Genomic DNA, 461,373 nt, shown 5'->3' with positions numbered 1-461,373 from the left:
GATAGACGTGGAAGAGAGCAGGGCTCTGCTCTATGAAACATGCCGCGTGGTGGATTTGGAAATCGGGCTTACCAGAATAACTGAAAGCGACGACTACAGCAAAGAAGAGCAGAAAGACGCCAAAAAGCAGCTTCGGATGATAAAACGCTACGCCGCTATGCTCACGCCTATGAGCAAGTATCTCTCAACGGAAATGTCTAACAAGGTGGCCTATGATTCGATTCAGGTGCTTGCGGGCTCGGGATTTATGCGGGACTACCCCACCGAGCAGTACTACCGCGATGCGAGAATCACAACGATTTACGAGGGCACTACCCAGCTCCAGATTGTGGCCTGTGTTCGCGGCGTTTGCAACGGAACAGCCCAGAAATACATCGAAGAGCTTGCTGATTTCCAGTTTGACCCGGAGCTTGAAGAGCTTCTCGAGATCCTCAAGCAGAACAGGAAAACAATGGATCAGTGCATAAAGCATATAAAAGAAGAGAGCGTAGAATTTATGGATCTCTACGGCCGCAGGATCGTGGATATAGCGATTAAGATTATATGCGGGTATCTGTTATGCCGTCATGCAAGCTGCACCAGCGATATGCAGACAGCAAGCGCCAAAGAAGGCGAAACTGTGAGTATGAAAAAACGCAAGGCAGTGATTGCAAAGAGATACATAAAACGCAATTCGCCGATTATCAAAGCCCTTGCAGACCAAATCCTGCTCGGAGATAAATCAACATTCCAAGATTACGAAGACATCGCAGGCCCTGTGCCTGAGCTTGTCTGATTTTCTGATGGCTGAATGCTTAGAAATCAAAGCCGCAGGGAGCTTTTCTCTGCGGCTTTTTCTATGAATTCTCAAGCTTTCTTTTCTCGGTAAAGGCCTTGAGTATTGCCGCAGCAGCCACAGCATCCAGCCTCTTTTTTTTCTTCTTTCGCGTTAGCTCTGCTGGGCGGAGCATATCAGATGCAAATTCGCTTGTGAGCCTTTCATCCTGAAAGAAAACTTCAAGACCGGCAATCTTCCCTGCCTTTTCTGCGAAGCTTCGCACCTTTTTCGCCTGCTTGCCTTCTGTGCCGTCCATATTGTAAGGCAGACCGAATACAAGAGCCTCTGCTTTGTAGTCCTGTGCTGTTTGGGCAATTTTCTCCGCAAGTCCATCGTCCTTCTGCTGCACCACCTCCAGCGGCGAGCAGATAATCTCGTCCCTGTCGCAAACTGCGAGTCCTGTGCGTTTGAGCCCGTAATCTACTGCTAAAATAATCATAATCTTTCCTTCCGGCGATGATTATATTTCTGCCCGCAGCTTTTTCCACTTTTGTTTTCAGCTGAGCAGGGCAGGGTGAGCCGAGAAAATTCTTTTTACTCAAAGCTGAAAGGATATAATTTAAGCCTTATCTAATAAATGCCGGCTGATTTGAGCCGCCGGCAGCGAAGAAAAAGCTAATACAGCTGAAGGAATATATATGAAAAACGAAAGCCACTCACGGGTATGCATAATCACAGTAACCGGCAAGGATCAGGTGGGGATTATTGCCCGCATCAGCAGGGAGCTTGCCGAGCTGGACGTAAACATCATAGACGTAAACCAGAAGATTATGAGCGAAGAGCTGTTTGTAATGACAATGGCCTGCGATATGGCCTCCAGCAGTACGACGATGAGCGAATTAAAAAAGCGTCTTGCAGAGGCTGGTGAGCAGCTTGATCTCCGCATAAACTGCCAGGATGAAAAGCTGTTCACCGAGATGCACAGGGTTTGATGTTGCATCCGGCAAATATATTCAAAAATCTGCCTGAGAGTTTTCCGGAAGGTGAGCAGTTCGATGAGCTTCTCTTCAGAGGTGGTGTTACAATCGAGCGCATAATCTCCGATGGGCATAAAACCCCCGAAGGACAGTGGCTCTGCAGCGGGAAGAACGAATGGGTTGTTGTGCTTGAGGGAGAGGGAATCCTTGAATTCGCCCAGAATAGCCCGGTAAGGCTTGCTCGAGGAGACTATTGTTTTATTCCAGCAGGCTGCAAACACAGAGTGGCGGATACTTCGCAAAGCGAAAAGACAATATGGCTCGCTATCCACTTCTGAGAAAACTCTCGTAGGCAAAAAGACCAGAGAAATCAGACCCGCAGATAGCAAGGAGATATAATCCACAGGTTGCACAGAGTTTTTTTTGACAGGATTTACAGCCCCGAACCGCTTTGGCTGCGGGGCAAGTATCTACAGGATTTTTAAGGTTCAAGGCAATGGGAAGGCAAAAGGCTAAAGTTCCGCTGACCGAGTCCACCTCGTCCACCTTGTCCACTCACTCACTAATTCACACTAATTTTCTCTAATGATTTTATTGCTCGCCACGAGCCACGAATCTATCCGCTTACTTTCCGCCTCCGGGGGAGAAATAAGTGGACAGCAGACGCTCATTACAGACTGGCGCAGCAATTACGAATTGAGCCGGGGGCTAAATCTGCCCTGCCGGTACGGTGAGGGTTAGGGCGAATGCCTTTTCTGCTCCCGCCTCTTTGAGCACACGAGCGCATTCGTTGATCGTTGCACCGGAGGTTCGAACGTCGTCAGCGAGCAGGATACTTTTGCCTTGCACATCAGCGAATCTTTTCAGAGCGAAAGCCCCTCTCACGTTTCTCATTCGCTTGCTGTAGCTTTCCATCACCGGCTGGGGTCTTGTCTGCCTTGTGCGCTTTAGCACAGTTCGGGAAGGGATGCCGATGGATTTGAGCCCAGCAGCGAGTATGCCGGCCTGATTGAATCCCCTTGCCCAGCGGCGAGTCCAGTGCAGAGGCACAGGGCACACAAAATCTATCCGCTCAGAGGCGAATCTGTTCTGGAAGGATGAAACTGCGAGGATTCGAACAAGCTTAATCAGGGCAGCATTTTCCGAGCGTTTGAGCATCAGCACGAGGTTTCTGAGGGTGCTTTCGTATCTGCCGGCGCGGGCGAATCCGTTTATATGCAGCTTTTTGTTTATGCAGAATCCGCACATATCATTTTTCGCTGCCTCCTCGCTCACAACCGCCCCGCACCTCGGGCACGCGCAGTCGCTGCAGGCATCTTTGAGCCCGTCCCAGCAGTCCCCGCAGAGCGGCTGTCCAGCAGCAGTGAGCTCCCCGCAGGCAAGGCATCTGGAAGGCCAGAGAACAGCGTTTGCCGTATGGATGAGATTATCGCAAATTTGTTCTGCCAGAATCCTCATTTTCAAACCCGCAAAACTTCACGGAGGCTAACTTTATCATAAAAACCCGTCGCTTACAAATATTTCCGCTTTTTGTTTAGAGCAAGTATGCGACAATTTTTTGCGGCAAGCGGCTCGTGGCCAGCGGCAAAATCTGACTATACTTGACATATTCATCATATAAGATTAAGATTCAACTCGCAATCGTTAGGGGAAGCTAATAAACAAAAATCGGCCTGTTTACAGGCATTGACAAAGGTGATTTATGGAAAAGAAATTAACCTCTGGGCTTGAGGATTATCTTGAAGCGATATACTTAATTCAGGAAAAAGAGGGTTCAGCAAGGGTTAAGCAAATCGCAGAGAAGATGAGTGTAAGAGCGGCTTCTGTAACCGGCGCGCTTCAGTCCTTATCGGCCAAGGGTCTTATCAACTACACCCCGTACGAACATATCAGACTCACAAAAAAGGGGCGGAATGAGGCGGTCCGCGTGGAATCAAGGCACAGGCTCCTGAAGAGATTTTTCGAAGATGTGCTTTGTGTTGATGAGCAGAAGGCAGGAGAAGCCGCCTGCAAATGCGAACACGGACTCCATCAGGAAATTTACGACAAATTCACATCGCTTATGTATTTCCTTGAAAGCCCGGAAGGAGCAGAATTAGCAGACACACTCAAAAAACGCCTCAATAATGAGCAGTAGATGGATCTGTTCAAGGTTAAGGAGATGAGAAGATAAAAAAAAGAACTCAAAACCGCTTCCAAAAACCGCTCTGGTTTGATGAGCTTGATTCCACCAACACCTATCTCAAGGAAAAAATATCCTCAGGACTGCTCTCCTGCCCGGCAGGTGCTGTTGCGGCAGCAAAAAGGCAGCTAAAAGGCAGAGGCAGAAAGGAAAGGGTCTGGAATTCGATTGAAGGCGAGAACCTTACATTTTCCTTTGCCTCAAAAATAAGGGATGAAAGAAGAGATATATCAGGCATTACCCTTGCCGCAGGGGTGGCTGTATGCGAGGCGCTGAGGGGAATGGGAATAGAGCGTGCAGAGATAAAATGGCCGAACGACATCCTCTGCGGCGGCAAAAAGATATGCGGGATTCTCTGCGAAACTGCGGATTTCGCCGGCCAAACCCTGGCAGTCTGCGGGATAGGGCTGAACGTTAATATGACAGACAGTCAGCTTGCAAAGATAGACAAGCCTGCAAGTTCTGTATATCTTGAAACCGGCATCTGCTACCGTCCGGAGGATATCCTCAATACGATACTCGAAAAAATGAGCTCTTGGCTTGAAATATGGCTGAATGAAGGGTTTTCAGGAATAAAAAAACGCTGGGAAGAGCTGGCCTTCGGCAAAGGGCTTGAGATTGAGATAACCGAAAACGGACAGGCGGTTCAAACCGGAATTTTTAGAGGCATATCCAATGAGGGAGCACTTGTGCTTGAGCGCAGAGACAATAAAATTGAAAAGATATACACAGGCGATGTAAACTGGAAAATATAGTTTGTATTTTCAGAGTTCAATGTTATTATGGGAAAAATTGCTTAAAAGAGTTTGCAGGAGATAACAAATGAGAAGTGATACAGTAAAAAGCGGAATAGAAAGGGCCCCGCACCGCGGTCTGCTCGGAGCATGCGGAATAAAAAGAGAAAATATGGGCAAGCCCTTCATCGCTGTGGCAAACAGTTTCTGCGAGGTTGTGCCCGGGCACGTACATCTCAATCTCGTGGCTAAAATCGTAAAACAGGCGATTCGTGATGCGGGCGGAGTGCCGTTTGAATTCAACACAATCGCCGTATGCGACGGAATCGCCATGGGGCACAGCGGCATGAAATACTCGCTTGCCTCAAGGGAGATTATCGCAGATTCTGTGGAAACAATGTGCAACGCACACTGCTTCGATGGAATGGTCTGCATCCCGAACTGCGATAAGATTGTTCCCGGAATGCTTATGGGTGCTATGCGTGTAAACATCCCTACAGTTTTCGTTTCCGGCGGGCCGATGAAGGCCGGCGTTGACAAGAACGGAAACGTGGTTGATCTGATCAGCATATTCGAAGGCGTTGCTAAGAGAAACAAAGACCTGATCACAGATGAAGACCTCGCAGACCTCGAGGCAAACGGCTGCCCGGGAGAGGGGAGCTGCTCAGGGATGTTCACAGCGAACAGTATGAACTGCCTGTGCGAGGCGATAGGAATGGCCCTCCCGGGCAACGGAACTGTTCTTGCAGCAGATCCCGAAAGGGAGAAACTGTATAAACAGGCAGGAAGCCAGATAATCAAACTCCTCGAGAAAGGGCTCAAGCCGCTGGATATCATCAACGAGAAATCCATTGATAATGCGTTCACTATAGATATGGCAATGGGCGGTTCTACAAACACAATCCTGCACACCCTCGCTGTAGCCAAAGAGGCGGGAGTTGACTACGACCTTGAAAGAATCAACGGCATAAGCAGAAAATGCCCGAATATCTGCAAGGTTTCCCCCTCCAGCGAATGGCACATACAGGATGTAAACGAGGCGGGCGGAATAAGCGCTATAATGAAGGAAATCTCAAAAACAGAAGGCCTGATACACGAAGACTGCCTAAGCGTTACAGGCAAAACAATCGGCGAAAATATTTCCGATGCGGAAATCAAAAACGAAGAATGCATCCATCCGCTCGATAAGGCATACAGCAAAACCGGCGGGCTGTCAATCCTCACCGGAAATCTCGCTCCAAACGGATGCGTGGTAAAGACGGCGGGCGTTGATAAATCTATGATGAAACACAAAGGCCCTGCCGTGATATTCGAGAGCCAGGAAGAGGCCTGCGAGGGAATCCTCGGCGGTAAGGTAAAAGAAGGCGATGTTGTGATTATCCGCTATGAAGGGCCTAAAGGCGGTCCAGGGATGCAGGAAATGCTCAGCCCCACCAGTTACATAATGGGAGCAGGGCTCGGCGAAAGCGTAGCACTGATAACCGACGGACGCTTCAGCGGAGGAACAAGAGGAGCCTGCATCGGGCATGTTAGCCCCGAGGCGGCTTCAGGAGGCCCGATAGGGCTTGTTGAAAGCGGGGATATAATCGAAATCGACATCCCTGAGAATTCAATCAAAATTAACATCTCCGAAGAGCAGATGAAGGAAAGACGCAGCAAATGGAAACCGCGTGAGGCAAAAATCAAAACGGGCTATTTGGCCAAATACGCAAAGATTGCACAGAGCGCAGATAAAGGCGCTGTGCTTGAATGGTAATTAAGGCATTTCTAATTTGATAAAAAACTTCAGGCGGTTTTCACTGCAAAGCTTTGAGGCCGCCTGTTTTTAACAATTTAATGTTTTTAGTGTTATAAGATATGGGCGTAAACGCAAAACAGTTTCTAAGCTTGATAAATCAGATCTACCCGCTCCAGCTCGCACAGCAATGGGATAATACGGGGCATTTGATCGGTGATGAAGACGGGCAGGTTCGCAAGGTTCTTCTCTGCATAGACCTCACAGAAGCGGTTTACAGCGAAGCAGAAAGAGGCGGCTTCGATGCAATCCTCTGCTATCACCCCGTGATATGGGAAGGACTTAAAAAGGTTACAAAGCAGTCTAAAAAGCCTGTGATTTACAAGCTGATCAGAAACGGATTCAATGTATTCAGCGTACACACTGCCTGCGACGCTGCTCAGGGCGGGGTAAACGATAAGCTCGCAGAGGCAGTGGGGATAGAAAAGCCCAAAATCCTGAGCGACCCTATCGAGCTGGATTCAGACAAACTCTGGAAGCTCACGGTCTTCGTGCCGAAGGATTATGCAGCCAGCGCAGCAGAGGCTGCATTCAAGGCAGGTGCAGGGAAGATAGGCAACTACGAAGCATGCAGCTTCAGAACTGAAGGCAAAGGAACCTTCCGCCCGCTTTCAGGGGCAAAACCTGCAATGGGAAGCGTTGATTCATTTGAAGAGGTATCGGAGATCCGGCTTGAGGCAGTAGTGCCGGAAGACAAACGCAGAAAAGTGCTTGAGGCCGTGCTGAAAGCTCATCCCTACGAAATGCCCGCTTATGATTTTGTTTCGATGGAAACGCTCAAAACAAAATACGGGCTCGGAAGATACGGGAAGCTCAAGGCCCCGGCGACAGTGGAGGAAGTGGCGAAAAGGATAAAACAGGCTGCCGGCGGAGAGGTTTTCGGCCTTATAGGAAATACGAAGAGAACAGTGGAAACCGCTGCTGTATGCGCAGGTTCTTGCGGAAGCATTTTTTCTTCTGCGATCAAGGCTGGCTGCCAGCTCTACATCACCGGCGAGATGAAACATCACGAGGCTCTTATGGCTCAGGAAGAAGGGCTGAGCTGCATCTGCCTGAGCCACAGCGTATCAGAAAGATTCATACTAAAAAGCCTCGCTGAAAACCTGAAATCCCTGAACAAAGACATCTTAGCTGAAGTATCCAAAGAAGATAAGGACCCTTTCAGGTGGACTATGTTATAGTTTCAATCAGCTGAATTAACAGCTTCAAGAAGCAGGAAAAATAAATGATATCAAAAACGGCATTAAAGAATTATGCATCAGTGATAAAAGCAGCGGCCTTTGCTTTCTTGTTCATTCCAGCGTTTTGTTTTGCCTTTATACCGCAAATAGATAAATCCCTCGGGAAGGCAAGGATATACAGCGAGGACGAACAGCTCATCGCCTCTACGGGCAAGGTTCAGCGGGTATGGCAATGGACAGATTACGGCTTTGGAACAGTGAGCCTAAAGAATCTCAGCACCGGCAAAGAATGGATCGAAGAACCCGAAAACAACTGCGACTGGGCGTACTTCGGAATAACAGAAGACAAAAAGGGTGTTATCAGAAAATTAGATGCCGAAGTTCAGCAGGCCACGCCGTTTTCCAAAGAGCATCTGAGGCTCAGAGCAGTAATATACTACCCTTCCGAGAGAACTTCAGTTTTGTATGAGGTCTGCGTTTACCCGGGCGCAGAAGGAATTAAGACTCAGCTCGGGATAAAAAGGCCGCCGCAAAATATAGCACCGATAAAAACGGAAAAAAATAAAATAATAATCAAGGCGGAAAACGGCTCCACTCACTTCCCGGATGATTTCAGAGACCAAACAGACCCTGCTTTCGCAACTGTGCTCTCGAGCAGCTCAAAAATCAGCTTTCAAATTAAAAACATCAGCTACGACAGGGATTACGTTCTAGGCCTGAGCTGGTGGGACTGGAACGGAACCGGCAGAAGGCAGAGAGTGGTGGCGAGAATTGAAGGCGAACGCTCTGAGGCCATCTTAATCCCCACAACAACACTGCCGGACTACAAAAACAAGCAGGAAAAGCCGGATGAATTCTCTATAACCGTACCCGGCGATATGCTTCTGGAAGATGATTTCATTGTTGAGGTGCAGAAGCGTCAGGGGCCGGATGCAGTTATAAGCGAAATATGGATTTATGAAGAGAATTGCAGAAAACCAATGCACCGTTCTGAACTGCCGGTAAATCGTGCAGAGGTTATCCTCGGCAAAGCGCCCGAGGGCTTCGGGCTCGCTGCCTATATGGACTGCGGCGAGAGAAACCTGCAGAGAAGAAGCTACAATCAGAGCCGAGGCGTAACTGAAGAACTTAACATCAATTTCTCAGGCGGGAAAGTGAATTTTGCAGGCTACAACTGCATCAATGAAGATTTCCTGAAAAACGAGCCTCAACAGCCGCTTCTAAAAGAAGAAACGCTGAACGTGCAGTCAGATACTTCCCGGCAGTTTGAGTGGGCAAATCTTATGACATTCCAAAGCGGGGAAAACGGGATTGCAGTAGTGAAGGAATCTAATCAATGCCGCAATTTAGACAGCTTTGATACCGGCTGGTTTTCTCTCACCCCATCCGGTCTTACAGTAACAGGCTGGGGAATAAGGCAGTTTGAAATGAAAGCGGATAGATTCAGAAAGGGATGGCCGACTTGGGTAATCTTATCGAAGGGCGATAAAGACGAGCTCCTGCTTTCCATGAAAAAATTCGACAGGCTGGTTTTCCCCGAAGATTCATTAGGCAGATTTACCTACTGCAGGACAGGAAGCAGGTACAATACCAAACTTGAGAAGAATCCGGTTAACAGCAAAAATGTAACCGAGAATATGGCTCGGGCAGGCAAGGCAGGGTTTGGGATTGTAAACATAGATTCTGGCTGGGAGCTTCAAAAGGAAAAGAGATTGATCGGCAGAGATATGTGGCGGCCGGACAGCGAATTCTTCCCCAACCAGTGGGAGGATGTTTTCAAAGCGATGCTTGAGAATAACCTTAGAACAGGGCTTTCTGCTAAAAACAGCATAGAAACGCAGGATTTGAACTGGAATTATGAAAAATTAAAGAATTCATTCTGGACGCTGGACAATTCTAAAATCAGAGATTACAAAGAACTCGAAAGCTTCCGCCGGAGAAGCGAGGAATACCTGAATCAGACCGAAGGCAATTCGTGTTTCTCCATGGAAACCGGCAAAGAATACCCAAGCGCAGGATACTACTGCCTCAGAGAATACGGAAAAATCCGCCTTTATCCCGATAATACAGAGCTCCAGCGAAACGGCAATCACATATTGCAAGACTGCTGGGAGCTTGCAAAATACAACAACCCGGGGAAATGGCAGCTTCTATTGCAGGATTTTGGGGATTACAGCCCCGAATTTGCTGCGGCAGCCAGCTGCGCAGGGCTTCCCGGCATGAAAGCTCAGTTTTTTGAAGATATCGAAGATAAACAAGCGGTTTCCAACGTGTTCGAGGTTTATGCGCAGAATTCAGCTGAGCTGTACAGCCATTTCACTTTCCCGATAGGGGAAAGACCCAATGGCAGGTCCTGGGCAGGATTTCAGTTTTGCAGCCCGGGAGATAAAGAGGGCTTTATCCTGATTTTCCGCGAAAAAGAAAATACTTACTCAAAAAACACTGTGAGATTAAAATTTCTGGGTTCTGGAAAACTAAAAATCACGAATCTCCTTGAAGAAACAGAAAAAATAACAGATTGCGATGATGGTTTTGTAGGTTTGAGGATGGATAAACCAGGCGATTTTCTTTTCCTCAAGTACAAAAAACTGTAAAAATTTCAAAATTTCACGTAATTATTCTGTAACTCATATAAATATTTGATAAAATATTGAAGGCAGTATTTATAAGAGAATATTAAGGGAAACGGTTTAACAAAACTGAGAGAGTTTTGAGATTACCTAGAATAAACTTAAAGACTAAAAGCCTTCGCAAAGCGCATATAATTTACCTGACGGGTATGTTCGTGCTTTTTATAACGCCGCTTATCTGCCAGCAGTATTCACTTCGACTGTCAAAGAAAATTGAGCAGCAGGCAGAAAGAGAGGAAGCACTTCTGTCTTTAGCCTATCAGATGCAGCTTAAAATGCGCATTGCCTCTCAGTATTTCGAAACCTACTGCATCTCCGGCGAGGAGAGCTACGCAGTAGAATTCGCAAAAATCGTAAACCAGATGGGCGGAACCAAGGCAGAGCCCTTCCAGGAAGGTTTCGACGAAAAAAGACATCTCTATTCAAATGTATCACCGGAACGGTTCGGGCTAAACAGTTCGCAGGCATCCAGCCTCAACAGCATCATCGAGCAAATCAACAATCTCATAAATTTTGAAATAGAATTCTCCAAGAAGATTCGGGAGAAATACACTGGACGCGAGCCTAATTCCGTAGATCCGAAGCTTGCAAGCAGATATTCAATCCTCTCAGGCAGAGAGGATGTTATGGCACCTGATGTTTACGAAAACTACTTCCAGAAAAGGCTTCGCATCAGGGACAATTTAGATGGGGTGATATCTGAGATGGGAGATTCTTCAAACAAGCTCCGCGAGCAGAATATCCAGCATCTTTCGGTGATGTCTTTTGTGAGTCAGGCAGCTACTGGGCTCTCTATTATTGGTCTTATAGGTCTTTCTGTGTTTATGAACAGGAAGATAATAAGCCGAATCCTGAAGGGCTCTGAATCAATGGAGAAAAACATCAATGAGGAAAACCTCTCGGCAAGGCTTGACTTAGGAGAGAGCGAAGATGAGATTGGCAGGCTGGCGAAATCTTTCAACACCCTCACAGCAAGGCTCTCTAACAATTACGAATTCCTGAGAACAATACTAAGTTCTGTAAATGAGGCCATAATCGTTTGCTCGCCGGATAAGGAGATACTCAGAATGAACGAGTCTGCCGTTCGAATGACGGGAATGAAGGTTCAGCCTGAGGGCGGGAGCAAAGCTGATGATATATTAAAGCTCCATCAGAACCGCAAGAAAGTGAGCGTTGAAGAGCTCATAGACAATGTAATCGCCAGAGGAGAAAGCAAAAGCCTCAAGAAAGACCTCAATATGAAATCTGCTCAAGGGGCTGAATATATAATCGAGCTGATTGCCAAGCCTCTGCAGAATGAAAGAGGGGGAACAACAAACGTAATCATATCGATTTTTGATTTCACTTTCCAGCACAGGCAGTTCGAGAAGCTTGTTGAAGCTCAAAAGAAGTTTGAACTCCTGCTCAAAGGCTCTATGCTCGGGATGTGGGAATACGACTACAAAGAAAATGCTTTCTACACCCAGCCGGGATTTTTCAAGATGCTCGGTTTAGAAACGCTCGGCGAGGGGCCGCATTCGCCTAATATCATAAAAGACATATGCCACCCGGACGACTATGAGAATCTGATGGATTCAATTCTCAATTTCAGCGAAAATCCAAAGAACGGAATAAATGCAAGATTTTTGAGCGGCTGCGGGAAATGGCGGAAAATATATATATACTGCGAATTTCTCGACTATCACAACACAGGCTCGAAAGACCGCCTCGCCGGCTTCAATCAGGATATAACAGAGCAGGTGGACTCAGAGCGTAAGATTGCTGAAAGCCATACGCTCCATGATGTGGCAGAGATTGCGAGCCTCGGATACTACAACTACAACTTCGAAAAGAAGACATACGAAATCTCCGACGGAATAAGAAAGATTATGGGTATGCCCGAGGGACAAACCGAAATCTCGCTTGATCAGCTGCTTGATTCGATAGAGGGCGGGGAGGACCAAATTCCTCTGGTAGCCAAAAACTTTGACAAATACGGGCCTGGCATTGAGCCCCGGAAATTTTTAATGACGCTGAATTACAGAGGCGTTAGAAAAACGCTCAGGGTTCAGCCTCAGGTAGAAAGAAATAAAAAAGGCGAGCCTGTTGGGCTTTGGGGCGTGGTGCAGGATGTAACCGATTTTGAAAAGGCACGCAAAGAGGCAGTAGAGAAATCCGCCCTGTTCCGCGATATCACGGAAAACTCAATGTTCGGCGTGTTTATAACTAAAGACAACGAGTTTGTATATGCCAATGAACGTTTTGCAGAGCTTATAGGCGAAAGCCCGGACAGCTTAATCGGAAAGAACTACAGCGAAATTTTCGCTGAGAAAACCTGCTCAGAGCTTTCAGAGATCAATACCAGCAAAGACGGAAGCGAGAATAATCCGCTTAACTTCGGTATCAAGATAAGCACGAAAGAAGGCAGGAGCTTTATTGCAAACATCTACCAGAGGAGCATTGAATACAACTCCCGCGAGTGTTTGCTGGTAATGCTCTGGGACGATACAGAAAAGGCCGAAACCGAGCAGAAGCTCCGGCTGAATCAATTTGCAATGGATTCGAGCAACGATGAGATCTATGTATGCGATGAAAGAGGCAATATTATCTACTGCAATGAAGCAGTTGCCCATAATACCGGCTACGACAAGCATTCTCTGATGGGCGAAAATATCTCAATGGTATTCAACACGACAGAACAATATCAAAGCCGCCTGCTTGTTGAGGGCAAAAACCGGATAGATAAATTTGTACAAAAACGAAGAGATGGAAGCGAATACACCTCAGAAGTTAATATCACAAGCTTCATCTCGCCCGAAGACAAACAGCTTTACTGCATCGTTTCAAGAGATATAACAGAACGAATCGAGATGCAGAAGAGCCTTCAGCTTATGAGCAAGGCAATCAACTCCTCCAGCAATGAGATCTATATCGCTGATAAAGATTCACATATTATCTACTGCAATGAAACTGTTCTGAAAAACACAGGCTACACGCAGGAGGATATGGAATCTGTCAGGGCTTGGACAATGTCTCAATCTGAAACTATGAGAAATCTGGAAGACTACCGCAAGCTTTACAACAGCCTCCAGCCGGGGCAGAATCTAACAAGAAGAAGCAAACAGAGAAGAAAAGACGGCAGCCTTATCAGCGTCGAGGTTGATATTATAGCCTTTAATTCTCATGACGGCGAAAAGCTCCTTGCAGCAATCGTAACAGACGTAAGCGAGAGAGAGGCCTACGAGGAAAGACTCCTTGAGGCCAAACAGGCAGCTGAATCTGCAAATAAGGCCAAGAGCACCTTCATAGCAAATATGAGCCACGAAATCCGCACGCCTCTTAATGCGATCATAGGTTTCAGCCAGATTCTCGCACTTGAGATAGAAAAAGAGAGCCATAAGAGCTATGTGGAATCGATCAATACCGCCGGGCAGGCTCTGCTTTCTCTTGTAAACGACATACTCGATATCTCGAAAATCGAGGCCGAGAAGATCAGTATGATCTCTAAAGAAACGGATGTTTTAAAACTTCTCGAAGAGATAAGCATGATCTTCAAATACAAGGTTATGCAGAAGAATCTCAGCTTCTCTCTGGATGCAGGAAACATCCCAGTACTTATGCTGGATAATAAACGTCTGAATCAGGTTTTGATTAACCTCGCCGGGAATGCGGTAAAATTCACCGACGAGGGCACTATTGAAATGGGCGCAGACTTCCAGTACAACTATGGGGATAACACCAGCGGCACCCTTACAATTTGGGTTAAAGACAGCGGAATAGGCATCTCAGAGGAAAATCAGAAACGAATCTTTGAAGAATTCGAGCAGGTGGAGCTTTCCGATTCAAGGAGCTACGAAGGCACCGGACTCGGCCTGAGCATATCCAAGAAGCTCATCAAACAGATGGGTGGTGAGATATTCCTTGAAAGCGCCCTCGGAGCAGGCAGCTGTTTTACGATAGTTTTGCCGAATCAAAAAACAGTGGATAAGCCTGATGTAATAATCGACCAGCATCAGGAAGATGTATTCCTCACTGCAAGAGGCGTAAGAGCTATGGTGGTCGATGATATTCAGGACAACCGCTATATGCTCGAGGAATACCTCCAGAAGATCGGCTTCGAAACCCTGTCAGTTCAGGGCGCAGAAGAAGGGCTCAGCAAACTTGAAGGCTTCAAGCCGGACATAATAATCTCAGATCTGAGGATGCCGGTGATAGACGGAAGCAGCTTCGCCAAACAGATCAGACAAAACGAAACCTTCTGCGATATACCGATAATCGCACTTACCGCTGCGATGGAAAGCAGCATCTCTTACGACCTCACAAGCTTTGATGAAACACTGCTGAAGCCGGTAAACTTCAGCGAACTTTGCGATGTTTTGAGCCGGTACTTTGATTTTGAAAGCTCAAACTTTGAGGCTTATGAGGATGAGTACAAGAAAGTTTCGCCCGAGAATGCCGGCGATATCTGGGAAAGCACAATAAAAAACCTGAAGAAAATGATACATTCAGGGCTTGTGATAAACGAGGTATCTTTGGCAGCAGATAAGCTCATCTCTTTCGGTGAGGAAAAAGATGAAGAGGGGCTGATAGAACTGGGCAAAAAGCTGAAAATGGCTGTCGAAACTTTTGACGTGGTTCAAATTGAAAAGCTTATAAACAAGCTTGAAGATATATGTTCCATTGAAAACGAAGAGGTTTAAAAAGAGCATATCCTTTCTGCTATAAGCTCTGCAGCGTTTCTGCCTGAGCCGAGATTTAATGATTTCTTTTTCATTTCCTCCAACCTTTTCTCATCTTCCATAAGCGGAAATAAAGAATTGCGCAGATTATCCGCTGTGCTCTGATAATCATCCCTGCAATCCTCGGCAATCAGAGCAACACCTTTCTCCTCAAGCTTGCGTGCATTGAGAAGCTGGTGCTGGTCTTTATGGTATGGGTAAGGAATGCAGACAGCAGGCACACCTGAAAAGGCATATTCCGCCACGCTCAAAGCTCCGCTTCGCCCTGCCGCAAGAGAGGCGTTTGCAAGGAGCGGGGGCATCTGGTCGGTATATTCAAGTATATGAGCTTCGATTTCCCTGCCTGCATAAACCTCTCTCAGCTCATCCGACTTGCCTCTTCCAGCTATAACCACAATCTGCCAGCTTTGTGCAAATCGTTCAAATTCTACCGCTAAAAGGCACATCGCCTTGTTTATGCTCAGCGCACCGCTTGAGGCTCCGCTTACGAGCAAAAGCTTCTTGTCGGGCGAAAGAAACGATGGCTTGTACAGCTTTTCGGGTTGGCTGAATGCATTTCTCAGGGGGCAGCCTGTTACCAGAGGCGCAACTTTCCCCGAATCAAAATATTTGAGCGTATCTTCAAACTGGAGATAAACCTCTCTGCACATATTTATAAAAAGCCTGTTTGCCCTGCCCGGAATTATATCAATATTTATAAACACCGACGGAACTGCCAAAAGCCTTGCGGCTAACAGAACGGGGGCAGACACAAATCCACCGCAGCCTACAACCACGCAGGGCTTTGAGCGTTTTAAAATCCGAATCGATTTAAGCAGGCTCTTTATAAAACCGGCAGCAAACGAGAAATTCAAACCGAATTTTTCAGCAGGAAGAGGAAAAAAACTGTATGGCTGATTATCCAGTATCTCACTGTCAACCGCCCTTTCGCTGCAGAAGAATGATATATCCAAATCTGCTCTCTTCTCGAGCGCCTCAGCTGCTGCGAGAGAAGGATATATATGCCCCCCTGTCCCGCCGCCTGCAAAGAAAATACGCTTACTCATTCAAACACCAAATTCCAATACCTTAATAATCCTCATCCAGCCTTCGGGAAGACTGACGCGCAATATTCATAAGTATTCCAATGCCCATGCAGCTTATAAACAGACTCGTCCCGCCCGCACTTATAAAAGGCAGAGGTATGCCCTTGTTAGGAAGCATTTTAAGCACAACAAGAATATTCATAAACGCCTGTATTGTAAACGCAGCGGAGATCGTAAATGCAAGCAGCCTGCCGAACGGCTCTCTGCACTGCTTTGCAGCTTTCAACCCCAGAATCAGCAGCACAACGAAAAGTGCTATTACTAAAAGCGCTCCAAGCAAGCCAAGCTCCTCGCATACCACGCTGAAGATAAAATCCGTCTCCGCTTCCGGCACCGCCCCGCGCTTGCAGATTCCTCTTCCAAGCCCCTCACCGAAAAAGCCGCCGTTGTATATCGCAGCTAAAGACTGATTCTGCTGATAGTTGATATCCTTGTACTGCTCGTTTTCGTTGAGAAAAGCGAGAATCCTCTTTACGCGGTAAGGCCTTAGCCAGACAAAAACAGAAAGAAGCGGCACGCCGGCAATTATACCGCCTGAAAGCATCCAGAGAGGCAGCCCCCCGAGGAACAGGATCATTGCTGCAATAAGGCACATAAAAGCGCCTGTACCAAAATCATTTACTATTACAAGCAGTATGTAGGCGGCAGGAACAATAAAGGCAATACTGAGCAGGACAAGAAAATTCAGCCCGCGCGGGCCTTTATAAGGCAAATCCAGGCTGTTTTTCGGTTTTATAATGCTGCACCTTTTCAAAACCTGCGAATGCTTAACAGCAAACCAGCAGAGGAAAAATATAACGCAGTATTTGGCCATCTCCGATGGCTGAAACTTCACAGGCCCAAACTCAACCCACCGCATTGAATTGTTCACGCTTTTCCCGAAGCCTGCAAAAATCAAAACCAGAAGGGCTAAAGTGGCAAGCATAAATGACGGGAGAGCCAAACATCTCAAAACACCTCTTAGAAAAGCCAGAAATTTTGAGGAACCCAGTTCAACTGCCTCTTGGATTCTGCCCTTTATCTCGCCCCTTTCAGGCATAGAAAACCACTGATACGGAACAGCGCTGAAGATAAAAACTATCAAAACAGCAAAGGCATATAAAAGCAGGCGGTAGGAGGTGAACTGAAAATCCCAGTCTGCTTTTGAGGAATATACCATCACAACGCCGATACCCATTAGAGTAAAGGCGACCATTGCGATTGCATCTGAATAATCCCTATGCTTTTCCATAAGCTTTCCGGCATTTCCATTATGCCGATTATATTAAAAAAACAAACCTGCGGCAAATACCCCCAGCGCGCAGCATCTCATTTCCCGCTCTTTTCAGGAATCCTGAGATTCATCCCGGGCTTAAGCTCTGCCGCTGAATTTATTTGATCCTGATTGGCCTTTAATATCTCATTCCATTTAGAAGACTTGCCGAAATATTTCTTTGAAATTGAGGAAAGCGTTTCGCCTTTTTTTACAATATGATAAACCGCAGGTGTTTCACTGCCCTTATCAGTCCTGCTCTTATCAGGCTTTGCTTCCTCGATTGTGCCGGCAGAGAAGCTGCCGCTTTGATCGTCTTCGCTGCCCTCAAGCCGAGCCCTGAAGGAATCTGGGGTCTGAGCCTGCACGGCCTCTTTATGCCTCTGGTTTTCACTTGAAACAGAAAGACCCGAAGACGAAACCTCCGTCTCCGGGTCAGCTGTTCTCATTTTTATGTAACAAGAAAGTATAACTGCCGATATAAGCGAGCCGACTATTAAACCGAATTTATAGTCTTTTCGCATTCTTCAGCTCACTTCTTGGATTTTGCTTTTTTGCTTCCCGCCCCTGCTCCGATAAGCAGTACAGGGGATGCAATTGCTATTGATGAATACGTACCCGCAAGCACGCCGAGCAGCATTGCAAAGGTAAATCCTCTCAGGCCTACGCCGCCCCAGATGTACATAATCAGCACAACTACGAACGTTGTAGCGGATGTAAGGATTGTCCTTGAAAGCGTTTGGTTAATACTTCTGTTAAGCAGCTCTTTCCATACATTGAGGTTTGAGCCGCGGTTTTCTCTGATTCGGTCGAACACGACGATCGTATCGTTAAGCGAATAACCGATAATCGTGAGGAAGGCCGCTATTATCTCGAGATTGATCTTGAAATCTCGGATTCCAAGCATCTCGCCTATTGCTGTGTTTGCAACAAAGACGCATCCTGCAAGGATACCAAGAGTAATGCAGACATCGTGTACAAGAGCTGCGATAGCGGCAAGACCGAACGAGAGATTCCCGAAACGAATCCATATATATGCGATAATAGCTATCAGAGAAAGCACAATCGCCACCAATGCCTTCGTTTGCGATTCGCTTCCGATAGAAGGGTTGATCTGTGTAACCCTCGGCAGCGATGTTTCAATAGCAGCAGCTGCCTTGATTTTCGCAAGCTCATTATTCTTGAAGTTTTCAATCTCGTCTTCAGTAAGCTCTCTGGAACCCGCATCAGGGTGCAGAGCCACATACTTAAACTCGCTTACCTGCTCAGTTTCATCAAGCTCTTCGCCGTCCATGCTCAGAATATGGAACTTGAACCAAGTGAGGTCTCGCATATCCGGCTTGAAGCGGAGGTCGTTGAGCCTTGCCTCAATCTGCCCTGCCTGTGCAGAATTATCTATTTGGCAGTTTATATAGAGCCCGCCGATATAATTAAGCAGAACCGGCTTCTTATCTGCCACCTTATCATCAATCATTACAGGCTCTTCAGCTTCCAGCCCGAGAGCCATACGTCTTTCAAGCTCTTTGCCGAAGGCATCGATTATTGCATTGTTTACAACCTCATCGACCTTCTGTTCGCCAATCTCATACTCATAATCACTGAATGCCTGTGAGAGTACATCACGCATTTCGGATTTTGCAAGCTGGCTGGTTGAAACCTCAAGGGTGCTGCCGTTTTTGCTGACCTCTATATGCTTGACATAATCGCTTGAATTTGTGTTAAGCAGAGATACAGCCTTCTGCTGCGAAGGGACCTCGCCTTCAAAAGCAACCTTCACTCTGCTCTTGTTGGTCTCAGTTGTAATGATTTCGTAGCTCTGGTCGTTATCGCCTACGCTGTAAACCTCAGCAGATTCAAGGCCGGCTTGTTTGATCTTCTTCTCAACTTCATCACGCTGGTAAGAAACGTTTTCCTTGAAGTTCACCTGAACGCTTGTACCGCCGGTAAATTCAATATCGTATTTATCGCTTCCTCGAGCGAAAAAGATGAACAGACCGGTTACAACTACAACGCCCGAAACAGCAAAGAAGCCGAAGCGCATATTCATCCACTGAACATTCGGCTTGCGAATCATCTTGAGCATAACGAGCTTATCTTTAATTATTCCAGCACCGATCAGCCATTGGAAAACTGTTCTGGAAACGAACAGTGCTGTAAACATACTTGAGACAATACCAATCATAAGAACGATTGCGAAACCCTTAATCTCCTCCGAAGCCACTTTGTACAGAATGAAGGCTGTGATGAAGGTAGTAATGTTCGCATCGAATATTGTCGAGAAAGCCTTATCGTAGCCGGATTTTATGGCTGTTTTGAGGGTAGCGCCTGATTCCTGCTCTTCCCTGATACGCTCAAATATAAGCACATTCGCATCAACTGCCATACCTATAGTAAGAATCAAACCTGCAATACCCGGAAGGGTGAATGTTGCGCCGGAAAACGCCATCACTCCGAGGATAAACAGCATATTCAAAAGAAGCGCTATATCTGCAATCGAGCCGCTGAGGGTGTAGTAGATAAGCATAAAGATCATCACTAATACCAGCCCGATAATTCCGGCAGTGATACCCTTATCGCGGTTATCCTCGCCTATTGTCGCACCGATTGTCTTCTCGGAGATAGGTGCCGGGCTTATCCTTGCTGGAAGAGAGCCGGCGTTGAGTTTGTTCACCATATCGGCCTGCTCAACCTGCGAGAAGTTTCCTGTGATGATACCCCGCTTGCCGATAGCAGCCTGAATTGTGGCGCTGCTGAGGAGCTTGCCGTCGAGAAGAACGCCTAACTGGCGGTTCATATTCGAATCGGTAAGATCATAGAACATATTAGCGCCGATCTCGTTCATCTGGAAACCTATCGCCCTTCTTCCGGCCCGATCGGTTTCACGCCTTGCCTTGGCCAGCTTCCAGTCTTTTCCGTCCTGATTGTTCAGAAGCACTTCACCATCTTTGTTGCTTGCAAGTACATACTTCTTACCTGCAAACTCACCTGTTACAGAACCCGGGAAACCTTTCCCGCGCGGGTCGTCCACTTCGCACCATACATAATCAGAATCTGATGCGAGCTTCGGCCCTTTAGTCTTTAGCTGCTGGATATAGTTCTGGGCTTCATCGCTGCTGATGTCTCCTGAAGCGGCTCTGGGGATAATTCTGAATTCGAGAACGCCTGCACCTTTAAGCATACGCTTGACGTCTTCCGGATCGTCGAGCCTTCCGCGAACACCCGCATAGGAATCGTAGGCTGAAACAAAATTTTCAATCTCCTCGATTCTGTCGGGGAATTTGTTTTTTATCTCTGCGAGGTATTCCTGCCTTCCGCTAGAACCGAGCATCTCGGTAAAGGCTTCAAGGCTGATATTGAGCTTTGAGATGTCGTTAAGGGCATCTTTGTATTTATCCGCCACTTCTCCTGCAAGCTCATCAACCACCTGCACATATTTACTCCTGCTCTGGATATAGTCCTTTAGCAGGGAAACCTTCTTCTGGGCATTTTCGGGCTCTTCGCCTTCCTCTGCCGTCTTCTCTACAAAAGAATTCAGGGCTTTTGTCAGTTCCTCGCCTTCTTTCTCAGACCAGCTTTCATACTGATACTGAAGGCCTGTTGTGCGCATACCGAGATCTTCCATGGAAGACTTGGCATTCTCCATCGCCTCCTTGGCTGAATCTCGCTGGTCCCGAAGCCTCTGGCGTTTATCATAAATTGAAGCAAGAGTATTGAGCAATTCTCTGTGTGAATCAGACTTCGCAAATTCTTTGAACTTCTCCTGACGCTCTTCTTCAGGCAGAGACAGGGAGTTGATAACCACCGCAAGATTTATGTTGGTATCCGCGAGGGCATCGTAAGCCTTCTGGTATTTCTCCCTGAGCTTCTGAGTTTCCTCGCTTGCGAGAGGAAGCTGGATTTCGAATCTCGTATCGCCCTGCGGACGAATTACAATATTCGACAGTCCGTCGGGGTCTAAACGCTTCTTTATAACCGGAATCACCTTTGCGGCCAGTCCGTCGGTTTCAGAATCGCTCATACCTTCGGTATCGATACTGTACACCAGACTCGCACCGCCGGCGAGATCAAGCCCGGGCTTGAGCTTACTCTGCGGCGGCCAAAGGGAAAGCGCCGCAAAAACTACAAGAACTAAGATTAAAACACCTTTCCAGTGCTGTTTTTTCTCCATCGCTATATTCCTGACAATGTCTTTACACTAAATATATCAACTCACCCGCTCTAAAAATTAAGCCTGCTTCTCTTCTGCCTTGCCTGCTATAGCGGTGAGCTTCATTTTTACCTTCGCATTGGTTGATTCATCAACCTTGAGAGTTACCATACCGTCTTTTATCTCGAGGATCGTCCCGTAGATACCGCCGATAGTAACCACTCTGTCATTCTTGTTCAGCGAATCACGCATCTGCTGCTGCTTTTTCTGCTGCTTGCGCGGACCGTGAAACAGCACAAAATACATCATTACAAGAAGACCTACCAGCAGAAGAATCTGCCCGGGAGGCATACCCTGAGGGGCCTGCTGTTCGCCTGTTCCCTCAGCACCGTTTTTACCCGTGCTTTCTGCCGTTGAATTTGTGCTGGTTGAACCATCAACCTGTTCCATTGTTACTGTGTTTTCGCCAGAGGCCGGATCGGCCGCTGCTAAAACCCATAGATTACGCATAATACTACCTTATTTATAGAATATTTCACTGTTGAGTAAAGTATCGAAATTATAAAAGAAAGCCTGAATAAGGCAACAGGTTTTTAACTTTATCACAACCATTCCAGCCGTCAAGACCAGAAAAGAATAAACTTTTCAGCAGGTTCTGCATTTTGCGGGCGAGGCTTTTTCTAAACAGTTCTCAGATTTTGCTTCAGTTAAGAAGGGCTGAGATGCACCGATTTTTTAATAGCCGCTGATTTACGCTAATTTTTCCTAACGATTTTGCTATGCAGGGGCGAATCAGTGCTGTCCCGCGGCGGCAGAACCCGCTGCAGCACGCAGAGTCTTCTCAAATCGAATGAAATGGGCGTTCTCGCAGATTTGCCTTTGCAAATCCTTCACGGATCCAATAAAAAAAAGCCCATCAAATCCGCTGGATCTGTGGGCTTAGTATTATCCTCGCCGCTGGCTATTTATCCAAAAGACCGAGGTTCCAGTCTTTCGGGGGCGCAAAATCGTCGGTTTTTTCCGGGCCGAGATTGCATTTTTCGCCGGCTTTGGATTCAACCTGCTCTATAAACTCATTGAGCTTTTTAACGATATCGGGGCGTTTATCAGCAATATTATTCTTCTCGTAAGGATCGTTGGTGAGGTCGAAGAGCCTGCCTTTGTTTATTTTCCATCGCTGCATAACCGCAGACCTTTCGCCCAGATAGAGCTTTCTTTCGGGGTCTGATTTTTCTTCGCCCTTCAAAATGCCCCAAATGCTCCTGCCGTCGAGCTGGGCTTCGGGCTTCTTTGCTCCGGTAATTTCAGCCACCGTGGGCAATATATCCACAGCCCCTGTAACTGCGTTTTGCTTTACGCCGCTGCGGAGCTTTTTCGGCCAGCGGATTGCCGCCGGCACGCGCACGCCGCCTTCCCAAAGCGTAAACTTACCGCCCCTGAGCGGCTTGTTGCTCCCGCCTGAGTTAGCTATGCCCCCGTTATCGCTTTGGAACAGGACAATCGTATTCTCGCTGATCTTATTTTTATCGAGTGCATTGAGAATATTTCCGATCTGCTCGTCCATAGCAGCCACCATTGCGCTGTAGGTCTGGCGGACGGTGTTGCCCCTGCCTAAATCGCCGTAGTCCGGCTGCATCTCCCTTTTACCTCTTCTCTTGCTTGAATTTTTTATAATGCCCTTATCATGGTCGAAGCCGTAGTCCTCGAGATCGCCTCTTTTCGCCTGCATTGGGCCGTGCGGGGCATTAAACGCAACATAAAGCAAGAAGGGCGAATCATCTGAATATTTGTCTATAAAACTAACCGCTTCACGGCCGAGAAGATCGGTGCTGTAGCCGCCGTCAACGCAGGCCTCACGGTTTCTGTGCCAGTCGAGCTGGCCGTATCTTTTGTGCGTAAAGTAGTCCAGAGCACCGTTGTAATGGCCGTAGAAGTAATTAAAGCCTTGGCTGATTGGGTCAAACTTCTGCGAATTGAGCCCAAGGTGCCATTTCCCGAGACATGCCCTGTGCTCATAGCCAACGCTTCCAAGCATCTCTGCAAGCGTAACCTCCTTCGGCGGGAGGCCGTGGGTGGTCAGCGGCGTGCAAACGCCTTCCTGCATACCGTAGCGAAGCGGATGCCGGCCGCTGAGAAGCGTTGCACGGGTAGGCGAGCATACAGGACATACATAAAAACGCTCCAGCTCCACGCCCTCTTTCACTATACGGTCTATATTGGGCGTTTTGATCTCGCTTCCGTGATAGCTCACGTCGTTCCAGCCCAAATCATCAGCCAAAACTATAACAATATTCGGTTTTTCCGCTTCTTTTGCCAAAAGCCTCTCAGGCAGAAGCATACTCCCTGCCATCAGGGCACAGCCTGAACTCAAAAAACTGCGTCTGTTCATTTTTTCTCCCAAAATTTTTCTAATATATAATCAAGGCCAAAAAGCCATCCTTTTGCCGGCAATTGCCGGATATTTACCTGTAAATGCAATCTTCTTTACTTATTAAACACAGAGCCGCAGAAATTTTTTCATTTTTTTTATTTTTTTAAACAGGCCTCCATTTTTGGCAAACTAAATTATGCATTTGGCTATTATAAAAGCTTTACACTTGCTGAGATTGCGTTATATTAATTACTTTATTTTATACTTTAATAAGGAGATATCTTTATGGACAAACAAAGACTTGACTTCTTCAAGGAACTGCTGAATACCCCAAGCCCTTCAGGCTCAGAGCTGCCTGCAGCCAAGGTATGGCGCAGCAGGGTTGGCGAGAAGGTTGAAAATATAACATCAGACCCACACGGCAACAGCATTGCAGTGCTTAATCCAGAAGCGGATTTCAAGTTTATGCTTGCCGGGCACATTGATGAAATCGGCCTTATGATAACATATATCGATGATGACGGCTTCCTTTACACAGGACAGGTTGGCGGCATGGACCCTGCACTGCTTGTTGGCCAGCGTGTTAGAATTCTCACCGAAAACGGCGAGGTTACAGGAGTTATCGGGAGAAAAGCGATTCACCAGATGAAACCCGATGAGCGGAAGAAAAACGTGGAAATGGAGAATATCTGGGTTGATATCGGCGCAGACGGCAAAAAAGATGCCGAGAAAATAGTTAGCGTAGGCGATCCGATGGTAGTAGATGTAAACTGCCGTGAACTCACAGACGACAAGATCACCTCACGAGGCACTGATGATAAGGCAGGGGCATTTGTAGTAGCGGAGATTATGCGTGAGCTGGCAGACAGAGACCTCAACATCTGCGTTGCAGGCGTTGCCACTGTGCAGGAAGAGCTGGGGATCAGGGGCGCAAGAACCTCTGCTTTCTCTGTGAATCCGGATGCGGGCATTGCATTTGATGTGAACTTCTCCTCAGACCACCCCGAAACAGACAAAAAGAAACTCGGCGAGCTGAAACTCGGAGAAGGCCCGAATATCCAGAGAGGGCCGAATATGAACCCAATACTGAATAAATGCCTCTTCGAAACGGCCAAAAAGCACGATATAAAGTATCAGGTTACAAGCGCTCCAAGAGCTACCGGCACAGACGCAAATGCCATTCAGGTAAACAGGGGGAGCGTTGCAACGGGACTTATAGGAATCCCGAACAGGTATATGCATACGCCTGTGGAGATTGTATCGCTAAAGGATATTGAAAACGTTGTGCGGCTCGTTACAGAATTCCTCGCAGAACACCCCGCCAACAGAGACTACAGGCTCTAAAAGCCTTAAATAAACCGCTGTAAAAACCGGGCTTTCCTTAGAGAGAGCCCGGATGTTATATAATAGCAGCGTTAAGGGTTTACTGAATCTAATTCCTTTCAATTTTCCGCTCCTCCGAAAAATGCACAAACCGAAAGGCTTTCGCTCAGTGTGCGGCAATATTTTTGGGCAAAATGAAAATAACCACGCTGCAATGCTTTGCAGAATTTACTGCTGTCTATTTACTAAGCCAGTCCGCCATAGGCGGTCTAATCTCTGATGTAAAAGAGAGTTAAACCGAGCCTGTCCGCCGGAGGCGGAGAGGAAGCGGAGACAGCGGAGAGGATGTGATAAATTAGACAGGATTAACAGCCCCGAACCGCTTTGACTACGGGGCAAGGATTGACAGGATGAGATAAAGATAGTGGCCTGCGGCGGATGGCTGAGTGGCAGAGCTGCAAGTCCGCCTGCGGCGGATTGCGAGTGGCAAAATCATTAGAGAAAAATTAGTGCTGATTAGCGGCTGAAAACATCTCTCTCATATTTTTCCCTCTCCCCTCCGTTTCCTCCGATACCTCCGTGTAAAAATCAATTTAAACATCAGAGCAGGATTATGTATTGCTTTTAAGCGTCCTTCCGGCATAGAGCCTTCCCCTCATTTATGCGTCTGTCCTCCTCCAATGTAAATTTGATTTATACCGAGCCTGTCCGCCGGAAGCGGAGATAACGGAGAGGATGTTAATATATTATATTTAAATACCTCTGTGTAATCTGTGGATTATATGTATCCACAGTTGTGAAAGTGTTTTCATACTCTTCGAGTTTGGCTTTTGGCAGTGAGTAATCTTTCCCTCCCTTCAACACAAAAGCATATCCTGAAGGCTCGGCCACATTACTCTTTTAATAGTTCTTTTCTTTTACGTGGGAATTTCTCCCACACTTTTGTGAACGTTTTTCCCACACCTTTGGGAAGTTTTTCCCACAGTCAGAGGTTGGGGGTGTGGAATTTTCTCCCACGCTGCTGTGAACGTTTCTCCCACACTGCCTTGGAAGTTTTTCCCACAGTCAGACGTTGGGGGTGTGGGAGTTTCTCCCACGCTGCTGTGAACGTTTTTCCCACACTGCCTTGGAAGTTTTTCCCACAGTTAGACGTTGGGGGTGTGGAATTTTCTCCCACATTGCTGTGAACGTTTTTTGATGCTTTTCGAGTTTGGCTTTTGGTAGTGAGTAATCCTTCCCGCCCTTCAACACAAAAGCATATCCGGAAGGCTCGTCCACATTACTCTTTTCTTTTCTTATTCTTTTATGGTCTAATTTTCGGACAGGTTCCTGTCTGGTTTTCGGGCAGGTACCTGCCTGATTTTCAGACTGGTCGGATTTTCCTACCGGTCGTGTTTTCGGGCAGGTACCGGTCGGATTTTCGGACTGGTCGGTTTTCCCTACCGGTTGGGTTTTCGGGCAGGTTTTGTAAATGTTTGACTTCCCGATACCCTGCTGCTGTCTCGGCATACAATTTAAGGAACATCTTCAATCCGCCGGCTGTCCTCCGCAGGCGGAGAGCAATCGGAGGGAGAGAATAATATATCTATTTAATAACCTATGTGTGCCTCTGACTCAGTCCGTAAATGCTGCGGCAGTCTGTGATGAACGTCTGCTGTCCACTTATTCCGCCCCGCCTGCGGCGGGCCTACATGCGTGGCTCGGTTTAAATATCTCGTTTTGTGAAATCGCTGCGTAATACTAACGACAATCAGAGCCGTGCGTGGAGTCCGCCGAAGGCGGACGGAGCAAGCGGATAGATTCGTGGCTCGTGGCAGAATCATTAGTGAAAAATCAGCGCTGATTAGCGGCTGAAAAATTTTCTCTCCGCCTTTTCCTATATTAAATATTTATCCTGTAGATCCTTGCCCCGTAGCCAAAGCGGTTCGGGGCTGTAAATCCTGTCAAAAAAATATCTCCCCTCTGTGCCCCTACGTGTGCCTTGTATGATTAACTTTATGTTATTTGATGCTATAATAAGCTTAAGTTCTATGGTTCGGGTTTCTTGGTGCGGCAGCTGCCGCACCAAGAAACAGCAGCGGTGAGTTCGATTTGTGCTTTGGGATATATAAGCCCGTACGGAGTGTGATCCGCCGCTGCTATCTTCGTTAAAATCCGAACAGTCGCATGGGACATTATATAATGAGCCCGAATTGCAAGAAAGGATAAATTATGAAAAACATTATTGGCATTGATGTTTCAAAAGATCGTTTTGATGTTTATTGTAAAACTACTAAAGAGTACACTTCTTACAGTAGTGATGCTTCAGACATTGATAAGTTGGCTGAATACTGCCAAAAACAAGAACCAGAACTTGTTGTTATGGAGGCAACTGGCGGCTATGAGTTTAAGATGGCTTCTGTGCTTATGGCCAAAGGCTTACCTGTTTCAATTGTGAATCCAGGCAGGGTTAAAGAGTTTGCAAAATCTTTAGGTATCTTAGCCAAAACAGATAAGATTTGTGCCAGAAAAATATCTCTATTTGCAGAAGCCGTTAAACCAAGGCAGAATTCTCAAATTGACGAGCAAAGACGTGAAATAAAAGAACTTACAGTTCGAAGAGAGCAGCTCGTTAAGATGCGTACAGCAGAGAAAAACAGATTAGATAAGGCGTTTGAGAAGACAACTTTGAACAGTATTAAATCAACAATTGATTTTCTTGAAAGGCAAATTAATGACCTCGACAAGACTATCTCAGAGCTGATTGAAAAGGTGCCAAGGTTAAAGAAGAAAACTGAAATACTTACCAGCATACCGGGTGTAGGCGAGAAAACTGCATCAATGCTTGTTGCAGCTATGCCCGAGCTGGGAACGCTTAATCGCAGGCAGATCGCCATGCTTGTAGGGGTTGCTCCAATCAATAGAGACAGCGGTAAAATGAGGGGCAAAAGAGCTACGGGAGGCGGCAGAAAAGGTGTCAGGGATAAACTTTTTATGCCGGCTTTAACAATCGTAAGGTTCAATCCGGCATTGAAATGTTTCTATGAAAGACTTGTTGAAAAGGGAAAACCCAAGAAGGTTGCCCTTACCGCAACGATGAGAAAACTTGTGTGTATCATGAATACAATGCTGCAAAACGAAACCTTTTGGCAAAATAAATTGTTAAGAGGAGAGGCGGGGTTTGGGGCAGAGCCCCAAGAAAAATCTATTTAAATACTTGACTTTTAACACAGTCACTCCGTGGTCAATATATCTTTTCTCTGCGTACTGCTGTCCACTTATTTTCCGCCTTCGGCGGACAGGCTCTCCGCCTGCGGCGGGCCTTTAAGCGTAGCTCGGTTTAAATATCTCGTTTTGTGAAATCGCTGCGAAATACTAACGACAATCAGAGCCGCACGTGGAGTCCGCCGAAGGCGGACGGAGCAAGCGGATAGATTCGTAGCTCGTGGCAGAGTGGCAAGTGGCTCAGTTTAAATATCTCGTTTTGTGAAATCGCTGCGAAATACTAACGACAATCAGAGCCGCACGTGGAGTGCGCCGGAGGCGGAAAGCAATCGGATAGATTGGGGCTTGAAAAGCTTTAAAGAAAATTCCAAAAAATTAGAAAAAATACTTGTTTTAGATTTGATTTTTACATTCACGTTTGTTAGGGTGGGTTGCGGTGGTTTCTGTAATATTTATATAAATTAAAAAAGTTTGAGGTTAAAAATGAAAAAGTTGGCTTTCTACAACGCAATGGTAATCCTGCTTTTTGCAGGTGTCGCAGAATCCGGTTATATTACTTTAGAAGACAGCGGCACATCGAGTACTATAAATATGCCATTTAACGGCTATTGGGATTACTCGTGGTCCAGAATGATTTATTCGTCCGATATGATAGGCCATTCCGGCACAATCAGCGGCTTATCATTTCAATTGGGGGATTCGCAGGACTACTTTTATTTATCGAACCAGAAGATTTTTTTAGGGCATACATCAAATGATGCCAGTCCCACAACTTCGTATTTAGACCCTGAAGATAACGGAGCTTCTGAAGTTTTTTACGGCTCTGTAAATATTAGCGGCAAGGCCGGCGATTGGGTGGATTTTGAACTGGATAGTGATTTTGAATACAACGGCACAGACAATCTTTGGATCATATGGGAAGATAGATATGGTTCTTCCAAAGACGACTCGCCAAGCTGGAGATACACAGATACAGAAAAAGAAGTATCGACTTACCGTGCTCAGGATGGCTCTTTCCCCACAGAGAGCTGGGGAGCGCAGGTGCCTTACCAGCCCAATCTCAAGATTGATATAGACCCAGTCCCCGAGCCGGCGACGATGGCTCTTCTCGGCCTCGGCGGCCTCTTCATCCGCCGCAGAAGAGCGTAAAAAAACAGACTGAAGGAACTAAGAACGCCCGCCCACTAGATGAAAGCGGGCTCTTTGCCTGCTTAAACGCTTAGAAGCAATAAATCAATTTCCCTGATTATGGGAAACTGCTTAATTCTGCTTACCATAACCGGCGGCCGGAGGATCTGAGTTTTGCGAGTTCAGATTTAAGGAGTTTTCTGGCCTTGTCTGCCTGCTTGTTTTCGCCTTCTTTGAAGGCGCGTTCCTCGAACGGGTCGTTTTTCATATCGAAAATGCGTCCGTCCGAATAATACTTCCATCTCTTATTCCGGATTATGTGAAGGTGTTCATCTTTATATTTAACGGGGTCTTTGTATCTTCGTGATGTTTTGATAAATCCGCCCCACGAGTATATCCATTCCCTTGCGTTTGAGTTGTCGCCTTTGAGGACAGGCATAAAGCTTCGTCCGTCTGTCTCAAGCCCTTCGGGGAGCTTGGCCCCTGCTGCATCGCAAAAAGAGGGCAGGATATCTGAAAAGTCTATCAGCTCCTCTGTTACCACGCCGCTCTTTACCACTCCCGGAAAGTTTGCGATAAACGGAACTGCTGCTCCAAGGTCGGATATCTTGTATTTCCCGCCTTCTACCATTCGATTTCTGTATTCTGACCTCAGCTTCTTCGCCTCCCAAACGTTGTCCGTGCCGTTATCAGCGGTAAAAATGACGAGCGTATTGTCTCTCTGGCCGGTTTTCTCGAGCACATCAACGAGCTTACCTACAAGCTTATCTGCATAGCTGAGCATATCGCTGAAATACTTCGTTTCCCCTTCAAAGCCGAGGTAATTATCAATTGCCGATTTACCGCCATTCTTTATTACCTCGCTGTCCGGCGTGGGCATAAACGGACGGTGGCAGAGGTTCATATGATATTCCATCAGCCAAGGCTTATCTGTTTCTCGGGAGATAAAGTCTTTGGTAAACTCGAAGAATAAGTCCTCGCCGTATTCATATCCGGGCTCGATATGTTCGCCGTTTTTGTAGAGAGTTGGGATCTTCCAGAAAACATTGCCTTCATCTCTCTTTGAATAGGCAAGCATTTTTGGGTGGTCTAATGAGAGGTATTCATCATAGCCGGCTTTTTCAATCCCTTTGGGCTCTTCGTCCCAGTCTTCAAGCTGCCATTTCCCAGCGAGTGCGGTGCGGTAACCGTGTTTCTGGAGGATTTGCGGGAAGGTGGTTTCGCTGCCCTTGAGCTGGCGCCATTTTGTATAGTTGCGGAAGCTGTATTTCCCCGTGAGCAGCTCAACTCTCGTTGGCGAGCAGATCGGTGTAGCGTAGCAGTTCTTAAAACGCATGCCGGTTGCAGCGAGTTTGTCTATGTTTGGCGTGCTGTAAGACTCGCCGCCGCAGCAGGAAATTGTTTCCCTGCCTATATCATCCCCGAGGATGAGCAGTATGTTTGGCCTTTTTACGTTTTTAGATGATGCTAAAGAACTGATATTCCCGCATCCGCCGGAGGCAAAAACTGCTGCCGCCAAGCCGATGGACTTCATAAAACCGCGTCTGCTGAGATTTTTCATAAAAGCCTTCCATTCAATACGATTATAAAGTTAAACTGCAGTATTTTAAAATACTCTCTCTTGAAGAATACGGCCTTATTCTACACAAAAAACGTTTTTGCGGCAAAGAAAAACTCGCAGTTTTTTTCTGTTGAGTATTCAGGAATATTCTGGAAATGCTTTCTAAAGCCGCATCTATCCGTTTGCTCTCCGCCTGCGTCAGACCTCCACACACAGCTCTGATTAACCCTTCGCTGCGCAAAACTTTGCGAAAAACTAACGAAAACCGAGCCACGCATGAAGGCCCGCCGTAGGCGGGACGGAATAAGTGGACAAAAGAAATTTTTTTTGCTCCTATCACTCCGCTGACCGAGTCCACCTCGTCCACTCGCAAATTTGCGCTGATTTTTCACTAATAATTTTGCGGCACGCCCCTTGCCGCATCAGTATAATGGCAGCGCAATCACACAAGATCCAACTTTAAAACCCTTTGTGCCCTTCGAGCACTCAGCGGCGAAAAAACATCAAAATCCGTGTAATCCGTGGCTTATATATGCTTTAAGCTTTATAGGCTTGATTACCTTTGGCTTTTCGGCATTGTTATGTCATGCTGTTTCTGGAAGAGCTTGTTCCATTTAAGCGTCCAGAGATCCGCCAGCTCCACTCTGTCAACGTGTCCGTCGGTGAATGCCACGTTTATGCCCATATCGTGCCTGTCGAGGCATACTCGCTGCATACCGCCCATATTGTTTCCCAGCGGGGCTCCAAGACTTGTAAATTCGTTCGGGGGCTGGTTCTGTGTGGTCTCATCGTACATCGGTCCTGCATCAACCCACGCTCCATCTGAGAACGCCGGAACATCCTCTCTCTGTACAAATGCGTCTCTGAAAGACTTTCGGTAACTTGGCTCACCTTCTCTCATAGAATTGCTTCTCCAGCCGCCGACCCAGGTATTCATAGTGTAGGACCCTTCATTTTTCGAGCCTTGAGTGTTGTATGTATTCCCTTCGCTGGACACGTGATATCGCCAGTTATGCACTCCGGATTTCTGATATTTATTGGTAATCACTGGATTATAGTATGTAGTGGGGTCCTCTTCCATCGGCGGTTTGCAGCTCGGGCACATCATCACTGCCATCGCTCCTTTGAGATTGGCCTGCGGGTCGTATTCATAGCTGTCATCCCCGAGGTACGGAGCAATCTGATTAAACCAGAATTCAGAGCCGCCTTCGGATATAAGCGGCTGGCTGTCGTTATCTGCCACATAGGTAACCAGTGCTGTAATCAGCTGCCTCTGATTGTTTTTGCAAAGAACATTCTTTGCCTGCTCCCTCGCCTTGCCCAATGCGGGCATCAATATTGCCATAAGAAGGGCAATTATTGAGATTACTACGAGAAGTTCGATTAATGTAAAAGCTTTGTTTTGTCGAGTAGACATAATATAGTTCCTTTCATCCATAAACTTAATTTTTTCATTTATTAAATGTGAGGAAACGTCAATGCCCCTCACAGAACCGGACTTGTGGATTTCCCACATCCGGCTCTTCGGTTTAACTCACTTTACACTTGCCGATTGTAAAAGCTATGCACTATTTCGGGTTTTGGCAAAGGATAGTGTTCAAGGTAATTACTAAACCGTTCCCAACTCATCTTTCGCTTTTGGCTACGCCTGTTCAGCCATTTCCGTACCATCCTTATCGTGAGTTTGTAAAAACTCCTGATACCGGCGTAGTTCTCACTTACGCCGTAATACTGATAATGGCCTCGCAGTTTGGCAACAAGAACTTTCCACCAGTCTTTAGTCTTGACGTGGTTTCGTATCGCCTTGAGCCAGTCATTCATCTCCCTGCACTTGGCAGAGAATTTCTTTCCGCTTGTCTTACGCCCGAGCTTAAATTTGCCTCGGCGTGAGATGTCGCAGTAATGCGTAAATCCTAAAAAGTCAAACGTGTTAGGCTTTCGGCTCTCTTTTACGGCGTTTTCCTTCTCAAAGCGACCAAATGTTATCCGGCGGCTCTTTGTAGGATGTATTTCCAATCCGTATTTATTGAACCTATTCTTCAACGCCTGCTCAATGCGTTCGGCATCGTCTGCGTAGCGAACTACGCATACAAAATCATCCGCATATCTCACAAGCTCACAGTAACCGGTCGTATGGCTTTTAACCGTAGCCTCAAACCACTCGTCCAGTACATAGTGCAGGAATATATTCGCCAGTATCGGGCTTAGAATACTTCCTTGCGGAGTACCCTTTTGCGATACTATTAGTTGACCATCGTCAACATAACCGGCTTTGAGAAACTTACCAATCAGCCCTAATAATGCCGTGTCATTTATCCTTATTCGAATAAACTCCAGCAGCTTATCGTGGTCAACATTATCGAAGAAGCCTTTAATATCGGCTTCGACAATATGGTTTACCGGCTGGTATGTTATCAGGTCGTTAAGTGTCTTTAACGCCTGATGACAGTTCCTGTTCGGGCGAAAACCGTAAGAACAATCCAGAAAATCCTGCTCATATATGCAGTTTAGTATGCGGGCAATCCCGCTTTCTACTATCTTGCTTTCTATCGCAGATATACCCAGTGGACGGGTTTCTTTATCGTCCTTGGGTATATATACCCGCCTTGCCGGTTTAGGCTTATACTTTTTACGTTTGAGCCTATCGACAAGCCGCCGGAGATTTTCATCCAGATTTATACCATATTCCTGCCAGCTTACATTGTCAATTCCTACCGCCTTATTCCGGTTAAGGTTCTGGTAGCAATCCCGAAGGTATTCTTCATCAAGTAGATGAGCAAGGCTCGTAAACTTGAATCCTCGCTCCCTTCGGGCGCGAGCGGATATGAGAAGCAACTTCTCAAATGTTTTTCCAATCTCAGGGTATTGCATTGTTAAAATTCACCTCTCTGCGTTAAACCGCTAACCCCTTCGAGTAAGCTTATAGCCCCACAGGGCATTACCCCTGCTACACCTCTACTATGGGTTAGTCCGACTACCGAAACGCCATACCGCCTCATCACTTTTTCGGCTATTTGGCGGCTTCCTTTCGGAACGCTTCGGTTCTCCCAAGTTCCAATATGTACAGTTTGTTTGCCCGCTGCGGACTTAGACCCCGCCACGTCGATTACGCACTCACCTTTAACGTGCGCATCGATACTGGTTTCCAGGAAATGAAACCCTTGACCCAGTGAAATAAGGATTATTTCGGGGCTCGATACCTTCACTTGCGTTACGGCTGACAAACTGCCCTTACCGAAGCTTCGCATTACTCGTTACCTCGCAATACGTCCGGTTCAGTCCCGGGCTGGTGGTTAGCCTTTACCCGTGCCGGATTGTCCGACTTGCACATATTAGCTTTGCTTGGCGCACTCATTTGTTCTCCTGAAATATAAGTTTTTATACTGCTTTCAAAGTTTTATATCCTAAAGCATATGATTTTTTTTAAATAAAACTGCAAAATTTTTTTATTTTTTTTAAATTAAAAGAATCCCGCAAAATTCCGCCCCTTTTTCCTGCCTGAAATTCGGTTATATAAAAATGTAGTTGGAAGCTTTCTTGTTACAATATTGTATATCAATGCTTAAAAAGAAACATAATTGTAGCCAGCTCGTTTATGCCTTTCTTGTCCAATATTGCCTAAGCCTATTTACTGCATAGGTTTATGAAAAATCGCAAAAAATTTTTCTCTTTGGCACATCGATTGCATAAGTTTGTTAGAAACCGTAAATTTTATTAACTTTTATCAGGAGCGTTTACGATGCTTAAAAAAATCATTCTCACAACTGCCCTTGCAGCGGGGCTGGCGTCTTCGGCGAGTGCTTTCGATGCGGAAATCGAAGGCGATCTTTCAGTCGGTTATTTCAGCAAATACATCTGGCGCGGTCAGGCGATTAACGATGAGTCTGTAATGCAGACAGGGATAGGGTTTCAGGTGGACAAAATATACCTGAATCTCTGGGGCAATATGGACTTAACAGATGAGGGCGAGAAAAACAACTTCACAGAGGTGGATTTCACCGCAGAATACTCCGACTCGCTCGCTGAGGGAGTTGACTACACAGTGGGTGTTATCAGGTACGATTTCGATGAAGACGCCGGCAACACAAATGAGGTTTACGGCGGACTGAGCTTTGATATGCCGCTGAGCCCCTCATTCACTGTTTACCGCGATATTGATGCAATTGAGGGCACGTATTTCAGCGCAGGCGTTTCGCACAGCTTCTCAATGGGCGAGGATACGGCCTTAGACTGCTCGGCATCGCTGGGCTATGCAGACTCAGACTACAACCTCGGATACTGGGGCGTTGATGACAGCTCCATGCAGGATCTGGCTCTATCGGCGTCTATGCCTCTTGCCATGGGCGACTGGACTCTCACTCCTTCAGTTACCTATGTTGCTATCATGGATGATGAGCTCAAAGAGACAGATGCCTACGAGCCCGATCCGGATTACCTTTACGCAGGAATTTCGCTCTCTACAACATTCTAAAATATTCAAATCTAAGCCTTTCAGCCAAGAGCTGACCTTTAGCCGCCAACCGGTATTCAGATGGGCAGTGTCCCAAATTGTGTGTCTGAAGGATCTTTTCAGCATTTATGCTTAGCTCCTTATTTCACCTCAGGGTACCCTGAGGTGAAATTTTCCGCCTTTCTTTTGCCATTGTATCAAGTTCATCCTTGCATGCAAACAGACTCGTAACTTTATACCTCATCAATTTCGTCTCACTGTGCTCCATTAAACGGGCGCAGATCAGATTCAACGCACTTTCTTCTGTAGGAAAGCTGCAGCGTATTTTAACGGTTCTCCTGATTATCCTGTTAAGAGCCTCTATCCAATTGGTGGTGTACATCATACGATGCAGTTTAGTCGGATATTTCAAATATGTGAAATAATCATCCCTCTCCTGCTCAGGGAAAATATTCTCAAAACTGCTGTACTTCTTTGCCCATTTCTTCACAAATTTATCCAGCTCGCATTTACCATCTTCTAAACGGTAGCTGCCATCTTCAAGCTTGAAGACCGCTTTGAAATCTGAGGCAACTTCCTTCTTGTCATTTTGGCGAACCTTGCTGAGTACATTGCGAAGCTTATGAATAAGACAACGTTGAAAATCGCTTGAAGGATAAACCCTGCTCACAGTTTCCGACAAACCCTTTAGACCATCTGCAGCAAAGCAAAGAACCTTCTTTACTCCACGCTCTTTGAGGTCTTTAAGAACTGAATGCCAGCCTTCGCTGCTCTCTTCTGGTATATTGTAAACACCTAATACATCTCGACTTAGGTCTTCCTTTAGCCCTAAAGCAACGTACATCGATTCATTGGAAACCTTGTCCCTGCGAAGCTTTACCTTTACCGCATCAATGTAAATGATGTACCAGTCTTCATCCAGCGGCCTGTTCTGCCAGAGCTTGCGGTATTCTGTGAAATTCGAGGTTATGCGAGATATGCTGCTCTTGGAGTAATTTTGCTCGAAAAGCTCCTGGAAAATCTCTTCGATCTCTCGAGTCGTAAGGCCTTTGCTGTATAACCTAAAGGCTAAATTATCATATTTGCCTCTCTGAGAATTTAACAGATCAAGAAAAAATGGCTGAAAATTACCAAGACGATCTCGGGGAATGTTTATCCTGAAAGTGGATTGCAATCCCTGGACTAAAGCCTGACGGTAACCATTACGCTTGTTGCTCGTGGATTTGTCTTTCCGGCAGCCGTTGACGTAACCCAAAAATTCATCCTGCTCGGCTTTGAGAATAGTCTCGAATGTAATCCGAATTGCATCTTCCAAACTTTTCCCGCTGTGGGCAAGAAAATCTTCAACCGCTTTTTCCAAAATTGTGTTATAATTCCTTTTCATAGGGGTTCCTTTTTGTTTAATTTGACTTTTTTTTAACATACTAAGCATATAGCTTAGAAAAGGAATCCCTTTTTCTTTAGACACACTAATTGGGACGGTCTCTTCAGATGCGCCGGGTGGCGGCTTTTTTCACTCCGCATTCTACGTAATCTGATAATGCCTTCCCGCTACTATCTTAGGCCTGAGCCCGGTACGTGCTAATCTTAAAGAAATCAGTCAAAATCAGCGGGGATTAGCTGTTAGCCGCTGCGGACGGGGCGAAACGTGCAATCGCCGAGAAAACAATCAGGGGCATACCCTGTTTTGAGTATGCAAACACTTGCCGAGAAGCCGTTTACGTTTCCAAAACGAGGGACTGCCCTGATTTCATACGGCCTTTATTCACGAAAGATATCAGTTTGAATAAACTGTTCAAAATCTTTTACTGTTCCGTTTTCAAGGCAGCAGTCGATAATCTTGGCTCCCAGCGGGTCTAACTCGGGCTGAAGGAAACTCTTAATGTTCTGATGGAAGAATTCGGTTAGAATCTCGGCGCCTTTGTCGTAAGCCTCTGTCCCCACCTCAGGCTGAATGTTTACCTGAAGCATTCCGCGCTGAACGTTTACGCCTTCTATACGGACGTTGTCAAGGGCATAGCCAAGCAGCGGGGATCTTGAGGGGACAAGCTGATCAGAATTGAATTTTGCATGGCCTCGTCGAGCCAGATAATCCCTCGCGAGCCATTGCGGCATAAAGCCGGTCTCCCATGCACCAATGTTCTGGTTTGGCGTGAGTATATAGCGGGTCTTAGTTGAAGTTACAAACTGCTTGAGCAGCAGATTTGCCTGATCAATCTTGCGGCCGGTAGCAAACGGCCAGTAACTGCCTACACCTTCACTGCTCATAGCACCCTCATCGACTATGCTTGGATTAGAGTACCCCCTTGGGGCAACCAAACGCCAAAGCCATGCCAGTGCCGGGGGAAGTATGTGGAAAAGTCCTATAATCCCGTAGCTGGGTTTTTCTTTAGTGCACGGAGGCGTACGAACGCCGAATGATCGTATATCTACTGAAACATCGTCTTTGACTACATCAGGAACTACCTGACGCGGGAGTATAACCCGCGGATTAGGACAGGGAACTCCGGGTTCATCGTAGAGATGCTCCCATATCAAGGCCGTACCTCCGGCTACTACATCTATATTCAGAAATAAAAGCGGGCTTGGGGGAGATACTGTAAGATGCTCAAGGTCTCGGTCAGTGCCGTAGTCGGTAATATGATTTACACGAACGAACCACCCGTTTTCTGCATCCATAATCCGAAGCTTGCCGTCATTTCTCTGAATAGACGGATGACACAGAGCTATATCGTCGCAGACAGGATGCAGCTCACAGGTTCTGCGAATCTCCAGAAATTTCTTTTTGCCGGTAACCAGATTTTTCCCGATCTGTATTCGCCCGTCCGGCAAACGATGGGGCTGCTGGAGCATTTCGCTCTTGCCTCCGCCGCTGGCACCTTCATGCATAAATGTTACCATATTGTCGTAAGGCGTTATCACCTGTACTGCTGAACAATGAGCAGTTACCCACTGCTCGTGGGCACCTTTGTTAATCAGCGCACCGTAAACACCCTTTTTAGCACTTGGGCCTGGATAAAGATTGTAAGAGAACATCTCATGGACATCCACACGGTTGTGAACTACCACCTGATGACCGTCAAAATGTGTATGCCTGAACGGCGGTGCAACATAAATAATGAACGAGGGCTCGAACACACGGTCAGTCTTGTTCAAATCCATAACCCCCTGCAGCAGGCCAAGCCCAAAGGCAAAGAAACCTGCATTTGCAGGGCAGATCGCCAAAGCATCGCCTCCAAGACCATCAGAGCCCATTTCTAATGCGAATACCGCCAAATCTTGACTTCTCATCCATTCAAAAGTTTCCTCGCGGAGCTTATCGAATGAGCAGCCAAAGCGTTCATCAAAACGCGGCTTGTCAGTCGGATTGTCATCTGCTACTACCATGCAATCTGGATCACGACGACGCATATATGCTTCAGTGTAATTTGCACTAATCCCGTTTTTTACCCGCGCTACATTTGCTTCTTCAACTTCTCTGCCGTCAGGAAGGGTGTATGAAACTGTCCACTCATTATTACTGCTTTTACCGCAGGAAAGATCTTCCAAATCCTTGATTGTTGCAGCAAAGCTGACTGATTTTGCATTTTCAAGCAAATCCTTTGTTTTTTCCGGCAGTGTTAAATTGTCTGGTAATTTATTAGGCATTCTTACATCCCTTCTATATAAACATTAGTCTCGTTTAATATTTGTTTGCATCAATTAAGAACAGCACCACTTTTACTCTTCAGAATAAAATCTGAAGTGCAGCATTTTTATCATCTTCGATTAACAGTTTTTCTGTTCATTATTTTCAATCGGGTGAAAAGTTTTTTATTATGAGAGAATACCATAAAAGCAATGGTGTGAAAAACTAATCCGGCACTGTTTTGGATTAAAAAACAAGCAGCTGCTGCAATTAAACTAAGCACCAGCAGCCCGTTTAAAGCCGGTTTTGGGCAAAAAAAATAAAGCAGCGAGGCCGCAAAAAAACCAAGGCAAAGGGCAGGCTTCAGGAAAAATACACTAAAACCTTCATTGAAAATAAAATGCTGCAAATAATAGATTAAGGAGCTGCCGCAAATGATTATGTATAAAGCAGCTAAAGTAATTGAAAAGGGACTTTCTCCTGCAGATACCGAGCAGTTATTTTTCAAATACTTAACCATTTATCAGCCCATAAATTATTTTCAAAGGTAGTCCCTGACTTTTCAGACAAAAACCGAGCTATTGTATGTCCGCATTTGTACTTTGTCAAGCAAAATATTTGCGGCAGAGAATTTAGGTGTGCGACATTATTTTTTGGCAAAGCCGTTTTCAGCCGCTGAGCTGCACTGAGATATTTCAGCCACTAATCCCCGCTAATTTTTCAGTAATGATTTTTCTACTCTGCCACTCTGCCATCCGCCGCAGGCGGACTTGCAGCTCTGCCACGAGCCACAAAAACTTGCCTTATAAATAGATTTAAAAATCCAGCGAAAAAGCGATAATAATATGCTTTAGATTATAATGAAAATTCACCCGCTGGAGATAAAATGAGAATATCAGTAGAAGAAGTTTACGAAACCGTAAAAATGACCGCAGAGTACAGCTTCGATATCCGAACTGTTACTCTCGGGATAAACCTCAAAGACTGCATCAGCCGAGACCAGAACGAGATGAACGCCCTGATATACGAGAGGATCGTTGAAATGGGCAGCAGGCTCAACAAATACGCAGACGAGCTTGAAGCCAGATACGGAATCCCGATTATCAACAGACGCATCTCTATAACCCCCGCCTCGATTCTTCTGGAGCCGCTGCCTTCGAAAACAGAATCGGCAGTGAGCCTCGCCAAAACGCTCGACAAAGCGGCAGAGAAGGCAGACATCGATTTCATCGGCGGATTCGGCGGGCTTATGCAGAAAGGGATGACCAAGGCGGACAGACTGCTTATGCAGGCAATGCCCGAAGCCTTAAACCAGACCAGCAGGGTTTGCGGATTTTTCAACCTCGCCTCAACGCTTGCAGGTATGAATATGACCGCCATCAAAGACACGGGCGAGATGCTCAAAAAACTCGCTTCAAAGGGCAAAGACGGCATAGGCTGCGCGAAGTTTGTGGTGTTTGCGAATGTGCCTGAAGACAATCCTTTTATGGCAGGGGCAAATCACGGCGTAGGCGAGCCGGACTGCTCGCTCAATATTGGGATATCCGGGCCGGGAGTTGTGCGGGCGGTTGTAGCGGAGAATCCAGACTGCAGCCTCACAGAGCTCTCGGAAGTGATAAAACGCACGGTTTTCAAGATTACCCGGGCAGGCGAGCTTACCGGCAAAGAGATGGCGAAGATGCTCGGAGTTGAATTCGGAATCGTTGATATCTCACTGGCCTCCACAACCGCTGTAGGTGATTCTGTGGCGGAGATTATTGAGGCGATGGGAGTGAGCAGGATGGGCAGGCCCGGCAGCACTGCTGCTCTTGCTCTTCTGATTGATGCGGTAAAGAAAGGCGGAGCGATGGCCTCGGGCAACGTAGGCGGGCTGAGCGGCACGTTTATTCCCGTAAGCGAGGACCTCGGGATGATAAGGGCAGTGGAACAGGGAGCTTTGAATCTCGAAAAGCTCGAAGCGCTCACCTCTGTTTGTTCGGTGGGGCTGGATATGTTTGCCCTGCCCGGAGATACGCCGGCAGAAGTGCTGAGCTCAGTGATAGCTGATGAGCTGGCGATCGGTGTAGCAAACAACAAAACCACAGGCGTACGGGTGATTCCAGTTCCCGGGATGAAAGAGGGAGACTGCGTGGATTTTGGCGGGCTGCTCGGAAGAGCCCCGATAATGAGAGTTCCGATGGAGGCCTCCCCCGCCTTTATAGAAAGAGCTGGAAGAATCCCCGCGCCGATAAAAGCACTGCGGAATTAGCCTTAAATGAACAAAGGGCGAAACCTTATCCGGCTCGCCCTTTGCATTTTCAAGGAGGCTATTGAAAATTTTTATGCTATTAATTCCTCTGCCAAATCAACAGCGCTTGCGGCATCTTCTGAATAGCCGTCTGCGCCGATTTTATCTGCAAAGCCCTGCGTAACAGGTGCTCCGCCTATCATTACCTTGCAGTCCAAGCCGGCATCTTTCATCGCCTTAACGCCCTTCTCCATTGCAGGCATTGTCGTTGTCAGCAGTGCGCTCATTGCAACGATCTCCGCTCCGCTCTCCTTGGCTGCCTGAACGTACTTATCAGGCGAGCAGTCAACGCCGAGGTCAACAACATTGAACCCGGCACCCTTGAGCATCATAGCTACAAGATTCTTGCCGATATCGTGCAAATCGCCCTGAACAGTACCGATCACTACAGTACCTTTCGGCTCTACGCCGGATTTAACCAGCTCAGGTTCGAGCAGCTCCATAGCTCCCTTCATCGCTCTTGCTGCAATGAGGACCTCAGGGATATACACCTCGTTGTTCTTAAACTTCCGACCAACTACAGCCATACCTGCAACAAGACCGTTATTAAGCACCTCATCAGGCCCCATGCCTTCTTCGATTGCTTCTTTAGTAACATTTACTGCGGTGCTTTGATCGCCGCCGATAATGGCGTCAGCCAACGCTTGTAAATCTGCCATATAAATACCTCTTAAAAATAAAAATTAACATATCCGTATGATATATTAGGGGAGAAAGCGGAATATAGCAAGGGTTACAGCAAAATTTTGTTAAAAGAAAAACAAAAAAAGCATATTATTGCAAGTTGAGAGCAGAAAAATTACATTTTGCACTAAGTTGCTTTGCTTTTTTTGGTAATCCTCTTGCAGATGGAAAGGATATGCACAATTCTTTCATTATGAGGGGGATGAGTGGAGAAATATTTCATATAATCATCTCTGGCGGGATTTTTATCGCCCAGAGCCTTCATCATCCTCGCTCCAGCGGCAGGATTGAAGCCCGAGGCATAAGAGAGATACACAGCAAATTCGTCGGCCTGCATCTCCTGTTTTCTGCTGTAGTTTTTGATGAAGAAATCGAGGCCTGCATTTTTGATAATCGGGGCGAATTTCCCCTTAGCCGGCACGGTTTTGAGCGTATTAACTGCGTATTCGTTTATCGTTCTGTGGAAGCAGTGCCGCTTAACCACGTGCCCCATCTCGTGGGAGAGGATAAATGCGAGCTCATTTTTGTCTGCCCCGCAGAGGTCTATGAGGCTGTCTGCAACGAAGACAAATCCCCCAGGGATAGCAAAGGCGTTTGGTGTTGGGTCGGAGTAGAGGTAGAAATGGAATCGCCAGTTTTTATCCGACACTTTACTCCCCAGCTTTGTACCTATACCCTTCAAAAGACGGGTAAAGCTGGCATTTTTGTTGAGCGTGAGCTTTTCGGCTACCTCGCTGTATATATCGAGCCCAAGCTCATACTCTGCCTTAATGCTCTCCTTGCTCCCCTCAGACATCGTTTTGTAGAGCCATCTTGCCTTGCGGAACTTCGGGCCGAGCTTCCTGCCGAGCCCGTAAGCCAGATTGCCTATAAAGCCAGCCATTTTACCTCCCCGTTTATTCTCTGCTTTGGAAAAATGTTTAATCTCATACCATTATTATCAAGCAAAAAACTTCTTTATCAAGGCTAAACTGAATGAGCGCGAGGCAGGTGTGCGACAATTTTTTTGGGCAAAGCTTTTTAAAGCTGAATCTATCCGCTTGTTCCGGCCCGCCTACGGCGGGCCTCCACGTGCGGCTCGGTTTAAATGGTTCGCTTTGTAAAATCGCTGCGGAATACTAACGACAATCAGAGCCACGCATGAAGTCCGCCTACGGCGGACGAAATAAGTGGACAAAAGGCAATGAGAAGCAATAGGTATAAGTTTTTTCCGCCGAATTTTCACGCTTCGCAGGCAAGACGATCGCGCAGGTTCGCCTCTACTTGCCAACAAAACCAGCAAACAAAAAATCCTTAGCGAGTTTTCCGCCGCAGGCGGACTGGCTCAGTAATATAGATAGGAATAAATTCTACAAAGCATTGCAGCATAATGATTTGCATTTTGCCAAAAAATATTGTCGCACACCGAGGCAGAAGGGATATAAATCCAAGGATCAGGCTGACCCGTATATACCTTTCTGTTCACTTTTCAAAATTTATCTTGTACAAGAGTGATTATGAATATGTTCATAGGTTATCGCCATTTTTGCAATTCAGGATTCCATGTCTTCTTGTAATCTACATTGTTTATTATAGAAACCAGCACTGGTTGTATGAAGATTTTAATTTCGCCGGTAATATAGCTCAGGTCTTTAGGGACATCAGAAACCTTAGATTTTCTGACGAATCCACGCCACTGCTGCAGTTTTTCCTCATTTTGAGAATAGCGTTCTGTAAAGATTGCAACATTTTCTGTAGCTTCGGTTTCACGCTGCTTGAAAGTATTTATAATAGATTTTTGGAGATATGCTCCATCGAATTCGAACCGCCTTGACAGTATCCATATATCATAAATATCTTTCATTCTACTATTAAGAATATCAAGTTTTGTCATCGCCTGTAATTTTTCTGCTATCATTGTTTCCTTATTATAGCAGTTCAACTTTGGCTCAGATAAATCGAGTATTGAAGGATAGTTATATCTTTCCGGTGCAGGCGTAATGACATCAGAAAAACCGATATCAACCTGCACTCGTATCCTGGCAGTACCAAGGTATCCATACAGCTGCACTCTAACTCCTTGGTAATCAGCATCGACAGTTATTTGCTCAGCAGTAACACTTGAATCATCGAATCGAACCCCATCGTTCTCGACTTTTACTTTGCAGATATCTTGGAAAACATTTATTATCGCCTCCGGTTCATTACTGATTTTCCCGAGAAGATCGATATCTGCAGTAGAACGGATTTGAGATTGCCGCCAAACTGCAAAAAGCAAAGCACCCTTGAGAATAAAATTATCAGCATATTTTGAAATAGAGAGCCTATATAAAAACCTTTCCAAAGCATAATATTGCAGAAGTTCATTAAATGGTCGAGAGCTTTCCTTTGCTTTATTCAACAACCGCTGTCTGATGGAAGCTGCAACATTCTTTAGATTCTTTTGGCTCACAGTGTTGCCTCTATATAGGGTTTGATTACGTTATATACCCGACAGATTCTGGCATATTCCATTACATTGCGAATGTTAGCGTTCTTTTTCCTTCGCCAGAGTTTAAGAGCTTCCATGGCCACCTCCATCCCTATCTTATTTCGATATCTGAAGCAATCGACAATGGTTTTCTCTGGGGAATATATTTTCACATCAATGCCGCTGATTTTGTGAATATCAACACCAGCCTTAAATGACTTTTCAGAAAATTTAAAAAATCGGGCAGGCGGATATTCCAGCCTAGGATAAGACATTTTGCGGCTTATGGCCACATAAACCTCATGCGGTATCTGAGTTGTAATTTCATGAAATGAAAGAGCAGAGATAAGACAAATTACTCCGGATCTAACTTTTGAGGCTACTGTTACAATATCCTGATAATCCACAGGTTCAAGCTCTGCCAGCCTGAATACCCCTCTTGCCAGAACATCTAGGTAATTATGGTCGCGCATAAAATAAAGCGTTCTTGGATGAATGCCATGCTTTATGGCCTCGGAGGTACGCATAATTCCTCCTTGGTTTTTGAAGACTTTTTTAGCCTGTTCTATTTTTTCTTTGCTGGTATACATCAGCTTCCTCTGAAAAACATACAACCAATTATTCTATAGTGGTTGTAATATTATCCACATCGGCAGGCATTGTCAAATACTTATTCTCTTGTTTTTCAGGATACCCAAGAGAGGCAGGGCGTTGGGCTAATAATACAGCGTTACAGTTACAATTTTGTCTGGGAAGGGACTGTGCTTGTGTGCGACAATTTTTCTGAGCAAAATGCAAATCATCATGCTGCAATGCTTTGCAGAATTTATTGCTGTCTATATTATCCGGAAACTCGCTAAGTATTTTTTGTCTGCGGGTTTTGTTGGCGAGCAGGGGCGAACCATCGCGAGCGTCCCGCCTGCGGCGGGCCTTCATGCGTGGCTCAGTTTAAATATTTCGTATCGTTTAATCGCCGCCTAATACTAACGATAATCAGAGCCGTGCGTGGAGTCCGCCGAAGGCGGACGGGAGCAAGCGGATAGATTCGGCTTTAAAAAGCTTTGCCAAAAAATATTGTCGCACACCTGTGCTTTGCTATGGATTGGAGCCATTTGACATTATGGACTGGCAGGTTAATATTTCCAGAAATACGCATTAAACTTGGAGATTGATTTTATGCTGTTTTTAAGGAATTTCAGACTATTCGCCGCTTCTGTTTTGATGGTTTGCAATTTTGCCGCTGCCGCACCGGAAATAACCGGCCCGTTTGACAGCCCCGAAAGGCTTTTGCAGTGGCACAAGACCACATTAACGCTCGAAGGCCCAGATGCGAGCGAACAGGGCGAGCCGAATCCGTTCACCGATTACAGAATGGATGTTGTGTTCACGCACGAAAAAAGCGGGCTTGAATACAGGGTTCCCGGGTATTTCGCCGCAGACGGGAATGCCGCCAACTCCTCAGCAAAGGGCGGGAATATATGGCGTGCGCACCTATGCCCCGATAAGTCCGGCCAATGGAGATACGAGATTTCATTCCGCAAAGGGAAAAATGCAGCGGTATCGGAAGATCCTGAGGCGGGGGCTGCCCTTGCCCCTTATCACGGAATTTCAGGCAAATTCAAAGTAGAGCCGTCGGATAAGGCAGGCAGAGACCTTCGCGGGAAGGGGAGGCTCGAATACGTTGGCAAAACATTCCTGAAATTCGCTGGCACTGGCGAATACTTCATCAAACAGGGTGCAGATGCCCCTGAAAACTTCCTTGCCTACGAAGATTTCGACGGGAATTTCAAATCAGACGGGCGAAAGGATCACTTAGTGAAGAGCTGGGCTCCCCACGAGAAAGACTGGAACGCAGGCGAGCCATACTGGCAGGACAAAAAGGGAACAGAAATAATCGGAGCGATAAACTACCTCGCAAGCGAAGGTCTCAACGCATTTTCATTTATCCCGATGAATATCAAAGGCGACGACAGGAACGTATTCCCATACACCGACTACAACGAGCGATACAGGCTGGACTGTTCGAGGTTAGAGCAGTGGGAGATTGTTTTCGAATATGCAGATAAGAAGGGTATGTTTCTGCACTTCAAAACGCAGGAAACAGAAAACGAACTGCTCTTGGACGGCGGGGATTTAGGCCCTCAGCGAAGGCTCTACTATCGTGAGCTTATAGCGAGATTCAGCCACCACCTCGCCCTGAACTGGAATCTCGGCGAGGAGATAAACAATGCCTCCACAAGCCAGAAAAAGAGCTGGGCTGAATTCTTCTATAAGAACGACCCGTATCATCATCATATTGTAATCCATAATATGGGCAATCCGCACCACGACCTTATGGGCGAGGGCTCAAGGCTTACGGGGATGTCTGTGCAGACTAACAAACCGGATTTCAGAAACGTCTATTCGAGAGTTAAGAACTATATCGAAAGAGCGAAGAAAGCAGGGAAGGTTTGGGCGGTTGCCTGTGATGAACCCGGAGATGCCCAGCATGCCCTCAGGCCGGATAACGATGCAGGCAGCTCACATCAAGATGCAAGACGCAACGCCCTCTGGGGGACGCTTATGGCCGGGGGCTGGGGGAATGAATGGTACTTCGGCTATAAACACGCCCACTCAGACCTAACCTGCCAAGATTTCCGCAGCAGAGACGCCTTCTGGGACTGCTGCCGGGTTGCTGTTGAATTCTTCAAGGCAGAGAATGATTCTGGCAGGAAGGCTTTGCCAGTGGAGAATATGCGGTGCAGGGAGGATTTGGCGGCCGCACCGAACAGATGCCTCAGCGGGAAAGACAAAGCAGGGAAAAACTGCTTGGTAGTGCAGGCAATGACTGCGAAAGAATTTAGCGTGAAAGCCCCAGCCGAAAAGCTCTACAAGGCAGGCTGGATGAACTCAAAGACCGGTGAATGGGAAATCCTCAGCGACATAGAAAACCACAAAGGCGGAGAGCTGAAGTTCAAGTCGCCATGGAGCAAAGACGGAATCCTCCTTCTGTATGATTGGGCGGGAGAAAACTGATCCGCGGATTAAACTGGACGGAAGATATAAACCCACATATTACACCGATTTCACGGAGTAAAACATTTTTTACAATTGGAGTCCAAAGCAGGGAAGGGTGTTCTTAGGTGCAAACCAATGCGGCGTTCATAATCAGCATAAGGCGTGTGTGAAGGCTTAAATGGATATAAAGCGATTTCGCTGTATAGGCTTGCCTCATTGGCTTGTTGATGAGCTGTCTTCGGTGCCTGAAGGTTTTGCGGCCTGCTTCACCGCTTTGGGGTTTATCATCCGCTCAATTTCGATGCGCTGGTCTGTTAGGTCGTTTCGAAGCTTTTCTATTTTAACGACATTCCGCCTGCACAGATAATACTGCTGGGAGTTGATTGTGCGGAGATTAACCACAGCAAGCATAGAAGCTGTGAGCGTGATTATAAAAAACAAAAACCTGAAAAGCCGCATAATAATTATATCCCAAAACCTGCGGAAAACATTTAACGCGCAAACTCAGCTCGGCAAAAGGATCTGAACTCCCGGCTTGAGGGTCTTATCGTTAGAGACCTTATCCTTGTTGAGCTTGATAATCTCCCGATATCTGCTTCCCTTTCCGAGCTTTTTCTTGGCAATCTTCCAGAGGCTGTCTCCATCTTTTACGACGTAGGTCCTTTTTGAAGAGCCTGCTTGTGTGTATTCGAGGCTGCCGGAATGATTTTTCGCAAGCTTTTTGAGACTGTCAGAATCAGAAAGCTCATTATCCGGCGGAATCTTGAGCTCTTGGCCTGCAATAACATTGTTCTTGGATTTCAGCACATCCTTGTTTGCCGAGTAAATCTTTTCCACCTTCTCGCTTAGGTCTCCTTTGCCGTATATCTTTACAGCAATTTTGCTGAGGCTCTCGCCTTTCTTAACCTCATAAGACCTGTATCTAACGACCTGCTTACGATTATTTTTTATAACGTCTTCAACGCTTTTGGCCGCCCTTTTCTGATTCTCTTTAGTTGCAACGATTTTCTCAGCCTCTTTCTTATTCGAGGCAAAAGAAGCAGTTTCTTTCTTTTTGGCAGGCTCTGGCTGGGCGGCTGCCTCCGGGCCGGAAATCACCATCACAGCATCTTTTGCAGAGTCCAGCACGTCGGCATCTTTCACTACCACTTTCTGCGTTTGAAAGGGCAGAATCCCTTCGCTTTCCTGCTGTGAAAATATACCCTCCGGACGCGGGGATGCGCCCTGCACAGCGATCCATACTCCCGCTACCACTGCGAAAGCTATGAGTAAACCCGTTTTTTCTTTTCCTGACATATCTATACCCTCTCTGAAACTGCTGCTGCGCTAAAGAAATCAAACTCGTTTCGCAATTCTCAGCTTGGCGCTTCTGCTGCGGGGATTCTCCCTCACCTCGCCTTCAGAAGCAGTCAGAGGCTTTTTCGTTACAATTTCGTAAATACCTGCCTGTTTATTTTCTTTAAAGTTCTGTTTAACAATCCTGTCCTCGAGGCTGTGAAAGCTTATCACTGCAACCTGCCCGCCCGGTTTCAAAATCTCCGGCGCATCTTGCAGAAGCTTTTCAAGAACACCCAATTCATCGTTCACCGCTATCCTGAGAGCCTGAAAGGTTCTGGTTGCCGGGTGCTGCTTTCCGCCGGTTCTAACTACCCTTGCCGTCAGCGAGGCAAGCTGGCCTGTGGAGGTTATCTTCTGGTGCTGCCTTCTCTGGCATATCAGCCGGGCAATCTTCCTTGAAGCCCTTTCCTCGCCATACTGATAGATTATATCAGCAAGCTCTTCCTCCGGCGCAGTGTTAACTATATCCGCAGCGGTAATCTCAATGTCTTCATTGAGCCTCATATCCAGAGGCATATTATTCTGAAAGCTCATTCCCCTATCGGGGTCTTCCACCTGTCCGGAGGAAAATCCCAGATCAGCGAAAATCAAATCAGCCTTTGCTTGGCCCAACCGATGGAGGTTATCCTTAACCCGGCAAAAATTGCTTTTCACCAGCGCTACCCTGCACTCGGCACCGGCAAGGACATCTGCTGAATAATCAAGGCTCTTCTGGTCTACATCAAAGCCTATAATCATACCACTGCTGCTAAGCTTCTTCGAGATAAGATAAGCGTGGCCTCCGTGCCCGAGAGTACAGTCAACAAAAACAGCATCCTTTCCTATGCTTATCCACTGAAGAAGAGTTTCTGCAAGAACCGGTATGTGTTTTGCCGACATATACTTTCTGCTTTTTGCCTTTTGGTTAAAGAGTAAATTCCATCTCGTCCTGAGGAAGAATTGTACTGCTAATTGAATCTAAATCAAAGGCTATTGCAGAAAAAATCTTAACAAAAGGCTAATCCTTGCCTCTATGATTTCCTGCCGGCTTTCACATCCTGAGTTATATCGTTTTCAAAGAACTAAAAATGGTCCTCCTGACCGACGAACCATCCATGAGCGATTTTCTAAATCACAAATTTCTGGACAAAGCTTCCTCGAAGGCGGCTTTCCTTGCGCCTCCGTGCTGCTGATTGTGAACCGGAAGCATCTGCTCTGCATAGGCTTCCCATCTGTCCGGATCCCATATTTCGAGATGATCGTTCACACCCACAATCACTATATCCGTTCCCAGCACTGCTCTTCGCCTTATCCTCTGGGGGATAAGCAAACGTCCCTGTTTATCGAACTCGCACCTTGTGGCAAAACCGAAATTCATCCTCTCATAGGCTACGATCTGATCGTCTTTCACCTCGCCCCCTTCAGTTTTGGGAGCGCCTTTGAAAACGAAATGCTCGTAAACCTTTTCAGGATAGAGGCAGAGAACCCCCCGCTCTCCGAGGGTAAGGTAGTAGGTCCCGGTGAAGCCGGTATCGCTGAGCATCTTCTTGAGCTCAACCTTCAGGCTGACCCTGTTGGATTCGGGATCTATCTTATGATCGTATTCTCCGGATAAAAAAGCCAATTTTTCGTCTTCCTTTTAATAAGAAGTTTTCGGCTGCCGCTACAACCAAACCTTAATAAAGGTGTTGGTTCAATATTAGAATATACCTTGTAAATTTGTCGAATCAAGAAAAATTTCCAAAAAAATTAAAAATTTTTCCATTTGCTTTCACTTTTCACATTAAAATTTTCATTTTTTGCCAATATTTACCCTTCCAATATCCACTCAAAACAGTACAATACCACTCAAAAGGGTTAAACTTAACTTATTTGAAACTCGGACCGGGGATTCGTTTATGGCCAGGGGCTACTCACAGCATCAAAAGAATATTATCAAAAACTACTACAAAAACCTCGACACAATAGCGCTCCAAAAGCTCCAGGAGATTGTTTCAGAGCTTTATATCTGTGAATCAGAAAAGAAACAAGCAAGCCTCTGGAAGAAAGCTGAAACTCAGCTCAAGAAATTAGAAATAAAACCTGCTCAGCTTAAATATATCCTCGAAGAACGAGATCTCGGCGAGCTGGCAAGGTGCATATCGAAACTCGTTTAGCAAAGCTGTGTGTGTGAAATGGACTTATCGCCTGCAATAAAATATCTCGCTTCAAGCGCCAAACTCAGGGTAACAAGCGATTCCCGTGAGGTGCAGGAGGGAGATTTATTTGTTGCAGTTAAGGGCGTTAAGGCAGACGGACATAATTACATCTCTCAGGCAGCCCGAAATGGGGCAGGCTTTATTGTTTATCAAAACGGGAATCTACCCGCTAACCTTCCCGCACTGAAAACAGAGAATTCTCGTGAGGCTCTTGGAATCCTTTCCAACTTTGCCTGCGGAAACCCCTCGGAAAAACTGTGCTGCCTCGCTGTTACCGGCACTAACGGAAAAACAACCGTTGCCTCGCTTACCAAACAGCTCTTGGAGCAAGCTGGAATAAAGACCGGACTGATTGGAACGGTATGGAACGACTTATGCGGGAGCGAGGGGAAAAGCCATGCGTTTATGACCACCCCTCCTGCCGAGACTTTATCCCGGATGCTGCAAATAACAGCAGAAAACGGGGGTAAAGCAGTTTGCATTGAAGCAAGCAGCCATGCCCTCGACCAGGAAAGACTTGCCGGCATAAATATCAAAGCCGCTGCTTTCACCAACCTCTCCGGCGAACATTTAGACTATCACAAAACCCTTGATAATTATTTCGCGGCCAAGAAAAAGCTCTTCCACCACACTCCGCCAATTTCCAGCGGAGTAATAAATCTCGACTCTCCGGAAGGCAGGGAGCTTGCAGAAGAATTGGAGTGCGGAATGATAGGGTATTCGCTGAAAAACAGCAATGAAGGGGTTTTAGCGGCAAAAGAAATAAAAATTTCGCCCTCTTCCACCAGTTACCTGCTCTGCTGGGAAGGCAGGGAATTTACCGTGGAAACGCAGTTAGCAGGCAAGTTCAATATAAGCAATCAGCTCGCCGCTGCGGGGTTAGCTCTGTCTGCGGGGCTGGATTTAGGGCAAATAGCTGAAGGGCTGAAAAAATGCAGGCCGCCGAAGGGCAGGCTCGAGAGAGTGCCCAATGAGAGAGGGCCGAACGTGTTCGTGGATTATGCCCATACCGATGACGCTCTGGAAAACGTGCTTCAAACACTTCGCCCAATCACTGAAGGCAGGCTGATTACCGTTTTCGGCTGCGGGGGCTGCAGGGACGAAACCAAAAGGCCTCGTATGGCGAAGGTTAGCGAGAAGTATTCGGATATATCGATTATTACAAACGATAATCCGCGAAAAGAAGATCCCGAGACAATACTCGATCAAATCAGCGAAGGGTTTTCCTCGCTTGAACACGTTTTAAGGCTGTCAGACAGAAAAATTGCGATTGAAAAGGCAATCAGCCTTGCCCGTCCGGAAGATACTGTGATTATAGCGGGCAAGGGACACGAGGAATATCAGGAAAACGCCGAAGGCAGGCGGGATTTCAGCGACAAAAAAACAGCAGAAAATATTATGGAAAGATGATGTTCTCGTTTAGTGAACTGGCAGATATAGTTGGAGACAGAACTTCGAGAAGGGTGAATGAAATCCAGATTCGCCGCTTCTGCATTGATTCACGAAAAATCACTTCCGGCGACTGCTTCATCGCAATAAAAGGCGAACATTTCGATGCAAACCGCTTCGCAGAAGAGGCCCTCAGCAAAGGCGCATCTGCGGCTGTATTAGATAATCCCGAAACCGCACGCAAACTGAGAGAGAAAAAGCACAATATAATCCTTGCAGAAAACTCAACTGCTGCTCTGGGGAAAATCGCCTCGGCTTGGCGCGACAGGATAAACGCAAAGGTAATCGCTGTTACAGGCTCTGCGGGCAAAACCACCACCCGCGAGATGCTAAAGACAATCCTCTCGCAATACCGCAAAACAAGCGGAGCAGAGAAAAGCTTCAACAACCAGATCGGCCTTCCGATAAGCATACTTAATGCAGAGAAAGATGATGAATTCCTCGTTCTCGAGGCAGGCACGAACGCTGTGGGGGAGATAGAAAAGCTTTCCAGAATCGCAAGGCCGGATATAGCAATTATCACGTGTGTTCTGCCCGCACATATTGAAGGATTCGGATCTCTGGAAAACATTGCCAGAGAGAAGGCTTCTATAATTGAAGGGCTCAAACCAAACGGGATGTTAATCTGCAAGAGTCAGAAAGAGCTAATCGATGCCCTGCGCGGTGATGCAGCAAACATACAATTCTTTTCGCTGAATAACCCCCTTGTCGGCAGAGAAAATGATATAGAAAGCTTTGAAATAAATTATAAGGGCTCTAAAATAACAATCAGCGGAACTCAGTTCCAAATTCCGCTGCCGGGAAAAGGCAATCTCGAGAATTTTATAGCCGCCCGCCTTGCTGCAGTCCGTTGCGGGCTAAGCGATGAACAAATTAAAAAAGCCGCAGGGAAACTGAAAACCGAAGGCGGAAGGCTCGAGATTATCCACTGCAGGCAGTCATCAGTAATCAACGACTGCTACAATTCGAACCCGGGCTCACTTGCTAATGCAGCAGAAGTTCTTGCGGCGCAGAGGCAGGCGGTTAAGATTGCTGTTGCAGGCGATATGAAGGAGCTGGGAGAAAGCTCAGAGCAGCTTCATATTCAGGCAGGCAGGAAGCTCAGAGATTCCGGTGCAGACAAGCTTTTTGCCTTCGGCGATTTTGCTGAATGTATGCTTGAGGGATTCGGGGCAGATGCCGGGATGGCTTTTGAGGATTACGATGCCCTTGAGAGAAGTCTTCTGGAGGAGCTGAGAGGAAACGAAGCTCTGCTTATAAAAGGCTCGCGATCAATGCGGCTCGAGAGACTGATAGAGCCTGTAATAAGCAGAATTGAAAATATAAACTCATATTCAAAGGGTTAGAATATGCTCTTCCATTTACTGAACATCTTCAGAGAACAGCTCGAATCATTAGGCTTCTACGCCTATCAGGAGGTAACATTCCGCGGGCTGCTTGCAATGATAACCAGCTTCCTTGTAACATTCATCTTCGGCAAGCGGATCATCAAATGGCTGCTTTCGATGAAGATAAAGGACGTGCCGGATTTCAACACAAAGGCTCTCAATGAGTGCATGAAGAATAAACGCAACACGCCCACAATGGGCGGGATAATCATTCTGCTTTCAATCTTCGCCGGCACACTTCTCTGGGCAAGGCTGGATAATCCGTTTATCCGCAAGGCAATGTTCATTATGATCTGGTTCGGTCTGCTTGGCGGCGTGGACGACTGGCTCAAGCTCAAGCAGAAGGGCAAAACACGAGACGGACTGCTCACACACGAAAAAGCGATATTTCAGATAGCTGGAGCGCTTCTTGTATCGCTGTTTGTATATTTCGATCTGGAAAACATACCCGACGCGCCGATGCTCTGGCTGCCGTTCTACAAGCAGGGGATATACCTGCCGGTATGGCTTTTTGTGATATTGGCATTCTGCTATATAACCGCAACAAGCAATGCAGTGAACCTTACAGACGGAATGGACGGTCTCGCTGCGGGCTGCACGGCGGTGGTAGCCGCTTCGCTGGCGTTTTTGTGTTTTGTTGCGAGCGAGAAGATGGGCAGAGGCAGTGATATGTACTGGGCGAAGTACCTTCTGCTGCCGCATATACCGCAGGCCGGCGAGCTTTCGGTGTTTTTCGCCTCGATGTTCGGGGCGATTCTCGGCTTCCTCTGGTACAATTGCAGTCCTGCGATGGTGTTTATGGGCGATACAGGATCGCTCCCGCTCGGGGCAGCTATCGGATACGGTGCGCTGGTAACTCGAAATGAAGTTTTGCTTCTGATAATCGGCGGCGTCTTTATGATGGAGCTTTTCAGCGTTATGCTTCAGGTGGGATACTTTAAATACACAAAACACAAGTTCGGCAAGGGAAGGCGGATATTCGAATGCGCTCCCCTGCACCACCACTTCAACCTCAAGGGCTGGAAAGAAGAGCAGGTGGTTGTTCGGTTTTGGCTTATCGGCATAATCTGCGCCGCTATCGCTATGCTTACGCTGAAAATCAGATAATCCGCCCTGCCGATTGAATTAAAACGGCCGTCTTTCAGCCAGCTTTATCTTTCGCTGAAAATGTGTTTGAACAGGCTTGCGCAGCAGGGGCCGGAATGGGAGTTTTGCGGAGAAATCACTTGTAACAGAAGGCGGGGGTAATAGAATGTTTTCCCTAAACTCGGTTATAAAAGAAGCAGAAAATGTTTATACCTATAAAAACAGATGTAAGGATAACAAAGCCGCCGCTTATGAACTATTTCCTCATAGCGGTTTGCATTGCAGTGTTTCTGGCCACATACTCCCCTGTGGAGGTGAAGTACGGGTATAAAACGTTTGTTGAACCGCTGAAGCCCTGGGCAGACACATTCGTGCTTCATTCAGATCAGCCTAAGGTATGGCAGTTTATAACCTATGCTTTTCTGCATTCAAATATAGTTCATATAGCAGGAAATATGTTTTTCCTTTTTCTATTCGGGAACAAGATAAACGACCGGCTCGGACATATAGGCTATCTTTGCTTTTTTATCTCCGGAGCGATATTCGCAGCACTGGGCTATTCATACCTGCATGAGACCGCCATGCTCGGAGCGTCCGGAGCTGTAGCAGCGGTTACAGGCGCATACCTGATCCTGTACCCGCGGAGCAACATTACGCTGATGGGTTGGCTGGTTTTCTTTTACACCTTCCCAATACCAGCATTCTGGTTTATCATTGTGAAAATGGTTCTGATTGACAATGTAATACCGGCCAATTATGTTAATTCGAAAGTTGCCTATGATGCGCATCTTTCCGGATACGCCTTCGGAGTAGTGATCACAGGCTTAATGCTTATCACCAGACTGCTCAAGAGCGAAGGTATAGATTTTCATTATATGATAAAGCGGTGGAAAAGGGGCAGAGCCCTGAAAAACTCCGTTCAGTATCAAATGCAGGCGTCTAAAGGTATGCCCGCAGCAGAGCAGGTAAGCGGTAACACCGCTGGAGATAAAAGCGGGCTTAATGAAAAAGAACAGCAGATTTGCAAACTTGTCGCTGTTGGCAAAATAAAGGACGCAGCAGATCAGTACGTAAGCCTTATGAACAGAGAGAATACCGTGCTGCCGGAAAGAGAGCAGCTTGATATAGCAAACAATCTGATGGGCAGGGGCAAAGCGGAACAGGCCGAAAAGGCGTATAAGATTTTCAAAGCGAACTACCCAAGCTACGAATACATCGAACATATTGAACTTATGCTCGGCCTTCTATACTCCAGATACCTCAATGAACCTGAAAATGCTGCCAAACAATTAGAAAAGGCATATAAAAAGCTCACCGAACCGGAGCAGAAAAAGATGTGCGGCAATGAACTCAAAAAGATTAAAAAGAAGCTTTAGCCCCGAAGGCATAAAATGGAAAAGATAGACAGCTTAATAGAAAAGATAAAAACTCAAACCCCTCAGGAAAATGATCTTGCCGAACTTCTGGCAGTGGAAGATAAAACTGAAATGCAGAAGATCTTCAGAGCTGCTGATGAGGTGAGGCGGGAGTATTGCGGGGACGGAATCCTCGTGCGGGGCATAATCGAATACACAAACTACTGCCGAAACACTTGCCTGTACTGCGGGCTGAACAAAAACAACCACTCTATACAGCGGTACCGGCTTGATAAAAACGAGATACTCGAATCGGCAGAGATTATTCACAAATGCGGCGTAAAAACCGTTGTCCTTCAGGGCGGTGAAGACCCTGATATAAGCCCGGACTTTATAGCTGATATCGTAAGCGAAATAAAGAAAAGATTCGGGGCTGCCGTAACACTTTCCTCAGGAGAATGGGAGAGAGAGGTTTACAAACTCTGGAAGGACGCCGGCGCAGACAGGTATCTATTGAAGATTGAAACATCAGACAAAAAGCTTTATGAAAAGTATCATCCTGATATGAGCTATGAACAAAGGATCCGATGCCTTGAGGATTTGATAGACCTCGGCTATCAGGCCGGCAGCGGAACTCTTGTGGGGCTGAAAGGACAAACCCCTCAAATACTCGCAAGAGACATCATATTCTTCAATAAATACGGGTTTGATATGCTCGGAATGGGGCTCTTCATACCGCATAAACAAACTGAGCTTGGGGAAGAGAAAATCGGCAGCCTTGATATGACGATGAAAATGCTCGCCCTTACGCGAATCGTTACAAAAAACACACACCTGCCCGCAACCACGGCTACCGCAAGTTTCTCAGACCGCGACCACAGGCTCGATGCCCTCAGGTCTGGGGCTAATGTGATAATGCCGAACTTCACCCCGGGAAACGTAAAGAAGCTCTATGAGATATATCCGGGCAAAAAATGCGTTACAGAGGCTGGGGTGGATCCCGTGGACACTGTAAGGCAGCTCGCAGATGAAACGGGAAGGCTTGTGGATCTATCACACGGGCATACATTGAAATGGGAGTATCAGCAATGAAGGTTTTTAAGGTTGATGAAAGCTTCCAGTCTAAAGCGAAAAGCATTCTCACTATAGGCAATTTCGACGGCATCCACAGAGGCCACAGACACATAATAAATAAATGCCTTGAGGCGGCAAAAGAATTAGGAACAGAGAAGATTACAGCTGTAACATTTGAGCCGCACCCTGTTTACCTTCTCAAGCCCGAGAAGGCCCCTAAGATAATCACGCCTCTTGAGATGAAGGTGAACCTGCTGGAAAAGGCAGGGGTTGATGAGCTTGCCGTGATTACAGACAGCACAAAGCTTTTGAATATGCCGCCGGAGGAATTTGCTAAGGACTTTCTTGCCGGCAGATTCAATCCGGCAGCGATAGTGGAAGGCTGCGACTTCCGCTTCGGATACTCAAGGAGCGGCGATATAGAAACACTGAAAAAACTCGGCGAAGTCCACGGCTTCAAGGCCTGCTGCGAAGAGCTTGCCGAGCTTGAATTCTCGGTAGGCAGGCGAAGGGTATCAAGCTCACTGATAAGAGATTTTCTCGAGAATGGGTTTGTTGAAGATGCAGCCTCTGCTCTATGGCGCCCTTATCGCCTTATTGGAGAGGTTGTGTGCGGGCGAGGAATCGGAAGACAGATCGGCTTCCCTACAGCTAACATAAACCCAAAGATCCAAATCCGCCCCTCAGACGGGGTTTACGCAGGGTTTGTGCAGATTGGAGAAAGCCGCGAGGAGGTATGCCGGATAGACAAGCAGAAGCTTGAACCCGCAGTTTACAGCATTGGGCGGGCAAGGACTTTTGAAGACGGCAACCCAACGCTCACCGAAGCACATCTGCTCAGAGAAAGCAAAACGCTTGAAAAAGGACTTGTAGGCAGATGGATGGCTATGGACTTTATCGCAAAGCTGCGAGAGCAGAGGGTTTTCCCGGATAAGGACAAACTCTCAGAGCAGATAAGCTTAGACTGCCGTCAGGCAGAATCGATCCTCACCGAAAAGAAAATGAGCCTATACAATGATTGAGCTGAAAAATATTACAGCAAAAAACGCCGACACCTTGATCCTCGATAACGTAAGCTTCACTTTCGAGAAGGGAAGGCGTTATGTAATCTCGGGGGCATCCGGCTCGGGGAAAACATCTCTTCTTATGGCAATTGCAGGCATTCTCCCAGCCTTTGATGGAGAGATTTTCTTTGAAGGGGAAAAGATTGATCATTTCTCGGTAGGCAAATTGAGAAGGAAGATCGGATTTGTATCTCAGGAGCCGGAGCTCGGAAACACTACAGCTCTCGAAGCGGTGCTTAAGCCGTTTGACTTCAAGGCAAACAAAGATAAAAAGCCCCCGCAGGAGAAAGTGGAGCAGCTTGCTGAGAAACTGGCGCTGGACAAATCGATCCTCCTGAAGAAAAATAAACTCATTTCAGGCGGAGAGAAGCAAAGAATTGCACTAATAAGGGCGATCCTTCTTGAGAAAGACGTTCTTCTGCTGGACGAGCCCACCTCAGCCTTAGACCCCGAAAGCAAGGAAAGGCTGCTGAGTCTTTTGGACGAGAATGAATATACCGTTCTTTCAGTAAGCCACGATCCGGACTGGATCGGCTTCTGCGATGAAAAGCTCACAATGAAAGAAGGGAGGCTGGCCTGATATGAACGGCGGAGCGATAGAGATCGGAATCTGGAAGCTCATTTTTATGTATGCCCTGCTTATTCCATCGCTTGCGATAATAGTCCGCTATAAGCTCGGGCTCACCAAAAGGGTGGTTATTGCGATATTGCGTATGACCGGCCAGCTTCTTCTCGTTGGGATTTTTTTGAAGTATATATTCCTGTTCAATAATTTCCTGCTCAATACGGCATGGCTTATGGTGATGCTCCTTGCGGCCAATCTGAGCGTTACATCAAACGCCGGCCTGCGGAAAAAATACTTCTTCCTGCCCGTGCTTGCGGGGATAGCGATTTCCACGATTACAGTAGCCTCGTTTCTGATTGTGCTTGTGGTAAGGCCGGAGCCTTTCTACGATGCGAGGTATTTCATCCCGCTTACCGGTATGATACTGGGGAACTCTATGCGGGGGAATGTGCTCGTGCTTGAGCGGTTCTACACAAAAATGGAAGAGAGCAGAAAGCTCTATTCGAGTTATCTCTTGATGGGAGCAACGCGAAACGAGGCGATGAAACCGTTTATGGCCGAGGCTCTCAGGGCATCGCTGATACCAACGGTTACGGTGATTGCTACGGTGGGGATTGTATCGCTTCCTGGGGTTATGACAGGCCAGATCCTCGGAGGTTCAATGCCGATGACTGCGATTAAGTATCAGATTGCTATAATGATTGCGATATTCATTACTATGACCTTCACCGGCTATCTGAACCTGAAACTGACCACCCTTACAACGTTTGACAAGTTCGATAACCTCAAGCCGGACGTATTGAAAGAGCCTGATAAATGAGATTTGTACTTATTGAGCATAAATGCCCGTACACTAATGACCATTTCGATCTTATGCTCGAAAGGAAGGACCATCTCGAGACGTACCGCTTAGAAGAGCTCGGCGATTTAGGCCAGAGAGCCAGAACGATCGCTAAAATCAAAGACCACGACAAGAAATTCCTCACCTACGAAGGGCCTGTAAATAAGGGCAAGGGCTATGCAGCCAGAGCGGACGAGGGAGAATGCACCCCGCTCAGCAACGAAAATTTCAGGTTTGAGGGCAGGATATTAAGCGGGATTTTCCGCATAAGCCCCGCTGAGGACGAAAACTACCTGCTTGAACCGGTCTCAAAAGCCTAAATTGCTTACGTCCTGATTGTTTACTGTGTCTATATCCACGTTTACAATCTTCCACTGCCCGCCCTGCTTTTCCAGATTGGCCTTTCCTTCCACAATCACCACACCTGCATAAGAAGAATATTCGCTTTGCGGATCGAATTTGCAGAAGGCGGCAGCCGATACGCTGCCCTTGGATTTTCCGTGCGTGATCTCAACACCCCGCAGATCCAAATCTCGCAAGAAAGGGCTCTTGAAAAATCTTTCAAACACCGATATAAGGCCGTTATACGTTCCGTTTCTGGGGTCTCTGTAATCTTTGGATACAACTGATTTGAGCAGCTCTATATCACGGGTTACAACAGCCTCCTTCGTATCGCTGATTACAGAGCTTATAGCCTCTCTGTCTGTCTCGACGGAAAGATCAACAATGAAAGCGGAGGCAAAGATAACAACGGGAATCAGAAGCTGATGCCAAGCCTTTTTCTCAGGCATAAACATCCTGAACAGCGATACCGCCACAAAGACAGCTGCCGAAACAATTATCAGAATCCAAGGTGATTCATACATAATAAAAACTCCTTAATCTAATTCTCCTGAAGCTCGGGAGTGATGCCGAAATCCTTCAGCATCTCGCTGGTGAGCTCCATCGGCAGTCCCACGACATTCGTAAAGCTGCCTTCAATCTTCTCGATATATTCCTCGGTATGCGGATCTTGCACGCCGTAGCCTCCTGCTCTACCCTGCCATCTACCGGTGCTGATATGGTGGGCTATCTGCTCGGTGGTAAGCCTTGCCGGATGGATTTTTGTAACGGCTGTTTGAACGCTTTGCTCCCCTTTCGCCTTCAGCACAAGCGCAACAGAAGTGATAACATAATGCGGACTGCTGAAAAGCGTTTTGATAATTCGCTCCGCATCTTTTTCATCTTGGGGCTTTTCGAAAATCTCGCCGCCCAGCTCTACGATGCAGTCTGAACCGAGAACGGGGATGCTCGGATAATCCTCCGCCACCACCTTTGCTTTGGCCTCTGCGAGCTTTTCTGTGTAGCCCGTGGGGCTCAGGCCTGCGCGTTTGAAGCTCTCTTCATCCACACCTGAAGGCACAATATCAAATATATATCCAGCCTGCTCAAGCAGTTCTTTACGCCTCGGCGAGGCGGATGCGAGTATAAATTTATTCCCGCTCATAGTTTTACCCATTTGAACCGAATAGTATTAACATCACGCCGGCAACAACGCCAATCAGGGCGTATGCCTTTTTGCCTTTATTCACTTCCTTAAATATAATCGCTCCAATCGTAAACACAAACAAAACACTTGCCCTTCTAAGAGCAGCAAGGATCGTCAGCAGAGAGCCTTCAATGCTCAGCGAGGTGAAGTAGGCGAAGTCTGCAAGGATAAGAAACACCCCAATCAGCACTATGCTTATGCTCCAGCGGAAAGGCGTAGTCTGTTTGCGCGATGGATACCAGAGGAATATATTCAGCAGGCCGAAAATCAGCACCATATAGAACGTGAACCAGAGCTGAACGGCTATCGGAGAATATCCCGCACGGGAGATAAGGTATTTATCGTAAAGCCCGCTGCAAATACCGAGCCCCATTGCTATTAGAGTGAAAATAATCCAGCGGTTTTTCTCGAAATGTATCCCCTCCAGCCTGCCCAGAACAGAGAAGCAGTAGAAAGAAACGATGATTATTATCACCCCAGAAAGCTGAATCAGGTTTGGCGATTCTCCAAATATCAGCACAGCCCCTATCAGCACCCAGAAAGGCGAGGTGGCCCTTATGGGGGCAACGATGGATATCGGCAGGTGCTTGAGGGCGTAGTATCCGAAAACCCAGCTGCCGGCCACGATGAAACTCTTTGCTGATATGATAAGATGGCTCTTGATGCTCAGGGGAGCGATATAGAGGATGGTATCATCCAGAAGGCTTGGAGCAGCTCTCGAGACAAACAGAAACGGCAGAACGACAATAAGCCCTGAGAGGGTGGAGAGAAACAGCACCGGCAGAACGGCATTATCCTGCAGCGAGTGCTTTTTGCTCAGATCGTATAGGCCGAGAAAAAGCGAGCTTAATATTCCAAGCGTTATCCACATAAATTCTTTTCCGAAAAACACTAAAAAAGCCTGCTATGCTCAAGCACAACAGGCTGCGGTAGTCTATTATTTTACTCTTTTCTTAGAATGAGTAAACCACTTCCGCCCTCAAAAAGAGAGATTCATTTTGCCAAGCCTCATCGTAGTAATTGCCCGGGATGAAATATTCAGCGTTGAGCCGAGTTGAGAACTGTTTTGAGATTCTGTGCCTCAAAACGCTCGTTAGGAGCTGGCCGCGGAATACATCGCTGTCTCCGCCATATTGAGCCCCCTGCCTGTCCTGAGCAGCCCAGAGCAGATGGAATGCGTTTGTCCATTTAGTTTTCTCGGCAGGGTCGAATTTGTGGGTAAGCCCAACCCTGTGCAGGTTGGTATGGTCTGCAAGCGAGCCTTCGAGAGCCTGAGTGTAAACGTACATCTCAGAATATCTCGGCCATTCGCCCCAGAGCGGGTCGAAGCCCTCGTTGTCGTCTGTGGAAGGATTATCGCCTGAGAGATACTCATATTCGAGCGTGAGCATATTGTTCATCTCGTCGTTGAACGAGTAGCAGAGGCTGTTCAGCGTTCCGAATGCCTCAAGGTCTTGGGGGGCTGAGCTGGAATCAATCGCCTTCTCGCCTGTCTGAACAGCGGCTTCAAGGCGGTAGCTCATATTATCATTGATCCCGCCGTTAAACGCACCGCCGAAGGTATAGATCTCTGATTCCCTGCTCCAGTCCGGATTATACCTTGGGGCAATTTCCGCCACATCGTCTTCCTTGAGCATAAAGTATGCTTCCCAGCTGAAGGCCTCCTGCGATTTGTCTGTATAGTACATAATTACGCCCTGCTCATCGTTCTGAGTGAGCCGGCGGTCTGCCTGCTCGCTGAAGGGCTCGAGCGTTTTTGATGCCCTTGCGTAGTTCTGAGTGTAAACGAGGTCCAGCGTTCTGCCCTCATCCATATCCACTGTGAATCTGGCGGCATCAAAGAAAATCGTTCTTGAACCGTCAAGAGGTGTGCCGTCTAAAACGAGCCATTTGCTCAGTATGATATCCTGACGACCTAAAACCGCTGTAACGGGCATATCAAGGAAATTATCCAGCTTTACGTTCAAGCGGTCTATAATGGCCTCATCAAAATCAACGGAATTGTCTTTGTATTCAGGATCGTCGAAGCACCACAGCTCCTGAACCATCCTGAAATCCACGCCAATCTCATCGGTAAACTGGTGTTTTGCTCCGAGGCGGGCACGGATCCTGTCGTAATTCTGATGCCCGTCTTTAGCGGCATTGTTTAGATACCACTCTTCGCCGTAAACCCTGCGGTATCGGAAATCGCCGTAGAGCTCCATACCTTCTACAGGATTTTTGAGCGTTTCAAGAAGTGAATTTTCTGCGCTTGCCGGAAATTTCGGGAGAAATGCGCACAGCACAAGAATTAAAACTAACCTTTTCATAACTTTCCTCTCAATTGCAATTAAAATAACTAACAGTTTGCATGATCAACTAAAATAGAAAAAACGCTAAAATTCTTTTTCCACATCCTTCTCTTTGTCTGCCCATTTAACATCTTCGATGTCAACCTTTTCGCTGCCCTTGTTCCAGTTTAAGAGCCCGTAAACCACACACAGAACGGCACTGGCAATGCACAGGATGTAACCTGTAAATACGAAGCCGCTTTCAATACCCATATACATAACAAAAACCTTTCAATAAAGAGTAATGCGTAACTGCATAGAGAAACATTTTAATCGATTAAATTTGATTGTGAAGAAAAATCAAGACAAATCGAAAAAAATATTAAATTTTTTCGCAAAGATTTCAGATATAATCCACTGATTACACGGATTGCACAGATTTTTTGTGGCCTGTGGCGAGCAGCAAGTGGGGCGCGGGTTTAAATATCTCGTTTTGTGAAATCGCTGCGTAATACTAATGACAATCAGAGCCGCACGTGGAGTCCGCCGGAGGCGGAGAACACGCGGATAGATTCGGCTTTAAAAAGCTTTGCAAAAAATATTGTCGCACACCTCTGATTGACGTTTAAAATTTTATATTGTATCAGGTTATTTTAGTGATAAAATTTCAGTATGGTATATGAGCATATATATTGGCCTGCAGGCTTTCTAATAACCTTCTCAACTTATGGAACTCGATTGCATGGCAGGAGCAATGGAAGTGTTGACAGAAAGCATAATAAGTTCGGACAACCTTATCTGCCGGAGAATGAGTTTCGAGTGAATACTATAAGAAAAAATATGCAGCAAAGAAAGGTTACCCTTAATCCCTGCCAGAGAGATATTGCTCTGAAGTCTATTGTCGATATATGCGCTGAGAGGGAATGGAATCTAATGGCGGCTCATGTTCGCTCTGAACATCTGCATATTGTAGTTTCGGGTAAGCAGAAACCGGAAAGAATGATGACAGAGATAAAATCAAAAGCCACAAGATTACTCCGCAAGTCTTACCCTGAGATGCAAAATCTTAAAATATGGACAAGGCACGGCAGCACTAAATATATATGGAAAACTGAACACATATACGACGCTATCAAGTATGTTTTGTATGAACAGGGTGTTCCAATGTCTGTGTATCATAATAAAAGCTTGCGGTGATTCGAATATTTAAACCAAGCAGCGTGTTGCCTGCAGGGGTAAACCAATCAAAGAGCCCAAGGCTGCTTGAAAACTCTGCGCAAAAAACTTATGCCTACTGCTCTTATTTCTATTTTATGATATCCACTTATTCCGTCCCGCCTGCGGCGGGCCTACATGCGTGGCTCGGTTTAAATATTAGTATCGTGAAGTCGCTGCGTAATACTAACGACAATCAGAGCCGCACGTGGAGTCCGCCTGCGGCGGGCCTACATGCGTGGCTCGGTTTAAATATTTCGTATCGTGAAGTCGCTGCGTAGTACTAATGACAATCAGAGCCGCACGTGGAGTCCGCCGAAGGCAGAGAGCCTGTCCGCCGGAGGCGGAGAACACGCGGATAGATTCGTGGCTCGTAGCAAAATCATTAGTGAAAAATCAGTGTGAATCAGCGGCTGAAAAATTCCTCTCCGCCTTTTCCTTATTTAATATTTATCCTGTGAATCCTTGCCCCGAAGCCAAAGCGGTTTGGGGCTGTAAATCCCGTCAAAAAAACATCTCCCCTCTGTGCAATCTGTGTAATCTGTGGATTATATATTTCCTCTGCGTCCTTTTGTCCACTTATTCCGTCCCGCCTGCGGCGGACTACATGCGTGGCTCGGTTTAAATATTAGTATCGTGAAGTCGCTGCGTAATACTAATGACAATCAGAGCCGCACGTGGAGTCCGCCGAAGGCGGAGAGCCTGTCCGCCCGAGGCGGAAAACACGCGGATAGATTCGTGGCAAGTGGCAGAGCTGCAAGTCCGCCTGCGGCGGATTGCTCGTGGCAAAATCAGGACTTGACAGGCCTGTTGGCGAAATCATCAGCGACCATCACGGACTTCCACAGACACGCACTTATTTCCCCAGTGTTTGTTCGTATCTGCGATTGTTTGTCCGTGTGTTGCTTTTCCCGCAGTGAGAGGGCGAGGAGGGGGCAGCAGTTTTGCAGTGAAAATGAAAGCCGTGCAAGGAAGCAGTTTCGATCAAAAAAAAAACGGGGCGTTTTTTCAAACGCCCCGAGTCTAATTAAAGTTTGGGTCTAACGCTCAAAGTTAATTAAGCGCTGCGGCGGCGTACGAATAGGCCGCCAAGACCGAGAAGTGCCATTGTCATTGGCTCTGGGATATACTCGTAGGTTACCTTTGCAAAGGCTTGAGCATTCGGGCTTGAGCCCTCGAAGTGCCCGTTTTCGCCGTCAAAAGTAGCTCCTGTGAGCATACTTGGGGTGAAACTCAGAGTAAACTCTTCGCCAGTACCTTCATACTGACCCCAAACAGCATCAGCTATTTCCTGAATAACGAATTTCTCAATATCACCAGGTACCCACTCTGCATAGTCATCACCCGTTGTTACGTTGAACTCGCCTACGGGATCCCCGGAAGTGGGGTCGAGCTCGAAGGCCTGAGTTTCATTAACGCTGATATCAGCGCCGGTGATAGCCTGAAAGCTGCTGTCCACAGTGGATACAGTTGAATTGAAGGTTACAGTATTGATAACTTTTCCTGTGCCCGTTTGAGCCTCAGTAGAATCGTTATCAAGCTGAACTTCTGCGCCGAGTGTCTTGGTTCTAACCTCAAGAGTAACGCCGGTGAGCGTACCAAGAGAGGTGTCGAACTTATCAAGATTCAGATCAACCTGAGTTTCATCCGGGAGAGCCGTCCATGTGGTTTCGTTAGACACGCTCAAGGCCATTGCCATCGAGCATACGCTAACTACTGCCAGGACCATTAATACTTTTTTCATTTTTTAACTCCCGCTAAAAATTAACATTTTCGTCTTACCCCAACACGCCTGTCTGACCTGCCTGACCGCTGATAGCTGCCTGTGCGGATGGGCCTGTCAACTCCCAAATGTTCTGAAACGAACACCGAAACCATCGGTTAAGCGAAGCGGCCAACAAGACCGCCCCGCTTCGTTTCAATGTTGAGGTCTAAACGCTCAAAGTTAATTAAGCGCTGCGACGGCGTACGAAGAGGCCGCCAAGACCGAGAAGGGCCATTGTCATTGGCTCTGGAACGATTGTGATAGATTCACCAGCAAGAGATTGCTTGCCAGCAGACTGAGTACTATAATTAGCAGTCATTCCAAATGCAGGTATGTCTTCTAGCGTAATAGTATCACCTACAGCACCAGTATAGTTAAAGCTGAGAAGCTCACCTGATGTGTATACACCTGCGCCTACATTTGCTGTTGCGCCACCAAAGTCATAGTCGCCATAAGACGAGAGATCTATGATTGGTTGAGTCGTTGTAAAAGTAGCGTTCCAAACACCTGAGTCAATTGAGCCAGCTGGATTAGATAAAGCCATGTTACCTACACCAACTGCATTTACTTGATCATCAGTCATCATAGAAACACTGAAAGAACCATCGCCATTATCAGTTACATCCCAACTGACAGCAGCAGAAGCGAACTGCGCCACAGCCAGAACCAATACTAAAGTAAGTATCTTTTTCATTTGAAAACTCCTATAAATTTAAGTTAAAAGTTAAACGCTCAAACCGAGGTTAGTAATCGCAAGAGATTGACCAGAACGGAGCTGAACCATTGTTGTTAATGTAGTTTACCGTAGCTGTTATGTCTTCAGCGTTGATGAAACCATTCCCATCAACATCGTAGGCACCGTTAGACTCGTCAACAGCAATTGACCAGAACGGAGCAGAACCGTTGTTGTTGATGTAATTAACAAGCGCTGTTATATCTTCAGCATTTACAAAGTTGTTGCCGTCAAGATCATAAGCAGCACACTCTGGAGGCTCGGTTCCGCCGTCAGTGATATCGAAGGTGATAGGGAGGTTAGTGTCCATAGCACCATCATAATCAACAACGCCGCCGCGAAGAGCGTTCTCGCCGATAGTAACAGATGCAGCAGCACCTGTAGTTACCACGATATCGCCGCTTGTAGAAGGTACGTCTGTTTCGTCGTCTTCAAGACCGCCGGCGCTGATGCAGAAAGCAGCGCTTGGCAAAGAAGCCGTTCCGGCAGCATCCTGAGCAGCGATCGGGCCGCCTTCGCCGTAAACATAGCTTTCGCCCTCTTCATTGGCGTAGTCCATGAAAACATCGAAGAATGAAGGGATAGCAACGTCTGTTACGTCCACATCTGAATCAACATCCAGAGCGAACCCTACTACTGCAGCATCCGCTGAGTAGCTTACTGTTGCAGTTCCGTCGCCATTGTCGGTAGCAGTAAACGTTACTGAACCGGCCATAGCTACAGCTGCAACTGCGAGCAGTGCAAAGAAACAATTTTTCATTTGAAAAACCTTTCCATAAAATTAGTAATTCTTTTTTCCGGGGCACCGTGCCCCACTACGAAAAATAAAGTTTTAGATTTGAAACCGAAAACCCCAGCCCGATTCCCTGTTAGGCAGCTAAGCAGGGGCTCATGGCCGGATAATCAATTTCATCATTTTCCCTGCAATACGCTTGCAGAGAGAATACTACAGGATTTAATTTAGCAAATCGATGGGCGGGTTTCAAGTTTAAAAACGGCTAAATCAGCAAAAAGCTGAGATTTTTTAATTTTTACCGCTTCCGCAAGTAATTTTACTTGTTAAGTCGTAATTGATCCACAGATTACACGGAGATTTTTTTATGCGATATTTATTAGCCGCTAATCCCCGCTAATTTTTCACTAATGATTTTGCCACGAGCAATCCGCCGCAGGCGGACTTGCAGCTCTGTCACTCGCCACAAATCTATCCGCTTGTTCCGCTCCGCCTCCGGCGGACCTCCACGCACGGCTCTGATTGTCGTTAGTAATACGCAGCAACTTAACAAAACGAGATATTTAAACCGAGCCACGCATGTAGGCCCGCCGCAGGCGGGACGGAATAAGTGGACAGCAGTACGCAGAGAAAGATATATATTAACCACGGAGTGACTGTGTTAAAAGTCAAGTATTTAAATAGATTTTTCTTGGGGCTCTGCCCCAAACCCCGCCTCTCCTCTTAACAATTTATTTTGCCAAAAGGTTTCGTTTTGCAGCATTGTATTCATGATACACACAAGTTTTCTCATCGTTGCGGTAAGGGCAACCTTCTTGGGTTTTCCCTTTTCAACAAGTCTTTCATAGAAACATTTCAATGCCGGATTGAACCTTACGATTGTTAAAGCCGGCATAAAAAGTTTATCCCTGACACCTTTTCTGCCGCCTCCCGTAGCTCTTTTGCCCCTCATTTTACCGCTGTCTCTATTGATTGGAGCAACCCCTACAAGCATGGCGATCTGCCTGCGATTAAGCGTTCCCAGCTCGGGCATAGCTGCAACAAGCATTGATGCAGTTTTCTCGCCTACACCCGGTATGCTGGTAAGTATTTCAGTTTTCTTCTTTAACCTTGGCACCTTTTCAATCAGCTCTGAGATAGTCTTGTCGAGGTCATTAATTTGCCTTTCAAGAAAATCAATTGTTGATTTAATACTGTTCAAAGTTGTCTTCTCAAACGCCTTATCTAATCTGTTTTTCTCTGCTGTACGCATCTTAACGAGCTGCTCTCTTCGAACTGTAAGTTCTTTTATTTCACGTCTTTGCTCGTCAATTTGAGAATTCTGCCTTGGTTTAACGGCTTCTGCAAATAGAGATATTTTTCTGGCACAAATCTTATCTGTTTTGGCTAAGATACCTAAAGATTTTGCAAACTCTTTAACCCTGCCTGGATTCACAATTGAAACAGGTAAGCCTTTGGCCATAAGCACAGAAGCCATCTTAAACTCATAGCCGCCAGTTGCCTCCATAACAACAAGTTCTGGTTCTTGTTTTTGGCAGTATTCAGCCAACTTATCAATGTCTGAAGCATCACTACTGTAAGAAGTGTACTCTTTAGTAGTTTTACAATAAACATCAAAACGATCTTTTGAAACATCAATGCCAATAATGTTTTTCATAATTTATCCTTTCTTGCAATTCGGGCTCATTATATAATGTCCCATGCGACTGTTCGGATTTTAACGAAGATAGCAGCGGCGGATCACACTCCGTACGGGCTTATATATCCCAAAGCACAAATCGAACTCACCGCTGCTGTTTCTTGGTGCGGCAGCTGCCGCACCAAGAAACCCGAACCATAGAACTTAAGCTTATTATAGCATCAAATACACAGCCATCCCATAGGTCCATAGATTTATCGTTGAGGGCTTGTTTATTGTATTAAAACGCCCTTTTCCTGAAGGATTTCAATCACCCCAGTTTGCATTTTTTTGGCTATTGTTCAATTGTCAGTTTTTTGCTCAATACTGCCCACTCTTTTTTCACCTCTTTCTTTGCGTAAAATCTTGCTACATATTAAAACCTGGCAAATAAGCCTGCTGAGGGCTTGCAACCATACGCGGTGAACCACGTGCTGACCCACAGGCAGCCATAACGCTAAAAACATCCAGCCGGCTGAATAATACACCCCTCAGCAAAGTAAACAATCGACTGAATGTTCCTTTCCATTTGCCGAGGAAACCTATATACCGTATTAAAATATAAGCAAGCATTGCCGTCCATACTTGCCATAGAATCGCTTCTTGGCTATGCCCTAGGAAATCGCTTAGCTGCAAAGTCTGCTTTATTTGCTTGAAAAACACCTCTATGCCCCATCGGCATTTATATAGGCCGCAGATACTGCTCGGCGCCCACTGAGTATTGTTAGTGATAAATTTCATAAGCTTTTTCTCGCCGTTAACTTCCACATAAGCCTTAACCAAACGGAGCTGCTTCGGGTAGGCCTCATAGCTTTTCGGCATTTCAAGTTCAATTAATGCATCGTATTGGATATCACCTTTTGGTTCTGTATTCTGTTTAACAAAACGATATTTCATATTGTCTTTGGCTCTGGTAACCCAGAATAATTCTCGCCTGTCAAGATCAGCCAGATGCTTAAAATCCACGTAAGCCTTGTCAAAAACCGCTATTTCGCCGCTTTTAAGGTTCTGACAGAGCTGATAAGCCTCTGTCGAATCATGGGTTGAGGCTTCTTTTACAATAGCAAATTGAGGCAGGAATGTCTGGAGATTAAGCTGCATGTGGCACTTTGCAGCGGCTTTGCGTCTGCGATGTTTAGCCCAGTCAATACAGTTGGCTACAAGCTGAATCGTTGTTGAATCAACCGCATATATTGCTCTCTTAAAACGCCTTGGAAGGCCGGAGTATTTATGACCTCTGCCAAAATTAGGATGCTGGGCTTGGATATGGGACAGCACCTCCCAGAAGAGAGTCTCTGCCATACGAGGATCTCGAACCCTGTTTGCATGAGAAAGCCCATTCCTGCTTGGTGGGGTTGCACGGCGAATAGGAATCAAAGCTCCGGAATGATTACGCAATGTGTCGGCAACGTCGTTCAGCGAGAGGCTGTGAGCAATCTGGACATGAAGCATAGATACAATGTGAGACCAGCAAGAAAATGTTCGTGATTGCTTGTCAATACCGTAAAGCCGGGATAATTTTGAAACAAGATAAGCAGGAATATATTGGCATATCTGCTTGAGAACTGTATATTGATGCTTAGCGGGTGTCATGAGTTACTCCTAATTTTTGGTTAGTTTGTTGAAATTAGTGTAACTCATACCCCGCTATTTTCAAAGAAACATCTTATATTTTGTTCTTCTATGGGATGGCTGTGATTTTTATAACAAAATGACAACTTTTTTGTTTTTTGCTATTCTATGCAGTCAATTTGCTTTGACAGCCGGCGAGGCTTTCATATAAATATATGTTCACCCGAATTTCAATGTCCCCGTGGCTCAATTGGATAGAGCGTTGGCCTCCGGAGCCAAAGGTTGCAGGTTCGAATCCTGCCGGGGACGGTTCGCTTTCATCCTCTCTCAACGGCTGCAAAAAGCCGTTTCGGCTTTTCTGAATATTCGCTGCATTCGCTTTTTACCGTTCGCACTGTGCCGCCGAAAGACGTTTTCGGGCGGAGAAACTGCGTGGAAATCTGCGGAATGCGCATCGGCTCAAGGAATTACTGATTTGAACCTGTATAAGGCTTGCTTGCGGACGATTTAATAAAAAATAATTTACGGTTAAAATCATAGCAGCAGTATGTTATAATAACCCTGCATTGTAAAGAAGGGCTTCTAAGCCTTTGCTTTTAAAATGAAATGTCTTTGATTTGCCAAGTATCTATTTTTCGAAGGGGGAGTAATTTATGAAATTACCTTCTATATATTCGGGTTTGTTCTTTAGAACGAACCGTTCATTCGTCCTTTTTTCGGCGGCATTGATTTGCTTATTGCCGTTTGCGGCCGTCTTTGATAAGTCCGTTTCAAATCTCCGTGCCGCAGAAAGCAATCCCGGCAGCGAGGCTTCCCCCCAAGGCGGCCAGCCCTCAGAAAAGCCCGCCGGCCCCACCTTGAAAATGAGCTACAGCAATAAACCGATAGATAACCCGATAGCCTCTTTTATGTATTTTGTCCCGCTGATATCGCCTACGCCTGTTGATAATATATCCAGCGCCGGCAATGAGCAGCAGGTGGATATAATCTCGCGTGAGATAAAGAAAAATTCGAATTCTTTTCATGTTACCAGCGGATTTGAAATTTCAGGCAGCGGCTTTCATATGAACACATTTGAACCTTCCGAGATGATAGCAGAGAATTCAGACGGGCTCAAAAAAGGCAAAAACCTCGAAAAAATCTTGGATTATATCAAGCTTGAAGGAAATGGTTTTGGCACTATTGAGGCTAAGGGGAGAATAACCGGCACTGGCCCTGCTGTTACTGAGGTAAATTTGAGGTTCAATAACAGGGGGAAGAAGAGCCCCGTAACAATTGGTCTTTATGATGTTGTACCTGAGGGCGGCAAATACAAATATCAAAACCGCAAAAATGAGATAGTTGCCAGAGTTAATACGCTCAGTTTTGAGAAAACTGACAAGACCCCCAAAATGGGCATAACAATAGCATCTGTCTCTGAGAAAAACAAATCTGCCGGCCTGTTCGGTTGGATTAAGGGAGCGATAGCAAATCTCTTCATAAAGCCCTTGAAGATAACAAAGCTTGGCAACAATACGATGCTCGATTTTGGAGAAACTTTGCTTCACAAAGAGCCCGCCTTCACTTTCCCAAAGGCTGAGAATATTATGGAGCGTAAAGAAATAGATGCCTCGAAGCAATAAAATCCAGTGGCGGAGGTTCCGCTGCAGACTGTATTCAGGAATTGCCATCTCTCTAAAGGGCAAACTAAAGGTTCCATTTTTTAAGGTGTTTTGCGTGCATCCAATAGCTATATTTTCAAAAAGATTGTGCCGAAAAGGTTAGAGAGTAAACGGCCGTTGGATTTGCAAAGCTTATAAGAATAAATGCGGTTTTTCAAAGGTTAAAGGTTAAAATATGGTAAAGCGTAAGTTTGTATTATTTCTTTTATCTGCGGCGGCGTTTTTTGCCTCAGATGTACAAGGCGGCAGACAGGCTGTTGACTGCGTTAACCCGCTCATTGGCACCCCATTTGCCGGCTTTGAAGATGGCCTTGAAGGCGGCGGGACAATGCCCTGCGTGAATGCTCCCTTCGCCATGACCAACTTCGTCCCCCAGACCTGCCAAAACCGCATTGGCCGTATGCCTTACGTTTACGAGGATGATAAGATTATCGGCTTTTTGGCAACCCATCAGCCTACTGTTTGGATGGGCGATTATGGATACGTATCTGTTATGCCGCAAATCGGAGATCTGGAGGTCCAGCAGGACAGGCGGGCTCTTTCATTTTCCCATGAGAATGAGCAGTCATCGCCGTATCGTTATTCTGTTGAAATGCAAAAGGCCGGCAAGGTTATAAAAGGCGAAATTGCCGCTGCTTCCCGCTGCGCTCTTTTTAGGTTTACCTTTCCCCGTTCAGACAAGTCTCATTTGGTTATTCAGGCTATAAATGCCGAAAAAGACAAACCCTTTAAGGGTTATGTTAATATCAGCCCCGACAAAAAGGAAATTGTAGGTTACAACCCAGATCAGAAATGTTCCCACCTTGTCCGAACTCTGAAAAACTTCAAAGGCTGGTTTGTTATTCAGTTTGACAAACCGTTTGAAACTTATGGAACTTGGACAGAAGGCCAGATCAATGAGGGATCAGCCGAAGAGCGGGGATCTTGTATGGGGGCCTATATTACTTTCCCAACTTCCGAAAAAGAACAGGTGAACGCTCGTATTGCAACGTCATTTATAAGTTTAGAGCAGGCACGCCAAAATCTTGAAAATGAGGTGCCCCATTGGAATTTCGACAAGCTCTCCCAAAGCACTCGCAAGCTGTGGCAGGATAATTTGAGCCGTATTGAGGTTGGCGGAGTGAGCGAGGAGCAGAAAGAAATCTTCTATACTGCAATGTTCCATACGATGCTGTTTCCGCGGGAGTTTTCCGAATACGGTCGGTACTACAGCGCATTTGATGACAAAATACACAAAGGCGTTTCTTACAATGATTTCTCGCTTTGGGATACGTTTCGCGCAGTGCATCCGCTTTTTCATTTCATCCAGCCCGAGCGAGTGAACCCGATGATACAGTCTCTAGTGCAGATGTACGAACAGGGCGGCTGGATACCGAAATGGCCCAACCCCACATACACAAACATAATGATAGGCACGCATGCAGATTCAGTTATTGCTGATGCCTATATTAAGGGATTCCGCTCGTATGATGTTCATAAAGCTTATCAGGCAATTCGTAAAAATGCCTTCCAGCCTCCCGATTGCGACACCAAGCGGGGGTGGGGCGACCGAGAAGAGATTCCGCATTACGAGGCTCGCGGCGGGTCATCTTATTATAATTCGCTCGGCTATGTACCCTTCGACCGAACTCAGGAATCTGTTTCGCGCACAGTCGAATTCAGTTATGGAGATTTCTGCGCAGCTCAGATGGCCGGGGAACTTGGAAAAAATGATGAGTATCGCCGCCTGATGCGGCGAAGCAGTAACTACAAAAATCTGTACAACCCCGAAACTGGTTTTTTAGCCCCTCGGCTTTTCAATGGCGAATGGGCTGGTCATCCCAACTGGGGCTTCACAGAGGGCTCCCCGTGGACGTATCGATTTGGGGCGATGCATGATATAGAAGGTATGATAGAAATGATGGGCGGCGATGAGAAGTTTGCAGCTTTGCTCACCAAAAACTTTGAAGACGGCCATTATCGCCACGATAACGAGCCCGGCCATCATTACATTTATCTGTTCAATTACTGCGGCAAACCATGGAAGACTCAGCAGCTTGTTCGCAAACACACTTCTGAGGAGAATTATCGCAATGTGCCCCTCGGAATCAACGGCAATGATGACTGCGGCCAGATGTCTGCGTGGTATATATTCAGCGTTATGGGTTTTTATCCTGTTTCGCCCGGTACAGACCATTTCACATTCGGTGCTCCGCAATTTCCAAGATTCAAGCTGCACCTTACTCATAATGGCCGCCCAAAAACTTTTGAGATAATTGCAAGGAACCTCAGCGATGAAAATAAATATGTTCGCTCAATTACTCTCGACGGCAAAACTATAAACAAACCGTATATCACATATTCGCAAATTATGAATAGCCGGAGGCTCGTTTTCGAGATGACCGATTCGCACGGGTATAAAAACCGCTGATTTTCTGTTTTAGATGAATTTTTTGCTGTTCATAATGTTATTTTAAGTATAAAATTATCTGCTTGAAATATGTTTGTTTTATAATGAAAATTGCTTAATAAACAAGGCTCAAAAATGGAATTAGGGAAATACTCATTCGGTGTTGGAGACCGCTTTGGCTGTCAGGGTAAATGGCAGCTCAAAGCAGTTATGCAGGCAAAAGAGGCGGGGATTGATATTGTGCCGGTGTGGAATAAATCGCACCGTGAACACAAGGCAATCGGCAGCCGCCCTGAGGATGTAAGGCTTGAGGCGGATAAAAGCGTAGAATCTCTCGGCTGGCAGGGGGCTTATCACGTGGATGCAGACCATATCAATATGGGCAGCGTATCGGAGTTTATCGGATGCAGCGACTTCTTCACGCTCGACATTGGCGACTATATCGGAGCGGCCCCGCAAAAGCAGGCAAAGGAGAAATTCACCGAAATCGCCTTTGAGTATGCCGGCAAACTGACAATCCCTATGCTCGAAGAAGAATATCAGATTACGCCGCAAGATATAGAAGCAATTGCAGATAAGTATCTCTACGCGGTAAAAGAGGCTGGGAAAATCTATCGCACAATAGAGAAGGCCAAGGGCAGAGACAGCTTTATCACCGAGGTTTCTATGGATGAAACCAAATCCCCTCAAACCCCCGCAGAGCTGTTTTTCATAATGCTTATGATTTCTCAAGAGGGCATCCCTGCGCAAACGATAGCCCCGAAATTTACCGGACGCTTCAACAAGGGAGTTGACTACGTGGGAGATGCCTCAGACTTTGAGAAAGAATTCAATCAGGATATAGCCGTAGTTCAGTTTGCGGCTGAGGAATTTGGCCTGCCGAAAGATATCAAGCTCAGCGTTCATTCCGGCAGTGATAAATTTTCGATTTACAAACCAATCAATAAGGCATTGAAGAAATTTAATGCTGGCGTTCACGTTAAAACTGCCGGCACAACTTGGCTTGAAGAGCTTATTGGCCTTGCTGAAGCCGGCGGAGGCGGCCTTGAAATTGCAAAACGCATTTATAAGGAGTCTCTGGAGAGATTTGATGAGCTAACTGCCCCATACTGGTCTGTTATCGATATAAGCAAAGAACGCCTGCCTACCGCAGAAGAGATTCAACGCTGGAGCTCGGATAAATTCGCTGATGCTATCCGCCATGAGCCCGATTCGAAGGGTTTCAATCCAGATATGCGTCAATTGCTGCATGTTGGCTATAAGATTGCTGCTGAAATGGGAGAAGAATATACTCTTGCGCTGGATCAATACGAAAACTGCATTTCCAGAAATGTTACGAACAACATATATAATCGCCATATTCTTCCGCTGTTTGGCTGATTATAGCAATTATGGCCTGATTTTTTCGCTGTATGCGAAAAAAATCCAAAAAATTTTATTTTTTTCTTCTTAGGTGTGAAAAATAGCCCTCCTTAAGATATTAACCTATTTCTGTATTTGAAAATAGGGATTGAAAGTATTTTTTGCGGGTTGAGATACTCGCTAAATGGCTTTTTTAAGTTGGTTCCAATGCGGTATTAGGAATCAGTTTTAAGATTTATTTTTAATTTTAAGGAGTTTTTTATGAAAAAGTATTTATTTGTACTACTCATGGCCATGTTTGCGGCTGGCCCGGCTTGGGCGGACAGTGTAAACGGCCCCGGAAATCTGGAGTGGGACGACCCTCTAACTTGGGGCAGCGGCACTGTTCCGGATATCACCACCGAAATCTGGTACAATGTCAGCGATGATAACCTGACTACCATTCATGTTAGAGACGGCGTTGATGCGGTTTGTAATCACCTTTATATGTCTAACGGTGGAAACAGCAATGTGTCGGCAACGTCGTTCAGCGAGAGGCTGTGAGCAATCTGGACATGAAGCATAGATACAATGTGAGACCAGCACGAAAATGTTCGTGATTGCTTGTCAATACCGAAAGACCGAGACAATTTTTTGAAACAAGATTAGTAGGAATATGTTGGCATATCTGCTTGAGAACTGTATATTGATGCTTAGCGGGTGTCATGAGTTACTCCTAATTTTTACTTAGTTTGTTGAAATTAGTGTAACTCATACCCCGTTAATTTTAAAGAAACATCTTATATTTTGTTCTTCTATGGGATGGCTGTGCATCAAATAACATAAAGTTAATCATACAAGTTAATCATACAAGTCTCACAGAGGGGCACAGAGGGGAGAGGTTAAAAATATGAGAGAGATGTTTTCAGCCGCTAATCCCCGCTGATTTTTCTCTAATGATTTTGCCACGAGCAATCCGCCGCAGGCGAACTTGCAGCTCTGCCACTCGCCACAAATCTATCCGCTTGTTCCGCTCCGCCTCCGGCGGACCTCCACGCACGGCTCTGATTGTCGTTAGTATTACGCAGCGACTTCACAAAACGAGATATTTAAACCGAGCCACGCATGAAGACCCGCCGCAGGCGGGACGGAATAAGTGGACAGCAGTACGCAGAGAAAGATATATATTAACCACGGAGAGGGGCACAGAGGGGAGAGGTTAAAAATATGAGAGAGATGTTTTCAGCCGCTAATCCCCGCTGATTTTTCTCTAATGATTTTGCCACGAGCAATCCGCCGCAGGCGGACTTGCAGCTCTGCCACTCGCCACAAATCTATCCGCTTGTTCCGCTCCGCCTCCGGCGGACCTCCACGCACGGCTCTGATTGTCGTTAGTAATACGCAGCAACTTAACAAAACGAGATATTTAAACCGAGCCACGCATGTAGGCCCGCCGCAGGCGGGGCGAAATAAGTGGACAGCAGTACGCAGAGAAAGATATATATTAACCACGGAGTGACTGTGTTAAAAGTCAAGTATTTAAATAGATTTTTCTTGGGGCTCTGCCCCAAACCCCGCCTCTCCTCTTAACAATTTATTTTGCCAAAAGGTTTCGTTTTGCAGCATTGTATTCATGATACACACAAGTTTTCTCATCGTTGCGGTAAGGGCAACCTTCTTGGGTTTTCCCTTTTCAACAAGTCTTTCATAGAAACATTTCAATGCCGGATTGAACCTTACGATTGTTAAAGCCGGCATAAAAAGTTTATCCCTGACACCTTTTCTGCCGCCTCCCGTAGCTCTTTTGCCCCTCATTTTACCGCTGTCTCTATTGATTGGAGCAACCCCTACAAGCATGGCGATCTGCCTGCGATTAAGCGTTCCCAGCTCGGGCATAGCTGCAACAAGCATTGATGCAGTTTTCTCGCCTACACCCGGTATGCTGGTAAGTATTTCAGCTTTCTTCTTTAACCTTGGCACCTTTTCAATCAGCTCTGAGATAGTCTTGTCGAGGTCATTAATTTGCCTTTCAAGAAAATCAATTGTTGATTTAATGCTGTTCAAAGTTGTCTTCTCAAACGCCTTATCTAATCTGTTTTTCTCTGCTGTACGCATCTTAACGAGCTGCTCTCTTCGAACCGTAAGTTCTTTTATTTCACGTCTTTGCTCGTCAATTTGAGAATGCTGCCTTGGTTTAACGGCTTCTGCAAATAGAGATATTTTTCTGGCACAAATCTTATCTGTTTTGGCTAAGATACCTAAAGATTTTGCAAACTCTTTAACCCTGCCTGGATTCACAATTGAAACAGGTAAGCCTTTGGCCATAAGCACAGAAGCCATCTTAAACTCATAGCCGCCAGTTGCCTCCATAACAACAAGTTCTGGTTCTTGTTTTTGGCAGTATTCAGCCAACTTATCAATGTCTGAAGCATCACTACTGTAAGAAGTGTACTCTTTAGTAGTTTTACAATAAACATCAAAACGATCTTTTGAAACATCAATGCCAATAATGTTTTTCATAATTTATCCTTTCTTGCAATTCGGGCTCATTATATAATGTCCCATGCGACTGTTCGGATTTTAACGAAGATAGCAGCGGCGGATCACACTCCGTACGGGCTTATATATCCCAAAGCACAAATCGAACTCACCGCTGCTGTTTCTTGGTGCGGCAGCTGCCGCACCAAGAAACCCGAACCATAGAACTTAAGCTTATTATAGCATCAAATAACATAAAGTTAATCATACAAGTCTCACAGAGGGGCACAGAGGGGAGAGGTTAAAAATATGAGAGAGATGTTTTCAGCCGCTAATCCCCGCTAATTTTTCACTAATGATTTTGCCACGAGCAATCCGCCGCAGGCGGACTTGCAGCTCTGTCACTCGCCACAAATCTATCCGCTTGTTCCGCTCCGCCTCCGGCGGACCTCCACGCACGGCTCTGATTGTCGTTAGTATTACGCAGCGATTTCACGATACGAGATATTTAAACCGAGCCACGCATGTAGGCCCGCCGCAGGCGGGACGGAATAAGTGGACAGCAGTACGCAGAGAAAGCTATATGCTTTGCATGCTCAGTTTCTGCTTTCATCAAACACAATATCCTCGGGCAGAGCTACCACGTCTTTTCGTTCGCTTCCGAGAACCTTGCGTATTTCGCTGCTGTGTTTGCCGATAAGCGAGCTGATCTCATCGCTGCTCATCGTTGTTACGGCCTTTGCCTTGCCTGAGAGCGATACCACGCTGCCCTCCTCGAACACCCCGTCAACGGATACAATGCCCTTGGGCAGAAGGCTCTTGTGATTCTTTACCGCTTTCATTGCGCCCTCATCGAGTTCAATTCTGCCGGCAGGGGTTGTGTTGAGTATCCAGCGGGCTTTGCTCCCGAGCTTTCTCCGCGGCATAAAGAGCGTGCCGATATCTTCGCCGTCGATTATTTTCAGAAGCACGTTTTCAAGCTTTCCGCTGGTAATTATCACTCGGCAGTCTGAGTCTGAGGCGATTTTTATCGCATCGAGTTTTGTTTTCATTCCGCCGGTAGCGAATTCTGAGCCGCTCTCTCCTGCATATCTCCTGTGCTCATCTGTAAGCTGCTCCACAATCTTCAGCGGCTCTGCGTCTTTGTGTTTTCGAGGGTCTTTTGTGTACAGCCGGTCTATATCAGAAAGCATTACCAGAAGATCCGCATCCACCTTGCTCGCTACAAGCGCGCTGAGCCGGTCGTTATCGCCGAATGCGCTTTGGATTTCGTCAGTGCTGATGCTGTCGTTTTCGTTTATTATCGGAACGCTCCCAAGAGACAGCAGCTTCTCCACAGCGTTCCGCAGGTTCAGATAAGAAGTTCGGTTGTCCATCACCCAGGCAGTGAGCAGGACCTGCGAGATAACGATATTGTAAATCTCGAAGGCCTTTGAGTATTCATACATCAAAAGCGGCTGCCCTATAGCGGCGCATGCCTGCCTCATCTTGATTGATTTCACCTTTGAGCTCAATCCGAGCCTGCCCGCCCCCATGCCGATAGCCCCGGAGCTTACAAGCAAAACCTCAAAGCCCATTTCGTGCAGTTTTTTCACCTGCCTTGCGATATCAACGATAAGTGCGCTGTTTATTCCGCTCTCACCCTTGAGGGTGTTTGTTCCTATTTTTACAACTATACGTTTTATTTGTGAGAAATTTCGCATCAGTCAAAATCTAAAATTTTAAAATATTTGATGAGAAGAATTTTAGAGAGGTTTGATATTTTAACAAGTATTTTGTGGTTTGATGGCTGTGGGAGTGTGCGGCAATTTTATTCTGATGCGGAAAATGTGTTTTTGACTGAGCCAGTCCGCCTGCGGCGGAGAGGGGATATGTTTTCAGCCGCTAATCTCCGCTGAGATTTATTAGCCGCTAAGCAGCGCTAAGATTCACTAAGGTTTTTTAATGCGAGAATTTTCACCCACTAATTCACACTAATTTTTCTCTAATGATTTTATTGCTCGCAATCCGCCGCAGGCGGACTTGCAGCTCTGCCACTTGCTACTCTGCCACTCTGCCACGAGCTACGAATCTATCCGCGTGTTTTCCGCCTCCGGCGGAGAGGCTCTTCGCCTTCGGCGGACTCCACTTGCTGCAAAAATTTCCGCAAACGCTTTGGAGTGAATTAAAAAGGGCGGAATAAAACCGCCCTTATCTTCTGCTTACTTCATCAGCTCTTTGATCTTTCTTTCGAGCCCCTCTCTTGCGTTCATATCCGCAAGCCGGCCTTCTTTATCAACGAGCCACATCGTTGGAATGCCTCGTATGTTGTATTTTTTTACATACTCATTATCCCAGCCCTTGCCGTCGAAGTGCTGAGGCCATTTGATCTGCTTGTCTTCCACAAACTTTTTCAAATCCTCTTCGCTCTTATCGAGGCTGATAGCGAGAATCTCAAAGCCCTCGCCGCTGTACTTTTCGTAAATGTCTTTCAAATGGGGTACTTCCTCAACGCACGGGCCGCACCATGTTGCCCAGAAATCCACCAGCACAACATCGCCTTTGTAGTCTGAGAGGGAGATCTCTTTGCCTTCGAGCGTTTCAAGCTCCATCTCAAGCTTGCTGCCGAGCATATCAAGCTTTTTCTTCACGCCTGCGAGCTTTTCTTTTACCATTGCGCCGCCGTATTTTTCGCAAACCTCAACAAGCGGTTCAGACAGAGAAGGGTTGTAGTAGATCATATCCCGAGCGATGGTCAGTGCGGTGTTTGGGAAGGTTTCCACGCCCTTGAATCTGCCTGCAACTGATTCTATATCTTCAACGAGTTTGTCCACCTGCTCTTTAACCTCGTCTGTTTTGTCTTCACCTGTAACGGTTTCGCTTTGGATCAGCGTGCCCATTCTTCTAACTCGGTATTCCAGCAGAGTTTCTATGAAACGCTTGCCAACCGAATCGTGCTGGAGGAGTTTTTTGTAGAAGCCTTCAAATTCGGCCGCTGTTTGCGGGTCTGACCCGATAAGCCCGAGAATATTCACCGCCTCGGGGATGATCCTCTCAGCCTGCTTGGAATTGGGATATTCATCATAAAGCTTTTTCGCTTCATTGAGAACCATTAAGCTTTTCTTCCAGACATTATCGCGATAGTCCTGAAATCTGCTGCGGTATTTCTCGAACATCTGCTGACGCACCTGATCATTTGGTGCTGAGCGGTAGTCCGGCCTTTCAGGCCTGCCGTTTTTCAGAAAATCTTCGCGTGCGGAAATTGCCGCCTTAACATCTTCAAGCATACTTTCAGCCTTGGCTTCTTTGCCATCAGGCTGGGCAATGCATACCCCTGCTAACATAGCCGATAAAAATACGGCCGAAAAAAATCTCATAAATTCTCCTGTTCTTAATTCGTAATTAACGATTCACCCGTTCAATGTATCAAATTCCGTTTACTTTGCGCATTAAAATTTTGTTCGCTCCAGCAGATAAATGCTGTTTAGAGCCTCTTATGCCAATTTCACTCAGCTGCATAAGTATACCAGAAAAGAGCAAGACGGGCAAAATCCTTTAAGTTTACAAACCTGTCTTCGGAGAAATCCGCAAATCCTGCCCACGAATTCTTGTTTGCTGAGATGAGCCATATATCCGAAAAAGCAAGCATATCCAGCTCATTTACATATCCGTCTTGAGCTCCGATACCTTTATCATTGGCTATATCAGCCGCTGGAGGTTGGTACTCGCTTGTAAGGGTAACAGAGAAATCAAACTGGGACAGCTCTTGTGAGTAGTAGTCTTCGGAAACTTCAATAAAGTATCTCCCAGAATAAGAGGGTACAAATGAGAAATTATTTGAGTAATAGTAATTATATGTTCTTGCGTCCGGCTCGTAGATTCCAATATCAAGCATTTCAGGTGAAGAGAAATCCAGCGAGTATTGTTCGCCGGCCAAGAGGTCAAGAGCGATAATGCAGCCCGATGCCCCATTAACATCCTCAAAGCTTCGGGTTTCTCCGGGCTTGATAATCTCCGGATATTCAACGTTTATGATGCCGCAGGATAAATTATCCTTCCACTGCTTAAACTCAATCACACTTTCGCATTTCAGCTCTGAGCCCACCTCGAATGGGTTTTCAAAAGCGAAAATTGATGAATAAGCCTTGATATAGCCGTCAAATCCCATCGGCAGTTCAAGCTCAAAATCTCCTGCGCCTTGTATTACCGCAAAATCAACCACACTATCTTCAGGTTCAGCTTTATTGGTGTAGGCCTGAACGAAGAACCTGCTCTCAGGGATTGTGCTGCTTGCCACCGTTCCCTGCATTTTGCCCATTGTGCCTGCGATTAGCTGAGTTGGATTGTAATCGATATATTCGTAATTCCATTCATCCCCGCTCAGCGAATTTACAGTAACATACTTGCCTGTTATCGGCGGAAGCGTTGGAAAATCTGAGGAATCCATAAGCGTGAAGTATATGCCTTTATCTCTGTAGTAGATATCTACTTCTCTATTCAAATCGGACTCCCAGTATCCATACCAGTCGTATTTCTCATAAGAATATTCCGTTCCGTCAAGAACGATTTTAACGGCGCCTTTGGTTTCCGGATAATAAGCAGACGGGCTGAATATTATCTCATAGCTGCATTCCTGATCGTAATAAATATCCTCCACTTCCTGCATACCTTCAATTATCAGACATCCGTGCAGGGTGCTGCCCTCATAAGCCAGATACAATTCGCTTATATCTGCATTAATTTCCTCATCGGGCACTTCCCCCGTTGCGTCTTTGAATACGAGCTGCTCATCCAGCCAGTATGAGATTTCGGCAGAGCCATCCCAGTTTTTGTAAATCTGCCACGGATCAGCAGGGTATATATTAACTCTCCCGCTCGGCTGGAGATTGTCGAAAGCCGAGAGCCAGTCTTTGTGGGTGAAGTTGGGGAGGATTCCGCCGAGGGTCGGGTCGTTATCCATTCCGCTGCCTACAGTGTATGCTGCGGGCCTGTTCCACTTGTTGAATTCAGGCAGAAAATCTCTCGGGCTGACCGGCTCGGGGAATCTCTGAGAGCCGTAAGCAGGGTTCATATCGAAGGTTATTTGTTCTCCTGCGAAGCTTCCGGCAAGACTTCCGGTTATTCCTGTGATTTCGATCGCTTCCTGCCAGTCGTTCAGATAGCCTTCTGTAATATTCTCTTTGCTCTGGTCTATGAAGAATGTGAAGTAGCCCCCTTCGAAATAAAGATCTACATAATCAGCGAATATCGTTCCGCCCTCTATCTGATATGTCTTTTGCTGCTGTTCTCCTGCGTCCTTATACAAAAGCTTGAGCGAGCCGTCGTAGAAATCTTCTATCTGTGTTAGTTCCACCTTCAACGAGCTTCCCTGCAGCAGTGAGGTTCCCCCGTCCGGTGAATTCTGCAAGGCATACTCTTTGCCTTCGGATATCTGAATTTCTGCGATGTTGTCGTTAGTGAGAGAATCTCTCACTTCTGAAATCTTATCTTCATAAAATTCAACTATCTCGAAGTCTTCCTCTGCGATAAATACAAACCTGTCAACGCCCGGCCGGTCGTATTCATCGTTCTTTATGTAATCTATTGCCTGCAACAGATAATCAAGGCCTTCAATCATATAGGTTTTATTCTGGAACTGAATATTTTTGCCCTTATCGGGCTCTTCTAAGGTCGAAAGAAGGGTGAGAAAATCAGGGTTTGGCTCCAAGAGTTGGGCTGCACTGAAGCTTTCATTGGCAATGTTTTGAATTATGGCGTCAAGATTTTGAATATCGAAGTTGTATGCGGGCTGTTCGAAAAATCCCAGCAGGATTTTTACTGCCCCTTTTACCAGAAGCACTTCGCCGTAGCCGGCTCTAAGATCGTTTTCAAGGCCGGTCTCGTCCGTGGTGAATATTATAGAAAACTTATCACTCTCAGGGCTCTGAATAGAATCCAGCTCAGCAATGACACCATCTAATTCAGGCTTGATCCACGAACTGCAAAGCTGCTCCAATTCTTCGGCGTCTGGGGCGGTATCGGGGATTTTATAGGATTGGCGATTGTTCTTGGGATAGCTTATGCTCAGATAATCAAAATCATTCCCGCTCACTTCCATTCCATAAAGGCCGGCCAGTTCCAGGATGCTGTTTACGTCTTTCCCATTATCCTCAACAAAAAATACCCCAAGCCTGCTTAAAGCATCAACAAATCGAAATTCCCGTGTATCGCTGTTGTAATCAGGGTCGTTTTTCGCCACCTTGCAAACCTGATGAGCCATCCGTATTCCTGAAAGTGTGCCTTCGCTTAATTCAGACTTAGCAACGGTGAGATAATCTGCCTCAGCAGAAACGCACAACATATACGCAATCAAAAGAATGCTCCTAACCATACTCATAATCAACTCTCCAATCTGATTAAAAATTCAATCTTACCTTTTAAAAACAGGGAAATTATAACACAAAGTAAGGTTCTCTCCAAGTTTTTTTCCCTCTTCGGAATTTCTGGCGTATTTACCCTTGAGTTTAATCTCAGATTTTTCAATGTCCCACAAGGCCTCCCCGCATTGATAAAGAACACCAGAATCAATTTTTATTCTAACGCCGGAGGTTAATCTTACGCTGGCATTTTGACCAATCTCAGCTTGATTTGCTCGTATTTCAACCACAGGATTTTGAGCGTCCTCCAGCACGCAGGTTAATTTCCTCACCCTAACGGATGTTATATTCGACATGTCTCCAAAAAGCTTCTGATTAAAAATTTCATCGCTAAAAAGACTCTTCTGCGAGTCTTTATCGTCTGGAAAATCCTGAGTTCTCTTAATTTGCTTTTGGTTTTCCGCGTTGATTAAAATTTTGAGGTCTTTCAATACAAGCTCTTTATTCAAAGCGCTCCTCAGAAATCCCATCCTCTTATTAACAGTCCTGCCGTCTTGGATGTCTATGCAGATTCTGCAGGGCACTCCGCCAATAACAGCATCTCTTTTAATAAAGACAGGCCTGTCTTTCTGCTCCGGTTCTTGAACTGAGCTTTTGTTCTCCTTTATTGATGGGCTTATCCAAAACAGAAGGCCAATCAGAACCAGCTCCAAGAGTAGAATGGAAAGAACTTTTCTGTTACCAATTTTTCTTTTCAAAATTTAAAGCACTTTTTCGGCTCAGCATACCCCCGCTTTCATCAATCTTAAGAGCGAGAGCTTAATCTGAAGTTTTTTTACATTGGTCTGCTGAAGCCTTGAGATTTGTATTTTTCGAGCAGGTTTTGCATTTCTTTTACGATTTTTTCATACTCCGGCTTGCCGTAGAGGTTGTCTGTTTCATCGGGGTCTTTCTGCATATCGTAGAGCTGGGCGGGCTTGTCATCGCCGCCTTTTGTCCAGCCGCCTGAGCCTCTGCAGTCTATATATTTCCAGCGGCTGTTTCTGATTGCGAATTTGCCTTGGACAGAGTGATGTACTATTGCCTTGCGGAGCTTTCCGGACGGTTTTTTCCCTTTTAAAAGCGGAAGGAAACTGAAGCTGTCTTCGCCCTCATTGTCTTTCATCCTGTGCCCCGCAATCTCTGCACAGGAGGCAAAAAGATCCACAAGGCAAATTGGCTTATCGCATTTGGAGCCCTGCTTTACAACTCCCGGCCAGCGGGCGATAAACGGGACTCTGTGTCCGCCGTCCCAGACGTCTGCCTTTTGGCCTCTGTAGATGTAGTTTGCGTCGTGCCCGAAGTTGTGCTTGGATTCATCGGATACGCCGTTATTGTATTTCCCGATGTGCTGTATATGAGAGCCGTTGTCGCTGGTAACTATAATGAGGGTGTTTTTCTTGTATCCGTTTTCTTCGATTTTCCTCAACACCCTGCCCACAGCATCATCGACAAGCGTAACAAAATCGCCGTAAACGCCGGCCCTGCTTCTCTGCTCGTTTTTCTCCAGCGGAACCCACGGCTGGTGCGGGGCAGAGAGCGGGAAATACAAAAAGAAAGGCTTTTTCCCCTGCTGAGTTTTGTGGTTATCTATAAATGAGCAGGCCTTTTCTGTAATCCTCGGCATAACATCATCAACATCAAATCCCTCAGAGGCCTTGCCCGCACGGTAAAAGCGGGGTATCGACTCGCCTTTAAGTTTGTCTGTCAGCGGTTTTGTCGGCAGGCCGTTTTCGATGAAGCAGTATGGTTTCATATCGAGCGAAGCGGGAATGCCGAACCAGTAGTCGAAGCCGGCCTCATTCGGGCCCGGACGCAGGGGCTTTGAATAATCAGCCGGCTCGCTGTCTGTAAGCCCGAGGTGCCACTTGCCCACACAGGCGGTATGATAGCCGCTGTCTTTGAGCATAGAGGCCACGGTTGTCCGCTCCGGTTTTATAAGACGCCGGCTGTAGCCCCAGAGTACGCCTTTCTTCAGCCTCGTCCGCCAGCAGTAGCGTCCGGTGAGAACGCCGTATCTCGTGGGCGTGCATACAGCAGAGGGACTGTGGGCATCGGTGAAGCGCATCCCCTCCTTTGCGAGCCTGTCCATATTCGGGGTTGGGATCTTAGAATCCGGATTCAGGCAGCCCGGATCTCCGTAACCCATATCATCTGCCATAATGAATACAATATTCGGCTTTTCGCCGCTTTGCATTGCTTCCGCAGCTTCGCTTTCTGGGATATTATCTGCCATGCCATAGAGATAAGGGGCGGCTAATGCTGAACCAGCGGCGGCTGCTGCCTGTTTGAGAAAATTTCTTCTTTTCATAATTTGAATTTTGCCGATTTTAGCCGGCGCTCCTTATATTAAACGCTAGTTTCTTTTATAATAAACCCCTCTGATAATTCAGTCAAGAGATACGGGCACAGGAAGGCAGCATTGTTTGCGGCAATTTTTTTGGCAAAATGAAAATAACCATGCTGTAATGCTTTGCAGAATTTATTGCTGTTTATTTGCTGCTCGTGGCAAGTGGCAGAGTGGCAGAGTAGCGAGTAGCAAAATCATTAGAGAAAAATTAGAGCAGATTAGCGGCTGGACAAGGCGGACGAGGGGGACTCGGTCGGCGGAGCGATAGGAGCAAAAAAACTTTTGCCTATTGCCTTCTAATTGGCTTTTGGAAGTGAATAATCTTTCCCTCCCTTCAGCACAAAAGTGTATCTGGAAGGCTCGTCCACATTACTCTTTTCTTATCTTATTCTTTTATGGTCTAATTTTCGGACAGGTTCCTGTCTGGTTTTCGGGCAGGTACCGGTCTGGTTTTCGGACTGGTCGAATTTTCCTACCGGTCGGATTTTCGGGCAGGTCGGATTTCCCTACCGGTTGGGTTTTCGGGCAGGTTTTGTAAATGTTTGACTTCCCGATACCCTGCTGCTGTCTCGGCATACAATTTAATGAACATCTGTGTCCCTCGGTGGTTAATTTCTTTTTTCTCTACCACAGAGGGCTCGGAGGATCACGGAGGAGGATGTGATAAATTAGACAGGATTAACAAGATTTACAGGATGAGATAAAGATAGTGGCCTGTGGCGAGTGGCAGAGCTGCAAGTCCGCCTGCGGCGGATTGCTCGTGGCAAAATCATTAGAGAAAAATTAGTGCTGATTAGTGGCTGAAAAATTTTCTCCCCGCCTTTTCCTATATTAAATATTTATCCTGTGAATCCTGTAAATCCTGTCAAAAAAAAAATCTCCCCTCTGTGCCCCTCTGTGTGCCTCTGTGGTTAATATATATCTTTTCTCTCCGTACTGCTGTCCACTTATTTCGCCCCGCCTGCGGCGGGTCTTCATGCGTGGCTCGGTTTAAATATCTCGTTTTGTGAAATCGCTGCGGAATACTAACGACAATCAGAGCCGTGCGTGGAGTCCGCCGGAGGCGGACGGAGCAAGCGGATAGATTCGTAGCTCGTGGCAGAGTGGCAGAGTGGCAGAGTAGCGAGTAGCAAAATCATTAGAGAAAAATTAGAGCAGATGAGCGGCTGGACAAGGCGGACGAGGGGGACTCGGTCGGCGGAGCGATAGGAGCAAAAAAACTTTTGCCTATTGCCTTCTCATTGGCTTTTGGAAGTGAATAATCTTTCCCTCCCTTCAGCACAAAAGCATATCCGGAAGGCTCGTCCACATTACTCTTTTCTTTTCTTATTCTTTTATGGTCTAATTTTTGAACCGGTTCCTGTCTAATTTTTAGACCACTGGCGGTACAGTTTTTAGACCGGTCTAATTTTTGAACCGGTCTAATTTTTAGACCACTGCCGGTACAGTTTTTAAACCAGTCCGATTTTTGAACCGGTCTAATTTTTAGACCACTGCCGGTACAGTTTTTAAACCAGTCCGATTTTTGAACCGGTCTATTTTTTAGGCCAGTTTTATATGTGTTATATTTGCCTTTGCCTGTTCGATTTACCTCCAGTCCAGCTCTTTCATAGAATTGAACACTTCTTGAATTTTAATTTGAAGCGCAACGCCTTGCTGATTACATATTAATTTTAAGTTTTTACTCACGAGTTTTTTAAGGACAAGAAGGAATCTTTTGACAGCGTCTTCTATTTTAGTATAATTAAATATGCTAAATGAGAGGCAATATGGATAACGATAAAAGGATAGCAGAGATAAGCAAGGTTCTCGGCGTTGATACGCGGATAAAGATAATTCGGCTTCTCAGCGAGAGGTGCCTTTGCGTAGGCGAGCTTGCTGAGGAGCTGGGAATCACAGCGGGAGCTGTTTCTCAGCATCTTCGCATACTGAGATCAGCGGGTGCGGTTTTGTCTGAAAAGCGGGGCTATTTCGTTCATTACTGTCTTAATGAGAATGTTCTGCGCAGCTGGCAAAGCGAAATCATCTCACTGTTTGAACCGGAGGAAGCGGCAAAATGAAGCATAATATGAACTTTATGGAAAAGATAGACCGCGAGATTGAGGCCAGGAAGGCGGCTCGTGAGATTCTGGGTGTACAGGAAAATTGCGGCAGCGACGAGCTCAAAAGGGCATACCGCCGCGCCGCTTCCAAACACCACCCCGACCACAACCAGAGCAGCCCGGAGGCAGACAAAAAATTCAAGCTGATAAAATGCGCCTACGACCTGCTCGCCTTCAACAAACCCTGCTCAGAAATCCTCGAACAGTTAGAACGCCCCAGAGCAGGCGATAAAGACAGCCAATACAACCTCGATAACAGCTGGGGCAGGTTTTTGTGGTGGCGGGATAAATTCTACGGCACGCCGGAAGAGGCAAAACCTGAGCAGAATGGCGAGAGAAAAAAGAGCGAAAGGCCAAACTCGTGCATTTGATTTTGGTTTGAAAAAGTCGACAGCGATCTGCCGAAGCTTAGAGGAAAATCCTCAGATAGAAGCAATGACAATGAAACAGCCCTTTGACAATTTTTCCAAACGATACGATGAATGGTTTGAACGCACGAAAGGCAGACGCATCTTTGAGGCTGAATTGAAGTGTCTTCAATATATCTGCCCTCCGGTTCAAGGCCGCTGGATAGAGGCAGGCGTGGGGACAGGACGTTTTGCCGCCGGCATGGGAATCAGCGAAGGGATAGACCCATCCTCTGCTATGCTGGAGATTGCCGCTTCGAGGGGAATCAAAACGTATCAGGGATATGCCGAGGATATGCCATTCAGCGTACAGGAGTTTGACGGAATAATGCTTGCATTCACGCTCTGCTTCATTGAATCCCCGAAAAAGGCTCTTGCTGAATGCTGGAGGCTCATCAGGCCGGAAGGCAAACTGCTGATTGGAATCATCTCTTCAGACAACCCTTGGGGGAGACAGTATAAGAAAAAGAAAAGCGAAGGGCATCCAATCTATAAATACGCCAGCTTCCTCCCGCTTGCTGATACCATCGAACTCACAAAACAGGCCCGCTTCGAGCTCGAAAAATCTGCCTGCACACTCTTCTGGGAGCCCGATGAGATCTGTGAAGGAGAAATCGAAATAAGAAACGGCACTTCGCAAGACGCCGGCTTCACGGCAATGCTCTTCAATAAGCCAGCTAAGAGCAGCTGATCCCGCCAGCTGTTTCAGATGCGTTTAATAACCCGTGCAGGATTGCCGGCAACCACCGACGAGGGCTCTACATCTTTAGTAACCACAGCACCCGCTCCCACCACGCTGGACTCGCCGATAGTTACGCCTGGGCAGATAATCGCCCCGCCGCCGATCCAGACATTATCGCCAATGGTAATGGGCTTGCCGAATTCCTGCTCCGCCTGCCTCAGCGAGACATCAAGCGGATGGGCTGCTGTGTACACCTGTACATTCGGGGCGAAAAGCACGTTCGAGCCGATTCGGATTTTGGCAACATCCAAGAGAACGCAGCCGAAGTTGAAAAATACATTATCCCCGAGTTCAATATGCACGCCGTAATCGCAGTAAAACGGCGGCTGGAGGAACAAATTCTCGCCAACCTTGCCGAAAAGCTCTGTACCGAGCTCGTAACGATTTCCCTGCTTAATCTCGCTTACCGAAGAGTTTATCTTATCGAGCAGAATGCGCACTTTTTTGCGCATTTCTCTGAGCTCCGGATCGCCTGCATAATAAAGCTGCCCCGCTGCCATCTTTTCGTATTCAGTCATAATTCCCCGCAGAAATAAATCAATCATCAGGTGCTGATTATAAGCTCGATCCCGAACGTTTGCAATTGCCCATTGCGGCGAGTTAGATGGAGAAAAAAAAAACAGCCTGCAGGGCGAAGCATTGCCTGCGCCCATCTTCCGCAGCACAAAATTCGTAGCTTGTGGCAAGTGGCAGAGCTGCAAGTCCGCCTGCGGCGGGTGGCAGAGTGGCAGAGTGGCAAGTAGCAGAGTAGCCTGTGGCCAGTGGCCGAGCTGCAAGTCCGCCTGAGGCGGATAGCCTGTGGCTCTTTGCAAAATCATTAGTGAAAAATTAGCGGGGATTAGCGGTTAGTAAATCCTTAGTGCTGCTTAGCGCTGCTTAGTGGCTTATAAATCTCAGCGCTGATTAGCGGCTAAAAAATTTTCTCCCCGCCTTTTCCTATATTAAATATTTATCCTGTAGATCCTTGCCCCGCAGCCAAAGCGGTTCGGGGCTGTAAATCCTGTCAAAAAAAATATCTCCCCTCCGCTTCCTCCGCTAACTCTCCGCCACAGGCGGACTGGCTCTGTCAAAAAAAACACTGTCCAACATCAGAGCAGGATGATGTATTGCGGTGAAACGTCCTTCCGGCAGAGAGCTTTCCCTCATTTATGAAAATGTTTTCTCTGATGTAAAAGAGAGTTAAACCGAGCCTGTCCGCCGGAGGCGGATTGCCCGCGGCAATATCTTTAGCGAAAAATGATTCCTCAGCGAATCTCTGCGCCGCTTAAGGCTTAATACCACGCCTCTTCTGCGAGCCAATCCTGAGAGAACATCATCAAATCTTCGCAGTTCACTATTCCGTCTTTGTTGAAATCACTGCTGATGGTGTGCGGGGGCTGATACATAAACCAGAGATAATCCTTGCCCCAGCTCCTCACAGGAGCCCCGCTTATCACCTTTGTCCTCAGGTAGTATGTTGTGTCGGCTTCAAGCAGTACATCAGGGAAATCAAAATCATACGAATCGCAGCCTGCTGTATTCCCGAAATCCTCTGAAACCTGCACGCTCGTAATTACATTGCTTCCTTTCGAATCAGTTGTTATAGCTGCCTCAAAAACTTCAATGCCTGAGTCATTATTGTTGTCATCGAGGCAGGCCATATAGAAATTCGTTGCTATAGACTGCTGGTTCAAAGTAAATGAAGCAATATGAGAATCGCCGTTATTCCAATAGAGCTGTCCATTCGGTACGTTTATAAGAGCAGAATCGCTTCTCAAAGTTTTGCCGGTATAGTAAAGCCTGTCAACTCCCCACGAACGCACAGGGGCTCCGGAGATTGTCTTGGTTCGGATGTAATACGTTCCGAAATCAAGCTCCACATCAGGAAAATCGAACGTGTAGGAATCGCAGTCCCCCGTATTTCCGAAATTCTCAGTTACCTGAGCGGAGGTTAGCACATTTGCCCCTGCAGAATCTGAAGTTATCGCAACCTCGTAGGTTTCATCGCTGCTGTCGTTGGTGTTGTCGTCGAGACATTGCATCACCACATATTCGGCAGTTATAAACCCATCCACACTAAACGCAACTACGTCGTAATCTCCGTTTCCCCAGTGTATCTGGCCGTTCGGAACTTCAATTATGCAGTTAGACTCATAATACGCCTGAACAAACGCCGCAGCACAAAATAGCAGAACCAAAATTGATTTTAAATTTTTCATTTTCAACACCTTTCCAATAAAAATTAAACTAATAAACTCTTCGAGCATCGAAGAAGCTAAAAGCAAAAAATGAAAATTTTAACTGTTCTGATTTAAGGGATGCACATCAAAAGATTATGATAATACAGGCGGCTGAAAATCAAGCAGAGAAACTTTTGGTCTGTATTGTCTAACTCCACGTTTAACTATAGAATATTTCAATCAGCAATTCAAGAAAATTCAAAAAATTCTCAAACTTTTTTAATTTAACACTTGGATTTTAATTTGAATCGCAATGCTTTGCTAGTGGTGAATTTTTCATTAGAGTTGCAAAACAGGGAAAGTAAAATATCATACATTATGAATTTATAAGCAATAAGGGATTCAATATGGGATTTAAAGCAGTATTATTCGATTTTGACGGAGTGATAGCAGATACCGAGCTGCTCCACTATATGGCCTTCTGCAGGATTCTCGAGAAGCAGGCAGGCAGAATAGAAAAAGACGTTTACTGGGAAAAGTATCTGGGCTTCACAGACAAAGAAGCCCTTGAGGCGATGAGCCGTGATTACGGCTTCGAGCTCACTGAAGAAAAGCTCGGCTGGCTGATTGATGAGAAGGCAGCAGTTTTTGATGAGCTTGCAAGCACGGAAAGATGCATACTTAAGGGATTCGCACAGCTAACAAGCTCACTTTCGAAGGCCGGCATAAAAATGGCAATCTGTTCGGGAGCGCTTTTTTCAGATATTGAGGGGATATTTGCCGCCGAGGCCGAGAGGAGCGGGAAAAACTACTTCAAATATTTCGATGCCGTAGTAACAGCGGATGATGTATCCCGAGGCAAGCCCCATCCAGAGGGCTACACCAAAGCGGCTGAGAAGCTTGCCCGAACAACCGCAGGCGGACTTTCGCCGGCAGAATGCACCGTGATTGAAGACTCGCACTGGGGGCTTGAAGCCGGAGCAGCGGCCGGAGCTAAAACCATCGGCGTTGCAGGCACTTACAGCCGCAGCGAGCTCGAGCCGAAGGCTGATATGGTGGTGGATTCGCTTACAGAATTAAACGCCGAGAAAATCAGCGGCATCTTCGATTAGACTTCATAGACCCGAATTAAAGCGGCTTGCCAGAATTATTTTTATAGTTATCATAGAAAAGAGAACAACATCAATAACATCTTGGAGCTTTAATGCAGCTGCCCAAACCCGGAACAATTGAGATTGCCCCCAGCCTGCTCAGCGCTGATTTCTCCTGCCTGGCGGAGGAAGTGGCCGACGTTGAGAAGAGCGGGGTTAAGATTATCCATTTAGACATTATGGACGGCCATTTCGTGCCGAATATAACGATAGGGCCTCCTGTAATTGCGTCTTTGAGGAAAACCAGCGACCTTTGCTTTGATGCTCACCTAATGATTTCCCAGCCTCAAAGGTATATAAAAGATTTTGCCAAGGCAGGAGCGAACCACATCACGTTCCATATTGAGGCGGAGGGAGCCCCCCACGAAACGATCTCGATGATACAAAGCTTCGGGTGCAGCGCGGGGATCTGCATAAAGCCGGCCACCAACCCTGAAGAGGTGCTTGAAATTGCGTCTTTATGCAGGATGATTCTCGTGATGACTGTGGAGCCGGGTTTCGGCGGGCAGGTCTTCCGTGAGAAATGCGCTGAGAAATGCATTTTTCTGCGAGAAACTCTCGGCAAAGATGTTAGAATAGAGGTGGACGGCGGGATAAACGAGACAACCGCAGGAAAAGCCGGAGAGCTCGGGGCAGACACTTTAGTTGCAGGCTCGGCTGTTTTCGGCAGCAAGAACCGCCAAGAAGCGGTTGAGAAAATCAGCGCTTCAGCAAAGAAGAGATGAATCTATCCCCCTTGACGGGGAGATATATCTATAATAAAAACGGAGGTAACACTATGCTCAGGCATATCATTATTTTGATTTCACTTACAGGGCTCGCCATGGGGTATTCCGGCGGAGACGGCTCTTCAGCAGCGCCTTATCAGATCAGCTCTGCTGCCGATTTTCTTGAGCTGAGCTCATCCAGCGGGGACTGGTCTTCCAATTTCGTACTCACCTCAGACATAGACCTTACAGGTCAAGAGCTGCTGCCCACAGGCACAAGCTCCCAGCCCTTCTACGGCACATTCAACGGCCAAGGCTTTGCAGTAAGCGGGCTGAGCATCAACCGCAGCGATCTCTCCCTGCTCGGGCTGTTCGGTATGATAGGCGATGATGCTATAGTGGAAAATCTAACGCTCTCGGGAACTGTTGTGTGCTCAGAGGGGGGCTGGGTTTACGGCGGCCTGCTTGCCGGCGCAAACAGGGGCTTCATCCTCAACTGCGCTGTTAACGGAACAGTGAGCATAGATTCTTCCACCTCTTATTCAGGGGGAATAGCAGGCTCAAACGAAAACCTCGGGGTTATCTCAGAGAGCAGCTTTTCGGGAACAGTTTTCTCAAACAGCACCTCAGGCGGTGCTGCCGGAGTAAGCGAAGGGCTCATAGATAAATGCGCAGTTTCAGCAACGATAATCGCACGAGACAATCCCGCTGGATTTGTGTATGCAGGCGGGATAGCGGGGATAAACGGAATAGACGGTGCGATAAAGCTATGCTCATCCAAGGGGGTTGTGGACGCATCGGTAAACCTTGATTCGAAAAACACAACATCCTACGCAGGGGGATTGGCGGGCTACTGCGACCAGTATTCCAGCATACGTAAATCCGGCACAGACTGCGAGGTTAATTCATTCTCCTCCGGCCTCACGGCAAGCGCATTTGCGGGCGGAGCGGTTGGGCAGAGCAATGCAGAAACTGCTGCAGAGAAGAGCTTTGCCTCGAATTCAGTCTCCGCAGAGGCCGAGGGACAGAGTTCATACAGCTACTCGGGCGGTTTTTTCGGACAGTCGGGCAGCAATGTAAGCGATTGTTTTGCCTTGGGCTCTGCTGAGTCTTTGGCAGCAGGGAGCCCGGATATCGGCCTTTCGGGCGGTTTTATCGGCAACTGCTCCGAAGGCGAGATTTCAAACTGCTATTCGGCAGGTCAGGCTTCGGGCAAATCAGACAGCACAGCAGGATTCATCGCAAAAACCTCCGCCGGCCAAGGGGATGCCTGCTTCTGGGACACCGAGGCCAGCGGACTCGAGAACGCAACAGCACGAAACGAAGGCGGGAGCTTTGATATTACAGGCCTTGCCACAGCTCAGATGCAAAGCTCTGCTTCTTTCACTGATGCGGGCTGGGATTTTGCCTCAGTATGGCAGATGCCGGCTGGCGGAGGCTATCCCGAGCTCCAAGAGGCAGCAGCTCCGCAGAATGAGCTCGCCGAACTTACAATAACCTCCCCGGGGAGTTTGCCGGAGAACATATTTGCCGGCCAGCTTATCACCCTTGATGCATCAATCCAGAATTCCGGCGCTGCCTCCACAAACGGAAGCTTCCGGATGAGGATATACTACTCCAGCCAGCAGTCTGTAAACTGCGAAACGGCTTCATCTGCCGGATTCCAGCAGGTAAGCGAGCTTGAAGCAGGCGAAACGCGCGTGGAAAGCTTCAGCTTTGAAGTGCCCGATTTTACAGGGGATATATACTTCGTGCTTATGATAGACAGCGGGCGGAGCGTAGAAGAGAGCGATGAAACAAACAACTGCTCTGATGTTTTGTCTTCGCAGATATATGCGTTCTCCGGCGGCACCGGAACGCCTGAAGACCCGTTCCAAATCTCGGATAAATCCGAACTGCTCTATCTCGCAGACAGGCCTTCGCTATACAGCAAAAGCTATATCCTCACTGATGATATAAATATGGGGGGCGAGTTCTTCGATAATTCGGTATTAAGCCCGAACGACCAGATGCAGAGCAGCTTTACAGGTGCAAAATTCACCGGTACATTCGACGGAGCGGGAAGGGTTCTGAGCAATTTTACAATCAATGCCCCATACACCAGCTATGCCGGTCTGTTCGGCGCAGTAGCAGCGGGCGGCGAGATCAGGAATCTGCACATATCCCAAGCGGAGGTAAGGATTTCACGGGCGAATTACGCAGGCGGGTTTGCAGGGCTTCTTGAGGGTAAAATAACAGGCTGCTCTATAAAGGATTCATCAGTAAACGCTGAATACATCTCCAAGTATGCAGGCGGGATTGCGGGCTCGGCTGAGGGCAGTTCGGCTGAAATCAGCAACTGCTCAAGCGCAGCAATGGAAGAGATAATCGCCTCGATGTACGCTGGAGGGATTGCAGGAGAGGTGAGCTCCGGAGGTCTGATTCAGCAGTGCTTCTGTGCAGCTGAGGAGCTGGATGCAGCGTATTACGCGGGGCCTCTGGCAGGAGCTGTTAGAGATTCCCAGATCAGCTCTTCATACTGGGACAGCACGATTATCCCTTCAGGCAGCCAGGCAGAACCCGCTGCAGGGCTCGCTGAGAATGCCGTGATCACAGCCTATGCAAGGACAACAGAGCAGATGAAAACCCGCTCTAATTATGCCGGCTGGCAGTGGCGAACGCTCTGGCATCTGGACCCGGGGAATTACCCCATTCTGATCTCACGGGTTGATGTAAATCTGGATAACTACGTAGATGAAGACGATTTGATACATATTGCGTATAACTGGCTGAGCCAGAATCCTGAGGATGCTGATTTCAACCGTGATGGGATAGTGGATATTATAGACTGCTCCATCGCTGCGAACTGGTGGCTCAGCGAATATTAGAGGGCTTTAGACCTCGGCGCCCGCTCTGCGATAGGCTTTTTCGATGGATTCAATCATCTTTTCGGGGCTGAAAAGCTCCACGGCATTCTGCCTGCCTTCCTCGCCGAGTTTTTCCCTGAGCTGAGGGGATTCTGCAAGCTCTGTGCACGCACGGGTGAGTCCTTCAACATCCATCGGAGCAATCAGCCTGCCGGTGTTATCATTTATCACTTCCGCCGCCCCGTCTATATCAAAGCTCACAGCAGGCTTGCCGCATAGCATCGCCTGAGGAAGAACCCTCGCGAGCCCCTCACGAAGGGAGCAGTGGACTAAAAAGTCGCTGGAATGAACGGCCAGAGGTATCTCTGAAGGGTCAAGCAGGCCTGTAAAACGGAAATTATCGCTCAGGCCGGCCTTTTCGATATCGCCCTTTATCTTTTCGGTGAGGCTGCCGTTTCCCACCAAGAGCCAGATTAGCTCGGGATGTTCGCCGGCGATCCTGTCTGCGGCCTCTATAATATACTCATGGCCTTTCAGCTCAGTGATTCTTGCTATGCAGGCGGCAACAGTGCTGGATCTGCCTATCGAATATTTTTCGCGGAACTCATTAATCTGCTCGCTTGAGGGCGGTTTTAGGAAATTCTCAATATCAACAGCAGAATATGCCGTGTTGAAGAGCTCAGGGCTTCCAATGCCTCTGGCAAGGCACTTTCGAGTCATAGTGTCGGCTACTGAGATTATCGCATCGCATTTCTTTGCGGCAAATTTTTCAATCTCTATATACAGCCGGCTCAAGAGCGGATTCTGGTATTCGTGAAAGGCGAGGCCGTGGATTGTATGCACAACTGCCGGGCGTGAGCTTTCATCTTTTATATTCCAGCCTGCAAGCCTTCCGAGGATGCCTGCCTTTGCCGAATGGGTATGCACGATATCAGGATTGAGGCTTTTGAGCAGTTCTTTCAGACCGGTATAAGCACGCATATCTGTAAGCGGGAGGATTGGGCGTAGGATATCGGGCAGAAGAATAAGCTCAAACTCCTCCCTCTCGGCCTGCTCCATTAAATCGCCTTCAGGGCCTGGGCTCGGGCCTGTTATAAGCGTAACTTTGTGCCTGCGTTTTACCTGTTCGCGGCAGGTTATTATTGTGTTCTCCTGAGCGCCTCCCACAATCAGACGCGTTATAACGTGGACAATATTCATTCTTCTTCAACAGCAATAAGCTTGAAAGTAACCCTCGGCTCAACGCCCGACTCCACCGGCGAGATCAGATCTTCCTTACTGTACTGTTCGGGGAAGAAGTAGTGCACTTCTCGTTCAATCGGCTCGCTTTCTTTTTTGTCCGAGCTCGGCATATCTTCTGGATACACATACACTATCATCTGATACTGCTTGGCTTTGTAGGCCTCGTAGGCCTCTCGAGTGGAATTGATTTGTATGGTAGTCAGCGCCTCGCTGCGTGAGATGATCTCAACGCTGTAGCTCTCTGCGATCTGCTCGTTGGCGAGCACGCCTATTCTTGGGCCGTTTAACAGGAAGGTTTCCAGCTTGCCCTTTTCTGTTTGAATAGACACTTTCACAGGATCTTCGTAGTATGTTCTCCTTCCCGGCTCTATCTCAACATAGGCCTTTGCCTCGGCCGCTTCTTCGGAAGCCTCGCTAATCTGCTGCTGAGAAAGGCTCACAACTGCTTTCAAATCATCTCCGCTCCAGTGCGGGGGTACAAACATCTCCACAGAGGCAGGCTCTGTTACAGCGTTTAACATTAAGTTGTTGTTTTTGTCTATGCAGGTGATTGTGAGCTGCTTTTTCTGGAGCTGCTGAGTTGTTACCTCTATTGAGGAGGGCTGACAATTCTCTACAGTGAGCCCGAGCCTGCGAACCCTCGGTGAATCCTGAATAAGGCCGCGTACGGGATACTTAAAGCTCTCAGACCTGCCTTCAAGTACGGATGGGTCGAAATATACCTCAAGAGCGGAGAGCTCGCGTTTCAGCTCGTCTATGCGTGCAGAAGGGCCTTTGAAATCTGCGCGGACGGTTGTGGAATCTGAGTCGCCGAGGCTCACCCAGAGGTTCTCCGGCTGAGAAGTTGCGAGCTTTATTTCCACCTTCTTATCTTTGAGTATGGTATCGTTAGACAGATCCGCCCACACCCATATAAGAAGCGTAAGGAACGATACAATCAGTATCTTGCTTACGTTTTTCTCTACTGTTTTTTTATCTGGATTCTTCACCGGCGTTTGCTCCTTTTACCGGAACCGCCTTTTCCTGTGAACGGCTTATTGAGCTCGGCAATCTGCTTTTTGATCTGAGTTTTCTTTACATTTCTCTCAAGCTTGCCTTCAACTGCTAGCGAAATTGTGCCTGTTTCCTCGCTCACAACAAGGGCTGTGGCATCTGAGGCCTGGCTGATTCCAACAGCGGCACGGTGCCTTGAACCAAGCTGCGAATCATCAAGAGAACCGATCTCGGCAAGCGGAAGCTGAATACTGCCGGCTACGATTCTGTCTCCCCTGATTATTACCGCCAAATCGTGCAGCGGAGTGCCTTCGTAGAAGATCGTTTCAAGAAGCTGGCTGGAAACCGCCGCATCCATTCGAACCCCGGTCTCTATGTAGTCCCGAAGGCCTACCCTTCCCTCGAAAACTATTATAGCCCCTGTTTTCTGCTCTGAAAGATTGTTCACTGCAATAAGAACCTCTTCAAGAGCTTTTTCTACATCGGGACGGGCAGACGGAGAAATTCCCGCCTGGCCAATGCGTATCAGCGCACGGCGCAGCTCGGGCTGAAATGCCGCTACAGCGGTAACAAGAATTGCAAGCAGAAAGCCGTTGTAAAGGAATTCTACCCTCTCAAGGGAAAAACGCTCCACAAACAGCTTGAGGATTATCGCACCGGCAAGAAGGATAAAGAATACGCCTCTGAAAAGCCTCTCACCCCTCGTGCCTTCAAGGAAATTGACTACCCACCATATAATCGAGCCTATGAGCACAAGCTCTATAATCACTACAAGAGGATCATAAGAGCCAACTCTCTGCAAATAATATATAATAGGAGCCAGATCCATCTAAAGTCCTGTTCTGAGTGAACAACTCTTAAAAACGCATCCATTCCCTTGGATTGCGGTTTTATCGGCAAATTATAAAAATTATCTTATGTATTTGTCGGAAAGCCTTGACGGACGGTCGGAATGCAGAAGAACGTTTATATCGTCGTTAAGCTGCTTTGCTCCAACGTCCTGAATATTCATATATTGTCTTTGCCGCTCAGCAGCTGTCATACCGATGCCCTTCCCGCAGCCCGACAAAACCGTTATCGCCGAAGCGAGAAAAATAACAATGATTGCTTTTTTCATTTTTTCCCTTTTCAGATTGTGGTTTAAGCTTTATTAAAACCGCTTTTTCTATTAAAGATAAGTCTAACAGCGGGATTGGTCTGTGTCAATCAAAAAGAGGCCGTATTTTTCCGATATGTGCGTCAATGTTTTGGGCAAGCTTGTATATCACTAACCACTAATCTACGCAGATTTTTCGCTGATAATTTCGAACCCTTTCAAGAAACCGGACTAACTCTTTCTTGCCTTCAAATCGGCCTTTCGGTCGTATTTCGGGTTGAGCTTTTTCGGGATATCGGCATTTGTTTTTTCCCGCCATCTGCAGAGGATTTCGTAAAGCTCTTTTGTTTTCTGCGGGTAGAGCTCTGAGAGATCCTTTGATTCGCCTATATCTGTTTTGAGATTGTAAAGCTCTAACTCGCCGTCTTCGAAGTATTCGTGAAGCTTCCAATCACCCTTGCGAACAACTGATCCCGGCCGGGTTCTGAAAAGCGGGTCTCTTGTTTCATCATCGCCCCCTTGCAGATATATCGGGAAATGCCAGAAGAGCGGTCTTTGCTTATCAAAGAGCTTCTCATGGCCGAACAGAAGAGGAGAGATGTCTTTCCCGTCGAGGATTTTGCCCTTAGGCGGCTTTGCGCCAACTATGCTCAGAAAGGTTGGAAAGAAATCTATCTGGCTCACCGGCACATCGCATGTTGTTCCCGGGCTTATCCTGCCCTTCCAAGAAAATGCGAGCGGCTCCCTTATACCCCCTTCATAATAAGAGCCTTTGCAGCCCCGCAGAGGCGCCATATCGGTGGCCCAGTGAACCCCGCCATTATCGGCGGTGAAAATTATCATAGTTTTCTCACGCAGATTAAGCTTATCGATTTTTTCTATCAGACGGCCTATATGGATATCCACAGCCTCTATCATAGCGGCATAATCTGCGCGTTTATGGAGCTCGCCGGGTTCATAGTTTTTATATTTTTCAAGAAGATCATCTCTTGCCTCAATAGGTGAATGAACCGAATAAAACGGGAAATACAAAAAGAATGGCCTGTTCTTGTTTCTGTCGATAAATTCCAAGGCCTCGTCTGTAAGCCTTTCGGGCAGATGCTCGCCCTTCGGGCCGTCCTCGAGAGTTGGTATGCTGTAGGGGCTGAAGTACGTTGGCGGATGGCCTTTATGGCAGCCGCCTACATTTTCATCAAAGCCGTGCTTGAGCGGATCAGAGTTTACGTGATATTTTCCAAGCGTAATGGTTCTGTAGCCTGCATCTTTGAGGCAGTCTGCAATTGTGGTTTCATCTTCATCAAGGAATTTTTTGTTCTTGGTTGGTATCAGCTTGCGATACTTGCTTTTTCCTCGCTCGGAGCTGCCCACAGTATATACGCCATGGCGGGGTGTGTATTTCCCGCTCAAAAGGCACGCTCGAGACGGAGCGCAGTTCGCGGCTGCTGCATACGCGCTGCTGAAATTCATACCGCTTCTTACGAGGCTGTCGATATTCGGCGTGCGGTAGAAGTCCGAACCGTTTACGCCGATATCACGCCAGCCCATATCATCAATATTAATAAGGACTATATTGGGCTTTTCCTGCTCTTTGCCGTAAGCAGTGCCGGAAGCTGCCGCTGCTGTGAAAGCGAAAGCGGCTTTCATAAAATCTCTTCTTCTCATTTTAAGCCTTGTAATTTAACCTGTTACTATATGCCTTCTATTAAGTATATATCTTGACTGGGCTTTTTTACAAAAAAAGGACGGCATAAAAACACCGTCCTTTAAGATTTTATCCAAAAACTTGCTTTAGTAATCTTTCATTCCTTCCATCCATTCAGGCCAGTCCGGGGCCTGGTCGGCGGAGGATGTCCATCTGCCGTGGGTATCGTAAGTTCTGTGCCATTTATATGTCCAGAGCTTCTTCAGCCCAACGGTATTAACAGCACCATCTGCGGTTAATACATTCTGCGCATCTCCGTGCCTGTTTTGAACAATACGCCCGAAATGAGAGCCGTTTGAACTCCATCTCGTTGTCTCCGTTGGCGGCGGGTTATCGCCTGAATTCGGCCATGCATCGATATGCTGTCCGTCTGTAAAAATCGGCACATTTGAAGGGGTGGTTATAGCTGAGCTGAGCTTCCAGAATTTTTGTTTAAAATCAACATCAACATAATCCCAATATTTATTCTGGACCCATCCATTAACCAAATAGCTGCCGTAATGGCCGTCAACTTTCCGGCCGAATAAGTTGTTGCTCTTATTGTAGATTCCCCAAGCTGCGAAAGGCTCGTTGGCTTTTGGATTCTGCCGGCCATCATAATACTGCCTCGGCTCGTCCGCCCTCGGGCAAACCCTCAATTCATCTATATTATCGTAATATTCGCCCAGTACATCCATCCACCACAAGCTTTTCTCAGCTTTATCGCCTTGAGACCCTGAGCCATAGAAGCCCGGCCAGAAACTGTCGTTGTTGTCTGCCAGGTAAAGGCTCGTTGCCTGCATCCAGCTGTGGAGGTTGGTTTTGCACATCGTATTCATCGCCTGCTTCCTTGCCTTGCCCAATGCCGGCATCAAAACAGCCATAAGCAGAGCTATAATTGAAATCACTACGAGAAGTTCAATTAATGTAAAAGCCTTCTGTTTCATAACGCTTTTCTCCTGAATGTTAATTAACTTATAGAGCGCCTATCCATAATTATATGTTAAAAACCAAAAAATATTTCCCAAAAAATTCAAAATCACTTAATTTTTTTCAAAAATTATACCACGGTTAAAAAATTCTGATGCTAATTCTATTATTTCTAACAAAAGCAGAAACACAACGTTACTTTACGAAAAAGTTCAGTCATTTTGCGCAATAACAAAATCCGCTCTTGAATAATCTCAAATGAGCTTAAAAAAAATGCTGAGACACCGGATAGCGATCTGCCCGCCGGCTTGTGCGGGCTTTGTTTACTTCTTTGCCTGCTGCTTTTTTTTCTGCATTTTTGCCCATGTATCTTTCAGGGTAACGGTTCTGTTGAAGATAAGTTTTTCAGGGCTTGAATCTTTATCCACGCAGAAATATCCTATCCTCTCAAACTGATATCTGTCTAAAGGCTCTGCGTCCTTTACGCTCGGCTCGATAAGGCAGTTATTGATTGTCTGAAGTGAGTTTTCATTGATGTTGGCGGTAAAGTCCTGCCCTTCTTGCGTTTCTTCGGGGTTTTCTGTGGTGAAAAGATGCTCGTAGATATTCACCTTCACCTTCAGGGCATGCTCAGCGGAGACCCAGTGCAGTGTTCCCCGCACCTTTCTCCCGTCCGGCGAGCTTCCTCCCCTGCTCTCGGGGTCGTAGGTGCAGTGAACCTCCGCTACCTCTCCCTTTTCATCGAGCTTGTAGTCCTCGCATTTGATGAAGTATGCCCCTCTGAGACGAACTTCCCTGCCCGGGGCGAGACGGAAGAATTTTCGCGGCGGGTCTATCATAAAGTCTTTCTTCTCAACGTAGATTTCCTTCGAGAACGGAACTTTCCTCTTCCCCGCAGATTCATCTTCCGGATTAACCGCTATATCAAACTCTTCGCTGCCGTCTTCCGGATAGTTCGTGATTACCACTTTCAGCGGATCCAGCACTGCCATCACCCTTGGCGAGTGGGCATTGAGATCCTGCCGGAGGCAGTGTTCGAGAAGGGCATAATCAACGGTGCTGTTGAACTTGTTAACCCCAATCACCTTGCAGAAATTCCTTATAGAATCCGGGCTGAAGCCGCGCCTTCTCATGCCGGAAATCGTTGGCATTCTCGGATCGTCCCAGCCGTCAACATAGCCTTCCTGAACGAGCCTTAGGAGCTTGCGTTTGCTCATAACCATATAGTTAAGATTCAAGCGGGCGAATTCGTACTGCCGCGGCCTGTGCACGGGCAGATTTTCGAGAAACCAGTCGTAAAGCGGGCGGTGATGTTCGAATTCGAGTGTGCAGATTGAGTGGGTAACGCCTTCGATTGAGTCCTCAAGGCCATGCGCCCAGTCGTACATCGGGTATATACACCATTTATCGCCGGTTCTGTGGTGGGGTGCGTGCAGTATGCGGTACATAACCGGATCGCGCATATTTATGTTCGGGCTCTTCATATCGATTTTGGCTCTGAGCACCTTCTCGCCATCTCCGAATTCGCCGCTGCGCATCCTCTCGAAAAGATTGAGGTTCTCTTCAACGCTCCTGTTCCTGTATGGGCTTTCCCTGCCGGGCTCGGTGAGCGTGCCGCGGTATTGGCGGATCTCTTCGCTGGAGAGGTCGCATACGTATGCCTTGCCCTGCTTTATCAGCTCCACTGCCAGCTCATACATCTTCTCGAAATAGTCTGAGGCGAAATACAGCCCTCCGTTCCAGTCGAAGCCTAACCAAGACACATCCTCTTTTATCGATTCGACATACTCGTCTTCCTCTTTCGAGGGGTTCGTATCGTCGAAGCGCAGGTTGCACTGGCCGGAAAATTCTTCGGCTATACCAAAATTAAGGCAGATGCTCTTTGCGTGGCCTATGTGGAGGTATCCGTTCGGCTCGGGCGGGAAACGCGTTACAACCTTATCCCACTTGCCCGATTCGAGATCGTTTTTAACGATGGTTCTGATGAAGTCAAGTCTTTCAGTGTTTTTTGTATTTTCGCTGTCCATTGCTAGCCCATTCAGCTTTTATGTTCAAGTTTTAATCTAAGACTGCCCATGGTAATTTTTGCTTACATAATCGCATACAACTTCAGTGGAGATCCCGCCCCTCGGCGTAAATGAAGCGGTAATCTTCATCCATCTGGGTTTGCAGCATTCCACGAGGTAATCGAGAATCTCATTGGCTGCCGATTCGTAGTAAATCCCTCGGTTTCTGAAGCTCTGCATATAGAATTTGAGGCTCTTAAGCTCAATGCAGTATTTATCGGGGCAGTAGTCTATGCTGACAGTGCCGAAATCCGGCTGCCCTGTAACGGGGCAGACGCTTGTAAATTCGGGCACGTCGGTGCTTATTACGTAATCCCTGCCCGGGCGGGGATTATCAAAAAGATCAATCTTTGTTTCGCTGGCCATAATATTTGCTCTAAAAATTTTATCGATTATACTTTCTTGCTTTCGGAAAGGCAGAGGACAGCTTGCCCCGCTTGCCGTAAACGGATAATTCTACAAAAAACAAGCAATATTGAAACATTAAAGCTTAAAGATATGCAGGAGAAAAACAAAGCCGTTGTCCTTCTTTCAGGCGGCCTCGATTCAGGCACAACAGCCCAGATCGCTTCAAGCGAGGGGCTTGAGATATATGCGATGAGCTTCTCGTACGGCCAGAGGCATACTGTAGAGCTTCAGGCTGCGCGGAAAATCGCAGAATTCTGCGAAGCCGAGGAGCACCGGATTATTGACATAGACCTCGGCAAGCTCGGGGGCTCCGCCCTGACGGATAATGCAATTGATGTTCCCAAAGACAGGAGCGAGAGCGAGATTTCCTCAGGCGTTCCCGCTACATACGTACCGGTAAGAAACCTTGTATTCCTCAGCTATGCCCTTGCTTGGGCGGAGGTGCTCGGGGCGTACCATATCTTTATCGGCGTGAACAGCCTCGATTATTCCGGCTATCCGGACTGCCGGCCCGAGTTTATCGAATCTTTCGAGAAAACCGCCAACCTCGCCTCTGCCGCATCCGCTGAGGGCAAGGGCAGGTTCAAAATCAATGCTCCGCTTATGCACAAAACGAAGGCCGAGATAATCCTCGAAGGCACGAGGCTTGGCTTCGACTACTCCCTAACCCACAGCTGCTACGATCCGGACGAAAACGGCCTCGCCTGCGGAAAATGCGACAGCTGCCTCCTCCGGCTCAAAGGCTTCAAAGAAGCCGGCCTAACCGACCCGATAAAATATCAGCGGTATTGAAACAATGTGCAAATCAAAGTTTGTCTCATCTGATTTTGACAGTATTGTATCTCAGGTTATAATCAAGTTGAAAAATTTTGAGAGTCAATCCCGCATTTGGAGAAAATCAGAAATATGAAAACCAACCACTTAATAATAAACGGCGACAGCCGACATATGGCTGAACTGAAAGATGAATCAATCGGTTTAGCAATAACATCTCCCCCCTACTGGCAGCTGAAAGATTACGGTTCCAACAATCAAATCGGTTTTAATGACAGCTACGAGGATTACATAAACAACCTTAACCTCGTATGGAAAGAATGTTACAGGGTTCTAAAAAACGGCAGCCGCTTGTGCATAAATATCGGGGACCAGTTTGCCAGAGCTGTTTACTACGGCAGGTACAAGGTTATCCCAATCAGAACGGAAATTATCAAGTTCTGCGAAACTATAGGTTTCGATTATATGGGGGCTATTATATGGCAGAAGAAAACTACCACTAACACAACAGGCGGCGCTTCACTTATGGGAAGCTACCCATACCCAAAAAACGGCATTCTCTCAATAGATTATGAGTTCATCTTGCTTTTCAAAAAACTCGGCAAGCCGGCAAAACCTACAAAAGAACAAAAAGAGCAGTCAAAAATGACCAAGGAGGAATGGCGCAGCTATTTTACAGGCCACTGGCATTTCGGCGGAGCAAAACAAGACGGACATATAGCAATGTTCCCAGAAGAATTGCCGAAAAGGCTTATTAAAATGTTTTCTTTTGTTGATGAAACTGTATTAGACCCCTTCCTTGGGAGCGGCACTACAACACTGGCTGCGAAAAAACTCAATCGTAATTCTGCGGGGTATGAAGTTAATCCGGAATTTATCCCCCTTATAAAGAAAAAATTTGATATCGGTAAAGGTGAGCTTTTTGAAAGTTCAGAAGTTCAGTTTAAAACGCAGGAAACTAAGCAGCTGGATTACAACAGAGAGATTGAAAAACTTCCTTATATTTTTAAAGACAGTCATAGTTTTGATAAAAAGATAGATCCCAAAAAGCTTCAGTTTGGCTCTAAGCTTGATAACAGCAGGAAAGACAAAAACCTTGAAGAAGAATATTATTCCGTGAAGGAAATCATATCTCCCAAACTGGTTCAATTAAAGAATGGACTTGTTATTCGACTGCTGGGAATAAAAGAAAAACAGGGAGCAAATGGGCAGGCAATGGATTTTCTCCGCCTGAAAACAAAGGGACAGAAAGTATTCCTAAAATATGATCAAGAAAAATACGACCAAAACAACAATCTTATGGCGTATCTGTATCTCAAGAATAAAACTTTTGTAAACGCGCATTTAATCAAAAAGGGCTTAGCCGAAGCCGAAAAGGCTATTGATTATAAAGAGAAAAGTAAGTTTATAAAATTGGAAGAAGAAAATGGCAAAAGAGTGGATTTTGAACAGTGCAATGAACAGGTTTCAACTGAATTTCGAAAAGAATGTTGGACCAGCGTCTGAAAACATAAGGAAATGCGAACCCAAAACCCTTCAGGAATGGCAAAATTATTATTTCCAAAACGTCCGCTCCAAAGAACACATAGAAGAATTAGGCAGAAAGCTCTATGTTAAAATTACAGAAGTTATACAAGCAGAAGTTGAAGAAATCACAGAGCAGGACTGCATTGAATATATATTCAAAATGGTTATAGACCGAACCTATGACGGGTATGTAACAGAGATAAACACTGTTTACGGCCAGCTTGAACAGAAAATTGGCTGCAAGATTGAACCTGCCCCCGATGAATGGGACAGACTCTACAATGTAGATTTTTACATTAAGATAAAAGACAATTATTTGGGGATTCAAATCAAACCTGTCAGCGAAGGGATTCAGCTTTCGCAAATCTTCAAAGAAAGAGGCTTGCAGGCAGATTCACACTGCCAATTCAGAGAAGATTTCGGCGGCAAGGTTTTCTATGTATTTTCCTCAAAAGTAAACGGGAAAAAGGTTATAAGAAACCATGAGGTTGTAGAAGAAATTAAAGAGGAAATCAGGCGTCTGGAAGCTTAGAGCTTGCAAGGATATTTCAGCCTTTGAATTATTGTCATTTCCTCGCTATGCCTTGCCTTCCTTAATCTGTTCGAGGGTCTCCCAGCGGGCGTACTTTTCATTGAGCTGATTTTCTACATCTTTCAGCTGGGCGTTAGTTTTGGCAATCTGCTCTGGATTCTTTTTATAGAAGTCCGGGTCTGCTAGGTCTTTATGGATACTGCTGAGATTGTCCTCGAGTGTCTCGATTTCTTCGGGCAGTTTTTCCAGCTCCTTCTTTTCGTGGTAGGAAAGCTTTCTCTGATTGCCGGCAGGCTTTTTCTGCTGCTTTGGGTGGTTATTTGCAGGCTTGGGGCTCTTTATTGCATTCAGCTTTTCACGGATGTAATCGTCGTATCCGCCCACATACTCCCGCACTTTCCCGCCGCCTTCAAATACGAGCGTGCTTGTAACCACGTTGTTCAGGAATGCACGGTCGTGGCTTACGATAAAGATTGTGCCCTGATATTGAGCAAGCTGCTCTTCAAGCAGTTCGATTGTTTCGATATCGAGGTTGTTTGTGGGTTCATCGAGCACGAGGATATTCGAAGGCTTTGCAAAGAGCTTTGCCAGAAGCAGGCGGGTTCGCTCGCCGCCGGAGAGAGCTGAAACAAGGCTCTTCGCCCTGTATGAGGGAAAGAGAAAATCCTTTAGATACCCCACAGCGTTTCGTGATGTCCCGCCGAAATTGATGTTCATAAAACCGTCTGCCACATTCTCAACCAGCGTTTTGCCGTAGTCGAGCTTGTTGTGGAGCTGGTCGAAATATGCAACTTTCTGATTCGTGCCCCTTCGCACTCTCCCGCTGGAAGGTTCAAGTTCTCCTAGAATGAGCTTTAAGAGCGTGGATTTCCCCACTCCGTTCTCGCCTGCGATTCCGATTCTGTCTCCGCGGAAGAATTTTGCGGTAAAATCTGTAACGATGTTCGTTTTCCCGTCGTAGCTGAATGAAACATTTTTCAGATCAGAAACGAGCATTCCGCTTGCCTCTGCCTGCTGGAGATTCAGCTTTGCGCTGCCTTCCGGGCTGGTTCGTTCCCTTCTTTCCTCGCGCATCTTCTGAAGCTCACGCACGCGTCCTTCGTTTCGCGTTCGCCTGCCCTGTATGCCTCTGCGTATCCATGCCTCTTCTTCCGCGAGCTTTTTGTCAAACTGCTTTTGATGAATCTGCTCAGCATCAAGAAGCTGCTTTTTTCGGGCAAGGTATTCATCGTAGCTGCATTCATAGCTTCGCAAAATGCCTCTGTCTAATTCAAGGATTCTCGTTGCGAGCCTGCGGAGAAATGCACGGTCGTGCGTGATGAACAGCAGGGCTGCCTGAGAGCTGAGCAGAAGCTCTTCCACTTTTCGGATTGAATCTATATCAAGGTGGTTGGTTGGCTCATCAAGAAGGAGCAGGTCGGGGCTGCCAGCAAGGGCCCTTGCCAGAAGCACTTTCCGCTTCATCCCTGCTGATAGGCTGGAGAAACTGCTCTGCAGGGGCAGCTCGAGCTTTGAAGCTGCTGCTTCAGCCTGAGTTTGTATCTTCCATCCGCCCGCTGAATCAATCTCTTCGGTGAGGCGGTGCAGCACTTCCGTTTCTTCTTCATTATGCTCAGTGGAGGCTGAGAGATGCAGAAATCTTGAGAGCTTTTCGCCTTCGGGGCCTGCGCCTTTGAGGATCACATCAAATATGCTGCCCTCCAAACTTGCGGGAACTTCCTGCTCAAGAGATGAAATATTCAAGCCCTTCTGAAAATTTAATTCCCCACCAAGCGGTTCAAGCTCACCTCTCAAGACATTGAGCAGCGTAGTCTTCCCGCAGCCGTTTCTGCCCATGAGTGCGAGCCTTTCGCCCTTCTCGATTGCAAAACCGGCTTTATTTACCAGCAGAGGACCGCCGTAGCCGGCGTCCAGATCTTTGGCTACAATTATCGACATAATTCAAAACAAAGAAAAAACTGCCCCGGATGTACTGAAGGAGCTTCAGTAAAAACGGAAGGCAGCTTATATTTATTCAGTAAAACTCAGGTAGGCGAGACAATCATTATCATTCTTCTGCCCTGCATATTCGGGGCTCTGTCCACCTTGGCCACGTCTTTGATCATCTCGGCAATAGTTTCCATCAGTTCCTTGCCCTGATCGGTATGCGCCATTTCCCTGCCTCTGAAACGCAGGGTAAACTGCACCTTATCACCCTTCTCAAGGAACTTACGTGCGTGATTAACTTTCACGTCCCTGTCGTTATCGCCAATCTCAGGCCTGAGCCTGATTTCCTTCAGGCTAACCACGTGCTGCTTCTTTCGAGACTGCTTCTGCTTTCTCTTCTGTTCGTAGAGCCATTTGCCGTGGTCCATAATCCTGCAAACCGGCGGTTCAGAATTAGAAGCCACTTCCACCAGATCGAGCCCCACTTCAAAAGCCATATCAAGGGCCTGCTCTGTTTTTACAACACCTACCTGATTGTTTTCGTGGTCAATGAGGCGAACTTCGGGAGTTCCTTTTTTGATCCTCTCATTCACCCTGGTACTGTTAGTCTTGCTGATAGTATATACCTCGTTAATTTAACATTAGAATTGCTGTTTATTATAGCTCAAACTGCTTAAAGGCTTATTTCAAGCTCTGCTTCACGCGAACCTGCCTTTTTTGCAATTTCTGCGATAACTTTATCGCAGTCTGCTTCGAGCGTTTCTTTTACTGACCTTGTCCTGAGGTTCACCGCATTCTGCTCCTGTTCCTTCGGGCCTGCAATCATCATATATGGCAGCTTGTCTGCATGGGCTTTTGCGATCTTTGCTCCGATTTTATCATCGGAAAGGTCTATATCTGCCCTTAGGCCTGCCTCCTTGAGCTTGTGAACTACAGACTGAGCATAATCGTTTGTTTTTTCGCTTATAGGCAGCACTCGCACCTGCTCAGGAGCGAGCCATAGCGGCATAGAGCCGGCATAATGCTCGATAAGGATGCCCATAAAGCGTTCGAAAGAGCCCAGAACGGCCCTGTGCAGCATTACCGGCGGCTTTTCCGTGTTGTCCGGTGCTGTGTAAACAAGGTTAAACCGCTCGGGCATTGAGAAATCAAGCTGGATTGTACCGAGCTGCCAGCTTCGGCCAATAGCATCTTCCACATGGAAATCAATCTTAGGCCCGTAGAAAGCCCCGTCGCCTTCGTTCACCACAAAATCTATATCCTTGCTTTCAAGGGCGCCTCTCAGGGCATTTGTGGCCTTTTCCCAGATCTCATCCGAACCGATGTGCTTTTCGGGTTTGGTTGACAGCTCAATATGGAAATCTGAGAAGCCGAAGGTTGAGTACATCTCGAAAACGAGATTTATAACACCCACCACCTCGCTCTGAATCTGCTCCGGAGTGCAGTAGATATGCGCATCATCCTGAGTGAACTGGCGGACGCGCACAAGCCCGTGCAGCGAGCCGCTCGGTTCGTATCTGTGCACGAGTCCGAGCTCGGCATACCTGAGCGGGAATTCTCTATAGGAGTGTTTGGCCGAATTGTACACGAGACATCCGCCCGGGCAGTTCATTGGCTTGATGGCGTAGTTCGTTTCCTCCACAGAGGTGAAGTACATATTCTCCTGATAGTTGTCCCAGTGTCCGGATCTGTGCCAGAGCTGTTCATTGAGCATTATCGGGGTTTTAATTTCTTCGTAGCCGTATTTATCGTGCACTTCCCGCCAGAAGCTTACTATGCTGTTCCATATACGCATACCTTTGGGGTGCAGAAAGGCAAATCCGGGGCCTTCTTCATGAAAGCTGAAAAGATCGAGCTGCTTTCCGAGCACCCTGTGGTCTCGCTTTTTCGCCTCTTCGATTCTGTGGAGGTATTTCTTGAGCTCTTTCTTATCCCTCCAGCACGTTCCGTACACCCTCTGGAGCATCTTTTCTGAGGCGTCCCCGCGGTAGTAGGCCCCTGCAACGCTCATTATTTTGAACGCACCTATCTTGGAAGTACTCGGTACATGCGGGCCGCGGCAGAGATCTCTGAAGCCCTCTCCCTGATAGTAGAAGCTTATAACATCGCCATCTGCACGGCTGATGTTGTCTGTCTTGTAGCGGTCTCCGGAGACTTCCCTGAGCCCTTCTTCTCTTGTCATTTCGATTCGTTTGAAAGGCTTGTCCGCCTTAACAATCTCAGCCATCTTGCTTTCGATGGCCTCGAAGTCCTCTGTGCTTATTGGTTTATCAAGGTCTATATCGTAGTAGAAACCGTCTTTAACAACAGGCCCGTAAACAAGCTTGGCCTCAGGCCAGAGCGAGAGGATTGCCTCCGCCATCACATGCGCGCAGCTGTGCCGCATAATCTCCAGCCCCTCTTCATCGCGGCCGGTAATCACCTTCAGCTCTGCGTCTTCGTTTATTTTCGAGCTGAGATCACGTTTCTCGCCGTTCACTTCAGCAGCAACCGCCGCCTTTGCGAGCCCTGCGCCTATTTTTTCCACTATCTCGTATATCGTGGCGCCTGATTCGGCCTCTATGGCCTTCCCGTCAGGCAGTTTTATGTTAATCATCTGTTATTTCCAATGAAGTTCAATTAGAACAAAATTTAACGGTTTATAATAATAATCTCGTAATGTAAAAAGTCAAGAATCACCGACAAAATACGGCGGGCACTGCGATATTTTTTTGCAGAGCTCTTCTAAACAGTTCTAAGATTTCGCCGCTGAGAAGCGATAAGATGCAATAATGGGTTGTCTAACCACTAATTCACGCTGATTTTCACTGATGATTCTGAGCAGACGGAGGGGGATATAAATTAGACTGGATTGACAGCCCCGAACTGCTTTGGCTGAACTACAGGAAGTGCAGGCAGCTTTTTAGGGGAATACTTCCGGCTGAAACGGGAAAGAATGCTCACAAACACCCACGGACAAAAAAAGCATAAAAGGGACGCCCAAGAACAAGAAATACATCCATAAAAAATAACGTTTAAAACTCTTCGAGTCTTTCGCTCGCATCCCGCCTGCGGCTGAACTCTCCGGTCTGCTCGGTTTAATGTCCGCTGCATTAAAACGTAAACGGTGTTATCTTCAGGGGGCTATAGTTTCTCAGTAAAATACTGCTCGGATATAAAAAAAATTGAGAAAATAATCGCTGAGTTGTATTATAAACTTGAAAACCCTTATTATGAGCGGTTTAAGGCGGTAATTTTTTGTATTTTGTTGAAAGCTGAAAGATTATGCACAAACATACCAGAAGAGACTTTATAAAAGCGGCGGGCTGTTCATTGCTGTCCGCTCAATTTGCGGGCGGTTTATCATTTGCTCAAACCCCTGCCGGCGGCGAGAAGCCCAATATAATATTCATCCTTATTGATGATATGGGGTATGCCGATCCGAGCTGCTTCGGGAATCCGGTGATGAAAACGCCCAATATGGACAAGCTCGCAAAGCAGGGCATTAGGCTCACGAATTTCTATGTCAATGCGCCGGTCTGCTCGCCCACGAGAGTTGGGCTCACCACTGGGCAGTATCCAACTCGCTGGGGCATACATTCATACATTGCATCAAGCACGAAAAATGACAACAGAAATATGGCAGATTTTCTCGATCTCGATGCACCAAGCCTTGCGAGAATTCTCAAAGGCTCAGGATACGCCACTGCCCATATCGGCAAATGGCATATGGGCGGGGGAAGAGATGTGGATTACGCCCCGTTCCCCAGCGAATACGGCTTCGACGAAAGCTACGTGAATTTCGAAGGGCTTGGAGACAGGGTGCTCATCAATGGCCACGGCCTTTCAGACCAGAGCGGACAGCTCGGCAAGGGCGATATCAAATGGGCAGATAAACACGAGCTTACCGGCATCTACGTTGATAAGGTAATAGATTTCATAAGCCGCAATAAGGATAAAAACTTTTTCATCAACCTCTGGCCGGACGACGTGCACACCAAGCACCTGCCCGAGAAGATCGGCAAATGGAAAAACGTTACTGACAATCCGCACGAGCAGAAATTCTTCGCAGTGCTGGAGAATCTGGATGAGCAGATCGGCCGGCTGATGAATGCCCTTGACAGCCATGGGGTTGCAGAAGACACGCTTGTGGTGCTTGTGAGCGATAACGGGCCTACCGACGGAGGCAACTTCTACAGCGACGGCTGGAATCCGCCCGGATTTACAGGCAAACTCAGGGGCAGGAAACTGAGTCTGTATGAAGGCGGGATTCGTATGCCGTTTATAGCACGCTGGCCGGGGAGGATCAAGGCGGGCAGCGTGAACAGAAAGAGCGTTTTATGCGGGATGGATATGCTGCCTACGCTATGCAGCATTGCGGGGGCTGAAGTGCCGGAATCTGCAAACCCCGACGGGCTCAATATGAGCGGGGCTCTGCTTGGCGAGGCTCCGATCAGGGACGAGCCGATATTCTGGCATTGCGGCGAGCCCTTCTTCCAGCCCGGCACAGGCAGCCCCTTCAACAGCAGCCCGAGCCTTGCGGTTCGAGACGGGGATTGGAAGTTTCTGATAAATCCAGACGGCTCAGAAGCCCAGCTCTACAACCTCAGCGATGATATCTCCGAGCAGAACAACCTGTTTGACCAGAAGCCGGCAAAGGTAAGCGAGCTCTGGGCGAAGATCAGGGCTTGGGCGAGCGATGTTGGAGTGCCCGTGCAGAACAATACGCCAACTCGGGCATTGGATCCGGTAACAATTGATCTGGGCAGATCAAAGGCAAGGGCGATAAACACGGGCGTTGAGGTATCTGAATCTCAGGGGCAGCAGCGGTTCTGCTTTGATGGAGGGAGCTGTCTGGACGTGTTTATTATGGACGTACCGAGGCTTGAAGATTCGGGCGTGATGATTTCGGCTGAGGCGGAGCCGGAAGCTGAAAACGGGGTTCTGCTCGCTCAGGGCGGAGGCCGAACGGGATATTCACTCTATCTCGACAGCGGGAAGCCTGCCTTCTGCGTTTGCATTGCGGGCAGCCGAACAACGATAACATCATCGAGCAGCGTTCCTGACGGGAAGTTTGAGATAGCAGCAAATTTGAAGAAAAACGGACGTATGGAGCTTTTCGTTAATGGCCAGCTTGCTGCCTCAGGACAAGCGGATTCTGCGTTTACAAGAAACGCAGGAGACTCGCTCCAGATCGGAGCAGACCTTATATCACAGGTGGGCAGTTATACCTCGGAGAACTGGTTCAAGGGCTGCCTGAGCAATATCAGAATCAGTGCAATTTAATCTGAAACCAAAAAAGGCGGCTGAAATTGCCGCCTTTAATTTTTAGTTTGCTGCAAGCACTGCTCTTTTACTTTTCTTCGATGCTCGCCTTCTTAACGTGTTTATCGAGGAATTTTTCAAGAGCTTCTTCTTTTTTCTGTTCCTGAAGCTGGTTTTCGATGTAGTCTTTCACTTCGTCAAGCCCGCACTGCCTTTCGGGCTGTCTGTCGGTAACTTTTGCGATATGGAAGCCAAATTCGGTTCTGAAAACCTCGCTAACCTCGCCAACTTCCATCCCGAATGCGATGTCCTCGAAGTCTTCCACCATCTTCCCGCGTGCGAAATAGCCGAGGTCTCCGCCCTGATCTGGGCATTCTGAATATTCGGCTGCGAATTCAGCGAAATCTTTCTCGCCGTTTTTGATCCTTTCGAGCACGCCCTGAAGCTCTTCGTACGCCTCGTCGTTCTCCTCGCCCGGGGCAAGATGCTTGACGATATGGCTCGCACGAACCATCTCCGGTATCACGAATTTCTCTTTGCTGCCCTGGTAGTAGTCTTCGATTTCCTCGAACGTTGGGGCATCTGCTGAGTCCTGAATCTCGGAAACGAGCCTGCGGATTTTGGTCTGCAGCTCAATATCCTTGAGCACCTCATCCTCACTGGATTTATCAAGGCCTCTTTCTTCGAAGAATTTGTCTTTCCCGCCGGCCTTTTCGATAAGGTCGCTGTAGGTTTTTTGAACCTCTTCTGCTACGTCATAATCTCGTTTGTCAGCTTCCTGCTTGAGGATAAACTGCTCTGTGAGATTCTCCTTTGCCCACTGCTTGAGCTGATTTTCGCGCTCTGTCTGTTCCATATTTGCAAAAACCTGCTCGTACTGCGGACGCATACGTTCCATCTCTTCGCTGATAAGCGTATCTTCTACTATTTCGCCGTTTACATACATAGACATTTACTCACCTATTAAAGCCTCGTAAGTTTTATTAAAAGAATCTTTCTTGTTCTTTCCGTTATTTTCACTTCCTCTGAAGTTCTGTACGGTGCTACCCATATTATTTTACTTGTTTTGTCTTGGAATACAACCGCATTAGACCTTTCCATACGATTTACCTTCGCTCGAATGAGAAATTTGTTCACCCTCTGGGGCGAATTGAGGCCGAAGGGCACAAACCTGTCGCCGGCCTGCCTCTGTCTTGCGGTTATAGGCAGAGCGGTTTTATCTGCATCGAACAGAGCTGTATTTTCCGGCATCTCTTTGAGAAATTTCTCGAATTTTGTCTTGTCGAAATCTTCCTTGCGCAGCTCAATCTGCCATACTCCGAATCTGAAAGTACCGGGAGCGTCAATTTTTACGCTGGAGAGCCCTTCGGTTTTCAAAATTGAAAAGATTATTTTATCCTGATTTGTGAAAACGTAAATATCATCAGGGAGCTGGAGCTTTGAGCTTTGAGCCTCTCCCGTCCGCTGCAGAATTCGGCTGTAGTGGTCTTTGCTGAGCTTATCCTCTCCTGCACCGAGGCTAATCAGAATCCTGCGGGCAATCTCCTGCCTCACGAGCACAGACAGGGCATTGAATTCTCTGCGGTTTACCGTTACAAAATCCGGCTCGCTGATAATCACAGTGCTGTGCCAGGAGTTTTGCGCTTCTCTGCATACCCTTTCATCGAGCCTTGCGGCCTCTACGCTGAGCAGACACAGCTTCTCGCAGATATCCGGATGCCGCTCACTGATCATTGGCAGGAGCGAATTGCGTATAAAATTCCTGCGGCAGTGATTGGTGAGGTTTGTTGCATCAACAGCGTAAGGGATGTCCTTTTCTTTACAGTATTCGAGGATCTCATTTTTATCGGCAAAGAGAAGCGGGCTTACGAGCAAAATTCCGCCTACACATCTTGCAGGCCTGATTCCGCAGAGCCCCCTGAATCCCGTGCCCCTCTGGAGGCGGTGGATTATTGTTTCGCAGTTGTCGCCGGCGTGATGGCCAGTAATAACTGCATCGAAGCCTCTTTTGCAGCAGTAATCGGTGAAAATAGCGAGCCTGATATTTCTTGCCGCAGTTTCCACAGATTCATTTTGCTCTTCTGCTCTCTCAGTAACATCTGCGCTTTCGCTGAAAAATTCAATATCCCGCTGTTCGCAGAATTCTCGGGCAAACTCTTCATCCCTATTTGATTCTTCTCCGCGGAGATTGTGGTTAATATGCAGGGCTGCAATGGAACGCTTAAACCTTCCTTCCCTCTGGAGAACGGCTGCTGCCTCCAGAAGAGCGCAGGAATCAGGGCCGCCCGAAAAAGCAGCAAGAAGGCGTGTTGACCGATGCAATTCTTTCACGCTTTCCAAAGCGCTGAGCACTTTTGATTCAAATGAATTCATCTTATTCGTATCTGAGCGTTTTTACGGGGTCTGTCTTTGCAGCTATTACAGCGGGGAGCAGGGCTCCTGCCAGCGAGGCGGCAAGGGCATAAAGGGATATCTTCATCGCAGAGACAATGTCCAGAGTGTTTGGGATTCTGCTGAACATATAAACACTGCTCTTCCATATCTTCACTCCTGTAAGCCTGCTGATAAGGTTTTCGATTGTGTTGATGTTTTCGGTGAAAAGCCAGCCGAATATGATTCCCAGCACAATGCCTGCAATCGCTATAAACACCCCAAACAGCAGATAAACTCCCGCAACGCCTCCGCGAGACTGCCCGAAGCTGCGCAGGATTGCGATGTCCTTCCGCCTGCCCATTACAATCATATAGAATATGCAGAATATCAGCAGTACAACGCCTCCGCTTACGATTGAAAACACCGCCATCAGAACATCCATCTGCTTTTGGTATTCGGCAACGAGGCGTTTCTGCATATCTCTGCTAAGAGATATTGAACTGTAACCCACCCAGCTTGCCGGCCAGCCGAGCTCATTTCTTGCGAAATCCGACCAAACTGCTTGAATCCGCGAGAGAAGATTTCTCTGCTGCTTCTCGCTGAGCCCTTCTGCGAATCTGATCTGGATGGTGTCGGCGAGGGGTTTATTCTTTTCGGGATAGAGCTCAGTGCTGAGCGTTTCTATAGGCAGGTAAACGCTTGAGGAATCGAACTGGTTTATCCCGCTGAACGATACCGCATCAATCTTAACCCGCAGATCGCTTCTGCGGAAGTCTGCAGCTTCGCCGGAGCCCTGCCTGCCGGTGAGAACGAGGGCATTTTTCCCCGTCCAGCTCTTGGCCTTGTCGAAATCATACTTATCGGTAACCGGATCTGGGCTTGTTAGCAGGCCGATAGAAAGGGCAGCTGAATCCTCTGCAAACCTGCCTTCAGAGCTGATAAAATCATCGCGTATGCCCGTAACCTCATCCTGACTTTCAATATCGATTCCCCAGATCTGAGCCTTCTTCACCTCTCCCCTGCCGATAAGCACGAGCCCCTGAGCGTTTAACAGTCCGGAAGCCGCCTGCACGTTTTCAATATTTTCTATCCTGCCGGTAAGGTCTCTGAAATTTGATATTTGCAGGGATGGATGAGGCCTGATAACCGCATCGCCCATCGCATCGGATGCCCCTTTCTCAACAGCCTCAATAAAGCCGCTGAATACAGAGCTTATAGAAACAAGGAGCCCGCAGCTCAGCGCTACTGCAAGAACGCTGATTACAACAAGACGAACTTTCAGCAGGTATCGCAGACAAAGCAGGTATTTGAGCATATGTTTTCCGGCGTCCTTAGGTTAGTGTACGCGCTGGCCGGGCTTTGCCCCGCTGTCTGGGCTGAGCAGGAATACGTCTTCACCGCCCGGCCCCGAGGCCACTACCATACCCTCAGACACGCCGAAACGCATCTTCCGCGGAGCGAGATTCGCAACGCACACAACGAGCCTGCCTTCAAGGTCTTCGGGTTTGTAGGCCTTGGAAATTCCTGCGAATACGTTTTTAGTTATTCCGCCTATATCAAGCTGGAGATGCAGCAGTTTATCTGCCCCTTCAACAGGTTCGGCCTTCTTAACCTCTGCCACGCGAAGGTCAACCTTCATAAAATCATCAAAGCTGCATTCCGGTGCAAGAGGCTCATCGAGCTGATTTTCCGGCTTCTGCTCGGTCTGCTGGTTCTCCTGCTCTGATTTTGATTCTTCTATCATAGCCTCTATATTCTCCTTTTCAATTCTGTTCATCAGTCTTTTGAATTTGTTCACCTCGTGCCCCTCCGGCAGGATTGCGATGTCTTTAAAGCCCTGATTCTCGCAGCCGAGAATCTTTTCAAGCTTTTCAGAGAGCTTGGGAACTACCGGCTTGATATAAATATTAAGGGCATTAACCGCATTAACAACTGCAGTGAGGGTTTTGAGTGTCTTGTCCTTATCTTCCTTAACCGTGATCCAAGGCTGCTGCTTATCGAAATACCTGTTCACGCTGCCTGCAAGGTTAATTATCTGCCTTACCGCCTGTGAAAACTTGAGCGTTTCATAGCTCTGAGAGATTGAATCCTTCGCCTGAAGTATCTCGTTTACCATCTCCCTGCCTTCTTCGTCCATCTCGCCGAGCTGTCCGCCGAGCTTCTTTTTGAGCATTGGGATAGACCTGCTTGCAAGGTTCACAAGATTCCCGATAAGATCAGCGTTCACGCGGGACTGGAAATCCTCAAGGCTCAGGTCTATATCCTCCACTCCGTCGCTGAGCTTGCAGGCATAGTAGTACCTCAAACACTCAGGGTTCAGGTGCTTCTGGAAGGTTTTGGCCTTTATGAACGTGCCTTTGCTCTTGCTCATCTTCTCGCCGTCAACGGTGAGAAAGCCGTGTACGAAGAGCTTGTCTGCAATTTTGTTTCCGCTGCCCATAAGCATTGCAGGCCAGAAGAGCGCGTGGAAATACATAATATCCTTGCCGATGAAGTGATAAAGCTCCCAGTCGGGGCTGTTCCACACCTCTGCTAAATCAAAGCCGTTCTTATCGCACCAATTCTTGCATGAAGCCATATAGCCGATCGGGGCATCAAGCCAAACATAGAAGAATTTATTTTCCTCACCCGGAATGCGGAAACCGAAATAAGGCCCGTCTCTTGAGATGTCCCAGTCCCGCAGGCCGGCATCAAACCATTCATCGAGCTTTTTCAGCACAGATGGATGCGCATGGCCTGAGGCAAGCACCTCTTTGAGCTGATTTTCATAATCGCCGAGACGGAAGAAGTAGTGCTTGGAGGTTTTTGTTGTCGGCTCGCCCCCGCAGATTGCGCATCGCGGGTTTATCAGCTCGGTTGGCGAGTATGTACTGCCGCATTTATCGCATGAATCGCCATACTGCTCTTCGGCCCCGCATTTCGGGCATTTCCCAACAATGAATCTGTCCGGGAGAAACATAGAGCAGCTCTCGCAATAAGCCTGCGCCACTTCCCTTGTTTCGATAGAGCCCTTTTCCTTGAGCTTGAGGAAGATCTGGGAGCTGAGCTCCCTGTTCTCCGGGGAGTGGGTTGTGTAGTAGTTCTCGAATTCCACCCCGAATGTGCTGAAATCATCACGGTGTTCGCTGTGAACCTTTTCTATCAGCTCTTCGGGCTTTATGCCCTGCTTTCTTGCGCTGAGCATAATTGGCGTTCCGTGCGTGTCGTCTGCGCAGAAATACAGGCAGCGGTTTCCGCTGAGCTTCTGGAAACGCACCCAAATATCTGTCTGGATGTATTCGACGAGGTGGCCGATGTGGATTGGCCCGTTTGCGTATGGCAGGGCGGATGTAACTACAATGTTTCGGGGCATATATAACCTCTAATTTCGCTGAAATTCAATTAAGTCTGCTCTCTTTCAATTATGATTAACTCTCGGCGGGCTCAGCGGGATTTTCATCTTTCTGCTCCGGCTGAGAGTCTTTATCTTCGTTTTGACGGGAGCTTCTTGTCCTTTTGTTCTTTCCTTTTCTGCCTTTGCGGTTTTGCTGTTTTTTCCCGTTTTGGCCTTCAGACCCGCCGCTGTGTTCATCATTCTGGTTTGAGCTGCTGTCTTCGGATGAGGTTTGTTCCTTGCCATTGCCGGATTGAGAATCTGAGCTGCGGGAGCTTTGCTCAGGCTGCTGTTTTGATCTGGCCGCTTCTCTTGAGATTCTCACCTCATCGGGCATACCCTCAAGCACCTCAACCTCATCAGCGGGAAGGGCTTCCATTTTCCCGTCTTCGTACTGAATCTGCAGAAGCTGAGTGAGGATCTGATAGTCTATCACTCTGCCGAAACCTGCGGGAGTTTTAACCCAGCTCTGCCTATTGGGCAGCTCTTTCTTAAGCTCCTGATAAGTTTTGTCCTCGTATCTCAGGCAGCACCTCAGCCTGCCGCAGTGTCCGCTGATTTTGGAGGGGTCGAGCGTGGCTTTTTGGGTTTTCGCCATACGCATATTGACAGGCTTTAGGATTTTCAGGTATCTCCTGCAGCAGCATTCCTGTCCGCAGGTTTCGATATCGCTGATCAGCCTCGCCTCATCTCTTGCCCCGATCTGCCGCATTTCGATTCTCGTCTGGAATTCCTGAGCGAGCTGCTTTACCAGCTCCCTGAAATCCACGCGGCCGTCTGCGAGGAAGTAGAAAACGATTCGCTCTCCGCCAAAGATATGCTCGAAATCCACAATCTTCATCTTGAGCCCAAGCTTATCTACGTATTCCCGGCAGATCTTGAGCTCCTCGCCGGCAGATTCACGCACGTGCTGGGCTTCGTTAATGTCCTGAGCTGTTGCGATTCGCACAAACTCCCCTCCCTCGGCCAGCGGATAGTCCGGGTGGTCGAGTTCGAAGTATTCCTGCAGGGTGTTGAAGTTGCCCTTGAAATTCCCGTGAAAGTATGAACTGTTAGCTCCTACAAGCTCGCCTAATTCAAGACCGCGTTCAGTTTTTATGATAACTTTCGTTCTTGTCTTCGGCAAGCTCTGCTCGCTGTGGCTGAACCACCCGAGAAATCCGAGTTTGCCGTATCGGACAAGCATCTTTTTGGTATGTTTATTATGTGATTTATCTGTCATAATTGTGCTTTTAAGCCTTGCTGTCAAATATCTAATTCAGCTGCTGTACCGTTACAGCCGCGCTGTGGTAAAAAAATCATTCTTTTGTTCGGGCGAAGTTTATCAGAATATCCTCAAAAATCAATTTTTCATTGACATAGCTATAGACCATAGAGATGCTCGAGTTGATATCTTCCACTAGTTTTGAGGCCTTATAGGGATCAATCTTTTCGCTTAGAGACGCAATCACTTCGGGCTGGTCGTGATTTATCAGCTCCTCGCTTCCTGCTGCATTCTTCATCGCATCAATCGCAGCAGACATAACCATATTCAGAGTTATCGTTTGGGCATGCCGCTTGAGGCCTGCCTTTCCTTCTGAGCCGCTGATTTTTCCAACAGCGCCGGCGATTTCTCCAGAGCATCCTCCCAGCCATTCAGCCAGCTCTACAGCGTCTGCAAGGCTGAAGGATTCCAGCTTTTCGAGCAGCTCTGTCTTGATTGAATAACAGTTTGCCTCGAGGCTGCTCAGCTCTAAGCTCTTCCCGAGGCTGCCGGATGTGAACCCTGCCCAGAAAAACGCCTCATTCTGCTCAACCCCCCTGCGTGACAGCTCACGGGCGATTATATTCTTTTCTACAGGGGCAAAGTTATAGACTTGGCAGCGGGAGAGTATCGTTTCAAGAAGTCGGTCGGTTCGCGTGCAGATCAGGATTATAATGCAGTGAGGCGGGGGCTCTTCAAGCGTTTTGAGGATTGCGTTTTGAGCGCTTTGGTTGAGCTTTTCGGCTTCGGATAGAACGAATACTGTTTTCCCCGCAAGCTGCGGCTTCTTCCCCGCCTTGTCAACGAAGAATTCACGCACTACGCTGATGAGAAACTCGCTAGGAGATTTCTTTCTGATTTCGGGGATCTCAGAATACTTGTTAAGCTCTTTGTATATGTGTTTGAAGTCTGGGTGGCTGCCCGATTCAAATAGCTTGCAGCTTCTGCACTGCCCGCAGCTGTCTTGAAAGGCCTTGCCGTTTTGCTCGGTTTTGGCGGGGTTTTCGCAAAGAAGAAGCTTGGCGATCTCGCTGGCGCATTTGAAACGCCCAACGCCGTCCTGACCGGCAAATATAAAAGACTGGCCGAGCCTGCCGGCGTTAAGACAGTCTTCAAAGGCGGTTATTATATGATTCTGGCTGTGTATATCTTTTAAACTCAAGCTCTTAAGCCCTGTTAATTCCGTTTAGAATTTTCAATTGTATTCAATTAGCACCTTTTGAAAATAAAAACATTCACCAGCCGCAGGCGGAGAGGGGAGATTTTTTGACGGGATTTACAAGATTTACAGGATAAATATTTAATATAGGAAAAGGCGGAGAGAAAATTTTTCAGCCGCTAATCAGCACTAATTTTTCACTAATAATTTTGCCACGAGCCATCCGCCGCAGGCGGACTTGCAGCTCTGCCACTTGCCACTCTGCCACAGGCCACTATCTTTATCACATCCTCCTCCGTGATCCTCCGAGTCCTTCCCGCCTTCGGCGGACAGGCTCGGTATAAATCAAATTCACATTGGAGGAGGACAAACGCATAAATGAGAGGGAAGGCTCTCTGCCGGCAGGACGCTTAAACGCAATACATAATCTTGCTCTGATGTTTAAATTGATTTTTACACGGAGGTATCGGAGGAAACGGAGGGGAGAGGAAAAAATATGAGAGAGATGTTTTCAGCCGCTAATCCCCGCTGAGATTTATAAGCCACTAAGCAGCGCTAAGCAGCACTAAGGATTTACTAACCACTAATCTGCACTAATTTTTCACTAATGATTTTGCCACGAGCTACTCGCCACTCAGCTACTCGCCACTCAGCCATCCGCCGCAGGCGGACTTGCAGCTCTGCCACTCTGCCACTCTGCCACTCTGCCACTCTGCCACTCGCCACGCATCAATAAATGGGTAACTGTCCCTATTTAAACTTGGAAGTTAATCGAACGGGCAGAGGCAAATCTAACACATATAAAAGTGGTCTAAAAATGAGACCGGTTCAAAAATCGGACTGGTCTAAAAACTGCACCGGCAGTGGTCTAAAAATGAGACCGGTTCAAAAACCAGACTGGTCTAAAAACTGCACCAGTAGTGGTCTAAAAAATAGACCGGTTCAAAAATTAGACCGGTCTAAAAACTGTACCGGCAGTGGTCTAAAAATTAGACCGGAACCGGTTCAAAAATTAGACCATAAAAGAATAAGAAAAGAAAAGAGTAATGTGGACGAGCCTTCCGGATACACTTTTGTGCTGAAGGGAGGGAAAGATTACTCACTACCAAAAGCCAAACTCGAAGAGCATGGAAACACTTTCACAACTGTGGACACATATAATCCACAGGTTACACGGAGGTTTTTTGACAGGTTTTACAGCCCCGAACCGCTTTGGCTGCGGAGCAAAGATCTACAGGATTTTTGAATATGAGAGAGATGTTTTCAGCCGCTAATCGGCACTAATTTCTCGCTAATGATGTCAAGTCCTGGTTTAAAGTTGACACTTTTCTTTTCTCTTTTCTATTACGATTTAACGATATATTCCGTAGTGGAGGGAGCCCGAAGGGCGACCGGAACGGAGGAATATATCACGCTGCCAAGTGCACCGCCTCTGGTATTCGATAGCCTAATGCTGCATGCGGGCGGCGGGTATTATAAAGCAACACCGCTTGTTTTACTGCCTCATAGGCATGTTCCTTTTTCGCAAAGGTATTGCACAAACCATATTCATGTTTCATTATTCCGTTAAGCCGCTCTGCCTTAGCATTTTCATAACAATGTTTATCTTCTGTCATGCTGATACCAATACCAGCTTCTTGGAGCATATCAATATAAGCATTGCAGCAGTACTGGCAGCCTCGATCGGAATGATGAACCGCCTTTGCTGAGGTGGGGATCTGCTTCAATGCTCGGTTCAAGGCTCTTAAACAACCCTCGGCCTCAAGACTATCACTGCAATCATAACCTATGACCTTGCGGCTGAAGGCATCCATTACAAGAGCAAGATAGACAAAACCCTGATCGGTGCGTATATAAGTTATATCACTTACAATTGCCTCATTTGGGCCTTGCAGATTCATATCTTTAAGCTTATTACTATAGACCCGAAACCTGTGCCGGCTGTTAGTCGTTGAGGTGCTGCGTCTTTTAGGCTTGATCAGCTTATTAAACTTGCCCATCAAATCGAAAAACCGATCTCGACCTATACTAACCCCCGCTTCTGATAAGTCCTCAGATATCAGCGACAAGAGCTTTCTGCAGCCTAATTGAGGCTGCAAGGAACGCTCCTGGTTTACCAAATCCATTATAAAAGCCTCATCAATAAGCTGCTTTTGACGCACTTTACGAGTCTTATAAAAATACTGGCGGCTTATGCCTGATGCGCAGCATATTTCAGTTATGGTTACTTTTTCTTCCTTTTCTGAAGCCCTTTTGTAAGCCTTGTGTGCCGTTTCGTATCTAGTTTTTTTTTGACTTCTTCACTGTCCAAGCCAAACTGCTCACAGGTAACTTCAAATCGAGAATCACTTACAAGCTTTTCTAAATAAGCATCTGCGAGAGCTTCTTTCAGCTCTTTGTTCTCTGCTTTTAATTGCTTTAACCGGTCATGTTCATCTGGTCTTTCCACGCGTATCCTCTTTGGTATTAAATGGTTTCGGCCGTATTTCTTAAGCCAACGCTTAACGGTGTGGCTTCCTGCTATTCCATAACGAATATTGGCTTCATTTATACATGAGAGTTTACCAGATTCAAGCTCATTTACCACTTGCAACTTAAATGCTTCACTATAACGAGTGCCTGTAGGTCTTTTGTCTTTCATAAATATTCCTGAAATTTAATTAACATCTATTCTGATATCTGTCAACTATACTCAGGACTAGACAGATTTTGCCACGGGCCGCTGGCTGCTTGCCACAAGCCAACTTGCCACGAGCCACAAAAAATCCTTAGCGAGTTTTCCACCGCAGGCGGACTTGATCAGTAATATAGATAGCAATAGATTCTGCAAAGCATTGCAGCGTGATGATTTGCATTTTGCCAAAAAATATTTGCGGCAGAAAATTTTCCATAAACCGTTTGTTTTTTGGGAAAATATTTCCAATTTCTTACATACACTATAGAAAGAGGGTTACTGTTGCTCTCACTCTTATTGACAGATGGTAAAGTTTTCAATTATAAAATTTCGAGAGGCTTATTATGCAGAGAAGAGATTTCCTTAAAACAGCCGCAGCGATGACTGCAGCAGCAGCAATGCCCGAATTTCTCCAAGCGGGAGCAAAGAAAAATAAAAACGTTCTTATAATAGTTTGCGATGACCTCGGCGCACACGACCTTGCCTGCTGCGGAAACACACTGCACGAGACTCCAAACCTCGACAGGCTCGCAAGGCAGGGAATGCGTTTTACGCAGGGCTATGCCTCCTGCGCTGTCTGCTCGCCGACAAGAGCAAGCCTGCAAACAGGCAAATACCCCGCCCGCCTTGGAATCACAGACTGGATTCCGGGAGTACCAGTAAACAGGATAAAGAACAGGTTCAAGCCTGAACTTGAAATCCTCCGTACTGAAAAACAGCTTGAGCTTGAAGAGGTTACCATCGCAGACTACTTCAAGGCCAAAGGCTACTCCACAGCATTCCTCGGCAAATGGCATCTCGGGGAAACAGAACACTTCTACCCAACAAATCAGGGCTACGACACCAACTTCGGCGGGACGCACAAGGGGGCTCCGTATCGGCCAAACCACTATTATGCACCGTACAACAACCCGAAAATCAAACCTGAGGGCGAGAAAGGCGAATACCTTACAGACCGCATAGGGGATGAATCAGCGGCGAGGCTCGCTGAGCTTTGCGAAGGGAAAAAGCCCTTCTTTATGCTCACCTGCTTCTATACTGTGCATACGCCTATAAAGCCTCGCAAGGATCTTGAAGAATACTACAGAAAGAAACTTGAAGCACATCCCAACAAGATTTGGGATAATCCTGCTTATGCTGCAATGGTACACTGCATGGATGTAAACTGCGGGAAGATTCTAAATATGCTCAAAGATAAGGGGCTGGAGGATGATACGATAGTTGTATTCACCTCGGACAACGGGGGGCTCAGTGCCCATAAAAACGGCCCTACCAGCAACTACCCGCTGCGTTCGGGCAAAGGCTACTACTACGAAGGCGGGATAAGGGAGCCGTATATTTTCAGGGTGCCCGGAGTTACAAAGCCGGGTTCTCAGTGCGATTATCCGATAATAACGAACGATATATTCCCAACTTGTATCGAGGCAGCAGGAGGCGAGCTTCTCCCTCAGCTGCATAAAGACGGCATCAGCCTTATGCCTCTTTTATCCGGCGAGAAAGACAGGCTCAGCAGGAAAGATCTCTTCTGGCATTTCCCGCATTACCATGGCGAAGGGGAAAGGCCGTGCAGCACCGTCCGCAGCGGCGATTACAAACTCATACGGCATTACGAAGGGCCGAAGCTGGAGCTTTATAACCTGAAAGAAGATATCAGCGAGAAAAACGACCTTTCTAAGAAAATGCCTGAGAAGGTAAAAAAGCTTGAGCAGAAACTTGACAACTGGCTTGAACGGATGAACGCCGAAATACCGGAGAAAATTTAGAGCAGGCTGTGCAACCAAAATTCACTTACTGCTGCGTTTTAACGTGTTCTTTATCTCGAAGAGCACAAAGCGAAGGGTTTTCGCAGCGTGAAAATCGGCATAAAACCACGAAGCAAGAATAATATTTGGCATACAGTTAAACAGAGTCTTTAAGAGAAATTTGCAAAAATTGCGTGCGGAGATTATTATTAAGACAGAACGAATATAATTACTGCATTTAAGGAGATCTCTGATGCGCGTAAAAAAATTGCTTATCTTAACTGCTCTCAGCTCAATTATTTTCCTCAGTTCCTGTGCTGGAAATAAAAGTATGGAGCTGTCTTATGAAAATCCTGTATGGGATGGTTACCTTGCAGACCCTCACGTATTCAAGAGCGATGGGGTTTATTATGCCTGCGGAACAGGGCAGGCCGAAGACGGGAGGCACTTCCCGATAGTGAGATCTGAAGACTTCCAGAACTGGGAGCCTCTGGGCGGGGCGCTTGAGCCTCTCGAAGAGCCGAACCTTGAGCTGTACTGGGCTCCTGAGATTGCTGAGAGGAACGGAAAATTCTATCTGTACTATGCCGGCGATATGAATATGCGTGTGGCAGTGGCAGACAGCCCTGAAGGGCCTTACGAGGATGCAGGGATCAAGCTTTTCCCCGATCTGGAATTTTCGATAGACGCCCATCCATACAAAGATCCCGTAAGCGGGGAGTGGTATCTGTTTTTCGCTAAAGACTTTTTCGATAAGAAGCCGGGAACTGCGCTTGCTGTAGTTAAGCTGGGCGATGATATGATCTCAACGGAAGGTGAGGTGCATACAGTGATGCGAGCGTTCTCAGACTGGCAGATTTACGAACGCAACCGCCACTGGTACGATAAAACATGGCCTGCATGGTACACCGTTGAGGGGCCGGCAGTGCTCTATAAAGACGGCAAATACTACTGCTTCTATTCCGGCGGCAACTGGCAGACACCGGGCTACGGCGTAGGCTGCGCGGTTTCTGAGGACATTACCGGCCCATACAAAGACCCATGGAGCAAAGCAGGACCTTCAGTACTCAGCAGCGATGATACAGAGCTCATAGGCCCCGGACACAATTCTGTGATCAAGGCGCCGGACGGACAAACTTGGTTCATCGTGTACCATTCGTGGAACAAAGAACAGACAAAGCGGCAGATGTGTATCGACCCGCTCATTTGGACAACCGAAGGGCCGAAATGCTTCAACCCATCACGCGGCGAGAAAACGATTTCATTGCCTCTTGGTGAGTGAGAGTTTTGTTTTCAGGATTCAATCAGAGATATTCCACTGCGATGAGAAAAAGCTGAAATCCGGCTTGTTTACTGCCCCGTCCCCGCCTACGGGGGCAGTATCGCAGATATAATTGCCGGTAAGCCAGTTGCCTGTGAATATAAGCAGGTCTTCGGCGCTCACCTGCCCGTCGAAGTTGAAGTCTGCGCGGTAGTATGAGCCTGTCCAAGTTTGTTCAATGCCGATATCTGTCTGAATAATCGGCCTGATCAGCTCGCCGTCGTACTCTATTTTCTCAACGCATACAGAGCGTGAGCCGGAATAAGGGCCTTCACCAAGGCGGTTGTTCCAGCGGTGATAAACGATATACCACTCATCCACTGCCTTGTTATAAGCAAATGAATGATGCCCAGGCCCTTTGAACCACCCTTGGCTGCTTACCAGCTCGCCTCGGTAGTTCCATGGGCCGAGAGGGGAATCGGAGGTGCAGTAATGGATTGAGTAGTTGCCTCTGTTCCATCTGCCGTTGCTGTAGGAGAAGTAGTAAACTCCGTTTCGATAGTGCATAAATGCGCCTTCTGTGAAATTTGGCGGGGTGTCAACGGAAATTTCCTTCTTAAAGCTGAGCATATCATCATTGAGCTCGAAAACCCTTAGGGTAGAGCCGGCGCTTCCGCCTGCGTAGAAGTAAAATTTTCCAGAAGCAGGATCCTCAAACACCATCGGATCTATCGCTTCGAAGCCCGAATCGCCGTTGTCTGAGAGAAGGGCAGAGCCCTTGTCTGTGAACGGGCCGTTCGGTCTCGGCGCGCTGGCAACGCCGATATGCGCAGGCTTCGGCCCCACAGAATAATAGAAGTAGTAGGTGTTGTCTTTTTCGATTATGCAGGGCGCCCATGCATACTTTTCGTCGGGAATCCATGAAATGAGGTTGAAGTTCAAAATTTCCTGCCCTGAAGTCCAGTTCACCATATCCGAAGATGAATAAGTGTAAAAGCGGCGGGGATAGCCTGCGGTTGGGTATATCCATGCCTTGTCGTGGGTGAGCATAATGTGAGGGTCTGCGCCGTCAAAGAGCGGGTTGCGGTCTGCCGTGGGTTTTGGGGTGATAAGCAGCTCATTAAGAGAAAGGGCTGAGGTGGAGATTCGCACATCATCGATATACCCCCAGCACCTGTCTGTCCGCTCGGCGTTGTACATCCCGCGGCCTACCGACCATGCGCCGGTATGCCAGCCCTGCCCGCTTTGAGAGCCCGCAGTGAGCGATTTGTCTGGGCTGGGGCTTTCTGTGAGGTCTGTCTGGCCTACAAGGAAGGGATCAGTGCCTGCTGTTATGTTGGCAAGATACAGGCTGAGTGTGCTGCCGTCGTTAATCGCCGCCATATAATACCAGCGTCCGGTTTCGCCCTGAGGATCTGAGCTGAAATCGAAGCCTTCTATCATATCTGCAGGCGATTCAGCTATATGCTGATATCCTGAGACATCGGCAAATACGACTGCAACGCTGTCGTCCGGACGAATCTGAAAATACAGGGCGGAGAGGCTCGAGTTATTATCCGCCACATTTACCGCATCTCTGCCCACTACAGTACGGTATCCGCCGTCTTCAGGTTTGAAGATGGCTTCAATCGTAAATTCGGAAGGAGTGATTGTTTCCAGATCAATTCCGGTCGGGCAGCTGCCCTGACCTTCATTTGAATCTTGGGAACGCGTTTCAAGGGAGGGAAATGAGCCGGTATTCTTTATGCTGAAGAGATTCGAATCCCCGGTTTCGGGCAGAGCAGGATAAGCTGTTTCAGATTTATACCTGAAGCCCTGCTGGCCGGCCTGAGTGCCAGGGTCTAAATGGTTGCCGTTTCCGGAAATGTCTAATGCGCCAAACGGTTTTTGAACCGCCCCTCCGGCAGGCCCTTCTTCAAAACGCCAGTAAGCGGCGGTCTCCGCTTGCACTGAAGAGGCTGATAAAAAGAGCATTAAAAGAGGCAATCCCAATAAAAACAGGCTGTTTAGGCTCAAATAACGAAAACTCATATATACCCCGGCTTTCTTTCTATAAAGTAATGTTAAATGCAGTAAGCTGAAAAACGATGCTGCTTTCAAGAAAATCATACGTGATTCCGGCTGCTTTGTCAAAATTGCTGACCATATAAACATAATTTATTTTTTACTGTACTATATTTAAATCTATTTTGAGCTTTGTTTTTTCAATTTTTTTCATTTTTTTTTGTAAAAACAATTTGAAAATATTGTTATATATAGTGTAAAAGGGTTTTTGCACAATCATTTTGAGAAAATGATAATTCAGTTTAGAATGGCATTTGAGCCTTCACAGGTTTTGAGAAACAGTAATTTTACGGAAAAGATTTATGGGAAATATATTCAAAAAACAATATTTTATTGCCGCTGCGATTGGCTGTCTTTTTTCAGCCGCTAATGTTAATGCAGGAGAGCTTGTCCCCCAACTCGATGACAGCACTGCAAGATTCAATTCTGCTACCCCGCAGGTAGGCCAAACAGGCGATATCGATCCAATTGAGGGCGAAGGGGCGATTACGCTCGCCGCCCGCTTTACCCCATCCTCGCAGGATATATCAAATTCCGCCTCAGGGCCGGTTATAATAATAGAAACCGGCGGAACTACCTTCGGAAACGGGATTTACCTCTGCGGCGGGGATCTGGTTTATTTCTCCAAAGGCTCTAACGGCTCTGGAGGCAATTTCAGCACCCAGACATCGCTGAACGATACTGATGTGAGCGATAATGCAGCCTCATATACTATAGGCCCTGTAAATGAGGGAGAGGATACGACAGTTTACGTTTCCTTAAACAGCGCAACGGGCGAACTTACAGCGAGCCTGAACGGCGAGGTAAGCCAGACCATAATAAACGGGACAGTTGAGTGGGCTAATCTTTCGGGCAACGAATCTGTAAGCTTTTTCAGCAAAGGCTCTTCCGCTCAGGAAGCGGGATTTATGGGCGGACTTACCAACACCGATCAAGGCCAAGGCGACCTCTGGGACGCTGGCCTTGCACAAGGCTTTTCAGGCGTTAGCGGTGCGCCGGCGAGGGGGCAGATCTTCGCACAGCTCGCTCCCGAGGTGCTTCCGCCTTATTCTGTCTTCGTAAGCGAAACGGATGAAGAAACCCTCATTTCAGAAGGCGGGATAACTGATGAGATTTCCGTGGGGATTAACAGCGACCCTGGGCAGTATTCTGTAGAAGTAGTGCTTTCTCTTTCCGAGCCCGGGCAGGCGAATCTATCTCAGCAGACGCTCACATTCACAAATTCCAACTGGGAGAACACGCAGACTGTAACCATCACAGCCGCAGACGATAATATTATGGAAAGCAAGGTGCACAGCGCAGAGCTTAATTTCGAGGTATCAGCGGATGAACAGTCTGAGTATAACGGTTTTACTGCAGCAGCTGTTACTGTGGATATTCAGGAGAATGACTGCGGAAGCTGGGGTATGTTCAACAAGGCAGATTTCAACAACGACTGTCAGGTTGATTTTGAAGACGCTCTTGAATTTTCAACTGAATGGCTCAGCAGCACAATGCCCGGAGAGGGTGCTTAAAAAAAGATTTTAATTGATATTTATGTAAATAGCAGGTATTAAGAATGAAGTTATATTTATTTTTGCTGTGTTCAATTGCCATTACGGCTGCTGCTGTTCCCGTAACAGACGGGCTCATTCTCCATTTTGATGCAGGAGATATCACAGGCCTCAGCGACGGAGACAACATCAGCGAATGGCAGGATTCAGCAACCGGCGATACGGCTGTAGGCGACGCTTATCCGCAGGCCGGCACAGGCGCGCCGACGTACAAAACAAACGTTATAAACGGACTGCCGGCAGTACGGTTCAGCAGAGTTGAGGAGGATGTTTTAGTGTCCTCAGATTTCGCTCTGCCCGAACCGTCAAACGGGCTTACAGTTTTTATAGTGTGCAAAGGCGGGGCAAGCGGAAACGTGGAAAGAGCTGCTCAGATAGGCTCTTCCAACGGCACGGCCTCTCATCTTATGGGGCTGGACGTATCCTCAAACACATCGGGCTGCCGCTACAATAACGGCTTCTCGCTGACCGCGGCAGACGCCAATCCGGTGGAGGCTGGCCAGTTCCATATCGGCGTAAGACAGATGCCGGACGGCGGGACGCACAGCGAATTATTCTATTCGTGCAATGATTTGGAGGCGGAAAATATTCAGGCGAATAATCCGTCGAATGCGATAACCTTCGATAAGTACAATAACGATATAACCCTCGGCTGCGGCAGAGGCCCAGACGGCCAGTGGTATCCGGATTTCTATGAAGGCGATCTCGCTGAGCTCATTGTTTACAACCAGCAGCTTCTCACCTCTGAAATGCAGATTGTGGGCGATTATCTCTCGCAGAAATACAACCTCCCCTTTACAACAGAAGAGATTCTGATTGATGAAACCGGCGGCGAAACGATTGTTCTAGAGGGAGGATTCAGCGATATCGTGAATGTAAGCGTGTCTTCAAGCCCGGGCAGCAGCCCCATTGAAATCACGCCTCAGGGAACATTAGACCCAAGACAGATTTTAATCAGCCCTTCCTCAATCACGATCGATTCGGGCAACTGGCAGGACATACACAGCTTCACGGTTACTGCTGTTGATGATGATTTTATGGAAAGGCCGGTTCACGATACGACAATCAAATTTGATATTCAAACTGATACTTCTTCGCCTTATTATGGGATGGAGTCCCCAGAGATATGGGTTGATATTGAAGATAACGACTGCGGAAGCCAAGGCTTCAGCCGGCAGGATCTTAATCTGGACTGCAGCGTGGATCTGATTGATTTTTACCTCTTCGCTGATGAGTGGTTAGCATGCGGGGTGCCGGATCCGGAGTGTCAGCCTGCTTTGCTGAATTGATTTTACAAAACCTGATATTTTTTTGAGAAAGCAATAATATGAATCGCAGAACATTTCTGAAAACAAGCTGTTACGGAACTGCCGGCTTAGCGCTCGGCAGCCTTTCTTCTATGAGCCCGGCCGCTGACATAGACCGGCCTAATCTGATATATGTGTTTGCAGATCAGCTCGGGGTTAATCATTGCAGCTATGCAAAATACTGGAACGGAACAAATTACCATAATGCCCAGCACGCACATACCCCGAATATCGATAATTTCGCATCTCAGGGAATAAATTTCAAGAATTGCGTTTCTAATATGCCGGTATGCTCGGCGTACAGAGCGAGCCTTTTTACGGGCAAATACACAACAACCAACGGGATGGTGATAAATGAGCTGAGAATGAACCCATACCACGAATGTCTTGGCCATGTACTCACAAGGGGCGGCTACAATACCGCATACATAGGCAAGTGGCATCTTTATGCCAACCAGCTCGGTAATCACTACGACCCCAACAATTCATTCGTGCCTCGCGGCGAACACAGGCTTGGGTTTAACGGATTCTGGGCTGCGTATAATTTCCATCACGACTACTACGGCGACCACGCCTACTACCATACCGAATCAAAAGACAAAATACGCTTCGGCGAAGGAGTTTACGAGCCGGATGGACAGACTGATCTGGCAATCGACTGGCTCAAATGCAGGGCGCAGAAGTCTTCTCTGCCGTTTTCGATGGTTCTTTCCTACGGCACGCCTCACGCTCCGTGGAATACGGGGAACGTACCGCCGGAATATATGGATATGTTTGCAGATAAGAGTATGCCGAACCCGCCGAACTATGAGCCGGAGAATGATGAGCCGTATTCGGACAGCTGGGCAGACCTAAGCCCAAACGCAAGAGCCCACCTCGAACAGCGCCGCCGGATATACTACGCTATGACAACGAATCTGGACTGGAATTTCGGGCGTCTGCTTGATTATCTCGAGGAAAGCGGACTTGCAGATAACACCATTGTGGTATTCACTTCCGATCACGGAGAGATGTTCGGTTCGCACGGAAGAGAGGCCAAGAATACGTTCTACGAAGAAGCTGCAAGGATACCGTTCTTGGTAAGATGGCCGGAGAAGATTCCTGCAGGGCAGGTTTCAGATACCTGCATCTCAACGGTTGATTTTATGCCTACTCTGCTGGATTTGATGAAGCTGCCTATACCTTCGAGAGTGGAGGGGCAGAATCTCAGCCATATCTGCAAGGGCGAATCCGGCGCGGAGCCTGAATTTGCGTTCCTCCAGAATACGGGTGCCTGCGCCGCATGGCAGAACGGATACGAATGGCGGGCTGTGCGAGACAAGCAGTACACTTATGCACGTTACCGCGTGGATGGGGCTGAGCTGCTTTTTGACAACCTGAACGACCCCTATCAGATGAATAATCTGGCCTCAGACCCCGCTTACAGCAGCAAGCTTTCTGAGCTGAAAACCAAGATGGAAAACAAGATGGCAAGCATAAGCGATGAGAATCAGCAGTGCACGTGGTACAGAGACCATTTCACAGACGGAAACAGGAATATACTCCGCGGGAGCAGGGGCTGAAAAAGCCCCCGCCGCCCGGCGGCTTAATCTCTTTCCATCCGCTCCTGAAACATTACCCGAATGAATTTCCCTGCTTCTTTTTTATACTTCTTAAATTTTAATTTGAAGCGCAACGCTTTGCTAATTAAAATCCAGAAAATGCAAACAAAAAGAGACTCACAATTTGGGACACTGCCGCCAAATTTTTGAGGAGAGTTTCAAATGTTGGTTTTAAGAAAGGCGAATTTATGAAAAATTTAGTATCAAGCATCTTGTTTTCTTTTTTAGTTATTGCTGCATTCAGCGGCTTAGCAAGATCTGATGGTTCTTCGTGGCCTTATGCAGATGAAACACAGCAGCAGAGGAATCAAAGAATGGACTGGTGGCGAGATGCTCATTTTGGGATGTTCATTCATTGGGGCGTTTATTCCGTCCCTGCCGGCATTTACGAAGGGCATAAAGTTAAGGGTATTGGAGAGTGGATAATGAATCGCGGTAAGATACCCGTTGCTGAATATAAAGAGTATTCTGAAGACTTTAACCCCGTAAACTATGACCCCGATAAATGGGTTAGGCTCGCAAAAAATGCAGGTATGAAATACATAGTAATCACCTCAAAACACCACGACGGGTTTGCTCTCTTTGATTCCAAGGTTACAGATTGGGATGTAGTTGACTCAACACCTTACGGCAAAGATCTCTTAAAGCCGCTGGCTGAGGCTTGCCGAAAACACGGCATCAAGCTTGGTTTTTACTATTCTCAGGCCCAAGACTGGTGCCATACAGGAGGATCGGCAATGCGGGTTCCTGCAAAAGGAGGCTGGGATAACCCTAAGGCTGAAAAAATCGACAAATTTACTGCCGCCCACTCCGGCCACTGGGACCCTGCCCAGCTTGGCAGCATGGATGAATACATCAAAAATATCGCAGCACCGCAGGTTAGAGAAATACTGACTAACTACGGCGATATTGCTGTTTTGTGGTGGGATACCCCGAGAGATATGAATAAAGAAAGAGCTGATATGCTCCAGCCGATTATCAGTCTTCAGCCCGGGATAATCACAAACGACCGCCTCGGCGGGGGATATCCGGGGGATCTAAAAACACCCGAGCAGTATATTCCTGCAACAGGCCTTGATTATGACTGGGAAGCGTGTATGACTATGAACGATACATGGGGTTTTAAAAGCTATGATCATAACTGGAAATCAGCAAAAACTCTTATTCGCAACCTCGTTGATATTACAAGTAAAGGCGGCAATTACCTGCTTAATGTTGGTCCCACATCAAAGGGTGAGATACCTCAAGAATCCGTTGAAAGGCTCAAGAAGATTGGCAAATGGATGAGCGTAAACAGCAGATCTATATACGAGACAACTGCTAGTCCTTTCGCAAAGCTGAGCTGGGGAAGATGCACAAAAAAGACATATATCAATGGGGCGGATCTTTATTTGCATATATTCGACTGGCCTGAAGATGGAAAGCTCATCTTACCCGGACTTAAAAACAAGGTTCAGCAGGCTTATCTGCTGGAAAATATGAAGAAGGTTAAAACCGATTCGTTCGCAGATGGCGTTAAGATTGAGCTGCCTTCTCAGCCTCTTGACGAAATTGACACGGTTGTTGTTTTGAAGGTTGCAGGCGAGCTTGAAATAGAGAAGGTTCTTCCATCCGCTAACGCTCAGGGGGAGATAGTTTTGGGTGCGATGATGGCCAATATTCATAACCCGGGATACGGCTCTCAAGCTAAAACTGAAACTGTAAATGGCAAACAAAACATTGGTTTCTGGACAGACGCAAGATCTTGGATTGAATGGCCTTTTAAGGTGGAAAAAGAAGCTGAGTTTTCTGTAAAATCCGATGTTGCTCTAATTGATGAGGCAAGTGAAATAACCATAGAAATTGATGATAAGAAGTATCAGGCTAAGCTTAGCTCCACAGGAAGCTATTCAAACTTCAAAACCGTTGATCTGATAGATAAAATAACATTAAAGCCCGGTGAGCATCGCCTTAAAATACGACCTGTGAGAGGAAAGTGGAGCCCTGTTAATTTCAGAAATGCAACCCTTAAATCTTTAAGAATCTTGAGCAAATAATCAGCCGATAAAAACAGGCTTCGGGTTTGAAAATTCTGACTCAACAGATAATTGCCCGAAGCCTGCAATCAAGCAAATAAAAATCAATTTGCTGAACTAATCGTTTATTTAAGAGCAGCTTCTAAAACATAGGGTTTCTAAGAACGTCTGCTGTTTTCAGCGGTGCGTCATACACGCGGACAGTTTCCAATTTTCCTTCAAAATCCTCAGCGAGCGAAATTTTCTCTGTTCTGAATATAAGTTTGTAAATGTTGTAATCGGTATTCTGCGGCAGAACAATCTGCCCGTTGATTATTCCGTAAACGTATTCGGCTCTGTAATCAATGATTAAGGCTATATGATTAGCGGCCTCTTCTTTTAGGAACGGGCAGTTGAATCGCAGTGAACTGCTGCCTGATTCCCCGCTCACTTTATATTCGATTATATTATCCGAGCTTCTGGAAACAGAGAATTCTCTTCCCTCGCTGCTTTCCAGAACGAGTATTTCCTCAGGCGCATTTTCCTTTTGCATCTCTGCATAAAATTCGAGAGTAAGCCCGTTCTGGTTGGCAGATTTGGTTCTTCCGAAATCATTCACAGTGCGGGTTTTGTATTTATGCATCTTGCCTTCGCCTATTTCAATCGCAAGATGCTTGGATGTTCTCAACGACATAGACCTCGGTATAAAGCTTACTACGCCCTCTTTGGCAAACTGAACACGCATGGCATCTCCGCTGCGGTAATACATCATCGGGTCGCCGTCCTGTTCGAGTATGCCCCCAAAGCTGAAGGTATCTTTCTCGGAATTTGGAGAATACAGCAGAAGCTCAGGCTGATTCCAGCCCTCTTCTTCTCTTGCCTTTGTAAGCAGGTAAACGTAGGCCCCTTTGCCGGCCTTCTCCACCTGAGAGAGAAACATCTCGCCCATGTTTTCAGTATTCTCGTAGTATGTCTTCACACTTCCCTGCATGAGGGCGTAGTTGTTGTCTGGATATCTGCAAACCTCGGCATCAGCTTTGTTCTCAAGGGTTGGCTTTTCGGCTATCTCGGCATACAGCAAGTGCCCTTTTTCAGAGGAGAAGCTTATAATGAGCTTATCTCCGTTTGAGGCAATATTGAAACTTCCGCTCTTCGGCGTTACCGCTGAAGGTATATCCATAAGCTGATCAACCGGCTGAGCAGTCCATTCGTTCTGCCCTGTAACAGAAGAGGTGTATGATTCAGTAGTTGCCAGCAGAGGCACATTGTCCTCACGGTCAAGCAGTACATATACATACTCGCCTGCTACAGCTCCTCGAGAGAGCGCTGTTACCGTTTCTATTTCAACATCACAGTTGATTTTCGTTGGAGAGTTCCAGTCGAACCCTTCATCCGGCGAGCGGTAAACATACAGACCTCGGGCGTATTTCGGATCGTCCTTTGCCTGCTCCAGAGGCGGCAAATCTTCCACCTTGTCTCTTGCAAGCACAAGAGCAAACGTGTTGGAAACATCAAGCTGGAACAATGAAACATAGGGCTTTGCGTAGAACTTCTCCTGAGACATGGTAGCAGCTGTTACAGACCAGTTCTCGCCCCCGTCGTAGCTCCGTACAGTTTCCAAGCGATAATAATTCATCCCTGCCTTGCTCGCCTTCTTCGTGGCGAATGTCATAAGCGTATCATTTGAGAGCTTGATCATATTCGACGAGCCGTAGAGCGATTCGTTGTCTATTTTTGTACCGTTGTTTGCGTAGCGGTCGTCGGTACGGATGTAGTATTTGCTTTTCATCTCTGCAAATATTTTGCTGTGCTCGGAAGTTCTGAGCTTGCGGTTGTAAAAAAGAAGCTCTGTAATAGCACAGTCATAACCTGGCTCGCCCCTTAGCACAAGCGTTCGGTTTTCGAAAACGTATGAGAAGCCGTCCTTTCTGTTTTCTCTTTTTTCGCTGTTGAAATCGAGAACCTTGAAGTCCGGGTAGTCCTGTTCGTAGTTTTTTATGTAGTAGCCTATTATGATGTGGTAGTCTGCAGGCTTCTCTACAGGCTTAAACCTGATGCTTCTCGAACTTGAAATGGATATTGCTGCCTGAGACTGCGCAAAATCCTTAATGAAAAGCGGCCTTCTGTTCACTTTAGTCTGCTGGGCAACAATCGAAGTCTGCTGCTCGTTGCTGAGGTTGGAGAGAAAGGCATCGTTGTTGTTTTTCACATTACTTGCTTTAATGTGGATGAGAAGCCCTTTCTCAGGCGGCTGAGAATAAACCAATGAGGCCGCCAGAGCCTGAACTGCTAATAATAAAATCACTGTTTTTTTAATCATATTTTTCCTGCTGTTAAACTCATAACTTTGACGTTTACCTATTATATTAGCACAATTTCATAAAAAAACCAAAACTTTGAAAAAATGTGATTGACTCATAGATATGTGTTCCTATAATTCGCCGTTCCCTCGTTGATAGAGGCAGGTTACGGGAATCCAAGAAAATAAAAAACAAACAACTTTCTTGACATTACCCGCATCTTAGCTATATTAGCGTTTCTCGCTGTATTGCGAGGATTTCGGGAGCTCTTTAATAAACGGATACTGAATCGAGCTTTTGGGTTAACCCCTTGGGCTCATAGAGATATGGGCTCGTAGCTCAGCCGGCTAGAGCGTTCGCCTGATAAGCGAGAGGTCGAAGGTTCGAGTCCTTCCGGGCCCACTACTTATCAGGGGGCTGTAGCTCAGCTGGGAGAGCATCTGGTTTGCATCCAGAAGGTCGTCGGTTCGAATCCGTCCAGCTCCAATGTTCTTTGACAATTTAATAGAGATAGCGAAAAGGTTAATTGTACCCATACAAATAAGCGGTACAATTTCACTGTAGATTAACACATATACCTAAGTTAGTTTTTTCAATAAAGGCGAACACATTAGTCAGTTAATGATTGATGTGGTCAAGTTACTAAGGGTATGTGGGGGATGTCTAGGTGCCGAGAGGCGAAGAAGGACGCGGCAGGCGGCGAAACGCCCGGGTTAGGAGTCAAGCATCCGATTACCCCGGGATATCCGAATGGGGAAACCCAACAGGGCCGGGCAACCGTACCCTGTAATCATCATCTGAATGCATAGGGTGATGAGGCGAACGTGGAGAACTGAAACATCTAAGTACCCACAGGAAAGGAAATCAACCGAGACTCCGTTAGTAGCGGCGAGCGAAAGCGGATCAGCCCGTGCCTTATCCGTATATTAGTCAGGCGAATGTTTCTGGAAAGCTGAGCCACAGAGGGTGAAAGCCCCGTAGTCGGAAGCTTATATACGGATTGGCACATACGAGTATCACGGAACCCGTGGAACTCCGTGTGAATATGGGGGGCCCACCCTCCAAGGCTAAGTACTCCTCGGCAACCGATAGTGCAAAGTAGCGCGAGTGAACGATGAAAAGTACCCCTACAAGGGGAGTCAAAAGTACCTGAAACCACATACCTACAATCAGTGGCAGCCCATTAATGGGTGGCCGCATGCCTTTCGCATAATGAGCCGGGGAGTTACTGTCTATGGCATAGGTTAAGTCCTTCAGGGACGCAGCCGCAGGGAAACCGAGTCTTAATAGGGCGATTCAGTCATAGGTGGTAGACGCGAAACCAGGTGATCTACCCATGGCCAGGTGGAAGGGAGTGTAAAAATTCCTGGACGACCGAACCCACCAACGTTGAAAAGTTGGGGGATGAGCTGTGGGGAGGAGTAAAAGTCTAATCAAACCTGGAGATATCTCGTTCTCTTCGAAATAGCTTTAGGGCTAGCCTCAAGTAATACCCGTCGGGGGTAGAGCTACTGATTGGGACTGGGGGGCCACCAGCCTACCCACCCCTACCAAACTCCGAATACCGTCGGGCTTATCTTGGGAGTTAGACTGCGGGTGATAACATTCGTGGTCAAGAGGGAAACAACCCAGATCGCCGGTTAAGGTCCCAAATTTCTGCTAAGTTACAAAGGAAGTCGGTTTGCACAGACAATCAGGATGTTGGCTTAGAAGCAGCCACCATTTAAAAAGTGCGTAATAGCTTACTGATCGAGCAATCCGGTGCCGATAATGAACGGGAATAAGCAGAAAACCGAAGCCGCGGACAAGCAATTGTGGTAGAAGAGCGCAGCATTCAGCGTTGAAGCGATACGGAAACGAGTCGTGGAGCGTATGCTGGCGATTATCCCGGCATGAGTAACGATAAAGCAGGTGAGAATCCTGCTCGCCGAAAACCTGAGGTTTCCTGGGGAAGGTAAATCCGCCCAGGGTTAGTCGGTCCCTTAGTCGAGGCTGAAAGGCGTAGACGATGGAGAAGCAGGTTAATATTCCTGCACCGCGTTGTATGACACAGGCAGTGACGTATTCTTTAAGGCAGTCCCGTGAGTAGTCGAGCGGGTCCCGCAAGGGCGAGGGCGATTTACGATCCCGAAGCTGCCGGCGAGAGTACCGAGAAACAGCTGCTGCAGACTGATTACAGCGTGTCCGTACTAAAACTGACACAGGTAGGTGAGGAGAATATCCTCAGGCGCTCGAGAGAACCGTCCTTAAGGAACTCGGCAAATTGACCCCGTAAGTTCGCGATAAGGGGGCCCTACCCCGCTTCGGCGGGAAGGGGACAGAAAAGTAGCTCTGGCGACTGTTTACCAAAAACACAGTTCTCTGCTAACACTTAAAGTGGATGTATAGAGAATGACGCCTGCTCGGTGCCGGAAGGTTAAGGAAGCTTGTTCACGCTCGCGACTGAAGCCCCGGTAAACGGCGGCCGTAACTATGACGGTCCTAAGGTAGCGAAGTTCCTTGTCGGGTAAGTTCCGACCTGCATGAACGGCGTAACGACTGGAGCACTGTCTCAAGGACGGACTCGGTGAAATTGTATTTGAGGTGAAGATACCTCATACCCGCGGCAAGACGGAAAGACCCCGTGAACCTTTACTGCAGTCAGGTATTGGCACCTGGCATATCATGCGTAGGATAGGTGGGAGATTATGAAGCGGCCATTCTGGTGGTCGTGGAGTCATCCTTGAAATACCACCCTTGGTGTGTTAGTTGTCTAACGGTGTTCCTTGAATCAGGGCACCGGACCGTGCTTGATGGGCAGTTTGACTGGGGCGGTCTCCTCCTAAAGAGTAACGGAGGAGTACAAAGGTACACTCAGCATGGTTGGCAATCATGCGAAGAGCGTAAAGGTATAAGTGTGCTTGACTGTGAGAGTTATCGCTCGAACAGATGCGAAAGCAGGTCTTAGTGATCCGGTGGTTCCGAGTGGAAGGGCCATCGCTCATCAGATAAAAGGTACTCCGGGGATAACAGGCTTATCTCCCCCGAGCGTCCATAGCGGCGGGGAGGTTTGGCACCTCGATGTCGGCTCATCACATCCTGGGGCTGTAGGCGGTCCCAAGGGTTCGGCTGTTCGCCGATTAAAGTGGTACGCGAGCTGGGTTCAGACCGGCGTGAGCCAGGTCGGTCCCTATCTGCCGTGGGCGTAAGAACCTTGAGAAGATGTTTCCCTAGTACGAGAGGATTGGGAAGCACTGACCGCTGGTGTACCAGTTGTGCTGCTAAGTGCATTGCTGGGTAGCTAAGTCGGGACAGGATAACCGCTGAAGGCATCTAAGCGGGAAGCCAACTTCAAGATTAGGGTTCTACAGTTCCCTGGAAGACTACCAGGTTGATAGGCCGGGTGTGTAAGTGTAGAAATACATTAAGCTAACCGGTACTAACGAACAGATACTTGACCATATCAATCATTGATTGACTTAACGTTGGTATACGTTAATCCGCTGTCTCTTTTTTATTGAATATAAAGCTCAATCGAGCTTAAAATAAACTTGCTGGTGACTATACTGAAGGGGAAACGCCTGATCCCATTCCGAACTCAGAAGCTAAGCCCTTCAGGCCGATGATAGTCTAAGCGAAAGTAGGTGATCGCCAGCTTTATGAAAGCTCCTCAGGGAAACTTGAGGAGCTTTTTTTTGTGCGCTATGTTAGAAAATATGAATAATACTGCGGCAATGAAACTTATGTTTGAAAGTATGGCGAATTAGAGCCAATTGTGGATGCTATATGCAAAATATCATAAAGCTATATGCTGCTGAAGATGACCTCAAAATCACCTGTCTCAAGTGCCGTAGGATATTAGAAAAAGAATAAAGCAAACTATCCAAACCTTGGTTTGAGCCTGCACTGGATGAATGTTTCCATTAATGACAAAGTCCTATTTCCTAATTCAGCGTTCAAACGAAAGTTTACTCTGACAGTTTCGTTTTTTATCCAATCACCAACATTTTCCCGATTAAGATGAGCTAAATTTAAATCTGATTTGTTTTTCAAAATAGATCTTGCGAGATTGCTGTTTGCGCGGCCAGGATTGTAATGTTGGCTTGTATATCTGGCTTGGCTATTTGGACCAGCCTTTCCAACTTTTAAACAGCTATCACCCCAGAAAAATATATATACAGCCATTTCATTTTTAGGGAGTTTATTAGGTGGATGACATTGTTTTTTCAAAATTTCATAATTTATACTTTTCTCGGGAATCTTGGTTTCAGCTAACTTAGCTACTTCAATAAAATCAGAGAGTAAACTCTTAATCTTTTTTTCTAATGAACACATTGCCTTCGAAACCTTTCATATTCTTAATGCCTATTTATTTTCCAGCAGCAGCTATTCTTCCAGATTTTCTTTGTAGTGCGGTTTCTGCGCCCATTTGAGCTTGTATGCCAGCGCGTCCCACTCGGTGCTGTCGGGGTTGCTGATAATCTCAAAATTCTGCGGGCTTTTCTCGATCTTAATGCTCTCAACGTCTTTCAGCTCGGCGATAGTCTGCCCGTCTGCGTTTACTGAAGAGCCATCATTCACAGAGATCGGGTATATTTGAATCACCTTCCGGGAATCCACCACCACCGGCCTGAAGCTAAGCGAATGCGGATTCAGGGGGGTAATGCAAACAGCCTCCACATCGTTTGAAATTATCGGCCCCCCTGCTGAGAGATTGTATGCGGTAGAGCCGGTGGGCGTGCACACAACGATCCCGTCGCCGACGCAGCTTGTAACAGGGCTGGAATTCACCTCAATTTCCATTTCTATAGTGTTAAAAGGCCGGCCGGAGTTTATCGCTATGTCGTTAAGCGCGCACACTCTTTCAACTGTCCCGTCCTTTTTAGCCGCCTCGCAGTTTATGAGCAGCTTCTTTTCAACTGCGAATCTGCCTTCGAATATCTGATTGAAATGTTCTTCCAGATGTTCGATGCTGAATTCTGCCAGAAATCCGAGCCTTCCCATATTTATTCCCGCAGCGGGTATTCCCGCCCCGAGCAGGCTGTGGGCAGCGTGCAGGATAGAGCCGTCTCCGCCTATAACCACAGCGATATCGGCTATGCCGGCGTAGTCTGCGCAGTTTTTCCTGCCGAAACAGTTTTCAAGGATTTCCGCCTTGCCCTCGGCGAACTTCCTGAAAATCTCAACTGCTTCTGCAACTTCTTTTCGTTTTGTATCTGCAAAGTATATCAGCTTCATAATGCCGAACTTCCATCAAAGGGTAAGTTTTGTACAAACTTTTCTGATTGTATTAAATCAGCTCCATCAAATAAAGCTTTTTTGCCCATCCGACTATATTTTTTGCCGTTCACGCTGCGGCCAAGCTAAATTCTCCGTCAATTTCTTGCAATTCCCCGTGTATAGTATATATTCGATATTGTCCAACAAGTTGAATTTACCAGCATTGTTTGAAAGCTTATAGATTATGATATGTAAAAACTGCGGAAAAAGAATCGGCGATACAGATAAATACTGCCCCGAATGCGGCACGGCTCAGTACGGAAAGCGAGAATCGAATATCCCGCAGAAAAGCGAAGACAAACTCCCAGAGAGATTCAGGGAAGTTGTTAAAACAATCCTCACTGCCTCAATTATAATGCTGATTTTCGGGATTATAATCAGGCAGCCTCGGATAATGGTAATAGCGGCTATTTCAAGCCTTATAACCTTTTTCCTGATTAGAATAAACAAACGTTAGGAGGGCTCCGGTGAGCTCAATAGACAGAGATAAATTCGCACGGCACTGCGGTATAGAGATATTAGAAACCTCAGAGGGCTACGCAAAGGCAAGAATGAAGATTTCAAACGAGCATCTCAACGGCCTTGATATGACCCACGGCGGTGCTCTCTTTTCCCTCGCAGATACTACATTCGCAGCCGCTGCCAACACGCACGATTTCGATGCGGTTGCCGTAAATGCAAATGTTTCGTTCCTCAAGCCCACTACAGCGGGCGATGAGGTTATCGCAGAGGCGCGGGAGGTGAATCCCCGCGGCCGGCTTGGCTGCGTGAAGGTGGATGTTACAGACAGCAGCGGAGACCCTGTGGCAGTGTTCGAGGGGCTTGCATACCGAAAATTTTGATAAAGGAGCATCAGATTGAAACGATTTTTAATTTTAATTCTCCTGCTGGCAGGGGTAAGCTTTGCCGGCTCGGAGAGATACTACGCATTGTTTATGAATTCCGGCAAGAGCGGCTATATGCTCGAGAAGCAAACCCGCAGCGGCGAAGAAATCAAAACCGAAAACAAAATTATGATGGAGATGACCAGATTCGGCACAACAATCTCCATGGAAACGGTGATCGAATATATCGAAACAGCCGATTATGAGCCCAAAGAGATGAGCTATGAGCTCTCCATGACCGGTACTACCGTTAAAAAGCATTTCACTATAAGAGACGGGCAGGTAAAAATCGTAACCGAGATGGGGGTGTTCAAAGACGACTGGAACGAGGATATCCTCTTCCCCGCAGGCATCCAGCATAAACTTTCCAACACAGAAATCACTCAGGGCAGCAGGATAGAGATTATGGGCTTTGATCCGGAAACGGTAAGCCCTGTTCGAACGGTTATGAAGTTTGGCGAGAAGCAGGAAACAAAGCTTCTCGGCGTGCCCCGGATGCTCTATAAGGCCAAGACCAGCGAGACATACATTGCCGGCGGGAGCACTGTGAATTCTGTAAGCTGGTGCGATGAAACGGGCGAGCTCTATAAAACTACAGTGAATATGATGGGCATTGAGCTGAGCTTCGTGCGGTGCAGCAGGGAATTTGCTCTGAGCGAGAACGAATCTATTGACCTGCTTGAGCAAACGCTTCTGGACAGTCCGTGCGAGCTTTCGGGCGATGATTTCGGCAGCGCAGTGGTATATACCCTGAAGCTCAATAACGATTCTTCCGGCATACCATCAACCGGTATGCAGAAAAGCGAGAATCTGGGTGAAAATAAGTATCGCGTTACTGTTTACCCTGCACTCGCAGAAAGCAGAGCAAAGCTGAGCGAGGCTGAAAGGAAAAAGTATCTAAGCGAAACAGACTACGTTGATTACAAAAGCCCCGAAGTTCAAGAGCTCTTAAAACAGATTGACTTGCCTGAGGGCGAGCTGGCAAAGGCAAGGAAGATAGAGGAATTTGTGCATAATTACATAGACACAAAAAACCTCAGTACTGCCTACGCAAGGGCATCTGAAACCGCTGCGAGCAAAACCGGAGACTGCACAGAGCATTCAGTTCTCACAGCAGCTCTATGCAGGGCGGCGGGGATTCCGTGCAAGGCGGCCGGCGGGCTCGTGCATACGATGCAGTTTTTCGGAGAGAATAAATTCGGCTTTCACGCTTGGAATGAGGCCTTTGCAGGCGGCAAGTGGATCGGCCTTGATGCAGCAATCGGCAAAAACGGCTTCGACAGCTCCCACATAAAGCTCGTGGAAGGAAAGGGCGAGATTATAGACTTCTTCGGTATTATTAACGGAGTAAAAATCTTGGATTGCAGACCGCTCAGAAAGCTTGAGGGCGAATAAAAAGCATTCACGAAAATCAGAATTGAGGAAAACTCAGGGAGCATTTTGGAGAACGAAGTTTGCATTGCGATGAGCGGCGGAGTGGACAGCTCTGTAGCCGCGGCCCTTCTGCGCAGGGAGGGGTTCAAGTGTTTCGGCGTGTTTATGATCACTCACGAGAAAAGCAGCGATGACAGAGAAGATGCCGAAAGGATGGCTGAAAAGCTTGGAATCAAACTGCACGTGCTCGATCTTCGGGAATCATTCAAACGCGTGATGGATTATTTTGTGGAAGAGTATAAGCATGGCAGAACGCCTAATCCCTGCGTTTACTGCAATCGAATCATAAAATTCGGCGAGCTTTACGATTACGCAAGGCAGCTGGGAGCTGAGTATTTCGCTACAGGCCATTATATTCATCAGAAAAACGGCAGAATATACGCAGGCATCGACGAAAAAAAGGAGCAGTCTTACATACTCGCAATGGTTGAGAGGAACGTATTGTCGAAGGTGCTGTTCCCGCTGGGCCTGAAGGAAAAGCGGCAGATACGAGAGATTGCCAGAGAGCTCGGGCTTGAAGTGCATAATAAACCCGATTCTCAGGAAATCTGCTTTATCAACGATGAGAACTACTTCGACCGCCTTGAAAGAGAGCGGCCGGATATCGTGAAAAAGGGAAACGTTTACGATACGCAGGGCAATCTGCTCGGCCGGCATGAAGGCATACACAGATACACAATCGGCAAGCGAAGGGGGCTGGGAATCGCCCTCGGAAAGCCGATGTATGTGGTGGATATAAACAGCGAGACAAACGCCGTTGTGCTTGGGGAGCGGGAGGATCTGCTCAAGAGAAGGATTATTGCCGAAAACGTGAACTGGCTTACTGAGCCGATATACGAGGAGTTTGAGGCGAGGGTTAAAATTCGCTACAACAGCCCCCCCGCTGAGGCAAGGGTTTATCAAACCTCCGGCAGGCTGCACATTGAGTTTGCCGAGCCGGTAAGCGCGCCAACCCCCGGACAAGCGGCGGCGGTTTATGTGCCCGAAGACGATAAGCTTGTGCTCGCTGCGGGAGGCTGGATTGCAAGGGATTAGCAGCCGGCGGGTTTAGCGGGGCTCTGTGAAAGCGATTTTACCATACAAACCGCCTCGCCGGGCGGGGTGTCAGTAAACTGAGTGAGCTTTTCGATATCGCTGCTTGTCTGGTCTCTGGTTATTCGGCGGTAGCCCAGAGCGGGGAAATAATCGGGCGCTGTTTTGGTTAAGAGGTATAAATCTCTGATGCCATCCCCCTCGCAGATTCGCTCAATCTCCCTTACGAGCTCCTTGCCGAGGCCTTTGCCTGAGTGATCTTTGCAAACCGCAAGCGAACGCAGAAGCCCGTCTTTGCCGGAGAGCTCAAAGCCGGCAGTGCCCAATGCTTTGCCTGCGTTATCCTCGGCTATTATAAAGTTTTCAGCTTTCTGCTCGGTTAAATCGTATGTGGGCAGGCCTGCCTCAGAAACGATCGAGATTATAAGGCTTAAATCTTTTCTCTGCGTTTTCCTAAATTCCATAACATCTCCCGAATTTTCAGCGGCTGCATTATCGATAATATTCTGCTGTTTTCAAGCTGTTTCCGAAAAGAAAAATTAAATAGAAACAGCTGCCTGATTCTTTTTAACATAAAACCTTTTCTTGCAATAATATGCGTTGAAAAGTATTTGCTGTTGAATTGGGCAGCGTTCCTATTTTACAGGTCATTTCAGCGATATGAATTTAAAAGGCAGACCAAACGGCCTGCCTTCTTTTATCTTATTATTTGCCCAAATCGCTGCTACTCAAATGTAATTTTCACGTTCCGGCTTTGATAAACGCTTTTCTCGGGAAGGGTGATTTCAAAAACATCCCCGTCCGGGCTGCCGCCTTCAACGGCGAAAGGCATCTTCCCAGAGTCTTTCCGGATTGTCTTGAAGCTTGCTTTTTTCCCGTCTGCGAGAACCTTGCTGATTGTCTTAACGCCTTCCGGCTTGTGAATACGCAGTTTCCAGCTTCTGGTCTTGAGAGAATTCTGGAATGTACCATCAGCCGCAGAGATCTCCACATTCAGCACTTTCCCGCCCTTTTCCGGCTTGCAGGAGAAGGCGGTTTCCCTGTAGAAGCCTTCTTCGTAGTCTCTGCTCATCCGGTCATCTTCGTAGAGCTCGGCCTTTGCAGCGGTCTTAGAAGAAGGATAAATATCCAGAGTTACCGGCTCCCACGGCTTTTTGGTGGTATCGAGCATATTCGGGGCAAGCGGGATAACTGATCCGCTGCGCACAAACAGCGGGGCTGTTTCGAGGGCGATATCTACTGAAATCGTTTCCCCGCCTTTAAGCACCTCGCCTGTGAATGCGTTGATCCATTCTCCCGGCGGAAGCCAGAGCGAGCGTTTCGGGCTATCCTTCATAGGCTCATAAACAGGGGCAAAGAGTATATCATCGCCAATCAGATACTGATGGTTTGTCTTTGCCTCTTCGTATTCGGGGTAGAGAAGGTCGCAGCGTTTCATAATCGGCTCGCCTGTTTCGTAGTTTTCCCTTGCTGCGGTATAGAGCACGGGCAGTAGCCGCATACGCATCTGCATAAACTCCCGAACAACCGATTCGCAGGGTTCATCATAGTCCCATGGGTCTCTTGTCCATTTTCTTCCGCAATGCAGACGGAATATTGGCGAGAGCGTTCCAAACTGAACCCAGCGGCAGTACTGCTCTGTTGTGAGCTCGCCCATATGCCCGCCAACGTCGGTGCTGAGATATGGGAACGGCCCGTAAACACCGGCAAATACAGCGTTCCTTACCTCATCCTTGAGTGAGTTCCAGTGCGAGCGGGTGTCGCCTGTCCACTGGATTGAGTATCTGTGGGCGGCGATATTGGAAGGCCGGTTGATCTTTCCGTGGTCTATTCCGTCGTAGTTTGCCATAATCAGCGGCCTGCGGTGCGGGTAGTAGTCCCTTGTTACTGCATCGTAGATATACATCCCGAACACTTCCTTTGCAATGCCCTCAGGCGGGTTTATGCAGGTGTGCCAGTTTCTGTCGAACCACCAGAAATCAAGGCCTATATCGAAAAGGCCTCGCAGCCCGTCGTTTCTGTAAACCACTTCCTCCCTCTCCAGAGCCTCAGCCTGGGGTTCTGGGTGGTCGTTGAACATAATTTTCTTGCCGAGATCGTGGGCATTTGAAATAAACCTTTCCATATCAGGGAAAAGTTTTTTGTTTATATCATACCCTATAGAAGCACCAACGCGCCAGTTTGTATCTACCACAAATACATCCAGAGGGATATCCTTGCTCTGATACTTCTTTATCTTATTCAGAGCCTCTTTCTGGGTGTAGGGATGATATCTGCTGTCCCAGCCGCCAAGGGCATAGAGAGACACAAGATTTGTTCTGCCGGTAAGCTCAATAAAATCCTGCCTGAGCCTCTTCCAGTTTCCCTGCGGGAGGAATACGTAAATATCTTCAGTATTATTGCTCATGTCCCAGCCGTTGTTTTCGACGCCTTCAGGAGCAGGGTTGTATTCCCATCTTGAAGGAACGTATCTGGGCTCATCTGCTATCATCCACGCCTTTGTTTTTTCTGTTGGCTCGGGGAGGTATCTGCGGTTTCTGCTCTTCTTATCCAGCTTCCAGTTGGCGCTGTGCCAGCGGCTGAGAGGGGTGTTGGTATCGTTGGTAGTTTCTTTAGTGGCAACTTCGGCATATCCCTTTTGATTTTCTATATGGATATAGTATTTCGGATAGGCTCTGTTTTTGAGGCGTACATACCCCGCTCCTGCGGATTCTCCCTTCCATTCGGCCTTTTTTATATTATCGGGCTTGCCGGCATAGATCTTATCCTTGCCGCTGTCTATATAGATATAATCGCCTGTGGCTTTGTTTTTCAGCCTGAACCAACCTCCCTTAGTCTCTTTCTTCCAGAGGAATTCGTCTGTATTTTCATTTTGTGAGTACCCAAGCAGCTTGCCCTTATCGTAAAGGAAGCCTCCGCCGCTGTTCGGCCAGCGGGTTATAATAGGGAAATACTCTGAATCGCCTTCTTTGCTCCAGACTTTCCTGCCTGCAGAATCGGTTATGTAGGCTTTGTCGAGATTTTCGGCGTTTTGAGGGATATGAACGCTGTAGGCAGAAGTTTTAACGATAAGATTGTCTCTCCTAACAACCTTCTCCGCTTCGGCGCATCCCAAGTCCCTGTTTTGGATATGGAAGGTAGGCCGGTCTTCAAAGCCCTTCGGCCCCCGCACTTCCATTCGCACAAGTGTTTCAGAGAGCGGCTGAATCCGTACATCGCCTGTAATAAAGCTCTCTGAAGCTGCAGAACAAACCGCAGCTACAGCACCAATGATTATAATTGATGCCAAGAAATTCCGTAAAGTGTAAGTCATAGTTTCTTACCTCCGCCAAAGTTTTTAATAAATTCAGTATCTTTATATTTCACCTGAAGCCTCTTCAGCTCAGCCTTAAGCCTTTTCACAAGAGACTGATATTCAGGTTTTCCGTACAGATTGTTAAGTTCGTTCGGGTCATTCTTTAAGTCGTAAAGCTCCCAACAGTCTATATCGAAGTAGAAATGGATCAGCTTGTATCGCTTGGTTCTTATGCCGTAATGCCTTTTCACAGAATGCACTGCTGGGTATTCGTAGTAATGGTAATAAACGGAATCCCGCCATTTTTCCGGCTCACTGCCTTCCAAAATGGGGGTGAAGCTTTCACCCTGAATATCATTGGGGATATCCAGCCCAGCGGCGTCGAGGAAAGTGGGGGCGAAATCCAGATTCATCACCATCGAATCGGTAACGCTTCCCGGCTTTATGTGCCCGGGCCATCTCATAAGCAATGGCATCCTGAGAGACTCCTCATACATAAACCGCTTGTCGAACCAGCCGTGTTCGCCGAGGAAGAAGCCCTGATCTGAGGTGTAGATGATCATAGTATTTTCTTCGAGCCCGCTTTTTTTGAGGTAATCGAGGAGCCTGCCGATATTATCATCGATTGAAGCGATGCAGGCGAGGTAGTCTTCCATATACCTGCGGTAGTTCCAATGTTTGCGTTCTTCCTTTGTGAGCCCTTTGGGCGGGGTTTTCTTCAAGTCCCATTTGCGAAGATGGCTTTGAATAGACATTGCGCTTTCTTTTGCCGCTGCGCAGCGCGTGGAGTAATCGTCGTCGAAAGTCTCTGGTACGGGGATTTCCTTATCTGCATACATCCCTTCGTGTTTCTCGTCTGGATGCCAGCTTCTATGCGGTGCTTTATGATGACACATCAAGAAGAACGGCTTGTCTTCATTGCGGTTTTCGAGCCAGTCGATTGTGAAGTCTGTGATGAGGTCCGTTACATAGCCTTCATACTTCTTCCGCCCTTTCTCGGTTTTGAAAACGGGGTTGTGGTATTTGCCCTGCCCGGGGAGCACCTCCCAGTGGTCGAAGCCTGTTGGTTCGCTCCTGAGATGCCATTTGCCGATCATTGCTGTCTGATACCCGCCTTTACGCATCAGCTTTGGTACTGTCTGCTGCGAGCCGTCGAAAGGATTGTTGTGTCTGTTGGTTGTTTTGCCGTTGATATGACTGTACTTGCCTGTGAGAATTACCGCTCGGCTCGGAGCACAAATTGAATTTGTGCAGAAGCAGTTTTCAAACAGCATCCCCTCTTCGGCGATTCGGTCGAGGTGTGGAGTTTTGTTTCGATTGCTTCCGTAGCAGCTGAAGGCCTGCGAGGCATGGTCATCGGCCATAATAAATATGATATTCGGTCTTTTGGTTTTCTTTTCAGCCCCGATTAGGGAAGAACCGAAAGCAAGTGAGGCGCCCATAAGGCAGCCTGTCTTCAAAAATTCTCTTCTGGATTTCATAATTTCTCCTTTTAATATTATATTCTGCCTACCGGCCTCTGCCCCTTGCCGCGAATGTTGTGCAAGCTGTCGCCAAGTTCTTCTCTGGCAGATTCGGCCAGTTTTTCAAGCTCCTTAACTATATCAGGGTGTTCATTGATCACATTTTTCTCTTCTTCGATATCCTTATTCAGATTGTACAACCCTTTCTCCGCTTTGCGAAGCTCTCTTGGGCCGGGGAATCCGTTCTTCCCGGGTTCAACCCCTTCGCAGCCGCGGTACTTATGGGGGAATACGAGCTTCCAAGGCCCGCGTCTTACAGCATCAAGCTCTTTTTCGTAATAGTAGAAATAATCTTTTCGAGGCTCTGCATTTTCCCTGCCTTCAAGCAGGGCCGTTATATCAACGCCGTCTATTTTCTTCTCGGGCAGGCTCGCTCCGCTGAGACTGGCAAATGTGGGCAGTATGTCGATTGCGGCAGCGAGTTTATCGCATTCGCTGGAGGCGGGGATTTTGCCCGGCCATCTCATTATGCAGGGAACTCTGTTGCCCCCTTCCCAGCAGTTTGAGCCTTTGCCCTCTCTGAGAGGGTCGGCTGAGCCGCCATGCTTGCCGTAGTTGAGCCAAGGGCCGTTATCTGAGGTGAAGATTACGAGCGTGTTTTCGTCTAAGCCGTTTCTTTTCAAAGCTTTGAAAATCTCGCCCGCAGACCAGTCTATCTCCATAATCACGTCGCCGTAAATGCCCTTTCTGCTCTTCCCGCGAAACTTATCGCTCACTGCAAGCGGGACATGCGGCATTGAATGGGGCAGATAAAGGAAAAACGGCTCGGATTTATTTCTCTCAATGAAATCAACTGCCCTTTCGGTGTACATAGTTGTGAGCTTGCTCTGGTCTTCCATAGTTCTGATGCGGTCAATGATTGTATTGCCCTTCATCAGAGGCAAATCCGGTATTCCGATCCGCCATCTGGCTTTCGGATGGAAGCCGTCCTTGAGGCTTGTGCCGTCGAAATCACGCGGCCACATATCGTTTGAATAGGGCAGTCCGAAATACTCGTCAAAACCCTGCTGAAGCGGAAGGAACGGATAGCGATGGCCGAGATGCCATTTCCCGAATATCCCGCAGCGATAGCCCCTGGGTTTTAACACTTCGGCTATGGTTTCTTCTTTCGGATTTAGTCCACGGTTTACGTGCGGGAAAAGGGCCTTGTATATCCCAACCCGCGGGTGATAGCAGCCTGTCATAAGAGCGGCTCTTGAGGGGCTGCATACGCTCTGGGATACGTGGAAATCGGTAAATCTCATCCCCTCAGCGGCCATTTTATCTAAGTTGGTGGTTTCGAAGCCCTCGGCGCCAAAGCAGCCCACGTCTTCATATCCCTGATCGTCTGTGAATATTACAACAAAATTCGGCAGTTTCTGCGATTTAGCGGCCGATAAGCTCTCTGCAAGGCCGGAGAAAGCAGTTAAAGCTGCAAGCCCGCCGGCACGTTTTAGAAAAATTCTTCTGCTGGAGTACATCATAAAGCCCTTTCTTTACTCTGCAGGCATAAGCTTAATGTAATCAAGCCCGAACATATGCCTCTTTACGGCTTTTTGATTGGCGCCTTTAATCTGCACTTCAATCTCATTTTCCCCCTTGCGTATTTCGGCTTTCCCGAGAAGCGTTTCTCTGGCCTTAACTTTAGGATTAAAAAGATCGATGTTTTCCTTCATAAGCTCGCCGTTCAGGCAGATATTTACTATGCCGTAATCTCTTGCCTTTGTTAGATTTGCATAAACCTTGAACTCTCCGCTCTTGCTGCTTTCGAACTTCAAAACGAGTTTCTGCCCGGGCTCACCGTTTTGCCACCAAACCTGCGCATCCTCGCTCCAGCCGAATTGAGGATTGTTCTGCACGAATGCCCTGCCGCCTTCGCAGCGGGCTATCTGCATATCTTCGCCTTCAATCGCCCCTTCTATATCAATATGAACCCTTCCATCTTCGCTGATATCCGGCAGGGGCTTCAGCGCCTCTTCCGGCTGCGGGCCTAGATTCGAGCTTGAATCTTTCTTGGCATACCAGAACATCACAGGGGCATAATCTACGGTGGTTTCCGCCCAGTGCCATAGCTCCATATCGAATTTCAGGCTCTTGCTGAACGGGATTGCGTCCAGAGAGCGGAACCTGCTGTTTACTGTGAACCCCTTCTGGAAATTGCCTGCTCCGCAGGGCTGGGCGTGAAAGGGTGCGCTGAATGCTGCCGGCCTGCACCACGCATAGCCGTAGTAGTCTTCTGTGCCTGTGCCGAAGTGGGAGGGGAAATCCTCGCCGTCGATGTAGATCTTTTCATCACCCTCGCCCCACCATCTCGGGGCATTGTTGAAAATTGTAAGCGCATCGCCCACATACTTCCCCTTGCCGTTTATGGTAACCCAGTTCAAGTCGAACGCTCCGTTTGCGGGATTGTCCTCGTTGCTGCGGGTTTTTATATCTTTCCACTGCTTCCAGCCTGAATGGAAATAAAGCGAATTCTCATCCCATTGCCATGGCTTGGTATATACCTCGCATTTCTCAACAAAAAATGTATCGGAGCCAATATTTTCCACAACCACCTCGGCGTTTTGCTTAAACGGCATAATCCAATTGCAGTACATCTGCCCATCTTTTCTCACGCCGGTATAAAAGGTTTGATATGGATGGAGCTGATAACCTGTGCCGAAAAAATCACCCAACGGAGACCATACAGTCTGTTTGCCGTCAAATTTTGCTTTAATAATGATGCTGCGAAGTGCTTTTGAAATCCCGCCTGATTCACCAAGCCTAACTTTTATGCCTTTGATGCTTCTCTGCCCGCTGAGTCGTAATTGAGCAGACTGCCCGGGAGATAATGTTCCGTTAAAAGCTGCAGAAGGCCTGCCGCCAATCTTGATGCCGTTTTTCAGCTTGCTCTGCACATTATCCAGCAATTCAGAATTATCTTTAAGAGCCTTCATTGAGAAGGTTTCTACATCAGTTTCTTCTGGATATTTGCGGTAATTTATGATGTAGTAGAGAGCTTCGCCCTTTTTGCCGCCTTTATCTATAAATTTATTTGTCTGGTAGGTTACTTTGCAGGCCTTTGAATAGGGGATCGGAAGGTAGAGATTGTGCCCGCGTTTTGAGTATTCTGTAGTTTTGGCAACGGAATTGCCCAGCGGGGCGTCTGCCAGATAGCCTTTATCGAGTATTTCAGTTATAGGGGCTTCTATTGCAGGCTTGCTTTCATTATCGAAATAGAATCTCAATGTCCCGTTGCTGAATTCACTCCCGCCCGGGCCATGCCATGTGCTCCAAATCCTTACAATTGCACCCGGCCCTTCAGCATCCATAAGGACATACTCTTTTCTGCCGTAATTAGTCTCGATTCGCAGAAAATGGCTTCTGTCGTTATTTGCCCACCAATTCGGCTCGCCTTTCTGCTTTGAGGCAGGGTCTCTGCTGCTGAGCTGAAGACATTCATACTCCGGCTCCGGCCACTGAGCAGTGATATCGGGATTAACCATATCCTCAAGCAGCGTGGAGAATTTTACATCCTCGCTGAAAGCCTGCCCTGCCAGAAATATTAAGGACAGCAGCAGAAAATTTTTGATCATTGATTTTAACATACAAACCTCTTTAAAATTAAATATATATTTGCTATAAGGTAAATAGAAACTGCTTGAAAATTTTTACAAAAAACATTTAATTTTGCTTATAATATTATAATAAATTCCTACTTTTTCTGAATCATCAAGGAGAAAAATATGAAAAGACGTGAATTCCTTCAGGCATCCGCCGCTGCGGCAGCTGCCCTGGGCTATTCAAATACCGCTTCAGCAAACGAGCCGGCCGAGATTTCACAAGCTTTGTCAGACCACAAAATCAGCTCAATACAGTATGACAGGGTAAGGCTGAAATACCCCCGCCACGTAGGGCGGAATTCCCGCCTCGGACACCACGGCAACGGACCGACAGTGAGCATCTGTAAAATTCGAACAGACAAAGGCGCAGAGGGCTGGGGAACGTTTTACGCGGGCAGAGACAGAGCCGAAATACTCAATAATTCGCTTAAAGGGCTCAAAATATCTGATCTGATAACACCAGCCTCAGGCATAAAGCCCTCCGCTCCGGAACAGCTCGATATCGCCCTGCACGATCTGGCGGGGAAGATTCTCGAAATGCCTGTGTATAAAATGCTTGGGGCAGCAGGCCCGGAAAGCACAAACTGCTACAGCGGTATGATATACTTCGACGATCTCGACCCCGAAGACAACCCTGAAGGAATCGATAAGGTTCTCGAAAACTGCCGATACGACTACAACTTCGGATACAGGCAGTTTAAGATAAAGATTGGACGCGGGAAGAAGTGGATGCCCGAAAAAGAGGGTATGCAGAGGGATATAGACGTTACAAATCAGATCGCCAAGGCCTTCCCCTATGCTGAGCTTCTTGCAGATGCAAACGATATGTACACCTATCAGGATACAATCGAATATCTCAAGGGGATCGGCGATACAGAGCTTTACTGGATGGAAGAGCCCTTCCGTGAAGAGAAGGAAGGCTTTGAAAAGCTTAAAAAGTGGCTCAAGGAGAACGGCAAATCAACCTACATCGCCGACGGCGAGAGGCTCCCTGTGCAGGCGCAGCTCATATCGCTGGCAAAGCAGGGGCTGCTCGATTTCTACCTTACAGACATTATCGGAATGGGCTTTACCCCTTGGAGGCAGATTATGCCTCGGCTCAAAAAGCTCAATACCCTCGCCTCGCCACACGCTTGGGGGTCTATGCTGAAGACATGCTATATCTCCCACCTCTCAAGAGGGCTCGGGAATATTCCAACGATAGAAGGTGTTACATGCTTCTCGGAAGACGTGGATTTCTCCGGCTTCGAAATAAAAAACGGCAAAATATCCACGCCGGAAACCCCGGGCTTCGGCCTGAAGCTGCTGAAATAACAGCCTCAAACACTGGCAGAGTTAATAAAGGGCAGAGCATTTTAACAATTCTGCCCTTTTTGCAATATTCCGCTAACCCCGATTTCAGGTGTTCTGCACGCTTTCGCTATGCGGGAGCGTTTGGGCTTGCCATAGCGGCGGAATTTCGTTACCATTGTGCTTCTGGGAAAGCGTGGAAAACGAAATGGAAAAAGTTTTAATCATAAGCGACGGCAAGCCCGGCCATCTCAATCAGGCCCGGGCATTATGTAGCATTATGGGCTGGGACTGCATTGAAGCTGCTGCAGAATACAGGCTCAAGGCGTTCAAGGCAGCCGGCTATATGCTGGATGCCCTCAGGCTCTACAGCAATATGCCATTCAACCTCACCAGCTCCGATGGGGGTGTAACCCCGCCGGAGATAACGGAGGGAATAAGCAGGATTGTTGCGGTGAGCTCGGGGGCATACTATCCGGCAAAGGTGCTCGCCAAGCGCCTCGGGGTGGAAGTGATAGCTTTGATGCTCCCCCGCGGAATTCGCAAATCGGATTTTTCGCATATCTTCTGCCCATCCTACGACAACCCCCCTCGGGCAGAGAATATTACGCCCATACCAATCACCCTATGCAACCGCGGGGAAAGTTTTTATAAGCAGAAGGCAGCCGAATTCTCAGAGAAAACCGGCCTAAAAGGCCCTGCTGTGAGCGTTATTATTGGGGGCGAAAATGCGTACGGGAAGATAGATCCCGAAAAGATTCGCGGACAGCTTGAGAAGATCTTCGAGAAAACCCCAAACATGCCGCACTGGCTGACAACTTCCCGCCGCACGAGCAGAAAGGTGGAAAAAATTGCCGCTTCATTCCCGTTCGATTACAAGCTAATCTTCTCAGAGAGCCGGTATAACCCAATACCCGCATTTATTGCTATGAGCGAATACCTCTTCGTTACCAGCGACTCATCCTCGATGATAAGCGAATGCGTGAGCACAGGTGCAGCGAAGGTGGAGGTGCTGAAGAACGAGCCGAAGAAAAAGAGCAAATTCGACAGATTCCTCGCAGAACTGCAGGCAAAGGGCTGCGTTCACATCTTCGACGGAACATTAGGCAGCGCAGATAAAAAGATAAATCTGGAGAATAAAATAAAATCGGTTCTCAAGTCGTAAAAAAACTATTTTAACACTTGACAGGATCTATCATTGCCTGTAGCCTATACAGATATTAAATTACATTAAATCGAGTTGTCATTTTATTCAGGAGATTGAGTATGGAGGAAAAAGTAGATGTACCTAACTTTTTTAAGTTCATGTTGCCTATGTTGGAATTTATAAAAGATGGTAATTGTTACAACATGGTTGATATTTATAACATCTTGGCTGAGAAATTGGATTTATCAGAAAGTCAAAAAAAAGTTTTCTTACCCAGCGGGCAACAGGAAGTTTACAAAAGCAGAATAGGATGGGCTAAAACATACTTAAAAAAAGCAGGGCTCATAAAGCAGGCGAAACGCGGACAAATTCAAATTACAGAAAATGGACTTAAAACCTTAAATGAAGGACTGACTTCTATAGATCTAAATTATTTAAAAAAATTCCCTTCATTTAACGATTTTAGAAACAGTAATAGAAAGCTCAATCATTACACCAAAACCACGAAGGGGAATAACAGAGACTCTGTAACCCCAGAAGAACAGCTAGAAATTTGTTTTGAACAGATCAACAATACGCTTTCGCAGGAATTATTATCGAGTCTGTATGAATCTTCCCCTGACCTTTTTGAAAAAATTGTAATTGATTTATTGCTTAAAATGGGGTATGGAGGCTCAAGGAGAGATGCCGGAAAAGCTATTGGTAAAAGTGGAGATGAAGGAATAGATGGATACATCAAAGAAGATAAATTAGGCTTGGATATTATTTATGTACAAGCAAAAAAATGGGATACGTCAAAAACAATAGGCAGGCCCGAAATACAAAAATTTGCAGGTGCATTGCAAGGTCAAAAAGCTCAAAAAGGAATATTTATAGCAACTGCTAAATTTAGTAATGAAGCAATCGATTATGCTAAGAAGATCAACTCTAGTATTATTCTGATTGACGGCAAAAATTTAGCTAATTATATGATTGAAACAGGTGTTGGAGTTTCTGTTTCGAATGTTTATGAAATTAAAGAGATGGACTACGACTATTTTTCTGCAAATTAAAAGAAGAAATAATATTTTCACTTATACGATCTAAGACTTTTGCCTGCTCAAAAATAAGTTTTTCAAAGGCGTAAAAAACCTTGCCTGAGGGTTTGTTTTTGTTACACTCTGCGCATTATGAACGAAGGGATAATAGCAGGTTTAATAATAGTTGTCAGCTGCACGGCTTTTGTGCTTCTTTCTGCCTTCTGGGCAAGGTCCAGAATAAATAAGATGGCTCAAAACGGCTACGGCTCTGCCCGTTATGCGCTGAAAAATCTACGTAGAAGCAAGTCTTGAGCAGTCTGTTTATAGAGAGACCAACTGATGGCACGTAAATCACGCCCTTCCCCAAATCCTACCCCAGAACTATCACGAGAGCTTTCATTGTTCCACATCATAATGATGGGTCTTGGTATGATGATTGGAGCGGGGGTGTTTCTCGGGATGGGTATATCCATAGGCGAGGCAGGCCCCGGCGGGGTTGTGCTCACATTCGCGCTGAACGGCGTTTTCGCAATGCTCACAGCGATGAGCTTCGCCGAGCTGAGCTCTGCGATACCGCGGGCAGGCGGGGTGTATAATTTCGCGCGCATTGGCTTCGGACGCAACGCAAGTTTCCTCGCAGGCTGGATGGAGTGGTTCGCTTCGAGTGTTGCAGGGAGCATGTATGCCCTCACCTTCGCTATATACAGCATCCGGTTTGTGGATGCCCTCGGCTGGCTGAATCCGCTTTATGAATCTTTCGGCGGCGATCCGGAAACCGTTATTCTGGTAATGGAAAGGCTTACAGCAGTAATAACTGCGGGGCTTTTTGTATATATAAACTTCAAGGGCTCCTCGGAAACTGGCAAGGCCGGTGCAGTGATAACGATGGGGCAAACGCTTTTTGTTCTCACAATCGGTATTTTCGGGGTGGTTGCCGTAGTTCAAGACCCATCCAGACTCCAAAACTTCACGCCATTTATGCCGGAGGGCTGGTCTAAGCTGCTGGTAACGATGGGTTTCACTTACGTTGCCTTCGAGGGGTATGAGGTGATTGCTCAAGCGGGCGATGAAACGATAGACCCGAAAAAAAATCTCCCAAAGGCGATGATATATTCTGTTGCTATCGTAACGATTATTTATGTTCTGGTAGCCTTTGCCACGGTGGTATCGGTAAAGGCGGGCAGCGAAGGGGTTGGCCAGATGGCTCCTTGGGAGTGGATCGGGCAGTTCAAGGAAAAGGGCTTCGGCGAGGCGGCCGCAAGGCTTATGCCTCTGGGGAATTTCGTGCTCACTCTCGCTGTGATTTTCTCCTCCACCTCCGCCCTGAACGCCACTATATACTCGGGAACAAGAGCCTCATACGCCCTCGGGCGAGACGGTATGCTTCCGGGATTCTGGTCTCGAATACACGAGAAAAACCGCACCCCATACGGCGCACTTATCGCAACAGCAGCAATAGTAATATTTACGGCAGCCTTCCTGCCTACTGAAGATGTAGCTTCCAGCGCCAGCATAATGTTTATGTTCCTTTTCTTCATGGCCAATCTCTGCGTTATTAAGATTCGGCTCGGGATGGGCGATGAGCTTGAATACGGCTTTATGATGCCGTTTTTCCCCGTTCCGCCGATCCTTGCTCTGATTATGCAGGCTGTGCTTGCTGTGTGGCTGGTGCATATGAGCGTAATAGCGTGGGTGATCGCACCTATCTGGATTATCGCAGGCCTCGCTATATACCTGCTGTATTCAAAGAACAGGGTTATAGCGGCAGATCACGAGATAACAATCTTTGATGAACAGAGAAACTACAAGCCCAAGGGGTATCCTGTGATGGTGGGTCTGGCAGATCCGGATAACGCTGTGGATCTGGTTAACGGAACATACAAGCTCTGCGCTTCAAAGAAAAAGCCGCATGTGGAGCTGATTCATATGGTTTCTGTGCCCGAGCATATATCTCTCTCTGAATCGGAAGAATACACCGAACCGGGAAGAGAAGCAATTACCGAGGCTATGCTCTATCTCTCGATGCATTTCCCGCTGAATACCACAATCCGCTACTGCAGAAATATAGCACGAGGAATCGTTTCAGCGGTAAAGGAGAAAAAGGTTAAGCTGCTTGTTCTGGGCTGGCACGGCAAACCGGAAGACAGACTTTTCAACATCGGAGCAACGATAGACCCGATAGTAGAACGGGCGCCCTGCAATGTGGTGATTATCAAGGGCTCGGAGAAATCCAAACAGAGATACAAGAGCGTTCTCGTGCCTGTTTCAGGCGGGCCAAACTCCGCCTATGCAGCGGAAATAGCTAACATAATGGCAGAGCCGGATGCGAAGGTAACTATGCTGAAGGTGGATACAGGGCAGAAAAGGGGCTTCAAGCTCAGGGAATTTGCGCTCAATCAGGCCATGAGGCTCAGGCTCAAGCCGGACAGATTTACTACCAAAACAGTAAAAGCGAAAAGCTCGGTAATAGCGATTCTAAGAGAAGCCAAAAATCACGAGCTCACCGTGCTCGGTATGACAAACCGCCCTCTGGGACAGTTCCGCGGGCTCTCTGTACCCGAGAAGATCGCCTGCAGGACATCCAAGCCTGTGGTTATCGCTAAGGCAGGCGGGAAAGTGGATTCGCTGTTCAAGCGAATATTCTCTTGAGCGATACTTCGGACAGTTTCAACTCGCAGAGGCGAAAACGAGAAGACGGGAAGTTCAGCGGATAAAATCCCGCTTCACTGCCTGAAAAGAAAGAGAAACGTGCAGAATCAGCAGCTAAACGCTGATGTCTTCGATCATTTTTCTCAGCCTTAGAGCGATTTCGCTGTTTTCCTTCATCAAATCTTTATGCTCTCCCGGGATAATCTCGAGCTGCAAGTGATCAACAACTAATTCCCAGCCGAGTTTCTGCCCTCTTAGTTTCCAAAGCTCGCTGTCCTGAGCCTTGAAAAGCACCACTTTATCGTCATAACTGCCTGCTTTATATGCATAAGCGGCGGCTAAATTATGGTCATACACTTCTGCTCGATTTGATACATATCTGTTTTTGAATTCTTCGTCCTGCTCATCAAAATGGGCTCCAATCACATCTGCTGCAAGGTCGGATTCCTTTGTCTTGAGCCTTTTTACAATTTCTTTGGTCATTTCGGCTGGGCCGAGGGCGATAAGGTTTTTGATAATCGTTAGATACTGACGCAGTTTCTTAGAGCCGGTAAGTTTGGCAGGGGCATCTATGAGCGCCAAAATTTCCACCTGCCTGCCCTGTTTTCTGAATATTTTGGCCATTTCATAAGCAACCCAACCCCCAAAGCACCATCCTACAAGGGCAAACGGCCCTTCCGGCTGGATTTCATTCAGCAGTTTAACGTATCTGGAAGCCATTTGCTCGATTGTTTTGTCTGCCTGATCAATATGCCAGAGCCCGATAGACTGAAAACCGAAGCAAGGCTGGTCTTCGCCAAGGGTGTGCACAATATTGGCATAGCCCAGTATGTCGCCGCTGGTAGAATGGAGGAAATAAACAGGGGCTCTATCCTTTCTGCCCTTGTTCAGAGTTACTATGCACTTCTCATCTGAGCTTTCTTTACCCGCTACCTTGAATTCCAAAAATGCAGCAAGCTGCGATATGACAGGATAATTTATCACCTTTTCAAATGTGAGAGTAAGCCCGCGTTTGCTTAAAAGTGCTTCCATTTTTATAGCCATCAGAGAGTGGCCGCCGAGGTCGAAGAAGTTGTCGTAAATCCCGAAGTCTTCTCTGCGTAGGATTTGTTTCCAAGTTTCCCAGAGCACCTCTTCCATCGGGTTTCTGGGCTTTACAATCTCATCTGTTCTTGAATGCCTCTCAATCCGGTTATCTACAACGTCTGCGAGCAGTTTCTTCCTGTCTATTTTACCGTTTACATTCAGCGGCATCTTCTCTAACACGTAATATCCGCTTGGTCTCATGTAAGTGGGGAGCTTGGAGGAAAGGAAATCTGTGAGTGATTTCACATTGAACGGCTCTGATTTCGGCTCTATGAAGCAGTAGAGCCTGATGCCGTCATCTTCTTCTGATGCAACTATTGCAGCGGAATTGACGTTTTTGCTGTCCAGAACATACTTTTCGATTTCGCTGAGCTCAACCCTGAACCCGCGGATCTGAACCTGCAAATCCCGCCTTCCAACATAATCGATATTACCATCCGGCCGCATCTTTGCAACATCGCCGGTTCGGTACATTCGATTGCCCTTTATGATTGGGTCCGGCACGAATACTTCGGCAGTTTTCTCGGGCATACCGGCATACCCCCTTGCAACGCAGCCGCCGCTGATGCAGAGCTCGCCTTCCTCTCCATCCTGAACGGGATTTAATTCTTCATCAAGGATATGTATAACGCAATCGCCCACTTCCTTTCCGATGTGGGGATATTTGCCGTCGTCTTCCGGCGAAACCAGCCCCGCTGTAACAGTAACTGTGCATTCTGTAGGGCCATACTCATTGTACAATTTAAACGGCAAATTAGGCAAAGGTCTTACTCTGAGCCTGTCGCCCATAGTTCGGACTGTGCGAACTGGGCAGTCCTCAGGCCATTCTAAACGAATAGCCTTTTCAGCAAGAGGGGTGCCTAAAAGGGCCACTGTTATCCCCGCACTGCACAGCCACTCAATCAGATTTTTAGGCGAGTAAACCTTGGACGGAGGTGCCACGCAAACCCTCGCTCCAACGGATAATGTGCTCCAGACCTCCGAGACCGAAACATCAAAACTGAAGCTCGAAACAAGGCTTGCAGCATCATCGCTGGTTAACTCGTGAAACTCTATATTCCAGTCTATCTCCTGATTGAGATTTCTGTGCTCTATTTCCACACCCTTGGGTGTACCCGTTGACCCGGAGGTGTACATTGAATAGGCAAGGGTGTTTGGGGGATAATCAACCGATATGTGCTCTTTGGGAAATTCTGATTTGAGAATTTCATCAAGATCTACCTCAATAATCTCACGGCCTTCAGCCCATTTGGGGGGATTGCCCTTGATGCAGAATAAAACATTCATATTCGAATTTTCGGCGATATATATCAGCCTTTCGTCCGGATAGTCTGCATCAAGCGGCACGTAAGCTCCGCCCACCTTCATCACAGCAAGCGCAGAAACGACAGCCTCAACGCTTTGGCCGCAGCTTATGCCAACTTTCTCCTCCATTTTGATTTTTCTTGAAAGCAGCTCTTTTGCAATGACGTCTGAAACCGATATCAACTCTGAAAAGGTTATCGAATGATTTTCGTCGCTCACTGCTGTTTTATCAGGAAACTGCTCAGCAGCCTTGGACACCCTTTGAGTAACGTTTAGAACTTTCTCTTGCAGTGATTGATCAACTTCCGCAATGCCTTTGGTACTTTCCATTACAAACTCCTTTTATACCAACAATGTAAAACGGGGATTGATTTGTTTCATAATTCATCTTTCTTGTCGTTTTGATGCTTTAATTAGCCGCAAACTAAATCTACCGGCTTAATCGCTTATTTCAACATAAAACGAATAAAAGGCAAGCTTTTTTTGAGGGTTATTACTGCGAAGGCTGAGTTAAAACTGTATAAACCAATAATTCACAATGGTTTGGGCTGATCCTCTCAAGATGGGCACACATAGAAAAGGACGTTCCATATTTCATCAGGAGAGGAAAACCGCTTGCACCCTGTTTTGATAATCGCGCACGTAATAGTTCGCCCACACAAAAATCATTTGCAGGCCTCGTTTGCTTTGCGGTGAAATATAAAATTGACTCCGCTGAATCCCGGGATAAAAATTATCCCGCATCCTCGCTATGCTTATCTCTGCTTAGCAATTCTTTCCACCTGTTCGAGGTATTTCTGCACATTTTCCCGCGGCTCTAAAGTTTGCGCCCTTCTAAGCAGAGGAAGGGCCTTTTTATACTGCCCGTTTCTCACCAGCAGCTGGCCGTGGCGGAGTTTGGCGTCTGCTTCGCAGCCTTCAATCTTTGACGCTCTTTCGAAGTAGAAGATTGCCTTCTCGTCATTGCCTTTTCTTGCAGCGTTCTGGCCGAGGAGTATGAGGGCTTCCCCATCAAGCGGGTCCAGCTCAACAATCTTCTTGAGCACTTCCACCTCTTCTTCGCCTTCACCTTCAGCCACAGCGATTCTGGCCTGAATCTTCAGCAGCTCCTTGCGTGTTTGGTCTTTCATTGTATCAGCGTACAGCTTTTGAATCTCTTTTATGAGCTGCTTTGTTTCTTCCATTGCAGCCCTTGCCGAAAGCACCTTAGCTGAATATATTGCCCTTTCGAGGTTTTCGTCGGGATTTTTCTTCATAGCTCTAACATAGCTGTCTGCAGCCATATCGTAGAGCTTTTCATTTACGTATATATCCCCGAGCATATTCAGCGTATCTGCGGTGGATTTGCCGAGATGGTCAACAAATTCGAACACCTCCGCCGCCTCAAGCGGCTTATTCTGTCCGATATAGGCATTTGCCTGAAGCAGCCAGAGATCTGGGCGGTCGGGATTTTTCTCTATCAGTTTCCCGCACAGAGCAGCGGCAGCGCCGAAGCGTTCCTGCCTGAAAAAGCTCCTTGCCAAGCCCATTTTCCAGTCGAGTGTTTCAGGATCTAAGAGGATTGCCATCCTGTATGCCGATTCTGCCGAAACACTTTTACCCATGGATGAATAGCAAAAGCCGAGCAGTCCGTAGGAGATGGAGTCTTTCCCGCCCAGCTCAAGATATTTAGTGAAGGCTTCAGCGGCCTTTTTGTGGTTTTTCAATCTGAAGTGAATAAGAGCAAGATTCTTCCATGCCCTGCGGAAACGCGAAAATTTCTCAACAGCGTTATTATAAGGCTTAATGGCCTTTTTGAGCTCTTCGTTCTGGAAGTGAATATTTGCAAGCGTAAAATCAAAGACAGCGCTTGAGGCCTCGCTGATCTGTTCTTTTAGCATTTCTGCCGCTTCATTCATCTTGTCTTCAGAGATCAGATCCATAATCTCCATCATCACCTTGCGTTCAGACTTTGTAACCCTGGGTTCAACCTCGGTTTCGGCCATATAGCTCTCAGCGAACCTCTTCTTGAATTCCGGATCGTTCCAGATTTTCAGGTCGAGCTCTGTCATGGCAGACTTCTCAGGCTTGAGTTTGATTTTGCGTTTTTCAGCGCCTTTGCACGGAGCTGAAACAACGCACAGCAGAATCAGCAGCAAGACTGCGGCAAAAACGCTTCTAACACTGTTTTTGGGCTCTGAATCATTCAAGTTTACCAGCATTTCTATCTTCATATTTTTCAATCATCCTTTCGGAAATGTTATAGGTACACGCATACGGAAACGAACGGGGCTGCCGTTTCTCTTACCCGGCTCAAATTTCCACTTCTTTACCGCTTCCAGCGCAGGCTTCTCAAATATCGGATCGGTTGACCTCTGCACCTTCGGCTTTTGAACCCTGCCGTTTTTATCAACTATAAATATAATATAAACCTTGCCCGGAGCTCTTTTTCTGAGCTCCTTGCTCATCCTCGGGCTCGGCCTGTATATAGGCCTGGGTTTCTGGTCGAGATCTGATATGGAAAAAAGCGCATCCACATCTTCCCCGCCTGCAGCAGCTGTATTTAACTTAACGGAAAAATCGCCGGCCATTATCCCGCCGCTGAACCCCGGATTCAAAGCAAGCTCAAGCTGGTCGAGTGCAAGAGGCTGGCTCTGTTCGTTAAGCTCGGGCGGCTTTTCTTCTTTCTCAGGCTCTTCCGGCGGCTCCTCCTCCGGCGGGGGAGGCGGCGGGGGGACATTCGCAACACCCACATCCTGAATCACCATATCCGTCTTCGGAGGCTTGCTTATTGTCTGCAGTATAGGCAGAAGCAGGAAAAAAAACAGCGTGAGGGCAGATGCGCATATCAGCACAAAACCAAACCTGAAGAATGCCTTAACAGGTGAAAACTTTTTCCTCTTGGTCATAAACTACCTGCTCACCCCTGATTTTTTCTTGTTGCAACGCTAACCTTCTCTGCACCTGCAAGCTTAGCCTCGTCTATAATTCGCACCAGCAGCCCGGACTGGGAATTAGCGTCGCTCTGTATGATCACTGGGATATCTTCCTTCTGCAGCATCCGCTTCACGAGAGGCTGAACGCCGCTGATTCCTATCTCACGTCCGCCGTAAACCACCTCGCCTTTGTCTGTAAGGGCGATAAGTATGCTGTTTTTCTCAAGCTTCACCGAGGAGGCCGCCTGAGGCTTATCTACCTCCACGCCGGTTTCCTCAACGAATGTAGTGGTAACGATGAAGAAAATCAGCAGGATGAAAACGCAGTCCATAAGGGGAGATATATCGATCCCCTGTTCGCTGCCTTCATCTGAACTTACTTGACGAAAACGTCCCATTTTATCCTCGCTATATTATCTTTTCTAAAACTAATATATATAATCTGAATCTAATCAGCTCTTTCCGTTCTTTTTATGGAGCTTCTGCGTACAGACAGTTTCCATATGTGCAAGGAAGGCCTTGTAGCTCTCGAATTTCCGAGTTATCATATACGAAAACAGCAGCCCGGATAATGCAATAATCAGGCCGGTTTCTGTGGTTACAAGCGCCTCGGATATGCCTTCTGCCACCATCCCCATTGTTTTATCCCCGCCAGAGCCCTTGGCGAGGGCATCAAACGTGGACAGCATACCGGTTACAGTTCCGAGAAGGCCGAGAAGCGGGGCTGCGCTGACGCAGATCTTGATCACCCTCAAATCACGTACGAAAGGCTTTGTTTCGCTGGAATGGAGCTCTTCGAAATAGCTCCTCATTTCTTCCACAGTGTTTGCCGAATCAACAAAATCAAGCATCTCTCCGATATGACCTTCACGTTTCTTTGGATGGTTGATCCAATGCCGCCAAAGCTTTTCTTTCACCCTTTTGAATCCCTTGGCTGAAAGCTTAAGCTGCACGTTTACAGAAAGCGAAAACATAACCATCGCAATAAACGCAATAGCCACCATACTCCAGCCGCCGCTGATCCATATTGAAACAGCCTGTTCGGATAAGGCGATTAGATGTTCTCTGAGAACTTCAGGCATTATTCATCATTCCCCGCAGCTTGCAGAGTTTGCTTTTCAGAAGCGCCGGCATATTTGGATCTGCTTACCTGATTCACCAGAGCCACAGCGCTTTTCTCCATATCATCTATTATCCCCTTCGCCTTTCTTGAGAGCAGAGCGTGAAGCAGCAGGGAGGGTATCGCAACTATCAAACCGAATTCGGTGGTAATCAGAGCCTCTGAGATACCGCCTGAAAGGGTTTTAACGTCGCCCGAGCCGAAAACTGTAATCAGCTTGAATGTGTTGATGATTCCGGTTACCGTACCGAGAAGGCCAAGAAGCGGGGCAGATGCAGCGCTTATCGAGATAAACGGCAGGAATCTTTGCAGCTTAAGTCTGCTCGAGAGAACCGTCTCATACATCACCTCTTCAATGAGCTCCGCGGGCTCTTTGAGGTGCTCAACTGCTGCATTAAACATTCTGCCGAAAGGCCCCTTAAACTGGGCTGCCTTAACTCTGGCAAGCTCCTGATCCTGTTTGTAAACCGCATCGAGCAGCTCATTGAACCTCTTCCTGCTCGGCTTGCGTACGAGGCTCAGGCAAATCCATTTCCATATCGCTATAAGCAGAGCCAAACCTGCCATACCAAGAATCGGAACCATCACTGGCCCGCCCTTCTGTATATGCTCCCAGATTGTCTGCTTGGTTTGTTCTATTACATGGGCATTCCCGAGGGTAGGGTCGAGGGGCAGATAGCCCTGCTTTGTGGTTATAACCTGCGAGGCGGCCTGAGCGTCTGCGGGATTCCCGAAAGAATTAACTGAGGGCTCAAGCGAACCGAGCTGCTGGCTTACAGTGCCCGCAACTTCTCCATCACCTGAGCGGAAGATGGCCGCCGGGCCTGTCATAACGAAAGTTCCGGGCTTAACAAGCCCGCTCTCCCCGACAGCCTTGCCGTTGAAATGAGAACCGCCCAGCAGCTCTTCGATTCTATCAAGGGAGGTTTCTATCAATGAAGCCTGAGCATTGTAAACCTCTTTCTTTGAAAGGTTGCTGTTCTCCGGAGCAAGCTTGGCAGATTCGAGGGTTTCCTTGTATTTCTGCATCTCGGCTATATGAAGCCTTGATTCGAAATTTCTCGCATATTCGCTGAGAAGGTTGGAAAGATATGTTGCTTCCTCTTTGCGGGATTTGATCTCAGAGCGGAGATTGTTCAAATCCAGCGTACGGCTGTCCAGCATTCTCGTTGTCTGCTGGTAGTCCCTTCTGGCCTGCATAAGCTCCGATTCCAGCTCGCTAACCTTCCTGCTTAGAGGAACTTTCTTGTCTGCAACTTCTTCCCTAATCTGTTTGAGCTCGTTGAGGCTCTCTTCAAGCTTCTTATCAACAGAGCTGGCGGCCTTTGAGAATGAACTCTCAGCCTGCTGAGCAAACACAGCACAGCAGCAGGCGATAACAGCTAAAACGATAATTTTATTTACTATTTTCATTTCCGGTTATTCCAATACTACTGAATTTCAACGGGCAATTTCACAAACGAGGCCACCTTCTCATTCTTGAGAATCGCTGCGGCATCAAGTATATCCTGAGCAGCTTCGTTCTTCTCACGCCAGTCCCACTCGCCCTCTGCCGGATAGCCCACACCTGCGACTGTTCCATCGGAGCTGGCGTAGTAGGCATGGCTTATGCCGATATAAAGGGTTACAACCTCAAACGAAGAGCCGTCTTCAAGCTCCCTAACTTCGCTGTGGGCTGAAATCTCGCGGTTGAATTTATCTACTTCATTAAGAATCCCCACCACATTCTGAAAACGCTGCGACATAGCTGTTTCTGTTTTTTCGGGGTTTTCAGGCAAACGCTGACTTAGCGGCTTCACCTTGCTCTTCAGCGGGGCAGGCAAACGCTTAATCAGCTCTTTGGTTCTGCCCTCAAGCTTTACAATCATATCAGAAAGCGAAGAAGAGGCCTCTTTGAGCTTATCGTTCTCCTTCATCATTTCCTGACGCTTCTTGTCAGCCTCTGCAATGCTTTCTTCAGCATCCTTTTTCTTCTTCTCCAAGCTTTCAATCTCATTTTGCAGAAGTTCGATCCTCTCATTGAGCATCTCCCTGCTGAGCTTGAAGTCGCGTTTTTCCTCAGAGATAAGGCGCTTTGTTTCCACCCATTTCTCAATCTTGGTTTTCGCGCTCTCAATATCGTTCGAGCTCGCCTGCTTTGGCTCTGCAGCAGCTGTAAGAAGCAGTACAATGCCCCCCAGCATAGCCAGAGAACATAAACTCCTTAAGCGTCTCTCTGAAAAGAATATTTTCAAAGACTTCATTTTTTATAAACCTTTGCTGTAAAAAACATTTTTTCTTTTTTCAATAGATTGCCCTTATATGCCTGTATAAACCATTCATCATAAGAATATGAGAAGTTTAACAGCACTTAATTAGCGATAGATTAACAGTTTGTTAGCTGATTATTTAAAAACGAGCACTCAAGCTCACAGAAAGATCAATCCCCTTGGTGTAAGAGGTTTTTGTAACATCGCCGTCGATATAGTCCGATCTGTAAACGCTCTCAATCTCCGGATCGAACAGATTCTTCGCCTTTAGGTTCATAGTCCATGTATCGTTGAGCTTGTGCTTGAGACTCATATTCAGCGTCCCGTATTCTTTTTCGTAAACGTTAGGCAGGTAATTACCCACAGACTGGGAGGCACCTGCAACGAGAGTATCGCCTCTTACTGTATAAAACAATCCAAACTGCGTTTTGGATTCATTCAAATCCCAAGTTAAGAACAGATTGTACAAATACTCCGGAGCATTTGTCATATCACGCGTCTGCATTGGAGCCTGAATGTTTGGTGTTTCCAGCTTAGCGGCCTCATCATCGGGAAGAGTTACCTCGGAGCTGATAAATGTTGCATTAGCTCCGACTGATACACCTTCCATATTCTCAAAGAATTCGATAAGGTCCTGGCGGACTTCAAACTCAAAACCATCAATCTCACCCTCAGGGTAATTCACCGGATATGTGTAGGTGAAGTTGGCGTAGCCCTGCACATACTCGATAGGATCGGTGATGTCCTTGTGGAAGTATGTAGCAGAAACGAGCCCGCCTTCGTAAGGGGTATAATCAAAGCGGAGGTCATAATTCTCCAGGGCACTCATCTGAAGGTCTTTATTACCAATGAAGATATCGCCGCCGAGATAATCCTGATTGGTTATCGGAACAAGCTCCTTGAAGGTCTGACGGGCAACTGTTTCAGAATAAGAGCCGCGTACCTTAATCTTTTCAAACGGCTTATACTCAAACCCGATTGAGGGAAGCATATCGTCCTGCTCGAATTCCGCTCTTGCAAGTGAATAGAATTCTTCTCCATCTGTAGCCTGACTTATATCTCCCGTTTGAGGAATATAAACCTGCGCAGAAGGGCCGGCCTCTGTAATGTGGCTGGAAAGCTCGGTGCTTTCAAAGCGCGCCCCGCCTCTAAGCTTAAACTTCGAATTCAAAGGCACGTCTGCCATATAGTAGAATGCTGAGATTTCCTGATCTGCCACGAAATCTATATCAACGCCGGAAACCTTCAGCGGCTCATCAAAATAATTGCTCCAGTAGTCGTCCCAATTAAGCCCCGGGTCGCTGTCAACAAAGGTGCTGTCGTTAGTGAAAGATTTCTGCTGATAATCCCTTGCAACAGTATCGCTGAATATTCCAAACTTTAAGTATCCCTCGTCTTCTGTCCACTGCTCAAACGGAAGCTTTAAATCTGCCGAATACTGATCGCTCTGTTCCTCAATGTCTTTCCAAGTTCTCTGGAAGTTGCCCATATTCATATTTGCCGCTGGATTGAGCTGTTCATACCTGCCCGGCTCGGTGTGCGCAGGCACTTCAGGCGAGGGGCTCGGCCAAAAAGTAGGAGGCTGATACGGCACGTGGTATGGAGCAACCCATCTGGCTGAAAACATCCTTTTATCCGGCTGATGCATAGCAGCAGTATTATTTGAAACAGTCCAATCAAACTCTACGGGCTTAAAGCGGAACCAGTCTGCCAGCTCCCAGCTTAGATCCTCAAATTTATGGTCGCCGGAGAATTGAATCGTTTCTGTAGTTCTCTCGGTATATTCGAGTGTCTGGTGTCTTTGATAAGCAGCGTGGTCCTGATATTCTTTATCGTTTGCTGGATGGTGTTCATCGTATGGGGCGTAATTATCAAATTCAGACCCGTAAGCATCCGGCCAGAATTTATGCAGACCGGACTTGCCTCTTGTGTCTTCCGAGACAGTGGCCTCGTCCTCAGCGGTTTTGGTGTACATATAAAGTGCGTTGAATTTGTGCGTGCCGATCTCAAGGCCTAAAGTTCCAAGCGTGCTCCACTGCACCTGATGCGAGGCCTGGGTTACATCGAAAAGCGATGTTTCAAAACGCCCAGTTCCCGGGCCGCCTCCGCCTCCGCCTCGTTTGTCGTTGTATCTGGGAGTTACACCCTCCCCGGGCTCTTCTACCCAGTACTTGTCATCAATCATATCATCTTTGTAGCTGGCGCTTCGTTTGTAGTTTGCGCTCAAGAAGCCGCCAATCTTTATATCTTCAGCAAAGGCATGCTTGCCCCCGCCTGAGAGAGAAAAGCTGTATTCCTGCGGCGAATCCTCTGTCTTCGTGCCCACAGTATCATCCATCGAATCGATAGAGGGTACAGCGGTGCTCCTGCTGCCTAAGGTGTCGAGTCCGCCTCCCTCGTAGCTTAAAAACTCATCTTCGCTGAATGCGTTTGAGTTGTAGTCGTAGCCAATACCGAATTTGAAAGAAGTCTCTTCCGGTATTCCCTTTAGAACTACATTAACCGCCCCGCCGGAGGCATCGCCCTGCTGGTCGGGGGTGAAAGTTTTGCTCACCTGAATACTCTCGATCACAGCCGAAGGGAACTGATCAAGCTGCACAGCTCGTTTATCCGCATCCGCCGTTGGAAGGCGCACGCCGTTCATCTGGGAGTTCACGTATCTGTCCGGCAGGCCCCGCACGACGGCATATTTCCCGTCCTGCACTGTAGTACCGGATACCAGCTTGAGCGCACTTGCCGCATCGCTCGCACCCGCCTGGCTCATCAGCTCAGCGCTCACCGAATCCATAAGCGCCGGGGCCTCCATACGCAAATCAAGCAGCGCAAGCTCTGTTCCTGCCCCGAAGCTCAAATCCTGAACGACGAATTCTTCCATCTCTGTAAAATCGCCGGTAAGCGAGACATTAACCTCGCTCATCCTCCCGGGCGAGACAACCACATCAGACTTCACCTGACGGGCATATCCCTGCTTCGAGAAGATTAAGGTGTATGTGCCGGGCTTGAGCTCACTGAAAACATAGTTGCCTTCTTCTGTGGTTTTGGTCTTCTCGCCTGATTCTGCGATTAAAACCTGCGCCTCAGCTACCGGTGCATCAAAATCCTTGTCATCAACGTATCCTCTCACCCCGCCTGCCTGCTCTGCGAAGGCAGCGGCGCTGAATACGCTGAATATGAACAGTAAAGCTGCGCTTTTAGTATTTACCATGGAACGCTCAGGCTCCCTTTAACTTCCTCGATTTCAGCAAGCAGTTTCTCGTTCGGCTTTACTTTATACTCTGCCATAGAGCAGCACACCTCGGCGAGATCTATAGCGGTAGGCCTGGAGTTGGGGTTTACCGCTCCCTCTTTCACGGCCATCGCATAAACTTCAGCGGCCCTTTCCCTTCTTTCCATATCTGCGTAAGCCTCTGCAAGGGGAGTTAGGGCTTCGCTTCGGTATATATCCACTATTTCCTCCTTCTTCTCTCTGAAAAGCTCAATCTCCTCAGCGGCCTCTGCTGCTGCCTTTTGCTTTTGTCCGGCTCTAAATCGCGCCGAAGCCACCTTTGCCGTCAGCGGCATCCTGTTCTCAACGCGCCACTTCCCGCCGGCAATCATCTCTCTTGCCTGATCCAAAAGCTCTGAAGCCTTGGCTCTGTTTTGCCCCTCAATATTAGCTTCCGCCATCTTCACAAGCAGATCAATCCTGATGAAGTAGGGAATAGTCTTCCATGAAGAGGTAATCTTATCTTCCAGAATCTGTCTGCGTGAAGAATCATCGTAAAACCTCTCGTAAAGGCTCAGGCAGGCATAAAGGGAATTTTTAACCACATCATAAACGCCCGTCTTTATCATCTCGTCAATTGAGGCGAGCTGAGAATCAAATTCTTCATCTGAGCAAATCTCAGCCTTTGTCGCAGCCAGCTTGCCAGTTTCCGCCTCAACGAGATTCTCTTCGAACTTCTCGCCGTGGTCTTTCTTGCCCAGAAGCGTTTCCGCCTGAGCGATTCGAACCTTCACCCTGTCTCTGCGCCAGTCTTCAAGGTTCGGTTCTTCTATAACTTCTTCAGCCAAGGCGAGAAACTCGTTTGCTCTGCCCTTCTGATTATTTTCTGCAAAATAATAAGCAAGATCGCCGTAACATACGCCCTTGCGCCAGTTGAGAATCTTCTCGGTCTGCTCTGCCGCTGTTTTTATCTGCCCGAGTTTTATATAAGTCTGCACAACTTTCTGCTGAGACTTGCTTCTGTCTTTGATATGCGGCTTAACAGGAATCATAGATGCCGTTTGGAAGGCAGTTTCCATAAGCTGCTTCTGGTACTTCTCGATTTGAGAATTTTCAAGGGGAGCAGCCTTTTCAGGTTTTTCAGAAATCTCGGCAGAAGCGTTTCCTTCAGCCGCTTGATTTTCATCTGCCTGATTATCCGCTGTTTGTTTATCGCAGCCTGTTAAAATAAGAGCTAATCCCAGAACGCAGGCCGCTGCGAGCATTGAAAGTTTTTTATTCACTTTTATTACTGTCATACCTTTTCCGTAAAAGAATCTGATGACAGGGCATCAAAGCCCTGCCACCAGATATTGATTATTTTTTGCCAGTCAACGAAAGATTAATTACTTAACCTGAAGCCATCCTGCACCAATCGCAGAGAGGTCTTCAACGTCAACGATACCATCGTTGTTGATATCGCCGCTCGGCTGATTCATTGAAGTATCTGTCATACCGTACTGATCGATTGCAGACCAGTTGGCGAGCCAGTTGTTGTCTTCGCTGAAACCGCCGCGGTACTGAGCAGGAACAAAGAAGCCGTCTGCTGGAGCAGCACCAACGCTTGTTACAGCATCATTAGCTGCACATGGGTTGATGAACTCAACAGGATAAACGTCTTTGCCGCCCTTAACCACTTTACCGCCGCGAACGAGCTTCTGAATCGGCATATTCTGATCCGGGCTGGAAGCCACGAAAGCAGCAGTTACGTTGTCGTTTGATCCGTCGCGTACGCCGCGGGCATCAGCTTCTGTATAGGCATCTGCGTGCATATTGCGGAAGAACACTGAATCTGAGATTTCAGCGAGGTTTCCGTCAACCTGAGCGGTGTACATAACTGAAGGATCGTTGAAATCGCCTGCTGACCAGCTGCCTGCGTTCGGCATAGCAGTTGTGGTTGAGTAGTCGTAGCTTGTTGTCCATGTATCTTCCCATGAAAGCGTGCCGTTGTAGCCGTAGCCGTTAGCTCCGTCGCCGTCGTCGCCATCGAACCTAACGAGCTTCTCGCCGAGGTCCATAAAGATGCAGTTGCGATACTGCATACGGGCGTTATCACGCCAGGTCGTACCGCCGTCGCCGTCGCCAGGGTTGCCCACTACTGTGAAGTTGTAGATAGAAGCAGTGGTTACAGGCTGGGCATCTGAGTCTTCAGCACCATCTGTCTCGAAGCAGTTGTCGCCAACACCAGAGCCTTGGCTTGCATCGATTGAGTGCCCCTGAACGATAAGGCCAAACTGAGCCTTGCCTCTCCAGCCCTGATCGATATCAAAGCTGTCATCGCCGATGTTCCAGATGTTTACATACTTAAGGCATACAGTTCCGCCCCAGATCTCGATACCGTCATCAACGTTGTTGATAACTTCAACGTGGCTGATGTCTGTTTCACGTCCGATACCGCCGAGCGAAAGACCGTTGAGCTCATTGGCAAGACCGATCACTTTACCGCCGTAGCGAAGTGAGAGGTAGCTGATTGAACCGCTGTTGTCGTTGTCGTCGTTGCCGCCGTACATCCCGTAGGTGTTGTCTGTAAGGCCTTCCATCAGCTTCTCGTTGTCGCCGGTAGGAGTCTTGGTGTTGCTGCCTACAGGGTTTCCGCCGTAGTGTGAGGCTGAGATAAGAGCGTTACCCATAAGTGTGAGGTTACCCCATTCGTTGCAGCCTTCACGGTAGGTCTTGAGATCGTCATCGGTAGAGGTCATAATAACTGGAGCATCTTCAGTGCCGTTCACATAGATTTTAGCTCCGCGTGATACAGCAAGGCTTCCGCCCAGACCTGATGTGCTCTGTACGAGCGTACCAGGCTCGATTGTGAGTGTAGCACCCGGCTCAACAAACACCTGCTTCTGGAGGTTGTAAACTTTGTCAGATGTCCAGGTCGTAGAAGTTTTGATGTTAGAATCAACGAGGATTTCGTCTCCGTTCATTGAAGTATCTGTCATACCGTAAGCATCAACAGCTGTCCAGCCTTCAAGCCAGTTGTAGTCTGAAGGGAATCCGCCGCGGTACTGAGCAGGAGTAAAGAATCCGTCATCCGGAGCTGTGCCTGCGCTTGTAACAGCATCATTAGCTGCACATGGGTTGATGAACTCAACAGGATAAACGTCTTTGCCGCCCTTAACAACTTTAGCGCCGCGAACGAGCTTCTGAATCGGCATATTCGCATCTGGGTTAGAAGGCTCGAAAGCAGCAGTTACGTTGTCGTTTGATCCGTCGCGTACGCCGCGGGCATCTGCTTCTGTATAGGCATCTGCGTGCATATTGCGGAAGAACACTGAATCCTTGATTTCAGAGAGGTTTCCGTCAACCTGAGCGGTGTACATAACTGAAGGATCATTGAAATCGCCTGCTGACCAGCTGCCTGCGTTCGGCATAGCAGTTGTGGTTGAGTGGTCGTAGCTTGTTGTCCATGTATCTTCCCATGAAAGCGTGCCGTTGTAGCCGTAGCCGTTAGCTCCGTCGCCGTCGTCGCCATCGAACCTAACGAGCTTCTCGCCGAGGTCCATAAAGATGCAGTTGCGATACTGCATACGGGCGTTATCACGCCAGGTCGTACCGCCGTCGCCGTCGCCAGGGTTGCCCACTACTGTGAAGTTGTAGATAGAAGCAGTGGTTACAGGCTGGGCATCTGAGTCTTCAGCACCATCTGTCTCGAAGCAGTTGTCGCCAACACCAGAGCCTTGGCTTGCATCGATTGAATGTCCCTGAACGATAAGACCAAACTGAGCCTTGCCTCTCCAGCCCTGATCGATATCAAAGCTGTCATCGCCGATGTTCCAGATGTTTACGTACTTAAGGCATACAGTTCCGCCCCAGATCTCGATACCGTCATCAACGTTGTTCATAATCTCGATGTGGCTGATGTCTGTTTCACGTCCGATACCGCCGAGCGAAAGACCGTTGAGCTCGTTGGCAAGGCCGATCACTTTACCGCCGTAACGAATGGAAACGTAGCTCAGAGAACCGCTGTTGTCGTTGTCGTCGTTGCCGCCGTACATCCCGTAGGTGTTGTCTGTAAGGCCTTCCATCAGCTTCTCGTTGTCGCCGGTCGGAGTCTTGGTGTTGCTGCCTACAGGGTTTCCGCCGTAGTGCGAAGCAGAGATAAGAGCATTACCCATCAGAGTAAGGTTGCCCCATTCATTACACCCTTCGTGCCAGCTGTTGAGATCGTCATCTGTGGAGGTCATAATGATTGGGTTGTCCTTAGTTCCGTTGGCGTAGATCTTACCGCCGCGGGCAACAGCAAGGCTTCCGCCGCCGCCGGAGGTGCTCTGTACGAGCGTGCCTGCCTCGATTGTGAGGGTAGCACCCGGCTCAACAAAAACCTGATCCTGAAGATTGTAGACGTTGTCCGACGTCCACGCAGTAGAGGTTGAGATATTGGAGCTAACCAACACCTCGTCAGCATTTACAGTTCCTGCAACAGCAAAAACTGCAACTGCCAGCATTAATGAGAGTTTTTTAAGATTCATAAGAACCCTTTCAAAAAAAATTGAGAAAAGTAAAAAAGTTTTAATACGCTTTACAACGTTAGCCTTCTGCCCCAGCGCCTACGCAGCCCAGGACGAAGACCTTGTGCGGAGTGTAAATCTGCTGTGTTTGCAAACTATTAGCGATAAATTCAAAAAATGTTAGCCGCGCCGGCTCGTGCAGATTAGCAGACACAAAAGCCTGAACAGTGGGGCGACAATTTTTTTTGGCAAAGCTTTTTAAAACTGATTCTATCCGCTTGTTCCCCGCCTTCGGCGGACAGGCTCTCCGCCTGAGGCGGGCCTCCACGTGCGGCTCTGTTTAAATGTTCGCTTCGTAAAATCGCTGCGGAATACTAATGACAATCAGAGCCACGCAAGAAGTCCGCCTTCGGCGGACGGAATAAGTGGATACAGACCAATTGAGAATATGCAGAAGGCCAAATAAGGCATAAGTTTTTTCCGCCGAATTTTCACACTTCGCAGGCAAGGCGCTCGCGCAGGTTCGCCTCTACTTGCCATCAAAACCAGCAGACAAAAAATCCTTAGCGAGTTTCCCGCCGCAGGCGGACTGGCTCAGTAATATAGATAGCAATAAATTCTACAAAGCATTGCAGCATAATGATTTGCATTTTGCCAAAAAATATTGTCGCACACAACAGTGGAATTGTTTGCATTTTTGCTTGAAAGAAAAATTAATGCCTGCAAAATATATATCTCTTGTATCTGCCGGGCGATAATTGCCCGGAGCAGCTATTACCACTTAATTAGGAGCATAATATGCCTGAAATGATCGACGAAAAACAGGTTAGAGAAGTAGCAGAGCTTGCAAGGCTTGAGCTTACCGAAGACGAAGTTCAGCAGTTTGCAGCTCAGCTCAGCGATATACTGGAATACATAGAAAAGCTCGGCGAACTTGACACTGAGTCTGTGGAGCCGCTCGCCCACAGCCTGCTGGTTAAAAACGTTTTCAGAGAAGATGCTCCCGGCGAAACTCTAAATAGAGAAGCCGCACTGAAAAACGCCCCTCACAGCGACGGCGAGCATTTCTGCGTACCAAAGGTTTTAGAGTAGCGAGTGGCGAGTAGCCAGTGGCAAGTTGCGGCCACCACTCCACTTGCTACTTGCTACTGGCTACTTGCTGCTTGCCACTCGCTAATACTATGAAAAATGATAAGCAGTTTAATAAAGAAGATACTAAACGACAGCCGTTAGCAATGGCTATTCGCAACTGGCCACTCGCCACTTGCTGCTTGCTAATACTATGAAAAATGATAACCCAAAATCATTCAGAGACTACTTAGTCTGGCAGAAATCAAAAGATTTGGCCTTGAAGGTATATTTAATTACCAAAAGCTTTCCCAGAGAAGAGATATATGGCCTTTCTTCTCAAATGCGAAGGTCTGCTGTTTCCGTTCCGAGCAATATAGCCGAGGGATTCGGGAGGCGGTCAGAGAGCGAATTTTTGAGGTACTTGAGGTTTTCCTCAGGCTCATTATATGAGCTGCAAACTCAGACTGAAATAGCCAACGAGCTGGGTTACATAAATAATGATACATTTGAAAGTTTTATTTCGGAATCTGATATAATAGGTAAAATGATAAGCAGTTTAATAAAGAAGATACTAAACGACAGCCGTTAGCAATGGCTATTCGCAACTGGCCACTCGCCACTTGCCACTGGCTACTTGCCACTCGCCACTTGCTACTCGCCACAATAAGGAAAAACTATGGACTTAACAAACAAAACACTCACTGAGATTCGTGATGAAATAGCTTCCGGAAAGACCACGAGCCTTGAAGTTACCAAGGCGGTGCTTGCTGATATAGAGGCTGAAAACGAGAAGACAGGAGCATATTTAGAGGTATTCGCAGACCACTGCCTCGAAAAGGCGGCGAAAATAGACCAGCGAATCAAGGCCGGCGAGAAATGCGGAGCCCTTGCAGGCGTTCCGATAGCTATCAAAGATAATATGACCACGCTCTGGGGCAAAACCACCTGTTCATCCAAGATACTCGAAAACTTCGAAGCACCCTACAACGCAACAGTGGTTGAAAAGCTGCTCGCAGAGGATGCGATTATAATCGGCAAGGTCAATCTTGATGAATTCGCAATGGGCTCAAGCACGGAAAACGCAGGCCTTGGAAAAACAACCAACCCGTGGGACAGCAGCCGCGTTCCGGGCGGGAGCAGCGGCGGAAGCGCAGCAGCCGTATCAGCGGGGCTCTGCTTCGGCGCTCTGGGCTCTGATACGGGTGGTTCAATCCGGCAGCCTGCAAGCTTCTGCGGCGTTGTGGGCGTGAAGCCAACCTACGGGAGGGTTTCGCGTTACGGGCTTGTGGCATTCGGTTCGAGCCTTGATCAGATAGGGCCTCTGGCGCGCAACACGCAGGACGCCGCCCTGCTTATGAACATAATCAGCGGCCACGACCCCAAAGACAGCACCAGCCTCAGCGAAGAGGCTGCACCAAATACAGATTTCACGCTGTATATCGATAAGCCCCTCGAAGGGCTCAAGATTGCCGTAGTGCCGGAGTTTATCGATAAGGCAAGCGATTCGGTAAGCAAGGCTGTACAGCAGGCAATTGATTTCTATTCGTCCAAGGGAGCCGAAATCCGTGAGGTTAAAATGCCGCATTCGGATTACGCCGTGGCTACATATTACATCGTTGCCACCGCTGAGGCCTCGGCGAATCTCGCCCGCTTCGACGGCGTTCGCTACGGATACCGCAGCGAAAAGGCAGAGAACTACCTCGATGTGTACACAAAATCAAGGGATGAAGGCTTCGGGGCGGAAGTGAAAAGGCGGATTATGCTCGGAACATACGCCCTCTCCAGCGGCTATTACGACGCATACTACCTCAAGGCTCTGAAGGTGCGAAACCTAATCCGGCAGGACTTCAAGGAAATCTTCAAAGATTGCGACTGCCTGCTAACACCGACCTCGCCGTCGGGAGCGTTCAAATTCGGCGAAAAATCAGACGATCCGATCCAGATGTACCTCGAGGATATATACACAATCTCAGCAAACCTCGCAGGAGTGCCGGGAGTGAGCGTTCCTTGCGGATTTGATGAGAACAATATGCCAGTGGGAATGCAGATTATCACAGACACATTCCAAGAAGCAAAAATGTTCCAAATCGCAAGGATGTTTGAGAAAGAACATCCATATCAAAACCAGATCGCACGAAAAGGCAAGGCATAGGCAGAAGATAACAGGAATAAGGCGATAGTTTTTTCGCTGCGCCGACGTATCCAAAGCATCCATCTTGCACCGATGGCTCTGGCTGTTCGTGTATGTCCGCCCCGAAAAGCGGATTGCCATACCCCGCAAACCAAAGAATATATTCTCCCACCTGTAAGATTGTTAGAAGAAAACATCAAACAAAAATCTTTCAATCTTTGTTTATTTGTGCGACAATATTTTTTGGCAAAATGCAAATCATTATGCTGCAATGCTTTGTAGAATTAATTGCTGTTTATTTGCTGCTCGTGGCAATATCATTAGAGAAAAATTAGCGCAGATTATCGGCTGAAAAATTTCTCCCCTTTGTGTTCCCCTTTAAGCCGCCGGCTCAGTCCGTAAATGCTGCGGCCAGTCTGTGATGAACGTCTGCTGTCCACTTATTTTCCGCCTTCGGCGGACAGGCTCTCCGCCTGCGGCTTTAGCAAAAAAGTGCTAACCGCTTATGACTCAAACTGTTTTTAAATCATTTTAGCACAATACTGCTACTAATAAACTGAATCGTTAAAGAATAATGCTCCCCGATGCTTTAGAATATTATCATCAAGATATATTAAACAATTAGGGGAAATATTATGACAGGCAGAGAAAGAGTATTAAACGCGATAAGGTGCAAAGAAACCGACCGCATACCTTGGGTTCCGTTTGTGGGCAGTCATGCGGGCGCGCTTTTGGGAGTAGGTGCGGAGGAGTATTTCAAATCAGCGGAGCTCATCTCCGAGGGCGCTCAGCTTGCTGCAGAGAGATACAAGCCCGATGGGCTGCCGGTAACCTTCGATCTCCAAATAGAGGCTGAGGTGCTTGGATGCGATGTTAAATACTCTCAGGACAACCCGCCCGCTGTGTTCGGGCATCCGCTGATTAAGGGCAAGAGCCTTGATGATCTGTGGATACCCCAGAAGGATGAAGGCAGGATAAAAACAGTTCTGCAGGCCGCAGAAACAATCAGGCAGAAAAATCCCGATATCGCCCTGTACGCAACAATCACAGGCCCTTTCACGCTCGCCCTTCATCTTCTCGGCACAGATATATTTATGAAGATGTTTGAGGATGTGGACTGGGTAAAGAAGCTCATCGCATACTGCAGCGAGGTTGCCAAGAAGATGAGCGAATACTATATCGAGGCCGGATGCGATGTTATCGCCCTTGTTGACCCGATGACAAGCCAGATTGGCCCGGATATGTTCAAGCAGTTTGTTTCTCCCTATGCCGCAGATATATTTGAGTTTATCAGGCAGAAAGGGGCAGCAGGTTCATTCTTTGTTTGCGGGCACGCCCAGCAGAATATCGAGGCAATGCGGGACTGCAAACCTGAAAACATCTCTATAGACGAAAATATCTCGCTCGAATTTGTAAGGCAGAAGTGCGAAGGCACGCAGGTGAGCTTTGGCGGAAACCTCCAGCTCACAACGGTTCTGCTTCTCGGCTCGGAGATTGATTCGGCAAAAGATGCGGTGCGCTGCATAGACAGCGGCGGAAAAACCGGCTTCATCCTTGCCCCGGGCTGCGATCTGCCCTATGCTACGCCGCCGGAAAACCTCGAAGCTGTTACGAAAGTTGTGCAGGATGAATACGAACAGCAGATTGCAAGAAATATTCCTGATGAGAGCATCAAGTTCGAGGATATCAGCCTGCCGAATTATCAGGACTCTCAGAAGGTAACGGTAAACGTTATCACTTTAGACTCCGAGGCCTGCGCACCATGTCAGTATATGGTGGATGCGGTAAAGACGGTCTGCGGGAAATTCGGAGACAAAGTGGAATGGCAGGAGCATAAAATCAAAACACGAGACGGGCTGAAAGTTATGGCGGCTCTGGGCGTTCAGAATATCCCCACCGTCTGCATTGACGGCGAGATTTCATTCATCTCCAGAATTCCGCCGAAAGAAGAGCTTGAAGAGGTAATCAGCAAAAAGCTCCAGCAAAAGGCAGAGTGTACTGGATGAAGGAGGTGATATTATGGCAATTTCGGTTTATGTATTAACAGGATACCTCGGGGCGGGCAAGACCACCGCCTTGAATTCGATCCTGAAAAGCGAGCAGTTCAGGGATAAGAGAATCTCGCTGATAATCAACGAATTCGGCAGAATCGGCGTTGACGGCAAACTTATCGAAAACCGCTCATTCCCGATTTACGAGATTAACAAGGGCAGCGTTTTCTGCGTATGCACGAAAACCGATTTCATCAAAACCGTTTCCCAAATCAGGGAGCAGGGAGATACAGACATCCTGATAATCGAGGCTACAGGAATCGCTGAATCCTGCGATATTGAAAGCTTTATGAACGAGCCGGCATTCAGGAAGGGGTTTGAGATAAAGGCGAATGTATGCCTCGTAGATGCGGCGAACTTCACCAAAATCGCGCCGTTCCTCAAGCCTGCTGTTTCGCAGGTGCAGTATGCAGACCTTATAAACATAACCAAAACAGACATCGCAGATGAGAATGAGATTGCTGCCGTTAAGAAGCTCGTGAGAAACTACAACCCGCAGGCTGAGATTTCCGCAGGTGTGTACGGACGAGGGCTTGCTGAGGATATCATGCAAACCAAACGCATTGAGAGAGAATCTGCCGGCATCTCTATGAAACCGCCTGAGGATGTTATAGCTGTTTCTTTCAGCCCCGAAGGAGACGCAGACAGAGAAGAATTTCTATCGCTTTTGAAAAGTCTTGAGGATAAAATCCTCAGGCTCAAGGGATATTTGAAATTTGAAGGGCAGCTTGAATATATAGAGGTAGTATGCGGGAAGGTTTTCAACAGAAAAGAACCCTCAAACAACCCCACTTCGCTTACAGTAATCGCTTGGAAAATCAGCAGAGAAGAGCTTGAACAGAAATTCAAAGAAGTACTGAAAATATAGCGATCTCTCGGCATAAAGCCAAGATAAAGGGGAGCTGCCGGTTCTAAGTGTGCGACAATATTTTTTGGCAAAGCTTTTTTAAGCCGCTAATCTCCGCTGAGATATTTCAGCCACTAAGCAGCTCTAAGCAGCACTAAGTTTTTTTAATGCGAGATTTCTAACCGCTAATCAGCGATGGTTTTCACTAATGATTTTACTGCTTGCAACTCGCCATCCGCCTCAGGCGGACTTACAGCTCTGCCATCCGCCTCAGGCGGACTTACAGCTCGCCATCCGCCTCAGGCGGACTTGCAGCTCTGCCACGAGCCACACGCCACAAAAAATCAGTGTAATCGGTGGATTATATCCTCTCCGCTTTCACCGCACCGACCACCACGGACTTCCACGGTCGCGCGCTTATCTACCAGCGGCTGACCGTGTATGTCCGTGATTGTCTTTCCCGCTGTAAAAAGCTTATGCCTTCTTATTCACGCTCTTCTTCTGCGGCGGATGAAGAGGCCGCCGAGGCCGAGAAGAGCCATCGTCGCCGGCTCGGGGACTTCCTCAATAGTAAACTCGTCGGGGGTGAAATAAAAGGAAGTAGGAGCTCCCACGCCGTCCTTAAAGCTTAAGTATAAATCTCCGCTGGTAACATCGTATGTTCCTTCACGCTGGGCTAAGTATTCCGCTGGATTAACAAACTCTCCAGTGAAGGTGTTGGAAAAGCCTGTTACTTCAAGTTCCTTTGCTCCGGCACCATATAAAGAGCTTCCTTGGGCTGTTAAACCTGATGCTCCGTAATAGATATCTGCAACACTTATACTTTTCAAATCATCATCCTCAGCGATAATGAGCCCGTATGGGCCTGAAGCCCGCTCGTAGGTTCCGCTTAAGCCGTCGCCGGAAAAATCCGCTATCAGCATAGGATCAGATGCGTGGTATTCCTCCCAGTAATTTATGTTCTCTCCTCCGCCTTCTGCGGTTGTAAAGAAATCGTTGCCTCCGCCTGTAAAGCCGTCGTTAACCACCCATGTAAAGGAATAGCTTTCTCCCTGTGTGTATCCAAAGTTAGTGCTGTCAGCAGTTGCGCTGAACGTAACCGATACATAAGCCGCCTGCACTGAAACAGCAGCCAACATCACTAAAGCGGTTGTTTTTAAATTTGCCATTAAGTATCTCCAAAAATAAGTTTTAAGTTGTAGGTTATATGTTCTAAGTTTTATGTTCTTCTGCGGCGGATGAAGAGGCCGCCGAGGCCGAGAAGAGCCATCGTCGCCGGCTCGGGGACGATTGTAAGCTCACCGCCATCTACCTGATAATCCACGTCTTCAGTGAGCGCAGAATAATCCACATAATCCGAGCCGTCCCAGAGATTGAGGTTTATGGTTGAATCATTGAAGGCATCAATATTCCCCAGAAAGCTGCTCATATCATCCCCACCCCATTTAAGTGCTAAACTCCCGGAAAGGCCTACGTTAATTGTAAATGTCCCTTCATAGGCATAGATATTTCCTGCATCAACTATTCCGTCTTCTATGGTCATAGAGGAGGAATTGTTATCATGATAAATCGCAGATGCTGATACAGTACCGCTGCCTGTGATTGTAAGGCTGCTGCCTTCAGCATTGAAAGAATCATTCATACGAATTCTTCCAGCCGACACGTCTCCGCCGTGAACGGTCATAATTCCCTGAGACTGATATCCTACCTTCAAGCCCTCAGTAACGCTGAGAGAGGCTCCGTTTGAGACAGATAACTCTCCGCTATCAAACTTACCCACGGAAAAAATGTTAGTGTTTGTAAAATCTGTACTGCTTCCAGCAAGAACCATTTCACCCTCGCCGTTATTGCCTACATTAGTATTATAAACCGTTTCAGAACCGCCGTCCCCGGTAAGTTTGCCCCAGCTGTTGTATCCAATCTGCAATCCGTCGTCTGAGTCAACATCAGACCAATCATCTATTGCATAAGGACTTGTCTCATTATCTCCGTCCCAGTCTTTCATTGCATTGCTGCCTTCAAATGTGTACGCACTGAAGGCGGGGGCTGCAAGAAGCAAAGCGATTAGCACAGACAAACACATCAAATTCCTTAAATAACACATCATTTTTGTTCTCCTAGTAAAAATAAGTTTTATGTTCTAAGTTATATGTTCTAAGTTGTAAGTATTAAGTTTTAAGTTTTAAGTTTTAAGTTCTTCTGCGGCGGATGAAGAGGCCGCCGAGGCCGAGAAGAGCCATCGTTGCCGGCTCGGGGACGGAGGCAACACGAAAACCTGTGTCGTAGTACTCGTTGTTCGGGCCGATGTCGTAGCGGTCGGAAGAGGCGAGGTAGCCGTCGTAGCTGGCGTAACCGCCGCCCCGGATCCCACGCGAACTGCCTGCGCCGAAATTTTCATCGCTGTATGGGCTTTCCATCCACTCCCACACGTTGCCCATCATATCGAAAGTACCGTTGAGCTCCTCGCTGCCGCTGCCGACATCCCACGGCTCACCAACAGCTTCATCATAGTTAGAATCATCGCCGGCTTGCGGCACAGAGCCGTTTGTCGTGGCGTATGTCTGGATGCTCTCTCCGTTCCAGTATGCCGCCTTCACCCATTCATCCTCTGTGGGCAGGAAGAATTGGGCGTCCTTATGGCGGTAGAGGTTTGTTCCGCCTGCCGCCTCTGCTTCGCTCCACGTGCTAAGGGCGTAGCTGCTTTCCCCCTGCGTGCCGGTAAACTTATACGCCGCCTGATGCCCCTTGCTTGTGTTCAGATAGTTTACGAACTGAGCAGCCTCATACCAGCTTACGTAATTTGTCGGCACGCTGGAACCTGTCCAATATGGATTCATGTCATAAGCGGTTGGCGGCGTTCCGGTTACGTCTCCGTACTCCGCTTTGAATTTGCTCCACTGGTCGTTGGTTACCTCGTAAGTACCCATACGGTAGTTGTAGCCCGGGTCAACAAACGTTTTCCCGCTGCCGATACTTGTTCCGTTGGCGCTGCTCGCATCTCCAGAGATATCAACAAAGCTCAGCGTAAACTGATTATCCCCGCTGCCGAAATTTTCGCTGTACGCCCCAAGGCCTGCCGAAGCGATAAGGACTAGCGCCGCCAAATACAAATACACATTCTTCATTTTTGTTCTCCTAGTAAAAATAAGTTTTATGTTTTATGTTCACAGCCATCCCATAGGTCCATAGATTTATCGTTGAGGGCTTGTTTATTGTATTAAAACGCCCTTTTCCTGAAGGATTTCAATCACCCCAGTTTGCATTTTTTTGGCTATTGTTCAATTGTCAGTTATTTGCTCAATACTGCCCACTCTTTTTTCACCTCTTTCTTTGCGTAAAATCTTGCTACATATTAAAACCTGGCAAATAAGCCTGCTGAGGGCTTGCAACCATACGCGGTGAACCACGTGCTGTCCCACAGGCAGCCATAACGCTAAAAACATCCAGCCGGCTGAATAATACACCCCTCAGCAAAGTAAACAATCGACTGAATGTTCCTTTCCATTTGCCGAGGAAACCTATATACCGTATTAAAATATAAGCAAGCATTGCCGTCCATACTTGCCATAGAATCGCTTCTTGGCTATGCCCTAGGAAATCGCTTAGCTGCAAAGTCTGCTTTATTTGCTTGAAAAACACCTCTATGCCCCATCGGCATTTATATAGGCCGCAGATACTGCTCGGCGCCCACTGAGTATTGTTAGTGATAAATTTCATAAGCTTTTTCTCGCCGTTAACTTCCACATAAGCCTTAACCAAACGGAGCTGCTTCGGGTAGGCCTCATAGCTTTTCGGCATTTCAAGTTCAATTAATGCATCGTATTGGATATCACCTTTTGGTTCTGTATTCTGTTTAACAAAACGATATTTCATATTGTCTTTGGCTCTGGTAACCCAGAATAATTCTCGCCTGTCAAGATCAGCCAGATGCTTAAAATCCACGTAAGCCTTGTCAAAAACCGCTATTTCGCCGCTTTTAAGGTTCTGACAGAGCTGATAAGCCTCTGTCGAATCATGGGTTGAGGCTTCTTTTACAATAGCAAATTGAGGCAGGAATGTCTGGAGATTAAGCTGCATGTGGCACTTTGCAGCGGCTTTGCGTCTGCGATGTTTAGCCCAGTCAATACAGTTGGCTACAAGCTGAATCGTTGTTGAATCAACCGCATATATTGCTCTCTTAAAACGCCTTGGAAGGCCGGAGTATTTATGACCTCTGCCAAAATTAGGATGCTGGGCTTGGATATGGGACAGCACCTCCCAGAAGAGAGTCTCTGCCATACGAGGATCTCGAACCCTGTTTGCATGAGAAAGCCCATTCCTGCTTGGTGGGGTTGCACGGCGAATAGGAATCAAAGCTCCGGAATGATTACGCAATGTGTCGGCAACGTCGTTCAGCGAGAGGCTGTGAGCAATCTGGACATGAAGCATAGATACAATGTGAGACCAGCACGAAAATGTTCGTGATTGCTTGTCAATACCGTAAAACCGGGATAATTTTGAAACAAGATAAGCAGGAATATATTGGCATATCTGCTTGAGAACTGTATATTGATGCTTAGCGGGTGTCATGAGTTACTCCTAATTTTTGGTTAGTTTGTTGAAATTAGTGTAACTCATACCCCGCTATTTTCAAAGAAACATCTTATATTTTGTTCTTCTATGGGATGGCTGTGTTTTATGTTCTAAGTTGTAAGTCCTAAGTTTTAAGTTTTAAGTTGTAAGTTGTAAGCTTTATGTTCTTTTGCGGCGGATGAAGAGGCCGCCGAGGCCGAGAAGAGCCATCGTTGCCGGCTCGGGGACTTCCTCAATAGTAAACTCGTCGGGGGTGAAATAAAAGGAAGTAGGAGCTCCCACGCCGTCCTTAAAGCTTAAGTATAAATCTCCGCTGGTAACATCGTATGTTCCTTCACGCTGGGCTAAGTATTCCGCTGGATTAACAAACTCTCCAGTGAAGGTGTTGGAAAAGCCTGTTACTTCAAGTTCCTTTGCTCCGGCACCATATAAAGAGCTTCCTTGGGCTGTTAAACCTGATGCTCCGTAATAGATATCTGAAACACTGACATTTTTCAAATCATCATCCTCAGCGATAATGAGCCCGTATGGGCCTGAAGCCCGCTCGTAGGTTCCGCTTAAGCCGTCGCCGGAAAAATCCGCTATCAGCATAGGATCAGATGCGTGGTATTCCTCCCAGTAATTTATGTTCTCTCCTCCGCCTTCTGCTGTTGTAAAGGAATCGTTGCCCCCGCCTGTAAAGCCGTCGTTAACCACCCATGTGAAGGAATAGCTTTCTCCCTGTGTGTATCCAAAGTTAGTGCTGTCAGCAGTTGCACTGAACGTAACCGATACATAAGCCGCCTGCACTGAAACAGCAGCCAACATCACTAAAGCGGCTGTTTTTAAATTTGCCATTAGGTATCTCCAAAAATAAGTTTTATGTTCTAAGTTACAAGTTGTAAGTATTAAGTTATAAGTTTTAAGTTGTAAGCTTTATGTTCTTCTGCGGCGGATGAAGAGGCCGCCGAGGCCGAGAAGAGCCATCGTCGCCGGCTCGGGGACGGAGGCAACACGAAAACCATTATTTGTTTCCTCATAATAATTATATAGGGTGCCGTAATCGGAAGAAGTGATCCAGTCATTACCACTATTATAAGCGTCGCCCCTGAGTAGGCCCCCATTGGAGAGTGTGTAACTACCATCGTGATCGTGAGGTTCCTCAATCCACTCCCACACATTGCCCATCATATCGAAAGTACCGTTGAGCTCTTCGCTGCCGCTGCCGACATCCCAGGGCTCACCAACAGCATTGCCGTAGTTAGAATCCTCTCCGGCTTGCGGCACAGAGTCGTCTGTCGTGGCGTATGTCTGGATGCTCTCTCCGTTCCAGTATGCCGCCTTCACCCATTCATCCTCTGTGGGCAGGAAGAATTGGGCATCCTTATGGCGATAGAGGTTTTCGCCTTCCCAAGCCTTGCCGGCTGACCAAGTGCCGAGAGTGTAGTCGCTTTCACCCTGCGTGCCGGTAAACTTATAGGCCGCCTGATGCCCCTTGCTTGTGTTCAGATAGTTCACGAACTGAGCCGCCTCATACCAGCTTACATTGTTAGTGGGAACGCTGGAACCGGTATAATATGGGCTTTCGTTATAAGCACTCAAATAATTGCCGGTTACGTCTCCGTACTCAGCTTTGAACTTTGTCCACTGGTCGTTGGTTATTTCATAGGTGCCCATACGGTAGTTGTAGCCCGGGTCAACAAACGTTTTCCCGCCCCCGCTCCTGATACTTGTCCCGTTGGCGCTGCTCGCATCACCCGAGATATCAACAAAGCTCAGCGTAAACTGATTATCCCCGCTGCCGAAATTTTCGCTGTACGCCCCAAGGCCTGCCGACGCTATAAGGGCCAGCGCCGCCAAATACAAATACAAATTTTTCATTTTTGTTCTCCTAGTAAAAAGTATTAAGTTGTAAGTATTAAGTCCTAAGCTTTATGTTCTTCTGCGGCGGACGAAGAGGCCGCCGAGGCCTAGAAGAGCCATCGTCGCCGGCTCGGGGACGATTGTAAGCTCACCGCCATTTACCTGATAATCCACGTCTTCAGTGAGCGCAGAATAATCCACATAATCCGAGCCGTCCCAGAGATTGAGGTTTATGGTTGAGTCATTCTGTGCATCAATAAACCCCAGAAAGCTCTCCATATCGTTATGATAAAACTGGCCAAGTTTTAAACTTCCGGAAAGGCCTACGTTAATTGTAAATGTCCCTCCATAAACAACTATACCATAACCATCAACAAAATCGGCTGTCCCGTCTTCAATGGTCATAGAGGAGGAATTGTTATAATGAGAAAGCGAATATGCATCTACAGTACCGCCGCCTGTGATTGTAAGGCTGCTGCCGTCCGCATCGGCAGAATCAGAATTATTCATAATAATTCCTCCTCCACCATTCACGTCTCCGCCGTCAACGGTCATAATTCCCTGAGACTCTAATCCTACCTGCAAGCCAGCTCTAACCAAGAGAGAGGCTCCGTTTGAGACAGATAACTCTCCGCTGTCAAACGCACCCACGGCAAAATCGTTATCGTTTGTAAAATCTGTACTGCTTCCAGCAAGAACCATTTCACCCTCGCCGTTATAGCCTACATAAGTATTATAAACCGTTCCAGAGCCGCCGTCGCCGGTTAGTTTGCCCCATGCGTCATGGCCAATATACAATTCATCGCCAGAGGAAACTTCTGACCAGTCAGAAACTGAAATTTCCTCCCCGCCTACTTCATGAGAAATTGCATTTCCGCCTTCAAACGTGTATGCGCTGAATGCGGGGGCTGCAAGAAGCAAAGCGATTAGCACAGACAAACACATCAAATTCCTTAAATAACACATCATTTTGTTCTCCTAGTAAAAAAGTATTAAGTTGTATGTTTTATGTTCTAAGTTACAAGTTGTAAGTATTAAGTCCTAAGTTTTAAGTTTTAAGTTCTTCTGCGGCGGATGAAGAGGCCGCCGAGGCCGAGAAGAGCCATCGTCGCCGGCTCGGGGGTGATGGTAACCGAATCCACATCTAAAACAGTCGAGTAGTTGACAGTCAGCCCTCCACCATCCAATACCTCATATTCGCCAAGGTAATCGGAAAAGTATTGCCAGGGGGTTTTGTAGGAAGTCGTGGTGTAATCAAAGGATTCTTCGGGAAGAACAATCTCAGTTAATACTATTTGGAATATTTCATCATCCTCGGGTGTAAACAGGTTCATACTTCCTGCTTCTACATCTGATTTAATATGCAGGCCGTTTGAATTGACAGTAATCCATTCCCATGGGTCTTGCGGCCTTTGGTAGTCCCCCGATACTCCTGAGCCATAGATATCTTCAACTACTGCTTCGGATTCAGGCAGATCGGTTTGCCACATATTCTGATATGTATTGTACATATCATAGTTCTGTTCTTCTGAACGCGAGCCGTTGAGAACAAAAGTGAAATCGTACTCCTGCCCGGGAGTGTATCCCCTATTATTATTGCTTAGAGCTGTGCCCGTTACAGTGATCACAGGATCGTAAGCGGCCGAAACAGAACACGCTGAAATTGCAATTACAACCGCCGCCAGAGGCAATAAATTTTTCATTTTTGTTCTCCTTGTAAAAAATAAGTTCTAAGTTACAAGTTGTAAGTATTAAGTCCTAAGTCCTAAGTTGTAAGTTCTAAGTTTTAAGTTCTTCTGCGGCGGATGAAGAGGCCGCCGAGGCCGAGAAGAGCCATCGTCGCCGGCTCGGGGGTGATGGTAACCGAAGTTGGAGTAAAATTTGCATAGTTCGAGTTTTCATTTGCAACTTCGAAAGAGCCGCTGATATCATACTCCCCTAAATAATCCGAGAAATACGCTTCGGGGGTTAAGTAGGTCTGGCTGGAAAAGTCAAAGCCGAAGCTGTCATCATAATCAACAAATTTGACAAGTTTCAAATAATCACCGTTTGGCGCAGTGATGTTTAGATTGCTGGAATCTGCCATTGCAGAAAGGTAGAATTCTGTGGTGTTATTGTAGAAATCATCTATATGATAAATGCCCAATTTATCTTTTGGATCAGAATCTGTCGAATCCGGCGTCTGATATTCACCTGAAACGCCTGAGCCGTAAATATCCAGAAACACAGGGGCTTGTCCTGTGAGCTCTGCATTCCAGAAGTTTTGAGATTGGCTGAATACATCGTCCGCCTGCTCGGTTCTTGAGCCGTCAGCAACAAAGCTGAAGCTGTAAGACTGGCCTTCCTGATAGCCTAATGCCGTTTCTGAGGCCTCGGCATTAATTGTAAACACAGGATTGTACGCCGCCAAGCTTGCAGAAGCCATAACAACCAGCGCCGCCAGAGGCAATAAATTTTTCATTTTCACACCTGCCAACTTTAATTCCACTAAACTTTATAAAAACTTATGTTTCTTAACATACCAAATTTGAACGCAGAATTCAAATTAAAATTCAGTATTTTTGCTGATTTTTTAAATTTTTGAAGGAAACGGAGGGGAGATATTTTTCAGCCGCTAATCCCCGCTGAGATTTATAAGCCACTAAGCAGCACTAAGGATTTACTAACCACTAATCTGCACTAATTTTTCACTAAATGATTTTGCCGCTCGCAATCCGCCGCAGGCGGACTTGCAGCTCTGCCACTTGCAGCTCTGCCACTTGCCACAGGCCACTATCTTTATCTCATCCTGTAAATCTTGTTAATCCTGTCTAATTTATCACATCCTCTCCGTTATCTCCGCTTCCTCCGATGTTTAACTCTCTTTTACATCAGAGAAAACATTTTCATAAATGAGGGAAAGCTCTCTGCCGGCAGAACGTTTCACCACAATACCAAACTCTTCTCCAATGTTTAAATTGATTTTTACACGGAAATAGTCAGCCTTCGGCGGACTCCACGTGCGGCTCTGATTGTCATTAGTATTACGCAGCGATTTCACAAAACGAGATATTTAAACCGAGCTACGCTTAAAGACCCGCCGCAGGCGCGGAAAATAAGTGGACAAAAGGCAGTGAGTAGGCATAAGTTTTTTCGCAGAATGGTGATTTGCATTCTGCCCAAAAAAATTGCCGCACACATCTTTCCCCGCTGCGAAAAGATTTTTTAAACATCACAATTGAATTTTAACGATTGTTTAATACAATTTCCCTTTCTGCTTAAGCGCTCGTAGCTCAGTTGGATAGAGCGTTGGATTCCTAATCCAAAGGTCGCAGGTTCGAATCCTGCCGGGCGTAGTTCCTCTTCATCCCCTCTCAAGCCCTTAAAAACGCCGTTTTCAGCCCTCTCAGGGTCGTTTTTACTGCCTTCAGCATTGCTTGATTTTAAGCTTATATCGTTCACCTCTTGCCGCCGAAAACGCCTTGAAGTGCGCAGTATGCAGAAAACCGGGCGGAAGCTTAAGCCGCATCACCGATGTGTTGTTATATAGAGTTTTAAAAGCTTCCAAATAAATGTATAATAAGCTTAATTAACGTTAATTGCAGGAACTGTAAAATGAATATCAATGACGAACAAGCTCGCTATGCTCAAGACATTGTTTATGAGGCAATGGAATGCGTTTGCGAAGATGGAGAGAAGGCGGCAAAACTCTGCCATAAGGCACTCAGCATTGATCTGGACTGTGTTGATGCAATCCTAATGCTTTCCGATCTTGAATCCGAGACGGCCGAAGAGCATATCGCATCGGCGCAAAAGGCTGTTGCAGCGGGGATAAGAGGCCTTGGCGAAGATTTTTTCGAAGAGGCAGTCGGCAATTTCTGGGGGATTATTGAAACCCGTCCCTTTATGAGGGCTATGGCCGATCTGGCAGAGTCTTACTTAATGCTCGGCAAAAAAGGGCATAGCACAGCTATTCAACTTTATGAAGAAATGCTCAAACTTAATCCTAATGATAATCAAGGCATTCGGTATTTATTGATCAGCTGTTATTTTAACACAAAACGCTACGCGGATGCCGGCAAACTGCTGGATAAATACGATGACGACGTATCGGCGTTATTTTTGTGGTCAAGAGTGCTGTATGATTATATCACAAGCGGCAAGGCTGAGGCCGAGAAGTCTCTTGAGCAGGCCGAATACTATAATCCCCACGTGCTGAAATACCTCATAGACAGAAAGAGACTGCCAAGCGATTCTCCTGTTTCTTATGCAGCAGGCGAAGAGTCTGAGGCTCAGTGTTGTGCAGAGATTCTCAAACCTTCTTGGAGGCTCCACCCCAAAGCCAAGAAATGGCTTAAAGAATATGAAGCGGGAAAGAGCTGAACGCCCTTAGCCGGCCTGAATGAAAAAAGTTCAGGGGCTTGTATTAGGTACTCCCCGCCCGCTCGATAATCAGAAATATCAAGCGGGATGATTTGGTGCGACGCCTCTCGATGAGGTGAGCGCTGGCTTTTTATTAGGCCCTCACGGGTTTATTTCCCCAGTGTTTGTCAGTGTCTGCCGGCGTGAGCGGGGGAAAACAGCAAAATTCAAAAAAATCATTACTCCTTTATTAGCAGCGGTTTGCGCAGCGCACAGCGCCCCTTCCTGCAGGTAATCTCCGCGCAAAATATTAACATTCAGCCAAGGGTGAGAGGCCGTTTTTAATAAGAAGCTATGGCAGATTGAAAAAATTTTGTTTTTAGGCCTCCCGTTCAATCTGTCATAAACCTTTGAGAAATCGGAAATACGTTAAAGAGGAGAAGGAAATGATCAGCTACATCAAAATCGAATCGGATATCCTGAATCTGCCCGTTGGCAGTGCTGAGAAGATAGTGCTCGCCGCTGGAAGGCTGCCGAAGGGCTGCAGAATGTCCAACGCCCAGCTCGCCCGAATCTGCGGCGTCTCGGAGCGTTCTATCTCAAGGATTGTCTCTGATCTGTCTTGCGGGGGGTTGATTGAGATAAGAGAAGCCGGCAGGAACCGGGTAATTGAAACCACTGATTTTCAAGAAAAATTACAGATAGACAAATTGGCACATAGACAGATTGGCTATAGTCAGAGCGGCTTTGAACATAGACAATCTGGCGTGCAGCATAGACAGATTGGCGAGGATCATAGACAAATTGTCCACCATAATTTAAAAAGTAAAAGAAATAAAAAAGAAAAGGCGGCGTCTCGAACAAAAGAGCCTTCCGGAGGGGCTCTTTGTTCTTCGCCTTCGGAAGAAAAAACTTCCGGCCATGGCGGGAGAGAGAAAACTCGCGGGGATATCGGGGATTTCACGATGAAGGAGTTTCGTGAGTATATTGCCGATAAGCTCGGGATGAAGCCGGGCTGGGAGAACTACGCCGGCAGGGCATACGAGCTTCGGATTGCGATCTTCACCGCAGGCAGCAGGGAAAACGCCCAATTCCTCGAATGGGTGCGGAAGAGGCGGGCATCCACGTGCGGCTCTGATTCCCGTTAGTATTACGCAGCGATTTCACGAAACGAATATTTAAACCGAGCCACGCATGTAGGCCCGCCGCAGGCGGACAGGCTCGGTATAAATCAAATTTACATTGGAGGGGATATTTTCATAAATGAGGGAAGGCTCTATGCCGGCAAGTACGCTGCCACCGCAATACATAATCCTGCTCTGATGTTGGAGATATTTTTTTTGACAGAGCCAGTCCGCCTGTGGCGGAGAGATAGTTTGCCTGCGGCGGAGAGGGAATTTTTCAGCCGCTAATCTCCGCTAATTTTTCACTAATGATATTGCTACTTGCCATCCGCCACAGGCGGACTTGCAGCTTGCCGCAAAAAATCTGCGAAATCCGAGTAATCTATGGATTATATCATTCTCCCTCCGTGATCCTCCGCTCCCTCGGTGGTTGAAAAAACGCAGCAATCGGAAAAGAGACTTGGCCGCTTTTTTTTCTACTAAATATCTATTGAACAGCCGTGTACCGAATTGTACTTTGGCGGTTGAGGACTGCTATTAAATATTGAGTACCCTACTTCCTACTTGATTCTTTTTTTAGTATATTTTCTAATCTTTTTATTTCTTCCATTGAAGAAATTAATTCAGTTAATTGGTTAGCCCTGTATTCTTCTAATACCTCCTTGGTATTTTTTAGTTGAACAGCAGTACCTGTCATACAAACCATTAGCATTCCTGTCGTTTTTCCCACAGAAGAATAATCTATATCTACAGCAATAATAGCATTGGCGTTTAAATTAACGGCATTTACGCGGAGTATCTGTTTGCAGAGTTTTTCGCTGTCTTTTATTTTTTGGTTATACGTTCCAGATGTTGCCCCAAAGAAATCAGTAAATGAAGAAGCTATGTCGGAAATAAAACCAGTACCTGAAACTGTCTGTGAAGTAACTATATCTAATACATTGTAGTCCCAATTTTGAGGAGAGTGAGTTGATACTATAGGGACTTGATTTAATAGGGTCCTACCAGCCTCATAAAGTTCTTTAATTTTATCCCTAATTTTATTAATTGTATTATAATATGGATTAGTTCCACATTTTTGACACATTATACTAAAATTTTTTTCGTTAAATTCATTAATTAAAGCAATTGAATTTTGACTCAAAAATGCGTTTTGTTTTTTGCCTTCTAATACAATAGGTTCTCCACAGTTAGGGCATTTATCCAAAATTGGTATTTTAATTTTTTCGTCGCATACGGGGCAACTAATTGTTTGACCAATCTTTGAATATTTAGCTTTTAATTTATGACTGCAAGTTGGGCACTTAAACGTAATCACAATGGCCTCCTAATAAACCTGTCCATTTTATAGTTTCATTCACGTATAAAGTTTTCTAAATATTTACATTAGCTTGGTAATACTCTTTTTAATTATAAGACGCTCTTTTATGCGTGGGGCTTGTAGTTCTGGTAGTCCGTCCGACACTTGCTTTCATTCAACCAAAAAGAAATGAAGATAATTACTTATCAAATTGACTTTTTAATTTTCAGCCTTCTTTGGCTTGCCGTTGTCGCTATTATACCACTTCCCTGGTTTCGAATTCAATTCCCCCAACCTTTGACGCGAGGAAGTTGTAAATTGCGATCATTATTGAAAGAAAAACAAAGCCCATGACAGATAAAATAATGGGCATAAGCAGGAAAGGTATTACTGCGATTTTTTGCTCAGTCTGGTTAGCAAACAGCACGATGAATAACCCTGCTAAAGCGGGCGGCAGGCCGAAGAAGAAGTATAGAAGCGCTACCACCTTGCTGCTCTGAAACACTGATACTCTCGAGATCTGTTTTTTCATTTTGCTTCCTTTTGCAATCCAACAATCTTTATTTGTCCGCCGAGGAGCCTGCTTATATAATCGATATTCACAATATATCATACTGGATTTATGGTTCAAGTAAAAAAGATTAGTATTTTCGTTTTATTTGCAGCATTATTTTGTGGCAAAGCTTTTTTCCGGCCACTAATCGGCACTAATTTATTGCTAATGATTTTGCCACGGGCCAAAAATCTATTCGCTTGTTTTCTGCCTCCGGCGGACAGGCTCTTCGCCTTCGGCGGACTCTGCGCACGGCTCTGATTAACACTTCGCTGCGTGAAATCTTTGCGAAAAACTAACGAAGACCGAGCCACGCATGTAGCCCGCCTTCGGCGGACGGAATAAGTGGACAGCAGATGCCCAACACAGACAGGCCGCAACATTTACGAACTGAGCCGGCAGCGAACAGCGTAATAAGCTAGCGGCAAGTGGGAAGTCTTTTCGCTGCATGAGCTTAGCGGGTCTGCCACGGCGGATGTCGGGCCGCTGTAGTAAGTGAAATCTTGTCGCTGCAGGAAAACAGACACTCACAGACACTCACGGATAAGCACAGGGAATCACGGACAGCAGATCGAAGGGATAAGCGGGAGTCCGTATAAGTCCGTGATAGTCCATGCAGGCAAAAGCGATCGGTAAGCGGGAAATCTTCTCGCCACACGCCGCTTGCCGCAAAAAATCCGCGAAATCGGTGTAATCCGTGGATTTTATCTGTCTGAGCAATCTGCGGATTGAATCCAGCGGAAGACAGCTTGCTTAAAGCTGCAATCTGGGGTATTATTTTCGTTTGTCGGCAGAATAATATATAGCGCAGGTGAATAAATGGACTTAAAAGCAAAAGCGAAAGATTTACGAGAGCAGATCCGCAGGCACGACTACCTCTACTACGTACTAAACAGCCCGGAGATATCGGATTTCCGCTACGACGAGCTTTTCAGGCAGCTCAGGGAGATAGAATCCGCCCATCCCGAGCTCATAACGCCCGATTCGCCCACGCAGAGGGTATCCGAGGCCCCGAGCGAGGGTTTCGAGCGGGTTCGGCATCTCGTTCCGATGCTCAGCATAGACAACACCTACGAAAGCGCAGAGCTCCGCGCATTCGACAGCCGCGTGCGCAAGGGGCTTGGCAGCGACAACTACTCCTACACCGTGGAGCTGAAGATCGACGGGCTTGCGATAAGCCTGATATACGAAAACGGAATCTTCCAGCGCGCTGCCACCCGCGGCGACGGCGAGCAGGGCGATGATGTAACCGCAAACGTAAAGACAATCCGCTCGATCCCGCTGAAGCTGGATAATCCCGCTGCGGGGAGGTTTGAGGTTCGGGGCGAGGTGTTTATGTCTTTCAGCGCGTTCGAGAAAACCAACAAGCTCCGAGACTCGCAGGACAAGCAGAGATTCGCAAACCCCCGCAACGCCGCCGCCGGCTCGCTGAAGCTGCTCGATTCGAAAGAGGTGTCTAAGCGGGAGCTTTCATTCTTCTGCTACGGGCTTGCCGGCGCGGAAAACTTCTCCGCTAAGGGGCACTTCGCTGCCCTGAACAGGCTCAAAGAGATGGGGCTTCCGGTGAATCCGGAGGCAGCAGAGGCCGAAAATATCGAGCAGGTTATCGAGATAATCCAGCTCTGGGACGAGAAACGCAAGACACTCAACTACCCCACAGACGGGATGGTGATCAAGGTTGACAGCTTCGAGGCTCAGCAGAAGCTCGGGGCAACGGGCAGAAGCCCCCGCTGGTGTATGGCGTATAAATTCAGCGCAGAGCAGAAGCAAACGAAAATTATCTCCGTTGATGTGCAGGTGGGCAAAACGGGCATCCTCACCCCAGTGGCAAATCTTGAGCCTGTGGAGCTTGCCGGTACAACAGTCCGCAGGGCATCGATGCACAATTTCGATGAGGTGGAAAGGCTGGATGCCAGAGTTGGCGATACTGCGCTAGTGGAGAAGGCCGGCGAGATTATCCCGCAGGTGGTGAAGGTGCTCAAAGACCATCGCCCCGAGAGCAGTGAGAGATTCCTGCCGCCGGAGCAGTGCCCTGTATGCGGAAGCAAAACCGCCAAAGACAAAAACGGCGTGTATCTGATATGCACCAATCCGGGCTGCCCTGCAAGGCTCAAGGGAAGGCTCGTTTATTTTGTGGGCAAGGGGCAGATGGATATCGACACGCTCGGCCCGGCAGTGATAGAGCAGCTTATAGATAAGGGGCTCGTGAAAGATTTTTCAGATTTGTACGGAATTTCTAGAGAAGATTTGACATCCTTAGATAAGATAGGCGATAAAAGCGCCCAAAACATACTCGCCTCGATTGAAAAGAGCAAAGAGATTCCGCTTTGGCGGTTTGTAAAGGCGCTCGGGATTAGGTATGTCGGCGGGCAGAACGCCGAGATACTCGCTGAGCAGTTTGGCTCGCTTGAGGCGATTATGAACGCCTCAGCGGAGGAAATGGAAGCGATAGACCAGATCGGCCCTGTTGCGGCGGCGAGCGTGAAGGAATATTTCGCAGATGCCGAAAACAGGGAAGTAGTGAATAAGCTGCTGGCTCGGGGCGTTAGGCCGTATGTACAGCAGAGCGAGCAGGAAAAGCCGCTTGCCGGGAAAACATTCGTGGTAACCGGAACGCTCTCGCAATTCACGAGGGATCAGGTGAAGGAATTTATCTCGCAGAATGGCGGGAAGGTTAGCTCCAGCGTGAGCTCGAAAACAGACTACCTCCTTGCGGGGGAAAAGGCCGGCTCGAAATTGAAGAAGGCCGAGAGCCTCGGGGTTGAGATTATAGATGAACAAAAGCTAAAAGAAATTTGCAGTTAAAAATAGATTAAGGCGGTTTTTATGATTCGATACACACTCATCCTGCTTATGGCGGCATCAATAAGCCTTGCCGCAGACTACTATGTAAACAGCAGTGAAGGCAATGATTCAAACACGGGCAAAACCCCCGAACAGGCCTTCAGAACGCTTGAAAAGGCTAATTCCATAAAACTCAAGCCCGGCGATAAGCTGCTTTTCAAGGCTGGCGAGAAGTTTACAGGCCATTTCAAGCCTCAGGGCTGCGGCGAAAAGGGCAAAAAGATATATATCGGCAGCTACGGCGAAGGCGATAAACCCCTCCTGGCCGCCGGCGGGAGATTTCCCGAAGCCGTTCATCTTTTCAATATGGAATACGTTACGCTGGAAGGGCTCGAGATAACCAACACCGGCAGCAAGCCTGAACCGGGCAGAAGGGGGCTCCGGATAGAGCTCAAAGACTTCGGCGAGGGAAACGATATCCGAATCAGCGACCTGTTCATCCATGATGTAAACGGCAGCAAGTATAAGAAGAAAAAAGGCGGCGGATCTGCAATCATCTGGCAGAATCACGGCAAGGAAAAGAAAACCCGCTTCAACGGGCTTGTAATCGAAAACTGCCGTTTGAAAGACTGCGTCCGAAACGGCATAAACTCCCGCGGCTATACCAACCGGAATAACTGGCATCCGAGCCTGAATGTGGTGGTTCGTGATAATCTGCTTGAGGGCATCCCGGGCGATGGGATTGTGCCGCTGGGATGCGACGGAGCCCTTATCGAAGGAAACGTTATGCGGGACTGCCCGAGAATGCTGGAGAAGGGCGATGCGGCCGCGGGCATTTGGCCGTGGTCTTCGGATAACACGGTCATTCAGTACAACGAAGTATCCGATCACAAGGCCTGCTGGGACGGCCAAGGCTTCGATTCAGACTGGAACTGCCGCGGCACGATAATCCAGTACAACTACAGCCACGACAACGAAGGCGGCTTCCTGCTTATCTGCTGCAACGGCAAGGCAGCCAAATCCAGCAGGATCAACGAGGGCACAATAGTACGCTACAATATCAGCATAAACGACGGGCTGCGCACCGAAGGCCACGCCGCCGGCTTCTCGCCAACTTTCCACATCACCGGCCCAGTTACGAACACCAGAATATACAACAATCTGATTTACGTGCCCCGCAAGAGCTCCAAAGAGATAGACCGAACGATTGTGGAGATGGACAACTGGGGCGGGCCGTACCCTGAAAATACGCTCTTCGCCAACAATATTTTCTATGTGGAAGGCGAGGCAGATTTCGTTATGGCGGGCAGCAGGAAAACCAGATTCTTGAACAATCTGTATTCAGGCGAATTTGAAAACCGCCCTGAAGACAGCAAAGCGATAACCGAAAAGCCCCGATTCAAGGGCAGTATTAAAGATGAAAACGGGCTCTGGAATCCGCTGGGCTTCCAGCTCGCTCCCGATTCTCCGGGCGTTGAGGCTGGAATGTATATCAGCGGCAGCGGCGAGGAAAACTACAAGGGCGATAAGCTTGATTATCCGATAAACGTCGGGCCGTTTTAAGCCGGCTCAAATCTCGCTTACAGGGCGGGTTAGAGCGGTGAGCCGTATATCTTCGCCGAATGGAGTGAATTGGCTGTGATAGAGACCGCTTCCGGGGAGCCCTGCCATTGCTTTAGGTAAGCTGTCTTTCCCCGCAGAGCAGAGCATCTTAGGGGCAGTGTATATCCATAATTCATCTGCAAGCCCGCAGCGGATGAATTCGGTGAGCAGCTCCGGCCCCGCCTCCACCATCACCCTCTGGGCATTTTTTGCGGCAAGCTTATCCAGCACGCCCCGAATGCTGCATCGGCCATTCTCATCCCTCTGCGCCTGGACAACATTAACTCCGCAGTCGGTGAGCGTTTGAATCTTTTCCTGATCCTCAGAGAGCGTAAAAATCGTAAGCGGGGCAGCGTCTATGCTCTGAGAAAGCCGCATATCAGCGGTTATTCTAAGCTTTGAATCGAGGATAATCCTGTGCGGGCTTCTGCCGTGAGAGGGCCTTGCGGTAAGCAGCGGATCGTCTGCCAGGACAGTTCCGATTCCTGCGAGGATATAATCGCAGCTCCTCCGCAGCCTGTGCACATTTTCCCTGCTCGCTTCGGAAGTGAGCCATAAATCCTGCCCTTCGGGGCTTGTTTCGCTCATATATCCATCAATGCTCTGCGCCCATTTGAGGATAACCCACGGGCGGGAATGCCTGCTCTGCTTGATGAAGGCCGGGTTCAGCAGCTCGGCCTGCTCCCTGCAAACCCCCGCTTCAACCTTGATCCCAGCCTTACGCAGCATATTGAACCCCCTGCCGGCAACCTTCTCGCTCGGGTCTTCCATTGCAGCTATCACCTCGGCAACCTCCGCCTCTATCAGCGCCGCTGCGCAGGGCGGGGTTTTCCCGTAATGACTGCAGGGCTCAAGGGTAACGTAAACCGAGCAGCCGGAGGGGCTCAGCCCCTTAAGGCGGCAGTCTTGAAGGGCGTTTATCTCCGCATGCTCTTTGCCGAAATGTTTATGCCAGCCCTCACCTACAACTTCACCCTCGGGATTAACTATAACGCACCCTACAAGAGGATTGGGCTCCACACTCCCGAAACCGCGTTTGGCCAGCTCAATCGCCCAATGCATATACTGCTGGTATGCCATTATTTTCGCTCCAAAAAAAAGGGACAACCCCCGTAAAGATTGCCCCTTGAAATGCTGTTTCTAATCATCGAATGGATTATTCCATCGAGATTGCCTCTACCGGGCACTCATCAACGCACGCACCGCAGTCGATGCAAACATCCGCATCTACTTCGGCCTTGCCGTTGTCGTCCAGAGAGATCGCTTCAACAGGGCAGGCATCCACGCACGCCCCGCAGCCCGTGCAGGTTTCTTTATCGATAACTGCTGGCATAATTAACATCCTTTCAAAAAATTAAGTTAATTCTCATTCTTCTTTTCACATTCAATCTGTGAACAAACCTATATATACAACAAACTTCAGATTGCGCCAAACAAAAAAATACAAATTTTTCTCAAAAAATTTCAAGCTCATCTCTCACCCGCCCCTCAACCGCTCTGATTAGCCAAAACAGCGGTTTTCAATTGGCGGAAAATGCTTGTGCTGAGCAGCTTTTTTTAAGCTTATTTTCCCTTCCTGAAGAGGCGGTATGGCAGGGAGGCGCGGTAGAATGATGTTGGGTATTTAGTGGGGAAAATCCCCTCGCGCACGCTGCCCACATCTCCCACGCTGTAGAACGCCTTTGGGTGGTGTTTGTCTATAAACTCTATAACCTTTTTGAGGTCTTTCTTCTTTATCACGGAGAATACGATTTTCACCGGCCCCTTTGCTCCCCGGCCGTCTAAAACGGTGAATCCGTAGCCTTCGTGCTGCAGCTCTTCGAGCAGCAACTGGCAGTTTTCCACAATCAGCACACGCAGCATCACCTTCCCCAGAGCCATCTTCTCGGCAAGCAGGATGCCGATATAGCTGCCCGCAGCAAATCCGCCGGCATAAGCAATATACGAAATCGGATTGTTCAGATTCTTCATCACTACGCCCATCGCCAAAACCCATACCAGCATCTCGAAAAAGCCGACCAGCGGAGCAAGCCTTTTCATGCCCTTGGTTATGAAAATCAGACGTATCGTGCCGAGCCCCACATCCGCTACGCGGGAGAGGAAAATCAGCAGCGGCATTACAAAATGGGTGAATAAATCAAATTCAAATGTCATATCTCTGCCTCGCTTTCTTGATTCCTAAACAGAAGGCGGGTATGCTAACACCATAACGGCGGAATGCAATATGAAAAAGTGTAAATTAAAAAAAAGCCGGCGGATATTTTGCGGCCGCTAAACTCCGCTGAGATATATAAGCCGCTAAGCAGCTCTAAGATGCACTAAGGGGATATTTTTTAGACGGGATTTTTCAGCCGCTAATCTCCGCTAATTTTTCACTAATAATTTTGCCACTCGCCATCCGCCGCAGGCGGACTTGCAGCTCTGCCACTCTGCCGCTCGCAGCTTGCCGCGAGCCACAAAAAATTGTCGCACACCCAGCTTGCAAGCTTGCTCAGGTTATAGAATTTCCTTGACAAACCGCAGGAATGTTCTTATTTCTCTGCCCTTAAAAAACTCTACAGGCCTAAAAAGGAAGGGCATTTAGCTTTCTATTATGAAAAATCTTGTGATAGTTGAGTCGCCGGCGAAGGCGAAAACGATAAATAAATATCTCGGCTCGGAGTTTGAGGTTAAGGCCTCAAACGGGCACATCCGCGACCTGCCCAGCAAAGGGATAAATGTGGACATAGAAAACGGCTTCCAGCCGACCTACGATATAACTCCGGGCAAGAAGAAGCTCGTCGGCCAGCTCAGAAGCGCTGCGAAGAAATGCGATAATGTGTATCTTGCCACAGACCTCGACCGCGAGGGTGAGGCGATTGCATGGCATCTGGCCAAGGTTTTGGGCGTTTCGGATGAACATACATACCGCGTTGTTTTCAATGCGATAACGAAAAATTCCATCAGGCAGGCCTTCGCAGATCCGGGTAAGCTGGATATGGCGAAAGTTAATGCCCAGCAGGCAAGGCGAATTCTCGACAGGATCGTGGGCTATCAGATAAGCCCTCTGCTCTGGAAGAAGGTTGCCGGGGGCTTGAGTGCTGGGCGCGTTCAGTCTGTGGCGGTGAAGATAGTAGCCGAGCGGGAGAAGGAGATCCGTGCGTTCAATCCGGAGGAATACTGGCTGATTCCCGCAGTTTTCACCACAGATTTAGACCAGACCAGCAACGGGCAGCATAAATACGCCGAGAGCTGGGAGCAGCTGAATGCCGGCGAGAAGAAGCCCAGCCGCGCTGAGCTTGCAGACTGGTTCGAGCAGCACAACGCCTTCAAGGCCGAGCTTGCCCGAGTTGGCGGGAAGAAATTCGGAGCGAAAAACCAGCAGCAGGCCGAAGAGATATTTCACTCTCTCAGCGGGCAGGATTTCACAGTCAGCAGCGTTGAGAAGAAGGAATCCAAATCACGCCCCCTGCCTCCGTTTATCACATCCACGCTTCAGCAGGCCGCTTCAAACCGCAGCGGCTTCGGTGCAAAACGCACGATGCGTATAGCCCAGAGCCTGTACGAGGGCGTTGACCTCGGCGGACTTGGAACAATCGGCCTGATCACCTACATGCGTACAGACAGCACATACCTCTCGCCCGAGGCGCTCAATGCAGGGCGAAAGTATATCAGCGAGCAGCTCGGGGCTGATTATCTGCCCGATAAGCCGAATTTCTACGCCTCCAGCAAGGCCGCCCAAGAGGCGCACGAGGCAATACGCCCAACAGACCCGTCAATAACCCCGCAGCAGGCAAGGCCGCACTTGAGCGACGAGCAGTTTAGGCTCTACGACCTTATCTGGCGGAGATTTATCGCCTCACAGATGACGCCCGCAAAGTGGTTCATTACGTCTGTAAAGGTATGCGCGCAGGCGGAGGTTGGCGAGTGTGAATTCAGGGCTTCCGGAAGGATGCTCGCATTCGACGGGTTCACGAAGATTTGGCAAAACCGTTCCACAGAGCAGCAGCTTCCCGAGATGAGAGAGGGCCAGAAGCTCGCAGCGGCTGATCTAAGGCCCGAGCAGCACTTCACAAAGCCGCCTGCAAGATACACCGAGGCCTCGCTTGTGAAGGCTTTGGAGAAGGAAGGCATCGGCCGGCCGAGTACGTATGCATCGATCATCTCCACCATACAGGACAGGAAATACGTGGAGCAGATAGACAAGAAGCTCCGCGCCACCGACCTCGGGATTGTGGTAACAGAGAAGCTCGAAGACTTCTTCCCGGAGATTATGGACATCGCATTCACCCGTCAGATGGAGGAAAACCTCGACGGAATCGAAGAGAAAAACAACGACTGGGTGAGGGTGCTGGAGGAGTTTTACGGGCCTTTCAGCAGCCGGCTTGAGCAGGCGAAGGAACAGATGAAACACGCCAAGGCCGAAACCACCCCCAGCGATTACAACTGCCCCGATTGCGGGGCGAAGCTCGAATACCGCTTCGGGAAGAACGGCAGATTCCTTAGCTGTTCGAAGTATCCGGAGTGTAAATATGCCTGTCCGTGCGACTCTGAGGGCAAGCCTGTGAAGGAGGAAAAGAGCGGACACAAATGCCCGAACTGCGGCAAGGATATGGTTGTGAAAACCGGACGCTACGGCAAGTTCCTCGGCTGCGAGGACTACCCGAAATGTAAAACGATTATGAAGATTGATAAGGAAGGCAACGTGCTTCCGCCCGCCCCGCCGCCGGAGCCGACGGGGATCAGATGCCAGAAGTGCAAGAACGGCGAGCTTGTGGTGCGGCAGAGCAAACGCGGGCCGTTCCTCGGGTGCAACAAGTTTCCAAGGTGCCGGAATATAATCAGCATCAAGATGCTTGATAGGCTCAAAGAGCTTCAGAACGAGGGCGTTTGGCCGCCTGATACAATCGAAGAGGCTGATGAGATCCTCGGCAGGAAGAAAACCGCCGCAAAGAAAAAAACAGCCAAAAAAACAACGAAGAAAACAACCAAGAAATCAACGAAGAAAACAGCCAAGAAGACCGCTAAAAAAACAACAAAAAAGACTTCTGCTAAGAAGAAAACTTCAGAGTAGCTGCGGATTAACGGAACTTTACTATGAACGCAGAAGCCCTGCAGCATATTCTGAATATCATATCGCCCATATTTATAATGATAGGGCTCGGCGCGGCTCTGAAGGCGTGGAACTTTATCACCGACGACCTCGCAGAAGGGCTCAACAAGCTTGTGTTCTGGGTTGGCATACCGGTATTTCTCTTCTACAAGATTGCCGCTGCGGAAAAGAGCTTTTCGGACGTGCTGAATCTCTACTATGTGGTGATGATAGGGGTTGGCGTTTCGATTCTCGCAGCGCTTCTGCTGTCGCTTGTTCTCAAGTTGGACAGGCCATCGAAAGCGGCTTTCCTTCAGGGCTCGTTCAGAGGCAACATACTCTTTATCGGCCTGCCGCTCGCTGTTTTTACGTTTGCCGATCAGGGAGCTGGCAAGATCGAGGAGATTGAGGAGCTTGTGCTTTTGTCTATCTCGCTGCTCACTCCGAGCTTCAATCTGATTGCGATATTCCTGCTTGTTTCCACAACCTCAAAGATTGACATCGCCTTCCCTGCGAGGGTAGTGAAGCGGCTTATCAAGAATCCGATTATCATTTCTGTGCTTTGCGGGCTGGCCTACGCTCAGGTGTTCGATTCGATACCTCTGCCTGTGGAGCGGAGCTGCCGGATTATCGGGCAGATGACCCTCCCGCTTGCGATCCTCTCGATCGGTGCGAATATTGTGGCCTCGAGGGGGGCTTCGGATTTCAATACCGCATTCCTTGCGTCTTTGATAAAGGTGGCAGTAGGGCCGGCAGCCGGCTTCGCTGCGATATACTTCCTGTTTGATATGCAGTATGAACAGCAGGTGATAGCGATGCTCCTGCTGGCCTGCCCAACGGCTGTAAGCTCGTTTGTGATTGCTGAGCAGCTCGGGGCGAATAAGAATCTCGCCGCTGCGATTATTGTGGTTTCCAGCATCCTCGCCGCCGGCTCCACGGCCGGTGTGCTGTATCTGCTTCAGTAGCGTGTGGCGAGTGGCAAGTTTGACATTGCAAGCGGCGGGGGCTGGTCGGCTCTGTCGTTTATTGGTGATTCGAATCGAGGATCGCCCTGTTTCTCTCGAGGATTTCGCGAATCTTTTTCTCCCTGCCGGAGTCTGCTGGGTTGTAATATTGTTTTCTCTGATCTAAGCCCGAGTAGTTCTGGGGCACAATTCCCCCAGGGTAGTCGTGGGGGTATTTGTAGTCCATTCCGCGGCCGAGGGATTTAGAGCCCTTGTAGTGGGTGTCCTTGAGGTTCTGGGGGACATCAGCTATCCTGCCGTTTTCAACATCAGCCACCGCCTCCCACACTGCCTTGGCAGAGGCGTTGGATTTGGGGGCGCAGGCCAGATACGTTACAAGCTGTGAAAGCGGAAGCTGAGCCTCAGGCAGCCCCACAAACTCCGCCACCTGCACAACCGAGGCCGCCAGCACTGTGGCGAAAGGGTCTGCATTGCCGATATCCTCAGCCGCACATACCGCCGCACGACGAGCAATAAAGCGGACATCCTCGCCGCCGGCAATCATCCTCGCGAGCCAGTAAACAGCGGCATCCGGATCCGAGCCGCGTATGCTCTTCTGCAGGGCGCTTGCGATATCGTAATGCGAATCGCCCTTGCGGTCGTAGGCCACCTGCTTTTTCTGCACGGATTCCCGCACGTCCTCTAACGATACCTCGCCGGAGCCGGTTTTTTTGCTCAAAACCGCAACCTCAAGGGCATTCAGGCTCCGTCTGGCATCTCCATCGCAAATCTCTGCGATAAAATTGATTGCGTCTTTCGAGATTGATAGATTCGTATCGCCGAGTCCGCGGCGATTATCCTTCATCGCACGTTCCAGAAGCTTTTTGATATCGTCTTCTGAGAGGGGCTTGAATTCAAAAAGGGTGCTTCGGCTGATGAGCGGGCCGTTTACCGAGAAAAACGGATTTTCCGTAGTGGCTCCGATTAGGATTATGATTCCATGCTCCACCTCGCTGAGCAGGCTGTCCTGCTGGGTGCGGCTGAAACGGTGTATTTCATCGAGGAAGAGGATAGTTTTCGCCTTAGAATTTATGAGCCTGCTTTTTGCCCGCTCTGTTATGCTGCGAACGTCTTTAACGGAGGCAGAAGGGGCGTTGAGGTATTCGAAATGGGCGTTTATCGTATTCGCTATCACCCTTGCGAGGCTCGTCTTGCCGGTTCCCGGAGGCCCGTAAAATAAAACACTCGTTAGACTGCCTGCATCAAGCATACGCCGCAGCAGCTTCCCCTCGCCGGCGAAATGGCTCTGACCTGCAAATTCGTCTAAATTCTCAGGCCTCATCCGAACCGCAAGAGGTGCATTGGAGAGGATTCTTTCTTCTTCCTGCTTTTTGAACAATTCATCCATAGCCAAGATTATAAAGCGGCGAGCGGCAAGTGGCAAGGGGATTGCCTTCTAAAGCAGTTTCAGGGTTGTTATTTGCCTTTATAAAGGCTCTTAACATTCCTCGCCCCATACAGGCTCCATCCGATTCCGCTGCTGCTGTCTCTTGCTGTAAGAGTAATCTTTCGCACCAGCCTCGTCTCCGGCCTTCGGGTATATTCACGAATCTGCGTTGTTCCTATATACTGCCTCCTTGTGTCCCAAGAGGCCTCTTTCAAGTCCTCTTTGCGGAACATAAGTCCGTATCCTGCAAGGACATTCCCTGTTTCAGGCAGCGCGGCAGCGCTTCCCATAGCAAAGCTTGGAAGCACTTGATCATCGGCCTTCCTTGAAGACCAGATTTTTGTTATCGTTTTATTTTCCTCATCAATTCGGTATTCCTGAGCGCAGCTTCTAATCTCTGCCGGCGGGGCGGGTTTGTCGAATGGCCGGGCACGGAAATTATCGTTGTTAAACACAAGCAGATTACCCTCCGGAGTCAATTCGGGAGCGTGCTGATGCCAGAACCACCTCTCAGAGCCCTTGAGGGTGAGGAGTTTGTTTTTCATTTCTTCCGGCCAGCCGGAGTGTTCCCCTGCTATCCATTCAATGTCCTTGGAGGTTTTGTCTATCTTCAATACGGCGCTTTGGTGTCTTAGATTCAGCAGCACAGCCTTTTCATTTTGCAGAAAGCTTGCGCTGTTTGCGTGCGTCCAGTCCAAGGTATCCGGCCAGCCTCTTCGCTCCCAGTATCCGCTGAAGGTCATATATCCAATACGATGAGTGTCCAGATGTTCGAAAGCGTTCCATCTCCAATGCACTTTCCCCCAGCGGTCGAATTCGATTATCTCATCCCCCATCACCCACTGCGGCTCTCTTGGGGCATCGGGGTCTTTTGAGCTTGTGTAGTAGTTTTCGATTCGCCGGCGGTCTGTCCCGAGAATGAGGAAATTGCCGTTTTCGAGCTGTTTAACGCTGTGATGGAATGTAAGCGTATCCACAGCTACGCCTTCGCCCTCGCCTTCAGGCCTTCCCTTTGCATACCACTGATTTACGATATTGCCCAAGAGATCTATCTCCACGAGCCGGTTGTCCTGAGTGATATAGACAATATGGCCGTTTTCTATAAACCTGAAATCGCTGATGCGTGAATCGGCTTTATAATACCAAGCCAGCTCGCCTTCGCTGTTCACTGCTGTCAGAAGGCCGAAATTCTTGTTGAAATCCTCCCTTTCACTGCCCTGAAGCGTCTCGGAATTAGTTGGTATTCTCCTTCGAGGGTTGAAAAGAATCAATCCGGGCTCAACAGCATACTCATCAAACACCTGATTAGTTATTCTTGGAAACTTTTCGCTCCCTCCGGGCAGGGGCGGGCTTTGATAATTCATCACTTTCGAGTTTATCTTCTGGCCGATTTTATCCTGCGCCTCAACCACGAGGGTGTAATCTCTGTCCGGACAGAGCTCCACTATCGGAAGGCTTTTTCTGTATGTCTGGTCGTTCTCGAATATTATCTCACGCTGGCATTCCCCGTCGCTGAGAAACACGCGTGAGGTAACAGGGTGATTGGTTTCAAATTTCAGAATCGCTGCCAGAGGTACGGATTTATTCGGATTCTGCATCACCTCCGGCCTGGAAGTGAAATAAAGCGGGTCGTGTGAATCTTCAAGCCAGCTCTCTCTGCAGCCGGCAAGAAGAAGCAATGGCAGTAAAAACAGACCAAGCTTTAGTAATTTATCCATTGGAACGCTCCATAAGAAAACTTGCTCAAAGTTTCAGGTTTTTATTTCTTCTCATTGGAATTGTTCTTTTTGCTGTTATTGTTTTTATCCTTAGCCGGCTTTTTCTTTTCCTCTGGTTTATTGTTTTCCTGCTTCGGCTTAGCCTGCTGCTTATTTGCCTCATTCTGTTTTTTCTCGGCTTTGGCCTGCTCTTTGTTTTTCTGTGCCTGCTGTTTGGCCTTCTTTTGAGCCGCTTCTTTCTGCTGCTGGGCTTTTCTTGCCTTTGCCTTCTGCTCTTCAAGGTGTTTTTGAAGCTTGGTTTGGAGCTGCTTTAGCTGATTGAGCTTCTCTTTGTATTCAGCATTAACCTTTTTGGCCTCCTGAGATTGCAGCTGCTGGTCTTTGAGCTTGGTTTCGAGCTGCTGAACCTGATCTTTGAGCCTCTTGAGCTCACGTTCAGTTTCGTTTATATCAATCTCAGTTTTTATTCTGCTGATTGCCTGCTCTGCAGCATCTTTTTCGAGTTTCTCGGTGTACTGCTTTTCAGTTCCCAGCGGGCTTGTGAACGTTTCGCCTATGATCTCGGATAAATCCTTATCCTTAACTCGGCTCTCAAGCTTGTTTTCCGCCCAGTCCATTGTTTCTTCATACGGCATACCGTTTCCTGAAATGCTCGGCGTAAGGATGATGGTAATCTCCTTAGCACGCTGTTCGTAGTCGTCGCCGGAGAAAAACATCCCTATAAACGGAAGATCCTTCAGGAACGGATAACCCCTTGTTACAGCGGAATTTTCCATCTTCCTGAAGCCGCCGATAATGAGGCTCTCGCCGATTCGTATGCGGTTTTCGCCGAAAGTGGCCCTTTTCTCTGTTATAACCGGCCTCTGCACAACCCCTTCGGGCGTGGATTTAGAGCCGATGGAGATATCGGTTTTGAGCCCTATTGTCCCGTCCTGATAAACGTATGGGGTAACTTTGAGCTTATCTTCTATCCAGATATATTCTGTTTCCTGATACGGCTGAATATTGTTCTTTGTAACGATCTTAGTTATCGGCACACGCTCGGAAGATGTAACCTCAGCCGGCTCTCCAACGAGCGTTTCAACTGTCGGATTAAGCAGAACCTTGAAATACCCCCTCGATACTAGCAGGTCAACGAGCGTTTCAACCTTTTCGCCGTCTTCTGAGTAGGAGTATCCGAGTTCCATACCCATATCGGAGCGTTCAGTTTCTCGTATTGATGCGCCCGGGAAGCTGGGACCTTCGCCTTTAGGCGTCATAGCCACATCAGAGCTGAATACCTCTTCCACTTCAACTCTCGTTTCCTTGTCCATCGTAAGGTCTGCGTAATTCTCCACAATCACGCAGTTTATGCGCACCTGAATAGGCGGGATATCGATAATCTTTATAAAATCGAGTATTTCGTTGGCGAGCTTTTCGTTTCCGCAGGATATAATAAGCTGATTTGCAGAATCCAGACGGGCAGTTCCCACCTTGAATTCCCTCTTCAGCATATTTTCTACATACTTTGGAGAATGGTTTTTTGTATAGTAAAACAGCTTCACGCCCTGAGATGTCTTCTGAATCTCGGTTTCTGAGGATATCCTATCTGGTACAGGGCGGTCAACCTCTAAATCTTTCCTGATCTCCGATGCAGCTTCAAGCAGCCTTTTCGCCTCGATCTCGGTTTTCTTCTCGTCGAGAACCTCGCCGCAGCCGAATAGAAGCAGCGCTGAGAACACGGCAGTGATAATTTTGAGGGCGGAATTATTGATTCTCATTTCTTCCCTCCCTGCTTAGAGCTCTTCTTTTTTTCGGGATTGATTGTCTTTTCGAGCTTTTCGGTAATTTCTTCAACCTTTTCGATTTCTTTCTGGTATTCTTCGGCGGATTTCTGAGCTTCTGAGGCCTGGCTCTTCTCAAATTCAAGCCTCTGCTTGAGCTCATTAAGCTGGTCTCGCAGTTTCCTCAGCTCGCGGGAACGCCTTGCAAGGTTTATCTCCGCCTTAACCTTCTTGAGCTCTTCTTCGTCCTTGAGCGATTTTACCTCCCTCTGCTCGAGCTCATTCTGGAACGGATCAATCATCATCCTTTCGATGATTCTGGTGATTTCCGAATCGGTTACGTGGTCATCGAGCTTCTCTCTGACCTTTTTGAGCATCTCGTCGTAAGGTTCGCCGTGGCTTGAGATGGAAGGAGTAATGATAAAAGTAATCTCCTTTGCCCGCTCTTCAAAATCCTTGCTCGAGAATAAAAGCCCCACGGCAGGTATATCTTTGAGGAAGGGGAAGCCTCTGATTACAGAAACCTTTTCGGCCTTTTTGAACCCGCCAATAATAAGGCTCTGGCCGGGTTTGATTCGGTTTTCACCGATATCAATGCCCTTCTTGGAAATAATCCTCTGCTGAACTACACCTTCCGGCGTGGATTTTGAGCCCATAAGAACCTTTGTTTTAACGCCTATAGTTCCGTCTGCATACAGATGCGGGACAACTTCCAGATAGTCCTCAACCCAGATATATTCGGTGAGATTGTACGGTTCTCTGTTTCTTTCGGTTATAACGCGGATTGTAGGCACCTGCTCGCGGGATTTGAATGTGGCCTTCTGGCCTGAAACCACCTCAAGCTCGGGGTTCATCATTACCTTGAGATACCCCCTCGATTCGAGCATATCCACTACCACTCGCACAAAATCTGAATCGCCTATTGCCCCGTTTTCGAATCCCAGATCAAGACTTAAATCGGCTCTGTCCGGCTCGCGGAGAGAAGCGCCGGGGAAGTTAGGGATATAGTCTCCACCGTCTTGTTTTCCGCTTAGAGTTATATCGGTGCCGAAGAGCTCGCCAATGTGTACAGTGGTTTCCCTGTCCATCGTAAGGTCTGCGTAATGCTCGATAAGCAGGCAGCTTATCTTTATCTGCACCGGCGGAACATCAACGCTGTTGAGAAAGCTTATTGTTTCCTCTGCGTGAGCCTTGTTTTTACAGCTTATAATGATCTGGTTGGTGGAGCTGGAGGGGTTTGCCGAACATTTCATCTGATTTTTCAGAAGCCCTGCAAGCACATTCGGGGGCTGGTTTTTTGTGAAATAAACCACCTTAGTGCCTGAAGATGTCTGGATAATCTCAGGTTCCTGTTCGTAAATCTCAGGCAATTGGTTTTTAACAGACGAATCTGCGTCGATGCGTGAGGCTTCTTCTAATAAAACCTTCGATTCAAACTCAGTGGCATCGTCTGTTATGAAACTCTCGCTTCCGCAGCCGCATATAAAAATCGCTGCGGATAAAATGAAAATGAGCCTCGAAGTCAAAATATGAACCCTTCAAAGCGAAATATAAAACTAAAACTGCCTGAAATCCGTTTCAAGCCTACTTTATTCTAATTGTTAGAATAAGAAAATTCAAGTTAATAATCCAAGCTGTTTTGATTGTACTTGATTTTAGCGGAATTTGTTCATAATTTCAGTCTGCCGAAAGGCATTTTTATTAACTGGAAGTAAATCTAAGCTTGTTATACCTGCTTCAAAGGAAATAAACGATGGGGAAAAAGAACCAAATGCCCGACGATATGGACGAGAGCTGCAAAAACTGCGAAGGGCTTTGCTGCCGATATATCGCTCTGCCTATAGATAATCCCGAAACCGAAAAAGATTTCGATGATATAAGATGGTATCTCTGCCACGAAAACATCAGCGTGTTTGTGGAGGATGGGCAGTGGTATGTGAGCTTCAGCACGCCGTGCAGGTATCTCTGCCCGGAAACGAGTATGTGCCTGAACTATAAGGACAGGCCGCAGATATGCAGAGATTTCGATTCAGAAAGCTGCGAGTTCAATCAGGATGAATACGGCTACGAGCTGCATTTCAAGAACGATAAAGAGCTGCGGGAATATATGAAAGTGAAATTCGAGAACAATCTCACCTCCCGCGGGCGTAAGAATAGGAAGAATAAGAAGAAGGACAAAACCGAATAATACAATCTATATGAAAAGCTAATGCGAAAACGGGTTGTAATGATTTCAGGTTTTTCTAAAATCTGGAGATAATGAGATTTATGAATTTTAAAATTCTTTCAATAATTGTCCTGCTCGCCGGCTTTCTGCAGGCAGCAGAAAAGACCGATGCGCCCAAAGACCCAAACTCGCTCAACCAGCTCGCCGAGAAGCCCGCAGAACCCGGGCCGAACGAGACCTTCAGCAAAGTTCTCAAGCCCTCGTTTGTAAACAGCAAAGGCGAGGTGGACTATGCGAAGGTTAGAAGGCAGAAGAACGACATCCTGGATGTTTTGAGATGGATGAGGCGGCTCGAGGTGGAAGATTTTCTCGTTTGGGAAGACGAGCAGAAGGCCGCTTTCTGGATTAATGCCTATAACATCTGTGTTATCAAAACGGTTTTCGACCATTATCCCATTGAGGCCTCCAGAATCAAAATGATCTTCTACCCTGCAGAAAGCATAATGCAGATTGATGATCCGTTCACGGATAAGTATTATGCTGTTATGGGCAATGAATACAATCTCAGCGATATGGAAAAAAATGCAGTTGATGTTTACGGCGATCCGAAGGTGCTTCTCGCCCTTTCTCAGGCCGCAGTGAGCTCCCCTAAGCTCCGCAATGAGCCATATACCGGCTGGAAGCTGGAGAAAATGCTCGATGAGCAGGTGAAGCAAACCCTGCTGAGAGATGATTTCGTTGACCCTGACCATAAGGCGAAAGAGCTTGCTGTTTCAAGGCTTTTCAAAGAGAAATCGGAATATTTCCACGAACATTACTTCACAAGAACGCGGCTGAAAACCAGAGACGAATCTATCAGGGGCGTACTGAATTTCATCTTCACGCATAAGCCCGATGCGAACTGGATTGTTTATAAAAACCCTGAATTCGATGTAAAATATTCCTACTTCGACTGGCGTCTCAATGACGCAAAGATCAGTGATTGAGAAGATTTTGGTTGAAAAACAGCTAACTCCGTATAGAATTGTACACTTGTTTACTTTTCGGAAAATGGAAGGTTCAGTTTTAAATTGGAAAAAAAGATAACGCTTGCCTCCGAAAGCATTGCCTCTCTCGTATTCGGCCCGGCCGATGAATATCTTCGGCAGATTCGTAAAGCGTTTGATGTTCGGGTGAGTGCAAGGGGCGAAGAAGTTAAGATCTCGGGCGATTCGGAGAATTGCGCAAAGGCAGCAAAAGCGATAGAGCGGCTCGAAAAGACCGGCAAAAAGCGGAAGGAAGTCAGCCCCGAAGAGGCTCGAAATATAATCACACAGGTTTCAAAAACAGATCTCGACCCCTCAGCCTATTCGATTGAGGTTTATTCGCATAAGGCAGTTGTGGAGCCGTTTACAGACGGGCAGGCAGACTACCTGAAGCAGATGATCGAAAACGACCTGACCTTCTGCACGGGCCCTGCCGGCACGGGGAAAACGTATCTCGCAGTTGCGATGGCGGTTTCTATGCTCAAAAAGCAGCAGATCCGCAAAATCGTGCTGGTGCGTCCTGCAGTTGAGGCGGGCGAGAAGCTCGGCTTCCTCCCGGGCGATATTGAGGCGAAGGTGAATCCGTACCTGCGTCCTCTTTTCGACAGCCTCGAAGACCTAATGGAATACGGCCAGATGCGCAAGCTGATGAGCCTTGATGTGATAGAGATAATCCCGCTGGCCTTTATGCGGGGCAGAACGCTGAATGAAGCCGTGATAATCTGCGATGAAGCGCAGAATACAACGCCCTCTCAGATGATGATGTTCCTCACGAGGCTTGGCAGGGATTCAAAGATGATCGTTACAGGCGACCTCACTCAGGTGGATCTCGAGGCGAGAAATAAGAGCGGGCTTTCAGATGCAATCGAAACGCTCAGCGATATTGACGGCGTCGGCTGCTGCGAGCTTTCGAGAAACGATATCGTAAGGCACAATCTCGTGCAGAATATCGTTAAGGCATACGAACGCCGCAAAGAGAAGCTCGTGGAGAAGGTAAAACGCGAGGGAATGATTTAACACGACTAACAGCTAACATTTGATTAAAATTTTTTTCAGGAAATAACAATGGCAGAGAATCAGTGTTCAGGGTGTTCCCAGAGCGGGAGCTGCCCTTCAGCAAATGCCGGCGGGGATGCCGGCCAAAGCAGCAGCGAAATCGGCAAAAAAATAATCGTTATGAGCGGGAAAGGCGGCGTTGGCAAGAGCAGCGTGGCGGCGAATCTCGCTGCTTGGCTCAGCAGCCAGGGCAACAGCGTGGGGCTGCTCGATGTGGACCTCCACGGCCCGAGCATACCGCGGATGATGAACGTTACAGGAGAAGACATTCATCAGGTGGGCGAGATGATAATCCCCGCTGCAGGCCCATCAGGCTTGAAGGTGATGAGCATAGGATTCCTCCTCGAAAGCGATACCACCCCCGTAATCTGGCGCGGCCCGGCAAAGCATAACGTGATAAATCAGTTCGTAAATCAGGTGCACTGGGGCAAGCTCGATTATCTCATCGTTGACTGCCCGCCCGGAACAGGCGATGAGCCGCTATCAGCAGTGCAGACGCTCGAAAAGCCCGACGGGGCGATTATCGTTACAACCCCGCAGCAGGTATCTGTGATGGATGTGCGAAGGTGTATATCCTTCTGCGGGAAGGTGGAAGTGGATGTCCTCGGCGTTCTGGAGAATATGGCCGGCTACGTATGCCCGAAATGCGGATACCGTGTGGATGTGTTCCTCTCCGGCGGCGGGGAGAAGGTGGCTGAGGAATTCGGCCTGCCGTTTCTCGGGTCTGTACCGATGGATCCGGAATTTGCAATCTCCGGCGAACAGGGCAAGCCCATCGTTCTGCAAGGCGAGAAAAGCACCACCGCCCAAGCACTCGCCGCAGCGTTCTCCAAAATCAAATTCTAAACCTAATCCAAGCAAACTAATCGCCGGCATAACCTGCCGGCTTTTTTTTCGCAATGATAGGATTTTTCGTACTAGTGCGGAGCGCCGCAAACCCCTGCTGAATTTTAATAGGGACAGTTACCCATTTATTGATGCGTAGCTCGTGGCAAAATCATCAGCGGGATTCGACATAGCGGACGAGGCGGACTCGTTCAGCGGAACTTTTGCCTTTTGCCTTCTCATTGCTTTGAACATAAATAATCCTGCCAAAAAAATATCTCCCCTCCGTTTCCTCCGATACCTCTGTGTAAAAACACATCCATCGAATCAGAGCAGGATTATGTATTGCGTTGAAGCGTCCTTCCGGCAGAGAGCTTTCCCCTCTCATTTATGAAAATGTTTTCTCTGATGTAAAAGAGAGTTAAACCGAGCCTGTCCGCCGGAGGTGGAGAGGAAGCGGAGATAACGGAGAGGATGTTAATATATTATATTTAAATAACCTCCGTGTGCCTCTGTGGTCAATATATCTTTTCTCTGCGTACTGCTGTCCACTTATTCCGCCCCGCCTGCGGCGGGTCTTCATGCGTGGCTCGGTTTAAATATCTCGTATCGTGAAGTTGCTGCGTAATACTAAAGACAATCAGAGCCGTGCGTGGAGTCCGCCGAAGGCGAAGAGCCTGTTCGCCGCAGGCGGAAAACAAGCGGATAGATTTTTGGCTGAGTGGCGAGTGACAGAGTGGCAGAGCTGCAAGTCCGCCTGCGGCGGATGGCAGAGTGGCCAGTGGCAGAGTAGCCTGTGGCTCGTGGCTCTTTGCAAAATCATTAGTGAAAAATTAGTGTTGATTAGCGGTTAGTAAATCCTTAGTGCTGCTTAGCGGCTTATATATCTCAGCGGAATTTAGCGGCTGCTTCTCATATTTAATAACCTCTGTGCAATCTGTGGATTGTATGTATTCTCTGCGGCGAATGTTTTTCATAGCAACAGAGCAGGTATCAGAGACTATAGCGAATTTAAAACACCGATTACAAAGCAGGATCGACGAAAAAAATGATTTTTCACTATTTTGAATGCTATTTGAGAAATCGGGGTTAGGGTGAAAACTGCCCAGAGGCGTGGGCGAGGAGAAAACAGACTGCCATTTTATTCGTAATAATAACTTGCAAGCTTACTTTCGTGTAGTTTTGTAAACTGTTATAAATTTTAGCCTTGGGAGGTAAAAAAATGACACTTATTGAAATTCGTAATGTTCTCGGATGGTGTTCACTTATCAACGTGCTTCTGATTGCATTCGGAGCGCTTCTGGTGATCGCTCTGCGCAGTGAAGCGTACAAGATCCACAGCAAGTTTTTCCCGATGGATGAGCAGCAGTACAGCGCGGTTATGTTCTCTTGTCTCGGCTTGTACAAACTGCTTATCGTTGTGTTCAACATTGTTCCATACATCGCCCTCTGGATAGTTACAGCAGGGGCATAACACGCTCAGACAACACCAATTCTGCCCGCCCGGCGGCGAGGCGGGGGTGAATTGATATATTCTTGAGCCTTCATTCTGCCCCTCAGGCCGAAGGCTCAGGAAAAGGGGAGATTATGCTTTTCTTCGCCGCCGAAGAGCAGCAAGCCCTGCCGAAAACAGACAAATCCCTGCCGGCTCTGGAACAACATACTCGCCGCTCAGCTTGAAATCATCAAAAATCACGCTTGTATGGTCGTTTGAGCCGAGATTATTCTGAAGAGTGAAGCTGAGCGAGTTCAGGTTTGCGGTAACGAAACTTTTCTGATAAACGAGGCTGTCGTCGAAGAAGGCAGTAATAACTTCCGCCTGCCTCACGATTCTCAAAGTCCCCGCTGCGGCGGGGGTTGGGAATCCGCCTCTGATTTGGCCGTCCCAAACGTGAACGTTTTGTGTGCCTGAATCGTTATCGCGAACGTTAAAGAAGTATTGGCCGCTTGTAAATGCTGTATGCAGCTCCACCTGATCAAGACCCGGCCCCGGCAAAACGGCTTCAGAGAAATTGATAATCGCCTCAAAATCCCCCGGGATGGTATCCCCTATAAGCGAAACCTTCGAAAGATTGAGCTTAATCTCCACTAAATTCATTCCAGGCTGGGCAGTGCCGGTTTTTTCAAGCCTTATATCTCCGTGAGTGTCATCAACTGAGTAAATGCCGGTATTCTGATTTATGCTCCAGTATTCGCTGTTTATGCCGTCGTTGAAATGGGCTTGGAATAAACCTCCATAACACAGGGCGGGCGCAAAAAACGCAGTGAACAAAAATAAAGCAACTCTTTTCATAGCTTTCTCCCAGAATTACGCCCGGAGGAAAAACCAAAAGCAAACAAGAAACCGAGGGGCGTGAAAATTAAAAAATTACGCTCTAACACTGACTCAATAATAGCAAATTAAAATGCTGCATTCAACTAAAAAATTGATGTTTTGCGCTGCGTTTGATTAAAAAAGTGAAAAAAAGGGTTTCGTCAAGCTATATATACTAAAGAGAAAATTTTTTAAGGGAAGGTTATGAGCACAATAAACTTGAAATTCACAGCAGCAGTTATGCTGTTATCGCTGTTTCTGAGCCCTGCTTATTCGGCTACAGGTTCGGATGCCGTTATAAACGCCGACCAGCTCGGCAGCGCGGTAATCCAGTGGGGATACGATATAAAATGGGAATGGAAGGCGAACTACATCAACACAGGCCACGCACGCGAGGTTTTTGTGGATAATCAGTTTTCTGTTCTCAGGATTCCGATATGGGGCAATGGTGATACAGACCGCGGGCACCCTTCAGAGGGGGTGATCCTTGAGGATGAGTATTCAATGCAGCTTGAGGCGATAGGCAATGCTCTATCTGAAAACAGCGATGTAATCCTCTTTGCAAGCAAGAAGCTCAAAGGCGACGACAGCTTCCCCGAATGGACAAAGAGCTCGGCAGGAGGCCCAATTATTCCCGAGAAATACGCGATTATGCTCGCTGACTACCTCGAGATGATGGAAGATAACGGCTTTTACATAGACGTTCTGGGCATTGATAATGAACGCACATTCAACGAAGGCAATATAACCACAAGCAGATACAAGCAGACTATAGACGAGCTGGAGGCGCTTTCTGTGAGCAGAGGATTTGATATGCCTCTCTTGATTGCTCCCGAGACATACAAAGTTTCGAGTGCTGACAATTGGCTGAGCTGGCTGGAAACGCAGGGCTGGGGAGATTATTACGATATCGCAGGCACCCATCACTACCCAAATCAATGGTACAACTCCTCTGCTCTGGGCGACTTTGCAGACACAGCCGGGGATAAGCCCAAGTGGCACAGCGAAGTGCATTGGGGAATCAATGACGGATTATTGAATGATTCAGAAAAGGCGATGAGAATCGTTTTCGACTGCTTCGACAAGGGCTTCAGCGCAATGACATACTGGGGCTATCCTTTCGGCGACGACCACATTAAGCTCGGCACGGCCCTCACCCGCAGCACAGCCGGAGCTAAAACTGCATTTATGGACGATATCGACGGCACGTCCCTGAACCTCGGCGAACTAATTACCCGCGCCTTCCGTGAGGACAATTCTATGACCGTATGGCTGATCAACAACTCCTCGAATGCATATCAAAACTACGGCTTTGAAGTTCAGGCGGGAACAAAGCTTATAGAAGGCGATGTTGACTATACGCTCTGGGAAAGCTCCGGCGGGAATCTATTGGAAACTCTCGGCACAGCCCCGAAAACTTCGGGCACGCGTTTTGAAATAACCGTGCCTCAATATTCGATAATGGTTTTTGAGTTTGACATAAACGACGACCAGCAGCCGCCAACCCCAAACCCCGCTCAGTGGGCGGTTCCTCCGGAAACGATAGATGGAAACTCTGTCTATATGAAAGCAGCAGAGGCGGAAGATCCCAGCGGAGTGGAGTATTATTTTGAATGCACAAAGGGCAGCGGGAATGACAGCGGCTGGCAGGACAGCCCTGAATATACCGAAACAGGCCTCGATGCGGACAAACTTTACGCATATAAGGTACGAGCGAGAGATAAGGGGCCTTATCAGAACCAGACCGCTGCGTCTGCGGAAAAAGCCGTGGTAACAAGGGGGATTCTCCCCGGGATGATAGAGGCAGAAAACTACGATGCAGGCGGGCAAAACGTTGGATATTACGACAACACAGCAGGCAATGCATACGGCGATTACAGAGAAGACGACGTGGAAATACTTTCAAACAGCGAGGGATACGCCGTGTATGCTGAGGCAGGCGAATGGCTGAGATACAGCAAAACGCTCACCGAAGGCACGTACAAAGCCGTAATCAGCAGCACCTCCAGCTACGGTATGGAGGCTCTTCTCGAGATTGAAGGGCAGGAGCCTGCGGGAGTTTCTCTGCCGGATACGGGCGGCTGGTCTAACTGGAGCGAAACGATTATAGAGCCCTTTGATATTCACAGCTCCGGAGAAGGCAGCGTTCGGCTCAGCATTACTCAGGGCGAAGGGCTGATTGATTATGTGAAGATTATTCGAGTAATCCCCGGGACGATTCAGGCAGAGAACTATGCCGTGGGCGGGCAGAATGAGGCCTACTACGACAACAGCCCGGGCAATGCCTACGGAAAATACCGCTCTGAAGACGTTGACATACTCTCCGCAGGCGATACCGGGGGCGGATTCGCTGTTTACGCCGAAGCGGGCGAATGGCTCGAATACGATGCGGAAGTAATCTCGGGAACTTACGATATTGTTATCAGAAGCAGCTCCTCCTATGAGCTCAGCGGAAGCCTGCAGGTGGGCAGCGGGGAAGAATTCCCGCTTATCCTTCCCGATACAGGAAGCTGGAGCACCTGGGAGGATACGATAATCCCCGAAGCAGTTATAAGCGAGCAGGGAGAATGCAGGATAAGGCTCAGCTTTGATGAAGGCTCTTTCAAGAGCGTATCGGTGAACTATATTGAATTTGTCCCTGCAGCAGAGCCTGCCGATATAAACGAAGACGGCCAGATAGACCTGCTCGATTACGCCATTCTTGCCGGGCAGTGGCAGCTGCCAGTTGGAACGTACTCAGCGGATATAAGCCCGCAAGGCGGAGACGGGGTGGTGAATATCGCAGACCTCTTGGAATTTGCTCAAAGCTGGCTGGAATGAACATCTACTGAGAGGAATTCAGGAAGCGTTTGATCTCTTCTAAAACTTTTTCTGCTGAGATAGAGTTTATGCAGATCGGCTCGGGGCAGTTTTCGTATGCTCCGGTGTATTGGCAGGGGACGCATTTCTCTGCGGATTTGAGGATGCGGTATTTGTTCATCGGGTGATTTTTAACAATGCAGGACATCCCGAAGAGCCATATTGTATGCGTGCCGGCGGCATCGCTTATGTGAGCGGGTCCGCTGTCGTTGCCGGCAGCAATGATGCTCTTTTTCAGCAGGAATGCCGTTTCTGCAAGCGTCAGCCTGCCGCGAAGGTCTAACACATTGGCCTGATTAAAGCTGCCCTCAATCTCATCGCTTTTGAGCCCCGCAATGCATATAGTAAGCTCAGGGAGCTGTTCAGTGATAAGATTTATCAGCTCTGGGAATTTCGTCCATTTCTTGCCTGCCCAGCGCTCGTCCTGATTCGAGCAGGGAAGGAGCGTAATTATCTTTTCATCCTGCGGCACAAGCTCAGTTGGCTTAATGCCCACATATTCAGGCAGGAGGCCGCCTTTGTATCCGAGCCTTCGCGCTATATCAAGGTCATACTCTCGTTCAGGCTTTAGGAACCATTTATTGAAGGCATTTTTGTATGCAAGCACCCGCCCGCATCGGGGCTCATACAGCCAAGAGGGATGTATTTTATCGCCCCAGTAGGGGATGAGGGTGTAGTCGAAGCTCAGCTCTGCCGGCGGGATTTTGTCTTTTATTATCCTGTCCGGTATGTGCCAGTTGTCGAAGAGATCGCCTTTGGAGGCCATAAACGTGATCTCAGCATTCGGCATAGCAATACGGACTGCCTGAGCAAGGGGCGTAGCGGCGATGCAGTTGCCTATGCCGCTGATGTTTGCTGCTATGAGCACTCTTGAAGGCCGGCTGGTATTTGAAAGCGGGATTTGATGGAGTTTGCTGTAGTAAATTTTTGATTTGAAGCTGCAAAGGGCTTCTAAAAGGCCGTCCTGCAGGGCCTTGGCCTGCTTATCGATATGAAGAGCGCGGAAGATATCGTAAACTTTGAACTTAGCCATCTTTATTCACTTCGGCCTCAAATGCGTATTCGGGCAGAATTTCCCGAATCGTTTGAACCACCTGCTTCTCGTCCTCGCCTTGGCAGGCCTCTCTGAGCTTTTCGATATCCTGCCCCAGCTTGGCGGTATCTATGCGTTTTGTTTTCCATATCGCCACCTTCGGGTGATCTGTGGGCAGCATATTTTCCCCTTCCACAGAGAGCTCTTCGAAGAGCTTCTCCCCAGGGCGAACGCCTGTAAACTCGATCTTTATATCAATCTGAGGCTCGTAGCCGTTGAGCTTTATCATATCCTTGGCAAGCTCTAATATCTTCACCGGCTCGCCCATATCCAGAAGGAACACCTCGCCCCCTTTGCCCATTGCCGCCGCCTGCATTACAAGAAGGCACGCCTCGGGGATTGTCATAAAGTATCTGGTCATCTCCGGATGGGTTACCGTAACCGGCCCGCCCTCGTCAATCTGCCTCTGGAACACAGGAACAACCGAACTGCTCGAACCGAGGACATTCCCAAAACGGACGGTAGTGAAATTCGTATCGGATTTTTCGTTCAGGCTCGTTGTGTACATCTCGGCGATGCGTTTTGTAGAGCCCATAACGCTTGTAGGATTCACGGCCTTATCGCTGCTTATCAAAACGAAATGCTCTGTTTTGTGCTGGTCGGCTGCATCTGCCACGTTTTTCGTTCCCAGCACGTTGTTCTTCACGCTCTCGCCCGGGTTGCTCTCCATCAGAGGTACATGCTTATGTGCAGCGGCGTGGAAAACCACATCAGGGCGATAATGCTCGAATATATGCAGTACTCTCGCCCTGTCGCATATATCAGCAATTACAGGGCTGACAGTAATCATCTCGGAGATGCCCTGAAGCTGGCCTTCAATCTCAAACAGCGGATTCTCGGCCTGTTCCAGCAATACGAGCTCTTTTGGCCCGTAGCCGGCAATCTGCCGGCAAAGCTCTGAGCCTATTGACCCCCCTGCCCCTGTTACCATAACGGTTTTATTGTTGATGAAGCTGTGAATATGCTGGGTATCCAGCTTTATTTCATCTCGGCTGAGCAGATCGGAGATATCAATCTTCCTCATCTGGCTCACCTTCACGCTGCCGGATGTTATCTCGGCAAGGGTGGGTATGATCCTGCAAACGGCATTGGTCTTTTCGGCAAGCCGGATAATCCGCCTTCTCTGTTCGTGCTTGGCAGAGGGCAGGGCTATCGCAATCTCCTGAACACCGTATTCCTCGCAGATATCGGGGATGTCTTCTGAAGTTCCCAAAACTTCATAGCCGTTTATTATGCTCTTTATCTTGTCGGGGTTGTCGTCAACGAAGCCGACTATCTTGTACTTATTCAGGAAGAATTTTTTTATCTCCCTTGAAAGCATCTCCCCTGCATCTCCGGCTCCTGCTATAAGCAGATTTGTTCTGTCTGTTGAGCTCAGGGCGAGATTATCTTCAATATTCAGCCTCGCAGAGACCCTCAGGCCGGAGAGGGCAAAAATCGTAAGCACCATATCAAGGATCAAGATGCTCTCGGGCACTTCCCTGAAAATCGCCTGTTCAGGCCCGCGCATCGTGTACATCATCGTATGCCATATACCGATGATTGCTGCTGCGCTGAAAAAGGCAGATGTGCATATTCCCACGAGGTCTGAGATGTTTACATACTTCCAGAGGCTGCTGTACTGCCGGAAAAGCCCGAAGATTATAAGCTTCACTGGCAGAATGATTATCAAAGGCGGGAGGAACAGATCCATAACCCAGTCCCGCTGGATTTTCATATTGTTGAATATCCCGCAAGCCACGAAATATGCCAGAGTGAATACGATAAGATGTATTACAATCAGGCTGATCTTTCTGTATTTGTGTGAGGTAAGCAGTTTTACCGGGATATTCAGCAGCCTTCTTCGCATTATTATCTATTCAAATTAGTGTTAAATAAAAAAAAAAGAAAGCCCGCCTTAGTCTCATTTTCAGGCGGGCATTCAGATTACATATCTCTTTCTTCGGGTTCTTTATCAAGCTGGAACGTATCGCAGATAACCTCGAGAGCCTTATCGGACTGCTGTTTATCCACGATGCAGCTTATTCTGATCTCGCTTGTAGTGATAGAATCAATGTTGATCTTGTTCTCGGCCAAGGCCTTAAACATACGGTCTGCAACGCCGTAATGAGTTCTCATACCGATACCTACAGCGCTTACCTCCGCAATATCTTCCCTGATAAACAGCTCTCTGTACTGGATCTCTGCTTTGATTGCTTTTATTGTCTTCAGGGCGTCTGCCAAGTCGTTTTTTGAGATAGTGAACGAGAGGTTTGCAGAGTTGTCATCAAGCTCTGTCTGGATGATATCGTTCACGCTTATTTTCGTTCCTGCAAGGGCAGAGAACACCTTCGCCGCATTTCCCGGGCTGTGCGGGATTCCTATTATCGTAATTTTTGCAAGGTCAGACTGAACCGTTGCACCTGATACTAATATACCTTCCATTTGAGGCACCTCTTGAGTAATTAAAGTTCCCTCGATATCCAGAGTGCTGCTTCTCACCTGAATTTCCACGCCGTATTTCTTGCCGAATTCGATAGCCCTTCCGTGCATAACGCCAGCACCGAGGCTTGCAAGCTCAAGCATTTCATCGTAGCTGATCTGATGAATCTTCACTGCCTTGGAGTATTTGCGGGGGTCTGTTGTGTAGATCCCGTCAACGTCGGTGTAGATCTCGCACTGCTTGGCCTTCAGGGCTGCCGCAATCGCCACTGCACTGGTATCAGACCCGCCTCTTCCCAGCGTTGTTACGTTTCCTTTCTCATCGATTCCCTGAAAGCCCGCCGCTATTACAATATAGCCTTCATCGAGCTTTTCATGGATAATCTCAGAGCCGATGCTTTCGATCCTCGCCTTGCTATGTACGCTGTCTGTAATCATCTGGATCTGATGGCCGGTGAAGCTGAGAGCCTTATACCCCATACCCTGAATCGCCATAGCCATCAGGGATACTGTCTGCTGTTCGCCGGTACTCAGGAGCTGATCCATCTCACGCTTGGGAGGGTTTGGATTGAGCTCATGCGCATCAGCTACAAGCTCATCGGTCTGCTTGCCCCTCGCCGAGGCAACCACAACTACCTTGTGCCCCTGCTTGTACTTGGCGACAGCCCGCTTCGCTGCGTTCCTGATCTTTTCAGAATTTGCAACTGAAGTGCCGCCGAATTTCTGAACAATGATTGACATTTGTTCCCCGTAATTTAATAAAAAATACTTACACTTTTAGAAAATATTCCATCAGTTCATAGCCCCTTTCTATATGGAGGCCTGAACGGGCCGCATTCGATTCGCTGAACGGCCTGCCCTGCACATCAGGGCGTTCAACAGTTCCGCTTATCATAAATGGCACGGGCTCTGCGGTGTGCCCTCTTGTGCTCACAGGCGTTGGGTGGTCAGGCATTACGAGGATCTTCCACTCATCATAGCCTTCAAGCTTCTCTGAAAGCGGTGCGATAATTCTGCTGTCTATCCTCTCCAGAGCGGTTCTTTTAAGCTCTGCGTCTCCGGAATGGCCTGCCTCATCAGGGCCTTCAAGGTGCAGAAACACAATATCATTCTCATCGAGGGCCTCTGCGGCCGCTTCCGCTTTGCCTTCATAGTTGGTATCTGGAAGGCCTGTGGCCCCTTCCACTTCGATAATCTCAAAACCTATCAGCTTCGAGAGCCCCCTCACAAGGTCAACAGCCGTGATCGAGGCGCCTTTAAGGCCGTATTTGGCCTTGAAGCTCTCCATGCTCGCCCTTTTTCCCTCGCCCCAGAGCCAAATCGAGCTCACAGGGTTCTCACCGAGGTCTGTGCGGATCTTGTTTATTTCCATCTGCTCTATAACCAGCCGGCTCTTCTCCATCAGGTCTTTTAGAAATGCGCTGTTTTTCCCTGAAGGGAGAATCTTTCTCACCGGCCTGCCGATATTATCGTGCGGCGGAAGGGCTTTTATATCGAAATCCATTCCGCTCACTACGCACAGATGCCTGTAGCTAACGCCCGGATAGAATCGCACCTTCTCAGAGCCGAGCTGCTTCTGGAGCTCTTCGATTATCTGCCTGCCCTCGTTTGTGGAAATGTGCCCTGCGCTGTGGTCTGCCATATTCCCGTCTGAATATGTAACCAGATTACAGCGGAACACGAAGTCTTCCTGCGAGAGGTCAATACCCATAGCGGCCGCCTCAATCGGGGCTCTTCCGGTGTAAAATTCGTGGGGGTTGTAGCCAAGCAGGCTCATCTGGGCAACATCACTGCCCGGAGACATCCCCTGCGGGACTGTCTGAACAAGCCCCTGAATCCCGCTCTGTGAAAGCCTGTCTATATTCGGTATATCAGCGGCCTGAAGCACCGTTTTCCCGCCGAACTGTTCTATCGGACGGTCTGCTGCTCCATCCGGTATTACTATAAGGTGCTTGCAGTTCACCCCTCATCCCCCGGGATTTCAACTATCTGTATGCAAACCGGCTCGCCGGCGATTATATTCATTTCATCTATCTTGTTCAGAGCATCATCAATCATATTGCGGGATGTCTTATGAGTAGTGATTACCACCGTAACATAATTTTTCTGAGCAGGGGCCTCCTGCTGGAGGGCTCCTCTGATGCTTATCCCGTTCTCGCCCAGGGCAGATGACATCTTCGCAAGAACGCCCGGCTCATCCTTGGCCTGAATCCTGATATAGAAGCGTTTCTGCTGGTCTTTGATATCAGCAACGAGCGGCTTAGTTTCTTCTCTGGGTTTTAGCTTGAGGTTATCAAAAAGATGCTTCGAATTGCCCGAAACGATTTCGATAATATCCGCAGTAACAGCGCTTGCTGTGGGCATCATGCCCGCCCCGCGTCCGTAGTACATCGTATGGCCTACGCAGCTGCCGAAGAGGCTTACCGCATTGAAGGGCCCGGGCACCTGAGCTATTATTTCATCTGAAGGCACAAATGACGGACTCACCTGAAGGGTGTATTCCCCGCAGGGCTGCTTCTCTGCAACACCCAGGAGCTTGAGGCTGTAGCCCATTTCTCTGCCGCATTCGATATCTGTGATGGCGATCTTCTCAATACCTTCGTAGGTAACGTCTGAAAATTCGAATTCGCAGCCGAAGCAAAGGCTCGCAAGTATAGCGAGCTTGTGTCCGCAGTCCCCGCCGTTGATGTCCAGCGTGGGGTCTGCCTCGGCGTATCCGAGCTCCTGAGCCCTCTCGAGAACTGCCGGGAAATCATCGCCGTTTTGCTCCATGCAGGTGAGGATATAGTTGCTTGTGCCGTTGAGAATGCCGTAGATTCTTTCTATATCGTTTGCTGCCAACCCCGATCTTATCGCGCTGATTATCGGGATCCCGCCTGCGCAGCTTGCCTCGAATGCGATGCATACATTATTCTCACGGGCAACGCTGAAAAGCTCCGCTCCGTGCTTGGCGAGAAGGGCCTTGTTCGCCGTAACAACGTTTTTCCCGCTTTGGAGCATCTTAATCTGGATGTCTTTGGCAGCGGTAGTCCCGCCTACAAGCACCACTGCGATATCGATGCTATCGTCGCCGGCAATATCGTTTATGTCTGTAGAAAGCAGCTCTTCAGGTACATCTACTGAGCGGGGGGTTGTGATGTCTAAATCCACAATCTTCGCTAGCTCGAGATCTGCTCCTGTTTTCTGCTGGATGGTTTCTTTCTGGTCGAAGAGGATCTTTGCAACCCCGCAGCCGACTGTTCCGAAACCCACGATTCCTACTCTGATTTTCTTTTCACTCATCAGAAGATTCCTGTTCTAACTTATAATTTACAAAAATATGCAGCACCACAGTTTAGCTGAAAACAGCTGTTTTTCAAGCGCAAACAAATCTTTAACTTCTCAAAAAATGTGCGCAATGATTTTTGGAATCGCCTTTTTGGTGTATCTGTAATTTCCATCCTCTGAGGAGGGGTTAGTTTTTGAGCTGCTGAGAAGGAAAATGATAAGGCCGGCAAACGAAGAGAATGCCCGCAGTCTCTCTGTGTATTTAAGCTATGGTCGGTGCAGGCAAAAAGCCTTAGTGAAGCGGGAAGTTTTCTCGAAACGCTATCAGCAATCGGCCATACCCCAAAAAATCTCATTGAGGGGTGAGCTGGCTTTGCTTCAGCGTTTTGGCATATAATTGCTTTCCGTTGTCTTGGAAAAGTCTGAATGTAACCTCCGGATCAGCCTTTTTTGTATTGAAATCGAACTCTCCAAACATATATTTCTTGGCATAACCGAAAAGCTGTGTATCCCATTTTTCAGATTTTGCTGGCGGGCCGCTTCTCCCGCCAAGAGCTGCAACTTCAAATTCATAGAAGCTGTAACCGGAAGGTCTCGGAATACGGAATCCGCGAGCTCCATGCCGATCGCCTGAGATAAGTATTACGCCGGGGATTTTGTTCTCTTCAATGAAACTGAAGAGCTTTTCTCTTTCGGAAGGAGCTGTCGTTCCCCATGAGTCTTTTCCGTTGGAAACATAATCACTCCACATCGTACCGCACGAGAGGATAACAAACGGCCCCTTGCAATCTATCAGCTGTTTTTTAAGCCATTGCATCTGGTCATCTCCGAGAAACCTGTTTGAATCATCCTGATTGCGGAAGTATCTGTGATCAAGCATTATTACATCACAGGGCTCTATCCGTGTTCGGAAAAATACGCCGCTCGAAGCCCCGTAATCGGGGTTGTTCCATGCATTTCTAAATATTGAACAAACGTTTCGACGGTCTTTATCTGTAAAACCCTTTGGAATTCCGGCCAGATCATTATCAAAATAATCGTGGTCGTCCCATGTCGCATATACGGGGATGTTGGCAGAAAAACGCTGCCATGGCGGCTGCAAATCACGCAGAATATAATCCGCTCGATGCATTGCTCCGTTATTCCGCCGGTCTTGAGCGGCGATATCACCGCCGAGCAGCATGGCAGAGGGTTTGCGGCTGCTTATCAGCTTAAACAGGTCTGAATTGCCTAATCCCGACCTGTGCGGACAGGTGCCGAATGCAATGCGTTTAGAATCTGCTTCTTTGTTGTTTACTGTTTTGAAAGATGTTTCAAAGGGCAGTGAAACCTTCTTCCCATCAATCATTACACTGTATGGATAATGTGTATTGGGCTTGAGACCTTTCAGCGGCACAATCGCTGCATGCTCTGATTCAGCAGTTGAATTTACCGGCCCGAAATCAATTTTACCCTGAGGCGTTTCAACTCGAATTTTTACCTCTGCCGGCCGCAGCGTGCGCAGCCATACCTTAACTCCTGTTGGTGTTACATCTCCCAGCATCGGGCCGCCGATGTGATTTATGCCCTGAATTCTGCAAAGAGCTCTTACTTCAGCATCCGAAAACAAATCTGCATAACTGCTGCTTCTTTTTTCCGCAAGCAGGTTGTACATTTTCGAATACAATTTTCTAAGCTCAGGAGGTATGTGATTCAGCTCATTATCTTCTAAATGGCCTCCAAAACCATAGTTCAAAATTCTCAAAACTGTATTGAGATCCCTTCCGCCCAAGCCGATTTGATTAAAGTAGTCTGCATAGGCTGCTTTTGAGAGCAGGCTTATTGTTGAGAGGATACCTAAGCTGGCGGTTTGCTTTAAAAATTTTCGTCTTTGAATTTTCATATCTATCCTTCCACAGCATTTACGTTCTGCACATAAAACAGCGGAATAACTCTGCTCATAATTTCCGCTGAAAATATTCCACCTGATAAGTCCTTGCCAAAATCATTTTGCAAGATTTAATTACTATCATATTAAAAAAATCTCATTGTCAAAATTGAATCTAAAGCTTACTATCTTTGCCGCGGGAAACAGCAAATAGTAAAAAGAGCTGAGAAGTATCATATGGATGACAAAAAACTGGACAGATTCTTAGAGCTTACTTGGAACGATTTAATTGCATGGGCCGGCACTAAAATTGTTTCAAGGGGGGAAGGCTATAAATCAAAAGTTTCCGAGCTTGCTGCTTTTCAAAGCGGTCTGATTGCCACGGTAAGGGGCACGTTTGTTTATTCAGTTCACGTGAAAATAGACAAAGACGGGGACCTCGAATCGGAATGCTCCTGCCCTTACGCTGTAAACTGCAAGCATGGGGTGGCCGCAGTGCTTAAATATATTGAAATGCACGAAAAGGGAATTGAAGTCCCTGAGGCAAAAGAGTATGACCCCCGTTTGCTTTTAATCAAACAGCAGAATTCCGAGCATACTTTAAGCATTGCACAAATTAACAGCTCTATTTATGGGCATACCGAGAAGGAAAATGAGGCTGAACAACTATCCGAATTGCTGGATGGGAAGAGTAAAGGCGAGCTCAAGGAGCTTATTTATGAACTGATTGATGTATTCCCGGGGATCACTAAAGAGCTGATTAAGCGAAACAAACTTACCAAGGAGAAAGCAGAAAAGCTTATATATTGGCTGAAAGAGTATTTAGAAACCGCCTACGATGAGGTGCAGTTTGATTATTACGGCGAGCCGGACGAAAACATTCTCGACTATCAAGAGATAAACAGCAACCTCAAGAGGCTAATTCGGGCAGGCTATGCTGATGAGGTATTGGAATTGGCAGCTCAGATCGTATCTGCCGGGATTTACCAAATGGATACCTTGTACAGCGAGGAATTCATTGAATTGGATTTTGAAAAAATATCCCCTGTCCTGTTTTGCGCACTTCAGAAGTCTTCAGCTACAGAAGAAGAAAAAATGGAACACGCCCTTAATGTCGTTCTGGAAGACAGCTATAAATTCTTTGATGATTTTAGAATTTTTCTCATTAAAAATCGTCCTGAATCTCAGTGGAGCAGATTTGCAGATAGATTGCTGGTTCATTTGAAAGTTATAGGTTTTTCGAAGGTTTCTCCCAATCACGGCAAAGACCATTTCCGAGATACATTTGTTGACTGGCTGGTTTATTCACTTGAAAAGGCCGGAAGGAACAATGAAATATTGTATATCTGCAGGGCTGAAGCCCGAACAAACAACAAGTACCCGAGGCTTGTAGAAGTGCTGAGAGAGCAAAAGAAATACGATGAAGCAAAAAAATGGATCAGCGAAGGGATCAAACAGAATCAGGAGATATACAGTGGAATTGTCGGCAGATTGCGGGAGCAGCTGAAACAAATCTACAAGCTCGAAAAGGACTGGGCATCTGCCGCAATTATGGATGTTGAGGATTTTATAATCTCACCTGGCAAAGACAATTATGCTGCATGCGAAAAGATAAACAAAAAGAATAAAACTTGGACGGAAGTTCGGGAGCTGCTGCTTGAATATCTTGAAAAAGGTAATCTGCCTTGGGAAAACTTGTCTTGGCCTCTGGCGAAACCTGAAAATATTGATGCTGAAACGAACACTTACAGATTTTTCCCTAATATCCGTTCATTAGTCTATATTGCGATATACGAAAAAGACCCAGAGAGAGCTCTTTACTGGTTTGACAAGCAAAATGAGTTGAGTTTTAGAGAACCGGTTCATTTTGCAGATGATGTGGCTGAGGCAGCAAAAGATTGCGCTCCGCAGCGAGCAGTTGAAATATGGCAGAAGATTGCGGAGGATTATATAAATCAAACTAAAGTTAAATCATACTACGAAGCCGCCGAATACCTGCGAAAGGCACGTAAAATTATGAAACAAAACGGCAGGGAAAATGAGTGGGAGAAATATCTGAAAGAACTCCAGCAGGAACACCACAGAAAAAGAAGGTGCATTCAGATATTGAGCAAACTCAGCCTGAAGCCTATTATCAGCGATTAGACAAGCCGTTCTTGCGAATGTATGGCAGGTTCTTAGAAACAAACGTGAATTAGGATTTGGAAAATCTGCCTGCCAGCCTTGCCATAGAGAAGCGCATCCTCAAATAAGCGAAAGAGAGTTGTTTTCACAATCAAATAAAAGTGGTTCTTGACAAACTGAAATAAATTTGCTATTTTGAATTAAGGCGTAAGTCAAAATAAAAAATTTGTTAATTTAAAAAATGAAATAAGATTATGAAAAGGAAGCTGCAAGGCCGCTGCATAAACATATCAACAGTTGGAGAAAAGGCTCAAGCATTTATCCCTGCGCCGCTTCCGCCAGTGCCTCCGATTGAGTATTCTTCCGGGCTCAGGGAGAAGTTTGATAATGCTATGCTGGCGATTGGGCGTCTTGACACTGTTTCAATGCTGCTTCCGGATACGTCGCTCTTTATTTATATGTATGTTCGTAAAGAAGCGGTTCTCTCCTCCATGATTGAGGGAACCCAGTCTTCACTTTCTGATCTTCTGCTGTTTGAATTTGAAAAACAGCCCGGAGTGCCGCTGGATGATGTTCAGGAGGTGAGCAACTATGCAGCTGCGCTGAATTACGGTATGAAAAGATTAGAAGAAGGCATTCCCCTTTGCAACAGGCTGCTGAAAGAGATTCACAGCATCCTGCTTTCAGAAGGGAGGGGCAGGGAACAAACACCTGGAGAGTTCCGCAAAAGCCAAAACTGGATTGGCGGGAGCCGCCCGGGAAATGCGGCTTTCATACCGCCTCCTCCCGAGTGTATTCAAGACTGCATGGGCAAGCTGGAATTGTTTATTCAAAATAAACCGGAGAAGACTCCGGTTCTGATTAAAGCGGCGCTTGCACACGTACAGTTTGAAACTATACACCCTTTCCTCGACGGTAATGGGCGTCTTGGGCGTCTTCTAATTACTCTTCTGCTATGTTCGGAAAAAGTGCTCAGAAAGCCAATGTTGTATCTGAGCTTATATTTCAAGACTCACAGGCAGCGGTATTATGATTTGCTCAATACAGTTCGGCTTACCGGCAACTGGGAGGCTTGGCTGGGCTTCTTTGCCGATGCGGTGATCTATACTGCGAATCAAGCGGTGGGAACCGCCCAAAAGCTGAAGCAGCTTTCAGAAGCAGATGCGCAGCAAATTAACGGGCTCAAACGTATATCCGGCTCCGCTCACCTAATTCAAAAGGCTATGCTGGAACGCCCGATTGCCTCGCCAAATTGGCTTCAGGAGAAAACTAATCTCGCACAATCTACTGTGAACTCTTGTCTTCGTGAGCTTGAAAAGCTCGGAATTGTTAAAGAACTTACCGGCAGAAAGCGAAACCGTTTATACTCCTATGCAGAATATCTGTCAATTATGAATGAAGGCACAGAGCTGCCGGACTGATGCTCAGACTAAAACAGGAGCAGGATTGGTTTTTAAATGAGGAGCAGAATGGAGCCGATGAGATTCGAACTCACGACCTCTTGCATGCCATGCAAGCGCTCTCCCAGCTGAGCTACGGCCCCTCGGAGCGGGATATAATATTCCAACGGGCAAAATTATCAAGAAGATTCCGAAACTCGCTGCAATTTTTCTCGGCTGTCGCTCGTGTTCTCCATCTTGACTGAAAGCGATATATATAGTAAAATTTGGCTTCGGGTTGAGCAGTATTTGCCGGTAAATTTCCTTTGCGACATTTCTCGAGGGCTACCGGTATATACTACCTTCACAGCAAAGCTATACCTCTATACAACGGAGAGCTAAAATGAATAACGAGAAAAAGATTGCCGGCACGGGGATCACATTTGATGATGTTCTGCTCGTACCTCAGCAGAGCGAAATCGTTCCTTCCGAGGCGGAGATTTCAACAAGGCTCACAAGAAACATAAAAATAAATATCCCCATAGTTTCTGCGGCAATGGATACTGTAACAGAATCTGCCCTTGCCATTGCCCTTGCGCAGGAAGGCGGAATCGGGGTGATACACAAAAACTTGGGCATAAGAGCGCAGAAGCGGGAGGTTGAAAAGGTAAAACGCTCGGAGAACGGCGTAATCCTCGATCCAATCACGCTCACCCCCAGCGACCGCGTGCTCAAGGCAAAGGAGCTGATGGACGAACATCACATCTCGGGTGTTCCGGTGATTGTGGAGGATAAGAAGCTCGTGGGCATACTAACCAGCAGGGATATGAAATTCCTCGAAGACTACAACGTGAAGGTTGAGCAGATTATGACGCGCAGCAATCTTGTAACCAGCTCCTCTGATACAACCCTTGAACAGGCCAAAGAGATACTGCAGCGTCATAAGGTTGAAAAGCTGCTTCTCGTTGACGGAGACAGGCTCACCGGCCTTATCACAATGCGTGATATAGAGCGGGTAACACAGTTTCCCATGGCAGCGAAAGACGATAAAGGCCGCCTGAGGGTGGGGGCTTCTGTCGGCGTACACGACTACGACAGGGCTAATGCGCTGATTGATGCCGATGTGGATGTGCTGGTAGTGGATACTGCCCACGGACACTCCAAGAATGTGATCAATACCGTAAAAGAGCTGAAGAAATCCTGCGGGATAGACGTAATAGCGGGCAACGTAGGTACAACCGAAGCAGCGAAAGCCCTGATTGATGCCGGAGCGGATGCTGTGAAGGTGGGGATCGGGCCTGGCGCGATATGCACAACGAGAGTTGTATCAGGTGTGGGAGTGCCCCAGATTACTGCGATTATGCAGGCGGTTAAATACGCCGATCAGGCCGATGTGCCGGTAATCGCAGACGGCGGCATCAAGCTCTCAGGCGATATTTCAAAGGCGATTGCCGCAGGGGCGAGCAGCGTTATGCTCGGTTCGATACTTGCTGGCCTCGCTGAAAGCCCGGGACAGCTTATCATATATAAAGGAAGGCAGTTCAAGGAGTATCGCGGGATGGGCTCGCTGGGGGCGATGGTTCTCGGCTCCGCAGACCGGTACGGCCAGAAGGCTGAAGAAAGCAAAAACAAGCTCGTGCCTGAAGGCGTGGAGGGCAGAGTGCCCTATCGCGGGCATCTGAGCGAATACATCTACCAGCTAGTCGGCGGACTGCGAAGCGGAATGGGATATTGCGGCGCGCAGAATATCGAACAGCTCCGCACTAATTCAAGATTCCTGCAGGTAACAGCGGCTTCGATCGCCGAATCTCACCCGCACGATATACATATTACTAAAGAATCTCCAAACTATACCGATACGCTGTAATCTGAGGCGCTTTAATGAAAAAATCTCATGAAAAAATAGCAATAATAGATTTCGGCAGTCAGTACGGCCAGCTTATCGCAAGGCGGGTTCGCGAGCAGAAGGTGCTCTCGGCGATTTATCCGCCGAGCGTGAGGGCAGAAGAACTTGCAGGGGAAAACCTTGCGGGAATAATCCTTTCCGGCGGGCCTGCGAGCGTTTACGATGAAAATGCACCGAGCTGCGACGAGAAGCTCTTCGACCTCGGCGTTCCTGTGCTGGGGATTTGCTACGGGATGCAGATAGCAAGCAAGATTCTCGGCGCGGATATCAGGCCGGCAGAGAGCAGGGAATACGGCAGGACGAATCTGCATGTATCAGAGGATTCCGGCCTGCTTGCGGGCGTGCCGGAGAAAACCACCGTTTGGATGAGCCACAGCGATCAGGTGAATCAGCTCAATGATGATTTCATCACGCTCGCCCAAACGCCAACCTGCCCCTATGCAGCGGTGAAATACAGGAAGAAGCCTTTCTACGGCGTCCAGTTCCATCCGGAGGTTACTCATACCCCCGACGGCAGCGAGATGCTCAAGAATTTCCTCTATCAGATCTGCGAATGCAATGGCGACTGGCTGATTGGAGATATCGCAGAGGAGATGATCTCCCAGCTCAAAGCAGAGCTCAAGGATGAAAACGTTATATGCGGGCTCAGCGGCGGAGTGGATTCTTCAGTTGTGGCGGCGCTTCTGCACAAGGCTATCGGCGATCGGCTGCACTGCATATTCGTTGATAACGGCCTTCTCCGCGAGAACGAGCGGGAGGGCGTTGAAAAAACATTCTGCGGGCATTTCAACGTTAATCTGCGCGTGGTGGACTGGTCTGAGCAGTTTCTGGGAAGGCTTGAAGGGATCACAGACCCGCAGCAGAAGCGAAAGATTATCGGGGCAGAATTCATTGAGGCGTTCAAATCCGAGGCGGAGAAGATCGAAAACGCAAAATACCTCGCCCAGGGGACGCTCTATCCGGATGTGATAGAATCGGGCTCGAAAGACGGCAACCTCGCAGCTAATATCAAACTGCACCACAACGTTGGCGGGCTGCCTGAGGAGCTTGGATTCGGGCTTGTTGAGCCGCTGCGGGATCTATTCAAGGATGAGGTTCGCCTGCTCGGGGAATACCTCGGCCTGCCTGAAGATATGGTATGGCGGCATCCCTTCCCCGGCCCGGGGCTTGCAGTGCGGATAATCGGCGATATAACAAAAGAAAAGCTGAGGATCGTGAGGCAGGCAGACGAAATTCTAATCGATGAGATAAAGGCCGCCGGACTGTACAGGCAATGCAGCCAGACACTTGCTGTTCTTCTGCCGGTGAAGAATGTGGGAGTAATGGGAGACGACAGGAGCTATGAGAGCGTGATCGCTGTGCGGTCTGTGGACACCTCAGACTTTATGACAGCAGACTTCTCACGAATACCGTACGATACTCTCAGCATCATCTCAAGCCGGATAATAAACGAGGTTCGCGGAGTGAACAGAGTGGTTTACGATATCTCCAGCAAACCCCCCGCCACAATCGAATGGGAATAAGCCCTAAGCGTACAGCCAACTAACCGGCGAATCATAATTAGGAAAACCTGCAAAATACGGCATTACTCAGCCAATAAGCTAAGCCTTTCAGGCGTTGTTTAGGCGGCCGTTCATTGCTGTTTGTCGATATGGTCCGGAGGCGTCGTAGAATTCGAGGGAAGTGTCGATTTTGTTTATCATCATCCCGGGCGTATCGAATTGGAGCTGTGCCGCAATTTTGCCGTCCGGGCGGATAAAGGCGGAAGGATACGGGCTTATCGGTGCGGAGGAATTTGTCATACTCACCCAGAAGTAGTTCGTGGCTGCCCTGCACTGCATTGTCTGACGCATAATATCGGTATGTACAGAGGCCTTTCGCTGGCGTGCATTGTAAAAAGACTGGAATATACACTCCACCCCCATCGACTTGAGCTTTCGGTACACCTCGGGGAATCTGAGGTCGTAGCATATAAGCGAGGAGCAGACGATGCCGTTAATCTCGTATTTAACGAATTGTGTGCCGGGCTGGTAAAACGCAATCCCCTTGGGCGTGCAGAAACACTTATCATACACGCTCACCGTGTTGCCGGCCTTATCAATCACAATTAGGCTGTTGTAGGGTTTATCGCCGGTTTCATTCTGCCTGCTTGTTCCGTAGATTACGTAAATATTGTTTTCCTTTGCTGCCTGCGCTACCCTTTCGGCTGAATCATGGAGCAAATCCCAATCGAAATTTTTCCAAGTTTTAAAATCAACAGATGCGTATCCGCTGAGGCAGCATTCAGGGAAGTGAACCACATCGCAGTCCTTCTCTCCCGCCTGCTGAATAAACGAAATCATCCAGTCCAGATTAGCGGAAATATCCGCAGACACAGGAAACTGGCAGGCAGCAGTTTTAATTACTTTTGCCATAAAGCATCGCTCCGACAATCAGCCGGCGTTACTCCACAGTAACGCTCTTGGCGAGGTTGCGGGGCTTATCCACATCCAGCCCGCGCAGCACTGCGCAGTGGTAGGCGAGCAGCTGAAGCGGAATCGCCGCAACCAGCGGTTCGAGGGCATCATCCACATTCGGAATCCGAATCAGATAATCTGCGTATCTTTCGATTTCCTCATCGCCTTCATTTGCGATAATGATTGTTTTCCCGCCCCTTGCACGCACTTCCTCAATGTTGCTGATTATCTTATCGTAATTTGAGCAGCGCGTGGCGATGAAAACAGCGGGCATACCGTCGTTTATAAGTGCAATCGGCCCGTGTTTCATCTCAGCAGCGGGCAGGCCTTCGGCGTGGATATAGCTAATCTCCTTGAGCTTCAGAGCCCCTTCAAGGGCTGTCGGGTAGTTGTATCCCCTGCCGAGGAAGAGCCAGTTTTCGCGGTCGCCGCATTCTTTGGAGATATCCTTTATCATATCGGAATATTTGAGCACATCATTGATGATGTTCGGTATTTTGTTGAGGTCTGTAATCAGCTGCTCGGTTCTTGCATTGTCCAGATGGCGCCTTCTGCCAAGCTCGATTGCCATCATCGTAAGCACTGCCACCTGAGCTGTGAAGGCCTTCGTGCTGGCAACACCGATCTCCGGGCCAACCCTGAGATAAACTCCGGCATCGGTTGTGCGGGCGATCGTAGAACCCACCACATTAACAACGCCGAGGACAGTGGCCCCGCGCTCCTTGCACATCTCAATAGCTGCGAGAGTATCGGCGGTTTCGCCGGACTGGCTCACCGCTATCACTACCGTTCCCTCCTCGATAATTGGATTTCTGTATCTCAGCTCACTTGCATACTCCACTTCAACAGGCGTTCTGGCAAGCCTTTCCATGAGATACTCGCCCACAAGGCAGGCATGCCAGGCAGTTCCGCAGCCGGTGAGGATGAAGCGTTTTGCTGTTGTGAGCTGGCGGGAGAGATTCTCGATTCCGCCGAGGATAATTTTGTAGTTGTTCATATCCAGCCGGCCTTTGAGGCAGGTTGAAAGCGCATCTGGCTGTTCGAATATTTCCTTGAGCATATAATGCTCGTATCCGCCGAGCTCTATCTCTTCTATGGAGAAATCAATCTCCTTGAGCTCTCTTTCAATGCGTTTGTTGTGGATGGTTTTGATGGTAACGTCATCTTTTTCAACGATCGCCATCTCATCATCTTCGAGATATATAACCTGCTTTGTGTGTTCAACAATAGCAGAGGCATCCGAGGCAATCAGATTCTCCCCGTCGCCCACACCAATCAGCAGAGGCGAGCCCTTCTTCGCTGCAACAATCACATCGGGATAATCGCTGCACATCACAGCAAGCCCGTATGTTCCGTAAACCTGATTGAGAGCCTTCTGCACAGACCACTCGAAGCAGTCCTGCTCGCAGTCGGTTTCCTGTTCGTAGAAGTATCCGATTAGATTCGCTATTACCTCTGTATCGGTCTGGCTCTTAAATTCACAGCCCTTTTCGATGAGGAACTTCTTCAAAGCGCCGTAATTTTCAATGATCCCGTTGTGCACAACGGATATTTTGCCCGAATAATCGAGATGCGGGTGCGAGTTTACCGTGTTAGGTTCGCCGTGAGTAGCCCATCGGGTGTGGCCGATGCCCACAGTTTCGATGGGGTTATCTCGGGGGAGAGACTCGCTGAGACCTGCAATCCGGCCTTTCTGCTTGGTTATCTTTATTTTTGTTCCGCCATGCAGGCCGATGCCTGCTGAATCATAGCCGCGGTATTCAAGCCTTTTCAGCCCATCTATAAGTATCTGCTGGGCAGGCTTACTGCCTATATATCCTACTATTCCGCACATATCTGTTTCCCGAAAAAAAATGAACAAATAATCATAACGCAGTTAGCATTATAATCATTAATGCAAAAATTCAATCCTTAAAGGGCCATGTGTGCGTCTATATTTTCCGGCAAAGCTGCCATGAAGAGTTCTAAGATTTCGCCGCTAATCTCCGCTGAGATATTTCAGCCACTAAGCAGCTCTAAGATTCACTAAGGGGATATTTTTTAGACGGGATTTATTAGCCGCTAATTTTAGCTGATTATTTTGGGTTATGTGAATTATTCGCGTTTTTCTTTTCTTACAATATTATTCCCGTAAATCTTCTTGCCATGCTTTTCAGCGTAGTCGGTCAATTCTCTCGCTGATTTAAGCAAAACATCAATTCTATCCCTTCCATACTCTTTTCCAGTGCTCCCGCCTGAGCCGTGCACTAATCTGTTTCTAAGTTCAAATGCCTTACGAACTTCTTCCCAAGAGCTGACAACTTCTGCAAGGTTCTCCCCTGTTTGATTTTTAACTTCTTCCTTCCACGCATCTTTGTACCCATCAAGACCGCAGCACTTATACAAAGCCCCTTCTTCGTCCTTTATTTCCTTTGTGGGATTTGTTCCCAAAGCGAGAATACATCGCCTTAGGGTCCATTCGAAATGCGCAGCCGCTATCACAACAGCAACAGCAGTGTCTAAATCTTCCAGAGACTTTATCAGTTCATCCCTTTGCTCTATGGTGTCCTTAACTAAAAACATTGGATTCCTTTCAATAAATATTAAAATTAGTTTTCTAAAAGCCAATTTTCTGAAAATATCGCAAAATCGAGAATATCAACGTATTCATCGAAGTTGGAATCTGCTTCAAGGCGGGTTTGTTCCGGCGGAGCCTGAAGCCACTGCTCTGCCATAATAATCATATCAGCCTCGCCGACGTATCCGTCATAGCTGATGTCGCCCGGGATCGCCTGCCAGAAAAGCTTTGGATATTCGCCCGCATGCTGATACCAGAGATCCATCTGCCCGTTAGTATCTTCGTTTACATAATCCCATCCGGCACTGGTAAATGTGTCCAGAGTCTGCATCTGGGCTGTCGTAATCCCCGTTCCGCCATAGCTGTAGGCAATCCCGCTTGCCTCTTTATCCCAGAAGCAGCTTGTAATTGTGCCTAAATTCACTCCGCACAGGCCGCCGAGATTTCTTTTTCCTGAAACAGAGCCGGTCGCATAGCAGTTCCTGATTGTGCCTTCATAATTGTATCCGCACAGCCCGCCGAGATGGCTGCCTCCTGAAACAGAGCCGGTCGCATAGGAGCTCGCGATTGTACCTGAATTAAATCCGCACAGGCCGCCGAGACGATGAGAATCATCGCCGCCTGAAACAGAGCCGGTGGCATAGCAGTTTTCGATCGTGCCGTTCGAATTCCATCCACAAAGGCCGCCAAGTCTATCACCTCCCGAAACAGAGCCTGTTGCATAGCAGTTCGTGATTGTGCCACTAGTATATCCGCACAGGCCGCCGGGATAATAAGAATTATCGCCACCCGAAACAGAGCCTGTTACATAGCAGTTCGTTATTATGCCGTCATCATTATATCCGCACAGGCCGCCGGGATAAACAAAGCCTGAAATATCGCTTGTCGCATAGCAGTTTGTGATTGTGCCTTCCCGATTATATCCGCACAGGCCGCCGAGATATCTTGAATTATCGCCGCCAGTTATTTGGGCATTTTCAATTCCGAGATTTCGAACTTCGCCGCCATCTATTTTTCCCAAAAGGCCGAGATATCGGGGATAATCTTTTGTTACATTTGAAGTGTCAACTGTAAGGTTCAGAATCTTATAACCTGCCCCATCAAATGAGCCGGAAAAGAGGCTGCCGTTGAAATCCGAATCGGTGTAATCAGTATCAGGAGCGATAACAGCCCGGTCGTAGGTTCTGGCCGAAAGGTCGATATCATTCTTCAGAACGTAATGGGCGGAGAGGTCGTTGTTCACCGCTTCAAGGTGGTCGGGGGTGGAAATCTGGTATGGGTTGTTTGCCGTGCCGTCGCCTGCGGCGAAACCGAATGCAATGCCTGCTGCAGCAAGAGCAGCGATAACCGAAACTCTAAGAATACACATATTTATCTCCAGATAAAAAATTAATAAATTTTAACCTTATCCCAAATAACGCCAGTTGCCCTTTCCGGACTGAACTTACCGAATTTGAGGGGAGAATTCAAGGAAAAAATAAAATTTCCGCCGATTTTTTTGAAAAAGTCTTATTAAACCACGAAGGACGCTTAGATATTCAGCCACTAATCAACACTAATTTTTCGCTAATGATTCGGAAGAGACGGAGTTTTATTTTTTTAGACAGGATTTACAGGATCTACAGGATTATTGAATATGAGAAAGATTTTAAGCCGCTAATCGGCACTAATTTCTCACTAATGATTTTGCCTGTCAAGTCCTGGTTTAAAGTTGACACTTTTCTTTTCTCTTTTCTATTACGATTTAACGATATATTCCGTAGTGGAGGGAGCCCGAAGGGCGACCGGAACGGAGGAATATATCACGCTGCCAAGTGCACCGCCTCTGGTATTCGATAGCCTAATGCTGCATGCGGGCGGCGGGTATTATAAAGCAACACCGCTTGTTTTACTGCCTCATAGGCATGTTCCTTTTTCGCAAAGGTATTGCACAAACCATATTCATGTTTCATTATTCCGTTAAGCCGCTCTGCCTTAGCATTTTCATAACAATGTTTATCTTCTGTCATGCTGATACCAATACCAGCTTCTTGGAGCATATCAATATAAGCATTGCAGCAGTACTGGCAGCCTCGATCGGAATGATGAACCGCCTTTGCTGAGGTGGGGATCTGCTTCAATGCTCGGTTCAAGGCTCTTAAACAACCCTCGGCCTCAAGACTATCACTGCAATCATAACCTATGACCTTGCGGCTGAAGGCATCCATTACAAGAGCAAGATAGACAAAACCCTGATCGGTGCGTATATAAGTTATATCACTTACAATTGCCTCATTTGGGCCTTGCAGATTCATATCTTTAAGCTTATTACTATAGACCCGAAACCTGTGCCGGCTGTTAGTCGTTGAGGTGCTGCGTCTTTTAGGCTTGATCAGCTTATTAAACTTGCCCATCAAATCGAAAAACCGATCTCGACCTATACTAACCCCCGCTTCTGATAAGTCCTCAGATATCAGCGACAAGAGCTTTCTGCAGCCTAATTGAGGCTGCAAGGAACGCTCCTGGTTTACCAAATCCATTATAAAAGCCTCATCAATAAGCTGCTTTTGACGCACTTTACGAGTCTTATAAAAATACTGGCGGCTTATGCCTGATGCGCAGCATATTTCAGTTATGGTTACTTTTTCTTCCTTTTCTGAAGCCCTTTTGTAAGCCTTGTGTGCCGTTTCGTATCTAGTTTTTTTTTGACTTCTTCACTGTCCAAGCCAAACTGCTCACAGGTAACTTCAAATCGAGAATCACTTACAAGCTTTTCTAAATAAGCATCTGCGAGAGCTTCTTTCAGCTCTTTGTTCTCTGCTTTTAATTGCTTTAACCGGTCATGTTCATCTGGTCTTTCCACGCGTATCCTCTTTGGTATTAAATGGTTTCGGCCGTATTTCTTAAGCCAACGCTTAACGGTGTGGCTTCCTGCTATTCCATAACGAATATTGGCTTCATTTATACATGAGAGTTTACCAGATTCAAGCTCATTTACCACTTGCAACTTAAATGCTTCACTATAACGAGTGCCTGTAGGTCTTTTGTCTTGTCGAGTAGACATAATATAGTTCCTTTCATCCATAAACTTAATTTTTTCATTTATTAAATGTGAGGAAACGTCAATGCCCCTCACAGAACCGGACTTGTGGATTTCCCACATCCGGCTCTTCGGTTTAACTCACTTTACACTTGCCGATTGTAAAAGCTATGCACTATTTCGGGTTTTGGCAAAGGATAGTGTTCAAGGTAATTACTAAACCGTTCCCAACTCATCTTTCGCTTTTGGCTACGCCTGTTCAGCCATTTCCGTACCATCCTTATCGTGAGTTTGTAAAAACTCCTGATACCGGCGTAGTTCTCACTTACGCCGTAATACTGATAATGGCCTCGCAGTTTGGCAACAAGAACTTTCCACCAGTCTTTAGTCTTGACGTGGTTTCGTATCGCCTTGAGCCAGTCATTCATCTCCCTGCACTTGGCAGAGAATTTCTTTCCGCTTGTCTTACGCCCGAGCTTAAATTTGCCTCGGCGTGAGATGTCGCAGTAATGCGTAAATCCTAAAAAGTCAAACGTGTTAGGCTTTCGGCTCTCTTTTACGGCGTTTTCCTTCTCAAAGCGACCAAATGTTATCCGGCGGCTCTTTGTAGGATGTATTTCCAATCCGTATTTATTGAACCTATTCTTCAACGCCTGCTCAATGCGTTCGGCATCGTCTGCGTAGCGAACTACGCATACAAAATCATCCGCATATCTCACAAGCTCACAGTAACCGGTCGTATGGCTTTTAACCGTAGCCTCAAACCACTCGTCCAGTACATAGTGCAGGAATATATTCGCCAGTATCGGGCTTAGAATACTTCCTTGCGGAGTACCCTTTTGCGATACTATTAGTTGACCATCGTCAACATAACCGGCTTTGAGAAACTTACCAATCAGCCCTAATAATGCCGTGTCATTTATCCTTATTCGAATAAACTCCAGCAGCTTATCGTGGTCAACATTATCGAAGAAGCCTTTAATATCGGCTTCGACAATATGGTTTACCGGCTGGTATGTTATCAGGTCGTTAAGTGTCTTTAACGCCTGATGACAGTTCCTGTTCGGGCGAAAACCGTAAGAACAATCCAGAAAATCCTGCTCATATATGCAGTTTAGTATGCGGGCAATCCCGCTTTCTACTATCTTGCTTTCTATCGCAGATATACCCAGTGGACGGGTTTCTTTATCGTCCTTGGGTATATATACCCGCCTTGCCGGTTTAGGCTTATACTTTTTACGTTTGAGCCTATCGACAAGCCGCCGGAGATTTTCATCCAGATTTATACCATATTCCTGCCAGCTTACATTGTCAATTCCTACCGCCTTATTCCGGTTAAGGTTCTGGTAGCAATCCCGAAGGTATTCTTCATCAAGTAGATGAGCAAGGCTCGTAAACTTGAATCCTCGCTCCCTTCGGGCGCGAGCGGATATGAGAAGCAACTTCTCAAATGTTTTTCCAATCTCAGGGTATTGCATTGTTAAAATTCACCTCTCTGCGTTAAACCGCTAACCCCTTCGAGTAAGCTTATAGCCCCACAGGGCATTACCCCTGCTACACCTCTACTATGGGTTAGTCCGACTACCGAAACGCCATACCGCCTCATCACTTTTTCGGCTATTTGGCGGCTTCCTTTCGGAACGCTTCGGTTCTCCCAAGTTCCAATATGTACAGTTTGTTTGCCCGCTGCGGACTTAGACCCCGCCACGTCGATTACGCACTCACCTTTAACGTGCGCATCGATACTGGTTTCCAGGAAATGAAACCCTTGACCCAGTGAAATAAGGATTATTTCGGGGCTCGATACCTTCACTTGCGTTACGGCTGACAAACTGCCCTTACCGAAGCTTCGCATTACTCGTTACCTCGCAATACGTCCGGTTCAGTCCCGGGCTGGTGGTTAGCCTTTACCCGTGCCGGATTGTCCGACTTGCACATATTAGCTTTGCTTGGCGCACTCATAAATATTCCTGAAATTTAATTAACATCTATTCTGATATCTGTCAACTATACTCAGGACTAGACACCACGAGCTACTCGCTACTCTGCTACTTGCAGCTCTGCCACTATCTTTATCTCATCCTGTAAATCTTGTTAATCCTGTCTAATTTATCACATCCTCTCCGTTATCTCCGCTTCCTCCGATGTTTAACTCTCTTTTACATCAGAGAAAACATTTTCATAAATGAGGGAAGGCTATCTGCCGGCAAGTACGCTGCCACCGCAATACATAATCCTGCTCTGATGTTGTAGATATTTTTTTTACACGGAGGAAGCGGAGGGGAGATATTTTTCAGCCGCTGAGCAGCTCTAAGATGCACTTAGGGGTTTGCCAAAGCACTAATTCACGCTGATCTTTCGTTAATGAATTTGCCAAAAATTCAAAAAATCTTTCTGAGCTCAAAAATCACCTTGGTTTAGGATATAACATATAACAGGCAATAAAGTAAAATCCTGTTTTGTACAAATTAATTGAAAGATGACTAATGATTAACAGACGAGAATTTGCTAAAATAATGGGCGCTGCCGGGCTTATTGGTTTGCCAGCGTTATCGAGGGGGCAGTTCAATACTTCAGCACCTTCATACCTGAAAGATTTTGCTCAAAATTACTCTGCCAAACCTCATAATTCTGCAATGGATTGGTTTAGAAACTCGGAGTTTGGCCTGTTCCTTCACTATGGGTTATACAGTCTGCTTGGCAGGGGCGAATGGGTGCAGCTAAAAGAAAAGATACATGTCAAAGAATATGAGAAGCTTATAAAACGCTTTACTGCTGAAAACTTTGATGCTGATGAGATAACTGATCTAGCTCTTCGTGCTGAGATGAAGTATGTGAACATCACAACGCGTCATCACGACAGTTTTTGTTTGTTTGACACAAAATCAACTAATTTCAACAGCGTTAAATCACCTGCAAAAAGAGATCTTGTAGCTGAGCTTGCCGAAGCCTGTGATAAAAAAGGGCTTGGGCTTTGCCTTTACTTCACTCACGGAAGGGATTGGCGTCATCCGCATGCTCCTAATAATGATAATTGGGGCAGCTTTGCACGCCCAAGATATCATGAGCCTGAACCGTATTACAAATACGGCAAGGAGCACGATTTAAATATTTATGTAGAATATATGCATCAGCAGCTTGAAGAACTGCTTACTCAATATGGTCCTATAGCCAGCATTTGGCTTGACGGCCACGGCGTTCCTATGAGCGGGCCTATTGAGAAGTTTAGAGTTGATGACACTTACAAGCTGATCCGTAAAATCCAGCCTCAATGTTTGATTACAGCAAAATGGGGATATAACGGCCAAGAGGATTATTATTCACCCGAGATTCACTGGCTAAATAATAAGAAGAAGGTTAAAGAAAAACAGGCAGCCGGAAAGCCTTTTGAGATATGCACAGCTATTGCTGGCTGGGGATATACCAAAAAGCATGATGGAAATCACAGAGGTTTTAATTCAGTACTGGATAATCTGAAATATGCCGCTGAATATGATGCCAATCTTCTGTTGAATATTGCACCTTTACCGGACGGCTCTCTTGACAAGCAGGATGTAAATACGCTGCATAAAGTGGGTAAATATATCAGGAAGAATGGTTTTCCAAAGCAGAAGAGTCCTTCATAAGGGGATGAAAGCGTGATAACATTTCTAAGTGAGATATAGGGCAGGATCTAAGATGAAGTATTCAATTTATAAGAGTTTATGTATTACAGTATTCGTTTTCTCAATTTTTAATTCCGTTAAAGCGGATAATTGGGTTGTAGAAAATAAAAAGCAGTGGAAGAATTTTCGAAAGGCGTTCAGCGCGGTATATTTTGAAGACGATACTGTGTGCCCTTCCATTGAAAAAGGGTACTATAGAAGCAAAGTAAAGCGTTTCAATAAAAAGATGTCTGCGAAAACTATCACAATATCTCAGTCAACGGTTTGGGAAAACTGGAAACCTGTAAAAAACGTTGGCCCGGATAATTTCCATAATGCTCCTGTTATGCTTAGTCTTGGTCCTGATAATTATTGGATGTTCGGGGAGTATGTAAAAATTAAAGGCGAGGATAGATTTAAGGCAGAAAATGCTTCTCTTGATGGTTTTGATGTTCCGCTAAAAACTACGCCGCTTCCGAATGTTTACAATTCCCCGGGCGGTCTTAAAAAGAGCCTTGGCGGGTATCACGCTTGGCAGAGCAGGGATATGAAAAACTGGGTACACCATGGCCCTGTTACCAAATATTTTTCCCGTTGGGTTACAACAGCAGAATATTTTGATGGTAAGGCTTACATATACTACGACTACCCAAACGATCAAGATCCCCATCTTTACATTGATAACAATCTTACCGATGGTGAACCAGGAAAGGATATGGGGCTCGCTTTCGCTGACCCTTCTGATGGTTCAGATTGTACGTTTTTTCGTGATAAAGAAAGGAAATTTCATGTGATTTTTGAAAACTGGAGCCCAATAAATGCCTCCAAACGTTCATGGGATTCACCTTTGGCAGGCCACGCTGAGAGCAAAAACGGGATTGATGATTTTAAAATATTGGCCCCTGCTGTTGATAATCGTACAAAACCTACAGGGGAAGTTGCTCAATATAAACATCCCCACTGGCTTCAGCATCCGGACTGGAAAAGCAATGTAGCTAAATACAACGTTCACAAACCAGAGCAGGAAGCTTACGGCGATTGGGCAATGATTAGCATTGGTGAGCAGTATTATCTATTCGGCGATTTTGACCCTGTCGGCGGCCATAGTATGAGCGTCTGCTGGTTTACTTCTGATTCGCTTTATAAGGAATTTGAGTGGTGCGGCAATATTGGGAAGGGGCATCCTGACCCGGATATCTGCTTTGCAGAAGGGCAGTTCTATCTCGTAACGCAGATGAATACAGATTATATAAGCTCCGGACCTTGGGTAGAGAAGGTTACCGTGAGAGTTGGGGCTGATACTGATAATGATGGAGAGGTTGATCTCTGGACTGCTTGGCAGGAAGTGAAGGAAAGCTATGACTATATAGAGGGTTTTGCAAAGCGGATAGAACGCGAGACTGCTAGTATGGATATCAGTTCCCTTCCTCCAGCCTATGGTTTCTGTTTTGAATTTGAGCTTGAAGATACTACGGAAAACAAATCGAAGCCAATGGTTGACTCAGTTGAAATTGCCTTCGAATAACCTCTTTTTGAAAGTAAAGGTGATATTACGAAACAAACGTTTATCGCATTTTTATTGGCCTGTACTTTTGTCATTGCGGCAGAAGACAATCTTGCGAAGGTCTTAGTAATTGGTGATTCTATATCCATCGGCTACACCCCTCACGTTAAAGACCTTCTTGAGGATGCGGCAAGTGTTACGCACAATCAGGGTAATGCCGGATCGACAACCAGAGGAGTCGAAAAGCTTGAAAGCTGGCTGGGTGATACAAAATGGGACTTAATACATTTCAACTGGGGACTGTGGGATTTATGTTATCGAAATCCTGAATCAAATGAGCAGGGTAATAGAGACAAAATAGGCGGCAAGATTACAAATTCGCTTGAGCAATACGAAGAAAATCTCGAAAGGCTTGTTTGCAGGCTCGAGAAGACTGGGGCAAAGCTTATATGGGCAACTACAACAGTGGTCCCTGAGGGTGAAGCGGGACGATTTAAGGGTGATGAGATTAAATATAATAAAACTGCAATGAAAGTTGTAAGAAAGCACAATATACCTGTTAATGATCTCCATGCTATGACAAATCTCTTTCCTGAACAGTTGTTTAAAGGCCCCGGCGATGTGCATTATACAAAAAAAGGATATGAAATCCTTGCGAGGCAGACAGCATTGCATATTAAATATCAGCTGAAGCTTGAAAGGTGATCTTTGTCTCTTAGGTTCTGCTTTTTATAGTTCCGCTGACCGAGTCCAGATCGTCCGCTTTGTTTAGCCCGCTGATTATTTTGCCACGAGCAATCCACCGCAGGCGGAGTCCACGCACGGCTCTGATTGTGTTTAGTATTACGCAGCAACTTCACGATACGAAATATTTAAACCGAGCTACTCTGTCACTCACCACAGGCCAGAAAAAATCCGTGCAATTTCTGAGTATTATTCAGCGTCTGCTGCCTACCTGTGCGTGATTATAAAAGAAGAAAACCCGCTTGAGCGTTTCTCAGGCGGGTTGGTTTTCATAATTATGCTGAAGGTAAAACGAAGCTGCCGGCAGGTTATGCAGGCTTGTGATAATTCTATTCGTTTTCCTCTTCGGCCTTGTATTTTTCAATCACCTTCTGCTGCACATTCGGCGGGACAACATCGTAGTGGCTGAGTTCCATTGAGTAGCTGCCTTGTCCGCCGGTCATACTCTTTAGCTGGCCGTCGTAGTTTGCTACTTCCGAAAGCGGCACGAGCGCCTTCACAGAAGCCATATCTCCGGATAGGATCTCCTGCCCCTGCACGCGGCCTCTCTTTCCTGAAATATCGCCTGTGATATCGCCTATGAATTCGGTGGGTACGGTAATCTCCATATCCACAACGGGCTCAAGCAGACAGGGCTTTGCCTTCTGCACGGCATCGATAAACGCGCCCTTGCCCGCAGCTCTAAAAGCCACTTCCTTTGAATCTACCGGGTGGTGCTTGCCGTCATAGATGCTCACCTTTATATCCTGCATCGGGAATCCGGCAATCACGCCTGTTTCCATTACATCTTCAATGCCTTTAACTACAGGCGTTTCAAATTGTGAAGGGATGGAACCGCCAAAAATATCCCAGCTGTAAGAAAGCGAGGGGTCCTGATCACGTTCGCCGGGCTCCACCCTGAGATAGACCTCGCCGAACTGACCAGCTCCGCCGGACTGTTTCTTGTGCCTGTAATGGCCTTCCGCTTTAGCTGTGATAGTTTCTTTGTAAGGGATTTTTGGCGGCTTCGTATTAACATGGACCTTGTAAACCTTTTCCATTTTGGAGAGCATAACTTTCAGATGCATCTCTCCCAAACCTTTGATTACAAGTTCCTTTGTGTTGGGGTCGTGCCCTGCCGCGAAACAGGGATCCCCTTCACAAAGCCTTTCCAGAGCTGCGCCGATTTTTGTCTCATCCCCTTTAGACGCAGGCTCCAATGCGAGAGCAAACATAGGCAGCGGGAGCTCTGTAAGTTCAAAGCTTCCGCTTACCTTACCATCATGAATAAGATCACCGTATTTCAGGTCATCAATTTTCGCAAGACATATAATATCACCCGCCGAAGCGCTTTCGATTTCGTCTGTTTCAGCTCCCTGAGGCCTGAGAATATGCCCGGGACGCAGGACCTTCTTCTCATCGTTGCGGCGCATCTGGGTGTCGGATTTGATTGTCCCGCTGAAAAGGCGGATGAATGAATATTTCATATGAGTTTTCGGGTCTGTACCAACCTTGAAAACGAGACCTGCAAGCGGGCCTTCCGGATCCGCCTTGAGCTCTGTTTTGTTCTCGCCGTCGGTGAGCAATGCCGGCTTGGCCTGCTCGGGGGAAGGGGCACTTTCATATATCACTTCGAGAAGCTCTTCAATGCCCGCTTCGGTTTTTGCGCTTGTGAAAACAATAGGAACAACGCTGCCTTCAAGCATCGCCTTCACAAAAACCTCTTCTACCTTCTGCTTGCTTATCTCTTCGCCTCCGAGGTATGCCTCCATCAGATCATCATCGCATTCGATTATGCTCTCTACAAGCTGAGTGTGAGCGTCTTCTGCGGTGATGAAGGACTCGCCCTGATCATTAGACACGCAGTCTATAACTGATTTATGGTCTAATGTCGGGAGGTTTGCGCATCTGCATTCTGTTCCGAAGGTCTGCTGAATCTGCTCAACGAGCTCTGCATACTCGGCATCATCGTGGTCGAGCTTGTTTACTACGATAATCTTGCAAAGGCCTGCCTGATCTGCTGCCTTGTACATTCTTCTGGTGTTTACTTCTATGCCGTTGCTGGCATTTACTACGATGAGTGCTGTTTCTGCTGCTGAAAGTGAGGAAAGGGCTCCGCCTAAGAAACCCGGATAACCGGGAGAATCGATAAAATTGATTTGCTTGCCTTTATAGGCGGTATGAGCTATTGATGACTGGATTGAATGCTGAATTTCTTTTTCTTCGTCGTCGTAATCACAGACGGTATTCTTTTCCTCGATCGTTCCGTGCCGGTTTATCTGACCGGTCTTGTGAAGGGCCGCCTCCACAAGCGTAGTTTTTCCCGAACTTCCATGACCGAGGAGTACAACGTTTTTTATGTCGCTTACTTTAGCCACAATGTTGCCTCCATGTATAGTAAAACTTTAGTTTAAAAGCAAGGCATTTCTTGACAGTAGTGGGATGTTACTAAAATCTTTTTTCTTGGCAAGCAAAATTGTGGGAAATTTCCAAGTTTAAAGATAAAAACTTTAATGAGCGCATTATTACCCTGCTCACAAAACTGCGTTAGAGAATTATGAGATTTGAGTTAGCAGCCTTAAGCTTGCAAAGCCGTTTAAATCTGCTCAAGCCAATTATCCGCAAATTCTATAAGGTCAAACTGATCAGTAATTGAATCCTTGTTGAAATCAGCGCTTGGATAATCAGTTTTCCATACACTTGAAAAAGCCGAATAGTCTGACTGGTCTATTTTCCCGTCGCCGTTAAGGTCTCCAAAGAGCGAATGGAAATAAATGCGGTAATAGCCGTCATTTGAGTGCATATCATCATCAATAAGACTGCCCCCTTCTGCATCAGTAACGGAATCGCAGTTGATTTCTAATACAAAATTTCCATCGGGCAGTGAGGAATCGGGGATTATGCTAAGCCCCATAAAATCTTCTTCAATTATTACGGAAGATGGGATAACTGAAGAATCGCTCGTTCTTCGGATTGCTATCTGCGGGCTGGAGTCTGAAGCGAGCTCCTCGCTGAATTGCAGAGATATATTATCAATCATTGAATTCTGAGTTAAATCCTCAAGCGAGCAATGTTCCACATAAACAGAGGGCTGAATACTCCCGTATGCCTCAAGTTCAAGTATAGTTGTGTAAGGATAACTCCCGCCCGCGGTTCCTGAAATCCTCGCTTTGCTGCACACAACCGGATCAAAATCAAATTCTATATTTTGATACATTTTCAGCTTTTCAAGGGGCTCAGACTGGGTGATATTAGAGGGCTCTATATATTCGCCGTTCTTAAAGATTTCCACTTTGATATCTTTGAAAAAGCCTCCCCTCAGAGGATTATCCGCCACATAGGTATTGACCCCGTTCCATACAACATCCCCTTCATAAAAACTTACTGAATCAAGCAGTACAGGCTCAGCAAATTCAAGCTCATACCAGTCCTGCTCGCCGCTGAGCCCTAAGCTCCAATAAGGGCGGTGCCCGTTATGAGAATTATCATAAACTCCGTCAATCAGTGAATATATGTTGTATCTGTCATTAGAGGTATTCGTGTGTTTTTTGGCCGCATTAACTGTTACATCAATCCCGTTTGCCAAAGCCTCTCCAACAAGCCCTCTGGGCGATTCCGGAGAAGGATTTGCGGGCAAAGCTGAAGCCTGCTGGGTGATGACTTGGTAAGTTATCTGCTCTCCATTCACCTGCTTAGCGCCGCCATTGGCGAGTATGTTGGTTTCGGCTATATCGGCAGCTCTGTTAGCAATGCTGTTCACTGATTCGTATGAATTCAGGTTGGGTCTGTATATGTTTCTGTATGTATTGCTGCATACATCTTCGCCGAAGAGGTCTTGCGGGAGGCCGCTTCGGCCTTTTATAATGCCGATTATTCCGCCGGCTGTAGCTGGGTTGCAGTCGCAGTCCCAGCCGGCTAAGATACCTATTTGAGCAGTGGTTTTATAATCTCCATCACCATACAAAAGGCAAAGCACCGTTGCCCCGAGATTAACCGTAGATTCTATCCAATGGTAATATCTGCCTTTGGCAAATTCTCCGTTGCCGTAATAATCATAAAGCAGGCTTCGGGTTTGCCTCCAATCTGGAGTGCCGTTTGCGATATCTGCTTCGTACCAGCCTAATACATCTGAAACAACCTCATAGCTTCTGCTTGTAGAAGGAAGAATATTTAAAGCATTCTCAACTAAAGTTTGAATGTCAGATTCGAAATATGCCATTGAATACATAGCCCCGTAAAACTGAGCGGCATGTACAGGGAAGCCGGCGTTTGAGATATCTGCAAATTTGTGAACCGTGTCCACTGCTCCTTGGGTGAGCCCAGGGTAAACCGCTCCAATTATCTCAGTAGTAATCTGAGAATCGATGGAAAACCAGTGCATATTTCTGTGCCGGCTGCCTGTTTCTGGAGGAATGTATCCATCTTTCATCAAATACCAAGCTTGGCGGTTTGAAATGTAAATGCCTGATCCGCTTGAATTTATATGATCAAGCCACTGCGAAGCAAGCTGCTGGCCGGTAGGATTCGAGCCGTATTGCTCAAGCGTATCCATAGCAATATATTCGATATCTGTGTCGTCATCTCCCGGCCAATACTCATCAGGGCCTTTTAGAACCCAATCCACACTTTCAGCAGGATTTTCTGCACTTCCGCTGTAGTGTCCTTCAGTTGATCGGCCGGCCATATTGGCCACAATCTGACCGAGCCACATACCTTCAATCTTGTCAACCAAATCAGATCTCAAAATTTGCTCTTGCGAAAAACTTTCCTGCGGAAGAAATAAAGACAGGCAGAAAAGCATCATCAATCCTGAACCAATAATAGTTTTCATATTAACTCCATAAAAATATATTAACTGATTTTAAGTTTCTGTTTTTAGGGTATGGTTTTGCGTAAGTCAAGAAAAAAAAGAATTGTTTCACAAAATCACAAGATTGATCTCTTATAAACTTCTTGAAAATCAGATATTTCGTGATATTTTTTAGTTTGGCTTCAGCGGTTTTGAAAAAGATTGAATTAAATTGCAGGTTTAGCTATGAAATCCGATAGAGCTCAGGAACGAATAGTAAAGATTTTCCGCGAAATATCCAAGCATCCCCGCCCATCCGGGCATGAAGAGAAGATTCTCGAATGGCTCAAGGGCTTTGCCCGAAAGCAGGGCTGGGACTGCCAGCAGGATAATGCGGGGAATATCCTGATTCGTGTTAATAGCGAGGGGGCTTCGAAAACCGTCTGTCTCCAGACTCACTGCGATATGGTCTGCGAGAAAACACCTGAAAAGAGCCACGATTTCTCCCAAGACCCGATTGAGGTTCTCGAAGACGGCGGCTGGCTTAGGGCAAACGGAACCACACTCGGTGCAGACGATGGGCTCGGAATGGCGATATCGCTGTTTGCCGGGCTTGCGGAGTTTGAAAACAAGCCCAACCTCGAATTGCTGATCACCGTTGACGAGGAACGCGGTATGACAGGAGCTCAGAGGCTCGATGAAAATATGCTCAGTGCCGAGTATCTGATCAACTTGGACAGCGACGAGAGCGATTTCATTATCGGCTGCGCAGGCGGAGAGCGGGCAGAGATTACAGCTAAGCCGGAGCTGAAGGATATACCTGATGGCTTTGAAGCGGCGAAAGTAACAGTTAGCGGGCTCAAAGGCGGTCATTCGGGAGTTGATATTCATCTCGGCAGAGCAAACGCCGTGGTGCTTGCGGGAGAACTCCTGGAGGCCTGCTCGGGCGGGCTTGGCAGTATGCTTGCCAGCTTCAGCGGAGGTGCAGCAAGCAATGCAATCGCAAGAGATGCAGAGTTTACGCTTGCCGTAGAAGACCGAGACACCCTCGAATGCGTTATTGAAACTGAGCGGGACAGAATCAGGCACAACTTCCAGTCTGCAGATCCGAATATTGAGATAAAGGTGCTTGAGGCCGAGCTTCCGGAAAAGTGCATCTCATCAGGGCAGACGGGAAAAATCGCCAAGCTGCTCACCTCACTTCCAGGCGGCCCTGTATCATACCGCACAGATATGCCGAAGGTGGTGGAGTCTTCATGCAATGCGGGGATTTGCAGTTTTTCCCCAAGCGGCTTCTCGCTCACGCTCTCCCAGCGGAGCTCAAACACAAAGCGGCTCGATATGCTCAATAACACAATAGAAAACACCTGCCGCCGACTCGGCTTTGAATGCACTTTCCGCGGTAGATACCCTGGCTGGGAACCTGCCGGCAGCAGCGATCTGCTCGGGAAGGCTGAAGATGCTTTTGAGAAAGTTGCCGGCCGGCCTGCTGAGATGGAAATCATACACGCAGGACTGGAGTGCGGGATTATATCGCGCAAATACCCGGGGATTCAGCTTATATCAATGGGGCCGGAGCTGAAAGACATTCACAGCCCTCAGGAAAAGGTGAAGATCAGTTCAATCGGCGAATGCTTCGAGGTGCTTAATGCTATTCTGCAAAAAATCGAAAGCCCCGTCGGCCTCTAATCCCTGTGCTACATAAACAGCAGAAGAGAGCCTGCCATAACACCCATTCCGCTGATAAGTCCGCCGATTGCGAAGTGGTGCTTGCCGTATTTCTCCGCTGTGGGCAGGAGCTCATCGAGGGAGATGTATATCATAATTCCAGCTACCATTGCGAAGGTTATGCCGAATACCGTTTCGTTCATAAACTGTCGCAGGATTACATATCCGATAATCGCCCCCAGCGGCTCTGAGAATCCTGAAAACGTTGAAAGCCAGAAGGCCTTCTTCCGGCTGCCCGTTGCGTAATATACCGGTACGCTCACGGCAATTCCTTCAGGTATATTGTGGATAGCGATAGCTATTGCAATCGCCAAACCAAGAGAGGGGTCCTGCAGCGAAGCGGTGAATGTGGCAAAGCCTTCGGGGAAATTATGAATGCCTATAGCAAGGGCAGAGAAAAGACCCATGCGAAGAAGACTTGTTCTGTTTAAATCGATGCTGGCCGCGAGGTCTTCAAGCCCCTGAGCTTCGTGCGGATTTTCCTCCGAGGGGACGAGCGCATCAATAAGGGCTGTAAGCCCTATGCCCGCAAAGAATGCGGCTGCTGTTATTATTGCCGCATACTTTTCCGAGAAAGACACGAGCAGAGATTCGTTTGCCTTCTGGAATATCTCAACGAACGAAACATAAATCATCACGCCCGCAGAAAAGCCAAGAGATACGCAAAGCATCACAGGGTTGGTTCTTCGGGAAAAGAAGGCTATAGCGGAGCCAACTGAGGTTGCAAGGCCTGCGAAAAGGGTCAGCGAAAATGCTGTAAGTATGCTGGTTAGTGAATGATCCATTTTTATCCCTCAGGGTGAATACAAATCCCTGCACTATCTAACTGTAATTCTGAAAAAGCCCGGAAGCTTTTGCCGCCCGGGCTTTTTTGATTTTTTAGAGATCAAAAGGAAGCGGGAATTCATCCGAAGGCTCATGAGCCTTGAGCATAATCTGCTCCATCCTCGCTGTTACGTCAGGATAGGTTTTCGATAAATCGTTCGATTCTGTAGGGTCTTTATCGAGGTTGTAAAGCTCCGTTCGGCCATCTTTAATAAACTTAATTGCCTTCCAGTTTCTCATCCTTATCGCCTGAGTTCCTCTTGGGCGGAATTCCCAGTAGAGGTATTTGTGTGCAGGCTGCTTTTGGCCTTTCAAGGCAGGGAGCATACTTATCCCGTCTGTACGAACTGCAATCGGCTGGCCTGCGATTTGAGCTGCCGTGGGAAGGAAATCCCAGAACGCACTTATATGGGGGCTTTCTGTGCCTGCTGGCACAACTTTCGGCCATTTTGCGATAAACGGAACTCTGATACCGCCTTCGTAGAGGTCTCGCTTGATGCCGCGAAGTCCGCCTGAGCTATTGAAATACGCAGGCACATGCCCGCCCTCTGAATGCGGGCCGTTATCGCTTGTAAAGATTACTACTGTATTATCGGCAATCCCCAGTTCTTCAAGTTTGCTGGTGAGCCTTCCGATATCCTTATCCATACGCGTTACCATTCCCGCAAACGCAGCCTTCGGATGAGGCTGGTTGCGGTAGCCCCCTTCGCTCTTATAAGGCTTTTCCTCGCCGAATTTGCCGATAAAAGGCTCAAGCGAATCCTTCGGCACTGCCATTGAGGCATGAGGAATTGTAAGCGCTAGATAGAGGAAGAACGGATTGGATTTATTATCTTCCACAAACTTCAGCGCATCATCTGCGAGAAGGTCGTGGCTGTAAACGTTGGTTTTGCCCTGAAGGTTGCCTTCAATTATTTCCTTCTGATTGTTTCTCCAGAGGTACTCAGGATAGTACGTGTGGGCGTGTCGCTGGCAGTTGTAGCCGTAGAAATAGTCGAAGCCCTGATTGAGCGGGTCGCCTGAAGACTTTGGCCAGCCAAGACCCCATTTGCCAATAAGGCCTGTTTTGTAGCCTGCGCGCTTGAGCAGTTTTGCAACTGTTTCGGTGTTTTTGGGCATAGCGAGCTGGCCTTCCGGCTGCATCTCGAAATTGCCGCGGATAAAGCAGTGTCCAGTATGAAGGCCGGTCATCAGAGTGCATCTTGATGGAGCGCAGACTGTGGAGCCGGAATAGTGGTTCGTGAATTTCATTCCCTGCGAGGCGAGCTTGTCGATGTTGGGCGTGTTGAAGTGCTTCTGCCCGTAGCAGCTCAGATCTCCGTAGCCCAGATCGTCAACCAGCACATAGATAATGTTGGGAGCGGAGGCGTTTTTTGATGCTGCTGTCATACCGCCTGTAGTACAGCCGCCCGCAGCATAGCCCGCAGCAGCAGCTCCGATACTCTTCAAAAATGTTCTTCTGTTTAATTTTCCCATCGAATCACCTCTAAAAACTGATTTTATTATTCACAGCGCCGTTACCGACCCGATATTATAAAAGCTTTATATTAAGTATAATTACAAATAACTCTCTGACAATCAAAAAAGAATCAAGCTTATGCCTTGGTGTGAGAAAATTTTTTGGGCGAAATGCAAATCATAATGCTGCAATGTTTTGCAGAATTTATTGTTACATATATGCTGAGCCAGTCCGCCTGCGGCGGAAAACTCGCAAAGGATTTTTTGTCTGCGGGTCTCGTTGGCGAGCAGGGGCGAACCTGCGCGAGCGCCCGCCTGTGCAGCGTGAAAATTCTGCGAAAAAAAACTTATGCCTATTGCCTTCTCATTGCCTTTTGTCCACTTATTTCGTCCCGCCTGCGGCGGGCCTTTAAGCGTAGCTCTGATTGTCATTAGTATTCCGCAGCGATTTTACGAGGCGAATATTTAAACAGAGCCGCACGTGTAGGCCCGTTCTTGGCGGAGAGCCTGTCCGCCGAAGCCGGGGAACAAGCGGATAGATTCGGCTTTAAAAAGCTTTGCCAAAAAATATTGTCGCACACAAATAGAAACCAGAAGGGTAAAAAAGCTTTATTTGATTGAGGTGATGTTATATAATCAGCAAAATTTTTACAAAACTTTCTCTTTAATGGAAATTTAATGGAAATCCAACAAAATGAAGCTGATATTCTTTGCAGATATGAGATGAAAGACGTTGAGAGCATTAAGATCGAGAAAAGCCGCACTACAATGAAAAGCTGGAAGAATAGCCGCTGTAGGAACTTCCTATGCTTAAAACTATAACTTAATCTCGTAACTTGAATTTATCTCTACAATTATGTCATCTTTTTTGGCCATCATAATAGCGTCTTCAAAAGATTTCGCCCTATAAACTTTTTTCCTTTTCCTCCCTGATTTTTTTCCAAAACCAACAATCTGAAATCTTGGCCATTTTGGTTCCAAGAGTGCTATTTTTAATGCAAGCCCACAGTAAGTATCATTTGAAGGCAAAAACAACATGGAAAGTTTTGCATCAAACATGAATTTTTCAAATTTCTTCGCAAATGAATAGATATCTTGCGCCTCTTCGTCTGGAATAAAACCAAGTTGTTTTCGCTGAAATTCACCTTCTTCCCCTTTCCAAGTCCCATAAATAGCTATCGCATGTTCATAATTTTTCATAGGCTGATGAACTGCTTCTAACTTCCTATAATTACCAAAAATAAAGTCTTCAACTATTTCCTGCCTATATGATACACCTGATACCTTTGTTGCCCATTCTTCGCAAATATCCCAGCTGTTTGGGTCAAAATTGTAATTTTGATTAATTCTTACAATATTTTCACCGTCATCAGGATACTTAAATAACTCATTCTCTGCAGGTTTATTTGAGCTTGAGGCTCTATTATTAATTTCCAAATTCTTTTTGCGTTTCTTAGAAAATACTTTGAAAAAATACACGAGTCCAGCAATCATTATTAATAATAAAAAAGCTCCCAACCCATTAATATCGCATAGGATTATTCGCCAACTTGCTAAATGCATCTCTACTCCAGACAAATATTGTAAATATTTAACTACTGCATTGATTATAATGGCTTACCACAATATCGCAACACTTCTGCTTGACTTTATGATAATTCGAAATTGTCTTTGCTTTTGTGAATTTTTATGAAAAAAACGGTTCTTGCTGACATATACTTACAGAAAACTTCAAAACTGAATTAGGGATTAACAAATGAAAAGCAGACGAGATTTTCTCAAATGTGCCGCTGTTGCGGGTGTTTCCATCGGCGGTATGGGAGCTTTAAGCTCCTGCGCAAACTCTTTTAGCACAACTTCCAGCCAGAAGAAGAAGCCGAATGTAGTGGTTATCATAGCAGACGACCTCGGCTATGCGGATATGTCTTTTCTGCCGGATGCTCCGGAAGATGTGAAGAAATACGGCACTCCGGGTTTCGACAGGCTCGCCAAAACAGGCACTTACTTCAAAAACGCCTACGGTACGTCCCCTATCTGCAGCCCGAGCCGGACCGGCCTGATCACAGGCCGCTATCAGCAGCGCTGGGGCAACTACTGGTACGGCGACGGCGGCCTTCCAACCAGAGAGCTCACAATCCCCGAACACCTCAGCAAATCGGGCTTCATCACCGCCAAATACGGCAAAACCCACCATAACGGCGGCCCGAAGGAATTTCCCACCCTCCACGGCTTTGATGAGTTCCTTGGTTTTATGTTCCACACGTGGGACTATATCCGCCTCAGCCAGAAGGACGTTGAGGCATACAAGGCCAGAGAGGGCTTCAAGGGCAATTTCGGATGTCAGGTTGTTGGCCCGCTGCTCTGGGCAGAAGGGCAGGGGACAAAGCAGGAAGAGGCTGAGAAGATATCCTTCGAAGACGGTTTCACCACCGAAATCTTCACCGACCGTGCTTGCGAATTTATCGAACGGGAGAAAGGCGATAAACCCTTCTACCTGCACGTTGCCCACAACGCAGTGCACCAGCCCACTTACGTTGTAGATGAGAAATGGGCGAAGAGAGTTGGGGCGAGATACGTTCCTTGGGATCGAAATGCCGACGACTGGGATTATCCATACTGGGAACCCAACGAAGAGCGGCATCAGAAGTTCCACAAGAGATGGGGGCATATGGGCAAGGTGGACCCGGAAGGCAGAAGATGCTACCTCGCAAACCTGCTCGCTCTGGATGAAAGCGTTTCGAGAATACTCGATACCCTCGAGAAGACAGGACAGCGGGAAAATACGCTCGTGGTATTCGTATCAGACAACGGCGGGACAATCAATACATACTCGATTAATGATCCGCTGAGCGGATTCAAGTATATGTTCGCTGAAGGCGGGCTGAGAGTGCCGATGATAGTGAGTATGCCAGGGAGGCTTCCCGAGGGGAAAGTGAACGAAGAGGCGATCGTTTCCACGATGGATATCTTCCCCACAATCACCAGCCTCGCAGGCCTGCAAACGCCCGATAACCTCGACGGTATGAGCCTGCTGCCTGTTCTCAAGGACAAACGCAAAAAGCAGCATGAGTGGCTCGCTTGGGCACAGAGCCGAAACTCGTGGGTTATCAGGAAGGGCAAATGGAAGCTCACAAACAACGTGGGCTGGAAGCATAAGGATTTCCGAATCAAGGAAAACGGAGACGTGGTTGAAGCGGATAAGCCGTATAAATACCCAAACAGCCCTCAGCTTTTCAATCTTGAAGAAGATATAGGCGAAACAACGAACCTCATAGATGAACACCCTAAGCTCGCAAAGCAGCTGAGAGAGCTGTATGAGGCTTGGGATTCCCAGATGGCAGGCAGAATGGATTCCACAGGCCAACCCCGCAAGAATCCGTAGGATTAGAAAAGGGGAACCGCTTTCTATAATTCTGCACAGGCTCGGAGCTGCGCTTTTTATGCAGATTATATTCGTGTACGGCAATTTTTTGTGGCTCGCGGCGAGTTGCGAGCGGCTCGGCTTAAACATTAGTTTCGTGAAGTCGCTGCGTAATACTAACGTCAATCAGAGCCGTGCGTGGACTCCGCCTGCGGTGGATTGCTCGTGGCAAAATAATCAGCGGGCTAAACAAAGCGGACGTGGTGGATTCGGGTAGCGATGCGACGGGATTATCCAAAAAACTCTTGCCTTTTGCCTTCTCATTGCCTTGAACATAAATAATCCTGCCAAAATTATTTTTCCCTCCGTTTCCTCCGATACATCTGTGTAAAAACACATCCATCGCATCAGAGCAAGATGATTTATTGCGTTGAAGCGTTCCTGCCGGCAGAGAGCTTTCCCTCATTTATGAAAATGTTTTCTCTGATGTAAAAGAGAGTTAAACCGAGCCTGTCCGCCGGAGGCGGAGAGGAAGCGGAGACAGCGGAGGGAGAGAATGATATATTTATTTAATAACCTATGTGTGCCTCTAACTCAGTCCGTAAATGCTGCGGCCAGTCTGTGATGAACGTCTGCTGTCCACTTATTTCGCCCCGCCTGCGGCGGGCCTACATGCGTGGCTCGGTTTAAATATCTCGTTTTGTGAAATCGCTGCGAAATACTAACGACAATCAGAGCCGTGCGTGGAGTCCGCCGGAGGCGAAGAGCCTGTCCGCCGAAGGCGGAAAGCAAGCGGATAGATTCGTAGCTCGTAGCTCGTGGCAGAGTGGCTGAGTGGCTGAGTGGCTGAGTGGCTCGTGGCAAAATCATTAGTGAAAAATCAGCGGGGATTAGTGGTTAAAAATCTCAGCGTCCTTCGTGGTTTAATACGAATTTTTCAAAAAAATCGGCTAAAATTTTATTTTTTCCTTGAATTCTCCCCTCAAATTCGGTAAGTTCAGTCCAGAAAGGGTAACTGGCGTTATTTGGGATAAGATTAAAATTTATTAATTTTTTATCTGGAGATAAATATGTGTACCCTTAGAGTTTCGGTTATCGCTGCTATTGCCGCAGCTGGCATTGCATTCGGTTTTTCTGGAGGCGGCACAACAAACAACCCATACCAGATTTCCACCCCCGACCACCTCGAAGCGGTGAACAACGACCTCTCCGCCCACTACGTTCTGACGAATGACATCGACCTCTCGGCCAGAACCTACGACCGCGCCGTTATCGCCCCGGACACCGATCACAGCGATGCTGGTTTCAACGGCACTCCCTTTTCCGGCACATTTGATGGAGCGGGTTATAAGCTTTTAAATCTAACCGTTGACACATCAAATGTAACAGAAGATTACCCTTGTTATCTCGGCCTTTTCGGAAAAATTGAGGGAGGTGAGGTGCTGAATCTCGGCATTGAAAATGCTCAAATATCAGGAAGCAATAATTCAGAATATCTCGGCGGCCTGTGCGGAGGTAGTGACGGCACAATAACGAACTGCTATGCGACCGGCTCTGTTTCGGGAGGCAATTATTCGATCAATCTTGGCGGCCTGTGCGGAGGGAATAGAGGCACAATCGAGAACTGCTATGCGGCCGGCTCTGTTTCGGGCGGCAATAGTTCTTATGACCTCGGCGGCCTGTGCGGATATAATGATGGCGGCATAATAACGAACTGCTACGCGGCCGGCTCTGTTTCCGGCGGCAATAGTTCTTATGACCTCAGCGGGCTGTGCGGACTGAATGAGGGCACAATCACGAATTGCTTCTGGGATAAGTATATCAGCGGGATGGATACCAGCGCAGGCGGAAGACCAAAAACTACAGCTCAGATGAAATCTGCCGCAACATTTGCAGGCTGGAATGACGGGAGCTGGACAATAGATGAAGGCAATGATTATCCCCGCCTTGCGTGGGAAAATGATGGAGGCTCTATTATAGCTACCGGCTATCCAGCAAGAACCTACAGCGGTGAAGGTACGCAAGAAAATCCTTTCGAAATCTCTGATTCTCAGGATTTGGTCTGCCTCAGCAATCGCTTGCCGGACTGGGGTAAATATTTCGTTTTAACTAACGATATTGATATGCAGGGCATAAATTATTATCCTATAACGACTTTCAGCGGCAGTTTTGACGGCAGCGGATTTAAAGTATTTAATCTGGAAATTAGCAGTGAAGAAATAGGCTTACATTCCCAGCTCGGAGTTTTTGGAAACATTGATGGCGGGGAAGTTCGAAATCTCGGAATTGAGAATGCTGATATAACCGGCGGCGATGATTCAGAAGCTCTCGGCGGCCTGTGCGGAGCAAATCTTGAAGGCACAATCGAGAACTGCTATGCGACCGGCTCTGTTTCGGGAGGCAATTATTCAAATTTTCTTGGCGGCCTGTGCGGAGTGAATGTTGAAGGTACAATAGAGAGCTGCTATGCGATCAGTTCTGTATCTGGGAAAGAAGATGCCGGCGGCCTGTGCGGATATAATATTGGCGGCACAATCACGAACTGCTATGCGGCCGGCTCTGTTTCGGGAGATGATTATTCAAGAAATCTCGGCGGCCTGTGCGGAGTGAATGGTTACGGCACAATCGAAAACTCCTTCTGGGATAAAGAGGCAAGCGGGATCAGTACCAGCGCTGGAGGAAGACCAAAAACTACAGCTCAGATGAAATCTTCCGCGACATTTGCAGGCTGGAATGATGGGAGCTGGACAATAGATGAGGGTAATGATTATCCCCGCCTTGCGTGGGAAAATGATGGAGGCTCTGTTATCACCACAGACTATCCAGCAAGAACCTACAGCGGTGAAGGTACGCAAGAAAATCCTTTCGAAATCTCTGATTCTCAGGATTTGGTCTGCCTCAGCAACCGCTTGCCGGACTGGGATAAATATTTCGTTTTAACTAACGATATTGATATGCAGGGCATAATTTATTACCCGATAACAATCTTCAGCGGCAGTTTTGACGGCAGCGGATTTAAAGTATTTAATCTGGAAATTAGGAGTGAAGAAATAGGCTTACATTCCCAGCTCGGAGTTTTTGGAAAAATTGATGACGGCGAAGTTCACAATCTCGGCATAGAAGATGCCGATATAACCGGCAGCGATGATGCCGATTATATCGGCGGCCTGTGCGGGCATAACAGGGGCACAATCACGAACTGCTATGCGGCCGGCTCTGTTTCGGGTGATGATTATCTCGGCGGCCTGTGCGGAAGGAATAGCAGCGGCACAATCACGAACTGCTATGCGACCGGCTCTGTTTCGGGAGGCTATACATCAGGATATCTCGGCGGCCTGTGTGGAGAGAATGAAGGCGGCACAATCGGGAACTGCTATGCGACCGGCTCTGTTTCGGGAGATGGTTATCTCGGCGGCCTGTGCGGGAGGAACTATGAAGGCACAATCTCGAACTGCTTTTGGGATAAGGAGGCGAGCGGTATCAGTACCAGCGACGGCGGAACAGGACTTACTACAGCCCAAATGCAGACGCAGAGCACGTTCACTGGTTCCGGCTGGGATTTTGCCGGCGAAGAAGCGAACGGCAGCGATGAGGTATGGTTTATGACGGCAGGAGAATACCCTGAATTAAGATGGCAAGTTCAAGAGCAAGGCGGCGGCACAATAAACAACCCATACCAGATTTCCACCCCCGACCACCTCGAAGCGGTGAACAACGACCTCTCCGCCCACTACGTTCTGACGAATGACATCGACCTCTCCGGCCGGTCTTACGACCGCTCCGTTATAGCTCCCGATACTGATTACACCGATTCCGCTCCGGATACCGATTACACCGGTTCGGATTTCAGCGGCACTGCATTTTCCGGCTCATTTGACGGGGCGGGGTATAAGATTCTGAATCTCACAGTTGATACTACAAATGTTACGGAAGAATATCCCCGATATCTCGGCCTTTTTGGCAAAATAGATGATGGAGAAGTTCACAACCTCGGAATTGAGAATGCTGATATAACCGGCGGCGGTGATTCAAGGTATCTCGGCGGCCTGTGCGGAGGGAATCTTGAAGGCACAATCGAGAACTGCTATGCGACCGGCTCTGTTTCGGGGTATGATTATCTCGGCGGCCTGTGCGGAGGGAGTGACGGCACAATCACGAACTGCTACGCGGCCGGCTCTGTTTCGGGGTATGATTATCTCGGCGGCCTGTGCGGAGGGAGTAGAGGCACAATCGAGAACTGCTACGCGGCCGGCTCTGTTTCGGGAGGCAATTATTCAATCAATCTCGGCGGCCTGTGCGGAGGGAGTGACGGCACAATCACGAACTGCTACGCGACCGGCGATGTCTCGGGGTATGATTATCTCGGCGGCCTGTGCGGAGGGAATAGAGGCACAATCGAGAACTGCTACGCGGCCGGCTCTGTTTCGGGAGATGATTTTCTCGGCGGCCTGTGCGGAGCAAATATTGAAGGCACAATCACGAACTGCTTCTGGGATAAGGAGGCGAGCGGGATCAGTACCAGCGACGGCGGAACGGGGCTTACGACAGCTCAGATGCAGACGCTGAGCACGTTCACCGATTCCGGCTGGGATTTTGCGGGCGAAGAAGCGAACGGCAGCGAAGATGTATGGATTATGCCGGAAAGTGATTACCCAAAGCTTACGGCGTTTCACAGATTAACAGTTATTTTCAATGCAGGCGAAAATGGGGTGATTTCTTCAGGCGATGAAGTGCAGACTGTTTACGAAGGCGAAGATGCTGTTGAGCCGACAGTTACTGCAAATGCTGGCTGGGTTTTCACAGGATGGGATATAGATTTCACTGATGTGCAGTCTAATCTTACAGTTACCGCAGAATATACAAAAGAGATTTACACAGTAACTTTCGCAGCTGGAGCTAACGGAACAATTACAGCCGGCGATGAGGTACAGGATATTCCTTACGGCGGCTCAGCAACAGCTCCGACTGTTGAAGCAGACGAAGGCTGGGAGTTTGCCAGCTGGGATAAGGCATTTGATAATGTTACAAGCGACATAACTGCAACAGCCACATATTCAGAAATTCCGCAGTACACAGTTACATTTGATGCGGGAGCTAATGGCAGCATAACAGCAGGCGATGAAGTGCAGACTGTTTACGAAGGCGAAGATGCTGTTGAGCCGACAGTTACTGCAAATGCAGGCTGGGATTTCACAGGATGGGATATAGATTTCACTGATGTGCAGTCTAATCTTACAGTTACCGCAGAATATACAAAAGAGATTTACACAGTAACTTTCGCAGCCGGAGCTAACGGAACAATTACAGCCGGCGATGAGGTACAGGATATTCCTTACGGCGGCTCAGCAACAGCTCCAACTGTTGAAGCTAACGAAGGCTGGGAGTTTGCCAGCTGGGATACAGCTTTTGATAACGTTACAAGCGACATAACTGTAACAGCCACATACTCAGAAGTTCCGCAGTACACAGTTACATTTGATGCGGGAGCCAACGGAAGCGTAACAGCAGGCGATGCAGTGCAGACTGTTTACGAAGGCGAAGACGCTGTTGAGCCGACAATTGAAGCCAGCGAAGGCTGGGAATTCATCGGCTGGGATGTAGATTTTACAAACGTCCAGTCCGACCTTACAGTTACTGCAGAATATACAGAAGAGATTTACACAGTAACTTTCGCAGCTGGAGCCAACGGAACAATTACAGCCGGCGATGAGGTACAGAACATTCCTTACGGCGGTTCAGCGACAGCCCCAACTGTTGAAGCTAACGAAGGCTGGGAGTTTGCCAGCTGGGATACGGCTTTTGATAACGTTACAAGCGACATAACTGTAACAGCCACATATTCAGAAATTCCGCAGTACACAGTTACATTTGATGCGGGAGCTAATGGCAGCATAACAGCAGGCGAAGAAGTGCAGACTGTTTATGAAGGCGACGACGCAGTTGCTCCAACAGTTACTGCAAATGCAGGCTGGGAATTCACCGGCTGGGATATAGATTTCACAGATGTGCAGTCTAACCTTACCGTCACAGCTCAGTACGAAGAGATTTACACAGTAACTTTCGCAGCTGGAGCTAACGGAACAATTACAGCCGGTGATGAGGTACAGAAAATTCCTTACGGCGGTTCAGCGACAGCCCCAACTGTTGAAGCTAACGGAGGCTGGGAGCATACCGGCTGGGATACAGCTTTTGATAACGTTACAAGCGACATAACTGCAACAGCCACATATTCAGAAATTCCAGAATATACAGTAACATTCGATGCTGGAACTCACGGAATAATAACAGCAGGCGATGCAGTGCAGACTGTTTACGAAGGCGAAGACGCTGTTGAGCCGACAATTGAAGCCAGCGAAGGCTGGGAAATCATCGGCTGGGATGCAGACTTCACAAACGTACAGTCTGACCTGACAACAGCAGCACAGTATGAGCAGATTACATATACCGTAACTTTTATGCCGGGTGCTAACGGTACTATAACCGCAGGCGACACCGAGCAGACAATCGCTTACGGCGGCTCAGCGACAGCTCCGACTGTTGAAGCTGATGAGGGCTATATATTCACTGGCTGGGACACAGCTTTCGATAACGTAACAGAAGGATTAACTGTAAATGCTGTTTATAATGACCTACCTGATATTTACACAGTAAACTTCTATGCAGGTGAATACGGCAAGATACTCTCTGGTGCTAGCCAGCAGGTAGATGAAGGCGAGGCGGCAGCGCTTCCTACGCTCGTGCCGGACTTCCAGTACAGGTTTGAAGGCTGGTATAACGGCGATACAAGGTACTCACTTTCCGAGCTGCAGAATGTTACACAAAATATGGAGCTCACGGCTGCATATTCTCTCCAGCCGGATCCGGAACCTGCAGATGCAGATTTCAACGGCGATAATTATATAGGCCCTGAGGATCTTGCAATTCTGCTTGAATCCTACCTCACCGCTGAAGGCTCACTGGCCAGCGATACAGCAGCAGAGCCGTTCGCAGGCGATCAGTTCGGCGATATAGACAGCAATCAGTGGGTTGACAACGGCGATTTCTACCTGTTCAGCAGCAACTGGATGAAAGAAGTTGAAGACAGCTTTACATACAACTTAGTTCAGGGTTATAACTGGATTTCGTTCCCTGTTCTGCCTGAAGACAAGAGCCTTGCCAATGTAATGGAAGGTTACGAAGAGATTGTAGAGAACTTCGATAATATAACAGCCTCTAACGGCAAAACAGCTCAGTATTATAACGGCCAGTGGTACGGAACGCTTCAGAATATTGTACCTACAAGAATGTATGTGCTTTACAGTGCAAACGGCGGTACGTTTGAAGTCTCCGGAAGCGAGGTAGGTCATGATGGAGCTATGAATCTTTATCAGGGCTGGAACTGGCTGCCGTTCTTCCAGAAGCAGAGCATGTCTGTGCAGGATGCCTTCCAGCATCTTGATGTCCAAGACTTGGATCAGATTATAGCACCGAATGGTGAGGTTGCTCAGTACTACGGAAATCAGTGGTACGGAACTCTCGATACCCTCGAGCCCGGTGTTGGATATAAATTCAACGTATCTAAAGCTCAGGGCTTCAGCTATACACATCAGGTTTCTCCGCTTGAAACAATGTCTATCGAGACAGCCGCTGTTAATAAACCTAACTGGGATGCTCCGCAAGGGCTTTCAAACCAGATGAAGACGCGGAGCACTTTCAAGAATGCCGGCTGGGATTTTGCGGACAGTTCAGCGGCAAATGAGGAAGATGGGATATGGCTGATGGATGAGAAAAGTTATCCGAAACTGAATGTAATAGTTGAAATAGACCATAAGAATTAACCATAATATGAATGATTGAATATGTGGGAATGAAAGTGTGCGACAATTTTTTTGGGCAAAATGCAAATCATTATGCTGCAATGCTTTGCAGAATTAAATGCTGTCTATTTACTGAGCCAGTCCGCCTGCGGCGGATTGCTCGTGGCAAAATCATTAGTGAAAAATCAGCGGAGATTAGCGGCTGAAATATCTCAGCGTCCTTCTGGTTTAAAACGAATTTTTCAAAAAAATCGGCTAAAAGTTTATTTTTTCCTTGAATTCTCCCCTCAAATTCGGTAAGTTCAGTCCGGAAAGGGTAACTGGCGTTATTTGGGATAAGATTAAAATTTAATAATTTTTTATCTGGAGATAAATATGTGTATTCTTAGAGTTTCGGTTATCGCTGCTCTTGCTGCAGCAGGCATTGCATTCGGTTTCGCCGCTGGCGACGGCACGGCAAATAACCCATACCAGATTTCCACCCCCGACCACCTTGAAGCTGTGAATGATGACCTCTCCGCCCATTACGTTCTGACGAATAACATCGACCTATCCGGCAGAACCTACGACAGCGCTGTTATCGCTCCTGATACAGATTCCAGCAATACCGGTTTCGACGGTACGCAATTTTCAGGTTCGTTTGATGGGGCGGGATATAAGATTTTGAATCTCACTATCGATTCTTCAGTATACTTTCTCGGCCTTTTCAGCGGAATAATAGATGGCGGAGAAATTAGAAATCTTGGGGTTGAAGATGCTGCGATTACCGCTTGCGATGATGCTGAATATGTAGGCGGCCTGTGCGGAGGGAATAGAGGCACAATCACGAACTGCTATGCCACGGGCTCTGTTTCAGGCGGCGATAATTCCCATTATCTTGGCGGTCTGTGCGGAATAAATCTAGAAGGCACAATCGAGAACTGCTATGCGACCGGCTCTGTTTCGGGCGGCGATGATTCAAGATATCTCGGCGGCCTGTGCGGATGGAATGAAGGCACAATCGAGAACTGCTATGCTGCGGGCGATGTTTCTGGAAAAGATAATTCGATTGTTTTAGGCGGCCTGTGCGGAATGAATAAAGGCACAATCACGAACTGCTATGCTGCGGGCGATGTTTCTGGAGGAGATAATTCAAGAGGTTTAGGCGGCCTGTTCGGTGGAAATGAAGAAGGCGCAATCACGAACTGTTATGCCACCGGTAAAGTAAAAGCGGGAAATAAGGCTGAATATCTCGGCGGTCTGTGCGGGGGAAATGAAGAAGGCGCAATCACGAACTGTTATGCCACCGGCTCTGTTTCGGGCGGCAATGATTCAGAAGGTCTCGGCGGCCTGTGCGGGGAAAATCAAGAAGGCACAATCACGAACTGCTTCTGGGATAAGGAAACAAGCGGGATGGAGGAAAGCGACGGCGGAACTGGACTAACGGCAGCTCAGATGAAAACGCAAAGCACATTTACTAATGCCGGCTGGGATTTTGCGGACAGTTCAGCGGCAAATGAGGAAGATGGGATATGGCTGATGGATGAGAAAAATTATCCGAAGCTGAATGTGATAGTTGAAATAGACCATAAGAATTAACCATAATATGAATGGTTGAATATGTGGGAATGAAAGTGTACGACAATTTTTTGTGGCTCGCGGCGAGTTGCGAGCGGCTCGGCTTAAACATTAGTTTTGTAAAGTCGCTGCGTAATACTAACGTCAATCAGAGCCGCACGTGGACTCCGCCGAAGGCGGAGAGGAAGGCAAGAAATTAGACAGGATTAACAAGATTTACAGGATGAGATAAAGATTTCATATTAATTTTAAATTGGCTTTCTCCATCAAAAGAACTTATCTTAAATCATTAGAGAAAAATTAGTGCTGATTAGTGGTTAAAAAAATATCTCCCCTCTGTGCCCCTCGGTGTTCGTCCGTGGTTAATATGTATATTTTCTCTCCGTACTGCTGTCCACTTATTCCGTCCCGCCTGCGGCGGGCCTTCATGCGTGGCTCGGTTTAAATATCTCGTTTTGTGAAATCGCTGCGAAATACTAACGACAATCAGAGCCGTGCGTGGAGTCCGCCGGAGGCGGAGAGGAAGGCAAGAAATTAGACAGGATTAACAAGATTTACAGGATGGGATAAAGATTTCATATTAATTTTAATTTGGCTTTCTCCATCAAAAGAACTTATATTAAATCATTAGAGAAAAAATAGTGCTGATTAGTGGTTAAAAAAAATATCTCCCCTCAGTGCCCCTCGGTGTTCCTCCGTGGTTAATATGTATATTTTCTCTCCGTACTGCTGTCCACTTATTCCGTCCCGCCTGCGGCAGGCCTACATGCGTGGCTCGGTTTAAATATCTCGTTTTGTGAAGTCGCTGCGTAATACTAATGACAATCAGAGCCGCACGTGGACTCCGCCTGCGGTGGATTGCTCGTGGCAAAATCATCAGCGGTCTAAACAAAGCGGACGTGGTGGATTCGGGCAGCGATGCGACGGGATTATCCAAAAAACTTTTGCCTTCTCATTGCCTTGAACATAAATAATCCTGTAGATCCTTGCCCCGCAGCCAAAGCGGTTCGGGGCTGTGAATCCTGTCAAAAAATATCCCCTTAGTGCATTTCAGGGGAGCTTAGCGGCTTAGAAATCTTGCATTGGGGAGCGTTTCGGCTAAAATGCCTGCCGTTTTTGAAGATTCTGAAAGGATGCAGGAATTGAAGTATGTATTTCAGCTTATAATACTTTTGCTGGCCTCTTCTCTGCAGGCGGGCATTGCAGAGAAGGTTCAGGCCGTAGCTGCGAGGGAAAAGCTCGACGGCGTTGATTTGAGCGTAGTAGTGATGGATGCCCGCAGCGGAGAGATCGAATATCAGATCTCCGAGAAGGTTTCCCTTATCCCCGCCTCCACAATGAAACTAATCACCACTTCCGCAGCCCTTGAAACGCTGGGAGACAGCTATACCTACAGCACGAAGGTTTTCTATTCCGGCGGCGATTTAATAATCGAAGGCTGTGGAGATCCCGCACTCGGCTTGGATGAGGATATTCCCGCTGATATTGCCTCAGAGCTTAAGAGAAAGGGGATAACCCAAATTCGCAACATCATTGCAGACAGCACGTTCTTTGATGACCAGCTCCAACACCCCGACTGGCCTGCCATTGAGATCAACAGGAGCTATCAGCCGGAGATAAGCGGAATCAGCTATCGGCTCAACTGTGCTGAATTCAATGTCTGGCCTGCCGGCGGGAAGGTTTTATGGGATTCAGAACCTGAAACAAGCTTTCTGAAGGTTCAAAACAAAGCAGACTACACCTCTTCAAGGCGGAATACCGTATGGATATCCCGCAAAATAAACAAAAACAGCTTCACAATCCACGGAGACTGCGGCTTTCAGGCGCGTCCTGTGGAAGTTCCCGTGCACAGGCCGGCTCTGTTTCTCGCCTGCCTTACGGCTGAGAAGCTCTCAGAGAGCGGGGTAAACCTTAACGGAAAGCTCCTTGAATCCAGCGCAGACACATCGCAGGCAGGGCTTCTGAAAAGCTATAAAACTCCCCTGCTCGAGGCCGCAGAAATGGCAAACAGCGACAGTGTGAATCTTGCAGCAGAGTGCATTGCGAAAACGCTTGCCGCCGAAAAGGGGCACAGCAGGAATCAGTGGGGGCATTTTGCAGGCGAGGCGGAAGATTTCATCAGCGGCTGCGGGGCAGGGCTGGATGGCGTTGTAATCAGAGACGGAAGCGGGCTAAGCCGGGGAAACCGGCTCACAGCAGAGGTGATTGCGGCGGTTTTGAGGCATCAGTATGAGCGGGAGGATTTCGAGAAATTCAAGGATACACTCGCTGTTGGAGGGGTGAGCGGTTCCGGCCCGGTAAAAAGATACTTTACCCAGCCTTCATACAAAGGTAAAATATACGCAAAGAGCGGTACTATGACAGGCATAAAGGCGCTGGCAGGATACTGCTTTACTGATTCGGGAACTTTCATATTCTCGATTATTACCAACAATGCCAACGGGCATACGAGAAAAGCAATAAACGATATTGTAAAATCTGTTTTTTAGAAGCAGAAGGAATAGAAATGCTAGTACACTCAGTATTTTTCTGGCTCAAAGAAGACCTCGCCGAGGCCGAGCTGTACCTTTTCAGGGAAAAACTCGAAACGCTCAAGCAGATACCTGCCGCTCATTCGGTATATATCGGCACACCCGCAAGCACTGACAGGCCGGTAATAGACAGGAGCTACGACTTCGCTCTTACAGTTGTGTTCGAGGATATCGGCAAACACGACGAATATCAGTCCGACCCGCTGCACAAAACATTCCTCAATGAATGCAGCGATATGTTCGAGAAGGTACTGATTTACGACGCTGATTAGCCTTATTCGGGCTTAATACCGGGCTTGGTAAAAAAACACAGCAGCGGCTGTTCCGCCGCTCAGCTGGAGCGTATTTCTTTTACCCAGTTTTGGTGCTGCTTCATCATTTTTTGAACTATTTCAGGGTGTTTGTCTGCTAAATCATTGGTTTCGCCAATGTCATTTTTCAGGTTAAAAAGCTGCGGCTTCTCAGGCAATGGCTGTTTTCTTCCGCTGATAATATCTTTAGTGAAAAGCCTGGCCTTAACCAGCTTCCAGTCGCCGTCGCGAACAGCAAACTGGTCTCCAAAATGCCAAAACAGAGGACTTCGTTTGCGATTTTTTTCGGGCCGTTTCAGCATTGGCAGAAGGTTCTTGCCGTCGAGCGGTTTTCCTTGAATCTTCTCATGCCCGGCTGCGGCGAGAAAAGTTGGTAAGATATCCAGCGTTGATACCACATTCCTGCAAACTTTCCCCTTTGCGGCTTTTCCCGGATATCTCATTATTATCGGAATTCGAATGCCCCCTTCAAACAGGCTGTATTTCGTACTCTTTAGCGGCCGATTCACAGAGCCTGTCTCCCGCGCAGGTGCGCCGCCGTTATCGGGCATAAACACAACGAATGTGTCTTCTTCGAGATTCAGCTCTTCAAGGGTATCCAGCAGTCGGCCGATATTATCATCCATACATGCCATATTCGCAAGGCACCACCGGCGATAGGTTTCATCATAAACATCTGCCTTGCCGTGGCCGTAGCGGTCGTAATAAGTATAGTAGCGGCCGTCTTCAGGGTCGTACAGAGGCACCTTTTTCGCCCCGAAACGCTCCAAATAACGCTCGGGTACAAGATGCACGAGAGCATGCACTGAATTGTAAGATACGCAAGCAAAGAAAGGCTTCTCCCTTTGGCGTTTGATGAAGTCTATAGCGTAATCGGTAAAGATTTCCGTGGTATAGCCTTTTTCAAATGATTTTTTGCTGTTATTATGGAATAATGGCCCTAAAGAAGCGCTCGCTCCGTTTGGGTCAGGAGCGGCCTTTTCGATTTTCTCAGACAAATGAAAGTAATCGTGGGCATGCGCGGAAAACCCTAAAAACTCGTCAAAGCCGTGGTTCATCGGATATTCACGAACGTCCTTACGGTGATAGTTTTGCCCGAAATCGCTTTTGCCGAATTTACCCGTTGTATAGCCGGCGTTTTTGAGGTATTCTGCAAGCGTTTTTTCATCTTTAGGAAGCGGCTTAGACCATCCCCACATCCCCCATCTCTGCTGGCAGCGGCCGGTATTCAAACCCGCGCGGGATGGGCTGCAGGCCGGCCCGGTAACATAGGCCTGCGTAAAACGAACGCCCTGATGGGCTAATCGATCGATATTAGGGGTAGCCACATCCGGCGAGGAATGGGCATAAGCGCTTACATCTGCATACCCTTGATCATCAGTTATTATCAGCAGGACATTAGGCTTGCGATTGTTTTCAGTGAGCAAAGAGCCCCCGCACCCGGAGAGAAAAGAGGCTGAAGCCCCAATACATACAGACCGTAAAAAGTTACGCCGATTCATCAAATTCTCCCTGCCTTTAATGGTATTTGTTTAGCTTGCTTATTCAAACCTTCATCATAGCAAAATATCCGCAACTTAAAACGCATATTTGTATAAAAAAACCGCAATCTTGCGCAAAAGAAACGTCTAATCGATTTTAATATTTTGCCAAAAGAGCAGCGTTTGATTCAATGTTCACGAAGAAGTAGCGAAGAGCGTCGATGTAATGGTCGTAGATGCCGTCTTTTTCGGGCAGTTCATCTCCGGCGCATTTAGCGGGATAATGATAGCTTTCCATCGCCTCAATCAGGTTTACACAGGATGGATCTATAAACAGCCTCGCTTTTCCTGCGGCGTTTCTTATATGCTGCCTTATCACCTCGAGGCCCGGGGTGATTCGGCTCGCCTTCCATCTGAGATTGATTCCCTGTTTGCGGAATTCATTAACCACGCTTGTTCCGCTTATCTGAGATGTCTGCGAGCCGGCGGGGTCGCAGAATGTTCCCGCAATGCTCGCAGAAGCGGGGGTTAGCCGGCGAACTTGCCGGCAGTTTTCAGCGGCGGTTCTCTGCCTTGCCACGTATTCACGAATCACAAACACGTTTCCCTCGCTGTCCTGCTCTATCCAGAGGCATACAAACGGATTCACGAAGCCGAAATCTATCGAGCGAAAGAGCCTTCTGGAAACGTTGAAATCAATCTTCCGCACATTCGCGTTCCTCTTGAACGACGGGAAAACGCACCTGCTTGTTGAGGGCTTTTTGCATAGCATCTCTGCCTCCCAGCTGCTTCTGCTTGCCCTCTGCATCTGCGAGACGGCGTCGTCTATGCGGTAGTAGCCTTGGGCATTTTTGGCGATCCCGCGGCAGTCTTCCAGAAGCGGGCAGCTTGAGCAGGTTCTGTCGGTGCATTTTTCGATCACATCCCAAAGATTCCAGCGGAATACAGGCAGAGCTGATTTGTTCGCAGTGTTCACTGCCTCAGACATTATCCCGTATGGCTGGTGCATTGTGGATGCGGCTTCCATAGCAGCCGTGATCCCTTGGTCGGATTTTGTGATATACTGGGCGGCCTGATAGACATCCGGGTCGAAAAGTTCGATTTCATCGCAGCGGAGCTTGTGGATATGCCTTCCGCGCACGTTTCTTGAAGACTGCGTGAGCACCTCGACACTGCTGGAATTCTCGAGTGTTAGCGAGCTTTTGGTGATCTTCCCGCTGAGCATATCGTGGAAGCCTTCCTCCATAAACCGTGCAGTATATTCATACATCCGCCTTGCCTGTTCCTGCGAGCCGGAGAGGATTTTGATGCTGCATCCCGGGCGGAGAACCGCATCCAGCACGGTGAGCACAGCCCCGCAGAGCGTTTTGCCGCCGCCCCGATTCGCCCATACAAGGCAATCACCGTTTGGCCTGCCCTCCAGCTCGGTGGAGTATGCATACCAGAGGTAGTCGAAGGGGGCCGCTGCCCCAGACAGGCGATTATCCGGCAGAGACACCCCGAGAAATGCTTTGATATAGCCCTTGAGCTGTTTGCGGTTTTTAGGGGGCTCTGTTCTCAGCGCAGAGAGAACCGAGCTCAAATGATTTTCGTTTTGAGTTTGCATTTTTCCTTCTCCTCAACGTTTTGTGTTTAACAAAGGGCAGTCAGCTGCCCAGATCCTCTATCGCGTCAATGCGTTTTATATGTCTTCCGCCCTCAAATTCGGTGTTCAGCCAAATATCCACGATCTCATAAGCAGCCTCAATTGAGATCATTCTCTCGCCCAAAGCGAGCATATTTGCGTTGTTATGCCTGCGGGAGAGCCTTGCGGTTCGGTTGTTCCAGCACAGCGCGCAGCGAATCTTGCTTATCTTATTGGCTGCTATCGCCTCGCCGTTCCCGCTGCCTCCAAGCACAATGCCCCTCTCGCAAATACCCTCTGAAACAGCTCGGGCAGCAGGGATTATAAAATCCGGATAGCTGCAAGAGGCTTCGGTGTATGTGCCGAAATCTCTGATATCCCAGCCCTTTTCGCTGAGGTATTCTTTGATTTTTTCCTTGTACTTAAAACCTGCGTGGTCTGATGCTATAGCAATTTTCATAATTCTAACTCACTTTGATAATAACCATTTTACCGTTGTGAAAAGCGGCAATTATAATGAAAACGAATTAAATTTCCTGCTTATTCCGCCAGAATTTCAAGCAGTTTTGCCTTTTTCTCCTCGCTCAGCGATGGAGCAGAAGCATCCTGCCTGCTCTGGGCAAGCTCTTTTCTAAGCTGCATAATATCAATGCAGGCCTTTCTTGCTGTTTCCTCTTTGTCGCAGCAGGCAAGGCCGGCGAGCTTTTCGGCAGCTGTGAGCCCTGCCTTTGCAAGCACCGCTTTGCTCAGGAGATTAACAGTTTCAATCCTGCTCTGCATCTCTTCGCGGCAGCTTTGATTTTTCAGTTGCTTATCGAGGGCTTTTATGCTGAGCTGGTTGTTCTCGATCACCTCTTCAAAGCTGAGGGCAGGATCGAACAGCTCTGCGATAAAGCTTTCCATCTTCTTGCTCATTTTTCCACCTCCTGCATCAGTTTTGGGTTTTTGATAAAGAAACAGTATTCGGGTTTAAGCTCGAGCTTCTCCGTGGCCTTTTCAAGAATCTGCCCTTCAGCTCTTTTAGGCAGTGAGCCGTAGCTTTTCAAAAGATTCACTGCGGCTCTCTGAATCTTCTGTCTTTCTGCCGAAGAAATTTTATCAAGCTTCTTTTGCCTTTCTGCCTTTGAAGCAGGGCCGAGGGGGATCCTGTTTTGAGCGAGCAGCCCTTTCAGCCGAATCTTTTTCCCGCTCTCGGCAGGCCTGAACCTCTTGAAGCCCGCTGAGACAAACAGATTCCCAAGCCTTCCAGATGCGCTCAGCGCCTCCACACACCCCGCCCTGCAGAACTGAACGGTTTTAATGAGAAATTTCCTGCCGATTCCAAGCCCGCGGTATTCGGGGAGGATTACTATCCTCGATACAATACGGAAATGAGCGTTTACCGCTCTGAGCCTTTGCCCGCCGGCCTGAGGGAAACGCTTCAAGAGCCTTGCGAAAACCACATTCCTCCCTGCGCAGTTTGCAGGCGGGTATGAGAATGTGATAATCCCGGCTTTCTCGCCGTCAATCCCGCGGAGCAGGAAGGCCTCGCACACCAGCCCCGGGCGGGAGGCGCAGTAGTGCCAGCGTTCGAATTCATCGTATTGCTCTGCACCGCAGCGCTGGATAATCAGCTCGGGAAGTTCAAGAATCATTTTTCCCCCCTCTCCGCTGCACTTCCGGCCTGCCTGTTTTGCTGAGAGTTATCACAACCTCAGGAATAAGGAATTTTTCAATCTCCTGCCTCGTAGTACATAGGATAAAGGCTTTCCGCGTGCGCTGGGTTTCGAGGCGGATTCTCGCCGAGAGCAGTTTGGCCTGTGTGCCCTCGAGGCTGCTGCAGAACTCATCGCAGATAATCGTTTGCTCTTTCCCGCTCATCGCAAGGGCAAGGCGAAAACGGAACTTCTCCCCGACGCTAAGAGCGCTGAAGGGCTTGATCATATTCCACGCGCTTGAAAGCCCGGCATCTGCAAGCCTTTTCATTCCGTCGGTAAACGTGGGGAAGCAGTCTATAATGCTGCATTTCCTGCTGAACTGCAGATCATCCAAATCGGCAAAGCTTTGCTCAGGCAGAGCCCTTTTGATGCTTGAAAGCAGGGTTGACTTCCCCGACCCGCTCGCACCTTTAATCAGCACGATCTCCGCCTCTGAGAAACTGAAATCAACCCTCAGGCGAAACTTCTCTTTCAGGCGGCTTTCGCTTATCCCGAAGGTTCGCATTATTATCTCGCTTCGCCTGCTGAGGCAGTAGCTCCTTGGGATAAACGAATCAATCTGAATCATTTCACGCTTCACAGCTCTGCCCCCGCTTTCTTTCTGCTATACTTTCCTGCGAGCTTGATATGCTTTCTAACCCTGTATTCCGAACAGCCGCGTGCTTTGGCTGTCTCCCGTATGCTCATGCCCCGCAGGAAATAATCCCTTGCTATCGCACCGCCGAGCGTACTGCGCGGGTAGCAGGCGTTGTAGTCTTTGAGCCTTTTGAGCAGCTTGGAAATACGTTTCGAGATTGTCTGCCGGCATTTGCCCCTTGATTTTGCCAGATTCGTGATGCTTTGCCCCTCAAGGAAATACTGCTCTATGAGCTTTCTGTCCTTGCGTTTGAGCCCGCGTGCGGCTGTGAGCATATCTTCCACTTCCTCGCGCAGGGCTTGACGATAATCGAATTGATTTCCATCCATTTTTTCTCTCCTCCGAAAAATTAACATTTATTTTGACCTCAATCCCGATTATATTAACCAAATGCTTAACATCAAGGCAAAAGTTGCCCGAATGCTTAATAAATTTGATTTTTTCTATTTTGCCAAGAGCCAAACCGTTTACAATTTTGTATTTACGCCAATTTGTTAAAACAAATTTGTAGCCAATTTGAAATTGCGTAAATTTAATATATTTTTGTAAGGTCTTTCTTGAAAGCGTTTTACGTAAATTTTTTATTTTTGCAAATCCCTTTGGCATATCAATTGTGATAGGCATCTTGAAATGTTAAAAAAGCTCGCTTCCAATTTGTATTTTTGTCCCTTTTTGAAAGGAGAGTTCTATGAAGAACAAAGTTTCAACTGCTGGAATTGTTCTGCTGCTTGCAGGTACGTTATCTGCGGCGGAGCCGGCTGCGGAGGCCGGCGGGCTTGTCGAACTGAAGGCCGAACTGCAGAACAACCTAAACATTGTATGGACGTGCATCGCCGCTTTTCTGGTATTCTTTATGCAGCCCGGATTTGCGATGGTCGAGGCAGGGTTCACCAGAGCGAAAAATTCAGTGAACATCATAATGAAAAACCTGATGGATTTTTCAATCGGCACCCTCACATTCTTCCTTCTCGGATTCGGACTGATGTTTGGAACTACCAACGGATTTTTCGGAACATCCGATTTTATGATAGCAGGCTCTCAAGGCGATCCTGCAAGCTGGGACTGGACGTTTCTAATCTTCCAGACCGTATTCGCAGGCACCGCAGCAACGATTGTATCCGGTGCGATGGCAGGCAGAACTAAGTTCCGCTCATATATGTTCTACAGCGTTCTGATTTGCGGCCTTATCTACCCGATCTCAGGCTCCTGGGCGTGGGGCGGGCTTGCCAACGGCAGCGGCTGGCTCGAAAACCTCGGCAGCGGCTTCACCGACTTTGCAGGCTCAAGCGTTGTGCATTCTGTAGGCGGATGGCTTGCCCTTGCAGGGGCAATAGTTCTCGGGCCTAGGCTCGGGAAGTACGGCCCTGACGGAAAGCCGAAGGCTATCCCGGGCCACAACATCACCCTTGCTGCTCTGGGCGTTTTCATCCTCTGGTTCGGGTGGTTCGGATTCAACCCGGGCTCAACCACCCTCGGCGACGGCGAAATCGGCAGGGTAGCAGTAACAACCAACCTTGCAGCAGCAACCGGAGCAATAGCAGCAATGGCTGTAGTTTGGATAGTCAGCGGCAAGCCCGATGCTTCAATGAGCCTCAACGGCGCCCTTGCGGGGCTGGTAGCCATAACAGCAGGCTGCTACACGGTAACCCCGCTCGGTGCAATCGCTATCGGCTTATGTGCAGGCGTGATCGTGGTGTTCAGCGTGTATTTCTTCGACAGACTCAAGATCGACGACCCGGTTGGTGCGGTATCCGTACACGGGGTGTGCGGGGCATTCGGCACAATAGCCTGCGGGCTTTTCAATGCGGAGGCAGCCCTCGGCCTTGCAGAAACCAGCACCGGCCTCTTCTACGGCGGCGGAGCAGGAAAGCTCGGCGTTCAGCTCGTGGGAACTGCGGCATACTTCCTCTGGGCATTCGGAATCGGATTTTTGATGTTCTCTGCAATTAAGTACACTGTTGGGCTTAGAGTGAGCAGGGATGAAGAGCTCAAAGGGCTCGACATAACCGAGCACGGAAACGAAGCCTACGCAGGGTTCCAGGTCTTCAGCACTACATAAGCTTTGATAAAAGGAGAAATAATGATGAAACTGTTAATAGCATACATACAGCCTCACGCTCTCGAGGCGGTGAAGGAAGAGCTCTCAAAGAGGGATATAGCAAAGATGAGCGTTACCAACTCCCTCGGCTGCGGAGCACAAATGGGCTACCACGAAAACTACAGAGGCGTTGAATTTGATGTGAACCTCTTGAAGAAAGTGCGTCTCGAGATAGCTGTCAACGATGAGTTTGTCGAGGCGGCGGTGGAATCAATCACCAAAGCAGCCCGCACCGGCGAGATCGGAGACGGAAAGATATTCATAATCCACCTCGAAGAATGTATCAGAATAAGGACAGGACAAAAAGGGCCGGAAGCAATTGGGTAAGGCCTTTTAAGGGCTCCTCCTCTCTGACGGGGGAGCCCGAAATTTTGCAATCCTTTCCGCTAAGGCTCGGCAAACCCGGGCCTTTTTTCATTCAGCCAGCCAAACCGCCCCTCCACGCAAAGCCGTTAGGCTTTCATCAGCCGCTTGAGCTGGGGGCTTCAGCCTGAACAGCGTTTCGATTTATGCCCAAAGTGTTCACAAGAAGATGATAAGAGGTATGCAGGAAATAGCTGCACCAGAATGCAATTCCAAGCCACTTTGCCCCGTCCTCAAAAAAGAACATCCACTGACCAATATGACCAAATAATAGCTCAACAATCACGTCGATAACAGCTGATGCTGCGAGGAATCCCAGCGATAAAAACAAGGCTCCGAAATGCGTTTGCATTATAATACGCCTGAAAACAATGATGTAACCAATTAAGACAATCCCTAATGCTGAGAAGACAAATTCCTCACACAAACCCAAATAACAAGGCGATAAAACCTCATGAATTAGAAAAAGATCATCCACCAGGAGATAAGCAGACAAGAGGGAGGAGCAAAGAAGAAACCAGAACGTGCCTATCGGCTTGAAGCCGCGGAGAATTATCGCTGCAAAACCGCATACCGCTGCAGATACGCACCAGAGAACCATACCGAGATTTGATAAAACGCCTGAAAGAGGGTGTATATTCGCAATGGCCGTAACGTCTCGTGTCATGCTTGGCATACTTACTTGAAAAAATATGCTTGTCGCCATCGCTCCCAGCAGAACGAGTGTTGATGGTATCAAGGTAATAAACAACTGCTTTGTGGAGATGATCTTCACTCTAACACCAAAACCTTTCTGAATACCTGAAAGCAATCAATTGTTCCGCATAATGTACGGAATCTTTAGTTACTGAGAATATAAGACACTTTTAAAGTTTCTTCGCTCGGCGCCGATAATTTTCATAAGCCAGACTGGCCTCTCTTCTCCAAATCCAACAAAAACTTGTGGTGCAATAATACTCGGCAGCTCAAAGCTGAATCCGCAGGTTTTTGTTCACTGGCTCACAAAGAATTTTATATCTAAAAAAGTTAGTCATAATTATTAGCTAACAACAAACTAATAAACAGAAAATATCGGGATTGTCAAGGAAAATTTCCCCCTAAACATCGACAGTTTAGCCCGACAGGCCGGCTCAGTAGAAAAAACATTCACCGCAGAGGAAAGATATATAATCCACAGATTACACAGAGGTTTATTAAATATGAGAAGCAGCCGCTAATCAGCACTAATTTTTCTCTAATAATTTTGCAACGAGCCACGAATCTATCCGCTTGCTTTCCGCCTTCGGCGGACTCCACGCACGGCTCTGATTGACGTTAGTATTACGCAGCGATTTCACGAAACTAATGTTTAAACCGAGCCACGCATGTAGGCCCGCCGCAGGCGGGACGGAATAAGTGGACAATAGACGTTCATCACAGACTGGCCGCAGCATTTACGGACTGAGTCAGAGGCACACAGAGGGGCACGGAGGATTTTTAAATACAATATATCAATCTCTCTCCGCTGTCTCCGATTCCTCTCCGCCTTCGGCGGACAGGCTCGGTTTAACTCTCTTTTACATCAGAGAAAACATTTTCATAAATGAGGGAAAGCTCTCTGCCGGAAGGACGTTTCACCGCAATACCAAACTCTTCTCCAATGTTTAAATTGTATTTTTGACACAGAGTTATCGGAGGAAGCGGAGGGGAGATATTTTTAGTTGCTAATCAGCACTAATTTTTCACTAATGATTTAAGATAAGTTTTTTTGATGGAGAAAGCCAATTTAAAATTAATATGAAATCTTTATCCCATCCTGTAAATCTTGTTAATCCTGTCTAATTTATCACATTCCTCTCCGCCTCCGGCGGACTCCACGTGCGGCTCTGATTGTCGTTAGTATTACGCAGCGATTTCACGAAACTAATGTTTAAACCGAGCCACGCATGTAGGCCCGCCGCAGGCGGGACGGAATAAGTGGACAATAGACGTTCATCACAGACTGGCCGCAGCATTTACGGACTGAGTCAGAGGCACGAAGAGTTTTTTTAAATATAATATATTAACATCCTTTCCGTAATCTCCGCTTACTGTCCGCCTTCGGCGGACAGGCTCAGTAAATAGACAGCAATAAATTCTGCAAAGCATTGCAGCATGATGATTTGCATTTTGCCAAAAATATTGTGTCGCACACGGTTAGACGCAAGGGAAATGGGATTGGTTCAGGATATAGTTACTGGTTCTATCGCAGCGTCGGCTGCTCAAAGAAACGCGATGCCTGCCATCGCTCCGAGGATAATGAATACAGCCGGGTGGAGTTTGCGGAAGAATCTCAGCAGGGCAAACAGGGCGAAGAGTATCAGGCAGCGTAAATTCAGGATATCCCCAGATTCTGCGATTGGTCCGGCGAGGGCATTCGAAGCGATAAAGAATACCGCCGCCCCGATGAGCCCGATAACAGCAGGCCTGATTCGCTTCATTACGGCATCGACATATCTGTTTTCAGAATAGCTTGTGATGGAGCGAATTATGATTATGCTGATTATGTATGCGGGGGTTAAGAGGCCGACTGAGGCTATTATTGCTCCCGGAAACGAGCCCACGGTATAGCCGATGTATGAGGCTAAATTTATGCCGATCGGGCCGGGGGTAGATTGCGATACTGCAATCATATCAACGAATTCGTGCTGGCTTATCCAGCCTCCTTCCACGAGGAAATCCTGAAGAATCGGAAGGGATGCCAGTCCGCCCCCGAAGGTGAACAGGCCTGTTGTGAAAAATATCGCATAGAGCTTAAGATATATCATTTTTCCCCTTCTGTATCTCCCTCGCTATAGCGTAGAATATTACCGCCGCCACAAAAAGCACCGGGGAGATAATTTGCAGCGTTACAGCGGCGAATCCAGCAGCAGCAAGCAGGCATCCGGTATAATCCTTTATTGCTCTTCTGCCCATATTACTCAGCGTGAATATTATCATTACGGCAACCGCAATACGGATTCCCGCAAACGCTTTCTGCACGTAAATATTATCCTGAAATCCCGAGAGGAACGCAGCTATCAGCGAGATGATTACAACAGACGGGCCCACGACCCCGATCCCCGCGAAAATTGTGCCGAGAACTCCTGCCTGACGGTATCCCACAAACGCTGCCACATTTATCGCTATAACGCCCGGGGTTGCCTGCCCGATTGCGTAGTAGTCGAGCATTTCCTCCTCGCTCACCCAGCCACGTTTTTCCACCACCTCGCGGCTGAGCATAGGCAGCATTGCGTATCCCCCGCCTACGGTAAAAAGCCCTACGCGGGCAAAAGAGATTAGAAGTTTGCCGAGTATGTTCTTTTCCAAACGGCTCTTCCTTTCAGCCTAATTTCCATTCATACGCCTTATAAAGCAGTTCCAGCTCGTTTTCGGCGCTGTTTACCTGCTCCTGAAGCTCGTTCATCTTTTTATGGTCTTTGTAGTATTCTTCAAGGCCGAATTTTTCTTTGAGCTCTTCAATGAAGGATTCCTTTTTCATAATAAAATCTTCAATATCCTCAGGCCTGTATTTATTAAAAGGCTTGAGCTCTTCCGGTGCAGTTTTTCTTTCCTTGTGCCTTTTGTTTTTGCGTACAGGCGTTTGCGATTTGTTTGATTCATCGCTGTATTTTTTCTTCAGGGCCTCCTGTGCCCTCTTTGCAGCGGTGTCGTAGAATTCGGTGTAGAGCTTTTGCCCCGGGCCGAAGAATTCGAATCTGCCCATCTGCTTTTTGCCGCATTCATCCACCCCCATCACCATCAGCAGATCGCATATCTTATCGATAAAGTATCTGTCGTGGCTTACAAAGATAACCGTGCCCTCAAATTCCTGCAGGGCGGTTTCGAGGGCTTCCTTGCTGGCGATATCCAGATGGTTCGTGGGCTCATCGAGCACAAGCACATCCGGCCTTTGGAGAACGAGCCGGCAAAGCATAAGCCTGTTTCGCTCGCCTCCGGAGAGATTCTCCACCTGTTTGAACACCTCATCACCGAAAAAGAGGAACGCTCCGAGCACATTTCTCGCCTGCGCCGGCTTGAGGTCTTTTCTCAGCCGGAGGATCTCATCAATCACGGATGATTCCGGCAGCAGCTCCTCGCCCTGCTGGTCTAAATAGCCTACGCTTAGATTATTGCCGAATTTTATCTTTCCTGTGTCCTGAGCAATTTTGCCGAGTGCAATTTTCAGGAGCGTACTCTTGCCCGTTCCGTTTGGGCCTGTAATTGCGAGCCGCTGGCCGAGGGTGAGGTCGAAGTTCAGATCAGAGAAGAGCTTCAGCTCGCCGTATGCCTTGCTCAGCGATCTGCATTTGAGCACGTTATGACTGAGGTTTTTGATGTCTTCAAAGCTGAAAGACAGCGTTCGCACTTTCTGCTGGGTTTCGAGGAAGTCCGGATTATCTTCAAGCAGCCTTTCGAGGCGTTTGGCTCTGCCCCTCGCTACGCGCCTCATCCCCACATCATTGCGGTTTCGGGCGATGAAATCCATTTCCTTATCCACCATCTTTTGGCGTTTTTCCTGCTCGCGTTCTTTTCGGATTCTATCGTTCTCTTTGCTTTCTAGGAATTGGGAATAGTTGCCTTTCCATAAAGCAGCCTGCATATTCTCAAGCTCTGCAATCTTCACTGCCACACGATCAAGAAGGAATCTGTCGTGGCTTATGATCAAGGCTGCGCCGGGGTAATTTTTCAGGAAGTTCTCGAGCCATTCTGTTGCTGCAAGGTCGAGGTGGTTTGTTGGTTCATCCAAGAGCAGAAGGTCGCTGCCTGTTATCAGAACAGAGGCAAGCCCGAGCCTTGAGAGCTGCCCACCGCTTAGCTGGCATACCTTATTCTCATAAAATTCTTCGCCAAGCCCCACGCCTGAGAGGATCATCTTAATCCGCGTTTCAATATCGTATCCGCCGGCAAGCTCGTATTTCAGGCTCAGTCTTTCGTATTCGGCCATAGCCTTTTCAAGCTCCCTGCCAGATTTGCTCTCAAGCTTTTGCGCCGCCTTCTCCACCTGCTCTTCAAGTTCATATATATGCGAGAGGTTTTCCTGCATAACCTCAATTACCGTTTTCTCTTTATCGAAGAACGGCTCCTGAGGCAGGTAGCCTATCGAATAATCCTTCCTGCTGAGGATCTCGCCTCCATCCGGCGTATCCTTCCCGAGGATCATCTTGAAAAGCGTTGTTTTCCCAGTCCCGTTGTTTCCGATAAGGCCGATCTTTTCCTTGCGGTATATCTTCATATTGAGGCCGGAAAAGAGCCTGTTGGTTCCGAATGATTTTTCTATGTTTTTAAGCTGCAGAAGCGGCATTTATGCTCTCAATCAGTATATAAACATTGCATCGCCGTAGGAAAAGAAGCGGTATCTCTTTTCTACGGCGTGTTTGTAGGCCGTCATAATCTTATCCATCCCGGCAAACGCCCCCACAAGGGCAAGCAGGGTTGAGCGGGGCAGATGGAAGTTTGTAATCATCGCATCAACTATATTAAATTTTACCCCTGGCACAATGAATAACCTCGTTTCGCCCGAGCAGGCCTCAAGCTTTCCGCCTGCGGCCGCTGTTTCCAGCGTTCTAACGCTGGTAGTGCCCACTGCTATTATCCTGCCTCCGTTTTCTTTTGCGGTGTTGATTTTCTCAGCGGCCTCTTCGCTCACGGTATATTTCTCGCTGTGTATCTCGTGCCGGGAAAGGTCGCTCGCTGTTACGGGCTTGAACGTGCCCGCCCCCACATGCAGGGTAACCCTTGCCATCTGAATACCTTTTTCCTCAAGGGAGCTGAGCATCTGTTCGGTGAAGTGCAGTCCCGCAGTAGGTGCGGCAACAGCCCCCTCCTTTTTTGCAAACACGGTTTGATAGCGTTTTCTGTCCATCTCCGGATTATCGCCCCCGCCCGGACGTGATATATAAGGCGGCAGTGGCGCATACCCGATTTTCTCCAGCACCTCTTCTGCCGGCCGGTCGGTTTCGGGCTCTATAAACCAGCTCCCGTCGCCCATTCTGTGGCAGGCAAGGGCCTTCATATACACCTCTTTATCCCTGTCCAGAAGAAGAATCTTCTCCCCGGGCTTCACTTTCCTCGCATTTCGGAGCATTATATGCCATGCGTTTTCGCCGGCCTGTCCGAGATAAAGGCCCTCAAGCGAGGCGCCGGTCTCTCGTTTTGCGAAGAAACGGGCAGAGAGAACCTTAGTGTCATTGAGCACAAGGCAGTCCTCGGGACGCAGATAGTCCCCAATGTCGCTGAAAAGCCTGTCATCAAGCGTTCCGTTTCTCTTATCGAGTACGAGAAGCCTTGAGCTGCTCCTCGCATCCGCAGGTCTTTGTGCGATCAGTTCTTCTGGCAGATAGTATTCAAGGTCTTTTGTTTTCATTTATGATGCTCCGGAGAATTTTAAGAGCGGGTATTATAGTCTTGAGGGGGTAATTTATCCACCCCTTCAAACAAAAACTCCCCGAGGCCGGAAGACTTCGGGGAGTTTGATTTCTGCAGTGTTCTTATTTGCTCTCAGGTTCTCAGCTTCCTGTGAACGGCATCTGCCATCAGCCGGCCGGAATTGATCGCCTTAACCACCAGCGATGCGCCGGTGATTGCATCGCCTGAGGCGAAAACATTTTCATTGCTGGTCTGGAAATTATCCGTTTTTACATTACCCCGCTCGTCCAGCTCAAGCCCGAGCTGTTCCACGAGGCCAGTATTCTCAACGTGCAGAAAGCCCATGGCAAGCAGGATAAGATCCGCCTTAATCTCGAATTCGGATTTCTCCTCCATCTGCCATTTTCCGTTTTCATCCTTCTTCCATTCCACGTTCGCGCAGCGCAGGCCCGTAACCTTATGTCCGTCGCCGAGGATTTCCTTCGTTGCCACTGCCCATTTCCGCGAGCAGCCTTCCTCCTGACTTGTGGAGGTTCGCATAATCTGCGGCCAGAACGGCCATGGCTGATGCGTCGGCCTTGATTCGGGCGGCTTTGGCAGAATCTCAAACTGGTGAACCTCCTTTGCGCCGTGGCGGTTTGATGTTCCCACGCAGTCGCTTCCGGTATCCCCGCCGCCAATCACAACGACCACTTTATCCTTCGCCGAGATTGTCTCTATTACAGGCTCGCCGCTGATAATCTTATTCTGCTGGCTCAGCAGCTCCATAGCGAAATGAACCCCGCTGAGCTCCCTGCCCGGCACTTTCAAATCACGAGGCACCCACGCGCCCATCGTGAGGCAAACTGCATCGTATTTCTTCTCAAGCTCCTGAGCTGTTATGTCTCTGCCTGCATCAACGTTGGTCTTTATTATCACGCCCTCTTCAAGGAGCTGATTTACCCTGCGGTCGAGCACGCCTTTCTCGAGCTTGAAGTTTGGGATCCCGTATCTCAGAAGTCCGCCTACAGCGGGCTCTTTCTCGTAAAGTGTTACGGTATGCCCCGCTCTTGCGAGCTGCTGGGAGGCAGCAAGACCCGCAGGCCCTGACCCGATTACTGCAACTTTTTTGCCCGTTTTCTCTCTTGGCGGCAGGGGCCTTATCCAGCCCTTTTCGAATCCGTGTTCAACAATCTGGTATTCAATATGCCTTATCGTTACAGGCTCATCCCTCAGGCCGATTGTGCAGGCCGCCTCGCATGGAGCGGGGCAGACAAGCCCTGTAAACTCGGGAAAATTGTTGGTGCTGTGCAGCACGCGGCAGGCCTCTTTCCAGCTGCCCTTGTAAACATAGTCGTTGAATTCCGGAATCCTGTTGCCCAGCGGGCAGCCGCAGCCGTGGCAGAAAGGCACGCCGCAGTCCATACATCTTGCCGCCTGGTCTTTGAGCTCATCCGGCGTAAGCGGAATCATTATCTGATTGTAGTCTTGCACGCGCTCTTGAGCAGGACGGTGCCCTTCTTCCTTGCGCTTATACTGCATAAATCCAGTTGGATTACCCATTATACACCTCCTCTGTTGCAGGGGCGTTATCGTTTTGTCTTTCTTCCCGTTCTCTGATTCTCTCCAGCGCCTTGCGGTAGTCCACAGGCATTACCTTCACAAACCTGCCCACCATATCACGCCAGGAGCTCAGGATCCATTCGGCTCTCTCCGAGCCGGTTTCTTCGTAATGTTTTGTGATGAGGTCGTAGAGCCTCTGCTTGTCTTCCTGATGGTGCACAAATTCGATATCCACCATATCGAGGTTGCATCTGGTATCGAAGAGCTGGGCTTCATCGAAAACGTATGCGATTCCGCCGCTCATACCCGCAGCGAAGTTGCAGCCGGTTTTCCCGAGCACTACCACCATTCCGTTTGTCATATATTCGCAGCCGTGATCGCCCACGCCTTCAACTACCGCCGATGCTCCGCTGTTTCTCACGCAGAATCTCTCGCCGGCAACGCCGTTGATAAACACTTCTCCGCTGGTAGCTCCGTATAGAAGCGTATTGCCCACGATAATATTCTCGTGCGGGATAAACGGCGAGCCTTCAGGCGTTTTAACGATAATTCGTCCGCCGGAGAGCCCTTTGCCGAGATAGTCGTTTGCATCGCCTTCAAGCCTCAGCGTTATTCCCTTTGCGAGGAAGGCCCCGAAGCTCTGTCCGCCTGAGCCGGTCATATTGAAGGTGAAAGTATTATCTTTCAGCCCGTTCTGCCCCCATTTGTTCACAACAGTATTGCTGAGGATAGTTCCCAGTGTCCTGTTTTGGGTAACGGTTTTATAGCTCTTAACCACGGGCTTTCCGGTTTCGATAGAATCCTTCACCATCTCTATAAGCTCCCAGTCGCTGTGGCCTTTGAGCTTGTCAGTCTGTCTTTTCGTGAGGCTTATATCGGTGTTGAAAGGCTCTGCCTTGTAGAAGATCTTCGTTAGGTCAACGCCCTTCGCCTTCCAGTGTTCTATGGCCTCATTCATTTCGAGAAGGTCGCACCGGCCGATCACCTCTGAGAGGCTCCTCGCTCCGAGGTCTGCGAGAATCTGCCTTACCTCTTCAGCAACGAACATCATATAGTTTACAAGATTCTCCGCCTTGCCTATAAAGCATTTTCTCAGCTCGGGGTCTTGAGTTGCGATGCCAGCGGGGCAAGTGCCCAGATGGCACTTCCTCATCATCAGGCATCCAAGGCTCACAAGAGCGCTCGTTCCGAAGCCGTACTGGTCTGCACCGAGCATTGCAGCTATAACTACATCCCTTCCGGTTCGAAGCTGCCCATCTGTCTGCACCCTGATGCGGTCTCTAAGCCCGTTCAAAACGAGTGTCTGCTGGGTTTCTGCGAGGCCGAGCTCCCAAGGAGCTCCTGCGTATTTGATTGAAGACAGCGGCGTTGCACCCGAGCCGCCGTCTCCGCCGCTTATCAGCACCTCATCTGCGTTGCCCTTGGCCACGCCCGCTGCTACAGTGCCCACGCCCACTTCAGATACCAGCTTCACGGAGACCTTCGCCCCCGGGTTGCTGCATTTGAGGTCGTAGATAAGCTGAGCGAGGTCTTCGATGGAGTAAATATCGTGGTGCGGCGGCGGCGAGATCAGCGATACGCCCGGCATTGAGTTACGAAGCTTGGCTATCTCTTCGGTTACCTTCCTTCCCGGGAGGTGCCCGCCTTCCCCGGGCTTTGCGCCCTGCGCCATCTTTATCTGTATCTCTTTGGCATGGGCGAGATAGTTTATCGTAACGCCGAATCGACCGCTGGCCACCTGCTTTATCCGGCAGTTCTTATCGTCGCCGTTTTCATCGAGTTGGTATCTCTTCGGGTCTTCGCCTCCCTCGCCGGTATTGCTCATCCCGCCAATTCTGTTCATAGCTATAGCGAGGCATTCGTGGGCTTCTCTGCTTATAGACCCGTGGCTCATTGCTCCGGTGCAGAATCTTGCAGCGATTTTCTCCGCCGGCTCCACCTTCGATATATCTATCGGCCCGGCTTTCTTAAATTTAAAGAGCGAGCGAATCGTGCAGAGGTTGCGGTCGTTCTCGTTTACTTCCTTCGCAAAATCATCATAAGCTGCTTTATCATTGCCCATCACTGCATGCTGAAGCCTTGTAATGGCCTTTGGCGTCCAGCCGTGCTTCTCGTCCTGAAGGCGGTAGTGATAGTCTCCGCCGAAGTCTATCTCTGGCTGGGAGAGATCGGGCTTATAGGCCTTTCTGTGCTTTTCGATTGTCTCAGCAGCTATATGCTCCAGCCCCACACCTTCAATGCGTGAATCTGTTCCGCAGAAGTATTTATCCACCATCTCGGTGTTCAGCCCAACGGCTTCGTAGAGCTGGGCAGACCTGTAGCTTCTTATCGTGGATATGCCCATCTTGCTCATTGTTTTGAGAATGCCCTTCTTAACGGCATTGATAAGGTTGTCCAAAAGCTGGCCTGTCGGGAGCTTTTCAGAGAATTCACCCGTCCTGCTGAACATCCCCACAGCTTCAATCAGCAGATACGGGTTCACCGCATCCACGCCGTATGCGCTGAGCAGGCAGAAGTGATTTACCTCTCGGGGCTCGCCGCTCTCAAGCACCAATGCCGCCTGCCCGCGGAGCCTGCGATTCAGCATTCCGTGATGCGCAGCGCTCACAGCAAGCAGGGCAGGAATCGGGGCGCGCCTCTCGCTCACCCCTTTATCGCTTATGATAATGATCGAGGCATCATCCTGCTTGATTGCGTTTTCAATATCGTTTATAAGCTTATCGATGGCATCGCTGAGGGCTCTGCCCGGGTCTTCTGCTTCGGCATCAAAAACTGCTTCCACAGTTGACACAGCAAAATCCTCTCGGCTTGCCTTTCGCAGCATCTTCATATCATCATTGGTGAGCAGAGGGTGCGGAAGGCGAACCTGCCTGCAGTGTTTCGGGTCTTCGCTGAGCAGATTCCTCTTTCGCCCAATATACTGCATCGTTGACATAACGAGCCCCTCGCGGAGCGGGTCTATCGGCGGGTTGGTAACCTGTGCGAATCTCTGCTTGAAGTATGTGAACACGCTTTTCGGCATATCCGAGAGGAACGAAAGTGCGGCGTCGTTGCCCATAGACCCCACAGGCTCCTGCCCGTTCACTGCCATCGGCTCGATTACCATTTTGAATTCTTCCTTCGTATAGCCGAAGCAGCGGAGCTGCTGGTAGGTGTCTTCGGGGTTTACCTCGGCAATGCCTGAGCTTGCGCTGAAGAGCCCGCGCAGTTCAATTCTGTTGTTTGCAAGCCATCGCCTGTAAGGGTGCGCCCTTGAGATATTGCTCTTTATTTCGTTGTCTGTGATTATTCTCTGCTCTTCGGTATCAACGAGGAACATCTTTCCGGGCTGAAGCCTGCCCTTGGTGCGAATCTTTTCAGGAGCAAATTCAATCACCCCAACCTCGCTTGCCATTATCACAGTGTTCTCTTCGGTAACGACGTATCTGCATGGGCGGAGCCCGTTTCTGTCGAGCGTTCCGCCGAGAACCTTCCCGTCGGTAAAGAGGATTGCTGCCGGGCCGTCCCAAGGCTCTATAATTGAGGCGTGGTATTCGTAGAATGCACGTTTGTATGTACTCATATGATACTGCTGCCCGAATGCCTCAGGCACCATCATCATTAATGAATGCGGCAGAGACCTGCCCGTTCTGCTGAGCAGTTCAAGGCAGTTGTCGAAGGTGGCCGAGTCGCTGGCGTCTTCCTCGAGTACGGGGAAAAGGTCTTTGATGTCTTCGCCGTAGTAATCCGATTCCATCGCATACTCACGCGCCTTCATATTGTTCCGGTTTCCGTGGAGCGTGTTTATCTCGCCGTTGTGGCACATATAACGGAACGGCTGCGCCAGAGGCCAGCTCGGGAAGGTGTTTGTGCTGTATCTCTGATGAACCACAGCGATTGCTGTTTTCATGTTCTTATCGCTGAGGTCCGGGTAGTAGCTGAAGAGCTGATGAGCCATAAACATACCCTTATAGCAGATCGTGCTGCAGGAAAGGCTGCATATATAGAAATCATCGCCTATATCCGGAAATTTTGCCTTCACGCCGTTCTCAGCTCTGCGCCTCGCGAGATACAGCTTCCTTTCATATTCTTCAGGCTCGTAATCGGCCTCAAGAAAAACCTGCATAACTTCAGGCTCTGCTGAAAGAGCGATCTCTGCAAGCGAATCCCTGCATACAGGCACGTCTCTCCACCCGCTTATCTTTATCCCGCAGGAATCAAGGGATTTTGAAAGAATCTCGCAGCATTCATTCCTCCTTGCCTCATCTTTAGGCAGGAAAACCATCCCTGCTGCGAATCTGGATTCTTCTGCGATTTCGAAATCTGTTTTATCTTTCAGAAATTCATAGGGAATCTGCATAAGAATGCCAGCCCCGTCTCCTGTAACCTCATCCGCAGCTGCTGCGCCGCGATGATGGAGATTAAGCAGAATCTTTTTGGCATAATCTACAATCTTATGCTCTCGCCGGCCGTCTATATTCGCCACAGCCCCAACCCCGCAGTTGTCGTGCTCGTTGCGTGCGGAATAAAGGCCCTGGTCTTCAGGAAAATTACTCATTCTGTCCCCCGAATAAAAAGGTTAAAAGCAATTGGGATTTTTATGGTTTATCAAACCATCCCACCGGCTTATACAATTCTCGTGCCATGCAAATTTAACATACGCTGGAGAATGCGCTTAGGTTTATTGCCCTTAAGCCTTTAAAAGCCGGGTTTTAGTCCTCAGGCAGGGCTTCAGACCTCTAAATTTATCCGTTCAGCCTGCGCAGGCGAGAGATAGAGGGCGGCGATAATTTTAAATATTTTCCAAATTTATGCGCATAGAACGACTGAAGTCGGTGTGAATATTACAAAAACGTAGATTGTGCGGGCTGCTTGGTTACAAAATTGTAGCTACCTACAATTTTGAAGTGGTCAGGGATTCTCGCTGCCAGCTTCAGGGGATTGAGCTTCTTCAGGGCTCTCTGCCCCGCCGGCCTGTCCACTTTTCTCTTCTTTCTCTTCAAGCATTTTGTTTATTCTGTCGCGCATTAATCTTAGAGCCTGCTCGCCGTGCTCGGAGGCCGCAGATTTAACTGTAGATGAGATATTCTCAATGCTTTCAGAGAGGTTTTGGTTTTTCCCTTCTGCTGCGCCGTCTTTCTCAAGGCTGTAAACTGCTGTTAGATACCCGGCGATAAACATCGCAAGGCTCAGAAGCAGGGTTTTTATGATTTTGCCTTTCATATTTGCTCCTATGCGCAAAGAAAAATGAGGACAGCTTACAGCTTATCCTCTGAAATCTATCTTACCCGTTATACGAAAAAGATTGATTAAAGTGCGCGGGTGGGCTTGCGCTTATTCCGGCGGCGGTTCTTCTCAGATGGTTTTTCGTAGTAGCTGTGGCGCTTCATATCACGGATGAGGCCCTCTTTCTCGCACATCTTCTTGAATCTCTTCACCATCTGCTGAACTGATTCGCCAGCCCTCGCTTTAACTTTGATCATATATATCTTTTCCTTTCGATTTAACGGAAATAATAAAAAATAAACTTCAGATATAAACTGAGAGCACAGTTTTATAATTCATATAAATAAAAAATCAAGCTTTTTCTGCATTTCAGCCCAATTTTTTTCAATGATGAACTGTTTTTGCCGGAGGGCTGCGTCAAAAAAACAAAAAACCTGTCTGAAAAATGGGCAACCGGAAGGAAAAATTCAGAGCTTGAAATATGTTTCTTGATGTTAATATTCTGAAACTTAAAATACAACCCGCAACTGCAAGAAGACACAGGAAAATTCGTGAATAAAATAATACACAGATATTTGCTGAAAGATTTAGTAAAATCTTTTCTGCTGGCTACAGCTGCTCTAACGCTGATTTTGAGCCTTGGGGGCCTTATTGCGCCTGCAAGGGAGTTTGGGGTCAGCCCGGCTCAGGCGGTGCGGCTTATCATATACTTCATCCCTGTAACACTCGCCTTTGTGCTGCCGGTAGGGGCGGTGTTCGCTGCTGCGGTTACTTACGGTCGTTTTGCAGGACAGAATGAACACACCGCCTGCCGTGCGGGCGGAATCAGCACAACATCCATAATGCTGCCGGCAGTGTATCTGGGGTTGTTTGTTATGGCGGCGAATCTGCTGCTGAATTTTTACGTAGTCCCGCATTACATCCACAAGGCTGAGGTGAACGTAAAGGCGAATATCAAGCAGATTGTATTCCGGAGCATAAAACGCAAGGGGATGTATGAGATTGAGGGTAAAGACTCCAAAACCTTCATTATTGCAGACAAGGTGGATGAGGATAAGAACATTCTCTCAGGCGTGAACATCCTCCGGATTGATGAGGGCTCTGCCAGCTCGCTGATAACAAGCTCTCTTGCCCGTGTGAACTTCAGCAAAACTGACAGCGGCAATCAGATCTCCGTTACCGCCTATGAGCTCTTTCAGGCGGATAAATCCGGCTACTCCTACTGCGCAAAACTCCCGCTCAGAACGAAAGTTGGCTCTTTGATAGTTGATAATATCCGTTTCAAAAAGCTCAGTATGCTCAGGAAGATTGAGAAAAAGCCTGTGCTTTTCGGGCCTGTGCGAAAGAAAGCGGATGAGCTTATCGAGAGAATTTCCACCGAGCTTCTTGCGCAAAGAATAGACGGCTCTGCTCAAACCAACAGATGGCTCAAGCTTTCAGGTATAAGCGAAAGGCTGCTTTTCAGGGCTGAGAGCTGCCGGCTGGATTCAGATTTATCACTGCACGCAGCAGGGGTTGAAGTGCTGGAGTATTCGGATGGAGCGGAAGTGCCAGAAAACCGCTGGGAGGCAGAATCTGCTGAAATCTATGCCGCCGGCAGCAGCCCGGAGGACTACTGGAATTTCTCGCTGAACCGTGCTGTACCTGCAGGCGAGCCTGCGCCGGACAGGGTGGAATCCCGAACATTCAGGCACTTGCAGACCCCGGCACCAATCCAAGAGATATACAGCAGTTCAGACAGGCTCGCAGCTGCGCTTAATTCGGGTCTTGAAGACCCTTCGATAGAAGTGAAGATGCTCACCGAAGAGCTCGACCAGAGGATAGATGAAACAGCGGGAGAAGTGGCAATTGAGATAAACTACCGCCTTGTATTCGGGATAGCCTGCTTGTTTATCACGGTAACCGGTGCGGCCTTCGGAGTGATTATGCGAAACAGCCACGTTTTGGCCTCTTTCGGGGCCGGTATAATACCACTTGCCGTGCTTGTGGTGTTTATAATGATGGGCAAGAACCTCACTAAAAACATAATCTCCCATACAGACCGCTCGGGCGATTCAGGAATCGTTCTAATTTGGGCGGGGCTGGGAGTTGTGCTCTTGATAATGGCCTTTGTTCAGAGGAACATACATAGAACGTAGCGGGAATTATGCAGTCAAGTATTTACAGAATAATAGATGCAAACTTCAACCGCTCGCGTGAGGCGTGCAGGGTTATGGAGGAATTTGCAAGATTTGTGCTCGGGTCGAAGCCGCTTGCAGCGAGGGCGAAGGCCCTCAGGCATAAAATTTCCTCTGCGGCTGCAAAACTGGATTCCGGCAGGATGCTTGCCGCCAGGGAAAGCGATAAAGACCCAGGTGCGGGGCTTGAAGTGCAGGGGCAGATGAAAAGGCAGAGCGCGGAAGATGTTTTCTCAGCAGCCGCCAAAAGACTGCCTGAGGCGCTTAGAGTTCTATCAGAAACCGCCCAAACGATCAGCCCGGAATCTGCGGCGGAGTTTGAGGAGGCAAGATTCAAGGCTTACACGCTCGAGAAGGATATCTCTGGGGCGTTGAATGCCCGTGAAAAATTTGCAGATGTGCGGCTTTACGTACTGCTTGATGATTTGGAAGAGCCGGATTTCGAGAAGATGCTCTCGGCTGCCCTGAAAGGCGGGGCAGACTGCATCCAGCTCAGGGCGAAAAGCGATGATGACGGATTTGTTTATCGCTTGGCCTGCATACTCGCCCGCCGGTGCAGAGAGGCGGGGGCGGTGAGCATTGTGAACGACCGCCCGGATATTGCTGTTTCCAGCGGGGCAGACGGCGTGCACCTCGGGCTCAAAGATGTGCCCGCTGAGGTGTTGCGGGATATATCGCCAAGGCCGATGATCCTCGGGCTCACCACGCACAATATCCCCGAGCTTCAAGAGGCAGTCAAGCAGGGAGCGGATTATGTGGGCATAGGCCCGTTCGCCCAAACGCAAACGAAACCCGGCCTGAACCCCTCAGGCCTTAAATATATCAAAGAGGCCGTTTTGCATCTGCAGGGAAGCGGGGTGTATCATACTGCTATCGGGGGGATAAAAGCCGGCTCAATACCGCAGCTCAGGGAGGCGGGAGTACGCTGCGCAGCGGTATCTTCTGCGGTTACAATGGCTGATAATCCCGAAAAAGCGGCAAAAGAACTGAAAAAACTGCTCCTCTGAGAATAATTTCCCCTCATATTTGAAAATTTTACAGGGCAGGTTATAATTGCCTTCGCCGGTACGGGGATGAGTAGTTTCTGTTTTCCGGCCCCCGAGAGGGGAAATGCTGTTAATATGAAAAGGAAAACAATTTGGAAGAAATTGGATGGTTAGCCGTCATTACGGCAGTGTCGGCGGTCGGCTCGTGTCTTTTTTCAGCCAGTTCTCTGTCGTTCAAGTCTTTTTCGAGAAGGAGGCTCCTGGAAACCTCCAAAAACAAGGATAAGGCAGAAGAGCTTGCGAGAAATGTCTCTGAAAATTCAGAAAAGCTGAGTATGACAGCGAGATTTTTTCAGCTGCTGTTCAATGCCGCTGCAATGCTTACCATTGTTAGATTCTTTGTTGTTGGAGAGAATAATTTCTTAACTGAGGCGGAGCTCTTTTACGCATTCCTGATCTCGCTTGTGCTCGTCTGCACGTTCTCGATAGTAATTCCAAGGCCGCTCTCGGTATATGTACCCGAGCGGGTAATCAGGCTTATGTATGCACCTGTTCTGCTCCTTTCGCAGATTATTAAGCCGGTAATTTATATATTTCGGCTTAATGATATCGTGGTTATGCGTCTTTCCGGAGTTCAGCATTCCACTGAAGAAGAGCAGATCGAGGAAAAACACGATGAGATACTCGACGTTGTTGAGAAGAGCGTGGATGAGGGGGTTGTGGATAATGAAGAGATGGCGATGATCGAGAATATCCTCGAGCTTGATGAAACAAACGCCATCGAAATCATCACACCCCGCACAGATCTTGTGGCGATAGAAGTAAGCACGAATTTTGAGGATGTGGTGAAGATAATCCGCGGGGCAGGACACTCCAGAGTTCCCGTGTATGAGAATAAGATTGATAATATCGTGGGGCTTGTTTACGCCAAAGACCTTTTGAGCGAGTTCGATAAAAACACCGAGGACTTCAACCTCAGAGAAAAGGTGCGTGAGGCGTATTTTGTGCCCGAAACAATAACCCTCCGCGAACTTCTGCACGAATTCCAGAAGAAAAAGCAGCACCTTGCAGTGGTGCTCGATGAATACGGAGGCGTAGCGGGTATCGTTACGATAGAAGATGTGCTTGAGGAGCTTGTGGGTGAGATTGAGGATGAGTATGAACGAAAGGCGCCCGCCTCTATAAAGCCGGTAAACGAGAATCTCGTGGAGCTGGATGCCCAGATTTACGTGGATGATTTGAACCAGAATTTTGATATCGAGCTGCCCGAGGACGAAGACTATGATACCGTTGGCGGGTTTGTTTTCTCGCATCTGGGCTATATCCCCAAGCCCGGAGAAACCTTCACCTACCGCAACCTGCTGTTTACAGTGCTGGCGGCGGAGAAACGCAAAATCAAGCGGCTTCGAATCGAGAAAAAGGCCGAGGCTGAGGCGGTGTAGCAGTTATGCCAGTGAAAGATACTGCTGTATGCATTCGCAAGGTTGATTATTCAGAAAGCTCGCTCATACTCACGCTATTTTCAAAGAATAACGGCAAGCTCCGTCTCATTGCCAAAGGGGCTAAAAAATCGAAAGGCCTTGCGGGCAACATTGAAATCTTTACTTCCGGCGAGGCGGTGTTTCTGCCGGCTAAGTATGCCGAATCAAACCTCGGAACACTTACAGACTTTGATATAACCGAAAAATACCACAAGATCCGCAGGTCTTGGGCAGGACTGAACTTTGCCCTGTGCGCGGCTGATCTGCTATCTTATTTCGTAAACGAAAACCAGCCTAATCCCGATCTTTATGACAGGTTTACTGGTTTCCTGAATGCCGTGTCCTCTGCGAGCGAGCTTGAGGCTGCAAAGAACCTCATCCTTTTCCAGCTCGATATGCTTGAGCTCACCGGAAATTCAATGAACGTATCGCTTTGCAGCGGCTGCGGGAGAGCATTCGATAAGAGCTGGAAGGAAGCGTTTTTCTCCGAAACGGAAGTGGCGATTTACTGCCCGCAGTGCAGAAATAAGGCAAGGGAGAGCTTCCCGCTCAAGCCGGCAGCTGTGCGGGCGATTCTCGCAAGAGAGCCGATTCAGCTTGCAGAAGACGGGGAGATGATATGGTATATCGAAAAGTTTATTCTGAAGTATATCACCTGCCACCTCGGGAAGATGCCAAAAACCGTGCAGAGCCTCAAGAGACATTTCGAAAAACTCTAATCCAAATCAATCTACTGATTACTCAGATTATATGTGAATTTTCAACGAGTAAGCCCGTGTTGGGCAAGAAGGGGTTGATGTTTTATTTACCGTGAAGCTTTGCTGCTGCCGGCGAACAACATCAGTACAAGCTGTACGGGGTTAGGCTCAGCCATCTCTGAAGTAATATTATCGCCTTCTCTGCTCTCCTGCTTACTCAACCACGGTAATCCCCCATTTGCCGTATTCGATTATATCACCCTTTTTCACGTACTTCTGATATACTGAAACGGCATCATAACGGAGATAACTGCCTTTAGGGGCAAAGGGGATAAACTGGGGTATGCTGGTTTTCTCAAAGCCCTGTTTCAGCAATTCATCTTCAATTGCCTTCTGTTTTCCAATCACATAGACATATCCATCAGACTCAGCCTTGGCCTTGCTCTTTTCTATCTTTGATCTGATGAATTTCTTACCCTTCAGCTCCTCGGGAAGTACGCAGAATACATATTTGCGGTTAGACCAAATCCTCGCACCGATTTCGAGGGTATCGATATCCCCGCCGTCTTGCGGTTTAATCTCAGCCGGACGGGAAAAATTGATGCGTGATTCGCTGGAATTATCATCAAAGTCGAATTTATTTGCTTTGTATGGGGCAGTCGGCTCAGGGAGGGCAGGCTCAAATGGCAGGGGAGAGGGATTCTTGCTGATTAGAACCTTCAAACGCACATCATCTGATACGGTCTTGCCCGCCAAGGCGTCCTTTTCGGTGAACACGGCCATAAGGATTTCCTTTTCGCCGTATCTGTCGCGGTCGTAAGTAATGTAAATCTTGCCGTCTGGGCTCTGCTGCCCGTCCGGATAGGATACCTTCTTTCTCTCATCAAGCATAAGGCCTCCCTGCCACGTTTCCCCGTCATCTTTTGAGATGAATGCCATTAGACGCTCGCGTCCTGTTTTTTCATTTATCGGGCCGTGCTTAACGAGAAGCAGATTTCCAGAATTGAGCCGGCGAATAAAGAATCTTGATGATGTATGCTTGATATCTGATTTGGACACATCGCTCCACGTTTCTCCATCATCATTCGAAAAGCTCTCGCCTATGCCGTACTTGGTTCGAGCCAGCAGCCAAAGGCTTCCGTCTTTCCGCTCAACTATCATATGCTCATCAAATTTCCGGTCTTTAAGAGGCACTAACGCAGCGCCTTGAAGCCTGAAACACTGCCCTGCCCATTTGCTTTTTGATATGTAAACAGCGGCAGTAGCAGCGTTTGGTGAGCGGCTGATCCGGCCTGCCCAGTCGCTTATAGGCATAAGCCAGTCGCCGTTATTGAGCACTGTTGGCTTGCCGAGCAGTACGCCGCCGGCAATATGAAACGGCTCAGACCAATCTGCCTGCTCATCATCCGGGTTTTCAGCGGTCATTGCCCATGTTTGGGCTCTTTCCCCATACGCTTTTGCCTGAGCCCAAAACCACCAAACCTTGCCGTCGGGGTCTGTCCAGATTTGCGGATCGTAAGCTCGAAGCTGCCCAGGGCCGTCGGGATCAACCACCATAACTTCCTCCCATGTGTTCCCGTCATCGCCGCTGGTGGCCAGCACAGCATAATTATTTTCATCCTCAGCAGGCGTTGGCCCTGCATACCATGTTACCCAGATTCTTCCCTCAGGGCTCACTGCGATGCTTGGAATGCCTTGGAAATGCCGTGTTTTAAGCGAGGGATAATCCTCGCTTGATGCCTTGATAATCTTTTCCGGCGGCCTTAAAACTCCCGCTCCTGCAAGCTGTACCGAGCAGAAGATGGCCAATAATGCAATTACGAATGCTTGCTTTTGAACAGTCATTTGCGTCTCCAGTTATCAAATCGTTTTTTCTGAAGCAGCTTTTCTGCCCCTTCAGGGAATATTTCCGCTTAAATCCGCACTTCAGGCTGCTGCTGCGAATAATTGAGAAAGTAATAATAACAAAATCCCATTGCACTTAAACACCTTTATGCGAAGAAAAAACACCATATTGCGACAAGTTAGGGTTGTTTTGAAAACAATTATGCAGTATATAGGCACAGGCAAAGAGCCGGCGGCAAACTGGAAGTCTTCTCGCTGCTTGCTGCTTGCCGCCAAAAAACGTGCAATAAGTGGATTATATTTCGAGTAAACTTTAAGTTATGCAGAGTTTGAGGAGTAAGCCTGTCCTGTTAATCCTGCCTTACTCCTCAATCACCGCCCGCTCTAATGAGGTAAATGTGTTTTGTTAGCCCAATGTGTGAACAGGTATTGGGAAATTGCGTAGAATTAACCAGTACTTTGTGTTGGGTATCTACTGAACAGCTCTTTAATGTAAAGTGTTTCAAATCATAGGTTTATGTTTGAATTAACTTCAAAAATTTGACTTTTTCTTTCTATATGATATAATAATTGGATTATGGCACGCACAACAAAAACTAAATCGGGCAGCTCTTCCCGAAAAAAAGACGCCGGCAAAGCTATCAGGGGTTATAAAGAGGCGATGGATTATATCTTTTCTCATACCGACTATGAGAAACAGCGTCTGCTGAGATATAATATTACCACCTTCGACCTCACCCGTATGTACAGGCTGCTGAAAGAGATGAAGAACCCTGAGAAAGGGCAGAATTTCATCCACATAGCCGGCTCAAAGGGCAAAGGTTCTACGTCCACTATGCTTGCAAGAATGCTTGAGGCTGGCGGGTATAAGGTGGGGCTGTACACATCACCCCACATCACTTCAATGCACGAAAGGATCTCGGTTAACAACAAACATATTACCGAACGGCAGATGACTGCCCTTGTACGTCAGATAAAGCCGGCAGTGGATAAGCTGGCTAAAGAAAACATCCAGCCCACATTTTTCGAGCTTCTCACGGCTATGGCCTTTGTGCATTTCAAGAATCAGAAAGCCGATTACGTGGTACTGGAAACAGGGCTCGGCGGAAGACTCGACAGCACAAACGTAGTTCAGCCTTTGATTACCGCTATAACGCAAATAAGCATAGATCATCAGCGTCAGCTCGGGTATAAAATCGAGCAGATTGCCAAAGAGAAGGCCGGTATAATTAAAGAAGGTGTGCCGGTGGTAACTATAGATCAGGACGAGCGGGCTCTTGATGTGATCAAGAGTGAGGCTGAGGCCAAGAACGCTCCGCTCTGGGTTACCGGCGTGAATGTAGATTTCTCGAGCAGGTTCGAATCCAGCAGGGAGGACGGCCCGCACACAAGGATTTGCGTTCAGTCTGAAACGAGCAAATTTGAGCATTTGAAGGTCCCGCTCCCCGGCGACCATCAGGCTCTAAACTGCGGCCTCGCACTTACAATAATAGACCAGCTCAAGAATAAGGGCTGCGAAATCGAAAATGAAAACATTGTTCAGGGTCTCGAAAATGTTCATATGCCAGGGCGTATGGAAGTGGTGTTCAACGAGCCTACTGTTATCGTTGATGCTGCTCATAATGCTGCGAGCTTGAGGGCTCTTATCGCCACAATCGGCCAGCATATACCATATGATTCGCTTATCTTTATCTTCGGCTGCAATGCTGACAAGGATATACTCGGCATGTTAGACCAGCTCCAATATGGAGCGGACAAGGTGATCTTCACTAGAAGCTCCTCGCCGAGGGCAATCAGCCCCGATGAGCTCGCAGAAGAATACAACGAACTTACCGGCAGAATGTGCCAGACGTCCCTCTCTCTCGGCGATGCGCTCAAAATAGCAGGCAGTGCAGTTACAAGAGGCGATGTGATATGCATCTCAGGCAGCGTTTATCTCGTTGGCGATGCAATTAAGCGGTTCAACAGAATCAAGGAAGCCGCAAGAGCCAATGCGAGCCAGTAATGAATGAAAATTGAAACCAAAAGAGCCCAAAGCTTCGCTGCTGAGGGCTCTTTTTTATGCGCTTCTTCAAACTTTACTGCAGAATGAAAAAAGCCGCACCCGTTTAAGGCTGCGGCTTGAAGTATTGCAGTGTTGTTAAGCTTGAATCAGGCTTCGATAGTATCCACTATCACCTGAAGATATTTCTGGCGGTGTCCAATTCTCTTTCTGCTGTGCTTCCTTCTGCGGAAGTAGGTTGGGTAAACCTTCTTGCCCTTGAATACAGCAGTTTTCTCTGCCTCTTCGCCGGTTTTCTTGTCGAAGTATTTCACTTTCGCAGTAACCTTCGCACCGTCGATATACGGCTTGCCGATCTTGATTTCCTGCCCGTCGCTGACAAAGAGAACCTTATCCATCTCAAGAACTTCCGCACCTTCTTCGAGGTCGGTAAGTTCGATGTTTATCACATCGCCCTGAGATACTTTATATTGTTTTCCGCCTTGTTCTATTATTGCGTACATATCTTTAAACCTTGATTACTGAGTTAATAAAGGAAAGAGGCATTATACGAAAAAATTTATTTTGTAAAGGCTTATTTTGAGGCTGAGAGGGCATTTTTTTGATTTTTTTGGGGCAAAGCCGGATTTTTACTGCTCAGGTTCGGTAAATGAGTCTCTCGGGTGCGCTTTTTTGTAAACATCTTTGAGCCTTTTGGTGGTTAGGTGCGTGTAAACCTGAGTGGCAGCGATGGATTTATGCCCCAGCAGCTCCTGCACGCTCCTGAGATCAGCGTTGTGGTCTAACAGATGGGTGGCGTAGCTGTGGCGGAGCGTGTGAGGGGTGGCAGATTTGCTGAGTCCGGCCTTCAGCAGATACTTCTTGAGCATCTTTCTTATCCCGCCTTCTTTGAGGCGTCTGCCGAATCTGTTCAAAAACACCGCCTCTTCATCAAAGGCTCTGCAGCACTCTCTGAAGTGATTCTCTGCGAGCCTGAGATAATCTTCCACAGCCTTCCCTGCTCTCTCGCCCAGCGGGCAGAGCCTCTCGCGATTGCCCTTCCCCCGCACCTTCACAATCCTCCCCCCGCTCCTGAAGCTGCTCCTTGAAAGGCCGGTAAGCTCGCTGATCCTGAGGCCGCCCCCATATAAAACCTCCAGTATCGCCTTGTCTCTCGCCCCGAGCCACGTGCTCAAGTCCTGCTCGCTGAGCAGGTAGTCGATTTCTTTTTCCGTGAGAAAATTCGGCAGCTTTCCATCGGGCTTTGGGGTTCGAAGCCCTGTAACAGGATTAACGCTGATCTTCCCGTTCTGCAGGAGATGCTTATAGAACGCCCTCAGCGAAGAAACGCGCCTTGCTGCAGATTTCCTGCCGAGCCCTTCAAGGCTGCAGCGGGTGAGGTAGGCACGAATGATTTCAGGGCTTACCTCAAAGATAGAGCCGAAGTCTTCTTCCCCCAGAAATCTGCTGAAGTCTTTCAGATCGTTGCGGTAGGAGCTGATTGTAAGTTCTGCGCTTCCCCGCTCGTAGCGTAGGAATTCGATAAACTCGTTCACAGCAGCTTCGTTCTTTTCGTTATAATCGCACAATTGCCCGCGCCCCTTTCCGGCATTGGTGTCAGCCGAAGGAATCGTAGTAGATGTTCTGCCCGCTAACACCGAGACTTTTCAGAACATCGATTGATGCGTTTATCATCCCAGGGCTGCCGCAGAGAAACGCCTCGCAGGAGCTGAGATTGCTGCATCTTTGCTTCAGGGCATCGGTTACAAGGCCGGTCTGTCCATGCCAGCTGTCGCTGGGGTGGTGAATAACCGGCACAAATTTGAAATTTGGGATTGTTTTCTCAAATTCCCTCATCTCATCAAGCATATATATATCATCTTCAGTTTCAGCCCCGAAGAAATATGTTGCAGGCCTTTCATCGCCGGCATTTTTCATTTCAAAGAGAAGGTTGCGGATTGAGCTCATTCCCGACCCGCCGGCTATCATCACAGCAGGCCGGCTGCTTTGCGTTAGCCCGAAATCGCCCTCCGGCCCTTCAAATTCTATCACTTCCCCCTCCTTCAGGTGCTCAAAGAGATACTTTGTGCAGAGCCCGTTGGGGGTTTGGCGTATTATAAGCTCAAACTGCGATTTATCCGCAGGGTCCGAGGCGATAGAGAACGTTCTTGTAACCGGCCTTTCAGAGCATTCATAAGCAGGCACGGTGAGCAGTACATACTGCCCGGGGCGGTAGTCCAGCGGTTCGCCTTCCACCTCAAAGCGGAATAGCCGGATATCGGAGGTGAGGGAGGTAATCTCCCGGCAGACAGCCTTGAAAGTGTTAACGCCTTCGAGATGACCCTCAAGCTCAACTGATATATCCCCCTGAACATCCACCTGACACGCAAGCCGCTGACCGTCTTCAAGCCTGCCTTTGGCCTGCTGATTCTTTTCTGCGTCGGTGAGTTCTCCGCTTGCGTCTGTTTTAACGCTGCACTTCCCGCATACGCCTCTTCCGCCGCATACGCCAAGCTCAATGCCCTCAGATAAAAGAACCTCGCGGAGATTCGCCCCCGCTCGGCAGCGAATTATCTTCTCACCATTGTTTACCTTTACCCTGAATTCATCCATTTTGTCCGCCTCGTTTCCTTTTCGTTTGTATGTTTCCCGTATTGCGATAAGCATATTATACAAATATCGCTCATTTTACAACAATCCTCACCCGCAAACCACCTCTCGTTTGTGATGATGTGATTTTTTGATATAATATTGAAAGTTCTCTTTTGGTTTTAGTAGATACAATAATAGACGGCTTATGCGTTCAGAATACATAAAATATATTCAAGAAACAAATACTGAGGGCAGCAATAAGGCTGGGTCTTACATTAAGGCTCTGGATTATCTGCAGGATATATTAGCTCATTCAGAAACAAAATTCAGAGACTGTAATATTTGGGAAGTAAGCAGCGCAGACGAAGTTGCAGATGTTTATAAATACGTATTAGAACAACAAAAGCTGGGAATTGAAGGGGTATTTAAGTTTGATTCTCGCCCGAGTTATTGGAAAGGTGGTTTTTATTCAGCCGCTATTAAAAGCTTCTTAAGTTTCTTGGTGGAGCATAAATTTGAGTTGAAATTGATGCGAGCAACCCAAGAAGAAAATGATGGAAAAGCCTTAGCTGAGCAGCTTGAAAGCCAGCCAATAGAAAACTATGATGCCTTAGTTGATTGTGATGTTGTTAAAAAAGGCAAAGAAAACTTGCGAGCTGTAAAAAATAGGGTAAATCAACGTTATTTCCGGAAAATGGTGCTTAAGAACTATCGCAGTCGTTGTTGTATTACTGGTTTGCCGATACCTGCTGTTTTAAGGGCGAGCCACATTAGCCCCTGGTCAAGCGATAAAGCAAATCGCTTAAACCCATCAAACGGGCTTTGTTTTTCAGCAACTTATGACGCAGCTTTTGACTCTCATTTGATAAGCTTAGACCAAAAATATAGGATTGTTTTGAGCCCTTCTTTAGATATATACACTGCTAAATCTTTCATTGAATACTTCAGATCTATTGAAGGACGTAAAATTGATCTGCCCGTAAAATTCCTTCCCGATTTAGAGCTTTTAGAGAAACACTGCGATTTAACTCTAAACCTTTCGGCTAATTGATCGGCATATACCCCCTGTGCAGCATTTTTCCGTCTATTATTATACGAGAAAACTCTTTATATTTCAGCAGAGCGTCTCTCCGCCTTTTCCTTATTAAATATTTATCCTGTGAATCCTGTCAAAAAATATCCCCTTAGCGCATCTTAGCGGCTTATAAATCTCAGCGGAATTTAGCGGCTAAAAACATCTCCCCTCCCCCGCAGGCGGAGAGGGATGCGGGAAATTAGACAGGATTAACAAGATTTACAGGATGGGATTTTAATAGGGACAGTTACCCATTTATTGATTCGTGGCTCGTGGCAAAATCATCAGTGAATAATCAGCTTTAAAAGCTTTGCCCAAAAATATAGTTGCGCACATAAAAACCTAAAATAGCAAAATTAAATATGGGCTAATATTGACTTTTTATTTTTTAATATTATCATATGAACTGTTCTATTCTTTAAATTTCGAACAAAGGGGATAGCCTTGAAAGGTCCAATTAAAATAAGGAAAATTTCAATATCAAACTATAAAGGTATAAAAGAGTTAGACCTGGATTTCCCTAAACCCCGAATGGAAACTGACCCTGATATAATGGTATTGGGGAGTGAAAATGGTATTGGCAAAACTTCTATAATTGAATGTTGTTCTCTTTTGCTCAATTCTTTAATGGTTAAAACTGGTGAATATCCGCTTATAAATAGGCGAGGAACGCTTAATATACCTGATTTACTCATTAGAGCTGGAGAGGATAAGCTGGAAATAAAAGGAACTGTAGTCTACAGAAACAAAAATATATCACTAAATTTAACGATCAAGAGAAACGGGTCTTTAAAGGTTGAGAATAACAGTAAGCCTTGGAGGGAAACTGAGAAAGACGAAACTGATTCAATTACTTATGGAATACTTAGAGACATCTGCGGAATATCTGTTAATCCGGTGCTTGAGAATTTGTATTTGCTCTTTCACAGCTACAGAAAAGTTCAAGAAGGAAACCCAGAACTTGGGATGATGATTGATGACACTGAAAATATAACAACCAAATATATTTCAGCGAGATATAGGCATCGATATGAAATGCCGATGAGTGCATTCAAAATTGCGGTTTTAAAATCCATGATGTCAAATGCGAATTTGTTTGAAACAAATGGTAATAACAATCCAAAAACTAATACTATTCATAAACTGAATTTTTTAGTTAAGCAATACGCTGATGGAATGATTGATAAGCTCAGGCCTGAACCTGATAATACAATAGACGTGAGAATTAAACATTCTGAACAGAAAGAAACTTACTCTTTTGACGGTCTTAGCTCAGGGCAGAAAGAAATCATATCTACTTTGTTTTTGATTTGGCAAAATACAATTGAGCGGGAAAAAGTGGTTTTCATTGATGAACCTGAACTCCATTTGAACGCCCAATGGCATAGAAACTTTATTAACAGCCTTATTGAGCTAGCTCCTAATAACCAATATATAATTGCAACTCATTCAGAGACAATTATCGACTCTGTTGGGAAAGATAGATGCTTAATTCTTTATAATACTCTTTGAAATTTCAAACAAAGTAATATAATGGTTAGAGCCCGCACAATTTCAAATAGTGAAGAGGTTAAACAAAAAGAACAATATGTTTTATTTGTGGAAGGCAATGAATATTCTATTGACGTAAAGGTCCTAAGAGACCTTCTTGGTAATATTATAAATATTGAGCCATTAGGACCTAGCAATTCACTGAAAGCAGTTGCCAAATCATTACATAAATACCATCCTTATTATTTTTTTCTCATAGATAAAGATTTTCATCATAAAGATGAATTTGTCGAAAAATGTTGGAAAAATTTTCCTAAAAAAGATGCTCACAATATGCTCATATGGAAAAAAAGGCAAATCGAAAATTATTTCTTAATTCCCGAGTATTTATTTGAATCTAAATATTTAAATGGAAACAAAAGTGAGTTAGAGAATAAGATAAAAGACGAAGCGCAGAAAAGAATTTACTTGGAGATAGCAAACTCTGTATTAGTTGATATTAGAGAACAAATAAAAGAAAAATGGATAGAAATATTTAATGACCCTTCAGAATTTGTCAATAAAGATTTCGCTGTAGAAAAACTTTTAAGTTTAGAAGAGCTTAAAGGAAAAAGCAAAAAAGTGTCTGATTTAGTTTCCGAAAAATCAATTAAAGAAAAATTTGAAACTTCCTTCATTGAAATGACTGGAGGCAAATTAGAATTACAATTCGGAGAAGGTTCTTGGCTTGATATGATTGACGGCAAAAAAACTCTAAATGCGATTGTTCATTCAAATCTCTTTAGTGTGAAGGATACAAAAGGTAATACTGTTGAAGGTAAGCAAAAACTCAATGATATTGCGAAAGAATTGCTTTCCAAACCTGATGATGTATTACCTGAGGATTTCATAAAACTTAGGGAATTGATAAAGAAATCTATCAGAAAGACATATTCTTTTAACCCATAACACGCATTTGCCACAAATCTCAATCAATAATGTCATTTTGAATTTATTATTCAACTGCTCCGAATATTTGTTATAATTGCTGTCTTATTAGAAATTCAGTATTCTTAAAGGGTTTAGAGAAATGGCAAAAGCAAAAAAGGTAGTGCTCGCATACAGCGGCGGGCTTGATACAAGCGTAATCCTCCCGTGGCTCAAAGAGACCTACGGCTATGAAGTGGTATGCTATGCCGCAGAGCTTGGCCAAGGGGACGAGCTGAAAAACATAAAGCAGAAGGCGATGAAAACAGGCGCAGAAGACTGCGTTGTTGATGACTTGCGCAAGACATTCGTTGAAGACTACGTATGGCCAATGCTCAAAAGCGGAGCGGTGTACGAGAATGGCTATCTTCTCGGAACGAGCATCGCAAGGCCGCTGATTGCCAAGAGGCAGGTTGAAGTTGCCCATCAGTACGGAGCCAGCGCGGTTGCGCACGGGGCTACCGGCAAGGGAAATGATCAGGTGCGATTCGAGCTTACGTTTATGTCTTTGGATCCATCGCTGGATATTGTTGCCCCTTGGAAAGACCCAAACTTCACGCTAACAAGCAGGGAAGCAGCGATTGATTACGCAAAGAAACGCAATATTCCGATAGACCAGACCAAGCGAAAGATCTACTCAAGAGACAGAAACCTCTGGCACATAAGCCACGAAGGGGCGGATCTTGAGGATCCGTGGAACGAGCCGCAAAACAGCCTGTTTGTGATGTCTCGGCCTATATCAAAGGCGCCGGCCAAGCCGGATTATGTGGAGATCGGCTTTGAAAACGGCATCCCCGTCAAGCTCGACGGCAAGGCAGTCAGCGGGGTTACTATGATCGAAAGGCTGAACGAAATCGGCGGAATTCACGGCGTTGGGCAGGTGGATCTGGTAGAGAACAGGCTCGTGGGAATGAAGTCTAGAGGCGTTTATGAAACGCCGGGCGGAACAATCCTTATGAATGCCCATGAGGCCCTCGAAACGCTCACAATGGAACGCGAGACCTACCACTACAAGAAGCAGGCTGCCCTGAAATACGCAGATATAGTTTACAACGGCCAGTGGTTCTGCCCGATACGCGAGGCCCTCGATGCATTCTTCGACAGCACGCAAAGGGTAGTAAACGGCACTGTCCGCGTTAAGCTCTTCAAGGGGCACGCAATCCCCGTGGGCATAAAGAGCCCGAACAGCCTCTACAGCGACGAGCTTGCAAGCTTTGAGATGGGCGCTGAATACGACTCAACAGATGCTGCAGGATTCATCAGGCTCTTCGGCCTGCCGATGAAGGTAAACGGGGTTGTAAACCGCAAAGCAGCCAAGAAAGCCAAAAAGAAAACAACCAAGAAAAACGCAGCAAAGAAGAAATAGAACAGCTCAACCCCCGCTGAGAGCTGCGCAGAGGTTATTGCAGGTTTCAGCGGGGATTTTGTTTATTTCTGAGGATGAAAGCCTCTGGCGAAAATATGAAGCGGAAGATATTTATAAGTGCTATGGAGCCAAGCGCAGAGAAACACTGCGCAGAGCTCATTCAGTCCGCTAATGCCAAAAACAGCTCGCTTGAATTTGCTGGCTTCGGGGGCGAGAAGATGGCCTCAGCGGGCTGCGAAATCCTTGAGGACACCGTATCTCGGGCAGCGATGATATACAACGTGCTAAGCCAGCTCGGCTGCTACAAAAAACTCATTAGCGATGCAAAGCGGTATCTCCGTGAAAACAAAATAGACCTTGTGGTTGTATGCGATTCGCCCGCCTTCAATTTCCATATTGCCAAGGCTGCTAAGAAGCTGGGCATTCCCGTTATGTTTTACGTTGCCCCCCAGCTCTGGGCATGGGCTCCATGGCGGATAAGGAAGCTGAGAAAGTGCTGCGATAAGCTCTGCTGCATACTCCCCTTCGAAGAGCAGTGGTTCAAGGCCAGAGGCGTGGATGCGGAATTCGTGGGCAATCCGCTCTTTGATGAGCTGGATATCCACCCGAAGGAAAATATAAAGACATACGAAAACTACCGCCCCGAATCTGCCAAAATCTGCCTCCTCCCGGGTTCACGCAGGGCAGAGATTGAAACGCTCTGGAAGCCTATGCAGGAGACAGCCCTGAAGCTCTGGCAGAAATTTCCCGAGGCCGAGTTTGCTGCTGTGGGGAATAATCAATCACGAATCGATATGCTCAGGGCGGAGCAAATTGAGGGATTTGAATGCAGATATGAGATTGATTCGGTAATTCGAACCTGCCTTGACAGCGATCTGTGCCTCTGTGCGAGCGGGAGCGCATCGCTTCAGGCTGCGGCAGCAGGCTGCCCGATGGTGATTATGTATCAGTCCAGTCCGGTGGTGTGGAATCTTGCCGGCAGGTTTATAGTTCGGCTCAAACACCTTTCCCTGCCAAACATTATTGCCGGCAAGGAGCTTGTTCCAGAGTTTATGCCCTATTTCAAATCCGCCGAGCCAATCGCAGAAGCAGCGGGAAACCTGCTTGAAAATCCTGAAAAGCTCAAGTCAATAAGCAAAGAACTTACCAGCCTGACAAACCGGATGACCGAAATAGAATCCAGAAACAAAACAGCTGAAATTATGATCTCTATGCTGAGTTAGCTTTGTTTCGAATCAGCTTTATCTGCCTCTTGTTTCTGCCTGTGCAATCCTCTCAAAACACTGTGCGCTGAAGGGGTGAATAATTAACGCCTTCGGGGGTGTGCGACAATTTTTCTGGGCAAAATGCAAATCATCATGCTGCAATGCTTTGCAGAATTTTTTGCTGTTTATTTGCTTAGCCAGTCCGCCTGCTGCGGAGAACCCGCTAAAGATTTTTTAAAAATTAACTTGAAATTAACTTTTTTGCTGGTAAATTTTGAAGATGAAGAAGATTTTAATTTATCAGGAGTTTTTAAAATGAGATTTCCAAAGGTGTTACTGAGCGTTTTCCTGTGTATTTCAATAGCGTGCAGTTCTTTTGCAGGTTCAATCCTTGATGTAAGCCCTTCAAATGCCGTAAAGGGAGAAGCCGCAATAATTTCGCTTGATTGCGACGGCACATCTTTCACTGCCGATCCTGTTCAGGGTGTGTGGCTGTTTAAAGGTTCTCAGCTGATAAAAGCTGAAAGCTATACGGTATTAGGCGATAAGCAGTTAGAAGCGGAGCTTGATGTCTCCGGCGGCGTAAGTGTTGGCCTTTGGACAGTAGTTATTAGTTCTGAAAGCGGCGTGCTTTATCTTGAAGATTCCTTCTTGGTTTACACCCCTGATCTAAGCGATGACGGAGTAGTTGATGCCCTAGATTTCAGTCTTTTTGCAAAGCATTTCCTCGAAGTAATGCCCGGCTATACCCTCGTACCTGATCTTGAGAATCTCCCGCTTACAGAAGCGGAGCAGCAGATAATTGATGCAGGGCTAACTTCCAGCGCTGCTGCAGAAGAGTACAGCGATACCGTTGCCGAAGGCAATGTGATCACCCAGAATCCCTTAGCCGGAGAGGTGCTTCCTGAAGGTGCAGTGGTTGCTCTAACAGTTTCAAAAGGGCCTGAGCTTTCAGAGGTGCCGGATTTGGTCTCCCTTAATCAAACTGATGCGGAAAATACAATCGCTGCCGCTGGGCTTAGTGTTGGTGATGTAACAGAAGACTACAGCGACAACATCGCTGCTGGCCTTGTGATAAGCCAATCGCCATTGGCAGGTGAGAGCATAGCTGTTGGTTCTGCTGTTGATTTCGTTGTTTCTTTAGGTGTGGAGATGGTAACAGTGCCGGAGATATCCGGCCTTGAGCAGTCTCAGGCGGAGGCGGCTATAATTTCCGCCGGTTTAACTGTAGGCTCTGTAACTGAAGAGCACAGCTCAACTGTAGCAGAGGGGCTTGTTATCAGCCAATCGCCATTGGCAGGAGAGAGCATAGCTGTTGGTTCTGCTGTTGATTTTGTTGTTTCGCTTGGCGAGCAGCCAGACCCTACCGGAATGACATGGGTCTATATTGATGATCCCGGAGTAAGCGGCCATGGTGGCTTTACCAGCTATATGAGCAAGTATGAGACGACCAACGCCCAGTACTGCCAATACCTCAACGAAGCCCTTGCATCAGGCGATGTTCAAATATCCGGAGGGGAAGTTTACGGGGCCAGCGGGGATTATTCAGGGGAGATTTACTACGATATGGATGATTCCGATGCTCAGATATCCTACTCAGACGGCTCTTTCTATGTTGAAACCCGAGACGGGTATGACATGAGCGACCATCCTGTAGGGGAGGTAAGCTGGTACGGCGCTAAGGCTTTCGCCGCCTATTACGGCTACAGGCTCCCCACAGAGTGGGAGTGGCAGGCGGCGGCAGACTACGACGGCTCATACACCTACGGCTGCGGAACGAGCATAGACCACAGCAAGGCAAATTATGACGATGCAAACCCGCTCGGCCTATCAGGCCGGCCATGTATAACCCCGGTCGGCTATTACCCAGCCTTCGGCTACGGCCTGTGCGATATGGCGGGAAATGTTTACGAGTGGACAAACTCTATCTACAGCGGAAGCGATCGTGTTCTCCGCGGCGGCTGCTGGGGCCGCAGTGGCTACGTCTGCTCCGTCTCGTACCGGAACTACTACTACCCGTACCGCCCTATCAGCAGCCACGGGTTTCGGGTAGTTCGTCCGTAGTCTCTGGATTTAACACTTTGCACTTTTTTCTTTTACCCTTCGTCCGAGCGAAGCGAGGACTGAAATTTAAAAATACCGCAGGAATTGATCATTATTCAGGATCAGTTCTAAGACAGGATTAACAGCCCCGAACCGCACAGGCTTCGGGGCAAAATTTTGCCTTTAAATATCTATCCTGTGAATCTTGTAAATCCTGTCAAAAAAATCCTCCCCTCTGTGCCCCTTGTATGATTAACTTGTATGATTAACTTTATGTTATTTGATGCTATAATAAGCTTAAGTTCTATGGTTCGGGTTTCTTGGTGCGGCAGCTGCCGCACCAAGAAACAGCAGCGGTGAGTTCGATTTGTGCTTTGGGATATATAAGCCCGTACGGAGTGTGATCCGCCGCTGCTATCTTCGTTAAAATCCGAACAGTCGCATGGGACATTATATAATGAGCCCGAATTGCAAGAAAGGATAAATTATGAAAAACATTATTGGCATTGATGTTTCAAAAGATCGTTTTGATGTTTATTGTAAAACTACTAAAGAGTACACTTCTTACAGTAGTGATGCTTCAGACATTGATAAGTTGGCTGAATACTGCCAAAAACAAGAACCAGAACTTGTTGTTATGGAGGCAACTGGCGGCTATGAGTTTAAGATGGCTTCTGTGCTTATGGCCAAAGGCTTACCTGTTTCAATTGTGAATCCAGGCAGGGTTAAAGAGTTTGCAAAATCTTTAGGTATCTTAGCCAAAACAGATAAGATTTGTGCCAGAAAAATATCTCTATTTGCAGAAGCCGTTAAACCAAGGCAGCATTCTCAAATTGACGAGCAAAGACGTGAAATAAAAGAACTTACAGTTCGAAGAGAGCAGCTCGTTAAGATGCGTACAGCAGAGAAAAACAGATTAGATAAGGCGTTTGAGAAGACAACTTTGAACAGTATTAAATCAACAATTGATTTTCTTGAAAGGCAAATTAATGACCTCGACAAGACTATCTCAGAGCTGATTGAAAAGGTGCCAAGGTTAAAGAAGAAAACTGAAATACTTACCAGCATACCGGGTGTAGGCGAGAAAACTGCATCAATGCTTGTTGCAGCTATGCCCGAGCTGGGAACGCTTAATCGCAGGCAGATCGCCATGCTTGTAGGGGTTGCTCCAATCAATAGAGACAGCGGTAAAATGAGGGGCAAAAGAGCTACGGGAGGCGGCAGAAAAGGTGTCAGGGATAAACTTTTTATGCCGGCTTTAACAATCGTAAGGTTCAATCCGGCATTGAAATGTTTCTATGAAAGACTTGTTGAAAAGGGAAAACCCAAGAAGGTTGCCCTTACCGCAACGATGAGAAAACTTGTGTGTATCATGAATACAATGCTGCAAAACGAAACCTTTTGGCAAAATAAATTGTTAAGAGGAGAGGCGGGGTTTGGGGCAGAGCCCCAAGAAAAATCTATTTAAATACTTGACTTTTAACACAGTCACTTGTGTGCCTCTGTGGTTAATATATATCTTTTCTCTCCGTACTGCTGTCCACTTATTCCGTCCCGCCTGCGGCGGGTCTCCATGCGTGGCTCGGTTTAAATATCTCGTTTTGTGAAATCGCTGCGTAATACTAAAGACAATCAGAGCCGCACGTGGAGTCCGCCGAAGGCGAAGAGCCTGTCCGCCGAAGGCGGACGGGAGCAAGCGGATAGATTCGGCTTTAAAGAGCTTTGCCCAAAAATATTGTCGCACGCCTTCGGGGAGTTTGTCCGCATTTGAGTTGATTAAAATAATCAATTAAATATCATAACAGGCTGAAGTGTAACAAACAGAGTCGGCATCGGGGCTTCTGCCCCCGAGCTTTTATTAAAGGTGATCAATTGAGAAGACATATAGTTCACGAAGGCGCAAGCCAGCTCACTTACGAGATCAGGGAGATTGTGGCAGTAGCCCATCAGCTTCAGGCTCTCGGCGTGGACATTACTTGGGAGAATATCGGCGATCCGATTGAGAAGGGCGAGTCTGTTCCCGGCTGGATAAAGGAGATTATCAAAGATCTCGTAAGCAGCGACTACACCTACGGCTATACAGACACGCAGGGGGCAATCGAAACGCGTGATTTTCTCGCTGAACAGGTGAATATCCGCGGGGGCTGCCAGATAACTGCAAACGATATTGCATTCTTCAACGGGCTTGGAGATGCGGTAGCGAAAGTTTTCGGCTTTCTCAAGAGGGAGGCGAGGGTGCTCGGCCCATCGCCGGCATATTCCACCCACTCCTCCGCAGAGGCTGCGCATTCAGGCTATGAGCACCTTACATACAAGCTCAATCCGGACAACAACTGGATTCCCGATCTCGAAGACATCGAAAATAAAGTGAAATACAACGACTCAATCGCCGGAATCCTCCTGATAAATCCGGACAACCCCACAGGCGCGGTGTATTCCCGTGAACTGCTTGAGGAGATTGTGGCTATCGCAAAGAAGAACAAGATTTTCATCGTCTGCGATGAGATATACGCCCATATAGTTTACAACGGGGCTGAAACGGTTCATCTCAGCGAGGTTATAGGCAATATTCCCGGGATAGCGCTTCGGGGAATCTCCAAGGAGTTCCCTTGGCCCGGCGCACGCTGCGGGTGGATTGAGGTTTTCAATCAGGATAAGTATCCCGAGTTTAAGAGCTATATCTCAAGCCTTATAAACGCAAAACGCCTTGAGGTATGCTCAACCAGCCTCCCGCAATACGCGATTCCGAAGGTAATCGGAGACCCAAGATACATCGACCACCTCACAAGACGCAAGAAGATGTTTGAAAAAAGGGCAAACGAGGCCTACGAATTCTTCAGCAAGGTAAAGGGCGTTAAGGTGAACAGGCCTCAGGGGGCATTTTATATGTCTGTGCTGTTTGAAGACGGAGCCCTGAACTGCTCGCAGAAGCTTGAGATAAAAGACCCCGAGGTGCGCAGATTCGTTGAGAATAAGGTGCAGAATGTACCGCCGGACAAGCGATTCGTTTACTACCTGCTCGGAGCGGCAGGGGTTTGCGTTGTACCGCTGACAGGATTCTGTTGCGGAAGGATGGGATTCAGAGTAACGCTTCTGGAATCCGACGAGAAAAAACGGCTTTGGACGTGGAAAACCATAGCCGAGAATATCGAAAAGTATCTTTCAAGCTGAGAGGCTTGGCTTGGATAAGAATATCAAAATGACCGTTGCCTACGACGGCAGCGCATACCACGGCTGGGCAAAGCAGAAGGATGCTGTGAGCGTGCAGCAGACTCTCGAGGAGGCGCTTGCAGCCCTCTTTGAGAGAAAGGTGAACGTTTGCGGAACAAGCAGGACTGATGCCGGCGTGCACGCCCTCGGGCAGGTGGCGAATATGGTAGTAGATACGCCGATACCGCTCGAGAATATCAAACGTGCAGTAAATAATATCCTGCCGGAAGATATCTGCATCACCGGCATTGAAGAGGTGCCGCTGGATTTCGATCCGATCGGCTCGCCTGTGAAAAAGCATTACCGATACTCAATCTACACCGGCAGGGATAAGCCCATTTTCAACTGGCGAACCCTCTGGCATTACCCCCGCCCCCTCAATACCGGCAAAATGGCCGAGGCCGCAAGGCTGATGGAAGGTACGAAGGACTACAAGTCTTTCGCCTCCGCCAAGGACTGCAGGACAGACAGCATCAGAACAATCTTCCAGTGCAGTGTGCGGGAAGAGACGGAGCTTGTGATTATCGATGTTGTGGGCAACAGGTTTATGTATAATATGGTGCGGAATATGGTGGGAACTCTCGTGGAGGTGGGCAGAGGAAGATGGAAGCCCGAGCAGATGGAAGAAATCTTCGCCGCCAAAGACCGCAAAGCCGCAGGACAGCTCGCCCCGCCAAACGGCCTATGCCTTGTAAAGATTTATTACGATTGAAAAATTTAGCGGGATTGAGTATGGGGCGGCGTTAATCTCACAGCACGTTCATTGTGTAGAAGCTGTGGTACTGGCCTTCTTGAGCGATGAGTTCTTCGTGGCTGCCTTCTTCGATTTTCCTGCCGTCTTTGAGCACAATAATCTTATCCGCATCCCGCACCGTAGAGAGCCGGTGCGCAATTACTATGGTGGTGCGGTCTTTGCTGAGAAGCTCCAGCGAACTTTGGATCAGCGCTTCGGATTCGGAATCGAGCGCGCTTGTGGCCTCATCGAAGATAAATATCGGCGGGTCTTTCAAAAACACCCTCGCAATCGACAGCCTCTGCTTCTGTCCGCCTGAGAGCTTTACGCCCCTCTCACCGACCATCGTATCAAATCCGTCCGGCAGGGACTGAATATATTTGAGGATATTTGCCTTTCTCGCTGCCTCTATGATTTCCTCTTCGGAGGCATCGAGCCTGCCGTACATTATATTCTCGCGTATCGTTGCATCAAAGAGGAATGCAGACTGCTGAACGATCCCGATATTCTCGCGGAGAAACTTTCGCTTGAGCTTCATTATATCCACCCCGTCGATTGTTATTCTGCCATTCTGAGGCTCATAAAATCTGGGCACAAGCGAAACGATGGTGGATTTTCCCGCCCCCGATTCACCTACCAGAGCGGCTGTTTTGTTTGCGGGGATGGTGAGGTCCAGGTCCTTGAGGACATAATTCTTGCCGTCGTAGCTGAAGGAGAGCCCCTCAAATTGAATATGCCCCTGAACATCTCTGAGCTCCACGGGATTATCGCAGTCAACGATATCCGGCTCGATCTCCATAATCTCAATGAATCGCTCGAAGCATGCAAAGCCCCTCTGAAGCTGCTCTGAAAAATTCACAAGCCTCTGAATGGGCTTCAGGATAAGGTGCACATACAGGATGAATGCTACAAGATCGCCGGCAGTAAGCTGGTCTGCCTTTATCAGAAACACGCCCACACAAATCACTACGAGAAAATAGGACTCAGTGAGGAATGTCATAAACGAGAAGAAAATGCTCATAATTCCATACATACGCTCCTTTGCGGTTTTGAAGCTGTAGTTTACAGAATGGAATTTTTCAATCTCTTCGGGCTCGTTGGCAAACGCCTTAACCTCCCTTATCCCCTGCACAGAATTTTCTACAGAGCTGTTTATATCGGCAATTTTCCGGCGAACCCGCCTGAAGCCCTTGCGCATCATCCCGCCGTACAGGATCCCCCAGGACACTATAACAATCAGCGGGATAAGAGCTGCTCCTGCAAGCACGGGATTAAAGCTGAACATCATAATAAATGCGCCGATAATCACGATCGCTGATATCAGCAGGTCTTCTGGTGCGTGGTGTGCGATTTCTGCTATCTGGTTGAGGTCGTTGGATATGCGGCTCATAATATGGCCGGTTTTTACGTTATCGAAATAATTGAAGCTGAGCTTCTGGATATGGCGGAAGATATCTGCACGCATATCCGTTTCCATGCGAACGCCCAGAATATGCCCCCACTTCACGCGGATGTAGGCGAGTATTGAGGCAGCGGTAACCATCGCAAACAGCACCGCCACACTGATACTGATAGCCCTCATATTCTCTTCGGGCAGATGGTCATTGAGAAGCCCTCTTGTTATTACAGGGATGAAAACGGTAATAGCAGAACCTATCACCGCCGCACCAAGGGAAAGAATCAGAAGGCCCTTGTGGGGTTTGTAGTATTGTATGAATTTCTTCAGCATTTATATTCTTGTCAGCTTCCTGTGCGAAGCCATTTGATGTAATCCTCTGCCACTTTCCAGATATCGCCTGCCCCCATGGTAATCACAACATCCCCGCTGTTTATATTTTCTTTGAGGTAGCTCAGTATGCCGGTGAACGAATCTATGAAAACCGCCTCGCTGCCTTTGTTTTTTATCTTTTCCACAAGATCCTGCGAACTAACCTGCTTGGTGCTCTCGAGAGTATCGCGGACGAAATATATCTCGGGAACTATCACGAGGTCTGAAAGCTCAAAGCTTTCGGCAAAATCGTCTATGAAGAATCTTGTTCTGCTGTACTGGTGGGGCTGGAAGACGCATACGATTCTCTGCGGTCGATACATTTGCCGAATTGCGGCAAGCGATGCTCTTATCTCGGTAGGGTGGTGGGCGTAGTCGTCTATGAGCTTGATGCCCTGCCTCTCAGCAAGCACCATAAGCCTGCGGTCTATCCCTTCGAAGAGCCCGGCAGTTCTGATAAGCCCCTCAGTCTCAACGCCCTGGCTGCCAAGGGCTGCTATTGCTGCCAGGCAGTTGTAAACGTTATGCACTCCGGGCAGCTCTATATGAATTCTGCCGGTAGGGTAGCCGTCGTAGCAGAGCTCAAAGCTGTATGTACCGTCCTCAAGCTTCAGACCGGATGCCTTATAATCAGCATTGGCTTCGATACCGTAGGTAATAATATCAGCGGGCTCCCTGCCGAAGGATCTCATACGTTCATAATAACTTTTCAGCAGAGGCTCATAATATTTATCGTCTGCGTTGAGCAGGATCTTGCCTCCCGGCTTAACCCCTGCAAGAAATTCGCTGAAGGCTCCGATAATATCATCGATATCACGGTAATAATCGAGATGGTCGAGGTCTATGTTGGTGATAACAGCGGTTTCAGGGCGGATGTTGATAAAGCTTCTGTCGTATTCGCAGGCCTCCACGATAAAATCGCTTCCCTTTCCAACTCCGCTCGAGCCTTCGAGCTGCTTGATATCCGCCCCAACGATATAGTTTGGCGAATAATCCAGACGAGAGAGCATAAATGCCGCCCAGCCGCTGGTGGAGCTTTTTCCGTGCGTGCCCGCAAATGCCAGGCCCTTATGCTGATCTACTATCTGCCCGAGCATCTGTGCGTATTTCAGAACGCGGAAGCCCTTTTCCTTTGCGTATTTCAGCTCGGGATTATCGCTTCCAACTGCCGCAGAAATTACAACCGCATCCATTTCTCCCGCAGCCTGAAGCCATTCCTTCATATGTCCGATCTTTATATCAGCGCCGAGGCTGTTGAGCTTTTCTATAACAAAACCGCCTTGCCGGTCTGAGCCGTAGATCTCTGCCCCGCTGCGCAGAAGCACCATTGCAAGGCCGCTCATTCCAATACCGCCAGCTCCGACAAAGTAATATTTTTTTCCTGCAAAGCTCTTCATACTTTCTCCATAGTTTTAAAGCCTGTTCAGAATGAAATTATAAACTAAAAACCCCGTTTCTTCCAGAGCGAAGCGGGAGATTGAACATAAAAAAACAAATACAATTAAGCTTTTTGCTCCCAAGAGAATCTGCCTAAGCCTGATAACTAAAAAAAAATAATTTCTCTGAAAAAAAACAGCAGCGAAATACATACTTTTATGAAGCTATGTTAATTATTTAAAGGAGATGTTATGAAAAATAAAGCATTTACGCTGATTGAGCTGTTAGTTGTGATCTCAATCATAGCCCTTTTGATGGCAATCTTGATGCCCGCTCTCGGCAAGGCGAGGGAGCAGGCAAAAATGACCGTTTGTATGTCTAATATGAAAGGGGCAGTAACCGCTGTTACAGCTTATCACGCAGACAATTATGACTACCCGCCTCACCCAACCTCAGGTGCAAGGCCGAATCTTCTTGCCCGAACCAAGGCCGATCAGGACACCATCCTCTACAACTACCTTAAAGGTTATGTGGATGATGTTACGCTGTTTAACTGCCCAGTTTCCGGCTTCGATAAAACTACCATTGCCATAACCGACGGCGGCGATACCTATACGTATCAGCAGGCTTACACGAACAAGGATAATGTAGTCTCTGATAACAATATAGACCTCAACTGCTCCTACGCCCTTTACTGGAACTTCAAATCTTACTACCAGAATTCAAGGAATGTAGAAAGCTTTATGGGGCCGGGGAAGAGATCTAAAGGCGATAACAAGCTTCTTATCAGCGATTATATGGGCTATTACGACCAGCTCAGACCAAACCAGAGCTGGGTCTGCTCGCATAAGTTTAACGGTTCAGCCGTGGCAAGGGCGAGCAATGATGCCGGCGTAGAAGACCCGCCATACCATGTGCTCAAAGACGCCAACCCATCAGATAATATTGAACAGGACAGAGACGGATTTACTGTGCCCAAAGACGGCCTCTTTGGGAAAACAGAGATCAACTGCGGATATATCGACGGCAGCGTGCTCAGATGCAAAGGCACTGACACCATCCAGATGATTGCTGCTGGGAAGCAGTGGTCTTGGCAGTTTATGCCCGATAAAGACCACTGGAAATAATCTTTCAAGGGGGAAAATTTATACAAAATTCTCAGGGCTGCCTAAAATCGGGCAGCCTTTTTATTTCGAATAAGGAAGGGAGAATGATTCCAGCCGTGCAGGGCATATATTAGTGGAGCTTCCTACTTTCACGCGGGCTCATATTAAATACGTCCCAATATAGTTGTTACTAAAGGAAGCTCCAAGCATAAGTATATAAGATTTACAAAAAAATCAAACAAATATACGAATATAGACAAAATAATTTCTGCATTTTTTAAGTAGCTGAATTATCAGGGACGCCTGTTATTTTAAGCATGGAAGCCGTTTCAGAGGTTTTTTTCTGCGTCATAATTTATCGAACATTTGAAATTTCTGCCCCGAATTCCCAAGGCATAAGCCGGCGCAAAGAGATGCCGGCGAGGGCAGCCCCGCCGGCCGGTAAATGTTTTAAGGTGCAATGCTAAGATGCTTTTGTCTTTTTTATCTCTTGAAGAGCATATCAGCGTATGTAGGCAGCGGCCAAATATCCGCATCCACCATACCTTCGATTTTGTCTGCGGCTTCTCTCAAGGCGGTCATTCCTGGAATCACCTTATCCCTGTAGCATTTGGCAGATTCAGCAGGTTCTTCAATATCCTTGGCCTCTGAACACGCAGTTTCAAGCTGAGAGATAGCGTTTGAGAGTTCGCTGATCGTATCGTTCAGCTCCACGAGCAGCTTTCTCTGAGACGTGGGCTCTATCCCTGCTGAGCTTACAGTATTCACGGAAGCCGCCACTTGGCTGGAATACTTAACGGCTGCCGGAAGAATCTCCCTCTTGGCCATATTCAAGGCAGCAAGCGCCTCAATATTCAGAAGGCTGGCATACTGCTCGTAAAGAATCTCCTGCCTTGCAGACAGCTCGGAGCTGTTGAGCACTTTCTGCCTTTCGAAAACGGAAATATTCTTTTCATCATCAAGACTTGCAAGCGCATCGACGGTGTTCTTCAGATTCGGCAGGCCTCTCTTTTCCGCTTCCTCCTCCCACTGGTCTGTGTAGTTGTCGCCGTTGAATACCACCTTCTCATGCTCTACAGCAAATTCATGCAGCATCTTCTGCACTTCTGCATTGAACGAATCAGCAGAGAATTTTTCGAATTTTTCGGCCATCTCTTCGAGCACATCAGCCACAATTGTATTCAGTACAAAGTTTGGCCCTGAAAGGCTCATCAGCGAGCCTGGCATACGGAATTCAAAGCGGTTTCCGGTGAAAGCAAACGGTGAGGTTCTGTTTCTGTCTGTGCAGTCCTGCGGGAGCTGCGGGAGAGTGGAAACGCCGAGCTTGAGCTGCCCCATCTCTTTGGATGAGCCCGGTCCGCCGGATTTTATCTGTTCGTATATCTCTGTGAGCTGCTCGCCGAGGAAGATGCTTATAATCGCTGGCGGGGCCTCATTAGCTCCGAGACGATGGTCGTTAGATGCGCTTGCTACTGATGTTCTCAGCAGGTCTGCGTATTTATCAACCGCCCTAATCACAGCAAAAAGGAACACGAGGAACTGCATATTCTCGTGAGGCGTATCGCCCGGGTTGAGCAGGTTGATTCCGTCGTCGGTGCTCAAAGACCAGTTGTTATGCTTGCCCGATCCGTTCAGGCCTGCGAATGGCTTCTCGTGGAGCAGGCATACAAAGCCGTGCTCCCTTGCCACCCTCTTGAGCGTTTCCATTGTAAGCTGGTTGTGGTCAACTGCCACATTAACCGAAGCGAATACCGGTGCAATCTCATACTGAGCCGGAGACACCTCGTTGTGCTGGGTTTTGGCGGTTATCCCGAGCTTCCACAGCTCACGGTTGAGACAGGCCATAAACGAGGCCACTCGTGATTCAATCTGTCCGAAGTAGTGGTCGTCGAGCTCTTGGCCTTTGGAAGGCGACTCACCGAAAAGAGTGCGCCCTGCAACAAGCAGATCGAGCCTTTTATCCACAAATTCCTTGTCAACGAGGAAGTATTCCTGTTCAGCGCCGAGAGTGGAATTAACCCTGCTGCTTGTGGTGTTGCCAAGGGCCTTGAGAACCCTTGTTGCCTGCTTGTCAACAGCTTCCATTGAGCGGAGCAGAGGGGTTTTCTTGTCGAGCACCTGCCCTGTATATGAAATAAAAGCGCAAGGGATAAACATTGTTACATTATCGCCGTCTTTCTTGCAGAATACCGGGCTTGTGCAGTCCCAGGCGGTGTAGCCGCGTGCCTCGAATGTTGCTCTGAGGCCTCCGCTGGGGAAGCTTGAGGCATCCGGTTCGCCCTGAATCAGCTCTTTGCCGCTGAATTCCATAATGATTCTTCCCTCCGGCGTAGGAGAGATAAACGAATCGTGCTTTTCTGCAGTAGCTCCGGTCATCGGCTGGAACCAGTGGCAGTAGTGGGTGGCGCCCAGCTCCACAGCCCAGTCCTTCATAGCACTTGCAATCACATCCGCTACCTGCACATCAAGCGGTTCGCCGAGTTCCACGGTTTTCTTGAATGCCTTGTAAACAGTCTTTGGAAGACGTTCACGCATTACCGCATCGTTAAACACATACGACCCGAACATCTCGCTTAAAGGTTTCTTGGCATCTTTACTCATATTTTACTGCTCCTGTAATCATTAAAATAAGTTTTTTTCTGTTTCTCACCAGCAGAAACAACTGCTGTGCCAAAAACGGCGAAAGCCGCTGAGGCATTCAAAATTCAGCGGGAAAAGATAATTTCAATCACCACCGCCGACTTACCGGAAGGCAGGTTAGCTTGGAAAAAAGCAGTTAGTTTTGATATAAACGCATACCAACAAGCTGTTTACAAAAAACCGTACCGCACGGCTGAAAATTTGAATCTGTTTTTTAAGATTTTATTATACATAAGCAGGGTCTATATTAAAAGAGCTAAATTTGAATTTTTCGCCAAAACAATAAACAAAAACGTATTTTTTGTTTGAACAAATTACATATTTGTATAGATTAGTAATAAAGGCTTACCGAAACCCCAATTGCAACCTAAATAAATGAAGGAGCATTTATGCCCCACAGACGTATCCACGAAACTGAGCTTCTCAGCCGGATAGCCAGAGCCCTTGCCGAATCTCTGGAGCTCAAACGAACCCTTGCAGGCGTGCTGGAGGCTCTTGAAGTGCATATGGCGCTTCAGATGGGAACTATCAACCTGCTCGATCCGGACTCGGAGACGATAAAAATCGCCGTTGCTCATAATATTGATTCAGAGCTGCAAAAGCAGATTGAATACCGTGAGGGCGAGGGAATCACAGGCATAGTTTATCAGACAGGCGAGCCGATGATCGTGCCCGATATCGCCAAGGACAAGCGTTTCCTCGCCAAAACCGGCGAGAGAAAGCCCAGCGAGGGCAAAAAGATGGCCTTCATCTGCGTTCCGATAAAGGTGGAGGGGAAAACCGCCGGCGCGATGAGCGTGAGCAAGGAAACCAGCTCGGGCAAGAGCCTTCAAAACGATGCGAGAATCCTGAACGTTATTGCAACGATGGTGGGGCAGGCCGTTAAGATCAACGACCTCTACACAAAGGAAAAGAGGGGCTGGCAGGAAGAAAACCTCAAGCTCCGGCAGCAGCTTCGAAACCGATTCAAAATACACAATATGATCGGTTCAAGCAACGCAATGCAGCAGGTTTTCGGCCTCGTTGAGCAGGTTGCCCAGAGCAACGCTACGGTTATGATAAGGGGCGAGAGCGGAACAGGAAAAGACCTCATCGCCCACGCAATCCACTACAGCAGCCTCAGGGCAGACAAGCCCTTTATCAAGATAAACTGCACCGCCCTGCCGGAATCGCTTCTTGAGAGCGAACTCTTCGGCCATGAAAAGGGAGCGTTCACCGGCGCTTCAGACAAAAAAATCGGACGCTTCGAGCGGGCGCACGGCGGAACAATATTCCTCGATGAGATTGGCGATTTCTCGCTGAACCTTCAGGTGAAGCTGCTTCGGGCAATACAGTTCAAGGAATTTGAGAGGGTAGGCGGGAGCGAAACGATAAAAACCAACGTGCGAATCGTTGTGGCCACAAACCGCAACCTCGAGGAAGACATCAAAAACGGCATCTTCCGCGAAGACCTGTACTACCGGATTAACGTGTTCCCGATCTTCCTGCCGCCGCTGAGAGAGCGAAAAGATGATATTATGCTCCTCGCAGACTACTTCCTCGAGAAATACAGCAAGGAAAACAGCAAAAACATCACCCGCCTTTCAACGCCCGCTATCAATATGCTCACAAGCTACCATTGGCCGGGCAATATTAGGGAGCTGGAAAACTGCATCGAAAGGGCTGTTCTGCTTTGCAATGAAGAGGTGATTCGCAGCGAACACCTCCCGCCTTCGCTTCAGTTTGAAGAGGCCGCCCATAAAACACCGGGCAGAACCCTGCCTGAGATGGTGGAAAATCTCGAACGTGAGATGATCGTTGATGCCCTGAAGAAAAACAAGGGGCAGCAGAGAAAGGCCGCCGAGCAGCTCGGGCTTACCGAAAGAATGATGGGCTACAAAATCAAAAAATACAACATATACCCAAAGCAGATTGTCTAACCTCTCCGGCTTTCAAGGAAGGCCTTCATATCGCAGGGCATATCCGCTGAGATTGTTCGCTCATCTCCGCAAGGGAGGATTATCTCCAGCGTTTTGCTGTGCAGAGCTGTTCTGCTGAGCGAAGGGCTCTGGAGCTTCCGGCCGCCATAGAGCTCATCGTTTGCAAGCGGGCAACCGATATGGGCAAGGTGCACGCGGATCTGATGCGTTCGGCCCGTGAAGATCTCCACCTCCACAAGCGCAAAATCCCCCAGATCCTCGATAACCCTGTAGGCCGTTTTTGCTTCTCGCCCGTCCGGACGCACAGCCTGCTTGTGGATGTTTTCGTTTGGGTGGTCGGCCATCGGGGCATCTATAATCCCCTCGGGCTCGGCGAAATTCGAGCTCACCACGGCATTGTAGATCTTGCGCGTTGTTCGCTTTTGGAACTGCTCGCATAAGAACGCATTTGCTCGGGCGTGCTTGCTGAAAATAACCGCTCCGGAGGTATCTTTATCGAGCCGATGGACAACGTCCGGCGAGAACCGCCCTGCGGCGTAGTGATAGAGGCCGTTGAGCAGTGTGCCGTTTGGATTGCCCCTGCCCGGATGAACGATAACGCCCGCGGCCTTGTTCACCGCTATCACGTCCTCATCCTCATAGATGATATCAAGCTCCATCTGCTCAGAATCGATCTCGCGGGAGGGAAGGGTGAGCCGGATTACATCGCCCGGGCTGAGCTTGCGGGAGGGCTTGGCCTTTAGGCCGTTTACGAGGATCTCCTGCTGCCGGATTACCCGCTGCATCTTCTGCCGGCTGAGCTGCCCGAACCGGCTGCAAAGGTAGCTGTCTAAACGAACGTCCTGCTTTGAACCGCCCACCGTCATCTCCAGCTCCTCGCCGGGAACGAATGGTATCTGTCTTTCCGCTTCTGCCTTCGCCAAATCCTCTTACTCCGCTCCTTAAATCGTAAATCATAACTAAATTAATCATTCAAAATATTTCTTATCGTTGTTTGAAACTTTCTTTTCTATAAGATCAGAAATAAAGCAATAAAATTTATCTGCAGTTTTAGCTCCAGCATCGCCAGCATATTTTTTTGCTAAATCCTTCAATGCAGTTCTCAATAATCCTAGCAAACTATCATCAGGGAATCCTGCTTCTATTAACGTTTTCTTGACGCTTTCTTGCTCATCTGGTTCTAAAAGTTCTTCAATCAATGCTGTGTAAGAATTTAATGATAATTTCACTAAACTTTGAGAGAAACTTCCATCTGATGTATATCCTAATTTTTTCAGTTTAAACTTTAAGTGATCTATAATCAAAGGGTTTTCTATATCTAAAACAAACAAATCCCCTTGCTTTTGAATTAGTGGCCGTTTTAAATACTCTTTAACGATTTTGTCAGGATCTTCATCATTTGAATATTTCCTGAGTTCTTTATCATATATAAGATTTCTTGCCTTAGACCTTGTTACACGAAGCTTTGTTACGAGCTCATAAATATCATTCTGTCTTTCAATATACCCAACTTTTTCTAAAGCTTCAAGCATTATTAAATCTATTTCCCTTTTGGGAAGTGCACCGAAAGCCGGACTAAGATAATTCCCTAATACAAGCTTTAGAATGTCTTCACGTTGGCCTTTTTCAAATGTTTTCTTATTCAGATAACTTTCAATTCCTGCGTTTTTTTCATTCATTATTAAAACCTTGACATTTCAATGCTTACTTACGAGTTTATACATTGCTTAAAGAATTAAGTAGCGTTTATTATATAAATAGTTTCAAAGCCATTTTTTGCCCCCAAAGATTTTTTGCAAAACAAATTAGGAGCTCACTATTTCATTTGTGTCGACAATATTTTTTGGCAGAGCTTTTTTTAAGCCGCTAATTTCCGCTGAGATATATGAGCCACTAAGCAGCTTGCCACTCTGCCACTCGCCGCTCTGCCACGCATCTATCCGCTTGTTCCGTTCCGCCTTCGGCGGACCTCCACGTGCGGCTCGGTTTAAATGTTCGCCTCGAAAAATCTCTGCGGAATACTAACGACAATCAGAGCCACGCATGAATCCGCCTTCGGCGGAGAAATAAGTGGACAGCAGACGTCCATCACAGACTGGCCGCAGCGAATGCTTAGCGTATCGGCCACGGCGAACGTCGCTCCGCTTGCCACAAAAAATCTGCGAAATCCGAGTAATCAGTGGATTATATCATATATTTTCACAGACTGTGCGCCCCGCCGCTGCTTCGCCAAATCCCACTATTCCGCAATAAGCCAATTCTCCGAGAATACCGCAAAATCCAGAATATCAACAATGCCGTCTTCGTTCATATCGGCAGGATTGCTCCCTGTGGTGCTGCCGGCATTGCCGGCGAGCTTGGGGTATCCGTTTTCCTGCATAACCCAGATATCCTCATCGCCGTTTGCGCTCTCTATAACAATGTAGCCATTTATACTTTTGTTTAACGCTATCATTTCCTTTATCTTGCTGATCTTCCAAGTTTAAGCGAATCAATTTTTCTACATTTTGCATTACTTGTTCGTGATTATTATCAGCTTGCTGATAGCGCGAAATTGAAAAGCTATTTTTATTTATAGGAGTAATTTTTTCAATATCTGAACGCTTAATTTCAGGGTTAAGCAAATCAAGAAAACGCACGCCGTCATTATCTTCAATTATATAGTCGGAAAGCTGCTTATTGTTTTCTTCAGAAGAAGCGAATGGAAATGCGTCTATTTCACGCTCTTTAATATAATCATATAAACTATTTGAAACAATGATCCTCGGATAAATTGCGATTTTAGACTCAAGATTGATAGCCTTAATTAGTGCAGGCCCAAAAGTGATCTTTGAATTGCCACCTTTACGCCAATACATCTTTCCGCAAGTAATTGCGCCCCTAAGACAAGTTTTGTTCCTCCAAAGTTCATCCTGAAGAAAGCGTACCATATACAAAAAATCAGATATTGTTTCTTTATCCTTCCTCATCACAAATATTATCGAGTCTGAAAACCAACTAATTCTAACATCAATTTGCTTTCGATCACAATCATTAGAAGAGTTCTTTTGACTTTCGCCGCTGGGAAATTTACTGAAAACAGATAACGATTTCACTATTTCTTCAACGACACATTCATTATTTTCACTCTCTTTAATCTTATCACTAAAACCAAGAGTGTCCATAAAAGCAACAAAAGACTCTTCATAGCAATTATCATTTCTCATAAATTGTCAATCCTTAAGTCCTATTTCAATTATAACATTTAGCTTCGGATAATTTTTCTCATCCATCAGCCATATCCCATCTTCCTCATTTGCCGCTGAACTGTCCGCAAAATCCCAGCCGGCATTAGTAAATGTGCTCAGCGTCTTCATCTGGTTTGTATAAAGCCCTGCTCCGCCATCGCTGGTATCTATTCCGCTCGTTTCTTTATCCCAAAAAGAGTTTATAATTACCCCGCTATTATTTCCGCAAAATCCGCCAAAATTTTCAGCCTTACCCCCCGCTGTAACATAACCTTTAGAATAGCACTTCGTGATTCTGCCTTCAAAGTTTATTCCGCATAAGCCGCCGATACTCTTTGCATCATCACCCCCTGAAACATCGCCCGCAGCATAACAGTTCGTAATTGTATCAGTATTAAATCCGCACAAGGCCCCGATAACTGCAACACCTGAAACATCGCCTTCTGCATAGCAGTTCTTAATTGTGCCTCCATTCCATCCACACAGGCCGCCAAGCTCTCCACCCCCTGAAACAAAGCCGGTCGAATAACAGTTCGTAATTGTGCCTCCAGAATTTATTCCGCATAGGCCGCCAAGTTTTCCCGCAACATCCCCCCCTTTAACATCGCATGTAGAATAGCAGTTCTTGATTTTGCCTTCCGAATTTAATCCAGTAAGGCCGCCAAGATGTCTTGAATCATCACCGCCAGAAACATGCCCTCTTGCATAGCATTTTGTGATTGTGCCGCTGCTATCTCCACACAGGCCGCCAAGATCTTCAGAATTATTACCACCTGAAACATAGCTCTTCGAATAACATTTAATGATTTTGCCTTCTGCATTTTCTCCACACAGGCCGCTTATAAGTCTTGAATTATTGCCACCTGAAACAGAGCCGGTCGTATAGCAGTTTTCGATTGTAGCATTTCTGTTATACCCGCACAAGCCGCCGAAATACAAAGAATCCTCGCCACCGGTAATCTGAGCATTTTCAATACCAATATTACTAACTTCTCCTTCATTGATTTTTCCAAAAAGACCGAGTTGCGAACGCAACCCTATATATTCACTGTTAATTTCCAGATTAAATATTTTGAAGCTGCTGCCGTCAAAACTGCCGCTGAAAGTTGTTATCGGATAATAAATTTCTCCTTCCATATCTATATCATTGATTAGAACAAAATGTTTATCCCAGTCTGGCGGGCGATTGCTGAGGCAGACTAAATCCTTCGCATCAGAAATTTCGAAAGGATTTTCTTGCGTACCTTCGCCGCTGTAAGTTCTGGCTTGGTAGCTGGTAGAAACAACTGAGCCTTCAGCATTTTCCCAAGCGAGGCAAGGGTGATCATTGCCTTCATTTATTGTCCAGCTTCCGTCATTCCAGCCGAAAAATGTTGCAGCGGATTTCATTTGAGCTGTAGTCTTAGGCCTTCCGCCTTCGCTTATAGCTATCCCGCTTCCTTCTTTGTCCCAGAAGCAATTTGTGATTGTCCCGCCTTCATTTTCTCCACACAGACCGCCGAGTTTTTTACTCTTATCGCCAGCTGTCATTTCGCCTTTTGAATAGCAATTTTGAATTGTTCCCAAATCATTATATCCACACAGACCCCCAATATCTTCGGAATCTTTGCCTCCCGAAACAGAGCCCGTGGCATAGCAATTAGTTATTTTGCCTCCTTCAATCATTCCGCACAGGCCGCCAAGATAATCAGAATTATCACCACCTGAAACATCTCCTTCCGCATAGCATTTCGTGATAGTGCCGCTGCTATTATCTCCGCACAGGCCGCCGAAACACCATGAATCATTACCGCCCGAAACAGAGCCGGCCGCATAGCAGTTCGTGATTGTGCCACCATAATTATCTCCGCACAGGCCGCCGAGATTCGAATCTCCCGAAACATCGCCTGTTGCATAGCAATTCGTGATTGTGCCTTCTTCATTGTATCCGCACAATCCGCCCTTGCTGCCAATATATATATATCCTGAAACAGAGCCTTCCGCATAGCAGTTTAAGATTGTGCCTTCTGCATTAACTCCGCACAGCCCGCCGAGCCCGCCGCCTCCTGAAACAGAGCCTTTCGTATAGCATTTCTTGATTAAGCCTTTGCTATTATATCCGCACAGGCCACCAAGATACCACGAATCATTACAGCCAATTATACCAGCATTTTCAATACCAAGATTTTGAATTTCGCCGCCTTTTATTTTTCCAAAAAGTCCGAGATATCGGGGATGATTTTCTGTTACGTCTAATGTATCAACGGTGAGATTCAAAATCTTATAGCCAGCCCCGTCAAATGAGCCGGAGAAAGGCGTACCGTTGAAACCCCAACTAATGTAACTAGTATCCGGGGCGATAACGGCTCGTTCGTAGGTTCTATCCGAGAGGTCGATGTTATTCGTCAGAACGTAATGGGCGGAGAGGTCGTTGTTCACCGCTTCGAGGTGGTCGGGGGTGGAAATTTGGTATGGGTTGTTTTCTGTGCCGTCTCCTGCGGCGAAACCGAATGCAATGCTTGCTGTAAAGATTGCTGCGAGAATGGGAAGCCTTAAAGTATTCATTTTTCTCCTCATAAACATTATTGAAATTTCATTTGCCAACCGTATTGTGTTTATATAAATCTAAAATAGCGGATAAGAGGTTTAATTCAAGGGTAAAAATAAGATTTTCGCCGATTTTTTTGAAAAATTCGTATTAAACCACGAAGGACGCTGAGATTTTTAACCACTAATCCCCGCTAATTTTTCACTAATAATTTTGCCACGAGCTACGAATCTATCCGCTTGCTTTCCGCCTTCGGCGGACAGGCTCTTCGCCTTCGGCGGACTCCACGTGCGGCTCTGATTGTCGTTAGTATTTCGCAGCGATTTCACAAAACGAGATATTTAAACCGAGCCACGCATGTAGGCCCGCCGCAGGCGGGACGGAATAAGTGGACAGCAGTACGGAGAGAAAAGATATATATTAACCACAGAGGCACACAGAGGGGCACGGAGGGGAGATATTTTTTTGACAGGATTTACAGCCCCGAACCGCTTTGGCTGCGGGGCAAGGATCTACAGGATAAATATTTAATATAGGAAAAGGCGGAGAGAAAATTTTTTAACCGCTAATCCCCGCTGAGATTTATAAGCCACTAAGCAGCGCTAAGCAGCACTAAGGATTTACTAACCGCTAATCAGCGCTAATTTTTCACTAATGATTTTGCTACGAGCTACGAATCTATCCGCTTGTTTTCCGCCTTCGGCGGACAGGCTCTTCACCTTCGGCGGACTCCACGCACGGCTCTGATTGACATTAGTATTTCGCAGCGATTTCACAAAACGAGATATTTAAACCGAGCCACGCATGTAGGCCCGCCGCAGGCGGGACGGAATAAGTGGACAGCAGTACGCAGAGAAAATATACATATTAACCACAGAGTGACTGTGTTAAAAGTCAAGTATTTAAATAGATTTTTCTTGGGGCTCTGCCCCAAACCCCGCCTCTCCTCTTAACAATTTATTTTGCCAAAAGGTTTCGTTTTGCAGCATTGTATTCATGATACACACAAGTTTTCTCATCGTTGCGGTAAGGGCAACCTTCTTGGGTTTTCCCTTTTCAACAAGTCTTTCATAGAAACATTTCAATGCCGGATTGAACCTTACGATTGTTAAAGCCGGCATAAAAAGTTTATCCCTGACACCTTTTCTGCCGCCTCCCGTAGCTCTTTTGCCCCTCATTTTACCGCTGTCTCTATTGATTGGAGCAACCCCTACAAGCATGGCGATCTGCCTGCGATTAAGCGTTCCCAGCTCGGGCATAGCTGCAACAAGCATTGATGCAGTTTTCTCGCCTACACCCGGTATGCTGGTAAGTATTTCAGTTTTCTTCTTTAACCTTGGCACCTTTTCAATCAGCTCTGAGATAGTCTTGTCGAGGTCATTAATTTGCCTTTCAAGAAAATCAATTGTTGATTTAATACTGTTCAAAGTTGTCTTCTCAAACGCCTTATCTAATCTGTTTTTCTCTGCTGTACGCATCTTAACGAGCTGCTCTCTTCGAACTGTAAGTTCTTTTATTTCACGTCTTTGCTCGTCAATTTGAGAATTCTGCCTTGGTTTAACGGCTTCTGCAAATAGAGATATTTTTCTGGCACAAATCTTATCTGTTTTGGCTAAGATACCTAAAGATTTTGCAAACTCTTTAACCCTGCCTGGATTCACAATTGAAACAGGTAAGCCTTTGGCCATAAGCACAGAAGCCATCTTAAACTCATAGCCGCCAGTTGCCTCCATAACAACAAGTTCTGGTTCTTGTTTTTGGCAGTATTCAGCCAACTTATCAATGTCTGAAGCATCACTACTGTAAGAAGTGTACTCTTTAGTAGTTTTACAATAAACATCAAAACGATCTTTTGAAACATCAATGCCAATAATGTTTTTCATAATTTATCCTTTCTTGCAATTCGGGCTCATTATATAATGTCCCATGCGACTGTTCGGATTTTAACGAAGATAGCAGCGGCGGATCACACTCCGTACGGGCTTATATATCCCAAAGCACAAATCGAACTCACCGCTGCTGTTTCTTGGTGCGGCAGCTGCCGCACCAAGAAACCCGAACCATAGAACTTAAGCTTATTATAGCATCAAATAACATAAAGTTAATCATACAAGTTAATCATACAAGGGGCACAGAGGGGAGATATTTTTTTGACAGGATTTACAGCCCCGAACCGCTTTGGCTACGGGGCAAGGATCTACAGGATAAATATTTAATATAGGTAAAGGCGGGGAGAAAATTTTTCAGCCGCTAATCCCCGCTGAGATTTATAAGCCACTAAGCAGCGCTAAGCAACACTAAGGATTTACTAACCACTAATCCCCGCTAATTTTTCACTAATGATGTCAAGTCCTGATTTTGCTACGAGCTACGAATCTATCCGCTTGCTCCGTCCGCCTTCGGCGGACTCCACGCACGGCTCTGATTGTCGTTAGTATTTCGCAGCGACTTCACAAAACGAGATATTTAAACCGAGCCACGCATCAATAAATGGGTAACTGTCCCTATTTAAATTCCGCTGAAAAAATAAAAAACCCCGCCATCCCACCAAAAACCCCACCTAACACCCCCACTTGATACCCAAAGCAGTTGTTAAACTTTGGGTATTATGAAACTGAAAAATATAAACCAAATTGCAAATGAGCTGGACTTGCCGCTCAGCTGGATCAAAGAGCAAGTGGAGGCGGGGAAGATTCCTTGTCTCAGGATTGGACGCAAATACAAATTTGAACTGGAGACAGTTAAAGCAAGCCTCGCTGAAATGGCAGCGAAGCGAAAGGAGGTGATTCCGATGCAAGCTGAATCAGCAATGCTCACAAGCGGGCAAGTGCGAGCCAAATTGAATGTTGGTAAAACTCTATTCTACGAAATGCTCTCAGACGGCAGGATTGGCGTTCGCCCCCTGCGGGCAGGCCGCAAACTGCTTTTTCCGGCAGCGGAACTGGAAAGATGGTTTGAGGCAAGCATTGAGGCCGGCGGGTTTATCCCAGCCGACCAGTGGAGACAATACAAATCACGAGGTGGAAAATGAGGCGGAATAAAAAGAGCCCCCGAGCTCAGGCGGCTGCGGAGGTGAGGCAAAAGCGATTCAGGCTGATAACACCAGACAGATACGATTTCAACCTCTGCTTTGCCGGCGCTGAGCTTCAGCAAAGACAGCAGAGAATAAAAAGGAGGCGGATTGAAGATGTTCTTTAAATTGGATGCCGATACAGCAGCACGGAAAGACCTGCGGGCAAGCGATAAGATAATCCTTGCGATTATCCAAAATTACGAAAATCAGGGCGAGGCATATCCGGGCAGGAGGAAGCTTCAGGAAAAAAGCGGGCTTGCCGCTGGAACTGTTTGCAGCTCCATAAACCGGCTGGAATCCGCTGGGCTTCTGGAAGTTAATCGAACGGGCAAAGGCAAATCTAACACATATAAAACCGGTACAAAAATGAGACCGGTTCAAAAATCGGACTGGTCTAAAAACTGTACCGGTAGTGGTCTAAAAAATAGACCGGTTCAAAAATCGGACTGGTCTAAAAACTGTACCGGTAGTGGTCTAAAAAATAGACCGGTTCAAAAATTAGACCGGTCTAAAAACTGTACCGGTAGTGGTACAAAAATTAGACCGGAACCGGTTCAAAAATTAGACCATAAAAGAATAAGAAAAGAAAAGAGTAATGTGGACGAGCCTTCCGGATATGCTTTTGTGCTGAAGGGAGGGAAAGATTACTCACTGCCAAAAGCCAAACTCGAAGAGTATGAAAACACCTTCGCAGAAGTGGATATTGACAGCGAGTTTCGCAAGGCTCAGCAGTGGCTGCGGGATAATCCTGCCAAACGGAAGACCGCAGCGGGGATGCCCCGTTTCCTCGGCAGCTGGCTTTCACGAGCTCAAGGCAGCCTGAAGCCAAAAGCTCAGCCTGCCGGCGAAATCTTCCAGCGCCGAGATCCTACGCCGGAAGATCTCGAGATTGCCTTCGGAAAGCGAGGGCTGGACTGATGGGCTTTGCAGACCTTCGCAAGAGGGACCGGGCGGCTCTGGCCGCAGAGCTTGAGGCCGCCGGGGCTCAGCTTAAAGGCGATTCCTGCTGCTGCCCGTTTCACGAAGACAAGCACCCCTCAGCGGGCATTTACCAGAATGAGGCTGGCTTCTGGATGTACAAATGCCATTCCTGCGGCTTCTGCGGCTCTGTGTGGGACGTTGAAGCGAAGAGCAGGGTGAGGCTGCCCCCGAGCTGATTAAGGCTGCACAGCGAAACTCAGAGCCCCTGAGAGGCAAGCGAGAGAATAGCCCCGAGCCGAAGCTGGCAAAGGCATATCCGGACATCGAGAGCTTAAAGGCAGCCTGCCGGCGAAATCTTCCAGCGCCGAGATCCTGCGCCGGAAGAACTCGAGATTGCCTTCGGAAAGCGAGGGCTGGACTGATGGGCTTTGCAGACCTTCGGAAGGCAGACCGTTCAGCTCTGCTTGAAAATTGAAAAGATGTATTTGTCTCTGAAGGGTTCGGGCTTTGAGAAGTTGTATTTTGGGAATGCCTGTTTGTAGCAGCTGAGGGGTCTTTTCACCTCGTAATAGCGGTTTTGTATTATCTGTTCAGAAAGCCATGAGGTAACGATAAAAACCCCTCCGGTGGTGAGCATTTGGTCGATGTTTTTCATTGCAGAAGCGAATTTCTTCTCGCCTACGATATGCTGAGTAACATCAATCATAACGATCACATCGAATTTTTCCCTGAGCTTTCCTTGAGCTGCATCGAGGGTTTTGAATTTGCAGCCCCGATATTTCTTTCTGAGCTGCTTAATCGTAACTCTGCTTATATCAATGCCGGTGTATTGTCTGCAGCCCTGAGATCTTATTATATCGGTGTAGAAGCCTGTTCCGCAGCCGATCTCGAGCACCTTCGAGGCTGAGAAATCCACGCCGCACTCTTTGCAGAAACCGAGGAAGGTTTGTCTTGCCTTTTCATACATAGCCCTGTTTTCCTCCTCGGAGCGGTTTTTGTATCCCACTCGCCGGAGCGAATCGATATCTTTCGAGCTGTGCAGGTCGTTCCAGTATTTCTTGGGCAGGTAAACAGTTCTGAGCTTCTTTCTCAGAGCCCAGTACGGCTTGAACGGGAGCTTGAAGATCTCTTTGAGCTTAGCGTTCATCCTACATATACCCCAGATTGGCGAGCCTCTGCTTTATTTTCTCTTCGTCCTCTTCGTTTGTCTCTGCGTTCTGCTTTGGGGAAATATTCTCTTCGCTGCCGCTTCCGGAAGCCTTTCGGGTGAGCGGAGTTCCTTGGAAATAATCGGGCAGTTCAATGCCGAGTATCTCAAGTACTGTTGGAGCGATATCGTATATGGATCTTTCCTGCCCGTTTTCGGATTCTTCCGCATGAGCAAGAACGAATATCCCCTCGGGCGAATGTTTCCCGAGGTGCAGGTCTTCCTGTTTGAGCACCTCAGAGAACAGCGGCTGGCCTTTCTTGATATTGCCGGTAACGGTGAAGCCGCTTTTGGGTATGAGGAAGAAATCCGGGAAGTCTTCGGGTATGTCGGTTTTGTAGAGCTCGCTTGCGGTTAGAACCTTTTCAAAGAGCTTTCCCTCCGCTGGGTCCGGCAGGTCTATATCCAAGAGCTTTTCTCTAAGCTCCTGTTTTTGCCGGTCTGTCATATCGAAGCAGTATAGAAAGCCTTCGCTGCCCTTGCCGATAGCGAGGGCTCTGGATTGTGCGTAGTCTATCGGTTCAGAGCGAACTTTGAGCTTCTTCTCGAGATTATTAACTGCCTGTTCTTTGAAGAACCGCTTTAGGATCCTGCCCACCTTCAGGCTCTTTGAGATTCTCTTCTTGAGCGAAAGCTTTTTCTCGGGGAGCTTTGTATAACCGGTTTCAACGAGCCAGCTGCCAAGATTGAATCTTGCCTCGTGGTGCTCGAAGCCGTGATCTGAGGCGATGAGGCATTTGAAATCTTTTCCCTTGATGTTTTCTGCAAAGGTCTGATTGAGCTCCTTTATGCAGGCGTCCAGTTTTGCGTAGAATTTTTCGAAGATGAATTTCTGCCATTTCTCGTCGAAGTCTTTGCAAGTTTTATCGAGCAGAGGCCATAATGCATGCTGGAGGATATCGTTTGCCTGAAAATGGAGCATAAAAACATCGTGCTCCTGCTTTTTCATCACAAATTTCGCCACCTCGAGCCTCTGAGAGATTATCTCCGTGAGCTTGTTTGTTATTTTTTCGATGTAGTAGCCGGAGAAGTCTCTGAGCATATTCTCGAGCGTGAAGATTCGGTAGTCGGGGAATTTCTCGAGGATCTCTGCCTTGAGCTCTTTCGGCCATGTGAAATCCGAATCCTCAGAGGGCGTATTAACGCCAGTAACCATATATCCGTTTATCTCTCTGGGCGGGTAAGTCATGGGCAGGTTTACTACGCTCACCTTCAGCCCGCTGTCTGAGAGGATTTCCCAGATGGTCTTCTGCATTGTGCTTGTGGTGGAGAAATGCTGCTTTTTTGTCTGCCTGTTGAGATATGAGAAACTGAAGATATTGTTGGCCGCCGGGCTTACGCCTGTCTGGAAGGTGGACCAGGCCGTGGGCGTGATAGCGGGGACGGTGGAATTGAGCACGCCGCTGCGAGAATCCTTCATCAGCCCTTCAAGAAACGGCATACAGCCCTGCTCTATGGCGGGGTTCAAAACATCCCACGTACCGCCGTCTATTCCTATAATTAAAAGTTTACTCATTTTTCCTAATTTACTAAAACTCTTAAAACATTAACTGCATTTTATGAATTGCAGTTTTGAAATAAAGGTTTATATTAGCATTAGCTTTAAAAGTTCTTTTTAGAATGGTGGATTTATGGAAAGAAAAGTGATATTGGCGGGGCTTGACGGCTTTTCGCCCCGAATATTCAAATATTTATGCAGTGAAGGGAAAATGCCTTTTCTCGAGTCTTTGAGCGAGTCGGGCAGCAGCGGGGTACTGCGGAGCATTGTGCCTTTTGAAACCTCCCCCGCTTGGTCTTCGCTTCAAACAGGCTGCCGGCCTGAGAAAACCTCAATCTACACCTTCCACAGATACCAAAGCGATAAGAGGCAGATTCGCCTTAACAGCTTCAGGGATATAAAAGTGCCTTCTCTCTGGGAGCTTCTGTCAAATGCGGGCAAGAGAGTTATCAGCATCAATATGCCTGTAACCTCGCCCCCTCCAGAGGTAAACGGGATAATTATTCCAGGGCTCTTATCACCTCAGCTCAGCAGAGAAAGTGTTCACCCGCCGGAGGTTTATGATAAATACATCGCAGGCAATGAAGATTACAAGATCGTTGACAAAAGATGGGACGGAAACATAGACCTCTTCGCTGAAAGGGCTAAGAGGCTGATAAATGCAAGGCTGAGCCTCGCCAAGGAAATACTAAGCAGCGAAGATTTCGACCTTGCCAGCGTGCAGTTTCAGATGACAGACGTGCTTCAGCACAAGCTCTGGTGGGCAATTGATCCAGAGGAGCCCGGCTTTGATAAGGCTGCGTTTAATAAAATCGCAGAGATTTATTCGGCCTGCGATAATGCGCTGAAAGAGCTTTTCTCATTTGCCGCTTCTGGCGATTTAAAGCTTGCGGTTTCCGATCACGGCTTCTGCGCTCATAATAAAACTATCTCCATCAACACTTGGCTGCATCAAAACGGCTTCCTTAAGCTCCTTGATTCAGAGAAAAAAAGCGGACTTATCAGCGATGAACTGAAAGATAAGCACCCCTTGCTGAAGAAGATGGCGGGCATTTACGGCGAGGCAAAGAAGAAAGCCGTCTCAGCGGGCTCGAAGCCTGATACGAGACTCTTCTGCGAGAAACATCTCGAACACCTTCGCAAGATGATAGACTTTCAGCAGCCCAATATCTTCTGTCTCGGGGCTATGGGGGCATATTTCTACGTAACAGATGCCTCGCAGAAAAGCCGTCTTGCAAAGATTCGGGAAAGTTTGCTGGAGGCCTACGGGCCTGAATCGCAGAATCCTGTTATAAGCAAAATAGAGATCCCTGAGAACGAGAGTCTGAGCGAACCTGCAATGAAAGCAGAGCTTATTGAAGGTGCATTAAATGCGGTAACCCCCTCACGTGATGAGAATTCTGCTGTGATATCATCGCCCGATAATAGCGGCCTTTCAGGCGGAACGCATTCGATAGAGGGCTTCTGGGCAGCCTCGGGGGTTCAGATTAAGCAGCAGAATAAGGACGCCGAGATAATAGACATAGCGCCTACCATCCTCGGCTTTCTCGGGGCAGAAATTCCCGGCCATACAGACGGGAAGTTCCTCAGCGATATCTTCAGCGAAGATATAGAGCCTAAATACGGCAGAAGCGATTCGCAAGGGAAAGAAAGCGTTGACTACAGCGACGACCAGCAGAGCGGGGTGGAAGACCAGCTCAGAGATCTGGGCTATATATAGACTGAAGCGAGAAAAACAACCCCCCACGCCCCTAAAACCGCTGCCACACCGAGCAGAAGGCCGGGAACGATAAGCGGGAGATATTCGCCGGGCTTGATTCCGAGAAGGCGGTTTGTCCAGTAGAATCCGAGGGGCTGTGGAAGAGCCGCCGCCGCTGCCACCGCCCATGCAACACCCTGCACCCCGTAATTAGAGGCGAGCGGAAATATTACAGCTGCGAGGAATCCGAACCTTACAAGCTTGATGTAGAAGGCTATATTCGGCCTGCCCATCGAGAGGAAAACCGGCCCGCGGGATGTGCCCATTGTCTGGAAGAATCCCTTGATGCACAGGATCTGAATAACCGGTATCGCAGGCGCCCATTTATTCCCGAGAACAAGCCAGAGAAATTCACTGCCGAGGATAAGGCATATCACTACCGGGCAGGAAAATGTAAAAACCATTCTGAAGAGCTTGAGATACGCCGAACGCATTCTGTCTTTGTCGTCTGATATCTTGGACATAGCGGGGAAAAGGGTTGTATTGAGCGTTTTAGAAACGTAATCGCCCGGGATAGTGGAAATCTTGTAAGACATCTGATAGAGCCCCAGCGGCCTCATACCGAGGTAAAACCATACGAGAAAATCATCGCCCTGATTTATTAGAAAGCTTACAATCCGCCCCCCTGTTATCCATTTGCCAAATCCCCACATCTCTTTGAGCTTTTGAATTTTTATCTCAATGCGCGGCCTGAAGCTGTGAAGGAGGTAGCCGCCGGCAGCCGAAAGGACTGCGCCGAGAATCTTGCCGATAACAATCGCCCATGCAGAGCGGTAGTAGAAAGCGGCCGCAATCGATATTATCGCAGCAGCTGTGTTTGAGATGGAGTTTATTTTGAATACTTTATCGAAGCTGAGATCTTTGGAGAAGTATAGAACTCCCGGGTTGTTCATTGCCTTTATTATTATCAAAAGGCCGATAACTCTCATAATCATAGTGGTTTGGGCGGCCAGCTCGCCCGAGGCCTTCAGCTCAGCAGCAAAAGGTGAGGCGAAGAAAATTACAGCGTATAAAACTGCTGCCCGAATCAAGCCCGCTGTCCAAGCGGTATTGAGCCATTGATCAACACTGCCCTTTTTGGCTATGAGCGACTGATTGAAACCTGTTTGCGTGAATGTTTCGAGCACTTCCACCAAGAGAAGCGCCGCCCCAACAACGCCGAACTGTTCGGGTGTGAGAAATACTGCCAGCACCCCGAGCCGGAGTATTGAAAGCAGGTGATTAAAAAGCCTGAGCCCGAAAACCCAGCCTCCGCTCTGGAGGGTCTTTTTGTAAAGGTCTTTATGAGGCTTTTGTGTCTGATAATTGCTCATTACATATAGCCGAGCTGCCCGAGCTTATCTGCCACCGTCTGCTGGTCATCTTCTTCTGCCTGAGAGCTGTCCCCCTCTTTTTTCAGCTCCTTTGAGTTGATTTTCAGGCAGGGAACATTCATCAGGATTTCGCTGCCTGAATCTTCCGGATGCCCGTACATACCATTTTCTCCCAGCAGTTCCCCGTGGTCTGCGATAACTAAGGTTTCTCCCTCTGCCTTTTCAGCGAAGATTCTCACCGACGCAAGCGCAGCAATCAAATTTTTCTCATATTCATTTCTGAGCGTTTGAGTTCCGCCCTTTCGCCACATAGCCTCCATCGCGCCCGACGGGGCGAGGCCGAGGATTTTTCGCAGAACCCAGTCGGGCTGATTATGGCCTCTAATGAGTTTGCGAAGCTTGAATTTGTTCTTCTCGAAAAACCTGCGCAGGAATTTGTTCTCGCTGTAGTTTTCAGATTCGAGCATCTTGCGCTTTCCTGAAAGGTCTCCGGAGCTGTATCCCCGCACTCCGGAAAAGATATAGGGTGCGTGGGGCTGGAGCAGATGGATAATGAATTTTTTCCCGCTGTAATCACCTATGATTTCAAGAGCTTTGTTTACTAAAGGTATCGGAGCAACAGTTCCAAGATTATTGTCCCACAGCTCTTTCCATACCTCATGAATATGCCTGAAGTGATCTTTGGCATTGTATCCGTAAACTTCTCCCTCAGTGCTCATCATCGGGCTCGCTGAGATATAAACCACATCCTCATAGTAATCCGGGAAATTCGCATCTCTCCAGCGGGGAGTGTTTGAGGCAGGGGTTCTTCGTTTTTCCAGCTCACCCGGGAGGAAAAATTTGTAGTATTTCTCGAAATAATCGTATCTGCACGCATCGAGGATAATCAGATAATCCCATTTCTCCTCGAGAACTCTCAGCTCTCTGACCTGCATATTCAACCCAATTCCTGAAACCGCTATATAATTTGCAAAAAACCGCAGATAAAAACCATTGTACAACTGCAGCCGCTTATGGAAATGTTATTAAAAAAAGGGCTTGTTACAATAAAAATATAAGGCCTCAGTTTTCTGCGGGTTAAAAGCTCAATAAATAATTCGTAAAATTTCTTCTCTTTGGATATTTATCTTAGGAATGCAAATTAATATTTAAGAAAGGTTTATTATGCAAAAACACATTTGGATGCTCATTTTAGTATGTTTCTCCGTCTCATTATTTGCGGCTATGCCGGCAGAGGAAATCAGAGCCGGCCTTGAAAGCAGAGATAAAGCACTTCACATCAAAGACGGCTGGATAAGAGACCCCTACATCGTGCTCTCGCCGGACGGCTGGTACTACCTTACCGGAACAACACCCCTGCCGGACAACCCCCAGCAGTATGAAAATCCCTACAACGACGGGCTCGGCTCAGACAGCGTTGTGGGATACAAAATGCAGGCATGGCGAAGCAAAGATCTGGTGGAGTGGGAATACCTTGGAACTCCATACTCTATTCTGGATGGAATCTGGCCTAAAGCACGTCCCGAAAGATTCAAAGAAGTTGACAGAAGCAATTGGAGGCTCTGGGCTCCGGAGATCCATAATGTAGGCGGAAAATGGGCGATAGTTCATACAAGCCCCTCGCCAGTGAAGGGTGCAAATTTATCGCTGACCAAAGACTTCCAGCTTGAAGGCCCGTATGAAAACCCAATGGGAGCCGATATCGGAAGAAAACACGATCCGTCGCTTTTCAAAGACGAAAGCGGCACAATCTGGATGATCTGGGGCGCAACTCAAACCGCTCCGCTCAAGGATGATTTATCCGGCTTCAAAGCAAAACCAACTAAAATCGGCCCTCCAAACAGAAAAATGGGGCATGAAGGCTGCCTTATGCGTGAAATCGGCGATAAATACGTCCTTTTCGGCACCGGCTGGTCAACTCTGAAAATGAGACACGGCTCATACAATCTTTATTACTCTGTAGCAGATGAGATTACCGGCAAATACACAGACAGAAAATTCGCAGGCAGATTCCTCGGCCACGGAACACCGTTTCAGGACAAAGAAGGCAACTGGTGGTGCACTGCCTTCTTTAATGCCGATGTTCCCCCGATAGGCAAGGTTGCAGCGGAAACAATGGACATCAGCGGCGATGCCTACACCATCAACGAGCAGGGAGTTACGATAGTTCCGATGGACATCAGACAGCTCGACAGCGGGGAGATACACGTTAAAGCCCTAGACCCTGCATACGCAAGCCCGGGAGAAGATGAAAAACAAGAGTTCTAAGTAAAAGCAGGCTTCATACATATCCGGTTCTTTAGAACCTAAAAAAGTGCTCGTGAGTTTAACTCGCGGGCACTTTTGCATAAAACAACAATCCACCTTTTATAGAATGCCGGAGGCTTGGGAACCCCCGGCAAACTTTGAGAGGAAAACCAGGCGTTTTTGGGCATTGTTAATTGAATAATTGCATTGACTCTTTCCTTAACTGGGCTTCTAACGACTCTAATATTCTGCCAAAAACAGCCTGACTAAAGACTTCTTTTTCTTATAGCATTTAAAGAAATTGAATTCAAATAAAATTTTTGATTTGAGCTTATTTTCCCAAGAATTTCAGTAAATCTCCCATTTGGGGATACCATTGGAAAGTAATTTTCCTTGGATTTTTTCTATTCTCACTGCCCCGCCAAAGCCTAAATGAACACTCAAGAAATATTACTTGCAGTTTGCATTTTGTGCGCTTGCGGATAAAATCATCTGTCATTAATACCGTTTGTTAATTCATAGAAGTAATGTAATGAGAATAGCCGCAGCACAAATTAACCCCGTAGTAGGAGACCTTCAGGGCAACGCAGATAAAATACTCAGAGCATATCAGGAGGCCGCTGAGAACGGCGTTCAGCTTGCAGTTTTTCCGGAGATGAGCATCTCGGGCTACCCTCCCGAAGACCTGCTCTTCAAAAAGCACTTCCTCAAAGACTGCCGAGAAACCTCTCGAAAGCTCGCAGAGAAATGCACGGGTCCTGCGATAATATTCGGCTCGCCGATATGCGATAAAGGAGGCTGCTTCAATTCCCTGCTTCTCGCTTCGGACGGAGAGATTCAAACCATATACAACAAGATGCAGCTTCCGAACTACGGCGTTTTCGATGAACGCAGATACTTCAGCAGGGGCAAGATCCCGCTGTGTTTTGATGTTGCGGGTCTGCGCGTTGGGCTGAGCATATGCGAGGATATATGGGAGACCGAGCAGGTGGAGCTGTATAAAAGCCTCTTCCCCGGAATGGATATTTTCGTAAACATCTCAGCTTCTCCGTTCCATAAAGGCAAAATCGAAGAGAGAAAGCAGATTATCTCCAACTGCTCAGAAACACTCGGCGTACCGTTGATATACTGCAACCTCGTGGGCGGACAGGATGAGCTGGTTTTCGACGGGCGAAGCATTATTACAGACTCCTCGGGCAATATAATAGCAAAAGCAAAATACTTCGAGGAGGATATAATCTATGCAGACGTGCAGAAGCAAAACGGGAAAACAGATATCATTGCCTGTCAGGAAAAGGCTCCTCAGCCCAGAAACGTTGTGGAGGAGGTGTATGAGGCTCTGGTACTCGGGACAAAGGATTATGTCCGCAAGAACGGCTTTGACAAGGTGATTATAGGCATCTCTGGCGGGATTGACTCTGCCCTGGCAGCTGCAATTGCCGTGAAGGCGCTGGGAAGCGAGAACGTGTTCGGGATTACAATGCCCTCAAAGTTCAATAAATCAGAAACAATAACTGATGCTGAGCTGCTTGCTGCAAATCTCGGGATAAGCTTCAAAACTATCCCGATCTCAGAAACGCTTTCAGCCTTCCATAATGCACTCTCAATGATACCCGGCTGGGACGATTCGGGCACTGCATACGAAAATCTTCAGGCCAGAATCCGCGGAACTATCCTTATGTCTTTGAGCAATCAGTTTGGATATATGGTGCTTACTACCGGAAATAAAAGCGAAACCGCTGTGGGCTATTCAACGCTCTACGGCGATACTGCAGGCGGATTTGCGGTGATTAAAGATGTAACAAAAACGATGGTCTACAGGCTCTCTAATTACATAAATGAGATATTCGGCGAAATGATCCCCGAATCCACAATCACAAGACCGCCTTCCGCAGAGCTCAGGGAAGAGCAGCTCGATGTAGATTCACTCCCCGATTACGACCTGCTCGATGCGATTATAAAGGGGTACGTAGAGCAGGATAAGTCCGCAGACCAGCTGCGAAGCGAAGGCTGCAAAACCGAAGATGTAAACAGGCTGCTTCGGATGGTGGATTTCAATGAATACAAGAGGCGGCAGTCTCCCCCAGGTATAAAAATTACGCCAAAGGCCTTTGGAAGAGACAGGAGACTTCCAATTACAAACAAATACCGTTCACAAGTAAGAGAATAGAAAACAGCAGCTTTTAATCCGAAAGCTCTTCCCGCCGCAGGAATACTCTGCGTCTGCCGATAATATATAAAGTTCTGCAGCTTTAGCGGAAAATGCGCCCGGCAAGTCCTCAGCGAATCTTACTAAAGCTTTGCCGAATAATATTCCTGCTCCCATTTTTTATGAAATTTAAAAAAAAACGGAAATCATCTTTCCCTTATGATATATATAAATGAGAGATTTTATGTTTATACAGGAGATATAAGATGAAAAAGAAAGCTTTTACTCTAATTGAACTGCTCGTTGTAATATCAATAATCGCTCTTTTGATGGCGGTTCTTATGCCGGCTTTGAGCAAGGCAAGGGAGCAGGCAAAAACGGTACTCTGTCAATCTCACCTGAGGCAGTGGGGAACAATTTTCGGCCTCTACCTCGCAGACAACAACAATTCCTTTATGCCCGGAGATACAGGTTTGTGGGTAGAACCGCTCCGCCCGTATTACGAGGACGGAGGGGAATCTATGCGGCTTTGCCCTACGGCAACGAAAACCGTGGATGAGGGCGGAAGAGGCTGCTTTGCAGCTTGGAGCGAAGATGTGTCAGGCGAACCGGACGGCACATTCAAATCCAGCTTCGGAATCAACAACTGGCTCTACAATCTGAAACAGGTTGAGGGATACGATGGAGACGGTGATTTATGGGGTTTTGATGAAGAACACTGGTGTAAGGTTACAAGGGTGAGTCAGCCTCACAAAGTGCCTATGTTTGGAGACTGCTGGAGATGGGGAGGCCACCCGAAAGAAAATCACTCTCCTTGGCCGACAGCGCCTCGTGCTGTAGAAGGCGATCAGCGTAATAAACTCGGCGGAGGCGATACCAGCATGGCGAGGTTCTGCATAGACCGCCATCAGGGCTCTATGAATATGGCTATGGTGGACGGGCACGTTGAGAAACTCGGCCTCAAAAGCCTCTGGAACTTCGACTGGCATATGGGTTGGGATAAATCAACGATCTGGCCGAAACATAACGACTGGCCCGAATGGATGAAAGACACCGCTGGCGAGGCAAATGCGCGTTAGGCTAAAAAGACCCGTTATTAAAGAAGCTTTATGAAAGGATAAAAAAGATGCCGGAGAATAATTCAGGATGCAATAACTGCATCAACAGGCGAGATTTCATAGGCGGGAGCACGATGCTTCTCGGCGGGCTCTCATTAAACTCAAGCTTGTTTCCAGGGGCCGCGTTTGCCCAGCAGAGCCAAGGGTTTTCTGATTTTAACCCGCTTTTCAAAAAGAAGCTGAGAGTGCGATTCGTTATATGCGGGCTTATCCACGATACCGCCCACGAAGGCCCTTGCCGAATTGGGAGCATGGAAAACCTAACCCGTGAAGCGGACATCAAAAAACATCAGCGAACTTTTCAGCAAAGAAAGGAAATGATCAGCTCGAGAAATTTCCCTGAAGAGGTGGAGCTTCTGCCCACAGTTGATTTCAAAATGCTGGTGAAAGAAAAGGACTGCCATTTCAGATTTCCCGACAGCGAGATCAATAAAGTGGCAGAGGAGATAGAAAATACCGACCTGCTGGTTACCCTCGACGGCTTCAACGGACAGGTGGGCATATTTCTCGCAGAAAAATTCAACAAACCCGTCGCCACAGTTACTTACTCCAACCCCGAACGGCTTAAAACTTGGGGCAAAGATATCGGCGGCTGGCTTGTGGATATGAAAGCAGGGCTCAAGCACAAGGGGCTTGAAGGGTATCTCGCATACGACTGGGCAGACTTAGACCAGATCCTGAAGATGCTTTGGGTGAAAAAGGCATTTGCGGAGAGCTCAATGCTCGTTCTCACAGACCGCTACGGCAAAACCCCGCATGGACTCGGGAGCGTTTTCTACCACTTCGACGACCTAAAAGAGATGTACGGTATGGGCTGCGTACCGCTGTCCAATCAAGACGCTGTAGATCGAATGGAAGCTATCAAGAAAAACCCTGCCGAATCACGCAAGGCAGACAAACTAACAGAAGAGCTCGTTTCAAAGGCAAACGCTCTGCATACAGACAAAAAGTTTGTCCGAAGCTCCATAATTTACTATATGGCTGTTAAATCACTTATGGACGAAAACGGCTGCACATGCTTCGGAGTTGGATGCAGAGAGGTATGCCCGCTCGAAATAGCTCAAGACCAGAAAATAACGCCCTGCCTGACGCATTCACTGCTCAAAGATTCAGGCTATCCATCGGTATGCCAGCTCGATTTCAACGCGCTGATCGCTATGATGGCATTCAGCTACCTCTCCAAGAAATCTGCATATATGGGCAACCCCGAATACTTTAAAGAGCATAAAGGCGAGAAAAACATCCTCTCAGTATGGCACAGTGTGCCCGGGCTGAAAATGAAGGGCTTTGAAAGCGAACCACTCCCGTTTGAGCTGCGGAATTTCACCGCCCAGGGCTTCGGGCCTACAGTAAAATACGATTTCAACAGTGATAAAGGCGAAATGGTAACGCTCGGAAGATTCAATCCTTCATTCGACAGTTTGATGGTTACAAAGGGCGAAATCCAAAGGGGATACGGAATGCACCGAAGGGGATGCACCCTCGGGGTGGACATTCGGGTGAAAGATATTGAAGATGTCTTTGAGAAAACGCAGGATTTCGGCTCACATCTTGTGATGGTTTACGGCGACTATACCAGAGAGCTCAAAAAGCTTGGTAAAATAATGAATTTCGGAGTCGTTCAGGCCGGCTGCTGAAAAACTCACCATAGAATTATTGCCGCTCAATGAGAGCTGAAGAATTTTTAGTTCCTGTTGAGCGGTTTTTTTATAACTGGGCTTTTTTGTCGTGCCGGTGGTGGTTGATCAGCCAGAGCATCGAATCTGCACCCACCATCAGCAGGTTCAGGCAGTATGCGTAGAATGCGATGCTGTAGGTGTCTGTGATTACCTTTCGGGATACGCCGAGTATATAGCCGGCGAATATCACCAGCAAAAACACGAAGCTCTTGCCTTTGGAGGTCTTGGAGGTGATGGATTTGTGTATTGATATCGGCCATGCCGCCCCGAAACAAACCACCATCCCCGCCTCAAGAAGCTCTATGAAGAACGGATTTTCCATTACTGCCCCGCTTGAAATTTAGACTTAGTGAAACTCATTTTCTGCTGCAAATTCAGTCCGCTAATATAGCGAAGAGCTTACATTTTGCAACTTCGAGCAAATTGCCGGCTTGCGTTTTTTATAATCAGTCAAAGCTGCGGGTGCTGAATCTTTTTCGATAGGCAAGCGGAGATATGCCGGTATAGCTTTTGAAATACCTTCCAATATGCTCAATGCTTGAAAAATTGAAACAAAGAGCAATCTGATAAACCGGCAGGTCTGTGCTGAGAAGCATTTGCGAGATCTCCTTGATCCGCACGCGCTTAATCTCCTCATAGACGCTCCTGCCAAGATACTTGTGAAACCTGCTGTAAAGAGCCCTTGGAGACAAAGCAGCCTCCCTTGCCACATCACTAACCTGAATCGGCTCTCTTGCGTTTTTATGGATAAACTGCACCGCCGCAGCCACCTGCTCATCTTCAAGGGCGAAAATATCGGCAGAACGCCGTCTTTCTATATGCGTAGGCCGCACAGTTACCGTATGATTCGCTGCTTCCTGCCCGCTCATCATCCTGTCAAGCAGCGCTGCAGCCTTGAAGCCGGCCTTCCTTGCATCCAGAGCAATGCTCGAGAGATGGGGATTTGAGAGGGTGCAGAGCAGGGAATCATTATCAACGCCCAAAACAGCAACCTCCTCAGGAATATTTATGCCTGTGATATTGCAGGAGGTAATCACCTGATTTGCGCGGTCGTCGTTGCAGGCCATAACAGCAGCCGGCTTGGGAAGAGAGCTTACCCACTGAGCTAAGCTTGCAAGCTCCTGGCCGCCTGAGTTTTGTTCTGCTCTTTTGGGGCTTGAGTACACATTTACTCTGCATCCGGCCTTCTCAACAGTATGTTTGAAGAATCGCTGCCTCTGGACAGACCAGTACATATCATCAAAACCGCAGTAGCCGAAGTTTTTGAACCCGCGTGCGAGCAAATCCTCCGCTGCCATCTTGCCCACGGCCTCATAATCGCTGACAATATTCGGCACCTCCGGCATAAGATTATTGTCATCGCAGGCCACAGCCGGAAGCCCAAGGCTCCTCGCCGCCTGCGCCATCTTCGGCCCGGAAGCTCGAACAATCACTCCATGAGCATTGAGAGATTTTATATGCTCAGGCAGATAATCGCTCTGCCCGGCTCTGTAGAAGGGGATAAGGGATTCCCTGTAAAATGCCCACGGGCCGTTTATTCTGGAATATTCAGACAACCCATCCAGAAGCTGGCGTGCATAAGTGCTAAGACCTTCTGTGAGCAGTATTACTTTTTTCATTTTGTTTTTCTTCAGGCTTTCATTCACTGCTGAGTAGTTTAAGCGAAGCTTGAAGCAAGTAAATCTTATTTTCCGAAAATGGTTATTTTTTTGAAGTAAATTGGCATTCACCGGAGTGTGGAAATCTAATATAATTTGTTGAAAGCGTAAATATGTTCACATAAAAGCAGCTTTATAATCAAAAGCTTTCTTTTGGTGCTTAAGCTGGAAGAATTAACTGAAAGGAAAAACAATATGAGCAAAACCGTGGATATTTACCTGCCTTTGGATGCACGCCCAATCTGCAATCAAACCGTATGGCCTGTAGCTGAGAAACAGATCAGCCACCTTTGCGAGGTAATCAGGGATGCCGGCTGGGAGCCGAATGTTCTCAATCCGGAAGGCTTCGCTTCGAGCGTTTACGAAGGCATGCAAACCATCGAGAAATCCAGCGCAGAGAGGCTTATAGTTTTTTTCGCCGGCTGGACATATCCTGACTTCGTGGTATCCCCGCTCTGGCAGACACCTGAAAACTGCAAGAAGCTTCTGCTGGGAAGCCTTATACCGGATTTCCCCGGGGCAGTTGGGCTTATGGCAGCGGCTGCCGGCTGCTCGCAGGTGGGGATGGAAACAAGCAGATGCTTCGTTGAGGATTTTGAGCAGCACGATGCGTACTCCGAGGCAGTTAGTACATTCCTTGAAACTGGCAGATACGACTACCCCGAGCAAAAGAGCGTTGAAATCCCCGTATCACAGGAAAGCAGGGAAAAGGCGAAGCTCGTGAGAGAGCAGCTTTCAGGTATGATCTACGGAGCAGTCGGGCCGCGTTCGATGGAGATGTGGAACAAGATCTCTGATGCTGATTTCCTGCAGTATTTCGGGATTGCCCGGCTCGGTTTCGACGGCCTCCGGCTTGCCAAAATGGCGGAGAAAATCGATGACGCCAAAGCCGAAAAGGCAATGCAGTTTCTTATGGACAAAGGGATGGAATTCAAGCTGGGAAGCGATCCGGAGAAGGTTCTCACGAAGGATATGGTGATATTCCAGATGAAAGTTTATTACGCCCTTCTGGAGCTGAAGGAAGAATTCGGGCTTGATTTTATCGGAGTGCAGGACCAGCTCGACTGGATACAGCACTACCCCGCAACCGACCTTACGCTCGGAATCCTCAACAACAAACTCCGCCCCGACAGCGACGGAAACACCTTCGTTTCAGCCACAGAGGCAGACGACGGAGCCGCTGTTACAATGCAGGTGCTCAAGCTGCTCTCCGGCGGGGAGCCTGTGGGCTTCAACGACCTTCGCTACTGGGACAGCAAGGAAGGGCTGTACTGGTTTGTAAATTCAGGCGCATTAGCCCCCTATTTCGCACACGGGAGCCACGAATCTCTGGAAGGGGCTTGGAGCGAGCGCCAGACGCCGATGTATTTCAAGGCAGGCGGAGGAACATGCTCAGCGGCTGTGAAGAAGCCGGGCGTTGCAACTTGGGCAAGATTCAGCTACCGGAACAACAAGATGTATCTCTGCGCAGGAAGAGGCGTTACCGATGTGCCTACTGAAGAGCAGTGGCTTGAGCGTACGGAAAGATGCAACAGAGACTGGCCGCAGTGGTATTTAAGGCTTTGCTCGAAAATAGAGCAGAACCTAAACAGCAACCATCCAATGGTGGTGTTCGGGGATTATTTAGCTGATCTCAAAGCCCTCGCAGAACAGATGGATATCCCGTTTGAGTGCTACGATTACTGCACTCCCTCCGAGATCAAATCTTAAAAAGCGAAACTGCTAAAAAGCAAAGGCATTCTGAAACAAGTTCACAACTTCAGAATGCCTTTTTAATTTGACCAACTTTCTTTTTCAGTCTGCCTCGCAGGCTAAAATTCCCTGTTTGGATAATTTTCAGTGCCCTTGCGGGCTTTATCAATCAAAGCTCTGATTTTTTGAACAATCTCAGGATGATGTTTTGCTATATTATTATTTTCACCCTTATCTTTTTTGAGGTTATACAATTCCGGCGGCCTGCCGGTCTGAAAAACCCCTTTCCATTCCCCAGTTCGCAACGCGGCTTTATAGGTTTTTCGTACATGGCCGTAATCCCAAAACAGATAATCATGTTCTTTTTGCTCCTTCCCCTTCAAAACAGGCAAAAAGGAAATCCCGTCTATATTCTTCGGCGGCTTTAATCCTGCTGTTTCAGCTAAAGTAGGCAGCACATCCCAAAATGCTATTATGTGTTCGCTCTTAGTACCCGGTTTTATCACGCCCGGCCACTTTGCTATAAAAGGTACTCGAATACCGCCCTCATAGAGATCTCTTTTTTTACCTCGGAAAGGACCAGCACTGTTAAAAAAGTCCGTTGGTGCGCCACCGTATGGGCCGTTATCGCTGGTAAATATTACTAACGTGTTAGACTCAAGACCATACTTTTTGAGCTTGCCAATTATCTTGCCAACGTCTCCATCCATTCGCGTAATCATTGCCGCATAATTTTTCTGGATTTGCGTCCAGTCTTTTTCGCTATACGGCTTATCATCGGGCACGATGAAATGTTCGGGGGTTCCGGCGGGATAATCTGAAAAATGGGGAATAGTATAAGGAAGATAAAGGAAAAACGGACTTTTATGATTCTTGTCAATAAACTGAAGAGCTTTTTTGGTGAAAAGGTCGTGGGTGTAGAATCTATTCTCTCCGCCTCTGTTGCCGACCATTTTCCCTACTTCATTAACAATTTCCATTTCTTGAAGCAGCTTAACCTTATCATTCTCCCAAAGGTAGTCTGGGTAGTAAAAGTGCGCCTGGTCCTGATTCTTATGTCCGTAAAAATAATCAAATCCCTGACGCTCTGGCACGCCCCATGAACCGGGATTGCCCACTCCCCATTTACCGATGCATCCGGTATAATATCCAGCCCGCTGCAATACTTCTGCTGCGGTAACATCATCCGGACGTAGAAATACGCCATGCGGGAGATTGTCCCTGATGCGGTTATGACCGTTATGGAATCCCGTTAAAAGGCTGGAGCGTGAAGGTGCACATACACTTGAACCTGCATAAGCCTGAGTGAAACGCATTCCTTCAGATGCAAGCCTGTCAATGTTAGGCGTTTTAATCTTTTCCTGACCATAACAGCCAAGTTCGCCGAAGCCCAGATCATCAGCCATAATAAAAACTATATTAGGCAGGCTGCCCTGATTGTTTCCAAAATAACTCTTCGAAGCTGCTTGAGCATAGCTGGAGAGCCCGCTTATTCCTGCACCTGCAAATGCTGCTCCAACAGCAGACCTGAGAAAAGTGCGACGATTTAACTCAGTTCTGTTTTTTAATGTTTTATTCTCTTCCATCTCATAAGCCTCATAAAAATTTTACTGCTAAGTGTTCTCTTTTTTTGAACTAACACTATTAGTCTCTATTTTTCCAGGCGGTTATCGAGCCTCTCCTTAGCCCCGGGCACATCCCCGCCGATCGGCGAGCCGAGCATAAGCTCCTGCCTTGTTTCCCAGCCTGCAAGCTTAGAGATCAGCCTGAGCTTTATCTCGATATGCTCAGGACTGTCCCAGAGGTTGTTTAGTTCGTGGGGGTCTTTGTGCATATCAAAGATCTGGCCTTCAAAGGGCTCTTCGCTCCCGCGCGGGTTGAGGTATGCAATAAGCTTGTATCTGGTTTCCCTTATCATCGTTATATGAATGGGCGGGTCTGGATACTGCCCGTCAACCATAATCCCCGTGTTGCGGAAAGTTGAAACGGCAAAATCACGCCACCTCTCCGCATTGCCGTTGGCGAGAGCTGCCAGATTGAGCGATTCGGGCATAGTGCTCTGAATCTTCTCGTTCATTATTCCTGCTGCGCTAAGCGAGGTGCAGGCGAGGTCTTGGAGCTGAGTGAGCTCTCTTACCCGCTTGCCCGAGGGCATCTTACTCGGCCAGCGCATTATCAGCGGAACGCGAATGCTCTGTTCGTAGAGGAAAGCGCCTTTGGCAAGGAGCTGGTGGTCTCCGAGCATATCTCCGCCGTCTGATGTTACCACAACAAGCGTGTTGTCGGCTATGCCCTTCTCATCGAGGGCATCCAGCACCCTGCCAACCTGCTCATCAAAGAAAGCGATCGTTGCAAGGTAGTTCTTTTTCATTTCGCGCAGCTCTTCAAGGCTGAAATTATCAATACTGCCAAGATGTGATCTGTTTCGTTCATAGGCTATTGGGCTGGGCTCATCTGAGCTTTTTTTGAGGATCGGATCTTCTATTTTATCCTCGTCGATAAGCTCTGCCATTTCCGGCGGATATCCTTCATAGGGGTTGTGCGGATCAAACACGCTCATTATCCCGAAAAACGGATTTCCCTCTTTGTAATCGTTTATCAGGTCGATCGTATTATCCGCTGCCCATTTTGTCATATGCAGCTCACGGGGGATGCGGCTTATGCTCCTGCCCTTTTTCCTGAGCTTCTCTGCGAAAGCGGGGTCTTTCTCTCTGAGCCATTTGGTGTATGCATTCAGCGGGCTGTCCTGATGGATATACGGTTCAATACACCATTTGTAGATCTCGAAGCCGTCGTTGGGGTGTCTTTCTTTGGCCTCCTTGAGCCTGCCTGAGGTGTGCATCTTGCCGAACATCGCTGTTTTGTAGCCGGCTCTGCGAAGGTATTCAGGGAACATAATCTCATCCTCGGGCAGATTGTCGTACAGGCGGTAGAGCCCGTGCCCGGGTACTGTTTTGCCCGTTAGCATACTCGCCCTGCTTGGCGTGCATATCGGATTGCTCACATAGCAGCGTTCAAACAGCGTGCCCTCCTCAGCAAGCCTGTCTATATTCGGCGTGTGGGCGGCCTTGTCGCCCATGCAGCCCAGCGCATCAAAACGCTGCTGGTCTGTCATCATAATGATGATGTTCGGCATTTCTTTGGGCTTGAGGCTTTTGCTGATGCTGATGCCCGAATAGTCTGAGCCTGCCTTCGATTTGAAAGAACCTAAAACTGCCGTCCCTGCGGCGGCATACAAAAAGCTTCTGCGGTCGAAATTTGCGTCTGATTTTTTGTTTGACTGTTTCATTTTTAAGCCTTCATATTTCCAATTTTGTTCATAAAAAGTGTTAAAGCTACCTTGTTCTGCCTAAAACTATTAAGCCAGAGTGCGTGAGCTCGTCATTTTCTGAAAAGCCGGAGAAATGGGCAAAGCTTTGATAAGCCGAATCAATTACGCCGCTCCAGAATCCACTCTGCCGCTGAAGATTCAGTTTCATCAAACTTGCAGCGGTGCAGGCTTGTTTGTCGATGGTGAGTTTGGCCGGTTCAGAGCGAACCTGTCCTGCGGAGTTTTCCGCAACGCAGTAATACTCGCCTTCATCTTCATTCGAGATTGATTCTATTGTAAGCTGGGAGCTGCCGGAGCCTGATTCTAAAGAAAATCGCCCGCCGGCTGAGATTTTTAAATCACTGCCGTTAGAGTTTTTCTTATACCACGTAAAAGAATCGGCGCCGTTGTTTACAGTAATCTCGAAAGAAATATCTCTGCCTGCCGGGGTTTGAAGGGAATCTTCCGGCTGAGATTTTATGTACGGCCGGTGAGGCCCGCGGAAATCTTCGAATCTGTGGAACGTAATAAAATTCGAGTTGTGCTGGTTGTCCGCGCCGCCGAGGCCGTCGTCATAGGCAGTTCTGGAAGCGGCCACGATATCATCGCCTTCAAATCGCCAGTCGAGATACTGGAATCCGTGATTGCTCACATCTTCGTGATACAAAACAACCTTGTGCTCTGTCCATTCACGCAGATTCTCTGAAGACATAAGCACCTGAGCATTTCGTGTACGCTCCACGTTCCCGCCCTCATGCTGCGGAAGCACCGCGTTGGAAAGTGTCCAGCAGCGGTTTGTAACAGGGTCTCGGCGGATTGTGAATTTTTTGCACCCGCCCGGGAAGGTGATAAAATCATTTTCGGGATCGAATGAGGCAGTCTCTCCGTCTTCTGATACACGGATAATCGCCGCCTTCTCGGGAACGTCTCGATAATCCACCCTCAGGATATTCACGACCTGCCCGTCCGGCGTGAGCACGGCATTGCCTTCGAGAAATCCGCCGAATTCGCCGCCGAGCCAGTTTTCGTTGTAGGCGATTCTGTTTGTGGCTGTCCAGCTTGAGGCCTTGAGCAGATTCGAATCTAAGGGTGCGCTCATAACAAACGCCCTGAAACGCTCACCCCATTTTGTTCCGTTCTGCCCGTCTTCCATTGCCCGCCAGATTCTGCCGTTGCTCACAACCATCGGCACTGCGGCTGTATGGTACTGGGAATCGGGCAGAATTATCCCGCTGTTTTCATCCTGCGGCGTTGTCCAAGTGCGGCCGCCGTCGGAAGATTTTCTGATAACGCATTGCCCATATCTTTTGCTTGCTCCCATTTGATACAGCTCCGAATTATGCAGGAAAAGGTTAGACCAGAACATCCCTTTGTATCTGTTTACGAGCTTCCAATTTTTTCCTTTATCGCTTGAGATGTATATAAGGCTTGTATCGAATGTAGAACCCGGGCCGAATTCGCAAAACTTCACAACATACTCGCCGCTGGGAAGGATTGCAATTGCCGGGGAGCCGATATATATACCGCTTGATTTAGGCGAATGAGCAATCACCTGCCCGGGGATATCGAGCGGCTCTGTGCGGAAGCTGCTTATGCGCCCCTGCACCGCTTCGCCGCCTGAAGTCTCTGCATCAATGCGCCAGTAATAAGTAGTGTTGAATTCAAGGCCTTCAGGGCTGTATGTTCTCTCCTGCCCTGCGGGGATAGTGTCTGCTAAAGCCTCATCGCTTGATAAATCCGAAACAGCTTGAAAATCCTCGCTGAAATACACTCTGTATTCCATCACATCAACTCCTTTGGGAGCCTCCCAGCTCAGAGCTGCTGCTGAAGGGTCTGCAAACTGAAAACCGTTTTCAGGAGTGGAGTATTCAATCTGCTGAGGGCTTCCAAAAAGCGCCTCGTCGTACACCTTCACATCAGAAACCATACCTTCATAATTTCCTGCCCAAGACCGCTGCCTGCCAATCATCCAGAAGGTGTTTTGATCGAAGATGATTCCCTTTTCTTCAGACCACGCCTCCAATCTTTCGTCTATTTTGAGGTAGAAATTCTCGCCGCTTCTCGCAGCGGAAACTTTGTGCCATTGGCCGTCGTCAACATTGCTTACAGAGCTCAGGGCTGAGCTGAAGCCGTCTGCCCAGAAAGAGGCCTTGCCGTTTTGAATATAAAGAGATGCCCTGCCGGGCTGATTACTGCTGTTGCTGAAGATATGTCCTTGAGAGGTGTGCGGGGATGAAGTTTTGATCCAAACTTCAAGCGTAAAATCGCCCGTCTCGGGCAGTGCGCCGTAAACCTGCGTTGCCACTCCGCCGATTGAAGGATCGGTTTGGAAATCATATGCCAGATCATTGCTTCCCGGTGCTCCTTTATTGCCTATCAAACCCGCTCCGGACTGACCTATATCGCTGAATTCTGCAAAACCGAAGAGCCTTCCTGCTGTTTTGCTTATATCTTCTTCAGTTCCGCTCCATTTTCCCCCGTCGTAATTGAGCGAGGCTTCATCGAGGCTCCAGTGGCGGAGGAGCTGCGCTGAAAACATAGGAGAGCTGATAAAGAGAAATGCTGTGAGAAGAAAAAAATATCTTTTCATATTGTTCCTTAAGTTCGTATCAACAAAAACCGGCGGCAAGGGAGCTAAAATCTTACCGCCGGCAGGAAACATTAGATTATATCAATCCAAACAGCTCGGTACAAGACCGCAATCAAGCCACTGCGCTGCGTATTCTGTGAAATCTTCAAAATTCACGATACAGTCTCCGTTCACATCAAACTGCGAAGAAGGCCTTTGAGATTCAAGGCAGATGCTTTCGCCTGTGATGCCGGTATATTCAAGAGCAATATCGAGCTCGGAGAGTGCGTAGTTGTAAATCTTTACATCATCAATATCACCTGGGAAGGTGTCGGCAAAGTGTTTGCCGATCCATATCTTAGCAGATTCTGCTGTACCCCAGTTCCAGCCGCTGTCTTGGCCGGCAAGAATGCCGTTTAGATAAACTTTGCCTGTGCCGCTTCCATCAACAACTGCTGCGATATGAGTCCACTCATCTTTCGGCGCAGCATCTGGGCCTACCCATATATCGCCGCCGTTGTAGGTGGAGAATCGAATCCAGCCTGTACCTGCGTGTCCGCCGTCTCCAGAACGTATCATAAGCATCCAGCGCCGCCCAGATTCATCTGCTTTTGTAACGATTCCGTTTCCGCCGCCTGTCCAGATTGTTCCTTCTGCGCGAACCCAAGCACTGATTGTGATCTGATCGGAATAGCGGGATGGATCGAATGTCCCGGCATCTGCATAGCTGTTCACTGAATCCACGCTCACCGCATCGCCCTGAATACCTGTGCTTACAAAAGCGGGCGTTCCGTTGGGGTCTGCATTGTGCATTACAGGGTCTTCAGTGCTCATATCGAGGTAGTAAGTGCTGTCGAAGTCTTCCTCGTCCATTGTCCAGTAGGCAAGCTGACGTTTAACAGCAAGCCTTGCAGGCGACGTATAAACCGGAGTTCCGCTGCTGTTGTTCAGTTCGCAGTAGTAGAAGCCTTCATCATCAATCTGAGCTGATGATACAGTGAGTACTGCTGAATTCCCGCCTACCTGAACATCATCAGCGAAGGTATCGTTTGCGAAGTCATCGGATTTATACCAAGCATAGCTCATTGGAGACTCACTTTCTGCAGCCGCTTCAAACACGCCGTCATCGCCTTCGGCATCAAGAAGCACGTCTTCCGGCTGCTGAGTTATTACAGGCACAGAAGACTGCGCGGTGAAAGTCCAAGTTCCGCCCACAATATTGTTCGGATCTCCGGCAGGATAAAGAACGCCGGGGCTCTGCTCCACTGCCTCATCAACCCTCCAGTAATACGTTTCATCGAGCTGGAGATTGAGCTCTTCTCCTGCCTGATCGCCGTAGGTGGTATCGCCGAGATCGAGAGTGGCAATATGCTGGAGCTCAGAGCTTGAAGGGTCTGAGAAATTGCCCAGCAGGTAATACTTCTTCACATCCGGGTTGGGCTGAGAAATATCAGATGGATCAACGCCTTCCTTCCATTCAAGAGAAGCGTTTAAGTCAACGTTTTCCGCACCTACTGAAGGTGAAGGATTAGAAGCGGGGTAATAAATTTCATCGTAGCCGGTGTCATAAACCTTCACATCAGCAATAAGCCCGTTAAATAAAGATGTGCCGTCTGGTCTCTGGGCAATTCGCCAGTTTGTTGTCTGGTCTATGCTTACTGATGCGTTTTCGTAAGTATCCTCTACCACTCTGTCAACAAGCATATAAAACATACTGCCTATACGTGAAACGCTCACTTCGTGCCACTGCCCGTCGCTTACGTTAGTAGTGGAGGTTATCACACCTGAGGTGAAGCCTTCAGCCCAGAAAGTTGAATTGCCGCTTTGCAAACCCAATGCGCAGCGTCCCGGATTTGGCCATATATTATTGCTTACTAACTGCGCCTGCGAAGTGTGGGGATCGCTTGTTTTAATCCAAGCGGTTATCGTGAAATCCCCCTGAGCAGGCACAAGCTCAGCGATTCCGGTTTGAACTCCGCTTGCTGTCCCTTCAAAGCTGTATGCCCAGTCGTTGGTGCCTGTTGGGCCTTGCTCTGCCCTGAAAACCGGCGAACCAATAATTGAACCGTTTGGGTAATCGGAGGCGATTTCATAGGCGGGGCCGGCCTGTTCATCCAAAGGCCACCAAGCCGTTAATTCCGCCTGCGAAGCACCTGCAAAAATCCCGCATGCAAATATTATTAATGTTAAAACCGTTTTATTCATAATATCAAACCTCTATAATTGTTTAGTTTTGTTAATCTAACATCTTAGTACAAATAGCATTCCGGTACTAATGCGCAGTCGAGCCAGTTTTCAGAAAGCTCGAGGAGGTCCCACATATCCACAACGCAGTCGGGCTCGCCCGCCTCGCCTGAGATATCTAATGCAGGCCTTTCAACGCATATTTCTCCGCCTGCCATCGATGTATAGTCTTGTGCAACTTCAACAGGATCTTTGGCATAGTTATAGATTTTAACATCATCCAGTGCTGCATTCAGAGCAAAACCGTTTATTGCATCATTAAACTGTGAAGCGCCGATCAGTATTGGCGCATCGTTGAATACCATCTGCGTATGGTCGTATGGCTGGGTATCTTCAAGCACACCGTCAACATAAATTCTGTAATGACCGTTCGCCGAATCAAGCACGCCAACTACCTGATGCCACTGCTCATCCTGAAGGTCAGTTGAGCCGATAGCAAAAGGCCCGTAGCGGTGGTAGTTCGCAGCATCCCTTGCAATAAAGCGGGCATTGCCTGCTGAACCGGTACGATTGAGCATCCATCCGGAAATGAATTCGTGCTTTGCAACAAACGGGCAGTTCGGATTCATAATGCCGCCCTTAACCCATACCGAAACAGTGAGGCTGTCGAGCACATTGAATATCGAATCGTGCGGAATCTGCACATAATATTGCTCGTCAGGATAAAAAGCCTGTCCGTCGAAGCCATCTACCCATTGCGGATTACTTCCGCCTTCTACAGCTTGAACAGTACCGTTGTTGCCGTTGCCGCTGGAATCAGCCGCTGTGCCGTCTAATTTCCAGTGCCCTATAAGTGCTTTAACCCTGAGTTCTGCAGCTGTTGTGGGCTCTGACTGGCCTCCGTCGTTTACTGCCTCAAAGTAGTAGAAGCCGCCGTCAGCTTCGTCTGCGTCTGCTATTTCGAGCGTGCTGGAGGTTTGAGTGTTTGTGATTGTGATATCAGAATCAGAATCGTCAACCAGCGTATCCGGATCGCCCTGTTTATACCAGTTCCACTGGTTTACTGGGCCGAGCGAATCGATCTCAACTGAGAATGCTGCTGTTTCTCCCGGGTCAACCATTTGATCTGAAGGATCTGTTAAAAGAGGAACAGAGGCGAGCGTTTCAAATCTCCACTTCAACCCATCAATGTTGTTTTCGCTGCCGGCAGGATATGTCCCGCCTGCGCCGTCATCAAGCCCTTCCTCAACCTTCCAGTAATAATGGCCGTCGTAATCGAGGCTCAATGTTTTAGTCTGAAGAGTGTCTTTATCGCCTGTAACCGGTATCGTGTCAAACAGATAAAGATTCGGGTCTGAGGAGGTGTTCTGATTGTCGCTGAGATACAGATAATGCACGTTTACATCGGGGTTCACAGCATCCGGGTTTTCAGGGTCTCTGGCTGTTTGCCAGCTCAGCTGTACATCCAGTCCGCCATTATTGGGAGTACCCACTTCAATCTGTTCAGCGGCAGGAGCTGGATTCCAAGCACCGGTTGAAACCTGCGTATAGTTTGTATCGTAAACCTTCACGTCAGATACCATTCCTTCGTAATCGCCGCCCCAGCTTCGCTGACGCCCCATCATCCAGAATGTGCTCTGATCAATGCTCACGCCCGGGAAATCGCCGGTATCCTGAAGGGTGCCGTCGAGGAAGAGATAAAAGGTTGAACCTTTTCTTGAGAAAGTTGCCTCGTGCCAGTTGCCGTCGTCCACGGCCTCTTCGCTTGAAAGCGTGCTGGAGAATCCGTCTGCCCACAAACCAAGCATACTGTTGTGAATGAAAAGATTGCACCTTCCGGCCTGGCCGCTGTTGTTGCTGAAGATATGCCCCTGTGAGGCGTGGGGCAGAGATGTCTTAAACCAGATAACAGCAGTAAAATCGCTTGTGGCAGGCAGTGCGCCGTAAACCTGAGTAGCAACTCCCCCGATTCCGCCGTCGGTTTCCAAATCGTAGGCGTAATCGCTTCCTCCTTGAGGGCCTGGATTGCCGAGCAGCTTAATTCCGCTCTGAGTTACATCACTCTCGCTTGCATAGCCAAACATTTTCCCCTCGATGCCGGTAATAAGCTCTTTAGCACCAATCCATGTCCCGTCGTAATCCAGAGTGGTTTCATCAAGCGGCCAGTGATGCTTCAGCGAAGCACCTGATATACCGGCAAACAGCAAGATGAAACTGAAAGTAAAACAAAATTTCTTAACCATAACAAGCCTTTCAAAAAAAAGATTAAAAATATTTTAGATATTATCAGCAAGATGCTCAACTCGTCGCTGCAAGTTTGATTTTCACCAAACCCTGGTCAAAATTTAAATAATCTTACACAAAAACGTTTTTCCTGTCAAGAAAAAGATCAGCTAATCGCCGAAGCCAATCAACCTAAAAAAACGTTTTTTTTATTTTTTAGTAACACCTTTTTCAATATATCTGTATAATGCAGAATAAAGCCGAATGTTTTTCAGCGGAGAGGTTTCGCCGTTTTCGGCAGAAAAACTCAGTACAGCCTTAAAAGCATAATTATGACTAAAAACAAACAGGTAACAATAAGGCAGCTTTCCAAGGAGCTCGGGGTCTCGATATCAACGATTTCCTCAGTGCTTAACAACAGGCACGAGGAACGAAGGATATCGCCGGACACTGTGAAGAGGGTTAAAGAGGCTGCCCGCGAAATTGGCTACCTCCCGAATATCTCTGCGAGGATGCTTCGATCTTACAGCTCCAGCAAATATCCTATCACAATAGCTGTTCTAACATCTTTTCAGGCTCCTTTGCCGCTTATAAGCTCAGTTATAACTACTCTCCAGAAAGTGGGCAATGAAGACGAATACAAGGATATAAACTTCAACGTTACAGTAGATATGTTTGAGGCAGGCGAGCTCAAGAAGCTTCCGGGGCTTCTGGACGGAACAAGATTCAATGCCGCCTTAATCGCAAACACTATACCTACTGATGATGAATTTCTCTCCGAAAACGTAATCAGCTCTCCCGTAGTATTTATAGGACGTGACATCCCGCACTACTCCTCAGTTAAGACAGTTGCGCATATGACAGGCCGGCAGGCAGCGGACATCCTTTATTCCTCCGGCAGCAAAGATCCTGTAATACTTTATTCAAAGATTCTCACCCAAACCACAATAGCACGTATTGAAGGGTTCAGGGAAGATGCAGAGAGATTGAGCGGAAATAAGCCGATAGAATTAGTGGCGGAAGGCTTCACCGAAAAACATGGATACGAAGCGATGAAAAACTTTCTTGATTCCGGCGGGAAAATCGACGGGCTCTACACAATCACCGATTCGCTTGCAGTAGGCTCATATCTCGCTGTTAAGAAAAAAGGGCTGAAAATCCCGGAAGATATAACTGTTATAGGAACTGGTGATTCTTCCGTTTCTCCCTACATAGACCCTCCTCTAAGCACTTTCACAAGATCTCAGCACAATCTTCACGAAGAAGCAGTGAGGCTGCTTTTCAAACAAATCAAAGGCACTATTACAATGCCCACTCAGGTGGTCGTTCCTGTTATGCCTGTGCTGAGAGAATCCACCAGAAGAGGCAGCATCACAAACTTCGAAATGGGGATTTAACCCAAAAACTCTTAGATTCAAGCCATATTTTTTCTCTGATTAACAGAAAAAACGTTTTTCCTGTTGACCTTTTGCATTTGATTGTTTACAATCGTTTAACATAAAAACGTTTTAGCAAAATCAAGAAGAATCAGGAATTATTATGGTTTTAGAAAAAGACAAACAGTACAAGGGAATAATCCCGCCGCTGGTTACACCGCTGGAGTCTCATGAAAAGCTTGATACAGAAAAGCTGGGCAGACTCATAGAACACATAATCGCAGGCGGTGTGAGCGGTCTTTTTATTCTCGGAACAACCGGCGAGGCAGCGAGCCTCAGCCTGCGGATGAAAAAAGAGGTAATTCAGCGAAGCTGCAGAATTATAAACCAGCGGCTGCTGGTGCTTGCGGGGATCACAACTACATCAATTACAGACACGCTTGAGCTTGCGCGAGAGGCTGAAGAGAACGGAGCGGACGCTGTAGTTGTATGTGCGCCTTACTATTTCCCCATCACACAGAACGAGCTCTGTGAATACATCAAAGACCTTCACGAAAAAATAGAGCTGCCTATTTTTCTCTACAATATGCCCAGCTGCACTAAGACGGTTTTCGAGATTGAAACGCTCAGAAAACTCACAGAGCTGCCCGGTATAATCGGAGTGAAAGACAGCTCTGCGGACATGGATTATTTCCGCCGGGTTTTAGAGCTCAAGGCTGTCCGTCCGGACTGGTCTGTAATGATTGGGCCGGAAATGCTGCTTGATGAGGCTGTAGCTTCGGGGGCAAACGGCGGAATCACAGGCGGGGCGAATATTTACCCTAACCTTTTTGCAAGATTCTTCCAGTCTTTAGAAGCTAAAGATGCAGCTGCATCTGAATACTGTAAAAGTCTTGTAGCTCAAATGGCTGAAAACATTTATGAGCCAAGCTATATCTCAGGCCTTAAATATGCTCTATACGAGAAAAATCTGTGTCCGGATTTCATTGCCAGCCCTCTTCTGCCGGCAGATAAAATTCAAAGAGAGCGGATTAAGAAATTTCTTTCTGAAAACAATGAAGAGCTCAGCAGTATAGGCTGTGATTATTCTGCCATTGAGCAGAATAAATAGTTGCCTGCAAAGGGCTTCAAAGATTATAATGGCCTCAAAATTAATTTTAACAGGAGACCAATAGGCTATGAAAGTTGAAACGTATTTCACCGGCGCAGACTGGGTGATTCTCGCTCTCTATTTTGTGCTCACTATGGGAATCGGTTTCTACTTCTACCGAAAAAGCAGATCGGTGGAGGGTTTTACAGCAGCAAGCAGAGCTCTGCCCGGCTGGGCTTGCGGACTTTCAATATTCGCCACCTACTTGAGCAGCATAAGTTTTCTCGGGCTCCCGGGCAAATCGTTCGGCGGAAACTGGAACCCGTTTGTATTCAGCCTTTCGATTCCTGTGGCAACGTGGATTGCTGTGAAGTTTTTCCTGCCCTACTACAGAAGGACGGGGGAAGTCTCAGCGTATGCGCACCTTGAACACCGATTCGGAACGTGGGCGAGGATGTACGCAAGCTTCTTCTACGTGCTTACTCAGCTTGCACGTATGGGGGTTGTGATGTATCTGATGGCTTTGCCTCTGAGCGTGCTTCTTGGTAAAGATATAAGGCTTATCATCCTTGTTACAGGTCTCTCTGTTACGGTTTATTCATTCGTTGGCGGTATTGCAGCGATTATCTGGGCAGATGCGCTTCAGGCTATTGTTCTGATGGTTGGTGCGGTTGCCTGCTCGGCCATAATGCTTTTTAATATGCCCGAAGGTCCTGCACAGGTATTTGAGATAGCTGCGGCTAATGATAAATTCAGCCTCGGAAGCTTCGGGCCATCGCTCACCAACGCAACTTTCTGGGTTGTACTGGTTTATGGAGTGGTGATAAATCTTCAGAATTTCGGTATAGACCAAAGCTATATCCAGCGCTACATCGCCTCTAAAAACACGAAAGAAGCGAGAAAAAGCATCTGGCTCGGCGGCCTTCTTTATCTGCCGGTATCAGCGGTATTCTTCTTCATAGGAACTCAGCTTTATGCCTACTATCAAACTCACCCTGAGTATATGCAGGAAGTTAGATATACTGTAGCAGAGCAGCAGCTTTTAAGAGAAAACGTCTCTGAGAGCGACGCAGGGTTTAGAGAGATGCTTGATGAAAGGGCTGAGTCTGTTACTATTTCTGAAATGGGAGACAAGGTATTTCCGCACTTCATCGGCAAACAGCTCCCCGTAGGCGTAACGGGGCTTTTGATTGCCGCTATATTTGCAGCAGCGATGAGTACTGTATCAACGAGTTTGAACTCCTCTGCAACATTGATCGCAACGGACTGGTATCAGCGATTTATCAATAAAAAATCCACCGAGAAGCAGTCTATGCTTGCCATCTACACCGCAACAATCCTCTGGGGACTCTTGGGAACTGGAACAGCGCTTCTGCTGGTGAACATAACCAGCGCGCTTGATGCGTGGTGGACGCTGGCAGGTATATTCGGAGGCGGTATGCTCGGGCTCTTCCTGCTCGGGCTGATAAGCAGAAGGGCAAACAGCCCAATCGCTGCTGCGTCAGTGATAATGGGGCTGATAGTTATAGCATATATGACATTATCACCAAAGATTGGAGCGCTTCCGGATCACCTGAAAAGCCATCTGCATTCCTTCCTTATTCCCGTATTCGGAACGATGGTAATACTTGTATCAGGGCTGCTGATAAGCAGATTTGTAAAAAGAAAGGCTTAAAATATGCAGCAGTTAATAAGCTATATAGCACCCGCAGCCCCAGCCACAAGACGTCCGGCAAAAGGCAAGCTCCCTTGGCTCAGGCCGGAAATCGGCTTCACCCCGAAATGGTACCGTCAGACGCTGGAGATAGATTTTGGTGAAAAATGGCATACGGACTTAGACTACCGCGAGGAAACAATAAAACTGATGAGAAGAGAGCTGGAGGTGCGTTTCCCGGGCTCGTCAATCGCAGCGATAGATCAGCCCGAGATGCAGCCTGATATCCTCACCGGCACTTTCGGCGCCTGCATTATCTCAGCAATTTTCGGCATACCGATTGTTTACTCCAGCGACAACTGGCCATGCACCAGCAAAGACTATCTCTCAGCAGAGCAGATTGACAATCTCGAAGTCCCAGACTTGTACAAGAGCGAAATTTTCCAGAATCTGCTCGGCCAGCTTGAAGCAATAAGAAACAAACACGGAATCATCAAGGGCTTTATGAACTGGCAGGGAGTGCTGAACAATGCCCAAAGGATTCGTGGCGAGGATCTTTTCCTCGATATGTTCGATAATCACGAAAGATGCCGGCATCTTTTCGATGTTATATGCAGGACGATGCTTGAGGCTAGCACAATCGTGCAGAAAATACAAAGCGACAGCGGCTTCGAAAACAGCTTCTCAAATGTGAGCAACTGCCTTGTGAATATGATTGCCCCCGAGCAGTACAGGGAATTCCTGCTCGCTCAGGACATAAAAATTGCCGAAAGAGACAACTGCTTCGGCCTGCACAACTGCGCTTGGAACGCAACTCCGTACCTGAATGAATATTCCAAAATTCCCAGCGTAGCATATATCGATATGGGAATTGACTCCGATCTGGAAAGGGCAAGGCAGCTCTTCCCGAACGCAAGAAGATCGCTTATGTACACCCCTATGGACGTGAAAAACAAAGATATAAACCAAATTAAACAAGATCTCTTGAAAATAGCCGCAGAATACGGGCCTTGCGATATCGTAGCTGCGGATATCGAATCTGATACCGAAGATGAGAAAGTTATTGAATTTATCAGGCTCTGCGATGATATATCGAAAGAATATGAGCAGTCTGTTTCGGCGGGGTAAGAGAATGAAAAAATCTGTCTTAACAGTTTTACTTATAACAGCAGCATCCCTCTCAGCCGGAAAGTTAGATAGAGGCAGTAGAAACAATCTGCCCGAAACTGCAAACTTAAAACAGCTTACAACTAAGACGCAAAACCATTACATCAGCCCTTATGGCGGCTTCTCGCCGGACGGGAAATGGATCGTTTACGATACACGGGCGGACGGGCCGCTTATGGGCTCAAATCCGTATATCGAAAAGGTGAATACGCAAAACAGAAAGATAAAGAGGGTTTATGAAGTGCCCGGGCAGAATGAATACGGCCCGGGCTGCGGAACGCCTGCATATCACCCGTTCAAAGATCAGATCATTTTCATAAGAGGCATAAAAAACGCCTCCAAATCCCGACCCTACGACCTGCACCGCAGAACCTGCGTTATGGTGGATGAAAATGCTGCCCCCGGCAAGGGGATCTATATGGATGCAAGAGATGTTTACCCCCCATTCACACCCGGCGCTTTGCGGGGCGGAACCCACGCCCATCAGTTCAGCGGCTGCGGCGAGTGGATCGGCTTTACATACAACGATGCGGTAATGGCAGAGCTCGAGGAGAAAACAGGCCGAAAGCTCAATCTCCGCACGGTTGGCGTTATGAAAAGAGGGACGCCGGTAGAGGTGTCCGGGCATACTGAAACTGAAAACAATTCGGGCAGGTGCTTTTCTGTGGTTGTCTCAAGTGTTGTGCCAGATCCAGAGCCCGGTTCAAATCAGATAAGCAGGGCTTTCAGCAATGCATGGGTTGGCGAAAATGGGTATCGTAAAAAAGACGGGACATACCAGCCCGCTCAGGCATATTTAGGCAAACTCAAAACTGAATCAGGGGAAGAATTAGTTGAGCTGTTCATCTCAGATATCCCAGAGAATATCCAAACCTCCGGCAGGAATGGGGCAATTGAAGGCACGAAAACGCAAATGCCTTCGCCGCCGGAAGGAGTAAAGCAAAGACGGCTCACCTATACCGGCGAGAGAAAATATCCGGGCATCGTTTTGAGCCCGCGGCACTGGGTGCTCTCAAGCTCAGATGGAAAATACATCGCATATCTTGCAAAAGATAACGAGGGGGTGGTGCAGCTTTTCGCCGTTTCGCCTGCAGGAGGCGAGCCCATCCAGCTCACAAAACACGATACCAGCGTGCAGGACACCTTCTTCTGGAAGCCCGGCAGCCATGCCGTCTGCTACGTATGCGATAACAGCGTATTTGCTTTGAAGATAAAAGACGGCAGACCGTGCGAGCCGGCAAGGCTAACAAAAAGATTTTCCAGCCACCCAATAAACCCATGCTGGAGCAGAGATGGCAGCATGATAGCATTCAATCTGGATACTGCTGAATCAGGCAAGCAGTACCGCCAGATATTCCTGCTCACCCTGAGCGAAGATACAAACTCATAAGCGGATTAGACAAAAGATTGTCAATTCTGTTTCAATAAAGATCCCGCTGAAAGCCTATCACTGATTCAGCGCTTCGGGCATTTTTAGGACAAATTCTTTTATCTCATCTCTTACTTTTCGATAGCAATTTAGAGCCTCTTCTTCTGAGACGGCATCGGCAGCGAGCTTAGGCGGGTCATCAAAGCCAACATGGACAACTTTGGCTTTCCCCGGGAACATAGGGCAGTTTTCGTTTGCATGCCCGCATACGGTTACCACGAAATCAAAATCAACGTTTTTCAGCTCATCAAGGTGTTTTGAAAGATGCCCGGAGATATCCGGGCCGGCCTCAGCCATCACCTTCACAGCATTTGGATTCAGGCCGTGCGTTTCGATGCCTGCAGAATAAGGTTCAATGCAGTCATTATTCAGATGCCGTGCCCAGCCTTCCGCCATTTGGCTGCGGCAGGAATTGCCGGTACATAGAAACAAAACTTTGAGCTTTTCTGTATTTTCCATAGATCACCTTTGTTGTTTTTAGTTCTCAGGCGGTGTAAATCAGCCAGAGCCCGCCTAAAATCACAAGCGCTCCGCAGATTTTCTTCAAAATCACAGCACCTTTGGATTTTTCATTCCAGTTCATATACCGCTGAACAACCTCTGTAAATGTTCCGGCAAATACAATAACAGAGCAGTGGCCTATGCCGTAAACCAGCAGGAGGAGTATGCCGTAGCTGAGATTCGTGGATGCCAGCTTGAAAGTTACTCCCAGCATAGGAGCCATATACGCAAATGTGCACGGGCCAAGGGCGATGCCGAAAACAAGGCCGAGGATAAATGCTGCAAGCATACCTTTGCGTTTCATACCAACCTGCCCGGGTGCAGAAAACGGATTCGGCAAAACCTCAAGCAAATACAGCCCTACGGCAAAGAATATCAGCGCCACAAAATAGTTGCCGTATCTGCCCACATCTCCCATCATTCTTCCGGCAAACGCGGTAACAGCTCCAATCGCTGCGATGGTGATCAGGATGCCCGCGGAAAACAAGGTTGATATCCAGAACGCCCGCTTTGCAGACATCCTCCCCTGCTCGTCGATAAAGCCCACAATCAGAGGTATGCTGGCTAAGTGGCAGGGGCTGAGGATTATGCTTAATATCCCCCAGATAAACGAGGCTGCAACTGCAAAGTACCACGCGCCTTCCACGGCCTGAGTTAATTGGGTAAAAAGCTCCTGCATACAGCTATCTTTCTTTTTGTATCTCTATGCCGAGCTCTTCCCACTTGCTCAAGATATCTTCTTTTGAATAGAAACCTTCGTGCCTGAAAAGCTCCTCGCCGGAAGCATCATAGAAAATCTGAGTGGGGATCATCTTCACATCATATTTCTTAGCCTGATCTTCATTTTTCCATACGTCAATAAAAGTTATCTTAAACTGCTGATTGTAGTTTTGCTTGAGCTCGTCAAGAATGGGCTTCATCATCTTGCACGGAACGCACTTGCCAGCACCTAAATCGATCAAATGAGGCAGCTTTTCTGCGTCCTGTTTTGATTCGCTTTTTTCAGGCTGGTCTGGGGTCTGGTTTGCTTGAACATCTGCCGAGTTCTCAGAAGCTCTCTGGGCATCTGGAGAATTGTCCTTCTGCTTCATTGCTATCACAATACCCACGACTGCGATAAGCACAGCTACGGTAATTATCTTTCCTGTTTTGTTCATAGAATCACCCTAATTGCTTATTGAGGTTGAAATTCTTTTCTAACTGCGAATAGATATCAGGCAAGCATCGCTTTGATATCATCAGGGGAAGCAGTCTTTCCGGTTACCTTCACTTCCCCGTCAATCGCTAAGGCGGGCGTCATCATAACCCCCATCTGCATTATATCGTTGAGCTGGGTAACCTTTTCGATTTCGTATTCGATACCGAGCTCTTCAGCAGCTGCCTCAGCATTTTCAGCCAGCTTTTTGCACTTTGGGCAGCCTGTACCTAAAACTTGAATCTTTTTCATTTTTGAGTTTCCTAATAAAATTGACTATAAATTTGTATGCTCATTCGCTTAAATCGGCGCCCAAATTAACGCTTTCAGGATTCTTGTGCGCCTTTTGATCGGGCGATTTGTTTTTTGATTTGCTCATGGTTTCTCTGGCTGTATTCGTATTTGAGGCCTTTCAGCAGGCTCCAGCTCATAAACAGCATAATCAGAGTAAACGGCAGTGCAGCAGCGATAGACATCTTCCGCAAGGCGTGCAGACCGCCTGAACTGAGCAGTATTACGGCAGTGAGCGAAACGGTGAGCCCCCATACAATTTTCTTGCCGGCCGAGGGAGACCGCTTCCCGTTAGAGGTCATCATCGCCAAAACGTAGGTAGCAGAATCTGCTGAGGTTACAAAGAAAACACCCAGCAGCATAACTGTAACCAGCGAGAGCCCCGCACTCAGCGGGAAGTGGTTGTACACTTCGAAGAGTCCCGCAGATACGTTTTCCGATACAACAGAAGCAATCTCTGCTCCGCCCAGCTCAAGGCTGAAGGCCGAACCTCCAAACACGCTGAACCATGCGAAGCTGAGGATTGTTGGAACGAGCAGGGCTCCAATGATAAATTCCCGTATAGTTCTGCCTCTTGATATACTCGCCACAAACAGCCCCACAAACGGCGACCATGATATCCACCATGCCCAGTAGAAAATCGTCCATGTCTGAGTCCACTGATAGCTCCTGAATGGGTTTGTTGAAAGGCTCATATCCAGCAGGTTAGACATATAATCTGCAAGGGTGTTTGTGAAGGTGTTCATTATAAAGCTCGTTGGCCCAACGATGAACATAAAAAGCAGAAGGAGTATGGCAAGCAGGATATTCATTTTGCTGAGTATCTGGATGCCCTTATCAAGCCCTGTCATGCTCGATATCAGAAAAAGCACAGTGGCCGCTGCGATTATCACCACCGTAATCCCGAAGGAATCGGCAAATCCAAACACCGAGCCAAGCCCGCTGGTAATCTGCATCGCCCCGAGCCCGAGCGAAGTAACGATTCCGAAAAGCGTGGCGAAGACTGCAAGTATGTCGATCAGATATCCGAGAGTGCCGTAAATACGCTCGCCTATCAGCGGATAGAAACAGCTCGAGATAAGCGTGGGCATTCCCCTGCGGAACGAGAAATAAGCAATGGAAAGGCTCATCGTGATATAAACCGCCCATGGCTGGAGGCCCCAGTGGAAAAAGCTGTACTGCATGGCGAAATTTGCCGCAGTTCCAGACTGCTGATCGATGTAGTCCGGCGGGTTTAGGTAGTGGCTCATGGGTTCGGCCACGCCCCAGAAGATAATACCAATCCCCATCCCTGCTGCAAAAAGCATACTGAACCAGCCGAAATATGAGTATTGGGGCTTTTCGTAGTCGTTGCCCAGCTTAATGCTGCCGAATCGGCTGAATGCAATACATATACTGAAAACGAGAAAGAAAAATGCCGCTATCAGGTAAGACCAACCGAAATTATCAATGATAGACTGATAAACTGTCCCGGATGCCTTATCAAGAAGGCTGGGGCTGAATGCGCCAATCAGAATCAGCGAACCTGCGCTTATAAGCGAGACAATAAAAACCAGATTCTTTTTTGCAAAATGCATCCTCAAACCTCTATCTACGGAATAAGCAGCGCATTACGCCTTGATTTATGAACCACAGCCTCAGCAGTGGAGCCGAGGATTTTCTCGAAGGTGCTTGATTTATCAGACTGCCCCAGAACCACAAGATCTACATCCTTGCTCCAAGCCTGAAAGAGTATGCGTCTTTTCGGCCAGCCCACCACTTCAATCTGTTCAACCGATCCGAAAGCCTTGCTGCACTTCTCCGCAAGACGGGCGAGATTCTTTTTCGCAAGCTCCCGCCTCTGCTGCTCTGCATACGGATCCGGCGCACGCTCACCAACATGGAGCAGATAAAGCTTAACAGCGGGATTCTGCTGATGGCAGAGATACGGCAGCACCTTGCTGTCGGTTTCCTGAAAGTCGGTGGCATAGAGAAGGCTCTCGAGTTTCTTTTTCTTATCGAGATATCCCCGTCGTTTATACACAAAAACAGGTATCCTCGCCCGCCAGAGAATCTCCGCATCCACACTTCCCAGAAGAGCCCTTCGTATCACGCCGGCGGGAATCCAGTAGAGGCCGATGTAATCAGCTTTTAATTCCTCAGCGAGTTTGAGCGTTTGTGTAGCTGAATTGCCTCTGCGGATATGAACCTGAGCGTTGTACCCAAGGCTGCGGAATTTTTCCGCCGCTTCTTCGGTTTTTTCATTGATGCTCTTGCGGTTTCTGTGGTTGTCCGCTGTAGAAATTATATGCAGGGTTTTTGTGCCGAAATGTCGCATAAACTCCGCCATCTCCAGCAGCTTTTCTGCGGGTTCTTTGAGGTCTAATTTTATTACAGCAGTTTTTAACATCAGGTATTGCTGCCTTTACAGTTTTTAGTTCCAAAAATGGCTTAGCCTGCAATATCATAATTGAATGCGAGCGTTTTTAAAAGAAACTTCCAAAAATTATTCCGCAAATAGTGGCCATCACGATCACCAGCGCTATGAAAACGAGCGTCTTCTTTGTTCCCATCACTGAACGGATTACCAGCATATTCGGGAGGCTCAAAGCCGGACCTGCAAGAAGCAGGGCAAGCGCCGGGCCTTTGCCCATCCCCGCTCCAATGAGCCCTTGGAGAATCGGAACCTCTGTCAATGTGGCGAAATACATAAATGCCCCCGCCACTGAGGCGAAAAGATTTGCGGAGACCGAATTTCCGCCTACCGCGCTGGCCACCCATTCCGAGGGAATCAGGCCTTCATTCCCTGGCCTTCCAAGCAAAAGACCTGCCACGATTACGCCGAAAAACAGCAGAGGCAGAATCTGTTTGGCAAAAGACCACGTAGAGCTGAACCACTCCTCCGCTTCGCCTTCTGTAGTGCTCGCTGCCCAGGAAAGGGCTATCACCCCTGCAGAAAATGGAATCATCACCATCATCCCTTCCATCGGGAGGGCAAAAGCAAGAATACCAACAGGCACTGCACCGACTATAATTTTCCAAGCAGGAATTGAAAACCAGAATATCAGTATTACCGCAAGAGCGACGGCAAAAACGGAAGTAATCACCCATTTGTGCTTCCAGATGCTTGTCCAAGCGCCGGCGGCAGCTTCCTTGCTTGCAATATTCTCAGCCTTGATTTCAGCCTCTTCGCCGGCATTTTCCCCGACGAGAATTTTTAGAACGTAAGCCCCGTCTTCTCTGCCTGAATGCTCAGGGCTTTCTATTACTGCCGCTCGGAAGGTTTCTCCGTTTTCGGTTTTGAAATGGAAATCATTAGGAGCTCCCCAGTTTGCGAATACCAAAACCCCTATCATCACGCCGAAAAACAGTCCGTTCTGCCAGAGAGGACGGGAAACCTCTGGCTCGGGCATATTCATCTGGCCGTCAGCCTTTTCGAGCTCTTCTTTTCGGTAGATAAAATGCATTGTAAGGCCAATTACGACGCTGAAAACAACCGCACCAACTGCACGGGCTATTCCCAGCTCAAGGCCGAGAATTCTCGCTGTGAGGATTACCGCGAGGATGTTTATTGCAGGCCCGGAATAAAGAAAGGCAACCGCAGGGCCGAGACCGGCCCCCATTCGGTATATACCGAAGAATAACGGCAAAACTGTACATGAGCAAACTGCGAGGATTGTGCCGGATACCGAGGCAACGCCGTAAGCGAGAATTTTGTTGGCCTTTGCCCCGAGATACTTCATCACAGAAGCCTTACTGACGAATACCGAAACAGCTCCAGCTATGAAAAACGCAGGAATAAGGCATAACAGCACGTGTTCCTGAGCATACCATTTAATAAGATGAAGCGATTCCATTACTGCATTATCAAAACGCCCCCAGCCTGCGGGCAGATAGAAACACCCAAGGAAAACAGCGACGATAACTGCCAACTTTTTCCATTCCTTTTTCCAGTCCATATTCTGTAGTCCTCTTTACAATATATATTACTATACGACGAAATACTCACATAACTATTGAAAAATTTTTTACTCGCTCTCCAGCAAACTGCTCTGGCTCTGGATTCGCTCTCTGAGAGCCTGCTCCACGCAATCAAGGAAATTTACGATACAGGGCGTTTTTAGCGAGTACATCATTTTGAGCCCGTCTTTGCGGCTCTCAAGCACGCCTGCCCTCACCATCATTGAAAGATGCCTTGAAACATTAGACCGCTTAGCCCCCAGATGAGAGGCGATATCGCATACGCACTGCTCACCGCCCGCAAGAAAATCAATCACTGCGAGGCGAAGCGGGTGAGCCGCCGCCTGAATTATCTCAGCTTTCAGCTCATAAAGCTGCATTGTCTCTGTTTTCAAAATTCATCTCCGTTACAGTGTTACGTTTTACTCATATAATAACTCAGCTTTAATATTGTTCAATAGAAAAATAAAAAAATGAACTTAATCGTTGAATTCAGAACAGAGCAGTTTTATAATTAGGATAGGGTTCCGGCATGGTGCGAACTTGTTGAATGGTTTTTATTTTTTCCATTAAGTATCGCACCATGCTTTTTTTTATCAATGCCTTGCTTGTTCGTGCAGGTCCGCGATTTTCTTCCCCGCTGCCAAATATAGGGACAGTTACCCATTTATTGATGCGTGGCTCGTGGCAAGTTGGCTTGTGGCAAGCAGCCAGCGGCCCGTGGCAAAATCATCAGCGAAAATTAGTGCTGATTAGCGGCTAAAAATATCTCCCCTCCGTTTCCTCCGCTGCCTCTCCGCCGCAGGCGGACTATCTCTGTGTAAAAAAAACACTGTCCACATCAGAGCAAGATGATGTATTGCGTTGAAGCGCCCTGCCGGCAGAGAGCTTTCCCCCTCATTTATGAAAATGTTTTCTCTGATGTAAAAGAGAGTTAAACATCGGAGGAAGCGGAGATAACGGAGAGGATGTGATAAATTAGACAGGATTAACAGCCCCCAACCGCTTTGGCTACGGGGCAAGGATTTAAAGGATGGGATAAAGATAGTGGCCTGTGGCTCGTGGCAAGCAGCTCGTGGCAAAATCATCAGCGAAAATTAGTGCTGATTAGCGGCTAAAAATATCTCCCCTCCGTTTCCTCCGCTGCCTCTCCGCCGCAGGCGGAAAACAAGCGGGCAGATTCGGCTTTAAAAAGCTTTGCCAAAAAATATTGTCGCACACAAAAACTTTTACCACGGCAAAATAATTTGAAATTATCAATTTTTCGGTTAGAATTCGATAAAGCCGTGGCAGAGTGTTCCTGCTGCGGCTTTTGACTGTATATATAGCAAGGAACAATATATGAATTGTTGCGTTACAGGACTGCAGTGGGGAGATGAAGGCAAAGGCAAAGTCGTAGATATATTAGCCGAGCAGTGTGATGTGGTAGTTCGCTTTGCCGGCGGGGCAAATGCTGGGCATACTGTAATAGTAAATAATCAGAAATTCGCCCTCCACCTTATGCCGAGCGGCGCGGTGAGAGAGGATACTGCCTGCGTAATAGGCAACGGGGTAGTATTCGATCCGGAGATCTTTCTCAAAGAGCTTGAGGGTCTTGAGCAGAAGGGCTTCAATTTTGCAAGCAGGCTCTTTATCAGCGAAAATGCGCATGTTGTGCTCTCATACCACAAGCTTGAAGACACCCTGCGGGAATCAGCACTCGGCAGGAACAAAATCGGAACAACCAACCGCGGCATAGGCCCCTGCTATGCAGATAAGATCGGCAGAAGCTTTGCAGTTCGGATGGCAGATTTTAGAAGACCTGAGCAGCTGAAAAGCAAGCTCAAAAAGATAACAGACTATAAAAACAAGGTATTCGAGGCGGTTTACGGCGCAGAGCCGATTGATCCTGAAGAAGTTTACCAGAGCTGCCAAACATATTCCCAAAAGCTGGGTAAATATATATGCAACACAACTAAATACCTCCACGAGGCGATAGACGCGGGTAAGAAGGTGCTGTTTGAAGGCGCTCAGGGCGCACTGTTAGACCTTGACCACGGCACATTCCCCTTTGTTACCAGCTCCAACGCCTCAGCCCTTGGTATGAGCACCGGCTCGGGCATACCGGCAGGTAAGGTAGATCGCTTTCTCGGAGTTGTAAAATCATACACAACTCGCGTAGGCTCAGGGCCTTTCCCAACCGAGCAGGACAATCAGACAGGACAGCTCATCAGAGATAAGGGCAACGAATATGGAACAACCACCGGCCGGCCGAGAAGATGCGGCTGGTTCGACGGAGTTGCCGCAAGGTACGCAGCTGCCATAGGCGGGATAAACGAGCTTGCTGTGATGCATCTTGATACGCTTGCAGGCATGGACGAGCTGAAGATTTGCCCGAGCTATATGCTTGAAGGCGAAAAGACGAATTTCTTCCCTGTGGATGCGGGAGACCTCGAGAGGGCTGAGTGCGTTTACGAAACCCTCCCGGGCTGGAATGAAGACCTCTCGGAGGTGAAAGAGTATGAAAAGCTTCCGGAGAATGCCAAAAAATATATAGAAGCGATAGAAAGGGTTACAGGTGTTAGAGTGAGTATGATAGGCACAGGCCCGAGAAGAGACCAGATTATTTATAAAAAATAATGGCTGACTGAATGGGAAATAATTTTGAAGCTGTAAGAAAACAGGCTGCTGAAAAGATCGGCCTGCCTGCTGAGAAAATGCCGAGGCATATCGGCATAATTATGGACGGCAACGGCAGATGGGCAAAGCAGAGAGACCTGCCAAGATTCCACGGCCACAGAGAAGGGGCAAAAAAGATTGAAACAATCTGCGATGCTGCTCAGGAAATCGGCTGTGAATGTGTAACTCTATACTGTTTCAGTGTGCAGAACTGGCGCAGGCCTGAGATGGAGATCGATTATCTTATGCAGCTTTTCACAAGATACCTCGTGGCAGTGCGCGGTGATCTGGTGGAGAAGAATATGAAGCTCGCTCATTTCGGCAGGCGGGACGGCCTGCCCGATTTCCTCCTTGAAGAGCTCGATAACACCCTCGAAGCCACCAAATCCGGCACCGGCCTCACCCTCGGTCTCTGCCTGAATTACGGCGGAAGAGAGGAGATTCTTGATTCGGTGAAGAAGCTTGGGGAAAAAATCGCCAGCGGGAGCCTAACCCCGGAAGAAATCACAGAACAGATGATTTCTGAGAATATCTACACCTCTGAATACCCTGACCCTGACCTTATAATAAGAACTTCAAGCGAGATGAGGATAAGCAATTTTCTGCTTTGGCAGTCCAGCTATTCGGAGTATTATGTAACAAAAACTCTCTGGCCTGATTTCACAAGAGAAGAGATGTTTGAGGCCGTTAAAACCCTAGGCGAAAGGGAAAGAAGAATGGGAGATATTAAAGCTTAAATCCGGAATGAATATTGGATAATATCAGAGAACAGCTCAAAGTTCAAAAACAGCGGGCAGTGCTCGTTGGGGCGATAATCAGAGGAAACGAAAAAGAAAACGACAACCTCCACGAGCTCACCTCACTAACTGAAACAGCAGGAGCGATTATCGTAGATCGGCTCCAGCAGAAGATTAACGAAATCAATCCTTCCACCTATATCGGCAGAGGAAAAGCCGCATACATCGGCAAGCGTGCGAAAGAAGCAAACGCAAGCCTTGTTATATTCGATAACGACCTATCACCAGGGCAGATCAAAGACCTCGAAAACATCCTTGAAACGCAGGTGATAGACAGAAGCGAACTTATCCTCGATATCTTCGCCACCCGTGCACGAACAAAGCAGGCGAGGCTGCAGGTGGAGCTGGCTCAGCTTGAATACACCTACCCGCGTCTGACGAGGATGTGGTCTCACCTTGATACGGTTACAGGAGCAGCCTCCGGCGGAATCGGAGCTGTGGGCGGTATTGGCACGAGGGGTACCGGAGAGAAACAGCTTGAGATAGACCGAAGGCTCGTGAACAAGCGAATCTCTGAGCTCAAGGCGGATCTCAGGAAGATTGAGAAAAGAAAAGACCGCGAAATCGAATCTCGCCACGAGGCATTCAAGATATGCCTTGTAGGCTATACAAATGCCGGCAAGAGCACGTTTATGAACGCTGTAACAGATGCGGGAGTAGTGCAGGAGAATAAGCTCTTCGCCACTCTCGATACCAGAACAAGGAGATGGAAGCTCGAGAGCGGAGCAGAAGCACTTCTCAGCGATACGGTGGGTTTTGTTCGTAAACTGCCCCACCAGCTCGTGGAATCGTTTAAGGCAACCCTCTCCGAAGCCCTCAGCGCAGATCTTCTTCTGCATGTCGTGGATGTAAGCAGCGAGAGCGTTTTTGAACAGATTGAAAGCGTGAACAGCGTGCTGGAGGATATCGGCTGCGGCGGGAAAGACATCTTAGTTCTGCTGAACAAATCGGAGATTCCCGTCAGCGTTTCCACTCTGGACACACTGAAGGCTGCATTTCCCGATGCGATTGCCGTTTCAGCGAAAACAGGCTACAACATCGATTCGGCCGTTCGTGAGATAACCCGCAGAATCAACGGGAGCAGACGGAGGGTAAAGGTGGTTTACAGCGTGCAGGAGGGCAAAATACAGGGCTTTCTGAAGAGGTATGCCGATATCGAAAAGACAGACATCGAACAGATGAATATGGTTCAGCAGGTGGTTATCGGCTCAAAAAATCTCGATAAGCTCCGCTCCCTGCAGCCGGAAAGCATTGAAGAGATAGAATAATTTATTGACTGCACAGATTTTTTGTTTTTTGCCCTAAGCCCAAGAAGTTCTCAAAGGGTTTTAAAGAATATTATTCTTCGCGAAGGCTTCATTACTCAAGCGTCAAAAAATCTCAATCCCGTCCGCTGGCGCTAATCCCTGAGCTGTTTATAAAAAGCCTTGGGGATAATATTGCAGTCATCATATCAGTGAATTGGGAGAGTAAAGCTTGAATATTATCATATTTGCAAATATAATCCTGTAAGACGTATTTCGGATTTGCTAACTCCATACCACAGGATGCAAAATTGAAGAATATTTTAATCACCGGCGGCTGCGGCTTTCTGGGCAGGTATCTGGTTGATTTACTGCTGGAGCAGATGCCCGAAACCAAACTGAAGATCGTCGATGTAAGATGCGATGATGAGCTTGTTGACCAGCTCACAAAATCTGACAGAGTAGTGCTCAGAACGGGCAGGGATATCTGCAGGAAAAGCTCGATCGAGAATGATTTTGCTGATGCGGATGTTGTTATTCATTTGGCGGGTAAGGTTTCTTTCTCAATCAAAGATAAGCAGCAGCTCTACGACATAAACACTAAAGGCACTGAAAACGTTGCCTCGCTGGCAAGGGATGCCGGCGTTTCTCATTACATCCAAATCAGCTCTGTGGCAGCGATTGGATACGGCAACGACAGGAATAAACCTGTTGATGAGGATTTCCAGTTCGACTGGGGCGAGGCAAGCCGGCACAATAAACACTACAGCCTCTCCAAACACTTTGCAGATCAGAAGGTTTCAAAGATCCTTAAAGGCAAGCATTATACTATAATTTACCCGGGTCTTATGCTTGGCCCGGGCGACAGACTAAACTCGGTAAAGCTTGTTAATGCGATTGCACGGAAGAAGCTCAAATTTGCACTGCCCGGCGGGACGAATGTGGTTGACGTGCGGGATGTTGCAAGGGGTATAACCGAAGCCGTGAAAACGCAGACGCAGGAGAAGCATCTGATTCTATCCGGATATAACCTCACATTTCCGGAGATCAATACGGCGATATCTAAATTCTTAAGAACGCCTCCTCCAACCAAAACCATAAGCCCTAAATTCGAAGGCCTGATGTATCTAACAACGCTTATGCTGGAGAAGTTTTGCCCATGCAATCTGCCGGTTACAGCGGATAATATTCATTCTGCTTTCAAATTCCGTTATTTCGACAACAGCAAAGCCGCAGAAAAGCTCGGCTGGAAACCCGAATACAAATTCGAAACAACCGTTAAGGATATCGTGGAATGGATGGAGGAATATGGACTGCTTGAAGGGTAAGACTGCGGTTGTTACAGGTGCAAGCAGCGGAATCGGGAGGCAGATTGCTGTTAAGCTCGCAGAAGAGGGCTGCAGGGTAGTGATAGCTGCCCGCCGCACCGATAAACTCGACGAGACTGCCGCCCAAATGCCGCCGAATGCCCAGTGCCTGTCTGTGCAGGCAGACATCACAAATCAGAGCGATGTTCGAGCTCTTTTTGATGTGGCTGTGCAGAGGTTCGGCTCGCTGGATATTCTAGTGAACAATGCCGGAAGAGGGCTCAAGGCCGACATAGCTGATATCAAGCTGGAAGACTGGCAGAAAACGCTGGCCGTAAATCTTACAGGCGTGTTTCTCTGCTCTCGGGAGGGGCTCAGAATAATGAAACAGAGAAGCATAAACGGAAAGATTATTACTGTATCCTCGATGATTGGGCTTTTACCCGCTCCCGGATTTGCGGCATACGGGGCCTCAAAGCACGGAGTTACGGGTTTTATGTGGTCGCTGTATTGGGAGGCGAAAAAATACGGGATAAAAACTGCAAGCATATACCCTGCGAGAGTGGATACCGAGTTCTTCGATTCCCACGGCTACGAAAAACGCCCATCCAAAGGGCAAATGCTCTCAGCCCGAGATATCGCAGACCACGCTGCTGCAATCGCCTCGGGAAGCTTCCTTAGAACCGCCGCTGTTGTGCTGAAAAACTCCCTCAAACGCATCAGAGGCTATTTCTCAATGCTTTTCTCATAATCTCAGCCGTAAGATTCAATGAGATTTTTGCGATGAAGCGTGGAGCCTGCCAATACAACCCGATATAACATAAAGATTAAACTGATTTCTGGACGGCTTTTATGTTTCTGCCCGGAAAGGTTTTTCCGAAAATATTGCCCGCTTCATTGCTGAATAAGTGTTATTGAAGCAGAAGCAGAAAAAAATATAATGCTTTCTGCAGAAGTGTCTCAGGCAGCGGGCTGAATAAACGGGACTACCGGCTTTCTGCTCCGCTGGCGGAAGAGTCTTATAGTTATAAGATTCCAAGAGCTGAAAGAAAATTTAAGATTCAGGTGAATAGGTGAAATACAGAGCGGTTTTATTTGATTTTGGTGATACGATAGTAAACTTCGGCCCGTTCGACCAGAAAGAGCTCATAAAAAAGGCCTGCGAGGACAGCTACCGATATCTATCCAATCTCGGCCAGAGGCTTCCGTCGATGAAGAATTACATCAGGCGAATCCTGATAACCATAAAGCTCAAGCTGATGTGGTCTGATATTACGGGCAACGACTTCGATGCGATGGATGTTTTGAAGAAAACCGGCAGAAAATTCGGGCATCAGCTCACCCACCAGCAATGGCTTGAGCTGCTTCGTATATGGTACAGCCCGCTGATGGAAATAGGGCAGGTTGAAAAAAATTTCCGTGAAACTATAGACAAACTCGAAGAGATGGGGCTCAGCCTCGGGATCGTATCAAACACATACGCAGGCGCAGAAGCCCTCGACCATCACCTCAGAGAATTAAACATCTTAGAACATTTCCCCGTACGGGTTTATTCGTGCAACTACAAATTCCGTAAACCGGACAAGCGAATATTCAAATCGGCCGCAGATAAAATCGGTGCTGATTTCAGCGAGATTGTGTTTGTGGGCGATAAAATCGAAACTGATATAGCCGGCTCAATAGGATGCGGGATGCTTCCCGTACTCAAGAAAGCTCATACAAATGAGGGCAAGAAGATTCCGGAAAACGCTAAGGTAATAAATTCACTTGATGAGCTGCCCGGATTGATTTCCGCCGAATGCTGACGCCGGGCAGGCTTTAAGAAAGCCGAAGCAGTAAAATGGCCAACTCAAAACGCAAACCTGCCTTCACCGCCTGCGGCGATGCCGTGTTAGACAGCATCTCCGACGGGGTCTTTACGGTTGACCTGAACTGGCTTGTATGTTCTTTCAACCGTGCTGCAGAGCAGATAACAGGCATTTCCAGAGAGGACGCTGTGGGGAGTTTCTGCTGGGATGTTTTCCGTTCGAATATGTGCGAGGCGCAGTGCGCCCTTAGAGAAACCCTGGAGACAGGCAAACCCCTGATAAACCGTACGGGTTATATTGTGGATGCAGACGGGAATCGCATCCCCGTGAGCGTTTCCACTGCTGTATTACGCGACGAAAACGGCAAAATAATCGGCGGAGCTGAAACATTCCGCGACCTCAGCGAAATAGAAACACTTAGAAGCGAGCTCAAGGGAAAGTGCAGCCTTGGGGGATTCATCAGCCACAGCAGCTCGATGTGCTCTGTGATGGAGCTTGCAAGGGCAGTAGCCGGAAGCCCAAGCACTGTGCTTATCTCAGGAGAAACAGGCTCGGGAAAGGAAGTGCTCGCCAAGGCAATCCACGAAATGGGCACACGCAGCAAAGCCCCGTTTGTAGCTGTAAACTGCGGAGCGCTGCCCGATACGCTGCTTGAATCCGAGCTTTTCGGCTATAAGAAAGGCGCTTTTACAGGCGCAGATACCGACAAGCCCGGACGTTTCGCAGCCGCCGGAGAGGGAACAATCTTCCTCGATGAGATTGGCGAGATAAGCCCTGCAATGCAGGTGAGACTGCTCCGGGTTCTGCAGGAACGCTGCTACGAACCGCTCGGGAGCAACAAGACCGAAAAAACCAGCGCACGCGTTATAGCGGCCACAAATCAAGACCTCTCGAAACTTGTTGAAAAGGGAAGCTTTCGGCAAGACCTCTACTACCGAATCAACGTGATAACCCTGAACCTCCCGCCCCTTAGAGACAGAAAAGAAGACATCCCCCTGCTTGCTGACCACTTTGTAGAAAAATACAACTGCCTCTATGGAAGGGCTGTTCCCGGAATCACACCGGAGGTGTATTCGGCGTTCCTGAATTACAGCTGGCCCGGAAACGTGCGCGAACTGGAGAACACTATTGAAAGGGCGTTCGTCTTATGCAACAGCAAAAGGATCTCCCTCACCCACCTGCCCGCTGGAATAGTCGGGAAAACCGATGAAAATCCAAAGGGCAAATCCATACGTATGCAAACAGACCAAAGCGAGAAAAACGCCATCCTCTCGGCTATCAAAAGAAACAACGGCAACAAAACCGCCGCTGCAAAAGAGCTGGGCATACATAAAACTACGCTCTATCGGAAGCTAAACAAGCTCGGAATAGAATAACACAGTTGCATTTTTGCTACTGACCCGTTGCGTTAAAGTAGCGTTGCTGCACCTGCTCAGCCAAAACTTTTAATAAGCTCTTCATCCATCTCCTTTTATAAAAGCATTATAATTAACATCTTACGCATTTTCTCATATTTCTTCGCCCATTTGGCACAGCTATTGTATAAACAACAGCGGTATGAAATTAGCAATTACAATATGGGCAGGCCGGATTGCTCCGGTATTTGATGCCGCCGGCAAAGCGGTAATAATCGACGTTTCGCCGGAAGGCAGTGAGCTTTCAAGAAGTGAAGTAGTTCTGCCGGAAACGAGCCCGTTTGAGAAGGTTTCGTTCCTGGCGGAAGCAGGAGTAGATCACTTAATCTGCGGAGCTATTTCCTGGCCTGCTCAGGAATTTGCCCTCAGCAGCGGGATTGAGGTGCTGGGATTTATTGCCGGCGATGTGGAGCAGGTGCTCTCAGGCTGGCTCAGCAACAGCCTCACTGCCGCAAGCTTTGCTATGCCCGGCTGCCGCGGAAGAGGCGGCCGGCGAAGGCGGAAAGGCAAAGCGGGAAGAGGGTTTAATCAGAGAAGACAAGATTTTTGAATTAAACTTTACGAAAGGAGAGTTTATTATGCCAAGAGGAGACAGAACAGGCCCGGCAGGACTCGGGCCAATGACAGGAAGAGCAGCTGGATACTGCACAGGCAACCCTGTACCGGGATTTATGAACGGTTTCGGTTTTGGATTCAGAGGCGGCGGACGCGGAATGGGCAGAGGCCTCGGCAGAGGCTTCGGCTTTGGACGCGGAGCATATCAGGCCCCGGCATACGGCGCTTATAACGCCCCTGCCTACGGCCAGCCTCAGATGGATACGGAAACTGAGAAGCAGGTATTAGAAGACAATCTAAGCCAGCTCAAAGAACAGATGAGCCAGATTGAAAAGAGACTTGAATCTCTAAAGTAACCGATGCAGGGTTTAGATGAATCGGTTTACCCTTTCTATATAACAGAGGTTAGGTTCTCCGGTGTCCCCTGCCGGAGGGCCTGATTCTCTTATAAAATGCAATTAAAAAACATTTGGACAGGAAATCGAAATGAAAGCAGCAATCACAGCAAACGGGAAAACATACAGCAGCGCGGTTGACCGCAGATTCGGCAGAGCCGCAGGATTTGTAATATACGATACAGAAACTCACAGCCTCGAATACAAAGATAACTCTCAAAACCTCAATGCAGCTCAAGGTGCTGGCGTGCAGGCGGCTCAGAACGTCGCTGATGCTGGCGTGCAGGCGGTTATAACAGGCCACTGCGGCCCGAAGGCATTTCATGTGCTCTCGCAGGCAGGCGTTGAGGTATATACCACTCAGGCTCAGACTGTGGAAGAGGCAATAGACCTTTTCAGAACGGGAAAACTCGCCAAAGCCTCTCAGGCAGACGTGGAAGGACACTGGATCTAATGAAGACTTCACTGGACTGCATACCCTGTTTCGTGCGTCAGGCCCTTGATGCAGGCAGGATGATCGGGAGCGATGAAAAAACCATCGAACAAATTCTAAAGCGTGTTCTGCTTGCGGCATCAAATTTCAGCCTTGAACTCACTCCCCCCGAAATGGCGCAGACAGTACACAGGATTGTGCGGGAAGAAACAGGCAATCCGGATCCCTACAAGAAGCTCAAAGAAAAATCCACCCTGCACGCAAATGAGGCGGCAGGGAAGGCCGAAGGGTTCATAGCAGACAGCGAGAGGCCTTTCGAGGCGGCGATTCGCTTTGCAATTGCGGGCAATATCCTTGATTTCGGCGCTCGTTCAGATTGGGATGAAAGCGTAATTGATGCCTCTTTTGACAAGGTGCAGCATCAGCCTGTGGACTCCGAAGCGGTCGATATCCTATATGATGAAATCAAGCAGGCAGGCGAGGTGCTTATTCTGGGCGATAATGCCGGCGAAACGGTTTTCGATAAGCTCCTGATAGAGCAGTTCCCCGGCAGTGCTGAGGTGAGCTATGCCGTGAAGGGAGCCCCGATAATCAACGATGCCACAGAGCTTGAGGCCATTGAGGCCGGCATCGAAAAGGCTGCAAGGATAGTTCCAAACGGAGCAGACATCCCGGGCACGGTGCTCTCAGCTTGCAGTGAGGAGTTTCTCGATATTTACAACAGGGCTGATGTGGTGATTTCTAAAGGACAGGGCAACTTCGAGACCCTCAACGAATGCGAAAGGAACGTGTATTTTCTCTTTCAGGTTAAATGCAGCGTGATTGCTGATAAGTATGGACTCGAATATGGCAATTGGATAGTTACATCCAGAGAGTTAATTAAGAAAGGCAGCCAAGAGCAATGCGTTTAGCTGTAGCATCAGGAAAAGGCGGCACCGGCAAGACAACCCTGTCGGTATCTTTGGCCAGGGCCTATGAAGGCCCATCGGTTTATCTCGACTGCGATGTCGAGGAGCCCAACGGGAATATTTTCCTAAAGCCGGATATTATAAATTACGTGAGCGTTAAAACTCCCGTCCCTGAGGTGGATAAAGACCGCTGCGACGGGTGCGGGAAATGTGCAGAATTCTGCAACTTCAACGCAATAGCAATAGCAGGCGGGAAACCGATAGTTTTTCCGGAGCTGTGCCATGGCTGCGGGGGCTGCGAGATGGTGTGCCCGGCCAAGGCGATAACGGAAGTGGGAAGGAAGGCTGGTTCGATTGCCGTTGGAGAAACAGGCACAATCAGCACTGCAGAGGGGCTTCTGGATATCGGAAATGCGATGGCTCCGCCGGTGATAAGGGAAGTTAAAAAATACATCAGGGAAGATGCCCTGAATATTATAGACTGTCCGCCAGGGAATTCCTGCCCGATGATTACCGCAGTGAAAGACGTGGATTTTGTTATACTCGTAACAGAGCCCACCCCATTCGGGCTCAACGACCTTATCCTCGCAGTGGAAACTGTGCGGGAGCTGGAAATCCCGTTCGGCGTAGTGATAAACCGCTCAGACAGCGGAGACGGCCGCGTTGTGAAATACTGCAGAAACGAAGGGATAAATCTCCTGCTCGAGATCCCCGAATCGAGAGAGCTCGCAGAGGCCTATTCCAAGGGAGCGGATATGGTGGATTCGGTACCGGGCCTCGAAGACAAGCTCAAAGGGCTTATCAGCGAGATAGAACAGACAGCAGCGGAGGTGAGCAAATGAAAGAGTTAGTGGTGATAAGCGGAAAAGGCGGAACCGGCAAAACAAGCCTTACAAGCTCGTTTGCAGCACTTGCCGAGAAATCCGTTCTGGCAGACTGCGATGTAGATGCTGCCGATCTGCACCTGATACTTGAGCCGAATATCAAGCAGACAACAGATTTCATATCGGGCAACGAGGCAATAATAGACGCAGACAAGTGCCTCGGATGCGGGGCCTGCTGGCAGAAATGCCGCTTTGATGCAATCGACAGAGTGGACGTGGGGCAATACCGCGTGGACAGCTCTATGTGCGAAGGCTGCGGGGTATGTGTGGAGATCTGCCCTGCAGATGCAGTTGATTTCCCAGACAGCAACTGCGGACAGTGGTTCATCTCAGACACAAGATTCGGCCCGATGGTGCATGCGAAGCTGGGGATAGCCGCCGAGAATTCCGGCAAGCTTGTCAGCGTTGTGCGGGAGGAGGCCAGAAAGCTCGCCCAAAACAGGAGCTCTGAGCTTATCGTTGTTGACGGGCCTCCCGGGACAGGCTGCCCTGTGATCGCCTCCATCACCGGCACAGACGCTGTGCTTGTGGTAACAGAGCCTACAATGTCCGGCATACACGACCTTGAGCGGGTGAGAAGCCTAACGAAACACTTTGATGTACCTACGTTTATATGCGTGAATAAATGGGATCTGAACCCTGAAAACACAAAGCAGATTGAAAAAATAGCTGAAGAAAGCGGATGTCATTTTGTTGGCAAAGTGCCTTATACAAAAGAGATAACAGCCGCTCAGGTTCAGGGCAAAAGCGTTATAGAAAGCGGAAGCGAAGAACTGAAAAAAAACATTAAAGAAATTTGGGAGGAATTGTGTTCCCAGATACTAAAATAAAATGCAAGAGAGTGCCGCTGAATTTCGGCCCGCTGAAAAACGCCTCCGGCAATGCCCGGGTGTACTCAGGCGATGGAGGATTTGCCGAATTCTGGATCATTGTGAGGGATGAAGAAATCGCAAAAGCAGGCTTCATCACTAACATCAGCGAAGAATGTATGCTTTCCTGCTCAGCCCTGGCCGAGATGGCTGAGGGAATGAAACTCAGCACAGCATACTCATTAAACAAAAGCCAGCTCACCGAATACGCAGATATAAATGAGTTCGAAAGCTGCACAAATACAGCAATTGCAGCGATTAAAGAAACAATACTTAATTACCAGAAAGCCGTAACAGAAATAACCTGAAACTATTTGAGGATTGAATATATGAAAATTGCACTGCCCATTGTAAACGGAAAATTGAGCCTCCATTTCGGCCATTGCCAGAGTTTTGCGCTTGTGGAGGCAGACAAAAACTCAAGAGAAATAAAAGAAACTGAATATACCCAGCCTCCGCCCCACGAACCGGGAGTTTTGCCGAAATGGCTCCACGACCTTGGAGCAGAACTGATCATAGCCGGAGGCATGGGGCAGAGAGCTCAGAAGCTTTTCAATGATAACAATATTGAGGTGATAGTAGGTGCCGAATCTGATACGCCTGAGAACGTTGTTAAGGAATATCTTAATAACACCCTTACAACGGGCTCGAATTTGTGCGATCATTAAACGTCTCGTTTAATAATTGATTCGGTTTGTCATCCAAATGTTTCCCCTAATTGCGCGGAGCTGCCGGCTTGCATAGCTTGCCGGCGGCTTTGTTTTTGGGTGTGTGAATATTTTTGTTTTCTGAAATGAACAGATAGTCGCCCCTGAAAAAGAATAGACTATTCAGGGACGACTATCTTTCTGCTCTTTACTTGTTTTTATCGATTATCGATTGAATCCTGCAGTTTCTGGCCGGCAACTGTTTCGAATATCGAATCATCAATTATTAGTTTGCTACCGTCGATTGCTGATTTTTCTTCTGCCTCGGCAGTCTTTAATTCTATTTTATCAAAGAATGCACCAGCACCTTTTTCCACGTCTTTTATGCATACTGTACCAGCTGCAATAATAAAACGGGAAATATTAAGTTTTTTATAGGCACCCGGCTTTCCAGTTGCTTTGTCGTAGATTTGAGCGATATTAGCCTGAATATTATGCCATTTCCCCGATTCAAGAGGCACATCGATAAAGAACCCTTTTTTACGTTTGGCTGACCGCTGAAAATAAAGCCAGCTTGACACTTCGCCCGAAATAGTATATCCCATAGCACGCGGATAATAATCGTATTCATATTCATGTTCAGATTTCACAAAATCAAATTCCATGATGAATTCATAATTGCCGTTATCCTTTCCTTCATTCCCTGAAACGGCAATAATGCGGTAGTATCCGCCGCCTTTTTCAAAAGCTTCTTCAAGAAAATAGCTTCCTTTGAACAGCGGCGCATCTCCCGGGGCCTCAACTATCTGATAGAATTCATTGTATTCGTCCTGCAGCCAGTGTTTGCCTAATGGTTTTGTGTAAACGTAGCCTGAGTAGCGACCATCTTTTTTATGTTTCATTCTCCATTCATTTTGAAATCCGGTTTCAGGGCCATCGCAGTTATATCTGTATGGAATTGACCATCCGGCAAGACCGTTTGCAAAGCTTCCATTTTCTAGTTTGGGTTTTGCCGGCAGATCAATCAATTTAGACATCATACGCGGTTCGATATCTTTTGAAAACTCCTTGAATTTTTCAGGATAAACAAATTCACCCTCTGAGTAAACATTTCGGCTGGTAAATTTTATCTCCTCATTGTCTATATCAACTATTGTATAATAGCCTCCCTTTTCCAGTCCCTCGGCAAATTTTGGAAATTCCTCCCCGAAAGGACGCGGAGGAGTGCCTGAGGGCATAGTAATAAAATTAATGCCCTTATATGTCCAGGCAGTTTTAAGGGCAACCTTTATCCCGTTATGAACATGGCCGTTCAGACAGTATTTTACATTCCCGTGTTCGGCCATAGCGTTGATCAGTTCTTTTTTGAGCCCGGGAGTGTGGGTATACCATTCCAGTTGTGTCAATCCTTGGGGCATAATATGAATATGAACAAAAACTATTGTCGGACGATCCTTATTTTTCTTCAAATCTTCCTTAAACCACTTAAGCATCGGTTCTTTAACTTCAAGGTTATCGTAGTTTCCGAACTCTATATTGGCAGGTATGGTAATAAAATGCCATTTTCCCACATCGAAAGAGTAGTAAACAGAGCGAATCCCATTGATTTTTTCCTCATAATCACGAAATCTCGTATAAGGCGGGCTTGTGTCGTGATTACCATGGTTTACCACTGTTAGCCCGTTAAAGTCTGAATTCCTTTTGTAGAAGTTGTCGAAGGAACGCTCATCAGGCACGTTCACCACATCACCAAGATAGACCAGGAAATCGATGTTCGGTTTTCTTGCATTGAGCTGTTTAACAGTGTTAGAAATATTGTTATTGCAATGCAGATATACGCCCGTGTCGTGTTCATAATAACCAACCTGAGGGTCAGCATTAATTGCAAATGAGAACTTATTGCCTATCTTTTTCAATTCCGGATGCGGATTGCTGATGCCGTCCCACTTCTTATCTATACCAAGCGGCCTTGCGATTGCAAATTTCGGCATCATTGAGGCAGCTGTCCCAATTCCAACAGTTTTCATAAAGTCTCTTCTGTCCATTAATAGGCTCATTCTAACTCCCATAATTTTAGCTTAAAGATTAGTTCCAAATTATTTTCAATTCCGAATATAAGCTTGAAGGCTGCCCGAAATGAAATCAGTATTCTTCATTGCCCTGTTTGAGTAATAAATACCGAGAAGTCTTGGGCGCCCTTTCAACATTTTTATTCAAAAACTGTTATTTATCATATCCGTCCGCACCCCATTGACCATAAATCGGGATAAATGTTTTATCAGTAATCTTAAACGGAAGGTTATCGCGCATTGACTTTTCTTTTCCATCGAAATGGAGTTCAAAATCATCAAAATCACGGATTTTATGCTATTTTGAGGCCATTTTTTTGCCCACACTGCTTTCTTCAATTTTCAGCTCCACTGGATTGAGCAGGTGTACTGATTTCTCTAAATTGCCGGTTATCCTGTCATAAAGCACTCTTGCTCCGTCATAGCCAACCTGCTGACTGTCCAGAAAAACCGTGGTGAGCGGTACAGGAAAACTTTGCCCGAGAGGACCTTCACCAATACTTGCAAGAAATACATCTTCCCCGACTTTCATATCAAATTCTCCAACGGTCTCATAAACACCTTTAGCCACATAGTTATTGCCGGTAAAGATGCAGACAGGGCTTTGCTCTTTTGACATCCTGCCTAAAAGACTTCTGGCGGCGTCTTTAATGCATTCGAAGTTATCAGAGCCATACGTTATCCCTTTTTCGAAAGCCATAAGGTCGGTGCAATATGGGTCATGGTCAAAATAGTTGTGATTCCTCATTGCTTCCTGCCATCCTTCAACCCAAAGTTTGCAAGAAGTAGGTGCGTGAACATAACCAATATAGCCCACAGGGCAGTGATGAGTTTCAAGCAAATGACTGCACGCCTTGTATGCGCCGGTAAAATGGTCGGCAGAGACAGAACTCGTTTCGATCCCGGGTATTAGGCGGTCGAGAAAAACGACCTTTTTGCCCTTAGAAATAACCTGCTTAACAGCATCTTTATATTCCGGAAGAATTTCTGGTACTATTAAAAGCCCCTGAGAATCATTAGGGGGATTCAAAATAGCATTAATAAACAAATCATGCGAATTGGTAGCATCAATCATAGTCAGCTCAACATTATGCTCCTCGCAAAATCTGTTTATCCCTTCATACAAAGCGACACAGAATGAATCTCTCTGCCACCTGATATAACTGATTGATACTCTTGAAGCCTTCTCAGAATTATCAAGGACAACTGCGCCTTTATTAGTTTCATAAGAAATCAAGCCTTCATTTTCCAGTAATTCGAAGGCTGACCGCAAGGTGCGGTAATTTACATCCCACTCTCGGGAAAGCAGATAAATAGGGGGAAGGCGATCGCCTGCTTTGAGCCGCTCTGACTGGATAGTGTCTTTAAGACGCTGCTTTAACTGTTCGTATAAAGGCTTATTGCTGCCTTTTCCTTGATTCGAACTGAATCCTTTTGTTTTGCCGTTTGCCATGATATCTCCAAATTATGATGGCATTGTACATACTTAATACATTCCTGTCAACACAAAGTACAAATATTTTTTGTTTTTATGCAATACCGCAGATTGAAAAAATTTCTGCTTATTCATAAACCGCTGTTTTATATAACGTAAAGAAAATAGTCTCGCCCATTAAAAAACCCTTTATGAGGCCAATGAACATTAAATATTTACGTGTTTTTTTTCGTTTTTTTAAGATTTTCCTTTTACATTTCAATTTTTTTGATATATTCACTTGCACAAAATTTATACATACTTAAAACAATAATGTGTATTTTTATGTGTGCATAAATACAGTTAACCTGTTTTGACAAAAGCTGGAAGGCATTTTAATAGAAGCGTTTATTTAAAGGAAGAGATACAACAAAATTTTGAGGATATTATATGTGTTACTGGAAAACAATCGCAGCCTTCTATATTAAATCATTCTTAAAAATATTTTTCAAGGGCATTTATAAGCCTCTTCGTTAGTTTTAATCCCCCCACATAATTTAATTACAAAACTTTGCCGAAAGTATAGATAAAGGAGAAAAAAATGAATGCCGGAAATGAATTCATCGAGTGTGTGAAAAAGGGCTCAACAAAACCGTTCGTATCGCTTCAGATTGGCGCCGGAGCAGGTTTTGACGTAAAATTAGCCGGTAAACAGTGGAACAGCCAAGGGACATTAGATGACACAATCAGGGCTTATGAAATTGTAGGAGGATTCCCGCTTTTCAATATAGGACTTCCGGGGCTTGAACAATTAGCACCTGATTTGCCATATGAAACGGAAAACAGTGAAACTGAGGGCGAAAAGTTCACAAACACCCATCTGGAAACACCTTTCGGACAGCTTGACTGGAAATTTCATGAGTTGCCAAAAATCGGCACTATGATAATGAAATACCCTGTAACAGTAGATGACAATGAAAATGCTTTCAATATGATAAAATGGTTTGCGGATCAGCATTATAAATATAAGGACAGGGTTGCTGATAAGATTCAGCCTGATGTGGATAAACTGAAAAACCACGGTCCTGTTTCGCTTCAGTGGAACATACAGCCGTTCGAATTGTTCGGTTTGACATCCGTAGATAACCTTGTGCTCCTTGCAAAACTCTACCCTGAGCAGTTCCGCCAAACATGCGACCATATAAGGGATATAAATGCCGCTCTGCTTGAAGAAGTTTTTAAGACGGATGTCGATTTTGTTTTTCTTGGCGCCCCCGGGTCGGAAATGCTTTCTCCGGAATTTTACGAAAAATACATCATCCCGGACTCTCAGAAACTCACCGATGTAGTCCACGGCTGCGGCAGACTTATTTACAGCCATATATGTTCGCCTATTGAGCCTTTCTTGACTATGGGCTTCTATAACCAAATGGGTCTCGACCTGTTTGAAACCTTCTCTCCCCCGCCTGTAGGAAACGTAGAATCTATTGAAAAGGCTCGGGAGATAATGGATGATAATATCTGCACGAGAGGCAATATAGGCCTTGATTTGCTCCTCAACGGCTCAAAAGAACAGGTCGCTCAGGCCACATTAGACCTTTGCGAGGCCACAAAAGGTACAAAACATATGATAGCAGCCTCAGACTACCTCTTCTATGACATCCCTTTAGAAAACGTTCAGACTATGGTTGAAACCGCAGAAAACTTTAAATAACTTATTTAATTGGAACTGAAAATGAAAATAACCTTAAAATCACTGGCAATCCTTTTTGCCTGCAGCTGCTGCTTTGGAATGTCAAACAAAATCACCCATGACTTCAAGCAAAAACCAGAATTGCAGATACTGCCTAAGGGCTCACCGCTTGCAGAAAACGTTGACCTTGTGGATCTCCGGAATTGCAGCCCTGAAACAAAACTGGCAGCGATTACGCTTCAGGGCAAAGTTAACTCCGGCGAAAAAAGCAGAGTTTTTATGCTTGTATACAAAGATAAAGAGGCGGATGAAAGAGCCCACACCAAAATGGATTTCTGGCTCGACTATTTCAAACAGAAAAACCATATAAAAAACTATAAGCAAATAGACTTAGATACATACTTTGCGAAATACAAAGATGCTTACAGCAAGGTGATCGTTTGCGACCCGAACTTGGAGGCCAGTATAAATGTCGCAACAATGATGTGCTCTCTGGATGATGCGATTGTTATTTCAAAGAGCGACTTAGACAAGTTCAGCGATGGAAAAGAAGTTATTCACCTTAGCGGAAGATGGAAGAAAAACGTTGATGCCTACAAATGGGCATACGAGAATCTGTGGGATAAAATGAACCATAAAATGCTCTCATGCCAGCACCCAACTTATGCCGAACATCATCTTCGGGATTATTTAATCAGGCATAAGATTTTTCAGTTTTGGGTAACCGGGGCCAATGTGCAGGATAATCCCGAGGCAGATTCCGAGGCTGAACTGAAGTTCGCGAGGAAACTGATGTCTAAAATGCCTCCCTGCGCACCGCTGGTGGGCTGGCTTGACGGCGGCGAAGATGATATTGGTCTTACCGAATACGGAGGCGTTGGTATAGCCGGAGAGTACGGAATGATAACCCTCGGAACAAACTGGGGAGCGAATTACAGCGCATTGAGCGGGATCTCCGTTGACTTTGCCTCGATGATAAAAAGGTATCAGGCAAAGAAAGACTACTCTGTTCCAAAACTGGAAGATGATAAAGTTTACCTTTCATTCGTAATACAGGATTCCGGCGACGCTCCGGCATACTGGCAAGCTATTCAGGCTGAAGTATGGAAAGACGAAAACAGGGGCAAATTGCCCATCGGCTGGGGTATTACCGTTTCTTCTTTAGAAATGAGTGCACCAATGGTTGAATGGTTCTATGACAACGCAAAAGCCAATGATTATTTCTATTTTTGCATATCAGGGGCAGGATACTGCCATCCATACAGAGATTTCTGCTCGAAAACCAAAAATCCAGAGCAGGCTTGGGACAGATACTTCACGATTATTGATGAGTATGCCGAATTTACCGGCATAGAAGAACTCGGATTATACACAGATGCATGGCTGGAATTTGACCGTAAAGAAAATGACCCTGTAACGAAGAAATTCGTTAATTCGCTCGAAAATATAGATACTTTTATTCTGGGCTTAGGCCGAGACAAAAACATTGTTAAACAGGGTCATAATTATTTGCTTGGCCAAGAAGACTCCCTCGTATCTCACGTGGTAACAAGATGGGACACAAAAAACACCTACCCGAATAAAGAAAATCAGCAGTGGCTGGCTAACGAAATCAGGAAGCATACTCCCAAAAAACGCCCTGCATTTATTATGGTTCATCCGTTAAGCTGGTCTTACTTCCCAACCGACCTGCTGAAGGTAACTGAGATGCTGGGAAATGAATATCAGGCAATATCCCCACGGATATTCAGAGACCTGTATTTGAAATCTATTGATAAATAAGCAATTTGAATGGGGATAATATGATAGATATTCAATCTTCTCTCGAAGGTAAGAAACAACTTGAAACCTTACTCTCGGGGAATGTGCCGGCTTTCCCTCCACACTTCGAACTTCAGTTCCAGCTCGATAAAATATGCTTTGGTATAAGCTGGGATGAGCTCGTAGAACAGATAGAAGGCCAGAGCCCCCAAAAACGGCAGCAGGCTATAATAGATTATCACAGGGAGCTTTACGTTCAGGTGATGGAAAGATTTCACTGGGCTGCTGTACCAGCTCCCGGCGGAGGGGAAGTAGATTACGCAAAAGGCCTTGAAGAGATGAAAAAAGCTGTGGGAGAAAGAGCGCTTGTCTTCTCTTTCAGCCCCGACGGAGTCTTTTGGATGCCGACAGGTTCGGAAATGATGGATTTTGTCGTCAGGCTTTTTGAACACCCGGAACAGCTGCATAAAGAGGCTCGCGAAAAATGCGATAAGGCAAAGCAGCTGGCAAAAATTCAAAAAGAATCAGGAGCAGATTTCATAGTTCAGAACACAGATTTTGGATTTAACAGCGGCCCGTTTATATCTCCAAAACACTTCGCCGAATTTTGCACACCTTACATGGCCGAAATAATCGAATATATGCATAACATAGGCCTCAAGGTTATTCTTCATTCTGACGGGAATTTGAATGATATCCTCGATCAAATTGCCTCAACTAAAGTCGATGGATACCAGTCAATAGACCCTCAGGGAAGTATGGACATAAAGGAAGTAAGAAATCAGTATCCCGACTGGCTGCTTATGGGCAATGTTGCCTGCAATATGCTGCAGGATGTTAATGATGAATCAATACGTGAATCAGTTCGATATTGTATGCAGCACGGTGGATTCGGTAAGCGTTATATTTTCTCAACTTCAAACTGTATATTCAAATCTATGCCGCTTGAAAGCTATAAAATAATGTTAGATGAATATTACAACATATGCGGGAAAAAAATGCTATTATAATATTCTGAAATTTCTCAAGGATTGACAACCATATGTACCAGCTCAAAACGATATCACCTTAGAAACTCAGAAGGAAAATGAACGGCTTTAAATCAAATCATAAACATATTGCTGATTAAGTATGCAATCGCAGGCTGCAGCGGCTTTCTCCGGTGTGAAAATATCATCAGTCCTCAAATCGTGGAAGATGTGATTACCATAATATTATAGAAAGGTTAAAAAGATAAATATGAATTATTTAAACACTGTTGATTATTGCGTAATCGGGATTTATTTTACACTGCTTGTTGGCGTAGGTTTTTACCTTCAGAAGAAGGCTTCATCCAGTATTGAGGATTATGTGGTTGGTAATCGTTCTCTGCCGTGGTGGGCATTGGGGATATCAGGAACCGCTACATGGCTGGATATAGCGGGGACTATGCTGATCGTTTCTTTTTTGTATATTCTTGGGCCGCGTGGATTGTACATTGAGTTTCGTGGAGGTGCGGGCTTGCTTTTGCCGTTTATGCTTTTGTGGGTAGGTAAATGGCTAAGACGTTCTAACGCTTTAACTCCCGCTGAATGGATGATATTCCGTTTCGGCGATGGATTTGGAGGCCGGTTTGCTCAGTTGTCTGCAGCTCTTGGGGGGATTTTTACCACTGTAGGCATGCTCGCCTATCTCATCAAGGCTTTGGGTCTATTCCTCTCGACATTTTTGCCATTCACCCCTCTCCAGTGCACTTTGGTATTCATAGGTATAGCAACCGTTTATACTATGGTCTCCGGCTTTTACGGCGTGGTTTTTACCGACCTGATTCAAGGGGCGATCGTTATAATTGCAGTGTTTATTATATCCTCTATGGCGATCTCAAAAGTTTCGGCCGCCCCTGACTTTTCTGCTTTAGCCGCCAACGTTACAGGCCAAAGCAACTGGACAAGTTCTGCTTTGAGCATGCATGCGGACCTCCCAAAAGGATACGAGGTGTACAGAAATTTATTTATGTTCGCAATGTTCTATTTATTCAATAATATCTTCAGGGGAATGGGGTTCCCCGGCGATCCGCGTTATTTTGGTGCAAGGAACGACAGAGAATGCGGACTGCTGTCACTGATGTGGACAGTAATGCTGATGTTCAGGTGGCCGTTAATGATCAGTTTTGCGATACTTGGCATATTTCTGGTAAATAACCTTTTTCCTGATCAATCTACAGTTGAACAGGCAACCGAAGTTATCCAGCAGCAGCATCCGGAGGTAGCTCAGGCTCAATGGCCTACTCTGCTGTCCAATATCGCCAATCAACCTGAGCAATACCCTGAACTTACCGATAAGATGAAGCATCTTCTTGGTGATAAGTGGGAGAAAAAAATTCTTCTTCTGAGTTATCAGGGAACTGTTAATCCTGAGCGAATTATGCCTGCGGTGCTTTTGTTCAATATTCCGCCCGGGATGCGAGGACTCCTCCTCATAGCACTGATAGCTGCTTCAATGTCAACTTTTGATTCGAACGTGCATCTGGCGGCAGGAATGATGACCCGTGACATTTATCAAAAATACATCCGTCCAAAAGCGGGAAACCGTGAAATAATCTATATGACTTGGGCATTCGTAGTTTTGCTTGTTACAACTGGATTCCTGATGGCTTATTCCCTAAAAAGCGTGAACGAAATATGGGGGTGGCTGGTAATGGGCCTCGGAGCCGGCGCACTCGTGCCTGCATTTTTGAGATTATACTGGTGGAGATTCAATGGTGGCGGATTCGCTATAGGCACAGTTACAGGCGTGTTCTCTGCGATAATCCTTCGTTTTGGTGCAGTCGCTTTCCAAGGCGATCCAAAACATGCTGAGTTGTACGCGATACTAACAGATGAAAGGTGGATGTTTTCCATACTTCTGGTATTCGGCCTAATTGGATCAGTTGCCGGCACATTCTTGACGAAAAAGACTGACCAGAAAGTCCTTGATGAATTCTATAAGAAAACCAAACCATTCGGTTTATGGAATGGACTTCAAAACAAGCTCCCTGAAAATGTCCGCAAAAAAATGCGTCGAGAACATAAGAATGACTGGATTGCATTACCTTTCCTCCTTGTCTGGCACGTATGTCTGCTTTTAATACCAATGCAGTTTATAGTACAGAATTTCAATGCACTGGGAACAACTCTTGTAATATTCCTCTTCGCATCTGCCGGATTCTACTGGTTTTGGTTCAAAAAGCTGCCTAAAGACAATATGTACAATGAAGAGGAAGATGGAGAACTCTGAGCCGATACCAGTTTTCTGCAGAAAAAATTTGAAAAATTTCCTCGTTCAGAAACTTAATCGCTCAGGCGCACTCTCCAGAGCTGGAATCCATTTTAAATGTTTGGTTTGGTTTGATTGGCGGTTTTGTTATAATCTGTGCAAAACAGAAATGCTGAAAGAGGAACTTTTATGAAAATCACGATACTTGTTGACAATAATTCAGCAGAACCATTAGGCTCAGAGCACGGGCTTTCGATGTTCTTGGAAGCTGGAGGCTCGAAGGTGCTCTTTGATGCCGGAAAAACAGAGCTCCTTGCAGACAATGCAGAAAAGCTCGGCGTTGATTTATCCTCTCCTGATTATATTGTCCTCAGCCACGGGCACTATGACCATACAGGCGGCCTCGCTTATGCGCTCAGCAAAGCGAAAAATGCCAAGCTCTACTGCCACGAAGGCCTGCTCAAGGAAAGATACAGCCTCAAATCCTTCGGAGCCCGTTCGGTGGGCGCGCAGAAAGAAGCGAGGGAGGCGATAGAGAATCTGCCCTCAGAGAGAAAAATCTGGTATGAACAGCCTCTCACAATCCCGGGCGGGTTCAACATTACAGGAACTGTACCCCGAATAACCGCCTTCGAAGACACTGGCGGAAATTACTACTTAGACCGTGAAGGCAGATACCTTGACGAGCTGGAAGATGATATTTCCCTCTGGGTAGAAACTCCACGCGGCCTTGTAATTGTGCTTGGGTGCTGCCATTCGGGAATAGTGAATACCATCCGGAGAATCCAGGACATATCCGAAAAAAATAAAATCGATACCGTTGTTGGCGGAATGCACCTCATACATGCAGACGAAGAGAGGCTCAGGGGAACAGTTGAAGATTTGAGGCAGATGGATATCAAACGCATACTCCCCTGCCACTGCACAGGCGATTATGCCGCTGAATACCTGAAAAATAATCTGAATTGCGAGGTTCAGAAAGCTTATGCAGGTATGAAGCTGGAAATTGAATAACTGCAAAGCCTTTACCGCAAAAAGGAATAATATGCAGCCCCTCCCGCAAAAGGAAAAATATGAGTATCAAGGCAGCAGTCTTGTGGTCAATGCACCTGCAAAGCTCAATCTGTTTCTGCTTATTGCAGGGAAACGCCCGGACGGCTTCCATAAGATAGACACGCTCATGACAAAGGTAAGCTGGTACGATTCGCTCTGCCTTGAGGAAGGCTCATCGCCCGGCATTGAGCTGACTTGCAAGGGAGAGTATTGGGCGCCGGAAGATGAATCCAACCTCGTACTAAAAGCAGGAAAGCTGATTTTCCGTGAACTGGGCCTGAGCGAGCCGAATCTGAGAATCACGCTCAGAAAGAATATCCCCGCAGGCACAGGCCTCGGCAGCGCAAGCAGCGACTGCGCAGCGGCTATCGACGGGATTGATAACTATTTCAGCCTCAATATGTCTCACGAATTCAGGCATTATATAGCAGGACAACTCGGCAGCGATGTTCCGTTTTTCCTCGGAGGGCCAATATCAAGATGCACGGGAAAAGGCGAGAAGCTGCAGAAGGTTGATTTGTCCCTTTCAGGTGTTATGTTTGAGATTTTTCTGCCTGATTTTACCTGTTCAACAGCGAAAGTTTACTCCTTCTGCAAACATTCGCAAAAAGATTACGAAGAAAAACTGGAAGCAGTTAATAATGCCCTGAAGCAGGGTTCTGCTGAAAAAATCTGCAAGCTTGGAGTAAATATGCTTGAGAAGCCCTGCTTTGAGGCTTATCCTGAGGCAGAAGAATTTGCCAAAAAGCAAAATAACGGCGAAAAACTTGCTCTCAGCGGGAGCGGCTGTGCTTTTTACCGCTTTTTTTCCATAAATAAACTTGAAAATCACAAAAAAAATGCGAAAATCGATAACTACTCTGCCCTTGGCGGCAGCAGGTTAGTGTCTTCCAACAGTTGGTAAAAACTACGAGGTGGAACTATGGAAATCAGCGAAGTTCGCGTGAAGTTGGTTGAAAATAAGGATGAGAGGCTGAAGGCCTTTTGTTCGATTACAATGGACGGGGAGTTTGTCGTGAGGGACATAAAGATCATCGAAGGCAGCAGCGGTTTGTTTGTTGCAATGCCTTCAAGAAAGATGAGCGATCACTGTCCTGATTGCGGCGCCAAGAACAGCCTGCGTGCAAGATACTGCAGCGGCTGCGGAAAGAAGCTTCAGGAAGACAGAACAAAGAAAGATTCTGCCGGAAGGTCGAAGCTCCATGCCGATATCGCACACCCTATAAACTCTGAATGCAGAGACAAAATACAGGATGCGATATTAAAGGCATACCACGAAGAGGTGGAAAGAGCGAAGCACCCTGATTACGAACCGGTAGATTTAGACAGCTGATTTAATAGGCTGCGGTTCTGTTTGAGCTTTGGACAACTGAAAACCCCATGCGGTTTTCAGAATGGGGAATTTGTTTGACGTTTTCAAGCCGAGGAGGTAAAATTTAACCGCATTCTATTTAATAACTGTATATTATTTCTTCGTTGGGAGTGCCCAAATGCTTCTTTATTTTATTCGCGGTCTTTTCTTTACGATAATTCTTGCTGTCCTCTTCCTCGCAATTGATAATGCTCAGGAAACAGGCGTTTTAAACCAGCCCAAGCTTCTCACCGGCTATTTCCTCGCAATGATACTCGCTATCGTTGTTATAGTGATAGACTGGCTTACCCCCAAAAAACATCTATCATCGCTAACGAGCATCTTTTTCGGGCTTCTTGTGGGTATGCTGATAAGCTCAGCAATCACGCCTGTAATTTCCACGGTGAACGACCTTTACAATATCGGCATGAACGAGCAGGCACTCGGGACAACCCGCTGGATTGTAAGCATTTGCATCTGCTATCTCACGATAAGCATAGTTATGCGGACAAAGGATGATGTTCGATTTGTTATCCCGTATGTGGAGTTTTCTCGCCAGACAAAAGGCGTGAGGCCGCTGGTGCTGGATTCCTCTGTGATAGTTGACGGAAGGATCTTCGAGCTTGCCCAGACAAAGGTTTTCGATGCACCGTTTATAGTGCCCCGTTTCATACTGAACGAACTCCAGCTCCTTTCCGATTCACCCGACAAACTCAAGCGGACAAGAGGAAGAAGGGGGCTTGATATGATAGCCCAGCTTCAGTCTGAGCCGGTAGTGGAAATCAGCATTGATGATACGCCTCCCCCGGGGATTGAATTTCACGCTCCCGTAGATCAGAAGCTCGTTGCCTTCACGAAAAACTGCGACGGCCGACTCGTTACCACCGACTACAACCTCGGGAAGGTGGCGATGGTACGTCAGGTGGATGTGGTGAACATAAACGATATCGCAAAGGCCATCAAGCCCGTTGTTCTTCCGGGCGAGCCGCTGAAAGTTAGGATAATCAAGAAAGGCGAAGAACGCAAACAAGGCATCGGATACCTTGAAGACGGAACGATGGTGGTAGTGGAAGATACGAGCGATATGATTGGCGAGACAGTGCCGGCAATCGTTACAAGCTCGCTGCAGACCTCAGCAGGCAGGATGATTTTCGCCAAATTCGAACCGGCAGAGCTTGCCGCAGAAAAGAGGAAGGGAAATCCTTCCAAGAATAGCTGAGGGAACGCACTACTCTCCTGTTAAATCCATTCTGAGCCCTGAAAAACGCTTATAACCGCCCTGCAAGCTTTTTGAAACGAGACAGGGCGAAATTTTAAATATTGAGCGCTCTATGTTAGAATAACTGCGGGCTGAGAGCCCGAGGCTTTATATTGCCTCTGGAACGGCAATAATGGATTTGTGTATGGTTTAATACAGGAGAACTAAGATGTCTATGTTGGACAGCATAATCGCGGCGGCCGAGAAGTACAATTCTTCGGATATCCATTTGAGCGCAGGCAGGAAACTGCGGCTCCGAATTAACGGGTCTCTGCATGCGATGGGAGGTGAGGAATCTGTCCTGAGCGAAGAGACTGTTCGAAGCATTATGGATCAGACTCTGAAGGAGAGCCAAAAGCAGCGATGCCAGAAACTGCTCGAAGAAAACGGCTCTGTTGACTATTCATACGAAACCGAATACAACGGCAAACCAATACGATACCGTATGCAGGTGTACACCTCCATGGGCAAGCCTGCCGCTGCAATGCGCAGAATCAGCTATAAGATACCCTCCTTCGAAGACCTCAACCTCCCCCCTATCTACAGGAAAGTGATGGAGAACCCCGAACAGAAAGGTATTGTGATTGTGGGCGGGGAAACAGGAAGCGGTAAATCCTCCACCCTTGCCGCAATGATAGGTTATCTCGGCAGATACCCCGAGAAACACTTAGTAACTATCGAAGATCCGGTGGAATACGTGTTTCGAAATACCAAGGGGCTTATCCACCAAAGAGAGCTGGGGCTGGATTTCAAAAACTACGCTCAGGCACTTCGAGCTGTGCTGAGAGAAGACCCAAACGTGATTATGATTGGCGAAATGCGAGACGCTGAAACCGTGCATGCAGCTATTATGGCAGCGGAAACCGGACACCTCGTGCTCACTTCTCTGCATACAGCAACAGCAGCGTGGACATTCAGCAGAATCCTCAACTTCTTCACCGAAGCCGAACACGATGCGGTAAGGCTGAACCTCAGCTACAACCTGCTCGCTATTATGAACCAGATGCTGCTGCCCTCTGAGAAGAAGGGGTTTGGAGTGGTACCGGCCACGGAAGTGTTTGTGAATACCCCTTCAGTAAGGCAGTATCTCAGGGATGAGGAAAAGGAATCACAGCTTTCTGATGTAATCAAAGACGGAAGCGACGGAATGCACAGCTTCAATATGTCTCTGGCAAGACTCATCAACGAAGAGCATATCGGCGTTTCAAGCGCAAAGGCATATTCTCACCACCCAGAAGAACTCGAAATGCTCATCAAGGTTACAAATAATGAGTAAAAATCAAATTTGAAACAAAATTATTTAAAAAACATTGAACAAAACGCTATCATATGATAGTATCATTGGTTAGAGGTTGCTGGCTATGGGATTCGCTGAAGCAGCAGATTTTCTCAGGATATTCAAGGGATGTTTAGAGCTTGGCAGATATGTAATTGCCGACAGGCAAGATAATTCCCAATTCCTGATTGATTCCGGAATGCTTGTCGAAGAAAGAAGAGAGGTTCTTTTTTCAATAAAGCCTGAAAATTATATCTCAGGTCCTGATAAACACCATACAGAACATAACACTCAGGTATGGATATTCGGACAGCACTGGCAGGACTTGGAAATATATATAAAGATAGGGCTTAAAGAGGTTAAAATGGGCCATTCTGCAGTTGTGATTTCTTTTCACAAAGCAGAGCGGAAGATCCGTTATCCTTTAAAACAGGGAGACTAATTGAGATGAGTAAATTTTGTTTCAAATGCGGCGATTTTCGTGATACGTTTACAAAAACTGTGAGCGAGAGTTACAAAATTCGCGGTGAAAACATAGAAATAGAAGTGGATAGGGAATTCTGTTCAAAGTGTTCTGAGATGCTGGGAAGCGATAAGCAGGACGCCGAGATTCAGCTGAGGCTCTATTCGATCTACCGAAAAAGGGCAGATCTGCTGAGCCCTGAAGAGATTAGAAACATTCGCTCCGGATACGGCCTGAGCCAGAGGTCTTTTGCTAATCTGCTCGGGATGAGCGAGGCAACAATAAACCGCTATGAGAGAGGTGCTTTACAGGATAAAACTCATGACAACCTTATAAGAGCGTGTAAATCTGCTGATTATGTACGGGATCTATTAACCCGAAACGGCAGCCAGCTCAGCAGCTGGCAAAAAGAAAAAGCGAACAAAGCAATTAATAACGGAGCCGGAAAACAAATTTTTACGGAAGACTTTAATGAACAATGTTTTCCAAATGAAATTTCTTTAATAACAGGATATAGAAATTTCAGCTATGAACGCTTTAGCAAAGCGGTAATTTTTTTATGCAGTGAAATGGGAGAGGTTTGCACAACAGTATTAAATAAGCTTCTGTTCTATGCAGATTTTATTTGCTTTGCAAAATCCACTGTTTCACTTACAGGAAGTGCATACAGAAGACTTATATTTGGTCCTGTTCCTTCCGATTATGATGGGGCCTTTAGCAGAATGGTAGATGACAAACTAATTAAAAGCGAAGAGGTGGAATTCGATAACGGCATTTGCGGCTTTTACTTCAGCACATCTGAAAGTTCAGAAGACTTAAAGTCTGTATTTTCCAAAAGTGAAATTAAGGTGCTGGAATTCATAGCCAATAAATTTAAGGGAATGAAAGCCAAAGATATATCTGATCTTTCACACAAGGAAGATGCATGGCTTCATACCAATGACAGAGATTTGATTACTTATGATTATGCAACCAATTTGAAAATTACTATGCCGGACTAAAACAATGAACTGCGATTTGCATCAAAAATAATGAAAAACTCTGAAAACAATACAAATGCGGCCTCCCTTGCAGCGGCAACCTCAATAAGAACCTTGAAGTTCATCATAGGCACTGTTCTCGGGCTTGTTGGCTCAGGTTTTACCACCCTTTTCTTTCTGCGTTCCACTCAGGGCTGTTTAGATGATTTCACAATGCTCATAGTATATCTAATAAGGATAATCTTTCTTTATTTGATTTGCCTCGCAGGGGCAGGGGCTTTTAAGCTTGTGTTCCGTAAATCAAGATTTTTGATAGTTTACGACAGTGCAATCCTCTATTTCCTGTTTGCTCTTCTTTTCGGAACAGCCGCATCTCTGCTGCATGAAGGAATACTTCTCTTGAGTATGGATTATGAAGGTGGGGAAGGAGTTTGGCTTATAGCTTCTGGGATTTTTTCAGGATTTGCTGTTTTTGCAGGATTAACTTATATTTTCTCTGTTTTCAAAAAGGCTTGGGCGGATTCAAAGGCAGAAGACGTTTAGTATGATATTTGCCGCACCTGCTCAATTCTCTATAATAGCTTGTTTTGGATAAAGAAGATTATGCTTTTGAATTCTGAAGCAGCGATTTTTTAGAGCTTTTATGAAAGGCGATTCTATGAATTATAAAACTGCGGCCTTATTTTCCTTATTGATCTTGCCGGTATTTGCATTTGGTTTGCCGGATCCTCCCGGGCAGGTTGAAGTGGGCAAGAAAGCGGAAAACGAGGCGTATCTTTTCGCCCATATGATGCACGGCGATTATGGGGAGCTTTATTACTCTGTTAGCACAGACGGGCTGAACTGGGAGCTGCTTAACGACGGGAAGCGTGTTTACGAGCCCTACCACGGCCACGCCGATATATGCAAAGGCCACGACGGGCGTTATTATATCGTGGGCAATGAAAGCGACCCCTCGCCGGATATAAACTTCTGGGTATCAGATGATTTGATCGACTGGGAGTTTTACAGCAGGCTCGATCCAAACCTCGAAGAAACGCCCAACTATGACAAAGCAATGCAGCGAATCGGAGCGCCGAAGCTCTTCTACGACAAGGCCTCGAGCCAGTATCTGCTCACTTGGCACACGCCGCACAGAGGCGTTGACCCGAGCCTCCCTGAGCCGTACTGGGCGAGCCAGCGAACGCTTTATCTGCTCTCCGAAGACCTCAAAGAGTTCAAATCCCCGCCGCGCAGGCTGTTCAACTCTTGGGATATGGCCACAATCGACACTATCATCCGTAAAATCGGGGGGCGGTATTTCGCAATAATCAAAGATGAGCGATACCCCACTCTGGACTGGCCTACCGGCAAAACAATCCGTATTTGCAGCTCGGATTCACTGCTCGGGCCATACTCCAAGCCCTCCGAGCCGATAAGCCCAAATTTCAGAGAGGCCCCAACGCTAATCCCCTCGCCGGACGGAACGGCATGGTATCTATACTACGAACAGTATCCGGGAGTTTCATACGGGCTTTCTGTGGCAGATTCGATGGATGGGCCTTGGTATCAGATCTCCGGCTATACCAACCACAAAAACTGGGATAAATACTCCCTGCCCGAAAAAGTTCGGCACGGATGTATGATTACAATAAGCAAAAGAGAATACAACAGGCTCGTAAGACATTTCGGCAAGTAAGCCTACCGCCTGCTGAAAAAAATATCTGATATCAAGGGATATTTGCCTTAATCAGCAAACTGCAGCCGGCTTTTTAACAACTGCCGGCATTGGCGAGAAAGGTTTTGTTTGAAAAAAAACCGGCTTCGTGCATAATTGAACGAACTTAAGTGTATGCGAGACGATTGCAAAGGCATGAGGCTGTCTCGCTTTTTTTATTTTATTCACAATATATTTTGGAGCCGCTTAAATGCAGAAATCTTTAATTATAATAAAGCCGGATGCTGTGCAGCGGGGGCTGTGCGGCGATATAATCAAACGTTTTGAAAACAAGGGCCTCAAGCTTGCCGCTTCTAAATTTATGCTCGTTAGCAGGGAAACTGCCGAAAAGCATTATGCAGTACATAAAGACAAGCCTTTTTACGAAAAGGTCTGCAAATATCTCGCATCATCGCCCGTGCTTGTGATGGTATGGCGGGGTAAAGATGCTGTGGAGCTGGCCAGAAGGGTTATCGGGGCAACATCACCCTTTGAAGCCTCGCCCGGAACTATCAGGGGCGATTTCTCCCTGAGCAAAACCTGCAACCTCGTTCATGGGTCTGATTCGGTGGAAACGGCGAAATACGAAATCCCGCTTTTCTTCTCGGAAGAGGAGGTTCTCAGCTACGACCTCTGCACAGACGACTGGCTGGATGAATAGCGAAAAAAACAACAGCTGCTTCGGCAGCTTTTTTTATGCGCAATTTTCTTGAGCTTCGGACGGCATATTTTATACTGTTAAGCAGGATTATTTAGGAGTAAATCAAGAAATATGTTTACAGGTTTAGTTCAGCAGACGGGCCGGATTGAGGGGGTTTCCCAAACCTCCGGCGGAGCATTACTGAAAATTCATACCGGCAAGCTGTCAGATCAGATATACGAGGGAGACAGCGTATCAGTTAGCGGGGTATGCCTTACCGCAGCGGAAAAAAACGGCAGCAGCTGGAGTTTTGATGTTAGCAGTGAAACCCTCAGACTTTCCAATATCCAGCAGAAAAGCATTGGAAGCGAGGTGAACCTCGAGCTTGCAATGAGCGCCTCGGGCAGGTTTGGCGGGCATATAGTTCAGGGGCATATCGACGGGCTCGGCAGACTAGAAAGCGCCGAGAAAAAGGGCGATTTCTATGAAATATCAGTGAACATCGGCCCGGAAATCTCAGAAATGCTCCTAAAAAAAGGATCTGTTAGCGTGGAAGGGATAAGTCTTACGATAGCCGAGCTGAACGAGGCAGGGTTTAGCTGCGCTGTTATTCCGGAAACTTGGCAGAGAACAAACCTCAAAACACTTCTCAAGGGCAGCCTTGTAAACATCGAGACTGATATGATAGTGCGAGCGGTTAGAAAGCAGATTGAGGTGCTTACGGGGACGAAAGAAAACGGGCTTACGATAGAAAAGCTGAGGGAGATGGGCTTTTAGACTGGTTGAGATATGAATGTAAGATTTGTTACAGGAAGAAGCGGGGCAGGCAAAACGAGACTTTGCATTGAAGAAATTGTGAGGCTTCTTGAGGATAAAAACGATTCAAGAAAGCTGATCTTCCTTGTGCCCGAGCAGGCGAGCTATCAGATTGAGGAGGCCGTGCTCAAGCGATGCACCGCCGGGGCGTACAACAGGCTCAGCGTGGTTTCATTCTCAAGGCTCTCTTACTGGATCCTCCGCGAGAACAGATCGCTGGAAACAATCAGCAAATCCGCAAAACGTATGATACTCCTTCGGATTTTGCAGCAGAATGCCGGCAGGCTCAGCATATTCTCCGACATTTCCGCTTCAAGGCTCAATGCAGAAGAGCTTGAAAAGCTTATAGATGAATTCTACGCAAGCGATTTATCCCCCCTGGATTTGAAAACAGCAGCCGAGGATCTCAAGGAAAAGCAAAACCTCTACACCTACCAGAAGTTTTCTGATATAGCTTTTATCTACGATGAATTCATCAAATTCATCCAAAACCGCTACAGAGACCCAGACGCATACTTAACAGAGCTCGTAAGCGAGATTCCGAAAAGCAGCTTTGCAGAAAACTCACTTCTCTGGGTAGATGGGTTCTCCGGTTTCAGCGCAGCGGAAAGGGCTGTGCTGAGGCAGCTCGCAGGAAAGGCGGAGAAAACAACAATAACCTTCTGCGCAGACCCGCAAAACCCGAACAATCCTGTATTTTCACCCTCCAACAACACCCTTGCCCGCCTCGAAAAAGATTTCAAAAAGGCAGGCGGGTTTGACCCCGAATACATAAAACTAACCAGCGGGGGCAGATGGAAAAACGGCTCAGAAATGCTTAAAAGGCTCGAAGAGGGCCTCGCTGCAGGCAGGGAAGAGCCGATAGAAAGCGAGGAGATTAAAACAGCAAGCCCCGAATCAAAAAGAGATGAGGTTGTGATAGCGGCTGAAAAAATCGTTTCTATGGCCGCTTCCGGCGAGTTGGGCTTTGAGGATATCGGGATTATCACACCAAACATCTCGAAATACGAGAGACACCTTCGCGAGGTGTTTGCTGATTACGGCATCCCGCTTTTTATAGACAGAAACCAGCCGCTTCAGGAGGATGTCTTTGCAAAATGCATCCTAACTGCCCTTACCTTTATCACCTCCGGCTGGAAGACTCCTGAACTGTCGGCGTATTTGAAAAATCCCTGCTCGCCCGTTAATTTCATGGCCGCTGTTTCCATAGAAAATCAGCTTATGACAAGAGGCATTGAAGGCAAAGCCGCACTTAACCATCTTGATAGTTACGAAAAACTCAGACCCCTCTTGGAATTTGCCCGAGTCTTCAGCAGCTGTAAAGAAACTTCAATTGAAGAATTTACGCAGGCAGTGGAGGCCTTCATTTCTTCTCATTCAGCAAGCGAGAGCGAAGAGGGCTTTGTATTCACAGAGGCCGCCGAGAAAATACTGCGGGAAATGAACCTCGCCTTCAAGGGCTGCGATATAGAGTTTGCAGAGCTTTTGAATATATTCCGAAGCGAGGTTTTGGGCTATAATACGGGCAAAATCCCCGCAGGCAGGGAAGAAGTTACAGCGGGAGACGTAAGCCGCGCGAGAAAGCCCGAGCTGAAGGCGCTGTTCATAATGGGTGCGCTGCGGGGCGATTTCCCAGCGGGCAGGCCTAACGAAGGCGTGCTCAGCGAACTCGACCGCCAAAGCGCCGCTGATGAGGGGCTGGATATCTCCCGCCCGCTTCAGGAAATGGCAGACTCCGAGAAATACCTCAACTACATAGCCCTCACAAGGGCAAGCGAAAGGCTTTTCGTTAGCTTCCCGTCAGGCAGCGATTCAGAAGGGCCAGCAGATATTCTCAGATACCTAACGCCAAAAAATCATAAGCCTGCAAAAAATTATACCTCCCTTTCAGAGCTCCGTTTGCCAAGCAGTGTGCTTCAGGAAAGGCTCTCAGCCCTTATCGCCTCGGAAAGGCTAACACTTGCAGATGCTGCAAGCCAGCTCGAATCGCAGGAGGTTTTCCAAAGAGCAGCCTCATACGACAACAGCGTTGAGCTCACTTGCAAAACCGTGCGTGATTTCTATAAGGGCAGGAACGATATCTCTGTAACCGCTTTGCAGGATTATGCAAAGTGTCCGTTTATGTTTTTCTGCGGCAGGCTCCTCAGCTTAGAGCCGAAAAGATTCGCCGCCTTCGACCCGCTCACTCAGGGCAATTTTATACATAAGGTGATGGATGCTGTTTCCAAAAGGCTGCTTGAGCAGGGACAGGGCTTCGAGCTGCCTGTTTCGGATCTGATGAACCTTGCAGACGACTGCATTAAAAACCTCATGGAAGGGAGCAGAGAATTCCAAGCATCAGACAAACATGCTGAATTCGTGCTCGAGACTCTAATAGAAAAAGCGAAAAATTTGATCCTGATCTGTCATAAGATTGCTGATTTGAGCAGATTCAAACTTGCAAACTCTGAAGTAAATTTCTCCAGCGAGACAAACTCCCTCAAGCTATACGAGGATTCAGAGCTCTGTATTTATATGGAGGGCTTTATAGACCGCTATGACCTATACGAACACACCTGCGGCTATAAACTTGCCCTCGCCTTAGACTACAAGCTTTCTTACCATAAACGAAACATACAACAAATAATACACGGGCTTGATATTCAGCTCCCGCTGTACTGCAAGGCGCTCGAGAAGATGGGCTTTAAGCCGGCAGGCTTCTTGTATATCGGCGCAAAACCCAACTCAGACAGCAATATAAAGATCGAAAAAATCGCAGACAGGCAGGTGAAGATAATCAAAACCTCCGGCCTTATAAACGAAGATTACTGGACGTTCTTTGAAAGCCTCGCCGAGAAAGAAAAAAGCTGCGTATTCAACCTGCATGTTAAAAAAGACGGAACTCTTGCCAAAAGCACAGACGTTCTCAGCTCTGGGCATTTCAAGAAACTGCTGAATATGTGCCTTCAAACAGCCAGGGATGCAGCCGCTAAAATAGTTGATGGGCAAATAGAGGTTATCCCCGCAACCACTACCAACAAACTTCCCTGCGAATACTGCGATTTCTGGCCTGTATGCAGATACGAAGAGCTGTTTAACTCCTCCAAAGCCCTGGAGGGGAAAAGCACTGTTGATCAGCTGAAAACTGTTCTTGATGAGAGGATAAGCTAAATGAGCGCCAACTGGACAAATCAGCAGAAGGATATAATAAGCTCACAGGGCACTGTTTACGTAACCGCTTCTGCGGGCACTGGGAAAACGGCTGTGGTTATCGAGAGGGTTCTGGAATTTATATGTTCGGGCGGCTGCTTAGATGAGCTTCTGCTGATAACGTTCACAAACGCCGCTGCGGGCGAGATGAAGGAAAGGCTCTTAGGCAAACTAAGGCAAAGGGGCGCAAATTCCAGCGAAGATATTAGAAAACACATACTCGCACAGCTTCAGCTCATTGATGCCGCACAGATCAGCACTATACACTCATTCTGCTCAAAGATTGTGAGCAACTATTTCTTCAAGGCAGGCGTGTGCGCATCCTACAGAATATCCCACGGCTCGGAAATAAAAGTTCTCCAGAAAGAAGCGCTGCAGGAAACAATGAACGAGGTTTGGGAAAATCCTGACCTCGCACGCCCTGCCGCTGAGCTGCTTGAAAACCGAGACGCCAATATCTCAAGCGATCATTCAATCTTAGCTGAGGTCATTAAGATAAGCGATTACTGCAGCAGCCTGCCTGCTCCGGAGGAATGGGTTTCTAATTGCAGCAGCCCTGAAGACCCAACCAACGAGCTTGCCAAAAAAACAAATATTTCCCGCTTCGCATTCGGCGAAATGCTAAAAATATACCGCCGAAAGTTTGCAGAGAAGAAACGGGCAATGAATGTGCTTGATTATTCAGACCTCGAGCATTTCGCCCTGAAAATCCTCTCAGATGAAGAATCTGCAAGGCAGATTAAAACGCAGTACAGGCAGATTTATGTGGATGAATTTCAAGACACAAGCGGAATTCAAAACAGGATAATAGACCTGCTCGCAAACGACAACATCTTCCTCGTGGGCGATATCAAGCAAAGTATCTACGGCTTCCGAAACGCAAGGCCTGATCTCTTTGCTGAGAAGATCAGCAAAAACCCTGAAGCAGCAAAATCGCTTTCAAATAATTTCAGGTGCAGGCCGGAAATAATCAGCTTTGCAAACGATGTGTTCAGCGAAATTATGCAGCCGCCTGAATCGCTCGTTGACTACAAAGGGGAGCATATGCTCGAGGCTGCGGCCGAATTTCAGTCATTCAGCCTTCCCGGAAAGCCCTGCGAGCAGTTTTTCATTGCTACAGAAAGCAACGCTCCAAGGAAAAGGGAGCTGAATGCCATACTAACCGCTCAAAAGGTGCGTGAGATTCTAAGCGAAGGAGAGATTTACGAAAATCAGTCTCCTCAGAGCCGCAGAAAAATAAAAATGAGCGATATCGCAATCCTAAAGAAAGACCTTAAAGAGTACAGCACGTATGTAGAGCAGTTTCGGCAGGCAGGCATTGAACTGAAAGTTTTGGGAAGGGCTGAGCTCAAGGCATCCATCGAATACATCGATATTTTATCGATGCTTAAATTCCTCAACAATCCCACCGATCAGGTTGCCATGGCTGCAGTTATGCGAAGCCCGTTCTATCAGTTCTCGGAAGATCAGATGCTTCAGGCCGCTGTTTCAAGCACTGGCGGAAAACTAAACATTCAGGCAGTGGAGCAGTTTGCAGAAGGCTCAGGGGAAATGGCGGAAAAATTCGCAGCATTCCTTGAAGACACAAAATCGCTCAGAGAGCAGATTCACTCTTTAGAAATCCCTGAGCTGGTTTGGAAAATCATAAACCACAGAAACTACCTTGCCTTTGCCTCCTCCATCAGCGGAGCAAGCTTCAGAAGGGATAATCTGCTCAAGCTCCACAGCCTCGCCTGCGATTATCAGGATTTAAGCTCTGGGCAAGGGGCTGCGAGCCTCCCGGGCTTTATTGAATTTCTCGATAAGCTCACAGACAAGGACATAGGGGCGGGGACCCCGCCCGGAGGCGATGCCGTATCGCTGATGACTGTGCACGCAAGCAAGGGTCTCGAATTCCCCGTGGTGATCCTGCCGGACCTCGATAAAGGTCCGAAAAGCGACAACTCGCAGGTGATTATGAGCGAGAAACTGGGGCTCGCAATCAACTCAGACAACACTACAAAAGAAAAAACGCCCCTCTACGATAAGATCAGCCAAGAAAACAGCCTTGCCCGGATTGATGAGGAAAGAAGGATTTTATACGTTGCAATGACACGCGCCAAAGAAAAGCTCGTTCTCATAGGCGCCGATAAACAGGCCGACAAAACCAATTCTAAGAGCTTCTGGAACTGGATTTATCCTTGCAGTGAACCGAAATTTTACAGCGAAAGCGAGATTAAAGATATTGCAAAGAATCTCAGAGCACAAAAAGAAAAGGCTGCCTCAAGCGAGCAGCTCGACTTGAAAGGCATCACAGACCGCTGCTCCATTACAGACAAAATCGTTAATCCCGAATCAGGGCCTTTGAAGATATCCGCCTCGCAGGTTGGCCATAAAGAATTCAAGCCCTCCCCCGTTTTCAGCTCGGCTGCACCGGAAGAGCAAACTGAGGCAGACCCGAGACAGAAGGGCTCGGCTGTGCATCTGGTTTTCGAGAGGGTTATAAAATCAGGCCGTTTTGAAGGAATTGACTATGTGCGGAATATCTATCAGAATCTCGCCGACGAAGGCCTCATAGAGAAAGAAATGCTCACCGAGAATGATCTAAGCTCAATCTGCGGATTTTTCAACACCTCTGCCGGCAAAAATTCCCTGCAAAATACAAGCATGAGCGAATGGCCGTTTACCGCATACATCGAAGCTGAAAAGCTTGGAATACAGGGAGATCAGAAAGTGATCGTGCAGGGAGTGATAGACCTTGTGATAGAAAACGAAAATGATTTCGAAATCATAGACTTCAAAACAGACAAAGTATCAGAGGAACAGCTCAGGGAAAGAGCGGAGGTGTATAAAGGCCAGCTCACAGCCTACGCAATCGCCGCTGAAAAGATCCTCGATAAGCCCGCCTCAGCAAGAAGACTCTATTTCGTTAAAAATGGTAAAATGCTGGATATCTGAAGCCCTGTTTTCCTGAGAAAATTTGCCGACTGTTAGCTTAAAACTTCTTAAATTTGCGGAAGTTTTCACATAACTCTAACCGCTGAGTAATTTGTAATCTCCTTAAAAACCTTTATGAAGCTGCTGTCAATCCGGCTAACCAAAAACAAATCCTTTCCTGAAAAAAAGCGAAAATTACGCTAACCCAACTTTATCCCAATCCAAATCATTCATTCGAATTTAGGAAACATCCCTGAATATCATTGCCTTCGGTCTGTCGGGTTGGCAGGCCTTAAAGTTTTTACTTTTCTACAATTTACAGTTTTATTTATGGAGTTTCTTAAATGAATCTTATCAAAAAATCTCTTATGCTGCTCGTTGCAGCAGGCGCAGCGGTTTTCGCTGCAAGCACTCCGTCTTCTGCCTACAAGGCTGAAGCCGACACCAACAAGGACGGCGTTGTAAACAACCAAGACCTTTCGGAAATGGCTTCAAGCTGGCTCGGCGAAGATGAAGGGCCGAAGTATGTCTTCTGCTTCATTGGCGATGGTATGGCAAGCCCCCATATCCACGCAACTGAAGCTTACCTCAAGCAGAAGGTTCAGGCAGACGATCCTGACGGCGATCTCGGCGCCGGAAGCCTTGGAACTGCTGGTTCAGAGCTTCTTACTATGAGCCAGCTTCCTGTGATGGGTATGCAGAGAACTTACGCAGACAACCGCTTCATCACCGGCTCTGCAGCCGCTGCTACCGCCTTCTCCTGCGGGCACAAGACCAATATCAACACAATCAGCATGGACCCGGAGCACACGATGGACTACGTTACGATCGCTGAAGCAGCCAAGGACAAAGGCATGAAAGTTGGTATCGTTTCGAGCGTATCAATCGACCATGCTACCCCTGCCTGCTACTACGCTCACAACGAACACCGCGGAAACTACTGGGACATCGCCAATCAGCTCTCTGAATCCGGCTTTGACTACTTCGGCGGCGGCGGAATGAAAGGCGAAAGAACAAGCGGAGGCAATCGTAAATACGCCCCGGGGCAGCCAGCTGCGGATGCTTCAAACTGCCCAATCCAGCACGCTATGGACAACGGCTACACAGTATGCGAAAATAAGGCAGAGCTTGAAGCTGCTGCTCCGGGCCAGAAGGTTTTCGCCTACAGCAAAGACTACATCGACGGTTCTTGGGCTCTTCCATACGATATAGACAGAGACCCTGCAGACGCCTCTATCGCTGATTACACCTCAGAAGGAATCAGACTGCTGGACAACGAAAACGGCTTCTTTATGATGGTTGAAGCCGGGAAGATCGACTGGGCGTGCCACGCCAACGATGCTGTTACAGCTATAAAAGATACCATCGCTTTCGATGAAGCTGTTGCACAGGCCTATGATTTCTACCTCGACCACCCTGAAGAAACGCTCATCGTTGTTACAGGCGACCACGACTGCGGCGGTATGACCCTCGGCGCCGCTGGTACAGGCTACAACACATACTATGAAGTATTCGAAAACCAGACAATGTCTTGCGATGCCTTTGTAGCAGGCCCGCTTGCAGACCACAAGGCTGCTTACGGACAGGATCCTTGGAACAACGCTATCGATATGAATCAGGACATCAAAGACAAAATTGAAAATGCCTTCGGCCTTGATTACGATGCAGTATCAGACTTCGACAGAACACAGCTTGAAAATGCATACGATGAGACAATGGGCGGAAACGCCGTGCCAGACAACAACGAAAACTGGCAGCTCTACGGCTACTACGACCCGCTCAGAGTTACCGTTACCCACATTATGAACCGCAATGCCGGCCTTGCTTGGACATCTTACAGCCACACTGCTGTTCCAGTACCGGTAATGGCTGTTGGCTCAGGACAGTGGAAATTCGACGGCTACTACGAAAACACCGCTATCGCTGATAAAATCGCCGATATTATGCAGGTTAGTCTTGAAGAAGCGGCTCAGTAATCACTGAGTAAACCAAAACGAATCGAGAGCGGGGCAGCGGGCTCCGCTCTTTTTTTGCGCTTGAGGAAAAGCCGAAATCTCCCGCAGAAACTCTCCAGCTTGTACTCCAGCCTTGTGTTTTTGTGAGTGGGTCTATGGTGCAGAACAAGGAGGCACAAAGGCGTGCAAGCTTCTTTTGGAGTTATTCCTGCAGGGCCTTTTCGATCTTTTGAACGATTTTTTTATCCATCGGGCTGGTTCTTGAGCCGAAGTAGGCAATTGTGTTTCCTGCCCTATTTATGAGGAACTTGTTGAAATTCCATGTGATCTTGTGGGCATTTTCCCCGCTTTGGCTTTTGTCTGTGAGGTAGTCGTAGAGGGGATGAATATCCTTGCCTTTTACCGAAATCTTTGAGAACATCGGGAAGGTAACGTTAAATTTGCTCGTGCAGAAGTTTTTGATCTCGGCATTGCTGCCCGGCTCCTGATTGGCAAAGTTGTTGGCGGGGAAGCCGAGAACTGTGAAGCCCTCGTCCTTGTATTTCTCGTAGAGCTCTTGGAGCTCTGCATATTGTTTCGTAAACCCGCATTTGCTCGCAACATTAACCACCAGAACCACCCTGCCCTGATATTCCGAGAGAGAAACCGGGCTGGAGTCTATATCGTTCACTGTAAATGAGTATAGTCTGTTTTCCATAACTGCGCAGTATAACGAAGTGCGGGCGGTAATGAAAAGCTTTTTTTCTTTATTTGAAGCAAAACAGAGATTTGATGGCCTCTCGGGGGTATCAATCGTAAGGATCTGTTTGCCTTCGGGATTGAAAGCCATAACTTTTTCGTTTGTGATATAGAGATTCCCTTGGCTGTCGAGAGTCATGCCGTCTGAGCCGAATTCAACGAAAAGCTTCTTCTCGCTGAGCGTACCGTCTGGTTTTGGCTTATAGGAGTAGGTTTTTCCTGCGCCGGCATCTGCCACGTAGAGAAGGCTGCGGGCCGGGTCTCCAACTATACCGTTGGGGCGAACCATATCATCTATCACGCGGATGGGTTTGCTCTTATCCGGAGGAAGATAGTAAACGTGTTCGCCGTCTTGGGGGAGATTGTCTCTTCTGCCGTAGCGGGGGTCTGTGAAGTAAATCCCGCCCTCGGGGGTAAGCCAGAGATCATTGGGGCTGTTGAAGGGCTTTGATTTGTACTCGCCGGCCAGAGTTTTGATGTTTTTCTCTGGATCAATGCTTGCCACTTTTCCAGCAGAGCCCATACACGCAATAAGATTTCCCGATTCATCGAATGCAAGCCCGTTTGCACCTTTGCTGCCTTTGAGGAAGGTTTTCAGCTTCCCCTCGTCGGTGTATATATGAATTTTGTTGTTTGGGATGTCTGTGAAGAAGATGTTTCCGTTTGAGTCTGCCGCAGGCCCCTCGGTAAATGCGAATGAATCTGCAAGTTTTTTCAGCTTGTAGGGTTTTTGGTGCTCGCCGGAGCTTTCGGCTAGCAGAAAAGCTGGAATGAGGGCTGCAAACGTTATGATGGCGAGTTTTCTGGCAAACATAATATCACCTTCGCTGAGTTTGATTATATTTAATTGATATTCCTGCTTACACCGTAAACAAGATTTTCTTCTGAGTTTAGAACAACTCTACACAATTTTCTGCCGGTGTTCAAGAAAATTCGCCACCCTGCCTGAGCTTTCTTTAAACGGAAAAAGAGCGGAACACCGCGCTCCGCTCTTCTTTTTTGCCCCCGAAGGAGAGCAAAAGTCGTTCGTTAAACTTATTTCAGCCCGAGTAATCGCTTTCGGCTTTCATAAATGCTTCAATGTTCTCGGGGGGAGTTCCCGGAGGCAAATCGCAGCCTGTGCTGAGGATAAAATTCGGCACATCCTTCATCTTATCGAGGAGCTCAGTTGCCGCCTGATACACCTCTTGCGCGTTAGACTCCTTCATCACCGAAACGGGGTTCAAATCGCCGATTATAACTACATCTTCCCCTGCCTTCTCCGCTGCAAGGTGCAAATCCACGCCGGTATCAGGCGAATCGAGGCTCAAGGCGGAAACGCCGGAATTGGTCATTTTCTCAATGAGGTGCATTGAATTTCCGCAGATGTGGTATATCGTTTCCACGCCCTTATCGCGGCAGAGGTTATTTATCCGTTCAACGTATTTGGCGCTGTAGGCCTCGAATTCATTCGGCCCGAAAATCACGCCCGTGGGCTCTAAGATGCATATCGCATCAGCCCCCGCATCGCAGAGAGCAGAGGCGTAGCTTTCAAGCACGCCGGCAGAGAATTCCGCAAGCGCCCTGAATTTATCGGGCTCTAAAACCGCATCCATCGCCACCTTCTCAGCACCGGAAAGCAGCCCTGCAAGGGTGATAGGGCCGGCCATATATGCGCAGCACATATTATCAAGCTTTTTGGAAATCAGCTCAACCGCCTTCAGATATCCGCTGATCCGGGAATCAGCAGTAATGTCTATCTTCCGCAGGGGCTCAATATCCTCAGCGCCCGCTATCGGATGCTCCTCAACAGTGGCCGATTCGTTTTTCGGAAAACGTACGGGAATGCCGAGGGCATTTGCCTCAGCGGATAAATCCATCATCATAAAAGATACATCAGGATTGAACCTGTCATAAATCGCCCTTATGCACTCGAAATGTGCGGCAGGGTTCTGCTGGGCTACCTTGATGCTGTAGCCGGTAAGATCGCAGCCGGGGAAACCGGCCAGCGGTGCTTTCACTCGCCTGCCCGCCTGATAGGCCTTTAAGGTTTCATCAAGAATCGTTTTTTGCTTTTCCATTGTGATTACGGTCATTTTTTTCTCCGTTTATTTTATTATGCTTCAATTATATAGTGTCAAAACGCATTGTCTTTCAGGATTAAGTTTAGTTTTATCACAATCCTGCTAAATTAACTTTCTAAAAAACCCCCGTAATTTAATGCCTTAGTGAAGGTGCAATTGCGTTTTGATGCGAAAAGGAACATCAAACTGAGAGTGTGCGACAATATTTTTTGGCAAAATGCAAATCATCATGCTGCAATGCTTTGCAGAATTTATTGCTATCTATATTACTGAGCCAGTCCGCCTGCGGCGGAAAACTCGCTAAGGATTTTTTGTCTGAAGCCTTTTGTCCACTTATTTCGTCCGCCGAAGGCGGACTACATGCGTGGCTCTGATTGTCGTTGGTATTCCGCAGCGATTTTACAAGGCGAACATTTAAACCGAGCCGCACGTGGAGGCCCGCCACAGGCGGGCCGGAACAAGCGGATAGATTCGTGGCTCGTGGCAAAATCATCAGTGAAAAATCAGAGAAGATTAGTGGCAGAAAAAAGCTTTGCCCAAAAAAATTGTCGCACACAACTGAGAACGTTTGTAAATTTTTTCTTAGAAAAACGCTCCGGCGTAGTATAATGAGTCTTGAGAAAACTAATATTCACTCAGCAGGAATCTGATATCATGAGAAACTGTATAATAGTTTTATTTCTGCTTTGCCCTTTAGCTTCTGGGATAGTGCTGCATCCCGGCAGCGAACCCCCTGCAAACTGGAGCGGCAGACCTCCCTCGGCGGTTCTGGGCAGGTGGAATACCAACGCCTCGTGCGTAGTAATTTCGCCCGGCTGCATAATCACGACCCGCCATCAGGGAGGCGCATACGGAAGCACAGCAGAAATCGATGGGGTAAGCTACAAAGCCGTAAGAATAGTTGAATATCCTGATTCAGAGGCAGATATCCGCATAGCAAAGCTAAGATATGCAAATTTTGCAGAGCAGGTAAGCATAAATTCCACAGTAAATGAAAGAGGCTCGGATGTTGTTTTGGGAGGATACGGCAAATACAGAGATGACGACCCAAACAATCAGATTGATTACGGCTATGAATGGACAGGAGACAACTCCCAGATCCATTGGGGCTCAAATGAATTTGGATGGCTGGACTATAAAAATGAAAACGGCGATATAGACCTGCTCAAGCTGGATTTTGACAGCCCAGGCGAGACAGATTACGAATGCAGTATAGCAGAATACGATTCGGGAGGCGGGATTTTCTACAACAACGGACAGGAATGGCTGCTCATGGGTGTGTTTTATTCTGTAGATACCAAATACGGAAACATGGCCTATTATCTAAACCCCGATACAAAACTGCCCGACCCTCAGACAATTTATGCTCACAGAGCGAGAGATTTCCAAAACTGGGCAGATCAGACAATCGCTGATTTATCCAACTGCGGCTCGAATCCCGCCGATATAGACGGAGACTGCCGCGTGAATGAAGCTGATATCAAAGAGCTTGCCAAAAACTGGCTGAAAACATCACCAACTGGAAATGCGGCCGAATCGGATGTAAACTCAGACGACGCTGTGAATATGCTCGATTTTGCAGAAATTTTCCAGAGCTGGCAGGATGATTACTACTAATCCCGCTTGAACATCTCAGCAATACACTGGGCATTTTCTTCCTGCGAACGACTGCCGCACTGCACCTCAACATCGGCAAATTTGCGGTACAGCGGCACGCGCTCTTCATAAAGCTCGCGGATAGACTGTCCTGAAGACATCACAACCCCCCTCTCAGCGGTACATTCGATTCTCCTCTCTATCTCCTCTGCCGGCACATCAAGAAACAATACAACCCCGCCTTCCTTCAGGCTGTTCATCGCCTCATCATCATAAACAGCGCTTCCGCCGGTTGCGATTACCGCATTAGATGCCTGAATGGTCTGGAGATGATGCTTTTCTATTTCGATAAACCTCTCGAGCCCTTCAGAGGCTATTATCTCACGAAGCGTTTTTCTCTCCAGAGACTGAATCAAAACATCTGTATCTATAAACCACATCGAGAGGTACTTTGCCAGCAGCACACCGATTGTGCTTTTCCCAGCCCCGGGCATACCGATAAGTATTATATTTTTTCCTTCTTTCACTGTTCCTGCCCTGCCTCTTCCAAAATTATATCATCAAGCCAAATCTGTGATTCGCCCTCTACATTAATGCTCAAAACCGCATCTTCGGTGCTGTAAACAGAGTAAAAGCTGGTCTCGAAGGTGTTCCATTCAGGCTTGAAGCTATCCAAAGAGAACCTGAGAAGCTCAATCTGCCCGTCTTTTACGTTTACAACAACCTTGTCAGGAGAAGAAAGCCCTAAATGAAATCTGCCTGCAAGATTTTTGAATTTACGCTTTGAAACCCGCACGAATGAGCCCTGCCGAATTCCCTCGGGCATAAAGATTTCATCCGAGACATCCTCCCACTGCTCAAGGCCGCAGCTTTTAGCAGCCCCGAATTTTGAAGCCATATACTTCTCATAAAATACGTACCAGCAGCCCCTTTTTTTCAAGACAGAAGGCCCCTCCGCCCAGAAGCCGTTATCGTGGATCGGTTCACTGAGAGGGGAATCCCAGTTTTCAATGTCATCAGAAACCATCATTCTTATATTTTTTTCTTCCGGCCAGCGGGATTCATTCTTTACGAACATTACGTATTTCCCGCTGCGGGTCTGCACGATTTTGGGTGTTATAACGTTTGTATCGTTATCAAACATCAGTTTTGCAGGTGAGTATGTTATGAAATCCTTAGTCGTAGTGTAGTAAATCCTGTGATTTCTCCCGTCCGGCGTGGTGTTTGCAGTTTTCGGGAAACTGCCTTTAAGGCTCGATGCCCAGTATATGTAGTACTGGCCGGAATTTTCGTCGTAGAAGATTTCGGGATTCCAGCAATTCTGCACATTTTTCTTATGGGCCATAACAGGCAGAGCCTTCTGCAGCGACCACTCATAGAGGTTATCTGAATGGGCAATTGCGATGCTGTCCTGATCCCAGCCAATTGTCCAAACCATATGGAAGCGGCCGTCCGGTCCTTTTATCAGGCTCGGATCCATAAACCGTTTTTCCTCGCCTACATCCGGCTGGAAGACAGGTTCTTTCGGATTGAGATTTTTCCAGTGCAGTCCGTCAAGGCTGTAAGCATATCTCGGGCCTTCATGCCCTTGCCAAAGGTAATAAACAAAAAGGAATATTTCCTTCGGCAGCTTAGCCATATCTACTGCTTTGTAGTCTAATTTCAGGCGGTAGTTTTTTTCTTTGTTTAGATTTAGGCTGGTTTGAGAAAGGCGCAGCTGAGCCTCGCTGTTGAGAAAAAGGCATTTCGAATCTTTTGCTCCCTCTCTCAAAACCTCAGCATTTCCGTTCCCTCCAAGGTTCCAGCCTGTTATGCTGCTCATTTCCTTCTCAAGAGAAGGATAGAAAAGGACATTACCTTCAATATCCTTAACTGCGAAATTTCTCACCTCTACAGAGGACTCAAAGCTCACAATCCCCACGGAATTATTAGCTATCAGAGGCCTTTCAATCGTAACAGAGCTGAATTTATTCCCGTTTACATAAGACTGATATTCATTGCCCCTGCAAACAACTTTCACTCTGTACCACTGCTGATTTGAAAAAACTCTGGTGTAACCTTGAGTTAAGTTCTGTATTTTATTGCCGTCTATAAACTGAAAAGCACCGTTTTCCCTGCTTGAAGCAGGGTTAAGGCAATACATTTTTTCAAGTCCATCTGCCCTGAATGCAATCATCGGGCCTTCTGGACCATCAAGTTTTTTTACTTCTGCTGTGATCTGGTAATTTTCAGGAAGATTAACAGGCCAAACTGCCCTTGCAAACCCGTTTGGTGAGGATTGAAAGATTGACCCGCCGGCAACAGACCACTTGCCCCCCTGCCAGACAAGGGAATCTTCAAAATGCCCGTTTCTCAATACCCCGCCAAGAACAGCTGAGGAAAACAAAACGGCTGTCAAGGCTAATCTTTGCATTAAATTCCTTCTTTCTTAATTGAAATTACAATCCTGCACCTTAACCTCTTTCAATTTGCTGCTGCAGCCTGAGGAGATAGCGGCTTGGAATAAGCGTCTGGTTCAATAGAGATTTTCTTGGAGATTTCCTTGGAGGATTCGAATTCATATATTTCGCCCATATAAGATAAAGTAAGACAGCAGCTCTGGATATTGATTTCTATCTGCTCTTCAAGGCCACGGGAATTGAGGATGCAGGCCATAGTTACAGCCTTTTCAATTCCATCCCCACGCATATAATTTGCCACCTCATCAGGATGAGCGAGCCTTGAGGAATCGTAGATAGAGCCGTCATCCATATTTTTGAGCCAGCTGTAAACAGCAGAGGGCGAACTCAGGTCAGCTGCCTTTTCAAGACATACAGGACATCTCTCTAAAGACGCCTTCAAAAACGGCTCCCACGTACATTTTTTCATATCACGATATGCATAAAATGCCAAATCAACCGTTTTGTTTGCTTCTCTCAGACCCTCGAGGTGTTCTATTACCTCTTCCCTTGCCATATCTGTTTTTAGGTTTATTTCTGGTTCAGGCTGGAAATTCTTCTCTTCTGTCGGCAAAGCCGGAACAACATTAAGAAAGTTCCACAAATCCTCAATAAAATCATTAGGACTGTCGAGATAATCTTCCAAATATTCACTGAGCCGAGAGACATCTTCAAAGCTGGAGAAATCTATATCAAGTTTTCGAACGAGTTTTATGAAGTCATTTACGCAGATTATCTCCTTTCCCCCTTTGCAGCAGCTGAAATCATCATCTGCAACCTCATCAAAGAGCTTGTCTATGGTATCTGCGGCGATTTTGAACTTGCTGCCGTGTTCATAACGGAAAAATGTGCGGGCATCTATGTATTTGTGCTTGCCGTGATGATGCCTGCAGAAGGCAAAATACTTCATATATTCATGTTTGCTGCGCAAAAAATTAGCAAAGATCGTTAAATCAAGGCCGGATTTGAGGAAGGATTTGAGCTTCGATACAAATTCTGCATAGCTTTCAGGGCTTATAGAGGCGTCTTCATACATAAAATGCACATAACCGCTGCTGTGAGACACTATGGTTACCTGCTCATTACGAAGCGCCCTCTGGGCTTTGTTTGTTATTTCAGTCCCATTAAACCACATTGATTTCGTGAGTATTCTGCGGTTGTTAGTGATAACTCCCTCATTTACATCTATATAATTCTGCGAATGAAGGGGTGTGAGGATCATATACATCTCCTCCAGCGGAATGCCGCATACAACAAAGCCGGCGGCTATATACAGAGCCGCAAGCGATACACACTCGCCCGCTCCAGTGGTATAGCTCTGCTTGTAGCGGAAGGCATCCATCGCCTCAATCGTTTCGGTTTTCCAGTATGGGATAATATCCCCCTCGTACTGATCGAGGCCGAAATGACGCCTTATATCCAGATCGAAATAGTATTCATCGCCGTGATAACCGAACAGAGCGTTGGATTCTGCTATCTTGTCAGGCGAGATAAAAGGACTGAAACGCTCCAGCTCCACATCCTTATTTGTGAGCCCCCATGTGTTGAGATCGAGATTGAACTCATATTCATCCATTATGAACTGACGCATACGCATCAGCTTGCGGTACGGACTTTTGCCCTCAAGTTTCTTGAATGTCTCGTTTTCTCGCCATTTCCAGAGGGCGGGGCTCATAATATTTGCAAGCACAAGGCTGTACATAAGCTCGGGAAATACGAATATCTCCATATCTGAAAGGCTGACCGCTGAGGAATACTTCTCTAATTCTTTAGGCTCCATTACTGCTCTCTCCTTTAGTTTCCAAATATTTTTTCCCCTTTTCTGTAAGTCTATACTTCTGAAGCCGGCTGTCTTAGTTTGCTAAACCTATTCCAGCACGGCTACCCCTGCCACCAGTCCGGGTCCATAATATGATGCTTTATATTCAAGGCGGCCACCACGCCGTCGGCAATGGCGGTAACCAGCTGCATAGCAGCCCCTGTGCGGCAGTCTCCTGCAACAAACACCCCGGGCATACTGGTTTTAAGAGTCATCGGGTCGCACTTAATAAATCCGTCGTCCTCAAGCTCCACAATTCTCTTCAGAAATTGCGTGTTTGGAACCATCCCAACGAATATGAAGACCCCGTCGCAGGCAAAATCCTCTTTTTCGCCGGTATTAACATTCTCAAGCACCGCATTTTCCACCTTATCTCCGCCTTCGATAGACTTCAGCACAGTGCTGTATTTGATTCTGATATTTGAATCGGGCTTTGAAGCGGCATCTTCTATCTGCTCTGCAAGAATTTTTTGAGCCCTGAACTGATCTCTTCGGTGAATAATAGTTACCTCGCTGCAGAATTTAGCAAGGTGCAGGGCCTCTTCCACAGCGGTATTACCGCCCCCCACAGCGAGCACCTTCTTGTCCTTGAAGAAAGGGGCATCGCAAGTACCGCAGTAGCTTACGCCCGCTCCAGCGTTTCTGAATTCCTCTTCGCCTGGAACGCCAAGTTTCCTGTAATTGCTGCCGGGAGTGAGGATTACAGTTCTTGCAAGGAATGATTCCTTCTTGCACTCCACATTAAGAAGGCCGTCTTCGGTTCTAACTATATTCTTAACCGCCCTGCCCATCTTCATTTCAGGTTCAAAGCTCATTGCCTGCTCGTAAAGCCGGCTTACCAGCTCCTGACCGCCAATTTCCTTAAACCCCGGATAATTTTCTATTTTATCTGTATTGTTAATCTGCCCGCCCGGGAAGAATTTCTCAATAACAAGAGTAGAATATCTGTCTCTGGCGGCGTAAATAGCTGCTGCAAGCCCAGCAGGGCCTGCTCCAATGATTATGCAATCGTAGATCTTAGTTTGCTGCATCGATTCTCCACCTGTCTTTCAAAAATTGATTTATTACAGTTTCCTGTTCGGGAAACGTTTTTATAACCTTATGCAAATTTACCTTTTTGGTATTATTATTATCACTGTCGCTGAAGTTGATTATATTCTGATTTTTATCAAAGAAAACATTGATTACAAAATCGGGCTTATGGGTATATCTGAGCTTTGCAGACAAAAGGCCTTCATCGGTTCTCACCCTCTCAAAAATCACAGGCACAATCTGCCCCTGCGGCATAAGGGTATCTACCACGCATTTATCCAAATCAGTTTCAAAGATAAAGAATTTCACGAGGTACATTTGAAAAATTTCAGGCCAGAATATCTGAGTAATGCTTCTTCTGTTCACTGCAAGCGTTTTAAGGTCTATTATTTCAACGTTCGGGCCTCTGTTTTCCATTATTATTTCTCGAACCTTGCCCTTCTCTGTAATCCTTTTCCTCTTCCATGAAAAGCGTCTGGTTCGTTCATCAAAAACGATGTCATTATAATTAAAGACCTTGCTGAAGCCAAAATCTGTTACAGTAAGCTCCTTCTTTTCGCCTCTGTGTGCTGTAACTTTCACCCTGTTTATCATAAAGCCCTTATACACATTTGGCGATTCCATAAGAAAAGAATTTGTGTTTTTATTGGGCGTATAGGAAAACTGGGCTTTGAGCCTTACCCTGTCTAAAAGCTCAATGCCATGGCTTATAAACGGGTTTGGCGAATAGCTTGCCTGCTTTATTAGAAGTTCAAATAGTTCGCTGCACTTCTGTTTGTCTGCTGCCTGAACCTCCAATTCAGCGAAACGCTCTGAGCCAAGCTTTATTAGGCCGTATTTGGAATAATGGCTTCCATCATCCGCATTTGGAGCGCATAAGGCCCAGTGCGTTCCAAACCCGCGGGAGATGATAATCCCCCTCCGCAAAACTGAACTCCCGCTCTGCTGGGCGTATTTGTTCTGCATTGCCGTGGGAAGGTATTTCAGAGGGCTTATGTAGTATCGCCACTGCACCGAGGCAGAACGAACTTCCGAGGCATCTGTTTGAACAGCACCTGAGAAAAAATAGTTGGACTCGTAGTCGAATTCCCATTGCTCTGTCTTAGTCTTCCAGAGCTTGCCCTCAGGCAGTCGAACTTTGAAGCCGGTTGCAGGTATTTGAAACGTATCGGAGAGCGTTGTTTGAACCTTATGCCGAGACATCGCCCAGGCAGATAAAAGGGCTGTCAAAAGAATTATAAAAAGGGCAATTTCATGCCGTGGTGTTGTTGGTTTATTTTTCTTCTTGTCCTGCATTTAGCTTAGCTTTTTCTCTTTCATGCATAGAACCGGAAAAGAGCTCGTATTTGAGCAGTCTGCATTCAACATCTGCATTATAAAATACTATCCTGCGCGAAGTTCTCAAGCCAATTTTTTTGGCAAGTTCAAGATTGCCGGTAAATATGCAGCCAGTACAGCCCGGACAAGATTGTTTAAGATAATCACCAATTCTTTTATATACAGATTCTAATTTGCTTTTTTCGCCCATTCTCATGCCATATTCTGGATTCATAAGAATAATTGCACCATCAGATTCCGGTGTTTTTTTAGCAAAATCGCATACACTGAAATCTATTAGCTGATCTGCACCTGCGGTTTTGGCATTTTTTTCTGCGGCTTTAACGGCTTCAGGGTCTATATCGCTCGCCTTTATATTTGGCTTGTTCTTCTTCTCTGCATTTTTTCGTTCTTCTTTTCTCATTTGCTGCCAAAGCTCGCTGTCAAATTTATTGAAATGCATAAAAGAGTAGTTGCTTCTAAGCAGCCCTGGGGCTCTGCCCTGAGCGATTAAGGCAGCTTCTATTGCGAATGTGCCGCTGCCGCACATTGGTAGAATCAATTCTTGGGAACCGTCGTATCCGGAAGCATAAAGCACTGCGGCAGCAAGAGATTCCTGCACAGGGGCCTTATATGGTATTTTTCTGTAGCCTCTGTCGGAGAGTTTTCTTCCTGTGGTGTTGAGATAAACATAGCATTTCCCGTTGTACCAGTAAATATTCACCACCACACCGCCCTTTTCGGGGCCTGAATCAGGTCTTCTGCCGGTTTTTGTTTTAATTCGGTCAACTATTGCATCCTTTGCAAGCTGGTTGACGAACATCGTATTGTTTACTACCTTATCATCCGCCCTGCTGTTTACAGAAAGATACTCCTCTGGAGGTATAATCCTTTCCCACCATATCTTCCGTACTTCCTTGTAGAATTTGCTCTCATCATCGCATTCAAATTCACTCAAGAGCATCATAACGCAGTATGCGCAGCGAAGCTTGAGGTTCAGCAGCATAGCGTCTTCAATATTGCCTTCTATCTCAACCCCGCTTTTCCTCTCTTCAAGGACTTTATAGCCGAGCTGCTCCAGCTCCAGCTTAACCCAAGGAGAAAGCTCTCTGGCAAAGGTAATCATTATTCTGTGTTTGTTTTTTAAGTTCATTACATAATTGTATCAGAAAACGTCAAGTTTGCAAACTGTTCCACGTGAAACTAAACTAACAACTTCTAAAGTAAGTGTTTCACGTGGAACAGTTTGCCTCTTCATTCACCCTGAAAATTTTATGTTTCACGTGAAACGTTTCTTGATTAAATAATTACACATATTACAATGCAATAAAAACAAAAACAGGGAGCATAATTTATGGCTAAAACGACAAAATCAACAAAAACCAAAAAAACGTCTGCTGCAAAGAAAAAGACAGCAGCAAAGAAGAAATCTTCAAAACATCTCGGAAGGGGGCTTCAGTCTCTTATGACGCCTGCCCAGCAGCAGGCCGCAAAACAGGAAGCCAGCGAAAACGGGGAGTTCAGAGAACTGAAACTTGGTGAAATATCTCCAAACCCTTATCAGCCCAGAACAGAATGGGATGAACAGGAGCTTACAAAACTTGTGGACTCCATCAAGGCGAACGGGATTGTACAGCCTATTGTTGTAAAAAAGGTGAGCAGAGGATACCAGCTGATTGCAGGGGAGAGGCGTTGGAGAGCAGCTAAACTCGCAGGAAACAAAACTATCCCTTCAATAATAAAAGAAGCCAGCGATGAGCAGATGCTCGAAATGGCTCTCATTGAAAATATTCACCGCTCCGACCTTAACCCAATTGAAAGGGCAAACGCCTACAAAGAGTACACCGATAACTTTGGACTTTCACAAACTCAGGTTGCTGAAAGGCTCGGTGAAAACAGATCTGTGGTAGCTAACCATATAAGGCTTCTTGAACTGCCGCAGGAAGTTAAAGAAATGCTCGTGAATAATGCCTTATCTATGGGGCAGGCCAGAGCACTCCTTGCACTGCCGGATGAAAACTTGCAGAAAAAACTCGCTTACAGAGCGATGACAGGGCGGCTAACGGTTAGAGAAGTAGAAAGATTAGTTAAAAAGCAAATTGATTCACTAGAAAACCCTGAGCAATCAAGCGAAAATATAGAGGATGCCAAATCTGCTCATATAGCGGATCTTGAATCAAGAATAAGGGAATCTTTAGGTACAAAGGTTAAAATTAAAACCAATAAAACCGGTAAAAAGGGCAGCATCACGATAGATTTCTATTCGTTAGAGGAATTCGATAGATTGACGAATATTTTTGGCGTAAACTTAAAAGATCAGTAGAAAGCCTTTTATGACCGGCGGACAGGATTTCCGAGAAAGACTCAAAAGAACAGAGCTGCTTCTCGGCAAAGAAAACATTGAAAAGCTGGCTTCCAGCTTCGTTGTTGTATGCGGGACAGGGGCGGTTGGGAGTTTCGCCGCTGAGGCACTCGCAAGGGCGGGCACAGGCAAAATCCGCCTTATAGATTCAGACAAAATCTCCAAGAGCAATATAAACCGCCAGGTTTTCGCTCTCACAAGCACAGAAGGGCGGTACAAAACTGAAGCCGGCAAGCAGCGTATTATCGATATTAACCCGCACTGCACCGTTGAAACGCTCAATGTATTCATCCATACCGACACGCTCGAGAAATGCCTCGATGGCAGCCCAGATTTTGTAATCGATTCGATAGACCCTCTCAACCCCAAACTCGAACTCATTACAGAGCTGAGCAAACGGGAGATACCATTCATTTCGAGCATGGGAGCAGCAAGAAAGACAGATCCATCCAAGATTCGCATTTCCGCAATGCGTGAGGTTCGATACTGCCCGCTTGCGGCTAATCTCCGCAAACGTCTCCGCAAAAGGGGGGTTAGCCTCAGTTTCCCGGCGGTTTATTCAAGCCAGCAGCTCAAAAAGCAAAGCGCTCTTGCGCCGGCAGATTCTGAGAATCCAGTTAAACGCGGCCATATTCAGGGTAGAAAACGTAATCTTATGGGCTCGCTGCCCACTATCACTGGCATTTTCGGCCTGCTCGCAGCCGATTACGCCATAAAAAAGCTTACTACTTAAATTGCTCTTCTAATTCAAAAAGCGGACATACCAAATCTTTTCATGAAGTGGATATAATTTTTCGCCCGGAGTAATAATTAATATCTTCTCTGCAGAAATGTACGAATGAAATTCTGCCTCCAAATGAAGCTGTTTTCATCGTTTTCAGCAAGAAACGGCCTTGGAAATCCTCCCCGATTCCACAGGGGAATAATGTTTTCTTTGCCGGTTTCGGTAATATCAAATCCTGTCAGATCAACAAATTCAATTCTTCCGGCAAGCGTTTCGCTTCCCCCTTTAATAATATCAGGCGAAGCGCTGCCCAACACCATACAGCTGCATTTATTATCTGGAGAGTCAACTATATATCTAAGCTTTGAAAAAAGCTCGGGCATAATCTGTATTTCATCAATAACTACAAGACCTGAAAGCATCTTAAAGAGAAACTCAGGATTTTGCAGCTTGTTATGGTCAGCGGGGCGTTCAAGGTCAAAGAAATTATTATCGCCTGCAATCTGTCTTGCAAGCGTAGTTTTTCCGGATTGTTTATTAAGCTCTGGTTTACTAAAATTAGTGCTGATGGATTGTTGGCTGTGATGAGCAGGCGAAATTAACTGCCTGTTGGGTGTTGTCTCTTATTATATATATTTTAAAATAGTTATAGAAGTATTAGGAGCTGTTTGATTGTTAAGAGATTATTTAAAGATTGTGTAAGAATATTTAACACAGTTACTTGCGAGGGTAAAGTTTTCTACAATTTTTGTGGATAAGTTGTTAATAAGCTTGGCGCTTTCAATTCAGTTTTAAACACAGCTTTTCCGCAGCCGTTTTGGAAAACTTGAAGACTGTTGGCAGATGAAAATCCCTCCACATGTATTTAACAGCTTTTCCACTCTCTGCAAAACATACATTTAACAGGTTTTCCGGAAGTTTGCTGACAGTTTATCAGCACAAAATTCAAAAATTTTGCGGGTTCAATGTTGATTTATACCCACCCTCTCCTTCGTCTCCTGAGAATCATCAGTGAAAATCAGCGTGAATTAGCGATTGGACAAGGTGGACTCGGTCAGCGGAACTATATGAGTAAAAAAACTTTTGCCTTTGCCTTAAACCTAAAAAATACCGTCAAAATATCCCCTCAGTGCATTTGTATGATTAACTTTATGTTATTTGATGCTATAATAAGCTTAAGTTCTTGTATGATTAACTTAGCGGCTGAAAAAAATATCTCCCCCCTGTGAGCCTGCGCTCCGAAGGTTTTTATCGTCCAAAGAGTTTACAAATCAGTGGAAAAAATGTTAAAATTGGCGTTTCATATCCTTCCCGACAAGCTATAATGAGCTTTTGAAGTTTTTATTGAAAGGTTCTAAAATGAAAAAGGCTTTTACCTTAATCGAACTTTTGGTTGTGATATCCATCATTGCCCTTCTTATGGCAGTGCTTATGCCGGCTTTGAGCAAGGCAAGGGAACAGGCAAAGAATGTTGTCTGCAAGAGCAATATGCACGGTGCTGTTATAGGGCTGAACGCATATCATGCCGACAACTACGACTATCCCAAACACCCCTGTGCGCATGTACGTCCGAATGCCCTCGCGAGAAACAAAACTTATAACCCACAAGACCCTGAGAACAGCGATACTTACACATACAAATATCTGAAGGGCTATATTGATGAGGTGGGCGTTTTTAACTGCCCGCTTTCGGGATTTGATGCTAAAGATATTGCCATGAGTCCAAAAGGTGAGCCGCTTACTTATCAGGAGGCTTACCAGAACAAAAATGACTGGTTCCATAAATCAAACAACAAAATTCTGAACTGCTCCTACGCGCTTTACTGGAACTACAAGCCCTACAAGAATAACCCGGGCAGCTTTGAAGGCCCTGGTAAGAAATCCCAGTACAACCTGCTTATCAGCGACTACTTCGCATACTACAATCAGCTCAGGCCGACCCAGAGCTGGGTTAGCACTCATAAAATCGACGGCGGCTCGCTTACCCGCTTAGATGGTATGCCCTATTATGGCCTAAAAGATGACAGCCCCGCGCAGTGGGTTACGACCGATTCAGAAGGGTTTACAGTGCTCAAAGATAATTCACCCTTTGATGACCTCAAACTCAACTGCGGCTACACCGACGGGAGCGTGAAGTCTATCAAGGGCAGCGATACCATGAGGCAGAGGGCATACGCCGGCGCTGATTCGTGGTGTGAACATTTTATGCCTGCTAAGAGGCACTGGTAAGATTATGCCCAGTCTTTGATTATTCAAGCAGCTCAGCGAAATTTGATTCAGCCGCGTGTCGTATTTCTTTAAATATTGTCGCACACTTTTCGGCCGGTGAGGTGTAAAACAGATTAGACATTCACAAGCCAAAGCGTTACAATAGTATAATAAAGCTCAACCAATCTCAGCGGGGGAGAATATGATAAAAAGACGGGACTTCATCAAAGCCTCAGCAGCAGCGGGCATTTCCTTAAATTTCAGCAGTTATGCTTCGTTTGGCGATTCAGATAATTCCTCACTTCTGCTTGAAGCAGTCCATTTTGAGAAAACCAACGGATGGGAAATTGACACTCAATTCCATAATACCCTTGGGTTCAGTTATTTGCTTGCGCACGGGCTGGGCAGGCCTGTGAAAAATGCTCAAACAAAAGCCCGCTTTGAGAAAGCCGGTTTGTATAATGTCTGGGTGCATACAAAAGACTGGTGCCCGGGAGATTGGGATGCCCCGGGCAGATTTAAGCTTAAGGTTGGCGGGGAATACCTAAACGAGACTTTCGGAATTAAACCCGGATGGAAATGGCATTACGGCGGGAAGGTTGAAGTAAATCAAAGCGAGGTTCAGATAGAGCTGGAAGATCTTACCGGCTTTGAAGGGCGGTGTTCGGCGGTGTATTTCACTCAGGATGATAGAGAAGCGCCCCCTAATGATAAACAGAAACTGGTTAGCTGGAGATTAGCAAAGAATCCTGAATCTTCTAAAGTTCCAGAAAAGATGAATTTCGATGTTGTTATCACCGGCGGCGGGATCAGCGGATGCGCTGCGGCCTTGGCAGCTGAATCTCAGGGCCTGAAGGTTGCGTTAATTCACAACAGGCCTGCCTTGGGAGGGAATGCAAGCGCGGAAATAAGAGTTCACACCTTAGGCATTCTCGGAGGAGCTGAAGATATACTCAAAAAAATCAACACCGAGCATTATCCCAATGGCTCAGACAAGGCGTTTTACGACGAACAAAAACGAACGAAAAATATGAATGAAGCTGATGGGATCTCCCAGTTTCTTATGCATACGGTGATATCAGCAGATGCAGCAGTGGGGCAAATAAAATCAATTCAAACATATGAGCATTTGACAGGCAGGAGAACTGTTTTCAAGGCAGCCAATTTTATAGACTGTACCGGCGATGGATGGCTCGGCCGGCTTGCTGGTGCGGATTTCACTTACGGCCGCGAGCCTGAATCTAAATACAACGAAGGCTGGGAGAAGCACGGAGATTTATGGTGTCCTGAGAAAGCAGATAATCGAGTGATGGGTGCAAGCGTTTTATGGAATACTGAAATCGGGGAAGAAAATGCACGTTTTCCTGAAGTTCCGTGGGCAAAGCCTGTTGCCAAGGATCATACCTCTGCTGCCGGCGAGTGGTATTGGGAATATTCACATAACAGTCTCAACCAAATCGATGACGCCGAACAGATTCGGGACCATTTCTTCCGGGCGATATACGGCACATATTCAAATACAATCAAGCAGGATAAGCACAAGAAAAGAAGGCTTACATGGGTTGGCTACAATGCGGGCAAACGAGAATCTATCCGTTTGACGGGAGATTATGTGTACACCGGAGAAGACGCCGCAGAATCGGTTGAATTTGAAGATGCTGTTGTTGTTGAAAAACGCTCGATCGATATTCACTACCAGCGGTCTTTGAAAGGCAGCCCATACGACTTTTTATCCGAAGCAATTTTCAGAAAGGCAAAGAACAAATTTTACTATATCCCTTTCCGCAGCCTTTATTCCCATAACGTAAAAAATCTTATGATGGCCGGGAGGTGTTTCAGCTGTTCTCACGTTGGCCTCGGCGGGCCGCGCGTTATGAACACTTGCGGACAGATGGGGGCTGCCGTGGGTTTTGCTGCTGCTTTATCCAGAAAATACAATAAGACTGCAAGGAAAGTCGGCAGGGAGCATATCGGCGAACTTCTGAAACTTTGCAGAATCTGATTATCAAGGGTTAAGCTGCAAGATTTCGATTAGGCAATAATATGCACAAACTTGTTTAAGGGGCAGTAAACATAAGCGTTCGAGCTTCTCTGTTTAACGAACCAGATTCGCAGATTATATTGGTATGTTATCCATAAATTCCCCAGCTTATGAGCTTCGGCGGCGGATGAAGAGCCCGCCGAGGCCGAGCAGAGCCATCGTCGCAGGTTCAGGGGTGATTGTCAAAGTGATATTCTCGCCTTGGGCGAAATCTGAGTCGTTCATTTGGTAAGTGCCCAGATTGAGCCCCAGATCGGAAATTGTTTTGTTTTGAAAAGTCATCCCCCCGCTTACCGAGACAATGTTATTCTCGTCGATATCCTTCACGTCAAAAAAGATAGCTTGATCTGACGTGCCAGAATCTATTGTTACTCCAAAACTGTCGCCGTAAAAACTGTCTGGGACAGATTGTACATCAGAGCCGAAAGAGGGCAGCGGAGAATCAATACCCCAGATAGACCCCATCTCCGTTTCCGCAGAGGTAGTTGAGACGCCAATAACCGGTTCCTGAGGCCATAGTAAAGCCTCCTCGCCGCCAGAGTACATACTTTCTACTGAGCCAGAGTTGAAAAAGCCGCTTAAATCGAGGCTGCCGCTGTAAGTTGCTTTCACATTGCTGCCGTCAGGTGAAATATTCATTTCTATACCGGCTGAATAAGCATAATTAACTGCCGCTAACAAAACAGCCGAAACCAAAGCAATTCTTTTCATTTCAATACACCTTCAAATTTAAGTTTAGCATATTAAGATAACACTATAACCTGAAAAAACAGCAGGTCAAGTGTTTTTAGGGCGAAGCATTTTTGGTGTGCGACAATTTTTTTGGGGCAATGAGAAGGCAATAGGCATAATTTTTTTTCGCAGAATTTTCACGCTGCACAGGCGGGCGCTCGCGCAGGTTCGCCTCTACTCGCCAACGAAACCCGCAGACAAAAAATCCTTAGCGAGTTTTCCGCCGCAGGGGGACTGGCTCAGTAATATAGATAACAATAAATTCTACAAAGCATTGCAGCATGATGATTTGCATTTTACCAAAAAATATTGTCGCACACTCGAATCCTGAAGGCTAAAAAGTTTTTTTTGTAAAACCTAAGTTTCAGGTTTATTATATTAAGACAGTTTTCGCAATTTGAAATTACAGGAAAGGTTTTTTATATGCAGCGTTCAGGAAGAGCTTTATCAGTTATGTTTGTGCTTTTAGTTTCGATTTCGGCAGTTATGGCCTCAGGGAGCTATCCATATCAGCCGGTGGATTTTACAAAAGTTCATTTCAATGATTCATTCTGGAAGCCTCGGCTCGAAACGAACAAAAACGTTACCATCCCCTACGCATTCGAGAAATGCGAACAGACCGGCCGGATAGATAACTTCAAGGCGGCTGCTGGAGTGATCGATGAGGAATTTCAGGGCAGGCAGGGCTTCAACGATTCAGACGTTTTCAAGATTATGGAAGGCGCTGCATACTGCCTTATGGTAGAGGAAGATCCCGAGCTTGAGGAGTATTTGGAGAATCTTATTGGATGGGTTGCCGGAGCTCAGCACGATAACGGCTATCTGTACACAGCTTGGACATTAAAAGCAAGAGACAGAGAAGCGAAAACCGGAAACTGCTGCTACGTAAATAAGCCTTGGGATAATCTCAAAAGCTCACACGAACTCTACAATGCGGGGCATATGTACGAGGCGGCGGTTGCTCATTATATAGCTACCGGACGCAGAACTTTCCTCGATGTTGCGATAAAAAATGCCGATTTGGTTTGCGATGTGTTCTTAGACGGCGGGCATAAGGGCTTCCCCGGCCATCAGGAGATTGAAATGGGGCTTGGAAGGCTCTACCGCGTTACTGGAAATGAGAGTTATCTCAAGATGGCTCAGGAATTCCTCGAAAGAAGGGGTGATCAAAGCAACCCGGGCTCGCATTCGGAGTATCGCCAAGCTCATAAACCCGTTACCCAGCAGAAGGAGGCGGTGGGGCATGCCGTGCGCGCAAATTATATGTACAGCGGGATGGCCGATATTGCGGCAATGGCAGGGAGCGAAGAATACATCGGGGCTATCGATACCATCTGGAATAATATAGTAGGTAAAAAGTATTACATTACCGGCGGCGTTGGTGCAAGGCACGGCGGCGAGGCCTACGGCGATAACTACGAACTGCCTAACGAAAGCGCATACTGCGAAACCTGCGCTCAAGTGGCGTTTGTGATGCTCAATCACAGGATGTTCCTCCTTAACGGGGATTCCAAGTATATAGACGTATTGGAGAGAACGCTCTACAACAGCACAGTAAGCGGCGTTTCGCTGGACGGCGATGAATTCTTCTATCCCAATCCGCTGGAATCGCATGGCAGCTACTCCCGCTCGCCGTGGTTCGGCTGCGCATGCTGCCCGACAAACATAACACGCTTTATGGCATCAGTCCCCGGGTACGTCTATGCAGTGCGTAATGGTGATTTGTACGTAAATCTGTTTGGCAGGAGCGAAGCGAATATCTCTCTTAATTCAGGCGATGTGGAGCTCGTGCAGAAAACAGACTACCCTTGGAACGGCGATGTGGAGATTGAAGTTTCCCCAGCGAAGGAGAAGGAATTCAGGCTTATGGTTCGCATCCCTGGCTGGTGCAGAAATGAGCCCGCTCCCGGCGGTCTATACAGCTATATAGACAATATCAAGCCAAACTGGAATATATCAGTAAACGGCAGGGTAATTGAGCCGGAAATGAAGAAGGGCTATGCAGTTATAAAACGCAAATGGCAGAAAGGAGACAGCGTGGGGCTGTTTATGGATATGCCCGTTCGATACGTTGACTGCATAGATAAGGTGGAGGCGAATATCGGCAAGGCGGCCGTGGAACGCGGCCCGATTGTTTACTGCGCTGAAGAGCCTGATAACGGCGAAGGCAAGGTGCAGAATTTTTATCTGCCCAGAACCAACGCTGCAGGCAAGGTGCTTGAGATTAAAAGCGGTATGCTTGCGGGTAATAAGAAGATTGTTCTGCCTGCACGCAAATACAAGAGTCCTGAAGTAAGGCAGGTGGTGCTAACGCCGTACAACGTTTGGAACAACCGCAACCCGAGAACGAGTATGGTTGTATGGTTCGCCCAAACAAAGCAGGGAGCAAGGCAGGCTGCAATGGGTGAGGATGCGTTCATAAGCGATATGGGCATTATTGAAGCGAGCTACACATACCGCGGCGATGATGCGGAAGCTGTGAGCGACGGTAAGATCCCAGAGTCTTCCAGCGACAGAAGCATCCCCCGCTGGACGAGCTGGCCGCGAAAGGGGAAAACCCAGACAATCACCTACAATTTCGATGAACCTCAAAAAATTTCCTCTGTTGGGCTTTATTTCTACAACGACGGCGGGGGAGTGCAGCTCCCTGCAAGCTGGCATATCGAGCGAAAAATCAGCGGAAGCTGGGAGAAGATGGAGCCGTATCTCACCGATTCCTACAGTGTGATTGAGGATTCATTCAACACCGTGCACCCCGCAGAGGTGAAGCCCTGCGAGGCGATGAGGATTGTGGTAACCCCGAAAAAGACCTCCTCAGCAGGCATTCTCGAGGCGAAAATTGAGACCGAATAAATTCGCTTAAATGCAGAAGAGCCGTTAGAGGGTATTTGCAAATTAAATCAAATTGGAATATCATCGTTTAGTAGTAAAATTTCTGCGGTTAGAATTAAGGGAGAATTTATGAGATTGTGGTTTGCAGCATTATTTGCAGCAGTGTCTTTATGCTATGCATCAGAAGGTGTTTCTGAGGCAAAACTGAAAAACGTTTTCAAAGATGATTTTCACATCGGTGCTGCGGTTAACAGAAGCCAGATTTACGGGCGAGACCCAAAAGCAGGCGTTCTTCTTGCCGAGCAGTTCAGCTCCATTACGCCTGAGAATGTTATGAAATGGAGCAGCATACATCCAAAGCCTGATGAATACAACTTTGAGCCGGCAGATAAATACGCCTCCATCGGCGAGGAAAATTCGATGTTCGTTGCAGGCCATACGCTTATCTGGCATAATCAGACGCCGGATTGGGTGTTCGAAAATGCAGATGGAAGCGAGGTTAGCCGCAAAGAGCTGCTCAAAAGGATGAGGGAGCATATATTCAAGGTTGCAGGCAGGTATAAGGGCAGAGTACACGGCTGGGATGTTGTGAACGAGGCGATTGAGGATGTCGGCTCGCTCAGAAATACCAAATGGCGTGAGATTATAGGCGATGATTATATCGCCAAGGCCTTCGAATACGCCCATCAGGCAGCTCCGGATGCAGAACTCTACTACAACGACTATAATATGTATCGAAGTGAAAAGAGGAAGGCCGCCGCAGAGCTTGCAGAGAAGCTGCAAAGCAGGGGCCTGCGGATAGACGGCATCGGCATACAGGGGCACTGGGGGCTCAGCCATCCATCTGCTGCTGAAATTCAAAAAAGCATTGATGCATTTTCAAGCCTTGGGCTGAAGGTGATGATTACAGAGCTGGATTTAACGGTGCTTCCGAGCGCATGGGAGCACAGAGGCGCAGATATAAGCCAAAATTATGAGCTTAGAAAAGAGATTAACCCCTTCCCGGACGGTTTGCCGGCAAATATGCAGAGCAAGCTTTCAAATCGCTATCAGCAGCTGTTCGCCCTGTTCACCCGGAATTCGGGGAAGATCAGCCGAGTAACTTTCTGGGGAGTGCACGACGGCTGCTCCTGGCGAAACAACTGGCCAGTTAGCGGCAGAACGGATTACCCGCTTCTGTTCAACAGGAACTGTGAGCCGAAGCCGGCATTTAATGCGGTTGTCAAGGCCGGCAGAAAGTAAACCTCTGTGTCCCAAACTTATTTACAACCCGTTTAAATCGGTTTGCAGACAGAATTATTGCACAAAAATGCGGAATTTTAAAACAAATTTGCGTTGCTTTGCCCTGCAAAATATTCTAATATTACAGGTTAGGCGTTTTTTAAGTTAAAAAAGTTTTAGAAGGCTTAGCAATGCGTAAAAACAAAACATCAATTTTTCTCACACTCCTTTTGTCTGTATCCGTTTTTGCAGCCTCTATCGACTTAAGCGGTCAGTGGCAGTTCAAACTAGATCCTCAGGATGAAGGCGAAGAACAGAGTTGGTTTAATCAAAGCTTTGAAAAGAGAATAAATCTGCCCGGCTCTATTCAGGAGCAGGGGTACGGAGAAGAGATCGGTTTAGACACCGATTTTGTCTGGCGAAAGTCTGTTGACTTTAAAAATTATCCCAAATGGCCTGAGCATCCTATGTATGATGAGTATTCAAAGCCGGGCAATATCCTGATACCCTATTTTCTCAATCCAGACCGTCATTATACGGGGCTCGCATGGTTCACAAAGGAAGTTGAGATTCCTGAAAACTGGGAAGATAAGGAGATATTCCTAAACCTTGAAAGAGTTCACTGGCGTTCTCACGTCTGGATTGATTCTGAAAAGGTCGGTCAGTTCGACAGCCTTGCAGCGAGTCATAAGTATAACTGCACAAACCAATTGTCTTCGGGTAGGCATAAGATTACTATAGCTGTGGATAACAGGATGCTCTATCCTATAGGTAAAAACTCCCATTCAATCACCAACCACACCCAAACCCCGTGGAACGGAATTATCGGAGCGATTGAGCTTTCTGCCAAGCCGAAGCTCAGGATAAGCGATGTGCAGGTGTATCCGAATATAGCAGAAAAAACTGCCGAAGTTAAGCTTAAAGTATCAGGCATTGAGGAATCTGAATACGGCAAGCTGAAAATCAGCGCATCTTCTTTTAATACCGGCAATCAGCATAAAACAGGCGTCCATTCATTTCCCGTAACTGCAGGCAGCATAAATCCGGAGATAGCCGTTAGTTTCCCGATGGGCGAAGACGTTTTGCTCTGGGATGAATTCAGCCCCAATCTCTACAGGATGAATTTGAGCCTTAATCTTGAAGGCCGGCAGGAAATAGCAGAATCGGCAGTTTTCGGGATGAGGGAGATCGAAACAGAAGGAAGCAGCTTCCTTGTTAATGGAAGAAAGACCTTCCTTCGTGGAACACTTGAATGCTGCATTTTCCCAAAAACAGGCTATCCCTCAATGGATATTGAGTACTGGGAAAAGATTATGACTCAGTGCAAAAACTACGGCCTAAATCACATAAGATTCCATTCGTGGTGCCCTCCTGAGCCGGCATTTGAGGCGGCAGACAGGGCAGGGGTATATCTCCAGCCCGAATGCAATATCTGGGCGGGTGTAAAAAGAAGAGATTCAGATATAGCGGCTTATGTTAAAGCCGAATGGAAAAGAATCCTCAAAGAATACGGTAATCACCCATCATTCACTCTTTACGGCGTTGGGAATGAAGGCTGGATGAAGGCCGAGATAATGGAAGAATTGATTCGGGAAACCAAAAACGATGACCGGAGAAGGCTTTATACTGGCTACGCAAACGGCTTCAATTCGGAAAACACTGAATACTATATAGGCAAATCTGTAAGCGTAAGCGGGGCACAAAATCTTGAAGCTCTGCGAAGATTCCGGATTCGATACCAGTGCGGCTGGCCGCCTGTTCCCGGCTCCAGCTATCTTACCTCAAGAGAGCCTGATACCAACCTGGACTACAGCACTATCGCAGCGCTTTATCCCAAGCCGCTTATTCAGCATGAAACTGTCCAGAGGTGCAGCTATCCGGATGTTGACGATATCGATAAATTTACCGGCAGCCTAACGCCCGGCTATTTGATCATAGCCAGAGACCAGCTCGAAGAGAGGGGAATGCTTGAGCAGAATGATGATTTCGTTCAGGCCTCAGGAAAATGGCAGGTTAAGCAGTTTAAGGAGGAAATTGAAGCAGGGCTCAGAACCAAAGGCCTCGGAGGCTTTCAGCTTTTGGATATTCATGATTTCCTCGGTCAGGGCACGGCCTTAGTGGGCGTTCTTGATGGTTTCTGGGACTCAAAGGGTTATGTAAGCGGGGAAGAATTCCGAAAATTCTGCTCGCCGGTTGTTCCGCTTCTCAGAATGAAAAAGCGAGTGTTTACTTCGCATGAACAATTTGATGCCAAACTTGAGGCCGCAAATTTCAGCCAAAGCGAGATATCGAATACTCAGCTCAGATGGGCGATTAAAGATGAATCAGGCGAGACGGTAAAACGCGGGGTTTGCCCTGAGGTGAATCTGCCAGTGGGCAACGGGCATTGGGCAGGCAGAATCAGATTCAATCTCTCCAGCCTGAACGCACCGGCAAAGTATAACATCAGCGTCAGCATCCTTCAGGCAGATGCTGAGAATAACTGGGATTTCTGGGTTTATCCGGAAAAGGCGGAAGTGCCCGAGCCAAAGGATTTCATAATCGCAGAAACGCTAAATGCGGAGAGTATGGATTATCTGCTGGAAGGCGCGAAAATGCTCCTTCTTCCGGAAAAAGATTACATTAAGGGAAATGTGAAACCGTGCTTCCCCAGCATATACTGGAACTGCCCGTGGACAGACGGCGGCGAATCAGATACGCTTGGTATGCTCTGTGATCCAAACCATCCGGTATTCAATGATTTTCCCACTGATATGCATACAAACTGGCAGTGGTGGGGATTGATGAATGACTGCAAGCCTATGATACTAAACGAGATGCCGAGAGATTTCCGGCCGGCGATCCAGATGATAGACGACTGGCACAGAAACAGAAAGCTCGGGCTGCTTTTTGAGGCGAAAGTGGGCGAAGGCAGCGTACTGGTTTGCTGCATGGATATAGAGTCTGGGCTGGATGAAAGGCCCGCTGCAAGACAGCTGAAAACCAGCATCTACAACTATATGCAGAGCGAAAATTTTGCCCCGCAGCAGAGCATTAGTACTGAAGAGCTAAGGGCAGTATTTAATTAAGAACAAGAAGGCTGAGCCACTGTTTAAGTTTTGGCGGATAATAAATACAAATAGGTGTTCTTCAGAGAGGCTTGGCAGTGTATAATAGATTTTAATGTTAATTTTAAGGAGCTATATTATGAAGTTGTTAAACTTTACGTGTATTTTGTGCATTATCGTAAGTGCGCAGGCAGCCAACTGGTGGACTAATGCCGAGTATAATGACTGGTCTTGGGGCAATGCGAATAACTGGGGGCAAAGCACAGTTCCCGATTCTTCAGCCGCTGCTGTAGAGATCAATAAATCCGGCTGGGAAGCAAGGGCTCAGGTGAGCCCGGAAGGTGATTTTGAATGCGGAAGTTTGTTAGTCGGAAAAAACTCAGGCCCTAGTTATCTGGTAGTTAAAGGCAGCTTGAAGGCATACGACAACGTTACAGCAGGAAACTGGGGCAGCGATGCAGACGGGACTATCGAAATAAGCCAAGGGGGCTCATTCATTGGAGAGAAAGCACTGTTTCTAGGACGGTACGCAGACACAAGAGGCGTGCTGAATGTAAATTCGGGGACGGTTGATGTAAACTGGAGCCTCTATGTTCCGGGCGACTGGAGCAGCTCCGGGGGAACTGCAGAGCTCAACGCCTACGGCGGCACTGTAACAGCTGACGACATCGTCATTCAGGATGGCGGTAAAGTAGATGTAACCGGAGGCACGCTGAAAGTGGCCGGGTATAAGAAGAACAAATTCGAGCAGTATGTTCAAGACGGTCTGCTTACAGCTTACGGCGGCGATCCGAGAGGATCAGTCAGCATAATTGAAGACGGTACGCACACTGTGATAACCGCATCAAAACTGCCAGAGGAGAATGTATTCAATCCTATGCCCGCAGATACGAAGGAATTGGAGTATTATACAGCTCCGCTCACACTTTCATGGCAGCCGGGTGAATTCGAAACACATCACGATGTTTATTTCGGAACAAGCTATGAGGACGTATCAGCGGCAACACCTTCAACTACGGGCATATATCAGGGCAGATTCGAAACTCCAGACTCAGACCCGAATCTCGTTTATTCTTACGGGCCTATGTCCGGCCTGAGCCTTGATGAGGAGTATTTCTGGAGAGTGGATTCAGTGAACACTGATACTTCTGAAGTTTGGAAGGGTGATGTATGGAGCTTTAACACGCCTGAGTATAATCTTATAGATGATTTTGAGAGCTACGATGAAGCCTCCCCTGTTGGCGATGTATGGTCCCCTGCACCCGACCCTAATACGGTTATAGCGGAGAATCAGCAGGCTGTAGAGCTTGCATACAATGACGGGCTGGCTGAGACATCCAGAATTCTGCCATTCAGCGACCTTTCTTTTGGAGAGGGCGAAGCAATTACTGTAAGCTTCTTCGGCGAGCTGCCGATGAACGCTCTGCTTTCTATTTCCCTTACAGACAGCAGCTCAAACAGCTACAGCGTATTGTATAATCCTTCCGTTGCAGACAGGGCAAATCAGTGGAAGGGCTTTGATGCAAAGCTCTCTGATTTCGCTGCAGGAGGCGTTGATATCACAGATGTTCAAACAGTTACTCTCGGGATCGATGCTGCAGGCTGCGGAGAGGGAAGCATATTCTTCGACAATCTGCAAGTTCATCCGAAACGCTGCGTTAACAGATACGCTTTTGGGGATTTCCGTGGTACAGACTGCTTAGCTGATCTTGGTGATTATTCTGTAATTGCTAATGACTGGGGAATGTCTGGAAAGATTGTAACAGCAGCCGAAAGCGAGCCGGCAGGCCTTACCGCAAGATATAAGTTTGACGAAACAGAAGGTGAAATCATTTCTGACTGCTCAGCTAACCAGCTTGACGGAGAGTTAAAAGGCACGAGTATGCCAGCTGGGGCTTGGAACCCGACCAGCGGCTATGACGGGGGCTGTTTAGATCTTTCTGTGATTTCCAGCGGCTGGTTCCAGTTCCCGGGAGAATCATTAGTACCTGAAAGACTCTCAGACCCGAATGCCGCAGGAGCAGATGAAGTTACTGTATCATTGTGGGTGAACGGGAATACTGATGCCAGGACATCAGATCAAAATCTGATGAAGTTTAAGAATCCAAACTGGGCTGGAGCAGTTTATCTTCCCGGGTCGTATCAGAAGGAAGGCAACATAGTTGAATTTGCACTGAACGGCGACAAGCTCAGCTGGGGCTGGGCAGGTCCTGAAGACTGGCAGGGAAGCTGGAATCATTATGCCTTTGTGAAAAATGCAAACACAGGCGAGCTGAACATATACAGAAACGGCGAGATGATGGCAAGAGATGCCTACTCTGCCTGCAGTCTGATTGATGTTACAAACTGGGAGCTTATTCGTGGCTGGAACGGAAAGGTTGATGATCTGAGATTCTACAACCGTGCTCTGAGCCAGGAAGAGATCTTGTATCTTGCTGGGCAGGATTCAGTGTATCAGGCCGTTCGTTCTTGGGCGGATAAAAACCACGACAATTCAGTTGACCTGACAGATTTGAGCAATATGTTCGACTGCTGGGTTGAAGAAAAGCTCTGGCCTTCTGAAGACTGATCAAAACATCCAACTGTGCTCTAAAACTTGCACGTTCTTAAAGGGGCGTGCAGGTTTTTTCTGTTAATTCCAATATTCAGAATTGAGCTTTTATGATAAAACAAAGTTACAGCCAAATCATTTGCTTATTTGCTTCAGCTTTTTTATTGTTCTCACCAGTCTGCGCGGCAGCAGGAAACTGGTGGTCTGACAACGGCAGCGGACATAAATGGACAACCCCCGCAAACTGGGGACAGAACCATGTCCCGATTTGCAGCGAGGATATTACAATCGATGTGCAGGGTGATTCAGCCAGCCCTGTGATAGAATCCGGAGATGAGCTCTGCTGCAATGCTTTCAAATTTAAGACCGGTAAAATGCAGCTGAAATCAGCCTCCCTGCAGGTAAACGGCTGGGGCGGTGCAGGAAGCTGGGGAGGCGGAACTGCCGAGCTTTTGCTTTCAGACAGCACACTTGATGCTGAAGGCATTTTTTACGTCGGAAATTCTCAAACGGGAAGGATGACTGTTAAAAACGGCTCTTCAGTTAGAATCAGCAACACCCTCTGGATTGCCAGAAGCGAAAATAACGCTCCGGCTTCAGGGCATCTGTTTATAGCAGACGGCACGGTAGAGGTGAATTGGCTCAGGGTGGATAATTCACAGCTCAGCACGGGAAAGATAAACATAACTGACGGCAGTCTTACAATCAATGCAGATCAGCAGGATTTGGCAAATCAGCTCAAATCAGAAGGCTTTATCAAGGCATACGGAGGCCATCCGCTGGCAGAGGTGGAGGTTCGTCTTGAAAACGGCAAGACGATAATCCAAACGCAAATCAAAACTTTTCCCTCCGATCTGAACGCAGATTATGTTGTAGATTTAGAGGACTTTTCGAATTTGGGCGAATGCTGGCTTTCAGATTTTGAGAATGATAATTTCAGCGAAACCGCAGACTTAGAGCCCTCAGGAAATATTACAAAACAAGACCTCAAACAGCTTGCTATTAGCTGGCTTAGCTTAAAATCGGATGTAGAAATAGTGATAGACAATAATAACCAGCTTCACCAGATCAGCCCATACCTAAACGGAACGTGCGTGAATACCTGCTTCGACAATGACCAGCGCTGGTCTAACGGAATTATTCCCCAGAGGATTTCCGAGCTGGGGGCTGAGGTTCTTCGTTATCCCGACACAGCAAAAGGCGGCTGGCACTGGCAGGAATGCCCGGGAGCCCCGGCTTGGAGAGATTCGTGGGAGACCGATCCGGATTCCTTTTACTACTTCGAGGATAAAAGTGTTTGCCAGTCCGAACATACCATGGATATAGATGATTATCGGTACTGGTGCTATTTGCTTGATGTGGAGCCTTTTATTACGATAAACTTCCAGTCCGGCTGGAGATACAACAGAATTCAGGATTCATTGAACGAAACGCTTGCTCTTGTGCAGCACTGCAAAAACAACAATTACAACATCAAATACTGGCGTATAGGCAACGAGCCTTTTAATATGACAGCATCAGAGCTTGCCGGTATTGTTAATATGTTTGTCCCCGCAATGAAGCAGATAGACCCGAATATTGAGATTATCGTAAACACCTCCAATCATTTCAATACGCCTTATTCTGCACCGAGATGGAGCGAATTTTTTGAGCTTGCAGGTGATAAAGTTGACTATGCAGACCTGCACTGCTACTGGAGATGGGGCGATAAGGATGAGCCGGCTGAGAATTTGGCTACGTGGGAGAATTTTATCAATGATGTTCCAATCACAGCTGAGCATACCGAATGGGCAGGCGAACATTTGACTTACAACGAGGAGATAAACAATTTCCGCAGCAGGTATTCCCAGTATGGGATAGACGTTATAATTTCAGAATGGAACGCAGGGCCCCTATGGCACAGAATTGAGAGATCGCATTATCAGGCTGCCTTGATTCAGAGTGAGATGATGATGCAGTTTATTAAGGGCGATTTGTTTATGGCCACGAGGTGGCCGGGCTCATGGGGAGCTGTGCAGGGCGACAGGGCATTTATAGACCCCGAAACATTGCAGCCCAGACCAGTACTCAAAGCGATGAATCTTTTCAATAGTATTCTGGGCGAAACGCTCCTGAGTTCTGATTCAGGCGTGCCGGCTGTTCCTTGCGTTTCTGCTTACAACGAGGAAGACAATAAGCTGTTCAATATCCTGCTCAACAAAACCGGTTCACGAAAAAAGATACTTATCGAAAACAGCTCACCAGTGCAATCGGCGCAGGTGCAGATACTTTCCGCTCAAAACGGCGATGTTTGGAGAGACAGCGCCCTGCTGAATACCGCTGATTCTATTGAGAAGGGGAATTCAGTTTATTATTCTTTGCCGGCATATTCTCTGGCTCTATGCGAGATTCAGCTTTAAAGAGTGTGGAAGCGGCTGCTGCAGCAAAACTTAAAGTAATTGAAAGGGCATTAAAATGACAAAAACTCCTTAATAAAAAATTTTGCAATAGGCCTAACTTTCTGCAAAAAAAAGTTGACTCTTTCAAAGCTTTCAATATTATACCTCTCTCTTAAAGGGCTGTTAGCTCAGTTGGCTAGAGCACCTGCCTTACAAGCAGGGGGTCGCAGGTTCAAGTCCTGCACGGCCCATTTTTACCAATTTCACAAGCAAACGCACTGCGTAGATTTTCCTCGCATAAATCATTGTCTCCGTGATACTTAGAAAGATTTTCAATTGCCGTTTGCACATAATCACAACTCTTTGAATTGCCCTGCATATACGGTTTAGTAGGCGTTTCAATATACGGTTCAGTATACACTCTGAATTTGTATTGTCAGATTCTATCCCGGAAGCTTCTAGATAATCATCTTTAGAACACCTCCTAACCCTTCCCGCCTGCGGCAAGCCTTTAAGCGTAGCTCAGTTTAAATATCTCGTTTTGTGGAATCGCTGCGTAATACTAAAGACAATCAGAGCCGCACGTGGAGTCCGCCGAAGGCGGAGAGCCTGTCCGCCGCAGGCGGAGGGGCACAGAGGGGAGATATTTTTTTAACCACTAATCAGCACTAATTTTTCACTAATGATTTAAGATAAGTTTTTTTGATAAGAAAGCCAATTTAAAATTAATATGAAATCTTTATCTCATCCTGTAAATCTTGTTAATCCTGTCTAATTTATCACATCCTCCTCCGATTGCTCCGATTCCTCTCCGCCTCCGGCGGACAGGCTCGGTATAAATCAAATTCACATTTGAGGGGACAGACGCATAAATGAGGGAAAGCTCTATGCCGGAAGGACGTTTCACCGCAATACCAAACTCTTCTACAATGTTTAAATTGATTTTTACACGGAGGTATCGGAGGAAACGGAGGGGAGAGGAAAAAAATATGAGAGAGATGTTTTCAGCCGCTAATCTACACTAATTTTTCACTAATGATTTTGCCCCTCACAATCCGCCACAGGCGGACTTGCAGCTCTGCCACTCGCCACTCGTAACGAGCAGCGAATCTATCCGCTTGTTTCGTCCGCCTTCGGCGGACTCCACGCACGGCTCTGATTGTCGTTAGCATTTCGCAGCGACTTCACGAAACTAACGTTTAAACCGAGCCGCGAGCCACCCGCCGCAGGCGGACTTGCAGCTCTGCTGCTCGCCACAGGCCACAAAAACTCCGTGCAATCTGTGTAATATATCTGCGAGGTCTGTGCAATCAGCGGATTTATCTCTTTTGCGATTCAAGCAAACCTTCTTCTGGCATCAAAAAAGATATCTGTCCGCGTGTTTCTGCCGGCCCTTTCCCCACTTTCCAAAAGGCTCTTTTTGAATATAATGCCCTCTTTCAAAGGAACTGGAATTTTATTGTATTTTGCAGGTTTTACTATGGCAGTTACAAGATTCGCCCCTTCTCCCACGGGCTACTTACATATCGGCGGAGCGAGAACCGCTCTTTTCAACTGGCTCTACGCGCGAAAAACAGGCGGGAAATTTATCCTCCGCATAGAAGATACCGACCAGAAACGCAACACCTCCACAGCCATGAAGCAGGTTCTCGAAGACCTCCGCTGGCTCGGTATAGACTGGGACGAAGGCCCCGAAGCGGGCGGGGAGAACGGCCCTTATCTCCAGAGCGAGCGGATGGATATATACCAAGAACACTTAAACCGCCTGCTGGAAAGCGGCAATGCCTACTACTGCTTCGAAACTGCTGAAGAACTTGCAGAAATGCGTGATAAGGCAGTGAAGGATTCCGGCGGCTTTATTTACAAAACCCCAGCCAGCCTTCCCACAGAACAGGATGCAGAAAAGGCGCGTCGAGAGGGCAGGCCTGTAACTGTCCGGTTTGCCGTCCCGCAGGACAAACAGATCGTGTTTGAAGACAAGGTGCGCGGAACTGTGGCTGTAAATCCGTCTGAGATTTCCGATTTCATAATCCGCAAATCCGACGGCTTCCCCACGTATCATTTTGCTGTTGTGGTGGATGATGCGCTGATGGGCGTGAGCCATATTATCCGCGGGCAGGAGCACCTTATGAACACCCCCGGGCATATCCTCCTGCAGGAGGCCCTTGGCTTTGAAAGGCCGGAGTATGCCCATATATCGCTCACCGTAAGCGATACAGGCGGGAAGCTCAGCAAGCGGGAAAGGCCAAACGCACTGCGCAAAGCTGTAAAGGCAAGCGATAAAAGCAAAGCAGAGATTGCCGCTGCCGGCGGGATGACCGAAGAAGACCTTGAGAGATTCCTCAAGAAGAAGGCTGTTCCGGATGAGGATGCCGTAAATCATATTGCCGATTTCCTCGGGGTTAAGCTGCCTGAGATAAACGTGCGTGATTTCGTAAAAAGCGGGTATGTTCCGGAGGCCGTGCTGAATTTTGTGGCCCTTCTGGGCTGGAATCCCGGCGGAGATAAGGAGATTATGAGCCGTGAGGAAATAAAAAACGCCTTCACGCTCGATAAGCTCGGCAGGGCCAACAGCTTTTTCGACCGCGACAAACTCATAGCCTTCAACACCGAACACATAAACCATGCAGACTCCAAAACCCTCCTCCGGCACTTTAAAACATTCCTCGAGAAGAATTCAAGCCCGCTTCTGGAAAAGGAAGACTGGCTGCTTGAAAGGGCGGTGCACCTGAGCAGAGGAGCGAAAACATTCAGGGACGTGCTCGATAAATGCAGGCTCTTTTTCATCGACACCAATGATATCCAATACGATCCAAAGGCCGTGAAGAAGGTGATTGCGAAGAACGAATGGCAGGGACTTGCGGTTTTGCGTGATATGCGGATACTGCTTGAAGGGATTGAAGATTTCTGCGCTGAAAACATTGAATCCCAGCTCCGTGCCTACGGCGAGAAGAATGAGCTTGGTCTCGGGAAGATTGCCCAGCCTATCAGGGTTGCCCTTTCCGGCGGGACTATAAGCCCTGCTATATTTGATTCGATCGAGATTCTCGGAAAGGCTTGCGTTCTGCAAAGAATAGACAGGTCGCTGGCGGAGCTTGAATATTATCAGCTCTGAACACAAACATTATTCTAATTTTGTTTTTTCCGGCAGTTGTGTATATTTCCATAAATTCTTGGAAAGGTAACGATGAAAAATAGAGATTTAACTGCCGTAATAGTATTTATCCTTTGCTGCGCCGGCCTGCTTTTTGTGCCCACCGGCTTCAAAACCAACACCGACCGGGGCTCAAGGCATGCAAGGGCTAAGGTTCTCTCGATTGACAACAGCGACCTCCAGCAGTTCTCAATCGTGCTTACAGGCAGCCAGCGGATGGAGGTTGAGGTGCTCTCAGGTGAGCACGAGGGGGAGAAATTTCAGGCGATTAACCAGCTTCAGGGCAGGATGGAATTTGATGAGATATACGAAAAGGGCGATACAATCCTCATCGAATACCGCTACAAAGCAGACTCAACAACCGCATATTCCCGCGGGCACTACCGAATACATCTGGAAATCCTGCTGGCTGTAATGTTTGCTGTGTTCCTCGTGTCTGTAGCCGGCTGGACGGGAACAAAGGCTCTGCTGTCGTTCGTATTTGCTGCTCTTATGATATGGAAGCTGCTTATACCTGCCATGCTCAAGGGCTGGAATCCATACCCCATTTCCGTGTTTACCGTGGCCGCATTAACCGCCTCGGTGAGCTTTCTCGTGGGCGGGATAAACAAACGAGGCCTTGCCACATTCGCAGGTTCGTTCTCCGGGCTCGTGTTTGCCAGCGTTTTAGCGGTGGTATTCACGAATCTGTTCAGTGTTGACGGGGCGGTACGGCCGTTTGCCGAATCGCTGCTTTATGCCGGGTTCCCTGAGCTGGATTTGAACGCAATATTTACCTGCGGGATTTTTATTGCCTGCTCTGGTGCGGTGATGGATTTGGCGATGGATATATCCTCCGCAATGCACGAGATCAAGCATAAAAGGCCTGATATACATTTCACCGAGCATATCCTTTCCGGTTTGAGAGTGGGAAGAAATGTTATCGGAACTATGACAACAACCCTCCTGCTTGCCTATTCCGGCGGATATACAACTATGCTGATGTATTATATGGGGCAGGGGACTCCTCTGATTGAATTTTTCAACCTGAAGCTCGTTTCCGCTGAGATACTAAATGTGCTTGTGGGAAGCTTCGGGCTCGTGGCTGTTGCCCCGTTTACAGCTTTAGTAGCTGGGCTGCTCTTCAAAACCGATAAACACGAAGCCGAAAACGGCAAACCGGTTTAAATACGCAGATTGTGAGTTTCCCTATAACAGCGAAAGCCGCCTTATCCCGGCAAGGCGGCAGGTTTTCCATGCGCCCGCAAACCTCCACACAAATAATAACCGTCAAATCCCTTCGAGCCCTTCGCGGGCTTAGTGATACAAAACAACAATAAAATCCGTGTAATCGGTGTAATCTCTGTGGATAGTTACCGCTCGGATATGCCAAAATGACAGCAGAAAATATTTCCCGATTCCGGATTTTAGCCCGTTTTGTTTGATATGGAGAGCGAAAGCCGGTATGGCACGGATTTTGTGTATCTTTGTGCGTTCCTGAATTTTACGGAAAGGTAATTGAGGATGAAATTTGACAAATTTACAGTAAAAGCACAAGAAGCCCTGGCTACTGCTCAGCAGATTGCTATGGCTAAGAAAAATACGGTTTTGAGCCCGCTGCATCTGTTCTCTGCAATACTCGATGACGAAGAAGGTGTTGCGGGGCAGGTTTTCGAAAAGCTTGGGGTGAAGGCTTCAAGGCTCAAGGAGATGACAGAATCTGAGATTATGAAGCTCTCCACCGGCAAGACAGGCTCTATGATTATGCCGGATATGCAGCTCAATCAGATAGTGCTGAACGCCCAGAATGAGGCAGATCAGATGGGAGATGAGTATCTCAGTGTTGAGCATATTCTGATTTCCCTTGCGAAGGTGGAAAGTACGGTAAAAGAAATCCTGAGCCTCAATTCAATTAACGCAGACCAGATAAAAGAGGCCGTTGACACAATTCGCGGAGGGCAGAAGGTAACCGATGAGAATCCCGAGGCGGGCTATCAGGCGCTCGAGAAATACGGGATTGATCTTGTGGAGATGGCAAGAAACGGCAAGCTAGACCCTGTTATAGGCCGAGAAGACCAGATCCGCAGATGTATGCAGGTGCTAACCCGACGCACGAAAAACAACCCCGTGCTGATTGGCGAGCCGGGGGTTGGGAAAACGGCTATCGTTGAAGGAATGGCGCAGAGAATTGTGGATGGAGACGTCCCGGCGGGGCTCAAGGAAAAGAAGATTATAGCTCTCGATATGGGCTCTCTTATTGCAGGCACGAAATTCCGCGGCGAGTTTGAGAGCAGGTTCAAGGCCGTTCTCAAAGAGGTAACCGAATCAGAAGGCAAGATTATTCTGTTTATCGATGAGCTCCATAATATAGTAGGAGCGGGGAAGACAGAAGGTTCTGTGGATGCAGGAAATCTCCTGAAGCCCTCGCTTGCAAGGGGCGAACTTCGCTGCATAGGCGCTACTACCCTCACCGAATACCGCAAGCATATCGAGAAAGATGCCGCCCTTGAGAGGAGATTCCAGCCGGTGCTGGTGGAGGCGCCTTCTGTGGAGGAAACCGTTGCGATTCTACGCGGCCTGAAAGACCGCTACGATGCCCATCACGGCGTGCGGATTCAGGATTCTGCGCTCGTATCAGCGGCCACCCTCTCCAACCGCTATATTACAGACCGCTGGCTCCCCGATAAGGCTATAGACCTCATAGACGAGGCCGCTTCGAAGCTGCGCATTGAAAACGACTCTCTGCCCGAGGAGCTTGATAAGATAAGGCGGAGGATCGTTCAGCTGCAGATTGAGCGGGAGGCTCTCAAGAAAGAGAGCGATGAGGCGAGCCAGAAACAGCTTGCCGATACGGAAAAGCAGCTTGAAGAGCTCGAAAAAGAAAACCAGAAGCTCACGGAGCAGTGGAACCGTGAGAAGGAAGGTATCGATGAGCTCAAATCGATAAAGCAGGAAGTTGAGAAGGCTCATAACGAATTCGAGGAAGCCCAGAGGAACGGCGAGCTCGAAAAGGCTGCAAGGATCAAGTACGGCAAGATTATCGAGCTGGAAAAACAGCTCGAGGAGGCCGAAAAGAAATCCCGCGAGGAAGGCAGCGAAGAGCCCAAGCTCATCCAGAACGAGGTAACAGCCGAGCAAATCGCAGAGGTGGTTTCTAGCTGGACGGGAATCCCCGTTTCAAACCTGATGGTGGGCGAGAGAGAGAAGCTTATCAATATGGAAACCAAGCTCGAAGAGAGGGTTGTCGGGCAGGATCAGGCGGTTTCCTCGCTTTCCAACGCAGTGCGGAGGAGCCGTGCAGGCCTCAGCGATCCGAAACGCCCGATAGGCGTGTTCCTGTTTCTCGGGCCTACAGGCGTAGGCAAAACAGAGCTTGCCAAGGCGCTCGCTGAATTTATGTTCAACGACGAAAACGCCATGATACGAATCGATATGAGCGAATTTATGGAAGCCCATTCTGTTTCTCGGCTTATCGGAGCCCCTCCGGGATACGTGGGTTATGAAGAAGGCGGCAAACTCACCGAATCCGTGCGCAGGCGGCCTTATTCTGTGGTACTGCTTGATGAGATCGAAAAGGCGCATGAAGACGTGTTCAACGTGATGCTCCAGATCTTTGATGACGGCCGGCTTACAGACGGCAAGGGCAGAACGGTGGACTTCAAGAACACCGTTATCATTATGACCAGCAACCTCGCAGGCGATCAGATCAGATCGCTCACGCAGGAAGACGGGGCAGACTGGGAGATCGAAGCCCACGTGCGGGATGTGCTTTCGCAGGTGTTCCGGCCGGAATTTCTCAACAGGATTGATGAGAAGCTCGTATTCAAGACGCTCGGAAGAGAAGAGCTAAAGCAGATTGTTGAGCTCCAGCTTGAAAACCTCAGGCAAAGGCTCGCTGAGAAGGATGTTGAGGTTGAGTTTACCGATGCTGCTACCGAGCTGATTATGGACGAAGGGTACGACCCCGTTTTTGGTGCAAGGCCTCTAAAACGGGCTATCCAGCACAGACTTGAAAACAAACTCGCCTCAGAGATGCTTGAAGGCAAATTCTCCCAAGGCGATAAGATACTCATAGACGCCGATAGATTTAACTACACTGTAAAGAAACTCGAAGCCGGCGATTAACATAGATCTAGGGGCGTATAATTTACGCCCCTTTTAGTTTTCCGTTTGAAAAGTCTCCTCTAATTCGCAAAATTCTGGAGTTGATCCGGTTTATTTTCTGTACCCTCGCACCCACCAAAACCGATATTGGATCTGGGCAATTTGTGTAATCTGCAGATTACATCGAGTTCTTCTGAACTCAAGGACAGGACATCGCTTCTGCTTATGATTAAAAAATGCGACAAGGCGGACAGGGATGCCCCGGATATGCAATGAAGAATAAATCTTAAGAAAAATTGCAAAAATCCCGCAGCTGTTCATATTAACAGGTGATGAAAGAC

The 461,373-nt window shown here is 47.4% G+C and carries 342 protein-coding genes, 6 tRNA genes, 2 rRNA genes and 4 pseudogenes (1 of these 354 cut by a window edge); 171 read left to right on the top strand and 183 right to left on the bottom strand.

The features are described 5' to 3' along the window. Window positions 1–775, top strand: the 3' portion of a protein-coding gene (locus tag STSP1_RS08960; protein ID WP_085756015.1) for an acyl-CoA dehydrogenase family protein. The gene continues 1,016 nt to the left of window position 1, outside the view; the window shows 775 of its 1,791 coding nt (coding positions 1,017–1,791); the start codon falls outside the window, past its left edge; it ends in the stop codon at window positions 773–775. Between the two features lie 61 nt (window positions 776–836). On the opposite strand, the gene ruvX is transcribed toward STSP1_RS08960, so the two are convergent. Continuing rightward, window positions 837–1,256 (bottom strand): Holliday junction resolvase RuvX, encoded by a 420-nt coding sequence (ruvX, locus tag STSP1_RS08955; RefSeq protein WP_085756014.1) that lies wholly within the window; start codon window positions 1,254–1,256, stop codon window positions 837–839. Window positions 1,257–1,455: 199 nt separating this feature from the next. Between ruvX and STSP1_RS08950 the strand changes: the two genes are divergently transcribed. Both STSP1_RS08950 and STSP1_RS08945 read left to right on the top strand, forming a co-directional pair. Beyond that, entirely contained in the window at window positions 1,456–1,749 is a 294-nt protein-coding gene (locus STSP1_RS08950; protein ID WP_085756013.1) for an ACT domain-containing protein, read from the top strand. Beyond that, window positions 1,749–2,072 (top strand): cupin domain-containing protein, encoded by a 324-nt coding sequence (locus STSP1_RS08945; RefSeq protein WP_085756012.1) that lies wholly within the window; start codon window positions 1,749–1,751, stop codon window positions 2,070–2,072. Before STSP1_RS08950 ends, STSP1_RS08945 begins: the two co-directional genes overlap by 1 nt. A gap of 370 nt (window positions 2,073–2,442) precedes the next feature. Here the strand turns inward: STSP1_RS08945 and STSP1_RS08940 are convergent, their stop codons facing one another. Continuing rightward, on the bottom strand, window positions 2,443–3,192 hold the full coding sequence (locus STSP1_RS08940; RefSeq protein WP_085756011.1) for a double zinc ribbon domain-containing protein: 750 nt from the start codon (window positions 3,190–3,192) through the stop codon (window positions 2,443–2,445). Window positions 3,193–3,436: 244 nt separating this feature from the next. On the opposite strand from STSP1_RS08940, the gene STSP1_RS08935 reads away from it, so the two are divergent. The 6 genes from STSP1_RS08935 (at window position 3,437) to STSP1_RS08910 (ending at window position 14,935) form a co-directional block, all read left to right on the top strand. Next, window positions 3,437–3,871 (top strand): metal-dependent transcriptional regulator, encoded by a 435-nt coding sequence (locus STSP1_RS08935; protein WP_085756010.1) that lies wholly within the window; start codon window positions 3,437–3,439, stop codon window positions 3,869–3,871. Between the two features lie 32 nt (window positions 3,872–3,903). Continuing rightward, window positions 3,904–4,671 (top strand): biotin--[acetyl-CoA-carboxylase] ligase, encoded by a 768-nt coding sequence (locus STSP1_RS08930; protein ID WP_085756009.1) that lies wholly within the window; start codon window positions 3,904–3,906, stop codon window positions 4,669–4,671. A 67-nt stretch (window positions 4,672–4,738) separates the two neighbouring features. Further along, window positions 4,739–6,406 carry a dihydroxy-acid dehydratase gene (ilvD, locus tag STSP1_RS08925; protein ID WP_085756008.1) on the top strand — a complete coding sequence of 556 codons (1,668 nt, stop codon included), beginning with the start codon at window positions 4,739–4,741 and terminating at the stop codon, window positions 6,404–6,406. A gap of 101 nt (window positions 6,407–6,507) precedes the next feature. After that, the gene (locus STSP1_RS08920) at window positions 6,508–7,626 is read left to right on the top strand and encodes a Nif3-like dinuclear metal center hexameric protein (protein ID WP_085756007.1); all 1,119 of its coding nucleotides are present in this window, start codon (window positions 6,508–6,510) and stop codon (window positions 7,624–7,626) included. Window positions 7,627–7,670: 44 nt separating this feature from the next. Beyond that, entirely contained in the window at window positions 7,671–10,220 is a 2,550-nt protein-coding gene (locus tag STSP1_RS08915) for a hypothetical protein (protein WP_085756006.1), read from the top strand. 116 nt (window positions 10,221–10,336) lie between these two features. Beyond that, entirely contained in the window at window positions 10,337–14,935 is a 4,599-nt protein-coding gene (locus STSP1_RS08910) for a PAS domain-containing hybrid sensor histidine kinase/response regulator (RefSeq protein ID WP_123807025.1), read from the top strand. On the opposite strand, the gene STSP1_RS08905 is transcribed toward STSP1_RS08910, so the two are convergent. The 6 genes from STSP1_RS08905 to STSP1_RS08880 all read right to left on the bottom strand — a co-directional run bounded on the left by STSP1_RS08905 (window position 14,932) and on the right by STSP1_RS08880 (window position 23,847). Continuing rightward, the gene (locus STSP1_RS08905) at window positions 14,932–16,020 is read right to left on the bottom strand and encodes a UDP-N-acetylglucosamine--N-acetylmuramyl-(pentapeptide) pyrophosphoryl-undecaprenol N-acetylglucosamine transferase (protein ID WP_085756004.1); all 1,089 of its coding nucleotides are present in this window, start codon (window positions 16,018–16,020) and stop codon (window positions 14,932–14,934) included. The genes STSP1_RS08910 and STSP1_RS08905 overlap by 4 nt on opposite strands. A gap of 22 nt (window positions 16,021–16,042) precedes the next feature. Further along, window positions 16,043–17,290 (bottom strand): FtsW/RodA/SpoVE family cell cycle protein, encoded by a 1,248-nt coding sequence (locus tag STSP1_RS08900; protein WP_085756003.1) that lies wholly within the window; start codon window positions 17,288–17,290, stop codon window positions 16,043–16,045. Between the two features lie 77 nt (window positions 17,291–17,367). Continuing rightward, window positions 17,368–17,760 carry a LysM peptidoglycan-binding domain-containing protein gene (locus tag STSP1_RS08895; protein WP_161491689.1) on the bottom strand — a complete coding sequence of 131 codons (393 nt, stop codon included), beginning with the start codon at window positions 17,758–17,760 and terminating at the stop codon, window positions 17,368–17,370. A gap of 83 nt (window positions 17,761–17,843) precedes the next feature. Beyond that, window positions 17,844–21,479, bottom strand: coding sequence for a protein translocase subunit SecD (secD, locus tag STSP1_RS08890; protein ID WP_085756001.1), 3,636 nt, complete (start codon window positions 21,477–21,479; stop codon window positions 17,844–17,846). Between the two features lie 57 nt (window positions 21,480–21,536). Then, window positions 21,537–21,968 (bottom strand): preprotein translocase subunit YajC, encoded by a 432-nt coding sequence (gene yajC / locus STSP1_RS08885; protein ID WP_085756000.1) that lies wholly within the window; start codon window positions 21,966–21,968, stop codon window positions 21,537–21,539. Between the two features lie 451 nt (window positions 21,969–22,419). Next, window positions 22,420–23,847 (bottom strand): arylsulfatase B, encoded by a 1,428-nt coding sequence (locus STSP1_RS08880; RefSeq protein WP_085756699.1) that lies wholly within the window; start codon window positions 23,845–23,847, stop codon window positions 22,420–22,422. A gap of 267 nt (window positions 23,848–24,114) precedes the next feature. Here STSP1_RS08880 and STSP1_RS08875 point away from each other — a divergent pair, with 267 nt between their 5' ends. Beyond that, window positions 24,115–25,173, top strand: coding sequence for a M42 family metallopeptidase (locus tag STSP1_RS08875; protein ID WP_085755999.1), 1,059 nt, complete (start codon window positions 24,115–24,117; stop codon window positions 25,171–25,173). A 1,044-nt stretch (window positions 25,174–26,217) separates the two neighbouring features. On the opposite strand, the gene STSP1_RS08870 is transcribed toward STSP1_RS08875, so the two are convergent. Further along, a complete protein-coding gene (locus STSP1_RS08870) occupies window positions 26,218–26,661 on the bottom strand; it encodes a hypothetical protein (RefSeq protein ID WP_085755998.1) in 444 nt (147 codons plus the stop codon). A 702-nt stretch (window positions 26,662–27,363) separates the two neighbouring features. Between STSP1_RS08870 and STSP1_RS08865 the strand changes: the two genes are divergently transcribed. Both STSP1_RS08865 and STSP1_RS08860 read left to right on the top strand, forming a co-directional pair. Continuing rightward, window positions 27,364–28,344, top strand: coding sequence for an IS110 family RNA-guided transposase (locus STSP1_RS08865; RefSeq protein ID WP_085755790.1), 981 nt, complete (start codon window positions 27,364–27,366; stop codon window positions 28,342–28,344). A gap of 495 nt (window positions 28,345–28,839) precedes the next feature. Beyond that, complete coding sequence (locus tag STSP1_RS08860; protein ID WP_085755997.1) at window positions 28,840–29,505, top strand: PEP-CTERM sorting domain-containing protein; 666 nt, start codon at window positions 28,840–28,842, stop codon at window positions 29,503–29,505. A gap of 121 nt (window positions 29,506–29,626) precedes the next feature. On the opposite strand, the gene STSP1_RS08855 is transcribed toward STSP1_RS08860, so the two are convergent. The 4 genes from STSP1_RS08855 to STSP1_RS08835 all read right to left on the bottom strand — a co-directional run bounded on the left by STSP1_RS08855 (window position 29,627) and on the right by STSP1_RS08835 (window position 34,293). Next, window positions 29,627–31,045, bottom strand: a complete 1,419-nt coding sequence (locus STSP1_RS08855; RefSeq protein WP_085755996.1) for a sulfatase family protein — start codon at window positions 31,043–31,045, stop codon at window positions 29,627–29,629. Window positions 31,046–31,601: 556 nt separating this feature from the next. Next, window positions 31,602–32,462 carry a prepilin-type N-terminal cleavage/methylation domain-containing protein gene (locus tag STSP1_RS08845; RefSeq protein ID WP_226997477.1) on the bottom strand — a complete coding sequence of 287 codons (861 nt, stop codon included), beginning with the start codon at window positions 32,460–32,462 and terminating at the stop codon, window positions 31,602–31,604. 122 nt (window positions 32,463–32,584) lie between these two features. Next, entirely contained in the window at window positions 32,585–33,916 is a 1,332-nt protein-coding gene (gene ltrA / locus STSP1_RS08840) for a group II intron reverse transcriptase/maturase (RefSeq protein ID WP_085755848.1), read from the bottom strand. 2 nt (window positions 33,917–33,918) lie between these two features. Next, entirely contained in the window at window positions 33,919–34,293 is a 375-nt protein-coding gene (locus tag STSP1_RS08835) for a hypothetical protein (RefSeq protein ID WP_085755847.1), read from the bottom strand. 491 nt (window positions 34,294–34,784) lie between these two features. On the opposite strand from STSP1_RS08835, the gene STSP1_RS08830 reads away from it, so the two are divergent. Beyond that, complete coding sequence (locus STSP1_RS08830; protein ID WP_085755993.1) at window positions 34,785–35,516, top strand: hypothetical protein; 732 nt, start codon at window positions 34,785–34,787, stop codon at window positions 35,514–35,516. A 124-nt stretch (window positions 35,517–35,640) separates the two neighbouring features. On the opposite strand, the gene STSP1_RS08825 is transcribed toward STSP1_RS08830, so the two are convergent. From STSP1_RS08825 to STSP1_RS08815, 3 genes are all read right to left on the bottom strand, one after another. Then, window positions 35,641–36,879: an IS256 family transposase gene (locus STSP1_RS08825; RefSeq protein WP_161491578.1), complete on the bottom strand. Its 1,239-nt coding sequence runs from the start codon at window positions 36,877–36,879 to the stop codon at window positions 35,641–35,643. 377 nt (window positions 36,880–37,256) lie between these two features. Further along, window positions 37,257–39,143 carry a DUF4914 family protein gene (locus tag STSP1_RS08820; protein WP_085755991.1) on the bottom strand — a complete coding sequence of 629 codons (1,887 nt, stop codon included), beginning with the start codon at window positions 39,141–39,143 and terminating at the stop codon, window positions 37,257–37,259. Window positions 39,144–39,253: 110 nt separating this feature from the next. Then, complete coding sequence (locus STSP1_RS08815) at window positions 39,254–39,643, bottom strand: hypothetical protein (RefSeq protein ID WP_085755990.1); 390 nt, start codon at window positions 39,641–39,643, stop codon at window positions 39,254–39,256. A 366-nt stretch (window positions 39,644–40,009) separates the two neighbouring features. On the opposite strand from STSP1_RS08815, the gene STSP1_RS08810 reads away from it, so the two are divergent. Continuing rightward, complete coding sequence (locus tag STSP1_RS08810; RefSeq protein WP_085755989.1) at window positions 40,010–41,371, top strand: PFL family protein; 1,362 nt, start codon at window positions 40,010–40,012, stop codon at window positions 41,369–41,371. Window positions 41,372–41,442: 71 nt separating this feature from the next. Here the strand turns inward: STSP1_RS08810 and STSP1_RS08805 are convergent, their stop codons facing one another. The 4 genes from STSP1_RS08805 to STSP1_RS08785 all read right to left on the bottom strand — a co-directional run bounded on the left by STSP1_RS08805 (window position 41,443) and on the right by STSP1_RS08785 (window position 45,133). Then, window positions 41,443–42,069, bottom strand: a complete 627-nt coding sequence (locus STSP1_RS08805; protein ID WP_085755988.1) for a corrinoid protein — start codon at window positions 42,067–42,069, stop codon at window positions 41,443–41,445. Window positions 42,070–42,221: 152 nt separating this feature from the next. Continuing rightward, the gene (locus STSP1_RS08800; protein ID WP_085755987.1) at window positions 42,222–42,977 is read right to left on the bottom strand and encodes a M48 family metallopeptidase; all 756 of its coding nucleotides are present in this window, start codon (window positions 42,975–42,977) and stop codon (window positions 42,222–42,224) included. Between the two features lie 630 nt (window positions 42,978–43,607). Further along, window positions 43,608–44,525 carry a nucleotidyl transferase AbiEii/AbiGii toxin family protein gene (locus STSP1_RS08790; protein WP_085755985.1) on the bottom strand — a complete coding sequence of 306 codons (918 nt, stop codon included), beginning with the start codon at window positions 44,523–44,525 and terminating at the stop codon, window positions 43,608–43,610. After that, window positions 44,522–45,133, bottom strand: a complete 612-nt coding sequence (locus STSP1_RS08785) for a type IV toxin-antitoxin system AbiEi family antitoxin domain-containing protein (RefSeq protein WP_085755984.1) — start codon at window positions 45,131–45,133, stop codon at window positions 44,522–44,524. The genes STSP1_RS08790 and STSP1_RS08785 overlap by 4 nt, the downstream gene beginning before the upstream one ends. A gap of 586 nt (window positions 45,134–45,719) precedes the next feature. Here STSP1_RS08785 and STSP1_RS08775 point away from each other — a divergent pair. Beyond that, window positions 45,720–47,558: a DUF5060 domain-containing protein gene (locus STSP1_RS08775; RefSeq protein WP_226997476.1), complete on the top strand. Its 1,839-nt coding sequence runs from the start codon at window positions 45,720–45,722 to the stop codon at window positions 47,556–47,558. 195 nt (window positions 47,559–47,753) lie between these two features. Here STSP1_RS08775 and STSP1_RS08770 read toward each other — a convergent pair whose 3' ends face one another. From STSP1_RS08770 to STSP1_RS08755, 4 genes are all read right to left on the bottom strand, one after another. Then, window positions 47,754–47,999, bottom strand: a complete 246-nt coding sequence (locus STSP1_RS08770) for a hypothetical protein (protein ID WP_085755982.1) — start codon at window positions 47,997–47,999, stop codon at window positions 47,754–47,756. 45 nt (window positions 48,000–48,044) lie between these two features. Further along, window positions 48,045–48,836 (bottom strand): LysM peptidoglycan-binding domain-containing protein, encoded by a 792-nt coding sequence (locus STSP1_RS08765; RefSeq protein ID WP_085755981.1) that lies wholly within the window; start codon window positions 48,834–48,836, stop codon window positions 48,045–48,047. Window positions 48,837–48,875: 39 nt separating this feature from the next. Beyond that, window positions 48,876–49,757 carry a 16S rRNA (cytosine(1402)-N(4))-methyltransferase RsmH gene (rsmH, locus tag STSP1_RS08760; protein WP_085755980.1) on the bottom strand — a complete coding sequence of 294 codons (882 nt, stop codon included), beginning with the start codon at window positions 49,755–49,757 and terminating at the stop codon, window positions 48,876–48,878. Window positions 49,758–49,989: 232 nt separating this feature from the next. Next, window positions 49,990–50,481 carry a division/cell wall cluster transcriptional repressor MraZ gene (locus tag STSP1_RS08755; RefSeq protein ID WP_085755979.1) on the bottom strand — a complete coding sequence of 164 codons (492 nt, stop codon included), beginning with the start codon at window positions 50,479–50,481 and terminating at the stop codon, window positions 49,990–49,992. A gap of 274 nt (window positions 50,482–50,755) precedes the next feature. Between STSP1_RS08755 and STSP1_RS08750 the strand changes: the two genes are divergently transcribed. The 10 genes from STSP1_RS08750 to STSP1_RS08705 all read left to right on the top strand — a co-directional run bounded on the left by STSP1_RS08750 (window position 50,756) and on the right by STSP1_RS08705 (window position 60,197). Next, window positions 50,756–51,013: a hypothetical protein gene (locus tag STSP1_RS08750; RefSeq protein ID WP_085755978.1), complete on the top strand. Its 258-nt coding sequence runs from the start codon at window positions 50,756–50,758 to the stop codon at window positions 51,011–51,013. Between the two features lie 18 nt (window positions 51,014–51,031). Continuing rightward, window positions 51,032–52,465 carry a UDP-N-acetylmuramoyl-L-alanyl-D-glutamate--2,6-diaminopimelate ligase gene (locus tag STSP1_RS08745; protein ID WP_085755977.1) on the top strand — a complete coding sequence of 478 codons (1,434 nt, stop codon included), beginning with the start codon at window positions 51,032–51,034 and terminating at the stop codon, window positions 52,463–52,465. Continuing rightward, window positions 52,462–53,850 (top strand): UDP-N-acetylmuramoyl-tripeptide--D-alanyl-D-alanine ligase, encoded by a 1,389-nt coding sequence (locus tag STSP1_RS08740; protein ID WP_085755976.1) that lies wholly within the window; start codon window positions 52,462–52,464, stop codon window positions 53,848–53,850. Before STSP1_RS08745 ends, STSP1_RS08740 begins: the two co-directional genes overlap by 4 nt. A 3-nt stretch (window positions 53,851–53,853) precedes the next feature. Further along, window positions 53,854–54,999, top strand: coding sequence for a phospho-N-acetylmuramoyl-pentapeptide-transferase (gene mraY / locus STSP1_RS08735; protein WP_085755975.1), 1,146 nt, complete (start codon window positions 53,854–53,856; stop codon window positions 54,997–54,999). Window positions 55,000–55,181: 182 nt separating this feature from the next. Beyond that, window positions 55,182–56,354 (top strand): rhomboid family intramembrane serine protease, encoded by a 1,173-nt coding sequence (locus STSP1_RS08730; protein WP_085755974.1) that lies wholly within the window; start codon window positions 55,182–55,184, stop codon window positions 56,352–56,354. Between the two features lie 15 nt (window positions 56,355–56,369). Beyond that, window positions 56,370–57,425 (top strand): [FeFe] hydrogenase H-cluster radical SAM maturase HydE, encoded by a 1,056-nt coding sequence (gene hydE, locus STSP1_RS08725; RefSeq protein ID WP_085755973.1) that lies wholly within the window; start codon window positions 56,370–56,372, stop codon window positions 57,423–57,425. Continuing rightward, entirely contained in the window at window positions 57,422–58,429 is a 1,008-nt protein-coding gene (gene ribF, locus STSP1_RS08720; RefSeq protein WP_161491688.1) for a riboflavin biosynthesis protein RibF, read from the top strand. Before hydE ends, ribF begins: the two co-directional genes overlap by 4 nt. Beyond that, window positions 58,422–59,051, top strand: a complete 630-nt coding sequence (locus STSP1_RS08715; protein WP_085755971.1) for an ABC transporter ATP-binding protein — start codon at window positions 58,422–58,424, stop codon at window positions 59,049–59,051. The genes ribF and STSP1_RS08715 overlap by 8 nt, the downstream gene beginning before the upstream one ends. Before the next feature lies 1 nt (window position 59,052). After that, window positions 59,053–59,856 carry an ABC transporter permease gene (locus STSP1_RS08710; protein ID WP_085755970.1) on the top strand — a complete coding sequence of 268 codons (804 nt, stop codon included), beginning with the start codon at window positions 59,053–59,055 and terminating at the stop codon, window positions 59,854–59,856. Further along, entirely contained in the window at window positions 59,853–60,197 is a 345-nt protein-coding gene (locus STSP1_RS08705) for a hypothetical protein (RefSeq protein ID WP_085755969.1), read from the top strand. Before STSP1_RS08710 ends, STSP1_RS08705 begins: the two co-directional genes overlap by 4 nt. On the opposite strand, the gene STSP1_RS08700 is transcribed toward STSP1_RS08705, so the two are convergent. From STSP1_RS08700 to STSP1_RS12590, 5 genes are all read right to left on the bottom strand, one after another. Then, window positions 60,186–60,743 (bottom strand): hypothetical protein, encoded by a 558-nt coding sequence (locus tag STSP1_RS08700; protein WP_085755968.1) that lies wholly within the window; start codon window positions 60,741–60,743, stop codon window positions 60,186–60,188. The two genes, STSP1_RS08705 and STSP1_RS08700, sit on opposite strands and share 12 nt — an antisense overlap. A gap of 17 nt (window positions 60,744–60,760) precedes the next feature. Then, window positions 60,761–61,363: a Maf family protein gene (locus tag STSP1_RS08695; RefSeq protein WP_161491687.1), complete on the bottom strand. Its 603-nt coding sequence runs from the start codon at window positions 61,361–61,363 to the stop codon at window positions 60,761–60,763. A gap of 4 nt (window positions 61,364–61,367) precedes the next feature. After that, window positions 61,368–62,276 (bottom strand): DMT family transporter, encoded by a 909-nt coding sequence (locus tag STSP1_RS08690; RefSeq protein ID WP_123807024.1) that lies wholly within the window; start codon window positions 62,274–62,276, stop codon window positions 61,368–61,370. A gap of 82 nt (window positions 62,277–62,358) precedes the next feature. Further along, window positions 62,359–63,714, bottom strand: coding sequence for an alginate export family protein (locus STSP1_RS08685; RefSeq protein ID WP_085755965.1), 1,356 nt, complete (start codon window positions 63,712–63,714; stop codon window positions 62,359–62,361). A gap of 66 nt (window positions 63,715–63,780) precedes the next feature. Next, the gene (locus STSP1_RS12590; RefSeq protein ID WP_162841539.1) at window positions 63,781–63,954 is read right to left on the bottom strand and encodes a symporter small accessory protein; all 174 of its coding nucleotides are present in this window, start codon (window positions 63,952–63,954) and stop codon (window positions 63,781–63,783) included. Window positions 63,955–64,413: 459 nt separating this feature from the next. On the opposite strand from STSP1_RS12590, the gene STSP1_RS08680 reads away from it, so the two are divergent. Then, complete coding sequence (locus STSP1_RS08680) at window positions 64,414–64,872, top strand: transposase (protein WP_161491686.1); 459 nt, start codon at window positions 64,414–64,416, stop codon at window positions 64,870–64,872. A 1,075-nt stretch (window positions 64,873–65,947) separates the two neighbouring features. On the opposite strand, the gene STSP1_RS08675 is transcribed toward STSP1_RS08680, so the two are convergent. The 5 genes from STSP1_RS08675 to STSP1_RS08655 form a co-directional block, all read right to left on the bottom strand. Beyond that, complete coding sequence (locus STSP1_RS08675; RefSeq protein ID WP_085755963.1) at window positions 65,948–66,634, bottom strand: choice-of-anchor E domain-containing protein; 687 nt, start codon at window positions 66,632–66,634, stop codon at window positions 65,948–65,950. Window positions 66,635–66,839: 205 nt separating this feature from the next. After that, a complete protein-coding gene (locus tag STSP1_RS08670) occupies window positions 66,840–67,349 on the bottom strand; it encodes a PEP-CTERM sorting domain-containing protein (protein ID WP_085755962.1) in 510 nt (169 codons plus the stop codon). A gap of 49 nt (window positions 67,350–67,398) precedes the next feature. Further along, the gene (locus STSP1_RS08665; RefSeq protein WP_085755961.1) at window positions 67,399–68,148 is read right to left on the bottom strand and encodes a dockerin type I domain-containing protein; all 750 of its coding nucleotides are present in this window, start codon (window positions 68,146–68,148) and stop codon (window positions 67,399–67,401) included. 649 nt (window positions 68,149–68,797) lie between these two features. Continuing rightward, window positions 68,798–69,778 (bottom strand): IS110 family RNA-guided transposase, encoded by a 981-nt coding sequence (locus STSP1_RS08660; RefSeq protein ID WP_085755790.1) that lies wholly within the window; start codon window positions 69,776–69,778, stop codon window positions 68,798–68,800. 390 nt (window positions 69,779–70,168) lie between these two features. After that, entirely contained in the window at window positions 70,169–71,392 is a 1,224-nt protein-coding gene (locus tag STSP1_RS08655) for an IS4 family transposase (RefSeq protein ID WP_085754865.1), read from the bottom strand. A 214-nt stretch (window positions 71,393–71,606) separates the two neighbouring features. On the opposite strand from STSP1_RS08655, the gene STSP1_RS08650 reads away from it, so the two are divergent. The 5 genes from STSP1_RS08650 to STSP1_RS12405 all read left to right on the top strand — a co-directional run bounded on the left by STSP1_RS08650 (window position 71,607) and on the right by STSP1_RS12405 (window position 77,326). Next, window positions 71,607–71,680: transfer RNA gene (locus STSP1_RS08650), tRNA-Arg, on the top strand. Between the two features lie 416 nt (window positions 71,681–72,096). Next, window positions 72,097–72,993 (top strand): hypothetical protein, encoded by an 897-nt coding sequence (locus STSP1_RS08640; RefSeq protein WP_123806959.1) that lies wholly within the window; start codon window positions 72,097–72,099, stop codon window positions 72,991–72,993. Between the two features lie 214 nt (window positions 72,994–73,207). Continuing rightward, the gene (locus STSP1_RS08635) at window positions 73,208–75,442 is read left to right on the top strand and encodes a GH92 family glycosyl hydrolase (protein ID WP_085754862.1); all 2,235 of its coding nucleotides are present in this window, start codon (window positions 73,208–73,210) and stop codon (window positions 75,440–75,442) included. A gap of 114 nt (window positions 75,443–75,556) precedes the next feature. After that, a complete protein-coding gene (locus STSP1_RS08630) occupies window positions 75,557–76,801 on the top strand; it encodes a tagaturonate epimerase family protein (RefSeq protein ID WP_085754861.1) in 1,245 nt (414 codons plus the stop codon). Window positions 76,802–77,044: 243 nt separating this feature from the next. Beyond that, on the top strand, window positions 77,045–77,326 hold the full coding sequence (locus STSP1_RS12405; protein WP_123806958.1) for a hypothetical protein: 282 nt from the start codon (window positions 77,045–77,047) through the stop codon (window positions 77,324–77,326). Here STSP1_RS12405 and STSP1_RS12850 read toward each other — a convergent pair. The 7 genes from STSP1_RS12850 to STSP1_RS08595 form a co-directional block, all read right to left on the bottom strand. Further along, window positions 77,266–77,412: a DUF4372 domain-containing protein gene (locus tag STSP1_RS12850; RefSeq protein WP_085754860.1), complete on the bottom strand. Its 147-nt coding sequence runs from the start codon at window positions 77,410–77,412 to the stop codon at window positions 77,266–77,268. The genes STSP1_RS12405 and STSP1_RS12850 overlap by 61 nt on opposite strands. An 889-nt stretch (window positions 77,413–78,301) precedes the next feature. Further along, window positions 78,302–79,282 (bottom strand): IS110 family RNA-guided transposase, encoded by a 981-nt coding sequence (locus tag STSP1_RS08620; RefSeq protein ID WP_085755960.1) that lies wholly within the window; start codon window positions 79,280–79,282, stop codon window positions 78,302–78,304. A gap of 554 nt (window positions 79,283–79,836) precedes the next feature. Continuing rightward, on the bottom strand, window positions 79,837–80,943 hold the full coding sequence (gene proB / locus STSP1_RS08615) for a glutamate 5-kinase (protein WP_085755959.1): 1,107 nt from the start codon (window positions 80,941–80,943) through the stop codon (window positions 79,837–79,839). Window positions 80,944–81,441: 498 nt separating this feature from the next. Next, window positions 81,442–82,596 carry a TlpA family protein disulfide reductase gene (locus STSP1_RS08610; RefSeq protein ID WP_085755958.1) on the bottom strand — a complete coding sequence of 385 codons (1,155 nt, stop codon included), beginning with the start codon at window positions 82,594–82,596 and terminating at the stop codon, window positions 81,442–81,444. Window positions 82,597–82,724: 128 nt separating this feature from the next. Next, on the bottom strand, window positions 82,725–85,595 hold the full coding sequence (locus tag STSP1_RS08605; protein WP_123807023.1) for a hypothetical protein: 2,871 nt from the start codon (window positions 85,593–85,595) through the stop codon (window positions 82,725–82,727). 33 nt (window positions 85,596–85,628) lie between these two features. Then, on the bottom strand, window positions 85,629–86,084 hold the full coding sequence (locus tag STSP1_RS12400; protein ID WP_123807022.1) for a hypothetical protein: 456 nt from the start codon (window positions 86,082–86,084) through the stop codon (window positions 85,629–85,631). 326 nt (window positions 86,085–86,410) lie between these two features. Next, window positions 86,411–87,925 (bottom strand): sulfatase family protein, encoded by a 1,515-nt coding sequence (locus STSP1_RS08595; protein ID WP_085755955.1) that lies wholly within the window; start codon window positions 87,923–87,925, stop codon window positions 86,411–86,413. 1,808 nt (window positions 87,926–89,733) lie between these two features. Between STSP1_RS08595 and STSP1_RS08590 the strand changes: the two genes are divergently transcribed. From STSP1_RS08590 to STSP1_RS08580, 3 genes are all read left to right on the top strand, one after another. Next, a complete protein-coding gene (locus STSP1_RS08590) occupies window positions 89,734–90,024 on the top strand; it encodes an ArsR/SmtB family transcription factor (RefSeq protein ID WP_085756697.1) in 291 nt (96 codons plus the stop codon). Beyond that, the gene (locus tag STSP1_RS08585; protein ID WP_085755954.1) at window positions 90,021–90,437 is read left to right on the top strand and encodes a DnaJ domain-containing protein; all 417 of its coding nucleotides are present in this window, start codon (window positions 90,021–90,023) and stop codon (window positions 90,435–90,437) included. Before STSP1_RS08590 ends, STSP1_RS08585 begins: the two co-directional genes overlap by 4 nt. A 70-nt stretch (window positions 90,438–90,507) precedes the next feature. Then, complete coding sequence (locus STSP1_RS08580; protein WP_161491685.1) at window positions 90,508–91,164, top strand: class I SAM-dependent methyltransferase; 657 nt, start codon at window positions 90,508–90,510, stop codon at window positions 91,162–91,164. Window positions 91,165–91,178: 14 nt separating this feature from the next. On the opposite strand, the gene STSP1_RS12775 is transcribed toward STSP1_RS08580, so the two are convergent. Both STSP1_RS12775 and STSP1_RS08570 read right to left on the bottom strand, forming a co-directional pair. Beyond that, complete coding sequence (locus STSP1_RS12775) at window positions 91,179–91,760, bottom strand: sugar O-acetyltransferase (protein WP_269466748.1); 582 nt, start codon at window positions 91,758–91,760, stop codon at window positions 91,179–91,181. A gap of 726 nt (window positions 91,761–92,486) precedes the next feature. Beyond that, window positions 92,487–93,413: a hypothetical protein gene (locus STSP1_RS08570; RefSeq protein WP_085755952.1), complete on the bottom strand. Its 927-nt coding sequence runs from the start codon at window positions 93,411–93,413 to the stop codon at window positions 92,487–92,489. A gap of 368 nt (window positions 93,414–93,781) precedes the next feature. Between STSP1_RS08570 and STSP1_RS08565 the strand changes: the two genes are divergently transcribed. The 3 genes from STSP1_RS08565 to STSP1_RS08555 all read left to right on the top strand — a co-directional run bounded on the left by STSP1_RS08565 (window position 93,782) and on the right by STSP1_RS08555 (window position 98,099). Further along, entirely contained in the window at window positions 93,782–94,486 is a 705-nt protein-coding gene (locus STSP1_RS08565; RefSeq protein WP_085755951.1) for an HAD family hydrolase, read from the top strand. Window positions 94,487–94,578: 92 nt separating this feature from the next. After that, on the top strand, window positions 94,579–95,250 hold the full coding sequence (gene rpe, locus STSP1_RS08560) for a ribulose-phosphate 3-epimerase (protein WP_085755950.1): 672 nt from the start codon (window positions 94,579–94,581) through the stop codon (window positions 95,248–95,250). Window positions 95,251–95,303: 53 nt separating this feature from the next. Beyond that, window positions 95,304–98,099 carry a CARDB domain-containing protein gene (locus STSP1_RS08555; RefSeq protein WP_161491684.1) on the top strand — a complete coding sequence of 932 codons (2,796 nt, stop codon included), beginning with the start codon at window positions 95,304–95,306 and terminating at the stop codon, window positions 98,097–98,099. A 6-nt stretch (window positions 98,100–98,105) separates the two neighbouring features. On the opposite strand, the gene STSP1_RS08550 is transcribed toward STSP1_RS08555, so the two are convergent. The 8 genes from STSP1_RS08550 to queF all read right to left on the bottom strand — a co-directional run bounded on the left by STSP1_RS08550 (window position 98,106) and on the right by queF (window position 106,452). Further along, window positions 98,106–99,278, bottom strand: coding sequence for a glycosyltransferase family 4 protein (locus tag STSP1_RS08550; RefSeq protein ID WP_085755948.1), 1,173 nt, complete (start codon window positions 99,276–99,278; stop codon window positions 98,106–98,108). Then, window positions 99,275–100,309, bottom strand: a complete 1,035-nt coding sequence (locus STSP1_RS08545) for a hypothetical protein (protein ID WP_085755947.1) — start codon at window positions 100,307–100,309, stop codon at window positions 99,275–99,277. Before STSP1_RS08545 ends, STSP1_RS08550 begins: the two co-directional genes overlap by 4 nt. After that, window positions 100,306–101,142 carry a diadenylate cyclase CdaA gene (gene cdaA, locus STSP1_RS08540; RefSeq protein ID WP_085755946.1) on the bottom strand — a complete coding sequence of 279 codons (837 nt, stop codon included), beginning with the start codon at window positions 101,140–101,142 and terminating at the stop codon, window positions 100,306–100,308. Before cdaA ends, STSP1_RS08545 begins: the two co-directional genes overlap by 4 nt. 81 nt (window positions 101,143–101,223) lie before the next feature. Then, window positions 101,224–101,430, bottom strand: a complete 207-nt coding sequence (locus STSP1_RS08535) for a lipoprotein (protein WP_085755945.1) — start codon at window positions 101,428–101,430, stop codon at window positions 101,224–101,226. A gap of 210 nt (window positions 101,431–101,640) precedes the next feature. Beyond that, window positions 101,641–103,071 (bottom strand): sulfatase, encoded by a 1,431-nt coding sequence (locus tag STSP1_RS08530; protein ID WP_226997475.1) that lies wholly within the window; start codon window positions 103,069–103,071, stop codon window positions 101,641–101,643. Between the two features lie 126 nt (window positions 103,072–103,197). Beyond that, window positions 103,198–104,037, bottom strand: a complete 840-nt coding sequence (locus STSP1_RS08525) for a type II secretion system protein (protein ID WP_085755944.1) — start codon at window positions 104,035–104,037, stop codon at window positions 103,198–103,200. 306 nt (window positions 104,038–104,343) lie between these two features. Then, on the bottom strand, window positions 104,344–106,047 hold the full coding sequence (locus tag STSP1_RS08520) for a glutamine--tRNA ligase/YqeY domain fusion protein (RefSeq protein ID WP_085755943.1): 1,704 nt from the start codon (window positions 106,045–106,047) through the stop codon (window positions 104,344–104,346). A gap of 36 nt (window positions 106,048–106,083) precedes the next feature. After that, window positions 106,084–106,452, bottom strand: coding sequence for a preQ(1) synthase (gene queF, locus STSP1_RS08515; RefSeq protein WP_085755942.1), 369 nt, complete (start codon window positions 106,450–106,452; stop codon window positions 106,084–106,086). Window positions 106,453–106,584: 132 nt separating this feature from the next. On the opposite strand from queF, the gene queC reads away from it, so the two are divergent. From queC to STSP1_RS08500, 3 genes are all read left to right on the top strand, one after another. After that, window positions 106,585–107,286 carry a 7-cyano-7-deazaguanine synthase QueC gene (gene queC, locus STSP1_RS08510; RefSeq protein WP_085755941.1) on the top strand — a complete coding sequence of 234 codons (702 nt, stop codon included), beginning with the start codon at window positions 106,585–106,587 and terminating at the stop codon, window positions 107,284–107,286. A gap of 114 nt (window positions 107,287–107,400) precedes the next feature. Continuing rightward, window positions 107,401–108,774 carry a DNA methyltransferase gene (locus STSP1_RS08505; RefSeq protein WP_085756694.1) on the top strand — a complete coding sequence of 458 codons (1,374 nt, stop codon included), beginning with the start codon at window positions 107,401–107,403 and terminating at the stop codon, window positions 108,772–108,774. Next, window positions 108,695–109,327 (top strand): MjaI family restriction endonuclease, encoded by a 633-nt coding sequence (locus STSP1_RS08500; RefSeq protein ID WP_085755940.1) that lies wholly within the window; start codon window positions 108,695–108,697, stop codon window positions 109,325–109,327. The genes STSP1_RS08505 and STSP1_RS08500 overlap by 80 nt, the downstream gene beginning before the upstream one ends. A 45-nt stretch (window positions 109,328–109,372) precedes the next feature. Here STSP1_RS08500 and STSP1_RS12845 read toward each other — a convergent pair whose 3' ends face one another. The 5 genes and pseudogenes from STSP1_RS12845 to thrS form a co-directional block, all read right to left on the bottom strand. Further along, window positions 109,373–109,711: a hypothetical protein gene (locus STSP1_RS12845; RefSeq protein WP_418314535.1), complete on the bottom strand. Its 339-nt coding sequence runs from the start codon at window positions 109,709–109,711 to the stop codon at window positions 109,373–109,375. Between the two features lie 162 nt (window positions 109,712–109,873). After that, window positions 109,874–110,401: pseudogene (locus STSP1_RS12840) on the bottom strand (ATP-binding cassette domain-containing protein); the annotation flags it as partial. Then, window positions 110,387–111,265: pseudogene (locus STSP1_RS12835) on the bottom strand (ATP-binding cassette domain-containing protein); the annotation flags it as partial. The pseudogenes STSP1_RS12835 and STSP1_RS12840, both read right to left, overlap by 15 nt. 86 nt (window positions 111,266–111,351) lie before the next feature. Next, window positions 111,352–111,870, bottom strand: coding sequence for a translation initiation factor IF-3 (gene infC / locus STSP1_RS08490; RefSeq protein WP_085755938.1), 519 nt, complete (start codon window positions 111,868–111,870; stop codon window positions 111,352–111,354). A 56-nt stretch (window positions 111,871–111,926) separates the two neighbouring features. Beyond that, window positions 111,927–113,849 carry a threonine--tRNA ligase gene (thrS, locus tag STSP1_RS08485; RefSeq protein ID WP_094760032.1) on the bottom strand — a complete coding sequence of 641 codons (1,923 nt, stop codon included), beginning with the start codon at window positions 113,847–113,849 and terminating at the stop codon, window positions 111,927–111,929. A 668-nt stretch (window positions 113,850–114,517) separates the two neighbouring features. On the opposite strand from thrS, the gene STSP1_RS08480 reads away from it, so the two are divergent. Continuing rightward, window positions 114,518–116,518: a sulfatase-like hydrolase/transferase gene (locus STSP1_RS08480; RefSeq protein WP_085755937.1), complete on the top strand. Its 2,001-nt coding sequence runs from the start codon at window positions 114,518–114,520 to the stop codon at window positions 116,516–116,518. A gap of 67 nt (window positions 116,519–116,585) precedes the next feature. On the opposite strand, the gene STSP1_RS08475 is transcribed toward STSP1_RS08480, so the two are convergent. The 6 genes from STSP1_RS08475 to STSP1_RS08450 form a co-directional block, all read right to left on the bottom strand. Then, window positions 116,586–117,449 (bottom strand): peptidylprolyl isomerase, encoded by an 864-nt coding sequence (locus tag STSP1_RS08475; RefSeq protein WP_085755936.1) that lies wholly within the window; start codon window positions 117,447–117,449, stop codon window positions 116,586–116,588. An 11-nt stretch (window positions 117,450–117,460) separates the two neighbouring features. Further along, window positions 117,461–118,870, bottom strand: coding sequence for a tRNA lysidine(34) synthetase TilS (gene tilS / locus STSP1_RS08470; protein ID WP_085755935.1), 1,410 nt, complete (start codon window positions 118,868–118,870; stop codon window positions 117,461–117,463). 1 nt (window position 118,871) lies between these two features. Next, a complete protein-coding gene (locus STSP1_RS08465; protein WP_085755934.1) occupies window positions 118,872–120,185 on the bottom strand; it encodes an FtsX-like permease family protein in 1,314 nt (437 codons plus the stop codon). 21 nt (window positions 120,186–120,206) lie between these two features. Next, on the bottom strand, window positions 120,207–122,222 hold the full coding sequence (gene metG / locus STSP1_RS08460; RefSeq protein WP_085755933.1) for a methionine--tRNA ligase: 2,016 nt from the start codon (window positions 122,220–122,222) through the stop codon (window positions 120,207–120,209). A 55-nt stretch (window positions 122,223–122,277) separates the two neighbouring features. Continuing rightward, the gene (gene ricT / locus STSP1_RS08455) at window positions 122,278–123,465 is read right to left on the bottom strand and encodes a regulatory iron-sulfur-containing complex subunit RicT (RefSeq protein WP_123807021.1); all 1,188 of its coding nucleotides are present in this window, start codon (window positions 123,463–123,465) and stop codon (window positions 122,278–122,280) included. 76 nt (window positions 123,466–123,541) lie between these two features. Next, window positions 123,542–124,648, bottom strand: a complete 1,107-nt coding sequence (locus STSP1_RS08450; protein WP_085755931.1) for a DNA polymerase III subunit — start codon at window positions 124,646–124,648, stop codon at window positions 123,542–123,544. Between the two features lie 814 nt (window positions 124,649–125,462). Between STSP1_RS08450 and STSP1_RS08445 the strand changes: the two genes are divergently transcribed. Continuing rightward, window positions 125,463–125,891 carry a hypothetical protein gene (locus STSP1_RS08445; RefSeq protein ID WP_123807020.1) on the top strand — a complete coding sequence of 143 codons (429 nt, stop codon included), beginning with the start codon at window positions 125,463–125,465 and terminating at the stop codon, window positions 125,889–125,891. Between the two features lie 163 nt (window positions 125,892–126,054). On the opposite strand, the pseudogene STSP1_RS08440 reads toward STSP1_RS08445, so the two are convergent. Together STSP1_RS08440 and STSP1_RS08435 are read right to left on the bottom strand one after the other, a co-directional pair. Continuing rightward, window positions 126,055–126,882, bottom strand: a pseudogene (locus tag STSP1_RS08440) (IS3 family transposase); the annotation flags it as partial. After that, on the bottom strand, window positions 126,870–127,286 hold the full coding sequence (locus tag STSP1_RS08435) for a hypothetical protein (protein ID WP_085754961.1): 417 nt from the start codon (window positions 127,284–127,286) through the stop codon (window positions 126,870–126,872). The gene STSP1_RS08435 and the pseudogene STSP1_RS08440, both read right to left, overlap by 13 nt. Window positions 127,287–127,663: 377 nt before the next feature. Between STSP1_RS08435 and STSP1_RS08430 the strand changes: the two genes are divergently transcribed. Both STSP1_RS08430 and STSP1_RS08425 read left to right on the top strand, forming a co-directional pair. Next, window positions 127,664–129,082: a sulfatase gene (locus tag STSP1_RS08430; RefSeq protein WP_085755929.1), complete on the top strand. Its 1,419-nt coding sequence runs from the start codon at window positions 127,664–127,666 to the stop codon at window positions 129,080–129,082. A 310-nt stretch (window positions 129,083–129,392) separates the two neighbouring features. Next, window positions 129,393–130,343 carry a glycoside hydrolase family 43 protein gene (locus STSP1_RS08425; protein WP_085756692.1) on the top strand — a complete coding sequence of 317 codons (951 nt, stop codon included), beginning with the start codon at window positions 129,393–129,395 and terminating at the stop codon, window positions 130,341–130,343. Between the two features lie 18 nt (window positions 130,344–130,361). Here the strand turns inward: STSP1_RS08425 and STSP1_RS08420 are convergent, their stop codons facing one another. After that, window positions 130,362–132,296: a family 43 glycosylhydrolase gene (locus STSP1_RS08420; RefSeq protein ID WP_161491683.1), complete on the bottom strand. Its 1,935-nt coding sequence runs from the start codon at window positions 132,294–132,296 to the stop codon at window positions 130,362–130,364. A 392-nt stretch (window positions 132,297–132,688) separates the two neighbouring features. On the opposite strand from STSP1_RS08420, the gene STSP1_RS08415 reads away from it, so the two are divergent. From STSP1_RS08415 to STSP1_RS08400, 4 genes are all read left to right on the top strand, one after another. After that, complete coding sequence (locus STSP1_RS08415; RefSeq protein ID WP_085755927.1) at window positions 132,689–133,900, top strand: hypothetical protein; 1,212 nt, start codon at window positions 132,689–132,691, stop codon at window positions 133,898–133,900. Between the two features lie 44 nt (window positions 133,901–133,944). Continuing rightward, a complete protein-coding gene (locus STSP1_RS08410) occupies window positions 133,945–135,228 on the top strand; it encodes a hypothetical protein (RefSeq protein WP_085755926.1) in 1,284 nt (427 codons plus the stop codon). Window positions 135,229–135,266: 38 nt separating this feature from the next. After that, window positions 135,267–136,808: a sulfatase family protein gene (locus STSP1_RS08405; RefSeq protein ID WP_118158575.1), complete on the top strand. Its 1,542-nt coding sequence runs from the start codon at window positions 135,267–135,269 to the stop codon at window positions 136,806–136,808. A gap of 227 nt (window positions 136,809–137,035) precedes the next feature. Beyond that, the gene (locus STSP1_RS08400) at window positions 137,036–138,883 is read left to right on the top strand and encodes an alpha-L-fucosidase (protein WP_085755925.1); all 1,848 of its coding nucleotides are present in this window, start codon (window positions 137,036–137,038) and stop codon (window positions 138,881–138,883) included. A gap of 121 nt (window positions 138,884–139,004) precedes the next feature. On the opposite strand, the gene STSP1_RS08395 is transcribed toward STSP1_RS08400, so the two are convergent. Next, window positions 139,005–141,161, bottom strand: coding sequence for a hypothetical protein (locus STSP1_RS08395; RefSeq protein WP_085755924.1), 2,157 nt, complete (start codon window positions 141,159–141,161; stop codon window positions 139,005–139,007). Window positions 141,162–141,469: 308 nt separating this feature from the next. On the opposite strand from STSP1_RS08395, the gene STSP1_RS08390 reads away from it, so the two are divergent. The 4 genes from STSP1_RS08390 to rrf all read left to right on the top strand — a co-directional run bounded on the left by STSP1_RS08390 (window position 141,470) and on the right by rrf (window position 144,777). Next, a tRNA-Ile gene (locus STSP1_RS08390) sits at window positions 141,470–141,543 on the top strand. A gap of 11 nt (window positions 141,544–141,554) precedes the next feature. Further along, window positions 141,555–141,627, top strand: a tRNA-Ala gene (locus STSP1_RS08385). A gap of 146 nt (window positions 141,628–141,773) precedes the next feature. Continuing rightward, window positions 141,774–144,582, top strand: a 23S ribosomal RNA gene (locus STSP1_RS08380). A 91-nt stretch (window positions 144,583–144,673) separates the two neighbouring features. Next, window positions 144,674–144,777, top strand: a 5S ribosomal RNA gene (gene rrf, locus STSP1_RS08375). 222 nt (window positions 144,778–144,999) lie between these two features. Here rrf and STSP1_RS08370 read toward each other — a convergent pair. Next, window positions 145,000–145,455, bottom strand: a complete 456-nt coding sequence (locus STSP1_RS08370) for a hypothetical protein (protein ID WP_085755923.1) — start codon at window positions 145,453–145,455, stop codon at window positions 145,000–145,002. 51 nt (window positions 145,456–145,506) lie between these two features. Further along, a complete protein-coding gene (locus STSP1_RS08365; RefSeq protein WP_085755922.1) occupies window positions 145,507–146,358 on the bottom strand; it encodes an NAD(+)/NADH kinase in 852 nt (283 codons plus the stop codon). 226 nt (window positions 146,359–146,584) lie between these two features. On the opposite strand from STSP1_RS08365, the gene STSP1_RS08360 reads away from it, so the two are divergent. Genes STSP1_RS08360 through mnmA form a run of 4 tightly spaced genes read left to right on the top strand, consistent with a single transcriptional unit; the run spans window position 146,585 to window position 149,753 of the window. Further along, window positions 146,585–146,857, top strand: a complete 273-nt coding sequence (locus tag STSP1_RS08360) for a zinc-ribbon domain-containing protein (RefSeq protein WP_085755921.1) — start codon at window positions 146,585–146,587, stop codon at window positions 146,855–146,857. A 10-nt stretch (window positions 146,858–146,867) separates the two neighbouring features. Beyond that, entirely contained in the window at window positions 146,868–147,242 is a 375-nt protein-coding gene (locus STSP1_RS08355; protein WP_085755920.1) for a PaaI family thioesterase, read from the top strand. A gap of 15 nt (window positions 147,243–147,257) precedes the next feature. Then, complete coding sequence (locus STSP1_RS08350; RefSeq protein WP_085755919.1) at window positions 147,258–148,679, top strand: transglutaminase-like domain-containing protein; 1,422 nt, start codon at window positions 147,258–147,260, stop codon at window positions 148,677–148,679. 45 nt (window positions 148,680–148,724) lie between these two features. Beyond that, complete coding sequence (gene mnmA, locus STSP1_RS08345; RefSeq protein WP_085755918.1) at window positions 148,725–149,753, top strand: tRNA 2-thiouridine(34) synthase MnmA; 1,029 nt, start codon at window positions 148,725–148,727, stop codon at window positions 149,751–149,753. On the opposite strand, the gene arsN2 is transcribed toward mnmA, so the two are convergent. The 5 genes from arsN2 to STSP1_RS08320 form a co-directional block, all read right to left on the bottom strand. Beyond that, window positions 149,750–150,214: an arsenic resistance N-acetyltransferase ArsN2 gene (gene arsN2 / locus STSP1_RS08340; RefSeq protein WP_085755917.1), complete on the bottom strand. Its 465-nt coding sequence runs from the start codon at window positions 150,212–150,214 to the stop codon at window positions 149,750–149,752. The genes mnmA and arsN2 overlap by 4 nt on opposite strands. 260 nt (window positions 150,215–150,474) lie before the next feature. Continuing rightward, the gene (locus STSP1_RS08335; RefSeq protein WP_085755916.1) at window positions 150,475–153,063 is read right to left on the bottom strand and encodes a glycoside hydrolase family 31 protein; all 2,589 of its coding nucleotides are present in this window, start codon (window positions 153,061–153,063) and stop codon (window positions 150,475–150,477) included. After that, window positions 153,060–154,526 (bottom strand): sulfatase family protein, encoded by a 1,467-nt coding sequence (locus STSP1_RS08330; RefSeq protein ID WP_085755915.1) that lies wholly within the window; start codon window positions 154,524–154,526, stop codon window positions 153,060–153,062. Before STSP1_RS08330 ends, STSP1_RS08335 begins: the two co-directional genes overlap by 4 nt. A gap of 17 nt (window positions 154,527–154,543) precedes the next feature. Further along, window positions 154,544–156,031, bottom strand: a complete 1,488-nt coding sequence (locus tag STSP1_RS08325) for a sulfatase family protein (RefSeq protein ID WP_226997474.1) — start codon at window positions 156,029–156,031, stop codon at window positions 154,544–154,546. 12 nt (window positions 156,032–156,043) lie between these two features. Continuing rightward, window positions 156,044–158,134, bottom strand: a complete 2,091-nt coding sequence (locus tag STSP1_RS08320) for a glycoside hydrolase family 172 protein (protein WP_085755914.1) — start codon at window positions 158,132–158,134, stop codon at window positions 156,044–156,046. Window positions 158,135–158,272: 138 nt separating this feature from the next. Here STSP1_RS08320 and STSP1_RS08315 point away from each other — a divergent pair, with 138 nt between their 5' ends. The 4 genes from STSP1_RS08315 to STSP1_RS08300 all read left to right on the top strand — a co-directional run bounded on the left by STSP1_RS08315 (window position 158,273) and on the right by STSP1_RS08300 (window position 164,254). Beyond that, window positions 158,273–159,463, top strand: coding sequence for a mandelate racemase/muconate lactonizing enzyme family protein (locus STSP1_RS08315; RefSeq protein WP_085755913.1), 1,191 nt, complete (start codon window positions 158,273–158,275; stop codon window positions 159,461–159,463). A gap of 184 nt (window positions 159,464–159,647) precedes the next feature. Then, a complete protein-coding gene (locus STSP1_RS08310) occupies window positions 159,648–160,604 on the top strand; it encodes an ELM1/GtrOC1 family putative glycosyltransferase (RefSeq protein WP_123807019.1) in 957 nt (318 codons plus the stop codon). A gap of 101 nt (window positions 160,605–160,705) precedes the next feature. Continuing rightward, the gene (locus tag STSP1_RS08305) at window positions 160,706–161,638 is read left to right on the top strand and encodes a restriction endonuclease (protein WP_085755911.1); all 933 of its coding nucleotides are present in this window, start codon (window positions 160,706–160,708) and stop codon (window positions 161,636–161,638) included. A gap of 306 nt (window positions 161,639–161,944) precedes the next feature. Further along, window positions 161,945–164,254 carry an amino acid permease gene (locus STSP1_RS08300; RefSeq protein WP_085755910.1) on the top strand — a complete coding sequence of 770 codons (2,310 nt, stop codon included), beginning with the start codon at window positions 161,945–161,947 and terminating at the stop codon, window positions 164,252–164,254. Window positions 164,255–164,368: 114 nt separating this feature from the next. On the opposite strand, the gene STSP1_RS08295 is transcribed toward STSP1_RS08300, so the two are convergent. The 10 genes from STSP1_RS08295 to STSP1_RS08250 all read right to left on the bottom strand — a co-directional run bounded on the left by STSP1_RS08295 (window position 164,369) and on the right by STSP1_RS08250 (window position 180,642). After that, window positions 164,369–166,975, bottom strand: a complete 2,607-nt coding sequence (locus STSP1_RS08295; RefSeq protein ID WP_085755909.1) for an amino acid adenylation domain-containing protein — start codon at window positions 166,973–166,975, stop codon at window positions 164,369–164,371. 425 nt (window positions 166,976–167,400) lie between these two features. Continuing rightward, complete coding sequence (locus tag STSP1_RS08290) at window positions 167,401–168,858, bottom strand: tetratricopeptide repeat protein (RefSeq protein ID WP_123807018.1); 1,458 nt, start codon at window positions 168,856–168,858, stop codon at window positions 167,401–167,403. Between the two features lie 9 nt (window positions 168,859–168,867). Then, window positions 168,868–169,533 carry an energy transducer TonB gene (locus tag STSP1_RS08285; RefSeq protein ID WP_085755907.1) on the bottom strand — a complete coding sequence of 222 codons (666 nt, stop codon included), beginning with the start codon at window positions 169,531–169,533 and terminating at the stop codon, window positions 168,868–168,870. Window positions 169,534–169,544: 11 nt separating this feature from the next. Next, entirely contained in the window at window positions 169,545–169,958 is a 414-nt protein-coding gene (locus STSP1_RS08280) for an ExbD/TolR family protein (protein ID WP_085755906.1), read from the bottom strand. Between the two features lie 54 nt (window positions 169,959–170,012). Then, the gene (locus tag STSP1_RS08275; RefSeq protein ID WP_085755905.1) at window positions 170,013–170,642 is read right to left on the bottom strand and encodes a MotA/TolQ/ExbB proton channel family protein; all 630 of its coding nucleotides are present in this window, start codon (window positions 170,640–170,642) and stop codon (window positions 170,013–170,015) included. Next, window positions 170,642–172,093, bottom strand: a complete 1,452-nt coding sequence (locus STSP1_RS08270; protein WP_085755904.1) for a MotA/TolQ/ExbB proton channel family protein — start codon at window positions 172,091–172,093, stop codon at window positions 170,642–170,644. Before STSP1_RS08270 ends, STSP1_RS08275 begins: the two co-directional genes overlap by 1 nt. 17 nt (window positions 172,094–172,110) lie before the next feature. Next, window positions 172,111–172,923 carry a DUF3450 family protein gene (locus STSP1_RS08265; protein WP_085755903.1) on the bottom strand — a complete coding sequence of 271 codons (813 nt, stop codon included), beginning with the start codon at window positions 172,921–172,923 and terminating at the stop codon, window positions 172,111–172,113. 145 nt (window positions 172,924–173,068) lie between these two features. Next, on the bottom strand, window positions 173,069–176,134 hold the full coding sequence (locus tag STSP1_RS08260) for a TonB-dependent receptor (RefSeq protein ID WP_085755902.1): 3,066 nt from the start codon (window positions 176,132–176,134) through the stop codon (window positions 173,069–173,071). Further along, complete coding sequence (locus STSP1_RS08255) at window positions 176,128–177,432, bottom strand: hypothetical protein (RefSeq protein WP_085755901.1); 1,305 nt, start codon at window positions 177,430–177,432, stop codon at window positions 176,128–176,130. Before STSP1_RS08255 ends, STSP1_RS08260 begins: the two co-directional genes overlap by 7 nt. An 87-nt stretch (window positions 177,433–177,519) precedes the next feature. Next, window positions 177,520–180,642, bottom strand: a complete 3,123-nt coding sequence (locus STSP1_RS08250) for a hypothetical protein (RefSeq protein WP_085755900.1) — start codon at window positions 180,640–180,642, stop codon at window positions 177,520–177,522. A 777-nt stretch (window positions 180,643–181,419) separates the two neighbouring features. Between STSP1_RS08250 and gatC the strand changes: the two genes are divergently transcribed. From gatC to STSP1_RS08225, 5 genes are all read left to right on the top strand, one after another. Then, window positions 181,420–181,713 (top strand): Asp-tRNA(Asn)/Glu-tRNA(Gln) amidotransferase subunit GatC, encoded by a 294-nt coding sequence (gene gatC / locus STSP1_RS08245; protein ID WP_085755899.1) that lies wholly within the window; start codon window positions 181,420–181,422, stop codon window positions 181,711–181,713. 190 nt (window positions 181,714–181,903) lie between these two features. After that, window positions 181,904–182,281 (top strand): four helix bundle protein, encoded by a 378-nt coding sequence (locus STSP1_RS08240; protein WP_085756689.1) that lies wholly within the window; start codon window positions 181,904–181,906, stop codon window positions 182,279–182,281. Between the two features lie 87 nt (window positions 182,282–182,368). Then, on the top strand, window positions 182,369–183,844 hold the full coding sequence (gatA, locus tag STSP1_RS08235) for an Asp-tRNA(Asn)/Glu-tRNA(Gln) amidotransferase subunit GatA (RefSeq protein WP_085755898.1): 1,476 nt from the start codon (window positions 182,369–182,371) through the stop codon (window positions 183,842–183,844). Window positions 183,845–184,458: 614 nt separating this feature from the next. After that, on the top strand, window positions 184,459–185,829 hold the full coding sequence (locus STSP1_RS08230) for a uroporphyrinogen decarboxylase family protein (protein WP_085755897.1): 1,371 nt from the start codon (window positions 184,459–184,461) through the stop codon (window positions 185,827–185,829). A gap of 13 nt (window positions 185,830–185,842) precedes the next feature. Then, window positions 185,843–186,742, top strand: a complete 900-nt coding sequence (locus STSP1_RS08225) for a CobW family GTP-binding protein (protein ID WP_085755896.1) — start codon at window positions 185,843–185,845, stop codon at window positions 186,740–186,742. Window positions 186,743–187,209: 467 nt separating this feature from the next. On the opposite strand, the gene STSP1_RS08220 is transcribed toward STSP1_RS08225, so the two are convergent. The 9 genes from STSP1_RS08220 to STSP1_RS08180 form a co-directional block, all read right to left on the bottom strand. Then, complete coding sequence (locus STSP1_RS08220; protein ID WP_085755895.1) at window positions 187,210–187,890, bottom strand: PEP-CTERM sorting domain-containing protein; 681 nt, start codon at window positions 187,888–187,890, stop codon at window positions 187,210–187,212. A 50-nt stretch (window positions 187,891–187,940) separates the two neighbouring features. Continuing rightward, window positions 187,941–188,828, bottom strand: a complete 888-nt coding sequence (locus STSP1_RS08215) for a PEP-CTERM sorting domain-containing protein (protein ID WP_085755894.1) — start codon at window positions 188,826–188,828, stop codon at window positions 187,941–187,943. Between the two features lie 82 nt (window positions 188,829–188,910). Then, entirely contained in the window at window positions 188,911–189,846 is a 936-nt protein-coding gene (locus STSP1_RS08210; RefSeq protein WP_085755893.1) for an SUMF1/EgtB/PvdO family nonheme iron enzyme, read from the bottom strand. Between the two features lie 220 nt (window positions 189,847–190,066). Beyond that, window positions 190,067–191,290: an IS4 family transposase gene (locus tag STSP1_RS08205; protein ID WP_085754774.1), complete on the bottom strand. Its 1,224-nt coding sequence runs from the start codon at window positions 191,288–191,290 to the stop codon at window positions 190,067–190,069. Window positions 191,291–191,452: 162 nt separating this feature from the next. Next, complete coding sequence (locus STSP1_RS08200) at window positions 191,453–192,130, bottom strand: PEP-CTERM sorting domain-containing protein (protein ID WP_085755892.1); 678 nt, start codon at window positions 192,128–192,130, stop codon at window positions 191,453–191,455. A gap of 78 nt (window positions 192,131–192,208) precedes the next feature. Then, window positions 192,209–193,153 carry an SUMF1/EgtB/PvdO family nonheme iron enzyme gene (locus tag STSP1_RS08195; protein WP_085755891.1) on the bottom strand — a complete coding sequence of 315 codons (945 nt, stop codon included), beginning with the start codon at window positions 193,151–193,153 and terminating at the stop codon, window positions 192,209–192,211. A gap of 51 nt (window positions 193,154–193,204) precedes the next feature. Beyond that, window positions 193,205–194,104 (bottom strand): PEP-CTERM sorting domain-containing protein, encoded by a 900-nt coding sequence (locus STSP1_RS08190; RefSeq protein WP_085755890.1) that lies wholly within the window; start codon window positions 194,102–194,104, stop codon window positions 193,205–193,207. 86 nt (window positions 194,105–194,190) lie between these two features. Beyond that, a complete protein-coding gene (locus STSP1_RS08185; protein ID WP_085755889.1) occupies window positions 194,191–194,838 on the bottom strand; it encodes a PEP-CTERM sorting domain-containing protein in 648 nt (215 codons plus the stop codon). A gap of 83 nt (window positions 194,839–194,921) precedes the next feature. Next, on the bottom strand, window positions 194,922–195,596 hold the full coding sequence (locus tag STSP1_RS08180) for a PEP-CTERM sorting domain-containing protein (protein WP_085755888.1): 675 nt from the start codon (window positions 195,594–195,596) through the stop codon (window positions 194,922–194,924). Between the two features lie 800 nt (window positions 195,597–196,396). Here STSP1_RS08180 and STSP1_RS08170 point away from each other — a divergent pair. From STSP1_RS08170 to STSP1_RS08155, 3 genes are all read left to right on the top strand, one after another. After that, window positions 196,397–196,470: transfer RNA gene (locus tag STSP1_RS08170), tRNA-Arg, on the top strand. 259 nt (window positions 196,471–196,729) lie between these two features. Further along, complete coding sequence (locus STSP1_RS08165) at window positions 196,730–197,497, top strand: tetratricopeptide repeat protein (RefSeq protein WP_085755886.1); 768 nt, start codon at window positions 196,730–196,732, stop codon at window positions 197,495–197,497. A gap of 425 nt (window positions 197,498–197,922) precedes the next feature. Further along, window positions 197,923–198,624 (top strand): hypothetical protein, encoded by a 702-nt coding sequence (locus tag STSP1_RS08155; RefSeq protein WP_085755884.1) that lies wholly within the window; start codon window positions 197,923–197,925, stop codon window positions 198,622–198,624. Between the two features lie 529 nt (window positions 198,625–199,153). Here STSP1_RS08155 and STSP1_RS08150 read toward each other — a convergent pair. After that, complete coding sequence (locus STSP1_RS08150; RefSeq protein ID WP_085755883.1) at window positions 199,154–199,918, bottom strand: heavy metal-binding domain-containing protein; 765 nt, start codon at window positions 199,916–199,918, stop codon at window positions 199,154–199,156. A gap of 238 nt (window positions 199,919–200,156) precedes the next feature. Continuing rightward, window positions 200,157–200,432, bottom strand: coding sequence for a hypothetical protein (locus STSP1_RS08145; RefSeq protein ID WP_085755882.1), 276 nt, complete (start codon window positions 200,430–200,432; stop codon window positions 200,157–200,159). Window positions 200,433–201,272: 840 nt separating this feature from the next. On the opposite strand from STSP1_RS08145, the gene ligA reads away from it, so the two are divergent. Next, on the top strand, window positions 201,273–203,258 hold the full coding sequence (gene ligA / locus STSP1_RS08135; protein ID WP_085755880.1) for an NAD-dependent DNA ligase LigA: 1,986 nt from the start codon (window positions 201,273–201,275) through the stop codon (window positions 203,256–203,258). A 21-nt stretch (window positions 203,259–203,279) separates the two neighbouring features. Beyond that, window positions 203,280–204,800 carry a right-handed parallel beta-helix repeat-containing protein gene (locus STSP1_RS08130; RefSeq protein WP_085755879.1) on the top strand — a complete coding sequence of 507 codons (1,521 nt, stop codon included), beginning with the start codon at window positions 203,280–203,282 and terminating at the stop codon, window positions 204,798–204,800. Window positions 204,801–204,806: 6 nt separating this feature from the next. On the opposite strand, the gene ribD is transcribed toward STSP1_RS08130, so the two are convergent. The 3 genes from ribD to STSP1_RS08115 all read right to left on the bottom strand — a co-directional run bounded on the left by ribD (window position 204,807) and on the right by STSP1_RS08115 (window position 206,993). Further along, window positions 204,807–205,919: a bifunctional diaminohydroxyphosphoribosylaminopyrimidine deaminase/5-amino-6-(5-phosphoribosylamino)uracil reductase RibD gene (gene ribD / locus STSP1_RS08125; RefSeq protein WP_085755878.1), complete on the bottom strand. Its 1,113-nt coding sequence runs from the start codon at window positions 205,917–205,919 to the stop codon at window positions 204,807–204,809. Window positions 205,920–205,995: 76 nt separating this feature from the next. After that, the gene (locus STSP1_RS08120; RefSeq protein ID WP_085755877.1) at window positions 205,996–206,172 is read right to left on the bottom strand and encodes a 4Fe-4S binding protein; all 177 of its coding nucleotides are present in this window, start codon (window positions 206,170–206,172) and stop codon (window positions 205,996–205,998) included. Between the two features lie 230 nt (window positions 206,173–206,402). After that, window positions 206,403–206,993: a DUF2179 domain-containing protein gene (locus tag STSP1_RS08115; RefSeq protein WP_085755876.1), complete on the bottom strand. Its 591-nt coding sequence runs from the start codon at window positions 206,991–206,993 to the stop codon at window positions 206,403–206,405. A 439-nt stretch (window positions 206,994–207,432) separates the two neighbouring features. Here STSP1_RS08115 and topA point away from each other — a divergent pair, with 439 nt between their 5' ends. Together topA and STSP1_RS08105 are read left to right on the top strand one after the other, a co-directional pair. Beyond that, a complete protein-coding gene (gene topA, locus STSP1_RS08110) occupies window positions 207,433–209,892 on the top strand; it encodes a type I DNA topoisomerase (protein WP_085755875.1) in 2,460 nt (819 codons plus the stop codon). 23 nt (window positions 209,893–209,915) lie between these two features. Further along, a complete protein-coding gene (locus STSP1_RS08105; protein ID WP_085755874.1) occupies window positions 209,916–210,875 on the top strand; it encodes an AEC family transporter in 960 nt (319 codons plus the stop codon). Between the two features lie 58 nt (window positions 210,876–210,933). Here STSP1_RS08105 and STSP1_RS08100 read toward each other — a convergent pair whose 3' ends face one another. The 4 genes from STSP1_RS08100 to STSP1_RS08085 all read right to left on the bottom strand — a co-directional run bounded on the left by STSP1_RS08100 (window position 210,934) and on the right by STSP1_RS08085 (window position 217,308). Next, window positions 210,934–212,262 (bottom strand): replication-associated recombination protein A, encoded by a 1,329-nt coding sequence (locus STSP1_RS08100; RefSeq protein ID WP_085756688.1) that lies wholly within the window; start codon window positions 212,260–212,262, stop codon window positions 210,934–210,936. A gap of 68 nt (window positions 212,263–212,330) precedes the next feature. Then, window positions 212,331–214,019 carry an aryl-sulfate sulfotransferase gene (locus tag STSP1_RS08095; protein ID WP_085755873.1) on the bottom strand — a complete coding sequence of 563 codons (1,689 nt, stop codon included), beginning with the start codon at window positions 214,017–214,019 and terminating at the stop codon, window positions 212,331–212,333. Window positions 214,020–214,060: 41 nt separating this feature from the next. Then, window positions 214,061–215,779, bottom strand: coding sequence for a hypothetical protein (locus STSP1_RS08090; protein ID WP_085755872.1), 1,719 nt, complete (start codon window positions 215,777–215,779; stop codon window positions 214,061–214,063). After that, on the bottom strand, window positions 215,776–217,308 hold the full coding sequence (locus STSP1_RS08085) for a type II secretion system protein GspD (RefSeq protein ID WP_085755871.1): 1,533 nt from the start codon (window positions 217,306–217,308) through the stop codon (window positions 215,776–215,778). The genes STSP1_RS08090 and STSP1_RS08085 overlap by 4 nt, the downstream gene beginning before the upstream one ends. A gap of 227 nt (window positions 217,309–217,535) precedes the next feature. Here STSP1_RS08085 and STSP1_RS08080 point away from each other — a divergent pair, with 227 nt between their 5' ends. The 5 genes from STSP1_RS08080 (at window position 217,536) to STSP1_RS08060 (ending at window position 222,329) form a co-directional block, all read left to right on the top strand. Further along, entirely contained in the window at window positions 217,536–217,970 is a 435-nt protein-coding gene (locus STSP1_RS08080; protein ID WP_085755870.1) for a YkgJ family cysteine cluster protein, read from the top strand. 80 nt (window positions 217,971–218,050) lie between these two features. Continuing rightward, the gene (locus tag STSP1_RS08075) at window positions 218,051–218,935 is read left to right on the top strand and encodes a DUF547 domain-containing protein (RefSeq protein WP_161491682.1); all 885 of its coding nucleotides are present in this window, start codon (window positions 218,051–218,053) and stop codon (window positions 218,933–218,935) included. 84 nt (window positions 218,936–219,019) lie between these two features. Beyond that, window positions 219,020–219,991, top strand: a complete 972-nt coding sequence (locus tag STSP1_RS08070; RefSeq protein ID WP_085755868.1) for a PhoH family protein — start codon at window positions 219,020–219,022, stop codon at window positions 219,989–219,991. A 48-nt stretch (window positions 219,992–220,039) separates the two neighbouring features. Next, entirely contained in the window at window positions 220,040–220,876 is an 837-nt protein-coding gene (locus STSP1_RS08065) for an Mrp/NBP35 family ATP-binding protein (protein ID WP_085755867.1), read from the top strand. A gap of 1,201 nt (window positions 220,877–222,077) precedes the next feature. Next, the gene (locus tag STSP1_RS08060) at window positions 222,078–222,329 is read left to right on the top strand and encodes a DUF6868 family protein (protein ID WP_085755866.1); all 252 of its coding nucleotides are present in this window, start codon (window positions 222,078–222,080) and stop codon (window positions 222,327–222,329) included. Between the two features lie 111 nt (window positions 222,330–222,440). Here the strand turns inward: STSP1_RS08060 and STSP1_RS08055 are convergent, their stop codons facing one another. After that, on the bottom strand, window positions 222,441–223,148 hold the full coding sequence (locus STSP1_RS08055) for a PEP-CTERM sorting domain-containing protein (protein WP_085755865.1): 708 nt from the start codon (window positions 223,146–223,148) through the stop codon (window positions 222,441–222,443). A 225-nt stretch (window positions 223,149–223,373) separates the two neighbouring features. Here STSP1_RS08055 and STSP1_RS08050 point away from each other — a divergent pair, with 225 nt between their 5' ends. Then, window positions 223,374–225,989 (top strand): carbohydrate-binding domain-containing protein, encoded by a 2,616-nt coding sequence (locus STSP1_RS08050; RefSeq protein WP_085755864.1) that lies wholly within the window; start codon window positions 223,374–223,376, stop codon window positions 225,987–225,989. Window positions 225,990–225,993: 4 nt separating this feature from the next. On the opposite strand, the gene STSP1_RS08045 is transcribed toward STSP1_RS08050, so the two are convergent. The 6 genes from STSP1_RS08045 to STSP1_RS08020 all read right to left on the bottom strand — a co-directional run bounded on the left by STSP1_RS08045 (window position 225,994) and on the right by STSP1_RS08020 (window position 234,691). Continuing rightward, window positions 225,994–227,061, bottom strand: coding sequence for a glycosyltransferase family 9 protein (locus STSP1_RS08045; protein ID WP_085755863.1), 1,068 nt, complete (start codon window positions 227,059–227,061; stop codon window positions 225,994–225,996). Then, window positions 227,054–228,970 (bottom strand): polysaccharide biosynthesis protein, encoded by a 1,917-nt coding sequence (locus STSP1_RS08040; RefSeq protein ID WP_085755862.1) that lies wholly within the window; start codon window positions 228,968–228,970, stop codon window positions 227,054–227,056. The genes STSP1_RS08045 and STSP1_RS08040 overlap by 8 nt, the downstream gene beginning before the upstream one ends. 77 nt (window positions 228,971–229,047) lie before the next feature. Beyond that, window positions 229,048–230,283 carry an aspartate kinase gene (locus STSP1_RS08035; RefSeq protein WP_085755861.1) on the bottom strand — a complete coding sequence of 412 codons (1,236 nt, stop codon included), beginning with the start codon at window positions 230,281–230,283 and terminating at the stop codon, window positions 229,048–229,050. Window positions 230,284–230,311: 28 nt separating this feature from the next. Continuing rightward, a complete protein-coding gene (locus STSP1_RS08030) occupies window positions 230,312–231,505 on the bottom strand; it encodes a cofactor-independent phosphoglycerate mutase (RefSeq protein ID WP_085755860.1) in 1,194 nt (397 codons plus the stop codon). Continuing rightward, window positions 231,502–232,824 (bottom strand): homoserine dehydrogenase, encoded by a 1,323-nt coding sequence (locus STSP1_RS08025; RefSeq protein WP_085755859.1) that lies wholly within the window; start codon window positions 232,822–232,824, stop codon window positions 231,502–231,504. Before STSP1_RS08025 ends, STSP1_RS08030 begins: the two co-directional genes overlap by 4 nt. Before the next feature lie 337 nt (window positions 232,825–233,161). Beyond that, complete coding sequence (locus tag STSP1_RS08020) at window positions 233,162–234,691, bottom strand: alkaline phosphatase D family protein (protein WP_085755858.1); 1,530 nt, start codon at window positions 234,689–234,691, stop codon at window positions 233,162–233,164. 222 nt (window positions 234,692–234,913) lie between these two features. Between STSP1_RS08020 and STSP1_RS08015 the strand changes: the two genes are divergently transcribed. Together STSP1_RS08015 and STSP1_RS08010 are read left to right on the top strand one after the other, a co-directional pair. After that, window positions 234,914–236,821, top strand: a complete 1,908-nt coding sequence (locus STSP1_RS08015) for an SWIM zinc finger family protein (protein WP_085755857.1) — start codon at window positions 234,914–234,916, stop codon at window positions 236,819–236,821. Window positions 236,822–237,054: 233 nt separating this feature from the next. Then, a complete protein-coding gene (locus tag STSP1_RS08010) occupies window positions 237,055–238,221 on the top strand; it encodes a Fic family protein (RefSeq protein ID WP_085755856.1) in 1,167 nt (388 codons plus the stop codon). A gap of 49 nt (window positions 238,222–238,270) precedes the next feature. Here the strand turns inward: STSP1_RS08010 and STSP1_RS08005 are convergent. Beyond that, window positions 238,271–238,343 (bottom strand) — tRNA-Ala (locus STSP1_RS08005). A gap of 239 nt (window positions 238,344–238,582) precedes the next feature. Here STSP1_RS08005 and guaB point away from each other — a divergent pair. Both guaB and guaA read left to right on the top strand, forming a co-directional pair. Then, window positions 238,583–240,046 (top strand): IMP dehydrogenase, encoded by a 1,464-nt coding sequence (gene guaB, locus STSP1_RS08000; RefSeq protein WP_085755855.1) that lies wholly within the window; start codon window positions 238,583–238,585, stop codon window positions 240,044–240,046. A gap of 14 nt (window positions 240,047–240,060) precedes the next feature. Further along, window positions 240,061–241,608 carry a glutamine-hydrolyzing GMP synthase gene (gene guaA / locus STSP1_RS07995; protein ID WP_085755854.1) on the top strand — a complete coding sequence of 516 codons (1,548 nt, stop codon included), beginning with the start codon at window positions 240,061–240,063 and terminating at the stop codon, window positions 241,606–241,608. Window positions 241,609–241,695: 87 nt separating this feature from the next. Here guaA and STSP1_RS07990 read toward each other — a convergent pair whose 3' ends face one another. The 8 genes and pseudogenes from STSP1_RS07990 to STSP1_RS07955 form a co-directional block, all read right to left on the bottom strand. Further along, window positions 241,696–242,499 carry a carbon-nitrogen hydrolase family protein gene (locus STSP1_RS07990; RefSeq protein ID WP_085755853.1) on the bottom strand — a complete coding sequence of 268 codons (804 nt, stop codon included), beginning with the start codon at window positions 242,497–242,499 and terminating at the stop codon, window positions 241,696–241,698. A gap of 28 nt (window positions 242,500–242,527) precedes the next feature. Then, window positions 242,528–244,375 (bottom strand): glutamine--fructose-6-phosphate transaminase (isomerizing), encoded by a 1,848-nt coding sequence (gene glmS / locus STSP1_RS07985; RefSeq protein WP_085755852.1) that lies wholly within the window; start codon window positions 244,373–244,375, stop codon window positions 242,528–242,530. Between the two features lie 260 nt (window positions 244,376–244,635). After that, window positions 244,636–245,103: a hypothetical protein gene (locus STSP1_RS07980; protein WP_085755851.1), complete on the bottom strand. Its 468-nt coding sequence runs from the start codon at window positions 245,101–245,103 to the stop codon at window positions 244,636–244,638. 26 nt (window positions 245,104–245,129) lie between these two features. Next, a complete protein-coding gene (locus STSP1_RS07975) occupies window positions 245,130–246,467 on the bottom strand; it encodes a GLUG motif-containing protein (RefSeq protein WP_085755850.1) in 1,338 nt (445 codons plus the stop codon). A 433-nt stretch (window positions 246,468–246,900) separates the two neighbouring features. Further along, a pseudogene (locus STSP1_RS07970) lies at window positions 246,901–247,728 on the bottom strand (IS3 family transposase); the annotation flags it as partial. Further along, on the bottom strand, window positions 247,716–248,141 hold the full coding sequence (locus tag STSP1_RS12345) for a transposase (protein ID WP_193432577.1): 426 nt from the start codon (window positions 248,139–248,141) through the stop codon (window positions 247,716–247,718). The gene STSP1_RS12345 and the pseudogene STSP1_RS07970, both read right to left, overlap by 13 nt. A gap of 122 nt (window positions 248,142–248,263) precedes the next feature. Then, window positions 248,264–249,595: a group II intron reverse transcriptase/maturase gene (ltrA, locus tag STSP1_RS07960; RefSeq protein WP_085755848.1), complete on the bottom strand. Its 1,332-nt coding sequence runs from the start codon at window positions 249,593–249,595 to the stop codon at window positions 248,264–248,266. Window positions 249,596–249,597: 2 nt separating this feature from the next. Then, window positions 249,598–249,972, bottom strand: coding sequence for a hypothetical protein (locus STSP1_RS07955; protein WP_085755847.1), 375 nt, complete (start codon window positions 249,970–249,972; stop codon window positions 249,598–249,600). A gap of 631 nt (window positions 249,973–250,603) precedes the next feature. Here STSP1_RS07955 and STSP1_RS07950 point away from each other — a divergent pair. From STSP1_RS07950 to STSP1_RS07940, 3 genes are read left to right on the top strand one after another with little or no spacing between them, the layout of a single operon-like run. Next, entirely contained in the window at window positions 250,604–251,743 is a 1,140-nt protein-coding gene (locus tag STSP1_RS07950; protein ID WP_085755846.1) for an alpha-L-fucosidase, read from the top strand. 52 nt (window positions 251,744–251,795) lie between these two features. After that, window positions 251,796–253,286 carry a glycoside hydrolase family protein gene (locus tag STSP1_RS07945; RefSeq protein ID WP_085755845.1) on the top strand — a complete coding sequence of 497 codons (1,491 nt, stop codon included), beginning with the start codon at window positions 251,796–251,798 and terminating at the stop codon, window positions 253,284–253,286. Between the two features lie 54 nt (window positions 253,287–253,340). Beyond that, entirely contained in the window at window positions 253,341–253,970 is a 630-nt protein-coding gene (locus STSP1_RS07940) for an SGNH/GDSL hydrolase family protein (RefSeq protein ID WP_226997473.1), read from the top strand. 368 nt (window positions 253,971–254,338) lie between these two features. Here STSP1_RS07940 and fusA read toward each other — a convergent pair whose 3' ends face one another. Further along, on the bottom strand, window positions 254,339–256,366 hold the full coding sequence (gene fusA / locus STSP1_RS07935) for an elongation factor G (protein ID WP_161491681.1): 2,028 nt from the start codon (window positions 256,364–256,366) through the stop codon (window positions 254,339–254,341). Window positions 256,367–256,584: 218 nt separating this feature from the next. After that, window positions 256,585–258,819 (bottom strand): ADP-ribosylglycohydrolase family protein, encoded by a 2,235-nt coding sequence (locus tag STSP1_RS07930; RefSeq protein ID WP_085755842.1) that lies wholly within the window; start codon window positions 258,817–258,819, stop codon window positions 256,585–256,587. 204 nt (window positions 258,820–259,023) lie between these two features. On the opposite strand from STSP1_RS07930, the gene pepD reads away from it, so the two are divergent. Next, window positions 259,024–260,466, top strand: a complete 1,443-nt coding sequence (pepD, locus tag STSP1_RS07925) for a beta-Ala-His dipeptidase (RefSeq protein WP_085755841.1) — start codon at window positions 259,024–259,026, stop codon at window positions 260,464–260,466. Window positions 260,467–260,474: 8 nt separating this feature from the next. Here the strand turns inward: pepD and zupT are convergent, their stop codons facing one another. From zupT to STSP1_RS07905, 3 genes are all read right to left on the bottom strand, one after another. Further along, on the bottom strand, window positions 260,475–261,290 hold the full coding sequence (gene zupT, locus STSP1_RS07920) for a zinc transporter ZupT (protein WP_085755840.1): 816 nt from the start codon (window positions 261,288–261,290) through the stop codon (window positions 260,475–260,477). A 94-nt stretch (window positions 261,291–261,384) separates the two neighbouring features. Continuing rightward, window positions 261,385–262,806: an arylsulfatase gene (locus STSP1_RS07915; RefSeq protein ID WP_226997472.1), complete on the bottom strand. Its 1,422-nt coding sequence runs from the start codon at window positions 262,804–262,806 to the stop codon at window positions 261,385–261,387. Window positions 262,807–263,604: 798 nt separating this feature from the next. After that, window positions 263,605–264,351 (bottom strand): hypothetical protein, encoded by a 747-nt coding sequence (locus STSP1_RS07905; RefSeq protein ID WP_085755838.1) that lies wholly within the window; start codon window positions 264,349–264,351, stop codon window positions 263,605–263,607. A gap of 193 nt (window positions 264,352–264,544) precedes the next feature. Here STSP1_RS07905 and STSP1_RS07900 point away from each other — a divergent pair, with 193 nt between their 5' ends. The 3 genes from STSP1_RS07900 (at window position 264,545) to STSP1_RS07890 (ending at window position 275,523) form a co-directional block, all read left to right on the top strand. Then, window positions 264,545–266,170, top strand: a complete 1,626-nt coding sequence (locus STSP1_RS07900) for a sulfatase-like hydrolase/transferase (protein WP_085755837.1) — start codon at window positions 264,545–264,547, stop codon at window positions 266,168–266,170. A 1,049-nt stretch (window positions 266,171–267,219) separates the two neighbouring features. Then, window positions 267,220–273,966, top strand: a complete 6,747-nt coding sequence (locus STSP1_RS07895; RefSeq protein WP_085755836.1) for a GLUG motif-containing protein — start codon at window positions 267,220–267,222, stop codon at window positions 273,964–273,966. 354 nt (window positions 273,967–274,320) lie between these two features. Continuing rightward, complete coding sequence (locus STSP1_RS07890) at window positions 274,321–275,523, top strand: GLUG motif-containing protein (RefSeq protein ID WP_085755835.1); 1,203 nt, start codon at window positions 274,321–274,323, stop codon at window positions 275,521–275,523. A gap of 855 nt (window positions 275,524–276,378) precedes the next feature. On the opposite strand, the gene STSP1_RS12525 is transcribed toward STSP1_RS07890, so the two are convergent. Next, window positions 276,379–276,531, bottom strand: a complete 153-nt coding sequence (locus STSP1_RS12525) for a hypothetical protein (protein ID WP_161491680.1) — start codon at window positions 276,529–276,531, stop codon at window positions 276,379–276,381. A 113-nt stretch (window positions 276,532–276,644) separates the two neighbouring features. Between STSP1_RS12525 and dacB the strand changes: the two genes are divergently transcribed. Both dacB and STSP1_RS07880 read left to right on the top strand, forming a co-directional pair. Then, the gene (gene dacB / locus STSP1_RS07885; protein ID WP_161491679.1) at window positions 276,645–277,991 is read left to right on the top strand and encodes a D-alanyl-D-alanine carboxypeptidase/D-alanyl-D-alanine endopeptidase; all 1,347 of its coding nucleotides are present in this window, start codon (window positions 276,645–276,647) and stop codon (window positions 277,989–277,991) included. A 17-nt stretch (window positions 277,992–278,008) separates the two neighbouring features. Beyond that, entirely contained in the window at window positions 278,009–278,305 is a 297-nt protein-coding gene (locus tag STSP1_RS07880) for a Dabb family protein (RefSeq protein WP_085755833.1), read from the top strand. 59 nt (window positions 278,306–278,364) lie between these two features. Here the strand turns inward: STSP1_RS07880 and STSP1_RS07875 are convergent, their stop codons facing one another. The 7 genes from STSP1_RS07875 to STSP1_RS07845 form a co-directional block, all read right to left on the bottom strand. After that, window positions 278,365–279,846, bottom strand: a complete 1,482-nt coding sequence (locus tag STSP1_RS07875) for a sulfatase-like hydrolase/transferase (RefSeq protein ID WP_085755832.1) — start codon at window positions 279,844–279,846, stop codon at window positions 278,365–278,367. Between the two features lie 136 nt (window positions 279,847–279,982). Beyond that, window positions 279,983–281,431 (bottom strand): phage terminase large subunit family protein, encoded by a 1,449-nt coding sequence (locus STSP1_RS07870; protein WP_085755831.1) that lies wholly within the window; start codon window positions 281,429–281,431, stop codon window positions 279,983–279,985. Window positions 281,432–281,471: 40 nt separating this feature from the next. After that, complete coding sequence (rpiB, locus tag STSP1_RS07865) at window positions 281,472–281,909, bottom strand: ribose 5-phosphate isomerase B (protein ID WP_085755830.1); 438 nt, start codon at window positions 281,907–281,909, stop codon at window positions 281,472–281,474. Between the two features lie 80 nt (window positions 281,910–281,989). Beyond that, entirely contained in the window at window positions 281,990–282,364 is a 375-nt protein-coding gene (locus STSP1_RS07860; protein ID WP_085755829.1) for a hypothetical protein, read from the bottom strand. Further along, window positions 282,361–283,083 (bottom strand): cytochrome P450 family protein, encoded by a 723-nt coding sequence (locus tag STSP1_RS07855; protein WP_085755828.1) that lies wholly within the window; start codon window positions 283,081–283,083, stop codon window positions 282,361–282,363. The genes STSP1_RS07860 and STSP1_RS07855 overlap by 4 nt, the downstream gene beginning before the upstream one ends. After that, entirely contained in the window at window positions 283,073–283,726 is a 654-nt protein-coding gene (locus STSP1_RS07850; protein ID WP_085755827.1) for an ATP-binding cassette domain-containing protein, read from the bottom strand. Before STSP1_RS07850 ends, STSP1_RS07855 begins: the two co-directional genes overlap by 11 nt. Next, window positions 283,723–284,112, bottom strand: a complete 390-nt coding sequence (locus STSP1_RS07845; RefSeq protein ID WP_085755826.1) for a sigma-70 RNA polymerase sigma factor region 4 domain-containing protein — start codon at window positions 284,110–284,112, stop codon at window positions 283,723–283,725. Before STSP1_RS07845 ends, STSP1_RS07850 begins: the two co-directional genes overlap by 4 nt. 359 nt (window positions 284,113–284,471) lie before the next feature. On the opposite strand from STSP1_RS07845, the gene STSP1_RS07840 reads away from it, so the two are divergent. Both STSP1_RS07840 and STSP1_RS07835 read left to right on the top strand, forming a co-directional pair. Further along, on the top strand, window positions 284,472–285,842 hold the full coding sequence (locus STSP1_RS07840) for an ammonium transporter (RefSeq protein ID WP_085755825.1): 1,371 nt from the start codon (window positions 284,472–284,474) through the stop codon (window positions 285,840–285,842). A 24-nt stretch (window positions 285,843–285,866) separates the two neighbouring features. Next, complete coding sequence (locus STSP1_RS07835; RefSeq protein WP_085756686.1) at window positions 285,867–286,208, top strand: P-II family nitrogen regulator; 342 nt, start codon at window positions 285,867–285,869, stop codon at window positions 286,206–286,208. Window positions 286,209–286,344: 136 nt separating this feature from the next. On the opposite strand, the gene STSP1_RS07830 is transcribed toward STSP1_RS07835, so the two are convergent. From STSP1_RS07830 to rpsU, 9 genes are all read right to left on the bottom strand, one after another. Beyond that, a complete protein-coding gene (locus STSP1_RS07830) occupies window positions 286,345–287,055 on the bottom strand; it encodes a hypothetical protein (protein WP_085755824.1) in 711 nt (236 codons plus the stop codon). Between the two features lie 1,429 nt (window positions 287,056–288,484). After that, window positions 288,485–289,030, bottom strand: a complete 546-nt coding sequence (locus STSP1_RS07825; protein ID WP_085755823.1) for a chromate transporter — start codon at window positions 289,028–289,030, stop codon at window positions 288,485–288,487. Continuing rightward, on the bottom strand, window positions 289,017–289,571 hold the full coding sequence (locus tag STSP1_RS07820) for a chromate transporter (RefSeq protein ID WP_226997471.1): 555 nt from the start codon (window positions 289,569–289,571) through the stop codon (window positions 289,017–289,019). The genes STSP1_RS07825 and STSP1_RS07820 overlap by 14 nt, the downstream gene beginning before the upstream one ends. Window positions 289,572–289,584: 13 nt before the next feature. Beyond that, on the bottom strand, window positions 289,585–291,546 hold the full coding sequence (locus STSP1_RS07815) for an ABC-F family ATP-binding cassette domain-containing protein (RefSeq protein WP_085755822.1): 1,962 nt from the start codon (window positions 291,544–291,546) through the stop codon (window positions 289,585–289,587). Between the two features lie 12 nt (window positions 291,547–291,558). Next, on the bottom strand, window positions 291,559–292,608 hold the full coding sequence (gene queA, locus STSP1_RS07810) for a tRNA preQ1(34) S-adenosylmethionine ribosyltransferase-isomerase QueA (RefSeq protein ID WP_085755821.1): 1,050 nt from the start codon (window positions 292,606–292,608) through the stop codon (window positions 291,559–291,561). A gap of 134 nt (window positions 292,609–292,742) precedes the next feature. Then, window positions 292,743–294,152, bottom strand: coding sequence for a glutamate synthase subunit beta (locus STSP1_RS07805; protein ID WP_085755820.1), 1,410 nt, complete (start codon window positions 294,150–294,152; stop codon window positions 292,743–292,745). After that, a complete protein-coding gene (gene gltB / locus STSP1_RS07800) occupies window positions 294,145–298,689 on the bottom strand; it encodes a glutamate synthase large subunit (RefSeq protein WP_085755819.1) in 4,545 nt (1,514 codons plus the stop codon). The genes STSP1_RS07805 and gltB overlap by 8 nt, the downstream gene beginning before the upstream one ends. A 353-nt stretch (window positions 298,690–299,042) precedes the next feature. Beyond that, window positions 299,043–299,354: a hypothetical protein gene (locus tag STSP1_RS07795; RefSeq protein ID WP_085755818.1), complete on the bottom strand. Its 312-nt coding sequence runs from the start codon at window positions 299,352–299,354 to the stop codon at window positions 299,043–299,045. A gap of 86 nt (window positions 299,355–299,440) precedes the next feature. Next, window positions 299,441–299,614, bottom strand: a complete 174-nt coding sequence (rpsU, locus tag STSP1_RS07790) for a 30S ribosomal protein S21 (protein WP_193432576.1) — start codon at window positions 299,612–299,614, stop codon at window positions 299,441–299,443. A gap of 294 nt (window positions 299,615–299,908) precedes the next feature. Here rpsU and STSP1_RS07780 point away from each other — a divergent pair, with 294 nt between their 5' ends. From STSP1_RS07780 to recO, 4 genes are all read left to right on the top strand, one after another. Continuing rightward, window positions 299,909–301,495 carry an LptF/LptG family permease gene (locus STSP1_RS07780; protein WP_161491678.1) on the top strand — a complete coding sequence of 529 codons (1,587 nt, stop codon included), beginning with the start codon at window positions 299,909–299,911 and terminating at the stop codon, window positions 301,493–301,495. A gap of 8 nt (window positions 301,496–301,503) precedes the next feature. Then, window positions 301,504–302,541, top strand: coding sequence for a thiamine phosphate synthase (gene thiE / locus STSP1_RS07775; RefSeq protein ID WP_085755815.1), 1,038 nt, complete (start codon window positions 301,504–301,506; stop codon window positions 302,539–302,541). A 131-nt stretch (window positions 302,542–302,672) separates the two neighbouring features. Beyond that, a complete protein-coding gene (locus tag STSP1_RS07770; protein WP_085755814.1) occupies window positions 302,673–303,962 on the top strand; it encodes a hemolysin family protein in 1,290 nt (429 codons plus the stop codon). A gap of 5 nt (window positions 303,963–303,967) precedes the next feature. Continuing rightward, the gene (gene recO / locus STSP1_RS07765) at window positions 303,968–304,720 is read left to right on the top strand and encodes a DNA repair protein RecO (RefSeq protein WP_085755813.1); all 753 of its coding nucleotides are present in this window, start codon (window positions 303,968–303,970) and stop codon (window positions 304,718–304,720) included. 192 nt (window positions 304,721–304,912) lie between these two features. Here recO and STSP1_RS07760 read toward each other — a convergent pair whose 3' ends face one another. Beyond that, window positions 304,913–306,544, bottom strand: coding sequence for a sialidase family protein (locus STSP1_RS07760; RefSeq protein ID WP_085755812.1), 1,632 nt, complete (start codon window positions 306,542–306,544; stop codon window positions 304,913–304,915). 577 nt (window positions 306,545–307,121) lie between these two features. Here STSP1_RS07760 and STSP1_RS07755 point away from each other — a divergent pair. Then, window positions 307,122–308,549, top strand: a complete 1,428-nt coding sequence (locus STSP1_RS07755) for a bifunctional folylpolyglutamate synthase/dihydrofolate synthase (protein WP_085755811.1) — start codon at window positions 307,122–307,124, stop codon at window positions 308,547–308,549. Between the two features lie 146 nt (window positions 308,550–308,695). Here STSP1_RS07755 and rplU read toward each other — a convergent pair whose 3' ends face one another. The 3 genes from rplU to STSP1_RS07740 form a co-directional block, all read right to left on the bottom strand. After that, window positions 308,696–309,049, bottom strand: coding sequence for a 50S ribosomal protein L21 (gene rplU / locus STSP1_RS07750; RefSeq protein WP_085755810.1), 354 nt, complete (start codon window positions 309,047–309,049; stop codon window positions 308,696–308,698). A gap of 126 nt (window positions 309,050–309,175) precedes the next feature. Next, complete coding sequence (locus STSP1_RS07745; protein WP_161491677.1) at window positions 309,176–310,114, bottom strand: tyrosine recombinase XerC; 939 nt, start codon at window positions 310,112–310,114, stop codon at window positions 309,176–309,178. A 28-nt stretch (window positions 310,115–310,142) separates the two neighbouring features. Further along, entirely contained in the window at window positions 310,143–311,138 is a 996-nt protein-coding gene (locus STSP1_RS07740) for an NADH:ubiquinone reductase (Na(+)-transporting) subunit F (protein WP_161491676.1), read from the bottom strand. 184 nt (window positions 311,139–311,322) lie between these two features. Here STSP1_RS07740 and STSP1_RS07735 point away from each other — a divergent pair, with 184 nt between their 5' ends. The 9 genes from STSP1_RS07735 to truA all read left to right on the top strand — a co-directional run bounded on the left by STSP1_RS07735 (window position 311,323) and on the right by truA (window position 323,185). Beyond that, complete coding sequence (locus STSP1_RS07735; RefSeq protein WP_085755808.1) at window positions 311,323–312,168, top strand: HNH endonuclease; 846 nt, start codon at window positions 311,323–311,325, stop codon at window positions 312,166–312,168. 468 nt (window positions 312,169–312,636) lie between these two features. After that, window positions 312,637–313,704, top strand: a complete 1,068-nt coding sequence (locus STSP1_RS07730; RefSeq protein WP_085755807.1) for an AAA family ATPase — start codon at window positions 312,637–312,639, stop codon at window positions 313,702–313,704. A 21-nt stretch (window positions 313,705–313,725) separates the two neighbouring features. Then, window positions 313,726–314,631, top strand: coding sequence for a hypothetical protein (locus STSP1_RS07725; RefSeq protein ID WP_085755806.1), 906 nt, complete (start codon window positions 313,726–313,728; stop codon window positions 314,629–314,631). 121 nt (window positions 314,632–314,752) lie between these two features. Continuing rightward, a complete protein-coding gene (locus tag STSP1_RS07720) occupies window positions 314,753–316,015 on the top strand; it encodes an argininosuccinate synthase (protein ID WP_085755805.1) in 1,263 nt (420 codons plus the stop codon). A gap of 95 nt (window positions 316,016–316,110) precedes the next feature. Further along, complete coding sequence (gene lpxB / locus STSP1_RS07715) at window positions 316,111–317,238, top strand: lipid-A-disaccharide synthase (RefSeq protein WP_161491675.1); 1,128 nt, start codon at window positions 316,111–316,113, stop codon at window positions 317,236–317,238. A gap of 297 nt (window positions 317,239–317,535) precedes the next feature. Then, complete coding sequence (locus STSP1_RS07710) at window positions 317,536–319,284, top strand: PASTA domain-containing protein (protein ID WP_161491674.1); 1,749 nt, start codon at window positions 317,536–317,538, stop codon at window positions 319,282–319,284. A 466-nt stretch (window positions 319,285–319,750) separates the two neighbouring features. Then, window positions 319,751–320,731: an IS110 family RNA-guided transposase gene (locus STSP1_RS07705; protein WP_085755802.1), complete on the top strand. Its 981-nt coding sequence runs from the start codon at window positions 319,751–319,753 to the stop codon at window positions 320,729–320,731. A gap of 404 nt (window positions 320,732–321,135) precedes the next feature. Next, entirely contained in the window at window positions 321,136–322,434 is a 1,299-nt protein-coding gene (locus STSP1_RS07700) for a pyridoxal phosphate-dependent aminotransferase (protein ID WP_085755801.1), read from the top strand. Window positions 322,435–322,444: 10 nt separating this feature from the next. Beyond that, complete coding sequence (gene truA / locus STSP1_RS07695; RefSeq protein ID WP_085755800.1) at window positions 322,445–323,185, top strand: tRNA pseudouridine(38-40) synthase TruA; 741 nt, start codon at window positions 322,445–322,447, stop codon at window positions 323,183–323,185. 37 nt (window positions 323,186–323,222) lie between these two features. Here the strand turns inward: truA and STSP1_RS07690 are convergent, their stop codons facing one another. Together STSP1_RS07690 and murC are read right to left on the bottom strand one after the other, a co-directional pair. Further along, window positions 323,223–324,935, bottom strand: coding sequence for an ABC transporter ATP-binding protein (locus STSP1_RS07690; protein ID WP_085755799.1), 1,713 nt, complete (start codon window positions 324,933–324,935; stop codon window positions 323,223–323,225). A gap of 11 nt (window positions 324,936–324,946) precedes the next feature. Continuing rightward, entirely contained in the window at window positions 324,947–326,371 is a 1,425-nt protein-coding gene (murC, locus tag STSP1_RS07685) for a UDP-N-acetylmuramate--L-alanine ligase (protein ID WP_085755798.1), read from the bottom strand. Window positions 326,372–326,602: 231 nt separating this feature from the next. Here murC and STSP1_RS07680 point away from each other — a divergent pair, with 231 nt between their 5' ends. Further along, window positions 326,603–327,478 (top strand): type II secretion system protein, encoded by an 876-nt coding sequence (locus tag STSP1_RS07680; RefSeq protein ID WP_085755797.1) that lies wholly within the window; start codon window positions 326,603–326,605, stop codon window positions 327,476–327,478. Between the two features lie 462 nt (window positions 327,479–327,940). Here the strand turns inward: STSP1_RS07680 and STSP1_RS07675 are convergent, their stop codons facing one another. Next, a complete protein-coding gene (locus STSP1_RS07675) occupies window positions 327,941–330,058 on the bottom strand; it encodes a glutamine synthetase III family protein (protein ID WP_085755796.1) in 2,118 nt (705 codons plus the stop codon). A gap of 428 nt (window positions 330,059–330,486) precedes the next feature. Between STSP1_RS07675 and STSP1_RS07665 the strand changes: the two genes are divergently transcribed. Then, window positions 330,487–332,016, top strand: a complete 1,530-nt coding sequence (locus STSP1_RS07665) for a sigma-54-dependent Fis family transcriptional regulator (protein ID WP_085755794.1) — start codon at window positions 330,487–330,489, stop codon at window positions 332,014–332,016. On the opposite strand, the gene STSP1_RS07660 is transcribed toward STSP1_RS07665, so the two are convergent. The 6 genes from STSP1_RS07660 to STSP1_RS07640 all read right to left on the bottom strand — a co-directional run bounded on the left by STSP1_RS07660 (window position 332,013) and on the right by STSP1_RS07640 (window position 339,653). Then, window positions 332,013–332,939: an RluA family pseudouridine synthase gene (locus tag STSP1_RS07660; protein WP_085755793.1), complete on the bottom strand. Its 927-nt coding sequence runs from the start codon at window positions 332,937–332,939 to the stop codon at window positions 332,013–332,015. The genes STSP1_RS07665 and STSP1_RS07660 overlap by 4 nt on opposite strands. Before the next feature lie 45 nt (window positions 332,940–332,984). Next, the gene (locus STSP1_RS07655; RefSeq protein ID WP_118158574.1) at window positions 332,985–333,695 is read right to left on the bottom strand and encodes a hypothetical protein; all 711 of its coding nucleotides are present in this window, start codon (window positions 333,693–333,695) and stop codon (window positions 332,985–332,987) included. 560 nt (window positions 333,696–334,255) lie between these two features. Beyond that, complete coding sequence (locus tag STSP1_RS12520; RefSeq protein ID WP_161491673.1) at window positions 334,256–334,396, bottom strand: hypothetical protein; 141 nt, start codon at window positions 334,394–334,396, stop codon at window positions 334,256–334,258. 13 nt (window positions 334,397–334,409) lie between these two features. Beyond that, window positions 334,410–335,222, bottom strand: a complete 813-nt coding sequence (locus STSP1_RS07650) for a hypothetical protein (RefSeq protein WP_085755792.1) — start codon at window positions 335,220–335,222, stop codon at window positions 334,410–334,412. A 6-nt stretch (window positions 335,223–335,228) separates the two neighbouring features. Beyond that, entirely contained in the window at window positions 335,229–337,787 is a 2,559-nt protein-coding gene (locus STSP1_RS07645; protein WP_161491672.1) for a GLUG motif-containing protein, read from the bottom strand. A gap of 885 nt (window positions 337,788–338,672) precedes the next feature. Continuing rightward, window positions 338,673–339,653, bottom strand: a complete 981-nt coding sequence (locus STSP1_RS07640) for an IS110 family RNA-guided transposase (protein WP_085755790.1) — start codon at window positions 339,651–339,653, stop codon at window positions 338,673–338,675. A gap of 725 nt (window positions 339,654–340,378) precedes the next feature. Between STSP1_RS07640 and STSP1_RS07635 the strand changes: the two genes are divergently transcribed. From STSP1_RS07635 to STSP1_RS07625, 4 genes are read left to right on the top strand one after another with little or no spacing between them, the layout of a single operon-like run. Next, complete coding sequence (locus STSP1_RS07635) at window positions 340,379–340,801, top strand: helix-turn-helix domain-containing protein (protein WP_085755789.1); 423 nt, start codon at window positions 340,379–340,381, stop codon at window positions 340,799–340,801. Next, window positions 340,798–340,968: a hypothetical protein gene (locus STSP1_RS12515; protein ID WP_161491671.1), complete on the top strand. Its 171-nt coding sequence runs from the start codon at window positions 340,798–340,800 to the stop codon at window positions 340,966–340,968. Before STSP1_RS07635 ends, STSP1_RS12515 begins: the two co-directional genes overlap by 4 nt. Further along, window positions 340,958–341,761: a helix-turn-helix domain-containing protein gene (locus tag STSP1_RS07630; protein ID WP_085755788.1), complete on the top strand. Its 804-nt coding sequence runs from the start codon at window positions 340,958–340,960 to the stop codon at window positions 341,759–341,761. Before STSP1_RS12515 ends, STSP1_RS07630 begins: the two co-directional genes overlap by 11 nt. Next, on the top strand, window positions 341,761–342,000 hold the full coding sequence (locus STSP1_RS07625; protein ID WP_085755787.1) for a CHC2 zinc finger domain-containing protein: 240 nt from the start codon (window positions 341,761–341,763) through the stop codon (window positions 341,998–342,000). Before STSP1_RS07630 ends, STSP1_RS07625 begins: the two co-directional genes overlap by 1 nt. A gap of 218 nt (window positions 342,001–342,218) precedes the next feature. On the opposite strand, the gene STSP1_RS07620 is transcribed toward STSP1_RS07625, so the two are convergent. Then, the gene (locus STSP1_RS07620; protein WP_085755786.1) at window positions 342,219–342,911 is read right to left on the bottom strand and encodes a class I SAM-dependent methyltransferase; all 693 of its coding nucleotides are present in this window, start codon (window positions 342,909–342,911) and stop codon (window positions 342,219–342,221) included. A 1-nt stretch (window position 342,912) separates the two neighbouring features. Next, the gene (locus tag STSP1_RS07615; protein WP_085755785.1) at window positions 342,913–344,487 is read right to left on the bottom strand and encodes an alkaline phosphatase family protein; all 1,575 of its coding nucleotides are present in this window, start codon (window positions 344,485–344,487) and stop codon (window positions 342,913–342,915) included. A 115-nt stretch (window positions 344,488–344,602) separates the two neighbouring features. On the opposite strand from STSP1_RS07615, the gene STSP1_RS07610 reads away from it, so the two are divergent. Then, window positions 344,603–346,189 (top strand): alkaline phosphatase family protein, encoded by a 1,587-nt coding sequence (locus STSP1_RS07610; protein ID WP_085755784.1) that lies wholly within the window; start codon window positions 344,603–344,605, stop codon window positions 346,187–346,189. Here STSP1_RS07610 and STSP1_RS07605 read toward each other — a convergent pair. Both STSP1_RS07605 and STSP1_RS07600 read right to left on the bottom strand, forming a co-directional pair. Continuing rightward, window positions 346,180–347,541: a lipopolysaccharide biosynthesis protein gene (locus tag STSP1_RS07605; protein ID WP_085755783.1), complete on the bottom strand. Its 1,362-nt coding sequence runs from the start codon at window positions 347,539–347,541 to the stop codon at window positions 346,180–346,182. The two genes, STSP1_RS07610 and STSP1_RS07605, sit on opposite strands and share 10 nt — an antisense overlap. Beyond that, a complete protein-coding gene (locus STSP1_RS07600; RefSeq protein ID WP_123807014.1) occupies window positions 347,541–348,482 on the bottom strand; it encodes a hypothetical protein in 942 nt (313 codons plus the stop codon). Before STSP1_RS07600 ends, STSP1_RS07605 begins: the two co-directional genes overlap by 1 nt. A gap of 223 nt (window positions 348,483–348,705) precedes the next feature. Here STSP1_RS07600 and STSP1_RS07595 point away from each other — a divergent pair, with 223 nt between their 5' ends. The 4 genes from STSP1_RS07595 (at window position 348,706) to STSP1_RS07580 (ending at window position 354,692) form a co-directional block, all read left to right on the top strand. Then, a complete protein-coding gene (locus STSP1_RS07595; RefSeq protein WP_085755781.1) occupies window positions 348,706–349,809 on the top strand; it encodes a family 43 glycosylhydrolase in 1,104 nt (367 codons plus the stop codon). A gap of 511 nt (window positions 349,810–350,320) precedes the next feature. After that, on the top strand, window positions 350,321–351,958 hold the full coding sequence (locus STSP1_RS07590) for an NAD+ synthase (RefSeq protein WP_085755780.1): 1,638 nt from the start codon (window positions 350,321–350,323) through the stop codon (window positions 351,956–351,958). 245 nt (window positions 351,959–352,203) lie between these two features. After that, window positions 352,204–353,016 carry a prepilin-type N-terminal cleavage/methylation domain-containing protein gene (locus tag STSP1_RS07585; protein WP_085755779.1) on the top strand — a complete coding sequence of 271 codons (813 nt, stop codon included), beginning with the start codon at window positions 352,204–352,206 and terminating at the stop codon, window positions 353,014–353,016. A 47-nt stretch (window positions 353,017–353,063) separates the two neighbouring features. Next, window positions 353,064–354,692: a hypothetical protein gene (locus STSP1_RS07580; RefSeq protein ID WP_085755778.1), complete on the top strand. Its 1,629-nt coding sequence runs from the start codon at window positions 353,064–353,066 to the stop codon at window positions 354,690–354,692. Between the two features lie 70 nt (window positions 354,693–354,762). Here the strand turns inward: STSP1_RS07580 and STSP1_RS07575 are convergent, their stop codons facing one another. Both STSP1_RS07575 and STSP1_RS07570 read right to left on the bottom strand, forming a co-directional pair. Beyond that, window positions 354,763–355,056 carry a hypothetical protein gene (locus STSP1_RS07575; RefSeq protein WP_226997470.1) on the bottom strand — a complete coding sequence of 98 codons (294 nt, stop codon included), beginning with the start codon at window positions 355,054–355,056 and terminating at the stop codon, window positions 354,763–354,765. Window positions 355,057–355,180: 124 nt separating this feature from the next. Then, on the bottom strand, window positions 355,181–356,353 hold the full coding sequence (locus STSP1_RS07570; protein ID WP_085755777.1) for an AraC family transcriptional regulator: 1,173 nt from the start codon (window positions 356,351–356,353) through the stop codon (window positions 355,181–355,183). A gap of 234 nt (window positions 356,354–356,587) precedes the next feature. On the opposite strand from STSP1_RS07570, the gene STSP1_RS07565 reads away from it, so the two are divergent. Next, window positions 356,588–358,102: an L-fucose/L-arabinose isomerase family protein gene (locus STSP1_RS07565; protein ID WP_085756681.1), complete on the top strand. Its 1,515-nt coding sequence runs from the start codon at window positions 356,588–356,590 to the stop codon at window positions 358,100–358,102. A 101-nt stretch (window positions 358,103–358,203) separates the two neighbouring features. On the opposite strand, the gene STSP1_RS07560 is transcribed toward STSP1_RS07565, so the two are convergent. From STSP1_RS07560 to STSP1_RS07540, 5 genes are all read right to left on the bottom strand, one after another. Continuing rightward, a complete protein-coding gene (locus STSP1_RS07560; protein WP_085755776.1) occupies window positions 358,204–359,670 on the bottom strand; it encodes an arylsulfatase in 1,467 nt (488 codons plus the stop codon). A 65-nt stretch (window positions 359,671–359,735) separates the two neighbouring features. Next, entirely contained in the window at window positions 359,736–361,373 is a 1,638-nt protein-coding gene (locus tag STSP1_RS07555; RefSeq protein WP_085755775.1) for a sulfatase family protein, read from the bottom strand. A gap of 46 nt (window positions 361,374–361,419) precedes the next feature. Next, the gene (locus STSP1_RS07550) at window positions 361,420–363,984 is read right to left on the bottom strand and encodes a LamG-like jellyroll fold domain-containing protein (protein WP_161491670.1); all 2,565 of its coding nucleotides are present in this window, start codon (window positions 363,982–363,984) and stop codon (window positions 361,420–361,422) included. Between the two features lie 81 nt (window positions 363,985–364,065). Beyond that, on the bottom strand, window positions 364,066–366,168 hold the full coding sequence (locus STSP1_RS07545; RefSeq protein ID WP_085755773.1) for a LamG-like jellyroll fold domain-containing protein: 2,103 nt from the start codon (window positions 366,166–366,168) through the stop codon (window positions 364,066–364,068). Between the two features lie 44 nt (window positions 366,169–366,212). Then, the gene (locus STSP1_RS07540) at window positions 366,213–368,390 is read right to left on the bottom strand and encodes a LamG-like jellyroll fold domain-containing protein (protein WP_085755772.1); all 2,178 of its coding nucleotides are present in this window, start codon (window positions 368,388–368,390) and stop codon (window positions 366,213–366,215) included. Window positions 368,391–368,702: 312 nt separating this feature from the next. On the opposite strand from STSP1_RS07540, the gene STSP1_RS07535 reads away from it, so the two are divergent. The 5 genes from STSP1_RS07535 to STSP1_RS07515 all read left to right on the top strand — a co-directional run bounded on the left by STSP1_RS07535 (window position 368,703) and on the right by STSP1_RS07515 (window position 375,047). After that, window positions 368,703–369,767: a LacI family DNA-binding transcriptional regulator gene (locus tag STSP1_RS07535; protein WP_085755771.1), complete on the top strand. Its 1,065-nt coding sequence runs from the start codon at window positions 368,703–368,705 to the stop codon at window positions 369,765–369,767. A gap of 142 nt (window positions 369,768–369,909) precedes the next feature. Next, window positions 369,910–370,857, top strand: a complete 948-nt coding sequence (locus tag STSP1_RS07530) for a dihydrodipicolinate synthase family protein (RefSeq protein WP_085755770.1) — start codon at window positions 369,910–369,912, stop codon at window positions 370,855–370,857. Window positions 370,858–370,924: 67 nt separating this feature from the next. Then, window positions 370,925–372,511, top strand: coding sequence for a sodium:solute symporter family protein (locus tag STSP1_RS07525; protein ID WP_085755769.1), 1,587 nt, complete (start codon window positions 370,925–370,927; stop codon window positions 372,509–372,511). Between the two features lie 3 nt (window positions 372,512–372,514). Continuing rightward, complete coding sequence (locus STSP1_RS07520; protein WP_085755768.1) at window positions 372,515–373,618, top strand: hypothetical protein; 1,104 nt, start codon at window positions 372,515–372,517, stop codon at window positions 373,616–373,618. Window positions 373,619–373,622: 4 nt separating this feature from the next. Further along, window positions 373,623–375,047 carry a DUF3748 domain-containing protein gene (locus tag STSP1_RS07515; protein ID WP_161491669.1) on the top strand — a complete coding sequence of 475 codons (1,425 nt, stop codon included), beginning with the start codon at window positions 373,623–373,625 and terminating at the stop codon, window positions 375,045–375,047. A 57-nt stretch (window positions 375,048–375,104) separates the two neighbouring features. Here the strand turns inward: STSP1_RS07515 and STSP1_RS07510 are convergent, their stop codons facing one another. From STSP1_RS07510 to STSP1_RS07475, 8 genes are all read right to left on the bottom strand, one after another. Beyond that, window positions 375,105–375,545 (bottom strand): arsenate reductase ArsC, encoded by a 441-nt coding sequence (locus STSP1_RS07510; RefSeq protein WP_085755766.1) that lies wholly within the window; start codon window positions 375,543–375,545, stop codon window positions 375,105–375,107. A 25-nt stretch (window positions 375,546–375,570) separates the two neighbouring features. Further along, window positions 375,571–376,266 (bottom strand): cytochrome c biogenesis CcdA family protein, encoded by a 696-nt coding sequence (locus STSP1_RS07505; RefSeq protein ID WP_085755765.1) that lies wholly within the window; start codon window positions 376,264–376,266, stop codon window positions 375,571–375,573. A gap of 4 nt (window positions 376,267–376,270) precedes the next feature. Continuing rightward, window positions 376,271–376,744 carry a thioredoxin family protein gene (locus STSP1_RS07500; RefSeq protein WP_226997469.1) on the bottom strand — a complete coding sequence of 158 codons (474 nt, stop codon included), beginning with the start codon at window positions 376,742–376,744 and terminating at the stop codon, window positions 376,271–376,273. Window positions 376,745–376,800: 56 nt separating this feature from the next. Further along, window positions 376,801–377,034: a thioredoxin family protein gene (locus STSP1_RS07495; protein ID WP_085755764.1), complete on the bottom strand. Its 234-nt coding sequence runs from the start codon at window positions 377,032–377,034 to the stop codon at window positions 376,801–376,803. Window positions 377,035–377,108: 74 nt separating this feature from the next. Then, on the bottom strand, window positions 377,109–378,650 hold the full coding sequence (locus tag STSP1_RS07490; RefSeq protein WP_085755763.1) for a BCCT family transporter: 1,542 nt from the start codon (window positions 378,648–378,650) through the stop codon (window positions 377,109–377,111). 14 nt (window positions 378,651–378,664) lie between these two features. After that, window positions 378,665–379,462: a universal stress protein gene (locus STSP1_RS07485; RefSeq protein WP_085755762.1), complete on the bottom strand. Its 798-nt coding sequence runs from the start codon at window positions 379,460–379,462 to the stop codon at window positions 378,665–378,667. 76 nt (window positions 379,463–379,538) lie between these two features. Beyond that, complete coding sequence (locus tag STSP1_RS07480) at window positions 379,539–381,011, bottom strand: permease (protein ID WP_085755761.1); 1,473 nt, start codon at window positions 381,009–381,011, stop codon at window positions 379,539–379,541. 69 nt (window positions 381,012–381,080) lie between these two features. Further along, window positions 381,081–381,407, bottom strand: a complete 327-nt coding sequence (locus STSP1_RS07475) for an ArsR/SmtB family transcription factor (RefSeq protein ID WP_085755760.1) — start codon at window positions 381,405–381,407, stop codon at window positions 381,081–381,083. A gap of 946 nt (window positions 381,408–382,353) precedes the next feature. On the opposite strand from STSP1_RS07475, the gene STSP1_RS07470 reads away from it, so the two are divergent. The 15 genes from STSP1_RS07470 to STSP1_RS07400 all read left to right on the top strand — a co-directional run bounded on the left by STSP1_RS07470 (window position 382,354) and on the right by STSP1_RS07400 (window position 394,953). Next, a complete protein-coding gene (locus tag STSP1_RS07470) occupies window positions 382,354–383,631 on the top strand; it encodes an adenylosuccinate synthase (RefSeq protein WP_085755759.1) in 1,278 nt (425 codons plus the stop codon). An 11-nt stretch (window positions 383,632–383,642) separates the two neighbouring features. After that, on the top strand, window positions 383,643–384,407 hold the full coding sequence (uppS, locus tag STSP1_RS07465) for a polyprenyl diphosphate synthase (RefSeq protein ID WP_085755758.1): 765 nt from the start codon (window positions 383,643–383,645) through the stop codon (window positions 384,405–384,407). Window positions 384,408–384,421: 14 nt separating this feature from the next. Continuing rightward, on the top strand, window positions 384,422–385,735 hold the full coding sequence (gene hflX / locus STSP1_RS07460; protein ID WP_161491668.1) for a GTPase HflX: 1,314 nt from the start codon (window positions 384,422–384,424) through the stop codon (window positions 385,733–385,735). 287 nt (window positions 385,736–386,022) lie between these two features. Beyond that, the gene (locus STSP1_RS07455) at window positions 386,023–387,039 is read left to right on the top strand and encodes an NAD-dependent epimerase/dehydratase family protein (protein ID WP_161491667.1); all 1,017 of its coding nucleotides are present in this window, start codon (window positions 386,023–386,025) and stop codon (window positions 387,037–387,039) included. Further along, window positions 387,020–387,769: an SDR family oxidoreductase gene (locus STSP1_RS07450; protein ID WP_085755755.1), complete on the top strand. Its 750-nt coding sequence runs from the start codon at window positions 387,020–387,022 to the stop codon at window positions 387,767–387,769. Before STSP1_RS07455 ends, STSP1_RS07450 begins: the two co-directional genes overlap by 20 nt. A 322-nt stretch (window positions 387,770–388,091) precedes the next feature. Further along, the gene (locus STSP1_RS07445; RefSeq protein WP_085755754.1) at window positions 388,092–388,823 is read left to right on the top strand and encodes an HAD family hydrolase; all 732 of its coding nucleotides are present in this window, start codon (window positions 388,092–388,094) and stop codon (window positions 388,821–388,823) included. 35 nt (window positions 388,824–388,858) lie between these two features. Beyond that, window positions 388,859–390,202 (top strand): sigma-54 interaction domain-containing protein, encoded by a 1,344-nt coding sequence (locus tag STSP1_RS07440; RefSeq protein WP_085755753.1) that lies wholly within the window; start codon window positions 388,859–388,861, stop codon window positions 390,200–390,202. A gap of 181 nt (window positions 390,203–390,383) precedes the next feature. Then, window positions 390,384–390,791: a NifB/NifX family molybdenum-iron cluster-binding protein gene (locus STSP1_RS07435; protein ID WP_085755752.1), complete on the top strand. Its 408-nt coding sequence runs from the start codon at window positions 390,384–390,386 to the stop codon at window positions 390,789–390,791. 28 nt (window positions 390,792–390,819) lie between these two features. Then, complete coding sequence (locus STSP1_RS07430) at window positions 390,820–391,152, top strand: DUF5320 domain-containing protein (protein WP_085755751.1); 333 nt, start codon at window positions 390,820–390,822, stop codon at window positions 391,150–391,152. A 130-nt stretch (window positions 391,153–391,282) separates the two neighbouring features. Further along, window positions 391,283–391,645, top strand: a complete 363-nt coding sequence (locus STSP1_RS07425) for a NifB/NifX family molybdenum-iron cluster-binding protein (protein ID WP_085755750.1) — start codon at window positions 391,283–391,285, stop codon at window positions 391,643–391,645. Further along, window positions 391,645–392,535, top strand: a complete 891-nt coding sequence (locus STSP1_RS07420; protein WP_085755749.1) for a damage-control phosphatase ARMT1 family protein — start codon at window positions 391,645–391,647, stop codon at window positions 392,533–392,535. Before STSP1_RS07425 ends, STSP1_RS07420 begins: the two co-directional genes overlap by 1 nt. Further along, on the top strand, window positions 392,526–393,374 hold the full coding sequence (locus STSP1_RS07415; protein WP_085755748.1) for an ATP-binding protein: 849 nt from the start codon (window positions 392,526–392,528) through the stop codon (window positions 393,372–393,374). The genes STSP1_RS07420 and STSP1_RS07415 overlap by 10 nt, the downstream gene beginning before the upstream one ends. Next, a complete protein-coding gene (locus STSP1_RS07410; protein WP_085755747.1) occupies window positions 393,371–394,246 on the top strand; it encodes an ATP-binding protein in 876 nt (291 codons plus the stop codon). The genes STSP1_RS07415 and STSP1_RS07410 overlap by 4 nt, the downstream gene beginning before the upstream one ends. After that, window positions 394,225–394,593, top strand: coding sequence for a hypothetical protein (locus STSP1_RS07405; RefSeq protein WP_085755746.1), 369 nt, complete (start codon window positions 394,225–394,227; stop codon window positions 394,591–394,593). Before STSP1_RS07410 ends, STSP1_RS07405 begins: the two co-directional genes overlap by 22 nt. A gap of 21 nt (window positions 394,594–394,614) precedes the next feature. Next, a complete protein-coding gene (locus STSP1_RS07400) occupies window positions 394,615–394,953 on the top strand; it encodes a NifB/NifX family molybdenum-iron cluster-binding protein (protein ID WP_085755745.1) in 339 nt (112 codons plus the stop codon). A 197-nt stretch (window positions 394,954–395,150) separates the two neighbouring features. On the opposite strand, the gene STSP1_RS07395 is transcribed toward STSP1_RS07400, so the two are convergent. After that, window positions 395,151–396,977 carry a metallophosphoesterase gene (locus STSP1_RS07395; protein ID WP_161491666.1) on the bottom strand — a complete coding sequence of 609 codons (1,827 nt, stop codon included), beginning with the start codon at window positions 396,975–396,977 and terminating at the stop codon, window positions 395,151–395,153. Window positions 396,978–397,299: 322 nt separating this feature from the next. Further along, window positions 397,300–398,454, bottom strand: coding sequence for a GntR family transcriptional regulator (locus tag STSP1_RS07390; protein WP_085755743.1), 1,155 nt, complete (start codon window positions 398,452–398,454; stop codon window positions 397,300–397,302). Between the two features lie 562 nt (window positions 398,455–399,016). On the opposite strand from STSP1_RS07390, the gene STSP1_RS07385 reads away from it, so the two are divergent. From STSP1_RS07385 to STSP1_RS07295, 18 genes are all read left to right on the top strand, one after another. After that, window positions 399,017–400,129, top strand: coding sequence for a uroporphyrinogen decarboxylase family protein (locus STSP1_RS07385; protein WP_085755742.1), 1,113 nt, complete (start codon window positions 399,017–399,019; stop codon window positions 400,127–400,129). Window positions 400,130–400,150: 21 nt separating this feature from the next. Then, window positions 400,151–401,890: a GxGYxYP domain-containing protein gene (locus tag STSP1_RS07380; protein WP_085755741.1), complete on the top strand. Its 1,740-nt coding sequence runs from the start codon at window positions 400,151–400,153 to the stop codon at window positions 401,888–401,890. Between the two features lie 20 nt (window positions 401,891–401,910). Beyond that, window positions 401,911–402,879: a uroporphyrinogen decarboxylase family protein gene (locus STSP1_RS07375; protein WP_085755740.1), complete on the top strand. Its 969-nt coding sequence runs from the start codon at window positions 401,911–401,913 to the stop codon at window positions 402,877–402,879. A gap of 229 nt (window positions 402,880–403,108) precedes the next feature. Then, on the top strand, window positions 403,109–405,124 hold the full coding sequence (locus STSP1_RS07370) for a sodium:solute symporter family transporter (RefSeq protein WP_085755739.1): 2,016 nt from the start codon (window positions 403,109–403,111) through the stop codon (window positions 405,122–405,124). 168 nt (window positions 405,125–405,292) lie between these two features. Further along, entirely contained in the window at window positions 405,293–406,117 is an 825-nt protein-coding gene (locus tag STSP1_RS07360; RefSeq protein ID WP_085755737.1) for an MBL fold metallo-hydrolase, read from the top strand. Next, window positions 406,110–407,060 carry a 4-(cytidine 5'-diphospho)-2-C-methyl-D-erythritol kinase gene (gene ispE / locus STSP1_RS07355; RefSeq protein ID WP_085755736.1) on the top strand — a complete coding sequence of 317 codons (951 nt, stop codon included), beginning with the start codon at window positions 406,110–406,112 and terminating at the stop codon, window positions 407,058–407,060. Before STSP1_RS07360 ends, ispE begins: the two co-directional genes overlap by 8 nt. Before the next feature lie 18 nt (window positions 407,061–407,078). Continuing rightward, complete coding sequence (locus STSP1_RS07350; protein WP_085755735.1) at window positions 407,079–407,489, top strand: SpoVG family protein; 411 nt, start codon at window positions 407,079–407,081, stop codon at window positions 407,487–407,489. Between the two features lie 157 nt (window positions 407,490–407,646). Next, complete coding sequence (locus STSP1_RS07345) at window positions 407,647–408,726, top strand: PIN/TRAM domain-containing protein (protein ID WP_085755734.1); 1,080 nt, start codon at window positions 407,647–407,649, stop codon at window positions 408,724–408,726. Window positions 408,727–408,934: 208 nt separating this feature from the next. Next, complete coding sequence (locus STSP1_RS07340) at window positions 408,935–410,041, top strand: type IV pilus twitching motility protein PilT (protein WP_085755733.1); 1,107 nt, start codon at window positions 408,935–408,937, stop codon at window positions 410,039–410,041. Between the two features lie 85 nt (window positions 410,042–410,126). Then, window positions 410,127–410,483: a hypothetical protein gene (locus STSP1_RS07335; protein ID WP_085755732.1), complete on the top strand. Its 357-nt coding sequence runs from the start codon at window positions 410,127–410,129 to the stop codon at window positions 410,481–410,483. A gap of 5 nt (window positions 410,484–410,488) precedes the next feature. Then, entirely contained in the window at window positions 410,489–411,505 is a 1,017-nt protein-coding gene (locus tag STSP1_RS07330) for a type II TA system antitoxin MqsA family protein (RefSeq protein WP_085755731.1), read from the top strand. A 30-nt stretch (window positions 411,506–411,535) separates the two neighbouring features. Next, window positions 411,536–412,027, top strand: coding sequence for a hypothetical protein (locus STSP1_RS07325; RefSeq protein WP_085755730.1), 492 nt, complete (start codon window positions 411,536–411,538; stop codon window positions 412,025–412,027). Window positions 412,028–412,142: 115 nt separating this feature from the next. Continuing rightward, window positions 412,143–413,162, top strand: a complete 1,020-nt coding sequence (locus STSP1_RS07320) for a glycoside hydrolase family protein (RefSeq protein ID WP_118158589.1) — start codon at window positions 412,143–412,145, stop codon at window positions 413,160–413,162. 229 nt (window positions 413,163–413,391) lie between these two features. Beyond that, window positions 413,392–413,841, top strand: coding sequence for a nucleoside-diphosphate kinase (gene ndk / locus STSP1_RS07315; protein WP_085755728.1), 450 nt, complete (start codon window positions 413,392–413,394; stop codon window positions 413,839–413,841). Window positions 413,842–413,952: 111 nt separating this feature from the next. Further along, entirely contained in the window at window positions 413,953–414,597 is a 645-nt protein-coding gene (locus STSP1_RS07310; RefSeq protein ID WP_085755727.1) for a riboflavin synthase, read from the top strand. A 12-nt stretch (window positions 414,598–414,609) separates the two neighbouring features. Then, window positions 414,610–417,786 (top strand): PD-(D/E)XK nuclease family protein, encoded by a 3,177-nt coding sequence (locus tag STSP1_RS07305; protein WP_085755726.1) that lies wholly within the window; start codon window positions 414,610–414,612, stop codon window positions 417,784–417,786. After that, window positions 417,787–420,762 (top strand): UvrD-helicase domain-containing protein, encoded by a 2,976-nt coding sequence (locus STSP1_RS07300; protein WP_085755725.1) that lies wholly within the window; start codon window positions 417,787–417,789, stop codon window positions 420,760–420,762. Window positions 420,763–421,085: 323 nt separating this feature from the next. Next, complete coding sequence (locus STSP1_RS07295; protein WP_085755724.1) at window positions 421,086–422,717, top strand: alkaline phosphatase; 1,632 nt, start codon at window positions 421,086–421,088, stop codon at window positions 422,715–422,717. A 181-nt stretch (window positions 422,718–422,898) separates the two neighbouring features. Here STSP1_RS07295 and STSP1_RS12340 read toward each other — a convergent pair whose 3' ends face one another. Next, complete coding sequence (locus STSP1_RS12340; protein WP_118158573.1) at window positions 422,899–424,248, bottom strand: SMP-30/gluconolactonase/LRE family protein; 1,350 nt, start codon at window positions 424,246–424,248, stop codon at window positions 422,899–422,901. A gap of 226 nt (window positions 424,249–424,474) precedes the next feature. Beyond that, complete coding sequence (locus STSP1_RS07280; protein WP_085755723.1) at window positions 424,475–425,509, bottom strand: uroporphyrinogen decarboxylase family protein; 1,035 nt, start codon at window positions 425,507–425,509, stop codon at window positions 424,475–424,477. Window positions 425,510–426,151: 642 nt separating this feature from the next. Here STSP1_RS07280 and STSP1_RS07275 point away from each other — a divergent pair. Continuing rightward, window positions 426,152–427,114, top strand: coding sequence for a dockerin type I domain-containing protein (locus tag STSP1_RS07275; protein ID WP_085755722.1), 963 nt, complete (start codon window positions 426,152–426,154; stop codon window positions 427,112–427,114). Here the strand turns inward: STSP1_RS07275 and STSP1_RS07270 are convergent. From STSP1_RS07270 to STSP1_RS07245, 6 genes are all read right to left on the bottom strand, one after another. Continuing rightward, window positions 427,111–427,620 (bottom strand): shikimate kinase, encoded by a 510-nt coding sequence (locus tag STSP1_RS07270; RefSeq protein ID WP_226997468.1) that lies wholly within the window; start codon window positions 427,618–427,620, stop codon window positions 427,111–427,113. The genes STSP1_RS07275 and STSP1_RS07270 overlap by 4 nt on opposite strands. After that, window positions 427,617–429,506 carry a glycoside hydrolase family 43 protein gene (locus tag STSP1_RS07265; protein WP_085755721.1) on the bottom strand — a complete coding sequence of 630 codons (1,890 nt, stop codon included), beginning with the start codon at window positions 429,504–429,506 and terminating at the stop codon, window positions 427,617–427,619. Before STSP1_RS07265 ends, STSP1_RS07270 begins: the two co-directional genes overlap by 4 nt. Window positions 429,507–429,556: 50 nt before the next feature. Then, complete coding sequence (locus STSP1_RS07260) at window positions 429,557–431,311, bottom strand: hypothetical protein (protein WP_085755720.1); 1,755 nt, start codon at window positions 431,309–431,311, stop codon at window positions 429,557–429,559. A gap of 101 nt (window positions 431,312–431,412) precedes the next feature. Beyond that, window positions 431,413–432,381, bottom strand: coding sequence for a thioredoxin-disulfide reductase (trxB, locus tag STSP1_RS07255; protein ID WP_085755719.1), 969 nt, complete (start codon window positions 432,379–432,381; stop codon window positions 431,413–431,415). Beyond that, window positions 432,368–433,585, bottom strand: a complete 1,218-nt coding sequence (locus tag STSP1_RS07250) for a hypothetical protein (RefSeq protein ID WP_123807013.1) — start codon at window positions 433,583–433,585, stop codon at window positions 432,368–432,370. The genes trxB and STSP1_RS07250 overlap by 14 nt, the downstream gene beginning before the upstream one ends. Before the next feature lie 70 nt (window positions 433,586–433,655). After that, the gene (locus tag STSP1_RS07245) at window positions 433,656–434,852 is read right to left on the bottom strand and encodes a THUMP domain-containing class I SAM-dependent RNA methyltransferase (protein WP_085755717.1); all 1,197 of its coding nucleotides are present in this window, start codon (window positions 434,850–434,852) and stop codon (window positions 433,656–433,658) included. A 201-nt stretch (window positions 434,853–435,053) separates the two neighbouring features. On the opposite strand from STSP1_RS07245, the gene STSP1_RS07240 reads away from it, so the two are divergent. After that, window positions 435,054–436,022, top strand: a complete 969-nt coding sequence (locus STSP1_RS07240) for a ParB/RepB/Spo0J family partition protein (protein ID WP_085755716.1) — start codon at window positions 435,054–435,056, stop codon at window positions 436,020–436,022. Between the two features lie 10 nt (window positions 436,023–436,032). Beyond that, the gene (locus STSP1_RS07235) at window positions 436,033–436,794 is read left to right on the top strand and encodes a tRNA threonylcarbamoyladenosine dehydratase (protein WP_085755715.1); all 762 of its coding nucleotides are present in this window, start codon (window positions 436,033–436,035) and stop codon (window positions 436,792–436,794) included. Between the two features lie 77 nt (window positions 436,795–436,871). Here STSP1_RS07235 and STSP1_RS07230 read toward each other — a convergent pair whose 3' ends face one another. Then, window positions 436,872–437,354 (bottom strand): AAA family ATPase, encoded by a 483-nt coding sequence (locus STSP1_RS07230; protein ID WP_226997528.1) that lies wholly within the window; start codon window positions 437,352–437,354, stop codon window positions 436,872–436,874. A 790-nt stretch (window positions 437,355–438,144) separates the two neighbouring features. Here STSP1_RS07230 and STSP1_RS07220 point away from each other — a divergent pair. Further along, window positions 438,145–439,014 (top strand): type II secretion system protein, encoded by an 870-nt coding sequence (locus tag STSP1_RS07220; protein ID WP_085755712.1) that lies wholly within the window; start codon window positions 438,145–438,147, stop codon window positions 439,012–439,014. Window positions 439,015–439,195: 181 nt separating this feature from the next. Continuing rightward, window positions 439,196–440,995 carry an FAD-dependent oxidoreductase gene (locus tag STSP1_RS07215; protein ID WP_085755711.1) on the top strand — a complete coding sequence of 600 codons (1,800 nt, stop codon included), beginning with the start codon at window positions 439,196–439,198 and terminating at the stop codon, window positions 440,993–440,995. A gap of 147 nt (window positions 440,996–441,142) precedes the next feature. On the opposite strand, the gene STSP1_RS07210 is transcribed toward STSP1_RS07215, so the two are convergent. Beyond that, on the bottom strand, window positions 441,143–441,745 hold the full coding sequence (locus tag STSP1_RS07210; RefSeq protein WP_085755710.1) for a PEP-CTERM sorting domain-containing protein: 603 nt from the start codon (window positions 441,743–441,745) through the stop codon (window positions 441,143–441,145). Window positions 441,746–442,189: 444 nt separating this feature from the next. Between STSP1_RS07210 and STSP1_RS07200 the strand changes: the two genes are divergently transcribed. The 9 genes from STSP1_RS07200 (at window position 442,190) to clpB (ending at window position 461,053) form a co-directional block, all read left to right on the top strand. Beyond that, a complete protein-coding gene (locus STSP1_RS07200; protein ID WP_085755708.1) occupies window positions 442,190–444,619 on the top strand; it encodes a glycoside hydrolase family 127 protein in 2,430 nt (809 codons plus the stop codon). A gap of 108 nt (window positions 444,620–444,727) precedes the next feature. After that, window positions 444,728–445,840, top strand: a complete 1,113-nt coding sequence (locus tag STSP1_RS07195) for an endo-1,4-beta-xylanase (RefSeq protein WP_085755707.1) — start codon at window positions 444,728–444,730, stop codon at window positions 445,838–445,840. 170 nt (window positions 445,841–446,010) lie between these two features. Then, window positions 446,011–448,887, top strand: coding sequence for a glycoside hydrolase family 2 TIM barrel-domain containing protein (locus STSP1_RS07190; RefSeq protein ID WP_085755706.1), 2,877 nt, complete (start codon window positions 446,011–446,013; stop codon window positions 448,885–448,887). A 118-nt stretch (window positions 448,888–449,005) separates the two neighbouring features. After that, on the top strand, window positions 449,006–451,435 hold the full coding sequence (locus tag STSP1_RS07185; RefSeq protein WP_161491665.1) for a LamG domain-containing protein: 2,430 nt from the start codon (window positions 449,006–449,008) through the stop codon (window positions 451,433–451,435). 146 nt (window positions 451,436–451,581) lie between these two features. Further along, a complete protein-coding gene (locus STSP1_RS07180; RefSeq protein ID WP_085755704.1) occupies window positions 451,582–453,816 on the top strand; it encodes a hypothetical protein in 2,235 nt (744 codons plus the stop codon). Window positions 453,817–453,972: 156 nt separating this feature from the next. Further along, window positions 453,973–454,046, top strand: a tRNA-Val gene (locus STSP1_RS07175). A gap of 1,229 nt (window positions 454,047–455,275) precedes the next feature. Further along, on the top strand, window positions 455,276–456,910 hold the full coding sequence (gene gltX / locus STSP1_RS07170) for a glutamate--tRNA ligase (protein WP_161491664.1): 1,635 nt from the start codon (window positions 455,276–455,278) through the stop codon (window positions 456,908–456,910). Between the two features lie 72 nt (window positions 456,911–456,982). Next, window positions 456,983–458,116: a YibE/F family protein gene (locus STSP1_RS07165; protein WP_085755702.1), complete on the top strand. Its 1,134-nt coding sequence runs from the start codon at window positions 456,983–456,985 to the stop codon at window positions 458,114–458,116. 336 nt (window positions 458,117–458,452) lie between these two features. Beyond that, window positions 458,453–461,053: an ATP-dependent chaperone ClpB gene (clpB, locus tag STSP1_RS07160; RefSeq protein WP_085755701.1), complete on the top strand. Its 2,601-nt coding sequence runs from the start codon at window positions 458,453–458,455 to the stop codon at window positions 461,051–461,053. Window positions 461,054–461,373 lie beyond the last annotated feature (320 nt).

The sequence above is a fragment of the Sedimentisphaera salicampi genome (genome assembly GCF_002117005.1).
GTDB lineage: Bacteria > Planctomycetota > Phycisphaerae > Sedimentisphaerales > Sedimentisphaeraceae > Sedimentisphaera > Sedimentisphaera salicampi.
Note: the sequence above shows the minus strand (reverse complement) of the source record. Positions and strands in the feature narration are given on the sequence as shown.

What these genes read in the sequence shown, in the direction of transcription:
- ruvX (WP_085756014.1), bottom strand. Translation starts at nt 1,256, where the DNA reads ATGATTATTTTAGCAGTAGATTACGGGCTCAAACGCACAGGACTCGCA.
- STSP1_RS08950 (WP_085756013.1), top strand. Translation starts at nt 1,456, where the DNA reads ATGAAAAACGAAAGCCACTCACGGGTATGCATAATCACAGTAACCGGC.
- STSP1_RS08945 (WP_085756012.1), top strand. Translation starts at nt 1,749, where the DNA reads ATGTTGCATCCGGCAAATATATTCAAAAATCTGCCTGAGAGTTTTCCG.
- STSP1_RS08940 (WP_085756011.1), bottom strand. Translation starts at nt 3,192, where the DNA reads ATGAGGATTCTGGCAGAACAAATTTGCGATAATCTCATCCATACGGCA.
- STSP1_RS08935 (WP_085756010.1), top strand. Translation starts at nt 3,437, where the DNA reads ATGGAAAAGAAATTAACCTCTGGGCTTGAGGATTATCTTGAAGCGATA.
- ilvD (WP_085756008.1), top strand. Translation starts at nt 4,739, where the DNA reads ATGAGAAGTGATACAGTAAAAAGCGGAATAGAAAGGGCCCCGCACCGC.
- STSP1_RS08920 (WP_085756007.1), top strand. Translation starts at nt 6,508, where the DNA reads ATGGGCGTAAACGCAAAACAGTTTCTAAGCTTGATAAATCAGATCTAC.
- STSP1_RS08915 (WP_085756006.1), top strand. Translation starts at nt 7,671, where the DNA reads ATGATATCAAAAACGGCATTAAAGAATTATGCATCAGTGATAAAAGCA.
- STSP1_RS08905 (WP_085756004.1), bottom strand. Translation starts at nt 16,020, where the DNA reads ATGAGTAAGCGTATTTTCTTTGCAGGCGGCGGGACAGGGGGGCATATA.
- STSP1_RS08900 (WP_085756003.1), bottom strand. Translation starts at nt 17,290, where the DNA reads ATGGAAAAGCATAGGGATTATTCAGATGCAATCGCAATGGTCGCCTTT.
- STSP1_RS08895 (WP_161491689.1), bottom strand. Translation starts at nt 17,760, where the DNA reads ATGAGAACAGCTGACCCGGAGACGGAGGTTTCGTCTTCGGGTCTTTCT.
- secD (WP_085756001.1), bottom strand. Translation starts at nt 21,479, where the DNA reads ATGGAGAAAAAACAGCACTGGAAAGGTGTTTTAATCTTAGTTCTTGTA.
- yajC (WP_085756000.1), bottom strand. Translation starts at nt 21,968, where the DNA reads ATGCGTAATCTATGGGTTTTAGCAGCGGCCGATCCGGCCTCTGGCGAA.
- STSP1_RS08880 (WP_085756699.1), bottom strand. Translation starts at nt 23,847, where the DNA reads ATGAACAGACGCAGTTTTTTGAGTTCAGGCTGTGCCCTGATGGCAGGG.
- STSP1_RS08875 (WP_085755999.1), top strand. Translation starts at nt 24,115, where the DNA reads ATGGACAAACAAAGACTTGACTTCTTCAAGGAACTGCTGAATACCCCA.
- STSP1_RS08870 (WP_085755998.1), bottom strand. Translation starts at nt 26,661, where the DNA reads ATGCCGAGACAGCAGCAGGGTATCGGGAAGTCAAACATTTACAAAACC.
- STSP1_RS08865 (WP_085755790.1), top strand. Translation starts at nt 27,364, where the DNA reads ATGAAAAACATTATTGGCATTGATGTTTCAAAAGATCGTTTTGATGTT.
- STSP1_RS08860 (WP_085755997.1), top strand. Translation starts at nt 28,840, where the DNA reads ATGAAAAAGTTGGCTTTCTACAACGCAATGGTAATCCTGCTTTTTGCA.
- STSP1_RS08855 (WP_085755996.1), bottom strand. Translation starts at nt 31,045, where the DNA reads ATGAAAAATCTCAGCAGACGCGGTTTTATGAAGTCCATCGGCTTGGCG.
- STSP1_RS08845 (WP_226997477.1), bottom strand. Translation starts at nt 32,462, where the DNA reads ATGTCTACTCGACAAAACAAAGCTTTTACATTAATCGAACTTCTCGTA.
- ltrA (WP_085755848.1), bottom strand. Translation starts at nt 33,916, where the DNA reads ATGCAATACCCTGAGATTGGAAAAACATTTGAGAAGTTGCTTCTCATA.
- STSP1_RS08835 (WP_085755847.1), bottom strand. Translation starts at nt 34,293, where the DNA reads ATGCGAAGCTTCGGTAAGGGCAGTTTGTCAGCCGTAACGCAAGTGAAG.
- STSP1_RS08830 (WP_085755993.1), top strand. Translation starts at nt 34,785, where the DNA reads ATGCTTAAAAAAATCATTCTCACAACTGCCCTTGCAGCGGGGCTGGCG.
- STSP1_RS08825 (WP_161491578.1), bottom strand. Translation starts at nt 36,879, where the DNA reads ATGAAAAGGAATTATAACACAATTTTGGAAAAAGCGGTTGAAGATTTT.
- STSP1_RS08820 (WP_085755991.1), bottom strand. Translation starts at nt 39,143, where the DNA reads ATGCCTAATAAATTACCAGACAATTTAACACTGCCGGAAAAAACAAAG.
- STSP1_RS08815 (WP_085755990.1), bottom strand. Translation starts at nt 39,643, where the DNA reads ATGGTTAAGTATTTGAAAAATAACTGCTCGGTATCTGCAGGAGAAAGT.
- STSP1_RS08810 (WP_085755989.1), top strand. Translation starts at nt 40,010, where the DNA reads ATGAGAATATCAGTAGAAGAAGTTTACGAAACCGTAAAAATGACCGCA.
- STSP1_RS08805 (WP_085755988.1), bottom strand. Translation starts at nt 42,069, where the DNA reads ATGGCAGATTTACAAGCGTTGGCTGACGCCATTATCGGCGGCGATCAA.
- STSP1_RS08800 (WP_085755987.1), bottom strand. Translation starts at nt 42,977, where the DNA reads ATGGCTGGCTTTATAGGCAATCTGGCTTACGGGCTCGGCAGGAAGCTC.
- STSP1_RS08785 (WP_085755984.1), bottom strand. Translation starts at nt 45,133, where the DNA reads ATGTATACCAGCAAAGAAAAAATAGAACAGGCTAAAAAAGTCTTCAAA.
- STSP1_RS08775 (WP_226997476.1), top strand. Translation starts at nt 45,720, where the DNA reads ATGCTGTTTTTAAGGAATTTCAGACTATTCGCCGCTTCTGTTTTGATG.
- STSP1_RS08770 (WP_085755982.1), bottom strand. Translation starts at nt 47,999, where the DNA reads ATGCGGCTTTTCAGGTTTTTGTTTTTTATAATCACGCTCACAGCTTCT.
- STSP1_RS08765 (WP_085755981.1), bottom strand. Translation starts at nt 48,836, where the DNA reads ATGTCAGGAAAAGAAAAAACGGGTTTACTCATAGCTTTCGCAGTGGTA.
- rsmH (WP_085755980.1), bottom strand. Translation starts at nt 49,757, where the DNA reads ATGTCGGCAAAACACATACCGGTTCTTGCAGAAACTCTTCTTCAGTGG.
- STSP1_RS08750 (WP_085755978.1), top strand. Translation starts at nt 50,756, where the DNA reads ATGGCCAGGGGCTACTCACAGCATCAAAAGAATATTATCAAAAACTAC.
- STSP1_RS08745 (WP_085755977.1), top strand. Translation starts at nt 51,032, where the DNA reads ATGGACTTATCGCCTGCAATAAAATATCTCGCTTCAAGCGCCAAACTC.
- STSP1_RS08740 (WP_085755976.1), top strand. Translation starts at nt 52,462, where the DNA reads ATGATGTTCTCGTTTAGTGAACTGGCAGATATAGTTGGAGACAGAACT.
- mraY (WP_085755975.1), top strand. Translation starts at nt 53,854, where the DNA reads ATGCTCTTCCATTTACTGAACATCTTCAGAGAACAGCTCGAATCATTA.
- STSP1_RS08730 (WP_085755974.1), top strand. Translation starts at nt 55,182, where the DNA reads ATGTTTATACCTATAAAAACAGATGTAAGGATAACAAAGCCGCCGCTT.
- hydE (WP_085755973.1), top strand. Translation starts at nt 56,370, where the DNA reads ATGGAAAAGATAGACAGCTTAATAGAAAAGATAAAAACTCAAACCCCT.
- ribF (WP_161491688.1), top strand. Translation starts at nt 57,422, where the DNA reads ATGAAGGTTTTTAAGGTTGATGAAAGCTTCCAGTCTAAAGCGAAAAGC.
- STSP1_RS08715 (WP_085755971.1), top strand. Translation starts at nt 58,422, where the DNA reads ATGATTGAGCTGAAAAATATTACAGCAAAAAACGCCGACACCTTGATC.
- STSP1_RS08710 (WP_085755970.1), top strand. Translation starts at nt 59,053, where the DNA reads ATGAACGGCGGAGCGATAGAGATCGGAATCTGGAAGCTCATTTTTATG.
- STSP1_RS08705 (WP_085755969.1), top strand. Translation starts at nt 59,853, where the DNA reads ATGAGATTTGTACTTATTGAGCATAAATGCCCGTACACTAATGACCAT.
- STSP1_RS08700 (WP_085755968.1), bottom strand. Translation starts at nt 60,743, where the DNA reads ATGTATGAATCACCTTGGATTCTGATAATTGTTTCGGCAGCTGTCTTT.
- STSP1_RS08695 (WP_161491687.1), bottom strand. Translation starts at nt 61,363, where the DNA reads ATGAGCGGGAATAAATTTATACTCGCATCCGCCTCGCCGAGGCGTAAA.
- STSP1_RS08690 (WP_123807024.1), bottom strand. Translation starts at nt 62,276, where the DNA reads ATGTGGATAACGCTTGGAATATTAAGCTCGCTTTTTCTCGGCCTATAC.
- STSP1_RS08685 (WP_085755965.1), bottom strand. Translation starts at nt 63,714, where the DNA reads ATGAAAAGGTTAGTTTTAATTCTTGTGCTGTGCGCATTTCTCCCGAAA.
- STSP1_RS12590 (WP_162841539.1), bottom strand. Translation starts at nt 63,954, where the DNA reads ATGTATATGGGTATTGAAAGCGGCTTCGTATTTACAGGTTACATCCTG.
- STSP1_RS08675 (WP_085755963.1), bottom strand. Translation starts at nt 66,634, where the DNA reads ATGAAAAAAGTATTAATGGTCCTGGCAGTAGTTAGCGTATGCTCGATG.
- STSP1_RS08670 (WP_085755962.1), bottom strand. Translation starts at nt 67,349, where the DNA reads ATGAAAAAGATACTTACTTTAGTATTGGTTCTGGCTGTGGCGCAGTTC.
- STSP1_RS08665 (WP_085755961.1), bottom strand. Translation starts at nt 68,148, where the DNA reads ATGAAAAATTGTTTCTTTGCACTGCTCGCAGTTGCAGCTGTAGCTATG.
- STSP1_RS08660 (WP_085755790.1), bottom strand. Translation starts at nt 69,778, where the DNA reads ATGAAAAACATTATTGGCATTGATGTTTCAAAAGATCGTTTTGATGTT.
- STSP1_RS08655 (WP_085754865.1), bottom strand. Translation starts at nt 71,392, where the DNA reads ATGACACCCGCTAAGCATCAATATACAGTTCTCAAGCAGATATGCCAA.
- STSP1_RS08635 (WP_085754862.1), top strand. Translation starts at nt 73,208, where the DNA reads ATGGTAAAGCGTAAGTTTGTATTATTTCTTTTATCTGCGGCGGCGTTT.
- STSP1_RS08630 (WP_085754861.1), top strand. Translation starts at nt 75,557, where the DNA reads ATGGAATTAGGGAAATACTCATTCGGTGTTGGAGACCGCTTTGGCTGT.
- STSP1_RS12405 (WP_123806958.1), top strand. Translation starts at nt 77,045, where the DNA reads ATGAAAAAGTATTTATTTGTACTACTCATGGCCATGTTTGCGGCTGGC.
- STSP1_RS08620 (WP_085755960.1), bottom strand. Translation starts at nt 79,282, where the DNA reads ATGAAAAACATTATTGGCATTGATGTTTCAAAAGATCGTTTTGATGTT.
- proB (WP_085755959.1), bottom strand. Translation starts at nt 80,943, where the DNA reads ATGCGAAATTTCTCACAAATAAAACGTATAGTTGTAAAAATAGGAACA.
- STSP1_RS08610 (WP_085755958.1), bottom strand. Translation starts at nt 82,596, where the DNA reads ATGAGATTTTTTTCGGCCGTATTTTTATCGGCTATGTTAGCAGGGGTA.
- STSP1_RS08605 (WP_123807023.1), bottom strand. Translation starts at nt 85,595, where the DNA reads ATGAGTATGGTTAGGAGCATTCTTTTGATTGCGTATATGTTGTGCGTT.
- STSP1_RS08595 (WP_085755955.1), bottom strand. Translation starts at nt 87,925, where the DNA reads ATGAAAAGAAGAAATTTTCTCAAACAGGCAGCAGCCGCCGCTGGTTCA.
- STSP1_RS08590 (WP_085756697.1), top strand. Translation starts at nt 89,734, where the DNA reads ATGGATAACGATAAAAGGATAGCAGAGATAAGCAAGGTTCTCGGCGTT.
- STSP1_RS08585 (WP_085755954.1), top strand. Translation starts at nt 90,021, where the DNA reads ATGAAGCATAATATGAACTTTATGGAAAAGATAGACCGCGAGATTGAG.
- STSP1_RS08580 (WP_161491685.1), top strand. Translation starts at nt 90,508, where the DNA reads ATGAAACAGCCCTTTGACAATTTTTCCAAACGATACGATGAATGGTTT.
- STSP1_RS12775 (WP_269466748.1), bottom strand. Translation starts at nt 91,760, where the DNA reads ATGATTGATTTATTTCTGCGGGGAATTATGACTGAATACGAAAAGATG.
- STSP1_RS08570 (WP_085755952.1), bottom strand. Translation starts at nt 93,413, where the DNA reads ATGAAAAATTTAAAATCAATTTTGGTTCTGCTATTTTGTGCTGCGGCG.
- STSP1_RS08565 (WP_085755951.1), top strand. Translation starts at nt 93,782, where the DNA reads ATGGGATTTAAAGCAGTATTATTCGATTTTGACGGAGTGATAGCAGAT.
- rpe (WP_085755950.1), top strand. Translation starts at nt 94,579, where the DNA reads ATGCAGCTGCCCAAACCCGGAACAATTGAGATTGCCCCCAGCCTGCTC.
- STSP1_RS08555 (WP_161491684.1), top strand. Translation starts at nt 95,304, where the DNA reads ATGCTCAGGCATATCATTATTTTGATTTCACTTACAGGGCTCGCCATG.
- STSP1_RS08550 (WP_085755948.1), bottom strand. Translation starts at nt 99,278, where the DNA reads ATGAATATTGTCCACGTTATAACGCGTCTGATTGTGGGAGGCGCTCAG.
- cdaA (WP_085755946.1), bottom strand. Translation starts at nt 101,142, where the DNA reads ATGGATCTGGCTCCTATTATATATTATTTGCAGAGAGTTGGCTCTTAT.
- STSP1_RS08535 (WP_085755945.1), bottom strand. Translation starts at nt 101,430, where the DNA reads ATGAAAAAAGCAATCATTGTTATTTTTCTCGCTTCGGCGATAACGGTT.
- STSP1_RS08530 (WP_226997475.1), bottom strand. Translation starts at nt 103,071, where the DNA reads ATGAGAAGAAGAGATTTTATGAAAGCCGCTTTCGCTTTCACAGCAGCG.
- STSP1_RS08525 (WP_085755944.1), bottom strand. Translation starts at nt 104,037, where the DNA reads ATGAAACAGAAGGCTTTTACATTAATTGAACTTCTCGTAGTGATTTCA.
- STSP1_RS08520 (WP_085755943.1), bottom strand. Translation starts at nt 106,047, where the DNA reads ATGGACAGCGAAAATACAAAAAACACTGAAAGACTTGACTTCATCAGA.
- queF (WP_085755942.1), bottom strand. Translation starts at nt 106,452, where the DNA reads ATGGCCAGCGAAACAAAGATTGATCTTTTTGATAATCCCCGCCCGGGC.
- queC (WP_085755941.1), top strand. Translation starts at nt 106,585, where the DNA reads ATGCAGGAGAAAAACAAAGCCGTTGTCCTTCTTTCAGGCGGCCTCGAT.
- STSP1_RS08505 (WP_085756694.1), top strand. Translation starts at nt 107,401, where the DNA reads ATGAAAACCAACCACTTAATAATAAACGGCGACAGCCGACATATGGCT.
- STSP1_RS08500 (WP_085755940.1), top strand. Translation starts at nt 108,695, where the DNA reads ATGGCAAAAGAGTGGATTTTGAACAGTGCAATGAACAGGTTTCAACTG.
- thrS (WP_094760032.1), bottom strand. Translation starts at nt 113,849, where the DNA reads ATGATTAACATAAAACTGCCTGACGGGAAGGCCATAGAGGCCGAATCA.
- STSP1_RS08480 (WP_085755937.1), top strand. Translation starts at nt 114,518, where the DNA reads ATGCACAAACATACCAGAAGAGACTTTATAAAAGCGGCGGGCTGTTCA.
- STSP1_RS08475 (WP_085755936.1), bottom strand. Translation starts at nt 117,449, where the DNA reads ATGTCTATGTATGTAAACGGCGAAATAGTAGAAGATACGCTTATCAGC.
- tilS (WP_085755935.1), bottom strand. Translation starts at nt 118,870, where the DNA reads ATGAATTCATTTGAATCAAAAGTGCTCAGCGCTTTGGAAAGCGTGAAA.
- STSP1_RS08465 (WP_085755934.1), bottom strand. Translation starts at nt 120,185, where the DNA reads ATGCTCAAATACCTGCTTTGTCTGCGATACCTGCTGAAAGTTCGTCTT.
- metG (WP_085755933.1), bottom strand. Translation starts at nt 122,222, where the DNA reads ATGCCCCGAAACATTGTAGTTACATCCGCCCTGCCATACGCAAACGGG.
- ricT (WP_123807021.1), bottom strand. Translation starts at nt 123,465, where the DNA reads ATGACAGATAAATCACATAATAAACATACCAAAAAGATGCTTGTCCGA.
- STSP1_RS08445 (WP_123807020.1), top strand. Translation starts at nt 125,463, where the DNA reads ATGAGACCGGTTCAAAAATCGGACTGGTCTAAAAACTGCACCGGCAGT.
- STSP1_RS08435 (WP_085754961.1), bottom strand. Translation starts at nt 127,286, where the DNA reads ATGAAAGACAAAAGACCTACAGGCACTCGTTATAGTGAAGCATTTAAG.
- STSP1_RS08430 (WP_085755929.1), top strand. Translation starts at nt 127,664, where the DNA reads ATGCAGAGAAGAGATTTCCTTAAAACAGCCGCAGCGATGACTGCAGCA.
- STSP1_RS08425 (WP_085756692.1), top strand. Translation starts at nt 129,393, where the DNA reads ATGGAGCTGTCTTATGAAAATCCTGTATGGGATGGTTACCTTGCAGAC.
- STSP1_RS08420 (WP_161491683.1), bottom strand. Translation starts at nt 132,296, where the DNA reads ATGCTCTTTTTATCAGCCTCTTCAGTGCAAGCGGAGACCGCCGCTTAC.
- STSP1_RS08415 (WP_085755927.1), top strand. Translation starts at nt 132,689, where the DNA reads ATGGGAAATATATTCAAAAAACAATATTTTATTGCCGCTGCGATTGGC.
- STSP1_RS08410 (WP_085755926.1), top strand. Translation starts at nt 133,945, where the DNA reads ATGAAGTTATATTTATTTTTGCTGTGTTCAATTGCCATTACGGCTGCT.
- STSP1_RS08405 (WP_118158575.1), top strand. Translation starts at nt 135,267, where the DNA reads ATGAATCGCAGAACATTTCTGAAAACAAGCTGTTACGGAACTGCCGGC.
- STSP1_RS08400 (WP_085755925.1), top strand. Translation starts at nt 137,036, where the DNA reads ATGAAAAATTTAGTATCAAGCATCTTGTTTTCTTTTTTAGTTATTGCT.
- STSP1_RS08395 (WP_085755924.1), bottom strand. Translation starts at nt 141,161, where the DNA reads ATGATTAAAAAAACAGTGATTTTATTATTAGCAGTTCAGGCTCTGGCG.
- STSP1_RS08370 (WP_085755923.1), bottom strand. Translation starts at nt 145,455, where the DNA reads ATGTGTTCATTAGAAAAAAAGATTAAGAGTTTACTCTCTGATTTTATT.
- STSP1_RS08365 (WP_085755922.1), bottom strand. Translation starts at nt 146,358, where the DNA reads ATGAAGCTGATATACTTTGCAGATACAAAACGAAAAGAAGTTGCAGAA.
- STSP1_RS08360 (WP_085755921.1), top strand. Translation starts at nt 146,585, where the DNA reads ATGATATGTAAAAACTGCGGAAAAAGAATCGGCGATACAGATAAATAC.
- arsN2 (WP_085755917.1), bottom strand. Translation starts at nt 150,214, where the DNA reads ATGGAATTTAGGAAAACGCAGAGAAAAGATTTAAGCCTTATAATCTCG.
- STSP1_RS08335 (WP_085755916.1), bottom strand. Translation starts at nt 153,063, where the DNA reads ATGACTTACACTTTACGGAATTTCTTGGCATCAATTATAATCATTGGT.
- STSP1_RS08330 (WP_085755915.1), bottom strand. Translation starts at nt 154,526, where the DNA reads ATGAAATCCAGAAGAGAATTTTTGAAGACAGGCTGCCTTATGGGCGCC.
- STSP1_RS08325 (WP_226997474.1), bottom strand. Translation starts at nt 156,031, where the DNA reads ATGATGTACTCCAGCAGAAGAATTTTTCTAAAACGTGCCGGCGGGCTT.
- STSP1_RS08320 (WP_085755914.1), bottom strand. Translation starts at nt 158,134, where the DNA reads ATGTTAAAATCAATGATCAAAAATTTTCTGCTGCTGTCCTTAATATTT.
- STSP1_RS08315 (WP_085755913.1), top strand. Translation starts at nt 158,273, where the DNA reads ATGAAAAGACGTGAATTCCTTCAGGCATCCGCCGCTGCGGCAGCTGCC.
- STSP1_RS08310 (WP_123807019.1), top strand. Translation starts at nt 159,648, where the DNA reads ATGGAAAAAGTTTTAATCATAAGCGACGGCAAGCCCGGCCATCTCAAT.
- STSP1_RS08305 (WP_085755911.1), top strand. Translation starts at nt 160,706, where the DNA reads ATGGAGGAAAAAGTAGATGTACCTAACTTTTTTAAGTTCATGTTGCCT.
- STSP1_RS08300 (WP_085755910.1), top strand. Translation starts at nt 161,945, where the DNA reads ATGGCACGTAAATCACGCCCTTCCCCAAATCCTACCCCAGAACTATCA.
- STSP1_RS08295 (WP_085755909.1), bottom strand. Translation starts at nt 166,975, where the DNA reads ATGGAAAGTACCAAAGGCATTGCGGAAGTTGATCAATCACTGCAAGAG.
- STSP1_RS08290 (WP_123807018.1), bottom strand. Translation starts at nt 168,858, where the DNA reads ATGAAGATAGAAATGCTGGTAAACTTGAATGATTCAGAGCCCAAAAAC.
- STSP1_RS08285 (WP_085755907.1), bottom strand. Translation starts at nt 169,533, where the DNA reads ATGACCAAGAGGAAAAAGTTTTCACCTGTTAAGGCATTCTTCAGGTTT.
- STSP1_RS08280 (WP_085755906.1), bottom strand. Translation starts at nt 169,958, where the DNA reads ATGGGACGTTTTCGTCAAGTAAGTTCAGATGAAGGCAGCGAACAGGGG.
- STSP1_RS08275 (WP_085755905.1), bottom strand. Translation starts at nt 170,642, where the DNA reads ATGCCTGAAGTTCTCAGAGAACATCTAATCGCCTTATCCGAACAGGCT.
- STSP1_RS08270 (WP_085755904.1), bottom strand. Translation starts at nt 172,093, where the DNA reads ATGAAAATAGTAAATAAAATTATCGTTTTAGCTGTTATCGCCTGCTGC.
- STSP1_RS08265 (WP_085755903.1), bottom strand. Translation starts at nt 172,923, where the DNA reads ATGAAGTCTTTGAAAATATTCTTTTCAGAGAGACGCTTAAGGAGTTTA.
- STSP1_RS08260 (WP_085755902.1), bottom strand. Translation starts at nt 176,134, where the DNA reads ATGGTAAATACTAAAAGCGCAGCTTTACTGTTCATATTCAGCGTATTC.
- STSP1_RS08255 (WP_085755901.1), bottom strand. Translation starts at nt 177,432, where the DNA reads ATGACAGTAATAAAAGTGAATAAAAAACTTTCAATGCTCGCAGCGGCC.
- STSP1_RS08250 (WP_085755900.1), bottom strand. Translation starts at nt 180,642, where the DNA reads ATGAATCTTAAAAAACTCTCATTAATGCTGGCAGTTGCAGTTTTTGCT.
- gatC (WP_085755899.1), top strand. Translation starts at nt 181,420, where the DNA reads ATGCCTGAAATGATCGACGAAAAACAGGTTAGAGAAGTAGCAGAGCTT.
- STSP1_RS08240 (WP_085756689.1), top strand. Translation starts at nt 181,904, where the DNA reads ATGAAAAATGATAACCCAAAATCATTCAGAGACTACTTAGTCTGGCAG.
- gatA (WP_085755898.1), top strand. Translation starts at nt 182,369, where the DNA reads ATGGACTTAACAAACAAAACACTCACTGAGATTCGTGATGAAATAGCT.
- STSP1_RS08230 (WP_085755897.1), top strand. Translation starts at nt 184,459, where the DNA reads ATGACAGGCAGAGAAAGAGTATTAAACGCGATAAGGTGCAAAGAAACC.
- STSP1_RS08225 (WP_085755896.1), top strand. Translation starts at nt 185,843, where the DNA reads ATGGCAATTTCGGTTTATGTATTAACAGGATACCTCGGGGCGGGCAAG.
- STSP1_RS08220 (WP_085755895.1), bottom strand. Translation starts at nt 187,890, where the DNA reads ATGGCAAATTTAAAAACAACCGCTTTAGTGATGTTGGCTGCTGTTTCA.
- STSP1_RS08215 (WP_085755894.1), bottom strand. Translation starts at nt 188,828, where the DNA reads ATGATGTGTTATTTAAGGAATTTGATGTGTTTGTCTGTGCTAATCGCT.
- STSP1_RS08210 (WP_085755893.1), bottom strand. Translation starts at nt 189,846, where the DNA reads ATGAAGAATGTGTATTTGTATTTGGCGGCGCTAGTCCTTATCGCTTCG.
- STSP1_RS08205 (WP_085754774.1), bottom strand. Translation starts at nt 191,290, where the DNA reads ATGACACCCGCTAAGCATCAATATACAGTTCTCAAGCAGATATGCCAA.
- STSP1_RS08200 (WP_085755892.1), bottom strand. Translation starts at nt 192,130, where the DNA reads ATGGCAAATTTAAAAACAGCCGCTTTAGTGATGTTGGCTGCTGTTTCA.
- STSP1_RS08195 (WP_085755891.1), bottom strand. Translation starts at nt 193,153, where the DNA reads ATGAAAAATTTGTATTTGTATTTGGCGGCGCTGGCCCTTATAGCGTCG.
- STSP1_RS08190 (WP_085755890.1), bottom strand. Translation starts at nt 194,104, where the DNA reads ATGATGTGTTATTTAAGGAATTTGATGTGTTTGTCTGTGCTAATCGCT.
- STSP1_RS08185 (WP_085755889.1), bottom strand. Translation starts at nt 194,838, where the DNA reads ATGAAAAATTTATTGCCTCTGGCGGCGGTTGTAATTGCAATTTCAGCG.
- STSP1_RS08180 (WP_085755888.1), bottom strand. Translation starts at nt 195,596, where the DNA reads ATGAAAAATTTATTGCCTCTGGCGGCGCTGGTTGTTATGGCTTCTGCA.
- STSP1_RS08165 (WP_085755886.1), top strand. Translation starts at nt 196,730, where the DNA reads ATGAATATCAATGACGAACAAGCTCGCTATGCTCAAGACATTGTTTAT.
- STSP1_RS08155 (WP_085755884.1), top strand. Translation starts at nt 197,923, where the DNA reads ATGATCAGCTACATCAAAATCGAATCGGATATCCTGAATCTGCCCGTT.
- STSP1_RS08145 (WP_085755882.1), bottom strand. Translation starts at nt 200,432, where the DNA reads ATGAAAAAACAGATCTCGAGAGTATCAGTGTTTCAGAGCAGCAAGGTG.
- ligA (WP_085755880.1), top strand. Translation starts at nt 201,273, where the DNA reads ATGGACTTAAAAGCAAAAGCGAAAGATTTACGAGAGCAGATCCGCAGG.
- STSP1_RS08130 (WP_085755879.1), top strand. Translation starts at nt 203,280, where the DNA reads ATGATTCGATACACACTCATCCTGCTTATGGCGGCATCAATAAGCCTT.
- ribD (WP_085755878.1), bottom strand. Translation starts at nt 205,919, where the DNA reads ATGGCATACCAGCAGTATATGCATTGGGCGATTGAGCTGGCCAAACGC.
- STSP1_RS08120 (WP_085755877.1), bottom strand. Translation starts at nt 206,172, where the DNA reads ATGCCAGCAGTTATCGATAAAGAAACCTGCACGGGCTGCGGGGCGTGC.
- STSP1_RS08115 (WP_085755876.1), bottom strand. Translation starts at nt 206,993, where the DNA reads ATGACATTTGAATTTGATTTATTCACCCATTTTGTAATGCCGCTGCTG.
- topA (WP_085755875.1), top strand. Translation starts at nt 207,433, where the DNA reads ATGAAAAATCTTGTGATAGTTGAGTCGCCGGCGAAGGCGAAAACGATA.
- STSP1_RS08105 (WP_085755874.1), top strand. Translation starts at nt 209,916, where the DNA reads ATGAACGCAGAAGCCCTGCAGCATATTCTGAATATCATATCGCCCATA.
- STSP1_RS08100 (WP_085756688.1), bottom strand. Translation starts at nt 212,262, where the DNA reads ATGGATGAATTGTTCAAAAAGCAGGAAGAAGAAAGAATCCTCTCCAAT.
- STSP1_RS08095 (WP_085755873.1), bottom strand. Translation starts at nt 214,019, where the DNA reads ATGGATAAATTACTAAAGCTTGGTCTGTTTTTACTGCCATTGCTTCTT.
- STSP1_RS08090 (WP_085755872.1), bottom strand. Translation starts at nt 215,779, where the DNA reads ATGAGAATCAATAATTCCGCCCTCAAAATTATCACTGCCGTGTTCTCA.
- STSP1_RS08080 (WP_085755870.1), top strand. Translation starts at nt 217,536, where the DNA reads ATGGGGAAAAAGAACCAAATGCCCGACGATATGGACGAGAGCTGCAAA.
- STSP1_RS08075 (WP_161491682.1), top strand. Translation starts at nt 218,051, where the DNA reads ATGAATTTTAAAATTCTTTCAATAATTGTCCTGCTCGCCGGCTTTCTG.
- STSP1_RS08065 (WP_085755867.1), top strand. Translation starts at nt 220,040, where the DNA reads ATGGCAGAGAATCAGTGTTCAGGGTGTTCCCAGAGCGGGAGCTGCCCT.
- STSP1_RS08060 (WP_085755866.1), top strand. Translation starts at nt 222,078, where the DNA reads ATGACACTTATTGAAATTCGTAATGTTCTCGGATGGTGTTCACTTATC.
- STSP1_RS08055 (WP_085755865.1), bottom strand. Translation starts at nt 223,148, where the DNA reads ATGAAAAGAGTTGCTTTATTTTTGTTCACTGCGTTTTTTGCGCCCGCC.
- STSP1_RS08050 (WP_085755864.1), top strand. Translation starts at nt 223,374, where the DNA reads ATGAGCACAATAAACTTGAAATTCACAGCAGCAGTTATGCTGTTATCG.
- STSP1_RS08045 (WP_085755863.1), bottom strand. Translation starts at nt 227,061, where the DNA reads ATGGCTAAGTTCAAAGTTTACGATATCTTCCGCGCTCTTCATATCGAT.
- STSP1_RS08040 (WP_085755862.1), bottom strand. Translation starts at nt 228,970, where the DNA reads ATGCGAAGAAGGCTGCTGAATATCCCGGTAAAACTGCTTACCTCACAC.
- STSP1_RS08035 (WP_085755861.1), bottom strand. Translation starts at nt 230,283, where the DNA reads ATGTCAATCATTGTTCAGAAATTCGGCGGCACTTCAGTTGCAAATTCT.
- STSP1_RS08025 (WP_085755859.1), bottom strand. Translation starts at nt 232,824, where the DNA reads ATGAGTGAAAAGAAAATCAGAGTAGGAATCGTGGGTTTCGGAACAGTC.
- STSP1_RS08020 (WP_085755858.1), bottom strand. Translation starts at nt 234,691, where the DNA reads ATGAAAATTCAAAGACGAAAATTTTTAAAGCAAACCGCCAGCTTAGGT.
- STSP1_RS08015 (WP_085755857.1), top strand. Translation starts at nt 234,914, where the DNA reads ATGGATGACAAAAAACTGGACAGATTCTTAGAGCTTACTTGGAACGAT.
- STSP1_RS08010 (WP_085755856.1), top strand. Translation starts at nt 237,055, where the DNA reads ATGAAAAGGAAGCTGCAAGGCCGCTGCATAAACATATCAACAGTTGGA.
- guaB (WP_085755855.1), top strand. Translation starts at nt 238,583, where the DNA reads ATGAATAACGAGAAAAAGATTGCCGGCACGGGGATCACATTTGATGAT.
- guaA (WP_085755854.1), top strand. Translation starts at nt 240,061, where the DNA reads ATGAAAAAATCTCATGAAAAAATAGCAATAATAGATTTCGGCAGTCAG.
- STSP1_RS07990 (WP_085755853.1), bottom strand. Translation starts at nt 242,499, where the DNA reads ATGGCAAAAGTAATTAAAACTGCTGCCTGCCAGTTTCCTGTGTCTGCG.
- glmS (WP_085755852.1), bottom strand. Translation starts at nt 244,375, where the DNA reads ATGTGCGGAATAGTAGGATATATAGGCAGTAAGCCTGCCCAGCAGATA.
- STSP1_RS07980 (WP_085755851.1), bottom strand. Translation starts at nt 245,103, where the DNA reads ATGTTTTTAGTTAAGGACACCATAGAGCAAAGGGATGAACTGATAAAG.
- STSP1_RS07975 (WP_085755850.1), bottom strand. Translation starts at nt 246,467, where the DNA reads ATGTGTATTCTTAGAGTTTCGGTTATCGCTGCTCTTGCTGCAGCAGGC.
- STSP1_RS12345 (WP_193432577.1), bottom strand. Translation starts at nt 248,141, where the DNA reads ATGTCTACTCGACAAGACAAAAGACCTACAGGCACTCGTTATAGTGAA.
- ltrA (WP_085755848.1), bottom strand. Translation starts at nt 249,595, where the DNA reads ATGCAATACCCTGAGATTGGAAAAACATTTGAGAAGTTGCTTCTCATA.
- STSP1_RS07955 (WP_085755847.1), bottom strand. Translation starts at nt 249,972, where the DNA reads ATGCGAAGCTTCGGTAAGGGCAGTTTGTCAGCCGTAACGCAAGTGAAG.
- STSP1_RS07950 (WP_085755846.1), top strand. Translation starts at nt 250,604, where the DNA reads ATGATTAACAGACGAGAATTTGCTAAAATAATGGGCGCTGCCGGGCTT.
- STSP1_RS07945 (WP_085755845.1), top strand. Translation starts at nt 251,796, where the DNA reads ATGAAGTATTCAATTTATAAGAGTTTATGTATTACAGTATTCGTTTTC.
- STSP1_RS07930 (WP_085755842.1), bottom strand. Translation starts at nt 258,819, where the DNA reads ATGAAAACTATTATTGGTTCAGGATTGATGATGCTTTTCTGCCTGTCT.
- pepD (WP_085755841.1), top strand. Translation starts at nt 259,024, where the DNA reads ATGAAATCCGATAGAGCTCAGGAACGAATAGTAAAGATTTTCCGCGAA.
- zupT (WP_085755840.1), bottom strand. Translation starts at nt 261,290, where the DNA reads ATGGATCATTCACTAACCAGCATACTTACAGCATTTTCGCTGACCCTT.
- STSP1_RS07915 (WP_226997472.1), bottom strand. Translation starts at nt 262,806, where the DNA reads ATGGGAAAATTAAACAGAAGAACATTTTTGAAGAGTATCGGAGCTGCT.
- STSP1_RS07905 (WP_085755838.1), bottom strand. Translation starts at nt 264,351, where the DNA reads ATGCATTTAGCAAGTTGGCGAATAATCCTATGCGATATTAATGGGTTG.
- STSP1_RS07900 (WP_085755837.1), top strand. Translation starts at nt 264,545, where the DNA reads ATGAAAAGCAGACGAGATTTTCTCAAATGTGCCGCTGTTGCGGGTGTT.
- STSP1_RS07895 (WP_085755836.1), top strand. Translation starts at nt 267,220, where the DNA reads ATGTGTACCCTTAGAGTTTCGGTTATCGCTGCTATTGCCGCAGCTGGC.
- STSP1_RS07890 (WP_085755835.1), top strand. Translation starts at nt 274,321, where the DNA reads ATGTGTATTCTTAGAGTTTCGGTTATCGCTGCTCTTGCTGCAGCAGGC.
- STSP1_RS07880 (WP_085755833.1), top strand. Translation starts at nt 278,009, where the DNA reads ATGCTAGTACACTCAGTATTTTTCTGGCTCAAAGAAGACCTCGCCGAG.
- STSP1_RS07875 (WP_085755832.1), bottom strand. Translation starts at nt 279,846, where the DNA reads ATGAATCGGCGTAACTTTTTACGGTCTGTATGTATTGGGGCTTCAGCC.
- STSP1_RS07870 (WP_085755831.1), bottom strand. Translation starts at nt 281,431, where the DNA reads ATGCAAACTCAAAACGAAAATCATTTGAGCTCGGTTCTCTCTGCGCTG.
- rpiB (WP_085755830.1), bottom strand. Translation starts at nt 281,909, where the DNA reads ATGAAAATTGCTATAGCATCAGACCACGCAGGTTTTAAGTACAAGGAA.
- STSP1_RS07860 (WP_085755829.1), bottom strand. Translation starts at nt 282,364, where the DNA reads ATGAGCAAGAAGATGGAAAGCTTTATCGCAGAGCTGTTCGATCCTGCC.
- STSP1_RS07855 (WP_085755828.1), bottom strand. Translation starts at nt 283,083, where the DNA reads ATGATTCTTGAACTTCCCGAGCTGATTATCCAGCGCTGCGGTGCAGAG.
- STSP1_RS07845 (WP_085755826.1), bottom strand. Translation starts at nt 284,112, where the DNA reads ATGGATGGAAATCAATTCGATTATCGTCAAGCCCTGCGCGAGGAAGTG.
- STSP1_RS07840 (WP_085755825.1), top strand. Translation starts at nt 284,472, where the DNA reads ATGAAGAACAAAGTTTCAACTGCTGGAATTGTTCTGCTGCTTGCAGGT.
- STSP1_RS07835 (WP_085756686.1), top strand. Translation starts at nt 285,867, where the DNA reads ATGAAACTGTTAATAGCATACATACAGCCTCACGCTCTCGAGGCGGTG.
- STSP1_RS07825 (WP_085755823.1), bottom strand. Translation starts at nt 289,030, where the DNA reads ATGATATATCTTAAGCTCTATGCGATATTTTTCACAACAGGCCTGTTC.
- STSP1_RS07815 (WP_085755822.1), bottom strand. Translation starts at nt 291,546, where the DNA reads ATGCCGCTTCTGCAGCTTAAAAACATAGAAAAATCATTCGGAACCAAC.
- queA (WP_085755821.1), bottom strand. Translation starts at nt 292,608, where the DNA reads ATGAAAACAAAAGACCTTGAATACTATCTGCCAGAAGAACTGATCGCA.
- STSP1_RS07805 (WP_085755820.1), bottom strand. Translation starts at nt 294,152, where the DNA reads ATGGGTAATCCAACTGGATTTATGCAGTATAAGCGCAAGGAAGAAGGG.
- gltB (WP_085755819.1), bottom strand. Translation starts at nt 298,689, where the DNA reads ATGAGTAATTTTCCTGAAGACCAGGGCCTTTATTCCGCACGCAACGAG.
- STSP1_RS07795 (WP_085755818.1), bottom strand. Translation starts at nt 299,354, where the DNA reads ATGAAAGGCAAAATCATAAAAACCCTGCTTCTGAGCCTTGCGATGTTT.
- rpsU (WP_193432576.1), bottom strand. Translation starts at nt 299,614, where the DNA reads ATGATCAAAGTTAAAGCGAGGGCTGGCGAATCAGTTCAGCAGATGGTG.
- thiE (WP_085755815.1), top strand. Translation starts at nt 301,504, where the DNA reads ATGCAGTCAAGTATTTACAGAATAATAGATGCAAACTTCAACCGCTCG.
- recO (WP_085755813.1), top strand. Translation starts at nt 303,968, where the DNA reads ATGCCAGTGAAAGATACTGCTGTATGCATTCGCAAGGTTGATTATTCA.
- STSP1_RS07760 (WP_085755812.1), bottom strand. Translation starts at nt 306,544, where the DNA reads ATGACTGTTCAAAAGCAAGCATTCGTAATTGCATTATTGGCCATCTTC.
- STSP1_RS07755 (WP_085755811.1), top strand. Translation starts at nt 307,122, where the DNA reads ATGGCACGCACAACAAAAACTAAATCGGGCAGCTCTTCCCGAAAAAAA.
- rplU (WP_085755810.1), bottom strand. Translation starts at nt 309,049, where the DNA reads ATGTACGCAATAATAGAACAAGGCGGAAAACAATATAAAGTATCTCAG.
- STSP1_RS07740 (WP_161491676.1), bottom strand. Translation starts at nt 311,138, where the DNA reads ATGGATGAATTCAGGGTAAAGGTAAACAATGGTGAGAAGATAATTCGC.
- STSP1_RS07735 (WP_085755808.1), top strand. Translation starts at nt 311,323, where the DNA reads ATGCGTTCAGAATACATAAAATATATTCAAGAAACAAATACTGAGGGC.
- STSP1_RS07725 (WP_085755806.1), top strand. Translation starts at nt 313,726, where the DNA reads ATGGTTAGAGCCCGCACAATTTCAAATAGTGAAGAGGTTAAACAAAAA.
- STSP1_RS07720 (WP_085755805.1), top strand. Translation starts at nt 314,753, where the DNA reads ATGGCAAAAGCAAAAAAGGTAGTGCTCGCATACAGCGGCGGGCTTGAT.
- lpxB (WP_161491675.1), top strand. Translation starts at nt 316,111, where the DNA reads ATGAAGCGGAAGATATTTATAAGTGCTATGGAGCCAAGCGCAGAGAAA.
- STSP1_RS07710 (WP_161491674.1), top strand. Translation starts at nt 317,536, where the DNA reads ATGAGATTTCCAAAGGTGTTACTGAGCGTTTTCCTGTGTATTTCAATA.
- STSP1_RS07705 (WP_085755802.1), top strand. Translation starts at nt 319,751, where the DNA reads ATGAAAAACATTATTGGCATTGATGTTTCAAAAGATCGTTTTGATGTT.
- STSP1_RS07690 (WP_085755799.1), bottom strand. Translation starts at nt 324,935, where the DNA reads ATGCTGAAGAAATTCATACAATACTACAAACCCCACAAGGGCCTTCTG.
- murC (WP_085755798.1), bottom strand. Translation starts at nt 326,371, where the DNA reads ATGAAGAGCTTTGCAGGAAAAAAATATTACTTTGTCGGAGCTGGCGGT.
- STSP1_RS07680 (WP_085755797.1), top strand. Translation starts at nt 326,603, where the DNA reads ATGAAAAATAAAGCATTTACGCTGATTGAGCTGTTAGTTGTGATCTCA.
- STSP1_RS07675 (WP_085755796.1), bottom strand. Translation starts at nt 330,058, where the DNA reads ATGAGTAAAGATGCCAAGAAACCTTTAAGCGAGATGTTCGGGTCGTAT.
- STSP1_RS07665 (WP_085755794.1), top strand. Translation starts at nt 330,487, where the DNA reads ATGCCCCACAGACGTATCCACGAAACTGAGCTTCTCAGCCGGATAGCC.
- STSP1_RS07655 (WP_118158574.1), bottom strand. Translation starts at nt 333,695, where the DNA reads ATGAATGAAAAAAACGCAGGAATTGAAAGTTATCTGAATAAGAAAACA.
- STSP1_RS12520 (WP_161491673.1), bottom strand. Translation starts at nt 334,396, where the DNA reads ATGCAGGAAAACGGATACCCCAAGCTCGCCGGCAATGCCGGCAGCACC.
- STSP1_RS07650 (WP_085755792.1), bottom strand. Translation starts at nt 335,222, where the DNA reads ATGAGAAATGATAATTGCTATGAAGAGTCTTTTGTTGCTTTTATGGAC.
- STSP1_RS07645 (WP_161491672.1), bottom strand. Translation starts at nt 337,787, where the DNA reads ATGAATACTTTAAGGCTTCCCATTCTCGCAGCAATCTTTACAGCAAGC.
- STSP1_RS07640 (WP_085755790.1), bottom strand. Translation starts at nt 339,653, where the DNA reads ATGAAAAACATTATTGGCATTGATGTTTCAAAAGATCGTTTTGATGTT.
- STSP1_RS07635 (WP_085755789.1), top strand. Translation starts at nt 340,379, where the DNA reads ATGAAACTGAAAAATATAAACCAAATTGCAAATGAGCTGGACTTGCCG.
- STSP1_RS12515 (WP_161491671.1), top strand. Translation starts at nt 340,798, where the DNA reads ATGAGGCGGAATAAAAAGAGCCCCCGAGCTCAGGCGGCTGCGGAGGTG.
- STSP1_RS07630 (WP_085755788.1), top strand. Translation starts at nt 340,958, where the DNA reads ATGTTCTTTAAATTGGATGCCGATACAGCAGCACGGAAAGACCTGCGG.
- STSP1_RS07625 (WP_085755787.1), top strand. Translation starts at nt 341,761, where the DNA reads ATGGGCTTTGCAGACCTTCGCAAGAGGGACCGGGCGGCTCTGGCCGCA.
- STSP1_RS07620 (WP_085755786.1), bottom strand. Translation starts at nt 342,911, where the DNA reads ATGAACGCTAAGCTCAAAGAGATCTTCAAGCTCCCGTTCAAGCCGTAC.
- STSP1_RS07615 (WP_085755785.1), bottom strand. Translation starts at nt 344,487, where the DNA reads ATGAGTAAACTTTTAATTATAGGAATAGACGGCGGTACGTGGGATGTT.
- STSP1_RS07610 (WP_085755784.1), top strand. Translation starts at nt 344,603, where the DNA reads ATGGAAAGAAAAGTGATATTGGCGGGGCTTGACGGCTTTTCGCCCCGA.
- STSP1_RS07605 (WP_085755783.1), bottom strand. Translation starts at nt 347,541, where the DNA reads ATGAGCAATTATCAGACACAAAAGCCTCATAAAGACCTTTACAAAAAG.
- STSP1_RS07595 (WP_085755781.1), top strand. Translation starts at nt 348,706, where the DNA reads ATGCAAAAACACATTTGGATGCTCATTTTAGTATGTTTCTCCGTCTCA.
- STSP1_RS07590 (WP_085755780.1), top strand. Translation starts at nt 350,321, where the DNA reads ATGAGAATAGCCGCAGCACAAATTAACCCCGTAGTAGGAGACCTTCAG.
- STSP1_RS07585 (WP_085755779.1), top strand. Translation starts at nt 352,204, where the DNA reads ATGAAAAAGAAAGCTTTTACTCTAATTGAACTGCTCGTTGTAATATCA.
- STSP1_RS07580 (WP_085755778.1), top strand. Translation starts at nt 353,064, where the DNA reads ATGCCGGAGAATAATTCAGGATGCAATAACTGCATCAACAGGCGAGAT.
- STSP1_RS07575 (WP_226997470.1), bottom strand. Translation starts at nt 355,056, where the DNA reads ATGGAAAATCCGTTCTTCATAGAGCTTCTTGAGGCGGGGATGGTGGTT.
- STSP1_RS07570 (WP_085755777.1), bottom strand. Translation starts at nt 356,353, where the DNA reads ATGAAAAAAGTAATACTGCTCACAGAAGGTCTTAGCACTTATGCACGC.
- STSP1_RS07565 (WP_085756681.1), top strand. Translation starts at nt 356,588, where the DNA reads ATGAGCAAAACCGTGGATATTTACCTGCCTTTGGATGCACGCCCAATC.
- STSP1_RS07560 (WP_085755776.1), bottom strand. Translation starts at nt 359,670, where the DNA reads ATGGAAGAGAATAAAACATTAAAAAACAGAACTGAGTTAAATCGTCGC.
- STSP1_RS07555 (WP_085755775.1), bottom strand. Translation starts at nt 361,373, where the DNA reads ATGAAACAGTCAAACAAAAAATCAGACGCAAATTTCGACCGCAGAAGC.
- STSP1_RS07550 (WP_161491670.1), bottom strand. Translation starts at nt 363,984, where the DNA reads ATGAAAAGATATTTTTTTCTTCTCACAGCATTTCTCTTTATCAGCTCT.
- STSP1_RS07545 (WP_085755773.1), bottom strand. Translation starts at nt 366,168, where the DNA reads ATGAATAAAACGGTTTTAACATTAATAATATTTGCATGCGGGATTTTT.
- STSP1_RS07540 (WP_085755772.1), bottom strand. Translation starts at nt 368,390, where the DNA reads ATGGTTAAGAAATTTTGTTTTACTTTCAGTTTCATCTTGCTGTTTGCC.
- STSP1_RS07535 (WP_085755771.1), top strand. Translation starts at nt 368,703, where the DNA reads ATGACTAAAAACAAACAGGTAACAATAAGGCAGCTTTCCAAGGAGCTC.
- STSP1_RS07530 (WP_085755770.1), top strand. Translation starts at nt 369,910, where the DNA reads ATGGTTTTAGAAAAAGACAAACAGTACAAGGGAATAATCCCGCCGCTG.
- STSP1_RS07525 (WP_085755769.1), top strand. Translation starts at nt 370,925, where the DNA reads ATGAAAGTTGAAACGTATTTCACCGGCGCAGACTGGGTGATTCTCGCT.
- STSP1_RS07520 (WP_085755768.1), top strand. Translation starts at nt 372,515, where the DNA reads ATGCAGCAGTTAATAAGCTATATAGCACCCGCAGCCCCAGCCACAAGA.
- STSP1_RS07515 (WP_161491669.1), top strand. Translation starts at nt 373,623, where the DNA reads ATGAAAAAATCTGTCTTAACAGTTTTACTTATAACAGCAGCATCCCTC.
- STSP1_RS07510 (WP_085755766.1), bottom strand. Translation starts at nt 375,545, where the DNA reads ATGGAAAATACAGAAAAGCTCAAAGTTTTGTTTCTATGTACCGGCAAT.
- STSP1_RS07505 (WP_085755765.1), bottom strand. Translation starts at nt 376,266, where the DNA reads ATGCAGGAGCTTTTTACCCAATTAACTCAGGCCGTGGAAGGCGCGTGG.
- STSP1_RS07500 (WP_226997469.1), bottom strand. Translation starts at nt 376,744, where the DNA reads ATGAACAAAACAGGAAAGATAATTACCGTAGCTGTGCTTATCGCAGTC.
- STSP1_RS07495 (WP_085755764.1), bottom strand. Translation starts at nt 377,034, where the DNA reads ATGAAAAAGATTCAAGTTTTAGGTACAGGCTGCCCAAAGTGCAAAAAG.
- STSP1_RS07490 (WP_085755763.1), bottom strand. Translation starts at nt 378,650, where the DNA reads ATGCATTTTGCAAAAAAGAATCTGGTTTTTATTGTCTCGCTTATAAGC.
- STSP1_RS07485 (WP_085755762.1), bottom strand. Translation starts at nt 379,462, where the DNA reads ATGTTAAAAACTGCTGTAATAAAATTAGACCTCAAAGAACCCGCAGAA.
- STSP1_RS07480 (WP_085755761.1), bottom strand. Translation starts at nt 381,011, where the DNA reads ATGGACTGGAAAAAGGAATGGAAAAAGTTGGCAGTTATCGTCGCTGTT.
- STSP1_RS07470 (WP_085755759.1), top strand. Translation starts at nt 382,354, where the DNA reads ATGAATTGTTGCGTTACAGGACTGCAGTGGGGAGATGAAGGCAAAGGC.
- uppS (WP_085755758.1), top strand. Translation starts at nt 383,643, where the DNA reads ATGGGAAATAATTTTGAAGCTGTAAGAAAACAGGCTGCTGAAAAGATC.
- STSP1_RS07450 (WP_085755755.1), top strand. Translation starts at nt 387,020, where the DNA reads ATGGACTGCTTGAAGGGTAAGACTGCGGTTGTTACAGGTGCAAGCAGC.
- STSP1_RS07440 (WP_085755753.1), top strand. Translation starts at nt 388,859, where the DNA reads ATGGCCAACTCAAAACGCAAACCTGCCTTCACCGCCTGCGGCGATGCC.
- STSP1_RS07435 (WP_085755752.1), top strand. Translation starts at nt 390,384, where the DNA reads ATGAAATTAGCAATTACAATATGGGCAGGCCGGATTGCTCCGGTATTT.
- STSP1_RS07430 (WP_085755751.1), top strand. Translation starts at nt 390,820, where the DNA reads ATGCCAAGAGGAGACAGAACAGGCCCGGCAGGACTCGGGCCAATGACA.
- STSP1_RS07425 (WP_085755750.1), top strand. Translation starts at nt 391,283, where the DNA reads ATGAAAGCAGCAATCACAGCAAACGGGAAAACATACAGCAGCGCGGTT.
- STSP1_RS07420 (WP_085755749.1), top strand. Translation starts at nt 391,645, where the DNA reads ATGAAGACTTCACTGGACTGCATACCCTGTTTCGTGCGTCAGGCCCTT.
- STSP1_RS07415 (WP_085755748.1), top strand. Translation starts at nt 392,526, where the DNA reads ATGCGTTTAGCTGTAGCATCAGGAAAAGGCGGCACCGGCAAGACAACC.
- STSP1_RS07410 (WP_085755747.1), top strand. Translation starts at nt 393,371, where the DNA reads ATGAAAGAGTTAGTGGTGATAAGCGGAAAAGGCGGAACCGGCAAAACA.
- STSP1_RS07400 (WP_085755745.1), top strand. Translation starts at nt 394,615, where the DNA reads ATGAAAATTGCACTGCCCATTGTAAACGGAAAATTGAGCCTCCATTTC.
- STSP1_RS07395 (WP_161491666.1), bottom strand. Translation starts at nt 396,977, where the DNA reads ATGGACAGAAGAGACTTTATGAAAACTGTTGGAATTGGGACAGCTGCC.
- STSP1_RS07390 (WP_085755743.1), bottom strand. Translation starts at nt 398,454, where the DNA reads ATGGCAAACGGCAAAACAAAAGGATTCAGTTCGAATCAAGGAAAAGGC.
- STSP1_RS07385 (WP_085755742.1), top strand. Translation starts at nt 399,017, where the DNA reads ATGAATGCCGGAAATGAATTCATCGAGTGTGTGAAAAAGGGCTCAACA.
- STSP1_RS07380 (WP_085755741.1), top strand. Translation starts at nt 400,151, where the DNA reads ATGAAAATAACCTTAAAATCACTGGCAATCCTTTTTGCCTGCAGCTGC.
- STSP1_RS07375 (WP_085755740.1), top strand. Translation starts at nt 401,911, where the DNA reads ATGATAGATATTCAATCTTCTCTCGAAGGTAAGAAACAACTTGAAACC.
- STSP1_RS07370 (WP_085755739.1), top strand. Translation starts at nt 403,109, where the DNA reads ATGAATTATTTAAACACTGTTGATTATTGCGTAATCGGGATTTATTTT.
- STSP1_RS07360 (WP_085755737.1), top strand. Translation starts at nt 405,293, where the DNA reads ATGAAAATCACGATACTTGTTGACAATAATTCAGCAGAACCATTAGGC.
- STSP1_RS07350 (WP_085755735.1), top strand. Translation starts at nt 407,079, where the DNA reads ATGGAAATCAGCGAAGTTCGCGTGAAGTTGGTTGAAAATAAGGATGAG.
- STSP1_RS07345 (WP_085755734.1), top strand. Translation starts at nt 407,647, where the DNA reads ATGCTTCTTTATTTTATTCGCGGTCTTTTCTTTACGATAATTCTTGCT.
- STSP1_RS07340 (WP_085755733.1), top strand. Translation starts at nt 408,935, where the DNA reads ATGTCTATGTTGGACAGCATAATCGCGGCGGCCGAGAAGTACAATTCT.
- STSP1_RS07335 (WP_085755732.1), top strand. Translation starts at nt 410,127, where the DNA reads ATGGGATTCGCTGAAGCAGCAGATTTTCTCAGGATATTCAAGGGATGT.
- STSP1_RS07330 (WP_085755731.1), top strand. Translation starts at nt 410,489, where the DNA reads ATGAGTAAATTTTGTTTCAAATGCGGCGATTTTCGTGATACGTTTACA.
- STSP1_RS07325 (WP_085755730.1), top strand. Translation starts at nt 411,536, where the DNA reads ATGAAAAACTCTGAAAACAATACAAATGCGGCCTCCCTTGCAGCGGCA.
- STSP1_RS07320 (WP_118158589.1), top strand. Translation starts at nt 412,143, where the DNA reads ATGAATTATAAAACTGCGGCCTTATTTTCCTTATTGATCTTGCCGGTA.
- ndk (WP_085755728.1), top strand. Translation starts at nt 413,392, where the DNA reads ATGCAGAAATCTTTAATTATAATAAAGCCGGATGCTGTGCAGCGGGGG.
- STSP1_RS07310 (WP_085755727.1), top strand. Translation starts at nt 413,953, where the DNA reads ATGTTTACAGGTTTAGTTCAGCAGACGGGCCGGATTGAGGGGGTTTCC.
- STSP1_RS07305 (WP_085755726.1), top strand. Translation starts at nt 414,610, where the DNA reads ATGAATGTAAGATTTGTTACAGGAAGAAGCGGGGCAGGCAAAACGAGA.
- STSP1_RS07300 (WP_085755725.1), top strand. Translation starts at nt 417,787, where the DNA reads ATGAGCGCCAACTGGACAAATCAGCAGAAGGATATAATAAGCTCACAG.
- STSP1_RS07295 (WP_085755724.1), top strand. Translation starts at nt 421,086, where the DNA reads ATGAATCTTATCAAAAAATCTCTTATGCTGCTCGTTGCAGCAGGCGCA.
- STSP1_RS12340 (WP_118158573.1), bottom strand. Translation starts at nt 424,248, where the DNA reads ATGTTTGCCAGAAAACTCGCCATCATAACGTTTGCAGCCCTCATTCCA.
- STSP1_RS07280 (WP_085755723.1), bottom strand. Translation starts at nt 425,509, where the DNA reads ATGACCGTAATCACAATGGAAAAGCAAAAAACGATTCTTGATGAAACC.
- STSP1_RS07275 (WP_085755722.1), top strand. Translation starts at nt 426,152, where the DNA reads ATGAGAAACTGTATAATAGTTTTATTTCTGCTTTGCCCTTTAGCTTCT.
- STSP1_RS07265 (WP_085755721.1), bottom strand. Translation starts at nt 429,506, where the DNA reads ATGCAAAGATTAGCCTTGACAGCCGTTTTGTTTTCCTCAGCTGTTCTT.
- STSP1_RS07260 (WP_085755720.1), bottom strand. Translation starts at nt 431,311, where the DNA reads ATGGAGCCTAAAGAATTAGAGAAGTATTCCTCAGCGGTCAGCCTTTCA.
- trxB (WP_085755719.1), bottom strand. Translation starts at nt 432,381, where the DNA reads ATGCAGCAAACTAAGATCTACGATTGCATAATCATTGGAGCAGGCCCT.
- STSP1_RS07250 (WP_123807013.1), bottom strand. Translation starts at nt 433,585, where the DNA reads ATGTCTCGGCATAAGGTTCAAACAACGCTCTCCGATACGTTTCAAATA.
- STSP1_RS07245 (WP_085755717.1), bottom strand. Translation starts at nt 434,852, where the DNA reads ATGAACTTAAAAAACAAACACAGAATAATGATTACCTTTGCCAGAGAG.
- STSP1_RS07240 (WP_085755716.1), top strand. Translation starts at nt 435,054, where the DNA reads ATGGCTAAAACGACAAAATCAACAAAAACCAAAAAAACGTCTGCTGCA.
- STSP1_RS07235 (WP_085755715.1), top strand. Translation starts at nt 436,033, where the DNA reads ATGACCGGCGGACAGGATTTCCGAGAAAGACTCAAAAGAACAGAGCTG.
- STSP1_RS07220 (WP_085755712.1), top strand. Translation starts at nt 438,145, where the DNA reads ATGAAAAAGGCTTTTACCTTAATCGAACTTTTGGTTGTGATATCCATC.
- STSP1_RS07215 (WP_085755711.1), top strand. Translation starts at nt 439,196, where the DNA reads ATGATAAAAAGACGGGACTTCATCAAAGCCTCAGCAGCAGCGGGCATT.
- STSP1_RS07210 (WP_085755710.1), bottom strand. Translation starts at nt 441,745, where the DNA reads ATGAAAAGAATTGCTTTGGTTTCGGCTGTTTTGTTAGCGGCAGTTAAT.
- STSP1_RS07200 (WP_085755708.1), top strand. Translation starts at nt 442,190, where the DNA reads ATGCAGCGTTCAGGAAGAGCTTTATCAGTTATGTTTGTGCTTTTAGTT.
- STSP1_RS07195 (WP_085755707.1), top strand. Translation starts at nt 444,728, where the DNA reads ATGAGATTGTGGTTTGCAGCATTATTTGCAGCAGTGTCTTTATGCTAT.
- STSP1_RS07190 (WP_085755706.1), top strand. Translation starts at nt 446,011, where the DNA reads ATGCGTAAAAACAAAACATCAATTTTTCTCACACTCCTTTTGTCTGTA.
- STSP1_RS07185 (WP_161491665.1), top strand. Translation starts at nt 449,006, where the DNA reads ATGAAGTTGTTAAACTTTACGTGTATTTTGTGCATTATCGTAAGTGCG.
- gltX (WP_161491664.1), top strand. Translation starts at nt 455,276, where the DNA reads ATGGCAGTTACAAGATTCGCCCCTTCTCCCACGGGCTACTTACATATC.
- STSP1_RS07165 (WP_085755702.1), top strand. Translation starts at nt 456,983, where the DNA reads ATGAAAAATAGAGATTTAACTGCCGTAATAGTATTTATCCTTTGCTGC.
- clpB (WP_085755701.1), top strand. Translation starts at nt 458,453, where the DNA reads ATGAAATTTGACAAATTTACAGTAAAAGCACAAGAAGCCCTGGCTACT.